This is a genomic window from Janthinobacterium sp. JF4, assembly GCF_059617925.1.
In genome coordinates this window covers 1-387094 of the sequence record NZ_JCAQAV010000003.1, presented here as the reverse complement: position 1 = coordinate 387094, position 387094 = coordinate 1, and the positions used below count along the sequence as shown (strand labels likewise).

General features: G+C 63.4%; 353 protein-coding genes, 1 tRNA gene and 3 pseudogenes. 155 read left to right on the top strand and 202 right to left on the bottom strand.

Annotation, left to right across the window (positions count from 1 at the left end):
- Nucleotides 1–147 precede the first annotated feature (147 nt).
- Nucleotides 148–729: a DUF1697 domain-containing protein gene (locus tag AC54AF_RS05460; RefSeq protein WP_496635693.1), complete on the bottom strand. Its 582-nt coding sequence runs from the start codon at nucleotides 727–729 to the stop codon at nucleotides 148–150.
- Between the two features lie 15 nt (nucleotides 730–744).
- Nucleotides 745–2322, bottom strand: coding sequence for a sensor histidine kinase (locus tag AC54AF_RS05455; protein WP_496635692.1), 1578 nt, complete (start codon nucleotides 2320–2322; stop codon nucleotides 745–747).
- Nucleotides 2323–2528: 206 nt separating this feature from the next.
- Between AC54AF_RS05455 and AC54AF_RS05450 the strand changes: the two genes are divergently transcribed.
- Both AC54AF_RS05450 and AC54AF_RS05445 read left to right on the top strand, forming a co-directional pair.
- Nucleotides 2529–2867, top strand: a complete 339-nt coding sequence (locus AC54AF_RS05450; protein ID WP_496635691.1) for a hypothetical protein — start codon at nucleotides 2529–2531, stop codon at nucleotides 2865–2867.
- The gene (locus AC54AF_RS05445) at nucleotides 2864–3709 is read left to right on the top strand and encodes an HDOD domain-containing protein (protein ID WP_496635690.1); all 846 of its coding nucleotides are present in this window, start codon (nucleotides 2864–2866) and stop codon (nucleotides 3707–3709) included. The genes AC54AF_RS05450 and AC54AF_RS05445 overlap by 4 nt, the downstream gene beginning before the upstream one ends.
- A 116-nt stretch (nucleotides 3710–3825) precedes the next feature.
- Here AC54AF_RS05445 and AC54AF_RS05440 read toward each other — a convergent pair whose 3' ends face one another.
- On the bottom strand, nucleotides 3826–4152 hold the full coding sequence (locus tag AC54AF_RS05440; protein WP_034746769.1) for a hypothetical protein: 327 nt from the start codon (nucleotides 4150–4152) through the stop codon (nucleotides 3826–3828).
- 641 nt (nucleotides 4153–4793) lie between these two features.
- Between AC54AF_RS05440 and miaB the strand changes: the two genes are divergently transcribed.
- From miaB to AC54AF_RS05385, 11 genes are all read left to right on the top strand, one after another.
- Nucleotides 4794–6161, top strand: a complete 1368-nt coding sequence (gene miaB / locus AC54AF_RS05435) for a tRNA (N6-isopentenyl adenosine(37)-C2)-methylthiotransferase MiaB (protein ID WP_496635689.1) — start codon at nucleotides 4794–4796, stop codon at nucleotides 6159–6161.
- The gene (locus AC54AF_RS05430; protein ID WP_496635688.1) at nucleotides 6158–7222 is read left to right on the top strand and encodes a PhoH family protein; all 1065 of its coding nucleotides are present in this window, start codon (nucleotides 6158–6160) and stop codon (nucleotides 7220–7222) included. The genes miaB and AC54AF_RS05430 overlap by 4 nt, the downstream gene beginning before the upstream one ends.
- Entirely contained in the window at nucleotides 7206–7670 is a 465-nt protein-coding gene (ybeY, locus tag AC54AF_RS05425) for an rRNA maturation RNase YbeY (RefSeq protein WP_496635687.1), read from the top strand. The genes AC54AF_RS05430 and ybeY overlap by 17 nt, the downstream gene beginning before the upstream one ends.
- Nucleotides 7671–7674: 4 nt before the next feature.
- Nucleotides 7675–8094: a DUF4259 domain-containing protein gene (locus tag AC54AF_RS05420; protein WP_496635686.1), complete on the top strand. Its 420-nt coding sequence runs from the start codon at nucleotides 7675–7677 to the stop codon at nucleotides 8092–8094.
- A gap of 117 nt (nucleotides 8095–8211) precedes the next feature.
- Nucleotides 8212–9090, top strand: a complete 879-nt coding sequence (locus AC54AF_RS05415) for a CorC family transporter (RefSeq protein ID WP_034746750.1) — start codon at nucleotides 8212–8214, stop codon at nucleotides 9088–9090.
- Between the two features lie 79 nt (nucleotides 9091–9169).
- Nucleotides 9170–10687: an apolipoprotein N-acyltransferase gene (gene lnt, locus AC54AF_RS05410; protein ID WP_496635685.1), complete on the top strand. Its 1518-nt coding sequence runs from the start codon at nucleotides 9170–9172 to the stop codon at nucleotides 10685–10687.
- Between the two features lie 146 nt (nucleotides 10688–10833).
- Entirely contained in the window at nucleotides 10834–11751 is a 918-nt protein-coding gene (gene glyQ, locus AC54AF_RS05405) for a glycine--tRNA ligase subunit alpha (protein ID WP_096237792.1), read from the top strand.
- A 39-nt stretch (nucleotides 11752–11790) separates the two neighbouring features.
- Nucleotides 11791–13893 carry a glycine--tRNA ligase subunit beta gene (gene glyS / locus AC54AF_RS05400; protein ID WP_496635684.1) on the top strand — a complete coding sequence of 701 codons (2103 nt, stop codon included), beginning with the start codon at nucleotides 11791–11793 and terminating at the stop codon, nucleotides 13891–13893.
- Complete coding sequence (gmhB, locus tag AC54AF_RS05395) at nucleotides 13893–14480, top strand: D-glycero-beta-D-manno-heptose 1,7-bisphosphate 7-phosphatase (RefSeq protein WP_314605554.1); 588 nt, start codon at nucleotides 13893–13895, stop codon at nucleotides 14478–14480. Before glyS ends, gmhB begins: the two co-directional genes overlap by 1 nt.
- Before the next feature lie 16 nt (nucleotides 14481–14496).
- Complete coding sequence (locus AC54AF_RS05390) at nucleotides 14497–15237, top strand: lysophospholipid acyltransferase family protein (RefSeq protein WP_034746739.1); 741 nt, start codon at nucleotides 14497–14499, stop codon at nucleotides 15235–15237.
- 44 nt (nucleotides 15238–15281) lie between these two features.
- On the top strand, nucleotides 15282–16205 hold the full coding sequence (locus AC54AF_RS05385; RefSeq protein ID WP_496635683.1) for a M48 family metallopeptidase: 924 nt from the start codon (nucleotides 15282–15284) through the stop codon (nucleotides 16203–16205).
- A gap of 73 nt (nucleotides 16206–16278) precedes the next feature.
- Here the strand turns inward: AC54AF_RS05385 and waaA are convergent, their stop codons facing one another.
- From waaA to AC54AF_RS05365, 4 genes are all read right to left on the bottom strand, one after another.
- Nucleotides 16279–17553, bottom strand: a complete 1275-nt coding sequence (gene waaA, locus AC54AF_RS05380) for a lipid IV(A) 3-deoxy-D-manno-octulosonic acid transferase (RefSeq protein ID WP_496635682.1) — start codon at nucleotides 17551–17553, stop codon at nucleotides 16279–16281.
- Between the two features lie 17 nt (nucleotides 17554–17570).
- Nucleotides 17571–18593 carry a lipopolysaccharide heptosyltransferase I gene (waaC, locus tag AC54AF_RS05375; RefSeq protein ID WP_496635681.1) on the bottom strand — a complete coding sequence of 341 codons (1023 nt, stop codon included), beginning with the start codon at nucleotides 18591–18593 and terminating at the stop codon, nucleotides 17571–17573.
- A 4-nt stretch (nucleotides 18594–18597) separates the two neighbouring features.
- Nucleotides 18598–19980 carry a phosphomannomutase/phosphoglucomutase gene (locus AC54AF_RS05370; RefSeq protein ID WP_131685481.1) on the bottom strand — a complete coding sequence of 461 codons (1383 nt, stop codon included), beginning with the start codon at nucleotides 19978–19980 and terminating at the stop codon, nucleotides 18598–18600.
- An 89-nt stretch (nucleotides 19981–20069) separates the two neighbouring features.
- Entirely contained in the window at nucleotides 20070–20378 is a 309-nt protein-coding gene (locus AC54AF_RS05365) for an H-NS family nucleoid-associated regulatory protein (protein WP_131685482.1), read from the bottom strand.
- A gap of 455 nt (nucleotides 20379–20833) precedes the next feature.
- Here AC54AF_RS05365 and AC54AF_RS05360 point away from each other — a divergent pair, with 455 nt between their 5' ends.
- The 7 genes from AC54AF_RS05360 to AC54AF_RS05330 all read left to right on the top strand — a co-directional run bounded on the left by AC54AF_RS05360 (nucleotide 20834) and on the right by AC54AF_RS05330 (nucleotide 27277).
- On the top strand, nucleotides 20834–21673 hold the full coding sequence (locus AC54AF_RS05360; protein ID WP_131685483.1) for a symmetrical bis(5'-nucleosyl)-tetraphosphatase: 840 nt from the start codon (nucleotides 20834–20836) through the stop codon (nucleotides 21671–21673).
- A 92-nt stretch (nucleotides 21674–21765) separates the two neighbouring features.
- Nucleotides 21766–22686: an AraC family transcriptional regulator gene (locus AC54AF_RS05355; RefSeq protein WP_496635680.1), complete on the top strand. Its 921-nt coding sequence runs from the start codon at nucleotides 21766–21768 to the stop codon at nucleotides 22684–22686.
- Between the two features lie 129 nt (nucleotides 22687–22815).
- Nucleotides 22816–23370 (top strand): carboxymuconolactone decarboxylase family protein, encoded by a 555-nt coding sequence (locus AC54AF_RS05350; RefSeq protein WP_496635679.1) that lies wholly within the window; start codon nucleotides 22816–22818, stop codon nucleotides 23368–23370.
- A 1-nt stretch (nucleotide 23371) separates the two neighbouring features.
- Nucleotides 23372–24457: an acyl-CoA dehydrogenase family protein gene (locus AC54AF_RS05345; protein WP_496635678.1), complete on the top strand. Its 1086-nt coding sequence runs from the start codon at nucleotides 23372–23374 to the stop codon at nucleotides 24455–24457.
- A complete protein-coding gene (locus AC54AF_RS05340; RefSeq protein WP_496635677.1) occupies nucleotides 24454–25248 on the top strand; it encodes an ABC transporter ATP-binding protein in 795 nt (264 codons plus the stop codon). The genes AC54AF_RS05345 and AC54AF_RS05340 overlap by 4 nt, the downstream gene beginning before the upstream one ends.
- A 17-nt stretch (nucleotides 25249–25265) precedes the next feature.
- Nucleotides 25266–26510: an ABC transporter substrate-binding protein gene (locus tag AC54AF_RS05335; RefSeq protein WP_496635676.1), complete on the top strand. Its 1245-nt coding sequence runs from the start codon at nucleotides 25266–25268 to the stop codon at nucleotides 26508–26510.
- Between the two features lie 2 nt (nucleotides 26511–26512).
- Nucleotides 26513–27277, top strand: coding sequence for an ABC transporter permease (locus tag AC54AF_RS05330; RefSeq protein WP_496635675.1), 765 nt, complete (start codon nucleotides 26513–26515; stop codon nucleotides 27275–27277).
- 9 nt (nucleotides 27278–27286) lie between these two features.
- On the opposite strand, the gene AC54AF_RS05325 is transcribed toward AC54AF_RS05330, so the two are convergent.
- The 6 genes from AC54AF_RS05325 to AC54AF_RS05300 form a co-directional block, all read right to left on the bottom strand.
- Nucleotides 27287–28033 carry a lysophospholipid acyltransferase family protein gene (locus AC54AF_RS05325; RefSeq protein ID WP_496635674.1) on the bottom strand — a complete coding sequence of 249 codons (747 nt, stop codon included), beginning with the start codon at nucleotides 28031–28033 and terminating at the stop codon, nucleotides 27287–27289.
- A gap of 147 nt (nucleotides 28034–28180) precedes the next feature.
- Nucleotides 28181–29482 (bottom strand): dihydroorotase, encoded by a 1302-nt coding sequence (locus AC54AF_RS05320; protein WP_496635673.1) that lies wholly within the window; start codon nucleotides 29480–29482, stop codon nucleotides 28181–28183.
- 24 nt (nucleotides 29483–29506) lie between these two features.
- Nucleotides 29507–30472, bottom strand: a complete 966-nt coding sequence (locus tag AC54AF_RS05315; RefSeq protein ID WP_034746695.1) for an aspartate carbamoyltransferase catalytic subunit — start codon at nucleotides 30470–30472, stop codon at nucleotides 29507–29509.
- A complete protein-coding gene (pyrR, locus tag AC54AF_RS05310; RefSeq protein WP_035828187.1) occupies nucleotides 30465–30989 on the bottom strand; it encodes a bifunctional pyr operon transcriptional regulator/uracil phosphoribosyltransferase PyrR in 525 nt (174 codons plus the stop codon). Before pyrR ends, AC54AF_RS05315 begins: the two co-directional genes overlap by 8 nt.
- 38 nt (nucleotides 30990–31027) lie before the next feature.
- Entirely contained in the window at nucleotides 31028–31411 is a 384-nt protein-coding gene (gene ruvX, locus AC54AF_RS05305; RefSeq protein ID WP_034747830.1) for a Holliday junction resolvase RuvX, read from the bottom strand.
- A 165-nt stretch (nucleotides 31412–31576) separates the two neighbouring features.
- The gene (locus AC54AF_RS05300) at nucleotides 31577–32179 is read right to left on the bottom strand and encodes a YqgE/AlgH family protein (RefSeq protein WP_034746689.1); all 603 of its coding nucleotides are present in this window, start codon (nucleotides 32177–32179) and stop codon (nucleotides 31577–31579) included.
- Between the two features lie 386 nt (nucleotides 32180–32565).
- Between AC54AF_RS05300 and AC54AF_RS05295 the strand changes: the two genes are divergently transcribed.
- Nucleotides 32566–34029: a cryptochrome/photolyase family protein gene (locus AC54AF_RS05295; protein WP_496635672.1), complete on the top strand. Its 1464-nt coding sequence runs from the start codon at nucleotides 32566–32568 to the stop codon at nucleotides 34027–34029.
- 93 nt (nucleotides 34030–34122) lie between these two features.
- On the opposite strand, the gene AC54AF_RS05290 is transcribed toward AC54AF_RS05295, so the two are convergent.
- From AC54AF_RS05290 to AC54AF_RS05265, 6 genes are all read right to left on the bottom strand, one after another.
- Nucleotides 34123–39408 (bottom strand): hybrid sensor histidine kinase/response regulator, encoded by a 5286-nt coding sequence (locus AC54AF_RS05290; protein ID WP_496635671.1) that lies wholly within the window; start codon nucleotides 39406–39408, stop codon nucleotides 34123–34125.
- A gap of 40 nt (nucleotides 39409–39448) precedes the next feature.
- Entirely contained in the window at nucleotides 39449–41686 is a 2238-nt protein-coding gene (locus AC54AF_RS05285) for a methyl-accepting chemotaxis protein (protein ID WP_131685493.1), read from the bottom strand.
- Nucleotides 41686–42306, bottom strand: coding sequence for a chemotaxis protein CheW (locus tag AC54AF_RS05280; RefSeq protein ID WP_496635670.1), 621 nt, complete (start codon nucleotides 42304–42306; stop codon nucleotides 41686–41688). The genes AC54AF_RS05285 and AC54AF_RS05280 overlap by 1 nt, the downstream gene beginning before the upstream one ends.
- Before the next feature lie 26 nt (nucleotides 42307–42332).
- Nucleotides 42333–42698 (bottom strand): response regulator, encoded by a 366-nt coding sequence (locus tag AC54AF_RS05275; RefSeq protein WP_131685495.1) that lies wholly within the window; start codon nucleotides 42696–42698, stop codon nucleotides 42333–42335.
- 35 nt (nucleotides 42699–42733) lie between these two features.
- Entirely contained in the window at nucleotides 42734–43156 is a 423-nt protein-coding gene (locus AC54AF_RS05270) for a response regulator (protein ID WP_496635669.1), read from the bottom strand.
- An 84-nt stretch (nucleotides 43157–43240) separates the two neighbouring features.
- Nucleotides 43241–43393, bottom strand: a complete 153-nt coding sequence (locus AC54AF_RS05265; protein WP_010401308.1) for a rubredoxin — start codon at nucleotides 43391–43393, stop codon at nucleotides 43241–43243.
- Between the two features lie 96 nt (nucleotides 43394–43489).
- Here AC54AF_RS05265 and thiD point away from each other — a divergent pair, with 96 nt between their 5' ends.
- Nucleotides 43490–44347 (top strand): bifunctional hydroxymethylpyrimidine kinase/phosphomethylpyrimidine kinase, encoded by an 858-nt coding sequence (gene thiD, locus AC54AF_RS05260; RefSeq protein WP_496635668.1) that lies wholly within the window; start codon nucleotides 43490–43492, stop codon nucleotides 44345–44347.
- A gap of 45 nt (nucleotides 44348–44392) precedes the next feature.
- Nucleotides 44393–45682 (top strand): glutamate-1-semialdehyde 2,1-aminomutase, encoded by a 1290-nt coding sequence (gene hemL, locus AC54AF_RS05255; RefSeq protein ID WP_496635667.1) that lies wholly within the window; start codon nucleotides 44393–44395, stop codon nucleotides 45680–45682.
- 2 nt (nucleotides 45683–45684) lie between these two features.
- Here the strand turns inward: hemL and AC54AF_RS05250 are convergent, their stop codons facing one another.
- Both AC54AF_RS05250 and corA read right to left on the bottom strand, forming a co-directional pair.
- Nucleotides 45685–46401, bottom strand: a complete 717-nt coding sequence (locus tag AC54AF_RS05250) for an HAD-IA family hydrolase (protein WP_131685499.1) — start codon at nucleotides 46399–46401, stop codon at nucleotides 45685–45687.
- A gap of 284 nt (nucleotides 46402–46685) precedes the next feature.
- Nucleotides 46686–47651 carry a magnesium/cobalt transporter CorA gene (gene corA, locus AC54AF_RS05245; RefSeq protein ID WP_077408488.1) on the bottom strand — a complete coding sequence of 322 codons (966 nt, stop codon included), beginning with the start codon at nucleotides 47649–47651 and terminating at the stop codon, nucleotides 46686–46688.
- Here corA and AC54AF_RS05240 point away from each other — a divergent pair.
- A complete protein-coding gene (locus AC54AF_RS05240) occupies nucleotides 47650–47799 on the top strand; it encodes a hypothetical protein (RefSeq protein ID WP_496635666.1) in 150 nt (49 codons plus the stop codon). The two genes, corA and AC54AF_RS05240, sit on opposite strands and share 2 nt — an antisense overlap.
- Nucleotides 47800–47863: 64 nt before the next feature.
- On the opposite strand, the gene mtgA is transcribed toward AC54AF_RS05240, so the two are convergent.
- The 7 genes from mtgA to mpl form a co-directional block, all read right to left on the bottom strand.
- Nucleotides 47864–48568, bottom strand: a complete 705-nt coding sequence (gene mtgA / locus AC54AF_RS05235) for a monofunctional biosynthetic peptidoglycan transglycosylase (protein ID WP_496635701.1) — start codon at nucleotides 48566–48568, stop codon at nucleotides 47864–47866.
- A 17-nt stretch (nucleotides 48569–48585) separates the two neighbouring features.
- Entirely contained in the window at nucleotides 48586–49413 is an 828-nt protein-coding gene (gene aroE / locus AC54AF_RS05230) for a shikimate dehydrogenase (protein WP_496635665.1), read from the bottom strand.
- An 11-nt stretch (nucleotides 49414–49424) separates the two neighbouring features.
- On the bottom strand, nucleotides 49425–50282 hold the full coding sequence (locus AC54AF_RS05225) for an energy transducer TonB family protein (protein WP_496635700.1): 858 nt from the start codon (nucleotides 50280–50282) through the stop codon (nucleotides 49425–49427).
- 138 nt (nucleotides 50283–50420) lie between these two features.
- A complete protein-coding gene (locus tag AC54AF_RS05220) occupies nucleotides 50421–52508 on the bottom strand; it encodes a ribonuclease catalytic domain-containing protein (protein ID WP_496635664.1) in 2088 nt (695 codons plus the stop codon).
- Nucleotides 52509–52510: 2 nt separating this feature from the next.
- The gene (locus AC54AF_RS05215) at nucleotides 52511–53125 is read right to left on the bottom strand and encodes a chorismate--pyruvate lyase family protein (protein WP_496635663.1); all 615 of its coding nucleotides are present in this window, start codon (nucleotides 53123–53125) and stop codon (nucleotides 52511–52513) included.
- The gene (locus AC54AF_RS05210; RefSeq protein WP_496635662.1) at nucleotides 53122–53706 is read right to left on the bottom strand and encodes a YqiA/YcfP family alpha/beta fold hydrolase; all 585 of its coding nucleotides are present in this window, start codon (nucleotides 53704–53706) and stop codon (nucleotides 53122–53124) included. The genes AC54AF_RS05215 and AC54AF_RS05210 overlap by 4 nt, the downstream gene beginning before the upstream one ends.
- Nucleotides 53703–55079, bottom strand: a complete 1377-nt coding sequence (gene mpl, locus AC54AF_RS05205) for a UDP-N-acetylmuramate:L-alanyl-gamma-D-glutamyl-meso-diaminopimelate ligase (protein WP_496635661.1) — start codon at nucleotides 55077–55079, stop codon at nucleotides 53703–53705. The genes AC54AF_RS05210 and mpl overlap by 4 nt, the downstream gene beginning before the upstream one ends.
- Nucleotides 55080–55205: 126 nt before the next feature.
- Here mpl and AC54AF_RS05200 point away from each other — a divergent pair, with 126 nt between their 5' ends.
- The 8 genes from AC54AF_RS05200 (at nucleotide 55206) to AC54AF_RS05165 (ending at nucleotide 62145) form a co-directional block, all read left to right on the top strand.
- Nucleotides 55206–55856, top strand: a complete 651-nt coding sequence (locus tag AC54AF_RS05200; protein ID WP_496635660.1) for a hypothetical protein — start codon at nucleotides 55206–55208, stop codon at nucleotides 55854–55856.
- A gap of 19 nt (nucleotides 55857–55875) precedes the next feature.
- Complete coding sequence (locus tag AC54AF_RS05195; RefSeq protein ID WP_496635659.1) at nucleotides 55876–56430, top strand: TlpA family protein disulfide reductase; 555 nt, start codon at nucleotides 55876–55878, stop codon at nucleotides 56428–56430.
- Between the two features lie 82 nt (nucleotides 56431–56512).
- Nucleotides 56513–56950, top strand: a complete 438-nt coding sequence (aroQ, locus tag AC54AF_RS05190) for a type II 3-dehydroquinate dehydratase (RefSeq protein WP_496635658.1) — start codon at nucleotides 56513–56515, stop codon at nucleotides 56948–56950.
- 90 nt (nucleotides 56951–57040) lie between these two features.
- On the top strand, nucleotides 57041–57505 hold the full coding sequence (gene accB, locus AC54AF_RS05185) for an acetyl-CoA carboxylase biotin carboxyl carrier protein (protein ID WP_131685505.1): 465 nt from the start codon (nucleotides 57041–57043) through the stop codon (nucleotides 57503–57505).
- Between the two features lie 101 nt (nucleotides 57506–57606).
- The gene (accC, locus tag AC54AF_RS05180; RefSeq protein WP_034746622.1) at nucleotides 57607–59022 is read left to right on the top strand and encodes an acetyl-CoA carboxylase biotin carboxylase subunit; all 1416 of its coding nucleotides are present in this window, start codon (nucleotides 57607–57609) and stop codon (nucleotides 59020–59022) included.
- Nucleotides 59019–59963, top strand: a complete 945-nt coding sequence (gene prmA / locus AC54AF_RS05175; protein ID WP_496635657.1) for a 50S ribosomal protein L11 methyltransferase — start codon at nucleotides 59019–59021, stop codon at nucleotides 59961–59963. Before accC ends, prmA begins: the two co-directional genes overlap by 4 nt.
- An 8-nt stretch (nucleotides 59964–59971) precedes the next feature.
- Nucleotides 59972–61195 (top strand): DUF3426 domain-containing protein, encoded by a 1224-nt coding sequence (locus tag AC54AF_RS05170; protein ID WP_496635656.1) that lies wholly within the window; start codon nucleotides 59972–59974, stop codon nucleotides 61193–61195.
- 11 nt (nucleotides 61196–61206) lie between these two features.
- Nucleotides 61207–62145, top strand: a complete 939-nt coding sequence (locus AC54AF_RS05165; RefSeq protein WP_131685508.1) for a PfkB family carbohydrate kinase — start codon at nucleotides 61207–61209, stop codon at nucleotides 62143–62145.
- Between the two features lie 49 nt (nucleotides 62146–62194).
- On the opposite strand, the gene AC54AF_RS05160 is transcribed toward AC54AF_RS05165, so the two are convergent.
- Nucleotides 62195–62728 (bottom strand): YggT family protein, encoded by a 534-nt coding sequence (locus AC54AF_RS05160; protein WP_496635655.1) that lies wholly within the window; start codon nucleotides 62726–62728, stop codon nucleotides 62195–62197.
- 366 nt (nucleotides 62729–63094) lie between these two features.
- On the opposite strand from AC54AF_RS05160, the gene AC54AF_RS05155 reads away from it, so the two are divergent.
- On the top strand, nucleotides 63095–64021 hold the full coding sequence (locus tag AC54AF_RS05155; protein WP_496635654.1) for a hypothetical protein: 927 nt from the start codon (nucleotides 63095–63097) through the stop codon (nucleotides 64019–64021).
- Between the two features lie 454 nt (nucleotides 64022–64475).
- Nucleotides 64476–64790 carry a hypothetical protein gene (locus AC54AF_RS05150; RefSeq protein ID WP_496635653.1) on the top strand — a complete coding sequence of 105 codons (315 nt, stop codon included), beginning with the start codon at nucleotides 64476–64478 and terminating at the stop codon, nucleotides 64788–64790.
- 14 nt (nucleotides 64791–64804) lie between these two features.
- On the opposite strand, the gene AC54AF_RS05145 is transcribed toward AC54AF_RS05150, so the two are convergent.
- Nucleotides 64805–65725 carry a LysR family transcriptional regulator gene (locus AC54AF_RS05145; RefSeq protein WP_496635652.1) on the bottom strand — a complete coding sequence of 307 codons (921 nt, stop codon included), beginning with the start codon at nucleotides 65723–65725 and terminating at the stop codon, nucleotides 64805–64807.
- Between the two features lie 122 nt (nucleotides 65726–65847).
- On the opposite strand from AC54AF_RS05145, the gene AC54AF_RS05140 reads away from it, so the two are divergent.
- Nucleotides 65848–66177 carry a nuclear transport factor 2 family protein gene (locus AC54AF_RS05140; RefSeq protein WP_496635651.1) on the top strand — a complete coding sequence of 110 codons (330 nt, stop codon included), beginning with the start codon at nucleotides 65848–65850 and terminating at the stop codon, nucleotides 66175–66177.
- Nucleotides 66174–66950: an SDR family oxidoreductase gene (locus AC54AF_RS05135; protein WP_496635650.1), complete on the top strand. Its 777-nt coding sequence runs from the start codon at nucleotides 66174–66176 to the stop codon at nucleotides 66948–66950. Before AC54AF_RS05140 ends, AC54AF_RS05135 begins: the two co-directional genes overlap by 4 nt.
- Nucleotides 66951–67038: 88 nt before the next feature.
- Here AC54AF_RS05135 and AC54AF_RS05130 read toward each other — a convergent pair whose 3' ends face one another.
- The 14 genes from AC54AF_RS05130 to AC54AF_RS05065 all read right to left on the bottom strand — a co-directional run bounded on the left by AC54AF_RS05130 (nucleotide 67039) and on the right by AC54AF_RS05065 (nucleotide 83286).
- Nucleotides 67039–68190, bottom strand: coding sequence for a ribonucleotide-diphosphate reductase subunit beta (locus tag AC54AF_RS05130; RefSeq protein ID WP_034746600.1), 1152 nt, complete (start codon nucleotides 68188–68190; stop codon nucleotides 67039–67041).
- A 224-nt stretch (nucleotides 68191–68414) separates the two neighbouring features.
- Entirely contained in the window at nucleotides 68415–71366 is a 2952-nt protein-coding gene (locus AC54AF_RS05125) for a ribonucleoside-diphosphate reductase subunit alpha (RefSeq protein ID WP_496635649.1), read from the bottom strand.
- Nucleotides 71367–71758: 392 nt separating this feature from the next.
- Nucleotides 71759–72370, bottom strand: a complete 612-nt coding sequence (gene ampD / locus AC54AF_RS05120; RefSeq protein ID WP_496635648.1) for a 1,6-anhydro-N-acetylmuramyl-L-alanine amidase AmpD — start codon at nucleotides 72368–72370, stop codon at nucleotides 71759–71761.
- Nucleotides 72348–73418, bottom strand: coding sequence for a sigma 54-interacting transcriptional regulator (locus tag AC54AF_RS05115; RefSeq protein ID WP_496635647.1), 1071 nt, complete (start codon nucleotides 73416–73418; stop codon nucleotides 72348–72350). Before AC54AF_RS05115 ends, ampD begins: the two co-directional genes overlap by 23 nt.
- Before the next feature lie 121 nt (nucleotides 73419–73539).
- Nucleotides 73540–73800 carry a PP0621 family protein gene (locus tag AC54AF_RS05110; RefSeq protein ID WP_034746591.1) on the bottom strand — a complete coding sequence of 87 codons (261 nt, stop codon included), beginning with the start codon at nucleotides 73798–73800 and terminating at the stop codon, nucleotides 73540–73542.
- Nucleotides 73797–74600: a cytochrome C assembly family protein gene (locus tag AC54AF_RS05105; RefSeq protein WP_215409055.1), complete on the bottom strand. Its 804-nt coding sequence runs from the start codon at nucleotides 74598–74600 to the stop codon at nucleotides 73797–73799. Before AC54AF_RS05105 ends, AC54AF_RS05110 begins: the two co-directional genes overlap by 4 nt.
- Before the next feature lie 232 nt (nucleotides 74601–74832).
- Nucleotides 74833–75822: an ABC transporter substrate-binding protein gene (locus AC54AF_RS05100; RefSeq protein WP_496635646.1), complete on the bottom strand. Its 990-nt coding sequence runs from the start codon at nucleotides 75820–75822 to the stop codon at nucleotides 74833–74835.
- Nucleotides 75823–75962: 140 nt separating this feature from the next.
- The gene (locus AC54AF_RS05095; protein WP_496635645.1) at nucleotides 75963–77957 is read right to left on the bottom strand and encodes a MacB family efflux pump subunit; all 1995 of its coding nucleotides are present in this window, start codon (nucleotides 77955–77957) and stop codon (nucleotides 75963–75965) included.
- Nucleotides 77958–77962: 5 nt separating this feature from the next.
- Nucleotides 77963–79150 carry an efflux RND transporter periplasmic adaptor subunit gene (locus AC54AF_RS05090; protein ID WP_496635644.1) on the bottom strand — a complete coding sequence of 396 codons (1188 nt, stop codon included), beginning with the start codon at nucleotides 79148–79150 and terminating at the stop codon, nucleotides 77963–77965.
- 91 nt (nucleotides 79151–79241) lie between these two features.
- Entirely contained in the window at nucleotides 79242–79583 is a 342-nt protein-coding gene (locus AC54AF_RS05085) for a DUF3325 domain-containing protein (RefSeq protein ID WP_496635643.1), read from the bottom strand.
- Nucleotides 79580–81283 (bottom strand): PepSY-associated TM helix domain-containing protein, encoded by a 1704-nt coding sequence (locus AC54AF_RS05080; RefSeq protein WP_496635642.1) that lies wholly within the window; start codon nucleotides 81281–81283, stop codon nucleotides 79580–79582. Before AC54AF_RS05080 ends, AC54AF_RS05085 begins: the two co-directional genes overlap by 4 nt.
- The gene (locus AC54AF_RS05075) at nucleotides 81280–81561 is read right to left on the bottom strand and encodes a hypothetical protein (protein WP_131685525.1); all 282 of its coding nucleotides are present in this window, start codon (nucleotides 81559–81561) and stop codon (nucleotides 81280–81282) included. Before AC54AF_RS05075 ends, AC54AF_RS05080 begins: the two co-directional genes overlap by 4 nt.
- A gap of 226 nt (nucleotides 81562–81787) precedes the next feature.
- On the bottom strand, nucleotides 81788–82780 hold the full coding sequence (locus tag AC54AF_RS05070; RefSeq protein WP_496635641.1) for a FecR domain-containing protein: 993 nt from the start codon (nucleotides 82778–82780) through the stop codon (nucleotides 81788–81790).
- The gene (locus AC54AF_RS05065; RefSeq protein WP_496635640.1) at nucleotides 82777–83286 is read right to left on the bottom strand and encodes a sigma-70 family RNA polymerase sigma factor; all 510 of its coding nucleotides are present in this window, start codon (nucleotides 83284–83286) and stop codon (nucleotides 82777–82779) included. The genes AC54AF_RS05070 and AC54AF_RS05065 overlap by 4 nt, the downstream gene beginning before the upstream one ends.
- Before the next feature lie 237 nt (nucleotides 83287–83523).
- Here AC54AF_RS05065 and ffh point away from each other — a divergent pair, with 237 nt between their 5' ends.
- Nucleotides 83524–84891, top strand: coding sequence for a signal recognition particle protein (gene ffh, locus AC54AF_RS05060; RefSeq protein WP_131685527.1), 1368 nt, complete (start codon nucleotides 83524–83526; stop codon nucleotides 84889–84891).
- Nucleotides 84892–85321: 430 nt separating this feature from the next.
- Complete coding sequence (locus AC54AF_RS05055) at nucleotides 85322–85717, top strand: SWIB/MDM2 domain-containing protein (protein ID WP_071653383.1); 396 nt, start codon at nucleotides 85322–85324, stop codon at nucleotides 85715–85717.
- 135 nt (nucleotides 85718–85852) lie between these two features.
- Here AC54AF_RS05055 and AC54AF_RS05050 read toward each other — a convergent pair whose 3' ends face one another.
- Together AC54AF_RS05050 and AC54AF_RS05045 are read right to left on the bottom strand one after the other, a co-directional pair.
- Nucleotides 85853–86479 carry a lytic transglycosylase domain-containing protein gene (locus AC54AF_RS05050; RefSeq protein ID WP_496635639.1) on the bottom strand — a complete coding sequence of 209 codons (627 nt, stop codon included), beginning with the start codon at nucleotides 86477–86479 and terminating at the stop codon, nucleotides 85853–85855.
- Nucleotides 86476–88215 carry a proline--tRNA ligase gene (locus tag AC54AF_RS05045; protein ID WP_496635638.1) on the bottom strand — a complete coding sequence of 580 codons (1740 nt, stop codon included), beginning with the start codon at nucleotides 88213–88215 and terminating at the stop codon, nucleotides 86476–86478. Before AC54AF_RS05045 ends, AC54AF_RS05050 begins: the two co-directional genes overlap by 4 nt.
- Nucleotides 88216–88419: 204 nt before the next feature.
- Between AC54AF_RS05045 and AC54AF_RS05040 the strand changes: the two genes are divergently transcribed.
- Nucleotides 88420–89052: an RNA pyrophosphohydrolase gene (locus AC54AF_RS05040; protein ID WP_076566319.1), complete on the top strand. Its 633-nt coding sequence runs from the start codon at nucleotides 88420–88422 to the stop codon at nucleotides 89050–89052.
- Between the two features lie 100 nt (nucleotides 89053–89152).
- Here the strand turns inward: AC54AF_RS05040 and mqo are convergent, their stop codons facing one another.
- Nucleotides 89153–90751, bottom strand: coding sequence for a malate dehydrogenase (quinone) (gene mqo / locus AC54AF_RS05035; RefSeq protein ID WP_496635637.1), 1599 nt, complete (start codon nucleotides 90749–90751; stop codon nucleotides 89153–89155).
- 132 nt (nucleotides 90752–90883) lie between these two features.
- Between mqo and AC54AF_RS05030 the strand changes: the two genes are divergently transcribed.
- The 3 genes from AC54AF_RS05030 (at nucleotide 90884) to AC54AF_RS05020 (ending at nucleotide 92180) form a co-directional block, all read left to right on the top strand.
- Nucleotides 90884–91090, top strand: a complete 207-nt coding sequence (locus AC54AF_RS05030; protein WP_131685531.1) for a hypothetical protein — start codon at nucleotides 90884–90886, stop codon at nucleotides 91088–91090.
- 139 nt (nucleotides 91091–91229) lie between these two features.
- Nucleotides 91230–91697 (top strand): DUF1203 domain-containing protein, encoded by a 468-nt coding sequence (locus AC54AF_RS05025; RefSeq protein WP_496635636.1) that lies wholly within the window; start codon nucleotides 91230–91232, stop codon nucleotides 91695–91697.
- 60 nt (nucleotides 91698–91757) lie between these two features.
- Nucleotides 91758–92180, top strand: coding sequence for a DUF1841 family protein (locus AC54AF_RS05020; protein WP_034780276.1), 423 nt, complete (start codon nucleotides 91758–91760; stop codon nucleotides 92178–92180).
- 135 nt (nucleotides 92181–92315) lie between these two features.
- On the opposite strand, the gene AC54AF_RS05015 is transcribed toward AC54AF_RS05020, so the two are convergent.
- The 3 genes from AC54AF_RS05015 to nirK are packed head-to-tail and all read right to left on the bottom strand — an operon-like array spanning nucleotide 92316 to nucleotide 96801.
- Nucleotides 92316–94601 carry a nitric-oxide reductase large subunit gene (locus AC54AF_RS05015; RefSeq protein ID WP_496635635.1) on the bottom strand — a complete coding sequence of 762 codons (2286 nt, stop codon included), beginning with the start codon at nucleotides 94599–94601 and terminating at the stop codon, nucleotides 92316–92318.
- Between the two features lie 14 nt (nucleotides 94602–94615).
- Nucleotides 94616–95293 (bottom strand): iron-sulfur cluster repair protein YtfE, encoded by a 678-nt coding sequence (ytfE, locus tag AC54AF_RS05010; RefSeq protein ID WP_496635634.1) that lies wholly within the window; start codon nucleotides 95291–95293, stop codon nucleotides 94616–94618.
- Nucleotides 95294–95319: 26 nt separating this feature from the next.
- Entirely contained in the window at nucleotides 95320–96801 is a 1482-nt protein-coding gene (gene nirK, locus AC54AF_RS05005) for a copper-containing nitrite reductase (protein WP_496635633.1), read from the bottom strand.
- Nucleotides 96802–96951: 150 nt separating this feature from the next.
- Between nirK and norR the strand changes: the two genes are divergently transcribed.
- On the top strand, nucleotides 96952–98508 hold the full coding sequence (gene norR / locus AC54AF_RS05000; protein WP_496635632.1) for a nitric oxide reductase transcriptional regulator NorR: 1557 nt from the start codon (nucleotides 96952–96954) through the stop codon (nucleotides 98506–98508).
- Between the two features lie 154 nt (nucleotides 98509–98662).
- On the opposite strand, the gene AC54AF_RS04995 is transcribed toward norR, so the two are convergent.
- A complete protein-coding gene (locus tag AC54AF_RS04995) occupies nucleotides 98663–99004 on the bottom strand; it encodes a c-type cytochrome (protein WP_131685787.1) in 342 nt (113 codons plus the stop codon).
- Nucleotides 99005–99018: 14 nt separating this feature from the next.
- The gene (locus AC54AF_RS04990) at nucleotides 99019–99348 is read right to left on the bottom strand and encodes a c-type cytochrome (RefSeq protein ID WP_092796428.1); all 330 of its coding nucleotides are present in this window, start codon (nucleotides 99346–99348) and stop codon (nucleotides 99019–99021) included.
- A 221-nt stretch (nucleotides 99349–99569) separates the two neighbouring features.
- Between AC54AF_RS04990 and AC54AF_RS04985 the strand changes: the two genes are divergently transcribed.
- From AC54AF_RS04985 to AC54AF_RS04950, 8 genes and pseudogenes are all read left to right on the top strand, one after another.
- Nucleotides 99570–100439, top strand: coding sequence for an AAA family ATPase (locus AC54AF_RS04985; RefSeq protein ID WP_034780284.1), 870 nt, complete (start codon nucleotides 99570–99572; stop codon nucleotides 100437–100439).
- Between the two features lie 9 nt (nucleotides 100440–100448).
- Nucleotides 100449–101087 (top strand): GNAT family N-acetyltransferase, encoded by a 639-nt coding sequence (locus tag AC54AF_RS04980; protein ID WP_131685540.1) that lies wholly within the window; start codon nucleotides 100449–100451, stop codon nucleotides 101085–101087.
- The gene (locus tag AC54AF_RS04975) at nucleotides 101081–102250 is read left to right on the top strand and encodes a vWA domain-containing protein (RefSeq protein WP_496635631.1); all 1170 of its coding nucleotides are present in this window, start codon (nucleotides 101081–101083) and stop codon (nucleotides 102248–102250) included. Before AC54AF_RS04980 ends, AC54AF_RS04975 begins: the two co-directional genes overlap by 7 nt.
- A 313-nt stretch (nucleotides 102251–102563) precedes the next feature.
- Nucleotides 102564–103751 carry a cation:proton antiporter gene (locus AC54AF_RS04970; protein ID WP_034780723.1) on the top strand — a complete coding sequence of 396 codons (1188 nt, stop codon included), beginning with the start codon at nucleotides 102564–102566 and terminating at the stop codon, nucleotides 103749–103751.
- A complete protein-coding gene (locus tag AC54AF_RS04965) occupies nucleotides 103752–104882 on the top strand; it encodes a YbdK family carboxylate-amine ligase (RefSeq protein ID WP_496635630.1) in 1131 nt (376 codons plus the stop codon). It abuts the gene before it with no gap.
- A 203-nt stretch (nucleotides 104883–105085) separates the two neighbouring features.
- Nucleotides 105086–105568, top strand: a pseudogene (locus tag AC54AF_RS04960) (sigma-70 family RNA polymerase sigma factor); the annotation flags it as partial.
- A gap of 54 nt (nucleotides 105569–105622) precedes the next feature.
- Nucleotides 105623–106402: a FecR family protein gene (locus AC54AF_RS04955; protein ID WP_496635699.1), complete on the top strand. Its 780-nt coding sequence runs from the start codon at nucleotides 105623–105625 to the stop codon at nucleotides 106400–106402.
- 95 nt (nucleotides 106403–106497) lie between these two features.
- The gene (locus AC54AF_RS04950) at nucleotides 106498–108969 is read left to right on the top strand and encodes a TonB-dependent siderophore receptor (protein WP_496635629.1); all 2472 of its coding nucleotides are present in this window, start codon (nucleotides 106498–106500) and stop codon (nucleotides 108967–108969) included.
- Here the strand turns inward: AC54AF_RS04950 and AC54AF_RS04945 are convergent, their stop codons facing one another.
- From AC54AF_RS04945 to AC54AF_RS04935, 3 genes are read right to left on the bottom strand one after another with little or no spacing between them, the layout of a single operon-like run.
- Complete coding sequence (locus AC54AF_RS04945; RefSeq protein ID WP_496635628.1) at nucleotides 108970–109518, bottom strand: alginate lyase family protein; 549 nt, start codon at nucleotides 109516–109518, stop codon at nucleotides 108970–108972.
- 30 nt (nucleotides 109519–109548) lie between these two features.
- Nucleotides 109549–110049, bottom strand: a complete 501-nt coding sequence (locus AC54AF_RS04940) for a hypothetical protein (protein ID WP_496635627.1) — start codon at nucleotides 110047–110049, stop codon at nucleotides 109549–109551.
- The gene (locus tag AC54AF_RS04935; RefSeq protein ID WP_496635626.1) at nucleotides 110046–111041 is read right to left on the bottom strand and encodes a gamma-glutamyl-gamma-aminobutyrate hydrolase family protein; all 996 of its coding nucleotides are present in this window, start codon (nucleotides 111039–111041) and stop codon (nucleotides 110046–110048) included. The genes AC54AF_RS04940 and AC54AF_RS04935 overlap by 4 nt, the downstream gene beginning before the upstream one ends.
- A gap of 219 nt (nucleotides 111042–111260) precedes the next feature.
- Between AC54AF_RS04935 and AC54AF_RS04930 the strand changes: the two genes are divergently transcribed.
- From AC54AF_RS04930 to AC54AF_RS04920, 3 genes are read left to right on the top strand one after another with little or no spacing between them, the layout of a single operon-like run.
- On the top strand, nucleotides 111261–111569 hold the full coding sequence (locus tag AC54AF_RS04930) for a hypothetical protein (RefSeq protein ID WP_496635625.1): 309 nt from the start codon (nucleotides 111261–111263) through the stop codon (nucleotides 111567–111569).
- Nucleotides 111566–112603, top strand: a complete 1038-nt coding sequence (dapA, locus tag AC54AF_RS04925) for a 4-hydroxy-tetrahydrodipicolinate synthase (protein WP_496635624.1) — start codon at nucleotides 111566–111568, stop codon at nucleotides 112601–112603. The genes AC54AF_RS04930 and dapA overlap by 4 nt, the downstream gene beginning before the upstream one ends.
- A gap of 10 nt (nucleotides 112604–112613) precedes the next feature.
- Nucleotides 112614–113132 carry a P-loop NTPase family protein gene (locus tag AC54AF_RS04920; RefSeq protein WP_496635623.1) on the top strand — a complete coding sequence of 173 codons (519 nt, stop codon included), beginning with the start codon at nucleotides 112614–112616 and terminating at the stop codon, nucleotides 113130–113132.
- A 139-nt stretch (nucleotides 113133–113271) separates the two neighbouring features.
- Here AC54AF_RS04920 and AC54AF_RS04915 read toward each other — a convergent pair whose 3' ends face one another.
- From AC54AF_RS04915 to kdpF, 7 genes are all read right to left on the bottom strand, one after another.
- Complete coding sequence (locus AC54AF_RS04915; protein ID WP_496635622.1) at nucleotides 113272–114021, bottom strand: TorF family putative porin; 750 nt, start codon at nucleotides 114019–114021, stop codon at nucleotides 113272–113274.
- Between the two features lie 132 nt (nucleotides 114022–114153).
- Nucleotides 114154–114852, bottom strand: coding sequence for a two-component system response regulator KdpE (gene kdpE / locus AC54AF_RS04910; protein ID WP_496635621.1), 699 nt, complete (start codon nucleotides 114850–114852; stop codon nucleotides 114154–114156).
- Nucleotides 114849–117590: a DUF4118 domain-containing protein gene (locus tag AC54AF_RS04905; protein WP_496635620.1), complete on the bottom strand. Its 2742-nt coding sequence runs from the start codon at nucleotides 117588–117590 to the stop codon at nucleotides 114849–114851. Before AC54AF_RS04905 ends, kdpE begins: the two co-directional genes overlap by 4 nt.
- Before the next feature lie 126 nt (nucleotides 117591–117716).
- Complete coding sequence (kdpC, locus tag AC54AF_RS04900) at nucleotides 117717–118292, bottom strand: potassium-transporting ATPase subunit KdpC (protein ID WP_496635619.1); 576 nt, start codon at nucleotides 118290–118292, stop codon at nucleotides 117717–117719.
- A gap of 10 nt (nucleotides 118293–118302) precedes the next feature.
- Nucleotides 118303–120381, bottom strand: coding sequence for a potassium-transporting ATPase subunit KdpB (gene kdpB / locus AC54AF_RS04895; RefSeq protein ID WP_496635618.1), 2079 nt, complete (start codon nucleotides 120379–120381; stop codon nucleotides 118303–118305).
- Nucleotides 120382–120390: 9 nt separating this feature from the next.
- Nucleotides 120391–122196: a potassium-transporting ATPase subunit KdpA gene (gene kdpA / locus AC54AF_RS04890; RefSeq protein ID WP_496635617.1), complete on the bottom strand. Its 1806-nt coding sequence runs from the start codon at nucleotides 122194–122196 to the stop codon at nucleotides 120391–120393.
- Nucleotides 122196–122285 (bottom strand): K(+)-transporting ATPase subunit F, encoded by a 90-nt coding sequence (gene kdpF, locus AC54AF_RS04885; protein WP_034746483.1) that lies wholly within the window; start codon nucleotides 122283–122285, stop codon nucleotides 122196–122198. The genes kdpA and kdpF overlap by 1 nt, the downstream gene beginning before the upstream one ends.
- 463 nt (nucleotides 122286–122748) lie before the next feature.
- On the opposite strand from kdpF, the gene AC54AF_RS04880 reads away from it, so the two are divergent.
- From AC54AF_RS04880 to parC, 4 genes are read left to right on the top strand one after another with little or no spacing between them, the layout of a single operon-like run.
- The gene (locus AC54AF_RS04880; protein ID WP_131685555.1) at nucleotides 122749–124746 is read left to right on the top strand and encodes an ATP-binding protein; all 1998 of its coding nucleotides are present in this window, start codon (nucleotides 122749–122751) and stop codon (nucleotides 124744–124746) included.
- Nucleotides 124746–126455, top strand: a complete 1710-nt coding sequence (locus AC54AF_RS04875) for a molecular chaperone HscC (RefSeq protein WP_496635616.1) — start codon at nucleotides 124746–124748, stop codon at nucleotides 126453–126455. The genes AC54AF_RS04880 and AC54AF_RS04875 overlap by 1 nt, the downstream gene beginning before the upstream one ends.
- A gap of 12 nt (nucleotides 126456–126467) precedes the next feature.
- Nucleotides 126468–128279, top strand: coding sequence for a hypothetical protein (locus AC54AF_RS04870; RefSeq protein WP_496635615.1), 1812 nt, complete (start codon nucleotides 126468–126470; stop codon nucleotides 128277–128279).
- A gap of 48 nt (nucleotides 128280–128327) precedes the next feature.
- Nucleotides 128328–130682, top strand: coding sequence for a DNA topoisomerase IV subunit A (gene parC / locus AC54AF_RS04865; protein ID WP_496635614.1), 2355 nt, complete (start codon nucleotides 128328–128330; stop codon nucleotides 130680–130682).
- A 251-nt stretch (nucleotides 130683–130933) separates the two neighbouring features.
- Here the strand turns inward: parC and AC54AF_RS04860 are convergent, their stop codons facing one another.
- The 13 genes from AC54AF_RS04860 to AC54AF_RS04800 all read right to left on the bottom strand — a co-directional run bounded on the left by AC54AF_RS04860 (nucleotide 130934) and on the right by AC54AF_RS04800 (nucleotide 148762).
- Entirely contained in the window at nucleotides 130934–131281 is a 348-nt protein-coding gene (locus tag AC54AF_RS04860) for a hypothetical protein (RefSeq protein WP_496635613.1), read from the bottom strand.
- Between the two features lie 26 nt (nucleotides 131282–131307).
- A complete protein-coding gene (locus AC54AF_RS04855; RefSeq protein ID WP_496635612.1) occupies nucleotides 131308–133656 on the bottom strand; it encodes a DUF8189 domain-containing protein in 2349 nt (782 codons plus the stop codon).
- A gap of 164 nt (nucleotides 133657–133820) precedes the next feature.
- Nucleotides 133821–134297 carry a hypothetical protein gene (locus AC54AF_RS04850; protein ID WP_426071990.1) on the bottom strand — a complete coding sequence of 159 codons (477 nt, stop codon included), beginning with the start codon at nucleotides 134295–134297 and terminating at the stop codon, nucleotides 133821–133823.
- 213 nt (nucleotides 134298–134510) lie between these two features.
- Entirely contained in the window at nucleotides 134511–135728 is a 1218-nt protein-coding gene (locus AC54AF_RS04845; protein ID WP_496635611.1) for an acetate/propionate family kinase, read from the bottom strand.
- Nucleotides 135725–137140, bottom strand: coding sequence for a bifunctional enoyl-CoA hydratase/phosphate acetyltransferase (locus AC54AF_RS04840; RefSeq protein ID WP_496635610.1), 1416 nt, complete (start codon nucleotides 137138–137140; stop codon nucleotides 135725–135727). The genes AC54AF_RS04845 and AC54AF_RS04840 overlap by 4 nt, the downstream gene beginning before the upstream one ends.
- 9 nt (nucleotides 137141–137149) lie before the next feature.
- A complete protein-coding gene (locus AC54AF_RS04835) occupies nucleotides 137150–139426 on the bottom strand; it encodes a DUF3141 domain-containing protein (protein ID WP_496635609.1) in 2277 nt (758 codons plus the stop codon).
- A gap of 47 nt (nucleotides 139427–139473) precedes the next feature.
- Nucleotides 139474–140598 (bottom strand): ABC transporter permease, encoded by a 1125-nt coding sequence (locus AC54AF_RS04830; protein WP_034746452.1) that lies wholly within the window; start codon nucleotides 140596–140598, stop codon nucleotides 139474–139476.
- Between the two features lie 4 nt (nucleotides 140599–140602).
- Complete coding sequence (gene rbbA, locus AC54AF_RS04825; protein ID WP_496635608.1) at nucleotides 140603–143356, bottom strand: ribosome-associated ATPase/putative transporter RbbA; 2754 nt, start codon at nucleotides 143354–143356, stop codon at nucleotides 140603–140605.
- 2 nt (nucleotides 143357–143358) lie between these two features.
- Entirely contained in the window at nucleotides 143359–144432 is a 1074-nt protein-coding gene (locus AC54AF_RS04820) for an HlyD family secretion protein (protein WP_496635607.1), read from the bottom strand.
- An 18-nt stretch (nucleotides 144433–144450) separates the two neighbouring features.
- On the bottom strand, nucleotides 144451–145911 hold the full coding sequence (locus tag AC54AF_RS04815) for an efflux transporter outer membrane subunit (protein WP_496635698.1): 1461 nt from the start codon (nucleotides 145909–145911) through the stop codon (nucleotides 144451–144453).
- A gap of 10 nt (nucleotides 145912–145921) precedes the next feature.
- Nucleotides 145922–146707, bottom strand: a complete 786-nt coding sequence (gene fabI, locus AC54AF_RS04810) for an enoyl-ACP reductase FabI (RefSeq protein ID WP_496635697.1) — start codon at nucleotides 146705–146707, stop codon at nucleotides 145922–145924.
- Nucleotides 146704–146889, bottom strand: a complete 186-nt coding sequence (locus AC54AF_RS04805) for a hypothetical protein (protein ID WP_496635606.1) — start codon at nucleotides 146887–146889, stop codon at nucleotides 146704–146706. The genes fabI and AC54AF_RS04805 overlap by 4 nt, the downstream gene beginning before the upstream one ends.
- 430 nt (nucleotides 146890–147319) lie before the next feature.
- Complete coding sequence (locus tag AC54AF_RS04800) at nucleotides 147320–148762, bottom strand: IgA Peptidase M64 (protein WP_496635605.1); 1443 nt, start codon at nucleotides 148760–148762, stop codon at nucleotides 147320–147322.
- A gap of 209 nt (nucleotides 148763–148971) precedes the next feature.
- On the opposite strand from AC54AF_RS04800, the gene AC54AF_RS04795 reads away from it, so the two are divergent.
- Both AC54AF_RS04795 and AC54AF_RS04790 read left to right on the top strand, forming a co-directional pair.
- Nucleotides 148972–149574: a TetR/AcrR family transcriptional regulator gene (locus AC54AF_RS04795; protein ID WP_496635604.1), complete on the top strand. Its 603-nt coding sequence runs from the start codon at nucleotides 148972–148974 to the stop codon at nucleotides 149572–149574.
- 8 nt (nucleotides 149575–149582) lie between these two features.
- Nucleotides 149583–150767, top strand: coding sequence for a DUF418 domain-containing protein (locus tag AC54AF_RS04790; protein ID WP_496635603.1), 1185 nt, complete (start codon nucleotides 149583–149585; stop codon nucleotides 150765–150767).
- Nucleotides 150768–150775: 8 nt separating this feature from the next.
- Here AC54AF_RS04790 and AC54AF_RS04785 read toward each other — a convergent pair whose 3' ends face one another.
- From AC54AF_RS04785 to AC54AF_RS04775, 3 genes are all read right to left on the bottom strand, one after another.
- A complete protein-coding gene (locus AC54AF_RS04785) occupies nucleotides 150776–152029 on the bottom strand; it encodes a cyanophycinase (protein ID WP_496635602.1) in 1254 nt (417 codons plus the stop codon).
- A gap of 162 nt (nucleotides 152030–152191) precedes the next feature.
- Nucleotides 152192–154987: a TonB-dependent receptor gene (locus AC54AF_RS04780; RefSeq protein WP_496635601.1), complete on the bottom strand. Its 2796-nt coding sequence runs from the start codon at nucleotides 154985–154987 to the stop codon at nucleotides 152192–152194.
- A 35-nt stretch (nucleotides 154988–155022) separates the two neighbouring features.
- A complete protein-coding gene (locus AC54AF_RS04775) occupies nucleotides 155023–156021 on the bottom strand; it encodes a MurR/RpiR family transcriptional regulator (RefSeq protein ID WP_496635600.1) in 999 nt (332 codons plus the stop codon).
- A 201-nt stretch (nucleotides 156022–156222) separates the two neighbouring features.
- On the opposite strand from AC54AF_RS04775, the gene AC54AF_RS04770 reads away from it, so the two are divergent.
- Nucleotides 156223–157359: a succinylglutamate desuccinylase/aspartoacylase family protein gene (locus tag AC54AF_RS04770; protein WP_496635599.1), complete on the top strand. Its 1137-nt coding sequence runs from the start codon at nucleotides 156223–156225 to the stop codon at nucleotides 157357–157359.
- Nucleotides 157360–157377: 18 nt separating this feature from the next.
- Nucleotides 157378–158766, top strand: a complete 1389-nt coding sequence (locus AC54AF_RS04765; protein ID WP_496635598.1) for a YfcC family protein — start codon at nucleotides 157378–157380, stop codon at nucleotides 158764–158766.
- 61 nt (nucleotides 158767–158827) lie between these two features.
- Here AC54AF_RS04765 and AC54AF_RS04760 read toward each other — a convergent pair whose 3' ends face one another.
- On the bottom strand, nucleotides 158828–159025 hold the full coding sequence (locus AC54AF_RS04760) for a hypothetical protein (RefSeq protein WP_131685576.1): 198 nt from the start codon (nucleotides 159023–159025) through the stop codon (nucleotides 158828–158830).
- Between the two features lie 273 nt (nucleotides 159026–159298).
- Here AC54AF_RS04760 and argH point away from each other — a divergent pair, with 273 nt between their 5' ends.
- Nucleotides 159299–160696 carry an argininosuccinate lyase gene (gene argH / locus AC54AF_RS04755; RefSeq protein WP_496635597.1) on the top strand — a complete coding sequence of 466 codons (1398 nt, stop codon included), beginning with the start codon at nucleotides 159299–159301 and terminating at the stop codon, nucleotides 160694–160696.
- 58 nt (nucleotides 160697–160754) lie between these two features.
- Here the strand turns inward: argH and AC54AF_RS04750 are convergent.
- Together AC54AF_RS04750 and AC54AF_RS04745 are read right to left on the bottom strand one after the other, a co-directional pair.
- A pseudogene (locus AC54AF_RS04750) lies at nucleotides 160755–160997 on the bottom strand (IS1595 family transposase); the annotation flags it as partial.
- 113 nt (nucleotides 160998–161110) lie between these two features.
- The gene (locus tag AC54AF_RS04745; protein WP_131685578.1) at nucleotides 161111–161767 is read right to left on the bottom strand and encodes a hypothetical protein; all 657 of its coding nucleotides are present in this window, start codon (nucleotides 161765–161767) and stop codon (nucleotides 161111–161113) included.
- A 669-nt stretch (nucleotides 161768–162436) separates the two neighbouring features.
- Between AC54AF_RS04745 and AC54AF_RS04740 the strand changes: the two genes are divergently transcribed.
- The 12 genes from AC54AF_RS04740 to AC54AF_RS04685 all read left to right on the top strand — a co-directional run bounded on the left by AC54AF_RS04740 (nucleotide 162437) and on the right by AC54AF_RS04685 (nucleotide 175123).
- Nucleotides 162437–164968 (top strand): M4 family metallopeptidase, encoded by a 2532-nt coding sequence (locus AC54AF_RS04740; protein WP_496635596.1) that lies wholly within the window; start codon nucleotides 162437–162439, stop codon nucleotides 164966–164968.
- Nucleotides 164969–165211: 243 nt separating this feature from the next.
- Entirely contained in the window at nucleotides 165212–166405 is a 1194-nt protein-coding gene (locus AC54AF_RS04735) for a type II secretion system F family protein (protein ID WP_496635595.1), read from the top strand.
- A 10-nt stretch (nucleotides 166406–166415) separates the two neighbouring features.
- Nucleotides 166416–168113, top strand: a complete 1698-nt coding sequence (locus AC54AF_RS04730; protein ID WP_496635594.1) for a GspE/PulE family protein — start codon at nucleotides 166416–166418, stop codon at nucleotides 168111–168113.
- A complete protein-coding gene (locus AC54AF_RS04725; RefSeq protein ID WP_496635593.1) occupies nucleotides 168100–168888 on the top strand; it encodes a hypothetical protein in 789 nt (262 codons plus the stop codon). Before AC54AF_RS04730 ends, AC54AF_RS04725 begins: the two co-directional genes overlap by 14 nt.
- On the top strand, nucleotides 168879–169433 hold the full coding sequence (locus AC54AF_RS04720) for a hypothetical protein (RefSeq protein WP_496635592.1): 555 nt from the start codon (nucleotides 168879–168881) through the stop codon (nucleotides 169431–169433). Before AC54AF_RS04725 ends, AC54AF_RS04720 begins: the two co-directional genes overlap by 10 nt.
- The gene (locus tag AC54AF_RS04715; protein WP_496635591.1) at nucleotides 169421–170041 is read left to right on the top strand and encodes a hypothetical protein; all 621 of its coding nucleotides are present in this window, start codon (nucleotides 169421–169423) and stop codon (nucleotides 170039–170041) included. The genes AC54AF_RS04720 and AC54AF_RS04715 overlap by 13 nt, the downstream gene beginning before the upstream one ends.
- Entirely contained in the window at nucleotides 170038–170574 is a 537-nt protein-coding gene (locus AC54AF_RS04710) for a hypothetical protein (RefSeq protein WP_496635590.1), read from the top strand. The genes AC54AF_RS04715 and AC54AF_RS04710 overlap by 4 nt, the downstream gene beginning before the upstream one ends.
- 17 nt (nucleotides 170575–170591) lie before the next feature.
- On the top strand, nucleotides 170592–172475 hold the full coding sequence (locus AC54AF_RS04705; RefSeq protein WP_496635589.1) for a secretin GspD/PilQ domain-containing protein: 1884 nt from the start codon (nucleotides 170592–170594) through the stop codon (nucleotides 172473–172475).
- The gene (locus AC54AF_RS04700; RefSeq protein WP_496635588.1) at nucleotides 172472–172942 is read left to right on the top strand and encodes a type II secretion system protein; all 471 of its coding nucleotides are present in this window, start codon (nucleotides 172472–172474) and stop codon (nucleotides 172940–172942) included. The genes AC54AF_RS04705 and AC54AF_RS04700 overlap by 4 nt, the downstream gene beginning before the upstream one ends.
- Nucleotides 172943–172947: 5 nt before the next feature.
- Nucleotides 172948–173331, top strand: coding sequence for a type IV pilin protein (locus AC54AF_RS04695; RefSeq protein ID WP_496635587.1), 384 nt, complete (start codon nucleotides 172948–172950; stop codon nucleotides 173329–173331).
- The gene (locus AC54AF_RS04690; RefSeq protein ID WP_496635586.1) at nucleotides 173318–173854 is read left to right on the top strand and encodes a type II secretion system protein; all 537 of its coding nucleotides are present in this window, start codon (nucleotides 173318–173320) and stop codon (nucleotides 173852–173854) included. The genes AC54AF_RS04695 and AC54AF_RS04690 overlap by 14 nt, the downstream gene beginning before the upstream one ends.
- A 45-nt stretch (nucleotides 173855–173899) precedes the next feature.
- Entirely contained in the window at nucleotides 173900–175123 is a 1224-nt protein-coding gene (locus tag AC54AF_RS04685; protein ID WP_496635585.1) for a M24 family metallopeptidase, read from the top strand.
- Between the two features lie 97 nt (nucleotides 175124–175220).
- Here the strand turns inward: AC54AF_RS04685 and AC54AF_RS04680 are convergent, their stop codons facing one another.
- The 20 genes from AC54AF_RS04680 to paaA form a co-directional block, all read right to left on the bottom strand.
- A complete protein-coding gene (locus tag AC54AF_RS04680; protein ID WP_496635584.1) occupies nucleotides 175221–176795 on the bottom strand; it encodes a methyl-accepting chemotaxis protein in 1575 nt (524 codons plus the stop codon).
- Between the two features lie 59 nt (nucleotides 176796–176854).
- A complete protein-coding gene (locus AC54AF_RS04675) occupies nucleotides 176855–177262 on the bottom strand; it encodes a type 2 periplasmic-binding domain-containing protein (RefSeq protein ID WP_496635583.1) in 408 nt (135 codons plus the stop codon).
- Nucleotides 177263–177272: 10 nt separating this feature from the next.
- Entirely contained in the window at nucleotides 177273–178535 is a 1263-nt protein-coding gene (locus AC54AF_RS04670) for a hypothetical protein (RefSeq protein WP_496635582.1), read from the bottom strand.
- A gap of 400 nt (nucleotides 178536–178935) precedes the next feature.
- On the bottom strand, nucleotides 178936–180987 hold the full coding sequence (paaZ, locus tag AC54AF_RS04665; protein ID WP_496635581.1) for a phenylacetic acid degradation bifunctional protein PaaZ: 2052 nt from the start codon (nucleotides 180985–180987) through the stop codon (nucleotides 178936–178938).
- A gap of 97 nt (nucleotides 180988–181084) precedes the next feature.
- On the bottom strand, nucleotides 181085–181699 hold the full coding sequence (gene paaY, locus AC54AF_RS04660; protein ID WP_131685591.1) for a phenylacetic acid degradation protein PaaY: 615 nt from the start codon (nucleotides 181697–181699) through the stop codon (nucleotides 181085–181087).
- 9 nt (nucleotides 181700–181708) lie between these two features.
- On the bottom strand, nucleotides 181709–182440 hold the full coding sequence (locus AC54AF_RS04655; protein WP_496635580.1) for an ABC transporter ATP-binding protein: 732 nt from the start codon (nucleotides 182438–182440) through the stop codon (nucleotides 181709–181711).
- Nucleotides 182437–183192, bottom strand: a complete 756-nt coding sequence (locus tag AC54AF_RS04650; RefSeq protein ID WP_496635579.1) for an ABC transporter ATP-binding protein — start codon at nucleotides 183190–183192, stop codon at nucleotides 182437–182439. Before AC54AF_RS04650 ends, AC54AF_RS04655 begins: the two co-directional genes overlap by 4 nt.
- Before the next feature lies 1 nt (nucleotide 183193).
- Nucleotides 183194–184210 (bottom strand): branched-chain amino acid ABC transporter permease, encoded by a 1017-nt coding sequence (locus AC54AF_RS04645; protein WP_496635578.1) that lies wholly within the window; start codon nucleotides 184208–184210, stop codon nucleotides 183194–183196.
- Nucleotides 184207–185085, bottom strand: coding sequence for a branched-chain amino acid ABC transporter permease (locus AC54AF_RS04640; protein WP_496635577.1), 879 nt, complete (start codon nucleotides 185083–185085; stop codon nucleotides 184207–184209). Before AC54AF_RS04640 ends, AC54AF_RS04645 begins: the two co-directional genes overlap by 4 nt.
- Nucleotides 185086–185169: 84 nt before the next feature.
- A complete protein-coding gene (locus tag AC54AF_RS04635) occupies nucleotides 185170–186321 on the bottom strand; it encodes an ABC transporter substrate-binding protein (protein WP_496635576.1) in 1152 nt (383 codons plus the stop codon).
- 73 nt (nucleotides 186322–186394) lie between these two features.
- The gene (pcaF, locus tag AC54AF_RS04630) at nucleotides 186395–187600 is read right to left on the bottom strand and encodes a 3-oxoadipyl-CoA thiolase (RefSeq protein WP_496635575.1); all 1206 of its coding nucleotides are present in this window, start codon (nucleotides 187598–187600) and stop codon (nucleotides 186395–186397) included.
- A gap of 22 nt (nucleotides 187601–187622) precedes the next feature.
- Nucleotides 187623–188951, bottom strand: coding sequence for a phenylacetate--CoA ligase PaaK (gene paaK / locus AC54AF_RS04625; RefSeq protein ID WP_131685597.1), 1329 nt, complete (start codon nucleotides 188949–188951; stop codon nucleotides 187623–187625).
- A gap of 68 nt (nucleotides 188952–189019) precedes the next feature.
- Nucleotides 189020–189445, bottom strand: a complete 426-nt coding sequence (gene paaI, locus AC54AF_RS04620; protein WP_496635574.1) for a hydroxyphenylacetyl-CoA thioesterase PaaI — start codon at nucleotides 189443–189445, stop codon at nucleotides 189020–189022.
- Nucleotides 189446–189455: 10 nt separating this feature from the next.
- Nucleotides 189456–191024 carry a 3-hydroxyacyl-CoA dehydrogenase PaaH gene (gene paaH / locus AC54AF_RS04615; RefSeq protein ID WP_496635573.1) on the bottom strand — a complete coding sequence of 523 codons (1569 nt, stop codon included), beginning with the start codon at nucleotides 191022–191024 and terminating at the stop codon, nucleotides 189456–189458.
- 1 nt (nucleotide 191025) lies between these two features.
- Nucleotides 191026–191817 (bottom strand): 2-(1,2-epoxy-1,2-dihydrophenyl)acetyl-CoA isomerase PaaG, encoded by a 792-nt coding sequence (gene paaG / locus AC54AF_RS04610; RefSeq protein WP_496635572.1) that lies wholly within the window; start codon nucleotides 191815–191817, stop codon nucleotides 191026–191028.
- A gap of 51 nt (nucleotides 191818–191868) precedes the next feature.
- Nucleotides 191869–192948, bottom strand: a complete 1080-nt coding sequence (gene paaE, locus AC54AF_RS04605; RefSeq protein ID WP_496635571.1) for a 1,2-phenylacetyl-CoA epoxidase subunit PaaE — start codon at nucleotides 192946–192948, stop codon at nucleotides 191869–191871.
- Nucleotides 192949–192988: 40 nt separating this feature from the next.
- Nucleotides 192989–193528, bottom strand: a complete 540-nt coding sequence (paaD, locus tag AC54AF_RS04600; RefSeq protein WP_131685602.1) for a 1,2-phenylacetyl-CoA epoxidase subunit PaaD — start codon at nucleotides 193526–193528, stop codon at nucleotides 192989–192991.
- Nucleotides 193528–194310 (bottom strand): 1,2-phenylacetyl-CoA epoxidase subunit PaaC, encoded by a 783-nt coding sequence (gene paaC / locus AC54AF_RS04595; protein ID WP_496635570.1) that lies wholly within the window; start codon nucleotides 194308–194310, stop codon nucleotides 193528–193530. The genes paaD and paaC overlap by 1 nt, the downstream gene beginning before the upstream one ends.
- Nucleotides 194310–194594, bottom strand: coding sequence for a 1,2-phenylacetyl-CoA epoxidase subunit PaaB (paaB, locus tag AC54AF_RS04590; protein ID WP_034746356.1), 285 nt, complete (start codon nucleotides 194592–194594; stop codon nucleotides 194310–194312). The genes paaC and paaB overlap by 1 nt, the downstream gene beginning before the upstream one ends.
- A gap of 28 nt (nucleotides 194595–194622) precedes the next feature.
- On the bottom strand, nucleotides 194623–195612 hold the full coding sequence (gene paaA, locus AC54AF_RS04585; RefSeq protein ID WP_131685603.1) for a 1,2-phenylacetyl-CoA epoxidase subunit PaaA: 990 nt from the start codon (nucleotides 195610–195612) through the stop codon (nucleotides 194623–194625).
- A 267-nt stretch (nucleotides 195613–195879) separates the two neighbouring features.
- Between paaA and paaX the strand changes: the two genes are divergently transcribed.
- Nucleotides 195880–196809: a phenylacetic acid degradation operon negative regulatory protein PaaX gene (paaX, locus tag AC54AF_RS04580; RefSeq protein ID WP_496635569.1), complete on the top strand. Its 930-nt coding sequence runs from the start codon at nucleotides 195880–195882 to the stop codon at nucleotides 196807–196809.
- Between the two features lie 111 nt (nucleotides 196810–196920).
- Here paaX and AC54AF_RS04575 read toward each other — a convergent pair whose 3' ends face one another.
- A complete protein-coding gene (locus tag AC54AF_RS04575; protein WP_456122519.1) occupies nucleotides 196921–197181 on the bottom strand; it encodes a hypothetical protein in 261 nt (86 codons plus the stop codon).
- Between the two features lie 141 nt (nucleotides 197182–197322).
- On the opposite strand from AC54AF_RS04575, the gene AC54AF_RS04570 reads away from it, so the two are divergent.
- Together AC54AF_RS04570 and AC54AF_RS04565 are read left to right on the top strand one after the other, a co-directional pair.
- Complete coding sequence (locus AC54AF_RS04570; RefSeq protein WP_034746346.1) at nucleotides 197323–198447, top strand: M14 family metallopeptidase; 1125 nt, start codon at nucleotides 197323–197325, stop codon at nucleotides 198445–198447.
- A gap of 362 nt (nucleotides 198448–198809) precedes the next feature.
- On the top strand, nucleotides 198810–200519 hold the full coding sequence (locus AC54AF_RS04565) for a methyl-accepting chemotaxis protein (protein WP_496635568.1): 1710 nt from the start codon (nucleotides 198810–198812) through the stop codon (nucleotides 200517–200519).
- A gap of 23 nt (nucleotides 200520–200542) precedes the next feature.
- Here AC54AF_RS04565 and AC54AF_RS04560 read toward each other — a convergent pair whose 3' ends face one another.
- The 3 genes from AC54AF_RS04560 to pmbA form a co-directional block, all read right to left on the bottom strand.
- Nucleotides 200543–201862, bottom strand: a complete 1320-nt coding sequence (locus AC54AF_RS04560; RefSeq protein ID WP_496635567.1) for an aminotransferase class V-fold PLP-dependent enzyme — start codon at nucleotides 201860–201862, stop codon at nucleotides 200543–200545.
- A 10-nt stretch (nucleotides 201863–201872) separates the two neighbouring features.
- Entirely contained in the window at nucleotides 201873–204284 is a 2412-nt protein-coding gene (locus tag AC54AF_RS04555; RefSeq protein ID WP_496635566.1) for a TonB-dependent receptor plug domain-containing protein, read from the bottom strand.
- Nucleotides 204285–204533: 249 nt separating this feature from the next.
- Complete coding sequence (pmbA, locus tag AC54AF_RS04550; RefSeq protein ID WP_496635565.1) at nucleotides 204534–205886, bottom strand: metalloprotease PmbA; 1353 nt, start codon at nucleotides 205884–205886, stop codon at nucleotides 204534–204536.
- A 92-nt stretch (nucleotides 205887–205978) separates the two neighbouring features.
- On the opposite strand from pmbA, the gene yjgA reads away from it, so the two are divergent.
- The 3 genes from yjgA (at nucleotide 205979) to AC54AF_RS04535 (ending at nucleotide 207947) form a co-directional block, all read left to right on the top strand.
- Complete coding sequence (gene yjgA / locus AC54AF_RS04545) at nucleotides 205979–206578, top strand: ribosome biogenesis factor YjgA (RefSeq protein ID WP_496635564.1); 600 nt, start codon at nucleotides 205979–205981, stop codon at nucleotides 206576–206578.
- Nucleotides 206579–206652: 74 nt separating this feature from the next.
- Nucleotides 206653–207282 (top strand): molybdopterin adenylyltransferase, encoded by a 630-nt coding sequence (gene mog, locus AC54AF_RS04540; protein ID WP_035822340.1) that lies wholly within the window; start codon nucleotides 206653–206655, stop codon nucleotides 207280–207282.
- Nucleotides 207279–207947 (top strand): dienelactone hydrolase family protein, encoded by a 669-nt coding sequence (locus AC54AF_RS04535; protein WP_131685612.1) that lies wholly within the window; start codon nucleotides 207279–207281, stop codon nucleotides 207945–207947. The genes mog and AC54AF_RS04535 overlap by 4 nt, the downstream gene beginning before the upstream one ends.
- Before the next feature lie 57 nt (nucleotides 207948–208004).
- Here AC54AF_RS04535 and AC54AF_RS04530 read toward each other — a convergent pair whose 3' ends face one another.
- The 4 genes from AC54AF_RS04530 to AC54AF_RS04515 are packed head-to-tail and all read right to left on the bottom strand — an operon-like array spanning nucleotide 208005 to nucleotide 212080.
- Nucleotides 208005–208571, bottom strand: a complete 567-nt coding sequence (locus AC54AF_RS04530; protein WP_496635563.1) for a carboxymuconolactone decarboxylase family protein — start codon at nucleotides 208569–208571, stop codon at nucleotides 208005–208007.
- Nucleotides 208571–209419 carry a fumarylacetoacetate hydrolase family protein gene (locus tag AC54AF_RS04525; RefSeq protein WP_496635562.1) on the bottom strand — a complete coding sequence of 283 codons (849 nt, stop codon included), beginning with the start codon at nucleotides 209417–209419 and terminating at the stop codon, nucleotides 208571–208573. Before AC54AF_RS04525 ends, AC54AF_RS04530 begins: the two co-directional genes overlap by 1 nt.
- Complete coding sequence (locus tag AC54AF_RS04520) at nucleotides 209364–210713, bottom strand: MFS transporter (protein WP_496635561.1); 1350 nt, start codon at nucleotides 210711–210713, stop codon at nucleotides 209364–209366. The genes AC54AF_RS04525 and AC54AF_RS04520 overlap by 56 nt, the downstream gene beginning before the upstream one ends.
- 2 nt (nucleotides 210714–210715) lie before the next feature.
- Nucleotides 210716–212080: a KamA family radical SAM protein gene (locus AC54AF_RS04515; RefSeq protein ID WP_496635560.1), complete on the bottom strand. Its 1365-nt coding sequence runs from the start codon at nucleotides 212078–212080 to the stop codon at nucleotides 210716–210718.
- Nucleotides 212081–212327: 247 nt separating this feature from the next.
- Here AC54AF_RS04515 and AC54AF_RS04510 point away from each other — a divergent pair, with 247 nt between their 5' ends.
- Nucleotides 212328–212786: a cache domain-containing protein gene (locus AC54AF_RS04510; protein WP_070301115.1), complete on the top strand. Its 459-nt coding sequence runs from the start codon at nucleotides 212328–212330 to the stop codon at nucleotides 212784–212786.
- Between the two features lie 68 nt (nucleotides 212787–212854).
- The gene (locus AC54AF_RS04505) at nucleotides 212855–214555 is read left to right on the top strand and encodes a methyl-accepting chemotaxis protein (RefSeq protein WP_496635559.1); all 1701 of its coding nucleotides are present in this window, start codon (nucleotides 212855–212857) and stop codon (nucleotides 214553–214555) included.
- On the opposite strand, the gene AC54AF_RS04500 is transcribed toward AC54AF_RS04505, so the two are convergent.
- Nucleotides 214552–214737 carry a hypothetical protein gene (locus AC54AF_RS04500; RefSeq protein ID WP_496635558.1) on the bottom strand — a complete coding sequence of 62 codons (186 nt, stop codon included), beginning with the start codon at nucleotides 214735–214737 and terminating at the stop codon, nucleotides 214552–214554. The genes AC54AF_RS04505 and AC54AF_RS04500 overlap by 4 nt on opposite strands.
- A gap of 272 nt (nucleotides 214738–215009) precedes the next feature.
- Here AC54AF_RS04500 and AC54AF_RS04495 point away from each other — a divergent pair, with 272 nt between their 5' ends.
- The 3 genes from AC54AF_RS04495 to AC54AF_RS04485 all read left to right on the top strand — a co-directional run bounded on the left by AC54AF_RS04495 (nucleotide 215010) and on the right by AC54AF_RS04485 (nucleotide 217955).
- Nucleotides 215010–215876: an HDOD domain-containing protein gene (locus AC54AF_RS04495; RefSeq protein WP_070254599.1), complete on the top strand. Its 867-nt coding sequence runs from the start codon at nucleotides 215010–215012 to the stop codon at nucleotides 215874–215876.
- 106 nt (nucleotides 215877–215982) lie between these two features.
- Complete coding sequence (locus AC54AF_RS04490; RefSeq protein WP_496635557.1) at nucleotides 215983–217191, top strand: hypothetical protein; 1209 nt, start codon at nucleotides 215983–215985, stop codon at nucleotides 217189–217191.
- A 101-nt stretch (nucleotides 217192–217292) separates the two neighbouring features.
- Nucleotides 217293–217955: a DUF2306 domain-containing protein gene (locus AC54AF_RS04485; protein ID WP_496635556.1), complete on the top strand. Its 663-nt coding sequence runs from the start codon at nucleotides 217293–217295 to the stop codon at nucleotides 217953–217955.
- Between the two features lie 6 nt (nucleotides 217956–217961).
- Here the strand turns inward: AC54AF_RS04485 and AC54AF_RS04480 are convergent, their stop codons facing one another.
- Entirely contained in the window at nucleotides 217962–218486 is a 525-nt protein-coding gene (locus AC54AF_RS04480; protein ID WP_496635555.1) for a DNA-deoxyinosine glycosylase, read from the bottom strand.
- Nucleotides 218487–218580: 94 nt separating this feature from the next.
- Between AC54AF_RS04480 and AC54AF_RS04475 the strand changes: the two genes are divergently transcribed.
- The 4 genes from AC54AF_RS04475 (at nucleotide 218581) to AC54AF_RS04460 (ending at nucleotide 221393) form a co-directional block, all read left to right on the top strand.
- On the top strand, nucleotides 218581–219009 hold the full coding sequence (locus AC54AF_RS04475) for an Mpo1-like protein (protein WP_131685620.1): 429 nt from the start codon (nucleotides 218581–218583) through the stop codon (nucleotides 219007–219009).
- 153 nt (nucleotides 219010–219162) lie between these two features.
- Complete coding sequence (locus AC54AF_RS04470; protein WP_034780449.1) at nucleotides 219163–219612, top strand: outer membrane lipoprotein; 450 nt, start codon at nucleotides 219163–219165, stop codon at nucleotides 219610–219612.
- A 321-nt stretch (nucleotides 219613–219933) separates the two neighbouring features.
- Nucleotides 219934–220878, top strand: a complete 945-nt coding sequence (locus AC54AF_RS04465) for a DMT family transporter (protein ID WP_496635554.1) — start codon at nucleotides 219934–219936, stop codon at nucleotides 220876–220878.
- Nucleotides 220875–221393, top strand: coding sequence for a GNAT family N-acetyltransferase (locus tag AC54AF_RS04460; RefSeq protein WP_496635553.1), 519 nt, complete (start codon nucleotides 220875–220877; stop codon nucleotides 221391–221393). The genes AC54AF_RS04465 and AC54AF_RS04460 overlap by 4 nt, the downstream gene beginning before the upstream one ends.
- Before the next feature lie 289 nt (nucleotides 221394–221682).
- Here AC54AF_RS04460 and AC54AF_RS04455 read toward each other — a convergent pair whose 3' ends face one another.
- Nucleotides 221683–222042: a hypothetical protein gene (locus tag AC54AF_RS04455; protein ID WP_496635552.1), complete on the bottom strand. Its 360-nt coding sequence runs from the start codon at nucleotides 222040–222042 to the stop codon at nucleotides 221683–221685.
- Between the two features lie 3 nt (nucleotides 222043–222045).
- On the opposite strand from AC54AF_RS04455, the gene AC54AF_RS04450 reads away from it, so the two are divergent.
- On the top strand, nucleotides 222046–222225 hold the full coding sequence (locus tag AC54AF_RS04450) for a hypothetical protein (protein WP_034746290.1): 180 nt from the start codon (nucleotides 222046–222048) through the stop codon (nucleotides 222223–222225).
- A 5-nt stretch (nucleotides 222226–222230) separates the two neighbouring features.
- Here AC54AF_RS04450 and AC54AF_RS04445 read toward each other — a convergent pair whose 3' ends face one another.
- From AC54AF_RS04445 to AC54AF_RS04410, 8 genes are all read right to left on the bottom strand, one after another.
- Nucleotides 222231–223673: a glycine betaine ABC transporter substrate-binding protein gene (locus AC54AF_RS04445; RefSeq protein WP_496635551.1), complete on the bottom strand. Its 1443-nt coding sequence runs from the start codon at nucleotides 223671–223673 to the stop codon at nucleotides 222231–222233.
- A gap of 81 nt (nucleotides 223674–223754) precedes the next feature.
- Nucleotides 223755–224981 (bottom strand): imidazolonepropionase, encoded by a 1227-nt coding sequence (hutI, locus tag AC54AF_RS04440; RefSeq protein WP_496635550.1) that lies wholly within the window; start codon nucleotides 224979–224981, stop codon nucleotides 223755–223757.
- A 12-nt stretch (nucleotides 224982–224993) separates the two neighbouring features.
- On the bottom strand, nucleotides 224994–225569 hold the full coding sequence (locus AC54AF_RS04435; RefSeq protein WP_496635549.1) for a HutD/Ves family protein: 576 nt from the start codon (nucleotides 225567–225569) through the stop codon (nucleotides 224994–224996).
- On the bottom strand, nucleotides 225569–226945 hold the full coding sequence (locus AC54AF_RS04430; RefSeq protein ID WP_496635548.1) for a formimidoylglutamate deiminase: 1377 nt from the start codon (nucleotides 226943–226945) through the stop codon (nucleotides 225569–225571). Before AC54AF_RS04430 ends, AC54AF_RS04435 begins: the two co-directional genes overlap by 1 nt.
- On the bottom strand, nucleotides 226930–227718 hold the full coding sequence (hutG, locus tag AC54AF_RS04425; RefSeq protein ID WP_496635547.1) for an N-formylglutamate deformylase: 789 nt from the start codon (nucleotides 227716–227718) through the stop codon (nucleotides 226930–226932). The genes AC54AF_RS04430 and hutG overlap by 16 nt, the downstream gene beginning before the upstream one ends.
- A 20-nt stretch (nucleotides 227719–227738) precedes the next feature.
- Nucleotides 227739–229298: a histidine ammonia-lyase gene (hutH, locus tag AC54AF_RS04420; RefSeq protein WP_496635546.1), complete on the bottom strand. Its 1560-nt coding sequence runs from the start codon at nucleotides 229296–229298 to the stop codon at nucleotides 227739–227741.
- 19 nt (nucleotides 229299–229317) lie between these two features.
- Entirely contained in the window at nucleotides 229318–231021 is a 1704-nt protein-coding gene (gene hutU / locus AC54AF_RS04415) for a urocanate hydratase (protein WP_496635545.1), read from the bottom strand.
- Nucleotides 231022–231127: 106 nt separating this feature from the next.
- Nucleotides 231128–232795, bottom strand: coding sequence for an amidohydrolase (locus tag AC54AF_RS04410; RefSeq protein WP_496635544.1), 1668 nt, complete (start codon nucleotides 232793–232795; stop codon nucleotides 231128–231130).
- A 155-nt stretch (nucleotides 232796–232950) separates the two neighbouring features.
- Between AC54AF_RS04410 and AC54AF_RS04405 the strand changes: the two genes are divergently transcribed.
- Complete coding sequence (locus tag AC54AF_RS04405; RefSeq protein WP_496635543.1) at nucleotides 232951–233253, top strand: hypothetical protein; 303 nt, start codon at nucleotides 232951–232953, stop codon at nucleotides 233251–233253.
- On the opposite strand, the gene AC54AF_RS04400 is transcribed toward AC54AF_RS04405, so the two are convergent.
- The 11 genes and pseudogenes from AC54AF_RS04400 to ada form a co-directional block, all read right to left on the bottom strand.
- The gene (locus AC54AF_RS04400; protein ID WP_496635542.1) at nucleotides 233183–234547 is read right to left on the bottom strand and encodes an MBOAT family O-acyltransferase; all 1365 of its coding nucleotides are present in this window, start codon (nucleotides 234545–234547) and stop codon (nucleotides 233183–233185) included. The genes AC54AF_RS04405 and AC54AF_RS04400 overlap by 71 nt on opposite strands.
- A 6-nt stretch (nucleotides 234548–234553) precedes the next feature.
- Entirely contained in the window at nucleotides 234554–235510 is a 957-nt protein-coding gene (locus tag AC54AF_RS04395; RefSeq protein WP_496635541.1) for an SGNH/GDSL hydrolase family protein, read from the bottom strand.
- A gap of 23 nt (nucleotides 235511–235533) precedes the next feature.
- A complete protein-coding gene (locus AC54AF_RS04390; RefSeq protein WP_496635540.1) occupies nucleotides 235534–235686 on the bottom strand; it encodes a DUF5989 family protein in 153 nt (50 codons plus the stop codon).
- 834 nt (nucleotides 235687–236520) lie between these two features.
- Entirely contained in the window at nucleotides 236521–237594 is a 1074-nt protein-coding gene (locus tag AC54AF_RS04385; protein WP_496635539.1) for an SGNH/GDSL hydrolase family protein, read from the bottom strand.
- Between the two features lies 1 nt (nucleotide 237595).
- Nucleotides 237596–239425 carry a carbamoyltransferase family protein gene (locus AC54AF_RS04380; protein WP_496635538.1) on the bottom strand — a complete coding sequence of 610 codons (1830 nt, stop codon included), beginning with the start codon at nucleotides 239423–239425 and terminating at the stop codon, nucleotides 237596–237598.
- An 11-nt stretch (nucleotides 239426–239436) separates the two neighbouring features.
- On the bottom strand, nucleotides 239437–239805 hold the full coding sequence (locus AC54AF_RS04375; RefSeq protein ID WP_496635537.1) for an SxtJ family membrane protein: 369 nt from the start codon (nucleotides 239803–239805) through the stop codon (nucleotides 239437–239439).
- A gap of 160 nt (nucleotides 239806–239965) precedes the next feature.
- Nucleotides 239966–240145 (bottom strand): annotated as a pseudogene (locus tag AC54AF_RS04370) (IS256 family transposase); the annotation flags it as partial.
- A 60-nt stretch (nucleotides 240146–240205) separates the two neighbouring features.
- Nucleotides 240206–240349, bottom strand: a complete 144-nt coding sequence (locus AC54AF_RS04365) for a hypothetical protein (protein WP_496635536.1) — start codon at nucleotides 240347–240349, stop codon at nucleotides 240206–240208.
- A gap of 119 nt (nucleotides 240350–240468) precedes the next feature.
- Nucleotides 240469–242145 carry a mechanosensitive ion channel family protein gene (locus AC54AF_RS04360; protein ID WP_496635535.1) on the bottom strand — a complete coding sequence of 559 codons (1677 nt, stop codon included), beginning with the start codon at nucleotides 242143–242145 and terminating at the stop codon, nucleotides 240469–240471.
- A 75-nt stretch (nucleotides 242146–242220) separates the two neighbouring features.
- Nucleotides 242221–242910 (bottom strand): 2OG-Fe(II) oxygenase, encoded by a 690-nt coding sequence (locus AC54AF_RS04355; RefSeq protein ID WP_496635534.1) that lies wholly within the window; start codon nucleotides 242908–242910, stop codon nucleotides 242221–242223.
- Nucleotides 242907–243962 (bottom strand): bifunctional DNA-binding transcriptional regulator/O6-methylguanine-DNA methyltransferase Ada, encoded by a 1056-nt coding sequence (gene ada, locus AC54AF_RS04350; RefSeq protein ID WP_496635533.1) that lies wholly within the window; start codon nucleotides 243960–243962, stop codon nucleotides 242907–242909. Before ada ends, AC54AF_RS04355 begins: the two co-directional genes overlap by 4 nt.
- A gap of 180 nt (nucleotides 243963–244142) precedes the next feature.
- Here ada and hutC point away from each other — a divergent pair, with 180 nt between their 5' ends.
- From hutC to AC54AF_RS04310, 8 genes are all read left to right on the top strand, one after another.
- Nucleotides 244143–244862 (top strand): histidine utilization transcriptional repressor HutC, encoded by a 720-nt coding sequence (gene hutC, locus AC54AF_RS04345; RefSeq protein ID WP_070254615.1) that lies wholly within the window; start codon nucleotides 244143–244145, stop codon nucleotides 244860–244862.
- Between the two features lie 331 nt (nucleotides 244863–245193).
- A complete protein-coding gene (locus AC54AF_RS04340; RefSeq protein WP_496635532.1) occupies nucleotides 245194–248517 on the top strand; it encodes a PAS domain-containing hybrid sensor histidine kinase/response regulator in 3324 nt (1107 codons plus the stop codon).
- 70 nt (nucleotides 248518–248587) lie between these two features.
- A complete protein-coding gene (locus tag AC54AF_RS04335; RefSeq protein WP_496635531.1) occupies nucleotides 248588–249046 on the top strand; it encodes a response regulator in 459 nt (152 codons plus the stop codon).
- Between the two features lie 303 nt (nucleotides 249047–249349).
- A complete protein-coding gene (gene trxA, locus AC54AF_RS04330) occupies nucleotides 249350–249676 on the top strand; it encodes a thioredoxin TrxA (protein WP_034780502.1) in 327 nt (108 codons plus the stop codon).
- 155 nt (nucleotides 249677–249831) lie between these two features.
- A complete protein-coding gene (gene rho / locus AC54AF_RS04325) occupies nucleotides 249832–251094 on the top strand; it encodes a transcription termination factor Rho (RefSeq protein ID WP_034746249.1) in 1263 nt (420 codons plus the stop codon).
- Between the two features lie 214 nt (nucleotides 251095–251308).
- Nucleotides 251309–251578: a type B 50S ribosomal protein L31 gene (locus tag AC54AF_RS04320; protein ID WP_034746247.1), complete on the top strand. Its 270-nt coding sequence runs from the start codon at nucleotides 251309–251311 to the stop codon at nucleotides 251576–251578.
- 152 nt (nucleotides 251579–251730) lie between these two features.
- Nucleotides 251731–253455, top strand: coding sequence for an ArnT family glycosyltransferase (locus AC54AF_RS04315; protein WP_496635530.1), 1725 nt, complete (start codon nucleotides 251731–251733; stop codon nucleotides 253453–253455).
- Between the two features lie 197 nt (nucleotides 253456–253652).
- Nucleotides 253653–254633: a choice-of-anchor A family protein gene (locus AC54AF_RS04310; RefSeq protein WP_496635529.1), complete on the top strand. Its 981-nt coding sequence runs from the start codon at nucleotides 253653–253655 to the stop codon at nucleotides 254631–254633.
- Between the two features lie 76 nt (nucleotides 254634–254709).
- On the opposite strand, the gene AC54AF_RS04305 is transcribed toward AC54AF_RS04310, so the two are convergent.
- Entirely contained in the window at nucleotides 254710–256389 is a 1680-nt protein-coding gene (locus tag AC54AF_RS04305) for an AMP-binding protein (RefSeq protein ID WP_496635528.1), read from the bottom strand.
- 144 nt (nucleotides 256390–256533) lie between these two features.
- Here AC54AF_RS04305 and AC54AF_RS04300 point away from each other — a divergent pair, with 144 nt between their 5' ends.
- Together AC54AF_RS04300 and AC54AF_RS04295 are read left to right on the top strand one after the other, a co-directional pair.
- Nucleotides 256534–258885: a DNA polymerase II gene (locus AC54AF_RS04300; protein ID WP_496635527.1), complete on the top strand. Its 2352-nt coding sequence runs from the start codon at nucleotides 256534–256536 to the stop codon at nucleotides 258883–258885.
- 256 nt (nucleotides 258886–259141) lie between these two features.
- Nucleotides 259142–260458, top strand: coding sequence for an enoyl ACP reductase FabMG family protein (locus AC54AF_RS04295; protein WP_131685645.1), 1317 nt, complete (start codon nucleotides 259142–259144; stop codon nucleotides 260456–260458).
- A gap of 78 nt (nucleotides 260459–260536) precedes the next feature.
- Here the strand turns inward: AC54AF_RS04295 and AC54AF_RS04290 are convergent, their stop codons facing one another.
- Entirely contained in the window at nucleotides 260537–261301 is a 765-nt protein-coding gene (locus AC54AF_RS04290; RefSeq protein WP_496635526.1) for an SDR family oxidoreductase, read from the bottom strand.
- Nucleotides 261302–261475: 174 nt separating this feature from the next.
- Between AC54AF_RS04290 and AC54AF_RS04285 the strand changes: the two genes are divergently transcribed.
- A tRNA-Leu gene (locus AC54AF_RS04285) sits at nucleotides 261476–261562 on the top strand.
- 131 nt (nucleotides 261563–261693) lie between these two features.
- Here AC54AF_RS04285 and AC54AF_RS04280 read toward each other — a convergent pair.
- A complete protein-coding gene (locus AC54AF_RS04280) occupies nucleotides 261694–262272 on the bottom strand; it encodes an NnrU family protein (RefSeq protein ID WP_496635525.1) in 579 nt (192 codons plus the stop codon).
- Nucleotides 262273–262341: 69 nt separating this feature from the next.
- Entirely contained in the window at nucleotides 262342–262734 is a 393-nt protein-coding gene (locus AC54AF_RS04275; RefSeq protein WP_077408640.1) for an Imm10 family immunity protein, read from the bottom strand.
- Nucleotides 262735–262881: 147 nt separating this feature from the next.
- On the opposite strand from AC54AF_RS04275, the gene AC54AF_RS04270 reads away from it, so the two are divergent.
- From AC54AF_RS04270 to AC54AF_RS04260, 3 genes are all read left to right on the top strand, one after another.
- Nucleotides 262882–263298 (top strand): GNAT family N-acetyltransferase, encoded by a 417-nt coding sequence (locus AC54AF_RS04270; protein WP_496635524.1) that lies wholly within the window; start codon nucleotides 262882–262884, stop codon nucleotides 263296–263298.
- A complete protein-coding gene (locus tag AC54AF_RS04265; protein ID WP_496635523.1) occupies nucleotides 263298–264038 on the top strand; it encodes a M56 family metallopeptidase in 741 nt (246 codons plus the stop codon). The genes AC54AF_RS04270 and AC54AF_RS04265 overlap by 1 nt, the downstream gene beginning before the upstream one ends.
- Before the next feature lie 64 nt (nucleotides 264039–264102).
- On the top strand, nucleotides 264103–264603 hold the full coding sequence (locus AC54AF_RS04260; protein WP_496635522.1) for a hypothetical protein: 501 nt from the start codon (nucleotides 264103–264105) through the stop codon (nucleotides 264601–264603).
- Between the two features lie 3 nt (nucleotides 264604–264606).
- Here the strand turns inward: AC54AF_RS04260 and AC54AF_RS04255 are convergent, their stop codons facing one another.
- Nucleotides 264607–264990, bottom strand: coding sequence for a class I SAM-dependent methyltransferase (locus AC54AF_RS04255; protein ID WP_496635696.1), 384 nt, complete (start codon nucleotides 264988–264990; stop codon nucleotides 264607–264609).
- Nucleotides 264991–265284: 294 nt separating this feature from the next.
- Here AC54AF_RS04255 and AC54AF_RS04250 point away from each other — a divergent pair, with 294 nt between their 5' ends.
- On the top strand, nucleotides 265285–266121 hold the full coding sequence (locus AC54AF_RS04250; RefSeq protein WP_496635521.1) for a universal stress protein: 837 nt from the start codon (nucleotides 265285–265287) through the stop codon (nucleotides 266119–266121).
- A gap of 58 nt (nucleotides 266122–266179) precedes the next feature.
- Here the strand turns inward: AC54AF_RS04250 and AC54AF_RS04245 are convergent, their stop codons facing one another.
- From AC54AF_RS04245 to AC54AF_RS04230, 4 genes are all read right to left on the bottom strand, one after another.
- Nucleotides 266180–268498 (bottom strand): NADP-dependent malic enzyme, encoded by a 2319-nt coding sequence (locus AC54AF_RS04245; protein ID WP_496635520.1) that lies wholly within the window; start codon nucleotides 268496–268498, stop codon nucleotides 266180–266182.
- A gap of 198 nt (nucleotides 268499–268696) precedes the next feature.
- Nucleotides 268697–269050, bottom strand: coding sequence for a hypothetical protein (locus AC54AF_RS04240; RefSeq protein ID WP_496635519.1), 354 nt, complete (start codon nucleotides 269048–269050; stop codon nucleotides 268697–268699).
- Nucleotides 269043–269675, bottom strand: coding sequence for an SMI1/KNR4 family protein (locus tag AC54AF_RS04235; RefSeq protein ID WP_496635518.1), 633 nt, complete (start codon nucleotides 269673–269675; stop codon nucleotides 269043–269045). The genes AC54AF_RS04240 and AC54AF_RS04235 overlap by 8 nt, the downstream gene beginning before the upstream one ends.
- Nucleotide 269676: 1 nt before the next feature.
- Nucleotides 269677–270870, bottom strand: a complete 1194-nt coding sequence (locus AC54AF_RS04230) for an MFS transporter (RefSeq protein WP_496635517.1) — start codon at nucleotides 270868–270870, stop codon at nucleotides 269677–269679.
- Between the two features lie 121 nt (nucleotides 270871–270991).
- Between AC54AF_RS04230 and AC54AF_RS04225 the strand changes: the two genes are divergently transcribed.
- Nucleotides 270992–271513 carry a MarR family winged helix-turn-helix transcriptional regulator gene (locus AC54AF_RS04225; RefSeq protein ID WP_496635516.1) on the top strand — a complete coding sequence of 174 codons (522 nt, stop codon included), beginning with the start codon at nucleotides 270992–270994 and terminating at the stop codon, nucleotides 271511–271513.
- 6 nt (nucleotides 271514–271519) lie between these two features.
- On the opposite strand, the gene AC54AF_RS04220 is transcribed toward AC54AF_RS04225, so the two are convergent.
- Nucleotides 271520–272125: a hypothetical protein gene (locus AC54AF_RS04220; protein ID WP_496635515.1), complete on the bottom strand. Its 606-nt coding sequence runs from the start codon at nucleotides 272123–272125 to the stop codon at nucleotides 271520–271522.
- A gap of 89 nt (nucleotides 272126–272214) precedes the next feature.
- On the opposite strand from AC54AF_RS04220, the gene thiL reads away from it, so the two are divergent.
- On the top strand, nucleotides 272215–273195 hold the full coding sequence (thiL, locus tag AC54AF_RS04215; protein WP_496635514.1) for a thiamine-phosphate kinase: 981 nt from the start codon (nucleotides 272215–272217) through the stop codon (nucleotides 273193–273195).
- Nucleotides 273196–273198: 3 nt separating this feature from the next.
- On the opposite strand, the gene AC54AF_RS04210 is transcribed toward thiL, so the two are convergent.
- From AC54AF_RS04210 to AC54AF_RS04200, 3 genes are read right to left on the bottom strand one after another with little or no spacing between them, the layout of a single operon-like run.
- Complete coding sequence (locus tag AC54AF_RS04210; RefSeq protein ID WP_496635513.1) at nucleotides 273199–275787, bottom strand: EAL domain-containing protein; 2589 nt, start codon at nucleotides 275785–275787, stop codon at nucleotides 273199–273201.
- A complete protein-coding gene (locus AC54AF_RS04205; RefSeq protein ID WP_496635512.1) occupies nucleotides 275784–277814 on the bottom strand; it encodes a sensor histidine kinase, YfiR-like protein-associated in 2031 nt (676 codons plus the stop codon). Before AC54AF_RS04205 ends, AC54AF_RS04210 begins: the two co-directional genes overlap by 4 nt.
- A 2-nt stretch (nucleotides 277815–277816) precedes the next feature.
- Nucleotides 277817–278434, bottom strand: a complete 618-nt coding sequence (locus AC54AF_RS04200) for a TOL_0243 family YfiR-like periplasmic protein (protein ID WP_496635511.1) — start codon at nucleotides 278432–278434, stop codon at nucleotides 277817–277819.
- A gap of 224 nt (nucleotides 278435–278658) precedes the next feature.
- Between AC54AF_RS04200 and AC54AF_RS04195 the strand changes: the two genes are divergently transcribed.
- Nucleotides 278659–279141, top strand: coding sequence for a CinA family protein (locus AC54AF_RS04195; RefSeq protein WP_496635510.1), 483 nt, complete (start codon nucleotides 278659–278661; stop codon nucleotides 279139–279141).
- On the opposite strand, the gene AC54AF_RS04190 is transcribed toward AC54AF_RS04195, so the two are convergent.
- Complete coding sequence (locus tag AC54AF_RS04190) at nucleotides 279131–280903, bottom strand: GGDEF domain-containing protein (protein ID WP_496635509.1); 1773 nt, start codon at nucleotides 280901–280903, stop codon at nucleotides 279131–279133. The two genes, AC54AF_RS04195 and AC54AF_RS04190, sit on opposite strands and share 11 nt — an antisense overlap.
- Before the next feature lie 213 nt (nucleotides 280904–281116).
- On the opposite strand from AC54AF_RS04190, the gene AC54AF_RS04185 reads away from it, so the two are divergent.
- The 3 genes from AC54AF_RS04185 (at nucleotide 281117) to AC54AF_RS04175 (ending at nucleotide 285096) form a co-directional block, all read left to right on the top strand.
- Nucleotides 281117–281845: a hypothetical protein gene (locus AC54AF_RS04185; protein WP_131685666.1), complete on the top strand. Its 729-nt coding sequence runs from the start codon at nucleotides 281117–281119 to the stop codon at nucleotides 281843–281845.
- Entirely contained in the window at nucleotides 281846–282199 is a 354-nt protein-coding gene (traM, locus tag AC54AF_RS04180) for a conjugal transfer transcriptional regulator TraM (protein WP_496635508.1), read from the top strand.
- A 77-nt stretch (nucleotides 282200–282276) separates the two neighbouring features.
- Entirely contained in the window at nucleotides 282277–285096 is a 2820-nt protein-coding gene (locus AC54AF_RS04175; protein WP_496635507.1) for a M16 family metallopeptidase, read from the top strand.
- A gap of 6 nt (nucleotides 285097–285102) precedes the next feature.
- Here AC54AF_RS04175 and AC54AF_RS04170 read toward each other — a convergent pair whose 3' ends face one another.
- Nucleotides 285103–285504 (bottom strand): ribosomal maturation YjgA family protein, encoded by a 402-nt coding sequence (locus AC54AF_RS04170; protein ID WP_496635506.1) that lies wholly within the window; start codon nucleotides 285502–285504, stop codon nucleotides 285103–285105.
- Between the two features lie 100 nt (nucleotides 285505–285604).
- Nucleotides 285605–286510, bottom strand: coding sequence for a LysR family transcriptional regulator (locus AC54AF_RS04165; RefSeq protein WP_496635505.1), 906 nt, complete (start codon nucleotides 286508–286510; stop codon nucleotides 285605–285607).
- A 99-nt stretch (nucleotides 286511–286609) separates the two neighbouring features.
- On the opposite strand from AC54AF_RS04165, the gene AC54AF_RS04160 reads away from it, so the two are divergent.
- Nucleotides 286610–287902 (top strand): SGNH/GDSL hydrolase family protein, encoded by a 1293-nt coding sequence (locus AC54AF_RS04160; RefSeq protein ID WP_496635504.1) that lies wholly within the window; start codon nucleotides 286610–286612, stop codon nucleotides 287900–287902.
- Here the strand turns inward: AC54AF_RS04160 and cysK are convergent.
- The 3 genes from cysK to tcdA form a co-directional block, all read right to left on the bottom strand.
- On the bottom strand, nucleotides 287863–288795 hold the full coding sequence (gene cysK, locus AC54AF_RS04155) for a cysteine synthase A (RefSeq protein WP_131386894.1): 933 nt from the start codon (nucleotides 288793–288795) through the stop codon (nucleotides 287863–287865). The two genes, AC54AF_RS04160 and cysK, sit on opposite strands and share 40 nt — an antisense overlap.
- Nucleotides 288796–288879: 84 nt before the next feature.
- Nucleotides 288880–289344, bottom strand: coding sequence for an FKBP-type peptidyl-prolyl cis-trans isomerase (locus AC54AF_RS04150; protein ID WP_131685670.1), 465 nt, complete (start codon nucleotides 289342–289344; stop codon nucleotides 288880–288882).
- A 138-nt stretch (nucleotides 289345–289482) separates the two neighbouring features.
- Nucleotides 289483–290325, bottom strand: a complete 843-nt coding sequence (tcdA, locus tag AC54AF_RS04145) for a tRNA cyclic N6-threonylcarbamoyladenosine(37) synthase TcdA (RefSeq protein WP_496635503.1) — start codon at nucleotides 290323–290325, stop codon at nucleotides 289483–289485.
- Nucleotides 290326–290437: 112 nt separating this feature from the next.
- Here tcdA and pdxH point away from each other — a divergent pair, with 112 nt between their 5' ends.
- Nucleotides 290438–291646 carry a pyridoxamine 5'-phosphate oxidase gene (gene pdxH / locus AC54AF_RS04140; RefSeq protein WP_131685671.1) on the top strand — a complete coding sequence of 403 codons (1209 nt, stop codon included), beginning with the start codon at nucleotides 290438–290440 and terminating at the stop codon, nucleotides 291644–291646.
- A 127-nt stretch (nucleotides 291647–291773) separates the two neighbouring features.
- The gene (locus AC54AF_RS04135) at nucleotides 291774–293009 is read left to right on the top strand and encodes a class I SAM-dependent methyltransferase (RefSeq protein WP_131685672.1); all 1236 of its coding nucleotides are present in this window, start codon (nucleotides 291774–291776) and stop codon (nucleotides 293007–293009) included.
- A 25-nt stretch (nucleotides 293010–293034) separates the two neighbouring features.
- Here AC54AF_RS04135 and msrA read toward each other — a convergent pair whose 3' ends face one another.
- A complete protein-coding gene (gene msrA / locus AC54AF_RS04130) occupies nucleotides 293035–293568 on the bottom strand; it encodes a peptide-methionine (S)-S-oxide reductase MsrA (RefSeq protein ID WP_496635502.1) in 534 nt (177 codons plus the stop codon).
- Nucleotides 293569–293744: 176 nt separating this feature from the next.
- Between msrA and AC54AF_RS04125 the strand changes: the two genes are divergently transcribed.
- Nucleotides 293745–294251: a flavin reductase family protein gene (locus AC54AF_RS04125; protein ID WP_077408668.1), complete on the top strand. Its 507-nt coding sequence runs from the start codon at nucleotides 293745–293747 to the stop codon at nucleotides 294249–294251.
- A gap of 52 nt (nucleotides 294252–294303) precedes the next feature.
- Here AC54AF_RS04125 and AC54AF_RS04120 read toward each other — a convergent pair whose 3' ends face one another.
- The 11 genes from AC54AF_RS04120 to AC54AF_RS04070 form a co-directional block, all read right to left on the bottom strand.
- Nucleotides 294304–294990, bottom strand: coding sequence for an OmpW/AlkL family protein (locus tag AC54AF_RS04120; protein ID WP_496635501.1), 687 nt, complete (start codon nucleotides 294988–294990; stop codon nucleotides 294304–294306).
- Nucleotides 294991–295088: 98 nt separating this feature from the next.
- Nucleotides 295089–296480: an SGNH/GDSL hydrolase family protein gene (locus tag AC54AF_RS04115; protein WP_496635500.1), complete on the bottom strand. Its 1392-nt coding sequence runs from the start codon at nucleotides 296478–296480 to the stop codon at nucleotides 295089–295091.
- A gap of 242 nt (nucleotides 296481–296722) precedes the next feature.
- A complete protein-coding gene (locus AC54AF_RS04110; protein WP_496635499.1) occupies nucleotides 296723–297742 on the bottom strand; it encodes an L-threonylcarbamoyladenylate synthase in 1020 nt (339 codons plus the stop codon).
- Nucleotides 297739–298935, bottom strand: a complete 1197-nt coding sequence (locus tag AC54AF_RS04105) for a 5-(carboxyamino)imidazole ribonucleotide synthase (RefSeq protein ID WP_496635498.1) — start codon at nucleotides 298933–298935, stop codon at nucleotides 297739–297741. Before AC54AF_RS04105 ends, AC54AF_RS04110 begins: the two co-directional genes overlap by 4 nt.
- 15 nt (nucleotides 298936–298950) lie before the next feature.
- Complete coding sequence (purE, locus tag AC54AF_RS04100) at nucleotides 298951–299448, bottom strand: 5-(carboxyamino)imidazole ribonucleotide mutase (protein WP_496635497.1); 498 nt, start codon at nucleotides 299446–299448, stop codon at nucleotides 298951–298953.
- A gap of 1 nt (nucleotide 299449) precedes the next feature.
- Nucleotides 299450–300343, bottom strand: a complete 894-nt coding sequence (locus tag AC54AF_RS04095) for a phosphoribosylaminoimidazolesuccinocarboxamide synthase (RefSeq protein WP_496635496.1) — start codon at nucleotides 300341–300343, stop codon at nucleotides 299450–299452.
- 117 nt (nucleotides 300344–300460) lie between these two features.
- Nucleotides 300461–301525: a class II fructose-bisphosphate aldolase gene (gene fba, locus AC54AF_RS04090; RefSeq protein WP_071075342.1), complete on the bottom strand. Its 1065-nt coding sequence runs from the start codon at nucleotides 301523–301525 to the stop codon at nucleotides 300461–300463.
- Between the two features lie 82 nt (nucleotides 301526–301607).
- Nucleotides 301608–303056, bottom strand: a complete 1449-nt coding sequence (gene pyk / locus AC54AF_RS04085; RefSeq protein WP_496635495.1) for a pyruvate kinase — start codon at nucleotides 303054–303056, stop codon at nucleotides 301608–301610.
- A gap of 113 nt (nucleotides 303057–303169) precedes the next feature.
- The gene (locus tag AC54AF_RS04080) at nucleotides 303170–304381 is read right to left on the bottom strand and encodes a phosphoglycerate kinase (protein ID WP_131685679.1); all 1212 of its coding nucleotides are present in this window, start codon (nucleotides 304379–304381) and stop codon (nucleotides 303170–303172) included.
- Nucleotides 304382–304458: 77 nt separating this feature from the next.
- Nucleotides 304459–304809, bottom strand: coding sequence for an AzlD domain-containing protein (locus AC54AF_RS04075; RefSeq protein ID WP_131387096.1), 351 nt, complete (start codon nucleotides 304807–304809; stop codon nucleotides 304459–304461).
- A complete protein-coding gene (locus tag AC54AF_RS04070) occupies nucleotides 304802–305548 on the bottom strand; it encodes an AzlC family ABC transporter permease (protein ID WP_496635494.1) in 747 nt (248 codons plus the stop codon). Before AC54AF_RS04070 ends, AC54AF_RS04075 begins: the two co-directional genes overlap by 8 nt.
- A 258-nt stretch (nucleotides 305549–305806) precedes the next feature.
- Between AC54AF_RS04070 and AC54AF_RS04065 the strand changes: the two genes are divergently transcribed.
- The 4 genes from AC54AF_RS04065 to AC54AF_RS04050 all read left to right on the top strand — a co-directional run bounded on the left by AC54AF_RS04065 (nucleotide 305807) and on the right by AC54AF_RS04050 (nucleotide 308118).
- On the top strand, nucleotides 305807–306001 hold the full coding sequence (locus AC54AF_RS04065; RefSeq protein ID WP_034780619.1) for a zinc-finger domain-containing protein: 195 nt from the start codon (nucleotides 305807–305809) through the stop codon (nucleotides 305999–306001).
- 74 nt (nucleotides 306002–306075) lie between these two features.
- Nucleotides 306076–306501 (top strand): YybH family protein, encoded by a 426-nt coding sequence (locus AC54AF_RS04060; RefSeq protein WP_034780622.1) that lies wholly within the window; start codon nucleotides 306076–306078, stop codon nucleotides 306499–306501.
- Nucleotides 306501–307535 (top strand): YheT family hydrolase, encoded by a 1035-nt coding sequence (locus AC54AF_RS04055; RefSeq protein ID WP_496635493.1) that lies wholly within the window; start codon nucleotides 306501–306503, stop codon nucleotides 307533–307535. The genes AC54AF_RS04060 and AC54AF_RS04055 overlap by 1 nt, the downstream gene beginning before the upstream one ends.
- Nucleotides 307528–308118 (top strand): DUF2946 family protein, encoded by a 591-nt coding sequence (locus tag AC54AF_RS04050; protein WP_496635492.1) that lies wholly within the window; start codon nucleotides 307528–307530, stop codon nucleotides 308116–308118. The genes AC54AF_RS04055 and AC54AF_RS04050 overlap by 8 nt, the downstream gene beginning before the upstream one ends.
- 3 nt (nucleotides 308119–308121) lie before the next feature.
- Here AC54AF_RS04050 and AC54AF_RS04045 read toward each other — a convergent pair whose 3' ends face one another.
- Complete coding sequence (locus AC54AF_RS04045) at nucleotides 308122–309711, bottom strand: beta-barrel assembly-enhancing protease (protein WP_496635491.1); 1590 nt, start codon at nucleotides 309709–309711, stop codon at nucleotides 308122–308124.
- A gap of 197 nt (nucleotides 309712–309908) precedes the next feature.
- Between AC54AF_RS04045 and moaC the strand changes: the two genes are divergently transcribed.
- Complete coding sequence (gene moaC / locus AC54AF_RS04040) at nucleotides 309909–310415, top strand: cyclic pyranopterin monophosphate synthase MoaC (protein ID WP_496635695.1); 507 nt, start codon at nucleotides 309909–309911, stop codon at nucleotides 310413–310415.
- Here the strand turns inward: moaC and AC54AF_RS04035 are convergent, their stop codons facing one another.
- Nucleotides 310416–310796: a DUF6713 family protein gene (locus AC54AF_RS04035; RefSeq protein WP_496635490.1), complete on the bottom strand. Its 381-nt coding sequence runs from the start codon at nucleotides 310794–310796 to the stop codon at nucleotides 310416–310418.
- 163 nt (nucleotides 310797–310959) lie between these two features.
- On the opposite strand from AC54AF_RS04035, the gene AC54AF_RS04030 reads away from it, so the two are divergent.
- Nucleotides 310960–311682, top strand: coding sequence for a flagellar brake protein (locus AC54AF_RS04030; protein ID WP_496635489.1), 723 nt, complete (start codon nucleotides 310960–310962; stop codon nucleotides 311680–311682).
- A 21-nt stretch (nucleotides 311683–311703) separates the two neighbouring features.
- Here the strand turns inward: AC54AF_RS04030 and AC54AF_RS04025 are convergent, their stop codons facing one another.
- From AC54AF_RS04025 to recA, 7 genes are all read right to left on the bottom strand, one after another.
- Nucleotides 311704–312168, bottom strand: coding sequence for a pilin (locus AC54AF_RS04025; RefSeq protein WP_496635488.1), 465 nt, complete (start codon nucleotides 312166–312168; stop codon nucleotides 311704–311706).
- A 214-nt stretch (nucleotides 312169–312382) separates the two neighbouring features.
- Nucleotides 312383–313264, bottom strand: coding sequence for a succinate--CoA ligase subunit alpha (gene sucD / locus AC54AF_RS04020; RefSeq protein ID WP_034746085.1), 882 nt, complete (start codon nucleotides 313262–313264; stop codon nucleotides 312383–312385).
- Nucleotides 313265–313277: 13 nt separating this feature from the next.
- A complete protein-coding gene (gene sucC / locus AC54AF_RS04015; RefSeq protein WP_131685687.1) occupies nucleotides 313278–314447 on the bottom strand; it encodes an ADP-forming succinate--CoA ligase subunit beta in 1170 nt (389 codons plus the stop codon).
- A 72-nt stretch (nucleotides 314448–314519) separates the two neighbouring features.
- Nucleotides 314520–315080: a DUF2889 domain-containing protein gene (locus AC54AF_RS04010; RefSeq protein WP_131685688.1), complete on the bottom strand. Its 561-nt coding sequence runs from the start codon at nucleotides 315078–315080 to the stop codon at nucleotides 314520–314522.
- Between the two features lie 248 nt (nucleotides 315081–315328).
- Complete coding sequence (locus AC54AF_RS04005) at nucleotides 315329–316909, bottom strand: methyltransferase regulatory domain-containing protein (RefSeq protein ID WP_496635487.1); 1581 nt, start codon at nucleotides 316907–316909, stop codon at nucleotides 315329–315331.
- Between the two features lie 95 nt (nucleotides 316910–317004).
- Entirely contained in the window at nucleotides 317005–317460 is a 456-nt protein-coding gene (gene recX / locus AC54AF_RS04000) for a recombination regulator RecX (RefSeq protein ID WP_496635486.1), read from the bottom strand.
- Nucleotides 317461–317677: 217 nt separating this feature from the next.
- A complete protein-coding gene (gene recA, locus AC54AF_RS03995; protein ID WP_496635485.1) occupies nucleotides 317678–318790 on the bottom strand; it encodes a recombinase RecA in 1113 nt (370 codons plus the stop codon).
- Between the two features lie 241 nt (nucleotides 318791–319031).
- On the opposite strand from recA, the gene AC54AF_RS03990 reads away from it, so the two are divergent.
- The 5 genes from AC54AF_RS03990 to AC54AF_RS03970 all read left to right on the top strand — a co-directional run bounded on the left by AC54AF_RS03990 (nucleotide 319032) and on the right by AC54AF_RS03970 (nucleotide 324976).
- Nucleotides 319032–319766 (top strand): response regulator, encoded by a 735-nt coding sequence (locus AC54AF_RS03990; RefSeq protein WP_131685691.1) that lies wholly within the window; start codon nucleotides 319032–319034, stop codon nucleotides 319764–319766.
- Nucleotides 319763–321301: a sensor histidine kinase gene (locus AC54AF_RS03985; protein ID WP_496635484.1), complete on the top strand. Its 1539-nt coding sequence runs from the start codon at nucleotides 319763–319765 to the stop codon at nucleotides 321299–321301. The genes AC54AF_RS03990 and AC54AF_RS03985 overlap by 4 nt, the downstream gene beginning before the upstream one ends.
- Nucleotides 321294–321599: a DUF4212 domain-containing protein gene (locus AC54AF_RS03980; protein ID WP_496635483.1), complete on the top strand. Its 306-nt coding sequence runs from the start codon at nucleotides 321294–321296 to the stop codon at nucleotides 321597–321599. Before AC54AF_RS03985 ends, AC54AF_RS03980 begins: the two co-directional genes overlap by 8 nt.
- Nucleotides 321596–323644, top strand: a complete 2049-nt coding sequence (locus AC54AF_RS03975; protein ID WP_496635482.1) for a sodium:solute symporter family protein — start codon at nucleotides 321596–321598, stop codon at nucleotides 323642–323644. Before AC54AF_RS03980 ends, AC54AF_RS03975 begins: the two co-directional genes overlap by 4 nt.
- A gap of 117 nt (nucleotides 323645–323761) precedes the next feature.
- Complete coding sequence (locus AC54AF_RS03970; protein ID WP_496635481.1) at nucleotides 323762–324976, top strand: 6-phosphofructokinase; 1215 nt, start codon at nucleotides 323762–323764, stop codon at nucleotides 324974–324976.
- Here AC54AF_RS03970 and AC54AF_RS03965 read toward each other — a convergent pair.
- A complete protein-coding gene (locus tag AC54AF_RS03965; protein WP_131685695.1) occupies nucleotides 324973–325821 on the bottom strand; it encodes an IclR family transcriptional regulator domain-containing protein in 849 nt (282 codons plus the stop codon). The genes AC54AF_RS03970 and AC54AF_RS03965 overlap by 4 nt on opposite strands.
- Before the next feature lie 162 nt (nucleotides 325822–325983).
- On the opposite strand from AC54AF_RS03965, the gene AC54AF_RS03960 reads away from it, so the two are divergent.
- Entirely contained in the window at nucleotides 325984–327600 is a 1617-nt protein-coding gene (locus tag AC54AF_RS03960; RefSeq protein WP_496635480.1) for a GMC family oxidoreductase, read from the top strand.
- Nucleotides 327601–327722: 122 nt separating this feature from the next.
- Nucleotides 327723–329054, top strand: a complete 1332-nt coding sequence (locus tag AC54AF_RS03955) for an MFS transporter (RefSeq protein ID WP_496635479.1) — start codon at nucleotides 327723–327725, stop codon at nucleotides 329052–329054.
- 65 nt (nucleotides 329055–329119) lie between these two features.
- Here the strand turns inward: AC54AF_RS03955 and purM are convergent, their stop codons facing one another.
- Nucleotides 329120–330163, bottom strand: a complete 1044-nt coding sequence (purM, locus tag AC54AF_RS03950; RefSeq protein ID WP_034746051.1) for a phosphoribosylformylglycinamidine cyclo-ligase — start codon at nucleotides 330161–330163, stop codon at nucleotides 329120–329122.
- 188 nt (nucleotides 330164–330351) lie between these two features.
- Between purM and AC54AF_RS03945 the strand changes: the two genes are divergently transcribed.
- The 6 genes from AC54AF_RS03945 to panB all read left to right on the top strand — a co-directional run bounded on the left by AC54AF_RS03945 (nucleotide 330352) and on the right by panB (nucleotide 335814).
- A complete protein-coding gene (locus tag AC54AF_RS03945) occupies nucleotides 330352–331434 on the top strand; it encodes an AI-2E family transporter (protein WP_496635478.1) in 1083 nt (360 codons plus the stop codon).
- Nucleotides 331435–331636: 202 nt separating this feature from the next.
- Nucleotides 331637–332305, top strand: coding sequence for a DnaA regulatory inactivator Hda (gene hda, locus AC54AF_RS03940; RefSeq protein WP_034788687.1), 669 nt, complete (start codon nucleotides 331637–331639; stop codon nucleotides 332303–332305).
- Nucleotides 332305–332976: a histidinol-phosphatase gene (locus AC54AF_RS03935; RefSeq protein ID WP_131685805.1), complete on the top strand. Its 672-nt coding sequence runs from the start codon at nucleotides 332305–332307 to the stop codon at nucleotides 332974–332976. Before hda ends, AC54AF_RS03935 begins: the two co-directional genes overlap by 1 nt.
- Nucleotides 332969–334342 (top strand): polynucleotide adenylyltransferase PcnB, encoded by a 1374-nt coding sequence (pcnB, locus tag AC54AF_RS03930; protein WP_496635477.1) that lies wholly within the window; start codon nucleotides 332969–332971, stop codon nucleotides 334340–334342. Before AC54AF_RS03935 ends, pcnB begins: the two co-directional genes overlap by 8 nt.
- A complete protein-coding gene (gene folK, locus AC54AF_RS03925; RefSeq protein ID WP_131685806.1) occupies nucleotides 334342–334830 on the top strand; it encodes a 2-amino-4-hydroxy-6-hydroxymethyldihydropteridine diphosphokinase in 489 nt (162 codons plus the stop codon). The genes pcnB and folK overlap by 1 nt, the downstream gene beginning before the upstream one ends.
- Nucleotides 334831–334938: 108 nt before the next feature.
- Nucleotides 334939–335814, top strand: a complete 876-nt coding sequence (gene panB / locus AC54AF_RS03920) for a 3-methyl-2-oxobutanoate hydroxymethyltransferase (protein WP_496635476.1) — start codon at nucleotides 334939–334941, stop codon at nucleotides 335812–335814.
- A 103-nt stretch (nucleotides 335815–335917) separates the two neighbouring features.
- On the opposite strand, the gene AC54AF_RS03915 is transcribed toward panB, so the two are convergent.
- The 7 genes from AC54AF_RS03915 to AC54AF_RS03885 all read right to left on the bottom strand — a co-directional run bounded on the left by AC54AF_RS03915 (nucleotide 335918) and on the right by AC54AF_RS03885 (nucleotide 344183).
- The gene (locus tag AC54AF_RS03915; RefSeq protein ID WP_496635475.1) at nucleotides 335918–337405 is read right to left on the bottom strand and encodes an aldehyde dehydrogenase; all 1488 of its coding nucleotides are present in this window, start codon (nucleotides 337403–337405) and stop codon (nucleotides 335918–335920) included.
- A gap of 30 nt (nucleotides 337406–337435) precedes the next feature.
- Complete coding sequence (locus tag AC54AF_RS03910) at nucleotides 337436–338287, bottom strand: ABC transporter permease (protein WP_496635474.1); 852 nt, start codon at nucleotides 338285–338287, stop codon at nucleotides 337436–337438.
- Nucleotides 338284–339225 (bottom strand): ABC transporter permease subunit, encoded by a 942-nt coding sequence (locus AC54AF_RS03905; protein ID WP_496635473.1) that lies wholly within the window; start codon nucleotides 339223–339225, stop codon nucleotides 338284–338286. The genes AC54AF_RS03910 and AC54AF_RS03905 overlap by 4 nt, the downstream gene beginning before the upstream one ends.
- A 7-nt stretch (nucleotides 339226–339232) precedes the next feature.
- Nucleotides 339233–340381, bottom strand: coding sequence for a polyamine ABC transporter ATP-binding protein (locus tag AC54AF_RS03900; protein ID WP_131685703.1), 1149 nt, complete (start codon nucleotides 340379–340381; stop codon nucleotides 339233–339235).
- Nucleotides 340382–340517: 136 nt separating this feature from the next.
- Nucleotides 340518–341978: an aspartate aminotransferase family protein gene (locus AC54AF_RS03895; RefSeq protein ID WP_496635472.1), complete on the bottom strand. Its 1461-nt coding sequence runs from the start codon at nucleotides 341976–341978 to the stop codon at nucleotides 340518–340520.
- A 12-nt stretch (nucleotides 341979–341990) separates the two neighbouring features.
- On the bottom strand, nucleotides 341991–343361 hold the full coding sequence (locus AC54AF_RS03890) for a glutamine synthetase family protein (RefSeq protein WP_034788700.1): 1371 nt from the start codon (nucleotides 343359–343361) through the stop codon (nucleotides 341991–341993).
- Between the two features lie 54 nt (nucleotides 343362–343415).
- Nucleotides 343416–344183, bottom strand: coding sequence for a gamma-glutamyl-gamma-aminobutyrate hydrolase family protein (locus AC54AF_RS03885; RefSeq protein ID WP_496635471.1), 768 nt, complete (start codon nucleotides 344181–344183; stop codon nucleotides 343416–343418).
- A 282-nt stretch (nucleotides 344184–344465) separates the two neighbouring features.
- Between AC54AF_RS03885 and AC54AF_RS03880 the strand changes: the two genes are divergently transcribed.
- Complete coding sequence (locus AC54AF_RS03880) at nucleotides 344466–345611, top strand: MFS transporter (protein WP_496635470.1); 1146 nt, start codon at nucleotides 344466–344468, stop codon at nucleotides 345609–345611.
- 6 nt (nucleotides 345612–345617) lie between these two features.
- Here AC54AF_RS03880 and AC54AF_RS03875 read toward each other — a convergent pair whose 3' ends face one another.
- From AC54AF_RS03875 to AC54AF_RS03855, 5 genes are all read right to left on the bottom strand, one after another.
- Entirely contained in the window at nucleotides 345618–346256 is a 639-nt protein-coding gene (locus tag AC54AF_RS03875; RefSeq protein WP_496635469.1) for a hypothetical protein, read from the bottom strand.
- Nucleotides 346253–346819, bottom strand: a complete 567-nt coding sequence (locus AC54AF_RS03870; protein ID WP_496635468.1) for a sigma-70 family RNA polymerase sigma factor — start codon at nucleotides 346817–346819, stop codon at nucleotides 346253–346255. Before AC54AF_RS03870 ends, AC54AF_RS03875 begins: the two co-directional genes overlap by 4 nt.
- Before the next feature lie 49 nt (nucleotides 346820–346868).
- The gene (locus tag AC54AF_RS03865) at nucleotides 346869–348752 is read right to left on the bottom strand and encodes a beta-propeller domain-containing protein (protein ID WP_496635467.1); all 1884 of its coding nucleotides are present in this window, start codon (nucleotides 348750–348752) and stop codon (nucleotides 346869–346871) included.
- Between the two features lie 107 nt (nucleotides 348753–348859).
- The gene (locus tag AC54AF_RS03860; RefSeq protein ID WP_035822575.1) at nucleotides 348860–349483 is read right to left on the bottom strand and encodes a trimeric intracellular cation channel family protein; all 624 of its coding nucleotides are present in this window, start codon (nucleotides 349481–349483) and stop codon (nucleotides 348860–348862) included.
- Nucleotides 349484–349487: 4 nt separating this feature from the next.
- Entirely contained in the window at nucleotides 349488–351926 is a 2439-nt protein-coding gene (locus AC54AF_RS03855; RefSeq protein WP_496635466.1) for a penicillin-binding protein 1A, read from the bottom strand.
- A gap of 144 nt (nucleotides 351927–352070) precedes the next feature.
- Here AC54AF_RS03855 and AC54AF_RS03850 point away from each other — a divergent pair, with 144 nt between their 5' ends.
- Both AC54AF_RS03850 and AC54AF_RS03845 read left to right on the top strand, forming a co-directional pair.
- Nucleotides 352071–352958: an HTH-type transcriptional regulator ArgP gene (locus tag AC54AF_RS03850; protein WP_496635465.1), complete on the top strand. Its 888-nt coding sequence runs from the start codon at nucleotides 352071–352073 to the stop codon at nucleotides 352956–352958.
- 372 nt (nucleotides 352959–353330) lie between these two features.
- Complete coding sequence (locus AC54AF_RS03845) at nucleotides 353331–353816, top strand: tetratricopeptide repeat protein (RefSeq protein ID WP_496635464.1); 486 nt, start codon at nucleotides 353331–353333, stop codon at nucleotides 353814–353816.
- An 18-nt stretch (nucleotides 353817–353834) separates the two neighbouring features.
- Here the strand turns inward: AC54AF_RS03845 and can are convergent, their stop codons facing one another.
- The 7 genes from can to AC54AF_RS03810 all read right to left on the bottom strand — a co-directional run bounded on the left by can (nucleotide 353835) and on the right by AC54AF_RS03810 (nucleotide 362800).
- Nucleotides 353835–354506 (bottom strand): carbonate dehydratase, encoded by a 672-nt coding sequence (can, locus tag AC54AF_RS03840; protein ID WP_131685712.1) that lies wholly within the window; start codon nucleotides 354504–354506, stop codon nucleotides 353835–353837.
- A gap of 138 nt (nucleotides 354507–354644) precedes the next feature.
- Nucleotides 354645–355778, bottom strand: a complete 1134-nt coding sequence (dnaJ, locus tag AC54AF_RS03835) for a molecular chaperone DnaJ (protein ID WP_071075292.1) — start codon at nucleotides 355776–355778, stop codon at nucleotides 354645–354647.
- Between the two features lie 162 nt (nucleotides 355779–355940).
- On the bottom strand, nucleotides 355941–357884 hold the full coding sequence (gene dnaK, locus AC54AF_RS03830; protein ID WP_034745982.1) for a molecular chaperone DnaK: 1944 nt from the start codon (nucleotides 357882–357884) through the stop codon (nucleotides 355941–355943).
- A gap of 90 nt (nucleotides 357885–357974) precedes the next feature.
- Complete coding sequence (grpE, locus tag AC54AF_RS03825; RefSeq protein WP_071075290.1) at nucleotides 357975–358496, bottom strand: nucleotide exchange factor GrpE; 522 nt, start codon at nucleotides 358494–358496, stop codon at nucleotides 357975–357977.
- Between the two features lie 343 nt (nucleotides 358497–358839).
- The gene (gene hemH / locus AC54AF_RS03820) at nucleotides 358840–359949 is read right to left on the bottom strand and encodes a ferrochelatase (protein WP_496635463.1); all 1110 of its coding nucleotides are present in this window, start codon (nucleotides 359947–359949) and stop codon (nucleotides 358840–358842) included.
- Between the two features lie 174 nt (nucleotides 359950–360123).
- Complete coding sequence (gene recN / locus AC54AF_RS03815) at nucleotides 360124–361791, bottom strand: DNA repair protein RecN (protein ID WP_496635462.1); 1668 nt, start codon at nucleotides 361789–361791, stop codon at nucleotides 360124–360126.
- A 49-nt stretch (nucleotides 361792–361840) separates the two neighbouring features.
- A complete protein-coding gene (locus AC54AF_RS03810) occupies nucleotides 361841–362800 on the bottom strand; it encodes an NAD kinase (protein WP_496635461.1) in 960 nt (319 codons plus the stop codon).
- 256 nt (nucleotides 362801–363056) lie between these two features.
- Between AC54AF_RS03810 and AC54AF_RS03805 the strand changes: the two genes are divergently transcribed.
- The 4 genes from AC54AF_RS03805 to gloA all read left to right on the top strand — a co-directional run bounded on the left by AC54AF_RS03805 (nucleotide 363057) and on the right by gloA (nucleotide 365699).
- Complete coding sequence (locus AC54AF_RS03805; RefSeq protein WP_131685715.1) at nucleotides 363057–363323, top strand: hypothetical protein; 267 nt, start codon at nucleotides 363057–363059, stop codon at nucleotides 363321–363323.
- A gap of 39 nt (nucleotides 363324–363362) precedes the next feature.
- Entirely contained in the window at nucleotides 363363–364667 is a 1305-nt protein-coding gene (locus AC54AF_RS03800) for a PQQ-dependent sugar dehydrogenase (protein WP_496635460.1), read from the top strand.
- 89 nt (nucleotides 364668–364756) lie between these two features.
- Nucleotides 364757–365179: an OsmC family protein gene (locus AC54AF_RS03795; protein WP_496635459.1), complete on the top strand. Its 423-nt coding sequence runs from the start codon at nucleotides 364757–364759 to the stop codon at nucleotides 365177–365179.
- A 112-nt stretch (nucleotides 365180–365291) separates the two neighbouring features.
- Complete coding sequence (gene gloA, locus AC54AF_RS03790) at nucleotides 365292–365699, top strand: lactoylglutathione lyase (protein WP_131685717.1); 408 nt, start codon at nucleotides 365292–365294, stop codon at nucleotides 365697–365699.
- A gap of 89 nt (nucleotides 365700–365788) precedes the next feature.
- Here the strand turns inward: gloA and AC54AF_RS03785 are convergent, their stop codons facing one another.
- Entirely contained in the window at nucleotides 365789–366631 is an 843-nt protein-coding gene (locus AC54AF_RS03785) for a LysR substrate-binding domain-containing protein (RefSeq protein WP_496635458.1), read from the bottom strand.
- A gap of 91 nt (nucleotides 366632–366722) precedes the next feature.
- On the opposite strand from AC54AF_RS03785, the gene AC54AF_RS03780 reads away from it, so the two are divergent.
- Entirely contained in the window at nucleotides 366723–367190 is a 468-nt protein-coding gene (locus AC54AF_RS03780; protein WP_496635457.1) for a DMT family transporter, read from the top strand.
- Nucleotides 367191–367259: 69 nt separating this feature from the next.
- Here AC54AF_RS03780 and AC54AF_RS03775 read toward each other — a convergent pair whose 3' ends face one another.
- From AC54AF_RS03775 to AC54AF_RS03760, 4 genes are all read right to left on the bottom strand, one after another.
- On the bottom strand, nucleotides 367260–368600 hold the full coding sequence (locus AC54AF_RS03775; protein ID WP_496635456.1) for a TolC family outer membrane protein: 1341 nt from the start codon (nucleotides 368598–368600) through the stop codon (nucleotides 367260–367262).
- A 141-nt stretch (nucleotides 368601–368741) separates the two neighbouring features.
- Nucleotides 368742–369065: a rhodanese-like domain-containing protein gene (locus AC54AF_RS03770; protein WP_034745954.1), complete on the bottom strand. Its 324-nt coding sequence runs from the start codon at nucleotides 369063–369065 to the stop codon at nucleotides 368742–368744.
- Between the two features lie 13 nt (nucleotides 369066–369078).
- A complete protein-coding gene (locus AC54AF_RS03765; RefSeq protein WP_131685720.1) occupies nucleotides 369079–369729 on the bottom strand; it encodes a methyltransferase domain-containing protein in 651 nt (216 codons plus the stop codon).
- Nucleotides 369730–369898: 169 nt separating this feature from the next.
- On the bottom strand, nucleotides 369899–370549 hold the full coding sequence (locus AC54AF_RS03760; RefSeq protein WP_131685721.1) for a TetR family transcriptional regulator: 651 nt from the start codon (nucleotides 370547–370549) through the stop codon (nucleotides 369899–369901).
- Between the two features lie 339 nt (nucleotides 370550–370888).
- On the opposite strand from AC54AF_RS03760, the gene AC54AF_RS03755 reads away from it, so the two are divergent.
- The 9 genes from AC54AF_RS03755 to AC54AF_RS03715 all read left to right on the top strand — a co-directional run bounded on the left by AC54AF_RS03755 (nucleotide 370889) and on the right by AC54AF_RS03715 (nucleotide 379932).
- On the top strand, nucleotides 370889–371758 hold the full coding sequence (locus AC54AF_RS03755) for a head GIN domain-containing protein (protein WP_496635455.1): 870 nt from the start codon (nucleotides 370889–370891) through the stop codon (nucleotides 371756–371758).
- A gap of 70 nt (nucleotides 371759–371828) precedes the next feature.
- Nucleotides 371829–372101, top strand: a complete 273-nt coding sequence (locus AC54AF_RS03750) for a YkgJ family cysteine cluster protein (RefSeq protein ID WP_496635454.1) — start codon at nucleotides 371829–371831, stop codon at nucleotides 372099–372101.
- A gap of 90 nt (nucleotides 372102–372191) precedes the next feature.
- Nucleotides 372192–372962: a DeoR/GlpR family DNA-binding transcription regulator gene (locus tag AC54AF_RS03745; RefSeq protein ID WP_496635453.1), complete on the top strand. Its 771-nt coding sequence runs from the start codon at nucleotides 372192–372194 to the stop codon at nucleotides 372960–372962.
- A 33-nt stretch (nucleotides 372963–372995) separates the two neighbouring features.
- Nucleotides 372996–374144, top strand: coding sequence for an MFS transporter (locus AC54AF_RS03740; protein ID WP_496635452.1), 1149 nt, complete (start codon nucleotides 372996–372998; stop codon nucleotides 374142–374144).
- A gap of 169 nt (nucleotides 374145–374313) precedes the next feature.
- The gene (locus tag AC54AF_RS03735; protein WP_496635451.1) at nucleotides 374314–375159 is read left to right on the top strand and encodes an undecaprenyl-diphosphate phosphatase; all 846 of its coding nucleotides are present in this window, start codon (nucleotides 374314–374316) and stop codon (nucleotides 375157–375159) included.
- Between the two features lie 6 nt (nucleotides 375160–375165).
- On the top strand, nucleotides 375166–376989 hold the full coding sequence (gene recQ / locus AC54AF_RS03730; RefSeq protein WP_092607355.1) for a DNA helicase RecQ: 1824 nt from the start codon (nucleotides 375166–375168) through the stop codon (nucleotides 376987–376989).
- On the top strand, nucleotides 376989–377471 hold the full coding sequence (locus AC54AF_RS03725; RefSeq protein ID WP_496635450.1) for a hypothetical protein: 483 nt from the start codon (nucleotides 376989–376991) through the stop codon (nucleotides 377469–377471). Before recQ ends, AC54AF_RS03725 begins: the two co-directional genes overlap by 1 nt.
- 44 nt (nucleotides 377472–377515) lie before the next feature.
- The gene (locus AC54AF_RS03720) at nucleotides 377516–378496 is read left to right on the top strand and encodes a LysR family transcriptional regulator (RefSeq protein WP_496635449.1); all 981 of its coding nucleotides are present in this window, start codon (nucleotides 377516–377518) and stop codon (nucleotides 378494–378496) included.
- Nucleotides 378497–378645: 149 nt separating this feature from the next.
- Complete coding sequence (locus AC54AF_RS03715; RefSeq protein WP_034785857.1) at nucleotides 378646–379932, top strand: Glu/Leu/Phe/Val family dehydrogenase; 1287 nt, start codon at nucleotides 378646–378648, stop codon at nucleotides 379930–379932.
- Nucleotides 379933–380025: 93 nt separating this feature from the next.
- Here the strand turns inward: AC54AF_RS03715 and galE are convergent, their stop codons facing one another.
- Nucleotides 380026–381045, bottom strand: a complete 1020-nt coding sequence (gene galE / locus AC54AF_RS03710) for a UDP-glucose 4-epimerase GalE (protein ID WP_496635448.1) — start codon at nucleotides 381043–381045, stop codon at nucleotides 380026–380028.
- A gap of 148 nt (nucleotides 381046–381193) precedes the next feature.
- Entirely contained in the window at nucleotides 381194–381874 is a 681-nt protein-coding gene (gene trmB, locus AC54AF_RS03705) for a tRNA (guanosine(46)-N7)-methyltransferase TrmB (RefSeq protein WP_496635447.1), read from the bottom strand.
- A gap of 662 nt (nucleotides 381875–382536) precedes the next feature.
- On the opposite strand from trmB, the gene AC54AF_RS03700 reads away from it, so the two are divergent.
- Nucleotides 382537–383307 carry a hypothetical protein gene (locus AC54AF_RS03700; RefSeq protein ID WP_496635446.1) on the top strand — a complete coding sequence of 257 codons (771 nt, stop codon included), beginning with the start codon at nucleotides 382537–382539 and terminating at the stop codon, nucleotides 383305–383307.
- Nucleotides 383300–384034, top strand: coding sequence for a hypothetical protein (locus AC54AF_RS03695; protein ID WP_496635445.1), 735 nt, complete (start codon nucleotides 383300–383302; stop codon nucleotides 384032–384034). Before AC54AF_RS03700 ends, AC54AF_RS03695 begins: the two co-directional genes overlap by 8 nt.
- A 390-nt stretch (nucleotides 384035–384424) precedes the next feature.
- On the opposite strand, the gene AC54AF_RS03690 is transcribed toward AC54AF_RS03695, so the two are convergent.
- From AC54AF_RS03690 to AC54AF_RS03680, 3 genes are all read right to left on the bottom strand, one after another.
- Complete coding sequence (locus AC54AF_RS03690; RefSeq protein ID WP_496635444.1) at nucleotides 384425–384640, bottom strand: hypothetical protein; 216 nt, start codon at nucleotides 384638–384640, stop codon at nucleotides 384425–384427.
- Complete coding sequence (locus AC54AF_RS03685; protein ID WP_496635694.1) at nucleotides 384637–385683, bottom strand: phage portal protein; 1047 nt, start codon at nucleotides 385681–385683, stop codon at nucleotides 384637–384639. Before AC54AF_RS03685 ends, AC54AF_RS03690 begins: the two co-directional genes overlap by 4 nt.
- Nucleotides 385684–385697: 14 nt before the next feature.
- Nucleotides 385698–387094 (bottom strand): terminase large subunit domain-containing protein (locus AC54AF_RS03680; RefSeq protein WP_496635443.1); only part of this gene is annotated, 1397 nt, incomplete at its 5' end.

The following is a 387094-nucleotide window of genomic DNA, read 5'->3' as shown; positions in this document are numbered from 1 at the left end:
CTCAACTGCTCGAACCGCCCGGTGCGGACCCGCATGCCGGGTGGTGTGGCAGGGGAGCGGCCCTTCAGGGCCGCCCCCTATGCCGATTCCCATCCTTTGTCCAGCAAGCGGCAAACTCTTTCGATATTGCCGACAGCATGGAGGGCATCAGTGCTCCTTGGCCGAGGTGGCTGCGGCATCTGCCCCATGCAGCAGCGCATGTAATTTTTGCATGGTGGCCCAGTTGCGCGAGGTGACGCCATCGCCCAGCAGCACGCCCAGCGCCGCTACCACCTTGCTGGCCAGTACGCCATCGGGACACCAGGCATACGCGGCCCAGCGGCCCAGCGCCAGCGCTTCCGGCTGCCACGGCTGCTGCAAGAGCGGCGCCAGGCGCTGGACGTCGGCCGGATTGTTCAGCACCAGCACCAGCAGACGGGCCGCGTCGGCCGCCGGCACCAGGGGATTTTGTTCGATCAGTTCGGCAAACTGACTGGCCGACAGCACCGTCACCCTGGCCGCCACGCCCAGTTTCAGCACCAGCGCTTCCTCGATACGGGCAGCGGCGTCGGCCGGCGCCACCTTGCCGCCGTCGTACACGACATTGCCGCTGTTGAGTACCGTGCGTACATCCATAAAACCCAGGTCGCCCAGCAGCTTGCGCAAGTCGGCCATGGCCACGCGCTTGGCGCGGCCGACATTGATTCCGCGTAAAAGCGCCACGTGCTGACTGTTTTCTAGCTGTGCCATGTCTTGTCTCCTTGCCTATGCCTGGCCGGCGGGACCGCTGGCGGCGCCTTCCGGCAATGGCGTCACCTTGGGCAAGCGCAACAGGAACGTCGCGCCCTGCCCCAGCGTGCTGCTGACCGTGATGGTGCCGCCAAACTGCTTGGCAATCAAGTTGAATACGATATTCAAGCCCAGGCCCGTGCCGCCCTGCCCGCGCCGCGTGGTGACAAACGGGTCGAACACGCGGTCAAGCATGTCGGGCGCGATGCCGCGGCCATCGTCGCGCACCTGCATGGCGATCCAGTCGTTTTCGCCGCGCACGCCGATATGGATATGGCCGTCCGTGTCCGCATCAAAGGCGTGCTCGACACAGTTCAAGACCAGGTTGGTCAGCACCTGCGCCAGCGCACCCGGATAGCTGTCGAGCATGATGCCAGGCGGGCAATCGATATCGATGCGGATGCGCGTCTTTTTCAGGGTCGGCTGCAGGCTCGAGATCACTTCACCGATATAGTCGCGCAATTCGAACAAACGGCGCGCCTCGCTGACCTGGTCGACGGCGATCTGCTTGAAGCTGTGGATCAGGTGCGCGGCGCGGTAGGCATTGTTCATGATCAGCCGCGCGCTCTCGCCAGCCGTTTCCAGGTAGCGCACGATATCGGTCTTCTTGACGCTGCCGCCGGCCACCGCCGCGCTGATGTGATCGGTGGCTTCCTTCAGCACCGAGGCGCTGGTCAGCGCGATGCCGACCGGGGTGTTGATTTCATGCGCCACGCCGGCCACCAGGCTGCCCAGCGAGGCCAAACGCTCCGACTGCAGCAACGATTCCTGCGCGCGGCGCAGCTCGTCCATGGCCTGCGCCGTCTCCTGCTGCGAGCGGCGCGCCAAGTCTTCCGCCTCGCGGCTGCCCTCGATGATGGACTTGAGCTTGCGCTGCACGGCATTGAAGCCGCGGATCACGTCGCCCAGCTCGTCGCGCCGGTTTTCCGGCAGCTCTTCGACGTCATCGCTGCCGCGCGTGGCCAGGTCGAACAAACCGTCGCGCAACTGTTTCAAGGGCCCGAAAACGATGCGCAGGCTCAGCGCCAGGGCGCCCACCAAAATGATGTCAAGTAGCAACACTTCCAGCACCTTGCGCCGCACTTCGCCGCGCAGGGCCGCATCGATCTGCGCGCGGCTGAAATTGACGATGACCTTGCCGACGATCACCGGCTTGCCGCCCGAGGCCGCCGCCACGGCGTCGCGAAACACCAGCGGCGCCTCGACGGGCGTGCCGCCCATGGCCACGTCGGAGGTCAAAGGCACCAGGGTGCCGGCCGCGTCGCGCACTTCGCCCGCAAACAGGCCGACGGAGGCGTCATAGACGCGGATGCCGACCAGTTCCGGCGGCAGCATCTCGGCCGCGACGATGCTGTCGACCTTGGATTTGTCGAGGTCCCACAGGGCGGAGGGCAAGCTCGTCTGCAAGCGCGTGAGCACGCCGCTGCGCAGGCGCGCGCTGCCCGATTCGAGTTCCTGACTCAGTGTATATTGGGTATAGGTACCTGAAATGCCCAGCACCACGGTGACGATCACGACAAAAAGCAGGGTCAGCCGGACTTGGATACTCAGCATCGATCAACACTCCCCGGGCCAGGCCGGCCGCCGGCCCGCGGCGCGGGCGCAGAGACGTCAGCGGACAACAGCCTGAATCAAATGTACGGTATGACATGCTTATTGGCAAGATTTACAGCAACACGGTTCTTCACAACGGCCTTGATACAGATTGAGACATTGCGTCATGGCAATGGTAATATCCCGCAATCATCTAAGGAGTCGTCATGGCGGTCATGCATCAACATCTACCCCTGGAACAAGTTCGTCCTGGCATGGTTTTGTCGGATGTCTTGCTCGATGCGCATGGACAAGTGCTGTTGCCGCAAGGCGCGGTATTGACGGAAAACATGCTGGCTCTGATGCCGCGCCACAACATCGACATGCTGCCGATCCAGGCGCCGCCCCCCTCGCCGGAAGAAATCGCCGCGCAACAGGCTGCCGACAACGAACGGCTGGCTTACCTGTTCCGCAAGCATGACCCGGACAATCCCGAAGACGCGGCCACCACCTTGCTGCGCAGCTATGTCACGGCATACCGCCTGGGCACGGGAGAGGCCGCATGAGCACGCAGCTGACCCTCGACGACATCGTCGCCCACCTCGACGACTTGCCTTCGCTGCCCGCCGTCGTCATGGAACTGTTGAACAGCATCGACCAGGAAGACGTCGATATTTCCGTGCTGGCCAAAAAAGTGTCATACGACCAGGCACTGACGGCGAAAACCCTGCGCCTGGCCAACTCGTCGCAATATGGCTTGCAAGTGAAGGCCACCACCATCCAGCAGGCGATCACGTACCTGGGCTTCCAGACCACGCGCAGCCTGATCACGTCGGCCGCCATCACGGGCTGCTTCCCGGAAGGACGCTGCCCCGGTTTCGACGACAAGGCCTTCTGGCGCCATTCGGTGGCGACGGCCGCCTGCGCCAAGGTGCTGGCGCGGCAGATCCGCTTCAACCAGGATTACGCCTTCACGGCCGGCTTGCTGCACAACATCGGCCGCCTGGTGCTGGTCAGCAGCTTTCCCGCGCACTACGCGCAAGTCATCGCGCACCAGGCGGCACATGATTGCAACCTGCTCGAAGCGGAGCAAACCGTGCTGGGCGTGGACCACGTGCAGGCCGGCGTGGCATTGGCCGAACACTGGAATTTTTCCGACACCATGCGTCTGGCGCTGGCCAACTACCTGCAGCCGGAAACGCCGGGGGCAGGCTTCCTCGCGTCGCTGATCCACGTAGCCAACGCGATTGTTTGCGCGCTCGACCTGGCGCAGGCGGGCGACGACATGGTGCCGCGCGTCTCGCCGGTGGCCTGGGATGCGCTGGGCCTGAGCGAAGACGCGTATCTGCAACTGTTCCGCGAAACGGAGCTGCGCTACGATGAAATCACCTCGGCACTGCTGAGCTAAGCATTGCCGCAAACGCAAACGGCTCTCGCTGCGAGGCGAAAGCCGTCAAAGGTACTGCGGTATGTCCATGCCGCCAGCAGCTACGCAAACGGCACAGTCAGCACACAACCACCACATCAGTGCGCATAATTCGATTCTTGCGCATCGCCGCGGTCTTCCGCTTTTGGACGGCCCTGGGCATCGGACAGACGATACTTGGTGCGGCGGTCGCCCATCAAGTCGCGCAGGTCACGGATACTCATGCCCGTCACTTCGTGCATGCGGATCAGCAGCGAGGCGCCGACCGGCAAGCGGTGGTGGCGGATCTTGCTGATGACCGGTGGCGCCACTTCGAGCAGACGTGACAGAGCTGCATCGTTTTTCAGCTGCATCTTGCTCAGCAGAATATCCAGCAGGTGGTTCGGGTTGTAACTCTCTTGCGATGCTAATGCATGATGTGCCATGATTTTTCCTCGTCTGGTGAATGTAGAAAATAATGCCGATACGAACTTAAGGCTGGCTTAGAGTGTTCAAATAAACGTCTTTCCATCGGTTTCAGCCCTCCCTCCTTTCGCACTGCCTGCACAGGACTCGCACAGCCACGCCCAGCCAACGTCTGCAGCTTGCCGCGTAAGTAAAAGCACCTGCAACTCAGTGAAATGAATTGCATATAAGACAATATACTAGCCCAAACACGCGGCATCTGCGCCTCGCGCAAACTTCCTGATTGTTAAATATCAATCAAGCTGCTGGTTGGCTAAGCAACGATGCTATTTCAACACATTAGGATGCCAGCGGGCGCACACAAGGCTTTGCAGCAACTTGTTACAAATCAATGGTGTCGCACGGCAATAAATGCTTTGGGGCATCGCGACACATGGCGGCATAGGCAGGCGGCAACCTTGTCGGCAAGGTCAGCACAACATGGCCCGCCCCCGCGATTTACGCTAAACTATGGCCTGAACTTGCAGCGAGCCTGCCACCGGGCAGCCAGAGGCGCCCGGCCGATCATTCACCGCGCCCCACCCTGAGCGGCCCCCTGCGCTGCAGCATCCTGCCCAACCATCCTGTTTGCCACCACATTTAGCGATAAGCACCCGACTCCATGCAGAAAAAAGTATTTATTAAAACCTTCGGCTGCCAGATGAACGAGTACGACTCGGACAAGATGGCCGACGTGCTGGGCGCCTCCGATGGCCTGGTGCGCACCGACACGCCGGAAGATGCCGATGTGATCCTGCTCAACACCTGCTCCGTGCGCGAAAAGGCGCAGGAAAAAGTGTTTTCCGACCTGGGCCGCTTGCGCGAACTGAAACTGGCCAAGCCGCACCTCTTGATCGGCGTGGGCGGCTGCGTGGCGTCGCAGGAAGGCGACGCCATCGTCAAGCGCGCGCCGTATGTCGACATGGTCTTCGGCCCGCAAACCCTGCACCGCCTGCCGCAGATGATCGAACTGCGCCGCTCCAGCGGCGCCTCGCAAGTGGACATCAGCTTCCCGGAAATCGAAAAGTTCGACCACATGCCGCCGGCCAAGGTGGACGGCGCTTCGGCCTTCGTCTCCATCATGGAAGGCTGCAGCAAATATTGCAGCTACTGCGTCGTGCCCTACACGCGCGGCGAGGAAGTATCGCGCCGCTTCGAGGACGTGCTGACGGAAGTGGCGGGCCTGGCCGCCCAGGGCGTCAAGGAAATCACCCTGCTGGGGCAAAACGTGAACGCCTACCGCGGCGCGATGGAAGGCGGCGAGATCGCCGACTTCGCCCTGCTGCTCGAATACGTGGCCGACATTCCCGGTATCGCGCGCATGCGCTTCGTCACCAGCCACCCGAAGGAATTCACGCAGCGCCTGATCGACGCCTACGCAAAGATCCCGCAGCTGGTCGACCATTTGTACCTGCCGGCGCAGCACGGTTCCGACAAGATCCTCGGCGCCATGAAGCGCGGCTACACGGGCATCGAATACAAGTCCATCATCCGCCGCATCCGCGCCGTGCGCCCGAACATGGCCATTTCATCGGACTTCATCGTCGGTTTCCCCGGCGAGACGCAAGCTGATTTTGACGCCATGATGAAGCTGATCGCGGACGTCGGCTTCGACAACAGCTACAGCTTCATCTTCAGCAAGCGCCCCGGCACGCCGGCCGCCAGCCTGGCGGACGACACGCCGCACGAAGTGAAACTGGCCCGTTTGCAGCAGCTGCAGGCGGCCATCGACGCCAACACGCGCAGGTACAGCCTGGCCATGGTGGGCACGGTGCAAACCATCCTCGTCGAAGGCCGCTCGAAGAAGGACACGGATGACAGCGAGCTGCAAGGCCGCACCGAAAACAACCGCGTGGTCAATTTCGACGCCGGCCCCGACGGTTTGCAATTGGTCGGCCAGCTGGTCGACGTGCGCATCACCGAAAGCCATTCCTACACCCTGCGCGGCGAACTCGTCGCCAGCGCACCCGCATTGAAAAGAGCCAGTTGAAAACCAAATCCCCGACACAGCCGCATTACTTCATTCCCGAGCCGCTGGACAACACGCGCCTGGCGCACTTGTGCGGTCCGCTCGATGAAAACCTGCGCCAGATTTCCGCCGCCCTCGACGTGACGATCTTCCGCCGCGGCGAGAAATTCATCGTCGGCGGCAGCAATGCCGAACGGGCCGTGGAAATCCTCGAACAGTTCTACGCCATCGCCAACAAGGTCGTGCCGCTGGAAGAAGTGCAGCTGGCCCTGGTGGAACAGCGCGCGGGCCTGTCCGCCGCCTCGGAACACCACGCCAACGCGCCCGCCAGTACCTTCGTCGAGCCGGACATCGCCAGCCCCGTGCTGAAAACCCGGCGCACCGACCTGCGCGGGCGCACGCCGCACCAGATTGCCTACCTGCGCGACATCCTCGAACACGACATCAGCTTCGGCGTGGGCCCGGCCGGCACCGGCAAAACCTATCTGGCCGTCGCCTGCGCCGTCGACGCGCTCGAACGCGACGCCGTCAAGCGCATCATCCTGACGCGTCCCGCCGTCGAAGCGGGCGAGCGCCTGGGCTTCCTGCCGGGCGACCTGGCGCAAAAGGTCGACCCTTACCTGCGTCCCCTGTACGACGCGCTGTACGATTTGCTGGGCTTTGACCGCACGCAAAAGCTGTTTGAAAAACAGGTGATCGAGATCGCCCCGCTGGCCTACATGCGGGGGCGCACCCTGAACCACGCGTTTGTCATCCTCGATGAAGCGCAAAACACCACCGTCGAGCAGATGAAGATGTTTTTGACGCGCATCGGCTTTGGCAGCAAGGCCGTGGTGACGGGCGACGTGACGCAAGTCGACCTGCACAAGAGCCAGACGAGCGGCCTGATCGACGCGGTACACGTGCTGAAAGACGTGCGCGGCATCGGCTTCACGCAATTTAACAGCACCGACGTGGTGCGCCACCCGCTCGTCGCGCGCATCGTCGACGCCTATGAAACGGCGCAGGCGGCCGGCGCCGACGCCGCCCAGTTACTCCCCCTATTGAAACCAGCTGCCGCCAAACATGTCCGAAAAAAATAAACTGTCCCTGTCCGTGCAATACCCGAACACTCGCCTGGCTTCCCTGATCACGCGGCCGAAAGTGCGCCGCTGGGTCAAGGCGGCCCTGTTCGCCCCGGCAGAATTCACCATCCGCTTCGTCGACGCGGAAGAAGGCCGTACCTTGAACCGCGACTACCGCGAAAAGGATTACGCCACCAACGTGCTGACCTTCGCCTACAACGAAGGCGAAGAGTTGAGCGACGACGAGCCGACGCGCGCCGACATCATCCTGTGCACGGACGTGCTGGAAAAGGAAGCGCAAGAGCAAAAGAAGAGCGTGGAAGAGCACACGGCCCATTTGATCGTGCACGGCGTGCTGCATGCGCAGGGCTACGACCACATGGATGACGAGGAAGCGGCCGAGATGGAAGGCCTGGAAACGGCAATCCTCGCCAAACTCGGCATTACCGACCCGTACAAGGAGTAAGGCCATGGGAACCTGGGCACTGGACGCCTTCGGCAACGACTACGCCATGGATTGGGCGCAGGACCTGCACGACTATAAAACCCTGGAGCTGGTCGAGACGACGCTCGACAACGTCATCGACAGCCAGGAAGCGGAACTCGAAGCACCGTTCGCCGCCGAGGCGCTGGCCGCGCTGGAAGTGATCGCGCGCCTGCAAGGCAAGCCGGGAGAAAACGACCCGGCCACCGCGGAAGTGGACGCATGGGTGGCCGCCTGCAAGAAGAAGGTCACGCCGCCGTTGCTGGAAAAAGCACGCCTGGCCTTCGACCGCATCACGGCGGACGCATCGGAGCTGCGCCAGCTGTGGCAGGACAGCGAGCATTACGCCGACTGGCAGGCGGACGTGGCGCACTTGCGTAGCCGCGTGCTGGGCGCGGACGTCTGAAACGTCGGGCAACGGCACACTACCACGTATTAAATTTGCATCAAAAGCGGGGAAATCCGGTATTCCCCCACTTTTGGTGTATCCTATATCCCTTCGCAACAACGGCTCACGCCTCCTATGCCCGAGCACCCTAGTGGCGTCAGAACTGACGTCAAGCCCCACCGGTCACTGTTTGAACGCCTGACCGCACTCATTTCCCCCGAGCCAGAGAACCGTGCAGAATTGCTCGAAGTTCTACACGATGCGCATGAACGCAAGCTGATCGACGCCGACGCCCTGTCGATGATCGAAGGCGTGTTCCAGGTATCGGATCTCTGCGCGCGCGACATCATGATTCCCCGTTCGCAAATGGATGTCATCGACATCAGCAAGCCGATCGAGGAATGGATGCCGGAAGTCCTGTCCACCGCCCACTCGCGTTTCCCCGCGATCGAAGGCGAGCGCGACAAGGTCATCGGCATCCTGCTGGCGAAAGACTTGCTGCGCTATTACGCAGAAGAAACTTTCGACGTGCGTGACATGCTGCGCCCCGCCATCTTCATCCCCGAATCGAAACGCCTGAATGTGCTGCTGCGCGATTTCCGCGCCAACCACAATCACATGGCCATCGTCGTCGATGAATACAGCGGCGTCGCCGGCCTGATCACCATCGAAGACGTGCTGGAACAGATCGTCGGCGATATCGAGGACGAATACGACTTCGACGAAGCCGAGGACAATATCCTGTCGCTCAAGGAAGGCCAGTTCGGCCCCCGCTGGCGTGTCAAGGCGCTGACCGAGATCGAACAGTTCAACGAAGAAGTCGGCAGCCACCTGGTGGACGACGACGTCGACACCATCGGCGGCCTGGTTTCGAAGTACCTGGGCCGCATGGCGCACAAGGGCGACATCTTCGACCTGGGCAATCTGCGCTTCGAAGTGCTGCGCGCCGATGCGCGCCAGGTGCACGTGCTGCTCGTCGAGCGCCTGCCCAACGTGCCGGAACTGGAACTCTGACATGCGCGTGCTGTAGATGCGTTTCAGACGCTTAGATCCCAACGCCCCCGCCAAACCGCCCCGCAGCACGTGGGCGCGCATGCTGACTGCCGCCATCGCCGGCGCCGTCGCAGTGCTGGCGTTCGCCCCTTTCGGTTACTGGCCCCTGCAAATCCTCAGCCTGGGCGTACTGTTTTACCAGGTGCTGCGCGCTTCCAGCGTGAAAAGCGGCGCGCTGATCGGCTGGGCCTACGGCTTCGGCTGGTGCGCGGCCGGCACGCACTGGCTGTACATCTCCATGCACCGCTATGGCGACATGGCCGCGCCGATTGCCGCCGTCGCCGTGGCCCTGCTGGCCCTCCTGATGGCCATCTACGTGGCCCTGGCCATGGGCGCGGCTGCCTGGCTGCGCCAGCGCTGGGTACTGTCCCTGCCCGCCATGACCTTGCTGGTGCTGCCCGCGACGTGGACCCTGTTCGAATGGACGCGCGGCTGGCTGTTTACGGGTTTCCCGTGGCTGGCCACCGGTTACGCCCACAATGCCAGCCCGTTGGGCGGCTTCGCCCCCATCGTCGGCGCGTATGGCCTGGGCTGGCTGGCGGCGCTGTCCGCCGGCGCCCTGCTGCTGCTCACGCACCGCACGCGCTGGAGCGCGCTGGGCGGCGTCATCGCGCTGTACGCGGCCGGCATCGGCTTGCAGTATGTGGCGTGGACGCACCCGGTCGGGCGCCCGATCACGGTGCGCCTGTTGCAGGGCAATGTGCCACAGCAGCAGAAATTCGACCCCGGCTTCGTGCTCGGTGCCCTGCAGATGTACCAGGGCGCCATCACCAGCGCGCCGGCCGACCTGATCGCCACGCCGGAAACGGCCGTCACCGTGCTGCCGCACCAGCTGCCGCCCGGCTATCTGGATAGCCTCGCGACATATGCGCAGCAGACGGGCAGCACGATCCTGGTCGGCATGCCCGTGCTCGACGAGCAGCAGCGCTTCTACAATGCGGCGCTGGGAATCACGCCCACCGGCACGCCGGGACCGTACTACCAGTACCGCAAGCACCACCTGGTGCCGTTCGGCGAATTCGTGCCGCCCGGACTGCACTGGTTTGTCGCCATGATGGCCATCCCGCTGGGCGACATGGGCCGCGGCGCCGAAGTGCAGGCGCCTTTGGCCGTGCGCGACCAGCTGGTGCTGCCGAATATCTGCTACGAAGACTTGTTTGGCGAAGAAATCGCGGGCCAGCTGGCCAGCGCCCACGGCAGCGGCAAGCAGTCGGCGTCCGTGCTGCTGAATATCTCCAACCTGGCCTGGTTTGGCGACTCGATCGCCATCCCGCAGCATCTGCAGATTTCGCAGATGCGCAGCCTGGAAACGGGCCGCCCCATGCTGCGCTCGACGAATACGGGCGCCACCGCCGTCATCGACGGCAAGGGCGTGGTGCAAAGCCTGCTGCCGCCAGAACGGCAAGCCACCCTGGCGGCCAAGGTGCAGGGCATGGGCGGCATGACGCCATACATTCTGTACGGCAACAAACTGGTGCTGGCCCTGGCCGCGCTGGCCCTGCTGGCGGCCTTCCTGCTGTCGCGCGCCGCGCGCCGTGGCCGCACCGCGCAGCAATAAGCGGCCGATATTGCCCGAAGAGTCACAGTGGGCGCGTAAAAACCGCTAAAATTAGCAAAACCCCGGCCCGGACGCGCTTGTTAGCAGCGTGCGGGCTTCAAGCAAACCTTAACAAAGCGCAGCCTCCCGCGCGGCGAACTCATACGATGCTCACATTTCAACAAATTATCCTGACCTTGCAAACCTATTGGGACAAGCAAGGTTGCGCCCTGCTCCAGCCATACGACATGGAAGTCGGCGCCGGCACCTTCCACACCGGCACCTTCCTGCGCGCGATCGGCCCGGAACCCTGGCGCGCCGCGTATGTGCAGCCATCGCGCCGCCCGAAGGATGGCCGCTATGGCGAAAACCCGAACCGCATGCAGCACTACTACCAGTACCAGGTGGTGCTCAAACCTGCGCCGGAAAACATCCTCGACCTGTATCTGGGTTCGCTGGCCGCGCTGGGCCTGGACTTGCAGCAGAATGACGTGCGCTTCGTCGAAGACGACTGGGAAAGCCCGACCCTGGGTGCCTGGGGCCTGGGCTGGGAGGTCTGGCTGAACGGCATGGAAGTGACGCAATTTACCTACTTCCAGCAGGTGGGCGGCCTCGATTGCAAGCCCGTGCTGGGCGAAATCACCTACGGCATCGAACGCCTGGCCATGTACCTGCAAGGCGTGGAAAACGTGTATGACCTGGTGTGGACCGAGTGGGAAGAGAACGGCATCACGAAAAAATTGACCTACGGCGACGTCTTCCACCAGAACGAGGTGGAGCAATCGACCTACAACTTCGAGCACGCGAATACGGACCTGCTGTTCGAACAGTTCGGCAACTATGAAGCGGAAGCGAAGCGTTTGATCGAGCTGCAACTGACCCTGCCCGCCTACGAAAAGATCATGAAAGCGTCGCACAGCTTCAATATGCTGGACGCGCGCGGTGCCATCTCGGTGACGGAACGCGCCGCCTACATCGGCCGCGTGCGCACCCTGTCGCGCCTGGTGGCGCAAGCGTATTACGACTCGCGCGAGCGCCTCGGTTTCCCGATGCTGCCCGCCGCCGACCAACCCGCCGCCGCTTGATCGCCTAGCTCATACACCGCCGTACCAGACAAGAACACCATGAACCAAACACTGCTCATCGAACTGCTGACCGAAGAACTGCCGCCGAAAGCGCTGGCCAAACTGGGTGCCGCCTTCACGGCCGGCATCGTCAACGGCCTGAAAGCGCGCGACTTCCTGGAAGCCGACAGCGTCGCCACCAGCTACGCCTCGCCGCGCCGCCTGGCCGTCTCCATCACCAACGTGCGCGAAGTCTCGCCCGACAAGTCAATCCGTGAAAAAGTCCTGCCCGTCTCCGTGGCGCTGGACGCGAACGGCAACGGCACGCCGCCGCTGGCCAAGAAACTGGCCGCGCTGGGCTTCCCCGACCTGACGGTAGCGGACCTGGAACGCGCCGCCGACGGCAAGGCCGAGAGCTTCTTCTACACCTATACGGCGCCCGGCAGCCAGCTCGCCACCGGCGCGCAAGCTGCATTGACGGAGTCGGCCGCCAAGCTGCCGATTCCAAAACTGATGAGCTATCAGCGCCCGGACGGCACGACCGTGCAATTCGTGCGCCCGGCCCACAGCCTGATCGCCCTGCACGGCATCAATATCCTGCCCCTGACCCTGCTGGGATTGACGGCCGGCCGCACCACCCTGGGCCACCGCTTCCTCACGGACGGCGCGCCGGTCACCATCGCCCACGCGGAAAACTATGCGCCGTCCCTGATCCTCAACGCCAGCGTCATCGCCAGCAACGAGGAGCGCAAGGAACGCATCCGCGCCCAGTTGCTGGACAAGGCCGGTGCCGACCAGGTGCTGATGCCCGAAGCGCTGCTCGATGAAGTGACGGCCCTGGTCGAATGGCCGGTCGTGTATGAATGCCACTTCGAGGAAGAATTCCTGGCCGTGCCGCAGGAATGCCTGATCCTCACCATGCAGACGAACCAGAAATATTTTGCGCTGACCGACAGCGAAGGCAAGCTGCGCTCGCGCTTTTTGATCGTCTCGAACATCGAAACGGACACGCCAGAGCACATCATCGGCGGCAACGAGCGCGTCGTGCGCCCGCGCCTGTCCGACGCCAAGTTCTTCTTCGAGCAAGACAAGAAGAAGACCCTGGCATCGCGTCTGCCGCTGCTGGCCAACGTCGTGTATCACAACAAGCTGGGCACGCAAGCGGCCCGCACGGAAAGAGTAACGGCATTAGCCGGCGCCATCGCCGCCAAGCTGAAATACGACGTGGCGCTGGCCGAACGCGGCGCCCTGCTGGCCAAGGCCGATCTGCTGACCGACATGGTGGGCGAGTTCCCCGAGCTGCAAGGCATCATGGGCACGTATTACGCGCGCCATGACGGCGAACCGGAAGAAGTGGCGCTGGCCGCCTCCGAGCACTACCAGCCGCGCTTCGCCGGCGACAGCCTGCCGTCGACCGCCACCGGCACCGCCGTGGCCCTGGCCGACAAGCTCGAAACCCTGGTCGGCATCTGGGCTATCGGCCTGGCGCCGACGGGCGACAAGGACCCGTTCGCGCTGCGCCGCCACGCTCTGGGCGTGCTGCGCATGCTGCTGGAAAAACGCCTGCCGCTGTCGATCCAGGGCTTGCTGGCCGATGCGGCCGCGCAGTTCGCAGCCATTCCCGGCTTCAAGGACCCCGTGGCGGACGTCACCACCTTCATGCTGGACCGCCTGCGCGGCATCCTGCGCGAGCGCGGCTTCTCGCCGAATGAAATCGAAGCCGTCGTGGCGCAAAACCCGGACCGCCTGGACGACATCGTGCAGCGCCTGGAAGCCGTGCAGGCGTTTGCCGCCCTGCCGGAAAGCGCCTCGCTCGCGAGCGCCAACAAGCGCATCACGAACATCCTGAAAAAGAACGAGGAAGCAGTCAACCAGGTCGCCGCCGGCGGCGTCAACGTGGCGCTGCTGCAGGACGAGGCGGAGAAGAAACTGGCCGCCGCCGTCTCGCGCGTGCAGCCGGAAGTCGACGCAGCCTTTGCCAAGGGCGACTTCACCAGCACCCTGCAAACACTGGCGCAGCTGCGTGACGACGTCGATGGTTTCTTCAACGACGTGATGGTGATGGCCGAGGATGTCGCCCTGCGCAACAACCGCCTGGCCTTGCTGTCGTCGCTGCACGGCATGATGAACCGCGTGGCCGACATTTCCAAGCTGGCGGCATAATGGGCATTCCGGCGCTGAAACTGATTATTCTCGACCGCGACGGCGTCATTAATCATGACTCGCCGGACTTCATCAAGTCGCCTGCCGAATGGCTGCCGATCCCCGGTTCTCTCGAAGCGATCGCCCGTCTGAACCAGGCCGGCTATCGCGTCGTCATCGCCTCGAACCAGTCGGGCATCGCGCGCGAATACTTCGACATGACGGTGTTGAATGCGATCCACCAGAAAATGCACACCCTGGCGCAGCAGGTCGGCGCCGATATCGACGCCATCTTCTTTTGCCCGCATGCGGGCGCGGACAATTGCGACTGCCGCAAGCCCAAGCCCGGCATGTTCCATGAAATTTCGCAGCGCTACAACACCAGCCTGAAAGGCGTGCCCACGGTTGGCGATTCGCTGCGCGACCTGCAGGCCGGTTTCATCAGCGGCTGCGTGCCCTACCTGGTCTTGACGGGCAAGGGCGAAAAAACCAACGAAACGGGTGGCCTGCCCCCTGGCACCCAGGTCTTCCCCGACCTGGCCGCCGTCGTCAGCCACCTGCTCAAGGCGCCAGCGGCACCGGCGCCCAGCGTGGCATTGAGTATCTAATCTTCGGAGAACCGCATTGCGTAATATTTCCCTGTTCCTGCGATCCCTGCTGTTCATGATCATCATGATCGTGGCCACCATCGTCTGGGCCTGCGTGTGCTTTTTTGCCGCGCCATTGAGCTACAACAAGCGCTATTGGGTCACCTCGCGCTGGAACGTGTTTATCCTGTGGTGTGCCAAGGTCATTTGCGGCATCCGCTATGAAGTCAAGGGCGCCGAGAACTTCCCCGATGCGCCGGCCATCGTGCTCTCAAAGCACCAGTCGGCCTGGGAAACCATCTTTTTGCTGCCCAGCCTGCCACGCCCGCTGGTGTATGTGTTCAAGAAGGAGATTTTGTACATCCCGTTCTTTGGCTGGGCCATGGCGCTGCTGCGCATGATCCCCATCGACCGCAAGCAGGGCAAACATGCGTTCAAGAGCGTCGTCGCGCATGGCAAGCGCCGCCTGGCCGATGGCCAATGGATTATCATGTTCCCGGAAGGCACCCGCATCCCCGTGGGCCAGGCGGGCAAGTACAAGAGCGGCGGCACGCGTCTGGCCATCGCCACGGGCGCCGTGGTGGTGCCGATTGCGCATAATTCAGGCGAGTGCTGGCCCAAGCAGTCATTCCTCAAACGCCCGGGACTGATCACCGTCTCGATAGGCAAACCGATTTCGCCGGAAGGGCAGACCCCGGACAGCATGATGCAACAGGTGGAAAATTGGATAGAATCAGAAATGCGCGTCATTTCGCCTCACGCCTACAACGCTGGCTAGACGGCATCAACGCGGTCATCCAGGAGCCTACACTGCGCCAGCAGATGAAGACCATCAAGGTCGGCGACCAGCAACTGGATTTGTTCGCGCATGACGTCTCGGCCAGCACGCCCCCGGCGGTGCGCCCCACGGCACCGCCAGCGCCGCCCGTGGCGCCACCGCTAGTGGCACCCGCGCCGCCCATCGTTCGCCCCGCCCCGCCTCTCCTGCCTTCCCCGCCACGCACCGCCGACGGCCCGCCACTGCGCCAGCTGCAGCTGGGCAGCCACCTCGTCGAATTCGCCCTGCGCCGCTCCACGCGCCGCTCCATCGGCTTCATGATCGACGATAACGGCTTGCGCGTCACGGCCCCAAAGCGCGTCACCCTGGCCGAAATCGACAACGCCATCCGCGCCAAGCAAGGCTGGATCGTCTCGAAACTGCTGGAACGGGGCGAGCGCAAGGTGCAGCGCCAGCAGCGCCCACCGGTTGCCTGGATCGATGGCGCCGTGCTGCCCTACCTCGGTGGCGACATCACCTTGCGATTGCACCAGGCGCCGCGCCACCGCGCCAGCTTCCAGCGCGAGACGAATGAGCTGCACGTATGGGTCACGCCCACGGGCAGCGAGCAGCAATTGAAGGAAAAAGTGAAGGGCTGGTTCCAGCACGAGGCGCGCCAGCTGTTCGAAGCGCGCCTGGACGTGTATGCGGACAAGCTGGGCGTGCGCTACGATTCACTATCGCTATCGTCGGCCGGCACGCGCTGGGGCAGCTGCACCATCGAGCGCAAGATCCGCCTGAACTGGCGCCTGATCCACTTCGCCCTGCCGCTGATCGACTACGTGGTGGCGCACGAACTGTCGCACCTGCTGGAAATGAACCACAGCCCCCGCTTCTGGGCCACCGTGGAATCGATTTACCCCGATTACGATGGCGCCAAGCAGGCGCTGAGAAAACGCTCGCAGGAGCTTCCCGTTTTGTTCGCGTAAACAACATTGTTGGCGTCGCCTGTCGGATTAGGCCGCAGGCCGTAATCCGACAACATTGTTGGCCGTGCATCCATCACGGCAGCAGAGGTTGGATGGCAGCGATGGTACGCGGCGTGGCGCCCCGGTGCTGTGCCGCGAAGGCCTGCGCTTTTTCTCCCATCGACGATAAACGCTCTGGATCCTGCAGCAATGCCGACGCCTGCGCCATCAGCGCGTCGGCGTCCGCCACCAGCGCGGCGCCGCCGGCGGCAATCGCCTGCTCGGTCACCAGCGCAAAGTTGAAGGTGTGCGGGCCGATCAGCACAGGCTTGCCCAGGGCCGCTGGCTCGATCAGGTTTTGTCCGCCCAGCGGCAGAAGGCTGCCGCCGACGAACGCGCAATCGCAGGCCGCGTAATACGCAAACATCTCGCCCATCGAGTCGCCCAGCAGCACCTGCGTGCCCGCCGCAACGGCATCGTCCTGCGCCAGGGCGGACCTGCGCTGCACGGCCAGGCCGTGCGCGGCGACCAGTTTTTCCACCTCGTCGAAGCGCTGCGGATGGCGCGGCACGACCAGCAGCAGCGCATTCGCGGGCAAGCTGGCGCGGGTATAGGCATCGAGGATCAGCTGCTCTTCTCCTTCGCGCGTGCTGGCGCACAGCAGCACGGGTCGCTGGCCGATGGCTGCGCGCAGAGCCTCCCCCGTCGCCAGCGCCGCCTCGGGCACGACGACGTCGAACTTGATGCTGCCCGTGACGACCACGTCCTGCACGCCCAGCTGGCGCACGCGATCGGCGTCGTCCCGCGTCTGCGCCGCCACCAGGGTGATGCCGCGCGCCGCATCGGCAATGAGCTTGCCCAGGCGCTGCGCCTTGCCCAGCGAGCGCTGCGACAGGCGCGCATTGGCCAGCACCACGGGCACTTTGTAGCGATTGCATTGGTGGATCAGATTCGGCCACACTTCCGTCTCCATCAGGATGCAGATGCGCGGCGCGAAATGGCGGATGAAACGGGCCGGCATGGCGCCCGTGTCGTACGGCAGATAGCTTTGCACGAGGCGCGCGCCGTGTTTGGCGAACAGGGACTTGCCCGTCGCGCGCCCCGTCGGCGTCATGTGCGTGAGGACGATGCGGCATGCGGGCCATGCGGCCAGCAGGGCATCGATCAGGGGCTCGGCCGCGCGCGTCTCGCCGACGGAGACGGCGTGCAGCCAGATGGTATCCGTGGCAGGTGCCGGCTGGCGCCCGTAAAAGCCCAGGCGCTCGCCCCAATGCTGGCGGTAGCCGGGTTCCTGGCGTCCGCGCAGCCACAGCCGCGCCAGCACCAGGGGCAAGGCCAGCCACCAGGCAAAGGTATAAAGAAGTCGCATGATAGGTAATGTTGAAGTCAGGCGGGAGGATAGTCGGCCAGCAGGCGCTGTGCCGCGGCCAGCACTTCCGGCACGCCGGGCGGCGCGCCCTTGTCGCCCAGGTTGATGATTTTCGGCGACCAGTTGCCTTCGGTTTTCCACAGTGGCGAATCGGCATAGATTTCCACCGTCGGGCGCACAAAGGCGGCGGCGATATGCGTCAGGCCCGTGTCGACGCCGACCACCAGCGCCGCGTGGCGCGCCAGCAGGGTGGCGTCGCCCATCGACAGCTTCGGCAGCACGCGCGCGTTCGGCAGGCTGGCCGCCAGTTGTTCGGCTTCCGCCTTTTCCTTGGGCGAGCCCCAGGGCAGCAGAATCGGCATGGGCGCGAGCGCATGGCCGAGGGCAATCCAGTGTTCGGGCGCCCATTTCTTGGCGTCGCGCGCCGTGCCGTGGAAATACACGCAGTATGGCGCCGCGCCCATCCAGTCCGGGCGCGGTTCGCTGCCGGATACTTCCGGCAAGCCGAAATCGGCTGGCGTGTCGACCGTGTAGCCGAGTGCCGCGGCGGCCACCAGGCGGCCGCGCGCTACCGCATGCGTGCGCGGGTCGAGCGGAATGCTTTTCGTGTGAAACAGGCGAGAGATGCCTTCGTAGCCGGAACCTTCGCTGCCGTTGGCCAGGCCGACCTTCTGTCCTCCCGGCGCCAGACGCGCGGCGCCCATGATGATGCCCGTCTTGAGCAAGCCCTGGGTATCGAACACATAATCGTAATGCGTCTGGCGCAGGCTGCGGAAGAAGGCGGCGATTTCCGCGCGCGTCTCCTTCTTGCCCAGGCTCTTGCGCCAGCGCCGCAGCGCGAACGGGAAGATGGTATTCACGCGCGGGTTCAGGCGCACCAGGCTGGTGTAACCCTCCTCGACCACCCAGTCGATGGTCGCGTTCGGGAAATGACGGGCGATATCCGCCACCATCGGCAGGTTATGCAGCACGTCGCCCAGCGAAGACACCCGCACCAGCAGGATTTTCAAGGGCGCTTGTGCGCCAGGTTGACCGGCCATGCTGTCAGAACGGCAGGACCGCGTCTGGCTTGGCGGCCAGGATCACGCTCTTGAACTGTCCCTGGATGCGCGCCAGCGCTGCCGGCGTTTCCGCTTCGAAGCGCATGACGATCACCGGGGTGGTGTTCGACGAGCGGGCCAGGCCGAAGCCGTCCGCGTATTCCACGCGCAAGCCGTCGATGGTGATGATCTGTTCATTGCCGGGGAAGACTGCGTCGCGACGCAGCATGTCCATCAGCGCGACGTTCTCGCCTTCCTTCAGTTCCAGGTGCAGTTCCGGCGTGCTGTCGGACTGCGGCAGGGAGTTCAACAGGCTTGATGGATCCGCTTCGCGCGTGAGGATTTCCAGCAGGCGCGCGGCCGAATACAGGCCGTCGTCAAAACCGTACCAGCGGTCCTTGAAGAAGATATGGCCGCTCATTTCGCCGCCCAGCGGTGCACCCGTTTCGCGCAGCTTGGCTTTCACCAGCGAGTGGCCCGTCTTGTACATCAGCGGCACGCCGCCATGTTTGCTGATCCACGGTGCCAGGTGGCGCGTGCATTTCACGTCATACAAAATCTGCGCGCCCGGGTGGCGGGTCAGCACGTCGGCGGCAAACAGCATCATCTGGCGGTCAGGATAGATGATCTGGCCATCCTTGGTGACCACGCCCAGGCGGTCGCCGTCGCCATCGAAGGCGATGCCGATTTCGGCATCCGTCTCGGCCAGGCAGCGGATCAGGTCTTGCAGGTTTTCCGGATGCGCCGGGTCCGGGTGGTGGTTCGGGAAAGTGCCATCGACTTCGCAGAACAGTTCTATGACTTCGCAACCCATGCCGCGGAACAGGTCGCCCGCAAATGCGCCTGCCACGCCATTGCCGCAGTCGACGGCGATCTTGATCGGGCGCGCCAGCTTGACGTCGCCCAGGATGCGCTCCAGGTAGGCGGCGCGGATATCGTGCGTGGCGTAGCTGCCCGGATTGGCGCTGGCGCTGCCGTCGTGCGCGACGATGCTGTGGTACAGCGCCTGGATCGCTTCGCCGTGGATCGCTTCACCGGCCAGCACCATCTTGAAGCCGTTGTAGTCGGGCGGATTATGGCTGCCCGTGACCATGATGCCGGAGCGCGTGTCGAGCACATTCGTGCCGAAGTAGACCATCGGCGTGGCCACCACGCCCAGGTCGATCACGTCGACGCCTGCCGCCTGCAAGCCCTGCGCCAGCGCCGCCGTCAATTCCGGTCCCGACAGGCGGCCATCGCGGCCGATCACGACCCGCTGCTCGCCCTTGGCCAGGGCTGCCTGGCCAAATGCCTGACCGATCTTGTGAGCCACGCTGGCATCGAGGGTTTTAGCGATGATGCCGCGAATATCGTAGGCTTTGAAGATCGTTCTGGACAATGGGAGCATGGTGTGGGCGGTATAAGTAGGGTCAAATGGAATGCCTGGCAAGTAGCAACGCGACCGAACGCTTGCTACTGCGCCAAGAGTATACCGAATTATACGCGCAGCAGATCGATCGATTTGCCCGATTCCACCCACTGCTTGACCCACAGCGGTTGGCGGCCACGGCCTGTCCATTGCTCGGTCGCATTCTCAGGATGGCGGTAACGTACCGCGACTTTGCCCGTGCGCGGGTGCAAACCATCGAGTATCAGCTGTTTCAGCGGAATACCCGCTTGCTGCGCGATGGCCATGATCTGTTCGCGCGCCTTGTTCAAATCTTCACGCTCGCGGCCGTTCAATTCCTGCTTCACATTATCTTCCAGCTTGCGCAATTCCAGCATCGTCATCGTAGACAGATCCATCCGGTACATCCTTTACATTAATTTAAATAATAGAATCACGTGAAATATACTACATTGTATAAACATCCGCGCACCATTGCATAATCGATCGCAGTTTGAATCACTGCCATCGGCTTATTTATCTTCTCAACATGAAGATTGAATGAGGAATATGCCGAATGCGCGCGTGAAAAATGAATAAATACGCATGACTGGCGTTCCGGCATGGCTGCGCATGCCGCTTGCAAGGCTGGCACGGCATGGCCATCCATTCCAGAAAACGTGCTGGCGGATTATTATCGACATATGGCAGCGGAAAATGCCGCCCCATTAAATCCCCATGCGGCATAATCGGCATCCGCTTTTTCCTTCCATCCGGCCGTGCGTGCAATCGGGCAGATGCCGGTAATGTATCCCACGCCAAAAGGCTGGCATGTTTATAATGCATGCGCGCAGTTCACTTCACCCCGGCACATATGAAAACTTACTTTATCGGCGATCTGCAAGGCTGCCACGCACAAACCGTCGACCTGATCGAACGGATCCAGGCGGCGGCAAGCGGCCCGTACCGCCTGCTGTTCGCGGGCGACTTGATCAATCGCGGCCCGGCCTCGCTGGCCACGCTGCGCCACGTGCACGCGCTGGCGCAGCAGGGCCTGGCCGACAGCGTCCTGGGCAACCATGACTTGCACTTGCTGGCCGTGGCCAACGGCATCCGCCCCGAGCATGCGTCCGATACGCTGGCAGAAATCCTCGACGCGCCCGACCGCGATGAGTTGATCAACTGGCTGCGCCAACGGCCACTGGCACTGGAACACGATGGCCATGTGCTCGTGCATGCGGGCTTGCTGCCGCAATGGAGCGCAGCCCAGGCCCTGTCCCTGAGCGGGGAAGTGTCCGCCATGCTGCGCAGCGACGGCTGGGTGGCATTCCTGCGCAGCATGTACGGCAACGAGCCGGCCGCCTGGCGTGACGAGCTGCAGGGCGCCGACCGCCTGCGCTGCATCGTCAACGCCATGACGCGGCTGCGCTTTTGCACGCCGGACGGCGTGATGGACTTCAAGATGAAGGAGAGCGGCAGTCCGCCGCCGGGCTCCGGCCTGCTCCCATGGTTCGACGTGCCGGGACGGCGCAGCGCTGGCGACACCATCGTCTTCGGCCACTGGTCGGCGCTGGGACTGCAGTTGCGGGAGCACCTGATCGGCCTCGATAGCGGCTGCGTGTGGGGCGGAAAACTGTCGGCCGTGTGCCTGGAAGACCGCTCGCTGCTGCAAGTCGACTGCCCCGCTTTCCAGCAGCACAGCGGCAAGCGGTAGTGGTAACCATGGCGCGCATATGCTTAGTCGAAATCGGTCGTTTGCCTTGCCGCGCGCAGCCCGTATGATGGCGCTTTTGCCATTGCGATCCCATGCATCCTGATACCGACAGACTGGCGCGCTGGCTGCTCGGCAGCCTGGAACTCGACACCGCCGTCCTGCATGTGGGCCAGTACTGTGGCCGCTGGCGCGCTTCCACGGCGGGCCGTGAACTGGGCAGCTTTCACCTGGTGCTCGATGGCCACTGCTATCTGCACCTCGATGGCGCGGCGCCGATTGCCCTCGGCCCGCGCGACGGCGTCTTCCTGCTGCGCGACTTGCCGCACTTCCTCAGCCCCCACAGCGACCCGCTGCAGGCGGCGAGCGCGCAAGCCATGCTGCCGCTGCAATCGCCCACGGAGCAGCCAGCGACGGCGCTGGCCTGCGGTTTCTTTCAATTTCGCGGCGCCCTCTCCGCGCTGATCGTCGACTCCTTCCCGCCGTACCTGCTGATACGCGGCGACGCGCCCGCCTTCAGCGCCGCCGCTTCGCTGTTCGACCTGATCCTGCTTGAAGCGGCCGGCGACCCGGAACAGCCGTCGCCATTGATCGCGCGCCTGGTCGAACTGCTGTTCTTTTACCTGATCCGCCATGTGGCGCAGGGCGCGCAGGTGGCGGCCGGCCTGCTGTCGCTGCTGCACCAGCCCGCGTTTTCGCCGCTGCTCGAACGCATGCTCGACGCCCCCGCCGACGACTGGTCGATCGAGAACATGGCCAAGGCGGCGTGCATGTCGCGCGCCAGCTTCTGCAAGCATTTCGCCAGCGCCAGCGGCCACTCGCCAGCCCAGTTCCTGCTCCTGCTGCGCATGAAGATCGCCGCGCGCCGGCTACACGATGGCGTCTCCGTCGAACGCGCCGCCGAACTGGTGGGCTACCGCTCGCACGCCGCCTTCACGCGCGCCTTCAAGCGGGTCACCGGCGAGCAGCCGGGCGCCTACCGGCGCGACCAGAGATTGCGCCAGCTGGCCAGCTAAGAGCCTGCCGGAATCAAGGATCGCACAATCGCAGACGAACGAGCACAAAAGGACGACGCTGACGTCTGTTGCGCGCACGGCATGGCCGATATAATGTCCGGGTGACTTACTAACTTAGCAAGGTACCCCATGTCCCGTCTGACGCTGCACACTCTCGATACCGCCCCGGCCGACAGCCGCCCCTTCGTGGAAAAGGCCATCGCCAACAATGGCTTCCTGCCCAACCTGATCGGCGTGCTGGCCAATGCCCCGCTGGCCCTGGAAACCTACCTGACCGTCTCCGGCATCAATGCGCGCGCCAGCCTGACGCTGATGGAACGCGAAGTGGTGCAGATCACGGCCGCGCGCATTCATGGCTGCGACTTCTGCATCGCCGGCCATAGCGCCATCTCGCTGAAAAAAGCGGGCCAGACGCCGGACACGGTGCGCGCCCTGCAGCACGGCCAGCCGACGGGTGATGTCAAACTGGATGCCGTCGCCGCCTTCGCCACGGCCGTCATCGCCACGCGCGGCGCCGTCGCCGACAGCGAGTATCAAGCTTTTCTGGCAGCCGGCTACACCGAACAGCAGGCGCTGGAAGTCGTACTGGGCATCAGCCTGGCCACCCTGTGCAATTTCTCCAACAGCCTGGCCGGCACGCCCGTCAATCCGCAATTGACGCCCTACCTGCCTGGCGCCGTCTGACATGGGCAAGCTCACTGACTGGCTGCACACGCATGCCGACCAGCTCGACCAATCGTCTGCACTGGCTGAAACCGTTTTGCCCGCCCTCGCTGGCGAGCAGCTGCTGGCCATCGGCGTGCCGCAGGAACATGGCGGCGCGGGCGGCGACGTGCGCGACGCCATCAACGCCATCGCCAAGGTTGCCGAAGAATCGGTGACGGCGGCCTTTGTCTTCTGGGGCCAGCGCTGCTTCATCGAGTTCCTGCTGCAGAGCGAAAACCGCGCGCTGGCCGAGCGCCGCCTGTCCGGCCTGCTGGCAGGCGCGCAAGCGGGCGCCAGCGGTTTGTCGAACGCCATGAAATTCTTGTCCGGCATCGAGCAGCTGCAAATCACGGGCGCGCGCCACGATGACGGCCTGCTGGTCGACGGCGGCCTGGCCTGGGTGACGAACTTGCGCAAGGCGGGCTTTGTCGCGGCGGCCGCCGTGGCGCCCAACGACGGCGCGCCACCCGTCATCGTCGCCTTCGACAGCGGCACGGCAGGCGTGCAGCGCGGCGACGACCTGGACCTGATCGCCCTGCGCGGCAGCAACACGGCTTCCGTCAAGCTGGCGCAGGTGCACATTCCCGCCGCGGACATCATCAGCGACAACGCGCCAGCCTGGCTGCCGCAGGTGCGTCCATCGTTCCTCGGCATGCAGTGCGGCCTGTCGATCGGCCTGGCGCGCGCCAGCCTGGCCAAAGCGGCGCAGATTTCGGCCGGCTCGCGCAACGCGCTCACGCCGCGCATCGAAGCGCTGCAAGCGACCCTGGAGGCCGCCGTCGCTACCTTGCTGGCCGGCGTGCACGATGGCCGCTTCAAGACGCAGGCGCCGGCCATGTTCCGCCTGCGCATACAGCTGGCCGACGTGCTGCAGCAGGCGCTGATGCTGGAACTGCAAGCCATGGGCGGGCGCGCCTACCTGAACGCCGAACAGCAGGGCTTTGCCCGCCGCTGGCGCGAATCGTCGTTCATCCCCATCGTCACGCCCAGCCTGACGCAGTTGCAGGCTGCCTTGCAGCTGTTCGACAGCCAGCAGGCGGCCAAGGCGGCGGGAGCGTCGGCATGAGCGTTGCTGATTGGGCCTTGCAGGCGCAGGATCTGAGCTTTTCCTATGCGGGTAGCGCGCCTGTGTTCCAGCACGTCTCGCTGGGCGTGCGCAAGCGCGAAATCGTCTGCCTGCTGGGCGGCAGCGGCTGCGGCAAATCGAGCCTGCTGCGCGTGCTGGCAGGCTTGCAGCCGCCGTCCACGGGCGCCATTCAATTCCTCGACGCGCCCATGCGCGAGCCGGACCCGCGCAGCGCCCTCGTGTTTCAGCAGGCCAGCCTCCTGCCCTGGCTGAACGTCACGGGCAATGCCGGCTTCGGCCTGGACTTCAAGCACCAGCCCAAGCTGACGCGCGAGGCGCACCAGGCGCGCGTGGCGCAAGCCATCGACGCGGTGGGCCTGAAGGGCCGCGAAAAGCTGTACCCGTCCGCGCTGTCGGGCGGCATGGCACAGCGCGTGGCCCTGGCGCGTGCGCTGGCGCGCGAACCGGAACTGCTGTTCGCCGACGAGCCGTTTTCCGCGCTCGACGCCATCACGCGGGCCGAGATGCAGTCGCTGCTGGTCGACGTGGTGCACCGCTGGCACACGGCCGTGCTGCTGGTGACCCATGATATCGATGAAGCGATCCTCGTGGCTGACCGCATTTTGCTCATGGGCGGCAAGCCGGGCAACATCGTGCGCGAATGGCCCGTCGCCATCGCCCAGCCGCGCGTCGGCCACAGCGCCGAGGTGATCGCCCTCAAGATGGACATCCTCGACGCCTTGCAGGCGCTGCAAAAGCAGGATCAAACGCCCGCCTTTGCTCCCAATTAATCGACCGGAACTTTCCCATGACATTCGAAGATCACAACAAACCCCTGCATATCTGCGCCTCGTCCGATTGCGACTGCGGCCTGACCCGGCGCGACTTCCTGCGCATGTCGGCCCTGGCCACGGCCAGTGTCGCCTCGCCCCTGCTGTTCGCCGGCGACGCCATGGCCCAGCAAGGTCCGAAAGGCGACGACCAGCCGGTGAAAATCGGCTACCTGCCGATCACCGACGCCACCCCGCTGCTCGTCGCCCACGCCCGAAAAATGTTCGAAGCAGAAGGCTTGCAGGCGGAAACGCCGCGCCTGTTCCGCAGCTGGGCGCAGATCATCGAAGCCTTCGTCGCCGGCCAGGTCAACGTGATTCACCTGCTGTCGCCGGCCACCCTGTGGGTGCGCTACGGCGCCAAGTTCCCCGCGAAAGTCGTCGCCTGGAACCACGTCAACGGTTCCGCGCTGACGGTGGCCAACGAGATCAACAAGGTCTCCGACCTGGGCGGGCGCACGGTTGCCATTCCATTCTGGTACTCGATCCACAACATCCTGCTGCAGCAAATCCTGTCCTCGAATGGCTTGACGCCCGTCACGCGCGCGCGCAACGCGGCCATCAAATCGAATGAGGTCAATCTGATCGTGCTGGCGCCGGCCGAGATGGTCTCCGCGCTGGCCAGCAAATCCATCGCCGGCTACATCGTGGCCGAGCCGTTCAATGCGGCGGCGGAAAACGCCGGTATCGGCAAGATCCTGCGCTTCTCGGGCGACGTGTGGAAAAACCATGCGTGCTGCGTCACCTTCCTGTCCGAGCGCGACATCAACACGCGTCCCGAATGGGCGCAGAAGGTGACCAACGCCATCGTCAAGGCGCAGCTGTGGACGCGCTCGAACCAGGTCGACACGGCCAAGCTGCTGTCGAACACGGGCGAGCACCGCTACACGCCGCATCCGCTGCAAGTGCTGACCAAGGTACTGGCCACCACCGATTACGCCGGCTATGAAAAGCAGGGCCTGATCGTGCACAAGAACTGGCAGCAGCGCCGCATCGACTTCCAGCCGTATCCGTTTGCCTCATACACGGAAGAACTGGTGCGCGCCATCGGCCGCACCAAGGTCGAAGGCGACACGCGCTTCCTGGCCAAGCTCGATCCGAAGTTCGCCGCGCGCGACCTGGTCGATGACCGCTTCGTGCGCAAGGCCATCACGGCAGTCGGCGGCCCTGCCGCCTTCGGCTTGCCGGCCAACCTGCTGCGCAGCGAAACCGTGGCGGTCTGACGATGGCGAGCAAGTTGTTGACGAAGTTCGGCCTGCCCTTGGTGGGGCTGGCCTGTGCCTTGCTGTTGTGGTCCATGGGCGTGACGGCGCTGGAAAAATCCACGCCCATCGCCACCGCCTTCGCGCCCTTGCCCACGGCGCTGGCATTCAAGGAGATGCTGGGCGGTTCGGATATCTGGCTGCACGTGGTACTGAGCCTGCAAAGGGTGGCCGTGGGCCTGGGGCTGGCGATCGTCATCGGCGTGCCGCTGGGCGTGCTGGTGGCCATGTCGAAAAGCTTTTCCGGCGCGGCCATGCCGCTGTTCCAACTGCTGCGCATGATTTCGCCGCTGTCGTGGATGCCGATCGCCGTGATGGTGCTCGGCGTCGGTGACGCGCCCGTGTACTTCCTGCTGGCGTTTGCGGCCGTCTGGCCGATTTTGCTCAATACGGCGGCCGGCGTGGCGCGGCTCGATCCGAACTGGCTGCTGCTGGCGCGCAGCCTGTCGGCCACGCGCAGCGAGATCGTCTTCAAGGTGATTTTGCCGGGCATCACGGCTGATATTCTGACGGGCGTGCGCCTGGCCATCGGCATCATCTGGATCGTGCTGGTGCCGGCGGAAATGCTGGGCGTGTCGGCCGGTCTCGGCTACTTCATCCTCGACACGCGCGACCGCCTCGCGTATTCGGAGCTGATGGCCGCCATCGTGCTGATCGGCATACTCGGTTTCATCCTCGACTACCTGGCCCGCGCCGCGCATGCGCGCTGGCTGCACGTCAAGAACTAAGCCAATGCGCTAGGCGGCCTTTTCCAGCGGCAGCGCGGCGGCCACCGCCGCCTGCGTTGCCGCCGCCAGTTCACGGCGGTGCGCGCCAGCCGTGGCTTCCGGCGCCAGGCAGGTCAGGCGCGCCGTGATGGGCGGGCCGCTCAGAATCGCCACCATGCTTTGCGCAAAGCTCATCTCGCCGATGAAGTCGACGGCGTGGTGCAAGGCCCCCTTGTCATCCACATACACGAGCGCGAACGGCTGCACCGGCACTTGCGCGTCGATGGCCGCCTCGAACAGGTTGGCGTGAAACGGTAGGATCTGTCCCTGCGCGGCGGTCGTCCCTTCGGGGAAGAACGCGATGCGCTCGCCCGCCGTCAATTTATCCACCAGTCCCTGGAAAATCAGGCGCAGGTCGCGCTTGCTGCCGCGCGAAATGAAGATGGTGCCGGCGCGCCCCGCCAGCCAGCCCAGGATCGGCCAGGCGCGGATTTCCGCCTTGGCAACGAAACGGCAGGGGTGAACGGCATTGATGACGAAGATGTCGAGCCACGAAACGTGGTTCGCCACCACCATCGCATGGTCGAGTGCCAGCACGCTGTCTGCTGGCTGCGCCACGTGCACGCCACAGATGTCGAGCAGCTGCGTCGACCAGCGGCGGATGCGCCGGTTACGTCCTTCCAGATCCAGCCAGGGAAAGAGCACGGCGCTCTTGGCCATGCCGCAGCTCAGGTGAATGGCGATGCGCGCGAGGCGGTAGGTAAGCAGAAGTTTCAAATGACACCAAGGTTGGAAGCAAATCCATGTAGCCGCGTAGGTCGGGTTAGCAGCGCCAGCGAGACGCTGCGTAAGCCGACAGGAGCCGCCATGGACTGGTCGGATTACGCGTTCCGCTCATCCGACCTACGGCTCCAATACAAAAAATTAGCGCTGAAACGCCACCTGTCCAGCCACGATGGTCGCCTTGACGATGCCGCTCAGCTCATAGCCGAGGAAAGGCGTGTGCTTGCCCTGGCTGGCCAGCGATGCCGACGACACCGTCCAGCGCGCGGCAGGATCGAAGACGCAGATGTCGGCCGCCTCGCCCACGGCCAGGCTGCCGGCCGGGATGCCGGCCACGCGGGCAGCGTCGGACGTGACCTTGGCCACGGCGCGCGCCAGCGGACGGGCGCCCGCCTGCGACTGCGCCAGCGCATAGTCGTCGGCCCATTTCAGGGCCAGCGACAGCAGCAGTTCCAGGCCCGTGGCGCCTGGCGACGCTTCGCCGAACGGCAGCAGTTTTTCATCGTCGTCGACGGGCGTGTGGTCCGAGCACATGGCGTCGACCGTGCCGTCAAACAGGCCGGCGCGGATCGCGTCTCGGTCGCGCTGGCTGCGGAACGGCGGCGTGACCCTCGCGTTCGGATCGAAGAAGCCGATATCGGCGTCCGTCAGGTGCACGTGGTGCACGCCCACGTCGCAGGTGACGGGCAGACCTTCGGCTTTCGCCGCGCGGATCAGCTCCAGGCCCGCCGCCGACGAGATGCGGCACAGGTGCACGCGCGCGCGGCTGGCGCGCATCAATTCAAAGATCGTGTGCAGCGCGATGGTTTCGGACATCACGGGCACGCCGGACAGGCCCAGGCGCGACGCCAGCGGCCCGCTGTGGGCGATGCCGCCGCGGCCGATGTGCGGATCCTGCGGGCGCAGCCAGACGGTGTAGCCGAAGGTGTTCGCGTACTGCATCGCGCGCAGCAGCACGGTGGTATCTTCGATCGGCTCTTCCGCCTGCGCGAAGCCGATGCAGCCCGCTTCCGTCAGTTCTGCCATTTCCGTCAGCGACTTTCCCTTCAAGCCCATGGTCAGTGCGCCCAGCGGGTGCACGTGGGCCTTGTTCTGCGTCTTGGCGCGGTATTTCAGCATCTCCACCAGGCCCGGCTCGTCGAGCACGGGATCGGTGTCTGGCGGGCACACCAGGCTCGTGACGCCGCCTTGGAGGGCCGCCTGCAATTCCGATTCCAGGGTCGCCTTGTATTCGTAGCCCGGCTCGCGCAGGCGCGCGGACAGATCGACCAGGCCGGGGGCAACCACCAGGCCGGCCGCGTCGAACGTCGTGTCGGCGGTGAAGCCGGCCGGGGCGCTGCCCACGGCCAGCACCTTGCCGTCGGCGATAAACAGGTCTTGCAAGCCATCGATGCCGTTGGCAGGGTCGATCAGGTGGCCGTTCTTGATATGTAGTGTCGTCATGCTCGCTTACTCGTCCTTGGGCTATCAGCCCTGATTACCAGCCAAAATACTCATCACCGCCATGCGCACGGCGATACCGAACGTCACCTGCGGCAGGATCACCGCCTGCGGACCGTCGGCAACGGCCGAATCGATCTCCACGCCGCGGTTCATCGGGCCCGGATGCATGACGATGGCGTCCGGTTTCGCCAGCGCCAGGCGCTCGGGCGTCAAGCCATAGCTCTTGAAATACTCCTGCGCCGATGGCAGCAGCGCGCCGCTCATGCGTTCATTTTGCAGGCGCAGCATGATGATCACGTCCACGCCTTTCAAGCCTTCATCCATGTTGGTGAAGGTGCGCACGCCCATCTGCTCCAGGCCGCCCGGCAGCAGGGTGTGCGGGCCGATGGCGCGCACTTCCGGCACGCCCAGCGTGGTCAGCGCGTGGATGTCGGAACGGGCCACGCGGCTGTGCAGGATGTCGCCCACGATGGCCACCGTCAGGTTGGTGAAATCCTTCTTGTAGTGGCGGATCGTGTACATGTCGAGCAAGCCCTGGGTCGGGTGCGCATGGCGTCCATCGCCCGCGTTGACGACGTGGACGTGCGGCTGCTTGGTGTCGATCAGGTGCTTGGCGATCAGGTAGGGCGCGCCCGACTGCGCGTGGCGCACGACGAACATGTCGGCATGCATGGCCGACAGGTTGTCGATGGTGTCGAGCAGGGACTCGCCCTTGCTGGCCGACGAGGCCTGGATGTTCAGGTTGATGACGTCGGCCGACAGCCTTTTTGACGCGATCTCGAAGGTGGTGCGGGTGCGCGTGGAGTTTTCAAAGAACAGGTTGAAAACGCTCTTGCCGCGCATCAGCGGCACCTTTTTCACATCGCGGTCGGAGATGCCGACGAACGAGGAAGCGGTATCGAGGATGTGGTTGACGATAGACTTCGGCAAGCCTTCAATCGTCAGCAGATGTTGCAGTTCGCCGTGTTTATTCAGTTGCGGATTAAGCATGGTGGGTATCTATGGTGAGCGTGAATTTTCCATCGTCGGCTTGCTTCAGGACCAGGGCCTGGCCCGGCGGCACGGCTGTGAAGGCGGCCACGAAATCGGCGGCCACCGGCAACTGGCGTTCGCCGCGGTCGACCAGGGCGGCCAGCATGATCTTCGCCGGACGGCCATAGTCGAACAGTTCATTGATGGCCGCGCGCGTGGTGCGCCCCGTATACAGCACGTCGTCGACCAGCAGGATGGTGGCGCCGGCCACGTCAAAGCTGATTTGCGTCGGCTTGACGTCGGCATGCAGGCCCTTCTGGGCGAAGTCGTCGCGGTAGAACGAGACATCGAGCACGCCCAGGCGGCCCGGCAGGTTCAGGTCGCGCGCCAGGCGTTCTGCCAGCCAGGCGCCGCCCGAATGGATACCGACGATGGCCACGTTGGGGATGCCCGCCAGGCCGCTCTGCACCTGTTGCAGCAAGACCGCGTACAGGGCCTCGGCGTCGAGTTGGGAAGGATTCGTTGGATGCGGCATAGAGTTCTTGATCATTCAGGAATGGGTCTAAGGTCGGATTAATAATTCGCGTCGAAATACTGTTGCAGGATGATGGCGGCGGCGCGGTCGTCGATGACTTCGCCGCGCTTGGCGGCGATGACGGCCGAGGAGTAACGCTCGTCGACCAGTTCCACCGGCAGGTTGAAACGGCCATGCACCTGGTTGGCGAAACGGCGGCAGCGCGCGCTCATCTCGTGTTCGGTGCCATCAGGATGGCTGGGCAGGCCCACCACGATGCGGCTCGCGCCCCACTCCTTGATCAGGCTATCGATGGCGGCAAACTTCGGCTCGTTCGCCGTGGCCGTGATCACGCTGAGCGGCTTGGCCTGGCAAATCATGGTATTGCCGATGGCCACGCCGATGCGTTTCAAGCCGAAATCGAAGGCGAGGATGGTGTCGATGGCGTCACTCGTCACAGCATTTTTCCATAATAAAGATCAACATAGGTGGTGCCAGAAACCGTAGCGAGCAAGCTCAATGTCGGGTTGAGTAGCGGAGCTGTACGAAGGTACAGCGAGCAACGGATGCCCGAAAGTGGGCTGCGCAGTAGGTTTATGGCATCCACCTCATGCGTGTCCGGCCTCGCTCGCCAACATGAGGGGATCAATGCCCAGCAACTTGATGGCGGCCACGTAGCGCTGCTCGATGGGGAAATCGAACAGGATGTCGGCCGAGGCGCCCACCGTCAGCCAGCCGTTGCGGCCGATCTCGTCTTCCAGCTGGCCCGGGCTCCAGCCCGAGTAGCCGATCGAGACGAGCATGCGCTCGGGGCCATCGCCCTTGGCGACGGCTTCGAGCACGTCGATCGACGTGGTAAACGCCACTTCATCGGTCACCGTCAGCGACGAGGAATAGCGCGCGCCCGGCGTGTGCAGCACGAAGCCGCGGTCATCCTGCACCGGGCCGCCGAACATGATCGGTTCGTTGATGATGGGCGTGTCGCTGCCGGCCGCCAGTTTCAGGTCGATGCGGTCGAACAGCACTTCCATGGTCATGTCGGTGGGCTTGTTGATGACGACGCCCAGCACGCCGTTTTCATTATGTTCACACACGTAGACGACCGTGCCGCCGAAGATCGGATCTTGCATGGCCGGCATCGCAATCAGGAAATGGTTGGCCAGATTCAGGGTGGAGGAGCCGGTCGCGGCCGGCTCTCCCACTCCCTGCATCAGACGATGTCCTGGTAGAGTCTGGTCGATTTTACTCTTTTTCATACGCGATGCTCTCTCTGTGGGCTTGCTGGCAAGTCTCGCTTACCCCGCTATCGTACGCCAGGCACATCCTGCCGCGAATGCTGAGCGGCGAAAACCGTGTTGCCAGGCGCTATTCTTGTTATGTTATAAGTTAATGCTCAATTCGCTTTGCCTGCAGGCGCATTGCAATGCCAATTGTAAAATTGATTGCAAAATCGCTGTCGCACATAAAGCACCATGAACATACCCGGTAGTTTACACTGAATTGCCGCCGCAGCGACGCCAAAGGCACGACGCGAGCGGCCATAAAGCCCTGTTGGCGGCAAAAAATCGCCTATCTTTGACCCTGAACACGCGAAACAATGACAATCAAGACTTCCCTGGTATGGTTCCGGCGCGATCTGCGCGCGTTTGACCATGCTGCACTGCATCACGCCCTGCGCCAGAGCCAGGCCGTGCATTGCGTCTTCGTGTACGACACCGCCATCCTGGCAGCCCTGCCGCGCCGCGACCGGCGCGTCGACTTCATCCATGCCAGCGTGGCCGAGCTGGCCGGCGAGTTGCGCCAGCTGGGCGGCGACCTGATCGTGCTGCACGCGGATGCGGCCGAGGCCATTCCGCGCCTCGCCGCCGAGCTGAACGCCGACGCCGTCTTTGCCAACCACGACTACGAGCCGCAAGCCATCGCCCGCGACGCCACCGTGGCCGCCGCGCTCACGCGCGACGCGCGCCTGTGGTTCAGCTTCAAGGACCAGGTCATCTTTGAAAAAGACGAGGTGCTGACGCTCTCGGCCAAGCCGTATACCGTCTACACCCCGTATAAAAATGCCTGGCTGAAGAAAATGCGCGCCGAACCCGCCTGCCTGGCGCCGTTCGATATCGAGCCGCATGCGGCCAGCCTGGCGCCGCCGCGCGTCGGCACGCCGGCGCCCCTGCCCACCTTGGGCGAGCTGGATTTCGAGGCCAGCAACCTGGCCGAATTGGCCATTCCCACCGGCATGTCGGGCGCCAGTCAACTGTTCGAGGATTTTTTGCCGCGCGTGGCCCGCTATGACGTGGCGCGCGACTTTCCCGCCCTGAAGGGGCCGTCCTACCTGTCCATGCATCTGCGCTTCGGCACCGTGTCGCTGCGCTACCTGGTGCGCACCGTGGTCGACCTGATGGACCGGGGCGGCGGCGGCGACGGCGCGCCCGTGTGGCTGGCCGAACTGATCTGGCGCGATTTCTATGCCATGATTTTGTACCAGAACCCGCATGTGGAAGGCGGCGCCTTCAAACCGGCCTACGACGCCATCGCCTGGGAAACGGGGCTTGACGCCGATGCCGCCTTTGCCGCCTGGTGCGAGGGGCGCACCGGCTTTCCGCTGGTGGACGCCGCCATGGCGCAGCTGAACCAGACTGGCTATATGCACAACCGCCTGCGCATGGTCACGGCCTGCTTTTTGATCAAGGATCTGGGCATCGACTGGCGCCGCGGCGAAGCGTATTTCGCGCTGCACCTGAATGACTTCGACCTGGCGTCGAACAACGGCGGCTGGCAATGGGCTTCCTCGTCGGGTTGCGACGCCCAGCCCTACTTCCGCATCTTCAATCCCATCACGCAGTCGGAAAAATTCGATGCCGGCGGGCGCTTCATCCGCCGCTACCTGCCGCAGCTGAAGGCGCTGGGCGACAAGGAAATCCACGCACCCTGGCTGGTGCCGCGCATGCTGCTCGAGCAAAAAAACATCGTGCTGGGGCGCGATTATCCGGAACCGCTGGTGCAGCACGACGAGGCGCGCAAGGAGACCCTGGCGCGTTATGCCGTGGTGAAGGTGGTGGCGTAGGTCAGATTAGCGGGGCAAGGCCCCGCGTAATCCGGCGATATTGTTGCCTTGGCCGGTGGTGGTGTCGGGTTACGCGCTGCGCGCTGACCCGACCTACGCCACCTCACCGCCCAGCAAGCGCCCCACTTCCGCCAGCAATTCCTCCTCCTGGAACGGCTTGCCGAAATACGCATTCACGCCCAGCGCGAACGCATGCGCGCGGTGCTTGTCGGCGCTGCGCGAGGTGATCATGATGACGGGGATGGCGCGCGTCTTGTCGTCGCTGCGGACATTGCGCGTCAAATCAAAACCATCCATGCGCGGCATTTCCACGTCGACCAGCAGCAGGGCCGGCATGGCGGCCGGTTCCAGCGCATGCAGCTGTTCCAGCGCATCGACGCCATCCTTGGCCAGCAGCACCTGGTAGCCTTCGCGCTCGAACAGGCGCTGCATCACGCGGCGCACCGTCAGCGAATCGTCGACCACCATCACGCGCACGGCTGGCGCGGCCAGCGCGCTGGAAGCGGCGTGCTGTTCGCCGCTGGCCAGCGCGTATTGCGACAACAGTTCCGGATGGTGCTCCAGATGCTGCGCCAGCGCCACCGGATTCAGAATCAGCACGATGTCGCCCGTGCCCAGCACCGTGGCGCCGGCGATGCCCGGCATGCGCGCCAGCTGCGGGCCCACGTGCTTGACCACGACTTCGCGGTTGCCCAGCACATCATCGACCTGCAAGGCCAGCCTGTCATTGCCATTGCGCAGCAATAGCACTGGCGCATAGCGCTGCGTGGTCTGCGCCGCCGGCGTCTCGCCCAGCATGGCCGACAGGTGGTGCAGCGCCAGCGACTGCCCGTGCGACTCGATGCGCCCGGCCGCCCGCACCTGCTCCAGCTGCTCGCCTTTCAGGTGCAGCACCTGCTCCACCAGCACCGAAGGCAGCGCATACGTTTTGCCGTTGGCCGCCAGCAGCACCACCTGGGTGACGGCCAGTGTCAGCGGCAGGTGGATGGTGAAGCGCATGCCCAGGCCCGCTTGCGTCAGCGTTTCCACGCGCCCACCCAGGGCCAGCGCTTCGGAGCGTACGATGTCCATGCCAAAACCGCGCCCGGCCAGTTCCGTCAGGCTGTCGGCGGTAGAAAAACCGGGCGTGAAAATCAGCTCGGCCGCCTGCGCGTCGGTCAATGGCGCATCCGTCGCCACCAGGCCGGCGCCGTGCGCCTTGGCGCGGATGCGTTCCAGGTCCAGCCCCGCGCCATCGTCGGAAAAGGCGATCGCCACTTCATTGCCCTGCTGGCTGACCTGCACCAGCAGCTCGCCCGTTTCGCTCTTGCCTGCGGCCAGGCGCGCGTCGCGCGGCTCGACGCCGTGCACGATGGCGTTGCGCAGCAAGTGCTCGAAGGGCGCCGCCATGCGTTCGAGCACGCTGCGGTCGATTTCCACGCCGCCGCCGCGGATGTCGAGGTTGACGCGCTTGTCGACTTCCTTGGCGCTTTGCCGCGCCACGCGGAACAGCCGTTCGGCGATGCTGGCAAACGGCACCATGCGGATCTGCATCAGGTCGCGCTGCAGTTCGCGCGTCAGGCGCGCCTGCAGCACCAGGTCGTCCGTCACTGCATCGACGCTGTGGCTGAGGTTTTCATGGAACGAGGCCACGTCGTTGACGCTTTCGGCCATCATGCGCGTCAGTTCCTGCAAGCGCGTAAAACGGTCGAATTCGAGCGGGTCGAATTCGCGCTCGCTGCCGACGGCCATGCGCGAGGCGATCTGCGATTCGGCCTGCATTTCCACTTCGCGCAGCTGGCGCCGCAAGCGTGCCAGGTTGTCGGAAAACTCGGACAGCGAGGCGCCCAGCACGCCAACTTCATTTTCCATTTTGGAGCGCGTGATCGACACTTCGCCGGCCTGGTTCACCAGGCGGTCGAGGATATCGGCGCGCACGCGCACCAGGGCCGCCTTCGGTTCGGCGGCCGGCGTGTCTTCCATGCCCGGCAAGGGCAGCAAGGGCTGCTGCAGCTGCTCGAACAGGTGCAGCGCATGGTCGTAATGAGCCAGCAGTTCCTCGAAGGCCTGCGGTGTGGCGGTGCCCGCGTGCAGCATGTTTTCGATATGCGTCTCGATTTCATGCGCATGCTGGCCCAGGCGCATGGCGCCGGCCATGCGGGCGCTGCCCTTGACCGTATGCAGGGTGCGCAGCAGCATCTGCGCCTGGCCGCTGTCGCGCGGCTGCTGCTGCCAGCTGCGCAGCGCCTCGCCGATCTGCGGCAGCAGGTCGGCGCCCTCTTCCAGGAAGACGGACAATAAATCGAGGTCGAGTTCATCGCTGATGCCGGCGCTCGCCGCCAGCAGCGCGGCCGCATCGGCCGGCATGATGGCGGGCGCAGGCGCTTCCGGCGCCGCATGCTCCAATGGCGGCGCGTGCTCGAAGCCGGCGTCGAACAGGTCGTCGCTGGCGCCGATATCAGGGACATGTGCTTCGGCAGCCTGCGGCTGCAGCGCATCGGCGACGATGCTCGCATACGTCGCTTCGAACAGGGTCTCGAGCTGGGGCACAGGAATCTCAGCCAATGCGTCGGCCAGCGGCTCGGCGGGCTGCGCCGGCGCGCCGACGATGCTGGCGTAGGCCGCCGCAAACAGGGCGTCGAGCCGCTCTTCCTGGCTCTCGCCGGGCGGCGCCGTCAGGGCGCGCCACAGGGTGTTGAGCGCTTCGATCATGTCCGGCTGCGTTGGTGCCAGGTCGCCCAGCGCAAACGCCTGCAGCATTTGCCCGATGCGCTGCGTGGCATGTTCCAGCACGTCGTGCTGTTCGGCGCGCAGGCCGGCCAGCGGCGGCACCACCGTCTCGATCACCGTCTCGAGCGCGTGCGCCAGGTCGCGCAGCGACTGGAAGCCGACCGTGCCCGACGTGCCCGCCAGGGTATGCACGGCTTGCAGCGCCTCCGCGCTGACGGCGCGCTGTTCATGGCGCCATTCGCCGAAGTCGCGCGTGAGCACGCGCAGCAATTCATCCGTCTCGGCCAGGTAGATGTTATACAAGGGAAGGCTGATGCGCAGGTCGCCCACGTGCTTGAGATGATCGTCCGGCGCTTCGTGCAGCGCGGGCGCCGTGGCCAAGGGAAGTCCGATCACATTGCCATTGCTGGCCACCGGCGCGGCCGATGCCGGGCGAGGCTTGCGCAGTTCGAACGGACCGCCTTCGCGCACGCGCTCGGCCGCCATCAGCAGCATGCCCGCCTCGCGCTCGCGCCCGGCGCCGCCTTCCAGTTCGGCCACCCATTCGCTGAGCTGATACCAGCCGTAATTGAGCAAGGTAAACAAGTCGTCGCTGACGGGGCGTGCCTCGGCCAGCCAGGTATTCATGACGCGTTCAATGGCGCCGGCCGCTTCGGCAAACTGCGCCAGGCCGATCATGCGGCTGCTGCCCTTCAGGGTATGGAACGAGCGGCGCAGCATGGCCAGGTGGTCGCCGCTGGCGGCCTGCTCGCGCGGCAGGGCCAGGGTGGTGTCGATAAAGGCCAGCACTTCGCGCGATTCGGCCATAAAAATGTCGAGCATCTGCGCATCGACATCGGTCACTGCCGGTGCGGCATCCATGCCGGCAGGCGCGGCGGGCGCCAGGGCCTGGTCGAGCAAGGGCACCGGCACGGCGCCGGCGGCGGCGACTTTTTCAAATGGCAGGGCGCGGAAGGTGCCGGCGGCGGCATCGAAATGAAAACGCCCGCTGGCCGCCTGCGCGTTGCGGCCCAGCATATCGATAAAAAAGCCCAGCGCGCTGACATTTTGCGCGATCTCGTCGAGCGCCTCGGCATGCGCGTCCGCCTTGGCCTCCGCATTGGCGTCGCCACCGGCCAGCTGCCGCACGGCCGCATCGACCTGCAAGACGGCGGCGCGCGCGTCCTCCTGTCCCAGCCCGGCCAGCTGCTGCTGCAACTGCTCCAGCACGGGCGCGACGCCATCGAGGGCCACGCCTCGCGACGCATCCGCGTAATACGCATTGAGCACCTTTTCCACCTGGCGCAAGCCCGTCTTCATGTCCTCGGCCAGTGCGGCCACCGTCTGGCCCTGCTCGATCTGGCGCGACAGTTCGCCCGCCGTGACGGGCGGCGGCGCTTCGCCAGCCAGCAGCGCCTGCAGGCGCGCGGCGATGGTTTCCGCATTGCCGGCGAAATCGTCGGGCAGGCGGCGCACCTGCTCCAGGCCCGTATCGGCAAACAGCAGCGCCATGCCGATTTCATTTTCCAGGGCCGCACTGCGTCCGCTGGCCACGGCTTGCCGCGCCACGGCCGCGCATTCGCGCAGCAGGCTGGCCAGGGCCGGTTGCTTCAAGGACTCCACATGTGCCGCCACCTGTTGCAGCGACTCTTCGAAATCCATGCCCAGGGCTGGATCGAGGTCGGCTTGCGCCAGGCGGCTCCAGCTGACGCGCGCCTGCGCCAGGGCCGTGCGGGCGCCTTGCAAGGCATCCTGGTCGAGCTGGCCGTAGCGCCGCGTTTCCACGTCGGCGGGCAGCATGCCTTCCAGCGCGAAGGCGTCACGCAGCTGGCGCGCCTGCGGCGTCGGCTCGTGCGCTGCGGCGATGAAGAACAGGGCCTCGCGCAGCATCGATTCGGGCAGGCTGGCCGTGCCCTGCGCCAGGCGGCGCAATTGCAGGTTGATCAGGCCGAACAGCTGCTTGACGTTGAGCGTGCCCATGCCCTCGCCGCTGGCCGCCAGTCCCGCAAACGCCTGCATGGCGAACCAGAAGGTCCGCGCCGGCGCTTCCTGCTGCGCGTCGGCCACCAGGCTCAAGGTAGCGTGCAGCTCGCTGGCGTGCTGGCGCCGCACCGCATCATCCTGCGCCTTCAGGAAGGGCAACAGGGACTTTTCAAAACGTCCGCGCCAGGCCGGATAATCTGCCACCGGGGGCGCCTGCGCCAGCGCGATGGCATGCCCTTCCAGCATCGATGAAGGCGGAAAAAACAGGTCGGCCGGGTGGATGCGCTCGGCGCCCAGCATGGTTTGCAGGTCGCGGTAGTAGGGGAACAAACGCACCGGCTGCGGCGGCGTGCCGGCCACCAGGTCTTCCAGGTATTCGATCAGGGCCTGATACAGTTCGGCGACGACTTGCGCATGGTCCAGCGTGTATTCGAGGCTGCCGTCGCGAAAGCGCGCCAGCGCCTGTTCCGCGCCGTCCGTCAGCAGGCTGGCGCCGGCCACGTCCACCATCACCAGTGCGCCGTGCGCCTGGTGCAGATGCGAGCGCGCATGCTGCAGGGCCGTGGCGCGTTCCTCGCGCTCGCGGCCACCCGCCTCGAACAGGGCCGTTTTCGAGCGGCCCAGCGCTTCGCGGATTTCCACCATCACCCACGACAAAGGTTCGCTGTCGAACGGCTTGGACTGCTGTGGACTATCAGGTGTGCTCATGCATGCCTCGGTAAGGAAATCGCCTGGACTGGCGCGGCGTTCAGGCGGCGACGCGGAAGCGCGACACCGAATTTTTCAGTTCCTGCGCCAGCATCGACAGTTTATGGATCGATTGCGCCGTTTGCTGCGTGCCATCCTGGGTCTGCTCCGTCACGCTCAGGATATGCTGGATATTCAAGGCCACGCCGCTGGCCGAACCAGCCTGCGTGCCGGTGGCGAACGAGATGCCCTGGATCAGCTCGGCCAGGTGTTTCGACACCTGGCTGATGTCGTTCAAGGCTGCGCCAGCCGCGTCCGACAGGCGCGCGCCCTCGACCACGCCCTGCGTGGAGGTTTCCATCGCCCGCGTCGCATCCTGGGTATCGGCCTGGATGGTGCGCACCAGCGCGCCGATCTGCTTGGCGGCGGCCGCCGAGCGTTCTGCCAGGCGCTGCACTTCCTCCGCCACGACCGAAAAACCGCGCCCCGCCTCGCCGGCCGATGCGGCCTGGATGGCGGCGTTCAGCGCCAGCACGTTGGTCTGCTCGGTGATATCGGAAATGAGCTCGGTGATTTCGCCGATTTCCTGCGACGATTCGCCCAGTCGCTTGATGCGCTTGGAGGTATCCTGGATCTGCTCGCGGATTTCATGCATGCCCTTGATGGCGTTTTCCACCGCCGTCGAACCCTGCTGCGCCGCCGCCACCGACTGGCGCGCCACGTCGGCCGAGACGCTGGCCGACTTCGACACGTCGGTAATCGCATTGGCCATCTTGACCACCGTGGCGCTGACGCCCTGGATCTCGCGCGACTGCTGCTGCGAGGCGATCAGCAGCTTGCTGGAGATGCTTTGCGCCTGCGTCGAGGCGCGGTTGACCTGTTCGGCCGTCGCCGTCACCCTCCCCACCAGGCCGCGCAATTCCTCGACCGTGTAGTTGACGGAATCGGCAATGGCGCCCGTGATATCTTCCGACACGGTGGCCTGCACCGTCAGGTCGCCATCGGCGACCTTCTGCAATTCGTTCATCAGTCGCAGAATGGCCGCCTGGTTCTGCTCATTCTTGGCCTTGGCCTGCTCTTCCTTCTCCTGCGACAGCAGGCGCAGGATTTCCGCTTCCTGGCGCCGCCGCTCGGCGTCGCGCGTGCGGTTGACGGAGTCCTGCAGCAGCACCCTGCCGATGCCGGCCGCCGCGATCAGGGTCAGCAACACGCCGCCGACCATCATCCAGAAGGCAAGGCCCAGGGTTTCCTGGTTCACGTGATACATCTGCTGCAGCAGGGTCAAACGCTGGCGCAGGTCTTCATTTTCATTGAAGATCAGCTGTTCGGCGCTTTTCGCCGCACTGAATTTGTCGAGGCGGTCGAGTATCGACGAGACCAGCTTCTGGTAAGTGTCGAAACTGGCTTTCAGCGCCACCAGCCGGTCGCGCAATTCGGCGTCGCGCGTGGGCGCCAATTGCAGCGACACGCTGCCATTGAGCAAGCCTTCGGCGGCGGTGCGGAAATACGTCGTGTCGCGCCCCAGCGAAAATGCCGTTTCCGAGCTGATGCTGCCCGACGACAGGAACTCGCTGGCGCTGCGGCTCATGCGCTGGCTCAGCATCATCAGGCGGCCGATGACAGCCAGGTCGCGCGCATTGCCGCCGCGCTGCACCTTCAGCGCGGCGATTTCTTCCGTCTGCGCCAGCAGCGCCGGCGACAGCGCGTTCAATTGCTGCAAGGTCTTGTCGAATTCGCCCAGCTCCGTTTTCAGGCGCAAGATGGTGCTAGCCGCGCGGTCGCTGCTGGCCCACTTCTTGCGCGCGTCGGCCACCGCCGCCAGCAGGGCGGAACGCGACTCGCCGATATCGCGGCCGTGATACGTCCCGCCGCGCAGCATCAGCCGGAAATCCTGGTTCAGTTCATTGCGGCTTTCCTCGAGCTGGCGGAAGGCCTCCGGATTGCCTTGCACGGCGTTCGGCGCGGCCTTGCCGAGGCGCTGCGAATGCATCAGCGCATCGCCGGCCAGCTGCGTCTGCGCCGAGGCGATATTGCCGCTACGCGTATTGAGGCCGACGAACAGCAGGCTGGCAGCCAGGCTCAGGGCCATCACCGTCGACAGGATGCTCAGCTGCTTTTGCAGTGGCAAATGGCCGATCAGCGGCAGCTTCCAGTCCCCGGCCGGCGCGCTGGCCAGCGACTTGCGCCGTCCCAGCGCGTCGCGCAGACGCAGCGGCAGGTCGGCCGCCGATGCCGGCGCGTCTGGAGCGAGCTGTGCTTCAGGCATGCCGGCCGCCAGAATGGGGGAATGGGCGCCCATCAGCAAATGTCCTTGTGGCGTGCGGGGACGCCGCCAAAACCGGCATCGAGGAAGCGTTCCGCTTGCGCCAGCTGCGCCAGGTCCAGGCGCAGCCACTGCTGCCCTTCGCTGTCGCGCAGCGCCTGCGCCGCCCACGATGGGAACACGCCCTGCGCCGCATCGTGAACGGGCACGGACTGCATCGCGCGCAACTGGCGCAAGCCCAGCACGCGTTCGACGAGCAGCGCGCAATTGAGGCCCAGGCGGGGAGAAAACGTGATGATGCGGCAGTGATTGCCAGGTACGCAGGCCGGCTCACCCATGTAGCGGGCCAGGTCGACGATCCCCGTCAGGCGTCCGCGCATGGCCGCCAGGCCCAGGTACCAGTCCTGCGCCAGCGGCACGCCCTGGATCTGCACGCCGGCGGCAATGACGATTTCACCGAGCTGCGTCAGGTCGAGCAGGCACGGCCGGCCACCGAGCATCACGCCCAGTTCCTTGCGCGCTGCCAGCGCGCCACTGCGCGCGGCCTGTATCCGCTCGATCAGTTGCAGCTGATACTGGCGCAAGCGCCCCTGCCGCGCGCCCGTCTCGAAAGGCGGCATGGCGGCAGCGGCCGGCGAAAAGGCCGCGGTGGACACGCCTTGACCTGGCATCGTGCGCATGCTCAGGAAATCGCGGCGATCTTGGCCAGCAGCTCGGCTTCGGCCACCGGCTTGACCAGGTAATCGCGCGCACCCTGGCGCAAGCCCCAGATACGGTCCGTTTCCTGGCTCTTGCTGGAGCAGATAATCACCGGCACGTCCTGCAGTTCGGGATCGCGCGCAATCGCGCGCGTGATCTGGAAGCCATTCGCACCGGGCATCACCACATCCATCAGGATCAGGTCGGGCCTGGCCTGCTTCAGCTGCGCCAGCGCGTCGGCGCCGTCCTGCGCCGTGAAGACGGCATAACCGGCACGCACCAGCATCTCGCTCAGGTAGTAGCGTTCTGTCGGCGAGTCATCGACGATCAGAATTGTGTGTATGGCCATCTGCATCCTTGCTGCGTTGTCATCAATAAAAACACTTACTCAAAATGCCCGGCCAGGTGCACCCGCACGGCCTCCAGCAGCGCCTCGCGCGCCAGCGGCTTGGCCAGGCAGGCGCTGGCGCCTGCCATGGCGCCGCGCGCGCGGTCGAACAAGCCCTCCTTCGACGACAGCATCAGCACCGGCGTGGCGTGGAAGGCCGCACTGGCCTTGATCAGCGCACAGGTGCGGTAGCCGTCCAGGCGCGGCATCACGATGTCGCACACGATCAGCGCCGGCTGGCAGTCGGCAATCTTGGCCAGGGCCTCGAAGCCATTTTCCGCCACCACCACGCGATAACCGGCCTCGCCCAGGATGTTCGCGGCCGCGCTGCGTATCGTCGCGCTGTCGTCGATGACGAGGATCGTGGCGCTGGCGCACGCGGCATCGGATGGCGCCTCGGGCAAAAAGGGACGCGTCATGTGATTATTCGACAATTTTCATACGATAGCACAGGCTGCCGCGCTACCTGCGTGCGGCAGCGGCATCCCGTGGACCTCGATTAATTACAGCGCCACCATCTCGAAATCATCCTTGCGCGCACCGCATTCAGGACAGGTCCAGTTCATCGGAACATCGGCCCAACGCGTGCCGGGAGCAATGTCTTCGTCGGGCAAGCCGGCCGCTTCATCATAAACCCAGCCGCAAATAAGACACATCCACGTTTGGAATTGCTGCGTTGTTTCGTTGCTACTCACGTTCTGCCACCCTTCAATCAAGTAAAATGCTGAATTAGGTATCTTAATCTACCCGCCGTGCAAAACCAAACTTCTCCCCTCATATTAAGCTTCGGCGTGTCCGATCCGGTCGGTGCAATCGGCATCCAGGCCGACCTGGCCACATTTTCAGCCTTCGGCTGCCATGGCCTGTCGGTCACCACGGGCCTGTTGATCAGCGATACGGCGCGCGTGGAAGACGTGCAGGCGGTCGACCCGGACTGGGTTTCCGACCAGGCGCGCGTGCTGCTGGAAGACATGTCCGTGGCCGCCATCAAGATCGGCGCGCTGGGCAGCGTGGAAAACGTCACGGCCATCGCCGAAATCGTCTCCGACTATCCGAACGTGCCGCTGATCCTCGATCCCTTCATTTCGGCGCTGCCGGAACAGGGCATGGACGATGAAGACATCCTCACGGCCGTGCGCCAGTTGCTGATCCCGCAAACAACCCTGCTGGTGCTCTCGCCGGTGGAACTGGAGCGTCTGGCCGAAACCTGGCGCGACGCCGATCCGGACGACACCCTGCAAAACGACGTCGACTACCTGGTGGCGCTGGGCTGCGAATACGTGCTCGTCACCGGCATGCCGGCCGACGCCAGCAAGTCCGGCACGGGCGAAGGCAAATTGCGCGCCAATACCCTGTTCGGCGAAGACGGCGTGGTGCGCCACGACGAGTGGCAGCACCTGCCAGGCATCTTCAACGGCGCCGGCAGCACCCTGTCGGCAGCGGCCACCGCCCTGCTGGCCCTGGCGCAAAACGAAGACGATGTGCCGCAGGTGGTCGTGGCGGCGCAGGAATTCACGGCCGGCGCGCTGACCCACGCACAGCGCCACGGCATGGGCAAGCTGGTGCCGAACCGGCTGTTCCGGCAGCATCGCCAGCGCGGCGCCCAATAAGTACAGACGACACAGACAACGATCCACTTTCAAGGCACGATTATCATGACGACGACTTCACAGAACGACATCCTGTTTGCCCGCGCACAAAAAACCACGCCAGGCGGCGTCAATTCGCCCGTGCGCGCCTTCCGCTCCGTCGGCGGCACGCCGCGTTTCATCACGCGCGCCGAAGGCCCGTATTTCTGGGACGCGGACGGCAAGCGCTATATCGACTACATCGGCTCGTGGGGCCCGGCCATCGTCGGCCACGCCCATCCGCAAGTGGTGAAAGCGGTGCAGGATGCGGCCGCGCTGGGTCTGTCGTTCGGCGCGCCGACCGAAGGCGAAGTGCTGATGGCCGAGGAAATCACGCGCCTGGTGCCGTCGATCGAGCAGGTGCGCCTGGTCTCGTCGGGCACGGAAGCGACCATGAGCGCCCTGCGCCTGGCGCGCGGCGCCACGGGACGCGACAAGATCGTCAAGTTCGAAGGCTGCTACCACGGCCACGCCGATTCGCTGCTGGTAAAGGCGGGCAGCGGCCTGCTCACCTTCGGCAACCCGACGTCGGCCGGCGTGCCGGAAGATTTTGTGAAGCACACCCTGGTGCTCGACTATAACAATGTGGAACAGCTGAAGGACGCCTTCGACAGCTTCGGCGCGGAGATCGCCTGCGTCATCGTCGAACCGGTGGCCGGCAACATGAACCTGGTGAAAGCCACGCCGGCATTCCTGCAAGCGATGCGCGAGCTGTGCACGCAGCACGGCGCCCTGCTCATTTTCGATGAAGTCATGTGCGGCTTGCGCGTGGCCCTGGGCGGCGCGCAAGCGCTGTACGGCATCAAGCCCGACCTCACGGCGCTGGGCAAGGTGATCGGCGGCGGCATGCCGGTGGCGGCCTTCGGCGGCAGCGCCGCGCTGATGCACCACATGGCGCCGCTGGGCGCCGTCTACCAGGCGGGCACCCTGTCGGGCAACCCGGTCGCCGTGGCGGCCGGCATGGCCACCTTGAAACTGATCCAGCAGCCTGGCTTCTACGAGCAGCTGGGCGCCACCGCCCAGCGCCTGGCCGAAGGCTTGACGGCCGCCGCACAGGAGGCCGGCGTGGTCTTCTGCGCCGACTACATCGGCGGCATGTTCGGCATCTATTTCAGCGCCACGCCACCCACCAGCTACGCGGAAATGATGGCGGGCGACCGCAGCAAGTTCAACGCCTTCTTCCACGCCATGCTGGACGAAGGCGTGTACTTCGCGCCCGCCGCCTTCGAGGCGGGCTTCGTCTCGGCGCAGCACGATGATGCCGTCATCGACGCCACCATCGCTGCCGCGCGCAAGGTGTTCGCCAAGCTCGCGTAAAGTTACACCACTGCGGTGTCCATCACCGCGGCCACCAGCGCCGGCAAACTGGCCATGTCGTTGAACACGACATGCGCGCCGGCCGCCTTCAGGCGTTCTTCCTGGCCGGCGGCGATATGCCCGCCGCCGATGAATCCCAATACCGTCATGCCCGCCGCCACGGCGGCCGTCACGCCCGTGACGCTGTCTTCCAGCACCAGGCACTGGCCCGGCGGCACGCCAAAGGCGCTAGCCGCCGCCAGGTAGAGGCCCGGATGCGGCTTGGCATGGCCGACCAGGTCCGGCGTGAAGACGCGGCTGTGGAACAGCTGCGCCATGCTGGTCCGCTCGAGCGCCGACAGCACGCGCGCGCTGACGCTGTTCGAGGCCACAGCCTTGGGTAGGGGTATGACGGCCAGCGCCTGCGCCACGCCGGGCACGGCGCGCAATTGCGCGTCGCAGGCCGCATCGACGGAGTTGCCGATGGCCATGATTTCGTCGGCCGGCAATTGTGGCAAGCCCAGTTCCTTGTAGATATCCTGCATCAGCGGCACCAGACGCTGGCCCAGGCGCGGCTCGATCAAGCCTTGCAGGGTGACGCCCTCGGGCAGGTTCGGCAGGCGCGGTCCCAGCAATTCCAGCAGCGCTTGCAGGGCCACGGCTTCGCTGTCGATCAGCACGCCATCGCAGTCGCTGATCAAATGGGTAAAGCGCGGTGGGGTGGTGGCGGTATCAGGCATGGACTCTCCAGAAGACAACGGTGACGGGAAATGCGGCGGCCAGCCGGCAAGGGCAGGCATCGCAACGATCATAGGTGGAACAGGCGGACGCTACCACGCAGAAAACGTCTGAATGACGATACTTTTCTGCAAAAAGCAGCCAAAGGGGGAAAGAATCGGGCGCCAGGCAAGCGGCTACGCGAAAATACCAATTCAATACCACGCAATACCAGTGATTATCGCTGATTTTTGAATTTGCTGCGCTCGCCTTGAAACCGGGACGCGGAGCGCCCCGGCGATGCGGTTTATTTCAGCCAGCCTCGGTGGCGGAAATACAGGAAGGGCGCGATGGCGCTGGTGACCATCAAGCCCCAGGCCCAGGGATAGCCGAACGACCACTCCAGTTCCGGCATCAGCTTGAAGTTCATGCCGTACACGCTGGCGATCAGGGTGGGCGGCAGGAAAGCCACGCTGGCCACCGAGAAGATCTTGATGATCTTGTTCTGGTTGATGTTGATGAAGCCGACGGTGGCATCCATCAGGAAGTTGATCTTATCAAACAGGAAAGACGTATGGCCATCGAGCGATTCGATGTCGCGCAAAATCTGCCGCGCTTCCTCGAACTGCTCGGAATTGAGCAGCCGGCCGCGCATCAGAAAGCTCACGGCGCGGCGCGTATCCATCATGTTGCGGCGGATACGGCCATTCAAATCTTCCTCGTGGGCAATCGCATTCAGCGCTTCGGCCGCGTGCGCATCGGTAAATTCCTTTTGCAGCACGCGCGTGCTGACTTCTTCCAGGTTCTGGTAGATGCCTTCAAGCACGTCGGCCGAATATTCGGCATCGGTAGCGTACAGGTCCAGCAGCACGTCCATGTAGTCGGCAATCGAGCCGGGCCGCGAACGGGCGCGCATGCGCACCAGGCGGAACACGGGCAAGTCGTCCGTATGCATGGAAAACAGGATCTTGCGGGCAAGAATGAAGGCTACCGTGATGACGCGCGACGGGCCATCGTCTTCTTCGCGCAAGAAGTCCGTGCGCAGATGCAAGTCGCCGTTTTCCGCTTCGTAATAGCGGGCCGACGCTTCAATATCCTTGACTTCGTCTTCGCCCGGCAGGGTGACGTTGTAGATGGCCTTGACCCAGGCCCGTTCATCATCGGTAGGGTCGGTCAGGTCGACCCACACCGGTTCGGCGTTTTCGAGGTCTGCGCGGCTGTCGATCGGCACCTGGTTGAGCCGGCCATTCTGTAATACAAAGACATTGATCATGCGCGCTCTCAGCCGGATGTTGGGTTATCGTGATGTGCTGGCGCTGGCGCCAAAAATGAAAACAGCGCAAGTGTACCCGCAAAGGCCTTTTCGCGACCACCCCTCCACCATGCTTTTTCATGGAAAATGTGCGGCAATGCACCATTAAGATGCTGCGCCGCAATAGTGCTAATCAGGCAGCCTTGATTTTATGCAAACAAAGCCGGCCACTATCAAGGCAATTCGGCCGCTCCCATGCGGCGCAGGATGACACTGGTACGCCGGTTCAGATAGCCCGTATCGCGGTGACGGTCATAAAAACGGGGATTCGGCAGCATCACGGCCAGTTTCGCCGCCTGTCCGGCGCTCAGGCCCGCCGCGCTGCCCCTGTAGTAGTGGCGTGCGGCCGCTTCGGCGCCAAAGATGCCTGTGCCAAACTCCACCACGTTCAAATAAATCTCGAAAATGCGCTGCTTCTCCATCAGGCTTTCCAGCATGTATGTGATGATCAGTTCCTGGCCCTTGCGCACATAGCTGCGCGAACCGGACAGGAACAGATTCTTCGCCAGCTGCTGCGTGATGGTGGAGCCGCCCGCCACGACCTTCTGCTTCTTGCTGTTTTTTTCATATGCCTTTTGCAAGGCTTCCCAGTCCACGCCTTCATGTTCGGAGAAATTCGCGTCTTCCGAAGCGATGATGGCCCGTTTCAGATTGTTCGAGATGCGGTTGTACGGCACCCACGTCTGCTTGATCGTGGCGTTGGGATTCTTGTCCTGCAAGACAGACAATTGTTCGCGCATGAAGGCCGTGCTGGACGGGTTATGGTCGACCCACCACCAGATTTGCAGGAAGAAATACAGTTGCACGACGATGAAGGCCAGGATGGGCACGATGAACAGCCACTTGATCCAGCCGTAGCGGCTGCCGCTGCGGCGCATGCCCTTCTTGCCGCCGCTCACAGGGCACTGCGCAATTGCGCCAGCAAGTCCTGCGTCTGCGGCCGCACGCCGCGCCACACGTAAAACGCTTCGGCCGCCTGCTCCACCAGCATGCCCAGGCCGTCGCGCACCTGCGCGCCATGCTGCGCGGCGAAGTCCATGAAGACGGTGGGGTGGGCGCCATACATCATGTCCAGCGCCAGCGTGTGATCGCCGAAGATACCCGGCGGCACGGGCGGCAAGTCGCCCGCCAGGCTGGCCGAAGTGGCATTGATGACGATATCGAACTGGCCATCCGCCTGTGCGAAAGCACCGGCACGCAGCTGACCGGGGTGCGCCAGCGCGTCGGCAAACTGCGCCACCAGCACTTCGGCCGTGGCCACGGTGCGGTTGGCAATGAATATTTCCTGCGGTCCCTGTTCCAGCAAGGGCAGCACGACGCCGCGCGCCGCGCCGCCCGCGCCCAGCAGCAGGATGCGTTTGCCGGCGATGGGCACGCCCGCGTTGCGCACGATGTCCGCCACCAGGCCCGCGCCATCGGTATTGTCACCAAGAATAGTGTCGCCATCGAAACGCAGGGTATTGACGGCGCCGGCGGCCTTAGCCCGCGGCGTCAGGACGGTGGCCAGCGCGCACGCATCCAGTTTGAAGGGCACCGTCACGTTCGCGCCCTTGCCGCCCTCGGCGGCAAACGTGCGGGCCGCCAGGGCAAAGCCGTCCAGCGGCGCCAGCCGGCGCTCATACACGATGGGCTCGCCCGTCTGCAGGGCAAACGCGGCGTGGATCAGGGGGGACTTGCTGTGAGCGATGGGGTTGCCGAAGACGCAATATTGATCTGGATTCATTTCATTCTTGTTCAATTGCTGCCGCCAGTCAGGTTAGCTTCCATTTTTTCTTCGCGCGTAAATTTGAAGCGGGTGATGACGACCCACAGGTCATCCTTGTCACTCGACAACATGTTCGGTGGGAAACGGCCATAGGGCGCCGCGCGGCGCACGATGGCCAGGGCCGCCGCGTCCAGCGCGGGATTGCCCGAGCTTTTCTCCACGCGGGCGCCGCCTTCCTTCTGGTAAATCGTGCCGTCCTGGAAGATGGGGATGTAGACAACCAGTTCGCCATACATCTTGCGGCCATTCTTTTGCGGGAAATTCAGCGTGCCGATTTCCTCGATGCGCTTTTGCAGGCTCTTGTAATACATGGCATAGCCGACCTCCTGCGTACTGGGCGTAATGAAGGTCTTGCGCGGACGTTTATTCTGGTCTTCCACGGTCTGGCTGATCTCGGCCGCCATGCGCGCGATGGCCTTGCTGCTTTCCATCAAGTCCGAGCCGCTGGCCAGGGGATTGGGCTTGTCCTTTTCCGTGACGGGCGCGGCGCTGTAAGGCGTCGTCCTGGCCGCCTGGGTCAGCAATTCCTGCTGCTTCTGCTCCAGTTCGGCGATGCGCCGGGCGCTGGCCTTGACGCTGTCGCCCTCTTCCACCTTGCGCATGTCCGGCAAGGGCGACTTGGCGCGGCCCTTGTCGGCTTGTCCACCACCGTCGAGGTTGGCTTGCGCCAGGGCATCGGCCTTCAGCGGCTTGTTCGCATGCTTGGCATTGACCAGGATCACTTCCAGGCCGGGATCGGTCGCCACGGCCCGCTGCGGGGCCGGGGCGACAAAATGCATCGCCAGCAAGGCGCCGTGCGCCAGCAGCGATACCGCCACGGCTATCATCAGGAAACGATACTCTCGGAAAGACTTCACGCGCAACCCAGTTCGCAACAAGCACACCATACAAGATGGCTGAATTCTACGTCAAAGGGCGGCGCCGGCAACAGTTTTCGGCACCGCCTTTGTGGCCTGATGGGCGCCTTACTTGACCCCGGGTTCGCTGACCACGTCTTCGCTGGCCAGTTCCGCAACTTCCGCCTCGGCGTCGCTGACCTGGTTCGCCGCTTCCGGCGCTGACTCGGTCGCCACGTCGCCATCGTCAGGTGACTCATCGCCCGACTCTTCTTCGTAGTCCAGTTCGGCATCGGCCGCCGTATCCGGCACGGCGGCGATTTCCAGCAGGCGCGCTTCAATGCTCAGGTCGACTTCATCCCAGCGCAGCAAGTCCAGCTTCACCTGGGCGCCGCGCGCCACCGATGGCATGCCCGGCAGCTTGATGACCAGCGGAATGTCGACCAGGCGCAGGATCTCGTCTTTCAAGACGACGGCATCGACCTGGCGCGCGTTTTCCTGGTGCAACCAGCGCAAGCACCAGTAGCGTTCCATGTTCGACTGGAAATCGCCATATGCGGCATACGCGGCGTCGAAGGCCGAGACGATGGCGAACAAATTCGCATCGCGCGGCTTGAACGGGGCCACCAGCGGCGCCGTCACGCCATGCTCGGCGCAGGCGATGATTTGCCACTGGTTCACCAGGTCCGTATAGCGGCGCAAGGGCGACGTGCTCCACGCGTATTGATCCACGCCCAGGCCCTGGTGCGGCGCCGCATGGGTGACCATGCGCACCTGCATCTTGGCCGCCCAGCTATTGCCACTGCCACCGCCCTGGCTGCGGTAGATGCCGGGCACGCCATGGTCGTGCAGCATCTTGCCCCACGTGCTGTTGGCAAAAATCATCAGTTCGGCGACGATCTTGTCGAGCGGCGCGCCACGCTTGCGGCGCGCCACGGTGACGATATCGTTTTCCACATAGAAATTGAAATCGACGCGGTTATTCTGTTCCGGCTTCAGTCCGAACGCTTCGCGCTTCTTCATGCGGCCCTGCTCCAGCTGCTGCGCCCATTGCCACAGCACGGCGAAATCGGCCTTGTGCGGATAGTCGCCTTCGCCGCTGGCCAGGGTTTCCTCGTTGACAAGGTCGTCGAGTTGGTTATGCCGCAAATTGCTGGCGATCGGCACCAGCTCGGCCCGCGTCTGCGTGCTGACCACGGCCCAGTCCGCTTTCGGGTCCAGGGTGGCGTACAGCGACAGCGCCGGGCACGTCGTGCCTTCCGCCAGGGTAAACGCGTTGACGATTTCGTCCGGCAGCATGGTGATCTTGTCGCCCGGCATGTAGACGGTCGACATGCGCTGGCGCGCCATCTTGTCGATCACGTCTTCCGGGCGGATGCCCAGGCCCGGCGCGGCGATGTGTATGCCCACTTTCACGGTGCCATCCGGCAAGGGCTGCACGGAGAAGGCATCGTCGATCTCGGTCGTGGTCACGTCGTCGATCGAGAAGGCGGCCACGTCCGCCAGCGGCAGTTTGGCCGTCACGGCCGGTACGGGAACGTTCGGGAAGCCGGCGCCCTTGGGGAAGTTTTCAAAGAGGAACTTCGACAAGTGCAAGTCTTTCGGCGAAGCAATACCACCGACAGCCAGCATCAAGCGCGGCGGCGTCGTGTGCAATTCCGTGCACGCCGCTTCCAGCGCCTTGTATTCGATGGTGTTCTTGTCCGGCTTGAACAGCAGTTGCAGCACCATGGGCTGCATCGAGGCAGGCAAGCGGTTCTGTTTCAGCTCTTCCACGTAAGCGGCCTGCACCAGCGCCTGCTGCTTTTTCTTTTCGATGCCGGCCAATGCCGCCTTCAGCGACGCTTCCGGCGCCGCCTTGTAGCGGCCACGGCCTTTCTTGTAGAAATACACGGGCGCCGAATGCAGGGCCAGGATCAGGCCGGCCGCTTCCGGCGGCAACGGTGCGTGGCCGAAATACTCAGCGCCCAGTTCGGCAAAGCCGAACTCGTCTTCGCCCGCTACTTCCCACAGGAAATCGAGGTCGATCTCAGAAACAACTGCCTTGGCTTGCTCCAGCAGCTCGGCCGGGGCCGGCTTTTCATACTGCAGCAGCACATCCTTGACCTTGACCTTGGTGCGCTTGCCGCTGGCCATTTCGACCTGGTAGGCTTCACCCGCTTGCGACAGGACCGTGCCGACCTTGAAATCGCCGGATTCTTCAAAAAATAGATTCATTGTTATGCTTTGTTTATTAATGTGTCGGTTGCAACGGTGCGAGTGACGGACGCCAGCTCCAGCACCGCAGGCAAAAATACTTCTGTTACCAGCAACAATCCCTGGCGACGCTGATACAGGCAGCGACGGGCAAAAAACAGCGACTTGTCATCGGCGCGACGCCCTTCCCCTGCCAGCGCCGCCTGCGCCCGCTGCACCAGCGGATGCCCGGCACGCAAGCGCGCAAATTCCAGTTCGCCGCGCCGCACCATGCGGTCGCCGAACAGGGTCGTGCCCAGCGAACGCTCGCCCAGCGCGGAAAACAGGGGCCAGTCCGTGGCCGTCGCCTGCATGGGCACGACGGTATGGCCAAACACGGCCGGCTTGTTATCACAACGTAACAGCACTTCGCGTTCCCACACCCGGCCCGCGCGGTGCAAACCGATGATGGCCGCCTCGTCGCTCAGGCAGCGCGCCGTTTCCTGATGCAAACATTGCACGCGAAATGCCTGGCTGTGCGCTTTCAGTTTGGCCGTCAGCGAACCGCCGCCCGTCAGCCAGTGGCGCAAGGCCGGCGGCGCATGGACGGCGTTCACGTGCGCATGCCATTGCGCCTGGCGCAGCGAACCCGGCCTCACCGGCCCGCGTCCGCATCGATGCCGCAAAAGGCCAGCACGGGCGCCAGGTAATCGGCAAATGCGCTGATGCCATGGTCGCTGCCGTCGATGACGCACTGCTGCGCCCCCTGATAATGCGCCACCATGTCGCGGTAGTCGAGCACTTCATCACCGGTGGCGGCAATCAGGAAATAACGTTGCGGCTGCGTAATTTTCTCTACGGCAAACGTGCGCAGCTCGTCGATGTACTCGCGCTTGAACTCGAATGGCTTGTCCGAATGGAACTCGGTCGTCACGCCCACATGCTGTTCCAGGTCGATCAGGGGCACGATGGCGGGATTGAGCAGCACGGCGCGGCAACCGAGCTGCTCGGCCAGCCAGGTGGCGTAATAGCCGCCCAAGGACGAGCCGATGATCGTCAGGTCGGCCGGCGCCACATCCTTGACCAGCGACAAGGCCAGTGCGATGGCCAGCTTGGGCGAGGCCGGCAATTGCGGGCATAGCCACTCTGCTTCGCGGCCCAGCGCCTGCATCTGCGCGGCCAGCAGGCGCGACTTCATCGACAGGGGCGACGAGCGGAATCCATGCAGGTACAGAATCATCGGCCTAGCGCCTCCAGCAATTTCTGGTGCACGCCGCCAAAGCCGCCGTTGCTCATGACCACGATCTGGTCGCCGGGACGGGCGCTTGCCGCCACGGCCGCCACCAGCGCATCGATGTCTTCGTAGGCGCTGGCAATCTGGCCCAGCGGCGCCAGCGCGTCGCCCAGGCTCCAGCCCAGCGCTTGCCGGCTGCCGAAACCGAAGACCAGGTCGGCATCCTTGAGGCTGCCCGGCAACGCATCTTTCATGGCGCCCAGCTTCATGGTGTTCGAACGCGGTTCCAGCACGGCCAGGATGCGGGCGCTGGCGCCGATTTTTTGCCGCAAGCCGCCCACGGTGGTGGCAATGGCCGTCGGGTGGTGCGCGAAATCGTCGTACACGGTCATGTCGTTGACGACACCGCGCACTTCCATGCGGCGCTTGACGCTGTCGAACGTGGCCAGCGAAGCGCAGGCCTGGGCAATCGGCACGCCCACGTGGCGCGCGGCGGCGATGGCTGCCAGCGCATTGCTGCGGTTGTGCTTGCCCGTGAGCGCCCACGCCACATGGCCTTCCTGCTGGCCATTGAGATACACGTCGAAGCTGCCATCGGCCTGCTCTTGCAGCTGCCAGTTGGCATCTTGACCAAAACTTTCCTTTTCACTCCAGCAACCGCGCGCCAGCACGCGCTGCAGCGACGCTTCGTCGCCGTTGAACACGAGGCGGCCGATGCCGGGCACGGTGCGCACCAGGTGGTGGAATTGCGTCTCGATCGCGTGCAGATCGGGGAAGATGTCGGCGTGATCATATTCCAGGTTATTCATGATGGCCGTCTTCGCGTGGTAATGCACGAACTTGCTGCGCTTGTCGAAGAAGGCCGTGTCGTATTCATCGGCTTCGATGACGAAGAAGTCCGAATCGGCGCTCTTGCCATCGATCTTGCCGGACAGGCGCGCGGAAATGCCAAAGTTCATCGGCACGCCGCCGATCAGGAAGCCCGGCGCGTAGCCCGCGTCTTCGAGTATCCAGGCCAGCATGGCCGAGGTTGTCGTCTTGCCATGCGTGCCGGCCACAGCCAGCACCCATTTATTGCGCAAGATGTGTTCGCCGATCCACTGCGGGCCGGACACATACGGCAGGCTGCGGTTGAGGATTTCCTCCACCAGCGGGTTGCCGCGCGAAACGACATTGCCAATCACATACAAATCCGGGTTCAGCTGGGTCTGTTCCGGATCAAAGCCCTGGATCAGTTCGATTCCCTGCGATTCCAGCTGGGTGCTCATCGGCGGATACACGTTGGCATCGCAACCGGTGACTTTATGGCCGGCTTCCTTGGCCAGGACAGCCAGGCCGCCCATGAAGGTACCGCAAATGCCGAGAATATGAATATGCATGTGATCAGTGCGAAAGGTGCTCGGTTAGTAAGTAAGACAGTGAGTAAGACAGCGAGATAAAAAACTGCAAGTGCAGGATTTTACCTGACGCCATGACTTTTTCCGCTTCGGAGTATCATCTCGCTCATGACGAACGATGCATTTGACGATAGCGCGCAGTTGCGCCAGGAAATCGCCGCCGCTGCCGCGCGCCTCGTGGCGCAGGATGGCGCCGACTATGGCAGCGCCAAGCGCAAGGCGGCGCGGCAAGTCCTGGGCGACGCGCCGAACCGGCCCACGAATCGGCCAAATATACTGCCTGACAACGACATGATCGAAGAACAGGTGCGGCAATACAATGCCCTGTTCCTGGCCGACAGCCAGCCGGCGCGGCTGTTCCAGCTGCGCACGATAGCGCTGCAGGTGATGGAAGCATTGCAACAATTTCATCCCCTGCTCAGCGGCCCCGTGCTCAATGGCACGGCCGGTCCCCACGACGAGATCTATTTGCAGCTGTTTGCCGAGAGCGCCAAGGAAATCCACATCTTCCTGCTGAATAAAAATGTCGTGCTCGACATGTCGGAAAGCCCGCATTTCAAGGGAGCGCGTTATGATGCGGTCGAGACAGCCAGTTTCTTGTGGAAAAACGAAGGCGTGCACGCGGCCATGTATGAGCTCGACGATATGCGCGGCGCGCTGAAAACCAAGGCGGACGGCAAGGTGCTGCGCACCGATATCGCCGGGCTGCGCAGCCTGCTGGCCGCCAGCCTCGCCGATGGCGTGCCGGCTGCCGACTAACATTGATATAGATAAAGTTATGACAAAAAAGAATTGGATCGCCTGCGCCATCGTGGCGCTGATGTTTGGCGGCATGGGCGCCTACGTCGGTTTGAGCAAGGAAAAGGCGAAAGCAGCGGGACCGCTGACGACCACCATCGCGCCAGGCGCGACGGGTCCCGTGAATGAGCTGTATGCGCTGTCCCTGCCGGACGCGGCGGGCACCACGCAAGTCTTGTCGCAATGGAAAGGGAAAAACCTGCTGGTGAATTTCTGGGCGCCGTGGTGCCCACCTTGCGTGGAAGAAATGCCGGAGTTATCCGAAGTACAAGGCCACTATGCGGCGAAGAACCTGCAGGTCATCGGCATCGGCATCGATTCGGCCAGCAATATTGCCACCTTTGCCAGCAAGTTCAAGATCGCCTATCCCGTGTATGTGTCCGGCATGAGCGGCACCGACCTGTCGCGTCATTTCGGCAATGCCACGGGCGGTTTGCCCTTTACGGTGCTGATCGGCGCCGATGGCGAAGTCAAAAAGACCTATCTGGGCCGCTTGAAATTTGATCAGTTGCGCGCCGATCTGGATAAATTGTAAATTCGGAGCGTGCTTTTTTCTCTTGCCAATGCGTATCTTTGGCGGCAAAATGCGGAACTTTCGCTAAAACGGTCTTCCATACATGGCAAAAAACCTCCTTCTGCTCAACGGTCCCAACCTGAATTTGCTGGGAACGCGCGAGCCTGAGGTCTACGGCGCCAGCACCTTGGCCGATATCGAGCAGGCAGCAATGGCGCAAGCCATGGCGGCCGGTGCCGACCTGGTCTGCTTTCAAAGCAACCATGAAGGCGCGCTGATCGACCGCATCCATGCCGCGCGAGCGGAAGGGATCGATGCCATCGTCATCAATCCGGGCGGCCTGACCCATACCAGCGTTGCCTTGCGCGATGCGCTGGCCGGGGTCGCCATCCCGTTCGTGGAAGTCCATATCTCGAATATTTATCAACGCGAAACGTTTCGACACCACTCATTTATCAGCGCGATCGCGCAGGGGACGATCTGCGGCCTGGGTATCGATGGATATCGGCTTGCCATCGACTTTGCGCTTAAAAAACGTTAATCTACGCGATCTGCACGTATTTAGCGCGGCGATAGGTTCTGGACATCACCGCATCACTCATAAAACAAACTACATTCCTAGGGGTTTTACATGGATCTACGAAAACTCAAGACCTTGATCGACCTGGTCGCCGAATCGGATATCGCAGAGCTGGAAGTTACCGAAGGCGAAAGCAAGGTTCGCATCGTCAAATCGTCGGCCATGCCGCAAAACCAGATGGTCATGATGCAGCCGCAAGGCATGCAAGCCCACTACCAGCCAGCCGCGCCAGCCGCTGCCCCGGCTGCGGCAGCTGCCGTCGTGGTAGCCGCCGAGCCAACCGGCTATGTGGTCAAGTCGCCGATGGTCGGCACCTTCTACCGGTCCTCCGCTCCTGGCAGCGCCGCCTATGTTGAAGTGGGCTCGACCGTCAAGGAAGGTGATACCCTGTGCATCATCGAAGCGATGAAGCTCCTGAATGAAATCGACTCCGACAAAGCCGGCGTCGTGACCCAGATCCTGGTCGAAAACGGCCAACCGGTCGAATTCGGTCAACCCTTGTTTGTGATCGGCTAAAACCCAGTCCACACGGCCGGCAACGGCCGTTTGCAGTTTTTGCCCCTCACACTTGTTGTTTCGCCGGCTCGCCGGCTCTCACAGACATACGCGAACCTACCATGTTTGAAAAAATCCTGATTGCCAACCGTGGTGAAATTGCCCTCCGTATTCAGCGCGCCTGCCGCGAAATGGGCATTAAAACGGTTGTAGTCCACTCCGAAGCCGACAAGGACGCGAAATACGTCAAGCTGGCCGACGAATCCGTTTGTATCGGCCCGGCCCAGTCGTCCCTGAGCTACCTGAACATGCCCGCCATCATCAGCGCCGCTGAAGTGACGGATGCGCAAGCGATTCACCCAGGCTACGGCTTCCTGTCGGAAAATGCCGACTTTGCCGAACGCGTCGAGAAATCGGGCTTCGTCTTCATCGGCCCCCGCTCCGAATCGATCCGTTTGATGGGCGACAAGGTGTCGGCCAAGCAAACCATGATCAAGGCTGGCGTACCGTGCGTACCCGGCTCGGAAGGCGCGTTGCCGGACGATCCGAAAGCGATCGTGCAAATTGCCCGCAAGATCGGCTACCCGGTCATCATCAAGGCTGCCGGTGGCGGTGGCGGACGCGGCATGCGCGTGGTGCACACGGAAGCGGCCCTGATCAACGCCGTGGCGATGACCAAGACGGAAGCCGGCACGGCCTTCGGCAACCCAGAAGTGTATATGGAGAAGTACCTGGAAAATCCGCGCCACGTGGAAATCCAGATCCTCGCCGACGAACACAAGAACGCCGTCTGGCTGGGCGAGCGCGACTGCTCCATGCAGCGCCGCCACCAGAAAGTGATCGAAGAAGCACCGGCGCCGGGCATCCCGCGCAAACTGATCGAGAAAATTGGCGACCGTTGCGCCGAAGCGTGCCGCAAGATCGGCTACCGCGGCGCCGGCACGTTTGAATTCCTGTACGAAAACGGCGAGTTCTATTTCATTGAAATGAATACCCGCGTGCAAGTGGAGCATCCAGTCACCGAGATGATCACCGGCATCGACATCGTGCAAGAGCAGATCCGCATCGCCGCCGGCGAAAAACTGCGTTTCCGCCAGCGCGACGTCTTGCTGTCAGGCCACGCCATCGAGTGCCGCATCAACGCCGAAGACCCGTTCAAGTTCACGCCATCGCCCGGCAAGATCGTGTCCTGGCATGCACCGGGCGGCCCAGGCATCCGCGTCGACTCGCACGCCTACGCCGGCTACTACGTGCCGCCTCACTATGACTCGATGATCGGCAAAGTGATCGCTTACGGCGCCACGCGCGAGCAAGCGATACGCCGCATGCAGATCGCCCTGTCCGAAATGGTGGTCGAAGGCATCAACACGAATATCGCCCTGCACCGCGAACTGATGATCGACGCGCGCTTCATCGAAGGCGGCACCAACATTCACTATCTGGAACAGAAACTGGCCGACATGCCGGACCTGGGCAAGAACCTGAATGGCGGCAGCCCCAGCATCGCCAAGAAATCCGAAATCAAGGCGGGCGCATGAGCTGGACGGAAATCGTCATCGAAATCGCCCGTGACAACGCCGAGGCCATGTCCGACGCATTGATGGAAGCGGGCGCCCTGTCGGTCTCGGTGGAAGACGCCGACGAAGGCACGGATGCCGAGCAGCCCCTGTTTGGCGAGCCGGGCATGGAACCGAAGGAAGCGGCGTGGGAACGCAGCCGCGTGGTGGCGCTGACCGACGTCGACGCCGACCAGGCCGCCATCGTGGCCGCCGCGGCCCAGGCCGTCGGCATGGCGGAAGTTCCCGCCTTTAGCATGCGCCCCGTGGAAGAGCAGGACTGGGTGCGCCTGACACAGTCGCAATTCGCACCGATTCACATCGGCAAGAATATCTGGGTCGTGCCCAGCTGGCACGAGGCACCGGATCCTGACGGCCTGATCCTGGAACTGGACCCGGGCCTGGCCTTCGGCACGGGCAGCCATCCGACCACGCGCCTGTGCATGGAATGGCTGGAAGCCCATCCGGCCCCTGGCAAGACCGTGCTCGACTACGGTTGCGGTTCCGGCATCCTGGCCATGGTGGCCAAGAAACTCGGTGCGCAAACGGTGGCCGGCGTCGATATCGACCCGCAGGCGATCGAATCGGCAGGCGACAATGCCGAACGCAACCAGTGCGACATCGAATATTTCTTGCCAGACACGTTTGCCACCTCGGCACACGCGACGGCCAAGTTTGACATCGTCGTCGCCAATATCCTGTCGAGCCCATTGAAGCTGATGGCGCCGATGCTCTCAAGCCGTGTCGCCGACGGCGGCGCCCTGATCCTGTCCGGCGTGCTGGCGCGCCAGGCGGAAGAAGTGGCCGCAGCCTACGCACCATTCATCCAGTTGGGTGTGTGGGCCGAGCAAGACGGCTGGGTGGCCCTGCATGGCCGCCTGGGCAGCACGCAAGCGCCTGCGCCCCGCGCGGAAGGTGCATAAGCACAGCAATGGCCCTCGCCACCAAATGCCCCCATTGCAACACGATATTTCGGGTCGCTGCTGACCAGTTGAAGTTACGTGGGGGCATCGTGCGCTGTGGCACGTGCAGAGAAGTGTTTGACGGCAATGCCGCGCTGGTCGATCCGGCCGCGGCATCGCCGTTTTTAACGTCCGGCCCCGGCACTGCCGCCCCGCCGTCGACCGGTTCCCCGCTTGACGCCAGCCTGCCGTCCGCCACGGACGACGAACCCATTTATTCCCTCGACTTCGACACCTCGTTCGACCCGTTCGGCATCCTGCCGGAAACGGCGCAGCTCAAGGACGACGACGATGGCGAGCACATCGAACTGGATCTCGACGTCAGCCTGCCTGCCGAGGTAGCTGCCGACGCACCGCTCGAACCACCTGCAGCAACTGCGCCAGAGGCGCCCGAAGCACCGTTACCCCAGCCGATGGCGCCTTTCAAGCGCCGCCAGGTCGATGACGCGCCCGCCTTCGCCACGTATTTGCGCGATAGCCGCCGCGAACCGAACCTGGAAACTGGCGCCGCACCGGCATTGCCTGCCGTCGAAAAAGTCAGCCTGGACAGGCCTGCGTCCGTGCGCCGGGAACCCACGCTGGCCGACCATTCCTTCACGCCACAGCCCGCCGCCGCCGTTGCGCCGGATGCCGCCGAAGAACAGGAAGAACCCGTCCTGCCGCCAGCCGACGACGAGCCAGCCTTCGTCACCCAGAGCCGGCGCCGCGAACAGAGCGGCAAGGCCTTGCGCGTGGCCATGGCCGTCGGCTCGGTGGTACTGCTGCTTTTGTTATTCCTGCAAGTAATGACCACCTTCCGCAATCCGCTGGCGGCACAATTTCCGCAGTGGAAGCCGACCCTGGTCACGCTGTGCCAGCTCAGCGGCTGCCAGGTCGACTTGCCGGCGCAGATCGAGGCGCTGGCCATCGAGCAAGGCGAGTTGCAGACATTGAAGGAACAAACCTTTTCCTACGTCTCGCTGCTGCGCAACCAGAGCCGCAGCGTGCAAGCCTGGCCCAGCATCGAACTGATACTCAACGACGCCAACGACAAGCCGGTCTTGCGCCGCGTGATCGCGCCGCGCGACTATCTGCCGGCCACCGTCGACGTGAGCAAGGGGTTTGCGCCGCGCTCGGAACAAACCATCAAACTGTACTTTGCATTAGACCAGCTCACGGCGTCTGGCTACCATATCGCCATCTTTTACCCTTAACAGACACTATCATGACCAAAACATCGCTGATCTGCGGCTCGCTTGCCACCGACACCATCATGCAATTTCCTGGCCGCTTCGGCGAATCCCTGCTGGCCGACCAGTTGCACAAGGTGAACGTCTCCTTCCTCGTGCCCACCATGCGCACGGAGTTCGGCGGTTGCTCGGGCAACATCGCCTACAGCCTGAAAATGCTGGGCGGCGACCCGCGCATCGTCGGCGTCATGGGGCAAGATAGCGCCGCCTACCTGGAGCGCCTGCAAAAGCTGGGCATTTCCACCGCCAACATCCTGATCAAGGCCGACAGCTACAACGCGCAGTGCTTCGTCACGGCCGACGCGGACAATAACCAAATCAATGCCTTCCACCCGGGCGCCATGTCGTTCGCGCATGAAAACCCGATCGCCAATGCGGGCCCGGCCAAGGTGGCCATCATTTCGCCGGACGGCGACCAGGGCATGCTCAAGCACGCCGCCGACCTGGCCGGGCTGGGCATCCCCTTCATGTTCGACCCGGGCCAGCAGTTGCCGCGTTTCAATGGCGAACAGTTGATCGACTTCATCAACAAAGCCACGTATGTGTCGGCCAACGACTATGAAATGGAAATGTTGATGGAACGCACGGGCTTGACCCTGCCGGACATCGCCAGCCGCCTGGAAGCGCTGATCGTCACGCGTGGCGAAAAAGGGTCGGAAATCTATACGGACGGCAAGCGCATCGACATTCCTGTCGTGACCGCCAAGGAAGTGCTGGATCCGACCGGCTGCGGCGACGCCTACCGTGCCGGCTTGCTGTTCGGTATCACCAACGACCTGGGCTGGGAAACCAGCGGCCGCCTGGCCAGCCTGCTGGGCGCCATCAAGATCGCCACCCAGGGCGCGCAAAACCATGTGTTTACGCCAGCCAGCATCGCCGACCAGTTTGAAGCGGCGTTCGGCTACCGCTACTAATAGGTAGTCCGGTCAGCCTGCGCGCCCACGCCAGGCCGACCTCCCCGCCTTACCTCAGCACGATAATCATCCCCACCAGCACCTGCGCAATCTGCAGCAGGATCAACGCCACCAGCAGCGACAAATCCAGGCTGCCGATCAGCGGCACGACCTTGCGGATCGGACGCAGCAGCGGCTCGTTCAGGGCCCGTACAAACGGCGCCAGCGGCGCATGCGGGTTGACCCAGCTGAAGATGGCTTCGATGATCAGCAAGGCCATGAAACCGTAGAGTATCCATTGCAGGAAGCGTTGCAGCGCCTTGAGCAGCACCACCTCGACGGGAGCGCCGGAAATGAACAGGACCGAGCTGGCCAGCAGCACGATCAGGAAGGCGCCGATCAGGCTGGCCCAGTCATACCCGCCCACGCCCGGCACCACGCGGCGCAGGGGGCGCACCAGCCAGTCGGACAATTGAAACGTGAATTGCGCCACCGACGAGGGAGGCCGCACGCGCACCGCCTGCATCCAGAAGCGCAGCAGCAACACGCCGCCCAGCAAGGTGGCAATGGTATCAACGATCAATGTAAGGATAACGATCAGCACGACTAATTCTCCAAAAAAAAACCGCTGTGTGATTGAGTCACACAGCGGCGTGTTGCCTCATCCAGGCACCCGTATCGTTGGAATTACGATGGGCGGGTGCTGGTTGGGAATGGCCAGGCTGCAGCCGGTGCCAACACGGTTTTTGCTACAGGTGCGATAGGTGCCGATGGCTTGGCGACAGGAGCTGCCTTCTTCGGTGCGGCCTTTTTAGGCGCGGCCTTCTTGGCGGCTGGCTTGGCGGCCACGGCGGCTGGTGCCGCTGGAGCTGCTGCCGGCGCTGCTGCCACGACTGGCGCTGCGGCTGGCTTGGCGGCAGGTTTCGCTGCGGCTTTCGCTGCCGGCTTCGCAGCTACCTTGGTAGCTGGCTTGGCTGCAGCTTTTGCTGCTGGCTTCGCTGCCACCTTGGCCGCTGGCTTCGCTGCAGGTTTCGCTGCTGCCTTGGCTGCCGGCTTGGCTGCGACTTTTGCTGCTGGCTTGGCTGCCACCTTGGCTGCTGGCTTCGCTGCCACCTTGGCCACTGGCTTGGCTGCCACTTTCGCTGCTACCTTGGCCGCTGGCTTGGCTGCCGCTTTTGCTGCTGGCTTCGCTGCAGCTTTTGCTGCTGGCTTGGCTGCGGCTTTGGCGGCCGGCTTGGCTGCTGCCTTGGCGACGACTTTTTTCGCTGCTGGCTTGGCTGCCGCTTTGGCGGCCGGTTTCGCTGCTGCCTTGGCTGCAGGTTTCGCTGCGGCTTTTTTCACTGCTGGCTTGGCTGCTGCTTTTGCTGCTGGCTTGGCTGCTGCTTTGGCCATTGGCTTGGCTGCTGCTTTGGCGGCCGGCTTGGCTGCTGCCTTGGCGACGACTTTTTTCGCCGCTGGCTTGGCGGCTGCCTTGGCGGCAGGTTTCGCTGCAGCTTTTTTCACTGCTGGCTTGGCTGCTGCCTTGGCCGCTGGTTTTGCTGCGGCTTTTGCTGCTGGCTTGGCGGCCGGTTTGGCTGCAGCTTTTTTCGCGACAGGCTTGGCTGCTGCCTTGGCTGCAGGTTTCGCTGCGGCTTTCGCTGCCGGCTTGGCTGCTGCCTTGGCCGCCGGTTTCGCTGCGGCTTTCGCTACTGGCTTGGCAGCCACTTTTGCTGCAGGCTTGGCTGCGGCTTTGGCGACTGGTTTTGCGGCTGGTTTCGCTGCGGCTTTGGCAGCTGGTTTAGCGGCAACCGTCTTCGCTGCGGCTGCCGGCTTCTTCGCGGCAGGAGCAGCCTTGGCGGCTGGTTTCTTTACTTCTGATTTCTTAGCGGCTGTTGCCATTTGTCTCTCCTTCATCTGAGATGAGAAATTTAAGCTACAAGATTTAAACCCGTCCGACCCACCACAGGGATAGGCCAGGCGAATTATTCATCGGCACAAACGGTCGTTTGCGCTAATGAATTCGGCACCAGCTGAACTGCTGCAACTCCTCACGTTTGCAGCACTTCAGCCATCGTCGGTGCCACCCTGCTTTATCTCGCAGCTGGTGGCAAAGTCTGAATTCGGTCATTCGTTTTCGATGCCGTGCGTTTTTTCGCTCCTCGCATCGCGCTCGCCACAACACCGATACGTCAAATAAAAAACCGCCATGCCTGAAAAAATTCGGGCACGGCGGCAGACGAAAACGGTGTGGTTTTGTGCATATCCGTGTAAATCTGTATCCCTGTTTTGCGAGCTTTTTTCGCTACCGCGCTGGTTAAAAAACCCCGCATTCTAACGCTCGCATTTGCAATCTCATAAAGTACACGAAAACCTTGTCAATGCGCAACCGGCACGACACGTTTTCGCCCGCTTTTTTGCACGATACGCGTGCTATCGCACAATCGCATGCCAAATGCCGCCGCCAGCGTGTCCGGAAACGATATTTACTACCTGTCTCGCGCGCATTGGCGCCATCAAAAAAATGCGTCGCGGCGCGCGCGATGCGGCAAAAAAATGGCCGCACTTTTCTGCGTCGCCGCATGCAATTCGCATGCGCCGCCGCGCCGCTGCGCGCCATGAAAAAACGGCGCAAGAAAGCGCCACTGGCGATGCCGCAACCTGCCTCAAGAAGGATGCCGGCAGGCTGAGAAAACAGACAAGGCTAACGCGTCTCTGCGGAAGACGCTGGCCGGGAGAGCGCCAGGGCCGTATCGATGAAGGCGCGCAGTTTTGGCTGGCTCTGGGTACGGGCAGGAAAATACAGGAACAATCCGCTCGTCGGCGGCACGTAGTTTTCAAACACCCGCAGCAAGCTGCCGACTGCCAGATCGCCTTCGATTTCCACGTCCGGCAGGTACGCCAGGCCCAGACCCGAGCGGGCGAAATCGGCGATCAGCGTGGTGTCGTTGACGACCAGGGGCGCGCCGGCTTCCACCAGAAATTCTTCGCCATCGCGCACGAAGCGCCAGCGGTGCAAGGCGCCGGAAGTGTGAAAGCGGTAGGCCAAGGTGTCGTGGCGCATCAGCTCTTCCGGGATCAGCGGCTGCCCTTTGCGCTCGAAGTAGGCGGGTGCGCCAACCACGGACCAGCGCAGGTCTCCCGTCAGGCGCACCGCCACCATCTCCGGCTCCACGGACTGTCCCAGGCGGATGCCGGCGTCGTAACCCTGCGCCAGCAGATCGACCGCGCCATCGTCGAGCGAGAGGTCGATGGTCACGTCAGGATAGCAGCTGCGAAAACGCGGTATCAATGCGCGCATGACCAGCGCGCCCAGCGCGCGCGGCACGGTCAGCCGCAGATGGCCGGCGGGCCGGTCGCGAAACATGGTCAGCGCGGCGAAGGCGTCATCGATCTGCCGGGTGGCGCCGGCCAGGCTGGCGTACAGGCCCGCGCCGGCTTCGGTGAAGGCGACATTGCGCGTATTGCGCTTGAAAAGCAGCACGCCATGCTGCCGTTCCATCACCTTGACCGCCTTGCTGACAGCCGTCACCGTCACGCCAAGCTGCAGCGCCGCAGCGCTGAAACTTTTGTGCTCGGCGACCGCGAGAAAGGTACGGATGCCATCGAGGGAGTTATTTTTCATACGGAATCATGCGCCAATAATGAACCTGAAGTTTAAAGCCTATCACCCTGGCTGTACTATTTCTCTGCAATTGAACGCCATATGATGGTCGCTCCCTACCTCTCCCCCCGAAAGGAAGCATCATGTCTCTGTTCATGCCGGCAATCGTCGGCGACTACTTTAGCGCCGAAAACCATCACGATAGCGACGCCGTGGCGCAGTGCTTCGCAGCCGATGGCGTCGTGCATGACGACGGCCATGCGCACGCGGGCCATGCCGCCATCAAAGCCTGGAAAGAAGCTGGCAGCAAGCAGTACGGCGCCACCGTCAGCCCCACCTCGGCCGACATGCAAGGGGCGCGCTGCGTGGTCACCGGCAGCGTCAGCGGCAGCTTCCCCGGCAGCCCGCTGGAGATGCGCTTTGCCTTCACGCTCGCCGGCAACCGCATCCAGACTCTGGAGATCCGCGCATGAATACCGATTTCAAGGACAAGCGCGTGCTGATCACGGGCGGCACGAAGGGCATGGGCGCGGCGACGCTACAACTGATGCTCGAGCGCGGCGCGCACGTGGCGACCACGGCACGCGCCGCCACCGGCAGCTTGCCAGCCGGCGTGCATTTCATTGCGGCCGACCTGCGCACCCGCGCGGGAACCGACACGGTGATCCAGGAAGCGCTGGCCAGCCTGGGCCGGGTCGATATCCTGATCAATAACGTGGGCGGCTCGACGGCCGCCGGGGGCGGCGCGCTGGCCCTGGACGACGATGCCTGGGAAGACGCGCTCAACGGCAACCTGCTTGCCGCCGTGCGCCTCGACCGCGCCCTGCTGCCGGCGATGGTGGCGCGCCAGTACGGCGTGATCCTCCACATCTCGTCGATCCAGCGCAGCCTGCCGCTGTACGATTCGACGCTGGCGTATGCGGCCGCCAAGGCTGCGCTGAGCAACTACAGCAAGGGATTGTCGAAGGAATTCGGTCCGCAGGGCATCCGCATCAATACCGTCTCGCCGGGCTTCATCGAAACCACGGCGGCCCTGGCGATGATACGGCGCTTGGCCGCACACGCCGGCATCAGCGAGGACGCGGCCCGCCAGGAGCTGATGCAGACGCTGGGTGGCATTCCCATCGGCCGCCCCGGCAAGCCCGAAGAAGTGGCCGAACTGGTCGCCTTTCTGGCCTCGGACCGCGCCGCGTCGATCCACGGCGCCGAGTATGTGATCGATGGCGGCACCATCCCGACCGTATGAGCCCGGTGCAATACGCTTTCCACATAGCAAAAGGCCCCGCATCCGCGAGGCCTTTGTTACATGATGACTTGTGACGCCATCGGCTGGCTTATTCCCAGTTCAGCGCGCCGCCGGTCTGGTATTCCGTCACGCGCGTCTCGAAGAAGTTGCGTTCCTTCTTCATGTCGATCATCTCGCTCATCCACGGGAACGGGTTTTCTTCCTGGGCGAACAGCGGCTCGATGCCGATCTGCTGCGCGCGGCGGTTGGCGATGAAGCGCAGATAGCCCTTGAACATCGGTGCGTTCAGACCCAGCACGCCGCGCGGCATGGTGTCTTCCGCGTACGCGTATTCCAGTTCCACGGCCTGCATGAACAACACTTTGATCTCTTCGCGGAATTCGGCCGTCCACAGCTGCGGGTTTTCCATCTTGATCGTGTTGATCAAGTCGATGCCGAAGTTGCAATGCATCGATTCGTCGCGCAGGATGTACTGATACTGCTCGGCAGCGCCCATCATCTTGTTCTGGCGGCCCAGCGCCAGGATCTGCGTGAAGCCGACGTAGAAGAACAGGCCTTCCATCAGGCAGGCAAACACGATCAGGGACTTGAGCAGCTTCTGGTCGTTTTCCACCGTGCCGGTGACGAACGCGGGGTCGGTCAGCGTGTTGATGAACGGGATCAGGAATTCATCCTTGTCGCGGATCGACTTGACTTCGTTGTAGGCGTTGAAGATCTCGCCTTCGTCCAGGCCCAGCGACTCGACGATGTACTGGTAGGCGTGCGTGTGGATCGCTTCCTCGAACGCCTGGCGCAGCAGGTACTGGCGGCATTCCGGCGCCGTGATGTGGCGGTAGGTGCCCAGCACGATATTGTTGGCGGCCAGCGAGTCGGCCGTCACGAAGAAGCCCAGGTTGCGCTTGACCAGGCGGCGCTCGTCGTCCGTCAGGCCGTTCGGGTTTTTCCACAGCTCGATATCGCGCTGCATGTTCACTTCCTGCGGCATCCAGTGGTTGGCGCAGCCGGCCAGGTATTTGTCCCACGCCCACTTGTACTTGAACGGCACCAGCTGGTTGACGTCCGTCTTGCCGTTGATGATGCGCTTGTCGTCGGCATTCACGCGGCGCGCCACTTGCTCGGCGTTCGCTTCGGACGGTTCGGCGCCGGCCGGCAGGTTCAATTCGGTATTTCCCAGTGGCGCTTGCTGCGCCGGACGCGGCACAGCTGCCGACGTGGTTTCATCATCCCAAGACAACGACATATTCTTCTTCCTTTCCGTGCCGGCGAGCCGGCGATCCGCAACAGGCCCGTTGTATCGGACAATGCGGACATTGACAACATTGAATCAGCCCGACCGTGCCGGGCTGACAACTTTAAATTTTTTAAAAACCGTCGCGAGCAAGCCCGATATCGGGTCGAGTAGCGGAGCCGTACTTTAGTACGATGAGCAACACAGAACCCGAGAGGGGGCTGCGCAGCAGGTTTTTACTGGCAGGCTTCGCATTCTTCGAAACCGTCATCCCCCGGACGCAGGTAGCAGGCTTCGCCATCGGCGTCGTCCGCTGCCGCCGCCACGACCGGCGCCACGGCCACTGCTGCTGCCGCCACGGCCGCTGCCTGGGCGCTTTGCGCGCTGGCCGACATGCCGCCATCGACTGCCACGGCGTTCAGGGCGCCGGTACGCGAGGTCGATTTCTCCATGTGGGTAGCGGCGATCGTGCGCAGGTAGTAGGTGGTTTTCAGGCCACGCAGCCATGCCAGCTTGTAGGTCTCGTCGAGTTTCTTGCCCGATGCGCCAGCCATGTAGATGTTCAGCGACTGGGCCTGGTCGATCCACTTCTGGCGACGCGAAGCCGCTTCCACCAGCCAGCTTGGCGACACTTCGAAGGCGGTGGCGTAGATATCGCGCAGGTCTTGCGGGATGCGGTCGATCTTCACCAGACTGCCGTCGAAGTACTTCAGGTCGGAGATCATGACTTCATCCCACAGGTCGCGCGCCTTCAGGTCGCGCACCAGGTAGCCGTTGATCTCGGTGAATTCGCCCGACAGGTTCGATTTCACGTACAGATTCTGGAACGTCGGCTCGATACAGGCCGAGACGCCGATGATGTTCGAAATCGTCGCCGTCGGGGCGATCGCCACGCAGTTCGAGTTGCGCATGCCGAACTTGGCGATGCGTTCGCGCACCGGGGTCCAGTCCATGGCCGACGAGGAATCGACTTCCAGGTAGCCGCCACGCTCTTCCGCCAGCAGTTTCACCGAGTCTTGCGGCAGGATGCCACGGTCCCACAGCGAACCGGCATACGATTCATAGCGGCCGCGCTCTTCGGCAAGTTCCGTCGACGCCAGGTAGGCGTAGTAGCAGACGGCTTCCATCGAGGTATCGGCAAACGACACGGCCGCGTCCGAGGCGAACGGGATGCGCATCATGTGCAGGCAGTCCTGGAAGCCCATCACGCCCATGCCGACCGGACGGTGGCGCATGTTCGAATTGCGCGCCTTCTCGACGGCGTAGTAATTGATGTCGATGACGTTGTCGAGCATGCGCATGGCGGTGCGGATGGTCTTGGACAGCTTGACGTGATCGAGCTTGCCTTCCTTCATGTGCGCCGGCATGTTCACGGAACCGAGGTTGCAGACGGCGATTTCGTCAGGGCCCGTGTTCAGCGTGATTTCCGTGCACAGGTTCGAGCTGTGGACGACGCCGACGTGCGACTGCGGGCTGCGGATGTTGCAAGGATCCTTGAACGTGATCCATGGGTGGCCCGTTTCAAACAGCATCGACAGCATCTTGCGCCACAGGTCCAGCGCGGCGATCTTCTTGAACGAACGCATTTCGCCGGCGGCTGCCTTGGCTTCGTAGCCCAGGTAAGCCTTTTCAAAGGCCTTGCCGACCAGGTCGTGCAAGTCCGGCGTTTCGGATGGCGAGAACAGGGTCCACTCGCCTTTTTCCATGACGCGCTTCATGAACATGTCGGGAATCCAGTTCGCCGTGTTCATGTCGTGCGTGCGGCGGCGGTCGTCGCCCGTGTTCTTGCGCAGGTCGAGGAATTCCTCGATGTCCATGTGCCAGGTTTCCAGGTAGGCGCAGACGGCGCCCTTGCGCTTGCCGCCCTGGTTGACTGCCACGGCCGTGTCGTTCACCACTTTCAGGAACGGCACCACGCCTTGCGACTTGCCGTTGGTGCCCTTGATGTGGGCGCCCAGGGCGCGCACTGGCGTCCAGTCGTTGCCCAGGCCGCCGGCGTACTTGGCCAGCAGCGCGTTGTCCTTGATGGCGTCGTAGATGCCTTCCAGGTCATCCGACACGGTGCTCAGGTAGCACGACGACAGCTGCGAACGCAGGGTGCCCGAGTTGAACAGGGTCGGCGTCGAGCTCATGAAGTCGAACGAGGACAGCAGCTTGTAGAACTCGATGGCGCGCGCTTCGCGGTCCGCTTCGTTCAGCGACAGGCCCATGGCCACGCGCATGTAGAACGCTTGCGGCATTTCGATGCGCACGTCATGGATGTGCAGGAAGTAGCGGTCATACAGGGTTTGCAGGCCGATGTAGCCAAATTGCAAGTCGCGGTCGGCCACGATGGCTTTTGCCAGGCGTTCCAGGTCGAAGCTGGCGAGTACCGGGTTCAGCAGGTCGTTGGCGATGCCCTTGGCGATGTACTGCGGGAAATACGTCAGGTATTCGGCGGCAGCGGCCGCTTGCGGCACTTCCTTGCCGAACACTTCCTTGCGCACCGTGTGCAGCAGGATGCGGGCCGTGACCTGGCTGTAGGCCGGGTCTTTTTCCATCAGCGCGCGCGCCGCCAGGATGGCCGACTTGTGCAGCTCTTCGACGGGCACGCCGTCGTACAGGTTCTTCACCGTTTCAGCCAGGATGGCGTCGGCGTCGACGTGCTTTTCCAGGCCGGCGCAGGCGGCGTTGATCAGGTCGCGCACTTCCTGCATGTCCAGCAGACGGCGCACGCCGTTGTCGGTGACATTTAATTGCGGTGCGGAAACTTGCGCGGAAGCGCCCAGCGCTTCCTTCTGCAGGCGGCGTTCTTCCATGTGCTTGGCGCGGTACAGCACATAGGCACGCGCCACGTCGTGCTCGCCCGAACGCATCAGCGACAGTTCCACCTGGTCTTGCACGTCTTCGATATGGAAGGTGCCGCCGCCCGGATGGCGGCGCACCAGCGCGGCGACGACGCCGTCGGTCAGCTGTTCCACCAGTTCGCGGACGCGTGCCGAGGCGGCGCCCTGGCCGCCGTTAACGGCCAAAAACGCCTTGGTCATGGCGATGGCGATCTTCGAAGGCTCAAATGCCACCACCGCGCCGTTGCGGCGGATGATGCGATAGTCGCCCAATGCCGCGCCCGTGCTCGCCACGCTGTTGGCCGCGCCTGGCGCTGGCGATACTGGCGTTGGATGGATGGAAATATCTTGTGGTGATTGCATTGAAGCTCCCGTTGTCAGCTAAAGTCAGCCTGCAGTTTTGCTGCCGCGTGTGTTGTTGAATAGAACGCCCGATGGTCAGGGTTTCTTCAGATATTTGTTGCTAAATAGTAATTTCATAATGCCTACAACAGGATCAGAATCCATATCGCCACACCGCACTGCACGGCTGGCGCGAAACACGATCAAGGGTGATGAGCCGCCAGTTCCAGTGCTTTATCAGCAATCCGGGTAGCTTTGACAATAATTCTGAAAACGTCTGTGATGGCACTACATATAGTCTTTACATCCAACTTCTGCACTAATTGTAGTGCCCATCGGAGGGGGATGCAATAGTTTTCCGGCATCCGCCGGCGTAATTTTTTGTATTTTCATATACGATTTCGGTTGACTTTTCAGGGCATGGATGGAAAGCCCAATCCCCGCGAAGTAAGCGCTAACGCAGGCTGCCCGCGCAAGGTTTCCATCCAGCATTCTTGATAAAAATGCCAGTCAAAAAACGGCCCCGGATCCGTCTTCCTTCCCGGCGCGATATGCTCGTGGCCGCGCACCTGGGACAAGCCGTAGCGCGCCACCAGCGCCGCCGTCAGCGTCGCCAGGACATGGTATTGCCGCCGCTGGAAAGGCACATCGTCCGCGCCTTCCATTTCGATACCGATGGAATAGCCATTGCACTGCGGGCGTCCTTCAAAGGTGGACGCGCCCGCATGCCAGGCACGTTGATCAGCAGAAACATATTGCAGCAGAGCACCATCGCGCCGCACAAAAAAGTGCGCCGACACCTGCAAGCCACGCAGGTCGGTGAAAGAAGGATCGGCATTATAATCTACCCGGCCCGTAAACAAGTCCGTCACATGCGGTCCGCCGAAGTGGCCACCCGGCAAGCTGATGTTATGGATCACCAGCAAATCGACTTGCGCACCGTCCGGGCGCGCATCGTAGTATTGGGAGTCATAGCGCAGCGCGCCGTCGCACCAGCCATCTTCATCTATCGTCCATGCGCTCATCAAGCAAAGCTTCCTGTATCGTCAATTTCTGCATGCGGTAACGCAACTGGCGCACGCTCAGGCCCAGCTGCCGCGCCGCCCGCGCGCGGTGGTAGCGCGCCTGCACCAGCGCCAGCATGATCATGTCGCGCTCGGCCTGGCGCAAATACATGTCCAGCGGCAAGACCGGAGCCACGCCATACGCGGCCATGCCGGGCAGGAACAGTTGCCGTTCCGGCAATGGCGGCGCCGCCCGCAACGGCAGGCTGCCCGCCGCGGACGGCAAGGCCAGTCCGTCGAGCGCGATCACGCCGCCGTCGGCAAAGGCCAGCGCCCGCTCCAGCACGTTTTCCAGTTCGCGCACATTGCCGGGAAACGCATACGCGGCCAGGGCCGCCAGCACGGGCGGCGCCAGGCGCACGGCCCGGCGTGGCGACAGGCGCGCGAGGATCACCTCACATAATACCTGCAGATCGCCGCACCGTTCGCGCAGCGGCGGCAGCGCCAGTTCGATCACATTCAGGCGGTAATACAGGTCCTGGCGCAACGTGCCGGCCGCCACGCCGCGCGCCAGGCCATGCTGGCTGGCGCACAGGATGCGCACGTCGACAGCCTCGTCGGTACTGCCGCCCAGCTTGCGCACGCGGCGCTCCTGCAGCACGCGCAACAGTTTCACCTGCATGGCCAGCGGCAGATCATCGACTTCGTCGAGCAGCAAACTGCCGCCGTGGGCCGCCTGGAACAAGCCCTGGCGCTCGTGCAGCGCGCCCGTATAGGCGCCCGGGCGGCAGCCGAAGAATTCCGCTTCCATCAGCGCCTCGGGTATGGCGCCGCAATTGACGGCGATAAACGGGAAGCTGGCGCGCGCGCCCTGCGCATGGATGGCGCGCGCCGCCAGTTCCTTGCCCGTGCCCGATTCGCCGCGGATGGCCACCGGCGCGCCACAGCGGGCGATGCGACCGATCTGCGCGCGCAGCGCCTGCATGGGCAGCGAATTGCCGCTCAGTTGCGGCGCCGGCGGCATGCCGGCGGCGGTGACGGTATCCGGGCCGGGGCTGGGACGGGACATGGGGACGCGCGCCTTTCTGCAATGGCGGCGACGAACCGCCTGCTGCAGATGCTACGCCGGATCGATGCCGGACGACGTTACGATACGGATGAGCAACGCACGCGGGCTTGCAGACCGCCCCTTACAGGGTGGCGTGCGCATGGCTGCAGTAGTCGTGGCCCTTGGCCTGCACGTTCTCGGAGGCCGGGTAGTAGACGCCGCAGTGGGCGCAGCACAGCATCAGCTCGGCATCCGGCAATTCCTGCGGCCGGCCCGGCGGCGCAAACGGGTTCGGCTGCTGTTGCTGCTGCGCGCGGGCCCGTTGCTGCATGCCACGGATCTTGCTGCGGATAGCAAACAGCACCAGGAACACCAGCGCCAGCCAGAATAAAACACGTGTCATGCGTATCCTCGGTGTAAAACCACTTCCAGTACAAAACGGCTGCCGACATAGGCCAGCAGCAAGGTGGCGAAACCGGCCAGGGTAAAACTCAGGGCCGTCTTGCCGCGCCAGCCGCGAAAGCGGCGCCCGGCCAGCAACGCGGCGAACAGCAGCCACGACAGCATGGTAAACACGGATTTGTGATCCCAGTTGAGCGCCTTGCCAAATAATTGCTCGGAGAACACAATGCCCGACAGCACGGTCAGGCTGAGCAGGATGAAGCCCAGGCCGATCATGCGGAACAGCAACTTTTCCATCGTCAGCAGGGCTGGCAGCTGGTCCAGCGCCGTGCCGATGAAGCCGCGGCTTTCGCTGCGCGTATGCAAACGCGATTCCTGCAGCGCCATCAGCACGGCGTGAAAGGCGGCAATCGTCAAGGTGCTGTAGGCGAGCACGGCGACGGCAATATGCCAGCCGAAGACGGCCGACTTGCCTTCCATGCTGACCTGGCTGCCAGGAAAGGCCCAGGCCAGGCCGATGGCGAGAACGGCGCTGGGCATGACCATGCGGCGCAGTCCGTCCAGGCTGAAATTGCGGTTCTCTATCCAGTAGGCGCCCACCGAGACCCACAGCGCGGCCGACAGCATGGCGGAAAAACCGAAGCGCAAGGTACCCGGCGCCATCAGGTCGAACCACAGGGTGGCGGCGTGCGCCAGCCAGGCGACGCCGGTCAGGCCGGCAATGAGCCGGGCACGGGACGAGGGAAGCACCGCGCACGCCGCGTACAACAGGGCGGCGATGAAAAAGAAATAGATCTGCATAGTTTAAGTTTACACCATAGCCGGCAAGCGCGATTCAAGCGACAGTATGGGCTGCGAGCAATTCGCCACCTGCCGATACCGCAAGCCTGCCATGATATCGCGCCTGAGGCATGACGGGGTGGCGCACCCTCAAGATTTCGGCAATCTTTCGCGCCGCCTGCCTATATATGAGCATGCCGCAAAAAAAGGATGGCCCGCTCAAGCGGGCCATCGGGTATTGCCAATATCCGGTTTACTTCACGTTCAGGCTCTTTTTCGCCTGCTCCAGCAAGTCCGTCTTGACCCAGTCCCTGGCCACGGGCGGTTTGGTCATGCGGCCCACGCCCGTTTTCACCATCACGTCCGTGGTGATCTGGATATGCTCGGGCGTGATGTCGTACGAATACGGCGAATTGCTGATCGCGTCGTCGAAGTCATCCTTCGTGATCTGGCCGCGGAACACGACTTCACGCACATACTTTTCCGCCGTCGCCTTGTTGTCGATAAAGGTCTTGGTCGCTTCGACGAAGCAGCGCATGAATTTTTCCGCCACGGGACGGCGTTCCTTGTAAAACTTTTCCGTCATCACCATGGTTCGCACGGGCTCGCCGATCGGCGTGTCGTACGGTTTGATGACTTCGCTGCCGAAGCCCTTGTTGATGGCCTGCGACGATTGCGGCTCCGACTGCATCATGGCGTCGATATTCTTGCCCATCAGCGCCTGATTCAAGTCGGCGTAGGCCAGGAACACCAGTTGCACATCCTTGCCCTTGGTTTCGGAAAACGTCAGGCCCGCCTGCGACAGCTCAGCCAGCAGCAGCACTTCCTGGATGCCGCCGCGCGTCACGCCCACGCGCTTGCCCTTGAGTTCCTTGACGCTGGCGATCTTTTGCCCGGCGCCCGCCACCAGGCGCGCGCCGCCCTTGGCAAAGCCGGCCACCACGTAGATCGGCGCGCCGCCGGCGCGGCCGGAAATGGCCGCTTCGGATGCCGTCGCACCCACGTCCAGCTCGCCCGCGATAATGGCCTGCATCACGTCGAGGCCCTTGGCGAAGATATGCTCCTCGACCTTGATGCCGCACTTGGGCGCGATTTCCTTGATGTACGACACGGCGCCGTAATGGGCGAACTTCAAATTGCCCAGGCGCACGACTTCCTGCGCCTGTGCCTGGACCGCGCCCATGCCGAAGGCCAGCATGAGGGCGGCGGCGATACCGGTCTTCAAGGTGAATTTCTTACGCATCGGGTTCTCCTGTGGTGGTTGGTGTGTGCCCGCCAGGGCACAGCTATGCGAAACACGGCTTCTTATTATGGGGAGATAGTACCGCGTGTTGGAACCGGGGCAACATTTTTTTGCCGGCAGCCACGCTGCCGGCGTTGTTGCTACTGCCCCGCCAGCGCCACCACCGGATCGAGTCCCGACGCCTTGCGCGCCGGCATGAAGCCAAACACCAGCCCCGTCACCACGGCGCAGGCAAAGGCGCCGGCGATGGCGCTCAGCGAAAAGATCACCGGCACCTCCCATACCAGCAGCAAGCCGGCCACCGTCACGCCGACCACGATGCCGGCCACGCCGCCCACCACCGACACCAGCACGGCTTCGGTGAGGAACTGGCGCAGGATGTCGCGCCGGCGCGCGCCCGTCGCCATGCGGATGCCGATTTCGCGCGTGCGCTCGCGCACCGTCATCAGCATCACGTTCATGACGCCGATGCCGCCCACCACCAGCGACACGGCGGCGATGAGGCTGAGCATCATGGTCATGTTGTCCTGCGTCTTGGCTTCGGCGGCGATCGACGCGGCGGCGTTGCTGATGCCATAGTCGCGGATGCGGTGGCGCTCGAACATGGTGGCGTCGACCGCCGCCTCCACCTCCGTCACGCGCTTGACGTCGGCCACCGCCATCACCGTGTACGTCGGCTCGCGCTGGCCGAAGACGCGGATGCCGGCCGTGGAAAACGGCAGCAGCAGCACGTCGTCTTCATCCTTCTCGCCCGTCAGCGCGCCCTTGGCGCTCATCACGCCGATCACCTGGAACGGCACATTGCCGATCAGGATGCTCTGCCCCACGGGATTGGCCACGTCGGGCATCAGTTTTTCGGCCAGGTGCGCGCCCAGCACGGCCACGGTGGCCATTTCGCGCTCGTCCTCCTCGGTGAAGAAGCCGCCCTTGGCCACCGGCCAGGTCTGGATCTGCGGCAGGGCCGGCCCCGTGCCGCGCACATACGTCTGCACGTCGAGGTTGCCGTGGCGTATCACCTTGTTGCCCGTGACATTCGGCAGCACGTGGGAAATACCCGGCACGTCTTTCAGCGCATCGAGGTCGGCCAGCGTGATGCTGCGCCCGGGGATGCGCGAGCTTTCGCCGCGCGACGCCATGTACAGCAGATTCGAGCCGAACGCGCCTAATTGGGCCATCACCTGCTGGCGCGTGCCCAGGCCGATGGCCAGCATGACGATCACGGAAGCGACGCCGATGACGATGCCGAGCAGGGTCAAGCCCGTGCGGAAGCGGTTGATCCACAGCACGCGCCAGGCCGCGCGGGCCGCGTCGAGCAATTCCGTGCCCAGCGAAGCGCCTGTATCGTGGGCGGCGCGCGACATGTCCAGCGGCGGCAGGGCCGTCGACGTGGAGGGAATGGCGACGGCGCCCGAGTCTGCGACGATTTCGCCGTCGCTGATCTCGATCACGCGGCGCGCCTGGGCCGCCACCTTGCGGTCATGCGTAATGAGGATGATGGTGTGGCCCGCGTCGGCCAGTTCGCCCAGCAGGGCCATGACTTCGGCGCCGCTGCTGCTGTCTAACGCGCCCGTCGGCTCATCAGCGAGGATGATGCGCCCGCCATTCATCAGCGCGCGCGCGATCGACACGCGCTGCTGCTGCCCGCCGGACAACTGGTTGGGCCGGTGGTCGAGCCGGTCACCGAGGCCCAGGCGCTTGAGCAGCGCTTCGGAACGGGCGTGGCGGGCGGCGGCCGGCATGCCCGCGTACAGGGCCGGCACTTCCACGTTCTCGCGCGCCGACTCGGTGGCGATCAGGTGATAACCCTGGAACACGAAGCCGAACGCTTCGCGCCGCAGCCACGCCAGTTCATCGGGATTCAGGCTGGCCACGTCCTGGCCGGCGAAGCGGTAGGTGCCGTCGCTGGGGCGATCCAGGCAGCCGAGCAAATGCATCAGGGTCGACTTGCCGGAACCGGACGCGCCCACGATGGCGACGAATTCGCCGGCGCCGATAGCCAAGGTCAGGCCCCGCAGCACTTCCACGGCCGGCGCGCCGTCGTGGCCGCCGTAGCGCTTGCGGATGCCGGCAAGTTCAATCAGGGGAGCCGGCTGGCCAGGCTCTCCTGGTTGCCCCAGCGACCTGGCCTCGCTCATGGCGCTCACAGCTGGAACCTGCTGGCGCCGCTGCCGGCCGGCTGCTCGCCCGTGACCAGCAATTCACCTTCGCGCAAGCCTTGCAGCACTTCCGCGCTGAGGCGGTTGCGCACGCCCACGGTGACGGCGCGCGTATCGACCTTGCCGTCCGCATCCATCACGCGGGCCGTGAACTGCCCCGGCCTGGCGCCTTCCCCGGTCGACGGCTTCAGCGCCGGCAAGGGCACGGCCAGCACATTCTTCGCCGCGGCCGTGACAAACACCACTTGCGCCGTCATCTGCGGCATCAGTTCGCCATCGGCGTTATCCACGTCGAACAGCACGGTATACAGGATCACCTTGCTGGTCGACGGCGCCAGGGCCGTGCCGGCGGCGGAACCACCGGGCACCGGCGGCGCGGGCAGCACTTGGCGCACCTTGCCGCTCCAGCGCCGCTGGTCGCCGCCCAGGGTGGTGAAGTACACGGGCATGTCCGGGCGCACGCGGCGCACGTCCGCTTCCGACACTTCCGTCCACACCGTCATGGCCGACAGATCGGCGATGCGCAGGATGTTCGGCGTCTGGTACGTGGCGTTCAGGGTTTGCCCTTCCTTGGCGTCCAGGCCCACCACCTTGCCGGCCATCGGCGCGTAGATGCGCGTATAGCCGAGGCGCGCCTCGTCCGCCTTCAGGCTGGCCTGGGTCTGGGCTATCTGCGCCTTCAGGTGGTCGATCTTGGCACCGGCCGAGGCCAGGGTGGCTTCGGCCGTTTCCAGGTCGGCCAGCGGCGTCGAGTCGAACTTGGCCATCTGCCGCTGGCGCACGTGCTGCTGGCCCGCCAGGCGGTGCTGCGCCTGCTGGTCGGCCAGCTGCGCGCGCAAGCCCGCCAGGGCGGCGCGGCCCGCGTCGACCGTCGCTTGCTGCACGCTGGGGTCGATCTCGGCCAGCAACTGGCCTTTTTCCACGGCGCTGCCGGGCTGCACGTGCAGGCGCGTGATCTGGCCCGACACCTGCGCGCCCACGTCGACATAGGTTTGCGGCTGCAGGGTACCGATGGCCGTGACGCTCGCTTCGATATCGCCGCGCTTGACGGGCGCCGTGTCGAATACGGTGGCCGGGCCGCGCGTGGCCCACAGGGCGCCGGCGCCAAACAGCGCCAGCAAGACCACGCCGCCGAGGATGCGGGTGCGGCGGGAAGGCAGGCGGGCCGCCATCAGGAGGCCGCTTTCAATACAGTCAAAACATCAATCGGTGTCGCCAGGCGTGAAGAATACATCGGTCTATCCTTGAAAATGGCGGTGAACATCACCGCAGGAACGTCACAAGACCTGCCAGCGCGGCGACGGCTGCCAGCAGGGAACTACGCAACAGCAAGCGGGGCGCATACGGCAGCAGCAAGGCCACCAGCAGCGCGCCGGCCGAGATAAAACCCAGCCAGGCGACCACGCCGACGGTGGCGCTCCAGCCGGCGACGCAAGGCCAGATGGCCAGCGCCAGCAGGACGGAACCGGCCAGTTGCAGCGCGCGCCGCACGTGCGGCGCCGCGTCCCTGCCCCAGACCTGCTCATGATGGCGGTCCATCGCCAGCGAGAGGCTGGCCATGCCCGCATACGACAGGCCCAGCGCACACAGGATGGTATTGATCATGACTGTCCTTCCGTATTGACTTGCAGGCTGGCCGTGGGCGCAGCGCTTTCCCTGGCGGCAGCCTTCCTGGCCGGCTTTTCCTTGCGCTTGTGGACTTTCCACGCGCCCCAGGCGGCCAGCAGGCCGAAGGCCATGCTGGCCAGCTCCACGCCGGCGCTTTCCCAGTCGCCGCGCGCGACCTGCGCCAGCAGGCTATCGCCGGTGCTCAGCACATTCAGGACCGGCAGCAGCAGGCACAGGGCGGCCAGCAAGCCCAATTGCTCGATCCACGCGCGCTTTTCCGCGCGCAGGCAGGCGTGCACCAGCATCAGGAACCAGACGCCGAAGAAGGCGCGCACTTCCCAGCCGGCCCGCTGCTCGATGCCGACGGGGATCAGGCGGTTGGCCCACAGGAAGCCCACGCAGGCGATGGACAAGCCGGCAATCGACGCCACGTTCAGGCATGCGATGACGCGGTACACGCGCTGCGTGTAAGGGCCGAACTCGCCGCCGGACTTCTGGCGCCGCTTGACCATGAACAGGATGGCGCCCGTGCCCATCATGGCCGTGCCGGCAAGGCCGCAGAAGAAGTACAGCCAGCGCATCGGCGTGCCGCCAAAGCCCACCATGTGCAGGTTCGACATGACGGAGCGCGTCAGGCCGGCACCGCCCGTATCCGACTCGCCCGGCCGGCGCACGGCGACCTGCTCGCCCGTGGCCAGCGCGTAGCAGGCCCTGCCCGTATTGGCGCTGATCCGCTCCAGCAGCTCCGTGTCTTCATTCCAGCCATACATGCACACGCGCATGGAAGCGTCGTTCGGGTTGTCCAGCACCACGGCGCGGATTTCCTGGCCGATGGCCTGTTCGGCGCGCAGCGCGAACGGCTCCAGCGCGGGAATGGCCAACGGCTGGCCTGTCTTCACGGGCTTGCCCGCATCGTTCCAGTCGGCCAGGAAGGCCTTCTTGGGATTGTCCATGCCGTATTGCGCCACCACGGGGGCCGGCACATAGTCATCGCTGAAAAATGCCAGGCCCGTGTAGGCGATCATGAACTGGAACGGCAAGGTCAGCACGGCCACCGCGTTGTGCGCGTCGAGCCACGAACGCTGGCCCTTGGCCGGGCGGAAGGTGAAGAAATCCTTGAAGATGCGCTTGTGCGTGATGACGCCGCTCACCAGCGCCACCAGCATGATCATGGTGGTGATGGCGACGATCCATACGCCGATGCGTCCCGCGTGCAGCTCGTAGTGGAAATCGACGAAATGGTGGCCGCCGATGGTTTCCCGTTCCGTTGCCTCGCGCGCATGCTCGATGACGGCGCCCGTCAGCGGGTCGAGGTCCGCCGAGCCATAGCCGCCGCTGGGCTGGAACCAGTAGGCGGACAGGCCGTGGCCGGGCCGCTGCACGGGCCAGACTTCCCACATGTCCGCCTTCGGGTGCTCCTTCGCCATGAAATCGAGCGCCAGCTCCAGGCGGTGCGCGCGGTCCGTGACTTTCGGCAGCGGCGGATCGTTCGCATGCGCCGCCTCTTCCAGGGCGTGTTCGGGCGTCATCCAGTGGCCGATCGGGTCGTCGAAGACGGCCAGGGTGCCGGTCAGGAAAATGGCGAACACCAACCAGGAAATCCACAGGCCGCTCCACGTGTGCAGCCAGGCCATGGCCTGGCGCAAGCCGCCCTGCTGCGGCGTCTTGACCACTTTGTCTACCTTGACGGCGTTCATGCGGCACCTCGCGACAGCAGCAGGCCGATGCCGCCGCAGGCGATGGCCGGCAGCAGCATGCCGAGCCAGGCGCGGCGCAGGTCTTGCACGGCAAAGACCCAGATCACGGCGCAGGTGTAGACGACGAAGGCGCTCAGGGTGGCCGTCAGCACGGCTTCGGCGCGCGACAGCGGCAGCACGGCCGACAGCAGCACGGCCACGCCGGACGTCAGCGCATAGCCGCCAAAGACGGCGGCAAGCACGCGCGAGAACAACATCATGTTGGCCGATTTCATCATCGCGGCGCTCCTGGGTATGGCTGTTGTGCCGGGCGGCAGACCTTGTACATCAGATGCATCACACTGCGTCCTTCCATTTGGATTGATCGTGGCGGCGGCACGCAGCGGCATGAAACCGGGCAGCGTGGCGCCTTGCTTGGGTACTGGATATTGAGTCTCTTAACTACAGGTGCCGCGAGAATCGAAAACGGGCAGCCCGACAGAACAATATTTTTTATTGCAAGGGCTACGGCGCCGGTTCGACCGTCACCCAATACCGCGTGCGGCTGCGCACCTGCACCGGCAGCGAGTTGGGCAGCATGTTCAAGATGCGCTGGGTGTCGGCCAGCGGGAACACGCCCGACAGACGCAGCTGGGCCACTTCCGGCGCGCAATGAATCACGCCGGGGCGGTAGCGGGCCAGGTCGGCCAGGAAATCGCCCAGGGTCACATCGTCGACGATCAGCTGCCCGCGCGACCAGGCATCCGCATACGCATCGACGGCGTGCGGCGCGTCCGGCGCATGGCGGGAAAATGCCACGCCGCGCCCGGCCGCCAGCAGCAGGGGCGCACCGATGCCGTCGCGGGGGCGGATTTCAACGGCGCTTTCAAATACGTCCACGGTGCTGTAGCCATCCTGCTGGCGCACGGCAAAGCGCGTGCCCAGCGCGCGCACCAGGCCTTCGCGCGTGGCCACCACCAAAGGCGCGTCGCTGCCGATGCCGTGGCCGCTGGTGACGAGGATCTCGCCGGCCAGCAGTTCGATCAGGCGGCGGCTGGCGGCGAAACGCACGTTCACGGCCGATCCCGTATTCAGGCTGAGCACACTGCCATCGTCCAGCACCACCTCGCGCCGCTCGCCCGTGGCCGTGCGGTAATCGGCACGCAGGGCGCGCACGCCATCCCAGGCGCCCGTCTGCGCGGCCAGCACGCCGCCGCCGGCGGCCACGCCCAGCCACGCCAGCAACTGGCGCCGCTTGCCGTTGACGGCGTGCTGCTGCGTGCCGGCCAGCGCCTGCGCGGCCGCACCGCGGTGCAAGCCGTTGAAGCGCTGCGACACCGCTTCAATATGCTGCCAGGCCCGTTCATGTTCCGGGTCGGCTTCACGCCAGCGCTGCCAGGCGGCCAGTTCCTCCTCGCAGGCCTCGCTGGACATCCGCACGGTCAGCCACTCGGCCGCCTGCTGCTGGACGTCCTCGCGGATGGCCCCCAAGGCTGCGGGTACCGCCAGCGTGCTCATGCCGGCAGCGAGAAAAACACCTGGCGGTTGGCACGCGTCAGGTATTGCTTGACCGAGCTGGCCGATACCTTCAGGCGCGCGGCGATCTCGGCATAGCTGAGGCCTTCGAGTTGCGCCAGCAAAAACGCCGTGCGCACGGGCCCCGGCAAGCCATCGAGGGCCACATCGATTTCCTGCAAGGCTTCCAGCGCCAGCAGCCGTGCTTCCGGCGCGGGCGCCACCTCGGGCGGCAGGCAGGCCAGCGCCTCCAGATAGGCGTCTTCCAGCACTTGCCGGCGGTAGCGGTGCGCCACCAGACGCCGCGCGATGGTGGCGAGAAAAGGCCGCGCCTCGCGGATCTGCGGCGCCGTGCCGGCCGTCAGCACGCTGATGAAAGTGTCTTGCGCCAGGTCCGCCGCCTCGCCCGCATTGCCCAGCTTATGCCGCAGCCAGCCCTGCAGCCAGCCGTGATGGCTGCTGTAGAGCGCGTGCAGGTCTTGTTGCTGTGCAAAATCGGCAGCCGACATGGCATCCCTTTCCGCTCAGGCGCGGCGCCTGAGAATGTAAATAAGAATTATTCTCATTCTAACCGCGTTCGTGCCATTCGTGCAATCGCGGCATGGGCAGAAATACCAACTAATCCAAAAGCAGAACAACCGCCAGGCGGTGCAGCGCAGGACCGCCTGCCCCCCGCGATGGGGTAAAATGGCGCCCATCGTCCGGCTTTCGCCGCCCACTCCCAAGCTTTTCATTGCAGGTTCATCATGCTAGATAATCTCACCCAACGGCTTGCCAAAGTCGTCAAGACCATGCGCGGCGAGGCGCGCCTGACCGAAGCGAACACCGCCGACATGCTGCGCGAAGTGCGCCTGGCGCTGCTCGAAGCCGACGTCGCCCTGCCCGCCGTGCGCGAATTCATCGCCAAAGTCAAAGAAAAAGCCATGGGCGAGGATGTCATTTCCTCGCTCACGCCAGGCCAGGCCCTGGTTGGCGTGGTGCAGCGCGAGCTGGCCGCCCTGATGGGCGCCGACCTGGGACCGGAAGCGTCGCAGATCAGCTTTGCGCAGCAGCCGCCCGCCATCATCCTGATGGCCGGTCTGCAGGGTGTGGGTAAAACCACCACCGTCGGCAAGCTGGCGAAATACCTGAAGGAAGAAAAGAAGAAGAAAGTGCTGACCGTCTCGGCCGACGTGTACCGTCCCGCCGCGATCGCCCAGCTGCAATCGGTCACCGCCCAGGTGGGCGCCGACTTCTTCCCGTCCGCCAGCACGGACAAGCCGGTCGATATCGCCCTGGCCGCGCTGGACTGGGCGAAAAAGCATTACCACGATGTGCTGATCATCGATACGGCGGGCCGCCTCGGTATCGACGAAGAGATGATGCGCGAAATCGCCGCCGTCCACAACGCCGTGAAACCGATCGAAACGCTGTTTGTCGTCGACGCCATGCTGGGCCAGGACGCCATCAACACGGCGAAGGCCTTCAATGATGCGCTGCCGCTGACCGGTATCGTGCTGACCAAGCTCGATGGCGATGCGCGCGGCGGCGCGGCCCTGTCGGTGCGCCATATCACGGGCAAACCGATCAAGTTTGCCGGCGTCTCGGAAAAACTCGACGGCCTGGAAGCATTCGACCCGACCCGCATGGCCAACCGCATCCTGGGCATGGGCGACATCCTGGCCCTGGTGGAAGAGGCGCGCAAGGGCGTCGACAGCAAGGCGGCAGCGGACCTGGCGCAAAAGATCAAGGTCGGCGGCAAGTTCGACATGAACGACTTCAAGGCGCAGCTTGGCCAGATGAAGAAAATGGGCGGCATGGCCAACCTGATGGACAAACTGCCGGCCCAGTTCCAGCAGGCGGCAGGCGGCAAGAACATGGATCAAGCCGACAAGCAGGTGCGCCGCATGTGCGGCATCATCGACTCGATGACGCCGCAGGAACGCGCCAAGCCTGAATTGATCAAGGCCACGCGCAAGCGCCGTATCGCCGCCGGCGCCGGCGTGCAAGTGCAGGAAGTCAACCGCATGCTGACGCAATTCGAGCAAATGCAGACGATGATGAAGAAATTGTCGGGCGGGGGCATGATGAAGATGATGCGTTCCATGAAGGGTATGATGCCTGGGATGAGGTAAGGCTTCAAAATCCGCTGCGCGGTGGTCCTTGCGGCCGGCGATGCTCACCGTACTTTAGTACGGTTGCGCTTCTCGGCCACAAATACCATCCGCTCGCTGTGATTTTGAAGGCCTTCATTAAGCCGCGTGTGCAAACTCGACAGGCTAAAAACATCGTTCTAAATCATGCCGGATTGCATTTTCATGTGTCCGGCATCACTCTTCCCTCCCCCTGCAGTACCCCTCCCCGCATAGCCAGCAACCATGCCCTTTACGGGCAAAAACGCCGTTCTGCGCCCCCAAGCGGTGCGCCCGGGCGACAGCATGGCCATTTCCCTGCTTTTTCCTCGTGAAAACGTGAAAAACACTTGCATACAAGGTAAATCCACACCAATATTAGCCGTGCGATTAATTGCGCAATTTCCCATGTGTTTGTTAAGGAGGCTCGAAGATGGCAACAGCCAAAAAAACCCCAGTAGCAGCGCCAGCCAAAGCAGCAGCAGCCAAGCCTGCAGCCGCCAAGAAAGCAGCACCCGCAGCCAAAGCAGCAGCTAAACCAGCAGCGGCGAAGAAAGCGGCAGCACCGGCAACACCACGCAAGCCAAACGCAGCATTCATGAAAGCAATGACGCCATCGAAAGAGCTGGCCGCCGTTGTTGGCGCAGCACCACTGCCGCGCACGGAAGTGACCAAAAAGGTATGGGATTACATCAAAAAACTCGATCTGCAAGATCCGGCCAATCGCCGCATGATCAATGCGGACGACAAGCTGAAAGCAGTTTTCGGCGGCAAAGCCCAGGTCTCCATGTTTGAAATGACGAAACTGATCTCCGATCATTTGAAATAATCAGATACGCACAGGGCGTTTTGCGCCGTGTGAGTGCCCCGCCGCATCACTGCGAGCGGGGCATTTTTTTGGCTGCAAACGCCGACGATGTTGTCGGATTACGGTCTTGCAGACCTAATCCGACCTACGTCCGACCTACCCTCCCGGCTTGAATTCCCACTGGCTCCACGCGGCCCTTACCGCATTCGGATACTCGGCCCTGCCCCGGCTGCCGTTATACCGCCCAAGCGCCAGGTACAAGTCGCCCTTTTCCATATCCAGGTACATGCGCAAAATCGCGCAGCCATAGCGCAAATTCGTTTGCATGTGGAATAGCTTGCTGCGGTCATGGTCGCCGATGACGCCCGTCCAGAACGGCATCACCTGCATGTAGCCGCGCGCGCCGGCCAGCGAGACGGCGTACTTGCGATAGGCCGACTCCACCTGGATCAGGCCCAGCACCAGGGCCGGTTCCAGGCCCGCGCGGCGCGCTTCGTACCATACCGTTTCCAGGAATTCCGTGCGCAGTTGCGCGTCCGGCAGCTTGCGCTGCAGGCGTTGCGACATCTGCGCCAGCCATTGCTGGTAGCGCTGCAAGTCGGCGGGAGTGGCAAATTTGGGCTGCGGCGGGCGTTCGTCGCGAATCGCGTGCGACAGGGCCAGGCGGACGGAGTCGGCCAGCGCCTCCTCCTTCTGGTTGCCGGCCTGCGCCAAGGGAGCGCAGGCCAGGCCGGCTGCCAGCGCGAGCGCGCCAGCCGTTTTACTTACTGATATGCGCTTCACTGCGCCATTTTGCCCTGGATGAAGGCGGCGATCTCGTCCGGCGCCACGCCGGTCGCTTCCGTATCGCGGCGGCCCTGGTATTCCAGCTTGCCTTCTTTCAGGCCGCGCTCGCCGATGACGATACGGTGCGGCACGCCAATCAGTTCCCAGTCAGCAAACATGGCGCCAGGACGCAAGCCGCGGTCGTCGACGATGACATCGACGCCAGCGCCTTGCAGGGCCGCGTACAGCTTCTCCGTCTCTTCCTTGACCAGTTCGCTGCGGTCCATGCCCATCGGGCACAGCACGACTTCGAATGGCGCGATCGACGCTGGCCAGATGATGCCCTTGTCGTCGAAGTTCTGTTCGATGGCGGCGCCCAGGATGCGCGTCACGCCGATGCCGTAGCAACCCATCTGCAGCGGCGCAGGCTTGCCATTTTCGTCAAGGAAGGTGGCTTTCATGCTTTCCGAGTACGCCGTACCCAGCTGGAACACGTGGCCCACTTCGATGCCGCGCTCGATGGCGAGTGCACCCTGGCCGTCCGGCGAAGCGTCGCCGGCGACGACATTGCGCAAGTCGGCCACGATGGCAGGCTCGGCCAAGTCACGGCCCCAGTTGGCGCCCGTGTAGTGGAAACCGGCGTCATTCGCGCCGCAGACGAAGTCGCTCATGTGGGCGACCGTGCGGTCCGCCACCACGGTGACGGGGGCGCGGGTAGCAATCGGGCCCAGGTAGCCGGGAATCGTGCCGTAGACTTCGAGGATTTCTGCTTCCGTCGAGAAACGGTGACCGGCCAGGCCGGCAACCTTGCCCACCTTGATCTCGTTCAATTCATGGTCGCCGCGCAGCAGCAGCATGAAATGCTGTTGCGTGACTTTCTCGTCCTTGCCCGTCGTTTCCACCGTCAGGGCGATGGTTTTCACGGTCTGCGACAGTTCCAGGCCCAGCAGGGTGGCCACGGTTTCGCACTTGACGGTATCCGGCGTGGCCGTTTTCGTCAGCGCCTGGCTTGCTGCCGGACGCTCGCCCGCTGGCGGCAGCGCTTCGGCCGCTTCCATGTTGGCGGCGTAGTCGGACGTCGGGCAGTACACGAGCGCGTCTTCACCCGTGTGGGCGATGACGTGGAATTCATGCGAACCGGAACCGCCGATGGCGCCGTTGTCGGCGGCCACGGCGCGGAACTGCAGGCCGAAACGCGTGAAGATGCGCGTGTAGGCGTCAAACATGACCTTGTACGACGCTTGCATGCCGGCCAGGTCGCGGTCGAACGAGTAGGCGTCCTTCATGGTGAATTCGCGGCCGCGCATCAGGCCGAAGCGGGGGCGGCGCTCGTCGCGGAACTTGGTCTGGATGTGATAAAAGTTCAACGGCAGCTGGCGGTAGGACTTGATTTCCGTGCGCACGACGTCGGTGATGACTTCTTCCGACGTCGGCTGGATCGCGTATTCGCGGCCGTGGCGGTCTTTCACGCGCATCAGTTCGTCGCCCATCTTGGTCCAGCGGCCCGTCTCTTGCCACAGTTCGGCCGGCTGCACGAGCGGCATCAGCAGTTCGATACCGGCGGCTTTGTTCATCTCGTCACGGATGATGGCTTCCACCTTGCGGATCACGCGCAAGCCCATCGGCATGTAGGTATAGATGCCGGAACCGAGGCGTTTGATCATGCCTGCACGCATCATCAATTGGTGGCTGACGATTTCCGCGTCAGAAGGTGCATCTTTAAGTGTGGAAATAAAAAAACGGGAGGCGCGCATAACGGTGAATTCTTTTTAAAAAGAGAGGGTTATAATCAACCTAATTTTAAAGGATTAGCTGGCTGATGCGTCCATACTTTACACAAATGCGCTCAATTGGTGCGATTCCGGCGCTTTTCGCACCCCGAAAAGGTCACCGGCTTGCGAAGTTGTGGGTAATTATGTAAAAAAGGACGCACTGTCGCAGAAAGTTTGAGGTGCATTATGCTCGACCGTGAAGGGTTTCGGCCCAACGTCGGCATCATCCTGCTAAACGCCCAGAACGAGGTGTGGTGGGGCAAGCGGGTGCGCGAGCACTCATGGCAGTTTCCACAAGGCGGTATCAAATATGGCGAAACACCGGAACAAGCCATGTTTCGCGAACTTGAAGAGGAAATCGGACTCAGACAGGAACACGTCAAAATTGTCGGCCGCACCCGCGACTGGCTGCGCTATGAAGTGCCAGACCACTTCATCAAGCGCGAGATTCGCGGCCATTACCGTGGCCAGAAGCAGATTTGGTTTCTGCTGAGAATGTGCGCGCGCGATAACGACGTCAATCTGCGCCTGACCGACCATCCCGAGTTCGACGCCTGGCGCTGGCATGAATACTGGGTCCCGCTCGATGTCGTCATTGAATTTAAACGCGATGTCTACCAGCGTGCCTTGCAGGAGCTGTCCCGCTTCCTGACCTGGCCCGTGCATGGCAACGCACAGCAAGCGCACCGCCACACGTCGCGCTACCTGCGCCAGCCCCATGCGCCACGGGCACAGGATGGCGCGGCACTGGCCAAGCCTTGCGACGGCATTGCCGCCGAAGGGTGTACGCCGGAGCTGATCTTGCCGGGCAAGGGGTAGTCCGCCGCAATGAACGCACTCTCCCACGCAAAAGGGGCAGCCTGACCAGGCTGCCCCTTTTTTCATGCCGGCAGGAAACTCCCCTGCCGGTCAGGCTGACTTAGTTTGCTGCCGGCACTGGCGCAGCGGCGGAAACGTCCAGGGTAATCGCTTTGAGACCGAGGATATTGCTGCTGTAGTGGCGGATCTTGTTGGCCAGGGCCGGGTCGTTGTTCAGCTTTTGACCGTACGACGGCACCATTTCCACCATCTTCGCTTGCCATTCCGGCGTGGCCAGGCGGCTCTTGAATGCCGTTTGCAGCACCTTGATCATGATTGGCGGCGCGGTCGAGGCACCGGGCGACGCACCCAGCAAGGCAACGATGCTGCCATCGGCGGCGCCGACGACTTCCGTGCCGAACTGCAGCAAGCCACCTTTGACCGGGTCATCCTTGACGATCTGCACGCGCTGACCAGCGTTTTGCAAGGTCCAGTCTTCCATCTTGGCGTTCGGCAGGTATTCGCGCAGGGTCTTCAAACGGTCTTCCGGCGTGTTCATGACCTGTTCAACCAGGTATTTCGTCAGTGGAATATTGTCATAGCCGGCTTGCAGCATCGGTTTCACATTGCCCGTGCCGATCGAGGCAGGCAAGTCGATCCACGAACCGTTTTTCAGGAACTTCGTCGAGAAGGTGGCAAACGGGCCAAACAGCAGGGCTTTCTTGCCATCGATGATGCGCGTATCGAGATGCGGCACGGACATCGGCGGCGAACCGACGGACGCCTTGCCGTAGACCTTGGCCGCATGCGCCGCCACCAGTGCCTGATTGGTGGTCACCAGCCATTGGCCGCCCACCGGCACGCCGCCGTAGCCCTTGGCTTCAGGAATGCCCGATTTTTCCAGCAGCGGCAGCGAACCGCCGCCGGCGCCGATGAAGACGAACTTGGCGCGCATGGTCTTTTCCTTGCCGGCGGCCAGGTCTTTCACCGTCACGTTCCACACGTCATCGGCGCCGCGCTGGATGTCTTCCACCTGGTGACGCAGGTGCAGGACCATGCCGTGGCTGTCCGTCAGGTATTTCACTAGGCCGCGCGTGAGGTTGCCGAAATTGACGTCGGTACCGATTTCCATGCGCGTCGCGGCCACTTTCTGGCCCTTGTCGCGCCCTTGCATGACCAGCGGCGCCCATTGCGCGATCTGCGCCTGATCTTCCGAGTACAGCATGCCCTTGAACAGGTTTTCCTTTTGCAGCGCGGCGTAGCGCTTCTTCAAAAAGGCAATATTATCGTCGCCCCACACCAAGGCCATGTGCGGCACGTTGTTGATGAAGGTCTGCGGCGCGCCCAGGTGCTTGTTGGCGACCTGATAGGCCCAGAATTGCTTGGAAATTTCGAATTGCTCGTTGATGGCAACGGCTTTCTTGGTCTCGATGCTGCCATCGGCCGCTTCCGGCGTGTAGTTCAGTTCGGCAAACGCCGAGTGGCCCGTGCCCGCGTTGTTCATCGCGTCCGAGCTTTCGGCGGCCACGGAATCAAGGCGCTCGACCATTTCCATCGTCAGCGACGGATCGAGTTCCTTGAGCATGCTGCCCAGGGTGGCGCTCATGGTGCCGGCGCCGATCAGCAGCACATCGACCGGTTTTTCGGACGAGGCCGGCGGGGTCTTGTCACATGCCGCCAGGATCAGGCACGACATCAAAAGTAATAGCGATTTACGCATGGGTAACTCCGTTATGAATACTGAGGGTTGGTTCTTCCAGGCCACCCGGGCGGCAAGCGCAAGCTCATCGGAAAATGGCTATCCCTCCAGCGCAAGAACGGCCGGATCAAGGGGTAACGATGGTGATGACGCATGCATGCCGCCGCCGGCGCGCCGCAGCTTGCGGCAGCGATGGAGTGGCGAAGGTGCGGACAAGGAAAACACGGCGCCGCTGCTGTTTTGGCCCTCGCGCGGGGCCAAACTCACAACACGGCGATTGTGATTGTCTATAGCAAATATCAAGAACAGCGATTTTATCACCGTTATTTACCCTTGCCGGGCCGCCAGGATCGTGGATAACACTTACTGTGGAGTATTAATTTGGCAGTAAGCAGGCATCAAAAATCCAGTTGATGCAGGAATGCACGGAGCAAGAAACGGATGGCGGGCCCGCGTCCATCATGGTCTGATAACGCTTTGACCACACCGGAGCTTGAGCATGTCTTTTCGTATCCGCGGCCTCTCGCCCGCCCCTTTCCTGGCCTGTTTCGGCCTGCCCGACGCCGAACTGGCCGCGCTGGGCATGATTCGCCATGTGGTCGACAGCCAGCCCGGTTACCCGGACCGCATCGAACTGCGCGACGCGGCGATCGGCGACACGGTGCTGCTGCTGAACCATGTCTGCCAGGATGCGGACACGCCCTACCGCGCCTCGCACGCCATCTTTATCCGCGAGGGCGCCACGCAAACCTATGACGCCGTCGACCAGGTGCCGGAATCGATGCGCATCCGGCTGCTGTCGCTGCGCGGCTATACGGAAGATGGGATGATGGTCGATGCCGATGTGGTGGAAGGCACGGCCATCGAAACCGTGATCGCGCGGCTGTTTAAGAACCCGGCTGTCAGCTATATCCACGCGCACAATGCCAAACGTGGTTGTTATGCGGGCAGGATCGAGCGGGCCTGAGAACTTATCACGGCTACGCGGTACAATATCGCCTGCCCTTTTCAGCCCCGTGCCAAAACGATGTTCAATCCTTCCTCCGACGATGTGCGCCGCTTCTTTTGCGAAACGTTACGCAAGCACCGCGCCCATGAAATCCTCACGCCGATGGAAGCCATCGCGCTCGACTGGATCCTGGAACACCCCGAGTATGAAAACGAGCTCTCCGACGTCGAAGCGGCGCTGGCGCGCGACTATTCCGTCGAAGGGGGACAAGCCAATCCTTTCCTGCACCTGTCCATGCATCTGTCGATCACGGAGCAGGTCCAGGTGGACCAGCCGCGCGGCATCCGCCCGGCCGTCCAGCAACTGACCCAGCGCCTCGATTCGGCCCATGCGGCCCAGCACGAAGTGATGGAATGCCTGGGCCAGATGATCTGGGCTTCGCAGCGCTCGGGCTTGCCGCCCGATACGGACGCGTATATCGACTGCGTCCGCCGCCGGTAGGAACACCTGTCAAAACCTGTTGCGCGTCGCGCTTTGCGGCCTGCGATGCTCACCGTACTAGAGTACGGTTGCGCTTCTTAGCCACAAATCGCTGCCGCCCGCTACGGTTTTGCCAGGTGTAGTGCCAGTACTACCTCACATCGGTTTTACTGCCTCCTTCATGCGCTGAGGCAAGGCCTGTGCAGGCCCTCTTCCCAGCAATCCCAGCACCACCTGCAGCGCCATGGCGACGGCGCCGACGATGAAGACCACGTCGCCGAAGGTGCGTATCCAGCGCAGGTTCTGCAACAGCGGCTGCTGCATGAATGCCTCGCTGCGCGCATACCACAGGCCTTCCGTCACGCTGGCATGGAACTGGATGATGCCGATCGGCAGCAAGCTGGTAAAGATCATCAGCACCAAGCCCCCGTTCAAGCCCCAGAACGCCGTCTTCATCAAGGCAGGGCTGAAGCGGTAGTGGGGCCGCAAATAGCGCAGCACCAGCAAGGTAAAGCCCAGCGCCAGGAAGCCGTACACGCCGAACAGCGCCGCATGCGCATGCACGGGGGTCGTGTTCAGGCCCTGGATGTAATACAAGGCCACGGGCGGATTGATCATGAAGCCCAGCACGCCAGCGCCCAGCATGTTCCAGAAGGCGACGGCGACAAAGCACATCATGGGCCAGCGCAACTGCTCCATCCATGGCGCGCGCTCCTTCAAACGCCAGTTTTCCCACGCTTCGTGGCCCAGCACGATCAGCGGCACCACTTCCAGCGCGCTGAAGCTGGCGCCGATGGCCATCACGGGCGTGGTGGTGCCGGCAAAGTACAGGTGGTGGAAGGTGCCGGGTATCCCGCCCAGCATGAACAGCGAGGCCGACGCCAGGCTGGCGGTGGTGGCCATGCGCACCGACACCAGGCCCAGGGTCGAGAAGATGAAGGCCAGCGCCGTGGTGGCGAACACTTCGAAGAAGCCTTCCACCCACAGGTGCACCACCCACCAGCGCCAGTATTCCATCACCGACAGGTGCGTGCGTTCGCCGTAGAACAGGCCGGCGCCATAGAACAGGCCGATGGCGCCGACGGATGCCGTCAGCAGCGCCAGCAGGTTCCTGTCGCCGCCCGGCTGGCGCAAGGCTGGCACGACGCCGCGCAGCATCAGCACGAGCCACAGCAAGATACCGACAAACTTGCCGATCTGCCACAAACGTCCCAGGTCCACATATTCATAGCCCTGGTGGCCGAGCCAGAAATTCCACTCGGGCGGCATCACTTGCGCAATGGCCAGGTAGTTGCCGATAAACGAGCCGACCACCACGGCGACCAGGGCCCAGAACAGCACGTCGACACCCAGGCGCTGCCACTTGGGGTCTTTGCCGCCATTGATCAGGGGCGCGAGGAACAGGCCCGCAGCCAGGAAACCCGTGGCGATCCAGAACAGCGCAGCCTGGATATGCCAGGTGCGCGTGAGCGCATACGGGAACCAGCGCGACACGTCGACGCCGTAGAACTGCTGCCCTTCCACCGTGTAGTGCGCCGTAAAGCCGCCGATGAAGACCTGGAAGATGAACAGCGCCACCACCAGGAACAGATACTTGCCCAGCCCCCGCTGCGAAGGCGTGAGGGCAAACGTCGTCAACGGATCGCGCGGACCGGGGGCCGGCAGCGCTTCGTCGTGGTCGCGCAGGAAGGCCCAGCCCCAGACGAGGAAGCCCACGCCGGCCAGCAGCACCACCACGCTGGCGACCGACCAGACGAGGTTTTCGCCGCTGGGCTGGTTGCCGATCAGCGGTTCATGCGGCCAGTTGTTCGTATACGTCACTTTCTGGCCCGGACGCTCGGTGGCGGCGGCCCACGCCGTCCAGAAGAAGAACTGCGTCATCTGCGCGCGCCGCTCGGCGCTGGGCAGGGTGTTTTCCTTCATGGCGAAATGCTCGCGGCTGGCATGCAGCGCGGGCGCGTCGGAAAACAGCTGGTCGTAATAGTGCGCCGTGTTGGCGATGGCTTGCACGCGGCGTGCCGACAGGCGCAGCACTTGCGCCTCATCGGTCCGGTTGCCGCGGTATTCCATCTTGAGCGCTTCGCGCAGCGCCGCCTGCGCGGGGCCGTCGAGCGCCGCGTACGCCTTGCCATGCTGCTCTTGCGCGGCCAGTTCCAGCCAGGCCGTCAATTCGCGGTGCAGCCAGTCGGCCGTCCAGTCGGGCGCCTGGTAGGCGCCGTGGCCCCAGATGGAGCCCAGCTGCATGCCGCCGACGGATTGCCAGGCCGTCTGGCCGTCGAGGATGCCCTCGCGGTCGAACAGTTGCCGGCCATCCTGCGCCAGCACTTGCGCGGGAATCGGCGGCGCCTGCCGGTAGACTTCGACGCCGTAGTAGCCGAGCAGCGAAAACGTCACGATCAGCACACCGATCAGGGTGAACCAGAGTTTTTTGTAGGGACCCATGGGTCTTTCCTTTGTCAGTGCACCGCGGCCGGCGCAAAGCGCTCGAACAGGATATTGTTTTCGGTATGGATGTGCGCCATCAAGTCTTCGCGGAAGGTGCGCAAGCCCGTGTACAGCGCGCGCCAGGTGGTGCAGGCGCCGCCAGGAGCGGTGATATCGTTCGTCATTGCCTCCATGGCGCGCAAGGCCACGCCATGGTCGTCGTGCTCCATGCGCATCACGTTGATGGGTGCGCCGGCCCGGGGGCCCTGGCCACGCACGATCATCGGGAACAGCACGTCTTCTTCCTTGCGCATATGGCTTTCCAGCTCCTGCGCCATGGCCGACAGGTGTTCCGCCAGCCCGTGCGGACAGTCGGCGCGGTCGCCATGCACCTGCTCGACCTTGCGCGCCAGGCGTATCAGCTCGGGCAGCTGCTCGCGGTGCACGGCGTGGTAGCGCGCCAGGATGTGCTCCACCAGCTCGGTGGCCGAGGCGTCCTGCCAGTCACGCTCGCCGCTGGTATCGGCGCGTTCTGCCAGCAGCCGCAGTTCCTCGACGATGGGCGCCGTGTCCACGCCGGCCGCTTCGGCCGCCGCGCGCAGGGTCTTGTTGCCGCCGCAGCAGAAATCCAGGCGGTGCGCATCGAACAGGCGCGTGGCGCCGGGGATGCGGCGGGCCAGCTGGCCCAGGGATAGCTCGATCATTTCCATAACAGTTCCTTGAGGATGAATAGGGTTTATTGACGGGCGCCCGCGTGGTAGACGCCAGGCACGGGCTCGCCAGTCACTTCCAGCACGCCCACGGCGCCCTTGCCGGCGCGCGACAGCGCATGGTCGACCAGCAGGTAGCTGCCCGGGTGCTGTACCTTGAGTTCGACGATGGTCGCGCCGCCCGGTGCCACCAGGGTGGTTTGCACGTCGTGTTTCGGGCTGCTGATCGAGCCTTCGCTGTACACCTTGTCGAATATCTCGCCGATGATGTGGAACGATGAAATCTTGTTCGGGCCGCCGACGCCGAAATAGATGCGCACCGTCTCGCCGACTTTCGCCTGCAATTTGTGCGTCTTGCTCAGGGCGCCCACTTCGCCGTTGAAGACGTAGTAGTCGGGCAGTTCATTGGCCATTTTTTCCAGGTTCGGTTCCTGGTGCACGGGCGCGCCGTGCGGACGGCCCGTGTACATCTCGCCCTGCATCACGTAATACTCGCGGTCGACTTTTGACAGGCCGCCTTCCGGTTCGACCAGGATCATGCCGTACATGCCGGCCGCGATATGCTGTGGCACCAGCGGCGTGGCGCAGTGGTACACGTACAGGCCCGGATTGAGCGCCTTGAAGGTGACGGTTTTTTCCTGCCCCGGCGCCACCTGCGTGTGCTGTCCGCCGCCATGCCCGCCCGTCACGGCGTGCAGGTCGATCGAGTGGATCATCTTGCTGTCCTTGGCATTGAACAGGGTCAGTTCCACCGTGTCGCCCACCTTCGCGCGCAGCATGGGGCCGGGCACTTGCCGGTTGAAGGTCCAGTACGTAAAACTGGTGCCGTCATCGAGCTTGCCCGGCAGTTCCACGGTCTCCATGCGGTATTTCAGGGTTTGCGGCGCGCGCGCACCGATGGCAGTTGGCACGGAGGCCGGATTGGCGGCCACGCTGACGGCCGAGGGATCGGGACCGCGCATCGGCGACGGCGCAGGCGTGTACAGGGCCAGCGCGGCGGCCTGGCTCGATTCGCTGGCCGCGCTGGCAGGCGCCGCCTTCTCGGCCAGCGAGGTGCCAGTCACTTCCAGCTTGCCTTCCATGCCGATCTGGCGGTGGCCGGGAATCGAGCAGTAATAGGTGAACGTGCCGGCGCGCGTGACCTTGAAGCGCACGGTGGTGGTGCCGCTATTGGCGCTGAACTTGCTTGATGCCACGTTGAGTTCCGGGATCAGCAGGTCGTGCTCGGCGCCTTCGCCGCTTTTCAGCACGAGTTCGACCGTGTCGCCCACTTTCGCCGCCAGCACGGGGTTGACCTGGCCCTTGGCGTCGATGAATACCATCTTGCCGTCGACGATATTGGTTTGCAGTTCATAGCGCTTGAGCGTGGCGGCGGCAGAGGGTTGGCTGACAGCGGCCGCAGTGGCGGCGGCGCTGGCCGGCAGGTTCGCCTGGGCTTGCACGGACAGGGGCATGGCCAGCACGCAGACGGCGGCGGCAATGGCGCGGAGGGAGGGAGTCGTTTTCATCAAGCTTTCCTTGGTCTTGTATGCCGGTTCGGCCCCCTTACCTAGGCAAGCCGTGTGCCAGGAAAAACTTGTTTTAAATCAACGATTTGAAAAATGCAGGGTCGTAATGACCCTTGTTTGCCATGGTTCGTTGTACCCTGCATGGTACTTATGACCACCACTGCCATCCACCTGCTGCTGCTCACCGACCTGGTCGCCGACCTGCCCGTGGCCGTGCGCCTGCAGCGCCTCGTCGGCAGCCTGCGCGCGCACTTCGGCTGCGAGGCCGTGGCCCTGCTCAAGCTCGATGGCGAGCACCTGCGCCCCGTGGCGATGGCCGGCCTGGCCAGCGACGCGCTGGGACGCCGCTTCGCCGTCGCCGATCATCCGCGCCTGGCCGCCATCCTGCAGCGGCGCGGCGTGCTGTGCTTCCATCACGACAGCTCACTGCCCGATCCCTACGATGGCCTGATTGCCGAGCGGGCCGGCGAACCGCTGCCCGTGCACGACTGCATGGGCATGGCGCTGGACCTGGAAGGCGAACGCTGGGGCGTGATCACGCTCGATGCGCTGCAGGTGGGTACCTTCGATACGCAGGCGCAGCGCGACCTGGGCGAACTGGCCTGCGCCATCGAGGCGGCCGTGCGCGTGACTCGCCTTGAAACGGAAATCCGCGCCCTGCGCCTGTCGGGCGGCGCCATGCTGGCCGATGCGCAAGCACCGCGCGAGGAACACGATTTCGTCGGCCAGAGCAGCGCCATCACGCACTTGCTGCACGAATTGCAGGTGGTCGCCGATTCCGAGCTGCCCGTGCTGCTGCTGGGCGAGACGGGCGTCGGCAAGGAGCTGTGCGCGCACCGCCTGCACCGGCTGTCGCGCCGCGCCGGCAAGCCCCTGATCCACGTCAATTGCGCGGCCTTGCCCGAGTCCCTGGCCGAAAGCGAATTGTTTGGCCATGTACGGGGCGCGTTTTCCGGCGCCGTCAGCGACCGGCCCGGACGCTTCGAGGCGGCCGAAGGGGGCACCCTGTTTCTCGATGAAGTGGGGGAGTTGCCGCTGTCGATACAGGCCAAGCTGCTGCGCACCTTGCAAAATGGCGAAATCCAGCGCCTGGGCGCGGACCGGCCGCGCCGGGTCAACGTGCGCGTGATCGCCGCCACCAACCGCAGCCTGCGCGAGCATGTGCGCGACGGCACGTTCCGCGCCGACCTGTACCACCGTCTATCCGTATATCCCGTGCCGATTCCGCCGCTGCGCGAGCGGGGCAACGACGTGCTGCTGCTGGCCGGCGGTTTCCTGGAACTGAACCGTGCGCGCCTGGGATTGCGCAGCCTGCGCCTGTCCGCCGCGGCGGAAAACGCGCTCTGCCATTACCGCTGGCCCGGCAACGTGCGCGAACTGGAACATGTGATCAGCCGGGCCGCGCTGAAAGCGGTGATCCGCGGCGCGGACCGCAAGGACATCGTGACCCTGGAAACGGATATGCTCGACCTCGATGCGCTGGAAGCGCCATCCGGCGCGGATGCGCCGCCGCCAGTGCCAGCCGCGTGCGGCAGCGCATCCGCGCCGCTGCTGTCCATGCATCAGATCGTGGAAGCGAGCCAGCGCCAGGCCATCCGGCAGGCGCTGGTGCTGCATCAGGATAACTGGGCCGCCGCCGCGCGCCAACTGGGGCTGGACGCCAGCAACTTGCACAAGCTGGCGCGCCGGGTGGGGCTGAAAGCCTGAGCAAACCTACTGCGCGTCGTGATTTGCGGCCTCCGATGCTCACTGCCTCGGCGGCCCCGTGCATTCGCACAGCTCCGCTTCTCGGCCACAACTCATCGCCGCTCGCTACGGTTTTCTCAGGTTTCAGAACAACCAATAGACTAAACGATACCGCTCAGCGCTGCGTCACCAGCGTGCTCGGCAGGCTGTGGAAGTAGGCGGCCAGGTCCTTGATGTCCTGGTTGCTCAGCGGTTTTACCTGGCCCGCCATGATGGCGTTGTTGCGGCCGTTGGCCTTGTCGCCCCGTTTATACGCCGTCAGGGCGTGTGCCAGGTAATCCTTGTGCTGGCCCGCCAGTTTCGGGTACGACGGGTCGATGGGCGATGCGTAATCCTTGCCGTGGCAGGTGGCGCAGCTGTATTTTTCGGCCAGGGCCTTGCCCGTGTTGATATTGCCGGCGGCGCTGGCGCCGAACGAAACGGTGGCGCAAACGAGGGCGGCGAGTAGTGTTTTCATCATCTGGCTGGTCCTCAGTTCGGCTTGGCTTGTTGCGCATAATACGCGGCGACATCGGCGATATCCTGGTCCGACAGGCTGCTGGCGATGCCCTTCATGCTGGGGTGCTTGCGGTCGCCCTTCTTGTAGGCTTGCAGCGCATTCTCGATATATTTTGCCGGCTGGCCGCCGATCATCGGCACCTGAAACACTTCGGGGAAGGTCGCCTTGTAACCGGGGATGCCGTGGCAACCGATACACATTTCCACCTTGGCAGTCGCTGCCTTGGCGTTTCCTACAATGTCAGCCGCTGTGACGGCATTTGCTATGCCGGCAAGCACGAGAAGTGCAAATATTTTTTTCATAGTGGCAATGTGAACAAAGGTAATCGGAGAAACGCCAGAGCTGGTTTTTTATTGATTTTATGTATTGACAATTAATCTGCTGCTTGCCGATTCTAGCCAAGATATTCTTGCAAGTCCACCTATAAAACCCGCATTGTAGGCAGGCAGGCACAGGCCGTCCGCGTGGCGGTGCGCCACAGTTCTGTTTATACTCACCATTTCCCCACTTTGGCAGACCGCTCATGCAAGCACAGCACACCCAGCAAGGCCAACGCTTCGAAGGTTCCGACAGCTATGTCGCCACCGCCGACCTGAAACTGGCCGTGAATGCGGCGCTGACCCTGCAACGCCCGCTGCTGATCAAGGGCGAACCGGGCACGGGCAAGACCATGCTGGCCGAGGAAGTGGCGGCCGCGCTGAACATGCCGCTGATGCAATGGCATATCAAATCGACCACCAAGGCGCAGCAGGGCCTGTACGAGTACGACGCCGTGTCGCGCCTGCGCGATTCGCAGCTGGGCGACGAGCGCGTGCGCGACATCCAGAACTACATCGTCAAGGGCGTGCTGTGGCAGGCGTTCACTGCGCCTGAACCGGTGGTGCTCCTGATCGACGAGATCGACAAGGCCGACATCGAATTTCCGAACGACCTGCTGCGCGAACTGGACCGCATGGAATTCTATGTGTATGAGACGCGCGAAATGGTCACGGCGCGCCACCGCCCGCTCGTCATCATCACCTCGAACAACGAGAAGGAATTGCCGGACGCCTTCCTGCGCCGCTGCTTCTTCCACTACATCAAATTCCCGGACAAGGACACGATGGAGCAGATCGTCGCCGTCCACTACCCGCACCTGAAACAGGAATTGCTGGCGCAGGCGCTGCAAACCTTCTATGAAGTGCGCGACGTGCCGGGCCTGAAGAAAAAACCGTCGACCTCGGAATTTCTCGACTGGCTGAAACTCCTGCTGGCCGAAGACATCCCCTTTGACGCGCTGCGCAGCAAGGATAACAAGGCAGTCGTGCCGCCGCTGCACGGCGCGCTGCTGAAAAACGAGCAGGACGTGCACCTGTTCGAGCGCCTGATGTTCATGTCGCGCACCAACCGCTAAGGAGCGCCGGTGAACGACATCAGCCCGGACAAGGTCTTCGTCCCCCTGGAACTGCACGGCATCCGCCTCGAAGCGCTGGCGCCGCACCACGCGCCCGGCCTGCGCGCGGCAGCCATGGATGGCGAACTGTGGAATCTGCGCGTCACCTCCGTGCCCGAACCGGACCAGGTGGATCAGTACATTTTCAAGGGCATCGAGATGCGCCCAACGCGCTTCGCCTTTGCCGTCATCGACGTGGCCAGCGGCGAGGTGCTCGGCACCACCAGCTACCACGACGTGGTGCCGGCCATAGCACGCCTGGAAATCGGCTACACCTGGTATGCGAAGCGCTGCCAGCGCAGCCACGTCAACACCACCTGCAAATTGCTGCTGCTGGCGCACGCCTTCGACACGCTCGGCTGCGCGCTGGTGGGCCTGCGCACCGACAATTTCAACCATGCCTCGCAGGCGGCCATCGAACGCCTGGGTGCGAAAAAGGACGGCGTGCTGCGCCACCATGCGCTGCGCCGCGACGGCACCGTGCGCGACACGGTCATGTACAGCATCGCGCGCGGCGAATGGCCGGAAATCGCCGCCCATCTGCGCTACAAGCTGGCGCAGCGCCCCATCGCCGCACTGCCCCGCGCGGGAGAGCCGGCGCCATGCTGATCGATTTCTTCTTCACGCTCAAGGATGCGAAGATTCCCGTCTCGATCAAGGAATTTTTGACCCTGCTCGAAGCGCTGCAAAAGAACGTCATCGACGCCTCGATGGACGACTTTTACTATCTGGCGCGCCTGACCCTGGTCAAGGATGAAGCCCATTTCGACAAGTTCGACCGCGCGTTTGCGCAGTACTTCAAGGGCGTCAACGCGGCCTTCGAGACGAACGCGGCGATTCCGCTCGACTGGCTGCTCAAACGCATGCAGCGCGAGTTGTCCGAGGAGCAGAAAGCGCAGCTGGAAAAATTCGGCTACGACAAGCTGATGGACCGCCTGAACGAGCTGCTGAAGGAGCAGAAGGAACGCCACGAGGGCGGCAGCAAGTGGATAGGTACGGGAGGCACCTCGCCGTTCGGCAATGGCGGCACGAACCCTGAAGGCATCCGCATCGGCGGCAAGGGCGGCAACCGCACGGCGGTGAAAGTATGGGAAGCGCGCAGCTACAAGGATTACGACGGCGAGCGCGAACTGGGCACGCGCAATATCAAGGTGGCCCTGCGCCGCCTGCGCAAGTTCGCGCGCGAAGGCGCGGAAGACGAACTGGCGCTCGACGCCACCATCGCCGCCACGGCGAATAACGCGGGCTATCTCGACATCAGGATGCGGCCCGAGCGCAAGAACCGCATCAAGGTGCTGATGCTGTATGACGTGGGCGGCAGCATGGACGACCATATCGAGCGCACCGAGGAGCTGTTTTCGGCGGCGAAGACGGAATTCAAGAACATGGAGTTCTTTTACTTCCATAACTGCGTCTACGACTACTTGTGGAAGAACAACCGGCGCCGTAACGCCGAGCGTTTTCCCACCTGGGACGTGCTGCGCAAATACCCGCCCGACACCAAGCTGATTTTCGTCGGTGATGCCACCATGAGCCCCTATGAAATCCTGCAACCGGGCGGTTCGGTCGAATACAACAACGAGGAAGCGGGATCGACGTGGCTGGCGCGCTTTACCCAGGCGTTCCCGAAATTCATCTGGCTCAATCCGGAAGCAGAAGGCCTGTGGCAGTACCGCCAATCGATTGGCGTGATGCGGCAATTGATGAACAACCGCATGTTCCCCCTGTCGATCGATGGGCTGGAGCGTGGCATGCGTCTGCTTAGTAAATAAAGACGCACGACAAAAAGTCCATGGCGGCGGGGGGCCGCCATGCCGTACACTGCGACACGGCACTACAGTGCGGAGCCTCTCCGCTGCGGGCGGGTACCATACGCTGATACCAGCCCTGCCCTAACCTGCTGCATCCTGTGCGCGGCCGCCATGGCCGCGACACTGTTCGATTGCGCACATCGTGCGCGCCTTCTGCTCCGGTAGAATCGGCGCATCGCTCTGCGCAAACAATGCACCATCGCTGCACCACGACATTGCCGCGCCAGCCCCCGTGCTGCCGGCCGGTGCCAGCGCCATTTTCAAAGGAATGAGCATGCAAAGTCTGATCTCGATCGCCGCCGACCTGTCCTGGCCGTTCGCCATTACCCTGGCCTGGGTGGTGGGCGAATTCGGCCACCGCTGGACGGGCCTGCCGCGCATCAGTTTTTATGGCGTGATCGGCTTCGTCCTCGCGCAGACGCAGGTGGGCATCCTGCCGCAGACGGACGCCGGTCCCATGCTGGTGCTGGCCGACGTGGCCTTCGGCCTGATCCTGTTCGAGGTCGGCTACCGCATCAACCTGCGCTGGCTGAAGAACAATCCGTGGATCGCCGTCACGGGCCTGGTCGAATCCCTGCTGACCTTTGCCGTCGTCTACTTCATCGGCATCGAATTCGGCAGCACCTCGATGACGGCGCTGCTGCTGGCGTCCCTGGCCATGTCCACCTCACCGGCCACCATCATGCGCGTCATCAACGAGGAGCGCAGCTCGGGCCAGGTCACGGAACGCATCGTCCACCTCACCGCACTCAATTGCGTGCTGGCCGTCTTCACGTTCAACATCATCGTCGGCTTCTGGATGTTCCAGAGCTCCACCGACCTGATCGAAGCGAGCAGCAGCAGCGCCGCCGTGCTGGCCGCCTCCGTGGCCGCCGGCACCGTCTTCGGCATCGTCGTGCCGGCCATGCTGCGCCGCCTGGGCAACATGGCGCAGGATGCCACCGTGGCGTTCGCGCTGTCGGTGATGCTGCTCGTCGCCCTGACCTACACCACCAGCCTGTCGCCGCTCTTGGCCACCCTCACGTTTGGCCTGGTGGCGCGCCACCGCAGGGTCGCCTTCAGCCAGGCGCAACGCAATTTCGGCGCGCTGGGCGAGCTGCTGACGGTGCTGCTGTTCGTGTATGCCGCCTCGACCCTGGAATGGGCCAGCGTGGCGGCCGGCGCGGGGCTGGCCCTGGCCGTCGTCGGCGGACGCTTGCTGACCAAAGTCGTCGGCGTGGCCGCGTTCTCGCACGTGAGCGGCATTTCCTGGCGCAAGGGCGTGCTGACGGGCGTGGCGCTGACGCCCGTCTCCGTCTTCATCATCCTGCTGCTCGAACACGCGCGCCAGCACGGCGTGAACTTCGGCGACGAATTGAACGCGCTGGCCGCCATCACCCTGGGCCTGGAACTGGTCGGCCCCGTGCTGGTGCAGCGCGTGCTGATGCTGGCAAAAGAAACCCACGAAATCAAGGAGCGCTAAATGCCGCTGGAACCCTTTGGCCAATCGGCCGCGCTGACCTTCGGCGTCGAACTCGAACTGCAACTGGTGAACCTGTCGGACTATGACTTGACGGCCGCCAGCCCCGACCTGCTGCATCTGCTGAACAAGAAGCCGTTTCCCGGCAACGTCACGCCGGAAATCACCGAGAGCATGATCGAGATCAACTCGAGCGTGCACACGCATCACGGCCCCCTGCTGGCGCAGTTGCAGGAAATCCGCGACACCTTGATCACGGCCGGCGACAAGCTCAATATCGGCATCGCGGGCGGCGGCACGCACCCGTTCCAGCAATGGTCGTCGCAAAAGATCTTTTCCAAGCCACGCTTCCAGGAGATTTCGGAACTGTACGGCTACCTGGCCAAACAGTTCACCATCTTCGGCCAGCACGTGCACATCGGCTGCGCCTCGGGCGACGACGCCATGTTCCTGCTGCATTCGCTGAACCGCTACATCCCCCACTTCATCGCCCTGTCGGCTTCCTCGCCCTACGTGCAGGGACGCGACACGCTGTTCGATTCCGCGCGCCTCAATTCCGTGTTCGCCTTTCCCATGAGCGGACGCGCGCCGTTTACGCTGAGCTGGGAGCAGTTCTCCAACGAGTATTTCGCCAAGATGGAGAACACGGGCATCATCAAGAGCATGAAGGATTTTTACTGGGATATCCGTCCCAAGCCGGAATTCGGCACCATCGAACTGCGCGTGTGCGACACGCCGCTGACGGTGGAGCGGGCCGCCGCGCTGGCCGCCTACCTGCAGGCGCTGTGCCGCTACCTGCTCGAACGCAAGGAGGTGCCGCCGGTGGAAGACGATTACCTCGTGTACAACTACAACCGCTTCCAGGCTTGCCGCTTCGGCCTCGATGGCGCCATCACGCATCCGAAAACCTACGAGACGATGTCGCTGCGCGAAGACATCATGACCACCCTGCGCAAGATGGAACCGCACGCCGAGGCGCTGGGCAGCGCGCCGGCCCTGAAACACCTGTCGGACGTGGCCAAGCAGTGGAGCGATGCGCAATACCTGCGCAAGCAGCACAGCCTGCAGGGCAGCGCCGAGGGCATGGTTGATTCGGCAATCAGATGTTTTCGCGGCGAGCCGATGAATTATTGACGCTGTCCAGTCTAGCCAACGTCGCGTCCATGGGGTCTGACCCGCCGGGTCAGACCCCTGCATTCAACAACGTCAACCCAAAAAAACCACACCCCGCCTCCCCGTCATTTACAGCCCCCTCTCCCGCTTGATACAATGAGAATGATTCTTATTATTGTTTAAAAACGCCAGCCCAGCCGGGCCGGCCATGCAAGGGGAACGCGATGCCGCTGGCAGAGCCGCTACAACGCCAGGACATCGCGACACTATATGCCGACCACCACGGCTGGCTGCAGGGCTGGCTGCGCAAGAAACTAGGCAGCACGGCCTGCGCGGCCGACGTGGCGCATGACACCTTTGTGCGCCTGCTCGACCGCGAGGACGCCGTCGCCGCGCGCGAGCCGCGCGCCTATCTCGCCACCGTCGCGCAGCGCGTGCTGTTCAACCACTACCGCCGCCAGAAACTCGAACAGGCTTACCTCGACGTGCTGTCGCAGCTGCCGCCCCGGCATGCGCCGTCGCCGGAAGAACGGGCGCTGCTGCTGGCCACCGTGTTTGAGCTCGACCGCATGCTCGACGGTTTGCCGCCTCCTGTGAAACGGGCTTTTTTGCTACGCCAGCTCGACGAGCTGCCGCAGGAAGACATCGCGCGCCAGCTCGGTATCTCGCTGGCGACAGTAAAACGCCATCTGCAGCGGGCCGGCAGCGCCACGCAGGCGTGGCAGCAGCTGCAAACGCAGCATGAACACCTGCCGCCGGCCATGCACGCGACCCTGGTTCGCGCCTGCGTGCAAGCGCATGCACCGCGCCGCCATGCCGTCAAGACCCTGGCACTGCTGCTGACCTGCGGCGCCTCGCTGTATGCGTTCGAACGCCGCAGCCCCTGGCGCGGCTGGATGGCCGATTATCGCACCGGAGTCAACCAGCGCCGCATCGTGACCCTGGACGATGGCACGCAGCTCACGCTCAACACGCATAGCGCCGTGAATATCGCTTACGACGGCGAACAGAGGCGCATCGAACTGCTGGCCGGCGAAATCTTTATCGCCACCGGCAAGGATGCGGCGCGACGGCCCTTCTTCGTCGGCACGCCGCATGGCAGCCTGCAGGCGCTGGGCACGCGGTTCACCGTGCGCCTGCACGAGCAATACGCCAGCGCCGGCGTGCTCGAAGGGGCCGTCGCCGTGCTGGCCGATGATGGCGCACAGCGCCTGGTGCTGCGTCCCGGCGAAGGCGCGCATTTCGACAACGCCAACGCGCATCACCAGGCGCTGGCGCCGTATGGCGGCGCCTGGCTCGATGGCATGCTGGTGGCACGCGACATGCGCCTGGCCGATTTCCTCGCCGAGCTGTCGCGCTACAGCGAGCATCCGCTGGGCTGCGCGCCGGCCATCGCCAGCCTGCGCGTCTCCGGCTCCTACCCGCTGGCCGATGTCGGCGCCATCCTCGACGCCGTCGGCGCCAGCCTGCAATTGCGGCGCAATACCGTCACGCGCCTCTGGGGCCATCAAGTCGTCAGGGTCGAACTGGCGGCCCGCTGAATTAAATTTTCTGCAAAGTGAGCTGTTTCGCCGTGCTCGCGTGACTTGGAATGTAGGCAGTCTCCATCTTGCGCATCCACGAAAGGTCTTATTCCATGCACCACGCTTCACGTTCCCTCCTGACCCGCACCGTCCTGGCCTGCGCCCTGTCGCAGATCGGCCTGGCCCTGGCCCTGCCGGCATCAGCCCAGGCACAAACCCGGCAAGTGCGCAGCTACAGCATCCCCGCAGGCTCCTTGGGTGACGTGCTGACGCGCTTCGGCAGCGACAGCGCCATCCTGTTGTCGTTCTCCAGCGATGCCACGCAAGGCTTGCGCAGCGCCGGCCTGCAGGGCAGCTACAGTTTGCATGACGGTTTCCGCGTGCTGCTGGCCGGCAGCGGCCTGCAAGCCGTGCCGCAATCGAATGGCGGCTACCTGCTGCAAAAGATCCCCGCCGGCACGGATACTGCCTCGGCGGACAGCCGCGGCGTGGCCGTCATGAGCGGCGTCACCGTGGTGGCGGCGGCTGAGCGCAGCGCCGCCACCAGCGGCACCGGCAGCTATACGGGCGGCCCCGCCAGCGGCGCCACGGGCCTGGCGTTGACGCAGCGCGAAACGCCGCAGTCGCTGACCATCGTCACGCGCCAGCAGATGGATGACCAGAACAGCAACGCCGTCTCCGACGTCATGAAGAACGTCAATGGCGTGAGCGTGCAAAACTACGACAGCGACCGCTGGAGCTTCCAGGCGCGCGGCTTTGCCGTCACCAATTTCCAGTACGACGGCGTGTCGGCCATCTATGACGGCGTCTACGACTGGGGTACGACGAACAGCGACATGGCCATCTACGACCGCATCGAAGTGCTGAAAGGCGCAACGGGCCTGATGAGCGGTTCGGGCGACCCGTCGGCCACCGTCAACATGGTGCGCAAGCGCCCCACCGCCAGATTCGAGGGCTCGGCAACCCTGGGCGCGGGATCGTGGGACAACTACCGCGGCGAAGCCGATGTCTCCGGCCCCCTGAACGACAGTCGCACGGTGCGCGGCCGCCTGGTGGGCGCCTACCAGGACAAGCACTCCTACCTGGACCGCTACACGCAGCAGAAATCCATCGCCTACGGCATCATCGAGGCGGACCTGACACAAGTCACCCTGCTGACGGCCGGCTTCACGCACCAGGATTACAAGCCGCGCGGCTCGACCTGGACGGGCTTCCCCGTCCTGCTGTCCGACGGTACCCGCACGGATTTTCCCGCTTCGTGGAACCCGGCCACGGACTGGAGCCGCCGCGACATGCAGAACACCACGCTGTTCACGTCGCTCGAACATACGTTCGCCAACGAGTGGAAAGTGAAATTGAGCGCCAACCAGTTGCGCAGCAAGCATGACAGCGTGCTCGGTTCGGCCAGCGGCGGCAATCCCGCCCCTGTCACGGGCGAAGGCGCGTTTTTCTACATGGGCAAATACAAGGGCGACCGCCGCCAGAGCACCGTCAACGTCGACGCCAGCGGCCCGTTTACCGCATTTGGCCGCCGGCATGAAGCGATGCTCGGTTATTCCAGTTCGACGGCGAAGCAGGATGGCCCCGTCTACGAATCGGTCTACCCGCCCGTCGAAGGCAGTTATTTCGACTGGCGCGGCCAGTACGCGGAACCGGCGTTCAAGCGCCTGGGCAACGACAACGACAGCACGCGCCAGAGCGGCCTGTATGGCGCCGTGCGCCTGCATCCCATTGACGCGCTGTCGGTGATTCTCGGCGCGCGCGTCAGCAACTACACGCAGAAGCAGGACCGCAGCTTCTTCGATCCCAAGACCGCGCGCATCACCTCGCGCATCGAGGAAAACAACGTCATCACGCCGTATGCGGGCGTCGTGTATGACCTCGACAAGACCTATTCCGTGTTCGGCAGCTACACCAGCATCTTCGCGCCACAGAGCAACCGCGACATCAACCGCAACTTCCTCGCCCCCGTGCGCGGCAAGGGTGTGGAGGCGGGCGTGAAGGCAGAATATTTGGATGGCAAGGTCAATGCCAGCGCGTCCCTGTTCCAGATCCGTCAAAGCAACGTGGCCAGCTCTGTGGGCCAAGTCAACGGCGAAGAAGCGTATACCGCCATCGACGGCGTCACCAGCCGCGGCGTGGAAATGGAAGTGACGGGCGAAGTGATGCAGGATGTGAGGCTGAGCGCCGGCTACACCTACACCCACGTGCGCGACGCGGATGGCAAGGACGTGTTTTCCACCATGCTGCAAACGACGCAGCCTGCCCACCTGGTGCGCGTACAGGGCACGTGGCGCCTGCCGGCCAGCCTGGACAAGCTGACCGTCGGAGGCGGCGTCAACTGGCAAAGCAGCTACGACGGCAATATCTGGAATCCCGCCATCGAGGATTATTCACGCATCAAGCAGGGCAGCTACGCGCTGGTCAACCTGATGGCCCGCTACGAGATCAGCAAGAACGTCACGGCCAGTCTCAACGTGAACAACCTGCTGGACAAGAAATACTTCACGGGACTGGGCCTGTTCCAGACGGGCTTCTACGGCGAACCGCGCAATGTGATGTTCACCGTGCGCACGAAGTTTTAATCAGCGTCCATACAACGCCAGCGCCCAGGCTGGCGGGCGCAGTTCCAGCGCCAGGGGCAGGTAAGCGGGATCGAAGCGCGCCGCCAGCAGATACACATTGGCGGCGCCCTTCGGCTCCCAATTCCCCGTAAAGCCCTTTTCACCGGCCGCCACGCGCTTGCGGTCGAAAGGCACGGCGCTTTTCGCAAACTCCTCGTGCGTCTTTCTGCCCTGCGCGTACGGCGCCAGCCAGGCCAGCGCCTCGGCCAGGCGCCGCGCTTCCGGTGCGCCATACCAGTCGTCGCCATGCGCCTGCGCCATCAGGGCTGTCGTCAGCAGCGGCTCCAGGCTGTAGGTGGCGTAGTGCAGGGCATCGCGCTGCTCGAAGTCGAAGGGCACGCCCCCGGCGCCGATATTGCGCGGCACGTGCGCCAGGAAGCGCTCCTTCGCCCGCGCGACCAGCAAGGCGTCGCCCGTGACATACGCGGCGGCCGTGCCGATCTTGATGCGGTGGCTATGCCAGTTGTTGCGCGCCGTGGACGGACCGCCTACCTTGATGGGGTCGCTCAAATACCCTTGCGCCAGGGTGCGGCAAAACGCCTACACCTGCTCGCGCTCGACGCCGTTCAAGCGCTCCTGTATCAGGTCAAAACCCATCAGCAGGCTGGCCAGTTCCGTCTCGTCGACGGGACTGAATGAGGGCTGGTAGCCGCCGCTCCAGGCCAGCAGCAGCTGGCGCGCCGCCTCGAAATGCGCCATCTCGCCCGACAATCTCCACGCCAGCGCCTGCAGGCGCGCCTGGCGCCAGTCCTCCTGCGCCTGCTGGCTGGCCTCGCGCCCGCCTTCTCCCTTCAGCAAGCCGCCCGTGCGCACTTCGGCCATCAGGTGCACGGGCCGCGCCGCATCCTTGCGCGCCACCTTGAGCACCTGTCCGGCAATGGCCGGCGCCACCCGCGCCTTGAGCATGCGGGCGCGCGCGGCGGACGTCAGCGCAAACGGCAGCGGCCCCTCATGCGGGCGCGGCGCCGCGCGCAAGCCCGCCAGGGGCAACGCCAGCAGGCTAGCCAGCACGGTGCGCCGGCGCAGCAGATGCGTGCTCAAAACCGCGTCTCCCGCGCCGCGCGCAGGAAGTTATCGAGGATGGGCGTGCAATCGAGCAGCTCGACGCCGCCCGCCGAATGGAATTCCGGATGCCACTGCAAGCCCATGACGAAGCGGGCCCGCTGGTAGCGGATGGCCTCGACGATGTTGTCCCCTTGCGAATACGCTTCCACGGTGACGTCGCGCCCCAGGTCCTTGACGGACTGGTGGTGGATGGAATTGACGAGCGCCTCGCCCGCCTTCGGGAACATGCCTGCCAGCGACGAGCCTTTCGGGAAGACGATGCTGTGGCGGTGGCGGTCATACAAGTCGTTGACGTGCGAGGTGGCGCCTTCCACGTCCGAGGCGATATCCTGGTACAGGGTGCCGCCAAAGCCGACGTTGATGAGTTGGCAGCCGCGGCAAATGCCCAGCACGGGCTTGCCCGCATCGACGAATTCGTGCAGCAGTTCCAGTTCGTACAGGTCGCGCGCGCGGTCGCCGCTCCATTCGGGGCGCGTGGCCGCCTCGGAATACGTCTGCGGCGAGACGTCGGCGCCGCCCTGCAGCACCAGGCCGTCCAGGTGGCGCGCATAGTGGCGCAAGGTGATATTGCTCGGGTGTAGCTGGCCACTGGTATTGACCGTCGGGATCATGAACACCAGCACGTCGCGCGACATGACCCACTGGGCGATCGACTCTTCCAGGTATTGCAGGTTCTTGCTGCGCAGGCCAGTGGCGCCCGGCTCCGGGTGGAAAATGCGCGCCGAGATGCCGATGCGCAGGGTGCGCCGCATGAAATCGCGGCTGGCCTTGTCGCGCATGGAGCGGTAGCGCGACGAGATCACGCGCCAGGCCAGCGCCAGCGGCGTGTCGTTATCCTTCAGGTAGCGGGGAGCGGCGTCGCGCGCGCGGTGCTCATCATCGGGCGCCCGGCGGCCCACCCGGTCAGGCCGCGCTGGCGCTGCAGGATCGATGGAAGGAGGATGCTGGGGATCTTTTTCGTCTGACATGGCAAGGCTGACTGAAAAGCGGAGACGTTTTCAATATAAACCCCTGCCCCGGAAAGCACGATTCAATTTTGTAACAAAAGCCCACGCACGGCGCATCCGCGCAACACGCCCAAACCTCACGCATACAGCCCGTTTACGCCAACGCCCCCGCTTTTTAGAGAATCTTTACGCCCCCGCTGCTAATCTTGAACGTACCTCAACCACCGCTGCAAAGCCACCATGGAACCCCATTCACGCCTGCAAACGCATCAAGCGCATCAAGCACTGCCCCATCGCCACCACCGCCTGCCCACCTTCCTCATGCACATCACGGTCGACAAAGCCTGCCTGGCCGAGCTGCGCCAGCTGGTCGTCAGAACCTGCGGCGGCATGCTGTCGTTCATGCGCGTCGAGGCAGTCGACCATGCCGAACGCATGAAAGTCTGGCTGTGCGTGACGGAACCGGCCCTGCGCCTGACCATGGATGCCGTCATGCGCCTGCTGCCGGCGGCGGAATTTGGCCGCATCAGCCAGGGGAAATCGCTATGAACCAGTATGCCTGCGACCACGCGATGTCTTCCATGCGCATCACCGCGCACTTCCAGGGCATCTGGGTACCGATGGTCACGCCATTCCGTGATGGCGATGGAGACATCGACTTCGACGCCGCCCAGCAGCTCGCTTGCGAGCTGGCCGCCAGCGGCATCGATGGCCTGGTAGTGTGCGGCACCACGGGCGAAGCGGCCATGCTGAGCGCCGCCGAACAGACCATGCTGCTCGATAGCGTGCTCGAAGCCGTCGGTCCCCGCTTCCCCGTCGTGATGGGCATCGGCGGCAGCGATACGCGCAGCGTCGTCTCCGCCGTGCAGCGCTACAACGACCATCCGCTGGCCGGCCTGTTGGTCTCGGCCCCCGCCTATGTGCGCCCTTCGCAGGACGGCATCGTGCGCCACTTCCAGGCCATCGCTGCCGCCACCGACCAATCCATCGTGCTGTACAACGTGCCGGCCCGCACGGGCGTCAACATCGAACCGCAGACGGCGGCCCTGCTGGCGCGCGACTCGCACTTCGTCGCCATCAAGGAAGCGGGCGGCAAGCTGCAGCAGCTGGGCGAACTGCTGCTCGATACGCGCCTGGACGTCCTGTGCGGCGACGATGCGCTGCTGCTGGCCAGCCTGTCCATGGGCGGCCACGGTGCCATGTCGGCCGCCGCCCAGGTGCGCCCCGACCTGTATGCGCAGCTGTACCAACTGGTCAGGCAGGGCCGCCACGGCGCCGCCGGCGCCTTGTTCAAGACCATGCTGCCCGTCATCCGCCTGCTGTTTGCCGAACCGAATCCCGCTCCCGTGAAGGCGGCACTGGCCATGCAGGGCAAGGTACGCGACGCATTGCGCCTGCCGATGACGCCGATGTCGTCTGCCGGCCAGGCCGCCCTGGCCGCAGCACTCGAACCCCTGATGGAACTGCCCGTATGGACAGCCAGCGACAGGGACGCGCCGCGCGAAGGCTGCCTGCTGCAGCTAGTTTCAGCCACCAACATCATGCCCGCCGTGCGCCAAGATGATCATCGCCATCACGGATGAACGCGGGGGGATGGAGAAATCCATCCTGGCCGGGCGGCTGGCCGCCTCGCGCGCGCTGGCCGGACGCAAGGTATTGCTGCTCGATGCCGATCCGCGCCAGGGCGCCATGGCGCAGGCCAGGAACATGCACGACGGCGCCATGCACGGCAGCCTGACGCGGCCGCGCCTGATGGCCCGCGCCATCAGCGCCAAGGGCTTGCAGCCGGAGCTGGAACACCTGGTGAACTGCTACCACGACATCGTCATCGACAGCGAAGGCCGCGACTCCATGGGCAGCCGTTCGGCCCTGATCGCCGCGCGCGTGCTGGTGGTGCCGCAGGACGGTGTCGTCGATGGCGCCGCGCAGGCTGGCCTGGCGCGCCGCATCGCGCACGCGCGCAGCGTCAATCCGAACCTGCGCGTCCTGCTGGCAACAGACACGCAAACGGCACCCGCCCATGCCCTGGCCGCGCAGATTCCGGCCGCCCGCGTGGTCAGCCTGGGACAGCTGTATTGCGCCGTTTTCGACAACCATCACCGCGCAGCATAGCTCTCGACAGCTGGGGTCAGACCCGACGGGGGAGCGCCCCCCAATGGGACGCGCTCCGATCACGCAGTGACTGACCCCGCTCTCGGCACGCAAAAAAGGCGGCGCATGCGCCGCCTCTTCTCTCACTCAACCCAGTCCATTAAAACGTCTTGCTGACGGTCAGCTGCAGCGCCGTCTTGCCCATGAATTTGCCATTCACTGGCGAGGCATAGGCGGACTTGCCCGCGTTCGTGCCGATGACGGCCAGCGCGCCCGTCACGACACCGAAGTCGCGCGTGACGCCCACCTTCCAGTCCGTGTAGCTAGCCGCATCGTTGTTTTTGACCTTCTGGTGGCCCGCATGCAGGTTGCCGGTCCAGCCGTTCGTCATATCGATATTCGCGCCGATGTCCAGGTAGCCGCTGTTCTTGCTGTTGACGATGCCGAACAGGTTCGAGACGGCATGCGAATACTTGATGTAGGCGGGGCCATACGACAACTGGCCGTAGACTTCCTGCGTGTCCGCGTCGGCCAGACCGGCGATGTGCTTCAAGCCGTTGTCCGCGTACACATAGGCGAGCACGCCGACATCATAGCCAATGGCATCGTTCAACTGGCCGCGCTTGCCCGCATACAGGTCCACTTCCACGTCGCCGCTGCCGCCCGCATCCTTGGTCCACTTGATGGTGGAAGCCCAGGCGCCCGCATACAGGCCCGTCGGGTTGTTGACGTAGTCAACGCCGCCCTGCAGCGCAGGCTTCAGGCGCGTCTGCGAAATGCCGCGGTAGCGGTAGTCGGACACGCCGGCGACGTTGAAGCTGACCTGATGCTCCGGCTTGGCCTCTTCCGCGTGAGCCAGGCCGCCGACGAATGCTGCTGCGATGGCGCTTGCGAGTATCATTTTATTCATGGTTTTTTCTTCTTCATTGGTGGTATGGGCCTTTGCCAACATGGCGCAGCTGGCCCGCCGCTGCAAAAAAATCAGGTAAAGCGTCCCCCCGGCGCGCGCGGCGCCTGTTTTCAACCAGGGGATTGACAGGTGTTAGAGCGGCAGCAGCAGCCGGTAGCCGACGGCCGTTTCCGTCAGCAGGTACTGCGGCTGGGCCGGATCGGCTTCCAGCTTCTGGCGCAGATGGCCCATGTAGATGCGCAGGTAGTGGCCGTTCTCGCTGTTCGACGGCCCCCACACTTCGCGCAGCAGCTGCGGATTGGTGACCACCCTGCCCGCGTTCTTCACGAGCACCGACAGCATGCGAAATTCCGTCGGCGTCATGTGCACCAGCTGCCTGTTGCGCGTCACCAGGCGGTCCTTCAGGTCGACCCGCACGTCGCCGAACTGCACCACGCCATCGTCGCTGGCGGCAGGCTGGCGCTGGCGGCGCAGGGTGGCGCGCACGCGGGCCAGCAGCTCGCCCACGCCGAACGGCTTGGTGAGATAGTCGTCGGCGCCAGCGTCGAGCGCGCGGATCTTGTCCTGCTCGTCGACCCGCGCCGACAGCACGATGATGGGCACGGCCGACCATTTGCGGATGTCGGCGATGAAATCGATGCCGTCGCCGTCGGGCAGCCCCAGGTCCAGCACGATCAGGTCGGGCCGGCGCGTGCCGGCATCGATCAGGCCCCGCTGCATGGTGGCGGATTCGAAAATCTGCCAGCCCTCGTCTTCCAGCGCGGCGCGCACGAAGCGGCGGATTTGCGGTTCATCCTCGACCAGCAAGGCGGTGGCGGAAGGTTCGTTCATGATGGTTTTCCTGTTTCAAAGTCGTTCGCGTCGTCGAGCTCTATTTCTGGCGGCGCCGGAGGCGTGCCCAGCGGCAGGCTGAAGACGATGGCTGCGCCCAGTCCCGGCGCGTGCGGCTGCGCGTGGATGGTGCCGCCGTGGGCCTCGACGATGGCGCGGCAAATGGCCAGCCCCAGCCCGACGCCCGGCTTGTTCGATTCGCGCTCGCCACGCGTGAATTTTTCAAAGATGGCTTCTTCGCGGCCGGGCGGCAAGCCCGGGCCATCGTCAAGCACCGTCACCTGCAGGAACTGGCCGTGGATTCCGGCCGCGACCGTGATGGTGCTGCCGGGCGGCGTGTACTTGGCCGCATTTTCCAGCAGGTTGCACAGCACGCGTTCGATCAGCACGGCGTCGTAGCGCACCAGCGGCAAGTCCGGCGCCAGCTGCGTCTGCACGGCATGCTGCTGCAATTGCGGGCCGCTGGCGCGCAGCGCGCTGCCCACCACCTCTTCCAGCGCCTGCCATTGCAGGTTCAGGCGTACCTGGCCGCTCTCGATGCGCGCCATGTCCAGCAAATTCGCCACCAGGGCGCTCATGCGCACGGTTTCGGACTGCAGCGAGCGGGCCATGTCCAGCTGCGCTGGCGACAACGCAGGCCGGGACAGGGCCAGCGATTCGGCCAGGCCCACCAGCGACGTCAAGGGCGTGCGCAAGTCGTGCGACAGGGCCGCCAGCAGCGAATTGCGCAGCCGCTCGGACTCCATCTGCAGCAGCGCGCCCTGGGCAACGTCGATGTAATGCACGCGCTCGAGCGCGATGGCCGCCAGCGCGGCGAAGGTATCGAGGTGCTGGCGCTGTTCCGGCACCAGCAGCCAGCGCCCCCGCTGCGCGCCATCGAGCGGCAGCAGCGCCAGCACGCCACGCGTGCGCATCGGTGCGATCAGAGGCAGGTAGAAAATGGGCGAAGCCGGCAAGGTATCGGTGCCCGTCCCCGCCGCCTGGGCATGGTCGAAGGCCCACTGCGCGATGCCGATATCGAGCGGATCGCCGCCGTTCGGGGCCTGCAAGCTGCCTTCGTCATCGGGCAGCAGCAAGGTGGCGCGCGCGCGGAAAGCCCGTTCGATGGCGCTTTTCGTGATGTCGAAAATCTGCTCCGTCTGCAACACGCCGGACAGCTCGCGCGAGAATTCGTACAGGGCGCGGGCGCGCGCTTCGCGGTGCGAGGCCACGCGCGCCTGGAAGCGCAGGCCGGCCGTCAGGTGCCCCGTGATCAGGCCCACGGCCAGCATCACGCCAAAGGTGATCACATACTGGAAATCGCCCACGGCAAACGAGAAACGCGGCGGCACGAAGATGAAATCAAAGGAGGCCACTCCCACCAGGCTGGCCAATGCCGCCGGCCCGCGCCCCAGGCGCACGGCCACCAGCACCACCGTCAGCAAGGACAGCATGGCGATATTGGCCAGGTCCAGGTAGGGTTGCAGGGGGACCGAGGCCAGCGCCGTGGCCAGGCTGGCGCCGGCGGCCAGGATGTAGCGCCAATGGCGCGATGACCGGCGCGGCGCCTCCGCATCGTTGCCCGTCGCGCGCCGGGGCGCCGCATCGGCTGGCGGCAAGCCCACCTCGATCAGATCGATATCAGGCGCCAGGCTGGCCATGCGTGCGGCCGGCTGCGCATGCCACAGGCGCGCCAGCGCGCCGGCGCGGCTACGGCCCACGATGACTTTCGAGATATTCGCGCTGCGCGCATACTCGACCACGGCGCCGGCGATGTCGGCGGACGGCACAATGGCCGTGCGCGCGCCCAGGTCCTGCGCCAGTTTCAGGGTTTTCAGGATGCGTTCGCGCTGGCCCGCCGGCAGGCGCTGCAAACGCGGCGTTTCCACGTACAGCGCGTGCCATTCGGCATTCAGCTGGCTGGCCAGGCGCGCCGTGCTGCGGATCACGTGTTCGCCACCCGCGTGCGGTCCCACGCAGGCGAGCAGCGCGGCGCCCGTCTTCCACACGGGATTGATGGATTTTTCGACGCGGTAGGCTTGCACGTCATCCTGCACCCGGTCCGCCGTGCGGCGCAAGGCCAGTTCGCGCAAGGCGATCAGATTCCCCTTGCGGAAAAAATGCTGCGACGCGCGCTCGGCCTGCAGCGGCTGATACACCTTGCCCTGCTTCAGGCGGCGCAGCAGTTCGTCGGCGGGGATATCGACCAGCACCACTTCATCGGCGCGGTCGAACACCGTGTCGGGCAGGGTTTCGGCCACGCGCACGCCGGTAATCCCCCCCACCACGTCATTGAGGCTTTCCAGGTGCTGCACATTCACGGTGGAGAGCACGTCGATGCCGGCCGCCAGCAATTCCTCGACATCCTGCCAGCGCTTTGGGTGGCGCGAACCGGCCACGTTCGAGTGGGCCAGTTCATCCATCAGTATCAGCGGCGGCGCACGCCGCAGCGCTTCGTCCAGGTCGAACTCATACAGCGTCTTGCCCCGGTACTCGATCGCCTTCAGAGGCAGCACGGGCAAACCGTCAAGCTGGGCCGCCGTATCCTGGCGCCCATGCGTCTCCACCACGCCCACCAGCAAGTCCTGGCCATCGGCCAGCAGTTTGCGGGCGGCCGCCAGCATCGCGTAGGTCTTGCCGACGCCGGCCGAGGCGCCGAAGTAAATGCGCAGCCGGCCGCGCGCGGCTTTCTTTTCCTGCGCCTGCACTTGCGCCAGCAGGGCATCAGGGTCGGGGCGTTGGCTGTCGTTGGGGAGCATGTTGTATTTTAATCTTCTTGGGCATTGTAGGTCGGATTAGCGCGTCCGAAGGGCGCGCGTAATCCGACGACATTGTTGGCCTGGCCGGTGATGTCGGCTTACGCCGGCCAACCAACCGTTGTCAGCTTACTTTGCCATGGCATCCAGCGCCAGATTCAGTTCCAGGACATTCACCCGCGGTTCGCCGAAAAAGCCGATATACGCGGTTTTCTGCACCTTGGCGATGGCGTTTTCCACCTGCGCCAGGGGCACGGCGCGCACGCGTGCCACACGCGGCGCCTGGTACAGGGCGCCCGCCAGGCTGATTTCCGGATCCAGGCCGCTGCTCGACGCCGTCACCAGGTCGACGGGAATGGCGCGCGTATTGCCGGGATCAGCTTCCTTCAGGGCGGCGATGCGCGCCTTGACGGCGTCCACCAGGGCCGGATTGGTCGGCCCCTGGTTCGAGCCGCCCGAACCGGCGCCGTTATTCGCCATCGGCGCGGTGGCCGATGGCCGGCCCCAGAAATACTTGGGCGAGGTGAAGGACTGGCCGATCAGCATCGAGCCGACGGGCTTGCCACCACGCTCGACGATGCTGCCGTTGACTTCATCGTTGAAAGCCAGCTGTCCGATACCGGCCGTGGCAAACGGATAGACGACGCCGCAGATCACGGTCAGCGCGGCAAACAGGACCAGGGCGGGACGTACGATAGTGCTCATGATGGTTCCTTTAGACTAAATTGAGTACGGACAGCAGCATGTCGATCAGCTTGATCCCGATGAAGGGCAGGACGATGCCGCCCAGGCCGTAGATCAGCAGATTGCGGCGCAACAGGCTGGCCGCGCCGATGGCCCGGTATTGCACGCCTTTCAGCGCCAATGGAATCAGCACGACGATGATCAGGGCATTGAAGATCACTGCCGACATGATGGCCGAAGCGGGGCTGGCCAGGTGCATGATGTCGAGCGCCTTCAGTTGCGGATAGGTGCCCACGAAGGCGGCCGGGATGATGGCGAAGTACTTGGCGATGTCGTTCGAAATCGAGAACGTCGTCAGGGAACCGCGCGTCATCAGCATCTGCTTGCCGATTTCAACGATTTCCAGCAGCTTGGTCGGGTTCGAATCGAGGTCGACCATATTGCCCGCCTCTTTCGCCGCCTGCGTGCCCGAGTTCATGGCCACGGCCACGTCGGCCTGGGCCAGCGCGGGCGCATCGTTGGTGCCGTCGCCCGTCATGGCCACCAGGCGGCCTTCGGCCTGGTAGCTGCGAATCAGCTTGAGCTTGTCTTCCGGCGTCGCCTCGGCGAGGAAATCGTCCACGCCCGCTTCGGCGGCAATCGCCGCTGCCGTCAGCTTGTTATCGCCCGTGATCATGACGGTCTTGATGCCCATGCGGCGCAATTCCGCGAAGCGCTCCTTGATGCCGCCCTTGACGATATCCTTCAGCTCCACGGCGCCCATGACGCGACCATCATCGACCACCACCAGCGGCGTGCTGCCGCGGCGCGCGATGTCGTCGACGGCGCGTCCCACCTCGGCGGGATACGGCTGGCCCAGCGCTTCCACGTACTTCTTCATGGAGTCGGCCGCGCCCTTGCGCAGCTGGCGCACCTGCTGTTCGCCCGGGATATCCACGCCGCTCATGCGCGTTTGCGCCGTGAAGGGCACGAAGGTGGCGTGCAGGCTGGCCATCTCGCGTTCGCGGATGTTGAACTTCTGCTTGGCCAGCACGACGATGCTGCGCCCTTCCGGCGTTTCATCGGCCAGCGAGGCCAGCTGCGCCGCATCGGCCAGCTGCTGCTCCGTCACGCCGGGCGCAGGCACAAAGCTTGACGCCTGGCGGTTGCCCAGGGTGATGGTGCCCGTCTTGTCGAGCAGCAGCACGTCCACGTCGCCTGCCGCCTCCACGGCGCGGCCCGAGGTGGCGATCACATTGGCCTGCATCATGCGGCTCATGCCGGCCACGCCGATGGCCGACAACAAGCCGCCGATGGTGGTCGGAATCAGGCACACGAGCAGCGCGATCAGCACGGTGATCGTCACTGGCGTGCCGCTGCCGGCCGCCGCCACGGAAAACAGCGAGTACGGCAGCAAGGTCACGGTGACGACCAGGAAGACGATCGACAGGGCCACGAGCAGGATCGTCAGGGCGATCTCGTTCGGCGTCTTCTGGCGCTTGGCGCCTTCGACCATGGCGATCATGCGGTCGATGAAGGCTTCTCCCGGGTTGACGGAAACGCGCACCAGCAGCCAGTCCGACAGCACGCGGGTGCCGCCCGTGACGGCGGAAAAGTCGCCGCCCGATTCGCGGATGACGGGCGCCGATTCGCCCGTGATGGCGCTTTCATCGACGGAGGCCACGCCGGCCGTCACTTCGCCGTCGGCGGGAATCACGTCGCCCGCCTCGACCAGCACCGTCATGCCCTTGCGCAGGTCGGTGGCCGGCGTGGGCAGCCAGGAGGTGCCGTACTTCGGCGTTTGCATTTTCTTTGCCATCACCGTCTGCTTCAGGGCGCGCAGCGAGGCCGCCTGCGCCTTGCTGCGGCCCTCGGCCAGCGCTTCGGCGAAGTTCGCAAACAGCACGGTAAACCACAGCCACACGGCGACGGCAACGATGAAGCCGAATGGCGCCTCGCCCTGGCCATTCAGGGCCTGGATGGCCAGCAGGGTCGTGATGATGCTGCCGACATAGACGACGAACATCACGGGGCTGCGCCACTGCGTGCGGGGGTCAAGCTTTTTGAACGCATCGACGATGGCGGGGCCAATCAATGCGGAATCGAACAAGGTCAGGCTTGTGCGTGACATGGTAGCCTCTTATTTTGTGAAAAGTTGCAGGTGTTCGACGATCGGGCCCAGGGCCAGCGCGGGAACGTAATTGAGCACGCCGACGAGCACGACGACGCCGATCAGCAGGCCGATGAACATGGGGCCGTGCGTGGGCATGGTGCCGGCATTGGCCGACAGACGCTGCTTGGCCGCCAGCGAACCGGCCACCGCCAGCACCGGCACGATCACGCCGAAGCGGCCGAACCACATGGCGATCGCCAGCATCACGTTGTAGAACGGCGTGTTGGCGGACAGGCCGGCAAACGCGCTGCCGTTGTTGTTGGCGGCCGACGTGAAGGCGTACAGAATCTCCGAGAAGCCATGCGCGCCCGGATTGGCCACGCCGATCTTGCCCGGTTCGACCATCACGGCGATCGCCGTGCCCGTCAAGACCAGGGCCGGGGTGACCAGGATGGCCAGCGACACCATCTTCATTTCATAGGCCTGGATTTTCTTGCCCAGGTATTCAGGCGTGCGGCCTATCATCAGGCCGGCGATGAAGACGGCCAGGATGGCGAACATCAGCATGCCGTACAAGCCCGTGCCCACGCCGCCGAAGACCACTTCGCCGAACTGCATCAGCACCAGCGGCACCATGCCGCCCAGGGGCATGTAGGAATCGTGCATCGAGTTGACGGCGCCGCACGATGCCGCCGTTGTCACCGCCGCGAACAGGGTCGAGGAGCTGATGCCGAAGCGCGTTTCCTTGCCTTCCATATTGCCGCCCGATTGCAGGCTGCTGGCCTGCTGATCCACGCCCAGGGCTTGCAAGGCGGGGCTGGCTTGCTGCTCGGCGCTCATCACGCCGGCCGTCATGACGACAAAGATCATGGTCATCGCGGCCAGCACGGCCCAGCCCTGGCGCAGGTCGCCCACCATGCGGCCAAAGGTGAAGCACAGGCCGGCGGGAATGATGAAAATGGCCAGCATCTGCAGGAAGTTCGACAGCACGGTCGGGTTTTCATACGGGTGCGAGGAATTGGCATTGAAGAAGCCGCCGCCATTCGTGCCCAGCAGCTTGATCGATTCCTGCGACGCGACGGGGCCCATGGCGATCGTCTGCGTGGTCGCCACTTGCGCTTCCATTACGGATTGACCGGCTGCGTCCAGTACGGGCTGGCCATCGGCCGTCATTTTCGGCGTTGCATACGCCACCTGGTCGATCAGCGTCACTTCCTTATAGGCTGAAAAATTCTGGATCATGCCTTCGCCCATGAAAGCCACGGACAGGGCCAGGGACAGCGGCAGCAGGATGTACAGCGTGGCGCGCACCAGGTCGACCCAGAAGTTGCCGATCGATTTGCCCGAGCGCGAGGCAAAGCCGCGCACCAGCGCGAAGATCACGGTAATGCCGGTGGCCGCCGAGAAGAAATTCTGGCACGTCATGCCCAGCATCTGGGTCAGGTAGCTCATGGTCTGTTCGCCGCCGTAGCCCTGCCAGTTGGTATTGGTGACAAAGCTGACGGTGGTATTGAACGAAGAATCCGGGCTGACGGCGCCCATGCCCTGTGGATTCAAAGGCAAGACGCCTTGCAGGCGCTGCAGGCCGTACACGAAGACGGCGCCGAGCGCGTTGAATACGATCAGGGCGATGGCATAGCTTTTCCAGCCCATGGCCTTGTCGGCGGGAAGGCCGGACCAGCGGTACAGCAGGTTTTCCAGCTTTTGCAGCCAGCCCAGGCCGCGCACGGGGCCATCGCCGGCCACCTTGGACATGTACAGGCCCAGCGGATAGCCGGCGGCCAGCAGCACGCCCAGGAAGGCCACCAGTAACAGTATCGATTGTGTCGTCATCACAGTTCCTCCGCCTTCAGCAGCGCCACCAGCAAATACACGAGCAGGCCGGCCGACACGACGGCACCCAGCACATAAAACGCGTTCATTTGACGCTCCCTAGTTTGTCGCAGGCGACGGCAAAGCCGGCTACCACGACGAAAAACACGGCAATCAAGCCGAGATACACGAAATCCATTCCCACCCTCATTCAGGTTTGTTTTGATAGTGAGCAGATTAGCCAAAAGGATCTAAAAAATTCGTAAAGACTGGGGAGGCAGCTGTAAACAAGATGTAAAAACGGCGGCTTTACCGCATAAAATCCATCACAATTGGCGCGAAACCACGCGCGCGGCGCACTGTTGTTGCCCTGGAGTAGCGCTATTGCTGGCGGGACAAGATAGAATGCGCGAGCGTCCGCACAAGGACGCCAAGCCTGCCGCACTGCCCTCCCCCAGTGACGCTGGACGGGATATACTGTATATTCATACAGTTATCGCCGCCGCTGTCACTGCGCCCCGCAGTGCCCTGGCCTGGCGTTCCAACCACTGTCTTTACTTAGCTTGAACACGTATGGCCACTAAAAAACCAGCATCCGACTACAGCGAATCATCCATCCGTGTCCTGAAAGGACTGGAACCCGTCAAGCAGCGCCCGGGGATGTACACCCGCACTGAAAATCCGCTGCACATCATTCAAGAAGTGATCGACAATGCCTCCGACGAGGCGCTGGGCGGTCATTGCACGCATATCGCCGTGACGCAGAACACGGATGGCAGCATCACCGTCGAAGACAATGGCCGCGGCATTCCCGTCGGCCTGCACCCGGAAGAAGGCGTGCCGACGGTGGAAATCGTGTTTACACGGCTGCACGCTGGCGGCAAGTTCGACAAGGGTTCGGGCGGCGCCTACGCGTTCTCGGGCGGCTTGCACGGCGTCGGCGTGTCCGTCACCAACGCGCTGTCGACGCGCCTGGAAATCACTGTCTGGCGCAAGGAAAGCGATGGCAACGGCTTGCACCACATGGTGTTTGCGAATGGCGACGTGATCGAGCCCCTGAGTTCCCGCCCCGCCCCGCGCGACGGCAAGAAGTCGGGCACGCGCGTCACGGCCTGGCCCGATGCAAAATACTTTGATTCGCCGAACATCTCGCAGACCGAGCTGCAACGTCTGCTGCGCTCGAAGGCGGTGCTGCTGCCGGGCGTGACCGTCACCCTGACCAATGCGAAAACCGGCGACACGCAGACCTGGCAGTACGCGGAAGGCTTGCGCGGCTACCTGACCGAAACGCTGGCGCAGGTATCGAATGGCGAAACCCTGATTCCCCTGTTCGAGGGCGCGCAGTACGCGGGCCCGGACTCGGAAGGCTTTGCCGAAGGCGAAGGCGCGGCCTGGGTGGTGGCATGGACGGAAGAAGGCGCCATCGTGCGCGAATCGTATGTCAACCTGATTCCCACCTCGAATGGCGGCACGCACGAATCGGGCTTGCGCGATGGCCTGTTCGGCGCCGTGAAAAACTTCGTCGAGATGCATTCGCTGCTGCCGAAAGGCGTCAAATTGCTGCCGGAAGACGTCTTCGCGCGCGCCTCGTTCGTGCTGTCGGCCAAGGTGCTGGACCCGCAATTCCAGGGCCAGATCAAGGAACGCCTGAACTCGCGCGATGCCGTGCGCCTCGTCTCGACCTTTACCAAGCCGCCGCTGGAACTGTGGCTGAACCAGCACGTCGACTATGGCAAGAAGCTGGCCGATCTCGTGATCAAGCAGGCGCAGTCGCGCCAGCGCTCGCTGCAAAAGGTGGAAAAGAAAAAATCCTCGGGCGTCGCCGTCTTGCCGGGCAAACTGACCGACTGCGAATCGTCGGACATCACGCGCAATGAACTGTTCCTCGTCGAGGGCGACTCGGCGGGCGGCTCGGCCAAGATGGGCCGCGACAAGGAATTTCAGGCGATTTTGCCCCTGCGCGGCAAGGTCTTGAACTCCTGGGAGACGGACCGCGACCGCCTGTTCGCCAACAACGAGATCCACGACATTGCGGTCGCCATCGGCGTCGATCCGCACAGCGTGGGCGACTCGCCCGACCTGTCGGGCCTACGCTACGGCAAGATCTGCATCCTGTCCGACGCGGACGTGGACGGCTCGCACATCCAGGTACTGCTGCTGACTTTGTTCTTCAAGCACTTCCCGGTCCTGATCAACAAGGGCCACATCTGCATCGCCCGCCCGCCTTTGTACCGCGTGGACGCGCCGGCGCGCGGCAAGAAACCGATGCAGAAAATCTACGCGCTCGACGACGGCGAACTGCTTGCCATCGAGGACAAGCTGCGCAAGGAAGGCGTGAAACAGGGCGCCTGGTCGATCTCGCGCTTCAAGGGCCTGGGCGAGATGAACGCCGAGCAGCTGTGGGAAACGACGATGAACCCGGACACGCGCCGCCTGCTTCCAGTCACGCTGGGCGAAATCGACCACATGACTTCCTCCGCCCGCTTCAATATGTTGATGGGCAAGGGCGAAGCGGCCGGACGCCGCGCCTGGATCGAAGAACACGGCAATGAGGCGGAGGCGGATATCTGATGATCATCGGCATCGACCTGGGCACCACCAACAGCCTGGTCGCCATCTGGCGCGATGGCAAGGCTGCCATCATCCCGAATGCGCTGGGCGAACACCTGACGCCGTCGTGCGTGAGCATCGACGACGACGGCAGCGTGCTGGTGGGCCGCGCCGCGCGCGAGCGCCTGCAGACGCACCCGCAGCTGACGGCGGCCGTCTTCAAGCGCTACATGGGCAGCGAAAAGAAGATCACCCTCGGCACGCAGCAATTCCGCCCGGAAGAACTGTCGTCGATGGTGCTGCGCGCGCTGAAGGAAGATGCCGAAGCCTTCCTGGGCTACAAGGTCGAGGAAGCCATCATCACCGTGCCCGCGTACTTCAGCGATGCGCAGCGCAAGGCCACGCGCATCGCCGGCCAGCTGGCGGGCTTGCGCGTGGAGCGCCTGCTGAACGAGCCGACGGCCGCAGCGCTGGCCTACGGCATCCGCGACAAGGAGCAGGAAAGCAAATTCCTCGTCTTCGACCTGGGCGGCGGCACCTTCGACGTGTCGATCCTGGAACTGTTCGAAGGCGTGATGGAAGTGCGCGCCTCGGCCGGCGACAATTTTCTGGGCGGCGAAGACTTCGTCACCGTGCTGGTCGACGCCTTCCTGGAAGGCAGCGGCTTGCGCGACGCCGTCGGCAGCCGCCTGCTGGACCCGCGCCAGCAGCAGCTGCTGCGCGATGAAGCCGAGCGCGTCAAGCGTCTGCTGTCGGACCAGCCGTCCGCGCGCATGGCCACGCGCTACCAGGACAAGGAATACAGCTGGGAGATCAGCGAAGACAGACTGGCGCAGCTGTGCGAACCCCTGCTGGCCCGTTTGCGCCTGCCCGTGGAACGGGCGCTGCGCGACGCCACCATCCGCGCCGCGGAACTCGATGAAGTGGTGCTGGCCGGCGGCGCCACGCGCATGCCGCTGGTGCGCAAACTCGTCTCGCGCATGTTCGGCCGCTTCCCCGCGATCCACCTGGACCCGGACGAAGCCGTGGCGCTGGGCGCCGCCGTGCAGGCGGGCCTGAAGATGCGCGACGCGGCCCTCGACGAAGTGGTCATGACGGACGTGGCGCCATACTCGCTGGGTATTTCGATTTCGCGCCAGGTCGGCGCGAACCAGTATGAAGGCGGGCATTACCTGCCCATCATCGAGCGCAACTCCGTGGTGCCCGTCTCGCGCACGGAAAACATCACCACCATCTACGACAACCAGAAGGAAATCAACGTGGCGATCTTCCAGGGTGAATCGCGCCTGGTGGCCGACAACGTCTTCCTCGGCAAGATCAGTTTCCCGATTCCCGCGAAAAAAGCGGGCGAGATCGGCATCGACGTGCGCTTCACCTACGACGTCAGCGGCGTGCTGGAAGCGGAAGTGACGGTGCTGGCCACGCAGGAGCGCCACAAGATGATCATCAGCGACAACGCGGGCGTGATGACGCCGGAACAGATCGAGCAGCGCTTTGCGGAACTGGCCGACCTGAAGATCCACCCGCGCGAGCAGATGGAAAACCGCACCCTGGTCACGCGCGCCGACCGGCTGTACGAACAGTCGCTGGGCGACGTGCGCCAGTATTTGGCGGCGCACACGGCCAACTTCCAGGCCGCGCTGGAAACGCAGGACCCGAACACCATCCGCAAGGCGCGCCAGGCGCTCGACGAAGTGTTGCGCCAGGTCGAGAGCGAGAGCTTCCTGTAAATGGACGGCGGCATGCACAACGGGCAGCGCAGCCTGTGGGATATCCTGGGCACGGAGCCGACCGGCGACGAGCGCGCCCTCAAACGCGCGTATGCGAAGCGCCTGAAGGTGACGCGTCCCGAAGACGATCCGGCCGCCTTCCAGGAGCTGCGCGAAGCGTATGAATACGCGCTGCGCCATGCGCACCTGTTTACCGCGGAACTGCCGGAAACGCAAATGGCCGAGACCAAGGCCGAAGCGGCGGACGCGCCGGAAGCGCCGCCCATGGAACCGGCCGAGCTGTGGGGCGTGATCGACGAATCCGCGCAAGAGCCGCCGGCAGAACTGTGGGGCGTCATTGCCCATGAACCCGCACCGCCCCCGGAACGATGGGGCGTGGTCGCCATCGTTCCGGCGCAGGAGGCGGCCAACCTGTGGCAAGGCTGCCTGGCGCTGACGCGGCACGCCGATGCCGGCGAGGTGCTGGCCCGCATGCTGCAGGACGACGCCATGCTGAACCTCGACGTGCGCGAGGAATTCGAGTTGTGCGCGCTGCGCTACTGCGCCAGCGCCGGCTATGACCTGGCGCTGCGCCAGGCCCTGTTCGAGCAGCTGGGCTGGGACCGCGATTTTTCCTACCTGGCGCGCAGCCATGCGGATCTGGTGCGCAGCGCCGTGCAGCGCTACCGGGCGGACCGCTCGTTCGCCCATTTCAGCGACAACCGCGACAGCTACCCCGGCCTGGACTGCCTCATGTCGCAGCAGCCGCCATCGGTCTACGCGCGCCAGCTGTTCGACCGCAAATTCACGCTGCAGCTGCGCGAACTGCTGCACGCGATACGCTGGCAGCACGCAGAGATGCTGGCCTGCAAGCTCGATGTCGACCTGTTCGAGCAATGGGAGCAGGCCGTCCATGCCAAGCGCTACTTCAAGCAGACGGCACTCGCCTCGTTCGGCCTGGGCTTCGTGCTGCACTTCATGCTCGCGGGCGTGCTCGATGCGGCCGGTTTCAAGCTCGGCGACACGGCGACCTATGCCAGCCTGCCGTGCTTCCAGGCGCTCGCCTTTGCCCTGCTGGCCATGCATGCCTTGCGCTGGCCGGCGCCGCTGTTCGCGCGCCTGGATTCACTGCAGGAAGCGCTGCAGGAACGCCTGCCCGTGCTGTGGAAGCGGCCCGGCTTGCGGCAACTGTGCTGGATCGTACCCTATCTGCTGCTGGCGCTCGTGCTGTTCCTGCCCGAACGCGGCGAGACCGTGCGCCTCGTCACTGCGGCCGGCCTGTGCGCGTCGGCCCTGCTCGCGTTTGCGATGAACCGCCAACTGCTGCATGGCATGCTGCTGTTCCTGTGCCTGGGCCTGTCGCTGTTCGCCGCCATGTTCATGAGCGGCAGGGGCGAGTCGGCGCTGGGCATCGGCGAGGCCATGCCATTGATATTTTGCCTGGCGGCGCTGGCCCTGCGCAGCGCTACCGGCCTGTATGGCGATTGCGGCTGGCCGGAAGCACGCTTGCCGCGCCTGCGCGCGGCATGGCTGATCGGCTGTGCGGGCTTGCTGTCGCTGCTGTATGTGCAACTGCTGCCGGCCGCCCTCGTCGGCGCCATGCTGTATGCCTGGGCGTGTGCCGGCTTGCTGTTTTCACCCACCGATTTCAAATGGAAGACGATCTGGCCGCTGGTGCTGGCGCCGTCCATCGCCAGCGTTGTGCTGGCCAGCCACGCCCCGGATATCCGCGCCATGCCGATGATGCATCACGGCGTCGAAGTAGCCCTGGCCGTGCTGTATTTCACCCTGCGCTATATGTATCAGACCTACCGGCTGTCGTCAGCCAAACCCGGGCTGTCATAATCAGCCTCACGAATTCAACCGCAACCACCTGACACCGAAACAAGCGCCATGTCCACACAAACCAATTTATTTGACGATGCCCAGCCTGAGCCGACCCTGCCGGATGAACCGGTATTCGACGGCGAAGCGCTGACCCTGTCCACCTTTGCCGAGCGCGCCTATCTCGATTACGCCATCTCCGTCGTCAAGGGCCGCGCCCTGCCCGACGTGTGCGATGGCCAGAAGCCCGTGCAGCGCCGCATCCTGTATGCGATGAATGAGCTGGGTCTCAACTCCACAGCGAAGCCGCGCAAATCGGCGGCCGTGGTCGGCGACGTGCTGGGCAAGCTGCATCCGCACGGCGACCAGTCCGTGTACGACGCGCTGGTGCGCATGGCGCAGGATTTCTCGCTGCGCTACCCGCTGATCGATGGCCAGGGCAACTTCGGCTCGCGCGACGGCGATGGCGCCGCGGCCATGCGTTACACGGAAGCGCGGCTGACGCCGATCGCCAAGCTGCTGATGGATGAAATCGACATGGGCACGGTGGACTTCCAGCCCAACTACGACGGCTCGACGGAAGAACCGAAGCTGCTGCCGGCGCGCCTGCCGATGGTGCTGCTCAATGGCGCCTCCGGCATCGCCGTCGGCCTGGCGACGGAAATCCCGTCGCACAACCTGGCGGAAGTGGCGAAAGCGGCCGTCGCCATGATCCGCGATCCCAAGATGACGCACGCCGAGCTGATGGCCATCATTCCCGGACCGGACTTCCCCGGTGGCGGCCAGATCATCACGCCGCCTTCGCAAATCCAGGACATGTACGCGAGCGGGCGTGGCAGCATGAAGGTGCGCGCGCGCTGGAAGATCGAGGAACTGGCGCGCGGCCAGTGGCAAGCCGTCGTGACGGAACTGCCGCCGGGCACCTCGTCGCAAAAGGTGCTGGAGGAAATCGAGGAACTGACGAATCCGAAGATCAAGCTGGGCAAGAAGGCGCTGTCGCCGGACCAGGTGGCCCTGAAGGCGCTGATCCTCAATTCGCTCGACACCATCCGCGATGAATCGGGCCGCGCCGCACCCGTGCGCCTGGTGTTCGAACCGAAGTCGAAGAACCAGGACCAGACCGAATTCATGCTGATGCTGCTGGCGCACACCTCGCTGGAATCGTCAACCTCGATCAACCTGGTGATGATCGGCGGCGATGGCCGTCCGCGCCAGAAAGGCCTGGGCGACATCCTGCGCGAATGGATCGACTTCCGCTTCGAGACCGTCACGCGCCGCACCGGCTACAAGCTGGGCAAGGTCAAGGACCGCATCCATATCCTGGAAGGACGCGAAGCGATCCTGCTCAATATCGACAAGGTGATCCAGATCATCCGCAATTCGGATGAACCGAAAGCAGCCCTGATCGAAGCGTTCAAGCTGTCCGAACGCCAGGCCGACGACATCCTGGAAATCCGCTTGCGCCAGCTGGCGCGCCTGGAAACGATCAAGATCCAGCAGGAACTGGCCGAGCTGCGCAAGGAAGAAAAGTCGCTGCAAGACCTGCTCGACAACCCGGGCTCGATGAAGCGCGCCATCATCCGCGAAATCGAAGCGGACGCCAAGCAGTTCGGCGACGCGCGCCGCACCCTGATCGAGGAAGCGCAGAAAGCCGTGGCGGAACAGAAAGTGGTCGATGAACCGGTCACCGTCATCATCTCGGAAAAAGGCTGGGTGCGCGCGCGCACCGGCATCGGCCACGATGCGGCGCAGTTCACGTTCAAGGCGGGCGACTCCCTGCATGGCGCCTTCGAATGCCGCACGGTCGACACCCTGCTGGGCTTTGGCAACAACGGCAAGATTTACTCGGTTCCCGTCTCGGCCCTGCCCAACGCGCGCGGCGACGGCGTGCCGATCACGACCTTGTGCGACCTGAGCGGCGGCACACCGGGCAACGCCGTGCGCATCCTGCACTACTTTGCGGGCAATGGCGCGACCAGCTTGCTGCTGGCGTCGAGCGCCGGCTACGGCTTCATCGCCAAGGCGGGCGACATGACGAGCCGCCTGAAAGGCGGCAAGGCCTTCATCACCCTGGCTGACGGCGACGTACCGCTGGCGCCGAAAGTCATCCCCGAGGCGGCCAGCGCCCTGGCCTGCCTGACGGAAGGCGCGCGCCTGCTGGTATTCGGCCTCGATGAAATGAAGACCCTGTCCAAGGGCGGCACGGGCGTCAAGCTGATCGACCTCGATGCGAAAGACAAGCTGCTGGCCGTGCAGCCGATCACCCAGCGCGGCGTGGTGGTCTCGGGCATCGGCCGGGCCTCGAAACCGCAAGATGCATCGCTGGGCGCGACGGCCCTGGCCGAGCATTTCGGCAAGCGCGCGAAGAAGGGCAAGGCGCTGGCGGCCAAGCTGAAACCGGTGTCCATGGCGGCCATCGGCTGACAGGCATCGAGCCATACCAAAAGACAGGTTCGCCTGTCTTTTTTTTCGTCCATCGCACGTAGCGGCAACAGGAAAAGTAATGTGACAGGGCCTCCCCACGTCCCCGCTATCCCTGCAGGCATACCGCCCACGGACCGGAGAACCGGGATGACAAGTCAGTTTTCGGGCAGGCGGCCATGGCGGCCGAGGGTCTGCTGTACCAAAACATCGCCAGGGAACTGGGCAAGTCGCCGGCAAGCTGCGCGGCGGCCTTACCGCCGCGACAGGCGCAGCACGTCGGGCGTCGCTTCGACGATATCGATCACGTCCTGCGCCCCGGCGGCATCACCGAGCGCGTAACGGCCCATGCCCAGGGGCACCAGCCGGGTCACGGGGCCGGCACGGGGACGGTCATCGGGGCCGGGCGCCATGGACGTCAAGGTCGCCTCCCCTGGCGCCATGGCGCCGGCGGGCGCGCCGAACTCCAGCACCTTGCGACCCTTGCGGCTGGGCGGAAAGGCGAACGTGGCCGTCGGCCGGTACACCTCGATACCGTCCGCATCCTCCTCGAACGAGTGCGTCCAGCTGCCGCTGGGCAGTGCCGTTGTCATGCCGTGCATGTCGCCTCCCGTGTCAACCGTTGACGTCAGAAACACGATACCACGCCGCCCAGGCTTTCATAGCCGCTCACGGAGGGCGACCAGGCCGTGCCGTTCCACGCCTTGTGGAACAGGGCGCCATTCGTGCCCGTGACAAACACGTCGAGACGGTTCGGCGCCCAGGCCGTGGCGCGCGGACGCGAGGTGCATACGCCGCCCAGGTTTTCAAAACCCGTCAGGGAAGGCGACCAGGCCGACCCATTCCAAGCCTTGTGGTACAGGGCGCTGTCCGTGCCGATGACGAACAGGTCGAGCCGGTTGGGTGCCCACGACACGGCTTCCACCTCGCCCACGCAGATGCCGTCCAGGCGCTCGAAGCCGTCGATGGACGGCCCCCATTTCGCGCCATCCCACCATTTATGGTACAGCGCGCCATCGGTGCCCGTGACGAAGACGTCGAGGCGGTTCGGTCCCCACGCCACGGCCTTCGGCGACGAGGTGCAGATGCCGCCCAGGCGTTCATAGCCCGTCAGCGACGGTCCCCAGGCCGTGCCGTTCCACCACTTGTGGTACAGGGCCCGGTCCGTGCCGACGACGAAGACATCGAGGCGGTTCGGCCCCCATGCCACGGCTTCCGGCTGGCCCAGGCAGATGCCGCCCATGGCTTCGTACCCCGTCAGCGACGGCCCCCAGGCCGCGCCATTCCACCACTTGTGATACAGACCACGGTCCGTGCCAACGACAAACACGTCGAGGCGGTTCGGCCCCCAGGCCACGGCGCGGGGATCTCCCACGCACAGTCCGCCCATGGCTTCATAGCCGGTCAGCGACGGCCCCCAGGCCGTGCCGTTCCACCATTTGTGGAACAAGCCGCTGTCGGTGCCCGTGACAAACACGTCGAGCCGGTTCGGCCCCCACGACACCACTTGCGGCGCACTGGTGCAAATGCCGCCCTGCCCTTCATAGCCGGTGACGGACGGCGCCCAGGCCGTGCCATTCCAGGCCTTGTGGTAGAGCGCGCGGTCCGTGCCCAGCACAAAGACGTCGAGGCGGGTCGCGCCCCAGGCCACGACGGGAGAAGAACTCTGGCGCGGCGTGGCGCCTGTGCCTGTGCCGCCCGTGCCGATGCTGGCGCGCGGGCCGTCGAGGCAAGCCTGCATGCGCGCCACCTGGCCCGCCGTGAACATGAACATGGCCGGATCATCGACATAATCCATGTAATTCATGAACATGTCGCCATTCGGCCCGTTGTTGCAGGACACCTGGGGAAACGAGGGCTGCCCCGTGTTCGGCCCGCCCTGGTTCGGCGTGTCGGCCACGTTGTCCGTGCCCGCACACCCGGTACCGTCGTCGCCCCAGATGTGGTTCAGGTTCAGCCAGTGGCCGACTTCATGCGTGGCCGTGCGCCCCAGGTGAAACGGCGGCGCCGCCGTGCCGCTCGTGCCAAAGGCCGATTGCAGGATCACCACGCCGTCGGTGGCGGCCGGGCCGCCGGGAAACTGCGCATAGCCCAGCAAGCCGCCGCCGAGCTGGCACACCCAGATATTCAGGTAGCTGTCGGCCGGCCAGGCATCCATGCCGCCCGTCGCCTGCGACTTGACGGCATCGTCCGCGCCGAAGGACGTGACCGTCGTCTGGCGCCGCTCGATGCCGCTGGTGGCCACGCCATGCGGATCGATCGTGGCCAGCGCGAATTCCACGCGCGCATCGGCCGTCAGCGGCAGGAAGGGTGCCGGCGTGCTGTTGACGTCCGGATTGACGCGGCGGAAATCGCGGTTCAGCACGTCGATCTGGCTGGCGATCTGCGCATCCGAAATATTCTGCGCGGCCGTATTCCACACCACGTGCACCACCACCGGTATCTGCGTCACGCCGGAACGGCCGGCAAAGCCGCTGTCGCCCTCGTACAATCCGGTCAGGTTTTCGATATCGGCGCGCACGTTCGCATACGATGGATCTTCGGTCAGCAAGCGGCGATGCACGTCCATCGTGGCGCAAGTGCGCGTCTGCGGCGTGCCGCCGCCCTGCCCCCCGTCACCGCCGCTGCTGTTGCCACCATCGCCTCCCATGCCGCCACCGCCCGCAGCGCCACCGGTTCCCATCCCGCCGCCACCGCCCACGTGCATGCAACTGGCGCCCGCCATGCCGGGCGGCGCCTGTTGCATGCCGCCGCCCGGCATGGCGCCGGTATCGGCGGCGGCCGCGCCCTGGGTAAGCGCCGCCTGGTCGGCATATGACATGCCCAGGCGCGTCCCGGACATGGCATCGCCGCTGCCTGCCACGCCAGCGTCGGCCCGCACGTCGCCCTCGACCGGCATCGCCTGCATGGCGGACATGGCTGGCAGGCCATCAGCCGAACCGGCAACTGGTGATTTTTTCGTTTTAGCGGTGCTCATGATGTCTCCTTCGTCTGTTTGCCAGTTCACTATGGCACGCCAAAAAGAGGAGCATTTGTGCCAGATCAAGACTGGCAAGCGGCGCCAAGGAAAAGTGGCGGACGAAAAAAAAGACAGCCGAAGCTGTCTTTGGGGTTTGCGGGCCATGGCCCGCAAACGGGGAATTACTTGGCGGCGGCAGCCTTGACTTCAGCGTCGGCCTTGGCCTTGGCTTCTACCGTCTTGGTGGCGGCGAGGGCCTTGTCGGCGTTCGCTTCCACTTTTTCCTTGGCGACCTTGGCGTTCGCTTTCACGGCAGTCTTGGTGGCTTTCGCATCGGCCTTGGCATCGGTTTTATCGGCCTTGGCTTCCGCTTTCAGCTTGTCTTCCGCATCGGCGTTGACGACTTTGTCGTGTGCCTTGGCCTTGGTTTTATTGGCCTTGTGATGGGCGTCGGCTTTCTTTTCGTCGGCCTTCATTTCGGCCTTGGCGACATTCGCGTCAGCCTTGGCATCGACCTTGGCTTCCGAAGCGGCAGCCTTGTTGACGTCTTTTTGCGCGGAAGCCTGGGCTTTCACGACAGCTTCCGTGGCTGGCGCCGTTTGGGCGAAGGCGGCGGTGGCAAACAGGGTGGCGATCAGTGCGGCGAGTAATTTGTTCATGATGTGACCTTTCAATATGGATTCGAGTTATTTTTACTAAAGGCGGGCAAAATGTTCAAAATTTGCCAGGCATCGCGCTGTTTCTTGATGTAGCGCAATGGCATGACTGCATAGTAAAGATAACTGGCAAACCACACAGTGCGTTAGCGCACTCAACGGAAAATATGTGCAATTCGGCAAATTTCCCATTCGGTGCGATGGCTAGTCAGATCCTCATGCGCTGATAGCCAGGGCCGCGTGGCGCGCCGCCACCCATTCCTCGTTGGCCGGCTCCACGCCCACCACGATGCGGCTGGCATCGCTGGAAATGCGGCTGGCGTTGCGTGCATTCGCATCCGCGTCGAGCACAGGGCCGATGAAACCCAGTTCGGCGCAGATGCGCTGGCGCAGTTCGGCGCTGTGCTCGCCGATACCGGCCGTAAACACCAGCATGTCCAGCCCACCCAGCACAGCCGTCAGGGCGCCGATCTCGCGCACGATGCGGCGAATATACAAGTCCAGCGCGGCGCGGATGCGCTCGCCCGTCGCATCCTGCCGGTCCTGCTGCGCCAGCAGCACGGGCGGATCGGCCGACACGCCGGAGACGCCCAGCAAGCCCGACTCGTGGTACAGCACATGCGCCACCTTTTCCAGCGACAGTTTTTCGATTTCCATCAGGTAGATGACGGCGCCCGGATCGAGCGAACCGCAGCGCGTGCCCATCATCAGGCCGTCGAGCGCGGAAAAGCCCATGGTGGTGGCCACGCTGTGCAAATTCTCCATGGCGCACAGGCTGGCGCCGCTGCCCAGGTGGGCGACGATGACCTTGCCGCGCGCGGCAGCGCCGAAACGCTGCTCCAGCACCAGCGACTGGTATTCATACGACAGGCCGTGGAAGCCATAGCGGCGCAAGCCCCGCTCCCACGCATCGTAAGGCAGGGCCAGCATCTGCTCGACCTGCGGCACCGTGTGGTGGAAGGCCGTGTCGAAGCACGCCACCTGGGCGATGTCGGGCCGCGACTCGAGCAGTACCTCGATCGCCTCCAAGGCGAACGGCTGGTGCAGCGGCGCCAGCGGCACATAGCTTTTCAGGTCGGCCAGCACCTTGAAATCGATGCGCACGGGGGCGAAATACTTGCTGCCGCCATGCACCACGCGGTGCGCCACGGCGCACAGCGGACGCCCGGCCAGCTGCGCCACCACTTGCGCGCGGATGTATTCGAGAGCCGCGTGATGCGGCTGCTCCGCATCGAGCTGCAAGGCCACTGCCGGCAGGCCGCCGGCGCGGTATGTGGCGTTTTCGCGGCCGATGCCTTCGACCTTGCCGCTCCATTGCGCCTGCTGCGGCAGCACGCCGCCGGCTTGCTCGAACAGGGCGAACTTGATGCTCGACGAGCCGCAATTGAGCACCAGGATCAGGGTGCCGTCGGCATGGGTGATGGGCGCGTTCATGGCGGCGTGCTCCGGTAATGGTTGGCCAGCATCACGGCGATGGCGCACGAGGCGATGCGGCTGGCGCGCGAGTCGGCGCGGCTGGTCAGAATGACGGGAACTTTCGCGCCCAGCACGATGCCGGCGCTGTCCGCGTCGCCCATGTATTCGAGCTGCTTGGCCAGCATGTTGCCGCTTTCCAGGTCGGGCACCAGCAAGATATCGGCGCGGCCCGCCACCTCGGAGACGATGCCCTTGACGGTGGCGGCGGCGATCGACACGGCGTTGTCGAAGGCCAGCGGGCCGTCGAGGATCGCCCCCGTGATCTGGCCGCGGTCGGCCATCTTGCACAGGGCGGCCGCGTCCAGGGTGGCCGGCATGTCGGCGTTCACCGTTTCCACGGCGGCCAGGATGGCCACGCGCGGCATGGCCACGCCGATCACGTGCGCCAGGTCGATGGCATTGCGCACGATGTCGGCCTTCATGGCCAGATTCGGCGCGATATTGATGGCCGCGTCGGTGATGATGAACGGGCGCGGATAGGCCGGCGTCTGCATCAGGAAGCAGTGGCTGATGCGGCGCTTGGTGCGCAGGCCGGCGCTGGCCGACAGCACGGCCGACATCAGTTCATCCGTATGCAGGCTGCCCTTCATCAGCGCCTCGACTTCGCCCCTGCCCGCCAGTTCGGCGCCGCGCGCGGCGGCCGCATGGCTATGCTCGACGTCCTCGATGGCGATGCCTTCCAGGCTCAGGCCCGCTTCCAGCGCCACCGCCTCCAGGCGCGCGCGCGGCCCCACCAGCACGGGCGTGATCAGGCCGGCCGCATGCGCGTCCAGCGCGCCCGACAGGCTCAGTTCATCGCAAGGGTGGATCACGGCCACCCGGATCGGACCCAGGGTGCGCGCGTGTTCCAGCAGGCGCCGCGTGCCGTCGCCGTTATGCAGGCGCACTTCGGGCAGGGTGGCGCGCTTGCGTTCGATCTGTTCGGCGGGCGCGATCACCTGCGCTTCGCCGTCGAGCACCACGGCGCCATGCTGGTTGACGCAGCGGCAGGCCAGGGTCACGTGGCGGCTGCGCGGTTCGAGCGCCGTGACGGTGACGCTGATGGCCAGCGTATCGCCCACGCGCACGGGTTGCAAAAAGCGCAGGGTCTGGCCCGTGTAGACGGTGCCAGCACCGGGCAGGCGCGTGCCCAGCACGGCGGAAATGAGGGCCGCGCCCCACATGCCGTGGGCGATCACGCCCTGGTAGCGGCTGGAAGCGGCAAATTCGGCGTCCAGGTGCTGCGGATTGTCATCGCCCGACATCACTGCGAACAGGGCGATATCGTCCATGCTCAGGGTGCGCGTAATGCTGGCGCTGTCGCCGATGGCGATCTGGTCGAAGGTGCGGTTACGTACGATACTCAAATCATCGTCTTGGGTAGTAGTCATCGTGGTCTTCTAGGCAGGGGTATTGTGTTTGGCCGGTTTGGCTTTCGCCCCGGCATGGGATGCAGTTTGAGATGCAAGCACGGCCGGTGGCTGCGCCTGCGCTTGCTCCTTGACCGCGCGGTCGAAGACTCCCAGCATCTGCTGCAGGCTCGCTTCCTCGTCCGGCGTCGGCGCCTCGGGCACTTGCAGCACTTGCTGCAGCCATTCTGCCAGCGCGCCGATGTCGTCCGGCTCGGCGCGCGACAGCAAGGCCGGCAAGGCGGCGATGGCCGCATCGAAATCATGCAGCATCAAGCGCGCCTGCTGGCGCACGATGCCGCGGAATTCCTCCATGCTGATATCCTGCCGGTATTGCGGCTTGATCAGTTTGAGGGCCAGGTTGACCCTGCGCTCGTCGGCGATCATGCGGAAGCGGTAGATATAGAACAGCGCGCGCACGGCAGCTTCCACCAGGCCGCCCCGCTGCATGTCTTCGTCCATCTTGCGCGTTTCGCAGCGTACGTATTCGCAGTGCTCGGGCGAGATGCCGGGATGCGGGCGCGGCGGCGTGACGTCGCCGATGGCTTGTCCCGTCAGCGCCTGCACCAGGGGCGAACCGTACACCAGGTCGAAGGTGGTTTCCTGCAGCGTATCGCGCCAGTCGCGCCAGCTGTTCAAGCCGGCCGTGATGGCGCCGGAGATGGCCTCCTGCATGGCCAGCAGCGGATTGTCGGGCGATACCGGCTGGCGGTGCGCACGCACTTTTTCCGCCTCCTTGGCCACCAGCCTGGCCAGCGGATTGTGGTCCGTCCAGCGCTCGTACGACACGCGCAGCGGATGCGCGAGCTGCAGGAAGCGCGCCGACTGCGGCGTGACCATGGCGCGCACCCACGGCTGCGCAAACGTGCGGTACAGCGCCAGGTTCACTTCGGACACGCGCGCGGCGGCGGCAAACTTGCGGTCGTTTTCCACGCTCGGCTGCACGATGGCGCGCACGTCCTCGATGCCGCGGTGCTCGACCTGCAGCACATAATCTCCGCTGGCCAGGTCGGCATTCGGCGTATCGGGCGTCTTGTCGACGATCCGCGCTTCGTAGATGCCCGCCGGCAGCAGGTTGATCAGGTCGATATTGCTGGCGAATTTCTGGTGCTCCTTGTGCCCCACCTTGGCCGACACGAAGATGCCCAGGTGGCCGATGCTGTCATGCACGGCGTAGACGATGGTCTGGTCGTGCAGCAGCACGTCGTTATCATCGCGGTACAGGTCCGTGATCCAGCCCAGCGCCTGCGGCGGCGGCGTGATGTTGTCGCCGTTCGAGCAGAACACGACGATGGGCGAACGGATATTGCGCAAGTCCAGGCGCACGCCGTCAGAGGTGATCAGTTCGGCCGTGGCCAGGCGATTGCCGATGAACAGATTGTCGACGATGTACTGCATCTCGACGTCGTTGAGGAAGACGTGGCCGCCCCAGTATTTTTCAAATTCCAGGTAGCGTGGCGCTTCCGTATCGATGTTCGCGTACAGATTGTACTGCTTGCCCCACAGGGTATTGGCCGGATTCAGCTTCTCGAAATTCTGCACCAGGCTGGCGCCGTCGAAGCGGCCATTGCCCAGGTCGCCAGCCAGCGCCGTGGCCCAGCTGCCGCCCATCAGGCCACCCGCGTAGCGCATCGGATTGCGGCCATGCCAGCCAGCCCAGTACGACACGGGCGCGCCGGCCACGATGATGGGGCCGAACAATTCCGGGCGCATGGCCGCCGTCATGAGGATTTGCCAGCCGGCCTGGCAATTGCCGATGACGACGGGCTTGCCCTCGCTGAGCGGATGCAGGGCGATGACTTTTTCCAGGAAGGCCGCTTCGGCATGCATCACGTCTTCCACCGTCTGTCCCGGCATGGGATCGGGCAGAAAGCCAATGAAGTAGCACGGATGGCCGGCGCGCAGCGCCACGCCGATCTCGCTCTCGGCCTTGAAGCCGCCGATGCCGGGACCGTGTCCCGCGCGCGGATCGACGACGACGAAGGGGCGTTTCGATGGATCAGGTTCGGGCGCATCGGGCGTCAAGATGCGCGCCAGGCCGTAATTGACGGGACGCGCCAGCTCCAGGCCCGACATCACCAGTTCGGCGGGGAAGTCCAGCACGTTCGGCACTTCCTCGGCCATGTGCTCCTGGTACTGATTGCCGCGCCGGCGCATCACGTCCGCGTACAGCACGATGCGCTGCCACGAGTCGCGCGCATAGTCGCCCAGCACGCCCAGGGACGGCAAGCCGCCGGTGGAGAAAAATGGTGCAGCTTCGGTCTTCATGGCTATCCTTTTCAAGCAAAAAACGCCGGACCATTCCGGCGCGGTGGCTATGCCATCTGGCTGATGGTCTTGCGAAAGCGCGCAAGGGCGAAAGTAAACAAGGCCGTGCCGATGGCCAGCAGGGCCAGGAACGGTTTCCACACCACGTCGATACCGGCGCCACGGTACAGGATCGCCTGGCTCAACTCGACGAAATGCGTGGTCGGCGCGATCAGCATGATGTTCTGCACCAGCTCGGGCATGCTTTCGCGCGGTGTGCTGCCGCCCGAGAGCATCTGCAGCGGCAGCAGCACGAGGATCAGGAGCATGCCGAACTGCGGCATGCTGCGCGCCACGGTGGCGAGGAAAATGCCCATCGAGGTGGTGGCAAACAGGTGCAGGGCCGCGCCGCACAGGAACAGCGCGATCGAGCCTTCGATCGGCACGTGCAGCATGCCGCGCACCACCAGGTTCAGCGACAGGGCGGCGGCCAGCAGCACCACCAGCCCCATCGACCAGACCTTGCCCAGCATGATTTCGGCCGGCGTCACGGGCATCACCAGCAAATGCTCGATGGTGCCGTGTTCGCGCTCGCGGATCAGGGCCGCGCCGGTGAGGATGATCGACAGCATCGTCACCTGGTTGATGAGCTCCATCAGCGAGCCAAACCACGCCTGGCTCAGCGATGGGTTGAAGCGCGCGCGCATTACCAGCTCCACCGGCGAGACGGTCGCGCCCCGATAGCGCTTGGCGAATTCGGATATTTCACCGGCGACGATCTGCTGGATGTAGCCGCTGCCGCTGAAGGCCTGGCTCATGCGCGTGGCGTCGACGTTCAGCTGCAGTTCCGCCTGGCGCCCGCCCAGCACGTCCGCCTGCAGCTTGGGCGGGATCGTCAGCACGAACGTGTACTGGCCCGCGTCCAGGCCCGCATCGACCTGGCTCTGGTTGATCATGGCCGGCGGCGTGAACTGCGGCGGGAAGAAGGCCGAGGCGATGCGCCCGGACAGGGGAGAGCCATCCTCGTCGACGATGGCGATCGACGCCATGTGCAGAGTTTCCGGCTTGGCCGTGGCGGCCACGTAGATGGCCAGCGTGAAGGTATACAAGATCAGGATCAGCATCATGGGATCGCGGATCAGGCTCCAGATTTCCTTCACGCCCAGGCGGTAGATGTTTTCAAGGTGGCGCATACGCTTACGACTCCTGTTTCTTCAGCAGCGCCACCGTCACGCCAAGGATCACGGGGATCGCCACGATCAGGGGCCAGAACGAGGCATGCAGGTCGCCAAAGCCCAGCGCCTTGTTGAACACGCCCCGGCTGATATTGAGCATGTGCGTGGCCGGGTACATCAGGCCGATCGCCTTGCCCACGCCTTCCATCGACGAGACGGGATTGAGCAAGCCAGAAAACTGGATGGCCGGGATCATGGTGCCGATCATGGTCACGAACAGGGCCGCGATCTGGCTGCGCGTAAAGGTCGAAGCGAACAGGCCGATGCCGGTGGCGCAGATATTGAAGATGAAGGTGGCGCCGATCAGGGTCGCCAGGCTGCCCTTGATCGGCACGCCGAAGGCGGTGACGGCCAGCAGAGCCATGAGGGCGAAGTTGAACATGGCCAGCACGACGTACGGCACCTGCTTGCCGAGCAAGAATTCCAGGCGCGTCACGGGCGTCACGTACAGGTTGATGATGGAACCCAGTTCCTTTTCGCGCACCACGGACAGCGCCGCCAGCATGGCCGGCAGCATCAGCAGCAGCAGGGGAATCACGGCCGGCACCATGGCGGGCAGGCTTTTCACGTCCGGATTGTAGCGGTAGCGGGTCTGGATAGCGACGGGGTTGCTCATCGTGATGCCATAGCGGTGCAATGCCTGGTCGGCCAGCCACAGCTGGTGCATGCCCTGCACGTAGCCCTGTACGGTTTCGGCGCGCATCGGCATGGCGCCGTCGATCCACGCGCCCACCTGCGCTGGCGCGCCGCGCTGCACGTCGCGCGCAAAACCAGGCGGGATCTCGATGGCCAGCGACAGTTCGCCGCTGCGCATGCGCTTGTCGATATCGGCATAGTCGCGCAACGGTGGACGTTCGACGAAGTAGCGTGAGCCGGCCAGGTTGTTCGTGTAATTCTGGCTCAGCGTGGTTTGGTCGTGGTCGAGCACTGCGTAACTGAGGTCTTCGACGTCCAGGCTGATGCCGAAGCCGATGACGAACAGCAGCAGCACGGAGCCGCCCAGCGCCAGGGTCAGGCGCACGGGATCGCGCCGCAATTCCAGCGTTTCGCGCCACATGTAGCTGAGCATGCGCCCCAGGCTGAAGCGGCTGCGCTGCGTCTGCTTCTGCTGCGCGGGCGCCGGTGCAGCTTCCTGCTGCGCCGGTGCCGGCGTTTCCTGCCTTGTCTCCGCCGCCGTGCCGCCGCCCGCCTCTTCCAGGTAGGCGATGAAAGCTGCTTCCAGCGATGGCGCGCCCTTCTTGCGCACCAGTTCGGCCGGCGCATCGCTGACCAGCACTTTACCGGCATGCATCAGCGAGATGCGGTCGCAGCGCTCGGCCTCGTTCATGAAGTGGGTGGAGATGAAGATGGTGACGCGGTCGCGCCGCGCCAGCTCGATCATCAGGCGCCAGAAATTGTCGCGCGCGATGGGGTCGACGCCGGACGTGGGCTCGTCGAGGATCAGCATTTCCGGCTTGTGCACCATGGCCACGGCCAGCGACAGGCGCTGGCGTATGCCCAGCGGCAGGCTGTCGGGCAAGTCGTCCATCACCGCGCGCAAGTCGAAGCGCTGCGCCATTTCGTCGATGCGGGCGCCGATTTCGCTGTCGGGCACGTGGAACAGGCGCGCGTGCAGCACCAGGTTCTGGCGCACCGTCAGCTCGCTGTACAGGGAAAATGCCTGCGACATGTAGCCGACCCTGCGGCGCGTGTCGATATCGCTGGAATCGACTTCCTTGCCGAACAGCCAGGCCTTGCCTTCCGTCGCTGGCAGCAGGCCCGTGAGCATCTTCATGGTGGTCGACTTGCCGCAGCCGTTCGAACCGAGAAAGCCGAAGATCTCGCCGCGGCCGATGCGGAAATTCACATGGTCGACGGCCGTGAAATCGCCGAAGCGCATGGTCAGGTCTTGCGCCTCGATGGCGACGTCCTGCGCGCTGGCGGCATCGAGCGGCGTGATGACCACGGGCTGGTGGCCCGCGCGCTTGGCTTCGGGCAGCAGCTTGATGAAGGCCGCTTCCAGGTTGTCGCTTTGCGTGCGCGCCAGCAGCTCGGCCGGCGTGCCCGTACCGCGCACCTTGCCGTCATCCATGGCCACCAGCCAATCGAAGCGCTGCGCCTCGTCCATGTAGGCCGTGGCCACCATCACGCTCATTTGCGGGCGCTGCACGCGGATGCCGGCGATCAGGTCCCAGAACTGGGCGCGCGCCAGCGGATCGACGCCGGTGGTCGGCTCATCGAGAATGAGCAGGTCGGGATCGTGGATCAGCGCGCAGCACAGGCCCAGTTTCTGCTTCATGCCGCCCGACAGCTTGCCCGCCGGACGGGCCAGGAACGGTTGCAGGCCCGTGCTGCGGGTCAGCTGGTCGATGCGGCGCCGGCGTTCGGCCGCGTCATGGCCGAACAGGCGCGCGAAGAACTGCAGGTTTTCCTCGACCGACAGGGTCGGATACAGATTCTTGCCCAGGCCTTGCGGCATGTAGGCGATACGCGGACAGACGTCGTCGCGGTGGCGCGCATCGCGCATGTCGCCGCCCAGCGCCATGACCCTGCCTTCCTGTACCGCGCGCGCGCCGGCCACCAGCGACAGCAGGCTCGATTTGCCCACGCCATCGGGGCCGATCAAGCCCACCATGCAGCCGGCCGGCACGTCGAGGTCGATGCCGTCGAGCGCCACCGTCTTGCCGTAATGCTGGCTGACGCCCCGGATGCTGACGACGAAATTGTTCACCTCCATGCTCACTGCGGAACCTTGGCCGTCAGTTCAGCGGGCCATGGCAGCTTCGCATCGAGACGCACCCACGCCACGCCGGGCAAGCCCACTTTCACCAGCGCCAGATGCTTTTGCAGCAGCTCGCGGCTGATCTGCGCCTTCACGCGGAACATCAGCTTCTGGCGCTCGCTGGCCGTTTCCACCGTCTTCGGCGTAAACTGCGCGCTGGCGGCGACAAACGAGATCGTTGCCGGAATCACGTAATCGGGCGCCGCGTCGAGGATGATGCGCACTTCGCCGCCCATCGCCACCTTGCCGGCCGCCGTCTCGGGCAGGAAGAAGGTCATGTAGACGTCCGACAGGTCGACCAGGTTGAGCACCTTGCCGCCACCGGCCAGTACCTCGCCCTGCTGCGCCACCAGGTATTGCACGCGACCGTCGCGCGGCGCCGCCAGTTGGCCATCGGCCAGGTCGGCGTCGATGCGCGCCGTGGTCGCCTCGGCCGCGACGACGGCGGAGCGCGAGCCGACCACCTGCGCCCTGGCCGCGTCGATGGCCGCCTGCGCCGCCGTCACTTGCGCCTTGGCCGCGTTCAGGGCGGCGGCCACGCTGCGCACACGGGCACGGTCGTCGTCGAGTTCCTGCACCGAAGAAGCGCCTTCCTTCGACAGGGTTTCCGAGCGGGCCAGGCGGCGTTTGGCCGCATCGAGTTCGCTTTCGCGCTGCGCCACCAGGGCCAGCGCGGCAGCCTTGTCGCTCTCGCGCACGGCAACCTGCGCCTGCGCTCCCACAACCGCGTCGGACGCCTGCTGCTGGCGCGCGCGCGCCTCGTCGCGCTGGGCCACCAGGGAATCGACCTGCATGGTGGCCAGCGGCTGGCCCGACTTGACGAAGTCGCCCTCGCGCACGAGGATCTCCTTGACCCTTCCCGCCAGCTTGGTGGCGACGTCGACCTCCGTCGCTTCGATGCGGCCATTGCCGCTGACAAAACCTTCGCCAGGGCCCGTGGGTCGCATTTTCTGCCAGGCCACATAGCCCAGCACGAGAACGGCCACGACCAGCGCCGCGGGGATGAGTTTTTTCTTCAGTTGAGCATTCATGGTATCGGGGCGATCAAATTAATGGGTGGAAGCGGCGGCGGAGCTGGCGGAGGTGTTGGCAAGTACGCCGCCGCCCAGCGCCGCATACAGGCTGACCTGGCTCGAGAGCAGCGCGCGGCGCGTCTGCACCAGCTGCTGCTCGACCGTCAGCAAGTCGCGCTGCGCATCGAGCACTTCCAGGTAGGGCGCGGCGCCATTGTCGTAGCGCAGCTTGGCCAGGCGCGCCCGTTCGCTCTGCGCGGCCAAAGTCGTCTTGCCGATATCGACCTGCAGCGCCAGCCAGCGCCGGTTCGACAGCGCGTCGGCCACTTCGCGGAAGGCGCCCTGCACGCTCTTTTCGTAGTTGGCCACGGCCACGTCGCGGCGCACCTCGGCCAGATCCATATTGGCGCGCAGGCGGCCCGCGTCAAAGATCGGCAGCACCAGGCGCGGCGCGACATTCCACGCGCCGCTGCCCGAATCGAACAGGCCGCTCAATTCCGCGCTGGCCGTGCCGTAGGCCGCCGTCAGCGAAATGGTCGGGAAGAAGGCGGCGCGCGCGGCGCCGATATTGGCTTGCGCAGCGCGCAGCTGATGTTCGGCCGCGATCAGGTCGGGGCGCTGCGTGAGCAAAGCCGAGGGCAAGCCCGCATGCAGCGGCTGCAGCACGCTGGCGTCGTCGAAGCGGCGCACCTCACCAGCCACCGGCGTCAGGTCGACGGGGCCGCCCACCAGCTGGGCCAGCGCATGCGCCTGCACGGCACGCGCCTGCTCCAGCTGGGCCGACAGCGAGAGGGCCTGGCTGAGCAGGGTTTCCACCTGCGTCAGGTCCAGCTTGGAAATCGAGCCCACTTCGAAGCGGCGCGTGAAGATGCGCAGCGATTCGGCGCGGCTGTCGACCGTGGCGCGCGCCAGTTCCACCCGTTCGTCGAGTTCGCGCAAGCCCAGGTAGCCATTGGCTACCTGGGCCACCAGGGCCACGCCGACGGCGCGGCGCGCCTCGTCGCTGGCCAGCAGGGTTTGCAGCGCGCTGTCCTTCAGGCTGCGCACGCGGCCCCAGAAATCGAGCTCCCAGGCGCTCACGTTCAAGCCCGACTGGTACTGCGCGCTCGTCATGGGGCGGCCCGTCACGCTCAGGTCGCCGGGTACGCGCGCGCGGCTGCCGGAGGCGCCCAGCGCGATGGTGGGAAATTGTTCGGCGCGCTGGATGCCATACGCGGCGCGCGCCTCTTCCACGCGCAGCGCGGCGATGCGGATGTCTCGGTTGCTGGCCAGCGCCTGCGCAATCAGCGCCTGCAGGCGCGGGTCGGCAAAGTAGGATTGCCAGGCGACGTCGGGCGCGTGCGCGCCGGCCGAATCGGCTTCCGGATACTGCGCCGCCACAGGCAACGGCGGCGGCGCGAACGGCGGCGCCATCGAGGCGCAGCCGGCCAGCAGCAGGCTGGCGGCCAAGGCGGCCACCCCGGCGCGCGGGGATAGAAGGGGAACAGCCATGGTCATCATCTTCCAGTCAATTCAGAATGTTGTAGCCGCCATCGACATACAGGGTGCCGCCCGTGATGGCGCGCGCGCCGTCGCCGGCGAGGAAGGCGCACAGCGCGCCCACGTCCTCGATGGTGGCCAGGCGCCGCATGGGCGAGCGTTCGATGGCGTCGGCCATCAAGCGGTCGAAATGGGCGATGCCGGAAGCGGCCCGCGTCTCCAGAGGCCCCGGCGAAATGGCGTTGACGCGGATGCCTTGCGGTCCCAGTTCCGCCGCCAGGTAGCGCACCGACGCTTCCAGCGCCGCCTTCACGGGACCCATCAGGCCATAGTCGGCGATGACTTCCTCCGCGCCCAGGTAGCTCATGGTGGTCAAGCTGCCGCCGTCCGGCATCAGCGGTTCGGCCAGCTTCGCCATGCGCATGAAGGAGTGGCAAGAGATATCCATCGCCTGCGCAAAGCCGTCGGCCGAACTGTCCGTCACGCGGCCATGCAAGTCCTGCTTCGGCGCGTAGGCGATGGAGTGGACGACGAAATCGAGCCGCCCCCACTGCCGTTCGATCTGCGCGAACAGCGCTTCGAGCTGGCCCGGCACGGCCACGTCGAGCGGCGCCATGATGGCCGCCGGCAGTTGCAGCGCCAGCGGCTCCACATGGGGACGGGCCTTGTCATTGAGCCAGGTCACGGCCAGTTCGGCGCCGGCCGCGCGCAATGCGCTGGCGCAGCCCCAGGCGATGCTTTGCGTGTTGGCGATACCCACCACCAGGCCCCGCTTGCCCTGCAAAGGCAAGTGCTGGCGCAGGCCGGCCGTCATGCCTGGACCGGACGCAGGGCGGGCCACGGCGTGGCCGCCTGCACACGGCGCACCGCACCGGCGCGCATGGCGGCAGCGCACATGGCCAGGGTGACGCCGCCGGCGCGCGCATACGGCAAGGCAATGGGAGTGTGGGGGTGTAAGGTACTGCACGCGTCAGGCGCGGGGATCTGCATCTTCATGAATCGGGCTTCCGTCACTGAAATTCGAGGCCAGCACCAGTGCATTCTCGGGGAACTGGTACGGGGCGAAATTACTCTACAGCATTTAGACGCGTGATTCGTGATGAGTCCGATCCGCATTCCATGACGCTTTGAGCTAGGTCAACTATAAGTGCGATTGCGGCAATGCAGCATTGATGTAAATCAAATTCTACCTCAATATTATCTAAATGAAATATTTTTCAGGCAAGCGTGCGGGCATGCGTATTTGATAATGCTACAGGGCTGGCGCGGGGAAAAGAAAGCATGCCGGCGCAGATGCCCATTGCCTGAAAAACAAGCAGCGCTGGACGGCAGGGGAAGGGAGACGATGGAGAAGATACAGAAAGGGGGCCATGCTATTGCGTTGCAACATGGCCCGCCATGCCGTGCGGGACTGCGCTGAACAGGCTTATTTGCCCGGCGCCGCGGCGGGACGCGAATACAGGTCGATGATGGTGCTGATGCCCTCCTGGCATACGGAGCAGAACGTCTCGCTGCGGTCGAACATGATGCATTGCATCTCGGGCCGGTAGTAGCCGGACGATTCGTAGTTCGCGCCCTCGAAGGCGCCCACCGCATGGCGCTGCGGCGCCTTCGAAAACAGCTGCTGCGTGTACGCCAGGTCGGCCTTGAACAGGCCGCTCATCTCGCTTTCCGGGCGGTTGGCCGCGCGCAGGGCCGCGCGCTGCTTCTGGTACTCGCGCGCATGGCTGTCGTACGCCGCCTTTGGCCACGGCGTGGGCAGCGGCGTGCCCGCCTTGACGTGCTGCTTCCATTTCAGCCTGGCCGGATCGCGCAGCGCCGTGGCGTTTGGCTCCCACGGTTCCTGGCGCTCGCCATTCGACTGGTAGGCCACGGGCGAGGTGTAGTACTCGTCAGCCAGGCCGGCGAAGTGGTGGCCAAATTCATGCACGAACAGGTAATCGGCCCAGTCGTTGTTTGCCGCCGCCGTGCTGAACTGGCCAAAGATGCCGCCGCCGCCGTAGGTATCGTTGTTGACGAGGATTTCGATGAATTCATACGGCGCGTATTGCGCCAGGTCGCGCAGGGCGCGGTTGTCCGTCGTCAGCACATAGCGCTCGCTGCCGAAGATGTCGTAGCGCGTGCCCAGCGGCGAGGCGTGATGCACGCCCGTCGAAGGACGCGACACGCCTGACTCCTGCGTCGGCGCAGCCATGGCCCACACATTGAAATCGTTGGCCCGTTCGCGGAACGGCGACACCGTAAACAGGTGCTCGGCCAATTTTCGCGCCGTCGCTTCGAACTTGCCCATTTCGGCGGCCGTGTAGCCATCGCCCATGATCAGGAGGTCAACCTTCCCGGATGACGGGCCACTGACGCGAATCGGGATCGGCTTGACGGGCGCCGGCGGCTGCTTGCGGATCACGTCCTGCGCGGCCGGGTCGACATCGGTACTCCACGCAATGGAAAACAGGCCGCGCTCGTCGCGCTTGAAGATGCGCACGCGCACGGGGTGCTCGGGCTGCGGGAAGCGCACGGATTCCTGGAAGGCGCGCGTGGTGGTTTTCGCTTCGTCGGTGCTGGCCCACTCGCCGAAGATGGTGGAAAAGCCGCGCGAATACAGCACCTTGCCCGATTTGATGTCGACCACTTCCAGCAGGTTGTTGCCGCGATTGCTGTCGTCGATGAGGCGCGCCAGGTTGCCCGGCCATGGCAAGGGCTCGACCAGCACGCGCTCGACCGCATAATGTTCGCCCAGCGCATTGCCGCTGTGCTGGTAATCGAGGCGCATGGTGGCCGGCTGGGCGGCACTGGCAGCCTGCGCGGCGGGGACGATGCCGGCGGCCAGCGCCAGCGCGCAGAGGAAGGATCGAATCGGGGTCTGCTGCATGTCATTCCTAAAACGGTAGAAAAACAGGTGAAGGGGTCGGTTTTCCAAACAATCGGCGGGCCTGCCGGCAGGCGCGGGAAAAACCGCTGCGGCACATTGTAGCGACAGGAAGGAAGGCTGCAAAGCGCCCATTTCAGCCGATTCGCTTGACCGGGCGAGACTATCGCTTTATATTAGATTGACTAGTCGATTAATTAAAGGAATCCGCCATGCGCACCATCGATCCCGGCAAACACGCGGCGCGCCGCGACGCCATTCTCGCCGCCGCGCGCAGCTGCTTTGCGCGCAAGGGCTTTCACCAGACCAGCACCGCCGCCATCTGCGCGCAAGCGGGCATGAGTCCCGGCAACCTGTTTCATTACTTCCCCACCAAGCAAGCCATCATCGCCGCCATCGTCGACCAGGAAGGCAGCGAGACGGCCGCCTATTTCGCCGGCGTGCAAGGCAGCGCCGATGCGTACGGCGCCCTGCTCGACTTCATGGACCTGGTGCTGGCGCTGGCGGCCGACGGGGATTTTGCGGCGCTGGCGCTGGACATTTCCGCCGAAGCGATGCGCGACACGGATATCGCGGCCAGGGTGGCGCGCAACGACGCCAGCCTGCGCGGCGGCCTGCACACCTTGCTGGAAGAGGCTGCCGCGCAGGGCCAGGTCGATGCCGCGCTGGACGCCGCGCAAACGGCCAGCTGGATCGCCGCACTGATCGACGGCATCTTCAACCGGGTCGCCGTCGATCCCGAGTATGCGCCGCTGGCGCAGCGGGCCAGCCTGCACCTGTTATTGGCGCGCTTCCTGCGCCCTGCCCTGGCATGAGCGGCGCCATGCAAACCCGGCCCACGCGCATCGCCGACGTCGACGCCCTGCGCGGCTGCGCCCTGTTCGGCATTTTGGTCGTCAATATCGGCGCCTTCGCCACGCCCTGGTTCGGCCTGGGCTTGACCGATCCGGCCTTTCACGGCGGTGTGGACCGCGCCACGCACTTCCTCGTCGCGCTGCTGTTCGAGACCAAGTTCTATCTGCTGTTTTCCTTCCTGTTCGGCTACAGCTTCACCTTGCAGATGCAGGCGGCCGCGCGCGCCGACGCGCCGTTCGTGCCGCGCATGCTGCGCCGGCAAGCGGGCCTGTGGCTGATCGGCGCCCTGCACGCCGTGTTCCTGTTCCATGGCGACATACTCACCACCTACGCCGTGCTGGGCATCGTGCTGCTGGCCCTGCACCGCTGCGGCGAACGCCGGGCACTTTCCCTGGCGTTGATGCTCGTCGCCGTCTGCGCGGCATTCTGGGCCGGCATGGCCTGGCTGCAAAGCCTGCAGCCGGCGGGCGATGCCGCAGACAACGCCGTGGCGATGGCGCAGAAGGCAGCAAGCGCGCTGGCCGCCTACCGTGCCACGCCAGCGGCCGTCGTCAATCAGCATCTGCGCGAACTGAGTGACATCTGGATCGTCCTGCTGCTGGTGCAGGCACCCTGCGCGCTGGCCATGTTCCTGTGCGGCCTGGCCGCCGGCAAGCGCGAGATGCTGCTGCATGCCGCCGACTATCTACCGCTGCGCCGCCGCCTGCTATGGGCTGGCGCACTGGCGGGACTGCCCGGCGCCGCCTTCTATGCATGGACCTCCGTGTATGCGCAAAGCCAGGCATGGCAGGTGGCGGGACTGGCCGTGGGCCTGGCCAGCGCGCCGCTGCTGGCGGGCGCTTACCTGGCGCTGGCGCTGGCCCTGTTCGAGCGCCTGCGCGACGGCACGCTGTTTTCCCTGCTGGCCGACACGGGCCGCATGGCCCTGTCGAACTACCTGCTGCAGTCGGCCATCTGTGCCTGGCTATTCCTCGCGTATGGCGCGCGCCTGATGGGCAGCGTCTCGCCGCTCGGTGCCGTGGCGCTGGCAGTCATCATCTTTTGCGTGCAGCTGCCCCTGAGCCGCTGGTGGCTGCGCGGCCATGCGTATGGCCCCGTCGAGTGGCTGCTCAGGGCCTTGACGATTGCCGCGTGGCCCCGCTGGCGGCGCTAGCGCGCCGCTTACTTGTAGCGGTACAGGGGCTGGCGCAGCTGGATGGGGCGGATGTCGAGGCGCAGCTTCAGCACCGAATACGCTTCCGCCTCGGTCGAGCTGTAGCCGACGCTGTTGACGGTCTTGCTGAACCTGAATTCAAAACCCAGGTCCGGATAGGGGTCGCGCGGGTTGCCGAAGGCGATGCCGATGGCTTCCTGCTGGGCGTTGTCGATCAGGTTGCCCATCAGGTCGAGCACGGCGTTGTTGCCGAGGATATCGTTGGTAAACACGGGTTCGCGCATGTCGGGCTGGTTCGGATCGAGCTTGTTGTCGGCCTTGTCCGGCGACGGCGTAAATGCGCGCGTGACGAGGTTGAACTTGTCGCCCCGGTCCAGATAGCTGATGGCCGCATTGCTGATATTGAAATTTTTCACGCCACGGTCGCTGATGGCGCCCGACAGGTCGATCAGCAAGGCGCCGCTATAGCCGATGACTTCCACGTCGCGCATGGCGTCGACCACCATGGCGCTGTTTTCATCGATACCCAGGCCCAGGTGATAGCCTTTTTTCAGCATCACGGGAATCATGCGCGCAAAGCGCCCGCGCACCAGCAGATGCTGGTCCACAAAGACATCGCTGCCGATGAAGCCCAGGCCCGGCGCGATCTCGCGCCCGTCCGTCACGCCCATCTTGAGCATGTCGAGCACGGGCTTGGCGTCGTAGAACATGGTGGTGCTCATGATGGCGGCGCCGGCGCTGGAACCGGCGATCACGCCGCCATTGCGGTAGACCGACCAGATGGCTTCCAGCGCGGCCGTGCGGCTGCCGTCCGGGCGCAGCAAGGCTTGCGTGATGCGTCCCTGGTCGCCGCCGGCGAAATAGATGCCGCTGGCCGACTTGATCTGCGTGACGATGGCGGGGTCTTCGGCCGCCTTGCGGTAATCGCTGTTCGACAGTTTCACGGCCAGCGGCACGAAAAAGGCATCGGCGCCATACTGGTTCAGCTTCTTGATGATGCTTTCGCCCGATTTTTCCGGGTTCATCGCGGCCGAGGCCAGCACGGCGATGCGCGCGCCTGGCCCGCCCGACAACTTGACGATGCGCTGCCAGACTTCGGCATTGTCGGCGCGCAGGCCGCCGCCGATGATGACGAGGGTGCCCTGCGGCGCGCTGCCGATGGCACTGCCGCCGGGCGCCGCCACGGCATGGACGCTGCACAATGCCAGCGCGAACAGCAGCGCGGCGCGGAAGGTGTGATACAGGCTTGCGGATGATTTCATGGTGCCTCTCGAATACAAGGAAAGTGGCGCACGCTTGTTGATGCAGGCGCGCGCCCTTGCTGCCAAAACTGCTGCTTGCAACCCAACTGCCTCGAACTACGATACTACTTGCTGCATATGACAGCGTTGTTGCGGTATCTCCACGCTTCTATGTAAAAATGCTTACTTGAAGCTGTAATTGGCGCTGGCATAGAAGCGCCGTCCGCGCGGGTCCGTGTAGGTCGGGTCATAGCCGGAGAGGAAATAGTAGGCCTGGTTCGAGTACGGCGGACTGGTATTGAACAGATTCTGTATTCCGGCGCGCAGCTTGAACTGCTTGCTGACGGCATACGCGCCCGACATGTCCCACAGCGTATACGCCTTCACCCGGTTCGGCTTGACGACGCTGCCGTCGTCCGTGTTGATGGCCGAATTCTGGTCATCGTAACCGCTCGAATACGTGTTCGACAGGCTGGCCGAATACGGGCCGTGGTCCCAGTCGAGGGTGATCGTATGGCGCCAGCGCTGCACCACGCCGTCCGTGACGAACTTGTTCAGATTGCTGATAAAGACGTCGCCGGGGCTCGTCTGGATTGTTGAATCGAGCACGTAGGTGCCGCTCAGGTGGCCGCCGAAACGTCCCCACGCCGTTTTGACCCCATGCAGGTCGGCCGTGATATCGATGCCCGCAGCCTTTTGCGCGCCGCGGTTTTCCTTGCGCAGTTCGATGTAGTCGATTTCATTGTCCTTGTTGCGGTGCACCAGGTCGCCGTACTTGGCCAGGTTGCCGAGGATGATGTCGTCGCCGATTTCGCTGATCAAGTCCGTGCGCTTGATGTTCCAATAGTCGGCACTGAAGGTCCAGTGCTGGCCCGGTTCGAGTACCAGGCCGGCCGAAAACTGGCGACTGCGCTCCGGTTTCAGCTTGTCGTTGCTGTAGCGGCGCGTATCCCAGTTATCGGCGCAGACGGAGTAATCATTGTTCTCGCTCGCGCAATACACGGGATCCGGCAAGGTCGCCGTACTGCTGTAGGCAGTGGGCCGGTGCAGGTCGGACATCGATGGCGCGCGGAAGCCCTTGCCGGCCGAAGCGCGCAGCAGCACCTGCTTGCTGGGCATGTAGGTCAGCCCGATCTTCGGACTGAGCGCGCCGCCCACCTGCTGGTAATGGTCGTAACGGCCAGACAGCTGCGCCTGCCACTGTTTGGTCAACGGCAGCAGCAGTTCGCTGTAGATGGCTTGCACCTTGCGGCTGTCGCTGGTGGCCACGCCGCCTTCGGGCGCCGCGTCGTTGTTGATGTTGTCGCTCATCAGCAACGCCGATGGACGGAACTCGGTGCGCTCGCGCCGCACTTCGCCGCCCACGGCGAGCGCCATGTCGCCGCCGCCCAGCGCCATCAGCGCGCGCGATGCCTTGAAGTCGAGCGAGTCCATGGTGCCGCGCGCATGCCGTACTTCGTCATTGACCTGGATGCTGTCGAGCAGCGCCTTGCCCTTCGCGCTCGACGGGCCAAACGGGTTGATGTCGCCGGCGGCGATGCCTTCCAACAGCTTGTCGTACAGGACGTAGCCATGCGTATCGCGGTCCTTCACGACGTTGACGCTGTGATTGAAGCCCACGTCGTAATCCCAGCCGGCGAGCGTGCCGCTGGCGCCCACCACGAAGCGCTGGCTCTCGCTGGTCAATTCGCTGGTGCGCATGCCCGCCTCGTTCAGACGCATGCGCAGTTCCAGTTCGCGCGCGGTCGGATTGCCGTCTTCGTCGACGATGCTATCGAGGCCGGTATTGGCCAGCTGCGGCACCTTGCTGTAATCGAGGTAGCCGATCACGCGCGCCGACGAACCCACGTAATAGCTGCGCGAACGGCTCAGCGCCACTTCCGCGTACAGCTGGTGGTCGTCATTGAGCTTCAGTACGCCGCGCGTGAGCAGGTTCTGCTTGTCCGTCTTCGGATACAGCTCCGTGTCGCCCATGTAATCGTAGGTACAGGCATCGACGCCGCCCGTTCCCGCCGGCAGGTACAGGTTGGCCGGCGGCGAACAGTTCTGGATCGACAGATTGATCTGGCGGTTGCTGATCGGCTGACCATTGAGCAGGAAGCCATTGTCCTGCAAATAGTCGCGCTGCTCCCCCGACAGGCGGATATTTGCCGGGCTGGTAAAACTCGACAGCAAATGCCCCAGGCGCTGCGGAACCTGCAGGTTCGGGATGAACTTGCGCTGCGCGGAGCTGAGGCGGTCCGTTTTTTGCAGGTCGACCACGGCAAAGATATTGTAACCATCCGTGGCCAGGTCGCCCGTGCCGGCCGTGATGCTGGCCGTGCGCTTGCCGGCGCCGCCTTCATCGGTGCGGCTGCCGTAGGCGTTCAGCTCCACGCCCTGGAAATCCTTGCGCGTAATGAAATTGATGACGCCGCCGATGGCGTCCGTGCCGTACAGGGCCGAGGCGCCGTCGAGCAGCACTTCCACGCGCTGCAGGGCGGCGGCGGGAATATTATTCAGGTCCACGCCCGCATCGTCGCCGGGCGAGGCAAAGTTGGCCATGCGCCGGCCATTGAGCAGCACCAGGGTCGACGACGTACCCACGCCGCGCAGGTTGGCGCTGTTGAAGCCGCGCTGGTCGCCGCCGATATTGATGCTGGCGCCATCGGTCAGGCCGCCCACGTTGGCCGAGACGCGCGCCATCAGCTCGGCCGCCGTCGTCACGCCCGCCTTCTCGATCTCGGCACGCGTGATGATCTGCACCGGCAGCGCCGTCTCCGATTCCAGCCGCTTGATGGCCGACCCCGTGATCTCCACGCGCTGCATTTTTTTCGGCGCAGGCTCCCCATCCTGCACCTGCTCCTGCGCCTGCACGGCGCTGGCCAGCATGCCCAGCGCCGCCGACACGCTCAGGGCGCCCAGCGCCAGGCGCACGCCTCGCGCCAGCGCCGACTCGCGTGGCAGTACGGAACGGCCGTCCTGTCTTTTCATGTGCATTGCATCTCCCCCCGATGGTGTATGTCTGATTTTTATCATGATTTTTGTACTGCCTTGCGCTGCTTTACTGCTGTTTTCCGGGTGGCCTGCACGCCATGCTCGCCGCCGTACAGATAGGCGGCGATGACTTCGCTCAGGCGGGCCGCTTTTTCAACGTTCTTCCTGTTCGACACCATCAGCGCCACGGCCAGCGCCTCGATCATGGCCAGCGCCGTGCTGGCGCTGCTGGGCAGGACGGGATGCGTGCTTTGCGCATACAGCGCGTGATCGGCCAGTTCGGCCAGGGGCGACGCGGGCGAGTCGGTGAGCGCCACGATGCAGGCGCCGCGGTCGCGCGCGAAACTGGCCAGGCCGATGCAGTCGAGCGTGTAGCGGGGGAACGAGATCACCACCAGCACGTCGTGCGCCGTCAGGTTGACCAGATGGCCGGCCGCCACTTCCGAGCCGCCGATGCCCACCACTTCCACCACATGCGGACAAAACGGCTGCAGATGCTGCACCAGCATGCCGGCCAAGTTGGCCGACAGGCCAAAGCCCATCACATACACCACCCTGGCGCGCGTCAGGCGGCGCACCACGGCCTGCATGGCGTGCGGCGACAGGGCGTCGGACGTGGCGGCGATATTCGCGGCCGCATATTCCAGGCTTTCCGTGATGGGCGAGGTGGCGCGCGCGCGCCGCTCTATCGTGCGGCGCAATTTGTCGACGGGCTGCAACAGCGATTGCAGGGTTTCGGCCATGGCGCCGCGCATGGCCGAATAATTCTTCTGGCCGATGTCGCGCGCGAAGCGGCTGATGGTGGCCGTCGATACCTGGCAGCTGTCGGCCAGTTCCTCGATGCCCAGCGCCGTCACCCGCATCTGGTTGCGCAGCAGGTAATCGGCGATCTGCCGCTGCGACGCCGAGCCGCCGGCCAGCACGTGCATCAGCGCCTGCCCCAGCGGCGATTGCGCGAACGCCGCATCGGGCGCCGACAGCGTGCCAACGCGTGGCGCGTGCAGGCTGCTGCGTGCAGGACTGGCGGATGATTTCATATCACTGGCGGCCTGTGTTCTTGTGCATGGCGGATGACGAAAAAGAGGCGAAAACGGGTCGCTGGAACTTACTTTACTCATATCAAAAAGAAAACTCAACAAATATTTGTAAAAGGATTTTCATTGATTTACTTCGTGAAAATATTGCTACATAATCGACCGGAATCCATCAACCGCGCCCCGTTTTGGGGCGAATTCACCATGCAAGTACAACAGCATCCCATCTCCACCGCGCACGCCAGCGTGGCGTGCCAGTTGAGCAGCTTCCACTTCGGCAGTGCGGCGGCCCATAGCCGCAGCGGCAAGAAGGTGTATATCCAGGCGGCGCTGCATGCGGACGAGGTGCCGGGCATGCTGGTGTCGCAATTCCTGCGCCGCGAACTGCTGGCGCTGGAGGCGGTGGGCAAGGTCCACGGCGAAATCATCCTGGTGCCGGCCGCCAACCCGATCGGCCTGGCGCAAGCCATCCATGGCGCGCCGTTCGGCCGCTTCGACCTGACCACCGGCATCAACTTCAATCGCGCCTACCGCCACGTGGCCGATGAACTGAAAACCACGCTCGATGACCAGCTGGGGCAGGATGCGCAAGCCAACGTGGCGCTGATACGCGAGCATGCGCGCGCCGCCGTCGCCGCCTGGCGGCCGTCCACGGATGCGGAGGCGCTGAAGAAAACCCTGCTGGGCATGGCTATCGACGCCGACATCGTGCTCGACCTGCATTGCGATAACGAGGCGGCCCTGCACATTTACACGGGCACGCCGCTGGCGGCGCAGATCGCGCCCCTGTCCGCCTTGTTGGGCGCGCGCGCCGTGCTGCTGGAACTGGCGGCCGGCGAAGAGCCGTTCGACGAAGCCTGCAGCCGCCTGTGGTGGGATCTCGACGCGCACTTCCAGGGACGCTATCCGATACCCGCCGCCTGCCTGTCGACCACCGTCGAACTGCGCGGCGAAGTGGAAGTGAGCTACGCCCTGGCCGAGCGCGACGCTGCCGCCCTGCTGCGCTTTCTCGCCATCGAGGGCGTGCTGGAGATCGACGGTGCCGGCGACGACCTGCCCGCGCCGCAATGCGCGCCGACGCCGCTGGCCGGTGTGGAACCGATCCTCGCGCCGCATCACGGCGTACTGGTCTACCTGCGCGAAATGGGCGACGTACTGGCCGCTGGCGATGCCGTGGCCGACCTGATCGACCCGGTCAGCGGCGAGACGACGACCTTGCGCTGCACGGTCGCCGGCGTCTTTTTTGCGCGTAGCGCCCACCGCCACGTCCTGCGCGGCATGAACGTCGGCAAGGTCGCCGGCGCCGTCGCCTTCCGCGGCGGCAGCCTGCTGAGCCAATAAATGTCACAAAAAAGCGCCATGAGAAAATTCAAGCTCCCCAATACTTTCGTCCTGCTGTGCGGCATCCTGGCCATGATCGCCCTGGCCACCTGGCTGGTGCCTGGCGGGAAATTCGACACGCAACTGGTGAACGGCAAGCAGCTGATCATCCCCGGCACCTTTCACTATGTCGACAACAAGCCGCAGGGACTGGCCGCGCTGATGATGGCGCCCATCAAGGGCTTCGTCGACGCCAGCCTGATCATCGGCTTCGTGCTGATCGTTGGCGGCGCCTTCGCCGTGCTGCAAAAAACGGAAGCCTTCGATTCGCTGATCAAGGCCATCGCCAAGGCGCATACCAGTTCGCGCTTCGTGCGCGCCGCCATCATCCCCGTGTTCTTCACCATGTTCTCGCTCGGCGGCGCCACCTTCGGCATGAACGAGGAAGCCATTCCCTTCATCCTGATCTTCGTGCCGCTGGCCCTGGCCCTGGGCTATGACACCATCACGGGCGTGTCGATTCCCTTCATCGGCTCGCAGGTGGGCTTTTCCGCCGCCTTCCTGAACCCGTTCAACGTCGGCATCGCGCAGGGCATCGCCGGCGTGCCGATCTTTTCCGGCATCGGCTATCGCCTGATCGTGTGGGCCATCGCCACGGCGGTCAGCATCGTGTTTTTGATGTGGTACGCGGCGCGCATCAAGCGCCATCCGGAAAAAAGCCCGACCTACCTGCTCGACATCGAAAAGCGCAGCGAGCACTCGATGGACCTGGACAGCTTTGCCGGCATGACGCGCACGCACCGCGCCGTGCTGTGGATCTTCCTGGGCACCCTGCTGACGATGGTCGTCGGCGTCGTCAAGTACGACTGGTTCATCGATGAAATCGCCGCCCTGTTCCTGGTGATGGCCATCGTCGTCGGCCTGGTCGGCCGGCTCGACATGGACAGCCTGGTGGCGTCTTTCGTGCAGGGCGCGCGCGACATGGTCAGCGTGGCGCTCGTCATCGCGCTGGCGCGCGGCACCATGATTCTGGCGCGCGACGCGCAGATCATCGACACCATGCTGCATGCACTGACGCCCCTGGTGGCGTCGTCAAGCCCCGTCTTTGCCGCGCAAAAGATGTTCTTCATGCAGTCGGTGATCAACTTCTTCATTCATTCCGGCAGCGGCCAGGCGGCTCTCACCATGCCGATCATGGCGCCGCTGGCCGACCTGGTGGGCGTGACGCGCCAGACGGCCATCCTGGCCTTCCAGTTCGGCGAATTCACCACACCGATGATCCCCACGTCCGGCATCACCGTCGGCGTGCTGGCGCTGGCGCGCGTGCCGTGGATTACCTGGGCCAAGTGGATGATCCCGCTGCAGCTGATCTACCTGGTGCTGGCGCTGCTGTTGCTGATTCCGCCGTGCCTGATGCACTGGCAGTAAAACGGAGCGCGAGATTGGCCCATGCCGATGGCAGGCCGACAAATCTGGCATTGCACCGCGCTTACAGCGCCGCTTTTTCTTCCGCGCTCAGGCGCTTGGCGCTGACGTACACGGTGTGCATGGTGGCTTGATCGGCACTGGCAAGGATGGGTGCCGGCGCGGCGCGGAACTTCGGCACGGCGGCGGTGGCCAGGCTGGTGGCAGCGGCGATGGCGATGATGGCGACGAAGATGGCTTCCATGTTCTTAGCGATGTTCATGATATTTTCCTTGAGGTTGAGGGGCGTTGCTGTTTGTCCTGCGATGATGGGACTGTAGGCTGATCGCCCCTGAACTGCCATCGGATTGCGACCAAACGCACAATTCGCGGGACAGAATACAAAAAGCCCGGATGGAACGCGTCATACCGCCCGCGCCTGCCATTTGAGGCTTGCCAGCCCCATTCCTGGCCATTTCAGCGCCCTGCACGCCCCTAAAAGCCCTACCGCCGGCCAACCTTGTTTATAATCGCCCTACACTAAAGGACTTCTTTCATGACTGATCAATTCTCCAAAAAGGGCGAAGCCTGGTCGGCCCGGTTTTCCGAACCGGTCTCGGACCTCGTCAAGCGCTACACAGCTTCTGTATTTTTTGACAAGCGCCTGGCGCTGTTCGACATCGAAGGTTCGCTGGCCCATGCGGAAATGCTGCATGCGCAAGCCATCATCAGCCCGGCCGACTACGCGGAAATCCAGCGCGGCATGGCGCAAATCTCGCAGGAAATCGCCGCCGGCCAGTTCGAGTGGCTGCTGGACCTGGAAGATGTCCACCTGAATATTGAAAAACGCCTGACCGAACTGGTAGGCGATGCGGGCAAGCGCTTGCACACGGGCCGTTCGCGCAACGACCAGGTGGCCACCGACATCCGCCTGTATGTGCGCTCCGCCATCGACGACATCACCACCCTGCTGGCGACGTTGCGCAGCGCGCTGACGGACCTGGCCGAGCAGCATGCCGACACCATCATGCCGGGCTTTACCCACATGCAGGTGGCCCAGCCGATCACCTTCGGCCACCACATGCTGGCGTATGTCGAAATGTTCGGCCGCGACGCCGAGCGCATGGCGGACTGCCGCAAGCGCGTCAACCGCCTGCCGCTGGGCGCCGCCGCGCTGGCCGGCACCACCTTCCCCATCGACCGCCTGCGCGTGGCAAAAACGCTGGGCTTCGACGACGTGTGCCACAACTCGCTCGACGCCGTCTCGGACCGCGACTTCGCCATCGAATTCTGCGCCGCCTCCGCCGTGCTGATGATGCACGTGTCGCGCATGGCCGAAGAACTGGTGATCTGGATGAGCCCGCGCATCGGCTTCATCGACATCGCCGACCGCTTCTGCACCGGCTCGTCGATCATGCCGCAAAAGAAGAACCCGGACGTGCCGGAACTGGCGCGTGGCAAGACGGGCCGCGTGTATGGCCACCTGATTGGCCTCTTGACCCTGATGAAAGGCCAGCCGCTGGCCTACAACAAGGACAACCAGGAAGACAAGGAGCCGCTGTTCGACACCGTCGACACCGTCATCGACACCCTGCGCATCTTCGCCGACATGGCCGGCGGCATCACGGTCAAACCGGAAGCGATGCGCGCGGCCGCCCTGCAGGGCTATGCCACAGCGACCGACCTGGCCGACTACCTGGTCAAGAAGGGCTTGCCATTCCGCGACGCCCATGAAGCAGTGGCCCTGGCCGTGCGCGCCTGCGTCGACGCCGGTTGCGACCTGGCCGACCTGTCGCTCGAGCAGCTGCGCGCGTTTTCCCCGTTGACGGACGAAGACGTGTTTGCGGTGCTGACTCTGGAAGGCTCCGTTGCCGCGCGCGACCACGTGGGCGGCACCGCGCCACGCCAGGTCCGCGCCGCGATCGCCCGCGTGCGCACGCAGCTGGAAAAATAAACCGCGCTTACACCTCCTGACGCCCCGCTGCATCGCTGCCGCGGAGCGTTTTTCATGGCTATGTCACCGTCAGATGTGGGAACGCTCCCAGCGTTGCTTTCAATAACGTTTCTGCTGAACGGATGCGCCGGGCGTCGAGTATCCAGCGCCATCCCAGGTAATTCGGCAGGTAGCGCGTCGCCACGCCGTGAAAGGGACGCAGCCATTGCCGCAAGCGGCTGTGATAGGCATTCACGTTTTGCACGTGAGCGGCGCCCTGCACGCGGCTGCCGGCGCGCAAGGTGACGGCCTGGTGGCTGATCCATTCGGCTGCCTGCATGATCTGCTCCCTGTGTGGTGAGTATGCAGAGTCAGACAGCGCTGCCAAGGGAAGATTCCGGCATTTCCCCTATTTGCCGAGGACAGAGCCCTTTTTCATTGGGCGACGATTTTCGACAGCACGGCAAAAGCAGCGCCTGTCTGCGACGCTTCCAGCAGCAAGGTCAGCTCCGTGTAGGTGCAAATGATGTTGATCAAATTGATGCGTTCCCAGGCCAGGCGCTTGAGGATGGCGTGATACACGCCCGGCGTATAGCAGGTCTCGGGCGCCAGATGCAGGGTCACGGCCGTCACCCGCTCCAGGCGCGCCAGTTCCTGCTCGCCACCAAAGACCTCTTCCACCAGCGCATGCAGCGAGCGGCTGCAGATCACCATCACCTCGTTGACGCCGCGCGTCACGGTAATGAAGGTACCACGCTGGGGTGCGGCCAGCGCCAGCAACTGGCGCTGGCAGTCATATGTCTGGTCCGAATAACGGTAAGTAAAAATCATCAATTCACTGCGCGTGGACAGTTCTCCCGCGCGGTGCGCCAGCACGATCTCGCCGCTTTTCTGCTGCGGCATCCGTTCGGCCAGACGGCGCAGCGCCATCACCACGGCGGCCTGCCCCACCGGTTTCCACAAGTCGCTCTGCAATTGCGGCTGTAGCTGGCGCGCCAGTTCCGACAGGTTCAGCAAGCCGCGGCCCAATCCCTCGCTGAGAAAGGCCGATTCCATCACGATCTGTTCCACTTTGGTCGCTATCGAAAGCATAGTTCGTCGGGCCGGTGATTCCGGTGCACGCACCAGGAGCCGGCAACCCTTCCTGAAAAAAGGATGCACTGCGCCAACGGCCGCGCCAGGCGGCGCGGTCGGACTCGCGGAAAAGCCCCCCTCGCGGGGGAAGAGCCGGCTGGCGGCGGCTAGGAAGGCGGATGCAGCATGAAGGCCGCTCCAGAGGGGAAATGGCTGAAACCAACAGCAGAAAACAGAACTGACGTCATGTGAAACTCCCGATTTTTTTTCCCGATGCGCTGTATCTTGACGCGGTCATTGCCGCGTGCGCTTTTTTTGTCTTCGCGTGGTCCGCTGGGGCCGCGCGAAGACCTAGTGTAGATCGCAACATTTAGAAAATGCAACAGTGTTTTTCCAACAGAACGCGCCATGAGGGGGTGTAGTCCAAAACAAAAGTTACAGTTTGCGGTAAATCAAACTTTCCAATGATGCAGCGCCAATAAATGTTCAATTCTTAACAAAAATTCACGGAGTGACCCATTTCTTGAATTTTTTGACATGGCGATCTCGACAAGTTTAGTGTCCCCCTACCCGGCATCATGCCACCACAAAACGGCAGGCTATCCGCCCGCCAGGCACGCCGGGGTGGCCATCAGGCATCGCGGCCAGCTCATTCACCATTTCCTTAACCGATACCATGGAGCAGAAATGAATTTACGTTTGACGATAGTTGCCGCATCCATCGCCGCCCTGCCGCTGATGGCCACCACGGCAGACGCCGCCACGCCGCTGCCACAGACCCTGATGGCTGCCCCGGTCACCCTGGCTTCTCCACAAGAGAACACCAGCCTGGTCAACAAGCTGGCCGCACAGGCGCGCAGCCGCGGCCTGAGTACCGAGCATGGCTTTGCCGTCGGCGCCCAGCACCCGGGCGTCAGCGGCACACGCGTGAGCCGCGTACAACACACCTACAAGGGCTTGCCCGTCTTCGGTTCCGAGACGGTCGTGGTCAGCAACAACGCCGGCGACATCGTCAGCGAATCCGTGTCGGACCGCGCTTCCGGCCTCGGTAGCGGCGGCATCAATGCCGTCACCCGCAGCGCCACCACCGATATCGACACCACGCCGGCCGTCAGCGCCGCCTCCGCCATCGCCGCCGCCGTGAAAAGCATTGGCGTGCCGGCCGTCGACCACGTGCCGCCGCATGCGCAACTGCTGATCTATCCCGTGATGAAAACCGTGCGCGTGGCCGGCGCCGAAAACAAGTCGGAAGCCGCGCTGAACGCCCTCGACGTGCAGGACGTGGTCGACCACTACGAGCTGGCCTACCTGGTGCAGACGCGCATGATCAGCGGCAACAAGCCGGTCTACTACGACACCGTCGTCAGCGCCAGGGATGGCCGCATCCTGCGCCAGTGGAAAGCCCTGAAAACCGTGGCCGGCATCGGCAACAGCCAGTACAACGGCCAGGTGCCGCTCAACACCACGCTCACGGGCAGCACCTACACCATGAAGGACCCCAGCCGCGGCACGGGCGGCAGCTTCGGCGGCATGGCCATCACGAATGCCAACCACGGCACCACCTCGGGCAGCGTGTACAGCAGCACCAGCAATACCTGGGGCGACGGCCAGCAATACATCAACGGCGGCAGCACCACCAACGCCAACGGCCAGACGGCGGCCGTGAACGCGATGTGGGGCCTGATGAACACCTACGACACGCACAAGAATGTGCTGGGCTGGTCCAGCCTGGACGGCAACAACACGGCCACCCACATCGCCGCCCACGTCAATACGGCCTACGACAACGCCTACTACGACAGCAGCTGCAAGTGCATGTACATCGGCGATGGCGGCAGCTCGTTCAACAACCTCGGTTCCATCGACGTGATCGGCCATGAAATGGGCCACGGCATCACGGACGCCACCTCGGGCCTGATCTACTCGCAGGAGTCGGGCGGCTTGAACGAATCGAGCTCGGACATCGCCGGTGAAATGGTGGAAGCGTATGCGCGCGCCGGCGGCACGGGCACCACGATTCCCAACACGGGCAACGACTGGATGACCGGCAAGGAAATCGCCAAGAATGGCCAGCCGCTGCGCTGGCTGTACAAGCCAAGCAAGGATGGCAGCAGCCCGAATGCATGGAGCAGCACCATCAAGAACCTCGACGTCCACTACAGCAGCGGTCCGAACAACCGCATGTTCTACTTCCTGTCGCAAGGCTCGAATTCCACGTCCAGCAGCGACTACTACAGCTCCTACTTGAACAAGAGCCCGCTGGCCATGACCGGTATCGGCAGCGACAAGGCTTACCGCATCTGGTTCAAGGCCGCCACCACCAAGTTCACCTCGTCGACCAACTACGCCGACGCGCGCAACAAGGTGCTGCAGGCAGCCGAGGAACTGTATGGCGTGGGCAGCGCCGAAGCGACGGCCGTCAAGCGCGCGTATGCGGCCATCAACGTGGGCGCCGACGTCGATGAATCGACCACGGGCGGCGCGGTGACCATCACCAGCCAGCCGGCCAGCATCACCGTCGCACCGGGCGCCACCGCCTCGTTCGCCGTAGGCGCGGGCGGCGGCACGGCACCGTACACCTACAAGTGGTACCGCAACGGCGCCGTGATCAGCGGCGCCACGTCGCCCGCCTACAGCTTTACCACTGTGGCGGCCGACAACGGCGCCGTCTTCAAGGCGACGGTGACGGATTCGTCCTCGCCCGCCGTGACGGCCACGTCGAACAACGCCACGCTGACGGTGGGCACGAGCAGCGCCACCGAACGCGTGACGAACGGCGGCTTCGAGTCCGGCGCCACGGGCTGGAGCGGCACCACGGGCGCCATCGGCACCTTCACGGGGCAAACCGCGTATGAAGGCACGAAGTACGCCTGGCTGGGCGGCAATGGCACCACGGCCAGCGAATCGCTGACGCAAAGCGTGGCCATTCCGGCCGCCGCCACTTCGGCCAGCTTGAGCTTCGCGCTGCATATCGACACGGCCGAAACAGGCAATACCGTGTACGACAAGCTGGTCGTCACTGTAAAGAACGGCGCCGGCACGGTGCTGGGCACCCTGGCCTCGTACTCGAACGTGAACAAGGCTGCCGGCTACCAGATCCGCACGTTTAACCTGATCGCCTACAAGGGCCAGACCGTGCAGATCTCGTTTGCCGCGACCGAGGACGCATCGTTGCAAACCTCGTTCGTGATCGACAAGGTCAGTCTGGTCACCCAGTAAGCGGCTGAACGTGCGGGCAAGCCATCGATACAAGGCTTGCCCGCACAGCACGATTGATTTCCTGGCAATTCCAGTCTACCCTGAGGCAGTGATTGCATTTTGCCTGCTGCTGGTACCCGCGACGAATTGAACTTTTTTTGGATGGTTCCTGACCGATGCCTACTTCGACCTTGTCCGCACGCGCATTCCCTTCTTCCTCTCACGTCATCTTCACGCCTGCCACCATGCTCGCCTGAGCCGACGATGCAGTTCCACCTCCAGGTGCAGGGCCCGGCGGGCAGCCAGGCGCTGGCCATCGACGCCGCCAGCGAGGCCGAGGCGATCCGCGCGGCCGTGCGCGGCGGCTGGCGCGTGCTGGCCGTCGACGCCGGCGCCACGTCAGACGCGGGCGCCGCGCTGCGTCCCGGCAAACAGGGCCTGCCCCTGCTGCAATTCAGCCAGGAGCTGTTGGCCCTGCTCGAAGCGGGCCTGAATCTGGGCGAGGCCATGGCCACCCTGCACAACAAGGAAACACGCGCGGGCGCCAAGGCCACCCTGGCCGCCATCGTGCTCACCTTGCAGCAGGGCCTCAGCTTTTCCGACACCCTGGCCGGTTTCCCCGACATCTTCCCCGACATTTACATCGCCACCGTGCATGCGGCCGAACGCTCGGGCAACCTGCCCGAGGCGCTGGCGCGCTTCGTCGGCTACCAGCTGCAGTTCGACGCCATCCGCAAAAAACTCATTTCCGCCGCCATCTACCCGTGCATGCTGCTCGTCGTCGGCGGCCTGGTCACGCTTTTCCTGCTCGGCTACGTGGTGCCGAAGTTCAGCGTCGTGTATGAAAGCTCGGGCCGCGAGATTCCCTGGATGTCGCAAATGCTGCTCAGCTTTGGCCAGACCCTGGCCGCGTATCCGCTGCTGTGCGCCAGCGCGCTGGCGGCCGTGGTGGCCGCCGTGGTCTTTGGCATCGCCAATGCCGGCGCGCGCCAGGCCCTGGTCTTGCGCCTGCTGCGCCTGCCCGTGCTGGCCGGGAAGGCGGCCGAATTTCGCCTGGCGCGCTTCTACAGGGCTCTCAGCCTGCTACTGCACGCCGGTATCCCGCTGCACAAGGCGCTGGCCATGGTCGCGCCCATGCTGCTGCCGGCGCAGCAGGAGCAGCTGGCGCAGGCGCGCCGCGCGGTGCAGGAGGGCATGCCGTTTTCTACCGCGCTGGAACAGGCCGGCATGGCCACGCCCGTGGCGCAATCGCTGCTGAAAGTGGGAGAGAACACGGGCCGCCTGGGCGACATGCTGGAACGCTCGGCCAAGTTCCACGACGAGGAATTCGCCCGCTGGGTGGACTGGGCGTCGCGCCTGCTCGAACCGCTCTTGATGACCATCATCGGCGTGGTGATCGGCGGCGTGGTGGTGCTGATGTACATGCCGATCTTTGAACTGGCCGGGAGCTTGTCTTGAGAATCATGCAATGAACGCGCGCGACGAAGAACGCACCGTCCTCGATGCCGCCATGCTGCGCCGGGCACACGCCAGCGCGCTGGAACAGGGGCGCCCGCAGATGGCCGTGCTGCAGGAAACGGCGGCCCTGCCGCCCGAAGTCTTTTTGCGCCAGCTGGCCGCCCTGTTCCGCTACCCGGCCTGGACGATGGCCGAGCTGCAGGCCGCCTTGCCCGCCTTTGCCCTGCTGCCCTACACGGATTGCGCCCAGCGCGACTGCGTGCTGCTGCAGCCGGGCGTCCCCGGCGCGCCGCCCGTGCTCATCATAGGCAACCCGTTCGCCGAGGACCTGCTGCAGTGGGCCGACTTCGCCCTGTCCACGCCCTTCACGGTGGCGCTGGCGCACCCGGACGACCTGGCCGCCTATTTGCTGCAGCAGGAAAGCGTGCAGCAGGCGATGCAGGAAATGCAGCACGGTGACGATGTGCCGGGCCTCGACCAGAGCATCGAGGATATCTCGCTGATCCGCATCAGCGAAGACAGCAGCCCGGTGGTCAAACTGGTCAACTCCACCATCTACGACGCCCTGAAATTCCAGGCCAGCGACATCCACCTCGAATGCGACGTGGCCAGCCTGGTCATCAAATACCGCGTCGACGGCGTGCTGGTGCAAGCGGGCCAGGTGCAGGGGCTGCAGATGGCCGAGCAGATCATCTCGCGCATCAAGGTCATGGCCGACCTCGATATCGCCGAGCGGCGCATCCCGCAGGACGGCCGCTTCAAGGTGCGCGTCAAAGGGGCGGAGATCGACTTTCGCGTTTCCATCATGCCCAATATCTTTGGCGAGGACGCCGTGCTGCGCCTGCTGGACCGGCGCGCGCTGACGGAGGCGGCGCAGGCGCTGCGCCTGGAAAGCCTGGGCCTGAACGAAGATGCCATCGAGCAGATCCGCCGCCTGGCCGCCAAGCCGCACGGCATGCTGCTGGTGACGGGCCCCACCGGTTCCGGCAAGACCACAACCCTGTACGCGGCCATCACGGAGATCAACACGGGACGCGACAAGATCGTCACCATCGAAGACCCCGTCGAATACCGGCTGCCGCGCGTGCTGCAGATCCCCGTCAACGAAAAGAAGGGCCTGACGTTCGCGCGCGGCCTGCGCTCCATCCTGCGCCACGACCCCGACAAGATCATGATCGGCGAAATCCGCGACGACGAAACGGCGCAGATCGCCGTGCAGGCGGCGCTCACGGGCCACCTGGTGTTTACCACCGTGCACGCGAATAATGTGTTCGACGTGGTCGGGCGCTTCCTGCACATGGGCGTCGATGCCTACAGCTTTGCGGCGGCCCTGAACGGCATCGTGGCGCAGCGCCTGTTGCGCCTCAATTGCGCCCATTGCGCCGTCGACGCCAGCGCCGAAGTGCTGGCCGATGCGCAGCAGCTGCGCGACAGCGGCCTGGCACTGCACCAGGTGCAGGACTGGCAATTCATGGCAGGCAAGGGCTGCGGCCACTGCCGCGGCACCGGCTACAAGGGCCGCAAGGCTGTCGCCGAGGTCTTGATGCTCAGCGACGCCATGCGGGAAATGATCTGCACGCGCGCCCCCCTGAGCCAGATGAAGGAAGAAGCGGCGCGCAACGGCTTTCGCCTGGCGCGCGAAGCGGGGCTGGACCTGGTGCGGCGCGGCGAAACCACTTTAGCGGAGCTCAATCGTGTCACTTATTGAACGCATTAGCCGCGCCACCGTGTGCCTGCACCTGGCGCCGCACGGCTTGGACGGCGTGCTGCGCCGCGCCGGCCGTCCCGTGACCGACAGCGCCTTCCACCTGCCGATCCTGAACCCCGATGCCAGCTGGGAAGTGGCGCTGGCCGCCCTGCGCGGCTGGCTCGAACACGATGGCGGCAAAAAACTGCCGCTGGCCGTCAGCCTGGCCAGCCGCTGGTGCGCCATGCTGATGGTGCCGTGGAGCGGCGCCCTGCTCGAGCGGAGCAGCGCGCAGCGCTTCCTGCATAGCCAGTTTGCTGCCGTCTACGGCGATGGCGTGCGCGCCTGGCGCCTGGCCGCCGACGATGCGCCCTATGGCAAGCCGCGCCTGGCCTGCGGCATCGATGCGGCCCTGCTGCAAGGCGTGCAGGATGCGGCGGCAGCGCATGGCCGGCGCTGCCTGTCCATCGAACCCATCGTCGGGCCGGCCTGGCGCAGCATCGCCGGCGGCAAGCCAAACGCCTTCGCCCTGGTGGAAGCGGGACGACTGCTGCTGGCAACGACGGGCGGCGGGCGCATCACGGCCCTGCACAGCCAGGCCTGCGGCGGCGCCTGGGGCGACGAACTGGATCGGGCATGGCGGCGCTGGAACTTGCGCGCGCCGCAGCTCGACGCCATCGAGCACGTGGCGCTGCTCGACTTGAGCGGCATGCCGCAGGAGGATCTGCCGGCGCGCTTCCAGCCCCTCGCCGTGGCCGGCGCCGCCCACCTGATGCGGGAGGCCGCATGGGCCTGAGCCGCCTGGAATTGCTGGCGCCCGGCGCAGTGCAGACGTTCAAGGGCTGGCGCCTGGCCCTGTGCCTGGCGGGCGGCTTGTTGCTGCTGCCGGCCGCCTTGTACTGGCTGGTGCAGGCGCAGGAAACGCGGCGCCTGGAAGCGCAACTGGCGCAGCTGCAGCCCGCGCGTCCCGTGCGCGCGCCCCTTTCGGCAAGCCAGCGGCGCGAACGCGACCTCGAACTGAAACAGGTGGCCGCCGCCGTGCGCCAGCTTAACCTGCCCGTCACGCGCCTGGTCAGGACGGTGCAGGCGCCGCGCGACGTGCGCGTGGCGCTTCTGGGACTGGATCTGAATGCGCAGCAGGGACAGGATGGCGCCAGCGTCCTGAAGATCGCCGCCGAAGCGGAAACGCCGCAGGACATGCTCAACTACCTGGCCTTCCTGAACCAGCAGCCCATGTTCAGCTCCGTGTACTTGCTCAAACACGAAATAAGCAGTAAAGCGAATGCGAACGCCCCCGCACACCCTTACCGTTTTCAGCTGGAGGCGCAATGGCGGCAATAAAACCCGTATTCAAAGCCAGCACGCCCTTGGCCCGTCCGCGCCTGCAGCTACGCATGCCGCCGCGCCTGCAGTGGGAAGCGCAACGCCTGTGGCGTAGCCTGGGCTGGCCCTGCGCCATCGGCGCGGCCTGCCTGGCACTGGCCGCTTTCGCCCTGCGGCAGGGCGATGCGCTGGCAGCGCGCCAGCAGCAACTGGCGGCGCAACTGGCCACAGCTGCCAGACAGTCGGCGCTGCCGCCGGCACCCATCACGCTCGATGCCGATGCGGACAGCCTGGCCGCCTTTCACGCCTACCTGCCCGCGCATGACAGCATTCCCGAACAACTGAAGGCATTGCTGGACGTGGCGCAAAAGAGCGGCGTCACCCTGGCCAAGGCCGACTACAAGCCGCAGGAAGACGGCAACACGGCCTTTTTGCGCTACCAGATCACCCTGCCCGTGAAGGCCGAATACGCACAGCTGCAAGCCTTTATCGTCGACGCCCTGCAAGCGCTGCCCACCCTGACGCTCGACTCCGTGCTCTTCAAGCGCGAGCAGATCGAGGCGGGCGAGATCGACGCGCGCATCCAGTTCATCCTGCTGGTGAAAAAGGCGGAGGTACGCCGATGAAAAAGGCCGTACTGGGAGGCGCCGCCGTGGCGACCTTGCTGGCCGCCCTCTTCGCGCCCGAGGATGAAGGCAGCATCGTGGGACCGGCCACGGCCACCACGCGCCAGGTGGAGCGGGTGGCGGTCGCGCCTCTCGCTGCAGTCGCCGCGCCGCAAACCAATCGCGCGCTGGCCATCGAACCGCGCCGGGGGCTCGACGACGAGGAAGCAGCCACCCTGTTCGCCAAGCAAAGCTGGCAGCCGGAGACGCCGAAAAAAATCATGCTCGACCAGCAGGCGGCCCAGGCCGCGCTGCCCGCCGCCCGCGCCGACGCGAACGCGCCGCCACCGCTGCCCTTTCAATTCCTCGGCCGTTTCGTCGACGAAGGCAAGGCGGCCTACTTCCTGCAGGCGGGCGAACGCAACGTGGTGGCGCGGCCAGGCGACACGCTCGAAGAGCGCTACCGCTTCGATGGCGTGGTACAGGGCGCCCTGCAATTTACCTATCTGCCGCTCAACCTGAAACAGACACTCGCCGTAGGGGACCTCAATTGAAACGACGCGCCGCACGTATGTCACGCACTGTCCTCACCCTGCTGCCGATGCTGTCCCTGCTGGCCGCCTGCGCCGGCAACCAGGCCTACAACGATGGCCAGGCCATGCTGGGCGCGGGCCGCACGGAGCAGGGCCTGGCCCTGTTGGAACAGGCGGCGCAAGCCGAACCGACCAACGCCAAGTACCGCATCGCCGTCACGAATGGCAGGATGCGCGCGCTGAACAAGCTGAATGGCGCTGCGGAAGCGCTGCGCCAGCAGGGCAAGCTGCCCGAAGCGCAAGCGCTGTACCAGCAGGCGCTGGCGCTGGACGCCAGCAACGACGTGGCGCAGCGGGGCCTGGCCGGCGTGGCGCAGGAGGAACGGCACCGCAAGCTGGTGCAGGAAGCGCAGGCCAGCTACCAGCGCGGCGGCGAAGCGAATATCGCGCAGGCGCAGGAAGCCTTGCGCCAGGTGCTGCAGGAACGCCCCGCGCAGCGCGAGGCGCTGGCCCTGAAAAGCCGCATCGGCGACGCGCAGGCCAGCGCCCGGCCGGTCGGCGGCAAGCTGGCGGCCGCCTACCGCAAACCCGTGACGCTGGAATTTCGCGACGCGCCGCTGCGTTCCGTGTTCGATCTTCTCAGCAAGGTATCGGGCCTGAACTTCGTCTTCGACAAGGAAGTCGACCCCGCCCTGCGCGCCACCATTTCCGTGCGCGACACCAGCATCGAAGAAGCGATTGCCATGCTGCTGGGCGCCAACCAGCTGGAACAAAGCGTCACCAGCGACAAGTCGATCACGATTTACCCGAACACGCCGCAAAAGGTGAAGGAATACCAGCAACTCGTGGTGCGCACCTTCTTTCTCGCCAATGCCGACGTCAAGACGGTGGCGTTTTCCATCAAGACCCTGCTCAAGGCCAAGGACGTCGTCACCGACGAGCGACTGGGCATCATCATGCTGCGCGATACGCCGGAAATGGTGCGCATGGCCGAACGCATCATCAACGTGCAGGATCTGGCCGACCCGGAAGTGATGCTGGAAGTCGAGGTGCTGGAAGTCAAGCGCACGCGCCTGATGGAGCTGGGCGTGCGCTGGCCGGATCAGGCCAGCCTGACACTGGCCGGCGTCGCAGGTAGCACGGGAGGCCTGGGCGGCCTGAAGGTGGCCGACCTGCACCGCATCAATGGCGACAATATCAACCTGGGCATCGGCGGCGTCACCCTGAACGCCAACAAGACGGACAGCGACAGCAATATCCTGGCCAATCCGCGCATCCGCGTGCGCAACAAGGAAAAGGCCAAGATCCTCATCGGCGACCGCGTGCCCGTCATTACCGTCACGACGAATAACGGCGTCAGTTCCGACAGCGTCAATTACATCGACGTGGGCCTGAAGCTCGACGTGGAGCCGAACGTCTACCTGGACGACGAAGTGGCCATCAAGATCAACCTGGAAGTATCGAATGTGGTCAAGGAAGTGATCAGCAAGACGGGCACACAGGCTTACCAGATCGGCACGCGCAGCGCCTCGACAGTCCTGCGCCTGAAGGATGGCGAGACGCAGGTGCTGGCTGGCCTGATCAGCGATGAAGACCGGGGCACGGCCAACAAGGTGCCGGGCGTGGGCGAACTGCCCGTGCTGAACCGCCTGTTCGGCAGCCAGAAGGACGACGCCATGCGCAGCGAGATCGTGCTGTCGATCACGCCGCGCCTGCTGCGCAGCATCCGCCGCCCGGACCTGATGACGGCCGAATTCAATTCCGGCACCGAGGCGTCCGTGGGCGGCCGCGCCAGCGTCGGTGGCACGCTTGACGCCATCGCCGCGCCCGAGCAAACCACCCCGCGCAGCGGCTCGCCCATGACGGGCGGCGACGAAACGCCTGCGGTCGGCGACAAGGCCACGGTCAAGGGTGGCCAGTGAGACAGCAGGGATTTACCTTCATCGAGCTGATGATCACCCTGGCCATCATGGCGACCCTGGCCACGGTGGCCGTGCCGATGGCGCAGGTGGCCTTGCAACGGGCGAAGGAACAGCAATTGCGCAGCGCCCTGATCGAGATGCGCGAGGCGATCGATGCCTACAAGCGCGCCTCGGACAATGGCCGCATCAAGCTGTCGCTGGGCGCATCCGGCTATCCGAAGAAACTCGATGAACTGGTCGAGGGGGTACCCGACCAGCGCAGTCCCTCGAAGCAGAACATCTATTTTTTGCGCCGCCTGCCGCGCGACCCGTTCCAGCCCAGGGAAGAAGGCAGCGCGGCCGACAGCTGGAGCAAGCGCGCCTATGCCTCGCCGCCCGACAATCCCAGCGAGGGAGAGGACGTATTCGACGTCGCCTCGCGCTCGACCAAGGTGGGCCTGAACGGCGTGCCGCTCAATCAATGGTGACCGACATGCATACGACTGGCCCGCGGCGAGGCTTTACCCTGGTCGAACTGCTGGTGGTGCTGGCGATCATCTCGCTGCTGCTGACGATCGCCATTCCCCGCTATTTCGGCTCGGTGGAAAAATCCAAGGAAGTCGCGCTGAAGGAAAACCTGCAGGTGCTCAGGAGCGGCCTGGATAAATACTATGCCGACAAGGGCGAGTATCCAGCCGCGCTGGCCGACCTGGTCACCCACCATTACTTCCGCAGCGTGCCGCTGGACCCGGTCACGGAGTCCGCCACCACCTGGCAGCTGATCCCTTCGCCGAATGGCGAGATTGGCGGCGTGGCCGACGTGCGCAGCGGCGCCAAGGGCAAGACGCGCGAGGGCATCCCCTTTGAGCAGCTCTAGTTTTCAACGCCGCGCGCGGGGCTTTGCGTACATCTGGACCCTGATGCTGGTGGCCTTCATGGGCGTGGGCCTGGTGCTGGCCAGCGAATTGCATGCCACGGCTGCGCGGCGCGACAAGGAGCGCGAACTGCTGTTCATCGGCCATGAATTCCGCAATGCGCTGGGCCGCTACTACGACAGCACGCCGGACGACGGGCGGCCCCGCTATCCCTTGACCTTGCAGGAACTGCTGCGCGACCCGCGCTTTGCCAACGCCCGGCGGCACTTGCGCCGCCTGTATGCGGACCCCGTCACGGGCAGGGCGGAATGGGGCGTGCTGCGGCAGGAGGGGCGCATCGTCGGCATCCATTCGCTGTCGCCGCAGCTCCCCATCAAGCAGGACAATTTTCTCGACGAAGACGCCAGCCTGCGCCGCAAGCAGCGCTACGCGGACTGGCACTTCACCTATCCGCACGACCTGGTGCTGGCCACGCCAGATGCCGTCGGCGGCGCGCCCGGTCTCAAGCCGAAAGGCGCGAACTGATATCATGCCCGCATTCCATATTCAGCATCGAGCAAAGGAGCAGGCATGAGCATAGGTGGCACTTCCATCGAACAGGCATTGGCATCGTTGTCGGACATGACGGGCGGCATGGCCGCCATCGGCAAGGACGAACATGCGCAGCGCATCGCCAAGGCGCAAGCGTTCATGCGCGAGCAGGGCATCGCCGCCATCTACCTGAACGCGGGCGCCAACCTCACCTATTTCACGGGCACCAAATGGTATGCCAGCGAACGCATGGTGGGCGCCATCCTGCCGGCCAGCGGCGACATCGAATACATCGCTCCCGCGTTCGAGGAAAGCACCTTGACGGGCTTCATGCTCATCGAAGGCCGTGTCAATTGCTGGGAAGAGCATGCAAGTCCGTATCAGCTGTTCGTCGACGTGCTGGCGCGCATGGGTATCGCCCAGGACGCAAATCAGCCGCCGCGCGTGGGCATCTGCGAAAGCGCCGCCTTCTTCATCTACGACGGCATCCGGCCGCTGGCCGCCGGCTATGCGCTAGAAAACGCACGCGCCGTCACGGCGTACTGCCGCAGCCGCAAGTCAGCGGCGGAAATCGCCCTGATGCAGCGCGTGATGGACATGACCCTGGCCGTGCATGTGGCCACGGCCAGCATGCTGTACGAAGGCATCACGACGGTGGAAGTGGAAGAATTCATCCAGCGCGCGCACCGCAAGGTGGGTGCGCCCCGCTCGTATTTTTGCATCGTGCTGTTCGGCGAAGCGACGGCCTACCCGCATGGCGTGAACTATGTGCAAACCCTGAAGGCGAGCGACACGGTACTGATCGACACAGGCTGCCAGGTGATGAACTACATCTCCGACATCACGCGCACCTATGTGTTTGGCGCCATCAGCGCGCGCCAGCGCAGCGTGTGGAACAGCGAAAAGGCGGCGCAGGCAGCCGCATTCGCCGCCGCGCAGTTGGGCGTGCCCTGCGGCGACGTGGACCGCGCCGCGCGCGTGTCTCTGGAAGCGGACGGCTTTGGCCCCGGCTACAAGCTGCCCGGCCTGCCGCACCGCACGGGCCACGGCATCGGCCTCGATATCCACGAGTGGCCTTACCTGGTGGGCAATGACACGACGCCGCTCGACGTGGGCATGTGTTTCTCGAACGAGCCGATGATCTGCATCCCCGGCGAATTCGGCATCCGCCACGAAGACCATTTCTACATGACCGAAAACGGTCCGCGCTGGTTCACGCAGCCGGCGCACAGCATCGACGATCCGTTCGGCTTGCGCGCATAAGCCGGGTGTTGGATTACGCTACGCTGATCCAACCTACCGTACTGCCAGGTAGGTCGGATTAGCGGGGCCGCCGAGGCACGTAGTGCGTAATCCGACATCACCGCAACGCCAGGTAAGCCGCGGGAGCGCCTTGCGCGTAATCCGACACAGCGCTTCCCTGCGCCAGCTTGAACACGGCCAGCGCCGTGCCCAGCTGCACGGCCTGTTCCTGCAGCGATTCGGCCGCCGCAGACGCTTCTTCCACCAGCGCGGAATTTTGCTGCGTCATCTGGTCCATGCTGCCGATGGCCACGCCGATATCACCGATGCCGGCGCTTTGCGCCTGGCTGGCGGCGCTGATCTCGGCCATGATGTCGGCCACCTTTTTCACAGAGTCGACGATCTGGCCCATGGTCAGCCCCGCCTCGTCGACCAGCTTCGAACCAACATTGACCCTGGCCACCGAGTCGCCGATCAATTGCTTGATTTCGCGCGCCGCTGCCGCGCTGCGCTGCGCCAGGTTGCGCACTTCGGATGCCACCACGGCAAAGCCGCGTCCCTGTTCGCCCGCGCGCGCCGCTTCCACGGCCGCATTCAAGGCCAGGATATTCGTCTGGAAGGCGATGCCGTCGATAACGCCGATGATGTCGACGATGCGTCTGGATGAATCGTTGATCTCGCCCATGGTGGTGACCACCTGGCTGACCACCTGCCCACCCTTCACGGCGACCGAGGATGCCGACAGCACCAGTTCATGCGCCTGTCCCGCGTTGGCGGCGTTGTCGCGCACGGTAGAGGTCAGGCTGTCCATGCTGCGCGCCGTCTGATCCAGGTTGCCCGCCTGCGACTCCGTGCGCGCGGCCAGGTCCGCATTGCCTTGCGCGATTTCCGCGCTGGCCACCTGGATGGTTTCGGCGGAAGCCTTGATACCGGACACCATCCCGGCCAGCCGGCCGCGCATCTCCTTCAGCGCCGCCAGCAGGCTGGCCTGGTCGCCCGCCTCGGTGGCAATCTCCATCGAGAGATCGCCATCGGCCACGGCGCGCGCGATCTGGCGCGCGTATTCTGGTTCGCCGCCCAGCTGCTGCCAGATGGCGCGCACGACGAAGTGCGACACGGCCGCCAGGCAGACGATGACGGCCAGCGCCACGGCGATGCTGGTATTGAGCGCATTGCGCACGTTGGCCGCGCTGCGTTCGATGCCTTGCTTGAACTGCAATTGCGCCTGTTCGTTGGTCTTGGCCAGGTCCGTGTTGAGCACCGCCAGCGCGCCCTGCATGCGCGCCACGGTCGCTTGCGGATCTCCCTCTTCCATTTCCAGCATGATGCGCGCCGCGCTCAGCGCCGGCGCATAGTAGGCATCGAATTGCTTGGCCAGGCGCTGGCCCTGCTCGCGCTGGCCGGGAATGGCGGCAAAGGCGGCCAGCTTGGCGCGCAGCTTGTCGGCCTGGCCGTCGACTTGCCCGATGCGCTCCTTGTCGCCTTCGCTAACGGCGTCGCGTAAGCCATCGCCGACGGAGGCCACGTCCAGCGTCAGCGACTTGGCCATGTCGAGCACGGGATAGTCGGCGCTTTCGGTGGCGTGGATGGAATTGAGCGCGGCCGTAGACAGGTAGGCACTGACGGCCAGTCCCAGGCCGAAGATCACGGCCGAGACGACGGGCAGCGCCCATATCTTGCGTTTGATGCTCATTGCTGTCTCCTGATGGTATGTGTATCGGGCCGCCGCATGGCGCGTGGCCCGAACCGGCTTTATGGCGCCGTCAGCACCACTTTGACGGTGCCGTCGACGGCACTCTTCTCGATATAGCCGATGGCTTTCGGATCGGCGGCCACGGCCTTCTTCACGTCGGCGCTATTGGCCACTTCCTTCGGCAAGGTCGCCTTGCCCGTGAAGACCAGCTTGGACCACAGGGCCTTCGCTTGCGACGGTTCCTTGTCCGTCACCTTTTTGTAGAACTCGGCGCGCACGGGAGCGCTTTCCGGCTGGTCGATCGGCGTCATGGCCGTCGATTTTCCGAGGAAAAATTGCGCCACCTGTTCGTTCGTCATGGCGCCGGCGGCGCTCTTCGGATTGACCACCACGACCACTTCGGCCATGGCGGGAGCAACGGTCGACAGCGCCAGCAAGGCAGCCACATTCAAGATCAATGATTTCATGCGGCGCTCCTCAGAAAACGAAATCGATGGCGGCGGCGGCCACCGTGACGGAACCGCGGAAGCCTGGCTTGGCTTGCACGAACAGGCCCGGGCCATTCTTCGGCTTGATGCGGTCGATCTGTACCTTCAGTGCGGCAGAACGGTGGAAGTCCCAGCGCACGCCGATGCTGTCCGTCGATTGCTCGAGCTGGTTGCGCATGGTGGCCAAGGTGTCGACGCCGGCCGACAGGGCGCGCAGAGTCGGCGTGCAGGCGGCCGGATAGCCGGCAGGGCAGGCAGCCGGCACGGTGTTGTTCACGCGGCCATCGGCCTTCAGGCTGGCGTGGCTGTAGTACGGCAGGAAGGCGCCGATGCGGTAGCCGCCCATCACGTACCACGAGGTGCTGTCGCTGACGTAGCTGTCCGTCTTGCGCTTCGCATATTCGGACTGCACCAGGACGTTGTTCCAGTCCAGGCCCAGGCCCACGGACGTGAACGACGCTTTCTTGTCCTTGACTTCCAGCGCATCGGCCAGGGCGCCAAGCTGGGCGATCCGGTAGCCACTGCCGGCCGCGCGCAAGCTGCCCATCAAGGTATTCAGGCTGGGCGAATCGTTGATGGTGAGTTTGGTCTCGGCACGGCCGAAGCGCACGGTGACGGGGCCATGTTCGGCCACCACATTGAGGGCGACGATGGACTTGCCTTCCACCTGTACGGTCGAATCAGGCCCGGTGGCCAGGGTGGCCTTGGTGCGGCCCAGCGCCAGCTGCGTGGTGATGCTGGTGTCGCCAGCGCTGAACTGGTAAGTGCCGTCGATGCCGTCGATGCTGTTGAGGGGCACCTGCGAATACATTTCGCCGGGCGGGCGCAGCATGGTATTGGCATAGCCCACGTTGCGGTAATCGGAAATCATGAAGACGGGCAGGCCCATGCGGCCGACGCGCACGCTGAAGCTGTCGGACACCTTGGCCTTGGCGAAGGCCCACGCCAGTTCGGCGCCAACATCATCCTCGCCATCCTTGCGCGCCAGTCCCTGCACGGTGGCCGACAGCCATGGGTTGACGGTGACATTGGCTTGCAGTCCCAGGTTGGAATCGACGCCGGTGCGGGCGGTGCGGCCGGCGCCGGCAGCCTGGTTCGGGCGCGCGAACTGCGCCTTGTCCGTATCGGCCATGGTCAGGGCGGCACTGCCGTAACCGCTGATCTTGACCGCGGGGCCGGTGACCTCTTCGGCATAGGCATGGCTGATGGCCAGGGGCATGGCCAGCAAGAAAATCAGGACGTGTTTATTCATAGTAATTAAATACCCGTAGCGGTGAACGTGGAGTGGGCTCGAGGTCGATGGCTCACCGGCCGTAAAAGGCCGGGTCCGTTTTTTTCGCGCCGCCATCGCGTTGTGAAGCGTGCTTGGCGGCGTGACCAGTGAGTAAAACCATGCTACAGAGAAAAGGTTTTACGTTGGAAAGTTTTCTTGAGGCAATCAGCAAATTCGCCGCTTTTTACGAAAAAAGCACGCATTCTAGAGGGGTTTATCTAAATAGCACGCCGTGCAAAACCACACTTAGAGCCTATATTTTTCATACGCTTGTGGAGAATTCAAGACAAAAAGAATCCGGATAAAAAAGCGCCGCCCGCGCGAAGATCGCGGGCGGCGCCGTTCCAACCAGTCCTGCCAGAGACGCTTACTCTCGGACTTACTCGCGCTTCGACACCAGGGTCAGAATGTCGTAGCTGGCCACCAACTCCTCGTTCTGGTTGGTCACCTGCACGTCCCACGCGACCACGCCCTGGCCCACGCCAAACACGTCCTTGCGGTTGCGGTCGACCTTGCGCTTGCACGTCAAGCGCGCGCGGATGGTGTCGCCGATGGCGACGGGAGCGACGAAGCGCAGGTTGTCGAGGCCATAGTTGGCCAACACGGGGCCGACGCCTGGCGAGACGAACAGGCCGGCGGCGGCCGACAGCACGAAGTAGCCGTGGGCGATACGCTTGCCGAACTGCGATTCCTTGGCCGCGATTTCGTCGAAGTGCATGTAGAAGAAATCGCCCGAGATGCCGCCGAAGGCGACGATGTCAGCTTCGCTGACGGTGCGGCGGTGCGTAAGCAGCGAGTCGCCCGTCTTCAAGTCCTCGAAGTGCTTGCGGAACGGGTGGATCGGGCTTTCGTTGACGTCCGCGCCGCGCACGTATTCGCCGGTGATGGCCGCCAGCATGGTCGGCGAACCTTGCACGGCCGCCCGTTGCAGGTAGTGGCGCACGGCGCGCACGCCGCCCAGCTCCTCGCCGCCGCCCGCGCGGCCAGGGCCGCCGTGCTTCAGTTGCGGCAGGGGCGAGCCATGACCGGTCGAATCGACGGAGGCCACGCGCTCAAGCACATGCACGCGGCCATGCGTGGCCGCCACGTGCGGCACCACGCGCGCGGCGATCTTCGGATCGCGCGTCACCAGGGTGCTCACCAGGCTGCCCTTGCCGCGTGCGGCCAGGGCCAGCGCCTCGTCGATCTCCGTGTAGCCCATCATGGTGCTGACGGGGCCGAACGCCTCCACGTCATGCACGGCATCGTTGCCAAAAGCGTCGCGGCACAGCAGCAAGGTAGGCGAGAAGAAGCTGCCGTCAATCGCGCCATCGCCCAAAGGACTGAATCCGTCGGCCGCGCCGAACACCACTTCATTACCTTGCGAGAGGGTGGCGACACGCTCCGCCACGTCATTCTGCTGCTCTTTCGAGGCCAGCGCACCCATGCGCACGCCTTCGATGGACGGATCGCCCACCACCACCTTGGCCAGGCGTTCGCGCAGGCGCGTGCCGACGGCGTCCATCAAGTGCTCGGGCACGATGATGCGGCGGATGGCCGTGCACTTCTGGCCCGACTTGCCCGTCATTTCGCGCACGACTTCCTTGACGAACAGGTCGAATTCCACGTCGTCCGGCGTGACGTCGGGCGCCAGGATGGCGCAATTGAGCGAATCGGCTTCGCCGTTGAACGGCACCGAATTGGCGATCAGGTTCGGATTCGTGCGCAGCTTGGCGGCCGTGGCGGCCGATCCCGTAAAGGTGACGAAATCCTGGCCATTCAGGCGGTCCAGCAAGTCGCCCGTGGAGCCGATCACCAGTTGCAGACTGCCGGCCGGCAGCAAGCCCGATTCATGCATCATGCGCACGACTGCCTGCGTCAGATAGCTTGTCGCCGTGGCCGGCTTGGCAATGCAGGGCATGGCCGCCATGAAGCTGGGCGCGAATTTTTCCAGCAAGCCCCAGATGGGGAAGTTGAAGGCGTTGATGTGCACGGCCAGGCCGCCGCGCGGCACCAGGATGTGCGTGCCGGCGAAACCGCCCTTCTTGCCCAGCGCGATAGCCGGACCTTCATGCAGCACGTTCGACGACGGCAGCTCGTGGCTGCCCATGCTGGCGTAGGCGAACAGGGTGCCCGTGCCGCCTTCGATATCGACCCAGCTATCGGCGCGCGTGGCGCCCGACAGGTGCGAGATCGCATACAGCTCTTCCTTGCGCTCGACCAGGTACAGGGCCAGCGCCTTCAGGCGCGCGGCGCGCTGCTGGAAGTCCAGCGCCATCAGGCCCGGCACGCCCGTCTTGCGCGCATACGTGACGGCTTCGTCAAAATCGATCTTTTCCGCGTGCGTGTGGTAGATGACGCGGTTGTTCAGGGCGCTGTGCAGGGGCACGGCAGCGCTTTCGCCCAGCCAGCGGCCGGCGATCAGGCTTTGCAGGGTGGATATGTGAGCCATGTGGTTTCTCCGTAAAACAAAGGTGTTGGTGATGTTGGCAGTGGTGTCGGATTACGCGGGGCTCTGCCCCGCTAATCCGACCTACGCCCATGTTGGCTTACTGCGCTGCTGCGTTCTTGTGCAAATGCAGCGGCAAGGCCGATTCGAAATTGAGGCGCTGGCGGCCGGCCTCGACTTCCGTCAGGGCTTCCACTTCGCGCATCGTCTGCATCGAGCGCACGGCCAGTTCGTGGTACTGGCCCGTGCCCGAGCTTTTCCATTGGATTTCATCGTCGGTGAGCGCGCGGATGATCTTGGCGGGCGTGCCCACCACCATGCTGCGCGGCGCGACGATCATGCCCGCCTTCACGAAACTCATGGCGGCGACGATGGAGTCCTGGCCGATGATGGCGTTGTCCATCACCACGGCGTTCATGCCGACGAGCGCATTGCGGCCGATGCGGCAGCCGTGCAGCACGGCGCCATGGCCGATATGGCCGTCGGTCTCGACCACCGTGTCGCAGCCGGGAAAACCGTGCATGACGCAGGTGTCCTGCAGATTGGCGCCCTCTTCCAGGATCAGGCGGCCGAAGTCGCCGCGGATCGAGGCCAGCGGACCGATATAGCAGCGCGGGCCGACGATCACGTCGCCGATCAGCACGGCCGACGGGTGCACATAGGCGCTGGGGTGGACGACGGGGGTGACGCCGTTGATTTCGTAGACTTTGACCATACAGACTCCTTACATGCCCAGATAGGCACTTTGCACCTGCTCGTTATGCAGCAATTCAGGCCCGGGACCGGACAGGGTAATCGCGCCCGTCTCGATCACATAACCGACGTCGGCGATCGACAGGGCCGCATGCGCATTCTGCTCGACGAGGAAGATGGTGATGCCCTGGTCGCGCAGCTCGGCCACGATGCGGAAGATCTCCGCGATCAGCAAGGGCGCCAGGCCCATGCTCGGTTCGTCGAGCAGCAGCAATTGCGGGCGCCCCATCAGCGCGCGCGCCATGGCCAGCATCTGCTGCTGTCCACCGGACAAGGTCCCGGCCAGCAGCAAGCGCTTTTCCTTCAATATCGGGAACAGGCCGTACATGCGCTCCATGTCGCCCGCCACATCCTGCGGCGGGCGCGTAAAGGCGCCCAGGCGCAGGTTATCTTCCACCGTCATGGGGCCGAACACTTGCCGCCCTTCCGGCACCTGGCAAATGCCGCTGCGCACGCGCTTGTCGGCACTCATGCGGCTGACGTCCTGGCCGGCGAAGGCGATGCTGCCGGCGCTGACCGGCTGCACGCCGGAAATCGCCCGCAGCAGGGTCGTCTTGCCGGCGCCATTCGCGCCCACCAGCGCCACCAGCTGGCCCTGGCGCACCTGCAGGTCGATGCCGTGCAGGGCCTGGATGCGGCCGTAATGGCTGGTCAGCCCTTTGATATCGAGCACCAGCGGTGTTTGAGGTTTTTCCAGCATCATGCCGCCACTCCCAGATATGCCGCCACCACGTCGGGGTTCGCGCGCACTTCGGCGGCGGTCCCTTCGGCCAGCTTCTTGCCATAGTCGAGCACCAGGATATGGTCCGACAGATTCATCACCAGCTTCATGTCATGCTCGACCAGCACCACCGTCACGCCCGATTGCGCCACCTTGCGGATCAAGGTTTCGATCTCGCCCGTTTCCGTGTGGTTCAGGCCCGCGGCCGGTTCATCGAGCAGCAGCACCTTCGGCTTGGCCGCCAGCGCGCGCGCGATTTCCAGGCGTTTTAGCGCCCCATACGACATCTGCCCCGCCTCGTCATCGATGTGCCGCCCCACGCCGACAAACTCCATCAGGCCAGCCGCCTCGTCGCGGCAGGCCGCATCGGCGCGGCGCACGGACGGCAAACGCAGTATGGAGGCGAACAGGTTCTGGTTCAGGCGCAAATGCGCGCCCACCATCACATTGTCGATGGCCGTCATGTTCATGCACACCTGCAGATTCTGGAAGGTGCGGCTCATGCCGCGCCGCGCCAGCGCATCGGGCGGCATGGCGGCCACGTTCTCGCCATTGAGCAAAATCTCGCCCCTGGTTGGCGTGTACACGCCCGTGATCAGGTTGAACAAGGTCGTCTTGCCAGCGCCATTCGGCCCGATCACGGAATGGATATTGCCTTCCTTGACGGTAAAGCTCACGTCCTGCACCGCGTGCACGCCCCCAAAGCTCTTGCTCAGATTGTTAATCGTCAGCATCTCATACCTCCTGTGCCGGTGATTTTGCGGCGCCTTCTGGGGCTTTGGGTGCCTGCGGCACCCCTGCCCGTTTGCGCGAACGGCTGGCCAGGCTCGGTACCAGGCCTTTCGGCATGAAGATCATGGTGGCCATCAGGATCACGCCGAAGACCACCGTTTCCCAGCCTTCAAAACTGGACAACAGTTGCGGCAGGATCGTCAGCAAAGCCGCGCCGATGATGGAACCGAAGATCGACGCCATGCCGCCCACCACCACCATCGTCACCAGCTCGATCGAGTGGAAGAAGCCGGCCAGGTTGGGCGTGATGAAACCGATGTAATGGGCGCTGATGCTGCCCGCGATACTGGCAATGACGGCCGACAGCACGAACACGCGCACCTTGAAGCGGGTCGTATCGACGCCGACCACGCGGGCCGCCACTTCCGAGCCGTGAATGGCTTGCAGCGCGCGCCCGACAGGCGAATCGATCAGGTTCAGGGCCAGCCACGTGACCAGCAACAGCAGCACGGCGCACACCAGGTACCACGATTTTTCACCGGCGATTTCCAGGCCGGCGACACTGAAGGCGGACACGCCGATGCCGTCCGGGCCGCCCGTCCATTGCGTCTCGTTGTTGATGACGATGGAAATGATGATACCCAGGCCCAGGGTCGCCATGGCCAGGGTATGGCCCTTGAGCTTCAGCACGGGACGCGCCAGCAGCAGCGCCAGCAAGCCCGTGGCAACCGCTCCTGCGGCCAGCGCGGCCAGCGGCGGCCAGTTGTAGTGCGTGGTCAGCACGGCCGACGCATACGCGCCCAGGCCATAGAAGCCCGCGTGGCCGAGGCTGATCTGGCCCGTGTAGCCCATCAGGAGGTTCAGGCCGATGACGACGATGGCGTTCAGGGCGATGCGGATCGCCACGTCATAGTAGAACGCATTCGTGAGAAACAGGGGCAGGATGGCCAGCACCAGGGCCAGCACCAGCAAGCCGCCGTGGCGTGAGCGGGAAAATAATGTTGATAACCGCGTCTTCATACACGCTCCGAATTTTTAGCGCCAAACAAGCCCTGCGGCAGGAAGAACAGGATCAATAAAATCAGCACGAAAGGCACCGCGTCTTTATATGCCGACGAGATGTAGCCGGCCGTCATGGCTTCGGCGATGCCGAGGATCAGGCCGCCGGCAATCGCGCCCGCGCCGCCACCGAGGCCACCGAGAACGGCGGCAACAAAGCCTTTCAGGCCCAGCATGATGCCCGCGTCATACGAGGTATACGTGATCGGAGCGACGAGGATGCCGCCGGCCGCGCCAAGCAGGGCCGACAGGCCGAACGAGAACAGCAGCACCTTGCGCGTGTTGATGCCCACCAGTTGCGCGGCCAGCTTGTTGTGCGACGTGGCCAGCATGGCCTTGCCCATCAGCGTGCGGCCGAAGAACCAGCCCAGCACCAGCACGATGACGACGGTGACGCCCAGCACCCACAGGCTTTGCGGCAGCAGGCTGGCGCCCAGAAATTCGATCGGCGCGTCGCCGGAAAAGGCTGGCAGCGAATGCGTGTCCTTGCCCAGCCAGATTTGCACCAGGCCGCGCAGCACCAGCGAGGCGCCGATGGTAATGATCAAGAGGGTGATGACCTGCGCATTTTGCGCCGGCTCGATCACGGTTTTTTCCATCAGCAAGCCTACCAGGCCCGTGGCGATGACGGCCAGGATGATGGCCAGCGGCAGCGGCACGCCGGCGGCCGACATCACGGCGGCCAGCATCCCGCCCAGCATGATGAACTCGCCCTGGGCGAAGTTGATCACGCCGCTGGTGTTGTAGATGATGGTAAAGCCCAGCGCCGCCAGCGCATAGGCGGAACCGACCGTCATCCCGGAATACAGAAATTGTAGAAATTGAGCGACGTCCATGGTGTCTCCATTATGTTCGGCTATGCGCGGACCGCCCTCGAGAGCTGCCCGCGCAGATACTTCTGGCTTACTTGATTTCGAACATCACTTCGACAATTGCCATTCGCCGTTCTTCACTTCGACCATGCGGAAAGCCGACAGGTCCAGGCCCATGTGGTCTTTCGCCGACATGTTGAAGACACCGGTGGTGCCGACAAAACCCTTGGTCGATTCCAGCGCCGCCCGCACTTTTTCGCGGTCCGTGCCGCCGGCGCGCTTGATGGCGTCCACCGACAGGTTCAGGGCGTCGAGCGCATAGCCGCCGAAGGTCGACGGGTCGATCTTGTAGCGCTCCTTATACGTCTTGTCGTAGCCGACGACGACGGCCTTCTGCGCGTCGCTGTCGGGCAGCATGGCGCCGATCAGGAGGGCCGGCGTTGGCAGGCGCACGCCTTCTGCGGCCTTGCCCGACAATTTGAGGTATTCGTCGGACGCCACGCCATGCGACTGGTACAGCGGCAGCGCGGCCATGCCCAGCTGGCCGTAGTTCTTGGTCACCACGGCCGGGCCCTGGCCCAGGCCGAAGACGAACACGGCTTGCACACCCTTGGTATTCTTGATGCGGGTCAGCTGCGCCGTGATGTCCGTGTCTTTCGGGCCGTAGGTTTCATCGGCCACCAGCGTGATGCCGTATTTCGAGGCGACGATCTGCGATTCCTTGCGGCCCGAAGCACCAAAGCCGCTCGTTTCCGACAGCAGGCCGACCTTGCTGATGCCGCGCTTCTTCATGTCCTCGAACACCTTCTCGGCCGCCATGCGGTCCGTATGCGGCGTCTTGAAGACCCATTTCTTGACCGGATCGATGATGACCACGGCGCCCGCCAGCGAGATGAATGGCATGCTGGCGCGGTCCACCAGCGGCGCCATCGCCATCGTCGCGCCGGTCGTGGTGCCGCCGATCAGCACGTCGACCTTGTCCGACTCGATCAGGCGCTTGGTAAAGCCGTTGGCCTTGGCGGCATCGCTGCCGTCGTCGTAATGCACCAGTTCCAGCTTGCGCCCCAGGACGCCGCCGGCTGCGTTGATCTTCTCGATATACAGCTGCAGGGTTTTCAGTTCAGGGTCGCCGAGGAAGGCGGCCGGCCCCGTGACGGACAGCACGGAACCGATCTTGATATTCTCGGCCGCATACGCACCCGCGGCGGACATGGCCAGCACGCCGGCGATCAGGGTTTTCTTGAAGATATTGGCAATCATTATGGTCTCCACCAGGTTGGCACTACGGTCAATGGTTGGCGCTTTTTGACAAGCCTGCGCCTTTTTTTCTTTGTTATACGCGTTCAATGACGACGGCAATACCCTGCCCCACGCCGATGCACATGGTGCACAGCGCATAACGCCCGCCCGTGCGTTCCAGCTGGTTCAAAGCGGCCATCACCAGGCGCGCACCCGATGCGCCCAGCGGATGGCCGATGGCGATCGCGCCGCCATTCGGATTCACGTGCGCCGCATCGTCCGCCAGGCCCAAGTCGCGCGTCACGGCCAGCGCCTGCGCCGCAAACGCTTCATTGAGTTCGATGACATCCATCTGCTCGATGGTCAATCCTGTCTGCGCCAGCACCTTGCGCGACGCCGGCGATGGGCCAAAGCCCATGATGCGCGGCGCCAGGCCGGCCGTGGCCATGCCCAGCACTTTTGCGCGCGGCGTCAATTTGTATTTGTCGACGGCGGCGGCGGATGCCAGCAGGATGGCGCAGGCGCCATCGTTCAAGCCCGAGGCATTGCCGGCCGTGACCGTGCCGTCAGCCTTGACCACGCCCTTGAGTTTCGCCAGCATCTCGGTCGAGGTATCGGGACGCGGATGTTCATCCATCGTCACCATCTTCGGTTCGCCTTTTTTCTGCGGCACGGCGACAGGCACGATTTCACGCTCGAACACGCCGGCCGCGTGGGCGGCGGCCCAGCGCTGCTGGCTGCGCAGGGCCAGCGCATCCTGGTCGGCGCGGCTGATGCCAAATTCCACGGCCACGTTTTCCGCCGTTTCCGGCATGGTGTCGATGCCGTACTGCGTTTTCATCTTGCCGTTCACAAAGCGCCAGCCCAGGGTCGTGTCTTCGATCTTCGCCGCGCGCGAAAACGCGCTGTCGGCCTTGCCCATCACGAAAGGCGCGCGCGTCATGCTTTCCACGCCGCCGGCAATGATCAGTTCCGCCTCGCCCGCCTTGATGGAGCGGGCAGCGAGACCGACGGCGTCCAGGCTGGAGCCGCACAGGCGGTTGATGGTATTGGCCGGTACTGCAGCCGGCAAGCCGGCCAGCAGCGCGGCCATGCGGCCCACGTTGCGGTTGTCTTCGCCCGCCTGGTTGGCGCAGCCGTAGAACACATCGTCGATGGCGGACCAGTCAACGGACGGGTTGCGGGCGATCAGCGCGGCAATCGGCAGCGCGCCCAGGTCGTCCGCGCGCACGCTGGACAGCGCGCCGCCATAGCGGCCAAAGGGCGTGCGCACGGCGTCACAGATAAAGGCTTCGTTCATGTTGGCTTCCTTGTTCGGGCTATCAGGAGAAAATCTTCGGGCGCTGGTCGACCACGCGGCGGGCCTTGCCCGTCAGAGTGCGTTCGATGCCGGCGGCGGCCACCAGACGCACGCGCGTGCTCACGCCCACGTGTGTCTTGATGCGGTGTTCCAGCTCGCGCGCCAGGGCGTCCGTTTCGCTGGCCGAGATGGTGACAGTGAGGTCGACGCGCAGCTCGGCGATCACTTCGAGCTTGTCGAGGTGGCCGTCGCGCGTGACCACCAATTGATACTGTGGCGCCAGCTTCGGCATCTTGAGGATCAGCTCTTCGATCTGCGTGGGGAAGACATTCACGCCGCGGATGATCAGCATGTCGTCCGAACGGCCCGTGATCTTGCCGATGCGGCGCATCGAGCGCGACGTCGGTGGCAGCAAGCGGGTCAGGTCGCGCGTGCGGTAGCGGATGACGGGCAGCGCTTCCTTCGACAGCGAGGTGAAGACCAGCTCGCCTTCCTCTCCGTCCGGCAGTACTTCGCCCGTTTCCGGGTCGATGATCTCCGGGTAAAAATGGTCTTCCCAGATGACGGGACCATCCTTGCTTTCGATGCATTCGGATGCCACGCCAGGGCCCATCACTTCGGACAGGCCGTAGATATCGACGGCGTCGATGCCGGCGCGCGCCTCGATTTCCGCACGCATGGCGTCCGTCCACGGTTCGGCGCCGAAAATGCCCACTTTCAGCGACGATTCGGCCGGATCGAGACCCTGGCGCGTGAATTCCTCGATGATGTTGAGCATGTACGATGGCGTGACCATGATGATCGATGGCTTGAAATCCTGGATCAGTTGCACCTGCTTTTCCGTCTGCCCGCCGGACATCGGGATGACCGTGCAGCCCAAACGCTCGGCGCCATAGTGCGCGCCCAGGCCGCCCGTGAACAGGCCGTAGCCGTAGGAAATATGCACCATGTCGCCCGCGCGGCCACCGCCGGCGCGGATCGAGCGCGCCACCACATTGGCCCAGGTATCGATGTCGTTCTGCGTGTAGCCGACCACCGTGGCCTTGCCCGTCGTGCCGCTGGACGCGTGGATGCGCACCACCTGTTCACGCGGCACGGCGAACAGGCCGAACGGGTAATTATCGCGCAAGACTTTTTTATCGGTGAACGGAAATTTGGCCAGGTCGGACAAGGATTTGAGGTCATCCGGATGTACACCCGCTGCGTCAAAAGCGGCGCGGTAATGGGGCACGTTGTCATACGCGTGCTTGAGCGTCCATTGCATGCGTTCGAGCTGCAGCGCCTGCAATTCATCCTTGCTGGCGCGCTCGATCGGCTCGAGGTCATTCGGGGCGGGAATTCGTTGGACCATCTTTGTCTCCTAATCGGTTCTTTAACTATTTAAAGCTGCAGCGGCAGTTCAAACCTGCTCTTGTACCTTCAACCACTAATGACTTCACCCGCCACGCGGATCGACTTGCCGCGGAAGAGCGCGACGGCGCGCCCTTCCTGGTTGCTGACCTTGACGTCGTAGACGCCGCTTTTTCCCGCCAGCGCCTGCTCGACGGCGTGGGCCGTGAGCACGTCGCCTTCGCGGCCCGGCGCCAGATAATCGATGGTGCAGCCGGCGCCCACGGTATTCATGTTGTAGCTGTTGCAGGCAAACGCGAAGGCGCTGTCGGCCAGGGCGAAGATGAAGCCGCCGTGGCAAGTCTGGTGGCCGTTGAGCATGTCTGAGCGGACCGTCATCGTCATGCGCGCATGGCCGGGGCCCACTTCGGCCAGGGCGATGCCCATGGCAGCGGTGGCGTTATCGCGCGACAGCATGGAGGCGGCGGCCGCTTCAGCCAGGGCTTGTGCGGTCATGTTGTGATCTTCATTCGGCATGAAAGCGATCTCCATTGGCGAGTTTGCGGCGCAGCAGCGGCGAGACCCGGTAGCGGTCTTCGCCATAGCCTTGCGCCAGGTGGTGCAGCACGGTCACGATCTGCTGGACGCCGACGGCATCGGCCCAGGCCAGCGGTCCGCGCGGATAGTTGACGCCCTTCTGCATGGCGATATCGACGGCGGCCACCGTGCACACGCCCTGGTTGACGGCGTCGGCCGCCTCGTTGGCCAGCATGGCAACCGTGCGCATGACGGCCAGTCCAGGCACGTCGTCCAGGCGCGTGACGGTAAAGCCGGCCGCCTGGAACAGGCCGACGACAGCCGCGTAGGCGGCGTCGCTGCACTGGTCGGCACGGGCCACGGCGATGCGCTTGGCAGCGGCGTAATCGAGCGCCAGGTCGAACAGCACCGTGTCCGGATGCTCGTTGTCGTGCGCGCGCTGAGTGGCGCTGCGGCCGTCCGTCAGGTAAATCGCGGCGCCATGGCAATGCAGGGCCGGCGCTTCGTCCATCTCCTGGCCTTCCTGCGTCACGCGGCGGCTGACCGTGATGCCCGCCTGCTCCAGGCGTTGTACCAGGCTGCGAATGATGCCGCTATGGCCACGCCCATCGCTGCCGATGGCGGCCGACAGGGCGACGAATTCCGGCTTGTCCTGCGTGCTTTCCGCCTGCGCCACAGGCACGCTGGCGCCTTCGCCATACAGGTAAAAGCCACGGCCCGACTTGCGGCCGAGGAAGCCCGCGTTGACCATTTCCTGCTGCAGCACGGACGGCGTGAAGCGCGGATCGTTGAAATAGGCGCCGAACACGGATTGCGTGACGGAGAAATTGACGTCATGGCCAATCAGATCCATCAGTTCGAATGGGCCCATGCGGAAACCGCCCGCTTCGCGCAGCACCGCGTCGATGGTGGCGGCGTCTCCCGCCTGTTCATTCAACAGGCGCCAGCCTTCCGCGTAAAACGGACGCGCGACACGGTTGACGATGAAGCCGGGCGTCGATTTCGCATGCACGGGATTCTTGCCCCAGGCGATAGAGGTGTCGTAGACGGTGGCGGCCACTTGCTCGCTGGTGGCCAGGCCACTGACCACTTCGACCAGCGCCATCAGGGGCACGGGATTAAAGAAATGCATGCCCACCAGACGTTCCGGGCAGCGCAGCTTGGCGGCAATCGCCGTGACGGAAATCGACGACGTATTCGTCGCCAGGATGCAGTCGTCGCTGACCAGCGCTTCGAGTTCGGCGAACAGGCCGCGCTTGACGTCGAGGTTTTCCACGATGGCTTCCACCACCAGCGCGCAATCGCTCACGTCGGCCAGGCTGCCGGCCGCCTGCAGGCGCGCCGTGGCGGCCGTGGCTTCGTCAGGCGTCATGCGGCCTTTCTCGGCCAGCTTCGCATACATCTTGCCGATATCGAGCAAGGCCTTGCTGACGGCGTCAAAGCGCGTGTCGTACAGTTTGACCCTGTAACCAGCCGCCGCGGCCACCTGCGCAATGCCGGCGCCCATGGCGCCGCTGCCGATGACGGCGACGATATTGTTGTTGTCCAAAGCTGCCATATCAGTGTCCCTTGAATTGCGGCGCGCGCTTTTCCATGAAGGCGGCCACGCCTTCGCGGTAATCGTCGCTGTGACCGAGATCGCTCATCATGCGCGCTTCCAGCGCCAGCTGCTGCGGCAGGGTATTGGCGCCACTTAGAGCCAGCGCCTGCTTGGTAAACGCCAGGCCCTTGGTCGGTGCCGTGGAAAAGTGCACCGCCAGCTTGCGCGTTTCTTCGGCCAACTGGGCATCCTCGACGCATTTCCAGATCAAGCCCCAGTTTTCCGCTTTTTCCGCCGTCAGTTTCTCACCGAGCATGGCCATGCCCATGGCGCGCGCCGACCCGATCAGGCGTGGCAGGAAGAAGGTGCCGCCCGTGTCCGGGATCAGGCCCAGCTTGCAGAACACTTCCACGAAACTGGCGGACTTGCCGGCGATGACAATGTCGCAGGCCAGCGCCAGATTGGCGCCTGCGCCGGCGGCCACGCCGTTGACGGCGCAGATCACGGGCATCGGCAGCGCCTTCAGGGCCAGCACCAGCGGCGCATAGTTCTTTTCCACCGACTCGCCCAGGTCCACGCCCTTCGAGCCCGGTTCCACGGCGCGGTCGGACAGATCCTGGCCCGCGCAAAAGCCGCGTCCCGCGCCCGTCAGCACGAACACGCGCACGGAACTGTCGGCGTTGACTTTGGCGATGGCGTCGCGCACTTCCTCGTGCATGGCTTGCGTAAAGCTATTGAGCTTGTCGGGACGGTTCAGGGTCAGCGTGGCGATACCCTGTTCGATGGTGAAGAGGATGTTTTGGTAGGTCATGGCGTCTCGTTTTTTTAATGGATACGGCAGGGCAGCTGCCCTGCGCCGGCATTATTCAGCCTGGTCGAAGTCGACCACGACCTTGTCGGTCAGCGGAAAACTCTGGCAACTGAGGACGAAGCCGCGCGCCACTTCGTAGTCTTCCAGCGCGTAGTTGACGTCCATTTCGACTTTGCCGTCGAGGATCTTGCAGCGGCAGGTCGAGCACACGCCGCCCTTGCACGAGTAGCGCATGTCCAGCCCATGGCGCAGGCCCGCGTCGAGGATGGATTCCTTGTCCTTGTCCATCGTGAAGGTGGTGTGGTTGCCGTCCATGATGACGGTCACTTCCGTTTCCTGCACGGCGCCCGCGTCGAGCTGGGCGCGCGGCTTATGCGCGTTTTTCGGGATGCTGGCGGCGAACAGCTCGATCTTGATGTTCTGCTTGGGCATGCCGGCCGCCTGCAGGGCAGCGGAGACGCCCAGCATCATGTCTTCCGGGCCGCAGATGAAGGCATTGTCGTAGTCTTCGACGCGGATCCAGTGCTGCAGGAACTGCTCGCATTTTTCCTGCGTGATGCGGCCGTTGAACAGTTCGATGTCCTGCTGCTCGCGGCTCATCACGTAGACGAGGTTCAAACGCTCCAGGTACACATCCTTCAAGTCCGTCAATTCTTCCTTGAAGATGACGGACGACGAAGCGCGGTTGCCGTAGAACAAGGTGAAGCGGCTCAAGGGTTCCGTCAGCAGGGTCGTCTTGATGATGGAGAGGATGGGCGTGATGCCGCTGCCGGCCGCAAACGCCAGGTAGTGCTTGCGGTTGACGCAGTCGAGCGGCACGTTGAAATGACCCATGGGCGGCATCACCTCGATGGTGGCGCCGGCTTTCAGGGTGTCGTTCGCCCAGGTAGAGAAGGCACCGCCCGGCGTGCGCTTGATGGCCACGCGCAGGGTGCCGTCCTGCACCGCCGAACAGATGGAATACGAACGGCGCACGTCTTCCGCATTGATATTGGCGCGCAAGGTCAAATGCTGGCCCTGCTGGAAGCGGAACTGCTGCTGCAGTTCCGCTGGCACGTCGAACGTGACGGCGATGGTGTCGCGCGTTTCATTGCGCACGTTCGCTACGCACAGCGGATAAAATTTACTCATGCTTCATCTCCAGTTTCTTCGGAACGCGTGCCTGATGTTTTTAGTGGCACTTGAAGTAATCAAACGGTTCGCGGCAAGCCAGGCATTTGTAGAGGGCCTTGCACGGCGTGGAGCCGAACTGGCTGGTCAGCTGCGTATGCGTGGAACCGCAGTTCGGGCAGATCACGTCCAGCTTCGGCATGGGCTGGCGCTTGACTCCCATTCCTGCGCCACCTTTCAAACCACTGATGTCGATCACCTGCTGCTGCGGCGGAGCGATGCCATAGCCTTTCAGCTTGGCCTTGCCCGCTTCGCTCATCCAGTCCGTGGTCCACGCGGGCGCCAGCTGGTTTACCAGCGTCACCTTGGCCACGCCATGGCTGCGCAAGGCATCCGTGACGGTGTCGGCGATCACCTGCATGGCCGGGCAGCCCGAATACGTGGGCGTGATCGTCACGATGCACGCATCGCCATCCGTGACTTCGACGGCCCGCACGATGCCCAGGTCCACCACCGAAATGACGGGGATTTCCGGGTCCGGCACGTCGTCCAGCCAGGCCCATACCTGGGCCGCGTTCAGCGCTGCCGTAGGCGTGTTCATTACCACTCCGCCCCGGGATAGGCGCGCTGCAGGAACTGCATCTCGGCCAGAATAAAACCCAGATGCTCCGTGTGCGTGCCCTGCTTGCCGCCCTTTTGCATCCAGGCGTCGGGCGCCGGCATGACAAGCGTCGCTTCGGCGAAGATCTCGGCCACGTGTTCGAGGAAGGCCCGGCGCAACACGTCCGATGGGGGAGCGATGCCGGCGGCGACCATGGCCTGGTCGACGGCGTCGTACGTGAACATCTCGCCCGTGTACATCCACAGCTTGTCGGCGGCAGCCTGCGTCTTGGCGTGGCTGTCCGCCGTGCCGTCGCCGAGGCGCACGATCAGGTCACCACTGCGGCGCAAGTGATAGGTCACTTCCTTGATCGACTTCTGTGCCACTTCGACGATGCGCGCATCCGTCGATTTTGTCAGCTCCAGCAACTGGAAGTAGTGCCAGCTGTCGAAGAGGAACTGGCGCATCATGGTGTCGGCGTAATTGCCGTTCGGCTGTTCCACCAGCAGGCAGTTCTTGAAGTCGTGGGCGTCGCGCAGGAAGGCGATGTCGTCCTCGTCGCGGCCCGCGTTTTCCAGTTCGGCCGCATAGCTGAACCACAAGCGCGTCTGGCCCAGCAAGTCCAGCGCCACGTTGGTCAGCGCCATGTCTTCTTCCAGCGCCGGGCCCTTGCCGCACAGCTGCGACAGCTGCTGGCTGAGGATCAGGGCGTTGTCGCCCAGGCGCAGCAGGTAGTCGACCTTTTGTTGAGTGACCTTGTCATCCATTGCAGGCGCTCCCATCACAGGTTCTTGACTTCTTCCGGCATCGGGAAGAAGGTGGGATGGCGGTACACCTTGCTGTTCGACGGTTCGAACAGGGCGCCCTTGTCGCCCGGGCTGCTGGCGACGATATCGGCCGCGCGCACGACCCAGATGCTCACGCCTTCATTGCGGCGCGTGTAGACGTCGCGCGCATGGTTGACCGCCATGGTGGCGTCGGAAGCGTGCAGGCTGCCCACATGCTTGTGCGCCAGACCGTGCTGGCTGCGGATGAAAACTTCCCACAAAGGCCATTCTTTGCTCATGTTGTTATCCCCTATCTGTCTTATGTATTTACGCTGCCGCTTTGTTAGCAGCTTGCTTGTCTGCATACGCGACCAAGGCATCGCGGAACCATTCGCCGCCTTCATACGCTTGAACGCGCGTTTGCAGGCGTTCGCGGTTGCACGGGCCATTGCCCTTCAGGACATTGTTGAATTCGGCCCAGTCGATCTCGCCGAATTCATAATGGCCCGTTTCCGCATTGAACTTCAGGTCAGGATCGGGCACGGTCAAGCCCAGGTATTCGATTTGCGGCACGGTCTGGTCGACCATGCGCTGGCGCAATTCGTCGTTCGAGAACAGCTTGATGCGCCATTGCGCCGACTGGGCACTGTTGACGGAAGCGGCGTCGGACGGGCCGAACATCATCAGCGATGGCCACCACCAGCGGTTCAAGGCATCTTGCGCCATGGCTTTCTGCTCGGGCGTACCCTTGCACAGCGACATCATGATGTCGTAGCCCTGGCGCGCATGGAACGATTCCTCCTTGCAGACGCGGATCATGGCGCGCGCATACGGACCGTAGGAGCAGCGGCACAGGGGAATCTGGTTGATGATGGCGGAGCCGTCGACCAGCCAGCCGATGGCGCCCATGTCGGCCCACGACAGGGTGGGATAGTTAAAGATGCTGGAATACTTGGCTTTGCCCGAGTGCAAGGCGGCCAGCAAGTCGTCGCGCGACACGCCCAGTGTTTCTGCGGCGCTATACAGGTACAGGCCGTGTCCGGCTTCATCCTGGATCTTCGCCAGCAGGATGGACTTGCGTTTCAGGGTCGGCGCGCGTGTGACCCAGTTACCTTCGGGCAATTGGCCGACGATTTCCGAGTGCGCGTGCTGCGAAATCTGGCGGATCAGGGTCTTGCGGTAGGCGTCCGGCATCCAGTCCTTGGCCTCGATCTTGATGCCTTCGTCGATGCGCGCCTGGAAAGCGCGCTCTTCTTGACCCATGTCGTCGATGGAACGGACGTTCTTGAGGCCGGTTTCAACCATTTGTGCGTACATGATCTGTCTCCCATGTCTTTGATTTTGCGCAGCAACGCGGTGCGATGAACAGATAATACGATACAAAAAACGATTTGCATACACTTGATATGAATCATTTTAAAAATTCGTATCTTGTGCGGCTTTTTTGTGCGTATGATATTGCTGATGAGAAAACATTGCGAAGTGCTACCAGCGCTTCCGGCAAATTATTGCCGCGCTACCCGCGCAGCCAAGTAAACTGCTGCTTTTATTGAACCGACCGCAACACGGCCAGACCGGAACCACATGAAGAACACCCGCTGCACGGCATGGATAGCCGATTTCCTGGAAAGCGACCCACCGCGCTCGAAGTCCCTGGTGATGACCATCTTTGGCGACGCCATCGTGCCGCGCGGCGGCGCCATCTGGCTGGGCAGCCTGATCGAACTGCTGGCGCCATTCGGCGTCAATGACCGGCTATTGCGCACCAGCGTGTTCCGCCTGGCGCAGGAAGGCTGGCTCAGCTCGCAGCGCGACGGCCGCCGCAGCGCCTATACGATACGGCCGGAGGCGCTGGTCCGCTTCGAGCGCGCCTATCGCCGCATCTATGCGCCGCTGGTCGTGCATTGGGATGGCAGCTGGACCCTGGTGATCGGGCCGGCCGGCAGCATCGGCGCCGCGGAGCGGGGGGCGCTACGCAAGGAATTATTGTGGGCCGGCTATGGCTTGATTTCTCCCGGCATCTTTGGCCACCCGGCCAGCAATGCGGAGGCGCTGGAAGATATCCTCGTGCGCAACGAGGTGCAGGGCAAGCTGTATGTCTGCCACACCACGGAGTTGCCGGACGTCAGCACGCGCCCTCTGCGCGACATGGTGGGCGACTGCTGGGACTTGTCGGAAGTGATGACCGGCTACGAAAAATTCATCGCCAGCTTCCAGCCACTGCTGACCTTGCTGCAAGAAGCGCCCGTGTTCGATGCGGAGCAGGCCTTCGTCATCCGCTCGCTGCTGACGCACGCCTACCGCCGCGTGCAATTGCACGACCCGCAACTACCCGTCGAACTGCTGCCCGAACCGTGGCCCGGCACGCAAGCCTATGCCCTGGCGCGCGACCTGTACCGCCTCACGTATGCGGCCGCCGAAGAACATATCCTGGCCACCCTGCGGCGCGAGGATGAACAGGCGCCGGACGTGGAGCCATGGTTTTTTGAACGTTTTGGCGGACTGAACACCTGACAAAACGTCCATGGCGGCGTTGCAGGGCCTGGGCGTACGTTCGTACTGCCTGCGGCCCTGCGCCTTGCCCTGGCCATTTTTCAGGCGCTCAGGATTTGCTCACTGCTGCGTTCACTGCTTGTTCATGGCGACGACCTGCTTCGCCCCTGCCAGCAAATCCTGACCCAGCTTTTCCAGCGCATTGGCCTGCACCAGCATGGTGTCGAGGATGGCGACGTTGAAGGTGAATTCGGCCGGTGTCGTATAGCCGGGGAAACGTATGATGCGCAGCAATTCCTGCAAGGTCGTGCCCTTGCCCAGGTGCGCCAGAGCGTCGCTGAGGGCGCTGACTTTCTTTTCCAGTTCGCGTATGTGTTTGCCGTTGTCGTCCATGATGATCTCCCCGTGTCGGAGCTTCCACGTTAGCAAAGCAGGTCCATCGTCGTTTGCGCCAGCACAAAGTCCACCGCAAAACAGGTATCATCGCGCCATTGCACACGATGCAAAACCCATACGTTTTTATCAGGAACACACATGACCATTAAAATCAGCCAGCAATTCGACGCCGGCGCGATCGAGGTGCTGCGCGCCGACGATGCCCAATCCATCGAGCTGAACATCCGCAAGGATTCCCACGCCGACATCACGCAGTGGTTTTACTTCCGCCTGCAAGGCGCGCAAGGCGAGGCGTGCACGATCCGCTTCATGAACGCCGGCAAGTCGGCCTACCCGGACGGCTGGAAAGATTACCAGGCCGTGGCCAGCTATGACCGCGAAACCTGGTTCCGCGTGCCTACCAGCTTTGACGGCACGGTGATGACCATCGAACACACGCCGGAAGAAGAAAGCGTGTACTACGCCTACTTCGAACCGTACCCATGGGACCGCCACCTGGCCCTGATCGACAGCGCGCAAGCGTCGCCGCTGGTGCGCCTGATCGACCTGGGCAGCACAGTGGAAGGCCGCGACATGAACCTGCTGGTGGTCGGCGACGCCGATGCCGAGAAAAAAGTCTGGGTCATCGCGCGCCAGCATCCCGGTGAAACGATGGCCGAATGGTTTGTCGAAGGCATGCTCGAAGCCTTGCTGGACCAGGCCAATCCGTTTGCCCGCCAGTGCCTGCAAGACGCCGTCTTCTACGTGGTGCCGAACATGAACCCGGACGGTTCCGTGCACGGCAACCTGCGCACCAACGCGGCCGGCGCCAACCTGAACCGCGAATGGATGACGCCGACCATGGAGCGCAGCCCGGAAGTGTTCCTGGTGAAACAGAAGATGCATGAAATCGGCTGCGACCTGTTCCTCGACGTGCATGGCGACGAAGGCTTGCCGTACGTCTTCGTGGCTGGCAGCGATGCGCTGGAAAATTTCACGCCAGCACAAAAAGCCGAGCAAGACCGCTTCATCGCCGACTTCAAGGTGGCCAGCCCCGACTTCCAGGATGAGCACGGCTACGAAGACGGCCCGTTCACGCCGGAAGTGCTGACCATGGGTTCGCCCCACATCACCCACGCCTTCGGCTGCCTGTCGCTGACCCTGGAATTGCCGTTCAAGGACAACGCCAACGATCCTGATCCGCAAACGGGCTGGAGCGGCGCCCGCAGCGCCGCCCTGGGTGCAGCCGTGCTGCAGCCTATCCTGTCCACCTTGCGCGCCTGAGCGCCAGGGCCGAAGCGGCCCGCTTGATCCCATGCCCCGCTCGCCGGGGCATTTTTTTGACCGCACGGCAAGCGTTGCTGCCCGAGCAGTTTTTTTTCCGAACATCTTGCCTACCAGAAATTGTCGTCTTACACTGAACAACAGAATCGGGCCGCGCCTGCGCGGCGCCGCACGAACATACCGCCGGGTGGGTCGCCATGACTTCCCGGCCACCGGAAAGACGCATCCACGGCCCGATCCCTGCCGAGCTAGCTTTATGTAACGCAAACTGACCGCATCAGCATCGTCAAGCACGGACGCCGCTAGTCCGCAGGACGATGCCGAGCGCACGCTTTCCGCTTTTCGCCGAGGATGAATGCCCTATGTCTACGCTTAAAATCAGTACGCGCCTGGCCTTGAGTTTCGGCCTGATCATTGTCCTGCTTGCCATGGTGGCATTTGTTTCCATGAGCCGCATCCACAGCATCAATGCCTCGACGGAAAAAATTCTCAACGACCGCTATGTCAAGGTCATGCTGTCCAATACGATACAGTCCGAGGTCAATGTCCAGGCCCGCCTCCTGAGCATCGCCATCATCGGGGCCAACGATGCCGACGAAGTCAGCAGTTCTGTGGCCAAGGTGCAGGCATCGGTCAAGAAGAACGTGGAGCTGCTGGCGCGCCTGAAAACCCTGGTCAACACGCCCAAGGGGCAGGAGCTGTTCCAGGCCGTGATGAACAGCCGCGACACGTATGGCAAGACGCGCGATGCGAATATCAAGCTGTTGCAAGAAGGAAAATCAGAAACGGCGGGCATCTTCCTGCTGACGCAGCTGCGTTATCCGCAAGAAAAATTCCTGACGGCACTGGCGGCCATGGCCAGCTTCCAGGAATCGCTGATGGAAACAGAGGGCAAGCAAGCCGCCGCCGATGGACGCATGGCCATCATCCTGACCCTGTCGCTGTCGATCGCCGCGACACTCATTGCCGTCGCGCTGGCCATCCTGATCAGCCGCTCCATCAGCCGGCCCATCGGCGAAGCCGTCAAGGTGGCGCAGCGGGTGGCGGCTGGCGACCTGTCGGTCAGCATCGATGCGCGCGGCAACGATGAAACGGGGCTGCTGCTGCGCGCCCTGAAAGAAATGAATGACAATCTGCAAGGCATCGTGGCCCGCGTGCGCCATGGCACGGATGCCATCGCCCATGGTTCGCGTGAAATCGCCTCCGGCAATATGGATCTGTCTTCGCGCACGGAACAGCAAGCCAGCTCGCTGGAAGAAACGGCGTCCTCGATGGAAGAACTGACGTCGACCGTCAAGCAGAATGGCGAAAACGCGCGCCAGGCCAACCAGATGGCACAATCGGCCGCCAGCGTGGCCAGCAAGGGCGGGCAAGTGGTGGCGGAAGTGATCACGACCATGGATTCCATCAATGCCTCGTCGAAGAAAATCGTCGACATCATCGGGGTCATCGACGGCATTGCCTTCCAGACCAATATCCTGGCCCTGAATGCGGCCGTGGAAGCGGCCAGGGCCGGCGAACAGGGACGGGGCTTTGCCGTGGTCGCCACGGAAGTGCGCAACCTGGCGCACCGTTCCGCCTCCGCCGCCAAGGAAATCAAGATCCTCATCGACGATTCCGTGCACCAGGTCAATCTCGGCAGCACCCTGGTGAACCAGGCGGGCAGCACCATGGAAGAGATCGTCAACAGCGTGCGGCGCGTCACGGACATCATGGCCGAGATCACGTCCGCCAGCAACGAGCAGGAAGCGGGGATCGAACAGATCAACCAGGCCATCACGGAAATGGATGCCGTGACACAGCAAAATGCGGCCCTCGTGGAAGAAGCGGCGGCCGCATCCGAAGCGCTGCAGGACCAAGCGGGCATCCTGGCCGAAGCCGTCAGCGTGTTCAAGCTCGACGGCACGCAAGCGCTGCCGCCGGTGCAGGTTCAAACCATCCGCACCCCGGCACGCGCGCCAGCGAAGCTTGCCGCCACACCACGCGTCACGGCCACTGCCGCACCCGCCAGGAACGCCGGCAAAGCGGGGGCACTGGCCGTGGTCGCCGATACCGATTGGGAAGAGTACTGACACCATCCCCGGCCGCAGCAAACTCAGCCCTTGGCCACCTGGCGCAGGGCATCGACCAGCCGGTCCAGGTGCGACTCGGGCGTAAAAATGCCCGGCGTGACGCGCACGCACGCACCGCTGGCCAGGCCGTCGCGCGGCACGGCAAAGATGCCGTGTTGCTGCACCAGCTTTTTCGACAAGGCAAAATTGTCCGCCACGCTGGTCTTGCCCTTTAAGCGGAACGAGGCGATGGCGCTCGTCAGGCGCGGGTCGCTGGATGCCAGCACCTCGATGCCATCGATGCCACGCGCCGCTTCCACCCAGCGGTTGCGCAACAGTCGCAGCCGCGCCTGCTTGTTGGCCACGCCGATCTGCGCGTGCAAATCCAGCGCCGTTGGCAGGCTCAGGTAGGCGGCGAAATTCACCGTGCCCGTGTGCACGCGGGTGCGGATATCGTCGCCCGCCTTCCCCCCCCGCGGTTCCCCCATGTAGGGGTCGATATCGGCCAGCCTGCCCCGCTTGACGTAGGCAGCGCCCACGCCGACGGGCGCGCCTATCCATTTGTGCAGGTTGATGCCGGCAAAGTCCGCCTGCAGGTCGGGTATCGTCATGTCCAGCTGACCGAAACCGTGCGCCGTGTCGACGATGACATCGATGCCCCGTGCACGCGCCAGGCGGCTGATTTCGGCCACTGGCAAGACCATGCCGTTGCGGTGATTCACATGCGTGAGCAGCATCAATTTCAGCTTCGGATGACGTTCCATGGCGGCAACATAGGCAGCAACCACATCGTCATGCGTAAACGGTTCCGGCATGGCAATCGACACCACCTGGGCGCCGCGCCGCTGCTGCAGCCAGCGCGTGACGGTGATCATATTGTCGTAATCGATATCCGCGTACAGCACCGCATCGCCCGGCTGCAAGCGGTTGTAGCCGGCGATCAAGACTTGCAGCGCTTCCGTGGCGCCCCGCGTCAACACGATTTCATCGATACCCACGCCCAGCGCCTTGGCCGCCGCCGCGCGCGCCGCTTCGAAGTCGGCGGGAAAGCGCATGCGCGCATACCAGGCGTTGTCGCGGTTGACCATGGCCAATTGCTGCTGGTAATGCGTCAGCACGGGCCTGGCCATCGAACCCCAGAAGGCGTTGTCCAGTTGCACGACGGCATCGGTGGTGTCATATTGCGCGGCCACGGCCTGCCAGTATGCCTGGTTGCTGGCCAGGGCTTGCGGCGTGCTGCCGGCAGGCACTGCGGGTAACAGCGCCGGCAGGGTGGCGGATGCCGCCGATCCTGGACCCGCCGTCAAGGGCAGCGCCGCCGCCAGCGAACCCGCGCGCAGCAAGGCGCGGCGTTGTGGATTCATCATCATTTCCTTAAAATTTCACTTTGTACTCGACGTACAGGTTTCGGCCGTCCGTGTCGTACGGCGCATTGCGCGAATAGATCAGACCGCGGCTGGCCTGGAAGCTTGCTTCATCGGGATACTTGTCCAGCACGTTGTCGATCCCCACGCGCACGGACTGCTTGTCGCTGATCTTGTAGCTGGCCGCCAGGTCGAGAAATTGCATGGCGCCAAAGCGCTGGAAGATATCGCCCGTCGCATTGCCGGAATTGTCCGTCCATGCGCCGTAGTAACGCACGCGGGCCAGGGTATTCCAGTTGCCCAGGTCATAGTTGCCGCTGATGGTGGCTTTCTGGCGCGGCAGGCGCTCTTCGAACACCTGGCGCTGGGCCGGATTGGTCACCAGGCTGGACTTGCCGCCATCGACCTTGGTGGTGTTGTAGTTGTAGGCCAGGGTCAGGTTCAGCTTGCCATCGCCGATACGGCTCAGGTGGCTGCCCACGATATCGATGCCACGCGTGGTGGTGTCGAAATCGTTCGTGAAATAGCTGACCGAGGTGTAGCGCAAGGGATTGGCCACGCCAGCTGGCACGGCAAACGCGGCGGACGTGCTGAAGCGGTCGCTGACCTTGATGTCATACACGTCGATGGAACCGGAAAAGCCGGCTGGTGTCTTCCAGGTAAAGCCCAGCGACAGGTTTTTCGATTTTTCCGGTTTCAGCGCCTGCGCACCGAGCAGGATGGCCAGCGGGTCGTTGTTGGCCAGGCGGCCGCTGGTAAACAGCAGCAGGGTCTTGGTGTCGAGGCCTTGGTTCGTGCTGTTGGTATTCGACTGACCGGGCGTTGGCGCGCGGAAACCCGTCGAATAGGAGCCGCGCAGGGCCATGTCCGCGCTCAGGGCGTAACGGGCCGACAACTTGCCGTTGACGGTGCTGCCAAATTCCGAGAAATGCTCGTAGCGGGCCGCGCCGCCCAGGCTCAGGGCCTTGCTGACGGGCACTTCCACGTCCAGGTAGGCCGCATAGCTGTCCTGGCCCCAGCTGCCCGCCTGGCGGTCGCTGAAACCCGGCGCGCCGTTGGCGTTCGCGTCCAGGCCGATGGCCGCGCCCGGACCCACCGTCCAGGACGCCGCATCGCCCGCCTTCACGCCATACGTTTCATTGCGCGCTTCGGCGCCAAACGCAATATTCACCGGTTGCGGCAAGGACGCCACGGGTAACTCATAGTTGAAGTTGGCGTTGAGAATCTTTTCCGCCTGCGACAACTGCCCCAGGTAGAACGACGTCGGACTGGCCGGCCCCATCGACGCGTTGATGGAATTGGCCAAGTGATAGTCGATGCGGTTGCGGCCGTAGGAAGCGCTCACATCCCAGCCGAAGCTGTCGCTGAAGTGACCACGCACGCCGGCCACCAGCTGCACATCATCCTGGTCGTTCGAATAGCTGGGGCTGAAACCGAGCGGGTAGATGCTGCGCAAATCCCAGCCGGGGAACAGGTTGCTGGTTTTATACGCGCCCGTGCTGGTGTCGGGATTGCGCCAATTAAAATCCGAGGTGCCGTCGCTGCGGCTGAACAGGCCGAAACCATACAGTTCCGCCGTGTCGGACAGGGCCATGCTGGCATTGAAGCCGATGCGCTTGCTATCGAGCTCAGGCTGGCCCCAGCGCTGCACGGGATTGGGCACCTTCAGTTCCGGATGGGCATTTTGAAAAGCGATGGCGTCGGCCCGCTGGCGCGTGCGCGAGGTGGGGTCGGACTGGGTCAGCGCGCCGAACATCGTCACCTTGCCCGTCTCGCCAAAGGCAAAGCCCGTCTTCAGGTTAAGCTCGTTGCCCTTGCCATCGCCTTCCGAATATTGCGAGTGATGCAAGGAAAGCTCCGTACCCAGCGTATCGTCGAGGATGATGTTGATCACGCCGGCGATCGCGTCGGAGCCGTACTGGGCCGAGGCGCCGTCGCGCAGCACTTCGATGCGCTTGATGGCGGACACGGGAATCTGCGCCAGGTCGGGTGCCTGCGCGCCGCGCGCGCCCAGCAAGGCGCTGCGGTGAAAGCGCTTGCCGTTGACCAGCACCAGGGTCTGGTCCGGCGACAGCCCGCGCAGGGTGGCGGGACGCACAAAGACTTGCCCATCGGCCATCGGCAAACGCTGCACCACGTACGAGGGCACGAGTTGCGCCAGGACATCATTCAAATCCGACGATTCGACGGCGCCGATATCTTCACGGTTGAACACATCCACGGGCGCCATGGTGTCGAACTGCGTGCGGTTGCTGCCGCGCGTGCCGGTGACGATCACGGCTTGCGGGGCGTCAAGGGAGCCGCTGGCGGAGGCTGGGTCAGCGGACGCATTGCCATGGGCTTGCGCCTGATTGGCGAACAGGACAGTCATGGCACACATCAGGGCCGCCGCGCGGGCGATGCGGGTACGGGAACAGGTCATGGGGATAGTCTCTATGCAGTGATCGATCAAACAACTACGCGCATACTGCAAGACTCGCATCTTGCATGAAATATCACGAAGTTCGGCCTACTTACATTAAAAGCATCTAAATTGCGCAAATAACGTCAGGTGGCCACATCATACGAAGCGAATATTTCCGCCGTATGACGCAACGATCACTGCACGGAAAACCATAGGGGCAAGAAAAAAGGCACCAGCGGCGCCTTGTGACAAAGAGGAATGATCCGCTCAGCCGCCCGCCACCACCATGCTCTCGATGAGGATGGAACCCGTCTCTTTGGTACCGCGGCGCAGCACGTCGGCGCCCACGGCCACGATGTTGCGCAGCATGTCCTGCATGTTGCCGGCGATGGTGATTTCTTCCACCGGGTACTGGATCACACCGTTTTCCACCCAGAAACCAGCCGCGCCGCGCGAATAGTCGCCCGTCACGTAGTTGGTGCCTTGTCCCATCAGTTCCGTCACCAGCAAGCCCGTGCCCAGCTTTTTCAGCATGGCACTAAAATCGTCGCTGGCAGCCGTCAGGTTCGAGGTCAGGTACAGATTGTGCGAGCCGCCCGCGTTGCCCGTCGTCTGCATGCCCAGCTTGCGGGCCGTGTATGTCGACAGGAAATAGCCTTGCACCACGCCATCCTTGACGACGTCGCGGCTGACAGTCTTGACGCCCTCTTCGTCGAACGGCGCGGAACCGACGCCGCCGATCACGTGCGGGTCTTCAAAGATCTGCACGTGCGAGGGCAACACTTGCGTGCCCAGTGAATCGTTCAGGAAAGTGGACTTGCGGTACAGGGCGCCGCCCGAGGTCGCTTGCACATAGGTCCCCAGCAAACCGGCCGCCAGCGGCGCTTCGAACAGCACGGGACAGGTGCGCGTGCCCAGCTTGCGCGCGTTCAGGCGCGACAGGGCGCGCTCGGCGGCGTAGCGGCCGATGGCTTCCGGACTCGACATTTTGGCGGCGTCGCGCACGGACGAATACCAGTCGTCGCGCTGCATCTTCGCCCCCTTGCCGGCGATGGGCGCCACGGACAGGGTGTGGCGCGAAAACGGGTAGCCGCCGATGAAGCCGCGCGAATTGGCGGACACAAAGTGCGATTGCTGCACGTGCACGCTGGCCCCCTCGCTGTTCGTGATGCGCGGATCGACGGCGAACGCGGCCGCTTCGGCCCGCTGGGCCAGCACGACGGCTTCCTCGGCGGAAATGCGCCATGGATAAAATAATTGCAAGTCGCGGGGCGCCATTTCCAGCATGTCGGCGTCGGCCAGGCCGGCGCAATCGTCCTCGGCCGTGAAGCGGGCGATGTTGTAGGCGGCGTCCACCGTGGCGCGCAGGGCGGACGGCGAGAAATCGGAGGTGCTGGCATTGCCGCGCTTCTTGCCGACAAACACGGTCACGCCCATGCCCTTGTCCTTGTTTTGCTCGATCGTTTCGATCTTGCCTTTTCGGACAGAAACGGACAGGCCACCGCCTTCGCTGACTTCGACGGCAGCGTCGGTGCCGCCCGCTTCCCGCGCAAAAGACAACACATCACGGGCCAGTTGCTGCAATCGCTCTTGACTATGGGTAAATACGGAGTCGTTCATGCGCTGTTTTCTTCGGAAAGCCGCTAAAAAGGTTATCATAGCAGTCGTTTACAGTTTACAGGTGCGGCCTACGCGGCCAATCCCGCCTTATCATGCCAAATCCAAACCGGGGAGCTTGCGGCTTCCAATCCACCGAATTCGAACAGGAATATGAACGTCCTTCGAAGTCGGAACTCAAGCGCCAGATGACCGTCCTGCAAAAGCTGGGCGAAGAACTCGTCAATGAGGCACGCGACCGCGTCAAGCGCGTCCCGATGCCGGAAGACGTGCGCGACGCCATTCTCGAATGCCAGCAAATCAAGGACCACGAAGGCCGCCGCCGCCAGCTGCAATACGTGGGCAAGAAGATGCGCACCCTGGATGAAGAAGAAGTTGCCGCCATCCAACGCACCATCGATAGCTGGAAAGGCTTGTCGAAAGCCGACACGGCCAATATGCACGCGATGGAACGCCGCCGCGACAAACTCTTGACGGACGACAAGGCCCTGACCGTCTTGCTGTCGGAAAACCCGGAACTGGACGTGCAGCACTTGCGCACCCTGATCCGCAATGCCCGCAAGGAGCAGGCCGAGAACAAGCCGCCAAAGGCCTACCGTGAAATCTTCCAGATCTTGAAAGAGATCGCCAAGAAGAAAAACAGCGGCAAGAAAGATGCCGACGAAGATGACGTTGAGCAAGAAGACGACGAATAAACCCCAGCTCTTGGGCTTGGGTTGACAAAAACCGGGAACCAACCCGGTTTTTTTACGACATAGACAGGTGCCCCATGACCACGATAGAAGACGAATTGATTATCGGCCTCGTGTCGATCTCGGACCGCGCCAGCGGCGGCGTGTATGAAGACCTGGGCATCCCGGCCCTGGAAAGCTGGTTGTCCGCCGCCATCCGCACGCCTTTCCGCCTGGAAAAGCGGCTGATCCCGGACGAGCGCTCGCAGATTGAAAACACCCTGATCGACATGGTCGACCTGAGCCACTGCCATCTGATCCTGACGACGGGTGGCACGGGCCCGGCGCGGCGCGATGTGACGCCGGACGCGACCTTGTCCGTCGGGACCAAGGAAATGCCCGGCTTCGGCGAACAGATGCGCCAGATCAGCCTGCAATTCGTGCCGACGGCGATTTTGTCGCGCCAGGTGGCCGTGATCCGCGAGACGCCCGAGCGCGCCGCCCTGATCATGAACTTGCCCGGCCAGCCGAAAGCCATCAAGGAAACCCTGGAAGGCTTGAAGGATGCCGACGGCGTGCAACTGGTCAACGGCATCTTTGCCGCCGTGCCGTATTGCATCGACCTCATCGGTGGTCCCTACATGGAAACCGACCCGGCCATCTGCAAGGCCTTTCGTCCCAAATCGGCGCTGCGTCCGGCGCAACCTTTACCTGAGGAAAATACATGAGCACCTTGCTGGAAACCATAGAACTCGACAGCGCACCGAATCCCACCGTCTCCATCATCTGGATGCACGGCCTGGGCGCCGACGGCAACGACTTCGTACCCCTGGTCAAGGAGCTCGACCTGCGCGGCTGTCCCGCCATCCGTTTCATCTTCCCCAGCGCCGGCACCATGCCCGTCACCATCAACAACGGTTATGTGATGCGCGCCTGGTACGACATCCGCGAGAACGACCTCGTGCGCCGCGAAGACGAGAACGGCTTGCGCGCCTCGCAGGCGCAGGTCGAGGCGCTGATCGCGCGCGAAAAGGCGCGCGGCATTCCCGCCAGCCGCATCATCCTGGCCGGCTTCTCGCAAGGCTGCGCCATGACATTGCAAACGGGCTTGCGCCACGCTGAACCGCTGGCCGGCCTGATGTGCCTGTCCGGCTATCTGCCGCTGGCCGACAAGATTGCTCTTGAGCGCACGCCGGCCAGCCTGCAGGCGCCGATCTTCATGGCGCACGGCACGGCCGACCCCGTGGTGCCGATCGCCCGTGCACAACAGTCGCGCGACTTGCTCACCGGCATGGGTTACAAGGTGGAATGGCACGAATACAGGATGCAGCATTCGCTGTGCCAGGAAGAGATCGACGCCATCGGCGCGTGGCTGAAGAAAGTATTGGCTTAAAGTAAAACAGGCGCCGTGTGCGCCGCGCCTGTCCATCCAGCTACGCCTGACACATGCTCAGGCTGGCAGCGGTGGCACGCCCAACGCCGGCACCGCCGTCTGCGCGCCATTCATCACCATGGCCAGGAAAGTGTAGTAGCCATTGATGCCCATCAAGTCGACCACGCCATGCTCGCCGAACAGCGCCAGCGCGCGCGCATACGTGGCGTCGCTGACGCGCTTGTTCTGCTGCAGCTCGATGCAAAAGTCGTGCACGGCTTGCTCATCGTCTTTCAGGACAAGCGGCACCTGCCGCGCCGCGATGGCGTCCACGGCCGCTTGCGCGATGCCGTTCTGCACGGCCAGCGGCGCGTGGATGGCCCACTCGACTTGCTGATCCCACTGGCGCGCCGTCACCAGAATCACCAGTTCCGACAGGCGCGTGCCGATGGCGCTGCGGTAGCGCAAATATTCGCCCATGCGCTGCGCCGTTTCCATCAGCTCGGGGCTGCGGATCAGCGGCACGAAGGGGCCGTACAACGCCCCGCGCGGACCGTCGATGATGGCTTGCGCGGCCGCCCGCTGCTGCGCGTCGAGCTGCGCCAGAGGCAGCGGCGGCAAACGGTCGATATCGCTACCGGCCATCAGGCCGTCCAGGCGACCACGTCCTGCTGCTGCTCGCCCAGGCCGGGGATGCCCAGGCGTATGCTGTCGCCTTTTTTGAGGAAACGCTGCGGCTTGCGGCCCTGACCCACGCCCGGCGGCGTGCCCGTGGCGATGATGTCGCCCGGTTCCAGGGTCATGAATTGCGACAGGTAGCTGATGATCTGCGCGACAGTAAAAATCATGGTTTGCGTATTGCCCGTCTGCATGCGCTTGCCATTGACTTCCAGATACAGGTCCAGGTCCTGCTCGTCGATGACTTCATCGCGCGTCACCAGCCACGGGCCGACGGGACCGAAGGTGTCGCAGCCCTTGCCCTTGTCCCACTGGCCGCCCCGCTCCAGCTGGAACGAGCGCTCGGAGATATCATTGACGACGCAGTAACCGGCCACGTATTTCAGGGCATCCTCTTCGCTCACGTATTGCGCGCGCGTGCCGATGACCACGCCCAGCTCCACTTCCCAGTCTGTCTTCTTGGAACCTTTGGGCAACACGACATTGTCGTCCGGGCCATTCAGGCAAGTGATGGCCTTCATGAAGACGATGGGTTCGGCCGGAATCGGCATGCCGGACTCGGCTGCGTGATCCGCGTAATTGAGGCCGATGCCGATGAACTTGCCGACTTTCGCCAGCGGCACGCCGAAGCGTGGATTGCCGCGCACCAGGGGCAAGGTCTTTTCGTCGAGCTTGGCCAGCTTGCGCAGGGCCTTGTCGGACAGTTGTGCGCCGTCAATATCGGCGATCACGCCGGACAGGTCGCGCAGTTTGCCTTCTTCATCGATCAGGCCCGGTTTTTCCTTGCCTGGACGTCCATAACGAACGAGTTTCATAGTCTTCCTTGGAGTTGATCATTGCCGCTGAGCCGGCCGCCATTTTACCGGATGGCGCGGCACGCCTGTAGCGGCGAATGAAAAACATCGCAAGTCCCGGCAGTTGCAAGGCCGCCAGCACGCCAAACGCCGCCTGGTACGCCTGCGGCGGATACTGCTGCAGGCCGTTCAGGGGCCAGCAGCCGAGGATCAGGCCAAAGCCCGCCTGCACGAGGAAGGCGCCCGTGAAAATGAGCAAATTGAGGCAAGTGGCCGCCCGGCCCGTCAAGCCGGCAGGCATGCTTTGCGCGACGATCGCATACTCGAGCCCCGTCACCGTGCCCAGCAGTGTAAACAGCACGGACAGCAAAGGCAGGCTGGGCACCACATTGCATGCCATTGCCACTTGCACGGCAACAAACAGGACGATGCCGGCGCCCGCCACTTGCATGGGTGCAATACCACGCCGCCCGGCCCATTCCGTCAGCATGCCCATGCCGATGGCGCCAAAGATGACGGCCGCCATGCCCAGGTACAACAGATACGCGACATTGTCGTCGGACAAGCCGCCCACGTCGGCCAGCCAGCGCCCCACCCACAAGCCCTGCACGCCAAAGAACACCGTGTGCGGCAGCAGGATCAGCGCGATGGTGCGGCGAAAACCGGGATCGCGATACACGCTCCAGACGCTGACCTTGCTCACCGTGCGGGCGGCGGCGGTGGACGCGGGCAGGGCCGGCGACAGCAGGCGGATCAGCAAGCCGATGGCCAGCGCCGCCAGCGCCAGGCCCAGGAAGACGCCGCGCCAGTCCGTGTAGTGCAGGGCCAGCTTGACGGGCATGGTGGCCGTGGCCGCGCCCAGGCCGCCCACGGCGATCAGGTAGCCATGCACGGACGGCAGGCGCGATGGCGCGATGGCGCACGAGATCGCTTTCACGGCAGCCATGAAGCAACCGCCCAGCCCCGCCCCCATCAAGGCGCGCGCCCACATCAGCTCGGCAAAGCCGTGGCCCCGGCTGAACAGCCACACGCCCAGGGCCGCCAGCGCCAGCAGCCACAGTTGCACCGTGCGGGGGCCGTAGCGGTCGAGCGCCATGCCGACCGGCAGTTGCACCAGCGCAAAGGCGAGAAAAAAGGCGCTGGTCAGCAGGCCCAGCTGGGCTGGCGTCAGGGCGATGGCGCCCAGCAGTTCCGCCGTCAGCACGGCATTCACGCCGCGCAGCAGGCACGACAGGTAATGCCCGAGCGCGAACGGCAGGAACACCAGGCAAAATACGGCCACGCCGGAACGGGCAGGCGCACCGGCGGCGGGCATGCTCAGGCGGCCTGTGCCAGGCGGATGATTTTGTGCGGCACGTGCGGCACAGGCTCATCCGTTTCAAAGAAAAACTTCTCGTGGCCAAAGGCCGGCTTCAAATCGTCCATCCACGTCGCTTCCGCATCAAATGTCGCATAAAACGGCCGGCGCACCCAGTCCGGGTTGCGCGCCTGCAAAAATTGCAGGGCAAACAGTTTTTCGCCATTGATGGTGACGATGCCGTCGATGACGATCTTGCCGGGAAAGGCGCTCATGGAGGGTCCGCGCACCGTGCGCGACAGGCCCGACACCATCTGGTAGGCAGCCTGGAAAATCGCGTGCGCCTTCGCCAGGGGCAGTTCGAAATAGCCGCGCGGCCCCGTGTCCCGTTCGACGAACATGTAGTACGGAATCGCTCCCAGCCGCGTGCCCGTCTGCCACAGTTCCGCCCAGCTTGCCGGATCTTCGTTGATATGGCGAATCAGCGGCCCCTGTATGCGCAAGGTGGCGCCCGTGGAGACGATGCGTTTCACGGCTTGCTGGGCGATGTCCTGGCGCAACTCGACGGCATGGCTGTAATGGCCCATCACGGCCAGGTTCTTGCCCGCCTTGACGACGCGCTCGAACAGGCGCAGCAAGTCATCCGCATCGCGGTCGGAGACGAAGCGCTGCGGCCAATACGCCACCGCCTTGGTGCCGATGCGAATGTTCTGAATATGTTCCAGGCCCGGCGCCAGCAGCGGCTCCAGGTAGCCGGCCAGTTGCCGCGTATTCATGATCATCGGGTCGCCGCCCGTGATCAGCACGTCCGTCACTTCCGGATGCAGTTTCAGGTAGGCGGCCAGCTCATGCGACTCGTGCGCATCGAACTTCATGTCGTCCATGCCGACGAACTGGGGCCAGCGGAAGCAGAAGGTGCAATACGCGTGGCACGTCTGGCCCGCGCTGGGGAAAAACAGCACCGTCTGCGCATATTTATGCTGCAGGCCGCGCACGGGTGCGTCGTTGACCTGGGGCACGTTGTGCGTCATCTGGCCAGCCGGATGGGGATTCATGCCCAGCCGCAAGCCATGCACATAGGCGTCGATGGCGGCCTTGTCACGCTGCACCAGCACGAGATCGCGCAAGTGCGCGTACTGCTCGGGCGGTAGCATGTCGCGGTGGGGAAAGACGAGGCGGTAGATGGGATCGTCCGGGATGTTGTTCCAGTCGATCAGCTGATCGAGCACATAGGCATTGGTGCGAAACGGCAAGACGTGCGAGACCACTTGCACGGCCTCGCGCTGCTCGTCCGGCAGCCATTCCCACTGCCGCGCCTGTTGAATGGTTTGCCGCGTATACGGCTTGAACTTGGGTGAAAACGGCTCGGTAATGAATGCGGACACGATCGGCTCCTTGCCAATAAATAGCGATAACTTCCATGAAACCAGCCCCATAACGGCCAACTCATGCTGTGAAAGTCATCATAGTTCTTGCCTTTCGGAACCAAATTGCTAGATATCAACAAGCGGTCGATACGTTGCACGCTGCCTACAGGCAACACTTTAGTTTGTTCCATCGCAATTTGAGACGGCCCCCGGCGACGTAAATTACGACTTGGCAACACATCCCTCGATATCTCAAGGAGCTTTCATGAAACGCTTATTCACGGGTAGTCTGCTGTGCCTGGCATTTGCCGGCGGCAGCGTCAGTGCCGCCGTCGAACCGACGGAAAAAGACGCCATCGCCATGGCCGAACGGGGCGCCGCCTTCATGAAGGCGCATGGCAAAGAAGAAATGATGAAGAAAATTACGGCGAAAGACCCGGACTTCGTGCAGGGCTCGCTGTATGTGGACATGCGCGACATCAAGACGGGCATCGTGCTGGCCCACCCCATCAATCCTTCCATCGTGGGCAAGGATTTGACGGATGTGCCCGATGCGAATGGCAAGAAATATCGCCGTGAAATCATTGAATTAGCGCAAAAGCAGGGCAAGGGCTGGGTCGACTATCAATACAAGAATCCCGTCAGCGGCAAGATCGAGCCGAAGACCACGTACATCCTGCGCGTCAACGACGTGGTGCTGGAAGCGGGGATCTACAAGAAATAGGGCAAGGGCGGCGCGCACGAACGCCGCGCGCCGCCTGCGGTTGGAATAGCCATAGCCAGGAGTCAAGCATGCTCAATCGATTACGCATCGGACCAAAATTATTGCTGGCGCCCGCCCTGGTCTTGCTGCTGCTGATACTCAGCTCGACCGGCGCCTGGTATGGCATGGTGCGGCAAAATGCCTCGCTGGAAAACATGGTGCGGGTGCGCATTGCGCATCTGAAGGCGGCCGCCGACGTACTGGGCGAGGCCAGGCATGTGCACGGCAATATGTACCAGTTGCTGTCGTGGACGAATGGCAGCTTCGCCAAGGCCCGCCTCGATGCCCTCGAACAACAGATCAAGGCGCGCCACGCGGCCATCGGCAGCCAGCTGGCCACGCTGCGTTCCACGGCCACGGGCGCCGAGCGCACCCTCGTCGATGCGGCCATTACTGCACTGGCCGGCTATCGCAGTGCAGTGCTGGAAACCATGGAAATGGCGCAGATGGACCAGTCGATCGCCACCAATTCCATGCTCAAGGCGGAAACGCAATTCGGCCAGTTCAATACCCAGCTGGCGCAACTGTCCGCGCTGGAAACGACGCTCAGCAGCCAGGCCCATGCGACGGCCAGCGCCGAGTTTCGCCGCCTGGGCTGGAGCCTGTTGCTGACAGTGGCGCTATCGATCCTCGTCTCCATCGTGGTGACCATGCTGGTGCGGCGCGCCATGCTGGTGGAAATCCGCGGCATTGCCGATGCCGTGCAAGACCTGGCGGCGGGCAAGCTGCTGGCCGGCGCGCCCAAGCAGGGCAATGACGAAATCGCCGCCACCTCGCGCGTGCTGGACCAGACCATCGCCCACCTGAACCAGACCTTGCGCACCATCATGGGCGCCGTGCAATCGATCGACACGGCCTCGCACGAAATAGCCACCGGCAATCTGGACCTGTCGGCGCGCACGGAAATGCAAGCCAGTTCGCTGGAAGAAACGTCGAGCGCCATGGAAGCGCTGACGCTAGCCGTCAATGACAATGCCGACAACGCCCAGCTGGCCTGCGAGCTGGCGGGGCAAGCCTCCACCCTGGCCGTGCAAGGGGGCGTGTCGATGCAGCAAGCGGTGACGACGATGGCGACAATTCGCGCCAATTCGCGCCAGATCGTGGATATTATCGGCGTGATCGATGGTATTTCCTTCCAGACCAATATCCTCGCGCTGAATGCGGCGGTGGAAGCGGCGCGCGCGGGGGAGCAAGGGCGTGGCTTTGCCGTGGTGGCGTCCGAAGTGCGCACCCTGGCGCAGCGCTCGGCCCAGGCTGCCAAGGAAATCAAGACCCTGATCGCCACCTCCGTCGCCACCATCGATGGCGGCAGCGCCGCCGTGCAGCAAGCGGGCGACAGCATGGGCGCGATTGTCGCCTCGGTGCAGCAAGTCAACGAGATCATCCAGCGCGTGAAACAGGCCAGCGCGGAGCAGGCGTCGGGCATCACGGAAGTGAATCAGGCCGTCACGCAAATGGATGACGTTACTCAGCAAAATGCGGCCCTGGTGGAGCAGGCGGCGGCAGCGGCGGCCAGTTTGCAGGACCAGGCCGTCAAATTGTCGGCGGCCGTGGCCGTGTTCACCCTGGACGAGCGCACCGCCGCGCCGGCAGGCCATGTCGAAGACGAGACATTCCAGCATCCGGCCGGCCCCGCCAAGGGAACGGACCGGCGCGCGCTGCACAGCCCGCTACGCAGCATGCCGGGCCTGCGTGGCGCCAAGGATGCGCCACAGCGCCGGCACAGCTAGATGACAGGCGCGCGCATCGGCTTGCTCAGATAGGGCGAGTTGGCCAGCACGCAACGCCACGGCGTGTCCATCGCCCTGGAAATGCCGATGCGCGAGCCCGCCTGCACCCTCACCTCTTCCTCACGCCCCAGCAGGATGAACGGTGGCGCATCGAGCGCCAGCCGGTTCTGCAGATGGCTCACACCGGGCGCCTGGCGCACCTTGCCCCGCCTTGAAAACAAATAAAACTTGCTCTTTTTATCACCAACCCCAAGCCAAGCCGCATCGTAAAATGACGAAAATGGCGGCTGGACCAGGCCAAAACAGGGATTTTTGCGAGAATATATTGTAGATATGAACTATTGCCATGCATAAACAGCGATAATCGTCGGGCACTGCGCCAGACGCCCATGAGGCGGGCAGCGGCAGCGCGCGACAGATAACCACCGGGCACAAAAATGATGATGAAAGCGTGATGATGAGAGCGGCAGCGCAAAAGCAGGTAGTGCAGGAAGATCCGGTTGATGCCCTGATGCGTTCCATCCGCATCCCGCCACGTCCCAGCCTGCTGGTCGACCTGCAGCGCGAACTGGCTGAACAAGACCCGTCGCCGCGGCGCATCGCGCGCATCATCGCCGACGACGTCGGCATGTCCGGCGCCCTGCTGAAATTGGCTAATTCGCCGTTCTATGGCGCCGCGCGCAAGGCCAAGTCCGTCGAGCAAGGCATCAACTTTCTCGGCATCAACCAGTGCAGCGCCATGATGACGGGCTTGCTGGCACGCCAGGCGCTGGAAGCGGAAGGCGTGGAGCTGACCAACTTCTGGGATGTGTCGGCCAAGCGCGCGCGCGCCCTGGTATTCACTTCGCGCAAGCTGCGCATCGCCCCGCCCGACATCGCCCACACCTTCGGCCTGTTTTGCGACATCGGCGTGCCCTTGCTGATGAACCGCTTTCCCGACTACGTCAACACGTATGCGGCGGCGGCCAACGATGCGCACAATTGTTTCACGACCCTGGAAGACGCGCGCCACCAGACCAACCACGCGGCCATCGGCTGCTTGCTGGCGCGTAACTGGGGCCTGTCCTCCGATGTGTCCTGGGCGATCTTGCACCACCACGACTACACGGTGCTGGCCGACCCATCCACGGATGATGCCATCCGTTCGCTCGTCGCCCTGTCGCTGCTGGCCGAAAAGGGCATTCAGCGCTACCATGGCAACAGTACGTCGCTGGAGTGGGACAAGGGCGGCGAGCTTGCTTGCCAGCATCTTGGCCTGTCGCAGGAAGAAGCCGCCGACCTGCTCGACGAATTGCACGAGATGTTCGATACCGACCATTGAGGTATCAGGCGGCAGCGTCCGCCTGTATGATCTGTCCCGGCGCCTGGCCAAGCCATGGCGCCTGTTTCCGTTTGCCTGACCCGTCTTTCTTAACCTGTTGATCGCCATGCCCAAAAATAAGCGCCCTGTTCCCCGTAAATCCGCCAACACGCCTGAAGACAAGGATGAAGCCGTCACGCGCATGCTGTGCACGATGGCCCTGAACCTGGCTGAGCAGGAAGACAGCGAATCGCAGGGCACGGTGCTGGCCGAGCAAGCCGTCGAGTTCGGCCGCCTGATCCGCAAGGCCTTGAATCAAAAGAAGGATGAAATCCTGTACGACGCCGTCGAGCGCGCCAAGTACGAAGACGTGGGCGCCTACCAGTATTTGCGCAGCCATATCGAGGAAGCGGCCTCGATTTCCGTGATCCGCCGCGAAAATGCGCCGGCCATGGAAATCAACGCCTTCGTCGTGCCCCTGCTGGTGCAAAGCACGGGCGGCCTGAAGGAAGCGGACAGCTTCCAGGACCAGGACGCATTCGAAGCGCTGGTGAACAGTTTTCAGCAGGCAGAACTGGAAAGCGCCAAGGCCAAGGTGGTCTTGATGAGCCACGCCTACGACCTCGATGAAATCGACCGCATCACGTACAGCCACCTGCACGAGATGGTGCGCGATGCGTACTCTTCGATGACAGACAAGAAAATCGTCGCCACGCCGGGCCTGGAAAGCAGCATCGTTGGCTGGAGCGAGACAGCCTTCGGCCCGCAAGACACGGCCGTCGAACTGCGCTTCCTGCTGGGCTTTGCCTTGAAACGCGTGGATGACCCGTTCTATGCGGAACCTAAGGACGAAGCGGCGCTCGACGCCTGGTTCGACGCGCGCATGGCCCGCTATCAGCAGTGGACGACGCAAGTGGGCGATCTGGTAAAACGCTGCCTGGCGCCCGCCGGCAGCGCCCTGGAAGTGAGCTTCCTCTACCAGGATCTGTTCCACGGTGGCAAGGAACAAGGCATGAGCGAGTATGCAATGCTGCAGATGATGTCGGGTATCAACCACGCGCTGGCGGAAAACAACGTGGAGCCTGGGGATGTCTCGGTGGTCGTCGGCCCGGCCGATGAACACGGCGAAATGCTGCTACGCGTCAACGTCAGCACGGCGGGCGGCGAGCTGCTGCACAGCGCCGACAAGCCGCTGGACCTGGCCGCCGACCTGCAGGACGAAGTCGACGACATCTGCGATGCGCTGGCCACCATCGGCGTTACCAGCTTGTCCGTGGCACTGAAATTCGACGCCAAGGGACAGCCGCTGGAAGCGCAGCCGTACGCGCCGGCGTAAGCCTCCTCCCCTCGCCGCCTGTCACCTCGACAAGCCGCAGTTCTCAAGATACCATCTCCCGTTAGCGTGCGACCAGCCTGTCGCACCTTCCGGAGATGCGCATGCCCCAGCCGCAACTGATCAATATTGCCACCCATGTGCTGGCCGGCAGCGCCGCCATCGGCCTGGGGCTATTCCTGGTGGCCAGCGCCAAGGGCACGCCGCAGCACCGCCGCCGCGGCAGGCTGTTCGCGTGGCTGACCTTGCTGGTCTGCGCCACGGCTGCCATCGGCAATCTGCTGTTTGACTATCGCCCCGTCTTTGCCGTGCTGACCGTGCTGGTGCTGTACCAGTTGCTGAGCGGCTGGCGCGCCGTCTACACGCGTGATAGCGGTCCGCAAGCCGTCGATGGCGCGATGACGGCAGCAGCACTGGTGGCGGGCGGGCTGATCCTGTTGCGCCTGCAGCACGATGCGTCCGGACAGCAAGCCATCGTCGTGCTGTCATCGCTGGGCGGCCTGGCCACCATCGTCGTCTACGACGGGGCGCGCTGGGCCTTTCCCCGCCGCTGGCATGGCGTGTTGTGGCGCTATGAACACATCTACAAGCTGCTCGCCTCGCTGTTCGCCATGCTCTCGGCCGCCGCGGGTAACCTGCTGCGCATGGGCCAACCCTGGACGCAACTGGCGCCATCCGTGCTGGGCTTGATCTGCATCGCCTGGTTCTGGCGGCGCCAGTACCAGCAGGAACAGGCGCGCCGCCCCGTACACCGGATCGCCGCCTGACACCACTCATCCGCTACGCAAAGACAGCCACGCCTGCAATTTCTGCGCATACGCCAAGGTGTAGGCCGGGCTGCTCGACGGCAAGCTGACGATGCGGTAGCGCTGCGCGTGTTCGCCCAGCACCTTGACGCCCAGCTTCGCTGCCGTGCCGCCGTTGAAGGCGATCGTCTGCAGCTGCGGCAGGCTGGCGGCCAGGGCTACCAGGTCGTTATCGTCGCGGGCGCGGATATTGCTATCCAGGCTGCCCGTGCGCTGCGCCTGCGCCACCACGTCCCACAGGCCCACGCCCCGCGCCAGCAAGGTGCGCAAGCGCGTCTCATAGGGCAGGCTGGTCAGGTCCACGTCCAGCACTTCGCCCAGCAGCCTCCAGAACTTGTTTTGCGGATGCGCATAATACTGGCTGTGCGCCAGCGATTTTTCGCCGGGCAGGCTGCCCAGTATCAACAGGCGGGTGTTGGCATCGACGACGGGATCGAAACAGCGCTTGCGCGGGTCGGCGGCAGCTTCTGGCAAAAGGGCTGGGCTATTCAAATGCGGCGTCCGGAAAGGGAAATGAACGAGCATTTTACCCGGCCACGCGACGGTGTAGAATTCCCGGACAACCTTCCCCCACAAGAGACCGCCCATGCGCACCATCGACACCCTGCTGGCCCAGTATGGCGACAGCCACCGCAACCACGTCAATGAATGGGTGCACATCGTGTGCGTGCCGCTGATCGTTTTCAGTCTGCTGGGGCTGCTGTGGAGCGTGCATCCCAGCGTGGCGCTGCTCGGCGGTATTCTGGCTTTATACTATTATTTCAAGCTGTCGCGCCCGTTCGCGGCGGGGATGCTGGTCATGCTGGCCGCCATGCTGGGCCTGCTGCTGATGATGCCCCCGCTGACCATCCTGCCCGTGTCGCTGGCGCTGTTCGTGCTGGCCTGGATAGGCCAGTTCATCGGCCACCAGATCGAAGGCAAGAAACCGTCGTTTCTGGACGACTTGCGCTTTTTACTGGTGGGGCCGCTGTTCGTGCTGGGATTCTTGTACCGGCGCCTGCGGCTGGCGTATTGAGCGAAAAATGGTCATGTGGTCATGTGGTCACGCTGGGCCGGTAACAGATTTTTACTATTCGCAAGTAGTTATTTGCAGCAAGTGTCCTTATGATAAGTCATCATCAGCCGGTCGACGCAATCGGCAACTAACTTTTGTCCAAGGGAGTCCCACATGAAAGCACCAATCATTGCAGTGGCATTGCTCGCCACCCTGGCCGGCTGCGCCGTACAACCGAACTCGGCGAATGTGTACAACGCGCGTCAGGCGCAGAATGAACAATCGGTTCGCATGGGCACGGTTGAATCCGTGCGCCAGGTAACCATCGACAAGGGTGAGACGGGCACGGGCGTGCTGGCTGGCGCGGCGCTGGGCGGCGTGGCTGGCTCGACAGTCGGTGGCGGCAAGGGCGCTATCGCGGCCAGCATCCTGGGCGCCGTTGCCGGCGGCATGGCGGGCAAAAGCATCGAAGCGAACGCGTCCAACAAACCCGGCCTGGAAATCACCGTGCGCCTGGACAATGGCGACATGCGCGCCATCGTGCAAGACGCGGACGAACTGTTCCGTCCGGGCGAGCGCGTGCGCCTGCTGTCCGATGGCCGCAAGACCCGCGTCACGCATTAATCTGCTTGCCGGCGCATGCGCTCAGCCGAATGCGCCGGCAGCGAGCAAGGCGGAAGGGTGCAGCCAGACGGCAAGCACGGCAGTCACGACAACATACACAAACACGCTCCATACTTTGATCTGCAGTGAGACTGGCATGGCGGTCCCTTTTCAAAAATTCAATTCAGAGAATATTTACTTGATATTAATATAAATATTTTCATAAATTCAACATTTTCCAGAAGCACTGCGCTGGCTCAATGCCCGGCTGTCTCCTGACGGCACATTGAGCAAGCTCGACCAAGACTCGCCATCCCCGCGCGATGCCCGTATACTTGCGCGATGTCCTCTCCTCTCCTGTTCATCATTGCCTGCCTGATCTGGGGCTCCACCTTCTGGGCCATCACCTTGCAGCTGGGCGATGTCGCCCCCGCCGTTTCCGTGGTCTACCGCTTCGGCCTCGCCTCCGCCACCCTGTTCGCCTGGTGCGCCGTGCGCGGCGACCGCTTGCGCCTGCCCTGGCGCGCGCAAAAATGGATGCTGCTGCAGGGACTGGCCTCGTTTGCGCTCAGCTATGTCTGCACCTACAGCTCGGAGCAATACCTGGTCTCGGCCCTCGTCAGCGTGCTGTTTGCGCTGATGGTGTTCTGGACGCCATTGCTCAACCGCATCGCTTTCGGCACGCCGATTACCTGGAGCACCTGCTGCGCGGCGTTTGTCGCCATCTGCGGCATCGTGCTGCTGTTTTACCAGTCCATCGGCGCGGCGCTGCACGATATTCTGGGAGGCGGCAATGGCCATTTTCTGCTCGGTTTCATGCTGGCCCTGGTGGCCACCGTGTCCAGCACGGCAGGCAATGCCCTCGTCATGAAAGTGCGCGAGCATTCCGGCAACGTGATGCTGACCATGGCCTGGACCATGCTGTGGGGCACCTTGATGGTGGCCGCCTGGGCCATCGCCACGGGCCAGTCCTGGCAGTTGCCCGCGCGCCCCAGTTACTGGATGGGATTGCTGTATCTGGCCATCTTCGGCTCGGTGATCGCCTTCAGCGCCTATTTCACCTTAATCGCCCGCATCGGCACGCAAAAAACCGTGTATATCGGCGTCGTCACGCCCGTCATTTCCGTGCTGCTGTCGGTGCAGCTCGAACACTACCGTCCCGCCCCCATCGAATGGGTGGGCATGGTGCTGTGCCTGTCCAGCGTGGCCTGGGCCCTGACGTCGGGCGCGCGCAAGACGAGCAGCATTGCGTCCCTTTCCACCACTCCACCAACAAAGGCAACATGAGCACCTCTTCCTCCCTCGCCATCCGTCCCGCGACCGCATCTGACGTAGCCGCCATCTTTGGCATGATCCATGAACTGGCCATGTTTGAAAAACTCGAACACATGATGATCGCCAGGCAATCCATGCTGCACGACAGCCTGTTCGGCCCCCATCCTGCATGCGAAGCGCTGGTCGGCACGGAAAATGGTGAAGTAGTGACGTTCGCCCTGTTCTTCCATAATTTTTCCACCTTCCTGTGCCGCAAGGGCCTGTACCTGGAAGACCTGTACGTGAAGCAATCGGTGCGCGGCAAAGGCTATGGCAAGCAGATGCTGGTGGCGCTGGCGCAACTGGCCGTCGCACGCGATTGCGGCCGCTTCGAATGGTCGGTGCTGGACTGGAATGAAAACGCGATCAACTTCTACAAGGGCATGGGCGCGGACGTGATGCCGGACTGGCGCATCTGCCGGGTCGCTGGCGATGCCTTGACGCAATTGTCGGCGGGCACGCCAAAAACCATCGCATTGGAACTGTAGCAAGCGGAAGCGATTGGTGGCCGAGAAGCGGCACTGTACGCAGTACGGGGCCGCCGAGGCAGCGAGCATCGCAGGCCGCAAGGCGCGCCGCGCAGTAAGTTCCCAAAAAAATCCCCGCGGGCTAGCGGCACCGCGGGGTGAACCCATTGTCAAGTGGGAGGGGGAGAATGCAATCAACGGTTATCAATATAAACGCTACAACTTGTCGCCGCGCTGACCTTTACATTTGCTTACCGGGCCTTACATTTGACTTAAATCCGCTAACCAACTGTCGCTCGGATGATACTGATTATTTCCGTGGTTCAATCAATGTGCCGTGCAAGCCGATATGTTGTTGTGTAAGCCCACTGCCACCCTGCGCATTCCTATAGATTTGGTACACTGTGAAACAGGCGGTGCAGCCAGCAACCACGGCAAAAATGACCATGCGACGCTCCTTGAGTATGCTTAAGGGAATCAGGGCCTGCGACGGCTGATGATGACCAGGCGAGCAGGGAAGATTCAGTGTGGCATCTTCAGCCTGGGGGGCATTGCGGCAGATCAAACGCGCCAAAGTGATGGCGTGCTGGCGTTTGATGCGACGCAAAATGGCGGCAATGCGCTCACACACAATGAACAAATCAATGAACGAATCGCATACGGGAGCCACATCATGAATGTCTCTGCCAAACCGCTCGTCATGAAAATCTACCGCGCCTACCTGCGCTCCCGCCTGGAACGCTATACACGCGACTTGCAAGCCATCGCCGAACAGCGCGAGAACGACTTCCAGGCCGAACGCATCCTGCACCAGGCCGTCGTCTCGGTGCGCTCCAAACTGCACTCGCTGTGACGCGTTCAGCGCTGGCCGGCCACGGCCCAGCGCTCCACCAGCTCGAACAAGCCTTGCGTCAGCAGGGCCAGCACGGCAGCGGGGATCGCGCCGGCCAGCAGCATGTCGTTGTCATTCAGCGCCAGGCCGATGGTGATGCGTTCGCCATAGCCGCCCGCGCCGATGAAGGCGGCGATGGTGGCCGTGCCCACGCTCATCACTGCCGCCGTTTTCACGCCGGCCAGCATGACGGGCAAGGCCAGCGGCAAGTCGACGTGCAGCAGGCGGTCGCGCTTGTTCAAGCCCAGCGCCAGCGCCGCCATGCGCAAGCCTTGCGGCACCTGCAGGATGCCCGTGCAGGTGTTGCGCACGATGGGCAGCAAGGCATACACGAATAGCGCCACCAGCGCGGGCACGGTGCCGATCATGCCCAGCACGGGGATCAATATCGCCAGCAAGGCCAGGGAGGGCACCGTCTGCAGCACACCGACAAAAGCCAGCACCGTTTGCCGCAGCGGCGCCGAAAACGCCGCCAGCACGCCCAGCGGAATGCCGATCAGGCACGCCAGGGCGACCGACAACAGCACCAGGGTCAGATGCTGGCGCGTCAGGGTCCACAGATCGTCGCCGATGATTTTATCGAGCAGATTGCTGCGCGCGGCGGAAGGTTTGTTCGCCTGCGCGCCGGAGGCCAGCCACTGGCGCGCCACGTCGGAAAAAGTCTTGCCATCGATTTCCACGGCCGCATTCATGGCGATCATGTCGTCCTCGCCGATGCGCCCCTGCAGCCCTTGCAAGGCTTGCCAGGCGGCGGGAAAGCGCGGCGGCAAGTCGAGCCGGTATAGCAGCATGGCATCGTAGCGGGGAAAATACTGCTGCGTGTCGGCCAGCACGCGCAAGCCGTACTGGCGTATCTTCGCGTCCGTCGAATAGATGTCGATCACGTCAACCTGGCGCTGCGCCAGCGCTTCATAGGCGATGCCGTGATCGAGCCCGCGCGGGCGCTGCGGCAAGCCATAGCGGGCGGCCAGGCCCGGCCAGCCATCGACACGGCCGATGAATTCATGCGACAGGCCAAATTTCAGAGCCGGGTGCTGCGCCAGCTGTCCCAGGCTGGCGATGGATTTTTCATCACCGCGCATGGCCAGCGCATAGGTATTGTTAAAGCCCAAAGGCACGGCCACGCCCAGCCCCAGCGCCGCCAGCTCGCGCCGCATCTGCACCAGATCGATGACCTTGTCGTGCTTGAGGATTTCGCTGCCGATGGTGCCCATGTATTCGGCATACACGTCGATGCTGCCCGCCTGCAGCGCAGCGAGCACGATGGCCGTGTTGCCCAGACCCTGGCGGTGCTCCGTCCTGACGTGCGGCGCGGCGCTCTGCTGGAGGATTTCGCCGAGAATATACGATTCCGTGAAGCGCTTCGAGCCCACCTTCAAGGTGCCGCCATCCATTGCAAGGGAGGACATGGGCGCGGCGGCGAAGACAAGCAAGAACAGCAAGTAAAACGGCAAATAAACAGCACGCACGCGGCGCTCCGGGACGAGTGATCAGTCCGGCAAGCTTACCACCGGCGCGCGCCAGACACCGCCGTGCACCACGCCCGCGCACGGGTTCAGGCCCAGCGCATACGCCAGGTCGGCCGGGCGCGCGATGCGCCACAGGGCGAAATCGGCGCGCTTGCCCACCGCCAGGCTGCCCGTCTGCTCCTGCAAGCCCAGCGCGCGCGCCGCGTGGATCGTGCAACCGGCCAGCGCTTCCTGCGGCGTCAGGCGCCACAGGGTGCACGCCATGTTCATCGCCAGCAGCAAGGACGTCATGGGCGAGGTGCCCGGGTTGCAATCGGTGGACACGGCCATCGGCACGCCGGCCGCGCGTAAATCTGAGACAGGAGGTTGCTGTACTTCGCGCAAAAAATAATACGCGCCCGGCAGCAGCACGGCCACCGTGCCGTGTTTCGCCATGGCGGCGATGCCCTCGTCCGACAGGAATTCCAGGTGGTCGGCCGACAGGCCGCCGTAGCGCGCCACCAGCGCCGCCCCGCCCAGGTCCGACAGCTGCTCCGCATGCAATTTGACGGGCAGGCCCAGCGCCGTCGCCGCGTCGAACACGCGCTGCGTTTGCGCCGTTGTAAAACCGATGCGCTCGCAGAACGCGTCGACGGCGTCGACCAGGCCTTCGCTGGCCAGCCGGGGCAGCATCTGCGCGCACAGCAGATCGATATAGGTGTCGGGCTGTCCCGCATATTCGGGCGGCAGCGCGTGCGCGCCGAGGAAGGTGGTGCGCACGGACACGGGCAGCTGTTCGCCTATCCTGCGCGCCACGCGCAGCATCTTCGCTTCGCTGTCCGCATCGAGACCATAGCCGGACTTGATCTCCAGGGTCGTCACGCCCTCGGCCAGCAGCGCCAGCACGCGGGGCAGGCTTTGCCGCAGCAACTCGTCGTCACTGGCCGCGCGCGTGGCGCGCACGGTGGACATGATGCCGCCGCCGGCGCGGCTGATGTCTTCATAGCTGGCGCCATTCAGGCGCGCCTCGAATTCGTCGCTGCGGTTGCCGGCGTGGACGATGTGCGTATGGCAGTCGATCAGGCCGGGCGTCAGCCAGCAGCCCTGGCCATCTTGCAGCACGGCGCCGCTGGCCGGCAGCTCGTCGCCGGGACCGAACCACGCGATGCGGCCATCCTTGACGGCGATGGCCGCGTCGAGCAGCTCGCCATAGCCATGCTCCATGGTGGCCAGGTGGACGTTGTGGATGACCATATCCCAGTCTTGCATGGCTTTCCCTCCCTAGGTAAACAGGTCGACGCACAAGACGGCCGAACGCTGCAAGGCGTCGAGCCGCCATTCCTGCGCATCGTCGGCGTCCAGCAGCAGCGCGTCATGGCGGGCCAGCGCGAACTGCTGCTCGCCACCGCGCGCCAGCACGTGGCCTTCGCCAACGACAAACAGCAAGGTCGCCGCGCTGCGCCGCGCCAGCCTGCCCGGCGCCGTGATTTTTTCCAGCTGGTGGCGGCAGCGGTCGCGCCGCGTCATCACATTGAAATCCGTCGTCGTCCCCTTGACCTGCGCCTCCACGGCCGCTTCGCCGGGAAACCACAGCATGGGTTGTGACGCGCTCAAGGTCACCTTGCGCGTGCCATCGAGCGTCAGCTGCACGCTGTCGCCATCGACCAGCATCAGGCTGCGGTCGATGCCGGGAAAGCTGGAAAACGGCCCGCTGGCCGTGATCGTCGCCAGGCTGATACGCCAGTCGAAGTCCATCAGGCCGGCTTCGGGCGGAGCAATGGCGATCTCCATCGTGCTGCCGCCGCCATTTTTCCACGGCGCGGCGCGCAGGCATTCCTGCGGGATGAAGGTCGCCATCAGAGCGCCCTCAGTTGCGCCAGGGTGCGCTTGTAGGCGCTGGCGATGGCGTCCTGCGCCACATGGCGCCCGCCGCGCACCTGCCACTGGCCGCCGCACAGCACGTCGCGCACCAGGTTGTCGTTGCCGCAGAAAAGTACGCTGCCCAGCACATTCTCGATGGCCACGCCGCACAGGTTCACATGCGTCTCGTCGAGCACCAGCAAGTCGGCGCGGCAGCCCGGCGCCAGGGCACCGAGCTTGCGCCCGGCCGCCTGCGCGCCGCCCCGCAAGGCCGCCTGCCACAGGTAGTTGCCCACATGGCGTTCATCGGGCGTGGCGGCCACATTGCGCTGCTGGCGCTGCAAGCGCTGGCCATATTCAAGCCAGCGCAACTCCTCCACGGGCGATTGCGATACGTGGCTGTCGCTGCCAACGCCGAAACGCCCGCCGGCGGCGATGAATTCGGCCAGCGGGAACAGGCCGTCGCCCAGGTTCGCTTCCGTCGTCGGGCACAGGCCCGCCACGGCGCCGCTGGCGGCCATCAGCACCACCTCGTCGGGCTGCACATGCGTGGCATGCACAAGGCACCAGCGCGCATCGACGTCGACGTGCTCGTACAGGTACTGCACCGGGCGGCGGCCGCTGTAATCGAGACTCTGGCGCACTTCGCCCTGCTGCTCGGCGATGTGGATGTGGATGGGGCGATCCGCGGGTAGCGCTTGCGCTACTTCCCGAATCTGTTCCACGCCGGCGGCGCGCAGCGAGTGCGGCGCAAAGCCCACTTCCACTTGCCCGCCGCGCTGCGGCGCCAGCGCCTCGACGATGCGCAAGACATCTTGGGCATCAGTGCGGAAGCGCGCCTGCTCCGGCTTGAGGGCTTGCTCGCCGAAACCCGCATGGCTGTACAGCACGGGCAGCATGGTCACGCCGATGCCGCTGACGCGCGCCGCGGCCAGCACCCGTTCCGCCGTTTCGGCGGGACGCGCATACAGCGCACCGGCCATATCGCGCTGCAGGTAATGAAATTCGCATACAGCCGTGTAGCCATGGCGCAGGCATTCGGCAAACAGCTGCGCGGCGATGGCTTCCATCTGTTCCGGCGTGATATGGCGCGCAAAGCGGTACATCAGCTCGCGCCAGGTCCAGAAGCTGTCAGGCCCGTCGCCGGCGACTTCCGTCATGCCGCCCAGCGCCCGCTGGAAGGCATGCGAATGCAGGTTGACCATGCCGGGCAAGACATACTCGGCCACTTCCGCGCCGGCAGGCGGCGCGGCGTTGTCCGCCACCGCCGTCAAATCCCCGTTCTTGTCCCACTCCAGCAGCACGTCGCGGCGCCAGCCCTGCGGCAGCAGCGCGTGGCGCGCGAACAAACAGCCGCTCAACGCGCCACCCATGCCACGGCCGCTTCCATCATCTGGCGCAGCAGCGGCTGCACCTGGGCCGCCAGGTCGGGCCGGTAGCCGAACGGCGCCGCCTCGTCCATGTACAGACACTGGCACATCTCCAGCTGGATCGCATGCACGCGGCCCTCCGGCTGACCGTAATGGCGCGTGATATGCCCGCCCTTGAAGCGCCCGTTCAGCGCCACGCTAAATGCATCCTGCGCGCGCGCGATATCGACCACGGCGGACGTCAGGCCCGCGTCGCAGCTGGCGCCATCGGCCGTGCCGAAGTTCAGGTCGGGCAGCTTGCCGTCAAAGAAGCGCGGCACGCGCGAGGCGATGGAATGGGCATCCCACAGCACCACGGCGCCATGCACGCGCAGCAAGCGGTCCAGTTCCGCACGCAGCTGCCGGTGGTACGGCGCCCAGTAGCGTTGCAATCGCTGCCGCACGTCGGCCGCATCGGGTTCGCGGCCGGCCAGGTACAGCGGTTCGCGGTGGAAGGTATCGCTGGGCAGCAAGCCCGTCGTATCCTGGCCCGGGTACAGATTCGTGTCTTCCTGCGGTCGGTTCAGGTCGATGGTGTAGCGCGACCAGCGCGCCGACAGCACGGATGCGTCCATCTCCTGCAAAAAGCCATACAGCTCGCGCAGATGCCAGTCCGTGTCGGCCTTGATCAAGGCCTGCGGCGTCATGCGCGCGGCGATATCGTCGGGTATGTCGGTGCCCACGTGGGGCATCGACACGAGCAGCGGGATGCTGCCCTCGTTGAAGCGGAAATCCATGCCTGTCTCCTTGCGCCCGCTCACGCGTACAGCGGGGCGAACAAATTCTTGCACGTGCTGCTCAATTCACCCTGCAGCACCATCTGCTTGGCCGCCTCGATGTCGGGCGCGAAGAAGCGGTCGGCATCGAAGAACGGCACTTTCTGGCGCAGCTGGTGGTGGACATGCTCGAGGTGCGGCGAGGTTTTCAGCGGGCGGTGGAAATCGATGCCCTGCGCGGCGGCCAGCAGCTCGATGCCGACGATGACGGCCGTGTTGTGCGCCATGTCGTCCAGGCGGCGCCCGGCGAACGTGGCCATGCTCACGTGGTCTTCCTGGTTGGCCGATGTCGGCAGGCTGTCGACGCTGGCCGGATGCGCGAGCGACTTGTTTTCCGACGCCAGCGCGGCGGCCGTCACGTGGGCGATCATGAAGCCGGAATTGACGCCGGGGTCGCGCACGAGGAAGGGCGGCAGGCCGGACAAGGTGGCATCGATCAGCAGCGCGATGCGGCGCTCGGCCAGCGCGCCGATTTCAGCGATCGCCAGCGCCAAGGTGTCTGCCGCGAAGGCGACCGGTTCGGCGTGAAAATTCCCGCCCGAGACGATTTCAGCCTGTCCGTTGGGGCCATCCTGGAAGATCAGCGGATTGTCCGTGACGGCATTGGCTTCGATCAGCAGGGTGCGGCCCACATTGCCGATCAAATCGAGGCAGGCGCCCATCACTTGCGGCTGGCAGCGCAGGCTGTACGGATCCTGCACGCGCTCGTCGCCTTCCAGGTGCGAAGCGCGGATGGCGCTGTGCGCCACCAGTTGGCGGTACATCTGCGCGGCCAGGATTTGCCCCGGCTGTCCGCGCACGGCGTGCACGCGCGCGTCGAACGGCGCATCGCTGCCCTTGGCCGCATCGAGCGACAGCGCGCCCGTGACCATGGCAGCTTCCAGCAGGCGCTCGGCCATGAACAGGCCATGCAGCGCCAGCGCGTTCGACACTTGCGTGCCGTTGATCAGGGCCAGGCCCTCTTTCGCCGCCAGCACCACGGGCGCGATGCCCGCCTGCGCCAGTGCTTCGGGCGCCGGCATCAATTCGCCGTTGACGCGCACGTCGCCCACGCCCAGCATGGCCAGCGTCATGTGCGACAGCGGCGCCAGGTCGCCCGAGGCGCCGACGGAACCCTTGGCGGGAATGGCCGGCATGATGCCCGCGTTGTACAGGGCGATCAGGGTATCGACGATCAGCGGGCGCACGCCGGAAAAGCCGCGCGCCAGGCTGCCGATCTTCATCAGCATGATCAGGCGCACGACGGCGTCCGACAGCAATTCCCCCGTGCCGACGGAATGCGACAGGATCAGGTTGCGCTGCAATTGCTCCAGCTTTTCATCGGGAATGCGCGTCTTGGCGAGCAGGCCGAAACCCGTGTTGATGCCATACGCCGCGTCGCCCTTGGCGACGATGGCTTGCACGGCGGCGGCCAACGCCTCGATGACGGGATAGGCTTCGGCGGCGAGGATCAGTTTCGCGGGTGCGGCCCAGACGGCGCGCAGGTCGCCCAAGGTCATCGCGCCCGGTTTCAGGGTCCAACTTTTGGCATGCTGTGTCATAGTCATTCGCATCTAGGTCTCAAGGAAGCATGGGAAGAATCAGGCCGTTGCGCTTGGCGCAGGCGGCCGCTGTTTCGTAGCCGGCATCGGCATGGCGCATCACGCCGGAGCCGCTGTCGTTGACCAGCACGCGCGCCAGGCGTTTCGCCGCCGCTTCGCTGCCGTCGGCAACGATGACCATGCCCGCATGCTGAGAATACCCCATTCCCACGCCGCCGCCATGGTGCAGCGAAACCCAGGTGGCGCCGCCGGCCGTGTTCAGCATGGCGTTCAGCAGCGGCCAGTCGGAGACGGCGTCGGTGCCGTCCTTCATGCTTTCCGTCTCGCGGTTCGGGCTGGCGACGGAACCCGTGTCGAGGTGGTCGCGGCCGATGACGATGGGCGCCTTCAGCTCGCCCGTGCGCACCATCTCGTTGAAAGCGAGGCCGGCGATGTGGCGCTCGCCCAGTCCCAGCCAGCAGATGCGCGCCGGCAGGCCCTGGAAGGCGATGCGCTCGCGCGCCATGTCCAGCCAGTTGTGCACCTGCTGGTGGTGCGGGAACAACTGCTTGATCTTCGCATCCGTTTTATAGATGTCTTCCGGGTCGCCCGACAGGGCCACCCAGCGGAACGGCCCGCGTCCTTCGCAAAACTGCGGGCGAATGTACGCGGGCACGAAACCGGGGAAGTCGAAGGCATTCTGCACGCCCTGGTCGAACGCCACCTGGCGGATGTTGTTGCCGTAATCGACGGTGTGCACGCCCATGGCGTGGAAATCGAGCATGGCTTGCACGTGGGCGGCGCAGGAATCGGCGGCGGCCACCGTCAGGCGCGCGTGGCGCTGCGGGTCCTGCTGCGCCGCCTTCCAGTCGGACACGCTCCAGCCGCGCGGCAAGTAGCCGTTGACCAGGTCATGCGCGGAAGTCTGGTCCGTCACCAGGTCGGGCACCAGGCCGCCCGCTTTCGCGCGGCGCACCAGTTCCGGCAGCACTTCGGCCGCGTTGCCCAGCAAGCCGATGGAAATGGCTTCCTTGCGTTCGGTGTGATACTTGACCAGCTCCAAGGCTTCGTCCAGGCTGGCCGCCTGCTTGTCCAGGTAACGCGTGCGCAAACGGAAATCGATGCTGCTTTGCTGGCATTCGATATTGAGCGACACGGCACCGGCCATGGTGGCGGCCAGCGGCTGCGCGCCGCCCATGCCGCCCAGGCCCGCCGTCAAAATCCAGCGCCCGCCCCAGTCGCCGCCGAAATGCTGGCGGCCCGCTTCGGCGAAGGTCTCATACGTGCCCTGCACGATGCCCTGCGTGCCGATATAGATCCAGCTGCCGGCCGTCATCTGGCCGTACATGAACAGGCCTTGCCGATCGAGTTCGTTGAAGTGTTCCCAGTTGGCCCATTTCGGCACCAGGTTGGAGTTGGCGATCAGCACCCGCGGCGCGTCAGGGTGGGTCTGGAACACGCCCACCGGCTTGCCGGACTGGATCAAGAGGGTCTGGTCGTCTTCCAGCTCGCGCAGCGAGGCGAGGATCTGGTCGAAGCAGGCCCAGTTGCGGGCCGCGCGGCCGATGCCGCCGTAGACGACCAGGTGCTGCGGATTTTCCGCCACTTCCGGGTCCAGGTTGTTTTGCAACATGCGGTAGGCCGCCTCGGCCTGCCAACTCTTGCAAGCCACGACCGTGCCGCGCGGGGCGCGGATGGTACGGCTGGCATCAAAGCGTGGATCGGTGTCCATTGTGCTGTTCATGCTGTCTCCTCGTAGGGTGCGAGCGGACGTACCTGGCCCGCTCTGGTGCTACCAGCATAGGTTGTCTATACAACCAAGTCAACAGGTTTTTGTTGGTGTCGAATCCTTATTTTTTCTCGAACACGCGCTGGCCCGCCACCCAGGTCTGCAGCACCCGCGTCTTGCCGATAGCCTTTGGTTCCACGGTGAAGAGGTCCTGGTCGACGACGATGAAGTCCGCCCATTTGCCCGCTTCCAGGGTGCCGATGACCTTTTCCTGGTGCGCCGCCCAGGCCGCGTCGAGGGTGAAGCAGCGCAGCGCCTGCGTCACCGTCATGGCTTGCTGCGGGTACCAGCCGCCGGCCGGGAATCCTTCGCTGTTTTGCCGCGTGACGGCCGCGTGGATGCTTTCGAACGGATTCGGCGACTCGATGGGGAAGTCGGAGCCGCAGGCGATGCGCGAACCTTGCGCAAGGAAGGTGCGCCACGCATACGCGCCCTTGATGCGCTCGTGGCCCACGCGCTGCTCCGCCATGTTCTGGTCGGACGTGGCGTGCGTGGGCTGCATCGACGGCACGATGCCCAGGCTTTTGAAACGGGGGATGTCGGATAATTGCACCACCTGCGCGTGCTCCATGCGGTGGCGCAGGCCCGCGCCGCGGTACTTCCCGATCAGGGCTGCATAGCCGTCGAGGATCTGATGGTTGCCCGCGTCGCCGATGGCGTGCACATTGACCTGATAGCCGGCGCGCATGGCTTTTTCCATCTTCGCGCGCATCGCGCCGTCCGGGTAGAACAGCAGGCCGCTGGTGGAAGGATCGTCGCTGTACGGCGCCAGCAGGGCTGCGCCGCGGCTGCCCAGGGCGCCGTCGGACAGCAGTTTGACGGCGCGCAAGGCGTACATGTCGCGCGCATAGCTGTTCAAGGGACCGTTTTTCGCCAGCGCGTCGAAGTCTTCCGTCGTATCCGCGATCATGCCGTACACGCGCACCGTCAGCTTGCCGTGGTCCGCGTAATCGCGGAACAGCCGGTCCTGCATCTGGCCGATGCCCGCATCGTGCACGCTGGTCAGGCCCACTTGCGACAGCTGCGCCAGCGCGCCATCGAGGGCGGCGCGGTTTTCCACGTCGCCGGGCTTGGGCAGCACGGCGTCCATCAAGTCCATGGCGCTATCGACCAGCACGCCGGTGGCGTTGCCGTCCGCGTCGCGGACGATCTTGCCGCCGGCCGGATCCGGCGTGGCGCGCGTGATGCCGGCCAGCGCCAGCGCGCGGCTGTTGGCCCAGCCCGCGTGGCCATCGACCCGGCGCAGCCACACGGGCCGCGCGCTTTCCGCCGCATCGAGTTCCGCTGCCGTAGGAAAGCGTCGCAGCTTCCAGATTTCCTGGTTCCAGCCATTGCCGACGACCCAGTTGCGTTCGGGGTGCGCACGCGCGAAGTCGCCCACGGCCTGCAGGGCGGCCGGCAGCGATGTGGAACCATACAGCATCACGCCACTGGCGATCGTGCCCAGGCCGAAGACGTGACCGTGCGCATCGATCAGGCCAGGCAGCACGGTTTTTCCCTGCACGTCGATATGCGTGGCGCCCTTGGCCGCCTTGCGTTTCACCTGCCCGGCGCTGCCGACGGCGAGCAGCTTGCCAGCGTCGTCAAAGGCCAGCGCCGTGAAGCGAACCACCTTGCCGTGCGCGTCGAGCGTGTAGCCGTTGGCGTTGTCGATGACGGTGTCGGCGTGGGCGTGGCCGAGGGCCCCCAGGCAGGCGAGAACGAGCAGGTTGCGGCGCAGGGTCGGCATTTCCATCTCCAGGTCTTTTAGTCGTTAGCAAAAAGACGAGTGTATAGAAATTGGCAAAATGGTCAATCATGCAGACACAGGCACGCATGCCTTGCGCCCCGTCAATACTTCCCCGCCGCCGCCGGCCTACGCTGGCGTTTTAACGCGGAGCCCCCATGGCCAGGCACCATGTCATCAGCACCACCGCATGCGACGTGTTCTTCAAGCTCGTGGCGCACCAGAAGAGCAGCCTGGGCGCGCGCTTCGACAGCATGATCGTCACCTTCAGCGCCGACGGCCAGCCCGACGAATGCGGGTGCTGCTGCGACGACGAGCAGCTGGAATTCGTTTCGCAAAACAAGGTGCCGCTGGCGCACGCCGTTGACCGGGCCACCTTGCCGACCACCGCTAAAAATCAAAATAATAGAAATTTGCTGGCTGCATCGAAGCAACTGCCGCGCATCCGAGGCATAACATGAGAAGCACCGGAGCTAAGACAGTCGCCGGCACAAACGAGGCCATGGAGCGAATCTTGTCTACCTGATCAAATGGATGCAGCAGCAACAACCCTATACCGAGAAGAACAGGCATGGTAGCCGCAGCAGGCCAATTGCCAAAGCTGCCTCTGGAAAAGCTGCCGGCGACAACGTCATACGCCACGGATAGAGAAGGAGACCTAAACATTACCGCAAGCAAACTCCAGATCAGGAAAGTACAGAGTATGCAAAGCCACCGCTTCCATCCCGATGCGGCGGCGGCAAAACGCCCATAGCCGCTGACGGTTTCTGCGACCATCACCAGTCCGTGGGCTAGTCCCCAAAGGACAAAGGTCCATGCGGCGCCATGCCACAAGCCGGAAACCCCCATGGTAAAAACGATGGAGAGGTGGCGAGCATACTTGTGCAGATAGCCGTGCAGCGGCTTGAACACGTAATCGCGCAACCAGAAACTCAGGGTCATGTGCCAACGCCGCCAAACCTCGCTCATCGAGACCGAACCATAGGGCGAGTGAAAGTTTTCCGGGAATGCTATCCCCAGCATGCCGGCCAGAGCGATCGCCATGTCGGAATAGGCACTAAAATCGCAATAGATCTGTATCGAGAAACCGAATATCGCTGCCACGCCCTCCCAGCCCGACAGGGTAGTATGGGCCGCGTAAGCCTGGTCGACATAGGCGCCGACAGGATCGGCCACTAGCACCTTTTTCAGTATGCCGACCGTAAACAGGGCTAAATTGGGCATGAGATTGGCGCTTGCAATCCTCATCTGCTGCAGTTGCGGCAGGATGTGGCGCGCACGGAGGATCGGGCCTGCGATGAGGTGAGGAAAGAATGTCAGATACACCGCGGTCGACCAGAAGCCTGGTGGCTTCTTCTCAGGCTGGCGTGCCGTATCGACGAGATAACCAATGATGGTGAAAGTAACAAACGACACGCCGAGCGGTAGCGCCCAGCCGAGTCGCGGAGTCTCGATACCTGAAATGCTCTCAATGGTCTCAAATAAGAAGTCGGCGTATTTGTAAAGGACAAGCGGAATCAGGGAAACGAGCACGCAAGGCGCCAGCTTGCTCCGATCATGCCAAACGAGCCGCAGCATCCACCAGCAAGCAACAATCATTGCGATCATCAACAGAACAGCGGGTGGATACCACCAAGCGTAGAAGACCAGGCTAGCGATGGTGACGTAGCTGAGTTGAAAACGCTTGGGACAAACGGCGAAAATAGTGCAAAAAATCAGGAAGAACAAGAGGAACGAAGGCAACTGAAACAACATCGACTGTTACTCCTGAAGACTTAGGAAATACGGTTTAAGTACATCCGTCATAACCTGGAATGCCTTTGCGTTAGGGTGGACATCATTGTTGGCAACCCAATAGCTTTCGGCAGGTTCGTTCCGAAGAGTTGGCAGTGGATCGAGGAAAGCCCAACCCCGCTTTTCACTTTCCGCGCGCATGATATTGGTGGCGAAGTCGAACTTGTAAGGCTCGAAACTGTGTGGCTCCGGAATCATCATTACCAGCACTCGGTAACCATGCTTCGCTTGGTCCGCCTTCAGCCGATCCAGCGCCGCATCCATGGCAGCACGGCCAGAGCCTCCAGCCCACATTTTTTCATAGGATGCGATCAAGCCAGCTTGGCCAGGAGTATTACTCAAAGCAATTTCGATAAAGGAAACGAGCAGAGCATAGGCTTGGCTGTGACGCACCAGCCATCCGGCCTGGCCAGTATCCTGCACAGCCGGCGCACGTGCAGTCGCCAGCACGATGACCGTATCCGGGCGTACTGTGTCAGCGTACCGTAGCCAGTTGGCAACAATCTGCGTCATATTCATGTTGCCGACACCTGTAGTCATTACCTCGGTCCCCGAGCCGAGCCGCCTGGCGAGTTGGCCGCGCAACGTTGCATCCTCCGGAAGGCCCCACCCCATGGCGGTAGAGTCACCAGCAATGACAACCTTATGCCTGCCGACAGTTGATAAGTCCGGCTCAGGCCCGCGCATGCCGAGAGAATTAATGGAGACCTTGACCCCTTGCAGCAAAGCGGATGCGCCAGGAATGTGTTCATGGCCAATGACGGGGTCGGCACTATTTCGCTTTAGCAGCGTTGCATAACGCCACATCTCGATTAGATAATTCTGCTGCGAGGAGGTTGCCACGCGCACCAAGCCCTCAACCGCCGCGCAAGCCAGCAGCAGACCAAAAAGCACGAGGCCAGTTCCCGAGAGGAGCCTCTTCATGAGAGATTTTCGACTGCTCACGCTTAAAACACCGCGTATACGAATGGCGCCCAAGACGAATTAGCCAACACGACAAAAAGGACAGCGAATAGCATTATTACCGCAAAGAATGGAATTAATACCAACCTGGATTTTCGACTAAACAAGAATCCAAAAAGGTCATGCAAGAATTTCACAAAAATACTCCACTATGTAGTCAATCTTAAATGAAAAAGGATGAATCGATATTGAATTTATTTAAAATCACAGGAAACAATCTTTATATAGACTGGAAATCGGCCATCAGCTCCAGAATTCATGGCAATTATTCCTACCATCCGTTATCGATCCTGTCAAATTAAATTAGCCCTGGGGCGTATATACTTCCAGGATGGGCAACAACCTGCAGCACGCGTCCGCCGCTAAGCACAAGGCTGCAAACGGCGAGCACCACGTGCGGCGATTGATGCAGCCAGTGGCGAGCGCAGACACACGCCGACACAATCGGATACGGCAATCCTAATCTACCTGAAGATCAAGTCCCACGGTCGGACAATCTCCGACCAGACCAGACAATTGTATTATGACGCATGCAACGGTAATCCTCCTATCTGCGGCGGTCAAGTAATTTCGGACACAACGCTAGGTTCACGTTCCACCATTTTCTGCTCATAAACAGAGGGTGGCAGATTGCCCATTACTGAATTGAGGCGCTTGCAGTTATAGAAGCCGCTGATGTAATCGATGATATCGGCTTTTGATTCAGCGTGGTTGGCGTATGACGTTGCCAGACGCGCTCCATCTTGACATTCAGGAAGAAGCGTTCAGCGACGGCGCTGTCCCAGCAGTTACCTGTGCGGCTCATGCTGCAGACGAAGTCTTGGCTGGCCAGCAGGTCCAGGTAACGCTCGCTGGCTACTGCCCCCGTCCGAATAGATGATCAATCCGAGCGCCTGCCCCGCGCTGTTCGCTGAAAAATTCAGCAAACCGTCACGGGCATCTTGAAACAGAAGTGTCTTGACATCCACACCTCAGTGCTGGGGTAAGCGTGTCGCCACTTGGCTTTTGTTGCCCCATATGTGGTCAAAAATTTTTTCTGAAATAAGCCTGTTTCCTTCTTTTGAGAGATGTCCTTCCATATCTAGAAAGTAAGTTTTATCAGCGGGTAGTGCATGGGATAGATCGATAAGCTCCGGAATGTCGAGCTTGGTCAGCTCTTGATGGAAGTGACTAAATATTCTTCGCCTCGATACATAATCTGTTGCATGAGTAGTATTTAAAAGGTTGCTGACATTGACATTGGCGTCATAAGGGCTTGGAAGATTTACCATATAAAAATGGATCCCGTTTTTACGCGCGAAAGTAACTGCATTCTCTATAGAAAGTATGGAATTTCGGACGGCTAGTTCCAAACCTTCACTGGAGGCACAAGGCATAGTTTTCTCGTTTAAGAGCTTGCCAGTCAGATATACGAAAATGTTTGAATGTGTATTTGCCGGTATGTCTGCCCTCGAAATTGGTTGGCAGTCAGCGTATAATTGGTAGTTTAAGCCAGCGAGGATGATAAAATCTGGTTTTCCGTTTTTTTTCTGTAAATCGTACCAGCGCAATATGATATCAGGGATGGGTTGGGCTAAACCTGCATAATTATAAACTTGAGTATGATTCAATGCTCGTTCCAGATGTGCGGAAATAGTCTGATTATCGGTGACACCGTATCCGAATGCAGTTGATGAGCCGAGCAGAAAGCCAACGTAACTCACCTTCTCTGGAGGGGCTTGACCGTTGTAGCGCAGACCATCTGTGTTTACATTAATTCGTGTTGAATGATATTCGGAAACAATATTCCGAATTCCTGGTTCATTCCTAACGGGAAGGCCTGATATGGGAATTATAATTTCCTGAGACTCATTAAATTCCATCGGACCAGAATTTTTAATTTTGGAAATTATGATATGAAAATTATCTTTAGTGAATGTCGCTAGCGGGTAGGTAATATCGATAAATCCATCGACTAGGCAGATAACGATAAAAACCTGAAATAATCTAATTAGATACGGGCGGAATTTCGACTGGGATTGCGACGAATTTGATTTCTCATCCATGTTAGTCCATTTCAAAACGTGAGGCATAATTCATAGCCAACGTGTGATCCTGTTCTGCTTTACGCATCACGAAGTTCCCAACGACTAAACGATCCATATCAGTAGCCATAAAACAGTTGAATGCATCTGTCGGTGTACATACAATCGGTTCATTCCGTACATTGAAGCTGGTGTTGATCAACACAGGGCAGCCAGTCAGTGTTTCGAATGCCTTTAGAAGTGCGTGATAACGGGGGCTCTGCTCGGCGTGAACGGTCTGCACACGGGCGGAAAAATCTGTGTGCGTCACTGCAGGAATGACGGAGCGTACGAGATGTTGGTCTTTTAATGTATGATATTTAGCTGCATGCTGCGCCGATATTTTCCGGTGTTTTTCCGCTACCGTGGAAACCGTCAGCATATAGGGGGAGGCCGGTGCGCTCATATCGAACCAGTCTGTTGCGGCCTCGGCTAAAACTGATGGGGCGAAGGGCCGAAAGCTCTCTCGGAATTTAATCTTGAGATTGAGTTTCTTCTGCATATCGGCTCTGCGTGGATCCCCCAGGATAGAGCGATTGCCAAGGGCACGAGGACCAAACTCCATGCGTCCTTGAAACCAGCCAACCACTTCCCCTGCCGCCAGCGCCTGAGCAGTCTCATCAAAAAGTACCTCATTCGGGACGATAGTGAAACGCGCCCCGGCTGCCGATAACGCAGCTTCGATCTGGCTGGGCGAGAATTCTGGACCCAGTGCGCTGGCGTTCATCGCATCTGGATAATTCACTTGACGCGGAGATTTGACATGGAGATGATAGACAGCAAGTGCGGCACCAAGTGCTCCACCAGCATCACCCGCAGCGGGTTGAATCCAAATATTCTCGAACGCACCATCAGCGGCGATCTTGCCATTGGCTACGCAATTAAGCGCCACTCCTCCAGCCAGACAGAGATTCTTCAGGCCGGTTTCTTGTGCCAGTGCCCTGGTCATGCGAAGAATGATGTCTTCCGTTACCTGCTGGATCGAAGCTGCTATGTCGGCATGAAAGTCTTCGAGTGGGCTCTCCGGTAATCGCGGTGGCCGACCGAATAGCTTATGGAAGCGGGAATTTGTCATACTCAACCCGGTGCAGTAGTTGAAGTATTTCTGATTCAATCGGAAGGTGCCATCTTCCTTTACATCAATCAGGTGTTTGCGAATGATGCTGGCAAAGCGTGGTTTTCCGTAGGGGGCGAGGCCCATGAGCTTGTATTCACCAGAATTTACGCGAAAACCTGAATAGGTAGTAAATGCGGAATACAGAAGTCCAAGCGAATGGGGAAAAACCAGATCGCGGATGATTTTCAGTTCCGAGCCACGACCGATTGCCACCGATGTGGTCGCCCATTCTCCCACCCCGTCCATGGTCAGCACCACCGCCTCGTCAAAAGGTGACGGATAAAAGGCGGAGGCTGCATGGCTTAGATGATGTTCCGAAAATAGCAACTCATCAGAAGAAAATTGACCGGGTGCGAGCGCGTTCAGTTCCTTTGCGAGCAATGATCGCTGAAACAGTTTCTCCTTCGCCCAGACCGGCAAGCCGGCACGGAAGGAGGCGAATCCCTTCGGGGCAAAACTGAGATATGTTTCTAGAAGGCGCTCGAACTTGAGGAAGGGCTTGTCATAAAAGACGACATGATCGATCGCAGAGCCTTGTGCTGCTTCAAGGCAGAAACGAGTGGCGCTGCGAGGGAAATCTGAATCCTGCTTTTTTCGAGTGAAACGTTCTTCCTGTACGGCTGCCACAACGATACCATCACGGATTAAGGCGGCGGCGCTATCGTGATAGTATGCGGAGATACCGAGAATTTGCATTGAGTGTATGGTTAATATGGGTGATTGAAGTTCGTGTCGCCCGACGTGCGCTCGCTCCAGTATGTATGCGTCTTTGGTTCAAATTGCAGTTTTAGCTGCCTGCGACCACACAGGCGCAACAGTGCCGCCCCCGGGGTAATAAAGAAAAAATAAACTAGGAAAAGCGCAACGTTGCTGGTTACTGCATGTGCTTTTTTGCCAAAATATGTCCATAATCTGTTTGGTCGATCAAGAAGACCCGGCGCAGAAACGGTGATCAGTGCAAGCAGCACTGCAACAACCGCTGGCGGCACATGCACGGTTTCTCCGTGCAGCAAAGGCAGGAGAGAGAGAAAACCGATGATGAAGCACCACACTAAGCCAAAAACTCTGTTGCTCACGTTTATTCCTCTTTACGGTTTGCATATCTCAGCCGGTAAAGGCTGATGTTGCATGCATTGCAATTTAGGTTGGGGTATTCCACTATCGATGCAAACTTCGCTGACTATGAAAGGCTAACCAACGGAGGCGTAAGCAATTCTGTGCGTACAGGGCCGGGTTTTAGTTAATCGCGTTTGTGAAGCGTTTGCCGAACATGATGACAAACTGGTTGGCCGCCAGCTTCCACGTGCGCTGCAGTATCTTCCAATATTTTTCGATCTTGCGCAAGGCCAGCAATACCAGCCTGGTGGCCGCTTCGCCGCTCGGGAAATGGCCGCGATTCTTAACGTTTTTCCGAAGGCTTGGGAGCACTCAGCATTTCAGACCTGTCAGAAAAGCCCGCCGTTGGTGTGTGGGTTTTTAAATATGACTGGTGGAAAAAAGTACCGCGCTCGACAAAAAGCGGACGAGCGAAAAATTATCGCCATTGGCAGCGAAACGCCAGCGTGGAAACATGATAATTGCCCAGAACATTCGCTCATCAAATAATGCGAGGATCGCCATGCCATATCGTCACACACTGCTATTTCAGCTGAAAAATGGCAAGAATACCTGCGCGCCCGAGGAAAAACCAAGATAACGCGTGTCAATCCCCCCCGTCACGAACAGACCACTCCTGTCGCTCAAGACTTGGGCGGAACTACCTCACTCGATTCCTCTCCCCGCTGCGCCGGCGCCCTGAACCATTCACCGGGCGGCACCACCTGCGACTCTTTCGGGTCATCGATGTAGTGCGGCGAGGTAATCTGCACGTCGAATTCGTTGAAGACGTCGATGATGTTCTGGTGCAAGCGGTTCAGCACTTCGGCGCGCTGGCGGGGGACTTCGGCGCTGGCGTAGGCAACGAGGCGGTATTGCACGTAGTAATCCTGCAGGGCCAGCTGCATCACGTACGGTTTTGGCGAAGTGGACAGTTCCGGCGTGCGCGAGGCCGCCAGTTCCAGCATGGCGTGCACTTGCCGCCATGGCGTGGCGTAGCCGATGGTGACGGTGGAGTCGAGCACGAAGCCGCCGCCGGGCTGGGCGCGCGAGTAATTCTTCGTCGTTTGCGACATGACCCAGGCGTTCGGCAAGGCGACCTCTTCGCCCAGGCCCGTGCGCAAGCGCGTCTCGAACATGCCCACGTCGACCACCGTGCCCTCGCTGTCGCCCACACGCACATATTCGCCCTTGCGCAGGGCCCGCGTGTACATCAGGATCAGGCCGCTGGCGCCCTGGCCCACGATGCTCGACGCGCCGATCGACACCATCAGGCCCACCAGCACGGACAGGCCCTGGAAGGCGGCCGTGTGCGAGCCAGGCAGATACGGGTACGCCATGGCCAGCGCGAACAGCCAGATCACCACGCTGGCGATGCGGCGCGTGGGCAGGGCCGTATCCTTGTCGAGCCAGCCGATCTGCAGTTCGCCGCTTTCCACGCGCTTGAACAGCGAGGCGGCCGTGGCGGCGATCAGGCGCGCGATGGCGAAGATGACGCACACCAGCACCAGCCCCGGCAAGGCGCCGATGATGGCGTGGAAGACGTCAGCCGCCACATCGAACAGGTAGCCGCTCAGACTTTCGCCCCAGGAACGCGTGTAGGGCAGGCGGCCCAGCACGAAGGCGGCCCACAGATACGTGGCCATCAGGCGCAAGCCCCACAGCACGGCGCTCAGCAGTTGATACGCGAAGGCGATGTAGTGCTCGGCATCGAGCACGCGCACATTCTTCAGGCGCACGTCGCGCAGGCGCGAGGCCAGCAGGATGCCGCTGCGGCGCTTGGCCCAGCGATACAGGCGCGTCAAGCCCATCCACACCAGCCAGAACACGAGGGTGGCGGCCGCGCATACGGCAGCGGCGATCGCCAGGTAACGCCAGCTGCTCTGCTCGCGATAGTCAAACACAGCCTTGCTCAGCTCGCCTGCCGCCGTTTTCGCCACGCTTTCCGTCGTGTCGCCGGCCAGCTGGTTGACGTCGCCGGGCACGACGACGAACAGTTGCACGCCATCGAGCAGTACTTGCGTGCCCTCGGGAATCATGCGCGTGCTTGCCTGCAAGGGACCGTTTTTCGCCAGCACGCCTTCCAGGCGGCGCTGCGCGCCGATGGCCCGCTCATCGGGCGGATAGCCGGCCAGCGCGGCGCGAAAGACAAACACCTTGCGGTTGGCAAACATCAGCGGCGCCGTCCTGGCCGCCGCAGCCTGTGACGGCGTCACGGCGGATGCGGCCTCCGCCACGAGCGCGGGCACGCCATCGTCCGCATGGGCTGCGGGCAACAAAAACATGGTCAACAGGCACAACAAGCGGAGCAACGCGGACATGGCAGAAATGAAAGAGTGACAGGGAGTAGCCATCATGCCATGTAATTCTGGAAACTCAAGCGCCGCAGCTAGCGTTCAGCTCGCATCATGAAAAATGATGCCCAGCGTGTGGCGCAAGCCCGAACGCAGGCGCGACACGCCATGGCGCATGTTCACGCGGTAGCTGCCGCGCGTCCCGTTCACGGGGCGCTGCGCGACGGGAAAGAGGACGGCATCGCCCTGCGCCAGCGGCACGACCTCGGCGCGCGACTGCATGCGCGGGCGCTGTTCCGTCAGCACGAACTCGCCGCCCGTGAAATCCTCGTGCGGGCGCGACAACAATACGGCCAGCTGCAGCGGGAACACGTGCTCGCCATACAGGTCCTGGTGCAGGCAGTTGTAATCGCCCTCGCGGTAGCGCAGCAGCAAGGGCGTGGGCCGCATCTGCCCCGCCGCATGGCAGCGCGCGAGGAAATCGGCGTGGCTGGACGGAAAGCGGCGATCGACACCCATGCTGGCGTGCCAGCGGTTGGCAATCACCGCCAGCGGCCCGTACAGCTGTTCGCGCAGCGTGGCCACGAGATCAGGCAAGGGATAGGCGAAATACTGGTACTCGCCTTGCCCAAAACCATGACGCTGCATCACCACACGGCTGCGAAAGCGCGACGCGTCGTCATACTGCGCCGCCAGCGCGGCGCAGGTGTCAGTATCGAGCAAGTCCGGCACGACGGCGCAACCGCTTTGATTCAGATCATCCTCGATCTGGCGCCAGTCCAGCGCCTTCACCGTTCGCCCTCGCGTTCCAGCAGCGCCTGCTTGCGTTCCACGCCCCAGCGGTAGCCCGACAGCGCGCCATCGTTGCGCACCACCCGGTGGCAGGGAATGGCGACGGCCAGCGCATTGGCCGCGCAGGCGCCCGCCACGGCCCGCGCGCCTTGCGGGGCGCCGATGCGGCGGGCCAGCTCGGCATAGCTGACCGTGCTGCCGGCGGGAATTTCGCGCAAGGCTTGCCACACGCGCTGCTGGAAGACCGTGCCGCGCACGTCGAGCGGCAAGTCCAGGCCGATAGCGGGCGCTTCGACCAGGCCGACGACTTGCGCCACCGTCTGTTCATAGTCAGGCTCGGCGCCGCGCAGCTCGGCGCGGGGAAAACGGTCCTGCAAGTCGCGCAGCAGCACTTCCGGGTCGTCATCGATCAAGATCGCGCAGATGCCCTTGTCCGTGCTGGCCACGAGAATGGCGCCCAGCGAGCAGGCGCCGATGGCGAAACGGATCACGGCGCCGCTGCCGCCAGCGCGAAACGCGCCCGGCGTCATGCCCAGCAAGCCCGGCGTGGCGGCATACAGGCGGCCGCTGGAATTGAAACCGGCCGCGTACAAGGTCTCGGTGACGTTCGCTGCGCCCTGCAAGCCGGCCTTCAGGCGCTCGCCGCGCCGCGCCGCCGCATAGGCTTTCGGCGTGATACCCGTGTGCGCCTTGAAGACGCGGTGAAAGTGAAAGCGGCTCATGCCGGCGGCCTGTGCAAGGCTGTCCAGGTCAGGCAGCTCGTCGCTGGCGTCGATCAGGCGGCAGATGTCGGCCACGATGGCCGCCTGGCGCTGGGCCAGCGGCGGCAAGTTGGGTTTGCAGCGCAGGCAGGGACGAAAGCCGGCCGCCTCCGCCTGCTCGCAACTGGCGTGAAAGGCCACGTTGCGGCGCAAGGCGGGGCGCGCCGCGCAGGATGGCCGGCAATACACGCCCGTCGTGCGCACCGAGTAGTAAAAAACGCCGTCGGCATCGGGCGCGCGCCGCTGCAGGGCATCCCAGCGTTCATCGTCAGTCAGATAAGCGTGTTCCATGGCAAACTCCGTACAGGTCAATAATCAGTCGCCAGCATAGCCAGCGCGCATGCGCGCCACACTCCGACGCTTGCTTTTGAATTCAAAAAAGGCTGGCGGCAGGCAGCGTGCTCGGTGCTAAAATCGGCCATCGCGCCTCCAGCCGGCGGCGCGCCCTGCCCGCGCCCCGGAGAAACCGCATTGGACGACCACAATACCCAGGAAAATACGCCCATTTTCCAGCGCATCAAGGATTTTCTGCTGGCCGGCATCGCCGCCGGACGCTGGAAGGAAGGCGACGTGATTCCCTCCGAGCAAGCCCTGGTCAAACAATTCGGCGTCTCGCGCATGACGGTCAACCGCGCCGTGCGCGAACTGACCAGCGAGCAGGTGCTGACGCGGCGCCAGGGTTCAGGCACCTATGTGGCGCAGCAAAAATACCAGGCGACCTTGTTGGAAATCAAGAGTATCGCCGATGAAGTGCGGGCGCGCGGACATATCCACCGCAGCAGCTTGCAATTACTGGAGCGCACCAAGGCCTCCGACTTGCTGGCCAAGCAATTCGGATTGCCGCCGGAACACCCGCTGTTCCATTCGCTGATCGTGCATTTTGAAAACGGCGTGCCGATCCAGGTGGAAGACCGCTGGGTCAATCCCGAATGCGCGCCCGACTACATGACGCAGGATTTTTCCAGCATCACGCCAAACGAATACCTGATGGCCGCCGCGCCCCTGCAAGGCGCCACCTACAGCATCGAAGCGCTGTCGGCGCCGCGCGACATCGCCGAAATGCTGGCCATCGACACCAAACAGCCTTGCCTGGTGCTGCGCCGCCAGACGCGTTCGGGCGGCAAGATCGCCTCAATCGCCACCATGTGGCACCCCGGACACCGCTATCAGTTCGCGGGAAGTTTTTCCTAAGGTTAGACATCGCGATTCCGTAGCACGATTTCGCGCCAACTTTCTCACGAATTCTCACCAAATCGCGAAAAAAACAGCCATTTCGGGGTGAAAAAAATCCCGTTTTGGCCGTTTCTGAACTTAACTACTCCGAGTAAATATTCGATGCTATAGTTGCCGCCAGAAAGCGCCGCAGGCGTTTGTTTGAGCGCCAATCATGTACTGCCAGCCTAGTCCAATCACGCCCCAGAAAGGGATGCATTTGTCGTATTGCAGCCACACGAGTTTCGGCGCACCACGCCCTCGGCGCCCTGCGCTGCGCCGGCTCGCTCGTACGATGCTGGCGGCAGGCATGGCGTTTTCGCTGCCGGTGCAGGCGGCGGCCCCCGGCATGGCGCCGGCACTGCTGTGGCCGTATGCTGCCGCCAGTGCCACCGCCCTGGCGGGACTGGCTTGCTGGCAAGCCTGGCGCTTGCGCCAGCAGTTGCGCCATCCGCCCCAGCCGGCGCGAGCCCAGGCTGAACAGGATGCCGTGCAAGCCTTGCGCGGCGCCACCATGGCCGGCTGGACCTGGCGGTGCCAGTCCGACCGGCTGCAGTTCGCGCCCCAGTACCAGGACGTCTTGGGCGACAAGAATGCCAAACTCGAACATGCGCTGGCCGACTGGCTGGCCGAAGTCCACCGCGATGACCGCGCGCGCCTGAATCTGGCATTTCGCCAGCACCTGGATGGCCAGGCACCCGGTACCTTCAATTGCGAATTCCGTTTGCGCCACAGCGACGGCCACTGGCGCTGGCTGCTGGCGCGCGGCGCCGTCCTGTCGCGCGCCTCGGATGGCGCCGCCACGCAGGCCAGCGGCATCGTCTGCGATATCAGCGAGCGCAAGCAGGACGAGCAATCGCGCATGCGCTCGATGCTGGAGGCGGCGCCCGAAGCCATGCTGGTGGCCGACGTCGAGGGCAAGGTGCATTACGCCAACCAGATCGGCGCGCGCTGCTTCGGCTATCCGTTGGCCGAATTGACGGGCATGTCGCTGGAGCAATTGGTGCCGGAAAGCACGACCAGTCACTCCGTGAGCGACCCGCAAGGGCGGCACAGCTTGCCGGGCCGGGTGATGATGGCGCGCCGCCGCGACGGCACGCATTTCCCCGCCAAGGTCAGCCTGTCGCCGCTGCGCATGGCCGGCCAGGTGTTTTCCATCGTCTCGCTGCGCGACATGACGCAGCGGCAACGCGCCGAGGAAGCCCTGCACGCCAGTTCGGAACGCTACCGCCTGATCGTGCAGACGGCCGCCGAAGGCATCTGGATGACGGATGCGCACGGCAAGACCACGTTCGTCAACCCGAAGATGGCGCACATGCTGGGCTACACGGTGCAGGAAATGCTGGGCCGCCCCCTGCTCGACTTCATGGACCGCGACAGCCAGCTGCTGATGCAGCGCCGCCTGGCCAGCCACGGCAGTCAGGCCAGCCAGCCGGACCAGGTCGATTTCCGCTTCTTCCGCAAGGATCAGTCCAGCCTGTGGGGCTTGCTGTCGAGCACCAGCATCCAGTCGGACAACGGCGAGCCGGGCGGCACGCTGGCGATGATTACCGACATCACCGAGCGGCGCCAGGCATCGATCGCACTGTCGAACTCGAGCCAGCGCATGGCCTCCGTCTTCGGCGCCGTGACAAACGGCCTGGTGGTGCAGGACAGCCACGGCCACATCCTGGAAAGCAATGCGGCCGCCGAACGCATGCTGGCGGCCAGTCCGGCCGGCAACAGTTTGTGGCAAGCCATCCGCGAAGACGGTTCCGCCTTCGACCAGCGCAGCCATCCCGTGCACATCACCCTGTCCACGGGTGTCGCCATGCGCGACGTGCTGATGGGGGTGCAGCAGCCCGACGGCAGCCTGTCGTGGCTGTCCGTAAATACCGAGGCCATCCGCGATGAGTACGGCAAGGTGGGCATGGTGGTGGCCAGCCTGACGGACATCACATATCACAAGCGCAGCGAGAGCGCCTTGCGCGAACTCAATGAACATCTGGAAGAGCGCGTGGCACAGCGCACGGAGCAGCTGGACCAGGCCAAGCAAGTGGCCGAGGAAGCGAGCCTGGCGAAGGGCCAATTCCTGGCCAACATGAGCCATGAAATCCGCACGCCGATGAATGGCGTGATCGGCATGGCGTATCTGGCCCTCAAAACGGACCTGGAACCGCGCCAGCGCGATTACCTGGAAAAAATCCGCTTTGCCGGAGAACACTTGCTGGGCATCATCGACGATATCCTCGACATCTCGAAAATCGAGGCGGGCAAGCTGGAAATCGAGCGCGTCAACTTCAGTTTCGACCACGTCGTGCAAACCCTGATGACGGTGGTGGCGCCGCGCGCCGCCGGCAAGAACCTGGAGTTGCTGTTCGAGATCGACCCGCAATTGCCCGCCGTGCTCGTGGGCGACCCGCTGCGCCTGGGGCAAGTGCTGATCAACTACGCCAATAACGCCATCAAGTTCAGCGAACAGGGCAGCATTACCGTGAAAGTGCGCAGGGTGGTGGCGGACGCGAAACACTGCCTGGTGCGCTTTGAAGTGTGCGACCACGGCATCGGCCTGTCGCAGGATGAAATGAGTAAACTCTTTCAGTCCTTCCAGCAAGCCGATACCTCCACCACGCGCGAATATGGCGGCACGGGCCTGGGCCTGGCCATCTGCAAGCAGCTGGCGCAGCTGATGGGCGGCGACGTGGGCGTCGACAGCCGTCCCGGCGCCGGCAGCACCTTCTGGTTCACGGCCAACCTGGGCATTTCCGACCAGGCGGCGCCCGCCATGCTCGACAGCCTGGTGCAGACGGCGGCGGCCATGCGCGCCAACGCCGACGCGGCCCTGGTGATGCGCACGCTCAAGCATGCGCGCATCCTGCTGGTGGAAGACAATACGTTCAACCAGCAAGTGGCGCTGGAATTGCTGGAAGAAGCGGGTGCCTCCGTCTGTCTGGCCAACAATGGCGAAGAGGCGCTCGACCTGCTGCGCCAGACCCAGTTCGACTGCGTGCTGATGGACGTGCAGATGCCGCTGATGGATGGCTTGCAAGCGACGCGCCACATCCGCGCCGACCCGCAGCTGGCGCACCTGCGCGTGCTGGCCATGACGGCCACGGCCACCAGCGAAGACCGCGTGCGCTGCCTGGAGGCGGGCATGGACGATTTCATTTCCAAGCCCATCCAGCCGGCCATGATGTACCAGACCATCGCCAGCTGGCTGCCGGCGCACGAAACGCCGCCGCCACCGGCGCGCAGCCGCGCCGCGCCCGTCTTCAAGACCACCTTGGCGGGCGACCCGCAAGTGATCGACCTGTCCATCCTGGCCAAGTTGCTGGGCTACAACCCGGAGAAGGTGCGCAAATTCGCCTTCAAGTTCCTGCAGACGACGCAGGATGGCTTTGGCGACATCGACGCGGCCCTGGCGCGCGGCGACGTGCACCAGGTGCGCGAACTGGGGCACCGCATCAAGTCGTCGGCGCGCACCGTGGGCGCCCTGGGACTGGCCGAACTGTGCCACAACCTGGAAACCCTGGCGCCGGGCGAACCGGCCGACGAGGCGGAGCGGGCACGGCGCATCGTCACGCGCCTGTGGCCCCTGCTGGAACAGATTACCGAACAAATCATGAATAACACCAGCTTTGCCAATGACGATTAGCCATCGCCAAATTGGGTTGCGGCAAGGTATCGGCATCGACAGCGATGCATATCAACAGAAAGACATGACGATGAACACTGTATCAAACCAAGCAAGCCAGGAAAACAACGAAGCAGGCCTGACGCCATTGCGCGTGCTGCTGCTGGACGACGACGTCTTCATGCTCGACGTGCTCAGCGACATGCTCGAGCAAATGGGCCCGTTCGACATCCGCTGCGAGTCGCACAGCGAACAGGCGCTGGCCACCCTGAAGCAGCACCAGCCCGATCTGCTGATCTGCGACCTGTCCATGCCCGACATCGACGGCATCGAATTCCTGCGCATGGCGGCTGACAATGGCTTCCGCGGCGGCGTGGTCCTGCTGTCGGGCCTGCATTCGGCCGTGCGCCTGGCGGCCGAACGCCTGGCCGTGGCGAATGGCCTGCATATATTGGGCACCTTCCGCAAGCCGATGGAAAGCGCGGAATTGCAGCTCATGGTGAACTTGCAACTGCAGCACACGGCGCGTCTGGCCAGCGCCCAAGCCTGATCGCACAGGCCGGCCGAAAGGGCAGGCACGGCGCTGCGGGCCAGCAGGCATGCGGCTTTGCCGCCCTGCCGGCACACGCGGGGACGATATGCCTCAAGTTTTTCTGCAATAATCGCCACGCTTTGAAAAAATGGGTTATTATTTCAGCCATCCCCGCCTGCATACCTCTGGTCGCACCTTCCAAGAACATTGAAGTCGTGCCCATTGCCCCCATCTGCTAGCTGCACTCCAGGAAGCATGGATGGCGAACCAGCGTATGGTTAATTCCAGGCATTATTGATCCCACCCTCATTTGAGGAAAATATGAGCGAAAATATCAAACACATTAGCGATGCATCTTTTGAAGCAGACGTCCTGAAGTCCGAGTTGCCAGTACTGGTCGACTTCTGGGCAGAATGGTGCGGTCCCTGCAAGGCCATCGCCCCGATCCTGGAAGAAGTGGCCAAGGAATACGCCGGCCGCATCCAGATCGCCAAGATGGACGTGGACGCCAATCAGGCAGTGCCTGCCAAGTTCGGCATCCGCGGCATCCCGACCCTGATCCTGTTCAAGGATGGTGTCGCAGCTGCTCAAAAAGTGGGCGCCATGGCCAAGGGCCAGTTGACCGCTTTCGTCGACAGCAACATTTAATGTATGATGGGCAGCGCTGCGCCCGCAGCGCCGCCTGACTGGAACGACCGGGAAGCGCCTTTGCCTCATTCGTGCACAGCCTTCCCCAATAATTAATCAACGCCACGCAGTCCCCTCCCCTACCTTTACATCCCGTCTCGGGACACTCAACACATATGCATTTATCCGAACTAAAGGCCTTACACGTATCCGCCCTGCTTGAGATGGCGATCGGTCTTGACATTGACAACGCAGCCCGCTTGCGCAAACAGGAGCTGATGTTCGCTATCCTGAAAAAACGCGCCAAGTCCGGCGAACAGATTTTTGGCGACGGCGCCCTGGAAGTGCTGCCTGACGGCTTCGGCTTCCTGCGCTCGCCCGACGCCAGCTACATGGCGTCCACCGATGACATTTACATCTCCCCTTCGCAAATCCGCCGCTTCAATCTGCACACCGGCGATTCGATCGAGGGCGAGGTACGGACCCCGAAAGATGGCGAACGCTATTTCGCATTGGTCAAAGTCGACAAGGTCAACGGCGAATCGCCGGAGATGTCGAAACACCGCATCCTGTTTGAAAACCTGACGCCGCTGCACCCGAACGAGCCGCTGCGCCTGGAACGTGAAATGAATGGCCAGGAAAACATCACCGGCCGCATCATCGACCTGATCGCCCCGATCGGCAAAGGCCAGCGCGGCTTGCTGGTGGCATCGCCGAAATCCGGCAAATCCGTGATCCTGCAGCACATCGCCCATGCGATCACGGCAAATCATCCGGACATCACCCTGATCGTGCTGCTGATCGACGAACGTCCGGAAGAAGTTACCGAAATGCAACGTTCGGTACGCGGCGAAGTCGTCGCCTCGACCTTCGACGAACCGGCCACGCGCCACGTGCAAGTGGCCGAGATGGTGCTGGAAAAAGCCAAGCGCCTGGTCGAAATGAAAAAAGACGTGGTGATCCTGCTCGACTCGATCACCCGCCTGGCGCGCGCCTACAACACCGTCATCCCTGCTTCCGGTAAGGTGCTGACCGGTGGTGTCGACGCGAACGCGCTGCAACGTCCAAAACGCTTCTTCGGCGCCGCGCGCAATATCGAAGAAGGCGGCTCGCTGACCATCATCGCCACGGCACTGATCGAAACGGGTTCGCGCATGGATGACGTGATCTTTGAAGAATTCAAGGGTACCGGCAACATGGAAGTGCATCTGGAACGCCGTTTGGCCGAAAAACGCGTCTACCCGGCCATCAACCTGAACAAATCGGGTACCCGCCGCGAAGAATTGCTGATCAAGCCGAACGAGCTGCAAAAAATCTGGATCCTGCGCAAGTTGCTGTACTCGATGGACGAGATCGAGGCGATGGAGTTCATTCTGGACAAGATGAAAGCAACGAAGAACAACGCCGAGTTCTTCGACATGATGCGCCGGGGAGGATGATTTCCGGGGTCAGACCCGACGGGTCTGACCCCAGCCCTCCACTGATCATCCCGCGAAAGCCGCTCATCGAGCGGCTTTTTTATTGCCGTCCGCCCGAAAGCGCTATATAATCGACGGTTGCATTATTTTAAACCCTGGCAAGTGATCGGCAATCGGGTCAAGAAGCTGGACGACCGACGAAGTGCTGTTTGGCTACCAAACTAGAGAGAAGACCATGAAAGTCGATACCCATCCAGAATACCGCGAAGTTGTTTTCCACGATCTGTCGTGCGATTTCAAATTCGTTACCCGCTCGACCATCCAAACCCGCGAAAAAATCACCCACGACGGTAAAGAATACCCACTGGTGAAGATCGAGGTTTCGGCTGAATCGCACCCATTCTTCACGGGCAAGCACAAAATCGTCGATACCGCTGGTCGCGTCGAGAAGTTCCGTCAGAAGTTCGGTTCGGTTGGTTCGAAAACCGCAGTCGCAGCAGGCTAATTTTTGCCGCATTGCGGCAAAAAAGGGCAGCTTCGGCTACCAGAGAAAAGGCAGCCACGGCTGCCTTTTTTGTCTTTGGCCGCTTTACTTTATACTCGCGCATACCCGACGCCATTCGTCGCGTCTTGCCACTATTCTGATACCGATTATCGATGAAGCCAGTCCGCCTTCCCGCCGCTGCCACACTCGCGCTGCCACGATGGGCCTTGTTTGCGCTCGGCCTGCTGTACATCCTGCCTGGCCTGATCGGCCGCGAACCGTGGAAGAACGATGACGCCGCCAGTTTCGGCATCATGTGGACCATGGCGCATGGCGGCCTGAACGACTGGCTGTGGCCCAACGTGGCCGGCCTGTCGCTGCCCGATGAAGGCCCGCTGGCCTTCTGGCTGGGCGCCATTTTCATCAAGCTGTTCGGCTGGATCGACGGCGACGTCTTTGGCGCGCGCATGTCGACCATCGGCATCTTCGTCGTCAGCACCCTGTCCGTCTGGTACACCGCCTTCAACCTGGGCCGCCGCAACGACGCCCAGCCCCTGCGCCTGGCCTTCGGCGGCCAACCCGAGCCGGACGATTTCGGCCGCACCCTGGCCGATGCCGCCGTGCTCATCTACCTGGGCTGCCTGGGCCTGCTGCAGCACAGCCACGACATTACGGCCGAAGCGCTGTACGTGTCCCTGATGGCCTATCTGCTGTACCGCGCCGTGCGCTACGTGGAAGGCCCGTCCGTGCGCAATGCGGCCCTGCTGGGCCTGGCGCTGGGCGGCCTGACCCTCGCGCGCGGCTGGATCACGCCGGCGGCGCTGAGCATCGCCCTGCTGCTGTGCACCGTCTTCCTGCGCCTGCCGCTGCTGCGCAGCGTGCGCCACCTGGCGCTGGCCATCCTGATCGGCGCCGCGCTGACCCTCGTCTGGCTGCTGCCGGGCGAATGGCTGCAACCGTATGGCCATTCGCCGCTGCAAGCGTGGATGGAGTGGAATTGCCGCCAGTTCAGCGCCCCGAGCCTGAAAAGCGTGCAATACTTCTTGCGTGTCGGCATCTGGTTCTTCTGGCCCGCGTGGCCTTTCGCCGCCTGGGCCGTGTATGCCTGGCGCCGCCAGCACCACGTGCTGCACATCGTCGTGCCGCTGACCTTTGTGGCCATGCTGGCCATCCTGGGCCTGTGCCATCCCGATCCCGACCCGAGCCAGTTGCTGCCGCTGCTGCCGCCGCTGGCCGTGATGGCCGCGTTTGGCTTGCTGACCATGAAACGGGGCGCCATCAACGCCATCGACTGGTTCTCCGTGATGGTGCTGACCATCTGCGCCCTCGCGCTGTGGCTGTTCTGGTTCGCCATCTTGACGGGCTGGCCGCCAAAACTGGCGCATAACGCCCTGAAACTCATGCCTGGCTTCAAACCCGAACTGGACTTGCTGGCCTTTTTCGTGGCCGCCTGCGCCAGCGCCGGCTGGGTGGCGCTGGTGCACTGGCGCATCTCGCGCCAGCCGGCCGTGCTGTGGCGCGCCGTGGTGCTGTCGTCTGGCGGCCTGATCCTGATCTGGGTGCTGATCATGACCTTGTTCCTGCCGCCGCTGAACTACAGCAAGAGCTACGCCAGCGTGGCGCACCAGATTTCCGTCCACCTGCCGCCAGGCAGCAAGTGCATCAACAGCAACGTCGGCGCCGCCCAGCGCGCCTCGTTCGCCTACTTCGGCCACCTGCCGTTTGCCAGCGTGGGCCAGCAGCAGTGCGATGTGTTTTTGTTGCAAGACAGCATCAAGGTTCCCGACAGCAAGGAACAACTGCCCGAGCACCACGGCGCGGACTGGATCAAGCTGTGGGAGGGGCGCCGTCCCACGGATGACGTGGAACGTTTCCGCCTGTACCAGCGCGTCAGGTAAGCAGCAAAAAACCGGGCCAGCCCCGGTTTTTTATGTCTGCAAAACAATTACTGTCGACAGGAAAAGTGTTGCTTTAAAATATAGTTAATTACCTAAATTGAACTAAAATTGTTTTTTAGATTATAATGTTGCCTTGCGCGATGGCGGTGTCTTGCTTTCCCGCCCGATTCGTCCCCCAATTCACCATGAGATTGTCCATGAAATCATTTGCTACACGTACCCTGCCGCTCATCAGCGCCGCCCTGTTCGCCTTCTCCTTCAGCGCCTCGGCCCAGGCAACCGTGATCGACCTCGGCGTCGCCAACGGTTATTCCGCCTTCATCTTCGGCAACATCGGCAGCAGCGGCAGCAGCGGCTTCACCAGCGTCGGTGGCAGCATTGCCGCTGGCGGTAATATCTACCTGGACAACTACAACGTAGGCACGAACAAAAAGCCGGGCAGCGCGGCCAACGCGATCGTTGCTGGCGGTAACCTGAACACGGGCTGGGGCACCATCGGTGGTTCCTCCGTGTATGGCGTCAGCAATCCCAACGCCACGCTGACAGCCCCACAATGGTTCCCAACCGGCAACATCAGCAAGGGCAATGCTTCCACCCTGGACTTTGCGGCTGCCCAGCAACAGCTGACGACCCTATCGGGCGACGTTGCCAAGCTGCAATCGAACGGCACCGTGATCTCGCAATCGGGTAACATGACCCTGGTAGGCAATGTCAACGCCGATGTCAATATTTTCAACATTGACGCGTCGAACCTGCATAACCTGACCCTGGACCTGTCGTCGCTGAAAAGCACGGCCAGCATCATCATCAACGGCACGGCCACGAACATCACCATGAGCGGCGGCTTCGACAATTTCGCCAGCTTCGCCAACCGCACGCTGTTCAACTTCGCCAACGCCACCACCACCAGCCTGAACAACGTCGGCATCAACGGCAGCATCCTGGCGCCGAATGCCGCGTTCTCGGGTTCGGGCGACATGAATGGCACCCTGATTGCCAATTCGGTCAGCTCGATCAATTATGGCCATGTCGCGATGAACGGCTCCGGCTTCAACACGGTGAGCGTGTCGGCCGTGCCGGAACCAGGCACCTACGCCATGCTGCTGGCCGGCCTGGGCTTGCTGGCATTCATGCGCCGCCGCACGCCAGCGCGCGCACCGCAAGCCGCGGTGGCCTGAACTTTACGCTGAATCAATAAAAAACACCGGGCCGCGCGAGCGTCCCGGTGTTTTTTTATGTGTCCGCAAAAAAAGCTTATTCCGCGCTCAGGCCCAGATCCGTCGCCACCTGCTGGCGCAATAAATACTTCTGAATCTTGCCCGTCACCGTCATGGGGAATTCCTCGACGAAACGCACATAGCGGGGAATCTTGTAATACGCGATCTGCCCATCGCAAAAGGCGCGGATGTCGTCGCTGGTGGCCTGCGTGCCCGGACGCAGGATGATGCAGGCGCACAACTCTTCGCCATACTTGGCGTCCGGCACGCCCACGCATTGCACGTCGAGCACGCTCGGGTGGCGGTACAGGAATTCCTCCACTTCGCGCGGGTAGATGTTTTCGCCGCCACGGATCACCATATCCTTCGAGCGGCCAACGATGCTGCAAAAGCCGTTGTCGTCGATCACGGCCAGGTCGCCCGTGTGCATCCAGCGCGCCGCGTCGATGGCCTCCGCTGTTTTTTCCGGGTCGCCCCAGTAGCCCTGCATCACGGAATAGCCGCGCGTGAGCAATTCGCCCTTTTCGCCGCGCGGCACGATGCGCCCTTCCGCGTCGATGATTTTCACTTCCAGGTGCGGGTGGACGCGGCCGATGGACGACACGCGCATTTCGCGCGGGTCCTCGATGGCCGTCTGGAAGCTGACGGGCGACGTTTCCGTCATGCCATACGCGATCGTGATTTCCGCCATGTGCATCAGCTCGATGACCCGCGTCATGACTTCCATCGGGCACGGCGAACCGGCCATGATGCCGGTGCGTAAGTTCGACAGGTCGTATTGCTTGAAGTCAGGATGATCGAGAATGGCGATGAACATCGTCGGCACGCCATGCAAGCCCGTGCAGCGCTCGGCCTGCACGGTGTCCAGCACGGCTTTCGGGTCGAAGCCTTCGCCGGGAAACACCATGGCCGCGCCATGCGTGACGCAGGCCAGGTTGCCCAGCACCATGCCAAAGCAGTGGTACAGGGGCACGGGGATGCACAAGCGGTCCTGCTCGGTCAGGCGCATGGCCTCGCCAATGAAGAAACCGTTATTCAGGATATTGTGGTGCGTCAAGGTGGCGCCTTTCGGCGCGCCCGTCGTGCCGGACGTGAACTGAATGTTGACGGCGTCGTCAAACTGCAAGGTAGCGCTCACTTCTTCCAGGTGCGCCAGGTCGGCGTCGGCAATGCCTTCCATCAGGGCGTCGAAGTTGTGCATGCCGGGCGTGGCGGCCGCGCCCAGGCGGATGACGTGGCGCAATTGCGGCAGGCGCGGCGACTGCAGGGCGCCGGCGCGCGAACGGGCAATTTCCGGCACCACGTCCTGCACGATGGCCAGATAGTCGCTGGACTTGAAGCTGGGCGACAGGATCAGCGCGCTGCATTGCACCTTGTCGAGCACGTATTCGAGTTCCGAGCGCCGGTAGGCGGGGTTGATGTTGACCATGATCAAGCCGGCTTTCGCCGTGGCGAACTGGGTCAGCACCCATTCGGCGCAATTTTGCGACCAGATGCCGACCCGGTCGCCCGGCTGCAAGCCCAGCTTCAGCAAGCCGGCGGCCAGGCGGTGCACGCGCTGCTGGAATTCCCGATATGTCCAGCGCACGTTCTGGTGCGCCACGATCAGGGCGTCGTGCTGGCCGTAGCGGGCGGCGATGCCGTCGAGGTAAGCGCCTATCGTTTCGCCGATCAACGGCGTGGCGTGGGCGCCGTGTACATAACTGATTGCTTGCATGCTGTCTCCGGGGTGGGTGGCGCGGCGCGCTCTTGTTATCGTCTTCGATGCAGAAAATTATAGCCGCAACCGCCCCCGCCCTGCGCAGCTTGCTGTAATGTGCAGGCCAGCACACCAGACACTCACGGCACCATGACAGGCAACATGCAGCACCCGCCCGAACAGGGCTTCATCCTGACCCGCCACTGGCGCGACACGCCCGCCGGCACGGAAGTCGATTTCTGGCTGGCAACGGACGCCGGCCCCCGCCACGTGCGCCTGCCCGTGCAGACGGCCGTCGCCTTCCTTCCCATGGAGCAGCAGGAGCAGGCGCAACAGCTGCTGCGCGCCGAGCGCCATGCGGAGCTGCGGCCCCTGTCGCTGTGCGATTTTCACCACCGTCCCGTGCTGGGGCTGTACTGCAAGCAATACCGGCACTTGCTGAAGCTGGAAAAGCAGTTGCGCGCGCAGGGCGTCGACGTCTACGAAGCCGACATCCGCCCGCCCGAGCGCTACCTGATGGAGCGTTTCATCACGGCGCCGGTAACATTCAGCGGGGAAACACTGCAGGAAGTGCAGCTGAAACCTTCGCCCGGCTACCGCCCCACATTAAAACTGGTGTCGCTCGATATCGAAACGACGGCGCATGGCGAGCTGTATTCGCTGGCCCTGGAAGGCTGCGGCCAGCGCCAGGTATACATGCTGGGACCGCCAAACGGCGGCGATGACGTCCTGGACTTCGAACTCGAGTACTGCGACAGCCGCGCACAGATCCTCGAGCGCCTGAACGCGTGGATGGCGCGCCACGATCCGGACGCCATCATCGGCTGGAACCTGGTGCAGTTCGACTTGCGCGTGCTCAAGCAACATGCGGAGCGCTATCAAATTCCCCTGCGGCTGGGACGCGGTGGCGCCGTGATGGAGTGGCGCGAACATGGCGGCAAGCAGGAACACTATTTTGCCGCTGCCGCGGGACGGCTGATCATTGACGGCATCGAAGCATTAAAATCGGCGACGTGGAATTTCTCCTCGTTCAGCCTGGAAAACGTGGCGCAAACGCTGCTGGGCGAAGGCAAGTCCATCGATAACCCCTACCAGCGCATGGCCGAGATCGACCGCCGTTTCCACGAAGACAAGCCGGCGCTGGCCCGCTACAACCTCAAGGATTGCGAACTGGTCACGCGCATCTTCGCCAAGACCGAGCTGCTGACTTTTCTGTTGGAACGGGCCAGCGTGACGGGCCTGGCGGCCGACCGCAGCGGCGGCTCCGTGGCCGCCTTCGAGCACCTGTACTTGCCGCTGATGCACCGGCAAGGCTATGTGGCACCGAACCTGGGCGACGTGTCGGGCGACAACAGCCCCGGTGGCTTCGTCATGGATTCCCAGTCGGGCCTGTACGATTCCGTGCTGGTGCTCGACTACAAAAGCCTGTACCCGTCCATCATCCGCACCTTCCTGATCGACCCCGTGGGCCTGGTGGTGGGCACCAGTGGCGATGAGGCCGATACCGTGCCCGGTTACCGGGGCGCGCAGTTTTCACGCCTCAAACATTGCCTGCCCGCCATCGTGGAACAGGTGTGGCAGGGGCGCGAGACGGCCAAGCGCGAGCGCAATGCGCCCCTGTCGCAAGCGCTCAAAATCATCATGAACGCGTTCTATGGCGTGCTGGGGTCCAGCGGCTGCCGCTTTTTCGACCCGCGCCTGGCTTCGTCGATCACCCTGCGTGGCCACGACATCATGCACCGCACGCGCGAACTGATCACCGGGCAGGGGTATCAGGTGATCTATGGCGACACGGATTCCACCTTCGTGTGGCTGAAAACGGCGCATAGCGATGAAGAGGCGGGCAAGATCGGCCGCGCCCTGGTGACGCATGTGAACGCCTGGTGGGATGCGTATCTGCGCGACGAGTTCGGCCTGGAAAATGCGCTGGAGCTGGAATTCGAGACGCATTACCGGCGTTTCCTGATGCCCACCATCCGCGGCTCGGAAGAAGGCAGCAAGAAGCGCTATGCGGGCCTGGTGGGCAAGCCCGACGGCAGCGAACAGATGGTCTACAAGGGACTGGAAACCGTGCGCAGCGACTGGACGCCGCTGGCGCAGCAATTCCAGCAAGCCTTGTACCTGCGCATCTTCCAGCGCGCCGCCTACCAGGACTACGTGCGCGACTACGTGGCGCGCACGGTGCGCGGCGAATTCGACGCCTTGCTGGTCTACCGCAAGCGCTTGCGCCGTCCGCTCGACGATTACCAGCGCAACGTGCCGCCCCACGTGCGCGCGGCGCGCACGGCCGACGCCTACAACCTGGCGCAAGGCCGGCCACTGCAATACCAGAACGGCGGATGGATCAGTTATGTCATTACGGTGGCCGGGCCGGAGCCGCTGGAAACGCAGCGCTCGCCCATCGACTACCACCACTACCTGACGCGCCAGCTGCAGCCGGTGGCCGACGCGATACTGCCGTTTCTGGGCGACGATTTTTCCCGCCTCGTGTCGGGCCAGCAAAACCTGTTCTGACATGATTCTGCTTACCTGCGCGGCCAAGCTGAGGTAATATCGGCGCCTGCCGAGCCAGTCCGCAGGCGCTGTGCGCCGCGGCAGCGTAAAATACGCCATGGCGAAAGAATAAGAGCTGCACGCAGAAGAAGATGCCATTCCAGACGAGAATCATTCGCAACAGAATTTTCCACTCTGAAATAGCGCATAATTTACAACTATGTTGAACCAGCGGGCAGTAGCATCTGCCCTGCTAATTTTTGAATGAATTGACACCATGACCGAGATCACGTCCTTAAGAGACATCCCGCAAAAAAATATCTTCCGCAAGGGCGACACCTTTGTACTGTTCGGCGAGCTGTTCGGCCGCGGCTATGTGAATGGCTTGCTGGACGAAGCGCGCAAGGCGGGCATGAATATCGTCGGCATGACGGTCGGCCGCCGCGATGAAAACATGGCGCTACGTCCGCTGAACGCGGAAGAGCTGGCCGAAGCGGAAGCCAACCTGGGCGGCCGCATCATCAATGTGCCGCTGATGGCCGGTTTCGACCTCGATGCGCCAGCCGGCGAACCGACGCCGACGGCCCTGCTGGCCGACATGACCCTGAAAAGCTGGCAGGAAGACAAGCTGGACTGGGCGCAGATCGAACGCTGCCGCGAAGCCGGCATCGCCCGCTTCAGCGCGTCCGTGGCGAAAGCCATGGCCGAGCTGGACAGCCTGATTCCTGACGGCAGCAACGTGTATTTCGCCCACACCATGGCTGGCGGCATTCCGAAAGTCAAAGTCTTCCTGGCGATTGCCAACCGCATCTATAAAGGCCGCGGCGAGCGCTTCATGTCCTCGCGCGCCCTGCTCGACAGCGACCTGGGTAAATTGATCCTGATGAACTTCGACGAAGTCACGGCCAATACCCTGCAGCACCTGATCGATGGCAGCGCCGCCATCCGCGCCCGCATCGAGCAGACGGGCGGCCAGGTGCGCTACAGCGCCTACGGCTACCACGGCACCGAGATCTTGATCGACGGCAAATACCAGTGGCAAACGTATAGCAACTACACGCAGGGCCTGGCGAAGATGCGCCTGGAAAACGTGGCCAAGGCCGCGTGGGACAAAGGCATCAAGGCCACCGTCTTCAACTGCCCGGAAATCCGCACGAACTCGTCCGACATTTTCGTCGGCGTGGAACTGTCGCTGTTCCCGCTGCTCGACGCGCTGAAAAAAGAAGGCGGCGGCGCCTGGGCCGAAGAGCAATGGAAAATCTGCCAGGGCTTGCTGGAAGACGGCGTCTCGCTGCAAGACTTGCTCGACCGTATCGCCGCCTACAACGGCGACGCCACCAGCGTGCAGTTCCGCAACTTCGCCGCCTGGCCGATGGACAACACGCCGGAACTGGCCGACGTCATGATCGGCACCTCGGACGACATCACCAAGCTGCACAAGGACCGCAAGGAACTGATCACCGACCACCTGAGTTCCTTGGTCCTGGAAGGCACGGGCCCGCTGATGTTCCACGCCATGTCGGAACCGCAAGCGCCCGTCGTCTGGCTCAACCACGACATCATCGCGCGGCAGCTGAACTCGGTTCACAACTGAGCCTGATGTAGCGCAAATCACCGACGGCCCGGCTCATCCCCGGGCCGTCGGCGTTTCCGGCGCCGCGTGACGTATCCCTTACGCGCGCACGATGGACACGCCGCCATCGGCCAGCAGCGCCGTGCCGGTGGTGAAACTCGATGCCTCGGAAGCCAGGTACAGCGCCGAGCGGGCGATCTCGTCCGGCGTGGCCAGGCGTTTCAAGGCATGCAAGCCCGCCACGAAGGCCAGCGCCTCGGGCGTACTGGCCACTTGCCGCCCTATCGGCGTATCTGTCCCTCCTGGCAACAAGGCATTCACGCGGATGCCCGCCGCGCCATACTCGGCCGCCAGGGCCTTCGTCAAGCCGATCACGCCCGCCTTGCTGGCCGCATAAGCGGCCATGCCGGACATGCCCAGCGTATGGCCGACGAAGGTCGAGGTAAAAATCAGCGAGCCGCCGCCGCGCGCCACCATGGCAGGCAGCTGGTACTTGGCCGCCAGGAAGGCACTCGTGAGATTGGTATCGACCGCCGCCCGCCAGTCCTCCAGGGCAAGCTCCGGCGTGGGGCCCATGGGCCCCAGGGTGCCCGCATTATTGAAGGCGATATCGAGGCCGCCAAAGCGTTGCAGCGCCAGCGCCACGGCCTCTTGCGCGCACGCAGCATCGCCCACGTCGCCGGCGCAGGCGACGGCTTGCGCGCCGCCGTCCGCCAGCTGCGCCACCAGCGCATCGAGTTCCTTCCGCCTGCGCGCCACCAGCACCAGCCGCGCGCCATGGCGGGCGAACAGCCGCGCCGCCGCATGCCCGATACCCGAGCTGGCGCCCGTGATGATGGCGACCTTGTTTTCCAGTTGCAACATTTGATTCCCCTTCAAGTGGTTGAAAGGGAAAAGATAGGCCGGCAAGCCAGGCGCGGCACTCCGCTTCTTGCGCCGGAATCGGCGTATTCAAAGATTCTCAACGCTGCTGCAAAACACACGCAAAGCATAAAACTTGCCAGATTGTGACAAATCAGTGATAATGCGTCTCGCGTTGCCGGGATGGCGGAATAGGTAGACGCACGGGACTCAAAATCCCGCGCTGGAAACAGCGTGCCGGTTCGATTCCGGCTCCCGGCACCACAGAATACTTAGTTGTATCCGATTAAACCCGCCCATCGCCAGATGCTGCGGGTTTTTTATATTGGCGCCCCACCTACCCACTTCGTATCAATAGTGCTGAAACGCACGCAATTGCGTTTGCAGCCATCCGCCTATCCAAACGGCCGCACGCCAAACAGCACGCCGTGCAGCCAGAACGCCAGCAGCAGCCACAACACGCAACCCGCGACGATGGCAAGCAGGGTGCCTGCCATGGTGCCGCCCGGGTAGGCCATGCCGGCCGCGCGGTCGCGCTGCACGGCGGAATACAGATCCACTGACGACCAGACGAGAAAGCCGCCGAACAGCAGCACGTCGGCCATGTTGCCGTTGGCCAGCAGATGCGCGACGGCCCACAGTTGCGTGCCCAGCAGCATGGGGTGGTGCACCAGGGTCTTGATGCGGTTGCGCGGCACATTGGCTGCCGCCAATAAAATCAGCGAGAACAGCATCAGCAGGGCGCTGGCGTGGCGCAAGCCCATGGGCGGCGTCCACAGCACCTGCGGCTGCTGGCGCGCCAGGGCGTAGCCCCAGATGATCAGGCCCAGCCCGGCGAACGCCACGAGCGAATACAGCCCCTTCCAGCGTTTTTCGCCCAGGCGCGCCAGCTGGGCGCTGCGCCAGCCGTCGGCGACGATGCGCACCGAATGCAATCCCAGGAACAGCAGCAAACCGAGTATCAGCACCGTCATCGTCTTCTCCCGCAATCAATACCAGCTATCGAGCCTACGCGACACCGTGAGCGGCGCCGTGCGCGCAGATCAACGTTCTTCGCGATAGTAATCGCAGCCCTCGAACGTGGTGCGCAGCGCCTGCTGCAGCTGGGCGTAGCGCTCGGGCGTCAGGTTGAAACGCACGTCGATCTGGCCGTCGTCGTCCATCTGCATGGCGGCCTCGGCATCCATCTGCACGGACAAACGGTTCGGATGCAAAATCACGGCGTGCATGTGGCCGTACCAGGCGAACTCCTGGCCGCCATATTCGATGTACGGCTCGTCCATGCCCATGGCCACGTCCTGCTCGTCATACTCGTCGGCGCGCTGCAGCATCAGGTAGACGGGCTCGCCTTTGCCGGCGGGTGCGGCCAGGGTGGTGATCAGGGCGTCGTCTTCATTGATAACGGACAACTCGGTGGCGGTAAATCCTGCGGACATGGCGTGCTTTCAACAAATAGGGGGATGGCGCCACCATAGCGCAAAAGCGCTGCGGGCAACATAGCGCGCGGCGAAAAAAACGCGCCGTCACGAAAATCCATCGCCGCCTATAATTACCGCTCCAAACTATTTCCACAGGAGACAGCCTTGACCGCAACATCGCCCTACACCATCCGCCTGGCCATTCCCGCCATCGCCACCTACCAGCACCTGCGCGTCGCCGCCGGCATGAGCGCGAAAACCGCGGAAGCGGCGGCCAAGGGCTTGCCGAATTCCCTGTTTGCCGTGCAAGTGCTGCTGGGCGACGAGGTGGTGGGCATGGGCCGTATCATCGGCGATGGCGGCTGCTTCTTCCAGGTCACCGATATCGCCGTGCTGCCGGCCCATCAGGGCAAGGGCCTGGGCAAGCGCATCATGCGCGAGATCATGCAATTCATCGAGACGGAAGTGCCGCCAAGCGCGTATGTCAGCCTGATCGCCGATGGCCAGGCGCAAGAGCTGTATGCGCAATTCGGTTTCAAGCATACGGCGCCCGTCTCCGTCGGCATGGCGCTGGTACGCTAGTGCCTGCCTGGCTGGCTGCCAGCATGGCGCTGCTGCTGAGCGCCGCCGCCTGGCGCGCCGAGCGCCTGCTGCAGCGGCGCGGGCGCACGACGCGCTGGCTGTGGCTGGCGGCCATCGCCGCGTCCGCCATCGTGCCCCTGGCATGGCTGCCCGGCGTGCTGGCGGCCATGCCGGCGGAACAGGCGCAGCTGAAACTGGGCTGGCTTGTGCTATCGAGCGGCATGTTGCTGCTGCTGGCGCTGCGCAGCGTCTGGCTGCTGTCGCACCAGCGCCGCTGGCAAAAAACCACCTTGCTGGGTACGCCCGTGTACTTGAGCGGCGGCATCGGCCCCTGCGTGGCGGGACTGCTGCGGCCGCGCATCGTGATGCCCGTCTGGCTGCAACTGATTCCGCCCCGGCAGCAGGCACTGCTGCTGGCGCACGCGCAATGCCGGCTGGCCGCGCGCGACCCGCTGCTGCTGGCGCTGGCGTACGCCTTGATCGTGCTGATGCCCTTGAATTTACCGCTGTGGTGGCAGTTGCACCGGCTGCGCTTTGCCATCGAAGTCGATTGCGACGCGCGCATGCTGGCCCGCGGCCACGCGCTGCGCGACTATGCCACCGTCCTGCGCCGGCACGGCCAGTATTATTCGGGGCTGACGGGCGCCTCGCCCATCGTGCTGAACGACCCGCACGCACTGCGCCGGCGCCGCCATCTGATGGCCAGATTTACGCGGAACCAGGCGGCGAACTTGCTATAGTAGCGACAACGCCGCGCGGCGCGCCCGCGACCCCGCCTCCCCCCTTCGAAATCAGAGAGATACCATGCTTTACCTGCTTGCCATCGTGATCGTCATCGCCCTGCTGTATTACGTCTTCAGCGGCCGCACGCCCGCCCAGCCGCTGCACAAGCCGCTCATGTCCGTGCGCCAGTACGTGCCGGCGATCCCTGCCGGCGCACCCGCGCACCACTGGAACGATGCGGGGCGCTTTGCGTCGGAAGTGGAAAACGAATCGATGTACCAACCCGCCATCGCCAAACTGGCCGGCGAGCACGGTTCCGGCAACGCGGAAGAAAAATGCCTGGCCCTGCTCGTCTGCGACGACGCCAACCCGTTCCAGGACAAGGCCATCGCCGTCTTCATCGATGGCCAGCTGGTGGGCTACCTGTCGCACAACGACGCCCTGCGCCTGCACCGCAACCTGGGCCGCATGGACCTGGTGGGCCAGCTGACCTCGTGCGACGCCGTCATCCGTGGCGGCGGACTGTGGAACGGCAAGCGCCTGTCGTATGCCGTGTGGCTCGACTTGCAGCCCTACAACTAAAACCTAGGCCGCGCGCGCCAGCCTGACGGCGCGCGTGGCGATAAAGCTGGGCAAGTATTTTTCAATTTCAAAGCGCGGGTGCGGATGCATTTCCTCGTGGTACCCCGCCAGCACGAAGCCCGCCGCCAGCTGGCCGCCGATCTGGCTATCCAGGCCGTGGCCGAAGATCAGCAGCACGCCGCCATCGGCCAGCACGCGCGCGCATTCGCGCCACACGGGGGCGATATCGGGAACGTACTGGTTCGACACGGGATGGACGATGAGGTCGAAACTGGCATCGGCAAAGCCGGCCAGGTCGTGCATGTCGCCCTGCACGGTGGCCAGCAAAAGCAGGATGCGAATGTAGCATGACGCCAGACAAGGCGTCGAGAAGTGAACTCCCGCCACAGCCAGCGTTGTTGCGTCACACAAGGATGTGCCGGACTGATGGCGCCGGCGCCGATGCAGACCACTGGAAGGGCAAGGAGTTCAATGCCATTATCGCTGTCTGTGCCCCGAGCATATTGATGCATATCAAGCAAATCCGCCTTTTCTGGCGATGACATTGCAAATGACCATGGCGTGTCTCCTCTTGACCCATATCAAGTCCAACAAAAGAAAACCGCCGTCTGACACGGCAAGGCTGGACTTGCCCGTGTTGCCGTTCTAGCCTTGTTGATATCCCGACTACCGAGTGACAACATGGCCTACAAATCCATCCTCGTCCACGCCGACCTGTCGCGCCATGCGCCGCAGCGCATCGCCATCGCGGCGCGGCTGGCGCGCGCGCACCAGGCGCACCTGATCGGCGCCGCCATGACGGGCGTATCGCGCTTCACCCTGGAAAACAACCGCGGCATGCGCGGCGGCGCCGTGGCGGCGCAGATTTCGGCCCTGCACGGTCAGGCGGAACAGGCGCTCGACCAGTTCGAAACGCTGGCGCGCCAGGCCGGCGCCGTCTCGCTCGAGCGGCGCCTGATCGAAGACGATGCAGATGGCGGCATGGCCGTCAGCGCCCGCTACAGCGACTTGACGGTGCTCAGCCAGCACGACGACAGCGAGGCGCTGCCCGGCGCCATGAGCGACCTGGTGCCCTACGTGATGCTGAACGCGGCCCGGCCCGTGCTGATCGTGCCGCGCAGCGGACAATTCGCGCAACTGGACAACACCGTCGTGGTGGCATGGGATGGCAGCATGGAGGCGACGCGCGCCATCGGCCATGCCCTGCCCCTATTGCGCGCGGCGCGCCTGGTGGTGCTGGCCCTGCTGCACCCGCCGGCCGGCCACGCGCAGCCGGCCCGCCACCCGGGCGCCGACATCGCCGCCTACCTGAGCCGCCATGGCGTGCCCGTCGAAGTGCGCCCGGCCGTCGCCACGGGCGACATCGGCGCGGCGCTGCTGGCCATGGTCGCCGAAGTGCATGCGGACCTGCTGGTGATGGGCGGCTACGGCCACGCGCGCTTCCGCGAAATCCTGCTGGGCGGCGTGACGGAAACGGTGCTGCGCCAGATGACGGTACCGGTGCTGATGGCGCACTGACGTCAAAAAGCCGCGCCACCCTTGCGGATGGCGCGGCTTTCAAGCGATAGCTAAAACCTTAGGCTTTGCGCTGTGCCACGGCATCGACGACGCACAGCGCCGTCATGTTGACGATGCGGCGCACGGTGGCCGATGGCGTCAGGATGTGCACGGGCTTGGCGCAGCCGAGCAGGATAGGGCCCACGGCGATGCCGTTGCCGGCGGCCGTCTTCACCAGGTTGTAGGCGATGTTGGCCGATTCGATGTTCGGCATGACGAGCAGGTTGGCGTCGTTCTTCAGTGCCGAATTGGGCATGATTTTCTGGCGCAGCTTGCTGTCGAGGGCCGTATCGCCGTGCATTTCGCCGTCGATTTCCAGGTCCGGCGCGCGTTCCTTGACGATGGCCAGCGCGGCGCGCATCTTTTGCGCCGAAGCGCTGTCGCTGGAACCGAAGTTCGAGTGCGACAGCAGGGCCGCGCGCGGCGACAAACCGAAACGGGTCATCTCTTCGGCGGCCATGATGGTGATCTCGGCCAATTGCTCGGCGTCCGGGTTTTCATTGACGTGCGTGTCGACCATCACCAGCTGGCGCTCCGGCATGATCAGGACGTTCATGGCGGCGTAGACATTGCTGCCGGCGCGCTTGCCCAGCACCTGGTCGATGTATTTCAGGTGCAACTGGGTCGTGCCGAAGGTGCCGCAGATCATGCCGTCGGCGTCGCCCTTGTGGATCATCATCGAACCGATCAGGGTGTGGCGGCGACGCATTTCCAGCTTCGCGTATTCCTCGGTGACGCCCTTGCGGCTGGTCATCGCGTAATAGGTGTTCCAGTAATCGCGATAGCGCTCGTCGAAGTCCGGGTTGATGACGTCGAAATCGACGCCTTGCTTGAGGCGCAGGCCGAACTTCTGGATGCGCGCTTCGAGCACGGGTGGGCGGCCCACCAGGATGGGACGCGCCAGTTTTTCATCGACCACCACTTGCACGGCGCGCAGCACGCGCTCTTCTTCGCCTTCGGCGTAGACGATGCGTTTGAGTTCGGCCGGCGTGGACTTGGCCATCAGGAACAGCGGCTTCATGAAGGTGCCGCTGCGGTAGACAAATTGCTGCAGGCTGTCCGCGTACGCCTGCAAGTCCTTGATCGGACGCGTGGCGACGCCGGAATCTTCGGCCGCCTTGGCCACCGCTGGCGCGATCTTGATCAGCAAACGCGGATCGAACGGCATCGGGATCAGGTATTCAGGGCCGAACGACAGGTTGCTGATGCCGTACGTCGTGGCCACGATGTCGGACTGCTCGGCATGCGCCAGGTCGGCGATCGCGTGCACCACGGCGATTTCCATTTCGCGCGTGATCGTCGTGGCGCCACAATCGAGGGCGCCGCGGAAGATGTACGGGAAGCACAGCACGTTGTTGACCTGGTTCGGATAGTCCGAACGGCCCGTGGCGATGATGGCGTCGCTGCGCACGGCCTTGACTTCTTCCGGCAGGATTTCCGGATTCGGGTTGGCCAGCGCCAGGATCAGCGGGTTCGGCGCCATCTTGCGCACCATGTCTTGCTTGAGCACGCCGCCGGCGGAGACGCCGAGGAAAATGTCGGCGTCCGGGATGATCTCGCCCAGGGTGCGCAGCGGCGTGTCTTGCGCGAAGCGTTCCTTGTCCGGGTCCATCAGTTCCGTGCGGCCCTTGTAGACGACGCCGGCCAGGTCGGTGACGTAGATGTTTTTCAAAGGGAAGCCCAGATCGACGATCAGGTCCAGGCAGGCCAGCGCCGCGGCGCCCGCGCCCGACACGACCAGCTTGCAGTCCTCGATTTTCTTGCCGACGGCTTTCAGGCCGTTCAGGATGGCCGCGCCGACGATGATGGCGGTGCCGTGCTGGTCGTCATGGAAGACGGGAATCTTCATGCGGTCGCGCAGCTGGCGCTCGATGTAGAAGCACTCGGGCGCCTTGATGTCTTCCAGGTTCACGCCGCCGAAGGTCGGCTCCAGCGAGGCGATGATGTCGACCAGTTTATCGGGATCCATCTCGTTGATTTCGATGTCGAAGACGTCGATGCCGGCGAACTTCTTGAACAGCACGCCCTTGCCTTCCATCACCGGCTTGGCGGCCAGCGGGCCGATATTGCCCAGTCCCAGCACGGCCGTGCCGTTGGTGATGACGGCCACCAGGTTGCCGCGCGCCGTATATTTATAGGCGTTCGCCGGATCGATGACGATTTCTTCGCACGGTGCCGCCACGCCTGGCGAGTAGGCCAGTGCCAGGTCGCGCTGGTTGGTCAGTTGTTTGGTCGGCGTCACGCTGATTTTGCCGGGGCGCGGGCACTCGTGATACTCGAGTGCGGCCAAGCGCAATTGTTGACGCAATTCTTCTTTTTTATCAGATGACGAATCCATGCTGTGCTGCCTTCCTGTTTGGTCGATCGGGTGTTCCGGATTTTATCAGACCGATTCTTTCAATTAGCTAGGTATTTTCCGCTAGCCACAGTCTGATATCACGAAAACGCATAACCTAGCATTGTAAGGCCGTCCGGCGGCACAAACGTCCTGAACAGCAAAAACTATCAAATTTTAGATTTCAATTAGTTTTTGTGATCAGTCGCCGGGAGCGCGCCACGGCGGCAGCGCGGCGACGGCGCGCTCGATATCGTCCATCTCGTCCGTGCCCAGGCTCGTGTCGAACGGCGCGGACAGGATGCTGCGCATCCGCGCCAGGCGGGTCGTCGCTTGCTGCGCGTCGATGAAACGCGTCGTCTCCGCGCAATACCGCGCGCGGCGCGCGGCATCGGCGCCGTCATCGTCGCCGTCGGGATAATAATGGCGGCCGATGTGATGCAGCGACTGCAGCAGGAATTCGATCTCGCGCAGGATGCGCAGCGCATCCTCGCCGGACAGCACGATGCGGCGGTTGGCCGGCAGCAGGGACGGCGGCGCGGCCGGACTATTCAAAGTTATCCTCGGTCAGGAAGGCATAGTCGTCATCGATCAGCATTTGCAGATAGGCGTCGAAGCTGTCGGCGATGACCAGGTAGCTATCGGGATCATGCAGGAAGCGCACGACCTGGCCGCAGGTACCGGACGCCGTGGGCGTGAAATCGATATACAGCCGCGACGAGCCGCCATTGTTCATGCAATGCGAAAAACACAGGCGCCGGCCCTGCTCGATGCCGGCGTCGATGCGGGCGTCGATGATGCCGGGATCGTCGTCCAGGTAATGGCCGTAGATGTCGGCGATGCTGCGCTGGTTCGCCTGCCCGTCCTTGAGGATTCGCTCGACGGAACTCAGGTAATACGGATACTCGAACACGTCCGAGCCCAGCATGTATACCAGCACCGTGCCGCCCGCATACTTCTGATAATAGGTGCCGTTGTACTGGCCCAGCAGGCGCAGCAGGCTGTCCGGGCACAGCGGATACGTTTGGCGCAGGCTGGCCAGTTGCGCCGCGCTGGCGCCGCTGGCCAGGGCCAGCTCCGCCAGCGGTTCCGGCGGCAAGGCCTGGCGCAATCCTGTCAAATAGTGGTCGACGATGTTCATGGCCGAAATATAGCAGCTGCCGGCACGCGGCAGGCGCACGCTAACGCGACGGGACCAGCCGCGCGCCAGGCGCGAAACGCACGGCGATCAGCAGCAGCAGCACCACGCCAGCGGCCATCACCATCCACGCCTGAGCCAGGCTGGATGAATGCTGGCGGATCAGGCCGGCGATGAAGGGCATGCTGCTGGCGATGATGTAGCCGCCGCCCTGCACGAATCCCAGCAGCGCGCCGGCACCGGCCGGGTCACGCACGTGGTCCATGCCGACGATCAGCGACAGGGGAAACAGGGCGCCGATGCCACAGCCCAGCAATATCACGGCGGGGAGCGCCAGTTGCGCGGGCGCGACGATCAGGCAAGCCAGGCCGGCCAGCACGGACAGCAAGACGGACAGCAGCAGGATGCGGCGGTCGGGAAAGCGGTGGATGATGCTGGAAATCACCAGTCCCGCCAGCACTTCCACCAGGGTCAACCCGCCCAGCAGCAAGCCACTGTCGGCCGCACTCCAGCCCAGTTCCGTATAAAACGGCGGTAGCCAGGCCAGCACCAGGGTGTACGCGCCCGTGCCGATGCCAAAGAACACCATCAGCAGCCAGGCGCGGGGGCTGCCCACGGGCAGACTGGCGCCCGCGCCGCTGGCCACGTCCACGCGCGAAGCGGCTGCGCGGCGCCACAGCAGCGCAGCCGCCACGGCGGGCAGCGCCCACAGGGCCAGCAGCGCCTGCCAGCCCAGCGACTGCGCCAGCGGCGAGGCGGACGCGGCGGCAATGGCCGCACCGCCCATGATGCCGGTCGTGTAAAACCCCATCAGCTGGCCTGCCCGCTCGGGGAAATGGCGCTTGATGAAAGCCGGCAGCAGCGCCTGCACCAGCGCGATGCCCAGGCCGCCCAGGGCCGCCGTGGCGATCAGGCCGCCGCTGCCATGCAAGGGCCAGCGCAGCGCGCAGGCGGCAGCGATGATGGCGATGCCGATGCCGATGCCGCGCGCCACGCCCAGCCGGCGCTGCAGCTGCGCACCGGCCAGCGCGCACAGGCCCATGGCGAACACGGGCACGGTGGTCAGCAAGCCCGCGTCGGTATTGCTGAGGCCCGTGCTGGCCTGGATGCTGTCAAGCAAGGGGCCGATGGCCGCCAGGATGGGGCGCAGGTTCAGGCCCAGCAGGATGATGGCGGCCACCAGCAGGGCCGAGGAAGCGGAAGAAGAAGGGGAAGCGGCAGGTCGTGCGGTAGGCATGGGATAGTCCTTGCCTCGCTGGGAGGCACATGGTTTAATGCGTCATCAAATATGACTCGATGAAAAGTATCTTAACACAAAGATAGAAATCTATCTTGATGTCAAGATAAATGGATGCCCTATGACAACTCCCCCGCAAGAACACACGCGCGCGCAATTTGCCGCCGCCCAATGGCAGCGCGAGCTGCCGCAGATGGATACGCGCGCCATGCAACTGGCGGGCCAGCTGGGCACGGTGGCGCAACTGATGGCGCGCGACTGGCTCAACCCACTGTTCGCCGAACACGGCTTGCAACCGGGCGAATTCGACGTACTGGCCACCCTGCGCCGCTCGGGCGCGCCCTACCGCCTGACGCCGACGGCCCTGTACGAGGCGGCCATGCTGTCCTCGGGCGGCATGACCAACCGCATCGACCGGCTGGAGGCGGCCGGCCTGATCGAACGCCAGAAGCATCCGACGGACCGGCGCGGCGTGCTGGTGGCCCTGACGCCCAAGGGAGTGGAACTGATTGAAAGATTGGTGGTGCTGCACGTGGAAAACGAGCGCGCCATGCTGTCGGTGCTCAGCGCGGACGAGCAGCGCCAGCTCGACCAGTTGCTGGCCAAGCTGCTGCACGGCATGGCGCAGGCCAAGAAAAGTTAAGAAAGGTCAGGAAAGCAGGCGCGCCAGCTCGCGCAGCGCCGCATGGCCGCGCCGGGCCAGGCGCTGCAGTTCGGCAGGGGCGCGGCTGTCGTAGATGGCCTGGACATGGCGCGCGCTGGCCGCGCGCAGGTCGATATCGCTGTCGCGGTCTGGAAGATGGGCGTCGGGCACGTGCCCCTCGACCAGGGTCAGATAGTAATGCCGGGGCTTGCCGCGCAAGTTGGCGGCAAACTGCAGCACCAGTCCATTTTCGAACAGCAGGGCGCCACTGCGGCCCCCCTGCTCCAGCAGCACGCGAAACGCCGGCAAGGGCCGCCGCGCGGCGCGCAGGAAACCGGCCAGGTGCACCTGATAGCCTAGTTCCAGGCCATTCGCGCCCAGCTGGCCACGCTGCAGATACACCTTGAACGACGCTGGCACGGGCCGCCTTCCCCTGCGGAACAGACGGGCATCTTCGTACAGGCACAACTGGCCGCCGTCGCTGATGGCATCGAAGCCGCGCGCCGCCAGCTCCTGCGCCTCGAAGCTTGCCAGGCCGACGGCTTGCGGGTCGCGCAGCCAGCCATGGTCGAGCCAGGATTGCAAAAGTACGTGAATATCGAAAATGGGCATGGCAAGTTGCTCGGCAGTGGCAAAGACCCGTATTGTAGGCCAGCCTATAATAGCCGGGCCACACCATCACTCAACGAACAGACTACGCCATGGCCCCACACGACGCGCTTTCCGAATTCGACCTGATCAAACAATATTTTGTGCGCCAGCGCCCCGGCCGCGCCACCCTGGGCATCGGCGACGATTGCGCGCTGATGACGCCCGGTGCGGGCAAGCAGATCGCCATCTCCTCGGACATGCTGGTCGAAGGCCGCCACTTCTTTGCCGGCGCCGACGCCCGCATGCTCGGTCACAAAAGCCTGGCCGTGAACCTGTCCGACCTGGCCGCCATGGGCGCGCGCCCCGTGGCCTTTACCCTGGCCCTGGCGCTGCCGCAAGCGGAGCGCGCCTGGCTGGCCGGCTTTGCCGAAGGCCTGTTTGCGCTGGCCGACGCCTTCGGCTGCGAATTGATCGGCGGCGACACCACCAAGGGCCCCTTGAATATCTGCATCACCGTGTTTGGCGAACTGGCGCCGGGCCAGGCCCTGCGCCGCAGCGCGGCCGTGGCGGGCGACGACATCTGGGTCAGCGGCACCGTGGGCGACGCGCGCCTGGCGCTGGCCGGTTACCGCATGGAGCAGGAATTGTCGCCAGCCGACCTGGTCATAGCAGGCGCGCGCATGCACACGCCCTCGCCGCGCGTGGCGCTCGGTTGCGCGCTGGCCGAAGCGGGCCTCGCGCATGCAGCCATCGACATTTCGGACGGGCTGGTGGGAGACCTCGGTCATATATTGAAAGCGTCGCAAGTGGGCGCCACGCTCGATGTCGACGCCCTGCCGGCCGGCCCCGTGCTGGCGCAGCAAGACATCGCCCTGCGCCGCCGCTACACGGCCGCCGGCGGCGACGACTATGAACTGTGCTTCACGGCGCCATCCTCGTCGCGCGACGCCATCGCCGCCCTGGCGGCCAGCTGCGGCACGCCCGTCACGCGCGTGGGCAGCGTCGAGCCGCAGGCGGGCTTGCGGCTGGTGGATGCGGCCGGGCAGCCGCTCGATCTGCAGCTGTCTTCTTTCGACCACTTCAGCGAGTAAGGTCTACCGCACCGCCACCCGCGCCAGTCCCGGCTGGTTCACCATCCAGTAGTGCTGGAAGGCCAGGCGGATGTTGTCGCGCAGCTGGGTGTCGTCCCACGGTTTCGTATAAAAACGGTAGATGGCGCCCCGGTTGATCGAGTCGAGCACGGCTTCCAGGCCCGTGTAGCCGGAGAGGATGATGCGGATGGTTTCCGGGTACAGCTCCTTCACCTTGCTCAGGAATTCCGTGCCGCTCATGCTGGGCATGCGCTGGTCGCAGACGATGACGTGGACCCTGTGCAGGGCCAGCATTTCAAACCCTTCGGCCGGCGTGCTGGCCGTGAGGATGTGATAGCCCTCGGGGCGGAACAGGCGGTGCAGCGACGACAGCACGTTGACGTCGTCGTCGACGATGAGCAGCGTCTGCGCCGGCTGGGCGGCCGGGTCGTGGCCGGGCGGCAGGCCGGCGCCGGCGACGATCATCTGCCCCAGTTCCAGCGCCGGCAGGGCGCGGCTGAAATAAAAGCCCTGGATTTCGTCGCAGCGGTTGCGCCGCAGGTATTCGAGCTGCGGGCGCGACTCCACGCCCTCGGCCACCACGCTCAGTTTCAGGCTGTGCGCCATGCTGACGATGGCCAGCGCGATGGCTGCGTCGTTCGGGTTGCTGGTGATGTTGCGCACGAAGGCGATGTCGATTTTGAGCTTGTCGATGGGGAAGCGCTGCAGATACGCCAGGCTCGAGTAGCCGGTGCCGAAATCGTCGATGGCCACCTTCACGCCGATTTTCTTCAGTTTTCCCAGCACGACGATGGTGCGCTCGGCGTTCGACATCAGCGCCGTTTCCGTCAGCTCCAGTTCCAGCAATTCGGGCGCCACATTGTGCTGCGCCAGCGCGTGCGTCACCTCGCCTTCCAGGTCGCCTTCGGCAAACTGGCGGCTCGACACGTTCACGGCCACGTGCACGGGCCCCACTTCGCTGTCGCGCCACTCGGCGATCTGGCGGCAGGCGGCCTGGATCACCCAGGCGCCCACGCGCACGATCAGGCCCGTGTCTTCCAGTACCGGCACGAATTCGGCCGGCGCCACCAGGCCGTAGCCGGGGCGGCGCCAGCGCAGCAGCGCTTCGACGCCGCTGATGCGGCCCGTGCGCAAATCCACCTTGGGCTGGTAATACAGGATGAACTGCTCGTGTTCGAGCGCATGGCGCAGCGCCAGTTCCAGGTCCAGGCGCGCCAGCACCTGCACGTTCATGCCGGCCGTGAAAAAGCGGTAGCCGTCGCGGCCCGCCTGCTTGGCGCCGCCCATGGCCGTATTCGCGTACTTGATGAGCGTTTCCGGGTCGGTGGCGTCGTCCGGATACATGGCGATGCCGATGCTGGCCGTCAGGGTGGCCGCGTGGCCGCGCAAGTCGAATGGCGCGCGCAGGGCTTCGCGCACCTGGTTGGCCACCGCCACGGCTTCCTGCTGGTTGCGGCTCATGGTGAGTATCAGCGCAAATTCGTCGTTGCCCAGACGTCCCACCGTGTCGCGCAGGCGCACGCATTCGACCAGGCGGTTGCTGAACTGGCGCAGCAGTTCGTCGCCCAGCGCCGCGCCCAGCGTGTCGTTGATGCTTTTGAATCGGTCCAGCGCGATGAACAGCACCACGATGCGCCAGCTTTTTTCCTGCGCCAGTTCGACGGCCTGGGCCAGCGTCTGGTAAAACAGGCTGCGGTTCGGCAGCCCCGTCAAGCCATCGTAATGGGCCAGGTGCTTCAGGCGCTCCTGCGCCTGGCGCCGTTCGCTGATGTCGCGCGCCACGGCGATCAGCAGCAGGCCGCCCGTGCCAGGGGTGCCAGGATAGCCGCCCGCCACGGGCGCCTGCGCATACCAGTGCCAGCCCAGTTCCACGGGCACCAGGCTCAGGTCGCGCCGCACCAGTTCGCATTCCGTCACTTCCGTGGCCAGGTGGGCCGGGCCGCCTGGCAGCGCGGCCAGCGGCGGGGCCGGCGGCGACGGCAGCAAGGTACCGGGCGCCAGCGCCAGCAGTTCGGTGCGCGCATAACCGAGCAGGCGGCACGCGCCGTCGTTGACGTCGACCAGGGCCATGCCCAGCACGTCGACAAGGAAGATGGCGTCGGTGGTGGCGTCCATGGCGCCGCGAAAGCGCTGCAGTTCGGCCGTGCGCTGGCCCACGGTGCGTTCGAGCAAGGTGTTGTAGTGGCGCGCGGTGCGGTGCAGCAGCCGCACCTCGAGCATGTTGCGGATGCGCGTGAGCACTTCGAGCGCGTCGAAGGGCTTGCTGATGAAGTCGCGCGCGCCCGCTTCCAGCGCCGCCAGCTTGGCGTCGGGGTCGGCGGCAATCACCAGCACGGGCAAGTAGCCCTCCAGTTCCAGCGGGCGCAAGGCATCCATCACGTCGTAGCCGCTCATGCCGGGCATCACCAGGTCGAGGATGATCAGGTCGAACTGGTGGCGCTGGTGCAGGCCAGCCACGGCGCGCGCGTCGAGAGTGCTGGCAATGGCCGTGTAGCCGCCGCTTTGCAGCAAGTGCTCGAGCAGGCGCAGATTGACTTCCTGGTCGTCGACGATGAGAACTTTCGCCGCATAGATATCGGCCTGGCTGATCATGGCGCGCCCGTTCCCTTCTGCCGGCGCTGCTGCGCCACATAGGCCAGGGTGCTGTTGATCGCCTCGGTAAATTCATCGAGGTTGATCGGCTTGGTCAGATAGCGGTAGAAACCCAGCGCCATGCTGCGCTCCACGTCGCCCGGCATGGCATTGGCCGTCAGGGCGATGACGGGAATGTGCGCCGTGCGCGGATCGGCGCGCAGCAGTTTCAGCGCGTCCGTGCCGTTCACATGCGGCAGGTTGATGTCCATCAGGATCAGCTGCGGCAGGTGCGTGCGCGCCATCTCGACGCCCAGGCGGCCATCCGTTGCCGTCAGCAGCTGCAATTGCGGGCAGTAGCGCACGATTTCCTCGACCAGGGTCAGGTTGGCGGGATTGTCTTCCACATACAGCAAGGTCACGGGGGCGCTGTGCTCGAGCAGCGCGCCGGCCAGGTCCGGCCGTGGCAAGGCCAGCGGGTCGGGCGCGGGCAAGGCATCGACTACGCGCAGCTCAATCCAGAAGGTGCTGCCCTCGCCGGGCGCGCTGGTCACGCCGATGCTGCCATCCATCAGCTCCACCAGGCGCTTGGTGACCACCAGGCCGATGCCGCTGCCTTCTTCCGTGCCGCCTTCCTGCCCCAGCCGGTTGAAAGGCTGGAACAGCAGCGCCACCTGTTCGCCGTCGAGGCCCACGCCCGTGTCGCGCACGCTGATGCGCACCCGGCCGCCGGCCTGCGGCGCGCAAGCGATGGTCACCTGCCCCTGCTCGCGGTTGTACTTGAGCGCATTCGACAGCAGGTTCAACAAGATCTGCTTGAGGCGCGTGCGGTCGGCCAGCACGTTCAGGGGACAGGTGTCGGGAAAGGTCATGCTGATGCGGCGCTGGCTGGCCAGCGGCGCGATCATGTCGCGGCATTCCTGCAAGATGGCGTCCAGGCCCACGGGTTCGAGCGACAGGCTGACGGTGCCCGATTCCACCTTCGCCAGGTCGAGGATTTCATTGATCAGGGTCAGCAGGTGGCGCCCCGATTTCAGGATATGCCCGGCGAACTCCTTCTTTTGCTCCAGGGTCGATGGCAGGCGGTCGGAACTGAGGATTTGCGCGAAGCCCAGGATGGCGTTGAGCGGCGTGCGCAATTCATGGCTCATCGACGAGAGGAAGGCCGACTTGGCATAGTTGGCGCTGCGCGCCTCTTCCATCGCCATGGCCAGTTCGCCATTCGTCATTTCCAGCTGCATCGTGCGCTCGTGCACGCGCACTTCCAGCTCCTGGTTCAGACGCATGACTTCCTGCTGCGCCTCGGTGCGCTGCTCGCCTTCGCGCGCCAGCTCGCCGTTCGAGCGCTCCAGTGCCTGCGTGCGCAGCTCGATCTCGGCCAGCATCTTGTTGAAGGAATCGACCAGCTGCGCCACTTCGTCGACGCTGAGCTTGCGCGCGCGGCGCGAATAGTCGCCCGTCTCGATCACTTCACGCGCCACGTCGGCGATATCGAGAATGGGTTGCGTGATGACGAAATCGAGGCGGCGCAGCAGCAGCAAGGCCACCAGCAGCGCCAGCACGGTCACGCTCAGGGCGATGGTCAGGTAATCGGCCGTGCGGCCGGCCAGCTCGTAATCGGCGCGCAAATACACGGTGCCCAGCAGTTCGCCATTGTCGACGATGGGCTTGAACAATTCGACAGATTTTCCCGCGATGCTGACGCCTTCCTCGCCCACCTGCGCCGGCAGCTCGCCCACCTGCTGATGCGCGCGGTAGCTGGCGAACAGGCTGCCATCGGCCTTGTACAGGGCGCCGGCCGTCACGCGCGGGCGGATGCGCATCAGGTTGAGGTTTTCCAGCGCCAGGCGCTCGTCGTCGAAGGCCAGCGCGGCCGAACTCATGTGCCCCAGCAGCTCGGCCTGGGTACTGATGTCGGCCACCAGGTTGCGGTGGTAGGCGCGCAAGTCGTAGACGACGATGGTGCCCAACGAAATGACGAGCGCCACCAGGGTGGTCAGCAAGACCACCGACATCAGCTTGTGGCGGATGGAACGCAGTCGCATCATGGTCAGGCGCCCCCCGTCTGCACGCGGTAGGCGGCCAGCAGCATGCGCGCACTGATGCGGATATGCGCCTGCGCCACGGGCTTCAAGGCCACGTCGAAGCGCACCTTGTCGTCGGCCATCACAAAATTGATCATGCTGCCCATCGCGTAGACCTCATCCGAATCGGATACCGTCAGCAACGCCAGGCCACGGCTGGCGGCCAGCATTTCCTGCAGCGCCGTTTTCTCCAGCGCCCCCAGGTACAGCACGTGCAGCCCGGCCAGCGCTTCGCCGCGGCGCACTTTTTTCACCTGCACGGCGCGGCCGTGGACGCTATGCCCGGCCACGCTCTGTTCGAGCTGCTCGGCCAGCGCATCGGCGCCGGCCACGCCGATCACCAGCGGAGAGTCGGGCCGGGCAAAGCTGCCGTCGGGCCATTCGACATAGCCGGCAAACTTGTACAGATACCCGGCCTTGACCTGGCGTTCCAGCTCCCCCGGCACCTGCGCCCGCGCATCGATACACAGCACGCCCAGGAGCAGCAATAGCCACTCCCAGTGGAGAGAGCGGCGGGCAGCGCCGCGCGCGGGGCGGCGCAGGGGGCCAGGATGACGCCACCAGGTCCAGTTCAGAATTGCCATGACAACCGAGTAAAGATATTGCAATACGAAGGCGCGGCACCATGCCGCTTGCCGGTTCGGGCGATGCGCACCAGGGTGGCGCAGCGACAGAGCGCCTGCCGGCCCGAAGTGGTAGCAAATGTATAAAAGAGTGTACGCATTTTCGCTGTGACCGGGGAAAGTTTCTTTTACCGTTGGCCATGCTACAGTCTTGCCACCATTTTCACCGCATGCAGGAGTCAACCATGAGCAACGAACTCGTCCCCCTCTCCACCGCGCTCGGCCTGGCCTTGCAGGCGAAGGGCTTGCTGCTGGCCACGGCCGAATCGTGCACGGGCGGCGGCGTGGCGCAGGCCGTCACGGATATTTCAGGCTCGAGCGCCTGGTTCGAACGGGGGTTCGTCACCTATTCCAACGGGGCCAAGACCGGCATGCTGGGCGTGCCCGCCGAGCTGATCACCGCCCACGGCGCCGTCAGTGAGGAAGTGGCCGCCGCCATGGCGCAGGGCGCCCTGGCCCACAGCGAAGCCCAGGTGACCGTCTCGACCACGGGCATCGCCGGCCCCACGGGCGGCGTGCCGGGCAAGCCCGTCGGCACCGTCTGCTTCGGCTGGGCCTTGCACGGGCACGTACAGACGCAGCGGCTGGTGTTTGCGGGCGACCGCCAGGCCGTGCGCGAGCAGGCCGTGGCGCACGCCCTGCGCGAACTGCTGCGCTTTATCCAGTAGCGTCGGCGATGCAGGCGCGGTCGCGCCCCGCCTGCTTGGCCGCGTACAGGGCGCTGTCGGCGCGCATCAGCAATTCGTGGCGGCCTGCGCCATGGCGCGGATATTCGGCGATGCCGGCCGAAAAGGTGCAGCCGGACAGGCTGTGCGGCGCCTGCCGGATCAGCAACTGGCGGTAGCGCGCGGCGATATCGTCGATCTTGTGCGCGGCGATGAGGCTGTCTGCTTCGCGCAACAGCAGGCAGAATTCCTCGCCGCCATAACGGCACACCATGTCGCTGCCGCGCAGCTGGCCCTCCACCAGGCGCGCGAACTGGATCAGCACTTCATCGCCAAAATTATGCCCATAGGTGTCGTTGACGCGCTTGAAAAAATCCAGGTCGATGATGGCGAGGGCCATGGGCGCATCCGCGTCGGCTTCGTGCAGGATGGCATTGAGGCAGGTTTCAAAATGGCGGCGGTTGTACAGGCCTGTCAGGTGGTCGCGCATGGCCTGTTCCTTCAGGCTGTCCTGCAGGGAATTGACATGCAGGATCTGGTGCGCCAGTTCGCGGTTCAGGTGCTCGAGCTTGACGTTTTCCGATTCGCGCGCCGCCTGCAGTTCCAGCGCCTTGTCGCGCTCGGCTTTCAGGCTGTGCATTTCCTTTTCCAGGTTGCGCATCAGGCTGCGCGAGGCGCGCGCCGACTTGCTGCTGGCCTCGTAGGCGGCCTGGTATTGCTGCAGGAAACCATACGCGGCCTGCCATTCTCCCAGCTGGGCATTGATATCGGACAAGCCGCGCAAGATCTGCTGCTGGTGAAACGGATTGCGCGTCCAGCTCAACAGGCTGTGCGCCTGCGTCAGGGACGCCAGCGCCTGCGCCGTCTGGCCCGCGTGCAGGTCCAGCTTGCCGCGCACCAGCCACGCATGCATCTGCTCTTCCAGGTCCTGGCCGCGGCGCGCATATTCTTCAGCCCGCAACAGCAGTTGCAAGGCGCTCTCGGGCTGGCGCAGCAGGATGGCGGCGTGGGCGGCGATGCAGAACAGGAAGGCGCGCACGGCCAGGTCTTCTTCCGGCCACTCGTAAAACGGCTCCACCAGCGCCAGCGCCTCGGCAGGCTTGCCCGTGGCTAATAGACACATGGCCAGGTTGGCCGAAACGATGGTTTGCTGGTACTTCAGTTTTTGCGTGCCGATGATCTCGAGCGCCTCGACCAGCAGGGGGATCGCGTCTTCGTCGTTGCCCAGGTCATGCTGCGACGACGCCAGGTTCGACAGGCTGTTGACCCGGTGCGCGGGGCTGCCGAAGCGCTCGGCGATGTCGAGCGCCAGCAGGAAATTGCGCGGGCCGTCCTGCGTATCGCCACGGTTCAGGGCATCGACGCCCAGGCGCGCGTACAGCATGAACTTGTGCAGCGAGTCGGGGATCTGCGCGGCCTGGCTGCGCGCCTTTAGGAAATGCTGCTCGGCATCGGCAAAATCACCGCGCCGGCTCGCATACGCGCCCTGCAGGGCGGCCACTTCCATGCCTCCTTCCAGGTCGCCGCTGTGCTGGAAATACGCGCCCAGGCGCTGGCACGATGGTGCGGCCTCGCCCGCGTAATACGCCAGCCAGCAATGATTGAGTTCCGCATACGCGCCGCCGCGCGCATACTGTTGTCGTTGCGCTGCCGCCAGCGCCATCTGCGCCAGCCGGCGCGCCTGGCGGCGGTTGCCGACCAGGCAAGACAGGGCTTGCTGATTCAGACGGTCAATGTCGGCTTTGTCGAGACTGGAGATGGGCACTGCATCCTCGTTCACACTCTGGGGTGGAATTTTTCACACAAAACTTGCTCTGTATCAATGGTATCCTGATTAACATCATAACCAGATTCGCTGTTCCACATGGCATATTTGCAAAGGATTGTGGTAAAAATGCCAGTCGTGGCCTGGCCGGGCGCCTGCGCCGCCGTCACGGATCTTTGATTGTCACTGACGCAACAACTTGGAGTAGTCGCAATGCAAAACACGGTACATTTCATCCTGCAGGGCAAGGGCGGCATCGGCAAGACCCTCGTCTCGACCCTGCTGGCCCAGTGGATAGGCGGCAAGGACGACACGCCTTTGCGCTGCTATGACACCGATCAGGAAAACGCCACCTTTTCGCGCTACAAGGCGATGAACGTCAAGCACGTGCCCGTGATGACGGATGCGCGCAACATCGACCCGAAACGCTTCGACGCGCTGATGATCGACATCCTCGACACGGACGGCAACTGCGTGGTCGACAATGGCGCGAACACGTTTTCGCCGCTGATGGGCTACCTGCTGGAAAACGACTGTTTTTCGCTGCTGGAAGAATCGGGCCGCAAAGTCTACATCCACACCATCGTCGGTGGCGGCGATACCTTGCACGACACGGCCACGGGCTTTGTGGCGACGGCCCAATCGACGACCGTGCCGCTGGTGCTGTGGCAAAACGAACACTTCGGCCTGCTGCAATCGGCGTCCGGCAAGCAGTTCGTCGACTCGCAGTCGTATGCCGACAACCGCGCGCGCGTCAAAGGCAGCATTACCTTGAGCCAGCGCAATCCCGACACCTTCGGCGCCGACGTCAAGAAAATGAACACGGCGCGCCTGACGATGCAGGAAGTGCTGCAGAACGACAAGTTCAACATCATGGAAAAGCAGCGCATCAAGGTCGTCTACCGCGACATCTTCGAACAGCTCGACAAGGTGCAGTGGTAGATGGACCCGCACAAACTGCGCAGCCACGTATTTGACAAGACCGGCATCAAGATCGACGTCGATGACCCGATATTCGCCCTCGTGGCGCTGAACGAAGCGGTGCTGGCGGAAACCGTCGAGCGTCAGCTGGCCCTGCTGGACGCCGCCACGCAGGCGCTGGCGGCGCAGGCGCGCGCGGCGGGCGGCTTGCCGGCGCTGCCGGCGGCAGCCATGGCCCAGCCTGTACCGGAAGCGCCCTTGTCCGTCCCTTGGTTTTCTCCACGCGAATGGCGCCTGCTGGGCGCGGCCGCCATCGTCTCCATCGCCAGCGCGCTGCTGGTGCTGGGCGGCGCGGCCCTGCTGTATACACTGTAGCACCGACCGTAGCACCGTCGCGCTGCGCCAGCCACGAGCGAGCCGCAGCGTCTTCTCCACCTACCCTGGAAGCATGCATGAAACCGATCAAACTGCTGGCCCTCCCCGCTCTGCTGCTGTCGCTGTACGCCGCCCCGCTCACTCTCGCCCACGCCGCCGATGCGGCCGTCAGGACGGGCGCGACGTCCGTGCCGAACATCGCCTACGAAAAATACACCTTGCCGAATGGCCTCGACGTCATTCTCGTGGAAGACCATAAGCTGCCCGTCACGGCCGTCAATATCTGGTACCACGTGGGTCCCGCGAATGAAGCGCCGGGATTGACGGGCTTTGCGCATTTGTTCGAGCACATGATGTTTGCCGCCACCAAGCACGTGCCGCGCGGCATGGCCGACCAGTTGCTCGAAGGCGCGGGCGCCACCGATTCGAACGGCAGCACGGATTTCGACCGCACCAATTACTTCGACACGGTGCCGTCGAACCAGCTGGAACTGGCCCTGTGGACGCATTCCGACCGCATGGGCTACCTGCTGGACGTGCTCGACCAGACGGCGCTGACGAACCAGCAGGACGTGGTGCGCAACGAGCGCCGCCAGAGCGTGGAGAATGCACCGTACGGCATCGTGCAGGAAGCCCTGTACCACCAGCTGTTTCCCAAGACCCACCCGTATTACGCCAGCGTCATCGGTTCGCACGCGGACATCCAGAACGCGAAACTGGCCGACATCAAGGAATTTTTTACCAAATATTATGGCCCCAACAACGCCAGCCTGGTGATCGCCGGCGATATCGACAAGGCGAAGACCAGGGAACTGGTCAACAAATACTTCGGCAGCTTCAAGAGCGGCCCGGCCGTGCCGAAACCCGATGTCGTGACGCCGCCCATCACGCAGGAACGCCGCATCGTGGTTCAGGACCGGGTCGAATTGCCGCGCGTCTTCATGGCCTGGCTGACGCCGTCCGCCTACACCAGGGATGACGCGGAACTGTCGATGGCCGCGCACATCCTGGCCGGCGGCAAGTCCAGCCGTTTATACAAATCCCTCGTGTACGACAAGCAGATCGCCCAGGACGTGGGCGCCAGCCAGGGCTCGAACGCCCTCACCTCCATCTTCACCATCGACGCGACGGCGCGCCCGGGCCACCAGCCCGAGGAAATCGAGCAAGCCCTGCAGGCGGAACTGGAGCAATTACGCGCCAAGGGCCCCACCGAGAAGGAACTGGAGCGGGCGCGCAACAGCATCGAAACCAATATGCTGAGCCAGGTGGAAAAAATGGGCGGGCGCGGCGTGGCCAACTTGCTCAACGAATACAACCAGTACGTGGGCGACCCCGGCTACCTGGCCAAGGATATCGAGCGCTACCGCCAGGTGACGGCGGCCGGCGTGCAGCGCGCCGTGGATACCTATCTGAAGAACCAGTCGCGCGTCGTCGTCTACGGCGTACCGGGCACGCCGGACCTGGGCGCGGAAGTGCCGACGCCGGCGCCAGGCAAGGTCAAGCCTGCGCCAGGCACGGCCATCAATGCGGACGAGCCATGGCGCAATGCCGTGCCGAAGGCCGGTCCCGCGCCAAAAATCGTGCTTCCGCAAGGAAAGTCGTTCACCCTGGCGAACGGCCTGACCGTGATCCACCACTACAACGGGGCTGTGCCGCTCGTGGCCAGCCAGCTGGTCATCAAGAGCGGCTCGGGCGCCAATCCGCTGGCGCAGCCGGGCTTGTCGAGCTTTACGGCGCAATTGCTGCAGGAAGGCACCAATACGCGCAGCGCGCCGCAAATCGCCGACGACGTGGCGCAGCTGGGCGCGCTGCTGAGCACCGGCTCCAACACGGATGCCTCGTTCGCCCAGCTGACGTCGCTCAAAGCCACGTTCCCGCAAGCGCTCGACGTGCTGGCCGACGTGGTGCTGCACCCGCAATTCCCGCAAGAAGAGGTGGAGCGCCAGCGTGCCAGCCGCATCGGCCAGCTGGCGCAGCAGCGCGAAAACGCGGGCGCCGTGGCCGCGCGGGTAGAAGCGGCGGCCCTGTATGGCCCGCAGCATCCGTATGGCTACATCCAGCTGGGCACGGAAGCGGCCCTGAAAGCGGCCAGCCGCGCCGACCTGCAAGGTTTCTGGCAGCAACATTACCTGCCGAACAATGCGGCCCTGATCGTCTCGGGCGATATCGGCGAAGCGCAATTGAAGGCGCTGGCCGAAGCCAAGTTCGGCAGCTGGAAGGCGGGCGCGGTGGCGCCGGCCGTGGCCGCCGTACCGCAGACGACGAAGGCCAAACTGATTTTGGTCGACAAGCCGGGCGCGCCGCAAACGGCCGTGCGCCTGTCCGTCATCGCCGTGCCGCGCGCCACGCCCGATTACGCGCCGCTGCAAGTGATGAATGCAGCGCTGGGCGGCTTGTTTACCAGCCGCCTGAACACCAACTTGCGCGAAGAAAAGGGCTATACGTATGGCGTGCGCTCGCAATTCCAGTACCGCAATCAGCCTGGACCGTTCTCGATTGCCGCCAGCGTGCGCACCGATGTGACGGGCCCGGCCGTGTCGGAAACCGTCAGGGAAATCCGCGCCATGATCGCCAAGCCCTTGGCTGGCCAAGAACTGGCAAATGCGCGCAATTCGCAAGTGCTGTCCTTGCCGGGCCAGTTCGACACGAATGCCAGCATCAGCGCCAGCATGGCGAACGCGTATATCTACGGCCTGGGCCTCGACTACTACGCGACCCTGCCGCAGCGCTTTGCCAGCGTGACGGACAAGCAGGTGCAGCAGGTGGCAAAGAAATACCTGCAGCCGGAAAAGCTGATCGTCATCGGCGTGGGCGACAAGGCGAAGATCGCCCCGCAGCTATCCAAACTGACACTGGCGCCGGTGGAATTGCGCGACGCGGAGGGTAACGTCAAGTAATCAGGGTTAGCGGCGCTTGAACAGCGCCGCTTTATCGACCAGCGCCGCGATCGCCACGCCTGCCGTGTAGGCGATCAAATCACCCCAGCCGAAGGTGGAGCCCAGCACCAAGTGCCCCAGCGGATGCGCGCGCAGCGCGACGAGCCACGGCGCCTGGACCAGCTGGCCGAACTCCACGCCAAAGCAGATCAGCAAGGACCACAAGGCCAGTTGCCACGTGCGCATGCGCGTGGCAACGATGCCCAGCGCAAAGACGATCATCATGGCCCACAGGGCGTCGCCCGGATATTTTCCCCATGCAGCGGGAAGGAATTGGGGATAGGCGCGCGAGGCCAGGCCCAGCGCGATGACAGCCACGGTTGCGCCCACCTGCAGCAGGCGGCGGCGTTCAGGTTTTACCAGGAACATATTTCCATTCAAAGGCACAATACGGGCCGAACCATTGCGGCCCGTCCGATATTGTACTGCGCGGCCGTGTCCGCCTGTAGCCTATCGCGCCTGGACACGCTCAGCCCAGGTCGACGTGCTGCGCCAGGAAATCGAGAAAAACGCGCACGCGCAGCGGCACATGCCCGCCTTGCCCCACGAAGACGGCATGCACTTCCTCGCTGTCGCCCGGGTTGAACGCTTCCAGCACGGCCTGCAAGCGGCCGGCCGAAATATCGCCGCGCACCTGGAAGGCGGCCAGGCGCGCCAGTCCCAGTCCCGCCAGCGCCAGTTGCCGCAAGGCTTCGCCATCGCTGGCCTGCGCATTGCCCGTCACCGGCACGACGATGTCGCCTTCAGGCAGGCGCAACGGCCAGCCCGAACGGGCGCGCGCGTAATTGGCGTCGAGCAAGTTGTGCGCTGCCAGCTCGGCGGGCGCCAGCGGCGTGCCGCGCCGCGCCAGGTAGCCTGGCGCGGCCACGATCGCCATGCGCGTCTGGCCCAGCTTGCGCGCCAGCAAGCCAGAACTTTTCAGGGGACCGGCCCGCACGGCCACGTCCGTGCGCTGCTCGAGGATATCGACCACTGCATCCGTGAGCACGATGTCGAGCGTCACCTCGGGATAGCACTCCAGAAACAGTGGCGCCAGCGGCAACAAAAAATGCTGGCCGAACGGCACATTCGCATTCACCCGTATTTTGCCGCGCGGCACATCCTGCGCGCCCGCGCAACGCTCGGCCTCGTCCAGCGCCGCCAGCACCTGTGTTCCCCGTTCGTACAGGCCGCAGCCTTCGGCCGTCAGCTGCAACTGGCGCGTGGAACGGTTCAGCAATCGCGCGCCCAGTCGCTCTTCCAGGCGCGAAACGAGCTTGCTGACGGCCGAGGGCGTCATGCCGCAGGCGCGCGCGGCGGCGGAAAAACCGCCCAACTCGACGACGCGCACAAACACTTCCAGCTCGCCGGAACGATTCACTTCCAGTCTGGCCATTGTGAATTCAACTCATAAATGTTCTTCGATGAGATAGTCTAGTGCATAAATGGCTTTGCTTTCATCATGCGGACATTCCCCTTGATGAAGCGAGCCGCCATGCAACGATTTTCCATCCTCCCCGCCGCCCTGCTGAGCCTGGCATTCGGCACCAGTCCTGCCCAGGCCGCCGATACAGGGACCGCCTGGCTGGCCAGCTGGACGGCCAGCCCGCAAGCCGTGTGGAGCAGCGACTTCCTCTTCCCATCCAACGTACCCGCCGTGCTGCAAGCGCAGACCGTGCGCCAGGTGGCGCGCCTCAGCGTCGGCGGCCCGCGCGTGCGCATCGTGCTGTCGAATGCGTACGGCAAGGTGCCGCTGCGCATCGGCGCGGCCACCGTGGCGCTGGCCGCTTCCGGTTCCGCCATCCAACCCGGCAGCCTGCGCACGCTCACGTTCTCCGGCCAGACAGCGGCCAGCGTGGCGCCGGGCGCGCCCCTGGTCAGCGACCCTGTCGAGCTGTCCGTGCCGGATCTGGCGCGGCTGACGGTGAGTCTTCACCTGCCGCAAGCCAGTCCCGTCTCCACGTTTCACTGGGATGGCCGCGAGACGGCGTGGATCGCACCGCATGACCAGACGCGGGCCGCGCGCATCGATGGTGCACAAGCTGGCGTGCAGACCACCACGGCGCGTCTTTTACTGAGTGCCATCGAGGTGGAAGCGGCGCCAGCCGCGCAAGCCGTGGCCATCCTCGGCGATTCCATCACCGATGGCGCCAGCGCCAGCCTGGGGATGGATGCGCGCTGGCCCGATTTCCTGGCCGAACGCCTGGCGCCGCAGGGCGTGGCCGTGATCAATGCGGGCATTTCCGGTGGCCGGCTGTTGTCCGACGGCATGGGAGACAATGCCCTGGCGCGCTTCGAGCGCGACGTGCTGGCGCAGCCGGGCGTGCGCACGGCAGTCGTCTTGTTGGGGATCAATGACATCAGTTGGCCCGGCACGGCGTTTGCGCCGCGGGCACCACGACCCACCCTGGAGGAATTGACCAGCGGCTACGCCCAGCTGGTCGCCCAGGCCCGCAGCCGCGGCGTGCGCGTGGTCGGCGCCACCCTGACGCCGTTCGCAGGCGCCCTGCCCGGCACGCCCCTGAGCGATTATTATCAGCTTGATAAAGATGCGCTGCGCCAGCAACTCAATGCGTGGATACGCGCCAGCGGCACGTTCGACGCCGTGCTCGACTTCGATGCCTGGGCGCGCGACCCGGCCCATCCGCTGCGCCTGCTGCCCGCCTACGACTCGGGCGACCACCTGCACCCGGGCGACGCGGGCAACCGGGCGCTGGCGGAAAGGATAGCCCTGCCGCTGCTATTGAATCAGTCGCCCAGGCCTGCGTACAAGGCCGTGCTCAAGTAGCGCTCGCCAAACGACGGGATGATGGTGACGATGGTCTTGCCCGCGTTTTCCGGGCGGCGCGCCACTTGCAGGGCGGCCCACAGGGCGGCGCCCGACGAGATGCCGACCAACAAGCCTTCATCGCTGGCGGCCAGGCGCGCCGTGGCGAACGCGTCGTCGTTCTTGACGCAGATGATTTCGTCGTAGATGGCCGTATTCAAAATCTGCGGCACGAAACCGGCTCCGATGCCCTGGATCGGATGCGGCCCTTTCGTGCCTTTCGACAGCATCGGCGACGCTTCCGGTTCCACGGCGATCACTTGCACGCCGGGCTTGCGTTCCTTCAGCACTTCGCCGATGCCCGTGATCGTGCCGCCCGTGCCCACGCCGGCCACGACGATGTCCACTTGCCCATCCGTGTCGCGCCAGATTTCCTCGGCCGTCGTGGCGCGGTGGATGGCGGGGTTGGCGGGATTGTTGAATTGCTGCAGCATCAGGTAGCGCGGGTCGGCCGCCACCATTTCCTCGGCCTTGCGGATGGCGCCCAGCATGCCTTCGCTGCCCGGCGTGAGCACCAGCTCGGCGCCATAGGCGCGCAGCAGGATGCGCCGCTCGCGGCTCATGGTATCGGGCATGACGAGGGTGCAGCGGTAGCCGCGCGCGGCGCAGACCATGGCCAGCGCGATGCCCGTGTTGCCGCTGGTGGGCTCGACGATGACGGTATCGGGATGGATCTTGCCCGCAGCTTCGGCCGCGACGATCATGGACAGGCCGATGCGGTCCTTGACGCTGTGCGCGGGATTGTAGAATTCGAGTTTGGCCAGGATGGTGGCCACACTGCCGGCGGCGATGCGGTTGATGCGCACCAGGGGGGTGTTGCCGATCAGTTCAGTGACGTCGTTGGCGATGTTCATGGAAGGAATCTCCGCTATTTCAAGAAACCCCAGTCTACCGCTTTTAGCGGCAGCGCGAGCATGCGCCGCCGCCAAAGTGACCAATTACTTCACGTCCAGCAATTCCACGTCGAAGATCAGTGCCGAGTTCGGCGGAATGTCGCCATTGCCGGCGCCACGCGGACCATACGCCAGTTCGCCCGGAATGATCAGGGTGCGCTTGCCGCCCACTTTCATGCCAGCCACGCCCTGGTCCCAGCCCTTGATGACCATGCCCTTGCCGAGCGGGAAGTCAAACGGGCCACGGCCCACGGAGCTGTCGAACTTCTTGCCGCGCGAATCTTTCGCCAGCGGACGGTACAGCCAGCCCGTGTAGTGCACGGTGACGGTATTGCCGACGGACGCTTCCTTGCCCGTGCCGACCTTGTTGTCGATCAGGATCAATTTATCGGCGACAGGGCCGGGGCTCAGCGATACGGCGGAGGCGGGAACAGGCGCTGGCGCCTGTGCCTGCGCCAGCGACGCGGCGACGGAGCAGATCAGGGCAAACAAAACGGAGCTACGCGTCATGATGGTTTCTTTCATTGAGTTTCGGTGAGATGCCTGCAGTCCAGATAGCGCAGGGACAACAATAATAGCAAACCGCTGCCCGAAGTTGAAAACCCTGTCACAAGACTTACACTTTTCACGCCCGCTGCCGGCATGGACTTAGACCAGGTCCGGCAAGGCTGAAGCCCCGGGCTGGCGCAAGCTTTTCAGCACATGCGCGGCCGCCACCATGCCGAAGCTGGCCGTCACCACCACGCTGGAACCGAAGCCGGCGCAATTCAAGCCCGTCACGCCGGCCGCCGTGCCGTCAATGGCGCACGCTTCCGCGCTCTCGGGCGTGCTTAACGGTTCCATGGAAAACACGGCGTCGACATTGAATTTGTTTTTCACGCCACGGGGAAAACCATATTCGGTGCGCAACAGTTTTCGCACGCGCTTGAGCAGTGGCTCCTGTTCCGTTTTCGACAGGTCGCGCACGGCGATCAGGGTCGGGTCCGTCTGTCCGCCCGCGCTGCCGATGGTCAGCATGGGGACATTGCGCGCGCGGCAATACGCGATCACGGCCGCCTTGGCCTTGGCATTGTCGATGGCGTCGACCAGATAGTCGAAATCGCGCCCGCCCAGCAATTGATCGAGGTTATCGGGGGTAATGAAATCCTCGATCTGCGTCACCTGGCAGAACGGGTTGATCAGTTCGATACGTTCGGCCAGGGCCGTGATCTTGGCCTTGCCGATGGTGTCGCTCATGGCCTGGATCTGGCGATTGATGTTCGATTCGGCAACATTGTCGAGGTCGATCAGGGTCAGGCGGCCGATGGCGCTGCGCGCCAGCGCTTCGACGATCCAGGAACCGACGCCGCCCACGCCGATCACACACACGTGGGCAGCGCGGAAGCGCGCCAAAGCGGGCGCGCCGTACAGGCGGGCAATGCCGCCGAAACGGCGCTCAAAATCGATCTCGGTCAAGTCCATGGAAATTAGTTCATTGGTGGAGGTATGCATGGCGCCATTTTAACGGACACTGCGCTGGCGGATATTCTAAAATAGCCGAATTGACACAGCGACAAGCCGCACTGTCGCCACGCCCCCACACCGCCCACCACGAGAACTCGCCATGACCTCTCCCCTGTTCGACTCCGTTCCCGGCTTTGACCAGCCCATCGCCGTGCTCAAGCATTGCCACGACAAGATCCGCAAGCAACTGACGACCTTGCAAAACCTGCTGGGCCACCTGGCGCAGCACGGCAACACGGCAGACGCGCAGCAGGCGGCCAAGGCCGTGTTGCAGTACTTCAATAAAGCCGCCCATCTGCACCATGACGATGAAGAACAGGACTTGATGCCCATGCTGCAGGCGACGGCCACGGGCGACGATGCCGCCCTGCTGGCCACCCTGGTGCCGGAAATCCTGGCCGACCACCAGCGCATGGACCAGGCCTGGCTGACCCTGCGCCCGGAACTGGACGCCATCGCGGCCGGCACGGGCACGCAGCTGTCCGCCGATGGCGTGCGCGACTATGTCGCCGCCTACCAGGCCCACATGACCAAGGAAGAGGGACAACTGGCGCCCATGGCCAAGCGCCTGTTCAGCGCGCAACAGATGGAACAGCTGGGCACGGCCATGCAACGCCGCCGCGGCATCGCGCCCGATGCGCCAGAAGCCCCAGCAGCGCCGGACGCGGCCGCCGTGCTGGCGGCCATGCGCACCGATTACGTCCAGTCCAGCCTGAGCGAGACGGACGTGCTGGCAGATCCCATCGCCATGTTCCAGAAATGGTTTGCCGAAGCCCTCAACGCGCAGGTGATGGAGCCGAACGCCATGGACTTGGCCACCGTCACCCCCGATGGCAAGCCCAGCTCGCGCATCGTGCTGATCAAGCAGTTCGATGAACGGGGCTTTACCTGGTACACGAATTACCACAGCGACAAGGGCCAGCAGCTCGAACACAATCCCAACGCCGCCCTGCTGTTCTTCTGGCGCGAGCTGGAGCGGCAAGTGCGCATCGAGGGCACGGTGGTAAAAACCACGGCGGCCGAGAGCGACGAGTATTTCAATGTGCGCCCCCTGCAAAGCCGCCTGTCGGCGATTGCCTCGCAACAAAGCGCGCCCATCGACAGCCGGGCCACGCTGGAAAGCCATTACGCGGCCGTGGTGGCCGCCGTCGGCGACGCACAGCCGCCGCGCCCGGCCCACTGGGGCGGCTACCGCCTGCAGCCGGAACGCATCGAATTCTGGCAGGGGCGCCGTTCGCGCTTCCACGACCGCATCGTGTTTACGCGCGGTGCTGACGGGCAATGGAGCATGCAGCGCTTGCAACCCTGAGCAGGATAAGCACGTCAGCGCAAAGCGGGCTGGTCAATATGGGTGTAGGCTATGAGGGTAGAAGTTACTAAATGACATTGTTTCTCAATTTGCGGCTGCCACGGCGACCGCTGCATTGGAGGCTATTTTGTTTGTACAAAACCAACTCAAGTCCTGGATCGCCAGCATCCGCAGCAAGACCGCCTTGCCGCTCCGCATAGAATTGTGGAACGGCCAGCATGTCGACCTGTCCAGTGAAGCACCCAGGGTCACGATCCGCCTGCCGACCGTCGCCTCGGCCCGTTATCTGCTGAACCCGTCGCTGGCCAATCTGGGCTCGGCCTACGTGGAAGGCAATATCGAGGTCAAGGGCACGGCGATGGACATGATTGCCATCTGCAATGCCCTGGCGCGCAATACCTTGAAGCCGGAAGGCAAGCTGGCCCGCATCGTGCGCAGCTTTACGCACGACAAGAGCAAGGATGCCGAAGCCATCCGCTACCACTACGACGTGTCGAACGCGTTCTATGAACAGTTTCTCGACCCCGCCCTCGTGTATTCCTGCGCCTACTTCGAACATGGCGATGAAACCCTGGCGCAGGCGCAAGTCAAGAAGATCGACCATATCCTGAAGAAAATCCAGTTGCAACCGGGCCAGACCCTGCTCGACATCGGCTGTGGCTGGGGCGCGCTCGTCATTCGCGCCGCGCAGCAATATGGCGCCCGCTGCGTGGGCGTGACCCTGTCGGAAAACCAGTACGCGCTGGCGCGCGAGCGCGTGGCGGCGGCGGGCCTGGCCCACCTGATCGATATCCGCCTGCAAGATTACCGCGACGTGACGGGCCAGTTCGACCGCATCACCAGCGTGGGCATGTTCGAGCACGTGGGTCTGAAGCATTTGCCCGACTACTTTTCCATCATCAATAAACTCCTGGCGCCCGATGGCATGGCGATGAACCACGGCATCACCTCGACCGACCCGGAGAATGGCGAAACGCCGTATGGCGGCGGGGAATTCATCGAAAAATATGTGTTTCCGCACGGTGAGCTGGCACACATCGGCAATGTGCTCAAGACCATGCAGCAAGGGGGGCTGGAAGTGCTGGACGTGGAAAACCTGCGCCGCCACTATGCGCGCACCTGCGCCCTGTGGACAGAAAATTTCGAAGCCCATGCCGAGCAGATCCGCCCGCTGGCGGGCGAACGGCGCTTCCGCATCTGGCATGTCTACCTGGCTGGCTGCGCCTATGCCTTCGAGCAAGATTTGATCAGCCTGTACCAGATCGTCTGCGTGAAGGCGGGCCGGCGCTCGTCCACCCTGCCCTCGTCGCGCAACTACATGTATGCGCACGAGGCCAAGCCGGCGCCCGTGCTCGCGACCTGACGGGCGCGCGGCGCCGGGGACTGCCTCACTTCAGGCGCCCCGCATACATGGCGCGAAATTTCTCCACCTTGGGCACGACGACCAGGGCGCAATAGCCCTGCAGGGGATGCTGCTCAACATAATTCTGGTGGTAATCCTCGGCCGCATAAAAGGTGGCTGCCGGCGCCAGCTGCGTGACGATGGGCGCATCCCACACGCCGGCCATTTCGGCCAGTACCTTGCGCGCGACCTGCTCCTGCGCGGGCGACTGGTAATAGATGACGGAGCGAAATTGCGTGCCGACATCATTGCCCTGCCGGTTCAGGGTCGTGGGATCGTGCAGGGTAAAAAAGATTTCCAGCAAGTCGTGGTAAGCGATGACGGCAGGATCGAATTCCAGGCGCACCACTTCCGCGTGGCCCGTGTCGCCCGCGCATACCTGTTCATACGTGGGATGGGGCACGCTGCCGCCCGTGTAGCCGGACTCGACGCGCGTCACGCCACGCACTTGCGCGTACACGGCGGCCAGGCACCAAAAACAGCCACCGCCGAATACCGCCACTTCCGTCTGTTGATGCATGATGCCCTCCCACAACGCCTCTGCGACGTATCATTTCACCACTGTAACGTAAAGTGCCACGGCCTGCAGCGCCGCTTGAAACGGCGCGTGAGGCACCGCACATCAGGGCATGCCGGCCACGATTGCGCTGGCGCGGCCGATTTTTGGCATAATGTCAGCAAATAGACAGGTCACCCATGAACACACGCTCTCCCCGCGCGCCAGCGCAAGAATTCGATACGACACATTTCCGCCAGGCATTGTCGCAGTTTGCCACCGGCGTGACGGTGATTACGACGCGCCTGGCCGACGGCAGTTTCCGTGGCTTGACGGCCAGTTCCTTCAATTCCGTCTCGCTGTCGCCGCCGCTGGTGCTGTGGAGCCTCGGTTCCGTGGCCAACAGCATGCCCATTTTCAGCGGCAACTCGCATTACGTCATCAATGTGCTGGGCGCCGACCAGGCGGAACTGGCCACGCGCTTTTCACGCCGCACACCGAACCCCTTCGACGACGTCGAATACGAACTGTCGCGCACGGGCCAGCCCATCCTGAAAGGCGCATCGGCCTGGTTCGAATGCCACAACCGCAGCCGCTATCCGGAAGGCGACCACGTCATTTTCGTGGGCGAAGTGGAACAATGCGCGTTTGCCGCGCAGCCGCCCTTGATCTTCCACAATGGAAAGTTCAATACACCGCCAGCCTGAGCGGGAGCGGGAACGGGACCAAAAAAAAATCCGCCGAGGCGGATTTTTTGTTTTACAGGGTAAAGTTATACCCGATGCTGATACTCACGGCAACCGGGTCGAGCTTGATGTCCTGCGTCTGCCCCGTCGAAAATTTCGCCCTGGTTTTCAGGTAGGTCTTGACCACGGCCACGTCGGCAAACCAGCGCTCGTTGAAGGCCAGGGTGCTGCCGACCACCAGGCTGCCCGCCAGCTTGTTATCCAGGCGGTAGGTGACCGGCGATCCACCCGGATCCAGCAAAGCCGTCATCTGGCCCGAGCCTTTTTCCTTCTGGAAATAGGCATACGTCAAGCCCGCGCCCACGTAAGGGCGGATCATCGCATTGGGCTGGAAGAAGCGGTACTGGATGAAAGCCGTCGGCGGCAAGGCTTCCGCCGTCCCCAGCTTGCCCGTGCCCTTGATGGAGCCGTCGCCCATCAGGTCATGCTTGTACGGCACACCCAGGATCATTTCAGCGGAAACATTGTCCGTGATCATGTAGGCAAAGGTCAGGATGGGCTTGGTATCGGACTTGACGTCGGCTTTCGTGCCCGGCAGCGCCGGCGCGGAAATGTCGCCACTGTCCACGTGCGGCGTGATCTTGTTGAGGCCGGCTTTGGCCATCCAGGTGCCTGCGCTTTGCGCCGAAGCGCCCGTCGCCATGGCCATCGCGGCGGCCGCAGCCAGCACGCGTACAGCGGTATTCAAACGATTCTTCATCTTGTCTCCTGATCATTATGTGCGGATAGCCGGGCTATCCAAACTTGTCGCTGCCAGCGCCAGCCACGTCGCGCAGACGTTGCTGGCGCGGCCATCCCTTACAGCCAGCCCCGCACGACCATGTCCTTGGCCACATAACGGGCCAGCAACAGGTTGTTGAACGGCGTAGGATGCACATCGTCAGCATACGAGTAATGGCTGACGTCGCCCGCTTTCAGGTTCGTGCCATTGCACACGAGCGAGCTGCCGAGGATATTGCCTGGCGCGCTCAAGTTGCACGCCGTCTCGCTGACGTTGGTCAAGCCATACGGGCCAGGGTTGGTGCCCTGGTCATGGCTGACGGCAAACACGTCGACCAGCAAGACTTTCGCATTGCCGTTCAAGCCGCTGCTCAATTCGCCATTGAAGGCGCTGACCATGGCATTGATGAGCGCTTTCGTGTTCGCATCCTTGCCCAAGCCCGATGGCGTACCGGCCACGTCCGGCAGGTTGTTGACCACCACATAGTTGGCGCCCTTGGCGATGATCTGGTCCTTGACCAGCGCCACCAGTTCGGTGCCCGCCTGTTTCATGGAGGCAACCAGCAACGGGCCCTGGGCCGCAGCGTAATCGGCACCGGCCTTGGCGCCGGCCGCGTTGCCCGTCACGGTCGCATCGGCTTGCGCCTTGGCGACCAGCGGACCGTACACGGCAGGCGAAGCGACGGCTGTATTGCCAGCCATCACGGCCGCTTGCACGGCGGCGCCGACGATGGTCGCCGACGTGGCGCCAGGCGCCGCGCTGGCCGTCTTGACGGCGGCGCCGATGGCAGCCGCTGCCGTGGCAGGATTGGTGGCGCCGGCCGCCAGGGCCATGGTCAGATTGGTGGCGAAAGCCTGGGCGCCAGCCGTCGCGCCGGCAGCCTGGCCGGCGGCGGTCGCCCCCGCCTGCAATACGCCCAGCTGATACAGCACATCGTTACCGCCCGCCATCACGAAGACGGCTTCCGTGCCGCTGAACTTGCCGCCAGATGCGGCCAGGTGGTTCGCGATCTGCGTCACCACGGGCACCGTCAGGGCGCCCAGCTCACTACCCGTCAGCTTGTTGTTCGGGCCGACCGGATTGGTCACGCGCGAGCCGCCCATGGCGTAGCCGAAGCAGCCGGCATGCTTGACGCGCGGCACGGCCAAGCCCTTCGCCGCATTGCCTTCCAGGCCGGTCTCGGCGGCGCATGGCTTGGCCAGGCCGAATTGCGCGGCCAGGTGCTCGGTCCAGTTCTTGCCCGTCAGTTCAGGATTGATCTTGGTATTGTCGCCATTGATGGTGAATTTGCCACCACCGCTCGCCGCCACCGTGCCCACGGCATACGAGCCGACATCGGACAGGCTGTCGCCGAACGACACCTGCGCCGTGTATTTGACTTTCAAGGTTTGATCACCGCCACTGGCGCCGCCGCAACCTGCCAGGACAGCCGCAGCCAGCACGGCCAGCGCGAATTTTGTTTGATGCATTTTGTCTCCTCGGTCTTTTTTTCTGGTTTCTAAACGAACGGGCGTGCTATTCGCTACCCAACTAATATGCCATCGTTCCTCGGGCTTGTATAGAAAATATGCTTTAAAAATCAACGAAATAACAACACCGCCGGCGCCCTGTCACGAGCGGACGATCAACTGGATTATGGGGGTTTTACTATGTTTCGTGGCGAGCATCTCTATTGCGCTGCATCAAGAAAAAGCCCCTTGCGGGGCTTTCTTTAGACGGACAGGAATTGCTGCAAGATACCACTTGAGCCGAATGCGGCACGCCGCAAACGGTCATTCACGCCCAGCCATGCGGGGCCGGTGGGCGGTGCTTCGACGAGGATCAGCTCGGCGCCGACCTGGTCCATTGTGCGCAGCGAGGCATACAGCGCATGCGCGTAATTTTCCGGGGTCGCAGCCAGGCGCACGCTGGCGCTGGCCGGCGGCAGATCCGAATAGTGGATCAGGGCCACGCGGCGCCCGTCATTGAGCAGGCGGTTCAAGGTGGCGCGCACGTCGTCGCTGTGCTGCATCGCAACAGGCGTGTGCGGTGCATAGTGCGATTCCAGGGTGCCCGAGGCGCGCGGCGCCGCCGCGTCCGCCACGGCCGGTGCGCGGCCAATGACGGCGGCGATCTGCTCGCTGCTGATATGGCCGGGACGCAACAGCACGGGACCGTGTGTGGCCAGGCGCGACAGGTCGACGATGGTCGACTCGATGCCCACGTCGCTCTGCCCGCCATCGAGGACCAGGCCCAGCAAGCCGCTGGCGAGTTCCGCCGCAAATTCATCGCGCACGTGCTGCGCAGTGGTCGGGCTGACATTGCCGAATTTGTTCGCCGACGGCGCCGCCAGGCCACCCTTGCCGCCCTTGAAAGTGCGTAGCAATGCGATAGCCACCGGGTGCGACGGGCAGCGCAAGCCCACCGTATCCTGGCCGCCGGAGACGGCGTCGGGAATATGCGCGGCGCGCCTGACGATCAGGGTCAGCGGACCGGGCCAGAAGGCGGCCACCAGTTGCTGCGCCTCGGGCGGAAGATCATCGGACCAGTGCGCCAGGTCGGCGCCGGGCGCCACGTGCACGATCACGGGGTGGTCCGAGGGACGGCCCTTGGCTTCGTAGATGCGCGCCACGGCGGCCGGGTTTTCCGCATCGGCGCCCAGGCCATACACCGTTTCCGTCGGGAAAGCGACGAGGCCGCCCGCTTCCAGCACGGCAGCGGCCGCCGCCAGATCTTGTGCAAGTACGCTCACGGCGCGATTCCCAGGATCCGGCAAGCATCGCGCAGACGCTGCTGTGCCTGCGGCAAGGTGGCGGCGATGAAGGTCAGGTGGCCCATCTTGCGGCCACGGCGCGGGTCGTCCTTGCCGTACAGATGCAGGCAAGCGCCCGGCAGCGCCAGCACCTGGTCCCATGCCGGTTCACAGGCGGCATCACTGTCGTCGGCAAACCAGGCGTCGCCCAGGATGTTGAGCATCACGGCCGGCGAATGCTGGCGCACGTCGCCCAGCGGCAAGCGCGCCATGGCCCGCACCTGCTGCGCGAACTGGCTGGTGACACAGGCGTCCATCGTGTAGTGGCCGCTGTTGTGCGGACGCGGCGCCATTTCATTGACCACCAGGCTGCCGTCGTCGAGCACGAAAAATTCGATGCACAGCACGCCGACATAGCCGAGTTCGGCGACCATGGCTTGCGCCGCCCGCTGCGCCCTGGCGGCGCAGTCGTCCGACACGTTCGGACCCGGCACGGTGGTGGTAAACAGCACGCCGTCGCGGTGCACGTTTTCGGCGATCGGATACACGACCGATTCGCCGTCCACGCCGCGCGCCGTCAACACGGACACTTCATACGCCAGCGGCAGCATTTTTTCCAACAGGCAAGTTACTTGTCCCATTTCCGCGAAGGCGGCGCGCACCTCGTCGCGCGTGCGCACGCGGAACTGGCCCTTGCCGTCATAGCCCATGCGCACGGTTTTCAAGATACCCGGCAGCAAGTCGTCGCCGATGGCGTCAATATCGGCCTGCGTGGCGATCACCATGTGCGGCGCCGGCAGCACGCCCGATTTGCTTGCACAGTCGACAAAGAAACGCTTTTCCGCGATACGGTCCTGCGCCACCGACACGCCGTGGGCATCCGGTGCGACGAAGACGTGGTTGGCCAGGCGCGACAGGCTGCCGGCCGGCACATTCTCGAATTCCGTGGTGACGGCCAGGCATTGCGCCGCCAGGGCGTCGAGGCCATCCGCATCATCATATGCGGCATGGACGAGGCGCTGCGCCACCTGCCCCGCAGGGCAGGCATCGGACGGTTCCAGCACAGCTACCTGATAGCCCATGCTCTGGGCGGCCTGGGCAAACATGCGGCCAAGCTGGCCGCCGCCCATCACGCCCAGCCACGCCGGTGGATGGGCGGCGGGCAGCAATGGGGAAGTCGATTTACTATTCATTATTTTTCAAACACATTAATCAGGCAAGACCATGGCCTTGGCGGCGGCCGTTTGCGTGGCACGGAAGGCTTCCAGGCGCTCGGCCAGGACGTCGTCGTTGGCAGCAAGCATCGCCACCGCCGTCAGCGCCGCATTCGCCGCGCCCGCTTCGCCGATGGCGAAGGTGGCTACCGGCACGCCCTTGGGCATTTGCAGGATGGACAGCATGGAATCTTCGCCGCGCAGGTATTTCGATGGCACGGGCACGCCCAGCACCGGCACGATGGTCATCGCCGCCACCATGCCAGGCAAGTGGGCGGCGCCGCCGGCGCCGGCGATGATGGCGCGCAAGCCGCGCGCGCGCGCGCTTTTCGCGTATGCATACATCTCGTCGGGCATGCGGTGCGCGGAAATGACTTGCGCTTCGTACGGCACGCCAAACTGTTTCAGGATGGCAACCGCATTCTGCATCACGTCCCAGTCCGAGGACGAACCCATGATGACGCCGACCAGCGGCTTATTTTGCTCGCTCATCTCAAGCCTTCAGCTTCTCGCCCGTCAGGCGTTCGATGGCTTCGAAATACTTGGCCTGGGTTTTTTCGATGACGTCGGCCGGCAGCGCTGGCGCCGGTGCGGTCTTGCCCCAGGTCAGTGTTTCCAGGTAGTCGCGCACGAATTGCTTGTCGAACGACGGTGGCGAAATGCCGGGCTGGTAGGAATCGGCAGGCCAGAAGCGCGACGAGTCGGCCGTCAGCACTTCATCCATCAAATGCATGACGCCATTGTCGTCCAGGCCGAATTCGAACTTGGTGTCGGCGATGATGATGCCGCGCGTGGCCGCGTATTCGGCGGCCGTCTTGTAGAGTTGAATGGCGACGTCGCGCATCTTGGCGGCCAGGTCGGCACCGATGCGCTCTTCCATTTCCGCAAAGCTGATGTTTTCATCATGCTCGCCCAGTTCGGCCTTGGCTGCCGGGGTGAAGATCGGCTCCGGCAGTTTTTCCGCCTGTTGCAGGCCGGCCGGCAGCGCGATGCCGCAGATGCTGCCCGTGTCCTGGTAATCTTTCCAGCCCGAACCGATGATGTAGCCACGCACGACTGCCTCGACCATGATGGGTTTCAAGCGCTTGGCCACGACGGCGCGGCCCTTGACTTGCTCCACTTCATCGGGCGCCACCACGGATTCCGGCGCCACGCCGGTCAGGTGGTTCGGCACGATGTGGCCCAGTTTCTCGAACCAGAAGTCGCTCATCTGGTTGAGCACCTTGCCCTTGCCGGGGATAGGCTCGTTCATGACGACATCGAAGGCCGACAGGCGGTCCGTGGTGACGATCAAAATCTTGTCGTCGCCAACGGCGTAGTTGTCGCGGACCTTGCCGTGGCCCAGCAATGGCAGGGAGTGGATGGAAGTCTGATAGAGGCTGTTCATAGCGGGGGAATAGTTGGATGATACGAAACCGGCAGGCAGGGGATGCCCGCCGGTCGAGAAAATCGGGCACAAGGATACGCTGTATGCGCATGCCTGCTGCCCGTTCCAGACAGAATTTTACTTCACAATTTGCGACAGCTCGCCGGCCTTGTAGCGCTCGGCCATTTTTTCCATCGTGATGACCTTGATTTTCGAGGCCTGGCCTTCGCAGCCGAATGCCTGCATGCGGGCGCGCACGATTTGCTCTGCAGCAAGACGGGCCGGCTTCAGGTAGTCGCGCGGGTCGAATTTCGACGGATTCTCGAACAGGTATTTGCGGATCGCGGCCGTCATCGCCAGGCGGATGTCGGTGTCGATGTTGATCTTGCGCACGCCGTGACGGATGCCTTCCTGGATTTCCTCGACGGGCACGCCGTAGGTTTCCTTCATGTCGCCGCCGAATTCGCGGATGATGGCCAGCAATTCCTGCGGTACCGACGAAGAACCGTGCATCACCAGGTGGGTGTTCGGGATGCGCGCGTGGATTTCCTTGATGCGGTCGATGGCCAGGATGTCGCCCGTTGGCTTGCGCGTGAATTTGTAGGCGCCGTGCGAGGTGCCGATGGCGATCGCCAGGGCGTCGCACTGGGTGCGCTGCACGAAGTCGGCCGCTTGCGCCACGTCCGTCAGCAGTTGTTCGCGCGTCATGGTGCCGTCGGCGCCGTGGCCGTCTTCCTTGTCGCCCTTCATGGTTTCCAGCGAACCGAGCACGCCCAGTTCCGCTTCCACCGTCACGCCGATGGCGTGCGAGAATTTCACCACTTCACGCGACACTTCCACGTTGTATTCGTACGATGCAACCGACTTGCCGTCCGCTTCCAGCGAACCGTCCATCATCACGGACGTAAAGCCCGAACGGATGGCGGCCATGCAGACGGCTGGCGACTGGCCGTGATCCTGGTGCATGACGACGGGGATGTGCGGATACGCTTCGACGGCGGCGTCGATCAGGTGGCGCAGGAAGGCTTCACCGGCATACTTGCGCGCGCCAGCAGACGCTTGCATGATCACCGGCGAGTTCAAGGCATCGGCGGCGGCCATGATGGCTTGCACTTGCTCCAGGTTATTGACGTTGAAAGCAGGAATGCCATAACCGTTTTCGGCGGCATGGTCCAGCAGTTGACGCATGGATACGAGAGACATGGTAATACTCCAGATAACAATAGAAACCGTTGCGGCGCTTCGCGGTGGTCAGTAACCGCGCCGGCGCCTGAATTCTTGGGTCTTAGTCGAATTCGCCTACCTTCACAATTTTCAAGGCATTCGTTCCACCCACCTGCCCCATCGGCTCGCCCCAGGTGACGACGATCATGTCGCCCTTTTTGACGATGCCCTGCGCCACCAGCAGCTCTTCCGCCTGCTTCAGCACTTGCGCGCTGGGGGCGTTCTGCATCAGATGATACGCCCGAACATTGCGGTACAGCGCGGCTTTGCGCAAAGTCGTCACACTGGGCGTGAGCGCGTAGATCGGCGTGTCGATACTGTGGCGGCTCATCCACAAGGCGGTGGAACCGGATTCCGTCAGCGCCACGATGGCTTTCACGCGCAAATGGTGGGCCGTAAACAGGGCGCCATACGCGATCGACTGGTCGATGCGGGTGAATGTGACGTTGAGGAAATCGGCATCGAGCTTGTTGTATTCGGACTGCTCCGCTTCGACGCAGATGGCGGCCATCATTTCCACCGTCTCGATCGGGTACTTGCCCGAGGCCGTCTCGGCCGACGTCATGACGGCGTCCGTGCCATCGAGCACGGCATTGGCCACGTCGGACACTTCGGCGCGGGTCGGCACGGCGTTGACGATCATCGATTCCATCATCTGCGTGGCCGTGATGGCCAGCTTGTTCGACGCGCGCGCCATCTTGATCATGCGCTTTTGCAAGGCCGGCACGGCCGCATTGCCCACCTCGACTGCCAGGTCGCCACGGGCCACCATGATGCCGTCAGACGCATCGAGAATTTCCTGCAGGGCAGGAATGGCTTCCGCCCGTTCGATCTTGGCGATCATCATCGGCTTGTGGTGGTACGCTTCGCCCGCGATATTGGCCAGCTGGCGCGCCATTTCCATGTCGGTCGCGCATTTCGGGAAGGAAATGGCCAGATAGTCGGCCTGGAAACTCATGGCCGTCTTGATATCTTCCATATCCTTGGCCGTCAGGGCCGGCGCGGACAGGCCGCCGCCCTGGCGGTTGATGCCCTTGTTGTTCGACAACTCGCCGCCAATCTTGACGGTGGTGTGGATTTCGCTGCCGTGGATGCGCTCGACGATCAGCACAATGAGGCCGTCGTTCAGCAGCAGCACATCGCCCTTGTGCAGGTCGCGCGGCAGGGCCTTGTAGTCGAGGCCGACTCTTTCCTGGTTGCCCAGTTCGCCGTTTTCTCCCCACTTGGCGTCGAGGATGAAGCGCGCGCCCGCTTCCAGCTCGATGCGCGTGTTTTCAAACTTGCCGACGCGAATCTTCGGCCCCTGCATGTCGGCCATGATGGCCACTTCGCGGCCGCACTCGGCCGCCGCCAGGCGTACCAGCGCCGCGCGGTCGATATGGTCCTGCGCCTTGCCGTGGGAAAAATTCAAGCGCACCACGTCGACACCCGCGCGTATCATCTTCACCAGGATATCGAAGTCGGTGGAAGCGGGGCCGATTGTTGCTACGATTTTTGTACCGCGTGGCATAGGAGTCCTTGTGCGCGAGCGAAGGTGAGCAAGACCTGGCGGCTGAACCGCCCGGCAAGGTAAAAGCGCAGCGATCAGGCTGCGCTTGGTACTGAACTGCTGACTGCAGCGCCTTAAGCGGCGCGTTGCATGAGGATTTCCACTGCTGGGAGAGTCTTGCCTTCCAGGAATTCCAGGAAAGCGCCGCCGCCCGTCGAGATATAGCTGATTTTATCGGTAATGTCGTATTTGGCAATCGCCGCCAGGGTGTCGCCACCGCCAGCGATGGAAAACGCTTTCGACTCGGCAATGGCCAGCGCCAGGGTCTTGGTGCCGTTGCCGAACTGGTCGAACTCGAACACGCCCACGGGGCCGTTCCACACGATGGTGCCGGCGGCAGCGATTTGCTGCGCCAGCAGGGCCGCCGTTTTCGGGCCGATATCGAGGATCATGTCGTCGTCCGCCACGTCGGCCACGTCCTTGACGGTAGCCACAGCCGTTGGCGAGAATTCCTTGGCGCACACGACGTCGACGGGAATCGGCACTTGCGCGCCGCGCTTGGCCATGATCTCGATGATGGCTTTCGCTTCCTCGACGAGTTCCGCTTCGACCAGCGACTTGCCCACGTTCAAGCCGACGGCCTTCATGAAGGTATTGGCGATGCCGCCGCCGACGATCAGATTATCGACCTTGTCGGACAGGGCTTTCAAGATGGTCAGCTTGCTCGATACTTTCGAACCAGCAACGATGGCCAGCAGTGGGCGGGCCGGGGCGTGCAAAGCTTTGCCCAGTGCATCAAGTTCGGCGGCCAGCAGCGGGCCGGCGCAGGCGACGGGGGCGAACTTGGCGATGCCGTGCGTGGACGCCTCGGCGCGGTGGGCCGTGCCGAACGCGTCATTGACGTAGATGTCGCACAGCTTGGCCATTTTTTGCGCCAGTTCATCGCTGTTTTTCTTTTCGCCCTTGTTGACGCGCACGTTTTCCAGCAAGACCACCTGGCCGGCAGCCAGGTTTTCCAGGCCGGCGCCATCGACCCAGTTTTGTTTCAGTGCAACTTCCTGGCCCAGCAGCTCGGACAGGCGGGCGGCCACGGGCGCCAGGCTGTCGGCCGGCTTGAACTCGCCTTCCGTCGGACGGCCCAGGTGCGACGTCACCATCACGGCCGCACCAGCGTCGAGCGCGGCGCGGATGGCCGGCACCGAGGCGCGGATGCGCGTATCTTCGGTGATCTTGCCACTGTCATCTTGCGGGACATTCAGGTCGGCGCGGATAAACACGCGCTTGCCTTGCAATGCATTTTGGGCGATCAAATCTTGCAAACGGATGAAGTTGAGAACAGCTGACATGGCGATCCAGATGACGAGTGGAAGGAAGTGCGCTATTTTACCGCAATGACCAGAGCAAATCCCCGATTTGTCCTGCTTTACTGAAAAACATGCAACAGTCGCAAGCCCGTGAAAACCAGCATGCCGAACACGATGGTTTGCAACATATTGCGGCGGATCACAAAAAAGAGCGTGGCGGCAATCCCCGACAAGAGTTTCAAATTCGACAATTCGAAGTGCACTTGCTGCCCCTCCATCAACATGTCGGGCGCGATGATGGCCGCCAGCGCGCAGGCCGGCGCATAGCGCAGCATCTCGCCCACGCGGCGCGGAATGGTGATGTGATGGCCGACCAGCCAGAAGGTGCTGCGCGTGGCGGCCGTTGCCACCACCAGCACGGCGATGGCGATCCACACGTCGGCCCTGCCCCAGTCTATGCCGTCAATCATGGCGTTTTGTCCATTTCTCTGTCAACTCTTCCACGGCCATGGCGCTGACCATGCCCACCACGACGGCCACCAGCAAGCCCAGCTTATACGGCAGGCTGAAGGCCAGCACGGCCACCGTGCCCGCCACCAGCACGCCGCACAGGGCCGCGCGGCTGAGGATCAGCGGCACCGTCACGCACAGGATCGCCAGGGTGCCCGCAAAACCAAGCCCCCATTCGGCCGGCACGACGGCGCCCAGTACGATGCCGATGAAGGAACCGATTTGCCAAGCCAGCCAGTTGGGGTAAATCAAGCCTTTCAGGAAAGGCAGCTTGGCCGGGTCCGGCGTTTCATGCGGGTAACGCTGCAGGAACAGGCCCACCGTGATGTCGCCCGCCACATAGCCGAGCGCAAAGCGCTGGCGCCATGGCAGATGGGAAAAATGGGGCGCCAGCAGCACGGAAAAGATGACAAAGCGCAAATTGACGACGAGGGCCGTGGCGAAGATCACCCACACGGGCGCGTGCGCGGCCAGCAGGGGCAAGGACGCGAGCTGGGCCGAGCCGGCAAAGACAAACAAGGTCATGGCCCCCGCCTGCGCTACAGTCAGGCCGCTTTTCACCATGGCCACGCCCACCACCATGCCCCAGGCGGCAATGCCCAGCAGGGTGGGCCCGCCCAGGTTCAGGCCGGCGCGCCAGGCGTCTTTCAGCACGGCATCGTCGCTGGCGGCCGGGACGGCGTTCACGCGGGTGTTCATGCGAGACCCCGGCAGGCTGAGTGTGGTAACTGCACAACAATGGTGCATGACGACAAGGGCGGCAACGGTAATACCGGCAAGGCAAATCCAGTCAGTGTGGCGCTGCAGCTGCCATATTTCCGCAAAAACCCGCGCCGCAGCCGAAGATGATCGAGCCGACATTTTAGCCATGATTTTTGCTGTCTGCCTGAATCCGTTAAAATCGTGCTTTTGGCAGCAGCCGACTTCCTTCCATACAGCCTCACGGAGCATGACAAGATGACAAAAACCACCCAGCCAGCGGTCGAACTCGACAGTAAAGACCTGCCAGCCCACTGCCCTAACCCGGCCATGCCGCTGTGGTCGTCGCATCCGCGTGTGTTCCTGGAATTCAACAAGGACGGCATCGCCAAGTGCCCTTACTGCGGCACGGCGTACACCCTGAAGGAAGGCGCCAGCGCCGGCCATCATTAAACTGCCCAGCGGCGCGCCCCCAGCGCGCCGTTTTCATTTACACAGCTAGCTGTACCGATCAAGCCGGAGTCGTCATGAAACGTCTGAAAGAACTCAATGGCAGCGCCGCGGAAGTCGAAGCGGCGTTCTACGATGCCTTGCACCGCGCCGACCTCGAAGCGCTGATGGCGCTATGGGCCGACGATGAAGAGATCGTCTGCATCCACCCGGGCGGCGCGCGCCTGATCGGCCATGCCGCCATCCGCGCCTCGTGGGAAACCATTCTGGCGGGCGGCGGCCTGCACATCGTGCCGGCGCAGCTGCATGAAACGCACAATCTGATGAGTTCAGTGCACACGGTGATCGAAGGCGTCACGCAGGAAGAAGGCGGCCCGGCGCACCTGCTGGCCACGAACGTGTACGTGAAAACCCCGCGCGGCTGGCGCATCGTCTTGCACCACGCGTCCATCGCCCCGGGCGGCGCGCCGGCCGACGCCACCGGAGCGCAGATCCTGCACTGATGTCCTTGCCTCCCATCTACAACGCCCCCTATACCGCCCCGCTCTGGCTGCCTGGCGGCCACGCGCAGACGATTTATCCGGCCGTGTGCCTCGCCAAGCCTGCCGTGGCCTTCCGCCGTGAACGCTGGCAAGCGCCCGATGGCGACTTCGTCGATGTCGACTTGGTCGACGGCCAGCCGGGCCAGCCCTTCGTGGTGCTGTTCCACGGCCTGGAAGGCTCATCGAACAGCCATTACGCGCGCGCCCTGATGGCCGAGGTGGCGGCGCGCGGCTGGTCGGGCGCCGTGCCGCATTTTCGCGGCTGCTCGGGCGAGGCGAACCTGGCGCCGCGCTTCTACCATTCGGGCGATGCGCAGGAAGTGGACTGGATCGTGCAGCGCCTGCGCCCGCGCGCCACGGGCAAGTTTTACGCGGCCGGCGTGTCGCTGGGCGGCAACGCCCTGCTGTGCTGGCTGGGCCAGTCGCAGCACCAGGCAGATTTCATCGATGCGGCCGCGGCCGTGTCAGCCCCGCTGGACCTGGCGCAAGGGGGCAAGGCCCTGTCGTCCGGCGCCAACCGGCTCTACACGCGCATGTTCCTGAACACCTTGAAACCGAAATGCCTGGCCAAGCTGGAACAGTTTCCCGGCCTGTTCGCGCGCGACGCCATGCTGGCCGCGCGCGACTTGCACGCCTTCGACAATGTCGTCACGGCGCCCCTGCACGGCTACCGCGACGCCGACGATTACTGGCACCGCGCCAGCGCCAGGCACGTCTTGCACGACATCACCGTGCCGACCCTGGTGCTGAATGCGCAGAACGACCCCTTCCTGCCCGGGCGCTTCCTGCCGCGCAGCGCCGCACCCAAGGTCACGCTCGAGTATCCGCGCCACGGCGGCCACGTCGGCTTTGCCGCAGGCAAGCTGCCGGGAAGCACGCGCTGGCTGCCGCAGCGCCTGATCCATTTTTTTGAAGGCGGCAACACGGCGCCATCGGCGCCGCAAACCTGTCACGCTGACGCTGCGCACACTCACACGGAAAACGCTCATGGATGAACTCGTCAAGCAGGCCCTGGCCAAATGGCCGAACGTGCCCCACTGCTACGGCTGGCTGAGTCTGGACGCGCGCGGCCACTGGCGCATGCGCGACCAGCATGCGCAGCAGCAACAACTGCCCGGCGACAAGATCGCCCATGCAGCGCTGTTGGGATTTATCAACCGCAATTACAGCCAGGACGAACGCGGTTGCTGGTTTTTCCAGAACGGCCCGCAGCGTGTGTATGTGAACCTGGAAGCGACGCCGTACATCGCCCGCAGCGATCCGCAGCACGGTTTTGTCTTGCAGACGGGCGCGCCGCTGGAACAGATCGAGCAAGTGTATTGGTGCGACAACGGCATGCTGATCTTGCGCCAGGGCGACGTCGTGGCGCAGGTCGATGACCGCGACATTTCACAAGTGCTGGACGCGCTGCACGTCGATGGGCAGGTGGCCAGCGACGACGACTTGCTGGCCTGGCTGGAGAATGGGCAGGGCAACTTGATGTTATTGCATGACGGCAAGGAAATTGCCGTGCAGCCGCTGCGCTACGATGCCGTGCCGCCAACCTTCGGCTTCCAGCGCGCGCCGCAAGCCGATTAGGGACTACCCCTTCTGGTCCTTGATCTGTTCGCGGCGCTTTTCCTGCAATTCCCGCTCGCGCGCATCGATCACGGCCTGGTCATAAAAGGTCGCATCCGTCGATTTGCGGGCGATCGTCAGCTGGTCCAGCGCGGCCATGGTGGCGCCCTGCAGCACGTAGGATTCGGCCAGCGCCATGTGCTGCAAGGTCATCTTGCCCTGGTCCGCATAGGCTTTCGCCAATAAATCGTACAGTTCCGGCTCTTCCTTGTAGAGCTGCACCTGCTCGCGCAAATACAGGGTCGATTGCTCCAGCTTGCCGGCAGCCATCAGCGCTTCCGCATACTGGTGGGCAATGCCGCGCGAGAGGGGAAACTGCTGGCGCGCAGCGTCCGCCGCCTTCAGGGCTTGTTGCGCCACTTCCTTCTTCTGCGCCGGCATCAACAGCACTTCCAGCCCCATCGCCGCCAGCAGGGAATTGGGACCCTGCGTGCCGCCCGAAGTCAACACATTCGGCCCGGCCGGCTGGTGCAGGGCCGCATTGGCCGCATCGAGTTCCTTTTGCGCATCAAGCGGCTTGCCCTGCTTGACGGCAACGAAAGACAAGCCGTAGTGGGCGGCCACCACCTGGAAACGGCTTTGCTGTTCCAGCTGCGTCTTGAAGACGGCCTTGGCGTTCAACAAACCTTGCACGCTGTCATCCTGCAGCACGCGGGCCCGCGCCCGGGCCAGGTGGAAACTCAGGCTGTCCGCACGCTGCTTGTAGGGCTGCTCGCGGATGCGCGCCTGGATGTCGGCGATGCGTTCGGTGGTCAAGGGGTGGGTCTGCAGGTAGGCGGGCATCAGGTCGCTGTACGAACGGCTGGCCGCCTGCATGCGGCCGAAGAAGGCCACCATGCCGGTGGTGTCGAAACCGGCCTCGCCCATGATCTGGAAACCGATGCGGTCGGCCTCGCGTTCGGCGTCGCGGCCGAAATTGAGCTGGCGCTGGATGGCCAGGCCCTGGCCGGCGGCGAACACGCCCATGGCCACGTCGCCGCCCGCGCGCGACGCGAGCGCCGCCAGCAGCATGGCCGCCAGCGGCATCAGGGCATCCTGGCGCTGCTGGCCCAGCATGCGCGCGATATGGCGCTGCGCCACGTGGCCGATCTCGTGCGACAGCACGGAAGCCAGTTCCGCTTCCGTTTGCGCCGCCAGCACCAGGGCCGAGTGCACGCCGATGAAGCCGCCCGGCAAGGCAAACGCGTTCAACTGGGGATCGCGCACGGCAAAGAAGAAATAGTCGTAATTCGTTTCGCCGCGCACGCTGGGGCGCGCCGCCACGAGGGCGTTGCCGAAAGTATTCAGGTATTCCAGCAAGGGCGCGTCGTCGAGGTAGTCGCGGTCGCCGCGGATGCCGCGCATGATTTCCTCGCCGATCTTGCGCTCCATCGCCGGCGACAGGTCTTCGCGCGACGTGTCGCCCAGGTTCGGCAGGTTCGGCGCCGGCGGCACGGCCAGCGGTGTCCAGCTGCTGGGCGGCCTGGCCGCCGTGCTGGCGGCCGGCGCCGCTGGCGCGGACGTATACGTTTGCGCCAGCGCACAGGGCGCAGCGAAGCAGAGGGCAGTCAGCACCGATGCGCGCCGGGCGCCGCGCCGCCATGCCGCACCGGCGTTTTCAAGGACGATCGGAAGGGGAGTTTTTGCATTCACGGGTGCTATCATACCTTGTTAGCGGCGCCCATTCCCACGCAACAAGCATGCGCCATGCCAGTGGCATGACGGCGTGGCCCGGTGTGCCGCGCCCCGATTTCCTCACCTATTTTTACGCCATGACAACAGCAGACAAGCAAGCCCCCGCCGGGGAACTGACCCATTTCGACGCCACGGGCCAGGCCCATATGGTGGACGTGGGCTGCAAGGAAGACACGCGCCGCAGCGCCGTGGCCGCCGGCACCATCCGCATGCAGCCCGCCACCCTGGCATTGATTATCTCCGGCAACGCCAAGAAGGGCGACGTGCTGGGCATCGCCCGCATCGCCGCCATCATGGGCGCCAAGCGCACCAGCGACCTGATTCCCCTGTGCCACCCGCTGGCCCTCACGCGCGTCACCGTCGATTTTGAAGTCGATGCGGCGGCCAACAGCGTGCACTGCCGCGCCCAAGTCGACACGACGGGCAAGACGGGCGTGGAAATGGAAGCGCTCACTTCCGTGCAGATCGGCTTGCTGACAATTTATGACATGTGCAAGGCCGTCGACCGGGGCATGGTCATGACGAACGTGCGCGTGCTGGAAAAGCATGGCGGCAAGTCGGGCGATTGGCACGCCGAGCTGTAATCATGCTGCCTGGCGCGCAAGATGGACCTTGACGCGGCGCAAGTCGCACAGCAGCCAGATGGCACTGGCCAGGCACAGCACGATGATGGCCATCGACAGGGGCAGGTGAAACTGCTCCAGCCCCGCCAGCGCAAAGCCGGCGTGGATCAGACACGTTCCCACGCCGAGCGCGGCGCACACACCCGCATACACGGGCGCCTGCGGGGTTGCCAGCAGCACGTGCCGGTAACCGGCCAGCACCAGGGCAATCGCCGCCAGGTTAAACACCAGAAAACCCTGCACGCCGCCCGGCACATGAAACATTTCCCACTCTTTCCAGTAGGCAGCGTCGATTTGATGCAAGATCAGAAACAACATGGTCCAGAAGTAGCTGCGTGGCATAAGATTTACATTTGTCTTTAGTGATGCAATTGTAAAGCCTGCACCGCGCACCGGCACGTGCACCTGGCATTTTTCTGTACCAAGATGAATTTCATTGACATAAATGCTTTTTCATCAAGAAATCATGCATACTGCGAGTCGACCATATCCAGATGAGCATCGCATGACTAGCAACAAGCCCGCCGCGGAAAACAAGCTCCAGGACTTCGAATTCGAGGCCATGCATCTGCAGGTGGGAGGACGCATCCAGTTCATCACGCATCGCACCATCAAACCCATCCAGCATTTCTCGACCGTGATCGGCTACGTGAAAGATGAGTACCTGATCGTCAAGATTCCCATGGAAAACGGCGCGTCCATCGTGCTCAACGAGGGCGACAAGCTGACCATCCGCGTGTTTTCCGGCGTCACCGTGTGTTCGTTTGCGTGCAGCGTGCTGCGCATCTTTGGCCGCCCGCTCAATTATGTGCATCTGAGCTTTCCCGATGCCATCCAGGGCACCAGCCTGCGCACGGCCATGCGCGTGAAGGTGGACATTCCGGCGCAACTGAGCTACCGCGACGTGGCGGCCGTGCCCGTGTTCATCGTCAACCTCAGCGTCTCGGGTGCGCTGATCGAGGCGCCCAGCATGCTCACGCCGGACGACGAAGGCGTGGCGCTCAGCTTTACCCTGCTGGTGCAGCCGAACAAGCATCAGATGCGCGTCAATACGCGCGCGCGCATCCAGAACGTCAGCGTGGGCAAGCCGTCGAATGGCCATGCCGCCGAAGTGGCGGAAATCTATACGTATGGCGTGCAATTCATCGACCTGGAACCGACCCACTACACCCTGCTGCAAAACCTCACCTATGAAGCGCTGATCGCGGACCGGCAAAAAATCGTCTGATACCCGGCTGGCCAGCGCCGCTTACAGAGTCGGGGTCACGTCGGGAATGTTGTTTTTGGTAATCGCTTCCTTCGCCGCCGGATTCGTCACGCTGGTGCTGTTAAACCAGCTCAGGCTGCTGGTGCCCGGCTTCATGGTCATCGTCACGCTTTGTCCACCGATCCCCGTGCCCAGGTCAGCAGCGAGGGTTAGCACGATATTCCCCTTGTCCACGGTGGCGCTCGCCACTTCGCGCGTGGCACTGAACACGGGAATGGAACTTGGTACGCTCTCGGTGGGCGTGCTGCAGGCGGTGGCCGCTCCGCCATTTTCCTGCACGCACAGGGCCACGGCCGTTTTCAACGGCGCGGCGGCGGCCAGTACGTTGCTGACCTTGGCCCGCATCGTATAGTCGCCATATTGGGGAATGGCCACGGCCGCCAGGATGCCGGCGATGGCCACCACGATCATCAGTTCTATCAGGGTAAATCCGCTTTGCGCGCGCATCGTATCCTCCCATGGTGCATTGCTCACGCAGGGAATGGTGCAAGCACCATGCCAGCGGCGCGCCCGGGCAGCGGCGGCACACGTGGAAAGAAAAGCGACACTTTTGGGCAGGTTCGGACCAGTTGCGTCGGCCCAGGCCGGGCAGCGGCCTGTCTTACGGACAAAGAAAAAGGAGCCGAAGCTCCTTTTTTGTACTGCGGTGACCAGGCTGAAATTACAGCATGGCTTTCAGCAGACGCGCCATTTCCGACGGGTTTTTGGTCACGGTGATGCCGCAAGCTTCCATGATTTCCAGCTTGGCTTGAGCCGTATCGGCACCGCCAGAGATCAGCGCGCCGGCGTGGCCCATGCGCTTGCCTGGAGGAGCGGTCACGCCAGCGATGAAGCCAACGACCGGTTTTTTCATGTTGTCTTTGATCCAATAAGCCGCGTTGGCTTCGTCCGGACCACCGATTTCGCCGATCATGATGACGGCGTCGGTATCTGGATCATCATTGAACATCTTCATGATGTCGATGTGCTTCAGACCGTTGATCGGGTCGCCGCCGATGCCGACTGCCGACGATTGGCCCAGGCCCAGTGCGGTCAATTGCCCCACTGCTTCATAAGTCAGGGTACCCGAACGCGACACCACGCCGATACGGCCCTTCTTGTGGATGTGGCCTGGCATGATGCCGATCTTGATTTCGTCTGGCGTGATCAGGCCTGGGCAGTTAGGGCCCAGCAGCAAGGTTTTGCTGTTGGCTTTAGCCATGCGGTCTTTCAGAGCCATCATGTCACGCACTGGAATGCCTTCGGTGATGCAAATGGCCAGATCCATTTCAGCTTCGACAGCTTCCCAGATCGCCGCTGCCGCGCCTGCTGGCGGTACGTAGATCACGGAAACGTTGGCGCCGGTTTCTTTTTTCGCTTCGGTGACGTTAGCGAAAATAGGAATGCCTTCGAAGTCTTCGCCGGCTTTCTTCGGGTTCACGCCTGCTACGAAGGCAGCTTTGCCGTTCGCGTAGTCGCGGCAACCGCGGGTGTGGAACTGGCCGGTCTTGCCGGTGATCCCTTGGGTAACGACTTTGGTATCTTTATTGATCAGAATGGACATGTTGATTCCTTAATTAAGCTTGACCGGCAGCAGCGGCAACGACGCTCTTGGCTGCATCTTCCATGGTGTCGGCTGCGATGATAGGCAGACCGGAATCGGCCAGCATCTTCTTGCCCAGGTCTTCGTTGGTGCCCTTCATGCGCACGACCAGTGGCACGTTCAGCGAGACGGCTTTCACTGCGGCGATAACGCCTTCAGCGATCACGTCGCAACGCATGATGCCGCCGAAAATGTTCACCAGGATGGCTTTCAGGCCTGGGTTTTTCAGCATGATCTTGAACGCTTCGGTCACTTTTTCTGCCGTGGCGCCGCCGCCGACGTCCAGGAAGTTGGCTGGCTCGCCGCCGAACAGCTTGATGGTGTCCATGGTGGCCATGGCCAGGCCGGCGCCGTTCACCAGGCAACCGATGTTGCCGTCGAGCGAAATATAGGCCAGGTCGAATTTCGACGCTTCGATTTCAGCTGGATCTTCTTCGTCCAGGTCGCGCAGGGCGACGATTTCCGGATGACGGAACAGCGCGTTCGGGTCAAAGTTGAACTTGGCGTCCAGGGCGATGACCTTGCCGCTGCCGGTAACGATCAGCGGGTTGATTTCGGCCAGCGAGCAATCGGTTTCCCAGTACGCTTTGTACAGGCCTTGCAGGTTGACGCGGGCGTCAGCGATGGAGCCGGCAGGCACGCCGATTTTGGCAGCGATGTCGTCTGCCTGGGCATCGGTCAGGCCAACGCCTGGATCGATGGTGACGTGGTGAATCTTCTCCGGGTGGCTCTCGGCCACTTCTTCGATGTCCATGCCGCCTTCGGACGACGCCATCAGGACGATTTTCTGGGTGACGCGGTCGGTGACCAGCGAAACGTACAGTTCTTGTTTGATGTCGGCGCCTTCTTCCACCAGCAGGCGGTTGACTTTTTGGCCTTCGGCGCTGGTCTGATGCGTGATCAGCTGCATGCCCATGATCTGGTCAGCGTATTCCTTGACCTGTTCCATCGATTTTGCCACTTTCACGCCGCCGCCCTTGCCGCGGCCACCTGCGTGGATCTGCGCCTTGACGACCCACACCGGGCCGCCCAGGGTTTCCGCAGCCTTGACGGCTTCTTCGACGGACATGCACGGAATACCGCGTGGTACCGTCACTCCGTGCTGCCGGAGGATTTCTTTGGCTTGATACTCATGGATTTTCATGCTGGCTTCCCTTCTGATACTGATGTGTAAAAATACGGTTAGTGGTGCAAAAAAAACAGGAAAGCGCCGGGGTCACGCCTTGGCTACCCAGCGCGGGTAATACTGTGCAACCGCCCCGCCATCGGTGCGCAGGGCGTGGCATCTGTCGAGTTGAAACGGCTTTTCATGCGACAAGTCAGCATTCGCACCGTCACGGGTCGACCAGACATCGCCGGCAAATGCCTGAACCGTCGCAGTCGGCAAGACTTGCGCCAATTCGGTCAAATGGGTACAGCCGGCGATTCCCGCCAGGCGCTGTTTCAAGTCGCGGCGGAAATTCTTCAATAAATTCAAACCGATCAGCGCCCTGTAAGCGGGGCCGATGGTATCGCAAAAACCGGGATAAGGCACGGCATCGGAGGCAGCTTCGGCCTCGACGATGGTCAGTTCGCGATCGACGGTAATGCGTAAATGGAGGTCGTGCAGGGGAGTGCCGGCGGGACGGGGGCCGGAGGCCAGCATCGCGTCATAGCTTTTGATATCGGTGATACGGGCGTCAATATCCCACAGGCCGTCGTCGCGCACATACGCTTGGACGTCGATAACGCGGGAGTGCCGTAGGGCGCGCCGGGATACGGGAGTTGACAGGGGCATAAGACCGATGCCGCTTGCGCGGCCATAATTTAGTAAGCAGCCATGTGCCTAAAGCACTCTGTTCGCAGCTTCTACGAACAGCAACCGCACCTGCGGCGCCGCAAAAACCCTAAAAGTGTAGCACATTGCGCGCAGGTTGCGCCGCAACATAATTTTTCATTGTATCGTTAAAAACATTTCAAATTATAAATACAATGCAGTGATTTCCGCAAAGTCATTCGATTTGTGAATGGTCGATATCATAAAAATCATGCTTCGCATGGCGCCCCGGACGGGCAGTCCGGCACGGCCTCTTCGGCCACGCCCAGTGCCAGCAATATCGGCAGCACGCCCACGCGAAAGCTGTGCGCATGGGCGGTGATTTCCGCCAGATTCTCGTCATCGTCCGACAGCACTATGCCGTCGCGCACCATGGCCTGCTGCAAGTGGCGCAATGTCGCCCATGCAAATGCCGCCCATGCCTCCGCCGTCTGGTGTCCTTCCAGTCTGGCCAGCAGGAACAACTGTTGCAAATGCAACACACCGACACCACCGCCCGTCACGGGACTGGCCAGTGCCGCCAGGTCAGCACGGCCCAGGGATTTTTCCAGCAGGTGCCGGTTCAGCCTGGCTGAGGCCGGCCGCGCCAGCGCGATCGCGGCGTCATCCTGCACCGGCGAAATGCAGGCCTTGTGCGCCAGCACCAGCAGCATTTGCAGCAAGTTGCCCAGTTCCGCCACGCTGGCAGGCAAACGCTGTTGCAGTTCGCCTATCGTGTGGGGCCGGTAATCACCGAGCAGTTCCAGCAGCGGGCCATAAACGGCCTGGTCCATGTCGGCCTCGCCCAAGGCACCCGTCACCTTCATGGCGATCTGGTCGACCGGCGCCACCAGCAGGATGCGCACGGCACGCAGTGCGCCGGCCTGTTCATGGGCGCTCAGCTTGCGGCGGCCCTTGACCCAGTAATCCTGGCGGAACTGGCGATTGACGAGGAAATCGGCGGTGTTCTCGCGGAAAGTGGCATCGGGGATCTGCGCCAGGAAAGCCAGGTGTTCGGGTGACAGATTGAGAGAATGAACATGGTCGGAGTAGGCGGCCGAACCGGCAAACTCGAGCTTGGCGGCAGCGAGCACGGGCTTGATGGCCGAAAACGATACCGGCTGCCAGTAATGATTGAAGTATTCATGCGACAGGTAATTCGGATCGTGCTCGCCGAGTTGCTGCAACCTTAGCGCAATGGTGGGGTTGGCCAGCAGGTAGCGCGGCTTGGTCTCCATCATGCGGTTGACGAAGGACAATGCGCTGCCCACGCGCGTGAGGGAATCCTGCCCCGGCGCGCTCAGCACGCGGCTGTGTTGCTGCATCAGGTCGCGGATCGGCGCCATTGCCGCCCAGCCCGCCTGCGTGTTGTAGCTGATATACAGCACGCCACCCGGCTTGAGCTTGCGGGCCAGGAAATCGGCGATACACGCCTGGTTTTCCGGCGAGATCCAGCTCCAGATGCCGTGCAGGGCGATGAAATCGAAGTCAGGCAGGTCGGTGCGGGTGCAAAAGTCCTGGAACGATTGTTCCGCCAGCATCGCGCCATTGCCCGAGACCTCGGCCAGTTCCTGCGCAAAAGCCGTCTGGGCCGGATTGAAATCGGTGCCATGCCAGCTTACGCCCGACGCTGCGGCATGGATATTGACGCTCATGCCCTGGCCAAACCCGAGTTCGCATGCGGTGCTGACTTTGGGCGGCTGAATACCCCAGCTCAGCAGCAGCAACTGCGTGCGCAAGGGGTTCAATTCCGTGTAATAGCCGTAGGTGTATGCGGTTTCAGCCGTGTAGCCGGCATGCCAGTTGCTCATCAAGTGTCCGTATCCTATGTCCGAAGTGCCGATGTGCACCATGTGCCACCGTTTGTGGGCAGAATAACTGATCCTTGCATGCAGGTTAACAATTATTACTCGTCCTCCGGCTCCAGGCCTTTCAGCGCCACCTGCACCGCGCGCTGTGAAAAACCGCGCTGCATCAAAAAACGCATCTGCTTGTTGCGCTGCTCGGCGTCAACCGCCACGGCACCGAACTTGCGGCGCCACACTTCGCAGGCGCGTGCAACTTCCCCTTCGGCCAACCCCGCCTTGAGTTCCTGCAGCGCTTCGCCGCCTATGCCATGGCTTTGCAATTCCGCCATGATGCGGCTGTTGCCGAAGCGGGCCGAGCGGCGGTGGATCAGCGACTCGGAAAAGCGCTCCTGCGACAGCCAGTTGGCTTGCTCCAGGCTGTCGAGCAAGGCTTCCACGTCATCGCCCTCTTGCGCATGGCGCTGCAGCTTGCGCCGCAATTCCATGCGGCTGTGTTCGCGCATCGACAGAAAGCGTAGCGCCCTGCCCTTCAGGCTTAGTTGTACTGCGGCCATACACCCACCTTGTCTTTCATTCCACGATCAAGCCATCCAAACACAATCGCCGCCCGGCGCATTAGCGCGGGACGGCGATCAGGATCCTACCTTGCGGCAAGCCATGCGTAGGTCGGATTAGGCCCCTTGGGCCGTAATCCGACAACATTGTTGGCGTCTGATCCGACAACATTGTTGACGTCTGTGGTGTTGTCGGATTACGCGCGGCTTTGCCGCGCTAATCCGACCTACTCTCTGCCTTGGCTTCCGCCTTGGCAGCCTTGTCGGCGGCTTTATCCGCTTTTTCCGGCTTTTCAGCTGCCAGCGGCGGCAGTTCGCGCACGCCCAGCGAAGCGCGGACCTTGTTTTCGATTTCCCGGGCCAGCGCCGGACGCTCTTGCAGGAAGGCGCGGGCGTTGTCCTTGCCCTGACCGATGCGTTCGCCGTTGTAGCTGTACCACGAACCGGATTTTTCCACGATCTTGGCGTCCGAGCCCAGGTCCAGGATTTCGCCTTCGCGCGAGGTGCCGGCACCGTACAGGATGTCGAAGTGCGCTTCCTTGAACGGTGGCGCGATCTTGTTCTTGACGACCTTGACCTTGGTTTCATTGCCGATCACTTCGTCGCCGGACTTGATCGAGCCGGTACGGCGGATATCCAGGCGCACGGAGGCGTAGAATTTCAGCGCATTGCCGCCGGTGGTCGTTTCCGGGCTGCCGAACATCACGCCGATCTTCATGCGGATCTGGTTGATGAAGATGACCAGGGTATTCGTGCGGTTGATGGAACCGGTCAGCTTGCGCAGGGCTTGCGACATCAGGCGCGCTTGCAGGCCTGGCAGCGAGTCGCCCATGTCGCCTTCGATCTCGGCGCGTGGCGTCAGTGCGGCCACGGAGTCGATGACGACGAGGTCAACGCTGCCCGAACGCACGAGGGCGTCGCAGATTTCCAGCGCTTGCTCGCCCGTATCCGGTTGCGAGATCAGCAATTCGTGCAGATTCACGCCCAGCTTTTGCGCGTAACCGACGTCCAGCGCGTGCTCGGCATCGATAAAGGCGCAGGTGCCGCCCAGTTTTTGCATTTCGGCGATGGTTTGCAGGGTCAGGGTGGTTTTACCCGACGATTCCGGACCGTAGATCTCCACCACGCGGCCGCGCGGCAAGCCGCCCACACCCAGCGCGATATCGAGGCCGAGCGAACCGGTCGACACGACTTGCACTTCTTCGATCACCGCGCTGGCATCCATGCGCATGACCGAACCTTTGCCAAACTGCTTCTCGATCTGCGCCAGTGCAGCGGCGAGCGCCTTGGCTTTTTCCGATGCGGGTACTACAGCTTTTTTATCGTCCATATGTTCTTTCAGCCGTTCTACAGTTGCGAATCCATTTGAATCCGGCAGCCTGCGATAGCGCCAGTGGGTTAAATTCTTTACACAGACAGTACTGTATAAAAAAACAGTGATCAATGCAAGCGGAACGTGGATTTGTTTTGAAACAGATCAATACAAGCCTGGTTTTTCACAAAAACTATCCACCTTGCGGAAAATGAAACACAATACAAGCTTCTACCGCCGCAAGCATAGGAAGTGCATCATGCGTATTTTACTTGCCGAAGATGACAGCGTGCTGGCCGATGGCCTGACCCGTTCGCTGCGCCAGTCCGGTTATGCGATCGACTACGTCAGGACGGGCCAGGAGGCCGATACGGCCCTGTCCACCCAGGAATTCGACCTGCTGATCCTCGACCTGGGCCTGCCCAAGATGTCCGGCCTGGAAGTGCTGCGCCGCCTGCGCGCGCGCGCCTCGCTGCTGCCCGTGCTGATCCTGACGGCCGCCGATTCCATCGAACAACGCGTGAATGGCCTCGACCTCGGTGCCGATGATTATATGGCCAAGCCGTTCGCCCTGTCGGAACTGGAGGCAAGAGTGCGCGCCCTGACGCGCCGCGGCGCCGGCGGCGGCGCCACCATCATCAAGCACGGTCCCCTCAGCTACGACCAGGTGGGGCGCAGCGCCTACATCAACGACCAGATGCTCGACCTGTCGGCGCGCGAACTGGGCTTGCTGGAAATCCTGCTGGGCCGCACCGGCCGCCTCGTCTCGAAAGAGCAGCTGGTCGACCACCTGTGCGAATGGGGCGAAGAAGTGTCGAACAACGCCATCGAAGTGTATGTGCACCGCTTGCGCAAGAAGATCGAGGTGGGCGGCGTGCGCATCGCCACCGTGCGCGGCCTCGGCTATTGCCTGGAAAAATACTCGGAAGCGGCGCGCCTGAACGCCGAAGCGGGCGAGTCGGCAAGCCCGGCCAGCGGACCCGCCAGCAAGTGAAAGCGCGCGAAGCGCCAGCGGACGAGGCGGACGACGACGACTGGTTCGAGCCGCCCACCACGGAGCAGGACGACACCATCGAGCATTCGCTGTTTGGCGAAATCCTCGACTGGATGCTGGCGCCCTTGCTGCTGCTGTGGCCAATGAGCATCGCCATCACCTATCTGGTGGCCAAGGGCATCGCCAATCAGCCCTTCGACCATGCGCTGGAAGACAGCGTGACGGTGCTGACGCAGCAGGTCAAGCAGGCCGACGGCGCGCTGCTGCGCCGCGCGCCGGAAAAAAGCAGTAACAACAAGGGCCGCGACTTCCTGCGCGGCGACGATATCGACACCCTGTATTACCTCGTGATGGGTCCGCGCGGCGAGTACCTCGACGGCGACCGCGACTTGCCGCCGCCGCAAGACCCCGACAAATACCGCAGCGGCATGGTGCTGTTTCGCAACGACACCATCCACGGCACGCCCGTGCGCGTGGCGTTCAGCTATCTCGACATTCCTTCCAGCAACGACGATGAGCCGCACCGCGCGCTGGTGCAAGTGGCCGAGACGCTGGAAAAACGCGCCCAGTTGGCCAATGAAATCATCAAGGGCGTGATTTTGCCGCAATTCATCATCCTGCCCGTGATCCTGGCCCTGGTCTGGTTTGCCCTGGCGCGCGGCCTGTCGCCGCTGGCGCAATTGCAGGAGCGCATACGCGCCCGGCCGCCCGACGATCTCTCGCCCATCGAATCGGGCCAGGTGCCCGAGGAAATCACGCCGCTGGTCGGTTCGCTCAACGACATGCTGGCGCGGCTATCGCTGTCGATCGACATGCAGAAACGCTTCATCGCCGATGCCGCGCACCAGATGAAAACGCCGCTGGCCGGCATGCGCATGCAATCCGAGCTGGCCCTGCGCCAGACCGACCACGACGAAATCCACCGCTCGCTGCTGCAGCTGGCGAAAAGTTCGGAAGCGGCCACGCGCCTGGTCAACCAATTGCTGGCCCTGGCGCGCGCGGAAAACCAGCCACAGGCGGGTACGGCCTTCGAGCCGATCGAGCTGAGCGAACTGGCGCGCGGCGTGGTGCAGGACTGGGTGCAAGCCTCGTTTGCCCAGCATATCGACCTGGGCTTCGAACAGCCAGCGTATTCGATCATGATTTCTGGCAATGCCATGATGCTGCGCGAGCTGCTGAGCAATTTGATCGACAATGCCCTGCGCTACACGCCGCTTGGGGGCAGCGTCACGGTGCGCGTGCGCAGCACCCTGGAGCTGGCCATCCTGGAAGTGGAAGATACGGGGCCCGGCATACCGCAGGCCGAGCGGGCGCACGTGTTCGAACGCTTTTACCGCATTCTCGGCAGCAATGTCGACGGTAGCGGCCTGGGCCTGGCCATCGTGCGCGAAATTGCCCAGCAGCATGGCGCCGAAGTCGATATTTTTAACAATCCGCGCGCGCACTCGCCGAAGCTGCCGGGCACCCTGCTGCGCCTGAGCATCGCCCTGCTGTTGCCGGAAGCGCCAGAAGAGGATGAGATCACGTATGGATAAGCCGAGTCCCCCCGCTCCCCCGGCGCGCACGCCCAGCCCCGAGCTGCAGGCGCGCCGCGCTATCCACTGGCGCAAGACGCGGCGCCTGACGGCCATCCTGCTGCTGGTCTGGCTGCTGACGGGCTTTCTGACCGTGTTTTATGCGCGCGAGCTGTTGCACCTGAACCTGTTCGGCTGGCCGCTGCCCTTTTATATGGCGGCCCAGGGCGCCTCGCTGGTGTACCTGGCCATCATCGCCTTCTATGCCTGGCACATGCAGCGCCTCGACCGGGCTTTTCATGCCGAGGAGCACGCATGAGCGGCCAGCGCAGCTTCTTTGCGCGCCTGTGCCGCTACTATTTGCTGTTTACGGCCGGTTTCGCCGCCTTCCTGCTGGCCCTGTCGGTGCTGGAACAGGAAGGCATGCCGCGCGCATGGATCGGCTACCTGTTCATGCTCGTCACCATCACCCTGTACGCCACCATCGGTGTCATCAGCCGCACTTCGAACGTCACCGAATACTATGTGGCGGGGCGCAGGGTGCCGGCCATGTTCAACGGCATGGCGACGGCCGCCGACTGGATTTCGGCTGCCAGCTTCATCAGCCTGGCCGGCGGCCTGTACCTGAACGGCTTCGACGGCCTGGCCTTCATCATGGGCTGGACGGGCGGCTATTGCCTGGTGGCCCTCCTGATCGCCCCCTACCTGCGCAAGTTCAGCCAGTACACGATTCCCGATTTCCTCGCCGCCCGCTATGGCAGCGGCACCGACAAGCGCGGTGCCAGCGTGCGCGTAGTGGCCGTGGCCGCCACCATCATCGTGTCGTTTACGTATGTGGTGGCGCAGATCTACGCCGTCGGCCTGATCGCCTCGCGCTTCACGGGCGTGGATTTTTCCGTCGGCATCTTCCTGGGCCTGGCCAGCATTCTCGTCTGCTCCTTTCTGGGCGGCATGCGCGCCATCACCTGGACGCAGGTGGCGCAGTACATCATCATCCTCGTCGCCTTCCTGATTCCCGCCATGTGGCTGTCGGTCAAGCATGCGGACAATCCCGTGCCGCAGATCGCCTACGGCAAGGTGCTGCCGCAACTGAGCGCGCGCGAACACGTGCTGGAAACGGACCCGAAAGAAAACGAGGTGCGCGCCATCTTCCGCCAGCGCGCGCAAAGCTACCAGGCGCGCATCGACGGCTTGCCCGCTTCCTGGGAACAAGGCCGCCTGGCGGCCCAGCGCCAGCTCGACAGTTTGCGCCAGCGCAATGCCTCGCTGTTCGATATCCGCAATGCGGAACGCTACCTGATCGCCTATCCGAAAAGCCCGGACGAGGCACGCGTGCTGTGGCAGACGGCGCAGGCGCACAACCAGAAACGCGCCGAGCCGATCATTCCGCACGCGCAGCCGTTTCCCGCCGCCGACCGGGAGCAGTCCGACATCAAGCGCAATAATTTCCTGGCCCTCGTGTTTTGCATGATGCTGGGCACGGCCGCCCTGCCGCACATCCTCATGCGATCGTACACCACGCCGTCCGTGCACGAGACGCGCGTCTCCGTGTTCTGGACCCTGTTCTTCATCTTGTTGATCTACCTCACGATTCCTGCGCTGGCCGTGCTGGTCAAGTACGATATTTACTCGGCGCTGGTGGGCACGCCATACGCGAACCTGCCCACCTGGGTGTCGTACTGGGCCAATGTGGACAAGCTCAGTCCCCTGATCAGCATCATCGACGTCAACCGCGATGGCATCGTGCAACTGGCGGAAATTTCCATCGATGCCGACGTGCTGGTGCTGGCCACGCCCGAGATCGCCGGCTTGCCCTACGTGATTTCCGGCCTGGTGGCGGCCGGCGGCCTGGCTGCCGCCCTGTCGACGGCCGACGGCTTGCTGCTGGCCATCTCCAACGCCCTGTCGCACGACGTCTATTACAAGGTGGTCGATCCCAGCGCCTCGACGCAAAAACGCGTGACGATTTCAAAACTGCTGCTGCTGGCCGTGGCCTTCATCGCCGCCTATGCTGCCTCGCAAAAACCGGCGGACATCTTGTCGCTGGTGGGCGTGGCGTTTTCCCTGGCCGCCTCGACCCTGTTCCCGCCGCTGGTGCTGGGCGTGTTCTGGCAACGCGCCAACTACCAGGGCGCGCTGGCCGGCATGCTGACGGGCTTTGGCGTGTGCCTGTATTACATGCTGCACACGAGCGCCATGTTGGGCGGCAATGCCAGCGGTCAATGGTTTCATATCGCGCCCATTTCCGCCGGCATCTTCGGCGTGCCGGCCGGCCTGGCCGCCGCCATGCTGGTCAGCTGGCTGACGCCGGCGCCGGGACGCCGCAGCACGGGGCTTGTGGAACATATCCGGGCGCCGGAATGAAAACGCATCAAGGCCTGGGATGACGTGGAGAAAATCCAGGGCAGAAATATCGGAAAAGACAGCGCCCCGGCAAAAAAGGAGTAGGCTGGAGGGCCGTTCCATTTACGAGGAAATCCCATGCCGTCTGGAAAAATTCTTGTTGCCCAGGGAGGCGGCCCCACCGCCGTCATCAACCAGTCGCTGGTGGGCGTGGTGCTCGAATCGCGGCGCTTTCAGCATGTCACGCGCGTGTATGGCGCGCTGCATGGCGTACGCGGCATCGTCAATGAAGAATTCGTCGATCTGACGCAGGAAACCAGCCACAACCTGGAACTTGTGGCCGCCACGCCGTCCTCGGCCCTTGGCTCCACGCGCGACAAGCCGGACATCGCCTACTGCCAGCAAATCTTCGAAGTACTGCGCGCGCACGAGATCGAACACTTCTTTTACATTGGCGGCAATGACTCGTCCGACACGGTGCGCATCGTCAGCGAGGAAGCGCACAAGGCCGGCTATCCATTGCGCTGCATCCACATCCCGAAAACCATCGACAACGACCTGGTCGGCAGCGACCACACGCCAGGATTTCCGTCCGCCGCGCGTTTCGTCGCGCAAGCGTTCGCTGGCGCCAACCTCGACAACGCGGCCTTGCCTGGCGTGTACGTGGGCGTGGTGATGGGCCGCCACGCGGGCTTCTTGACGGCCGCCGCGGCGCTGGGCAAGAAGTTCCCCGACGATGGCCCGCACCTGATCTACCTGCCGGAAAGAGTCTTCGTGCTGGAGCAATTCCTGGCCGACGTGAAAGCCACGTATGAAAAATACGGCCGCTGCGTGGTCGCCGTCTCGGAAGGCATCCACGATGCATCGGGCGAACCGATCGCCAGCCTGCTCGCCAAGGAGGTGGAGCGCGATGCGCACGGCAATGTGCAATTGTCGGGCACGGGCGCGCTGGCCGACCTGCTGTGCGACGAGATCAAGGCCAAACTCGGCATCAAGCGCGTGCGCGGCGATACCTTCGGCTATCTGCAGCGCTCCTTCATCGGCTGCGTCTCCGACGTGGACCAGCGCGAAGCGCGCGAGGTGGGCGAGAAGGCGGTGCAGTTCGCCATGTGGGGCGAGCGCGACGGTTCCGTTGCCATCAAGCGCACGGGCTTCTATTCCGTCGACTACGAGTTGCTGCCATTGACGGAAGTGGCGGGCAAGACGCGCACCATGGAAGACGAATTCATCAGCGCCAGCGGCACCGACGTGACCGATGCTTTCCGGCTGTACCTGCGTCCGCTGCTCGGTTCCGGCATGCCCGATGCGTTCCGTCTTAGGGCCGCAAAAGTAGCGAAGGTCTTGAAACCTTAGCTGTTTTCCGCCAGCAAGAGCGGCCGCAGCTTGACGGCCGCCTCCTTGAGCTGGGGCACGTGCTGCAGCAACTGCTCCACGGACTTGCGCGCCACAGGCGCGTGGCAGGCCACGGCCGCCACGATGCGCCCGTCGGCCGCGCAGATGGGCACGGCCACGGCCACCATGCCGTGCACGAATTCCTCGTCATCGATGCCGATGCCCAGGCGGGCGATGCGCACGATCTCGCGTTCCAGCAGCACGGGATCCGTGATGCTTTTCGGCGTGCGCGCCTGCAGCGTGAGCATGGCCAGCAACTCGCGCCGCTCCAGCAGCGACATGTGCGCCAAGAACAGCTTGCCGCTGGCCGTGCAATGCATGGGCGCGCGCGTACCCAGCACCAGGTGCAGGCGCAGCGGTTCCTGCGTTTCCACGCGGTCCACATACACGATCGCATTGCCCTCGGGAATGGCCAAGTTGCACGTTTCGCCCGTGGCCGCCACCAGGCTGCCCAGGATGCTGCGGCTCACGCGGATCAGGGCATTGTTGCGCAAGGTCGCCAGCGCCAGGTTGGTGGACGCCGCACCGGGCACATAGCCGCGTCCCACGGGCGTGCGCAGCACATAACCGTGTTGCTCCAGCGTATCGAGCAGCCGCATCATGCTGGCCTTGGGCACCTGCATGCGCGCGGCCAGCTGCGACAGGGTCAAGGGCTGGCTGGCGCTGGCCAGGTGCTCGATCAGGCGCAGCACGCGCAAGCCCCGCGCCTCATCGCCATGGCTGGCCGCCGCGCTGGCAGCCACCGCGCCAACCGCCGAGCGGTCTTCTTCGGCCTCGGCCTGCCGTTTTTGAAACGCATCATGCATGTTCTGTTTCACCTCTCGCGTATGCGGATGTTTCCGCTTGTCCCGGTGCTGCACGTCTTTTATAAATGGAACCAGACGTTCCAAAACATCAAATAAAAGACCAGTGTATCGCAAAAATCGCCCGCAAAGGCAAGCGATACCGCAACGCAGGAGACAAGCACCATGTTGCAAACACACTACGATTACATCGTCGTCGGCGCCGGTTCCGCCGGCTGCGTGCTGGCCAACCGCCTGTCGCACGACCGCCGCAACCAGGTATTGCTGCTGGAAGCGGGCGGCAAGGACAACAATCCCTGGATACACGTGCCAGTCGGCTATTTCAAGACCATGCACGACCCGAAGCTGGACTGGTGCTACCGCACGGAAGCGGACGCCGGCATCGCCGGTCGCCAATTGCAATGGCCGCGCGGCAAGGTGCTGGGCGGCTCCAGTTCGCTCAACGGCTTGCTGTACGTGCGCGGCCAGAAGGAAGATTACGACCGCTGGGCCGAGCTGGGCAATGCAGGCTGGAGCTATGCCGAGGTGCTGCCCTACTTTAAAAAATCGGAAGACCAGGAACGCGGCGCCAGCGATTACCACGGCGTGGGCGGTCCCTTGAAGGTGTCGGACCTGCGCCTGCGCCGTCCCATCGCGGAACACTTTATTGCGGGCGCCACGGAAAGCGGCATCCCTTTCAATGCCGATTACAACGGCGCCACGCAGGAAGGCGTCGGCTACTTCCAGCAGACGGCCAGCAAGGGCCTGCGCTGCAGCACGGCGAAAGCCTTCCTTCGGCCCGCCCGCAAGCGCGCCAACCTGCGCGTGGAAGTGCGCGCGCAGATCACGCGCGTGCTGTTCGAAGGAAAGCGCGCCGTCGGCATCGAGTTCCGGCAGGATGGCCAGCTGCGCCAGGCGCGCGCCAGCGGCGAAGTGATACTCTGCGCGGGCACCATCGGCTCGCCGCAGATCCTGCAATGCTCGGGCGTGGGACCGCGCGCCCTGCTCGAGGAAGTGGGCGTGCCGCTGGTGCACGACTTGCCCGGCGTGGGACAGAACCTGCAAGACCATTTGCAAATCCGCCTCGTCTTCAAGACGCGGCTGAAAACCCTGAACGATGAAGTCAACAGCCTGTGGGGCAAGCTGTGGGTGGGCATGCAATATGTGTTTTCCCGCTCGGGACCACTCACCCTGGCGGCCAGCCAGGTGACGGTGTTTACCAGGTCTACACCCGAAGTGGAGCGGCCCGACATCCAGTTCCACATGCAGCCGCTGAGCGCCGACAAGCCGGGCGAAGGCGCGCATCCGTTTTCCGCGTTTACCTCGTCCGTGTGCCAGCTGCGCCCACACAGCCGCGGCCACGTGTCGATCAAGTCCGCCGATCCCCTCGCCTATCCGGGCATCTACCCGAACTACCTGTCCGACCCGCGCGACCAGCGCACGGCGATTGCCGCCCTGCGCGTGGCCCGAAAAATCGCCGCCGCCCCGTCGCTGGCGCCGCACATCATTTCCGAGTTCGTGCCCGGCCCGCAGTTCCAGACGGATGCGCAGCTGCTGGACGCGGCGCGGCGCTTCAGCCAGTCGATCTACCACCCGAGCGGCACCTGCAAGATGGGTCACGACGCCATGGCCGTCGTCGACGAGCGCCTGCGCGTGCACGGCATGCGGAACCTGCGCGTGGTCGACGCATCGATCATGCCGGAAATCGTCTCGGGCAACACGAATGCGCCCACCATCATGATCGCCGAAAAAGCGGCGGACATGATCCTGGCGGACGCCGTGCGGCTGCCGCAGGCTGCCTGACCCACCCATTCCAATCCCTGCAAGGAGGATGCCAGCGGCGGGCAGACGGCCCCGCTCCCAATGACCCGGCGACAAGCCAGGCATCAAAAAAACACATAATCGATATCGATTGGAGACTAGATATGGACAACAATCCCAGCAATCCGAAAAAAGCCAAAGAGCTGCGGAAAGTCGTGATGGCCAGCGTGATCGGCGCCACCATCGAGTGGTACGACTTCTTTTTATACGGCGTCGTCGCCGGCATCGTGTTCAGCAAGCTGTATTTCCCGGGCGGCGATCCGCTCGTCTCGACCATGCTGGCCTATGGCACCTTCGCCGTGGGCTTTTTGTCGCGCCCCATTGGCGGCGTGATCTTCGGCCACTTCGGCGACAAGATCGGCCGCAAGAGCATGCTGGTGATGACACTGATGATCATGGGTATCTCCACCTTCCTGATCGGCGTGCTGCCGACCTACGACCACATCGGCTACTGGGCACCGGGCCTGCTGCTGTTCCTGCGCGTGCTGCAGGGGATCGGCCTTGGGGGCGAATGGGGCGGCGCCGTGCTGATGGCGTATGAATATGCGCCCCCAAAAGAGCGCGGCTTCTATGCCAGCCTGCCGCAGATCGGCCTGGCCATCGGCCTGTGCCTCGCTTCCGGCGTGGTGGCGATCCTGTCCTACAGCCTGACGGACGCGCAATTCCTGTCCTGGGGCTGGCGCGTGGCCTTCATCTTATCTGCGGCCCTGGTCGTCATCGGCATGTGGATACGCCTGAACGTGATGGAAACGCCAGAATTCCAGGCCGTCAAGGAGAAGAATGCGGAGACGCAGATTCCGTTTTTCGACCTGCTGAAACGCTATCCCGGCAACGTCTTGAAGGGCATGGGCGCGCGCTATATCGACGGCGTCTTCTTCAATATCTTCGGCGTGTTTTCCATCACCTATCTGACCAACACCATCAAGATAGACCGCACGGAAGCGCTGATGGGCGTGATGGCGTCGGCCGTCGTGATGTGCTTCTGCATCCCGTTCTTCGGCCGCCTGTCGGACCGCATCGGACGCAGCAAGGTATTTTTCTGGGGTTCGCTGATCACGGGCTTGTCATCGATTCCCGCCTTCTGGATCATGCTGCATCACGCCGACAATCCGCTGCTGCTGTGGTGTTCCGTGATCATCCCGCTGGGCGTGCTGTATTCGGCCGTGTACGGCCCGGAAGCGGCCCTGTTCTGCGACCTGTTCGACGCCAAGGTGCGCTACACGGGCATCTCCTTCGTGTACCAGTTCTCCGGCATCTTCGCCAGCGGCCTGACGCCCATCATCGCCACCTACCTGCTCAAGACGGGCAATGGCGAGCCATGGCACATCGTCGGCTACATCCTGTTCGCCTCCCTCGTGTCGGCCGTCAGCGTGGCCATGATCGGCAGGGGCGGCTCGCAGCCGGATGGCCGCATGAAGACGGCGCACGCAAGGTAAGACATCTGGACGCAAAAAAAGGCAGGCCTCTCGCGAGTGCCTGCCTTTTCTATGCGTGCTAAGACTTAGATCACGATGGTCTGATGCTCGTCGCCGTTACGCGCGCGGATGGTGCCGATGCGCGACACGGTTTCGCCGGCCGCTTGCAACTGGGCGATGGCGGCATCCGCGTTTTCCTGCGAGACGATGACGGTCATGCCGATGCCGCAGTTGAAGACGCGGTGCATTTCGGCGTCAGCCACGCCGCCATGCTGTTGCAGCCACGTGAACAGCGGCGGCATGGTCCAGGCCTTCGAGTCCAGCTCGGCCACCAGGCCAGGCTGCAGCACGCGCGGAATGTTTTCCACCAGGCCGCCACCGGTGATGTGCACCATGCCTTTGACTTCCATGGCATCCATCAGCGCCAGCAATGGCTTGACGTAGATGCGCGTCGGCTGCATCAGCACGTCGGCGAGTTTACGGCCATGGAAGTCGCCTTCCAGGTCCGGTTTCGCCACTTCGATGATCTTGCGCACCAGCGAGTAACCGTTCGAGTGCACGCCCGACGAGGCCAGGCCCAGCACCACGTCGCCCGGGGCGATCTTGGTGCCATCGATGATTTTCGATTTTTCCACGGCGCCGACGGCAAAACCTGCCAGGTCGTATTCGCCGGCCGGGTACATGCTCGGCATTTCCGCCGTTTCGCCGCCGATCAGCGCGCAGCCAGCCTGTTCGCAACCCTGGGCGATGCCCTTGATGACGTCGGTGGCGATGGCTACGTCGAGCTTGCCACATGCGAAGTAGTCGAGGAAGAACAGCGGTTCGGCGCCTTGCACCAGGATGTCGTTGACGCTCATGGCGACCAGGTCGATGCCAACCGTGTCGTGGCGGTTCAGTTCGAACGCCAGGCGCAATTTGGTGCCCACGCCGTCGGTGCCCGAGACCAGCACTGGTTCCTTGTATTTCTTGCTGATTTCAAACATGGCGCCAAAACCGCCCAGGCCGCCCATCACGCCTTCGCGCAGGGTGCGCTTGGCAAACGGCTTGATTGCTTCGACTAAAGCGTCGCCTGCGTCGATATCGACGCCAGCGTCACGGTAGGAAAGGGAAACATTAGAAGTCTGGTTCATGGTGTGGTGGCAGCGGAGGCGGTAAAATAGAAGGCGGATACCCGCCGGCACGCGCGCGCAAGCATGTTTTTCAACATCGTGCGGCAGGACGCCAGCGGGTGAATTCGGTCGATCAAGTCGCTATTTTATCAAACTGCCCCGCCATTTCGTAATTAACTGCCTTTTTTTAACGCAACAGCACAAACTCCATGCCATTCGCCATCACCGCCGAACAGAAGCAAACAGCATTTTGGATCGCGGTCTGGCTGGCATTTTTGCTGCTGCTCGTCAGTCTCGGCCCCATCCTGACGCCCTTCCTGGCCGCCGCCATCCTCGCCTACGTGCTCAATCCCGGCGTCGACCGCCTGCAGCGCCTCCATTACAAGCGCTTTTACGTGCCCCGTCCACTGGCCGTGCTGATCGTCGTAGTGTTGTTTTTCCTCGCCATTACGGCGCTGGTATTGATCGTCGTGCCCGTGTTGCAAAAGGAAATTCCCTTGCTGCAGGCGCAAATTCCGCAATTCCTGAACAAGGCGAACGACTTCCTGGCGCCAAAACTGCGCGACCTGGGCATCCGCGTGCGCCTCGACGGCACGGGCATCAAGCGCATGCTGAGCCAGCAGATGGCCACCAGCGGCGATGAAATCTGGAGCACCGTGCTGGCCTCGGCGCGCATCGGCGGCACGGCCGTGCTGGGCTGGCTGGCCACCGTCGTGCTCATTCCCGTGGTGCTGTTCTACCTGTTGCTGGACTGGCATCCGATGCTGGCGCGCATCGCCGGCGCCGTGCCGCGCCGCTGGGTCGGCCGCACGGTGGGCATGGCCCAGGAAGTCGACACCCTGCTGGCGCAATACCTGCGCGGCCAACTCCTCGTCATGCTGGTGCTGGCCACGTATTACTCGGTGGCGCTGGCCATCGCCGGTTTTGAAGTGGCATTGCCTGTGGGCATCATCACGGGCTTGCTGGTGTTCATCCCCTACCTGGGCTTCGGCCTCGGGCTGATGCTGGCGCTGATCGCCGCCCTGCTGCAGTTTGCCGACTGGAGCGGCGTCATCGCCGTGGCCGTCATCTACGGCTGCGGCCAGGTCATCGAAGGCTTTTTCCTTACGCCGCGCCTGGTGGGCGAGCGCATCGGCCTGAACCCGCTGGCCGTGATCTTCGCCTTGTTGGCCTTCGGACAACTATTCGGTTTCGTCGGCGTTTTGCTCGCTTTACCCGCTTCTGCCGTCCTGATGGTCGCTTTTAAGCATCTAAGACGCCACTACCTGTCCAGCACCTTCTATAATGCGTAACAAGGTGACTGACATAAGCGACTGCGCGTCGCACTTTGCGGCCGGCGATGCTCACCGTACTACAGTACGGTTGCGCTTCTCGGCCACAAATTGCTGCCGCTCGCTACGCTTCTGTCAGGCACCCGATATGATTACAATATGAAACTAACAACAGCGACGACGACGCATACGCAGTAATGAAAAACAGGACAAGGCGTACGCCATGAAACAACTGGTGCTCGATTTAGGCACAGACCAGGCGCACAGCCTCGATACCTTCGAGGTGGGACAGAATGCCGAAGTGGCGCAGCTGATGCGCCAGTTCGCCGCGCGCACTTCGCGCGAACATTTTGCCTACCTGTGGGGCGAACTGGCCGCCGGCAAGAGCCACCTGCTCAAGGCCCTGGCCAGCACCGAGCGCGCGCGCTACATTTCGCCGTTCTCGATCGAGTCCGAATTCGTGTATTCGCCTGACGTCGACCTGTACCTGCTCGACGACTGCGAAAAGCTGTCGCCGCTGGCGCAGATCGATGCCTTTGCCCTGTTCAATGAAATCCGCGCCAACAAGGCCTATATGGTGTGCAGCGGCGCCGTGCCGCCCGCCGTGCTGCCCGTGCGCGAAGACTTGCGCACGCGCATGGGCTGGGGCCTGATCTATCAGATCCACGGCTTGACCGACGATGAAAAAATCGCCGCCCTGACCCAGGCGGCCACCACCCGCGGCTTGACCTTGTCGCCGGGCGTGTTACCCTATCTGCTGTCCCATTTCCGGCGCGACATGCGTTCGCTGTCGACGATGCTGGACTCTCTCGACCTCTACTCCCTTGAAACCCAACGCCCGATCACCTTGCCATTGTTGCGCGAGTTGCTGCAGGCGGAAGCGAAAGAATGATGAATCTGGCCCTGTTTGACCTCGACCACACCCTGCTGCCCATCGACTCGGATCACGAGTGGGGCGAATTCCTGGTACGCATCGGTGCCGTGGACGCCGCCGAATTCACCCGCCGCAACGACGAATTTTTCGCGCAATACCAGGCCGGCACGCTCGATCCGGTGGAATACCTGGAATTTTCCCTCGGCACCCTGGCGCAATTTCCGCGCGAACGCCTGGAAGCGCTGCACCGGCAATTCATGGCCGAAGTGGTCATGCCGGCCATCCGCCCCGAAGTCGTGGCCTTGCTCAAGCAGCACCAGGATGCGGGCGATTTGCTGGCCATCGTCACGGCCACCAACCATTTCATCACCAAGCCCATCGCCGATGCGCTGGGCGTCGAGCATCTGCTGGCCGCCATGCCCGAGTATGACGACGAAGGCAATGTCACAGGCAAGCTGGTAGGCACGCCGACCCTGGGTGCGGGCAAGCTGACCCACACCCACGCCTGGCTGGAAAAGCTGGGCAAGGAACTGGGCCAGTTCGAGCGCAGCTACTTTTACAGCGATTCGCACAACGACATTCCGCTGATGTCGGTCGTTACCCACCCTGTGGCGACCAATCCCAATGCTGCTTTGAGCGCACATGCATCCCTCCACGGCTGGCCATCACTCCACTTATTCAATGATTAAAAAATTCATCCGCAAGATCCTCGGCGTTAAAAAAGAGGCAGCGCGCGACACCACGGCACCCATCGTGCTCGGTCCTGCGCAACACGGAATCGACCCCAAACTGGTGTCGTCGAATGCCATCCGCGTCACCAGCAGCCTGCAGGAAGCGGGCTTCGAGGCCTTTGTCGTCGGCGGCGCCGTGCGCGACCTGCTGCTGGGCGTCAAACCGAAAGACTTCGACATCGCCACCAACGCCACGCCGGAACAGGTCAAGAGATTGTTCCGCCGCGCCTTCATCATCGGCAAGCGCTTCCAGATCGTGCACGTGATGTTCGGCCAGGATTTGCTGGAAGTGACGACCTTCCGCGGCGCCGGCGCCGACTCCGCGCCCAAGGATGAACATGGCCGCGTCCTGCGCGACAACACCTTCGGCTTGCAACACGAAGATGCGCTGCGCCGTGACTTCACCATCAACGCCATGTACTACAACCCGGCCACGCAGGAAGTGCTCGATTACCACGGCGGCGTGGAAGACATCCGCGCCAAGACCCTGCGCATGATCGGCAAGCCCGAAGAGCGCTACCGCGAAGACCCCGTGCGCATGCTGCGCGTGGTGCGCTTCGCCGCCAAGCTGAAATTCACCATCGAGCCGCACACGGCAGCGCCTATCCCCATCATGGCGCCGCTGATCAACAATGTGCCCGCGCCGCGCGTGTTCGACGAAATGCTGAAACTGCTGATGAGCGGTCACGCGCTGGCCTGCCTGCAGCAGCTGCGCAAGGAAGGCTTGCATCACGGCCTGCTGCCGCTGCTCGACGTGGTGCTGGAGCAGCCGCTGGGGGCGAAATTCGTCACCCTGGCGCTGGACGCCACGGATCAGCGCATCGCCGCCGGCAAGACCGTCTCGCCAGGCTTTTTGTTCGCCTCGCTGCTGTGGCACCAGGTGCTGGAAAAATGGACGGCCTACCGCGCCGCCGGCGAGTCGACCATCCCCGCGCTGCACCTGGCGGCCGACGACGTGCTGGACTCGCAAACGGAAAAACTGGCCTTGCAGCGCAAGATCGGCTCGGACATGCGCGACATCTGGTCGATGCAGCCGCGCTTCGAGCGCCGCGTCGGCAAGGCGCCGTACAAATTGCTCGAGCACCTGCGCTTCCGCGCCGGCTACGACTTCCTGCTGCTGCGCTGCGCCTCGGGCGAGATCGACATGGACATCGGCGAATGGTGGACGGCGTTCTATGAAGGCGACGAAGAAACGCGCGAAGCGCTGCTCGTCAGCGCCAATGCCGCGCCGGGCGCCGTCAAGAAGAAACGCCCGCCGCGCCGCAGCACGCGCAGCAAGACGGGCACGGGCGGCTCGGCCACCGGCGGCGGCAGCGACGTATGATGGACGCACTTGCGCTGGTCACCGCCTACATCGGCATCGGCGCCAACCTGGGCGACGCGCGCGCCAACGTGCAGGACGCGATCGCGCGCCTGGCGCGCCTGCCTGGCGCCACCTTGCTGGACGCTTCGGCCAGCTACCGCACGGCGCCCATCGATTCGAGCGGTGACGACTACATCAACGCCGTGGCGCGCATCACGACCAGCCTGCCGGCAGAAGAACTGCTGCTGGCGCTGCACGCCATCGAGGCGGCGCACGGGCGCGAGCGGCCTTACCGCAACGCCCCGCGCACGCTGGACCTGGACTTGCTGCTGTACGGCGATGCACGGATCGCCAGCGCCACCCTGACCGTGCCCCATCCGCGCATCACCGAGCGCGCCTTCGTGCTGGTGCCCCTCTTGGCCCTGGCGCCCGCCATCGTCGTGCCTGGCCTGGGGCCGGCGCAAGCCTTCCTGGCAAGCGTCGCCGGGCAGGCCATCAGCCAGCTCTGACCCGTTTCACGCCCATCCTCTACAATGCCGCTCCTGCAGCACGCCGCATAAAGTACTACACTAGCGGCGTCGCAATCGCATCACCCCCTTTCACTCTAGAGAATACCTATGTCCGCTTATTTGCAAGGAACAGATCTGGCCGCAAAAGACAAGGCCGCCGCGCCGGCGCCGGCGCCATCCAAGCCTGTCGCCAACAAGGCCGTGACCATCCACACCCTGGCCACGCTGCGCGCCGCCGGCGAAAAGATCACCATGCTGACCTGCTATGACGCCAGTTTCGCGTCCCTGATGGACCGCTGCGGCGTGGAAATCCTGCTGATCGGCGATTCGCTCGGCATGGTCTGCAATGGCCACAACTCCACCCTGCCCGTCACGGTGGCCGAACTGGCCTACCACACGGCGTCCGTGGCGCGCGGCAGCAAGTCGGCCATGATCATGTCCGACCTGCCGTTCGGCGCGTACGGCACGCCTGAAACAGCCTATGCCAACGCCGTCATCCTGATGCAGGCGGGCGCGCACATGGTCAAGATCGAAGGCGGCGCCTGGCTGGCCGAGACCGTCCGTTTCCTCACCGAGCGCGGCATCCCCATCTGCGCCCACATCGGCCTGACGCCGCAATCGGTGCACCAGCTGGGCGGCTACAAGGTGCAGGGCAAGAGCACGGAAAGCGCGGCGCAGCTGAAGAGCGACGCGCTGGCGCTGCAAAACGCGGGCGCCGCCATCGTTCTGATGGAAGCGATGCCGACGCAGCTGGGCAAGGAAGTGACCGACATGCTGACGATCCCCACCATCGGCATCGGCGCCGGCCCCGACTGTTCGGGCCAGGTGCTCGTCATGCACGACATGCTCGGCGTCTTCCCAGGCCGCAAGGCGCGCTTCGTGCGCAACTTCATGGAAGGCGCGTCCAGCATCGACGACGCCGTCACCGGCTATGTCAAAGCCGTCAAGGATGGCAGCTTCCCGGCGCTGGAACACTGCTTCTGATGGTTTGATTGGAGTTCACAGTTATTCGCTGAACCCCACTGCAACTTCCGGGGTCAGACCCTCAGGGTCTGACCCCAGCCCTTCGTTTGGGGTTATCTGTAATTCACCCCACCTGTATCCACGTCGTCTTCAGCTCCGTGTACTTGTCCAGCGCGTGCAATGACTTGTCGCGCCCGTTGCCCGACTGCTTGTAGCCGCCGAACGGCACGGTGATGTCGTCGCCGTCGTACTGGTTGACGTGCACGGTGCCCGCGCGCAGGGCGCGCGCCGTCTGGATCGCCTTGGTGATGTCCGACGTCCACACGGCCGCCTGCAAGCCGTACGGCGTGGCGTTGGCCTGTTGGATGGCCTCGGCGAGATCCGTAAAGCCCAGCACGGACAGCACAGGGCCGAAGATCTCTTCGCGCGCGATCGTCATGCCGGCGTCCACGCCGAAGATGGTCGGCTGCACGTAATAGCCGCCCGTATCAAGACGCACGGCTTCGCCGCCACCGAGCAGCTGCGCGCCTTCGCTCTTGCCGGCCGCGATATAGCCCATGACGGTGTTCATCTGCGTGGCGTCGACGATGGCGCCCATGACGGTGGCTTCGTCGAGCGGGTCGCCCGGCTGGAAGCGGGGCAGCATGGCCAGCGCCTTGGCTAAAAATTCTTCCTTGATCGATTCTTCCACGAACAGGCGCGAGGGCGCGTTGCAGCTTTCGCCCTGGTTGAAGAAGATGGAACCGACGGCGGCCGCCACGGCCTTGTCCAGGTCCGGGCAATCGGCGCAGACGATGTTGGCGGACTTGCCGCCCAGTTCCGTCCACGCCCGTTTCAAGTTCGACTGGCCCGCCATCTGCACGATCAATTTGCCCGTGCGCGTGGAACCCGTAAAGCCGATGCAATCGACGTCCATGTGCAGCGCCAGCGCGGCGCCCGCCTCGTTGCCGTAACCGGGCAGCACATTGAAGACGCCGGCCGGCACGCCCGCTTCGAGCGCGATGTCGGCCAGGCGCAGGGCCGTCAGCGGCGATTTTTCGGACGGTTTCAAGATCACGCTGTTGCCGGCCGCGAGGGCCGGCGCGATCTTCCAGGCGGCCATGATCATCGGGTAATTCCACGGCACGATGGCGGCGACCACGCCCACCGGTTCGCGCGTGATCAGGGCCAGGCTGTTGGCGGGGGTCGGTGCGATTTCATCGTAGACCTTGTCGATCGCCTCGCCATACCAGCGCAGGCAGTTGGCCGTGGCGCCCACGTCCACGCTCTGGCTGTATTTGATCGGTTTGCCCATGTCCAGGGTTTCCAGCAAGGCCAGCTCGGAACCGTATTTCTGCACCAGGTCGGCGAACTTGATCAGCACGCGCTTGCGCTGCGCGGGCGACTTGCCTGCCCAGCGGCGCTCGTCAAAGGCGGCGCGCGCGGCCTGCACGGCTGCCTCCACGTCGGCGCCATCGCAGCGGGCCACTTGCCCCAGCAGGCGCCCGTCGATGGGCGACAGATTGTCGAAAGTCTGGCCGGACCTGGCCCAGGTGCGTTCACCGTTGATGAAGGCGCGCCCATCGATCTTGATCTCTGCGGCACGTGCGTGCCAGCTGGTGTTTTCCGTCATGGTCGTCTCCTGTGTCAGTTTAAGAGCAGCTTACTCCTGATCCGCCAAATAGGCCGCAGACAGTTGCTTGCGCCGTCTGCGGTCGGCGCGCGCCAGCATCACCGCATACGCGATCACGGCGAGCGTCACCACGAGAATGGTCAGCGCGGCGATGGCATTCACGCGGGGGTCGAGCCCCAGGCGCGCGCGCGAGAAAATCACCAGCGGCATCGTCGTCGAACCGGGGCCGGACAAAAAGGCCGACAGCACCACGTCATCGAGCGACAGGGTAAATGTCAGCAGCCAGGCGGACGCCAGCGCCTGCGTGATGTTCGGCAGGGTCACGAGGAGGAACACCTGGTGCGCGCGGCAGCCCAGGTCCATGGCCGCTTCGGCCAGGGATTTACTCATCTCCTGCAGGCGCGACTGCACCACCACGGCCGCATACGCCATGCCCAGCAGGGTATGACCGAGCCAGATTGTCAGCACGCCCCGCTCGGGAAAACCAAAGACCTTTTGCATGGACACCAGCATCAGCAGCAAGGACAGGCCGATGATCACTTCCGGCATCACCAACGGCGCGCTGACCATGGCGGAAAACACCGTGCGGCCACGGAAGCGCTGGTAGCTGCTCAAGGCGAAGGCGGCAAACGTGCCGAGGATGACGGACGAAGTGGCCGACATGAAGGCGATCTTCAGGGACAAGCCGAAGCCCGAGATGATTTCCGTATCGCTCATCAACTCGCTGTACCAGCGCAGCGAAAAGCCGCTCCATACCATGTCCTGGCGCGAGCTGTTGAACGAAAAGACGATCAGCACGATGATGGGCAGGTACAGGAACAGATAGCCGAGCGAGAGCCAGCCGCGGCCGAACCAGCGCTGTAAAAGGGTACGTCCGTTCATGTGCGCTCCTCCGCGTCCTGGTCCGTCTTGTATTTGTTAAAAATCGCCATCGGCACGAGGATCAGCAAGACCACCAGCACCGTCACCGACGAAGCCATGGCCCAGTCGTTGTTCGTGAAGTATTCATCCCACAGCACGCGCCCGATCATCAGGGTTTCCGGGCCGCCCAGCAGCTCGGGAATCACGTATTCGCCCACGGACGGAATAAACACCAGCATGGCGCCGGCGATGATGCCCGACTTCGACAGCGGCACGGTGATGCGCCAGAACGCCTGCAAAGGCGTGGCACCCAGGTCGGCCGCCGCCTCCAGGTAGCGCATGTCCATTTTGACCAGATTCGCATACAGGGGCAGGATCATGAAGGGCAGGTAGGCGTACACCATGCCGACCACCAGCGAGAATGAGGTATTCATCATGTGCAGCGGTTCCTGCACGATGCCCAGCGCGATCAGCAGATCGTTGAGCAAGCCGTGGTTGGCCAGGATACCCTTCCACGCATACACGCGCAGCAGGAAGGAGGTCCAGAACGGCAGCATCACCAGCATCATCAGCACGGGCCGGATCGAGGGTCTGGCGCGCGCCATGAAGTAGGCGAACGGGTAGCCGATGCACAGGCAGATGGCCGTGGTGATGGCCGCGTACTTGATGGAACTGAGGTAGGTGAGCAGATACAGTTCGTCGGCGGCGATGAACAGGTAGTTGGCGATTTTGACCTTCAGCACGACGATGCCGTCGACATACGACAGCAAGCCGCCGAAGGGACTGCCCGCCGTGTCCATGTCGGACAGGCTGATGCGCAGAACGATCAGGAAGGGCACCAGAAAGGCGGCCGCCAGGAACAGCGACGGCACGGCGATGACGGCGGTGCGGCCCGCATTTTTCCCCGTTACCCAGCGCAGGGGCACCAGCTTGCGCAGCGATTGCAAAATGGACGTCATGATGGCCTCAGCTGGTCAGCACGACGATGTCGGCGCCATCCCACCACACCCACACGCGCTGTTCGCGCTCGAGGCGCGCGGCGTCGTGGCGGGCCGCGTTGGTGCGCGAGACTTTCACCACCGTGCCGCTGTCGAGGCGCACGTGGTAGCTGGTTTCATTGCCAAAATATGCCATGGCGGCGATCACGCCCTGGGCGCAGTTGTAGCCGTGTTCCGCCGGCGACGCCCGCTCTTCCAAAGCGGGTGGCGCGATCTGGATGCCGATTTTTTCGGGGCGCACGGCCACCGAGACATCCATGCCCAGGTTGCCCGTGATGCCATGCGAGACATAATGCTCGCCATCGGGCGTGGCGATCACCACGTGATCGGGTTCATCTTCCGTGATGCTGCCGTCGAACAGGTTGACGCTGCCGATGAAGTCGGCGACGAAGCGGCAATTCGGCGTCTCGTAGATTTCGCCGGGCGCGCCCACCTGCAGGATGCGCCCTTCGCTCATGACGGCGATGCGCGTGGCCATGCTCATGGCCTCGTCCTGGTCGTGCGTGACCATCACGCAGGTCACGCCCACCTGTTCGATGATGTTCACCAGTTCCATCTGCGTGCGTTCGCGCAGTTTCTTGTCGAGCGCGCCCAGCGGCTCGTCAAGCAGCAGCAACTGCGGCCGCTTTGCCAGGCTGCGCGCCAGCGCCACGCGCTGCTGCTGCCCGCCCGACAGCTGGTGCGGCTTGCGCTTCGCGTATTGACCCAGCTGCACCAGCGCCAGCATCTGCTCGACCCTCGCCGCCACTTCCGCTTTCGGCAAGCCGTCGCGGCGCAGGCCGAAGGCGATGTTGTCCCACACGGACAGGTGCGGGAACAGCGCGTACGACTGGAACATCATGTTGATGGGGCGCTGGTGCGGCGGCACATCGACGATGCTGTTGCCCGCCAGCGCGATGCGCCCCGACGTCGGCGTCTCGAAGCCGGCCAGCATGCGCAGCAGGGTCGACTTGCCGCAACCTGAACTGCCGAGCAAGGCGAAGATCTCGCCCTTGTTGATCGTCACGGAAATATCATTGACGGCGCGCACGCCATCGAACTCCTTGACCAGTTGATCAATCAGCAAGAAAGGCGCTGGGGCGTCGCTGGCCGACGCGGCTGGTGTTGCTATCGTCATTGTGGGTAGCTTCTGGGTAAGAGGGTGTCAAAATGAAAAACTGGCCGCTGAAGGAGCGGCCAAGATGGAAGTTTAGCGGAACTGCCGCCATTGCGGTCCAAAAATTGCGCAGATGGCGGCAAAATGGGGCAAAAACCTACACCCAGCCCTTCGCCTTCACCTCAGCATGGGTCTTGTCCAAACACAGCCGTATCAACGCCACCATTTCATCGATCTGCGCGCGCGTCATGACCAGTGGAGGGGCGACGATCATGCGTTCACCCACGGCGCGCATGATGACGCCGTTGTCGAACATGTGGCCGCGGCAGATCATGCCCACGCCCTGGGCTTCGTCGAACAGCTCGTTCTCGTGCACGGTGGCACCCTTCTTGCGCACCAGGTTCAGGCCCGCCACCAGGCCGCAGCTGTCCGCATAGCCGACCAGCGGATGCTCGCCCAGGCTGGCGAAGCACTGCTTCAGGTACGGTCCCGTATCCTCGGCCACCTTCGCCACCAGCAGCTCTTCCTCGATGATGCGGATGTTTTCCAGCGCCGCCGCACAGGCGACGGGGTGGCCGGAATACGTGAAACCATGCGTGAATTCGCCGCCCTGCTCGATCAGCACCTTGGCCACCCTGTCGCCCACCAGCACGCCGCCCAGCGGCACATAGCCCGAGGTGACGCCCTTGGCAAACGTGATCAGGTCGGGCTTGATGCCGAACAGTTCAGAGCCGAACCAGCGCCCCAGGCGGCCGAAGCCGCAGATGACTTCATCGGCGATCAGCAAAATGCCGTACTTGTCGCAGATGCGCTGGATCTCGGGCCAATACGTTGATGGAGGGATGATGACGCCGCCGGCGCCCTGCACCGGTTCGCCGATGAAGGCGGCCACCTTGTCGGCGCCGATTTCCAGGATTTTGTCTTCCAGCCAGCCAGCCGCCTTTACACCGAATTCCTCAGGGCTCAAGCCGTGGCCAGCCTCCAGGTAACTGGGCTGGCCGATATGCGCGATGCCGGGTATCGGCAAGCCGCCCTGCGCGTGCATGCCGCCCATGCCGCCCAGCGACGCTCCCGCCACCGTGCTGCCGTGATAGGCATTGTGGCGGCTGATGATGGTGTGTCTCTCCTTGTAGCCGAGGATGTCCCAGTAGCGGCGCACCATGCGCAGGTTCGTGTCATTACCCTCTGAGCCGGAACTGGTGAAAAACACATGCTGGAACTGCGGCGGCGAGATTTGCGCCAGCTTGGCCGCCAGCTGCGCGGCCGGCACGTTGGTCGTGCCAAAGAAGCTGTTATAGAACGGCAGCGTCTCCATCTGCTTGTACACGGCTTGCGAGATCGACGTGCGGCCGTAGCCCACGTTGACGCACCACAGGCCCGACATGCCGTCGACGATCTTCTTGCCCTGGCTATCCCACAGGTAGACGCCGTCGCCGCGCACGATCACCCTGGCGCCCTTCGATGCCAGGTCCTGGAAATCGGTGAATGGATGCAGGTAGTGGGCCGAGTCCATTTGCTGGATGGCGGCCGTGTCATATACCTGCGGCACGGCGTTTTTCTGCGCCACGGAGGCGACAAAAGCGGCGCTCGGCGCCAGCGGATTGTTGGTTGTGCTCATTGCGATCCTTTCTTAAACGTGGAGCAGAAGATGTTCGCGCTCCCACGGACTGATCACCGTCATGAATTCCTGGTGCTCCAGGTCCTTGATGGCCGCATACACGTCGATGAAGCGTTCGCCCAGCACCGTGCGCAGCTTGTCTTCCGCGCGCAGCAGTTGCAGGGCTTCGGGCAAGCCTTGCGGCAGTTCGAACTTCATGTCATAGGCGCTGCCCACCATCATCGGCGTCGCTTCCAGCTGCTCCGTCATGCCGAGATAGCCGCAAGCCAGCGTGACGGCCAGGGCCAGGTAGGGATTCGCGTCGGCGCCGATGATGCGGTTTTCCACGCGCCGGTCCTGCACGCCCGACTCGGGCACGCGGAAGCCCACCGTGCGGTTGTCCAGGCCCCACTGGATGTTGATGGGCGCGGCCGTGTGGCGCACGATGCGGCGGTAGGAATTCACGTAGGGCGCGACGATGGCCATGGCCGATGGCATGTAGCGCTGCAATCCCGCGATGTAATGCTTGAAGATGGGCGCGGCCGAACCGTCCTCGTTGCTGAAGATGTTCAGGCCCGTCTTCGCGTCGACGACGCTCTGGTGCACATGCATGGCGGACCCCGGCTCGCCGGCCATCGGCTTGGCCATGAAGGTGGCGTACATATCGTGTTTCAGGGCCGCTTCGCGCAGGGTGCGCTTGAAGAAAAACACCTTGTCGGCCAGGCCCAATGGGTCGCCATGCAGGAAGTTGATTTCCATCTGCCCTGCGCCGATCTCGTGGATCAGGGTATCGACGTCAAGGTTCATCAGTTCGCAGTAATCGTAGATATCCTCGAACAGGGGATCGAACTCGTTGACGGCGTCGATGCTGTACACCTGGCGGCTCGTCTCGGCCCGCCCGCTGCGGCCGATGGGCGGCTTCAAGGGCAAGTCCGGGTCCGTGTTTTTCGCCGTCAGGTAGAACTCCAGCTCCGGCGCCACCACGGGTTTCCAGCCCTTGTCCGCATACAGTTTCAGCACGCGCCGCAACACGGAGCGGGGAGCGAAATCGACCAGCATGCCGTCGGCAAAATAGCAGTCGTGGATGACTTGCGCGGTGGGGTCCGTAGCCCACGGCACCATGGTGATGGTGGTGGGATCGGCCTTCAAGATCATGTCGCGGTCGGTGCTGGAAATGGCGCGGTCGTAGCCGCCATCGTCGACCGGGTAATTGCCCGTCACCGTCATGCCCAGCACCGCTTCCGGGATGCGCATGCCGCGCTCCTGAGTAAATTTCCCGCGCGGCAGGATCTTCCCCCGCGCCACACCCGTCAAGTCGGGGACCAGGCATTCGATTTCCGTGACGCGCTTTTCATTGAGCCACAAATCCATATCCGTATAAGTGAAATTTTCGCGTATTGCCATGTTTCCCTCTCGCTGGTCTTGATCAAACACCGCGTACTGCGGGCGGTGCGCCTGTCATTCTGTCTTTCTGTGCCGCTGTTCCTGGTAATCGCGGCATGCCTGGCCGAAGGCATCGAACAGCCGCATGGACTGCGGGTTGTCTTCCACCTGCCATTCCGGGTGCCACTGCACGGCCAGCGCAAAACCGGTGGCGCTGGCCACCGTATAGGCTTCCACCAGGCCGTCGTCGGCCAGCGCTTCCACCAGCAAGCCGTCGGCCAGCCGGGCGATGCCCTGGCCATGCAGGGAATTGACCATCATTTCGCTCTCGCCGCCCAGCAGGCGTGACAGCAGCCCGTCCGGCATCAGCTTGATGCGGTGCGCAGGCGCGTACTGGCGCGCCAGGGGATCGAGCACGCTCTCACGATGGTCCAGCATGCCCGCCACCGCATGCACGGCCTGGTGCAGGCTGCCACCCAGGGCCACATTGACTTCCTGAAAACCGCGGCAGATGGCGAGCAAGGGCAGCTGGCGCGCCAGCGTGGCGCGGATCAGGGGCAAGGTGGTGGCGTCGCGCGCGGGGTCTTGCGGCAGGTCGGGATGGAGGATGTCTTCGCCATACAGACGCGCATCAACGTTCGAGGCCGAGCCGGTCAGCATGACGCCGTCGGCGATCCGCAGCGCCGCTTCCAGGTCGGCATCAGCGCCCAGAGCGGGCAGCAGCAGCGGCATGCAGCCGGCGCCGCGCAGCACGGCGTGCAGGTATTTGTCCTGTGCCATGTGCCAGACGTGACTGCCAAGCTGGCGCTGGCAGGCGGGAACGAGAACGATGGGACGGCGCATGGAGCTACCTCGCTGGCGTGACGATCCAATGACAGCGCCATGACAGCGCTGCCGCTCGCTTCACTGTACAGCAGAGCCGCAGGCAGGGGCCACACGGATGGGAATGGCCAGCGGTGGGACACATCGCCTACACTACGGCTTCGCAATATTGCTCTTGATAAAATCATCATATGCCCGTCCGGCGCCAAATACCAGCGCCGCAGGCAAAGTCCCTTACTTTCCCATGCATCCACACCGTTTTCCAGCCATCCCGAACACCTTTTCCACCCTGCGGGGGCAGCCATGAAGCAGATGCCATGGCGCGACTTCTTCGCCCTCGTGGTCAGCATCGGCGTGGTCGGCCTGGGCCTGGGCGCCACCATGCCGCTCACCGCCCTGACCCTGCACCAGCGTGGCGTGGGCACGGACATCATCGGCATGATCACGGCCGTCAGCGCGCTCGGCATCCTGGCCGCCTCGCCATTCGTCTCGCGCTGGGTGGGACGCTTCGGCGCGCGCGCCACCATGCTGGGCGCCGTGTGGGTGGCCTCGCTGGCGACGATCGCCATGCAGTTCACCGACCACCTGCTGGCGTGGAGCGTGCTGCGTTTCCTGTTCGGCGGCGCCATGGGCGTGCTGTTTACCATCGGCGAGGCGTGGGTCAACCGCCTGGCGCCCGACAATTCGCGCGGACGCGTGGTGGCCATGTACACCACCAGCTTTACCTTTTTCCAGCTGATCGGCCCCGCCCTCGTGGCGCTGTTCAACGACAAGATCAGCTGGAGCTTCGCCGCCTGCGGCCTGCTGTTCTTGCTGGCCGTGCCGGGCCTGATGCTGATCTCGAACAGCGGCCCGGAAAAGGAACCGGAAGAACACGGCGTGAAGTGGCCCCTGATCCTGCCGCGCATGCCGATGATCGTGCTCGGTGCCGCCTTCTTCGCCCTGTTCGATACCCTGGCATTGAGCTTGCTGCCGCTGTACGCGATGGAGCACGGCATCAGCACGGACCTGGCCCTGCTGTCGGCCACCGTGGTGCTGGTGGGCGACACGGGCCTGCAATTCGCGCTGGGATGGATGGCCGACCGCTTCGGCCGCGCCAAAGTCCACGCTGCCTGCGGCGTGGCCGTCTGCCTGCTGCTGCCGCTGCTGCCGTTTGCCGTCGGCACGCCATGGCTGTGGTGGACCTTGCTGCTGTTGCTGGGCGCAGCGGCGGGCGGCATCTACATGCTGGCGCTGGTGGCCTGCGGCGAACGTTTCACGGGACTGTCGCTGACCAGCGCCAGCGCCATCGTCAACGCCACCTGGGGCGTGACCAGCGGCGGCGGCCCCCTGCTGACGGGCGTCCTGATGCAATCGGTGGGCGTGAACGCCCTGCCGGCCGTAATGTGGGCATGCGCAGCCATTTTCGTCGGCAGCGCCGTGTGGGAGCGCCGGAAGGGGATCGTCTAGCGTTTTTTACTTTTTCTCCAGCCGCTGCCGCAGTTCCTCGGCCACGGGGTAGTCGGGATACGCCTGCCGGAACAGCGTCCACTCCTCCTGCGCCAAGGTACCCTCGCCCGCCTTCAAGAGGGCGTCAATCTTCACCAGCCACACGGAAGCGTCAAGCTTTGCGGGCGGCGGCATCGGCGCGGAGCGGGCCGCGACGGGCGCGGGCATGGCCAGCGCGCGCTGCACCGATGCCTGATGCGTGTCCATCGCTGGCGGCGGCGCTGGCTTGGCTACCACCATGGCGCGCGGTGCTGGCGGCGCAGGCATTACCTCCTGCGTGACCGGTTCCCCGACTACGGGAAATTGCGCCGGCTTCGAACCGAACCAGTCGACACCGATCAGGTTGACCGTCAGCAGCACGGCTGCGGCCAGTCCCAGTGGAATGCGCCAGCGCTGCATATAATCGGGCGCCTTTTTCGCTGGCAATGTGCGCAGCGCGCCATCGGCGCTGTCGTTCGCGGCGGCCGGCTTGCGCAGGGCCTTTTCCGCGTCCGCCAGGATGGCCGCATCGAGCGCGCTGGAAGGCGCGGGCTGCGGCAGGCTGGCCAGCAGCGCCTTCAATTGCTCGTCATTCGGTGCGTCTTTATCTTGATCGTGCGTATTCATGCCGGTCCTCCCGCGCCAGCGGCGCTGTCCAAGCCCGCGCGCAATTTCTGCATGGCATAGCGCAGCCGGCTCTTGACGGTTTCCGCTTCCACCCCCGTCACCACGGCGATCTCGAGGATGCTCATGCCGCTGAACTGCTGCAGTATCAGCGCTTCCTTCTGCTCCACCGGCAGCGCGGCGATGGCCGCATGCAGCAGCGCGCGCTGCTGTTTCTGCTCCAGCGTTTGCGGCGGCGATGCGCCCTCGTCCGCCAGTTCGACCACATCGCCGTGGTCCTGTCCTTCCCGCTGGCGCAGGAGGTCGATCAGGCGGTTGCGCGCGATCTGGTACAGATAGGTGCGGAACGCCGCCTGCGGCTGGTAGCCAGCGCGCGCAGCATGCAGGCTGGCCCACGCATCCTGCACGATCTCGTCCACCCACGCGCGGCGCGGCGCGCGCCAGGCCACGAAGCGGTACAGGCCCTGGCTATGGCGCCGGTACAATTCGCGAAACGACGGCAGGTCGCCGGCGCCGTAGCGCAGCATCAGGTCTTCATCCGTCGCGGTCAATAAAGTGTCGGGCATGCGGACCAGTGTAGCCGAACTACGCGGCAGCGACAATTTCCCTACGCCTTCAGCGTACGGTGGGCGAAATGGGTGCATAGCTGATGCGGCGCACTTCGCGGATCTGTCCACCCTTGAGCGTCCCTTCCACCAATTCATAGCCGAGCAAAGCGAAAACCCGGCCTTGCAGGAACAGGGGGCGCGCATTGCCATACCAGTCCACGCAGGACGCGCGGCAACCGTCGTCCGGCGTTTGGCCCGGCCGTGCCGCCAGCGCACCCAGTTCCGTCAACTGCAAGCCGCTGTTGCGCAGGTAGAGGACGGCTGCGGCTGACTTGTTGAGGCCAGGCCGCTCGTCCGCGCCCAGGATGGGCAAGCCGATCATGCCCTCGCCGCCCGCTTGCGGCTTGTAGAAAAAGCCGTGGCTGCGCGACTCGCCCTGCGCCGCATCGGCGCGGATGTAGCGCGCGGCAAGCGCCGCCTGCGTACCCAGGCGGATGCTGCTGAAGTGCAGATCCTTGCCTTGCGCGCCGATCACCACGGCGTCATCGCCCAGCGCTTCGATGCGCTCCACGCCGTGCGGCAGGGACAAGGCTTGCACGCTGCCCGCATCGGCCCAGCGCATGGCGTACAGCGGCTGGCGTGGCCATGCCTGGTCGGCCTGGCGGCGTCCAGGGTTTCCCGGATTGCCGTACAACAGGTACGCACCCACATAGCGGTTCTGCAGACCGTAGCCGCCGCCACCGGGCAGCGCCTGGTAGCTGCTGGCGGGAGCACTGTCGCGGCCATCGGAAAACGACGCCAATGGCACGCGCAGCAAAGCCATGTCCCCCCGTCCTCTTGCGCCATCCCACATGGCGTCGCCCTGGCCTTCGGCGCGCAGCAGGACATTCAGATAGCCGTCGCTGCTTTCCAGAAACGAGAACTGGTCGACGGGCGCACCGGCCACCTTCAGGGCGCTGGGCGCCGAACCATCGAGGGGAATGCGGAACACGCCCGAGTCGCTGCCGCGCCGCGTGGTCCACACGAAAACGGATTCGCCCGACACATAAAACACGCGGCCCTGCGGCCCCATCACGGCAGTCGCTGCGCAGCGCATGTCGCGCTGCGCCAGGTCGCACACGGTGACCGTGTGCAGGGTCAGACCAAAGCCCGGCTCGGGTTCTTCATCGGTGCGGTAGATGCGCGTGGCCGGGGCGATGCGCTTGAAGTCGGACGGCACGGCGTCGGGGCGCCAGCGGCGCAGCGCCGGGAAGCCGCCAAACGGGTCGCCTCGGTGCAAGTTCAGCGACAGGGGCGAATAGAACACCAGTTTGCTGCCGACCAGGCGGCTCGCGTAATTACGCGAGGAATAATAATCGTTGGAGCGCAAGTGATAGGTGGCGCGGTAGGCCAGCTTGCCGTCCGCGTTGACGTCGAACAGGCCGATCTCCGTGCCGCCACGGCTGTAGCTGTAGCCGATCACCACCACCGTGTCGCCGTCGATCAGCATCTCGTCATACCAGCTGCCCGACGGGTCGCTGCCCGGCGCGAACGCGTCGAGCGAGGCGACTGGCTGCAAGGCATTGCCACCCACCTGCACGGTAAACAGCTTGCCACGCCGCAGCATCACCAGGTGCTTGCCATGCAGCTTGACGATGCCGCCTTCGTCCACACCCGCCGTCTGCACATTGGTGACGGATTCCGCCGCCTCTGCCGATGCTGCCGGCGCGGCTTTCGCCGCCATCGGTGCGGGAGGGGCCGGTGCCGACATGGACTGCGCCGTAGCGCGCTGCAGTTTCTGCTGCTCCCTTTGCAGCGCCGCCTGGCGCGCCTGTAACTGCTGCAAATAGCTGCTCAAGGCCTGCTCGCTGGCGAACGGCGCCAGGGTCTTGCGCGGCGCCGTGCCGGCGGCGTGGCAGCCGGCCGACAGCAGCAGGGACAGTGTCAATGTGATCTTGAGGGCGCTGGACATCGCTTCTTCTCCGGTTGGCTGGGGTGTGCAACATGAAACGCAGCGGCGCAGAAAAAAGGGTTAAAGGCGCGCGAAAATAGTCACGCAGTAGTCACACAACTGCTGCCTTACTCAAAACCGCGTATGCGGTCGCCATTGAAATTGGGCAGGCGCCATTCGAAGTGCAGGGCCAGGAAACGGAACAGGAAACCGGCGCCGATCGACGCCAGCTGCGCCACGGAGCTGTCGACCTTGAAGTGCAGCAGGCCGACATACAGGGCGCCCGTAAACAGGGCCACGGTGGCATACACTTCGCGCTGCAGCACGAGGGGAATCTGGTTGCACAGGATATCGCGCAGCAGGCCGCCGAAAACGCCCGTGATCATCCCCGCCAGCACGACGATGGCCGGATGCATCTTGGCCGACATGGCGATGTCGCAGCCGATCACGCAAAACGCCACCAGGCCCAGTCCATCGACCAGCAGGAAAATGGCGCGCAGATGGTGCAGGTAGCGCGCGACAAAGGCCGTCACGATGGCCGCGCCGATGGTAAACAGCAGGTACTCGGGATGCGCGATCCAGCCCAGCGGATAATGCCCCAGCAGCACGTCGCGCACGGTGCCGCCACCGAGCGCCGTGACGGTGCCGATCATGCAGATGCCGAACAAATCCATGCCGCGCCGCATGCCCATGATGGCGCCGGACATCGCTTCGGCGACGATCGCCACCAGGTAAATCGTATATAGCAGCATGCTCTTACTCTTCCGAAAATGATTTGAGAATTTGTTCGCGTTCGCGCGCTTCGCTCAGGGTGCGCGCTTCATGGCCCGTGCCGCTGGTGCCGCGCTCTTCGCCGTTGGCCAGGCGCGTGTCGGCGCCCAGACTGCCAGGACCGCCACTACTGCAACTGACACTGCTGTGGATGAATGCGTGGCTATCCTGCAGGCAGTCGCCGGCCAGGTATTCGGCATACACGTAATCGCCATCGAGCAGGGCCAGGCCGGGCGGCTCCGCCAATACCTGCTCGCGGCGGCCCTGCACGGCCACCTGCATGTAGTCGCGCCAGACGGGCAGCGCCAACGTCCCCCCGGTGGCGTTGCCCAGGCTTTTCGGCTGGTCGTAGCCGAGCCAGACGACGGAGACGAGGCCCGAGGAATAGCCGGCGAACCAGGCGTCGTACGCGTTGTTCGAGGTGCCCGTCTTGCCGGCCGCGTCGCCGCGCCCCAGCGCCAGCGCGCCGCGTCCCGTGCCGCTCTTGACGACGTCGCGCAGCATGCTGTCCATCACGTAGGCATTGCGCGTGGAGATCACTTGCGTGCCGGGTGCCGGCTCGCCCTTGGCGCGCGGCGCCGCGGCGCTGAACAGCACTTCTCCGCTGCGGCTGCGCACTTCCTTGATCAATTTCGGCGGCATCTGCACGCCGCCGTTGGCGAACACGGCATACGACTGCGCCAATTGCAGCGGCGTGACGGCGCCCGCGCCCAGCGCCAGCGGCAGGGACACGGGATTGCGCGCGCCCTCGAAGCCGAAGCGCGTGGCGTAGTGCTGCACGTAGCCGGGACCGGCCGCCTGCATCAGGCTGACGGCCACCAGGTTTTTCGAGCGCACAAGGCCGCGCCGCACGCTGATGAAGCCTTCATAGTTGTTGCCGTAATTGCGCGGACGCCACGGCTGCGCGCCCGTTTCCTGCGGCAGCAGCAGGCGCTGCGTATCGTCCACGGCCGTGCCAGGGAAATATCCCTTTTCCAGCGCCGCCGAATACACGAAGGGCTTGAAGCTGGAACCGGGCTGGCGATAGGCTTGCATGGCGTGGTTATAGTGGTTGCGGTAAAAATCGAAGCCGCCCGCCATCGCGACGATTTCGCCGCTGTGCGCCTCGACGGAAATGAGCGCGCCTTCCATCTCGGGCAACTGGCTCACGAGCCAGCGCTTCCTGGCCGCGTCGTGCACCACGCGAATCACGCTGCCCTCGACGATGGCGCGCTTGCCGTCCCACTGCAGCTTGCCGCCCAGGCGCGCATCCGAGGCCGTCAGCACGATCTCGTCGCCATTGCGCAGCTGCGCCGTCAGCTGGCGCTTGGCCGACGTCTCCACCTTGCGCACCAGGGCGGCGCGCAATTCTCCGCTGTCCGGATAGGCGGCCAGCTGGCGCGCCACGCTGTCGGCGGAAGCGGGCAGGCGCGCTTCCGGGCCACGGTAGCCGCGCCGTGCCTGTGCATTCAAGAGCCCATCGCGCAGCGACTTGTCAGCCGCCCGCTGCGGCGCCATGCGGATGGTGGTCGTCACGTCCAGGCCCATGCTGTAGGCGCCTTCGGGATAGCTTTGCAGGATCAGCTGGCGCGCTTCCTCGACCGCATATGCGGCCGCGTGCACGGAGCTGTTGCGGTCCTTGTTCAGGGCCAGTTTTTCCGCCACTGCCGCATCGTATTCGGCGGGCGTGATGTAGCCGAGTTCGCGCATGCGCTGCAGGATGTAATGCTGGCGCACGGTGGCGCGCTGCGGATTGGCGACAGGGTTATAGGCCGATGGCGCCTTCGGCAAGCCGGCCAGCATGGCCGCTTCCGCGATGCTCACGTCGGCCAGCGGCTTGTCGAAATAGATGTTCGAGGCGGCGGAAAAGCCGTAGGAGCGCTCGCCCAGGTAAATCTGGTTCATATACAGTTCCAGCAGCTTGTCCTTGCCGTAGTGCTGTTCCAGCTTGTAGGCGAGCAGCATCTCCGTCAGCTTGCGCTGCACGGTCTTTTCACGCGACAGGAAGAAGTCGCGCGCCACCTGCATGGTGATGGTGCTGGCGCCCTGCGCGTGGTGGCCCGTAACGACGTTGGCCAGCGTGGCGCGCGTCAAGCCATAGAAATCGACGGCGCCATGCTCGTAGAAACGCGCATCCTCGATGGCCAGCAAGGCCTGGCGCATGCGCAGCGGGATGTCTTTCAGAGGCAAGAATTCGCGGCGCTCTTCGCCGTATTCGGCCAGCAGCTCGCCTTCGCTGGAGAAAATGCGCAGCGGCAGCGCGGGCTTGTACTGGGCCAGGTACTCGACGGCCGGCAAATCCTGCCACGCCTGGCGCAGCCACCAGCCGCCCGCCAGCGCGCCGGCCAGGCCCAGGCCCAGGGTCAATCCCAGGCCGAATTTCAGATTGCGCGCCAGCTTCGACCGGGGCTTGCGGGTGGTGCTGTCGTTCGCTTGTGCTTCCATGGTGGTATTCCCTTGCTGCCAGGAGGCCGCACGCTGGCGCGTGGCACTCCATCAAAGAGGCATTGTGCACTGCAACACGCACATCCTTATAAAAAGTAAGTATTATTTAGTATTGATAAATTTTTCTTATGTTAGGCAGCGAGCATGGATCTCAATCCAAAACACACGGAAGCGTTCCGCGCCGTCGTCGAAACGGGCAGCTTCGAGCAGGCGGCGCTGCGGCTGCACCTGACCTCGCCGGCCATTTCGCAGAGGGTGCGGGCGCTGGAAAGCCAGCTGGGCAATGCGCTGATCGTGCGCAGCCGTCCCGCGCGCGCCACGCGCATGGGCCAGCGGCTGATGCAGTACCTGAAACGCGCCAAGCTGCTGGAAGCGGACCTGCAGGCGGAGCTGGCGGTGCAGCAGGACGCCCCGCTGACACTGGTGCTGGCGCTGAACGCCGATTCGATGGGCACCTGGTTCTTCCCGGCCCTGTCCGAGGTGCTGATACGCGAACGCGTGCTGCTGGACCTGACGGTGGAAGACCAGGACCACACGTACACCTTGCTGGAAACGGGCATGGCGATCGGCTGCATCAGCACGGAAGCCAAGCCCATGCGCGGCTGCACGGCCGAATCGCTGGGCGTGATGCGTTACTGGCTGGTGGCCACGCCCGCGTTCCGCCAGCAGTGGTTCCCGCACGACCTGACGCGCAAGGCGGCGCGCACGGCGCCCGTCGTCGCCTACACGCGCAAGGACACCCTGCAGTCGTCGTTCCTGCAAGAGGCGCTGGGGCTGCCCGAAGGCGCCTACCCCTGCCATTACGTGCCGGGCGCCACCTCGCACTTCAACGCCATCCGCTACGGCCTCGGCTACGGCATGGTGCCGGAATTGCTGCTGAAGGCGAATACGGATGGCGAACTGGTGGAAATGCTCACGCCCAAGACACCGGCCGACGTGGCCCTGTACTGGCACACGTGGAAGGTGCAGTCGCCGCGCATGGAGCAGCTGTCGCGGCAAATCGTCGCGGCGGCGCGCAAGATCCTCAAATAGCGGTCCCTGCATGCCCCGGCGCTTGAGGGTCGCCCGCTCCAGGCTGCGACAGCCGATGCTTTGCAGCAGCCCTGCGACGATATGCGCGGCGCGTTGCGCCAGGCTGCAACAGCGGCTGTCACGCAATGGCACAGCAGTATCGGCCTTGCCCGGAAATGGCGCTGAGTAATCCTCGGGAAATTATTGTGAATTTATGACGAACAGAACCGGATGCTGTGCAAGGCGCCTGCAGTGACGCAGTGCGAGCACTGCTAGCTGTGGGCAACACCGCACAGCGCCGGTTATGGAAGTCAGAAATCACAATAATTTATTGGGGTTACTTAGCATGCAATTTGCTTATCTACCGATCTTCAATCGTTGACCAGGAAAGCCATGCCCACCTACGCCCTGCTGTTCGCCTTGCTGTTCCCTGCCTCCGTGCACGCCCAGGATAGCCAGGACGAAGGCGATCTCAGCTACAAAGCCTATGTGCACAGCGACAAGCGCATCAAGTGTTTGTACGGCTATGCGGCCGACAAGACGGGCGACCATGCGGCCGCCGTCGCCATCTTTGAAGATTGCATCCGGCGCTGGAACGATGTGTATTCGATGATTTGGCTGGCCCAGCTGTATGAAACGGGCATCGGCGTGACTAAGGACCTGGCGCAGGCGACGGCGCTGATGCGGCGCGGTGCGCAGACGAACGATGACGCGGCCTATGCGCGGCTGGCGCGCTACCACTATGGCGTGGCACTGGCCGAAGGCCGGGGCACGCCGCAGGATATTGCCCAGGCAAAAACCTGGCTGCGCCAGGCGGCGCAGGAAGGCGTGCGCGAGGCGGCCGATTACCTGGGCCGCCTGGAGGACGCCACGCCATAGGCGCGGCGCCAGCGTGGCTTACGCCGTTGCTTCGTAGCGAGCCAGGCGGGTGGCCATGCGCGGCGCCAACTCGTGGCCGGCCGTGACGGTCACTTCCAGGTCGTTCAGCAAGCCATCCTTCAAACCATAGACCCAGCCATGGACGCTGAGTTCCTGGCCCCGTTCCCACGCATCTTGCACGATGGTGGTCTGACACACGTTCAAGACCTGCTCGACCACGTTCAGTTCGCACAGGCGGTCGCCGCGCTGGCGGCTGGTCAGCACGTCGCCCAGATAACGCTCGTGTTTCTGGCCCACGTCCTGGACGTGGCGCAGCCAGTTGTCGACCAGGCCGATGCGCGTGCCCGTCATGGCCGCATGCACGCCCTTGCAGCCGTAATGGCCGACGATGATGACATGTTTGACTTTCAGCACGTCCACGGCAAACTGCAGGACGGACAGGCAATTGAGGTCGGAATGCACGACCACGTTGGCAATATTACGGTGCACAAACACGTCGCCAGGCGCCATGCCCAGCAATTCGTTGGCGGGCACGCGGCTGTCGGAGCAGCCGATCCACAGGTATTCGGGCGACGTTTGCGCTTCCAGGTTCTTGAAGAAGTTCGGGTCTTTCGCCACCATCGAGTCGGCCCAGCGGCGGTTACGCTGCAGCAGTTCCGCCAGGGCCAGGCCATTTTTCTGTTCGGTCATATCGCTCCCATGAGGTAAGTTCGGTTGAACAGCGCGCCGATCGCGCGCGTTAGCGTGCGATGCGCGCAGATATTGAGTCAACCTGGGTAAAAAAACGCCGGGATGTGTGAGCATCCCGGCGCATGGTATTACGTGTGCTTACTCAAAAAAATCCTTGACCTTGTCTTTCCAGGTCTTGCTTTGCGGACTGTGCTTGGCACCGCCCTCGGTCGTCGACTTTTCAAAGTCGCGCAGCAGGTCTTTCTGTTTTTCCGTCAGTTTCACCGGTGTTTCGATCGCCACGTGGCAGAACAGGTCGCCCGCGTAACCGGAGCGCACGCCCTTGATGCCCTTGCCTTTCAGGCGGAAGGTCTTGCCCGACTGGGTGCCCTCAGGAATCGTGAACGACACTTTACCGTTCAGGGTAGGCACCTCGATTTCGCCGCCCAGGGCCGCCTTGGTGAACGAGATCGGCATTTCGCAATGCAGGTCGTCGCCTTCGCGCTGGAACACGGCGTGCGGCTTGATGTGGATTTCCACATACAGGTCGCCCGACGGACCGCCATTCGTGCCCGGTTCGCCGTTGCCGGACGAACGGATACGCATGCCGTTGTCGATACCGACTGGAATTTTCACTTCCAGGGTCTTGTTGCGCTTGATGCGACCGGCGCCGCCGCACGGCGTGCACGGGTCGGTGATGACCTTGCCGCTGCCATGGCATTTCGGGCAGGTTTGCTGGATGCTGAAGAAACCTTGCTGCATCCGCACCTGGCCGTGACCACCGCAAGTACCGCAGGTGGTCGGCGAGGTGCCCGGTTTGGCGCCGCTGCCGTGGCACGTGTCGCACTTGTCCCAGCTCGGCACGCGGATGGTCGTGTCGAAGCCGTGCGCAGCTTGCTCCAGTGTAATTTCCAGGTTGTAGCGCAAGTCGGCGCCACGGTACACCTGTGGCCCCGCATTGCGGCTGCGTCCACCGCCACCGCCAAAGATGTCGCCGAAGATATCGCCGAAGCTGTCGGCAAAGCCGCCAGCACCGCCGCCGAAGCCGCCACCGCCGCCCATGTTCGGGTCCACGCCAGCGTGACCATAGCGGTCATACGCTTCGCGCTTTTCCGGATTGGTCAGCATCTCGTAGGCTTCTTTGACTTCCTTAAACTTTTCTTCCGATTCCTTGCTATCCGGATTGCGGTCCGGATGGTATTTCATCGCCAGTTTACGGTAGGACTTTTTGATCTCTTCTTCCGAAGCATTTTTTGCGACACCGAGTGTCTCGTAAAAATCACGCTTTGCCATGTTGTCGGCACCTTGCAGTCTATCTACTGATGTAAAAATTACACGAAAAAGCCGAGTCGAGTGCTGCGCTAGGCGCAGCGACTCGGCTCGGCCGGTCTTCGCGGCTAATCCCGCGATGTAGCGTTCAGCCCGGCTACCCCCAGTTCATGGGAGCGCAAGACATTACTTGCTGTCTTTGACTTCCTTGAAGTCAGCGTCAACAACGTCGTCTTGCTTGGCGCCTGCGTCCGATGCGCCAGCAGCTTGCTGTGCACCTTCCGCGCCGCCGGCAGCTTGCTGCGCTTGCATGTCGGCATACATTTTTTCGCCCAGTTTCTGCGATGCGCTCGACAGTGCTTCCACCTTGGCGTCGATCTCAGCCTTGTCGCCCGCCTTGATGCTTGCTTCCAGGTCGGTGATTGCCGCTTCGATCTTCTCTTTCTCGCCCGCATCGAGCTTGTCGCCGTATTCGGTCAAGGATTTCCGGGTCGAGTGTACCAGAGCATCGGCCTGGTTGCGCGACTCGGCCAATTCTTTGACCTTCTTGTCTTCTTCCGCGTTCAACTCGGCGTCTTTCACCATCTTCTGGATTTCAGCCTCGGTCAAGCCGGAATTGGCCTTGATCGTGATCTTGTTTTCCTTGCCGGTGGCCTTGTCTTTGGCGCCGACATGCAAGATGCCGTTGGCGTCGATGTCGAAGGTCACTTCGATCTGTGGCGTGCCACGCGATGCTGGCGGGATGCCTTCCAGATTGAATTCGCCCAGGCCCTTGTTGCCGGCGGCGATTTCGCGCTCACCCTGGAAGACCTTGATGGTCACCGCAGGCTGGTTGTCGTCGGCCGTCGAGAAGACCTGGCTGAACTTGGTCGGAATCGTCGTGTTTTTGTGGATCATCTTGGTCATCACGCCGCCCAGGGTTTCGATACCCAGGGACAGAGGGGTGACGTCCAGCAACAGCAAGTCCTTGCGTTCGCCCGACAGGACCGAACCTTGAATCGCTGCGCCCACGGCGACGGCTTCGTCCGGGTTCACGTCCTTGCGTGGATCCTTGCCGAAGAATTCCTTCACTTTTTCCTGCACCTTCGGCATACGCGTCATGCCGCCGACCAGGATGATGTCATCGATGTCCGACACTTTCACGCCAGCATCTTTGATGGCGATGCGGCATGGTTCCATCGTGGCCGTGATCAGCTCTTCCACCAGCGATTCCAGCTTGGCGCGGGTCATCTTCAGGTTCAAGTGGACCGGTGCGCCGTTCGCCATGGCGATGTACGGCTCGTTGATCTCGGTTTGCTGCGACGACGACAATTCGATCTTCGCGCGCTCGGCCGAAGCCTTGATGCGCTGCAGGGCGATCGGATCTTTTTTCAGGTCGATGCCGTTGATCTTCTTGAACTCGTCGATGATGTAATCGATGACGCGCTGGTCGAAGTCTTCGCCGCCCAGGAAGGTGTCGCCGTTGGTCGACAGCACTTCAAATTGTTTTTCGCCATCGACGTCCGCGATTTCGATGATCGACACGTCGAACGTACCGCCACCCAAGTCATACACGGCGATTTTACGGTCGCCTTTTTCGGTCTTGTCCAGGCCGAATGCCAGCGCCGCCGCGGTTGGCTCGTTGATGATGCGCTTGACGTCCAGGCCAGCGATACGACCGGCATCCTTGGTGGCTTGACGCTGCGAGTCGTTGAAGTACGCAGGCACGGTGATGACGGCTTCGGTGACTTCTTCGCCGAGGTAGTCTTCTGCCGTTTTCTTCATCTTGCGCAGCACTTCAGCCGAAATTTGCGGCGGCGCCAGTTTTTTGTCGCGTACGCCGATCCATGCATCGCCGTTGTCGGCTTTCATGATCTGGTACGGCATCAGCGCGATGTCTTTTTGCACTTCTTTTTCGTCGAACTTGCGACCGATCAGACGCTTGACTGCGTACAGCGTGTTTTTCGGATTCGTCACGGCCTGGCGTTTCGCTGGCGCGCCGACGAGAATTTCGCCATCTTCTTGATAAGCAATAATCGACGGCGTCGTGCGTGCGCCTTCAGCGTTTTCGATTACCTTTGGTTGACCGTTTTCCATGATGGAAACGCAGGAATTCGTGGTTCCCAGATCGATACCGATAATTCTACCCATGATTTTTTCCTTTTATTTGCTAGATTTCAGATGGTTCTTATATGTGGCAAAGCGGCATGGTTTCAAGGCTTGCTTGATGCCGCCCTCTGATTATTTTGCTTGCGCGGTCGTTACAATGGCTGGACGCAGCAGGCGGTCCGCAATCATATAGCCCTTTTGCAGGACTGACACGATGGTATTGGCTTCCTGCTCCGCTGGCACCACGGCAACGGCCTGGTGTTTCATCGGATCAAGCTTTTCACCCTGCACTGGCAACACTTCCACCAGGCGGTTGCGCTCGAACGCGGCATTCAGTTGCTTCAGGGTCATTTCGACGCCTTCTTTCAGCGATTCGATGGTCGGTGCTTCCACCGTCAGCGCCGTTTCCAGGCTGTCTTTGACCGGCACCATGGCTTCGGCAAAGCTTTCCACTGCGAATTTATGCGCTTTAGCAACATCTTCCTGCGCACGGCGGCGAATATTTTCGCCATCGGCCTTGGCGCGCATGAAGGCATCGTGCATCTCTGCAAGACGCGCTTCGGTACTCGCCAACTGCTCTTCCAAAGTAGGTTCTGCGGGAGCCGCGGCGTCCGCTTGCGGATTTGGTACAGCTTGGTTTTCCTGATCTTGCATCTAGAAAGCTCCTACAATCAATGACTTAAATGAGTTAGTCTAATTATCTTTACAACACTAACGGGCAGATGGGGCTATATCCTATTGTTTCAAGGGGTATGCATGGCAAAACCAGAATTACAGCGATCCATGTTACAGCTTATTACAAAATGCTACCCATTTCGGCCAGCGATCCGTGCGCGGCCCCTTGATTTTCCAGGCGTCCCATGGCAAAGCGGGCATTCTACCAGCCCCGCCGCAGCCGTCGCCACTGGCGGTGTTGCTATCTGGATAGGGCTTTCGTCACCCCGGACATGACAAAGCCGCGCAAGCGCGGCTTTCGTTGTCAAAAAAATCACCAGCCTCAGTTCGCCGCGCCCAGCGCCAGCGCGGCCTGGCGCGCCTGCTCGCCCGCTTTCTTGTCCGCCTCGCGCTGCGGCGCCGTCTTCATCGTCGGCCAGCCGATCATGTGCTGTTCCGCAATTTCCGCCATGCCCGCGATCCAGGACGGCGTTTCGTTCAGGCAAGCAATGTAGTGAAACTGCTGGCCGCCGGCCGCTTCGAAATCATGCTTGGCTTCCATGGCGATCTCTTCCAGGGTTTCCAGGCAATCGCTGGTAAAGCCGGGACACAGCAGGTCGACGCGCTTGACGCCCTGCTGGGCCAGCGCCACCAGGGTGGGCGCCGTGTACGGCTGCAGCCATTCGGCCTTGCCAAAGCGCGACTGGAAGGTCACCACGTATTGATCCTTTGTTAACTTCAACTTTTCCGCCAGCAGGCGCGCCGTCTTCAGGCACTGGCAGTGGTAGGGGTCGCCCAGCAGCAAGGTACGCTTGGGCACGCCATGAAAACTCATCACCAGCTTTTCCGGATGGCCATGCGCTTCCCAGTGGTTCAGCACGGAATCGCGCAAGGCGTCGATATACGTATCATGCTCGTGATACTGCTTGATAAAGCGCAATTCCGGCACATTGCGCACGGTAGCGTAATGGGCAAACACGGCGTCGTAGATGGAGCCCGTCGTCGTGCCCGAGTATTGCGGATAGGCAGGCAGGATGGCAATGCGCTCGCAGCCGTCGCTTTTCAGCTTGGCCAGCACCTCGGGCAAGGAGGGCGAACCATAGCGCATGGCCATGGCCACCGTCACGCCGTCGTGGCCACGCTCGGCCAGGGCGCCAGCCAGCAATTTCGCCTGCTTTTGCGTGTGTACTTTCAGGGGTGAGCCTTCCCGCGTCCAGATCGACGCATATTTCTTGGCCGACTGGCCGGAGCGGAATGGCAAAATGATCAGGTTCAAAATGAACCACCAGACGAGACGGGGAATTTCCACCACGCGGGGATCGGACAAAAATTGCTTCAGGTAGCGCCGCACGGCCGACGAGGTCGGCGCATCGGGCGTGCCCAGGTTGACCAGCACCACGGCGCTGCCGTCGATGCTGCCATGCGTGTACGGCGGTTCTGTTTGAAATGACATGAAGGCTCTTCGAAGGCGTTGGATGGATAGTCCAACCATTATAGTTACATTGCGTCAACATCGGGGAGGACGGATGTTGAAGCAATTCACCCATAGCAAAGACTGGGGTCAGTCAATGCGTGATCGCAATGCGCCCCACTGGAACGCATTGCCCCGGCGGGTCTGACCCCGGATTTAAATCGCCAGTAATTCACGCGCATGCTTGCGCGTGGTGGCCGTGATTTCCAGGCCGCCCAGCATGCGCGCCACTTCTTCCACCCTGGCCTTGGCGTCGAGCATGTCGATGCGCGACGCCGTCTTGCCATTGTCCAGGGTGCTTTTTGCCACCTGGAAATGCTGATTGGCCTGGCTGGCCACTTGCGGCAAGTGGGTCACGCACAATACTTGCCTGCCCTGCCCCAGGCGTTTCAACAGGCGCCCCACCACTTCCGCGACGGCGCCGCCGATGCCGCTGTCGACCTCGTCGAAGATCAGGGTCGGCGTGGTGGTGGCGTGCGAGGTGATCACGGAAATGGCCAGCGCAATGCGCGCCAGTTCGCCGCCGGACGCCACCTTCGCCAGGGAGCGGGGCGCCGTGCCCGCATGACCGGCGACAAGGAACTCGACCTGCTCGAGCCCGTGGGCGGCCGGCTCGCACGGGTGCAGGGCGATCTCGAAGCTGCCGCCCGTCATGCTCAGTTCCTGCATGGCGCGCGTGACGGCGTGGCCCAGCTCCAGGGCGGCGGCCCGGCGCGTGGCGGACAAGCGCTCGGCCACGCCACGGTATTCGGCCTCGATCTTCGCTTCCTGGCGCAGCAAGCCTTCGATATCGGAAGCGTCGGCCAGGTGCTGCAGCTTTTCCGACAACTTGGCGTGTTCCTCTGGCAATTCTTCGGGCGTGACGCGGAATTTGCGGGCCGTGCTGTGCATGGCTTCCATGCGCGCGTCGAGTTGGTGCAGCCGCTCCGGGTCCAGCTCGACCCGGTCCAGGTAATTGTTCAGCGCGTACACGGATTCCTGTAACTGGATGCGCGACGATTCGATCAGGTCGACGATCGGCTGCAATTCCGCGTCGACGGAGACGAGCTTGCCCAGCTTCTGATTCAGTGCCGACAGTTGCGACACGATCGGATGATCTTCCGACTCGGAAATGAGGGACAGCGCTTCCTGCGCCCCTTCCAGCAGGCTGGCCGCGTGCGACAGGCGGCTGTGCTCGTTCGTAATCTCCGTCCACTCGCCAGGCTTGGCAGCCAGCTTTTCCAGTTCTCCCACTTGCCATTCCAGGCGTTCGCGCTCGTACAGCACGTTGGCGGCATTCGTTTCGAATTCCTCGCGCTGGCGCACGAGGGCGCGCCAACGCTTGTGCAGGGCCGCCACTTGCCGCGCATCTTGCTCCGCGCCAGCTTCGCGCGCCGTCGCCTGGCCGTCGAGCAAGGCACGCTGCGCCTCGCTTTTCAGCAAGGACTGGTGTGCGTGCTGGCCGTGGATGTCGACCAGCATGTCCCCCAGTTCGCGCAGCTGCGCGGCCGTGGCAGGGATGCCGTTGATGTACGCCTTCGAGCGGCCCGCATTGTCGATCACGCGGCGCAGCAGGGCGCCGCCCTCGTCATTGGAAAATTCGTTGGCCACCAGCCAGGCCTGCGCCACTTCGCTGACGGAGAAATCGGCCGTGATGTCGGCCTTGGCCGCGCCTTCGCGCACCACGCTGGCGTCGCCGCGCCCGCCCAGCGCCAGGGTCAGCGCATCGATGAGGATGGACTTGCCGGCGCCCGTCTCGCCCGTCAGCACGCTGAAGCCGGCGGAAAATTCCAGTTCAATGGTATCGACAATGACAAAATCGCGAATGGACAGTGTATGGAGCATGGCTTCTGTGGTTAGGCGGCGCACCGCGGGTTGACGTAGAGAAAACTAGTTAGCTGAGCTTGCCCTCACCCGACGGGTACTCATTCCAGTGCAATTTTTCACGCAGGGTGTTGTAGTAACTCCACCCTTCCGGATGCAGGAAGGTAATCGTGTGCGGCGAACGGCGGATGAGGATGCGGTCTTGCTGCACCAGGCTGGCAAAGGTCTGCATGTCGAAATTGACGCTGATATCGCGCCCGCGCACGATTTCCACGACGATCTGGCTGGAGTCGGGCAGGACGATGGGACGGTTCGACAGCGCATGCGGGGCGATCGGCACGAGCACGATGCCGCCCAGGGTCGGATGCAGCAAGGGTCCGCCGGCCGACAGCGAGTACGCGGTCGAGCCCGTGGGCGTGGAAATGATCAAGCCATCCGAACGCTGGTTGTACATGAAGTGACCATCGACTTCGACGCGCAATTCCGCCATGCCGGCGCCGGCGCCGCGCGAGACGACGACATCGTTGACGGCCATGCCCACGTGAATCGACTCACCGTCGCGCAGCACGCTGCCTTCGAGCAAGGTGCGGCGTTCGGCCTTGAAGCGTCCGCCGAGAATTTGCGCCAGCACGGGCAGCATGCGCTCAAGTGGAATGTCCGTCATGAAACCCAGGCGCCCTTGATTGATACCGATCAAGGGGACGTCGAATGGCGCCAGCTGGCGCGCAATGCCCAGCATCGTGCCATCGCCGCCCATGACGATGGCGCAATCGGCGGCGGCGCCGATCTCGGCCGGCGACATGGCGCGTACGCCGGGAAACGCCAGGTTCAGGTGGACGGCCGTCTCCGCCTCGAAGACCACCGTGTGGCCCAGTACCTGCAGGAAATCGACGATGCTTTTCACGGGCTCGGCAATGCCATCCGTATTCTGGCGCACGACCAGGGCGATGGTCTTGGCGCCCAGGTTGAAGCGCTCGCCCGGGGCTGGCAAGGTCGCGGCTGGCTGTTCGGTGTGTGTATCGACGGGCATAAGAGTCTCGGTAGTGAATTCGGTGGCAGGCAGCCCCAGGCTGTCGCGTCGCACGCCGGCATCGCATGATACTGTATATATCCACAGTATAGTGCGGCTGCCGTGTGCCCGCAAGGGGCGTTCTTGGTGTTGCACGCAGTGTAGCGCAGAAAAAGATTCGTCCATGCGTGCGCCAGCGCTCCCAGCAGGGACAAATCCGCTTGCAGGCGGCCTGGCGCGGCGGGACACTGGTTTCACTTTACTGTCAGGAGGTCATATGCCTACCCCACCGAGCGAACGCAAGATCAATACCGATGCAAAGGTCAAGAATGACGGCGTCGACCGCCTGCCGCACGAGCGCGATGAATCGCCCGATGCGCAAAACGTGCGTCCGCGCAAAATCATGCAGCAGGCGGCCAGCGACCTGGAACGCGGCCTGGTCGACACGGACCGCCACGCGCAGCCCGGCGTGGAAAAGGTCAAGCCGGCCGCACCACAACAGGCCCGTCCCGACGCGCAGCTGGAACCAAAGAAAGCGCGCTGAATCGAACTGTCAGGCACCACGATCTTTCCGGAGAATGCCATGCATCGTTACGTCTGTTCATGCCTGCTGGCCGCTGTCTGCGGCACCACGCTCGCCCAGGCGCCCGCCATGCCCGTGGGCTTTGGCCCGCAACCCGCCCTGCCCGCGCCGAACAAGCAGTTCATCCCCACCGTCAACGTGGCGCCCGTGCAGCGCTGGACGGCCGCGCAGCGCCCCGTGGTTGCCGCCGGCCTGGCCATCCAGGCGTATGCGCGCGACCTCGACCATCCGCGCTGGCTGTATGTCTTGCCGAACGGCGACGTGCTCGTGGCGGAAACGAATGCCCCGCCAAAACCGGACGACAGCAAGGGCATCAAGGGCGCCATCATGCAGATGCAGATGAAAAAGGCGGGCGCCGCCACGCCCAGCGCCAACCGCATCACCCTGCTGCGCGGCATCGACGCGAATGGCGTGGCGCGAACGCGCAGCGTCTTCCTGCAAGGACTGCACTCGCCGTTCGGCATGGCCCTGGTGGGCAACGAGTTGTATATCGCCAATGCGGACGCCTTGATGCGCTTTCCTTACGTTACCGGGCAAACGGCCATCACGGCGCCGGGCGTCAAAGTGCTGGATTTGCAGGGCGGCACCATCAATCACCACTGGACCAAGAACGTCATCGCCAGCGCCGACGGCAAGTTTCTCTATGTGTCCGTCGGCTCGAACAGCAATGTGGGCGAGAACGGCATGTCGGCCGAAGATGGCCGCGCCGCCATCTGGCAGGTCACGCGCGCCACGGGCAAGGCACGCGTGTACGCGACGGGCTTGCGCAATCCGAACGGCATGGCATGGCAACCCAAAACCGGCGCGCTGTGGACGGCCGTCAATGAACGCGACGAGCTGGGCAACGACCTGGTGCCCGACTACATGACCTCCGTCAAGGACGGCGCCTTCTATGGCTGGCCCTACAGTTATTTCGGCCAGCATGTCGATGCGCGGGTCAAGCCGCCGCGCCCCGAACTGGTGGCCACCGCCATCGCACCCGACTACGCGCTGGGCGCGCACACGGCCTCGCTGGGCCTCGCGTTCTATGACGGCGCCTTGCTGCCCGCCCACTACCGGGGCGGCGCCTTTATCGGCCAGCATGGCTCGTGGAACCGCAAGCCTTTCAGCGGCTATAAAGTCATTCATGTACCCTTCGCCAACGGCATGCCCAGCGGACCACCGCAAGATGTCGTCAGCGGGTTCCTGGACGAGAATGGCAAGGCGCAAGGGCGCCCCGTCGGCGTGGCCGTCGACAAGGCGGGCGCGCTGCTGGTGGCGGACGACGTGGGCAATGTCATCTGGCGCGTGACGCCGGCCCGTTGAACCTCCATCTGCCACAGTGTGACGCAACGAACGGAAGCGCAAGGGTGGGACGCGCATGATGGACGCTCGAACCACGCAAGGAGTACATCATGAAAAAAACAGGATCAGCCGTCTGGAGTGGCGGCCTTAAAGATGGCAAAGGGTTTATTTCCACCCAAAGCGGCGCGCTCGACAATGTGGCTTACGGCTTCAACACGCGCTTCGAGGACGGTCCCGGCAGCAATCCGGAAGAACTGATCGGCGCCGCCCATGCGGCCTGCTTCACCATGGCCCTGTCCGGCCAGCTGGGCGAGGTGGGCCTGCACGCTACGGCCCTGAAAACCACAGCCGATGTCAGCCTGGAAAAAATCGACGGCAGCTATGCCATCACGGCCGTGCACCTGACCCTGGTGGCCAGCATTCCCGGCGCCACCGAAGAAGCGTTCCAGGATGCGGCCCTGCGCGCCAAGCTCGGCTGCCCCGTGTCCAAATTGCTGGCCACGGAAATCACGCTGGACGCCCGTTTGGAGTAAGCAAGCCGCCGTACACCGCCCCCGTGCCAGCAGGCAGCCGGGGCGGTCTCGGCAAGAAAGCCGTAAAACGCATAAAATCCTGCCATTCCCCTATTACCCTCAAGGATTCACGATGCGTATTTTGCACACCATGTTACGGGTCGGCGACCTGCAGCGCTCCATCGATTTTTACACCAAGGTCCTGGGCATGACATTGCTGCGCACCAGCGACAACCCGGAGTACCAGTACACGCTGGCCTTCGTCGGCTACGGCTCGAATCCCGACCACGCGGAACTGGAATTGACGTACAACTATGGCACCACCAGCTACGAGCTGGGCACAGCCTATGGCCACATCGCCATCTCGGCCGACGATATCGTCGCCGCCTGCGACGCAGCACGCGCGAATGGCGGCAACGTCACGCGCGAACCGGGCCCCGTGAAAGGTGGCAACACCGTCATCGCCTTCATCACCGACCCGGACGGCTACAAGATCGAATTGATCGAGCGCCAGTTCGACGGCCAGGGCGGCGGCCTGTAATAGTTCAACCTGGCTCGGCGGCCTGTGCAATGGCCGCGCGTAGCCAGGCGATGCCCGCATCGCCCTCCGTGCGGCGGTGCCGTATCACTTCAAACGCAAACGGCGCGATGGCAAACGGCGCCGTGTACAGCGCCAGCCCTTGCGCCGCGCTTGCCTGCAAGGCGCGCCGCGCTTGCCTGCAAGGCGCGCCGCGCCACCGTCAGGATCAAGTCCGTCCCCCTCACGACCTCCGGTGCGACCGTCCAGTACGGCACACGCACGGCGATGCGGCGCGTCCGGCCCAGCTGGGCCAGGGCCGCGTCGACTTCGGCCGCCATGCCGCCTTCGCTGGAGGCCACCAGTACATGGGGACGCGCCAGATAGGTGTCCAGACTCAAGGTTTCGCCGTCTGCCAGGCTGGCCGGATCGAGCGCGCAGATGAACGTTTCCTCAAATAGGGTTTCTCTATGTAACTGCTCGGGCAGTTGTGGGAACACGCCCAGCGCCAGGTCGATCTCGCCATCCTGCACGCCGGCGATCACGGCCGGGCGGCTGGCATAGCTGACGGCCAGGTCGATGCCGGGCGCCTCCACGCGCAAACGCCGCAGCAAAGCGGGCAAGAGCAATGCCGCGCCGTAATCGGACATGGCCAGGCGAAACACGCGCTGCGCCGTGGCCGCCTCGAAGACGGCGCCGCCCAGCACGGAGCGCACGCTTTGCAGGGCTTCGGCCAGCGGCCTCGCCAATGCCAGGGCGCGCGCCGTGGGCTGGAAGCCACCCTTGCCGCGCAGCAGCAGCGGGTCGTCGAGCAGATGGCGCAAGCGGGCCAGCGCATGGCTGACGGCAGGCTGGCTCATGTGCAGGCGCTCCGCCGCGCGCGACAAATGGCGCTCGCTGAGCAGCGCTTCCAGGATCACCAGCAAGTTCAAATCGACGGCGCGCAGATTATTCATTTGGTGCATAGTTAGCTGACAAACTACGAATTGGATTTAATCACAGCAGCATAATACGATGATCCCATCAACTCAACTGCGGGAGTCACACATGCATGGATGGATCACCGTATTTGCCCCGCTGGCCATGCTGGCCGGCGCCGTCGTTCCTTTCCAGGCGGGCGCGAATGCCGCGCTGGGCCGCAACCTGGGCCACCCGCTGTGGGCCACGCTCGCCTCGCTGGCCGTCAGCGCCGTGCTGGCGTCGCTCGTGATGCTGGTCTGGCGGGTGCCGGCGCCCGATGTCCACCTCGCCATGCGGGGACCGGGCTGGTCCTGGCTGGGCGGGGCGGCCGGCGTGTTCTACATTACGGCCGCGCTGATGCTGGCGCCGCGCATGGGTTCCGGTCCCTTCATGGCGGCCGTCATCGGCGGACAAATGCTGGCCGCGCTGGCCATCGACCGCTACGGCTTGCTGGGCTTTGCCGTCAAGCATATTTCTCCGCTGCACTGGGCTGGCGCGGGCCTGGTGGTGGCCGGTGTCGTACTCACCCAGATCGCCAACAGCCGCGCCGTGTGAAAACACGTCAAGACGAGAAAGAACCAGCGCCGTCACCGGTGCTGGTTTTCATTCAGAGCAAGACCGCGCCTACTTGTCGAGCAAGGCGTTGACCGGCATCAAATCCGTTTCCTTCAGGGTGCCGGCCGCCGCCTTCAGGCGCAAGCCGTTCATGATGGTGTCGTAGCGGGCTTTCGACAGGTCTTTCTGCGTCGAGAACAATTGTTTCTGCGCATTCAAGACGTCGATATTGATGCGCACGCCCACTTGATAGCCAAGCTGGTTCGACTCGAGCGCCGACTTGCTCGACACTTCCGCCGCTTCCAGCGCCTTGACCTGGGCCAGGCCGCTGTTGACGCCAAGGAAAGCCTGGCGCGCGCCTTGCGATGCCGCGCGGCGTGCCGTTTCCAGGTCGTTGCGAGCCTTGTTTTCCAGCGCGATCGATTCGCGCACCTTGCTGGTGACGGCAAAGCCACTGAAGATCGGGATGCTCCACTGCACGCCAATGGCATTGTTGTTATTGCCGTTGCCATTGCCGCCACCCGATGAATAGGTATGGCCCGTGTTGGCGATCAGGTCCAGGGTCGGGTAGTGGCCGGCGCGGTTGCGGCCGATGTCGCGCTTGGCCGATTCCACATTGAACTGGGCCGTGACGACGCCATAGTTCTGCTCTTCGGCGGACGACACCCACGGTTCGACGGCGGCTGGTTCCGGCGCGCTGATGACCACGCCCGTGCGCATCGGCGCCAGATTCGTTGGCGCCTCGCCGATGATGGTTTGCAAGGCGCTGCGCTTGTTGGCCAGGTCATTGATGGCGGCAAACTCCTGCGCCACCACCAGGTCGTAGGCCGCTTGCGCTTCGTGCGTGTCGGTAATCGTTTGCGTGCCGACTTCGAAATTGCGCTTGGCCGATGCCAGCTGCTCCGTCGTGGCGACCTTTTGCGCCTGCGTGGCGCCCAGGTTGTCCTGCGCGCTCAGCACATCGAAATACGCCTGCGCCACGCGGGTGATCAAGTCTTGCTGGACTTGCGCAAATTGCGCTTCAGCAATCGCTTGCGCCAGCTTGCTTTGCTGATAGGTTTCCCAATGGTCCCAGCGGAACAGCGGCTGTGCCAGGGTCAGGTTGTAGCTGTTCGTGCGCACGTTCACGGATGGCGAAGTGATCTTGTTGCCGCCATTGTTCTGGACGATTTGCTCCTGATTGCCGCGCGTATTGCTGCCCGACGCAGAGATTTGCGGCAGCAAGCCTGCCAGCCCCTGCGGAACCCGCTCCATCCCGGCCGACAGGGCCGCGCGCGCGCTGGCGTACTGCGCGTCATTGGCCAGCGCCTGCTGGTACACCTGGATGAGATCGGCCGCCTGCGCTTGCAGCGAGCATGTCATCGAGACAAAGGCGCTGGTCATCAGCACGGCGATAAGGGGTTTCCGCATTGCATTTCTCCGTTGGAGTCGTCAAAAGTTGATGGAATCAAAAATCTGCTACCGCTTGCCTTGCGCCCGCCAGGTGAGCGGGGTACAGGCCTCCGCAGGCATGCAGGAAAACATGCCTGGGTGCATCTACTGCAACTTAACTTAGTATTTAGGCATTGCGCTGTCGACTTGCAGCGCCCAGGCATGCACGCCGCCCGTCAAATTACTGATCTTGCCAAAACCATTGCGCTCCAGGAAGGCCGCCACCTGCATGCTGCGCATGCCGTGATGGCAGATGCAGACGATCTCGGCATCTTCATCGAGGTCATCGATGCGCGCAGGAATCGAGTTCATCTGCATCAAGGTGGCACCGTCGAGGTGGCACAGGTCGAACTCCCACTGTTCCCGCACATCCAGCAACAACGGACGCGGGCGGGAAGGGTCAGCCAGCCAGGCGGCCAGCTGCGGTGCACTCAAATGCTCCATCGAATCGGTCGCCTCAGAACTGGAAATGCGACGGTGCCACGGCTTGCAGCGGCGTGACATTGGTTTCAAACAACTTGCGCGTGTCATAAGCCTTGTCCGAGCTGCGCGTGATCAGGTGCGCCGACATGATAGGCGCTTCGCCGATGATGGCCAGGATGCGGCCGCCGACTTTCACTTGTTGCAACAATGCTTCCGGCAACACGGCCAGGGCGCCGGACACGACGATCACGTCGTACGGTGCGCCCTTGCTCCAGCCCTGGGCGCCGTCGCCCAGTTCCACGGTGACATTCGTCACGCCGTTGGCGGCCAGGTTCTGTTCGGCCAGCGCTTTCAATTGGGGCACGATTTCCACCGTCGTCACATGACGCGCCTTGTGCGCCAGCAAGGCGGCCATGTAACCGCTGCCGGCACCGATCTCCAGCACATTTTCATGCTTCTTGACGGCGACGTCTTGCAAAATGCGCGCTTCCAGCTTCGGCGTGAACATGTATTCGCCGCCGCCCAGCGGAATTTCCGTATCGACGAAGGCCAGGTTTTTATAGGCAGCCGGCACAAAATCTTCACGCTTGACCACGTTCAACAGCTCCAATACGTCGATATCCAGTACGTCCCATGGACGGATCTGCTGTTCGATCATATTGAAGCGGGCTTGTTCGATATTCATCTTTGGACTCGGTAAGTGAAATAATAATCCGCCATTTTATCGTTGAACTGGCTGAAAGCACATGTTAACCATAAAGGCGGGAAATGGAGGAAATTTGCGACGATCTGCAGATTTGAGGGGGTGAACCTTGGAAAAGGGGCAACTGAACGGTGGAGGCAAGCTCCGCATATCAACTTTTCCCGGGCGCCTCCACCTGCAGGCTGCGCAAGCTCATGTCGATAAAGGCGTCCATATAGGCGGCGGGATCGATGTTCTTGACCTCGCACGGCAGGAAGGAGTGCGTCCACATCATCAGCATGGTGACGGGCGCGCTGAGGATGGTGCTGACCAGCACGGGATCGACCTGGCGAAATTCGCCGCGCTGCATGCCCCGTTCCAGCAGGCTGACGATCAGCCCATTGCCGCGCGCGACGACCTCTTCGTTGTAAAACTGCGCCAGTTCCGGAAAATTGTTCGCTTCGGCCAGCATCAGCTTGGTCAAACCGGCCAGCTTGGTGGCGCCGAATTCTTCCCACCACTGCATCATCACCTTGCGCAACAGCTCGGCGCTGCTGCTGTCCGAGGCGGCCATGCTGTCTTCCGCCTCGCCGATGGAATGCACGATATTGTCGCGCACCACGGCCTTGAACAGCTCTTGCTTGTTCTCAAAGTACAGGTACAGGGTGCCTTTCGACACACCAGCCCGCTTGGCCACATCCTCCAGGCGCGTCGATGCGAAGCCCCGTTCGACAAACAGGTCGAGGGCGGCGGCGAGCAATTCCTGTGGGCGGGCATCCTTGCGCCGCTCCCAGCGGGGCTTGGTATCAATCGGGGCTTGCATGTATCTTTCCAAGTAACTTACTTTTGAGTCATTAATGGTAGACCGGTCTACCGTCAAGGTCAAGCGCTGGCCACGCGCACAGCCCGGAACAGCGCGCACGCCGAACACCGACATTGTACGCTCCGTGCCGGCGTTGGCGACACCTCCTCTGGCGCCGGGCCTGTAGCGCCAGGTGAACCGGAACGCGTTTCAGCCCCCCGTTTTGCGCAGTTCATCGCATTGGCGTTCAGCACAGACAGACGCTTTGCTATCTTGTCATCGACAGCACGGCAGCTGCGGCGCGGCAGCCGGCTTTTTTTCTTGTCCTGAACTACAACAATCATAAATAAAGGAAACACCATGCGTACCTTGCTGGCCCTGTGCTGTGCCGTTGCCCTTGGCGGTTGCGCCATCGTCATCAACCCCAACGATGGCGAAGTGCGCTATGCCGACGCGGGTGGCAACGCCATCCAGGGCAACGGGCAAGTGAGCCGCCACGTGCGCCAGGTCGGCAACGTCAACACGCTCGACATCGACAGCATGAAGCGCATCGATATCAAGATCGACGTGCGCGTCGGCCCGGCAGCATCGCTGGTGATCGAAGCGGACAGCAATCTGCAAGCGCGTATCCATAGCGAAGTGAGCGGCAATACCCTGCGCATCTGGAGCGATACGGACATTCGCAGCAGCAAGGGCATCCACGTCATCTATACGACGCCGCAATTGAGGAAGATCAACATCTCCGGCTCGGGCCGCCTGGTGGCCAGCGGTTTCAATGGCGACGATTTCAGCCTGGAGCAGCGCGGTTCGATGAAGAGCGAACTGTCGGGCACGGTGGCACGCTTCGACGTGGCCAACAATGGCTCGGGCAGCATCAACGCGGCGGCTCTCGCCAGCAGCGACACGGATGCGGTGCAGAACGGTTCGGGCAACATCCAGCTGGGCAGCGTGCACGGCGAACGCATGAACGTGGCAGTCAATGGCTCGGGCAGCATCAGCGCCAGCGGCGCCGTGCAGCGCCTCGACGCCAACGTGAATGGCTCGGGCGATATCAACCTGGCCGCCCTGCACAGCGACGTTGCCTATCTGGCGAGCAACGGTTCCGGCGACATCGACGTCACCGTCCAAAATGAAGTCAATGCCCGCGCCAGCGGTTCCGGCCGCATCACTGTGCATGGCGATCCGGCCCGCCGCACCCTGTCGGGCAAGCGCGTCAGCATCGTGCGTTAAACACCGCCCTGCAACGCATGGGAGCCGGCTTGCTATACTGTCGGCTCCGCACCCGCCCGTCTGAAACCCCATGTCACCCTCTGCCCCCCTGGCATGCCGCCCATCCTGCGGCGCCTGCTGCACCGCACCGTCCATCACCAGCCCGATTCCCGGCATGCCCAATGGAAAACCTGCGGGCGTGCGCTGCGTGCAGTTGGCCGACGACAACCGCTGCAAGATCTTTGGCCAGCCGGAGCGGCCCGCCTTTTGCGGCGGCTTGCAGCCATCGGCAGACATGTGCGGCGACAGCCGCGAGCATGCGGTGCACTGGCTGGCCGAGCTGGAACGGCTGACGGCGCCCTGAGCGGCGCGGCGGCGACTGACAGATAACGGTTGACCACGTTTGCACGTTTGCGTATATTCATGCACATTCCTGCACGTTTATAAGCTCAACATGTCTGCTACCCTGCTCCTCAAACAACGCCACGCGCTGATCCAGCAACAATTGCGCGCCGACGGCCGCGTGCTGGCGCTGGACCTGGCGCGCCAGCTTGATGTTTCCGAAGATACGATACGGCGCGACTTGCGCGAGATGGCGGCGGCCGGCCTGTGCCAGCGCGTGTATGGCGGCGCCCTGCCGCTGGCGCCTGACGGCGGCAGCTTGACGCAGCGCAAGCAGGAAGCGCCGGAACGCAAAGCGCGCCTGGCGCAGGCCGCCGTTTCCCTCGTGCGCGCTGGCCAGGTGCTGTTTCTCGATGCGGGCTCGACCAACCTGGCTATCGCCAGTGCCTTGCCAGAGTTGGTGCTCACTGTCGTCACCAACGCGCCAGCCATTGCCATGGCGCTCATGGAACGTCCTGAAATCGAACTGATCATGGCTGGCGGCAGGGTCGACCGCCGCGCCGGCGCCAGCCTCGGTCCGCAGGCGCTGCGCACGGTCGAGCGCATGCATCCCGACCTGTGCTTCCTCGGCGCTTGCGGCGCCGACGCGGACGCGGGCGTGACGGCATTCAACTACGACGAGGCCGAGTTCAAGCGCAGCATCGCCGGCGCCAGCAAGGCGGTGGTGGTGGCCGTCACCAGCGACAAGCTGGGCACGGCCGCGCCCTTCGGCGTGCTGGCCACGGGCCTGCTGCAGCACCTGGTGCTGGAAGCCGATGCCGATGCGGCCCATGTGGCCGCCTTTCAACGGCTGGGCGTGCAAGTGCTGCGCGCCGGCGCCTGACGTTATCCACCCCGACCTTTGAAAAGTTCCCCCATGCATCTCACCGGCACCCTGCAACAACGCGCCACGCGCCTGGTCTTTTTCGCCGCCGGCCTCGGCATGGCCGCCTGGGCGCCTTTGGTTCCCTACGCCAAGTCGCGCCTGGGCCTCGATGAAGCCACCCTCGGCATTTTGCTGCTGTGCCTGGGCGCCGGTTCGCTGTGCGCGATGCCGTTTACGGGCATGCTGTCGAGCCGCTTCGGCTGCCGCAAGGTCATCGTCGGCGCCGGCCTGCTCTTGACCGCCATCCTGCCCGGCCTGGCGCTGGCCGCCACGCCGCTGCAACTGGGCCTGGTGCTGCTGGTGTTCGGCGCGGCCATGGGCACGTTTGACGTGGCCATCAATATCCAGGCCGTGATCATCGAAAAGGCCAATGGCGGCGCCATGATGTCGGGCTTTCATGCGCTGTTCAGCGTGGGCGGCTTCGCCGGCGCGGCCTGCATGGCCCTGCTGCTGTGGCTGGGACTGACGCCGGCCTGGTCCTGCGTGGTGGTGATGCTGCTGCTGTGCGGCGTGCTGGGCGCCGCCCAAGGCCATCTGTTGCCGACCGCGTCCGCATCCGGCGAAAAGACGCCGCTGTTCGTCATGCCGCATGGCGCCGTCATTTTCATCGGCTTGCTGTGCTTTATCGTCTTCCTGGCCGAGGGCGCCATTCTCGACTGGAGCGCCCTGTTCCTCACCACCACGCGCGGCGTGGAAGAAGCCAAGGGCGGCCTCGGCTACGCCGCCTTCGCCATCGCCATGACGCTGGGCCGCTTCACGGGTGACAAGGTGGTCAGCCGCTTTGGCGGCAAGCGTGTGCTTACTTTTGGCGGCTTGTGTGCGGCGGCAGGCTTCTTCCTGGCCGTGCTGGCGCCGCACGCCAGCCTGGCCATGGCCGGCTTCGTGCTGATCGGCCTGGGCGCGGCGAATATCGTGCCCATCCTGTTTACGGCAGCCGGCCAGCAACACGCCATGCCAGCCAGCCTGGCGGTGGCGGCCATCACGACCATCGGCTACGCGGGCATCCTGGCCGGCCCGGCCGTGATCGGCTTCATCGCCCACGCCACCAGCCTGAATATCGCCTTCGCCATGCTGGGCGCAGCACTGTTGCTGGTGGCGGCCAGCGCGCGCCTGGTGGCGCCGGCAAAACAGGCTGCCTGACCCCGCACCTTGCCTGGCGGGCAGCGGCAAAAAACCGCTGTCCTCCAGCGCCCAAATCGGCTCGCCGGGCCTCCGGCATGGTAAGCTTCGACCCCGCGCACATTGCTGGCGCCACGCGGTCACCCCCATCCTGTCACTTATACCCGTACTTATACCCTTTTATACATCTATGGATCTCATTCTTGCGTTAAAAGCCATCATCATGGGGCTGGTCGAAGGTTTTACCGAATTCTTGCCGATTTCTTCCACCGGACATCTGATCCTGGCCGGCAGCCTGCTCGACTTTACACAGGATGTCTCGAAAGAAGTCATGGGGGTATTTGAAATCGCCATCCAGGCCGGCGCCATCCTGGCCGTCTGCTGGGAATACCGCCAGCGCATCGGCAGCGTGCTGACCACCTTCGGCAGCGAAGCGAAGTCGCGCAAGTTCGTGCTCAACGTCGCCATCGCCTTCCTGCCACTGGCAATGATTGGCCTGGCGATCGGCAAGATGATCAAGCATGCGCTGTTCAAGCCAGTACCGGTCGCCATGGCCTTCATCATCGGCGGCATCGTGATTTTGCTGGTGGAGCGCCGCGCGCGCACCAATCCCGTCACCGTGCGCGTCAACTCGGTCGATGAAATGACGCCGTTCGACGCCCTGAAAGTGGGCTGCGCGCAGGCATTCGCGCTGATTCCCGGCACCAGCCGTTCCGGCTCGACCATCATCGGCGGCATGCTGCTGGGCCTGTCGCGCAAGACGGCCACCGAATTCTCGTTCTTCCTGGCCATCCCGACCCTGCTGGCGGCCACCTTCTACTCGCTGTACAAAGCGCGCGACATCCTGTCGGCCACCGACGTGCCCCTGTTCGGCCTGGGCACCGTGGCCGCCTTCATCTCCGCCTTCCTGTGCGTGCGCTGGCTGCTGCGCTATATCAGCTCGCACGACTTCACGTTTTTTGCCTGGTACCGCATTGTGTTTGGCTTGCTGGTCCTGGCCAGCGCCCACTACGGCTGGGTCGTTTGGGCAGAATAAGGCACTATGAATCAAGATCTTAACCAGCGCGCGCTGCACCTGCTGCAAACCGTTTTCGGCTACCCGGCCTTCCGCGGCCAGCAAGCCGACATCGTCGACCACGTCAGCCACGGCGGCGACGCGCTGGTGCTGATGCCCACCGGCGGCGGCAAGTCGCTGTGCTACCAGATTCCCGCCCTGCTGCGCGATGGCGTCGGCGTCGTCGTCTCGCCGCTGATCGCGCTGATGCAGGACCAGGTGGATGCGCTGGAGGAAGTGGGCGTGCGCGCCGCCTTCCTCAATTCCACGCAAACCTACGAAGAAGCGAGCCGCATCGAGCGCCTGGTGCGCACGGGCGGCATCGACGTCGTCTACGTGGCGCCCGAGCGCCTGATGACGCAGCGTTGCCTGGACCTGTTCCAGGCCTCAAAGATCTCCCTGTTCGCCATCGACGAGGCGCATTGCGTAGCCCAGTGGGGCCACGACTTCCGTCCCGAATACATCAAGCTGTCGGTGCTGCACGAACAGTTCCCGGACGTGCCGCGCATCGCACTCACGGCCACGGCCGACCCGCAGACGCGCGCCGAAATCGCCCTGCGCTTGCAGCTGGAAGACGCGCGCCAGTTCGTCTCGTCCTTCGACCGCCCGAACATCCGCTACCAGATCGTGGAAAAGGCGAACGGCCGCAAGCAGCTGCTCGACTTCATCAACACGGAACACGCGGGCGACTGCGGCATCGTCTACTGCCTGTCGCGCAAGAAGGTGGAAGAGACGGCCGAATTCCTGAACCAGAGCGGCATCCGCGCCCTGCCGTATCACGCCGGCATGGAGTACGCCAAGCGCAGCGCCAACCAGGCGCGCTTCCTGCGCGAGGAAAACATCGTCATGGTCGCCACCATCGCCTTCGGCATGGGCATCGACAAGCCCGACGTGCGCTTCGTGGCCCACCTGGATCTGCCGAAAAGCATCGAGGGCTATTACCAGGAAACGGGCCGCGCGGGCCGCGACGGCATGGCCGCCAACGCCTGGATGGCGTATGGCTTGCAGGACGTGGTGCTGCAGCGGCGCATGATCGACGAATCGGAAGCGGACGACACCTTCAAGCGCGTGCTGGGCGTCAAACTCGACGCCATGCTGGGCCTGTGCGAAACGCTCAGCTGCCGCCGCATGCGATTGCTCGAATACTTCGGCGAACCGGCTTCGCCATGCGGCAATTGCGACACTTGCCTGGTGCCGCCCGTGTCCTTCGACGGCACCGTGCCCGTGCAAAAACTGCTGTCGGCCATCTACCGCGTCGACCAGCGCTTCGCCGGCGGCCACGTGATCGACGTGCTGCGCGGCGTGGAATCGGAACGCATCAAGACCTGGCACCACGATTCCTTGTCCGTGTTCGGCATCGGCTCGGATCTGGGCGAGGCGGAATGGAAAGCCATCCTGCGCCAGGCCATCGCGCTGGGCCTTGTCTCGGTCGACCATGAACAATACAGCTCGCTGAAACTGACGGACGCTTCGCGCCCCGTGCTCAAGGGCGGCCAGAAAGTGCAGCTGCGCCAGTACCAGAAACCGGTGAAAACCAGCAAGCGCAGCACCAGCGTGGCGAAGGGCTATGTCGAGACGGATCTGTCCACCAGCGAACAGGCGATCTTCGACAAGCTGCGCTGGTGGCGCGTGGAGACGGCGCGCACGCATAACGTGCCCGCCTACGTGATTTTCGTCGACGCCACCCTGCGCGAAATTGCCAAGGCCAAGCCCACTTCGCTCGAGCAGATGCGCGGCGTGAGCGGCGTGGGCGAGAAAAAACTGGCCTCGTACGGCGACGAAATCGTCGCCATGATTCTGGAGATGATTTGATGGAAGCACTCTCGTCCGACCTGATCTATCAGGCCGTGAAAATTCTCGGCGCCCAGCCCGACGCCGACGACGCGGTGGAAGCGCAAGTACGTGCCCTGGTGCAGGATGACCTCACCGTGCGCCGCCTGGCCGACGTGGTGCCGGAAGCCTTCGGCCTGGTGCTGGCGTCGCACCTTCCCGGCGCCGAAAACATGACCCTGCCCGATACCTTCTGCGCCCAGGACGAGGATGGCGAATGGGTGGAATTCCCCCTGCGCCGCGAACCGATCTTTGTCGTCGCTGCGGATATCGCCCAGCATACCTTCCACAACGGCCCGCGCGCGCTGATAAAGAACCTGGCCGACCGCAGCTCCTTGCTGTCGGCCATCAACAAGGGTTTGAACGCGGGCAGCTCGCTCGACGGCACGACCCTGGGTCCGCCGTCGTTCTTCGGCCTGCCCGCTTCGCTGTACCAGCCGGCCGCATCGACCGGCAAGGCCTGACCGCCCTACCTTGCATGCGCCCTTGATTACAGAACGGTCCCGCGATGGAAACCAAATGGCTGGAAGACTTCATTTCGCTCGCTGAAACGCATAATTTCAGCCGCTCCGCGGCCCTGCGCCACGTGACCCAGCCGGCCTTTTCGCGGCGCATCCAGTCGCTGGAAAACTGGCTCGGCATCGACCTGGTTGACCGCACTTCCTACCCCACGCGATTGACGCCGGCCGGCGCCGTGTTTTACGAGCAGGCGCTGGAAATGCTGGGGCAGATCAACGGCGTGCGCGCCCTGTTGCGCGGCAAGCGGGCGGCCACGCAAACGAGCGTCGATTTCGCCGTGCCGCACACCCTCTCGCTGACCTTCATGCCGAAGTGGCTGACGGCGCTGGAGGAAGGTTTTGCGCCGATCAACAGCCGCCTGATGGCCCTGAACGTGCACGACGCCGTGCTGCAACTGGTCGACGGCGGCTGCGATCTGCTGCTGTGCTATCACCATCCGCGCCAGCCGGTGCAGCTCGATCCGGGCCGCTACGACATGCTGGTGATGGGCCGCGAAACCCTGCGCGCATATGCGCGCTGCGGCCAGGACAAGGTGCCGGACTTCGTCCTGCCCGGCAGCGCCAAGGAGCCGCTGCCCTTCCTCTCCTACACCAGCAACGCCTACCTGGGACGCATGGTGGAATTGCTGGTGGCCGACGCCAAGGCGCCCCTGTTCCTCGAGACCTGCTACGAAACGGACATGGCCGAAGGCTTGAAGATGATGGCGCTGGAGGGACGCGGCATCGCCTTCCTGCCCGAATCGGCCGTCATGCGCGACGTCAAGTACAAGCACCTGGCGCGCGCCGACGGCGGCGCGCCGGGCTGGGAAATCGAACTGGAAATCCGGCTGTACCGCGAGCGCCCGTCCAGCCTGCGTCCCGGCAAGCAGATCGTCGAAAGCCTGTGGCAATACCTGGTGCAGGCGCAGGAAAGCGCCGCGCGCGGCGGAAAAAAACGCCGGCGCGCGACCGTCACCACAATGCCATCCTGATCGCCTAACTATGCAATAAATGCATAACCGGATGCGCACAAAGCATTGGCCGGGGCATGAGGCTATCGCCTACGATGCGGTTCCGCTGCGCGCAGCTGCATCTCGGTTGCGCCTCTAACGTATTCGTATTGTCCAGGAGCTTATCAAGCATGACCAGCAAGCACGCACTTCCTTCCTACCTCAATCCTGAAGACCTGGGCCCATGGGGCGTCTACCTCGAGCAGATCGACCGCGTCACGCCTTACCTGGGCAACCTGTCGCGCTGGGTGGAAACGCTGAAGCGTCCTAAGCGCATCCTGACGGTCGACGTGCCTATCGAGCGCGATGACGGCACCATTGCCCACTACGAAGGCTACCGCGTGCAGCACAATCTGTCGCGCGGCCCGGGCAAGGGCGGCGTGCGCTTCCACCAGGACGTGACCCTGTCGGAAGTGATGGCGCTGTCGGCCTGGATGACGGTCAAGAATGCCGCGGTCAACGTGCCATACGGCGGCGCCAAAGGCGGTATCCGTGTCGATCCGAAGACCCTGTCGCGCAATGAACTGCAACGCCTGACCCGCCGCTACACGAGCGAGATCAGCATGATCATCGGACCGAACAAGGATATCCCGGCGCCGGACGTCAACACGAATGAGCAAGTCATGGCGTGGATGATGGACAGCTACGCCATGATCGGCGGCAATATGTCGACCGGCGTGGTGACGGGCAAACCGATCTCGCTGGGCGGCAGCCTGGGCCGCCGCGATGCGACGGGCCGCGGCGTGTTCGTCGTCGGTTGCGATGCGGCCGCCAAGGTCGGCATGTCGCTCGAAGGCGCGAAAGTCATCGTGCAAGGTTTCGGCAACGTGGGCGGCGTCGCTGCACGCATGTTCGCTGAAGCCGGCTCGAAAGTGGTCGCGGTACAAGACCACAAGACCACCGTGGTGCATGCCGGCGGCTTGAACATCCCGCAATTGCTGGCACACGTGGCCGAAGTGGGCAGCGTCGAAGGCTTCCCGGGCGCCGAGGCATTCGTGCCGCGCGAAGATTTCTGGGGTATCGATTGCGACATCCTGATCCCGGCCGCGCTGGAACAGCAGATCACCGCCGAGCGCGCACAAGTCATCCGCGCCAAGATCATCCTGGAAGGCGCCAATGGCCCGACCCTGCCGGCAGCGGACGACATCCTGACCGACCGTGGCGTGCTGATCGTGCCGGACGTGCTGGCCAACGCCGGCGGCGTGACCGTCAGCTATTTCGAGTGGGCACAGAACTTCTCGAGCTTCTTCTGGACCGAAGAAGAAATCAACAGCCGCCTGACCCGCATCATGCGCGAAGCGTTCGACGCAGTATGGCAAGTGTCGCAAGAAAAGAAAGTGTCGATGCGTACCGCCACCTTCATCCTGGCGTGCACGCGTGTTCTCCAGGCTCGTGAAGTGCGCGGCCTGTATCCTTAATAGCTGCTTTTGACGCCAGTGGTTTGCTGGCGCTCTAAAAAAATCCCGCCACACTAACGTGTGAGCGGGATTTTTTGTATCTGGCGGACTTTTTTACGCCGCGTAACCTTGCGGATTCTGGTGCTGCCAGCGCCAGTGGTCGGTGCACATGTCATCGATGTTTTTCTGCGCCTGCCAGCCCAGCAATTGCTTCGCCTTGTCGGCCGAGGCGTAGCAGCTGGCGATGTCGCCGGGGCGGCGCGGCACGATGTCGTAGGGGACTTTGCGGCCACTGGCCGCTTCGAAGGCGCGCACGGTATCGAGCACGCTGTAGCCGTGGCCCGTGCCCAGGTTGACGGTAAAGCCGCCATCGGTGGAGAACAGGCGGTTCAATGCGGCCACATGGCCCAGCGCCAGGTCGACCACGTGGATGTAGTCGCGCACGCCGGTGCCGTCCGGCGTAGCGTAATCATTGCCGAAGACGGCCAGGCGCTCGCGGCGCCCCACTGCCACCTGGGCGATGAAGGGCATCAGATTGTTCGGGATGCCGGCCGGATCTTCACCGATCAAGCCGCTGGCATGCGCGCCGACCGGATTAAAATAGCGCAGCACGCCGACTTGCCATTGGGCATCAGCATGCACGAGATCGGCCAGGATCTGCTCGACCATCAGCTTCGAGCGGCCGTACGGGTTGGTCACGGACAGGCGCGACGTTTCCAGGATCGGCAAGGCTTCCGGATCGCCATACACGGTGGCCGACGAGCTGAAGACAAAACGCTTCACGTTTGCCGCCGCCAGCACTTCCAGCAGGGCAACGGTGCCCGTCACATTGTTGTCCATATACATCAGTGGCTGGGCCACGGATTCGCCCACGGCCTTCAAGCCGGCGAAATGGATCACGGCATCGATGGCGTGCTCGCGCAGGACGGTGGCCATGGCCGCGCGGTCGCGCACGTCCGCCTCATAGAAGGGCACGCTTCTGCCGGAGATGCGCTCCACGCGCGCCATCGCTTCGCGCGCGCTATTGCACAGATTATCCACCGCGACGACCTCAAAGCCGGCAGCCAGCAATTCGACGCACGTATGGGAACCGATGAAACCGGATGCGCCGGTCACGAGTATTTTCTGGGACATAATATCAATCAATGCAAAAAAGATAAGACTACCGTAATTCCCCCGCCTTGCCTAGCCAGCGCACGCTAGCGCGCATTAAAAAAGCCTGCGGCGTCGCCGCGGCAGGCTTGTTCTCGTGCAAACGGCACAGGTGGGCAAACCGCCAGGTTTAGTTCTTGATGAACACCAGATCCCACACGCCATGGCCCAGCTTCAAGCCACGGTTTTCAAACTTGGTCAGCGGACGATACGCCGGTTGCGGCGCATAACCGTCGGCGCTATTGTGCAACTGCGGCTCGGCGCCCAGCACGTCCAGCATTTGCACCGCGTAATCTTCCCAATCGGTGGCGCAATGCAGATAGCCGCCTGGCGCCAGGCGATCGGTCAATTGCTTGACGAACGGCGACTGGATCAGCCGGCGCTTGTTGTGGCGCGCCTTGTGCCATGGATCGGGGAAGAAAACGTGGATGCCGGCCAGCGAATTGGGCGGAATCATGTGCGTCAGCACTTCCACCGCATCGTGCTGCAGCAGGCGCAGATTCGTCAGCGATTCTTCGCCGATCAGCTTCAACAGGCTGCCGACACCGGGCGTATGCACTTCGACGCCGATGAAATCCTTCTCCGGCATGGCTTTGGCGATATGCGCCGTCGTCGCGCCCATGCCAAAACCGATCTCCAGGATCACGGGTGCCTTGCGGCCGAACACCTGCTCGAAGTCCATCGGTTCCTTGGCGAAAGGCACCAGAAACTGCGGCCCCAGAGTCTCGAGCGCGCGCGCCTGCGCCACGGAAAGCCGTCCCGCGCGGGTCACGAAGCTGCGGATGCGGTGTTCGGTCGGATCGTACATCATCGGCCGCGCCGGGCCGTTTGCTGGGGTATCAGAAGACATGGGAATGGAGAAATAAGTGGCTGCGCCGCATTAAGCCAGACGCCAGCGAAAAATGGAGCGGGTGAAGGGAATCGAACCCTCGTCGTAAGCTTGGGAAGCTCGACAAGGAACTCAACAGCCATGCGGGCTTGCGGCCCGTTTGTACTCCGCAAAAGTGACATTATAGCAGTGACGTAAGTAAGCATACATGCAGAGGATTTTACGTTTGTGGAGCGAATGCAAGGGCCTTGGCTGAATGGGCAAGCCTGACGCCTCTCACTGCAAACTACAATAGACTCTTCGCACACAGTGCACGACAGGTACAAAGGCTTGGACTGGCTAACCATTGCTCCTGCTAGAGAAATCGTTCGGACTGCCCCCCATTTTTAACTCTTTATAATTCTACATTTACAGTATAGAACCGGATAGAACGTTACAAATTTATTGCATTAATTTGGAACAAAAAAATTTCGCCTTAAACTGTGACAATTGGTGAGTTTTCCTCGAACTCCATCTGATACTGTTCTTTTACATTGGGCGAGGTTTGCAAATGCAATAACTAGTAATGCCCAATAAAATCTAATAAGGCACGTATGTCCATTAATTTTGATGTTGTCATAGATTCTTCGGATGATTCCGTAGACATGAAAGCAGGCCTCGATACACTTCAAGGCGTTTCTGACGCCACGCGGTATATAGCGGAAACACTTCTCAGCGAAAGAGTTCCGGAACGGCAAACTCATAAGGCTAAAGTAAGAACAACCATGAAGCAAAGTTTTCGTGGATCTTATGGGCAAAAATTTAGCATCGATATTTATGACGATAAACTTCAAAGTCGATTCAACAAAATAGGAAAGGCTGTTTTTGCTGAATTAGTTTCGCATTTTTTAAAAGATTCTATCTACGCAGAGCATGCAGACTTATCTCCAAAAGCTCAGATCATAATCGAACAACTAGGTGAGTTGCACGAAGAGCTCGTGCAAAGGCTTCGCACGTCATCCTTAAGCAATATTCATGAAGTGACCACAAAATTTGGCTATGACGTAAAGGTACGATATCGTAAAAGTCGAGATGATCAAATTATTTTGGCTCAGTTTGATACTGAGACAGCCGGTGTATTGGAAGCGGTACAATCAAATGAAACCGTAGATTTGGTTGCAGGCATAACCAGATTAAATACACACACTGGCAATGGTAGGCTTCAAATATTAAATGAAAATGAAACCATTGCATTCGGTTTTGGAGGGCAGTACCAAAGTCTTGAAATAACTGCAAAAAAGCGATTCTCAGAGAACTTACATTTTAACAATGGAAGACCGCGAGATCACTGGGCTTATCTCAATATCACGGCTTCCCCAATACGACTACGTGATGGGAGAGTAATAAAATATATAGTAAAGGGGTATAGTGTTTAATCTTTATATATTAGTCGCCGCAATCTCTATGATTGTGGTGGCGGCATTTTATGTCATCAAATTTTTTGGCATACTAGGATTTGGCCTCGCCGATGACTCTGCTATTTGGGGGCAATTCGGCGATTATATGGGCGGATCGCTCAACCCAATTCTTAGTTTTATTTCAATAATATTACTTATAAAATCTTTAAATTTACAAAATCAAGCCAACTTTGATTTAAGGGATGAGGTAAAGGAAAATAGAAAGACAGAGAAACTAAGATCTTTTAGTACTTTATTCTTCAACATGATATCATCCCAAAAGTCTCTTTTGGATAGTTTTACGGTTGATTTAAATTTTAAAAATATTACAATCCCGCCTGGGGCAAGCACTATTACATCCATTGAAGACGAAATAGAAAAATTTCGCGACAATGGGGGCAATGATGCCACTATTACTTCCTTCCTAGAAAGAATTGATATTGATGATAGAATTTATGGAATGCTTCGTGCCTTTTATGTTACAGTAAAAATTGTTTCAGAGAAATTAAGTGATGAAAATGGATTTTCTATTGTGGATAGAAAGGATCATCTTCTTACTTTGATAAATTTTACTGATTTTGCGCAGTTAAGATTAATAATAATGGCTATTCAGTTCATGGATTATCCCATCTGCGAATACCTGAGAAATAACCCGGACTTTAGTTCAGTTCTGACTGACGTTGGCTTGCACCTAGATCCATACTAAGGCTTAGCTGTGCTATGACGCCGACTACGGTTTTCCCTAGGACAGCCCTATCGGCAAAAAATCATCACAGTTCGTAGCGTAATAAAAACCGCCCAAAGTGCGTCAAAATGCGTCAAATCGCATACCCCTTCTTCGCCCCGCCGCGCCAGTCCTCATGCGCCTTCGGCCATGGTGCAAATTTGAGTCAAAAGACCCCTAACTAGCGGGCAGGTGTGGAGGGGGGACAACTGCGCGCGCCGGGCCGAAACGGGCCTTTTTCTTGCTCCAAGAGCAACATCATTCGTCTGGACGTGAAAAAGCCGCCTCGTGGGCGGCTTGTGCGGTGGCTGGGGCGCGCTGACGTGGCTGGGCTGTCGCGGCCCTGCCCTGCCGGCTATCACGGCGTGGCGGTCATCCTGTGTGGCCGGCGCGGACCTTGGCCGATTGCTCCTTGTCGTAGTCGTCGCGGCAGTCCACATTGCAGAACAGCAGCCTGGGCGCCAGCGCCTCGTCGCAGTAGTGGCAGCAGCCATGCGCCACCAGGCCCGGCCGGCTGCGCACAGCGGCCAGGCCGCGCGCCACCTCGGCGAAGATGATCTTGTCCGTGTTGTCGATATGATCGCTCATGCCGCGCCCTCCCCGCCTGAGGCCAGGTCATACGGGGCAAACCTCACCACTTCCACGCCAGCCCACTCGTTGATCGCCATGAACTGTGCCTGCAGCGGCACCAGCTCGTTACGCGCGAAGACGCGCGCGGCCGGCTCGACGGCGCCGAAGCCGCCGGCGTTGTTCGGCAGGATGCCCATGAGCTGGGGCGGCACGCGGTGCGCGGCCAGCTGGTCGTCGCGCGTGACGCTCTTGATGTTGAAAAACTCGTCCTTGGCGGCCACGTCGGACACCGGCAGAATCTGGATGCCGTCCTTCTTGCCGTTCGGCGCGTACATGAACAGGTTGCGGAAGTTGCCCGGCCCCTTGCTGTCGCGCATGGCCTGGCGCAGGTTGTCCACGTCCTGGGTGTTGGCAGCCGCGTCCGTCATGTAGAACACGAAACCGGCGTGCGAACCGTTCTTGTAGTACTTGCGGCGGAACAAAGTAGCCGCCTCGTTGAGCCAGGCCGATTGCAGCGCGCTCAGGTACTGCGGCACACCGTACAGCTCCTGATTCACGTCCGGTTCCATCAGGTGGAACACGCGGCCCTTGTCAAATTCATGCACGGCCTGGTAGCCATTCACGAAGAAATACGTGTCCAGGTCCACGCCACGCCGCATGTATTTGGCCAGCGCGTGCTGGTACGTCAGCGCCTTGCCGCTGCGGCTGGGCCGGTCTTCCAGGTAGGCATTGCCGAACGTCAGGAAGTCCAGCGCCATGCGCTTGAAGGCGTCGCGCGATAAATACTTGCTGGGAATCAGGGTGGACGCCAGCACGTTGGCCTTGAAGTGGATGGCGCTGCTGTGGTGCACGCCGGCATTGAAGGACTTGGCCAGGCCGGCCAGGTTGACGGGTGGCTCATACCAATGGCCGTTCTTCCAGCATTCGAAGCAGTCGAGAATGTCGGCGTGCTCGAGCACGGGCGTCGGGTCGCCGAAGGAAAACGCCTCGATGCCGGCGGCGGCCGGCGCCGTGGCCGCTGTTGATGGAGCGCCCTGGGCCTGCTGGCCGCGCGCGCGCATGTGTCGTGCTTTTCTCAAGAATAAATCTCCATGAAAGAGTGGTGGTTGTCGGTGGTGCCTTCGAATGGCTCGTGATCGAGGGCGTGCATGCAGGCCCACGCCAGATCCGCGTGGCCGGTTTCGTCGCTGCGGCCGGCGATATAGGTCACGTGCCGCCCGCTGGGCGTGAGGGTCTTGTGGATGGCCATGAACGATTGCGCGATGTCCGTCCAGCCGGCGTCGAATTCCAGCCGCCCCTTGCTGATGATGTTTTTGGCTTTGAGCACCATGCGGGTTTTGACTTCGGGCGAGTAGTTCAGGGCCGTCACAGCAGGGAAGAAGCCGCGCACGATCGGCAGCACGCCGATACCCATGCCCGTGGTATCGATGCCGATGTACTCGACGTTGTAACGCTGGGTCATCTGTCGGATGGCGTCGGCGTGGTCTTCGAAGCTCTGCCCGCGCCACTGGTGGCGCTCCAGAATGCGGAACTTGCCGCCAGCCGTCATGGGCGGGGCCAGCACCACGCAGCCGGCGCTGTCGCCGTTCAAGGCCGGGTCGTAGCCGATCCACACGGGCCGGTTGCCGAACGGGCGCAGGCCCAGCAACGGCTTGTAATCGTCCCACTCGACCCAGGAATCGACCATGCAGCGCTGCAACTCGGCCAGCGGGAAGACCGAGGCCGAGTCGTCAATAAAATTGCACATCAGCAGATTGTCGAACTGGTCGGGGCTGTATTCGAAGTTGCGCAGTTCGTCGATGTCGAACAGGTTGCAGCCGCCGCGCTCGGCGTCCAGGATGGTGACGATCTGGCGCCAAATCTTGTCCTCTCCCGTGAAGCCCGACGACAAGCGGCCATGGCTGACGTCGATATTGACCTGGTCCGCCTTGGCGCGGCGCTTGTTGAACAGCTCGCCCGTCCAGAACGGATAGGCCTGGTGCGTGGTCGAGGATGGCGTGGAAAAGTAGGTCTTGCGCCACTTCTTGTGGATGGCCATGCCCGAGGCCACCTTGTTCAACTCCTGGAAATTCTGCGTCCAGAAGAATTCATCGAAGTAGAAATTGCCGTGGTAGCCCTGCGCCGTGCGCGCGTTGGTGCCCAGGAAATACAGGTGCGCGCCGTTCGGCAGCACGATGGGGTCGCCCGTCAGCTCGATGCCGGCCGCCTCGCGCGCGAATTGCACGATGTACTGCTTGAAGACGTGGGCCTGCGACTTGGAAGCGGACAGGAAAATTTGATTGCGGCCCGTCGCCATGGCGTCCGCCAGCGCTTCGCGCGCGAAATACCAGGTAGCGCCGATCTGGCGCGACTTCAAAATGGCGCGCGTGCGCTGGTCGCCGTTGCAATACCAGACCTTTTGATAGTCGAAGAGCGAATCCTGGAAGGCGTCGAGCAGCTGGATTTTCTGTTCTTCGCTGAAGTCGTTGCGGG

Excerpts from the sequence above, each read along its gene's own strand:
- AC54AF_RS05460 (WP_496635693.1), bottom strand. The coding sequence starts at position 729 with ATGGCACAGCTAGAAAACAGTCAGCACGTGGCGCTTTTACGCGGAATC.
- AC54AF_RS05455 (WP_496635692.1), bottom strand. The coding sequence starts at position 2,322 with ATGCTGAGTATCCAAGTCCGGCTGACCCTGCTTTTTGTCGTGATCGTC.
- AC54AF_RS05450 (WP_496635691.1), top strand. The coding sequence starts at position 2,529 with ATGGCGGTCATGCATCAACATCTACCCCTGGAACAAGTTCGTCCTGGC.
- AC54AF_RS05445 (WP_496635690.1), top strand. The coding sequence starts at position 2,864 with ATGAGCACGCAGCTGACCCTCGACGACATCGTCGCCCACCTCGACGAC.
- AC54AF_RS05440 (WP_034746769.1), bottom strand. The coding sequence starts at position 4,152 with ATGGCACATCATGCATTAGCATCGCAAGAGAGTTACAACCCGAACCAC.
- miaB (WP_496635689.1), top strand. The coding sequence starts at position 4,794 with ATGCAGAAAAAAGTATTTATTAAAACCTTCGGCTGCCAGATGAACGAG.
- ybeY (WP_496635687.1), top strand. The coding sequence starts at position 7,206 with ATGTCCGAAAAAAATAAACTGTCCCTGTCCGTGCAATACCCGAACACT.
- AC54AF_RS05420 (WP_496635686.1), top strand. The coding sequence starts at position 7,675 with ATGGGAACCTGGGCACTGGACGCCTTCGGCAACGACTACGCCATGGAT.
- AC54AF_RS05415 (WP_034746750.1), top strand. The coding sequence starts at position 8,212 with ATGCCCGAGCACCCTAGTGGCGTCAGAACTGACGTCAAGCCCCACCGG.
- lnt (WP_496635685.1), top strand. The coding sequence starts at position 9,170 with ATGCTGACTGCCGCCATCGCCGGCGCCGTCGCAGTGCTGGCGTTCGCC.
- glyQ (WP_096237792.1), top strand. The coding sequence starts at position 10,834 with ATGCTCACATTTCAACAAATTATCCTGACCTTGCAAACCTATTGGGAC.
- glyS (WP_496635684.1), top strand. The coding sequence starts at position 11,791 with ATGAACCAAACACTGCTCATCGAACTGCTGACCGAAGAACTGCCGCCG.
- gmhB (WP_314605554.1), top strand. The coding sequence starts at position 13,893 with ATGGGCATTCCGGCGCTGAAACTGATTATTCTCGACCGCGACGGCGTC.
- AC54AF_RS05385 (WP_496635683.1), top strand. The coding sequence starts at position 15,282 with ATGAAGACCATCAAGGTCGGCGACCAGCAACTGGATTTGTTCGCGCAT.
- waaA (WP_496635682.1), bottom strand. The coding sequence starts at position 17,553 with ATGCGACTTCTTTATACCTTTGCCTGGTGGCTGGCCTTGCCCCTGGTG.
- waaC (WP_496635681.1), bottom strand. The coding sequence starts at position 18,593 with ATGGCCGGTCAACCTGGCGCACAAGCGCCCTTGAAAATCCTGCTGGTG.
- AC54AF_RS05370 (WP_131685481.1), bottom strand. The coding sequence starts at position 19,980 with ATGCTCCCATTGTCCAGAACGATCTTCAAAGCCTACGATATTCGCGGC.
- AC54AF_RS05365 (WP_131685482.1), bottom strand. The coding sequence starts at position 20,378 with ATGGATCTGTCTACGATGACGATGCTGGAATTGCGCAAGCTGGAAGAT.
- AC54AF_RS05360 (WP_131685483.1), top strand. The coding sequence starts at position 20,834 with ATGAAAACTTACTTTATCGGCGATCTGCAAGGCTGCCACGCACAAACC.
- AC54AF_RS05355 (WP_496635680.1), top strand. The coding sequence starts at position 21,766 with ATGCATCCTGATACCGACAGACTGGCGCGCTGGCTGCTCGGCAGCCTG.
- AC54AF_RS05350 (WP_496635679.1), top strand. The coding sequence starts at position 22,816 with ATGTCCCGTCTGACGCTGCACACTCTCGATACCGCCCCGGCCGACAGC.
- AC54AF_RS05345 (WP_496635678.1), top strand. The coding sequence starts at position 23,372 with ATGGGCAAGCTCACTGACTGGCTGCACACGCATGCCGACCAGCTCGAC.
- AC54AF_RS05340 (WP_496635677.1), top strand. The coding sequence starts at position 24,454 with ATGAGCGTTGCTGATTGGGCCTTGCAGGCGCAGGATCTGAGCTTTTCC.
- AC54AF_RS05335 (WP_496635676.1), top strand. The coding sequence starts at position 25,266 with ATGACATTCGAAGATCACAACAAACCCCTGCATATCTGCGCCTCGTCC.
- AC54AF_RS05330 (WP_496635675.1), top strand. The coding sequence starts at position 26,513 with ATGGCGAGCAAGTTGTTGACGAAGTTCGGCCTGCCCTTGGTGGGGCTG.
- AC54AF_RS05320 (WP_496635673.1), bottom strand. The coding sequence starts at position 29,482 with ATGACGACACTACATATCAAGAACGGCCACCTGATCGACCCTGCCAAC.
- AC54AF_RS05315 (WP_034746695.1), bottom strand. The coding sequence starts at position 30,472 with ATGCTTAATCCGCAACTGAATAAACACGGCGAACTGCAACATCTGCTG.
- pyrR (WP_035828187.1), bottom strand. The coding sequence starts at position 30,989 with ATGCCGCATCCAACGAATCCTTCCCAACTCGACGCCGAGGCCCTGTAC.
- AC54AF_RS05300 (WP_034746689.1), bottom strand. The coding sequence starts at position 32,179 with ATGCAGGGAGTGGGAGAGCCGGCCGCGACCGGCTCCTCCACCCTGAAT.
- AC54AF_RS05295 (WP_496635672.1), top strand. The coding sequence starts at position 32,566 with ATGACAATCAAGACTTCCCTGGTATGGTTCCGGCGCGATCTGCGCGCG.
- AC54AF_RS05290 (WP_496635671.1), bottom strand. The coding sequence starts at position 39,408 with ATGAGCACACCTGATAGTCCACAGCAGTCCAAGCCGTTCGACAGCGAA.
- AC54AF_RS05285 (WP_131685493.1), bottom strand. The coding sequence starts at position 41,686 with ATGGGCGCCCATTCCCCCATTCTGGCGGCCGGCATGCCTGAAGCACAG.
- AC54AF_RS05275 (WP_131685495.1), bottom strand. The coding sequence starts at position 42,698 with ATGGCCATACACACAATTCTGATCGTCGATGACTCGCCGACAGAACGC.
- AC54AF_RS05270 (WP_496635669.1), bottom strand. The coding sequence starts at position 43,156 with ATGACGCGTCCCTTTTTGCCCGAGGCGCCATCCGATGCCGCGTGCGCC.
- AC54AF_RS05265 (WP_010401308.1), bottom strand. The coding sequence starts at position 43,393 with ATGTGTCTTATTTGCGGCTGGGTTTATGATGAAGCGGCCGGCTTGCCC.
- hemL (WP_496635667.1), top strand. The coding sequence starts at position 44,393 with ATGACGACGACTTCACAGAACGACATCCTGTTTGCCCGCGCACAAAAA.
- AC54AF_RS05250 (WP_131685499.1), bottom strand. The coding sequence starts at position 46,401 with ATGCCTGATACCGCCACCACCCCACCGCGCTTTACCCATTTGATCAGC.
- AC54AF_RS05240 (WP_496635666.1), top strand. The coding sequence starts at position 47,650 with ATGCGCGCTCTCAGCCGGATGTTGGGTTATCGTGATGTGCTGGCGCTG.
- corA (WP_077408488.1), bottom strand. The coding sequence starts at position 47,651 with ATGATCAATGTCTTTGTATTACAGAATGGCCGGCTCAACCAGGTGCCG.
- mtgA (WP_496635701.1), bottom strand. The coding sequence starts at position 48,568 with ATGCGCCGCAGCGGCAGCCGCTACGGCTGGATCAAGTGGCTGTTCATC.
- aroE (WP_496635665.1), bottom strand. The coding sequence starts at position 49,413 with ATGAATCCAGATCAATATTGCGTCTTCGGCAACCCCATCGCTCACAGC.
- AC54AF_RS05225 (WP_496635700.1), bottom strand. The coding sequence starts at position 50,282 with ATGATAGCCGTGGCGGTATCGCTGCTGGCGCACGGCGCCTTGCTGGCG.
- AC54AF_RS05220 (WP_496635664.1), bottom strand. The coding sequence starts at position 52,508 with ATGAATCTATTTTTTGAAGAATCCGGCGATTTCAAGGTCGGCACGGTC.
- AC54AF_RS05210 (WP_496635662.1), bottom strand. The coding sequence starts at position 53,706 with ATGATTCTGTACCTGCATGGATTCCGCTCGTCGCCCCTGTCGATGAAG.
- mpl (WP_496635661.1), bottom strand. The coding sequence starts at position 55,079 with ATGCATATTCATATTCTCGGCATTTGCGGTACCTTCATGGGCGGCCTG.
- AC54AF_RS05200 (WP_496635660.1), top strand. The coding sequence starts at position 55,206 with ATGACGAACGATGCATTTGACGATAGCGCGCAGTTGCGCCAGGAAATC.
- AC54AF_RS05195 (WP_496635659.1), top strand. The coding sequence starts at position 55,876 with ATGACAAAAAAGAATTGGATCGCCTGCGCCATCGTGGCGCTGATGTTT.
- aroQ (WP_496635658.1), top strand. The coding sequence starts at position 56,513 with ATGGCAAAAAACCTCCTTCTGCTCAACGGTCCCAACCTGAATTTGCTG.
- accB (WP_131685505.1), top strand. The coding sequence starts at position 57,041 with ATGGATCTACGAAAACTCAAGACCTTGATCGACCTGGTCGCCGAATCG.
- accC (WP_034746622.1), top strand. The coding sequence starts at position 57,607 with ATGTTTGAAAAAATCCTGATTGCCAACCGTGGTGAAATTGCCCTCCGT.
- prmA (WP_496635657.1), top strand. The coding sequence starts at position 59,019 with ATGAGCTGGACGGAAATCGTCATCGAAATCGCCCGTGACAACGCCGAG.
- AC54AF_RS05170 (WP_496635656.1), top strand. The coding sequence starts at position 59,972 with ATGGCCCTCGCCACCAAATGCCCCCATTGCAACACGATATTTCGGGTC.
- AC54AF_RS05165 (WP_131685508.1), top strand. The coding sequence starts at position 61,207 with ATGACCAAAACATCGCTGATCTGCGGCTCGCTTGCCACCGACACCATC.
- AC54AF_RS05145 (WP_496635652.1), bottom strand. The coding sequence starts at position 65,725 with ATGAAAAATAACTCCCTCGATGGCATCCGTACCTTTCTCGCGGTCGCC.
- AC54AF_RS05140 (WP_496635651.1), top strand. The coding sequence starts at position 65,848 with ATGTCTCTGTTCATGCCGGCAATCGTCGGCGACTACTTTAGCGCCGAA.
- AC54AF_RS05135 (WP_496635650.1), top strand. The coding sequence starts at position 66,174 with ATGAATACCGATTTCAAGGACAAGCGCGTGCTGATCACGGGCGGCACG.
- AC54AF_RS05130 (WP_034746600.1), bottom strand. The coding sequence starts at position 68,190 with ATGTCGTTGTCTTGGGATGATGAAACCACGTCGGCAGCTGTGCCGCGT.
- AC54AF_RS05125 (WP_496635649.1), bottom strand. The coding sequence starts at position 71,366 with ATGCAATCACCACAAGATATTTCCATCCATCCAACGCCAGTATCGCCA.
- ampD (WP_496635648.1), bottom strand. The coding sequence starts at position 72,370 with ATGAGCGCATGGACGATAGATGAAGATGGCTGGTGCGACGGCGCGCTG.
- AC54AF_RS05115 (WP_496635647.1), bottom strand. The coding sequence starts at position 73,418 with ATGTCCCGTCCCAGCCCCGGCCCGGATACCGTCACCGCCGCCGGCATG.
- AC54AF_RS05110 (WP_034746591.1), bottom strand. The coding sequence starts at position 73,800 with ATGACACGTGTTTTATTCTGGCTGGCGCTGGTGTTCCTGGTGCTGTTT.
- AC54AF_RS05105 (WP_215409055.1), bottom strand. The coding sequence starts at position 74,600 with ATGCAGATCTATTTCTTTTTCATCGCCGCCCTGTTGTACGCGGCGTGC.
- AC54AF_RS05100 (WP_496635646.1), bottom strand. The coding sequence starts at position 75,822 with ATGCGTAAGAAATTCACCTTGAAGACCGGTATCGCCGCCGCCCTCATG.
- AC54AF_RS05095 (WP_496635645.1), bottom strand. The coding sequence starts at position 77,957 with ATGAGCGAGGCCAGGTCGCTGGGGCAACCAGGAGAGCCTGGCCAGCCG.
- AC54AF_RS05090 (WP_496635644.1), bottom strand. The coding sequence starts at position 79,150 with ATGGCGGCCCGCCTGCCTTCCCGCCGCACCCGCATCCTCGGCGGCGTG.
- AC54AF_RS05085 (WP_496635643.1), bottom strand. The coding sequence starts at position 79,583 with ATGATCAATACCATCCTGTGTGCGCTGGGCCTGTCGTATGCGGGCATG.
- AC54AF_RS05080 (WP_496635642.1), bottom strand. The coding sequence starts at position 81,283 with ATGAACGCCGTCAAGGTAGACAAAGTGGTCAAGACGCCGCAGCAGGGC.
- AC54AF_RS05075 (WP_131685525.1), bottom strand. The coding sequence starts at position 81,561 with ATGATGAAATCGGCCAACATGATGTTGTTCTCGCGCGTGCTTGCCGCC.
- AC54AF_RS05070 (WP_496635641.1), bottom strand. The coding sequence starts at position 82,780 with ATGAGCACGCTGGCGGTACCCGCAGCCTTGGGGGCCATCCGCGAGGAC.
- AC54AF_RS05065 (WP_496635640.1), bottom strand. The coding sequence starts at position 83,286 with ATGTCGGCTGCCGATTTTGCACAGCAACAAGACCTGCACGCGCTCTAC.
- ffh (WP_131685527.1), top strand. The coding sequence starts at position 83,524 with ATGCTAGATAATCTCACCCAACGGCTTGCCAAAGTCGTCAAGACCATG.
- AC54AF_RS05055 (WP_071653383.1), top strand. The coding sequence starts at position 85,322 with ATGGCAACAGCCAAAAAAACCCCAGTAGCAGCGCCAGCCAAAGCAGCA.
- AC54AF_RS05045 (WP_496635638.1), bottom strand. The coding sequence starts at position 88,215 with ATGCGCGCCTCCCGTTTTTTTATTTCCACACTTAAAGATGCACCTTCT.
- AC54AF_RS05040 (WP_076566319.1), top strand. The coding sequence starts at position 88,420 with ATGCTCGACCGTGAAGGGTTTCGGCCCAACGTCGGCATCATCCTGCTA.
- mqo (WP_496635637.1), bottom strand. The coding sequence starts at position 90,751 with ATGCGTAAATCGCTATTACTTTTGATGTCGTGCCTGATCCTGGCGGCA.
- AC54AF_RS05030 (WP_131685531.1), top strand. The coding sequence starts at position 90,884 with ATGCATGCCGCCGCCGGCGCGCCGCAGCTTGCGGCAGCGATGGAGTGG.
- AC54AF_RS05025 (WP_496635636.1), top strand. The coding sequence starts at position 91,230 with ATGTCTTTTCGTATCCGCGGCCTCTCGCCCGCCCCTTTCCTGGCCTGT.
- AC54AF_RS05020 (WP_034780276.1), top strand. The coding sequence starts at position 91,758 with ATGTTCAATCCTTCCTCCGACGATGTGCGCCGCTTCTTTTGCGAAACG.
- AC54AF_RS05015 (WP_496635635.1), bottom strand. The coding sequence starts at position 94,601 with ATGGGTCCCTACAAAAAACTCTGGTTCACCCTGATCGGTGTGCTGATC.
- ytfE (WP_496635634.1), bottom strand. The coding sequence starts at position 95,293 with ATGGAAATGATCGAGCTATCCCTGGGCCAGCTGGCCCGCCGCATCCCC.
- nirK (WP_496635633.1), bottom strand. The coding sequence starts at position 96,801 with ATGAAAACGACTCCCTCCCTCCGCGCCATTGCCGCCGCCGTCTGCGTG.
- norR (WP_496635632.1), top strand. The coding sequence starts at position 96,952 with ATGACCACCACTGCCATCCACCTGCTGCTGCTCACCGACCTGGTCGCC.
- AC54AF_RS04995 (WP_131685787.1), bottom strand. The coding sequence starts at position 99,004 with ATGAAAACACTACTCGCCGCCCTCGTTTGCGCCACCGTTTCGTTCGGC.
- AC54AF_RS04990 (WP_092796428.1), bottom strand. The coding sequence starts at position 99,348 with ATGAAAAAAATATTTGCACTTCTCGTGCTTGCCGGCATAGCAAATGCC.
- AC54AF_RS04985 (WP_034780284.1), top strand. The coding sequence starts at position 99,570 with ATGCAAGCACAGCACACCCAGCAAGGCCAACGCTTCGAAGGTTCCGAC.
- AC54AF_RS04975 (WP_496635631.1), top strand. The coding sequence starts at position 101,081 with ATGCTGATCGATTTCTTCTTCACGCTCAAGGATGCGAAGATTCCCGTC.
- AC54AF_RS04970 (WP_034780723.1), top strand. The coding sequence starts at position 102,564 with ATGCAAAGTCTGATCTCGATCGCCGCCGACCTGTCCTGGCCGTTCGCC.
- AC54AF_RS04965 (WP_496635630.1), top strand. The coding sequence starts at position 103,752 with ATGCCGCTGGAACCCTTTGGCCAATCGGCCGCGCTGACCTTCGGCGTC.
- AC54AF_RS04955 (WP_496635699.1), top strand. The coding sequence starts at position 105,623 with ATGCACGCGACCCTGGTTCGCGCCTGCGTGCAAGCGCATGCACCGCGC.
- AC54AF_RS04950 (WP_496635629.1), top strand. The coding sequence starts at position 106,498 with ATGCACCACGCTTCACGTTCCCTCCTGACCCGCACCGTCCTGGCCTGC.
- AC54AF_RS04935 (WP_496635626.1), bottom strand. The coding sequence starts at position 111,041 with ATGTCAGACGAAAAAGATCCCCAGCATCCTCCTTCCATCGATCCTGCA.
- AC54AF_RS04930 (WP_496635625.1), top strand. The coding sequence starts at position 111,261 with ATGGAACCCCATTCACGCCTGCAAACGCATCAAGCGCATCAAGCACTG.
- dapA (WP_496635624.1), top strand. The coding sequence starts at position 111,566 with ATGAACCAGTATGCCTGCGACCACGCGATGTCTTCCATGCGCATCACC.
- AC54AF_RS04920 (WP_496635623.1), top strand. The coding sequence starts at position 112,614 with ATGGAGAAATCCATCCTGGCCGGGCGGCTGGCCGCCTCGCGCGCGCTG.
- AC54AF_RS04915 (WP_496635622.1), bottom strand. The coding sequence starts at position 114,021 with ATGAATAAAATGATACTCGCAAGCGCCATCGCAGCAGCATTCGTCGGC.
- kdpE (WP_496635621.1), bottom strand. The coding sequence starts at position 114,852 with ATGAACGAACCTTCCGCCACCGCCTTGCTGGTCGAGGATGAACCGCAA.
- AC54AF_RS04905 (WP_496635620.1), bottom strand. The coding sequence starts at position 117,590 with ATGCTCCCCAACGACAGCCAACGCCCCGACCCTGATGCCCTGCTGGCG.
- kdpC (WP_496635619.1), bottom strand. The coding sequence starts at position 118,292 with ATGAGCACTATCGTACGTCCCGCCCTGGTCCTGTTTGCCGCGCTGACC.
- kdpB (WP_496635618.1), bottom strand. The coding sequence starts at position 120,381 with ATGTCACGCACAAGCCTGACCTTGTTCGATTCCGCATTGATTGGCCCC.
- kdpA (WP_496635617.1), bottom strand. The coding sequence starts at position 122,196 with ATGACGACACAATCGATACTGTTACTGGTGGCCTTCCTGGGCGTGCTG.
- kdpF (WP_034746483.1), bottom strand. The coding sequence starts at position 122,285 with ATGAACGCGTTTTATGTGCTGGGTGCCGTCGTGTCGGCCGGCCTGCTC.
- AC54AF_RS04880 (WP_131685555.1), top strand. The coding sequence starts at position 122,749 with ATGGCCACTAAAAAACCAGCATCCGACTACAGCGAATCATCCATCCGT.
- AC54AF_RS04875 (WP_496635616.1), top strand. The coding sequence starts at position 124,746 with ATGATCATCGGCATCGACCTGGGCACCACCAACAGCCTGGTCGCCATC.
- AC54AF_RS04870 (WP_496635615.1), top strand. The coding sequence starts at position 126,468 with ATGCACAACGGGCAGCGCAGCCTGTGGGATATCCTGGGCACGGAGCCG.
- parC (WP_496635614.1), top strand. The coding sequence starts at position 128,328 with ATGTCCACACAAACCAATTTATTTGACGATGCCCAGCCTGAGCCGACC.
- AC54AF_RS04860 (WP_496635613.1), bottom strand. The coding sequence starts at position 131,281 with ATGCACGGCATGACAACGGCACTGCCCAGCGGCAGCTGGACGCACTCG.
- AC54AF_RS04855 (WP_496635612.1), bottom strand. The coding sequence starts at position 133,656 with ATGAGCACCGCTAAAACGAAAAAATCACCAGTTGCCGGTTCGGCTGAT.
- AC54AF_RS04850 (WP_426071990.1), bottom strand. The coding sequence starts at position 134,297 with ATGAACAAATTACTCGCCGCACTGATCGCCACCCTGTTTGCCACCGCC.
- AC54AF_RS04845 (WP_496635611.1), bottom strand. The coding sequence starts at position 135,728 with ATGAACGCGCCCATCACCCATGCCGACGGCACCCTGATCCTGGTGCTC.
- AC54AF_RS04840 (WP_496635610.1), bottom strand. The coding sequence starts at position 137,140 with ATGACTACTACCCAAGACGATGATTTGAGTATCGTACGTAACCGCACC.
- AC54AF_RS04835 (WP_496635609.1), bottom strand. The coding sequence starts at position 139,426 with ATGAAGACCGAAGCTGCACCATTTTTCTCCACCGGCGGCTTGCCGTCC.
- AC54AF_RS04830 (WP_034746452.1), bottom strand. The coding sequence starts at position 140,598 with ATGCGCCACCTTGAAAACATCTACCGCCTGGGCGTGAAGGAAATCTGG.
- rbbA (WP_496635608.1), bottom strand. The coding sequence starts at position 143,356 with ATGGAGGTGAACAATTTCGTCGTCAGCATCCGGGGCGTCAGCCAGCAT.
- AC54AF_RS04820 (WP_496635607.1), bottom strand. The coding sequence starts at position 144,432 with ATGAATGCTCAACTGAAGAAAAAACTCATCCCCGCGGCGCTGGTCGTG.
- AC54AF_RS04815 (WP_496635698.1), bottom strand. The coding sequence starts at position 145,911 with ATGACCATGGCTGTTCCCCTTCTATCCCCGCGCGCCGGGGTGGCCGCC.
- fabI (WP_496635697.1), bottom strand. The coding sequence starts at position 146,707 with ATGACGGCCGGCCTGCGCCAGCACTTGCCTTTGCAGGGCAAGCGGGGC.
- AC54AF_RS04805 (WP_496635606.1), bottom strand. The coding sequence starts at position 146,889 with ATGAAGATGCAGATCCCCGCGCCTGACGCGTGCAGTACCTTACACCCC.
- AC54AF_RS04800 (WP_496635605.1), bottom strand. The coding sequence starts at position 148,762 with ATGCAGCAGACCCCGATTCGATCCTTCCTCTGCGCGCTGGCGCTGGCC.
- AC54AF_RS04795 (WP_496635604.1), top strand. The coding sequence starts at position 148,972 with ATGCGCACCATCGATCCCGGCAAACACGCGGCGCGCCGCGACGCCATT.
- AC54AF_RS04790 (WP_496635603.1), top strand. The coding sequence starts at position 149,583 with ATGCAAACCCGGCCCACGCGCATCGCCGACGTCGACGCCCTGCGCGGC.
- AC54AF_RS04785 (WP_496635602.1), bottom strand. The coding sequence starts at position 152,029 with ATGAAATCATCCGCAAGCCTGTATCACACCTTCCGCGCCGCGCTGCTG.
- AC54AF_RS04780 (WP_496635601.1), bottom strand. The coding sequence starts at position 154,987 with ATGCACATGAAAAGACAGGACGGCCGTTCCGTACTGCCACGCGAGTCG.
- AC54AF_RS04775 (WP_496635600.1), bottom strand. The coding sequence starts at position 156,021 with ATGAAATCATCCGCCAGTCCTGCACGCAGCAGCCTGCACGCGCCACGC.
- AC54AF_RS04770 (WP_496635599.1), top strand. The coding sequence starts at position 156,223 with ATGCAAGTACAACAGCATCCCATCTCCACCGCGCACGCCAGCGTGGCG.
- AC54AF_RS04765 (WP_496635598.1), top strand. The coding sequence starts at position 157,378 with ATGAGAAAATTCAAGCTCCCCAATACTTTCGTCCTGCTGTGCGGCATC.
- AC54AF_RS04760 (WP_131685576.1), bottom strand. The coding sequence starts at position 159,025 with ATGAACATCGCTAAGAACATGGAAGCCATCTTCGTCGCCATCATCGCC.
- argH (WP_496635597.1), top strand. The coding sequence starts at position 159,299 with ATGACTGATCAATTCTCCAAAAAGGGCGAAGCCTGGTCGGCCCGGTTT.
- AC54AF_RS04745 (WP_131685578.1), bottom strand. The coding sequence starts at position 161,767 with ATGCTTTCGATAGCGACCAAAGTGGAACAGATCGTGATGGAATCGGCC.
- AC54AF_RS04740 (WP_496635596.1), top strand. The coding sequence starts at position 162,437 with ATGAATTTACGTTTGACGATAGTTGCCGCATCCATCGCCGCCCTGCCG.
- AC54AF_RS04735 (WP_496635595.1), top strand. The coding sequence starts at position 165,212 with ATGCAGTTCCACCTCCAGGTGCAGGGCCCGGCGGGCAGCCAGGCGCTG.
- AC54AF_RS04730 (WP_496635594.1), top strand. The coding sequence starts at position 166,416 with ATGAACGCGCGCGACGAAGAACGCACCGTCCTCGATGCCGCCATGCTG.
- AC54AF_RS04720 (WP_496635592.1), top strand. The coding sequence starts at position 168,879 with ATGGGCCTGAGCCGCCTGGAATTGCTGGCGCCCGGCGCAGTGCAGACG.
- AC54AF_RS04715 (WP_496635591.1), top strand. The coding sequence starts at position 169,421 with ATGGCGGCAATAAAACCCGTATTCAAAGCCAGCACGCCCTTGGCCCGT.
- AC54AF_RS04710 (WP_496635590.1), top strand. The coding sequence starts at position 170,038 with ATGAAAAAGGCCGTACTGGGAGGCGCCGCCGTGGCGACCTTGCTGGCC.
- AC54AF_RS04705 (WP_496635589.1), top strand. The coding sequence starts at position 170,592 with ATGTCACGCACTGTCCTCACCCTGCTGCCGATGCTGTCCCTGCTGGCC.
- AC54AF_RS04695 (WP_496635587.1), top strand. The coding sequence starts at position 172,948 with ATGCATACGACTGGCCCGCGGCGAGGCTTTACCCTGGTCGAACTGCTG.
- AC54AF_RS04685 (WP_496635585.1), top strand. The coding sequence starts at position 173,900 with ATGAGCATAGGTGGCACTTCCATCGAACAGGCATTGGCATCGTTGTCG.
- AC54AF_RS04680 (WP_496635584.1), bottom strand. The coding sequence starts at position 176,795 with ATGAGCATCAAACGCAAGATATGGGCGCTGCCCGTCGTCTCGGCCGTG.
- AC54AF_RS04675 (WP_496635583.1), bottom strand. The coding sequence starts at position 177,262 with ATGAAATCATTGATCTTGAATGTGGCTGCCTTGCTGGCGCTGTCGACC.
- AC54AF_RS04670 (WP_496635582.1), bottom strand. The coding sequence starts at position 178,535 with ATGAATAAACACGTCCTGATTTTCTTGCTGGCCATGCCCCTGGCCATC.
- paaZ (WP_496635581.1), bottom strand. The coding sequence starts at position 180,987 with ATGGCTCACATATCCACCCTGCAAAGCCTGATCGCCGGCCGCTGGCTG.
- paaY (WP_131685591.1), bottom strand. The coding sequence starts at position 181,699 with ATGGTCAAAGTCTACGAAATCAACGGCGTCACCCCCGTCGTCCACCCC.
- AC54AF_RS04655 (WP_496635580.1), bottom strand. The coding sequence starts at position 182,440 with ATGATGCTGGAAAAACCTCAAACACCGCTGGTGCTCGATATCAAAGGG.
- AC54AF_RS04650 (WP_496635579.1), bottom strand. The coding sequence starts at position 183,192 with ATGCTGACGATTAACAATCTGAGCAAGAGCTTTGGGGGCGTGCACGCG.
- AC54AF_RS04645 (WP_496635578.1), bottom strand. The coding sequence starts at position 184,210 with ATGAAGACGCGGTTATCAACATTATTTTCCCGCTCACGCCACGGCGGC.
- AC54AF_RS04640 (WP_496635577.1), bottom strand. The coding sequence starts at position 185,085 with ATGGACGTCGCTCAATTTCTACAATTTCTGTATTCCGGGATGACGGTC.
- AC54AF_RS04635 (WP_496635576.1), bottom strand. The coding sequence starts at position 186,321 with ATGATTGCCAATATCTTCAAGAAAACCCTGATCGCCGGCGTGCTGGCC.
- pcaF (WP_496635575.1), bottom strand. The coding sequence starts at position 187,600 with ATGAACGAAGCCTTTATCTGTGACGCCGTGCGCACGCCCTTTGGCCGC.
- paaK (WP_131685597.1), bottom strand. The coding sequence starts at position 188,951 with ATGGTCCAACGAATTCCCGCCCCGAATGACCTCGAGCCGATCGAGCGC.
- paaI (WP_496635574.1), bottom strand. The coding sequence starts at position 189,445 with ATGACCGCACAAGCCCTGGCTGAAGCGGCCGCCGCCTCCATGCTGTCG.
- paaH (WP_496635573.1), bottom strand. The coding sequence starts at position 191,024 with ATGGCAGCTTTGGACAACAACAATATCGTCGCCGTCATCGGCAGCGGC.
- paaG (WP_496635572.1), bottom strand. The coding sequence starts at position 191,817 with ATGACCTACCAAAACATCCTCTTCACCATCGAACAGGGTATCGCCACG.
- paaE (WP_496635571.1), bottom strand. The coding sequence starts at position 192,948 with ATGAGTAAATTTTATCCGCTGTGCGTAGCGAACGTGCGCAATGAAACG.
- paaD (WP_131685602.1), bottom strand. The coding sequence starts at position 193,528 with ATGAACACGCCTACGGCAGCGCTGAACGCGGCCCAGGTATGGGCCTGG.
- paaC (WP_496635570.1), bottom strand. The coding sequence starts at position 194,310 with ATGGGAGCGCCTGCAATGGATGACAAGGTCACTCAACAAAAGGTCGAC.
- paaB (WP_034746356.1), bottom strand. The coding sequence starts at position 194,594 with ATGAGCAAAGAATGGCCTTTGTGGGAAGTTTTCATCCGCAGCCAGCAC.
- paaA (WP_131685603.1), bottom strand. The coding sequence starts at position 195,612 with ATGTACGCACAAATGGTTGAAACCGGCCTCAAGAACGTCCGTTCCATC.
- paaX (WP_496635569.1), top strand. The coding sequence starts at position 195,880 with ATGAAGAACACCCGCTGCACGGCATGGATAGCCGATTTCCTGGAAAGC.
- AC54AF_RS04575 (WP_456122519.1), bottom strand. The coding sequence starts at position 197,181 with ATGGACGACAACGGCAAACACATACGCGAACTGGAAAAGAAAGTCAGC.
- AC54AF_RS04570 (WP_034746346.1), top strand. The coding sequence starts at position 197,323 with ATGACCATTAAAATCAGCCAGCAATTCGACGCCGGCGCGATCGAGGTG.
- AC54AF_RS04565 (WP_496635568.1), top strand. The coding sequence starts at position 198,810 with ATGTCTACGCTTAAAATCAGTACGCGCCTGGCCTTGAGTTTCGGCCTG.
- AC54AF_RS04560 (WP_496635567.1), bottom strand. The coding sequence starts at position 201,862 with ATGAATCCACAACGCCGCGCCTTGCTGCGCGCGGGTTCGCTGGCGGCG.
- AC54AF_RS04555 (WP_496635566.1), bottom strand. The coding sequence starts at position 204,284 with ATGACCTGTTCCCGTACCCGCATCGCCCGCGCGGCGGCCCTGATGTGT.
- pmbA (WP_496635565.1), bottom strand. The coding sequence starts at position 205,886 with ATGAACGACTCCGTATTTACCCATAGTCAAGAGCGATTGCAGCAACTG.
- yjgA (WP_496635564.1), top strand. The coding sequence starts at position 205,979 with ATGCCAAATCCAAACCGGGGAGCTTGCGGCTTCCAATCCACCGAATTC.
- mog (WP_035822340.1), top strand. The coding sequence starts at position 206,653 with ATGACCACGATAGAAGACGAATTGATTATCGGCCTCGTGTCGATCTCG.
- AC54AF_RS04535 (WP_131685612.1), top strand. The coding sequence starts at position 207,279 with ATGAGCACCTTGCTGGAAACCATAGAACTCGACAGCGCACCGAATCCC.
- AC54AF_RS04530 (WP_496635563.1), bottom strand. The coding sequence starts at position 208,571 with ATGGCCGGTAGCGATATCGACCGTTTGCCGCCGCTGCCTCTGGCGCAG.
- AC54AF_RS04525 (WP_496635562.1), bottom strand. The coding sequence starts at position 209,419 with ATGAAACTCGTTCGTTATGGACGTCCAGGCAAGGAAAAACCGGGCCTG.
- AC54AF_RS04520 (WP_496635561.1), bottom strand. The coding sequence starts at position 210,713 with ATGCCCGCCGCCGGTGCGCCTGCCCGTTCCGGCGTGGCCGTATTTTGC.
- AC54AF_RS04510 (WP_070301115.1), top strand. The coding sequence starts at position 212,328 with ATGAAACGCTTATTCACGGGTAGTCTGCTGTGCCTGGCATTTGCCGGC.
- AC54AF_RS04505 (WP_496635559.1), top strand. The coding sequence starts at position 212,855 with ATGCTCAATCGATTACGCATCGGACCAAAATTATTGCTGGCGCCCGCC.
- AC54AF_RS04495 (WP_070254599.1), top strand. The coding sequence starts at position 215,010 with ATGATGAGAGCGGCAGCGCAAAAGCAGGTAGTGCAGGAAGATCCGGTT.
- AC54AF_RS04490 (WP_496635557.1), top strand. The coding sequence starts at position 215,983 with ATGCCCAAAAATAAGCGCCCTGTTCCCCGTAAATCCGCCAACACGCCT.
- AC54AF_RS04485 (WP_496635556.1), top strand. The coding sequence starts at position 217,293 with ATGCCCCAGCCGCAACTGATCAATATTGCCACCCATGTGCTGGCCGGC.
- AC54AF_RS04475 (WP_131685620.1), top strand. The coding sequence starts at position 218,581 with ATGCGCACCATCGACACCCTGCTGGCCCAGTATGGCGACAGCCACCGC.
- AC54AF_RS04470 (WP_034780449.1), top strand. The coding sequence starts at position 219,163 with ATGAAAGCACCAATCATTGCAGTGGCATTGCTCGCCACCCTGGCCGGC.
- AC54AF_RS04465 (WP_496635554.1), top strand. The coding sequence starts at position 219,934 with ATGTCCTCTCCTCTCCTGTTCATCATTGCCTGCCTGATCTGGGGCTCC.
- AC54AF_RS04460 (WP_496635553.1), top strand. The coding sequence starts at position 220,875 with ATGAGCACCTCTTCCTCCCTCGCCATCCGTCCCGCGACCGCATCTGAC.
- AC54AF_RS04450 (WP_034746290.1), top strand. The coding sequence starts at position 222,046 with ATGAATGTCTCTGCCAAACCGCTCGTCATGAAAATCTACCGCGCCTAC.
- AC54AF_RS04445 (WP_496635551.1), bottom strand. The coding sequence starts at position 223,673 with ATGTCCTCCCTTGCAATGGATGGCGGCACCTTGAAGGTGGGCTCGAAG.
- hutI (WP_496635550.1), bottom strand. The coding sequence starts at position 224,981 with ATGCAAGACTGGGATATGGTCATCCACAACGTCCACCTGGCCACCATG.
- AC54AF_RS04435 (WP_496635549.1), bottom strand. The coding sequence starts at position 225,569 with ATGGCGACCTTCATCCCGCAGGAATGCCTGCGCGCCGCGCCGTGGAAA.
- AC54AF_RS04430 (WP_496635548.1), bottom strand. The coding sequence starts at position 226,945 with ATGGGTGGCGCGTTGAGCGGCTGTTTGTTCGCGCGCCACGCGCTGCTG.
- hutG (WP_496635547.1), bottom strand. The coding sequence starts at position 227,718 with ATGGATTTCCGCTTCAACGAGGGCAGCATCCCGCTGCTCGTGTCGATG.
- hutH (WP_496635546.1), bottom strand. The coding sequence starts at position 229,298 with ATGACACAGCATGCCAAAAGTTGGACCCTGAAACCGGGCGCGATGACC.
- hutU (WP_496635545.1), bottom strand. The coding sequence starts at position 231,021 with ATGAACAGCACAATGGACACCGATCCACGCTTTGATGCCAGCCGTACC.
- AC54AF_RS04410 (WP_496635544.1), bottom strand. The coding sequence starts at position 232,795 with ATGCCGACCCTGCGCCGCAACCTGCTCGTTCTCGCCTGCCTGGGGGCC.
- AC54AF_RS04405 (WP_496635543.1), top strand. The coding sequence starts at position 232,951 with ATGGCCAGGCACCATGTCATCAGCACCACCGCATGCGACGTGTTCTTC.
- AC54AF_RS04400 (WP_496635542.1), bottom strand. The coding sequence starts at position 234,547 with ATGTTGTTTCAGTTGCCTTCGTTCCTCTTGTTCTTCCTGATTTTTTGC.
- AC54AF_RS04395 (WP_496635541.1), bottom strand. The coding sequence starts at position 235,510 with ATGAAGAGGCTCCTCTCGGGAACTGGCCTCGTGCTTTTTGGTCTGCTG.
- AC54AF_RS04385 (WP_496635539.1), bottom strand. The coding sequence starts at position 237,594 with ATGGATGAGAAATCAAATTCGTCGCAATCCCAGTCGAAATTCCGCCCG.
- AC54AF_RS04380 (WP_496635538.1), bottom strand. The coding sequence starts at position 239,425 with ATGCAAATTCTCGGTATCTCCGCATACTATCACGATAGCGCCGCCGCC.
- AC54AF_RS04365 (WP_496635536.1), bottom strand. The coding sequence starts at position 240,349 with ATGGCGATCCTCGCATTATTTGATGAGCGAATGTTCTGGGCAATTATC.
- AC54AF_RS04360 (WP_496635535.1), bottom strand. The coding sequence starts at position 242,145 with ATGTCCGCGTTGCTCCGCTTGTTGTGCCTGTTGACCATGTTTTTGTTG.
- ada (WP_496635533.1), bottom strand. The coding sequence starts at position 243,962 with ATGGAACACGCTTATCTGACTGACGATGAACGCTGGGATGCCCTGCAG.
- AC54AF_RS04340 (WP_496635532.1), top strand. The coding sequence starts at position 245,194 with ATGGCGTTTTCGCTGCCGGTGCAGGCGGCGGCCCCCGGCATGGCGCCG.
- AC54AF_RS04335 (WP_496635531.1), top strand. The coding sequence starts at position 248,588 with ATGAACACTGTATCAAACCAAGCAAGCCAGGAAAACAACGAAGCAGGC.
- trxA (WP_034780502.1), top strand. The coding sequence starts at position 249,350 with ATGAGCGAAAATATCAAACACATTAGCGATGCATCTTTTGAAGCAGAC.
- rho (WP_034746249.1), top strand. The coding sequence starts at position 249,832 with ATGCATTTATCCGAACTAAAGGCCTTACACGTATCCGCCCTGCTTGAG.
- AC54AF_RS04320 (WP_034746247.1), top strand. The coding sequence starts at position 251,309 with ATGAAAGTCGATACCCATCCAGAATACCGCGAAGTTGTTTTCCACGAT.
- AC54AF_RS04315 (WP_496635530.1), top strand. The coding sequence starts at position 251,731 with ATGAAGCCAGTCCGCCTTCCCGCCGCTGCCACACTCGCGCTGCCACGA.
- AC54AF_RS04310 (WP_496635529.1), top strand. The coding sequence starts at position 253,653 with ATGAAATCATTTGCTACACGTACCCTGCCGCTCATCAGCGCCGCCCTG.
- AC54AF_RS04305 (WP_496635528.1), bottom strand. The coding sequence starts at position 256,389 with ATGCAAGCAATCAGTTATGTACACGGCGCCCACGCCACGCCGTTGATC.
- AC54AF_RS04300 (WP_496635527.1), top strand. The coding sequence starts at position 256,534 with ATGCAGCACCCGCCCGAACAGGGCTTCATCCTGACCCGCCACTGGCGC.
- AC54AF_RS04295 (WP_131685645.1), top strand. The coding sequence starts at position 259,142 with ATGACCGAGATCACGTCCTTAAGAGACATCCCGCAAAAAAATATCTTC.
- AC54AF_RS04290 (WP_496635526.1), bottom strand. The coding sequence starts at position 261,301 with ATGTTGCAACTGGAAAACAAGGTCGCCATCATCACGGGCGCCAGCTCG.
- AC54AF_RS04280 (WP_496635525.1), bottom strand. The coding sequence starts at position 262,272 with ATGACGGTGCTGATACTCGGTTTGCTGCTGTTCCTGGGATTGCATTCG.
- AC54AF_RS04275 (WP_077408640.1), bottom strand. The coding sequence starts at position 262,734 with ATGTCCGCAGGATTTACCGCCACCGAGTTGTCCGTTATCAATGAAGAC.
- AC54AF_RS04260 (WP_496635522.1), top strand. The coding sequence starts at position 264,103 with ATGCTTTACCTGCTTGCCATCGTGATCGTCATCGCCCTGCTGTATTAC.
- AC54AF_RS04250 (WP_496635521.1), top strand. The coding sequence starts at position 265,285 with ATGGCCTACAAATCCATCCTCGTCCACGCCGACCTGTCGCGCCATGCG.
- AC54AF_RS04245 (WP_496635520.1), bottom strand. The coding sequence starts at position 268,498 with ATGGATTCGTCATCTGATAAAAAAGAAGAATTGCGTCAACAATTGCGC.
- AC54AF_RS04230 (WP_496635517.1), bottom strand. The coding sequence starts at position 270,870 with ATGCCTACCGCACGACCTGCCGCTTCCCCTTCTTCTTCCGCTTCCTCG.
- AC54AF_RS04225 (WP_496635516.1), top strand. The coding sequence starts at position 270,992 with ATGACAACTCCCCCGCAAGAACACACGCGCGCGCAATTTGCCGCCGCC.
- AC54AF_RS04220 (WP_496635515.1), bottom strand. The coding sequence starts at position 272,125 with ATGCCCATTTTCGATATTCACGTACTTTTGCAATCCTGGCTCGACCAT.
- thiL (WP_496635514.1), top strand. The coding sequence starts at position 272,215 with ATGGCCCCACACGACGCGCTTTCCGAATTCGACCTGATCAAACAATAT.
- AC54AF_RS04210 (WP_496635513.1), bottom strand. The coding sequence starts at position 275,787 with ATGATCAGCCAGGCCGATATCTATGCGGCGAAAGTTCTCATCGTCGAC.
- AC54AF_RS04205 (WP_496635512.1), bottom strand. The coding sequence starts at position 277,814 with ATGATGCGACTGCGTTCCATCCGCCACAAGCTGATGTCGGTGGTCTTG.
- AC54AF_RS04200 (WP_496635511.1), bottom strand. The coding sequence starts at position 278,434 with ATGGCAATTCTGAACTGGACCTGGTGGCGTCATCCTGGCCCCCTGCGC.
- AC54AF_RS04195 (WP_496635510.1), top strand. The coding sequence starts at position 278,659 with ATGAGCAACGAACTCGTCCCCCTCTCCACCGCGCTCGGCCTGGCCTTG.
- AC54AF_RS04185 (WP_131685666.1), top strand. The coding sequence starts at position 281,117 with ATGCAAAACACGGTACATTTCATCCTGCAGGGCAAGGGCGGCATCGGC.
- traM (WP_496635508.1), top strand. The coding sequence starts at position 281,846 with ATGGACCCGCACAAACTGCGCAGCCACGTATTTGACAAGACCGGCATC.
- AC54AF_RS04175 (WP_496635507.1), top strand. The coding sequence starts at position 282,277 with ATGAAACCGATCAAACTGCTGGCCCTCCCCGCTCTGCTGCTGTCGCTG.
- AC54AF_RS04170 (WP_496635506.1), bottom strand. The coding sequence starts at position 285,504 with ATGTTCCTGGTAAAACCTGAACGCCGCCGCCTGCTGCAGGTGGGCGCA.
- AC54AF_RS04165 (WP_496635505.1), bottom strand. The coding sequence starts at position 286,510 with ATGGCCAGACTGGAAGTGAATCGTTCCGGCGAGCTGGAAGTGTTTGTG.
- AC54AF_RS04160 (WP_496635504.1), top strand. The coding sequence starts at position 286,610 with ATGCAACGATTTTCCATCCTCCCCGCCGCCCTGCTGAGCCTGGCATTC.
- cysK (WP_131386894.1), bottom strand. The coding sequence starts at position 288,795 with ATGAACATCGCCAACGACGTCACTGAACTGATCGGCAACACCCCCCTG.
- AC54AF_RS04150 (WP_131685670.1), bottom strand. The coding sequence starts at position 289,344 with ATGACGCGTAGCTCCGTTTTGTTTGCCCTGATCTGCTCCGTCGCCGCG.
- tcdA (WP_496635503.1), bottom strand. The coding sequence starts at position 290,325 with ATGCATACCTCCACCAATGAACTAATTTCCATGGACTTGACCGAGATC.
- pdxH (WP_131685671.1), top strand. The coding sequence starts at position 290,438 with ATGACCTCTCCCCTGTTCGACTCCGTTCCCGGCTTTGACCAGCCCATC.
- msrA (WP_496635502.1), bottom strand. The coding sequence starts at position 293,568 with ATGCATCAACAGACGGAAGTGGCGGTATTCGGCGGTGGCTGTTTTTGG.
- AC54AF_RS04125 (WP_077408668.1), top strand. The coding sequence starts at position 293,745 with ATGAACACACGCTCTCCCCGCGCGCCAGCGCAAGAATTCGATACGACA.
- AC54AF_RS04120 (WP_496635501.1), bottom strand. The coding sequence starts at position 294,990 with ATGAAGAATCGTTTGAATACCGCTGTACGCGTGCTGGCTGCGGCCGCC.
- AC54AF_RS04115 (WP_496635500.1), bottom strand. The coding sequence starts at position 296,480 with ATGCATCAAACAAAATTCGCGCTGGCCGTGCTGGCTGCGGCTGTCCTG.
- AC54AF_RS04105 (WP_496635498.1), bottom strand. The coding sequence starts at position 298,935 with ATGAATAGTAAATCGACTTCCCCATTGCTGCCCGCCGCCCATCCACCG.
- purE (WP_496635497.1), bottom strand. The coding sequence starts at position 299,448 with ATGAGCGAGCAAAATAAGCCGCTGGTCGGCGTCATCATGGGTTCGTCC.
- AC54AF_RS04095 (WP_496635496.1), bottom strand. The coding sequence starts at position 300,343 with ATGAACAGCCTCTATCAGACTTCCATCCACTCCCTGCCATTGCTGGGC.
- fba (WP_071075342.1), bottom strand. The coding sequence starts at position 301,525 with ATGTCTCTCGTATCCATGCGTCAACTGCTGGACCATGCCGCCGAAAAC.
- pyk (WP_496635495.1), bottom strand. The coding sequence starts at position 303,056 with ATGCCACGCGGTACAAAAATCGTAGCAACAATCGGCCCCGCTTCCACC.
- AC54AF_RS04080 (WP_131685679.1), bottom strand. The coding sequence starts at position 304,381 with ATGTCAGCTGTTCTCAACTTCATCCGTTTGCAAGATTTGATCGCCCAA.
- AC54AF_RS04075 (WP_131387096.1), bottom strand. The coding sequence starts at position 304,809 with ATGATTGACGGCATAGACTGGGGCAGGGCCGACGTGTGGATCGCCATC.
- AC54AF_RS04070 (WP_496635494.1), bottom strand. The coding sequence starts at position 305,548 with ATGAACACCCGCGTGAACGCCGTCCCGGCCGCCAGCGACGATGCCGTG.
- AC54AF_RS04065 (WP_034780619.1), top strand. The coding sequence starts at position 305,807 with ATGACAAAAACCACCCAGCCAGCGGTCGAACTCGACAGTAAAGACCTG.
- AC54AF_RS04060 (WP_034780622.1), top strand. The coding sequence starts at position 306,076 with ATGAAACGTCTGAAAGAACTCAATGGCAGCGCCGCGGAAGTCGAAGCG.
- AC54AF_RS04055 (WP_496635493.1), top strand. The coding sequence starts at position 306,501 with ATGTCCTTGCCTCCCATCTACAACGCCCCCTATACCGCCCCGCTCTGG.
- AC54AF_RS04050 (WP_496635492.1), top strand. The coding sequence starts at position 307,528 with ATGGATGAACTCGTCAAGCAGGCCCTGGCCAAATGGCCGAACGTGCCC.
- moaC (WP_496635695.1), top strand. The coding sequence starts at position 309,909 with ATGACAACAGCAGACAAGCAAGCCCCCGCCGGGGAACTGACCCATTTC.
- AC54AF_RS04035 (WP_496635490.1), bottom strand. The coding sequence starts at position 310,796 with ATGCCACGCAGCTACTTCTGGACCATGTTGTTTCTGATCTTGCATCAA.
- AC54AF_RS04030 (WP_496635489.1), top strand. The coding sequence starts at position 310,960 with ATGACTAGCAACAAGCCCGCCGCGGAAAACAAGCTCCAGGACTTCGAA.
- AC54AF_RS04025 (WP_496635488.1), bottom strand. The coding sequence starts at position 312,168 with ATGCGCGCGCAAAGCGGATTTACCCTGATAGAACTGATGATCGTGGTG.
- sucD (WP_034746085.1), bottom strand. The coding sequence starts at position 313,264 with ATGTCCATTCTGATCAATAAAGATACCAAAGTCGTTACCCAAGGGATC.
- sucC (WP_131685687.1), bottom strand. The coding sequence starts at position 314,447 with ATGAAAATCCATGAGTATCAAGCCAAAGAAATCCTCCGGCAGCACGGA.
- AC54AF_RS04010 (WP_131685688.1), bottom strand. The coding sequence starts at position 315,080 with ATGCCCCTGTCAACTCCCGTATCCCGGCGCGCCCTACGGCACTCCCGC.
- AC54AF_RS04005 (WP_496635487.1), bottom strand. The coding sequence starts at position 316,909 with ATGAGCAACTGGCATGCCGGCTACACGGCTGAAACCGCATACACCTAC.
- recX (WP_496635486.1), bottom strand. The coding sequence starts at position 317,460 with ATGGCCGCAGTACAACTAAGCCTGAAGGGCAGGGCGCTACGCTTTCTG.
- recA (WP_496635485.1), bottom strand. The coding sequence starts at position 318,790 with ATGGACGATAAAAAAGCTGTAGTACCCGCATCGGAAAAAGCCAAGGCG.
- AC54AF_RS03990 (WP_131685691.1), top strand. The coding sequence starts at position 319,032 with ATGCGTATTTTACTTGCCGAAGATGACAGCGTGCTGGCCGATGGCCTG.
- AC54AF_RS03980 (WP_496635483.1), top strand. The coding sequence starts at position 321,294 with ATGGATAAGCCGAGTCCCCCCGCTCCCCCGGCGCGCACGCCCAGCCCC.
- AC54AF_RS03975 (WP_496635482.1), top strand. The coding sequence starts at position 321,596 with ATGAGCGGCCAGCGCAGCTTCTTTGCGCGCCTGTGCCGCTACTATTTG.
- AC54AF_RS03970 (WP_496635481.1), top strand. The coding sequence starts at position 323,762 with ATGCCGTCTGGAAAAATTCTTGTTGCCCAGGGAGGCGGCCCCACCGCC.
- AC54AF_RS03965 (WP_131685695.1), bottom strand. The coding sequence starts at position 325,821 with ATGCATGATGCGTTTCAAAAACGGCAGGCCGAGGCCGAAGAAGACCGC.
- AC54AF_RS03960 (WP_496635480.1), top strand. The coding sequence starts at position 325,984 with ATGTTGCAAACACACTACGATTACATCGTCGTCGGCGCCGGTTCCGCC.
- AC54AF_RS03955 (WP_496635479.1), top strand. The coding sequence starts at position 327,723 with ATGGACAACAATCCCAGCAATCCGAAAAAAGCCAAAGAGCTGCGGAAA.
- purM (WP_034746051.1), bottom strand. The coding sequence starts at position 330,163 with ATGAACCAGACTTCTAATGTTTCCCTTTCCTACCGTGACGCTGGCGTC.
- AC54AF_RS03945 (WP_496635478.1), top strand. The coding sequence starts at position 330,352 with ATGCCATTCGCCATCACCGCCGAACAGAAGCAAACAGCATTTTGGATC.
- hda (WP_034788687.1), top strand. The coding sequence starts at position 331,637 with ATGAAACAACTGGTGCTCGATTTAGGCACAGACCAGGCGCACAGCCTC.
- AC54AF_RS03935 (WP_131685805.1), top strand. The coding sequence starts at position 332,305 with ATGAATCTGGCCCTGTTTGACCTCGACCACACCCTGCTGCCCATCGAC.
- pcnB (WP_496635477.1), top strand. The coding sequence starts at position 332,969 with ATGATTAAAAAATTCATCCGCAAGATCCTCGGCGTTAAAAAAGAGGCA.
- folK (WP_131685806.1), top strand. The coding sequence starts at position 334,342 with ATGGACGCACTTGCGCTGGTCACCGCCTACATCGGCATCGGCGCCAAC.
- panB (WP_496635476.1), top strand. The coding sequence starts at position 334,939 with ATGTCCGCTTATTTGCAAGGAACAGATCTGGCCGCAAAAGACAAGGCC.
- AC54AF_RS03915 (WP_496635475.1), bottom strand. The coding sequence starts at position 337,405 with ATGACGGAAAACACCAGCTGGCACGCACGTGCCGCAGAGATCAAGATC.
- AC54AF_RS03910 (WP_496635474.1), bottom strand. The coding sequence starts at position 338,287 with ATGAACGGACGTACCCTTTTACAGCGCTGGTTCGGCCGCGGCTGGCTC.
- AC54AF_RS03905 (WP_496635473.1), bottom strand. The coding sequence starts at position 339,225 with ATGACGTCCATTTTGCAATCGCTGCGCAAGCTGGTGCCCCTGCGCTGG.
- AC54AF_RS03900 (WP_131685703.1), bottom strand. The coding sequence starts at position 340,381 with ATGACGATAGCAACACCAGCCGCGTCGGCCAGCGACGCCCCAGCGCCT.
- AC54AF_RS03895 (WP_496635472.1), bottom strand. The coding sequence starts at position 341,978 with ATGAGCACAACCAACAATCCGCTGGCGCCGAGCGCCGCTTTTGTCGCC.
- AC54AF_RS03890 (WP_034788700.1), bottom strand. The coding sequence starts at position 343,361 with ATGGCAATACGCGAAAATTTCACTTATACGGATATGGATTTGTGGCTC.
- AC54AF_RS03885 (WP_496635471.1), bottom strand. The coding sequence starts at position 344,183 with ATGCGCCGTCCCATCGTTCTCGTTCCCGCCTGCCAGCGCCAGCTTGGC.
- AC54AF_RS03880 (WP_496635470.1), top strand. The coding sequence starts at position 344,466 with ATGAAGCAGATGCCATGGCGCGACTTCTTCGCCCTCGTGGTCAGCATC.
- AC54AF_RS03875 (WP_496635469.1), bottom strand. The coding sequence starts at position 346,256 with ATGAATACGCACGATCAAGATAAAGACGCACCGAATGACGAGCAATTG.
- AC54AF_RS03870 (WP_496635468.1), bottom strand. The coding sequence starts at position 346,819 with ATGCCCGACACTTTATTGACCGCGACGGATGAAGACCTGATGCTGCGC.
- AC54AF_RS03865 (WP_496635467.1), bottom strand. The coding sequence starts at position 348,752 with ATGTCCAGCGCCCTCAAGATCACATTGACACTGTCCCTGCTGCTGTCG.
- AC54AF_RS03860 (WP_035822575.1), bottom strand. The coding sequence starts at position 349,483 with ATGCTGCTATATACGATTTACCTGGTGGCGATCGTCGCCGAAGCGATG.
- AC54AF_RS03855 (WP_496635466.1), bottom strand. The coding sequence starts at position 351,926 with ATGGAAGCACAAGCGAACGACAGCACCACCCGCAAGCCCCGGTCGAAG.
- AC54AF_RS03850 (WP_496635465.1), top strand. The coding sequence starts at position 352,071 with ATGGATCTCAATCCAAAACACACGGAAGCGTTCCGCGCCGTCGTCGAA.
- AC54AF_RS03845 (WP_496635464.1), top strand. The coding sequence starts at position 353,331 with ATGCCCACCTACGCCCTGCTGTTCGCCTTGCTGTTCCCTGCCTCCGTG.
- can (WP_131685712.1), bottom strand. The coding sequence starts at position 354,506 with ATGACCGAACAGAAAAATGGCCTGGCCCTGGCGGAACTGCTGCAGCGT.
- dnaJ (WP_071075292.1), bottom strand. The coding sequence starts at position 355,778 with ATGGCAAAGCGTGATTTTTACGAGACACTCGGTGTCGCAAAAAATGCT.
- dnaK (WP_034745982.1), bottom strand. The coding sequence starts at position 357,884 with ATGGGTAGAATTATCGGTATCGATCTGGGAACCACGAATTCCTGCGTT.
- grpE (WP_071075290.1), bottom strand. The coding sequence starts at position 358,496 with ATGCAAGATCAGGAAAACCAAGCTGTACCAAATCCGCAAGCGGACGCC.
- hemH (WP_496635463.1), bottom strand. The coding sequence starts at position 359,949 with ATGTCATTTCAAACAGAACCGCCGTACACGCATGGCAGCATCGACGGC.
- recN (WP_496635462.1), bottom strand. The coding sequence starts at position 361,791 with ATGCTCCATACACTGTCCATTCGCGATTTTGTCATTGTCGATACCATT.
- AC54AF_RS03810 (WP_496635461.1), bottom strand. The coding sequence starts at position 362,800 with ATGCCCGTCGATACACACACCGAACAGCCAGCCGCGACCTTGCCAGCC.
- AC54AF_RS03805 (WP_131685715.1), top strand. The coding sequence starts at position 363,057 with ATGCCTACCCCACCGAGCGAACGCAAGATCAATACCGATGCAAAGGTC.
- AC54AF_RS03800 (WP_496635460.1), top strand. The coding sequence starts at position 363,363 with ATGCATCGTTACGTCTGTTCATGCCTGCTGGCCGCTGTCTGCGGCACC.
- AC54AF_RS03795 (WP_496635459.1), top strand. The coding sequence starts at position 364,757 with ATGAAAAAAACAGGATCAGCCGTCTGGAGTGGCGGCCTTAAAGATGGC.
- gloA (WP_131685717.1), top strand. The coding sequence starts at position 365,292 with ATGCGTATTTTGCACACCATGTTACGGGTCGGCGACCTGCAGCGCTCC.
- AC54AF_RS03785 (WP_496635458.1), bottom strand. The coding sequence starts at position 366,631 with ATGAATAATCTGCGCGCCGTCGATTTGAACTTGCTGGTGATCCTGGAA.
- AC54AF_RS03780 (WP_496635457.1), top strand. The coding sequence starts at position 366,723 with ATGCATGGATGGATCACCGTATTTGCCCCGCTGGCCATGCTGGCCGGC.
- AC54AF_RS03775 (WP_496635456.1), bottom strand. The coding sequence starts at position 368,600 with ATGCGGAAACCCCTTATCGCCGTGCTGATGACCAGCGCCTTTGTCTCG.
- AC54AF_RS03770 (WP_034745954.1), bottom strand. The coding sequence starts at position 369,065 with ATGGAGCATTTGAGTGCACCGCAGCTGGCCGCCTGGCTGGCTGACCCT.
- AC54AF_RS03765 (WP_131685720.1), bottom strand. The coding sequence starts at position 369,729 with ATGAATATCGAACAAGCCCGCTTCAATATGATCGAACAGCAGATCCGT.
- AC54AF_RS03760 (WP_131685721.1), bottom strand. The coding sequence starts at position 370,549 with ATGCAAGCCCCGATTGATACCAAGCCCCGCTGGGAGCGGCGCAAGGAT.
- AC54AF_RS03755 (WP_496635455.1), top strand. The coding sequence starts at position 370,889 with ATGCGTACCTTGCTGGCCCTGTGCTGTGCCGTTGCCCTTGGCGGTTGC.
- AC54AF_RS03750 (WP_496635454.1), top strand. The coding sequence starts at position 371,829 with ATGTCACCCTCTGCCCCCCTGGCATGCCGCCCATCCTGCGGCGCCTGC.
- AC54AF_RS03745 (WP_496635453.1), top strand. The coding sequence starts at position 372,192 with ATGTCTGCTACCCTGCTCCTCAAACAACGCCACGCGCTGATCCAGCAA.
- AC54AF_RS03740 (WP_496635452.1), top strand. The coding sequence starts at position 372,996 with ATGCATCTCACCGGCACCCTGCAACAACGCGCCACGCGCCTGGTCTTT.
- AC54AF_RS03735 (WP_496635451.1), top strand. The coding sequence starts at position 374,314 with ATGGATCTCATTCTTGCGTTAAAAGCCATCATCATGGGGCTGGTCGAA.
- recQ (WP_092607355.1), top strand. The coding sequence starts at position 375,166 with ATGAATCAAGATCTTAACCAGCGCGCGCTGCACCTGCTGCAAACCGTT.
- AC54AF_RS03725 (WP_496635450.1), top strand. The coding sequence starts at position 376,989 with ATGGAAGCACTCTCGTCCGACCTGATCTATCAGGCCGTGAAAATTCTC.
- AC54AF_RS03720 (WP_496635449.1), top strand. The coding sequence starts at position 377,516 with ATGGAAACCAAATGGCTGGAAGACTTCATTTCGCTCGCTGAAACGCAT.
- AC54AF_RS03715 (WP_034785857.1), top strand. The coding sequence starts at position 378,646 with ATGACCAGCAAGCACGCACTTCCTTCCTACCTCAATCCTGAAGACCTG.
- galE (WP_496635448.1), bottom strand. The coding sequence starts at position 381,045 with ATGTCCCAGAAAATACTCGTGACCGGCGCATCCGGTTTCATCGGTTCC.
- trmB (WP_496635447.1), bottom strand. The coding sequence starts at position 381,874 with ATGATGTACGATCCGACCGAACACCGCATCCGCAGCTTCGTGACCCGC.
- AC54AF_RS03700 (WP_496635446.1), top strand. The coding sequence starts at position 382,537 with ATGAAAGCAGGCCTCGATACACTTCAAGGCGTTTCTGACGCCACGCGG.
- AC54AF_RS03690 (WP_496635444.1), bottom strand. The coding sequence starts at position 384,640 with ATGAGCGATCATATCGACAACACGGACAAGATCATCTTCGCCGAGGTG.
- AC54AF_RS03685 (WP_496635694.1), bottom strand. The coding sequence starts at position 385,683 with ATGCGCGCGCGCGGCCAGCAGGCCCAGGGCGCTCCATCAACAGCGGCC.